The organism is uncultured Chitinibacter sp. (genome assembly GCF_945957625.1).
Taxonomy (GTDB): Bacteria; Pseudomonadota; Gammaproteobacteria; order Burkholderiales; family Chitinibacteraceae; genus Chitinibacter; species Chitinibacter tainanensis.
In genome coordinates, this window is the sequence record NZ_CAMFLP010000001.1 from 1 (window position 1) to 461,373 (window position 461,373).

General features: G+C 54.7%; 420 protein-coding genes, 5 tRNA genes, 1 pseudogene and 4 riboswitches (1 of these 430 only partly in view). Of the genes and pseudogenes, 256 read left to right on the forward strand and 170 right to left on the reverse strand.

All coding sequences use genetic code 11. The annotated features are described in order from the left end of the window. On the forward strand, positions 1–229 hold a 229-nt coding region (locus tag QV747_RS00005; RefSeq protein ID WP_288791405.1), incomplete at its 5' end, for a hypothetical protein. Between the two features lie 125 nt (positions 230–354). On the opposite strand, the gene QV747_RS00010 is transcribed toward QV747_RS00005, so the two are convergent. From QV747_RS00010 to QV747_RS00030, 5 genes are all read right to left on the reverse strand, one after another. After that, on the reverse strand, positions 355–735 hold the full coding sequence (locus QV747_RS00010) for a hypothetical protein (protein ID WP_273428647.1): 381 nt from the start codon (positions 733–735) through the stop codon (positions 355–357). Positions 736–915: 180 nt separating this feature from the next. Then, a complete protein-coding gene (locus QV747_RS00015) occupies positions 916–4,041 on the reverse strand; it encodes an efflux RND transporter permease subunit (RefSeq protein WP_273428645.1) in 3,126 nt (1,041 codons plus the stop codon). After that, positions 4,038–5,519, reverse strand: a complete 1,482-nt coding sequence (locus QV747_RS00020; RefSeq protein WP_273428643.1) for an efflux RND transporter periplasmic adaptor subunit — start codon at positions 5,517–5,519, stop codon at positions 4,038–4,040. Before QV747_RS00020 ends, QV747_RS00015 begins: the two co-directional genes overlap by 4 nt. Beyond that, complete coding sequence (locus QV747_RS00025) at positions 5,516–6,784, reverse strand: TolC family protein (protein WP_273428641.1); 1,269 nt, start codon at positions 6,782–6,784, stop codon at positions 5,516–5,518. Before QV747_RS00025 ends, QV747_RS00020 begins: the two co-directional genes overlap by 4 nt. An 815-nt stretch (positions 6,785–7,599) precedes the next feature. Then, positions 7,600–7,932: a helix-turn-helix transcriptional regulator gene (locus tag QV747_RS00030; RefSeq protein WP_273428639.1), complete on the reverse strand. Its 333-nt coding sequence runs from the start codon at positions 7,930–7,932 to the stop codon at positions 7,600–7,602. Positions 7,933–8,023: 91 nt separating this feature from the next. Between QV747_RS00030 and QV747_RS00035 the strand changes: the two genes are divergently transcribed. Continuing rightward, a complete protein-coding gene (locus QV747_RS00035) occupies positions 8,024–8,299 on the forward strand; it encodes a hypothetical protein (RefSeq protein WP_273428636.1) in 276 nt (91 codons plus the stop codon). A 191-nt stretch (positions 8,300–8,490) separates the two neighbouring features. Here the strand turns inward: QV747_RS00035 and QV747_RS00040 are convergent, their stop codons facing one another. The 5 genes from QV747_RS00040 to QV747_RS00060 all read right to left on the reverse strand — a co-directional run bounded on the left by QV747_RS00040 (position 8,491) and on the right by QV747_RS00060 (position 16,032). Then, the gene (locus QV747_RS00040) at positions 8,491–9,726 is read right to left on the reverse strand and encodes an anion transporter (protein WP_273428632.1); all 1,236 of its coding nucleotides are present in this window, start codon (positions 9,724–9,726) and stop codon (positions 8,491–8,493) included. Between the two features lie 153 nt (positions 9,727–9,879). Beyond that, positions 9,880–10,362 (reverse strand): hypothetical protein, encoded by a 483-nt coding sequence (locus QV747_RS00045; protein WP_273428629.1) that lies wholly within the window; start codon positions 10,360–10,362, stop codon positions 9,880–9,882. Between the two features lie 2 nt (positions 10,363–10,364). Further along, positions 10,365–12,506, reverse strand: coding sequence for a hypothetical protein (locus tag QV747_RS00050; RefSeq protein WP_273428628.1), 2,142 nt, complete (start codon positions 12,504–12,506; stop codon positions 10,365–10,367). Next, on the reverse strand, positions 12,503–14,647 hold the full coding sequence (locus tag QV747_RS00055; RefSeq protein WP_273428625.1) for a hypothetical protein: 2,145 nt from the start codon (positions 14,645–14,647) through the stop codon (positions 12,503–12,505). The genes QV747_RS00050 and QV747_RS00055 overlap by 4 nt, the downstream gene beginning before the upstream one ends. Further along, a complete protein-coding gene (locus tag QV747_RS00060) occupies positions 14,644–16,032 on the reverse strand; it encodes a hypothetical protein (protein ID WP_273428622.1) in 1,389 nt (462 codons plus the stop codon). Before QV747_RS00060 ends, QV747_RS00055 begins: the two co-directional genes overlap by 4 nt. 54 nt (positions 16,033–16,086) lie before the next feature. Between QV747_RS00060 and QV747_RS00065 the strand changes: the two genes are divergently transcribed. The 4 genes from QV747_RS00065 (at position 16,087) to aspS (ending at position 19,353) form a co-directional block, all read left to right on the forward strand. Continuing rightward, positions 16,087–16,392, forward strand: a complete 306-nt coding sequence (locus QV747_RS00065; RefSeq protein ID WP_273428619.1) for a DMT family protein — start codon at positions 16,087–16,089, stop codon at positions 16,390–16,392. 188 nt (positions 16,393–16,580) lie between these two features. Continuing rightward, the gene (locus QV747_RS00070; RefSeq protein WP_028448626.1) at positions 16,581–16,805 is read left to right on the forward strand and encodes an FmdB family zinc ribbon protein; all 225 of its coding nucleotides are present in this window, start codon (positions 16,581–16,583) and stop codon (positions 16,803–16,805) included. A 12-nt stretch (positions 16,806–16,817) separates the two neighbouring features. Beyond that, positions 16,818–17,510, forward strand: coding sequence for a DUF502 domain-containing protein (locus QV747_RS00075; protein WP_028448627.1), 693 nt, complete (start codon positions 16,818–16,820; stop codon positions 17,508–17,510). Between the two features lie 43 nt (positions 17,511–17,553). Then, a complete protein-coding gene (aspS, locus tag QV747_RS00080) occupies positions 17,554–19,353 on the forward strand; it encodes an aspartate--tRNA ligase (RefSeq protein ID WP_273428616.1) in 1,800 nt (599 codons plus the stop codon). 224 nt (positions 19,354–19,577) lie between these two features. On the opposite strand, the gene QV747_RS00085 is transcribed toward aspS, so the two are convergent. Both QV747_RS00085 and QV747_RS00090 read right to left on the reverse strand, forming a co-directional pair. Then, complete coding sequence (locus tag QV747_RS00085; protein WP_273428614.1) at positions 19,578–20,309, reverse strand: type II toxin-antitoxin system death-on-curing family toxin; 732 nt, start codon at positions 20,307–20,309, stop codon at positions 19,578–19,580. A 1,308-nt stretch (positions 20,310–21,617) separates the two neighbouring features. Then, a complete protein-coding gene (locus tag QV747_RS00090) occupies positions 21,618–22,166 on the reverse strand; it encodes a hypothetical protein (RefSeq protein ID WP_273428612.1) in 549 nt (182 codons plus the stop codon). Between the two features lie 325 nt (positions 22,167–22,491). Between QV747_RS00090 and QV747_RS00095 the strand changes: the two genes are divergently transcribed. Further along, on the forward strand, positions 22,492–23,532 hold the full coding sequence (locus tag QV747_RS00095) for a DUF2157 domain-containing protein (protein ID WP_273428609.1): 1,041 nt from the start codon (positions 22,492–22,494) through the stop codon (positions 23,530–23,532). 134 nt (positions 23,533–23,666) lie between these two features. Here QV747_RS00095 and QV747_RS00100 read toward each other — a convergent pair whose 3' ends face one another. The 3 genes from QV747_RS00100 to guaB all read right to left on the reverse strand — a co-directional run bounded on the left by QV747_RS00100 (position 23,667) and on the right by guaB (position 27,192). Then, positions 23,667–23,891 carry a hypothetical protein gene (locus QV747_RS00100; protein WP_273428607.1) on the reverse strand — a complete coding sequence of 75 codons (225 nt, stop codon included), beginning with the start codon at positions 23,889–23,891 and terminating at the stop codon, positions 23,667–23,669. Positions 23,892–23,902: 11 nt separating this feature from the next. Further along, positions 23,903–25,111, reverse strand: coding sequence for an RtcB family protein (locus tag QV747_RS00105; protein WP_273428606.1), 1,209 nt, complete (start codon positions 25,109–25,111; stop codon positions 23,903–23,905). 614 nt (positions 25,112–25,725) lie between these two features. Next, positions 25,726–27,192: an IMP dehydrogenase gene (gene guaB, locus QV747_RS00110; RefSeq protein WP_028448636.1), complete on the reverse strand. Its 1,467-nt coding sequence runs from the start codon at positions 27,190–27,192 to the stop codon at positions 25,726–25,728. 183 nt (positions 27,193–27,375) lie between these two features. Between guaB and QV747_RS00115 the strand changes: the two genes are divergently transcribed. Genes QV747_RS00115 through QV747_RS00125 form a run of 3 tightly spaced genes read left to right on the forward strand, consistent with a single transcriptional unit; the run spans position 27,376 to position 30,040 of the window. Beyond that, positions 27,376–28,551 carry a patatin-like phospholipase family protein gene (locus QV747_RS00115; protein ID WP_028448637.1) on the forward strand — a complete coding sequence of 392 codons (1,176 nt, stop codon included), beginning with the start codon at positions 27,376–27,378 and terminating at the stop codon, positions 28,549–28,551. A gap of 32 nt (positions 28,552–28,583) precedes the next feature. Further along, positions 28,584–29,105: a disulfide bond formation protein B gene (locus tag QV747_RS00120; RefSeq protein ID WP_273428602.1), complete on the forward strand. Its 522-nt coding sequence runs from the start codon at positions 28,584–28,586 to the stop codon at positions 29,103–29,105. Then, complete coding sequence (locus QV747_RS00125) at positions 29,102–30,040, forward strand: hydrogen peroxide-inducible genes activator (protein ID WP_028448639.1); 939 nt, start codon at positions 29,102–29,104, stop codon at positions 30,038–30,040. Before QV747_RS00120 ends, QV747_RS00125 begins: the two co-directional genes overlap by 4 nt. A 297-nt stretch (positions 30,041–30,337) precedes the next feature. Here QV747_RS00125 and QV747_RS00130 read toward each other — a convergent pair. After that, positions 30,338–30,421: transfer RNA gene (locus QV747_RS00130), tRNA-Leu, on the reverse strand. Positions 30,422–30,500: 79 nt separating this feature from the next. Continuing rightward, complete coding sequence (gene rsmI / locus QV747_RS00135) at positions 30,501–31,367, reverse strand: 16S rRNA (cytidine(1402)-2'-O)-methyltransferase (RefSeq protein ID WP_273428600.1); 867 nt, start codon at positions 31,365–31,367, stop codon at positions 30,501–30,503. Between rsmI and QV747_RS00140 the strand changes: the two genes are divergently transcribed. From QV747_RS00140 to QV747_RS00155, 4 genes are read left to right on the forward strand one after another with little or no spacing between them, the layout of a single operon-like run. Next, entirely contained in the window at positions 31,362–32,531 is a 1,170-nt protein-coding gene (locus tag QV747_RS00140; RefSeq protein WP_273428598.1) for a penicillin-binding protein activator, read from the forward strand. The genes rsmI and QV747_RS00140 overlap by 6 nt on opposite strands. Then, a complete protein-coding gene (locus tag QV747_RS00145; protein ID WP_273428596.1) occupies positions 32,521–32,856 on the forward strand; it encodes a YraN family protein in 336 nt (111 codons plus the stop codon). The genes QV747_RS00140 and QV747_RS00145 overlap by 11 nt, the downstream gene beginning before the upstream one ends. A 49-nt stretch (positions 32,857–32,905) precedes the next feature. Next, the gene (locus tag QV747_RS00150; RefSeq protein ID WP_028448643.1) at positions 32,906–33,496 is read left to right on the forward strand and encodes a phosphoheptose isomerase; all 591 of its coding nucleotides are present in this window, start codon (positions 32,906–32,908) and stop codon (positions 33,494–33,496) included. Next, positions 33,496–34,092, forward strand: a complete 597-nt coding sequence (locus QV747_RS00155; RefSeq protein ID WP_273428593.1) for a BON domain-containing protein — start codon at positions 33,496–33,498, stop codon at positions 34,090–34,092. Before QV747_RS00150 ends, QV747_RS00155 begins: the two co-directional genes overlap by 1 nt. 140 nt (positions 34,093–34,232) lie before the next feature. Here the strand turns inward: QV747_RS00155 and QV747_RS00160 are convergent, their stop codons facing one another. Continuing rightward, entirely contained in the window at positions 34,233–34,862 is a 630-nt protein-coding gene (locus tag QV747_RS00160) for an arylesterase (RefSeq protein ID WP_273428591.1), read from the reverse strand. Here QV747_RS00160 and QV747_RS00165 point away from each other — a divergent pair. From QV747_RS00165 to QV747_RS00175, 3 genes are all read left to right on the forward strand, one after another. Next, positions 34,861–35,580, forward strand: coding sequence for an ABC transporter ATP-binding protein (locus QV747_RS00165; RefSeq protein WP_273428589.1), 720 nt, complete (start codon positions 34,861–34,863; stop codon positions 35,578–35,580). The genes QV747_RS00160 and QV747_RS00165 overlap by 2 nt on opposite strands. Beyond that, on the forward strand, positions 35,577–38,039 hold the full coding sequence (locus tag QV747_RS00170; protein WP_273428588.1) for an ABC transporter permease: 2,463 nt from the start codon (positions 35,577–35,579) through the stop codon (positions 38,037–38,039). Before QV747_RS00165 ends, QV747_RS00170 begins: the two co-directional genes overlap by 4 nt. Before the next feature lie 126 nt (positions 38,040–38,165). Further along, complete coding sequence (locus QV747_RS00175) at positions 38,166–39,077, forward strand: phosphotransferase (RefSeq protein ID WP_273428587.1); 912 nt, start codon at positions 38,166–38,168, stop codon at positions 39,075–39,077. Positions 39,078–39,118: 41 nt separating this feature from the next. Here the strand turns inward: QV747_RS00175 and recQ are convergent, their stop codons facing one another. From recQ to prmB, 3 genes are all read right to left on the reverse strand, one after another. Beyond that, positions 39,119–40,906 (reverse strand): DNA helicase RecQ, encoded by a 1,788-nt coding sequence (gene recQ, locus QV747_RS00180; protein WP_273428586.1) that lies wholly within the window; start codon positions 40,904–40,906, stop codon positions 39,119–39,121. A 122-nt stretch (positions 40,907–41,028) separates the two neighbouring features. Next, positions 41,029–41,175, reverse strand: a complete 147-nt coding sequence (locus QV747_RS00185; RefSeq protein ID WP_273428585.1) for a hypothetical protein — start codon at positions 41,173–41,175, stop codon at positions 41,029–41,031. Positions 41,176–41,353: 178 nt separating this feature from the next. Further along, positions 41,354–42,262, reverse strand: a complete 909-nt coding sequence (prmB, locus tag QV747_RS00190) for a 50S ribosomal protein L3 N(5)-glutamine methyltransferase (RefSeq protein WP_273428583.1) — start codon at positions 42,260–42,262, stop codon at positions 41,354–41,356. A gap of 254 nt (positions 42,263–42,516) precedes the next feature. On the opposite strand from prmB, the gene QV747_RS00195 reads away from it, so the two are divergent. After that, positions 42,517–43,914, forward strand: coding sequence for a DEAD/DEAH box helicase (locus QV747_RS00195; protein WP_273428581.1), 1,398 nt, complete (start codon positions 42,517–42,519; stop codon positions 43,912–43,914). Between the two features lie 76 nt (positions 43,915–43,990). On the opposite strand, the gene QV747_RS00200 is transcribed toward QV747_RS00195, so the two are convergent. Beyond that, positions 43,991–44,302, reverse strand: coding sequence for a DUF2322 family protein (locus tag QV747_RS00200; RefSeq protein ID WP_028448651.1), 312 nt, complete (start codon positions 44,300–44,302; stop codon positions 43,991–43,993). A gap of 81 nt (positions 44,303–44,383) precedes the next feature. On the opposite strand from QV747_RS00200, the gene QV747_RS00205 reads away from it, so the two are divergent. Beyond that, the gene (locus QV747_RS00205) at positions 44,384–44,659 is read left to right on the forward strand and encodes a hypothetical protein (RefSeq protein WP_034618636.1); all 276 of its coding nucleotides are present in this window, start codon (positions 44,384–44,386) and stop codon (positions 44,657–44,659) included. A 75-nt stretch (positions 44,660–44,734) separates the two neighbouring features. Here QV747_RS00205 and QV747_RS00210 read toward each other — a convergent pair whose 3' ends face one another. The 12 genes from QV747_RS00210 to QV747_RS00265 all read right to left on the reverse strand — a co-directional run bounded on the left by QV747_RS00210 (position 44,735) and on the right by QV747_RS00265 (position 54,525). After that, the gene (locus QV747_RS00210; protein WP_273428579.1) at positions 44,735–45,670 is read right to left on the reverse strand and encodes an HD-GYP domain-containing protein; all 936 of its coding nucleotides are present in this window, start codon (positions 45,668–45,670) and stop codon (positions 44,735–44,737) included. 191 nt (positions 45,671–45,861) lie between these two features. Further along, the gene (iscX, locus tag QV747_RS00215) at positions 45,862–46,056 is read right to left on the reverse strand and encodes a Fe-S cluster assembly protein IscX (protein ID WP_028448653.1); all 195 of its coding nucleotides are present in this window, start codon (positions 46,054–46,056) and stop codon (positions 45,862–45,864) included. A 73-nt stretch (positions 46,057–46,129) separates the two neighbouring features. After that, on the reverse strand, positions 46,130–46,468 hold the full coding sequence (gene fdx, locus QV747_RS00220) for an ISC system 2Fe-2S type ferredoxin (protein ID WP_028448654.1): 339 nt from the start codon (positions 46,466–46,468) through the stop codon (positions 46,130–46,132). 23 nt (positions 46,469–46,491) lie between these two features. Continuing rightward, the gene (hscA, locus tag QV747_RS00225) at positions 46,492–48,348 is read right to left on the reverse strand and encodes a Fe-S protein assembly chaperone HscA (RefSeq protein ID WP_047395627.1); all 1,857 of its coding nucleotides are present in this window, start codon (positions 48,346–48,348) and stop codon (positions 46,492–46,494) included. Positions 48,349–48,444: 96 nt separating this feature from the next. Beyond that, entirely contained in the window at positions 48,445–48,975 is a 531-nt protein-coding gene (gene hscB, locus QV747_RS00230; protein ID WP_028448656.1) for a Fe-S protein assembly co-chaperone HscB, read from the reverse strand. Positions 48,976–49,029: 54 nt separating this feature from the next. Then, a complete protein-coding gene (gene iscA, locus QV747_RS00235) occupies positions 49,030–49,353 on the reverse strand; it encodes an iron-sulfur cluster assembly protein IscA (protein ID WP_028448657.1) in 324 nt (107 codons plus the stop codon). 81 nt (positions 49,354–49,434) lie between these two features. Beyond that, positions 49,435–49,815: a Fe-S cluster assembly scaffold IscU gene (gene iscU / locus QV747_RS00240; protein WP_028448658.1), complete on the reverse strand. Its 381-nt coding sequence runs from the start codon at positions 49,813–49,815 to the stop codon at positions 49,435–49,437. Positions 49,816–49,899: 84 nt separating this feature from the next. Further along, positions 49,900–51,114 (reverse strand): IscS subfamily cysteine desulfurase, encoded by a 1,215-nt coding sequence (locus tag QV747_RS00245; protein ID WP_028448659.1) that lies wholly within the window; start codon positions 51,112–51,114, stop codon positions 49,900–49,902. 61 nt (positions 51,115–51,175) lie between these two features. Then, positions 51,176–51,652 (reverse strand): Fe-S cluster assembly transcriptional regulator IscR, encoded by a 477-nt coding sequence (gene iscR / locus QV747_RS00250; protein ID WP_028448660.1) that lies wholly within the window; start codon positions 51,650–51,652, stop codon positions 51,176–51,178. Positions 51,653–51,749: 97 nt separating this feature from the next. After that, complete coding sequence (gene cysE / locus QV747_RS00255) at positions 51,750–52,502, reverse strand: serine O-acetyltransferase (RefSeq protein WP_273428575.1); 753 nt, start codon at positions 52,500–52,502, stop codon at positions 51,750–51,752. Between the two features lie 178 nt (positions 52,503–52,680). Then, positions 52,681–54,282 carry a 4-alpha-glucanotransferase gene (gene malQ, locus QV747_RS00260; protein ID WP_273428573.1) on the reverse strand — a complete coding sequence of 534 codons (1,602 nt, stop codon included), beginning with the start codon at positions 54,280–54,282 and terminating at the stop codon, positions 52,681–52,683. Positions 54,283–54,393: 111 nt separating this feature from the next. Continuing rightward, entirely contained in the window at positions 54,394–54,525 is a 132-nt protein-coding gene (locus tag QV747_RS00265; RefSeq protein WP_273428571.1) for a hypothetical protein, read from the reverse strand. Here QV747_RS00265 and glgB point away from each other — a divergent pair. The 7 genes from glgB (at position 54,524) to QV747_RS00300 (ending at position 66,459) form a co-directional block, all read left to right on the forward strand. After that, on the forward strand, positions 54,524–56,707 hold the full coding sequence (glgB, locus tag QV747_RS00270; RefSeq protein ID WP_273428569.1) for a 1,4-alpha-glucan branching protein GlgB: 2,184 nt from the start codon (positions 54,524–54,526) through the stop codon (positions 56,705–56,707). The two genes, QV747_RS00265 and glgB, sit on opposite strands and share 2 nt — an antisense overlap. Next, a complete protein-coding gene (gene glgX, locus QV747_RS00275; protein ID WP_273428568.1) occupies positions 56,707–58,761 on the forward strand; it encodes a glycogen debranching protein GlgX in 2,055 nt (684 codons plus the stop codon). Before glgB ends, glgX begins: the two co-directional genes overlap by 1 nt. 38 nt (positions 58,762–58,799) lie before the next feature. Next, positions 58,800–60,431 (forward strand): alpha-D-glucose phosphate-specific phosphoglucomutase, encoded by a 1,632-nt coding sequence (locus tag QV747_RS00280; protein WP_273428566.1) that lies wholly within the window; start codon positions 58,800–58,802, stop codon positions 60,429–60,431. A gap of 69 nt (positions 60,432–60,500) precedes the next feature. Next, positions 60,501–61,781 carry a glucose-1-phosphate adenylyltransferase gene (glgC, locus tag QV747_RS00285; protein WP_028448665.1) on the forward strand — a complete coding sequence of 427 codons (1,281 nt, stop codon included), beginning with the start codon at positions 60,501–60,503 and terminating at the stop codon, positions 61,779–61,781. Between the two features lie 81 nt (positions 61,782–61,862). Then, a complete protein-coding gene (glgA, locus tag QV747_RS00290; RefSeq protein WP_273428564.1) occupies positions 61,863–63,296 on the forward strand; it encodes a glycogen synthase GlgA in 1,434 nt (477 codons plus the stop codon). 34 nt (positions 63,297–63,330) lie between these two features. Then, positions 63,331–65,793 (forward strand): glycogen/starch/alpha-glucan family phosphorylase, encoded by a 2,463-nt coding sequence (gene glgP, locus QV747_RS00295; protein WP_373317269.1) that lies wholly within the window; start codon positions 63,331–63,333, stop codon positions 65,791–65,793. A gap of 102 nt (positions 65,794–65,895) precedes the next feature. Further along, positions 65,896–66,459, forward strand: coding sequence for an NUDIX domain-containing protein (locus QV747_RS00300; protein WP_273428561.1), 564 nt, complete (start codon positions 65,896–65,898; stop codon positions 66,457–66,459). 242 nt (positions 66,460–66,701) lie between these two features. Here the strand turns inward: QV747_RS00300 and cysB are convergent, their stop codons facing one another. Further along, positions 66,702–67,640 (reverse strand): HTH-type transcriptional regulator CysB, encoded by a 939-nt coding sequence (gene cysB / locus QV747_RS00305; protein WP_028448669.1) that lies wholly within the window; start codon positions 67,638–67,640, stop codon positions 66,702–66,704. Between the two features lie 118 nt (positions 67,641–67,758). Here cysB and QV747_RS00310 point away from each other — a divergent pair, with 118 nt between their 5' ends. The 8 genes from QV747_RS00310 to QV747_RS00345 all read left to right on the forward strand — a co-directional run bounded on the left by QV747_RS00310 (position 67,759) and on the right by QV747_RS00345 (position 76,496). Continuing rightward, positions 67,759–68,544, forward strand: coding sequence for a sulfite exporter TauE/SafE family protein (locus QV747_RS00310; RefSeq protein WP_028448670.1), 786 nt, complete (start codon positions 67,759–67,761; stop codon positions 68,542–68,544). 35 nt (positions 68,545–68,579) lie between these two features. Next, the gene (locus QV747_RS00315; RefSeq protein ID WP_273428558.1) at positions 68,580–69,266 is read left to right on the forward strand and encodes a phosphoadenylyl-sulfate reductase; all 687 of its coding nucleotides are present in this window, start codon (positions 68,580–68,582) and stop codon (positions 69,264–69,266) included. 259 nt (positions 69,267–69,525) lie between these two features. Continuing rightward, positions 69,526–70,404 (forward strand): BadF/BadG/BcrA/BcrD ATPase family protein, encoded by an 879-nt coding sequence (locus tag QV747_RS00320; RefSeq protein WP_273428555.1) that lies wholly within the window; start codon positions 69,526–69,528, stop codon positions 70,402–70,404. Positions 70,405–70,429: 25 nt separating this feature from the next. Next, the gene (locus QV747_RS00325) at positions 70,430–71,170 is read left to right on the forward strand and encodes a GntR family transcriptional regulator (RefSeq protein WP_273428552.1); all 741 of its coding nucleotides are present in this window, start codon (positions 70,430–70,432) and stop codon (positions 71,168–71,170) included. 697 nt (positions 71,171–71,867) lie between these two features. Further along, positions 71,868–73,118: an ABC transporter substrate-binding protein gene (locus tag QV747_RS00330; RefSeq protein ID WP_047395598.1), complete on the forward strand. Its 1,251-nt coding sequence runs from the start codon at positions 71,868–71,870 to the stop codon at positions 73,116–73,118. A 379-nt stretch (positions 73,119–73,497) separates the two neighbouring features. Next, positions 73,498–74,373, forward strand: a complete 876-nt coding sequence (locus QV747_RS00335) for a carbohydrate ABC transporter permease (RefSeq protein ID WP_028448675.1) — start codon at positions 73,498–73,500, stop codon at positions 74,371–74,373. A gap of 22 nt (positions 74,374–74,395) precedes the next feature. Continuing rightward, positions 74,396–75,331, forward strand: coding sequence for a carbohydrate ABC transporter permease (locus QV747_RS00340; RefSeq protein ID WP_034618642.1), 936 nt, complete (start codon positions 74,396–74,398; stop codon positions 75,329–75,331). Positions 75,332–75,389: 58 nt separating this feature from the next. Beyond that, positions 75,390–76,496, forward strand: coding sequence for an ABC transporter ATP-binding protein (locus QV747_RS00345; protein WP_028448677.1), 1,107 nt, complete (start codon positions 75,390–75,392; stop codon positions 76,494–76,496). 140 nt (positions 76,497–76,636) lie between these two features. Here QV747_RS00345 and QV747_RS00350 read toward each other — a convergent pair whose 3' ends face one another. From QV747_RS00350 to ahpC, 4 genes are all read right to left on the reverse strand, one after another. Next, complete coding sequence (locus tag QV747_RS00350) at positions 76,637–77,677, reverse strand: aldo/keto reductase (protein WP_308445249.1); 1,041 nt, start codon at positions 77,675–77,677, stop codon at positions 76,637–76,639. Next, positions 77,674–78,627 carry a TraB/GumN family protein gene (locus tag QV747_RS00355; protein ID WP_273428543.1) on the reverse strand — a complete coding sequence of 318 codons (954 nt, stop codon included), beginning with the start codon at positions 78,625–78,627 and terminating at the stop codon, positions 77,674–77,676. Before QV747_RS00355 ends, QV747_RS00350 begins: the two co-directional genes overlap by 4 nt. 155 nt (positions 78,628–78,782) lie before the next feature. Then, a complete protein-coding gene (gene ahpF, locus QV747_RS00360; RefSeq protein ID WP_273428541.1) occupies positions 78,783–80,330 on the reverse strand; it encodes an alkyl hydroperoxide reductase subunit F in 1,548 nt (515 codons plus the stop codon). Between the two features lie 153 nt (positions 80,331–80,483). Continuing rightward, positions 80,484–81,047 (reverse strand): alkyl hydroperoxide reductase subunit C, encoded by a 564-nt coding sequence (gene ahpC / locus QV747_RS00365; RefSeq protein ID WP_028448681.1) that lies wholly within the window; start codon positions 81,045–81,047, stop codon positions 80,484–80,486. A gap of 224 nt (positions 81,048–81,271) precedes the next feature. Between ahpC and QV747_RS00370 the strand changes: the two genes are divergently transcribed. The 6 genes from QV747_RS00370 to QV747_RS00395 all read left to right on the forward strand — a co-directional run bounded on the left by QV747_RS00370 (position 81,272) and on the right by QV747_RS00395 (position 87,700). Beyond that, the gene (locus tag QV747_RS00370; protein ID WP_273428537.1) at positions 81,272–81,583 is read left to right on the forward strand and encodes a helix-turn-helix transcriptional regulator; all 312 of its coding nucleotides are present in this window, start codon (positions 81,272–81,274) and stop codon (positions 81,581–81,583) included. Positions 81,584–81,595: 12 nt separating this feature from the next. After that, positions 81,596–82,078 (forward strand): ArsI/CadI family heavy metal resistance metalloenzyme, encoded by a 483-nt coding sequence (locus tag QV747_RS00375; protein WP_273428535.1) that lies wholly within the window; start codon positions 81,596–81,598, stop codon positions 82,076–82,078. Positions 82,079–82,203: 125 nt separating this feature from the next. Further along, positions 82,204–82,707, forward strand: coding sequence for an arsenate reductase ArsC (locus QV747_RS00380; RefSeq protein ID WP_273428533.1), 504 nt, complete (start codon positions 82,204–82,206; stop codon positions 82,705–82,707). Then, complete coding sequence (gene arsB / locus QV747_RS00385) at positions 82,704–83,747, forward strand: ACR3 family arsenite efflux transporter (protein ID WP_273428531.1); 1,044 nt, start codon at positions 82,704–82,706, stop codon at positions 83,745–83,747. Before QV747_RS00380 ends, arsB begins: the two co-directional genes overlap by 4 nt. 273 nt (positions 83,748–84,020) lie before the next feature. Further along, positions 84,021–86,801, forward strand: a complete 2,781-nt coding sequence (locus tag QV747_RS00390; RefSeq protein WP_273428529.1) for a glycosyl hydrolase family 18 protein — start codon at positions 84,021–84,023, stop codon at positions 86,799–86,801. A 176-nt stretch (positions 86,802–86,977) separates the two neighbouring features. After that, positions 86,978–87,700, forward strand: a complete 723-nt coding sequence (locus QV747_RS00395; protein WP_273428527.1) for an ABC transporter substrate-binding protein — start codon at positions 86,978–86,980, stop codon at positions 87,698–87,700. A gap of 42 nt (positions 87,701–87,742) precedes the next feature. Here the strand turns inward: QV747_RS00395 and QV747_RS00400 are convergent, their stop codons facing one another. Both QV747_RS00400 and thiC read right to left on the reverse strand, forming a co-directional pair. Then, the gene (locus tag QV747_RS00400) at positions 87,743–89,323 is read right to left on the reverse strand and encodes a hybrid sensor histidine kinase/response regulator (protein ID WP_273428525.1); all 1,581 of its coding nucleotides are present in this window, start codon (positions 89,321–89,323) and stop codon (positions 87,743–87,745) included. A gap of 250 nt (positions 89,324–89,573) precedes the next feature. After that, entirely contained in the window at positions 89,574–91,490 is a 1,917-nt protein-coding gene (gene thiC / locus QV747_RS00405) for a phosphomethylpyrimidine synthase ThiC (RefSeq protein WP_273428522.1), read from the reverse strand. 85 nt (positions 91,491–91,575) lie between these two features. Beyond that, positions 91,576–91,706: riboswitch (TPP riboswitch) on the reverse strand. A 91-nt stretch (positions 91,707–91,797) separates the two neighbouring features. Here thiC and QV747_RS00410 point away from each other — a divergent pair. The 27 genes from QV747_RS00410 (at position 91,798) to QV747_RS00540 (ending at position 119,408) form a co-directional block, all read left to right on the forward strand. Next, entirely contained in the window at positions 91,798–92,409 is a 612-nt protein-coding gene (locus tag QV747_RS00410; protein WP_273428519.1) for a protein-L-isoaspartate O-methyltransferase, read from the forward strand. 186 nt (positions 92,410–92,595) lie between these two features. Beyond that, the gene (locus QV747_RS00415; protein ID WP_273428517.1) at positions 92,596–93,651 is read left to right on the forward strand and encodes a Wzz/FepE/Etk N-terminal domain-containing protein; all 1,056 of its coding nucleotides are present in this window, start codon (positions 92,596–92,598) and stop codon (positions 93,649–93,651) included. A 58-nt stretch (positions 93,652–93,709) separates the two neighbouring features. Beyond that, complete coding sequence (gene rfbB, locus QV747_RS00420) at positions 93,710–94,771, forward strand: dTDP-glucose 4,6-dehydratase (protein WP_273428696.1); 1,062 nt, start codon at positions 93,710–93,712, stop codon at positions 94,769–94,771. Positions 94,772–94,773: 2 nt separating this feature from the next. Continuing rightward, positions 94,774–95,688 carry a dTDP-4-dehydrorhamnose reductase gene (gene rfbD / locus QV747_RS00425; RefSeq protein ID WP_273428515.1) on the forward strand — a complete coding sequence of 305 codons (915 nt, stop codon included), beginning with the start codon at positions 94,774–94,776 and terminating at the stop codon, positions 95,686–95,688. Positions 95,689–95,725: 37 nt separating this feature from the next. Continuing rightward, positions 95,726–96,610: a glucose-1-phosphate thymidylyltransferase RfbA gene (rfbA, locus tag QV747_RS00430; RefSeq protein ID WP_273428513.1), complete on the forward strand. Its 885-nt coding sequence runs from the start codon at positions 95,726–95,728 to the stop codon at positions 96,608–96,610. A 2-nt stretch (positions 96,611–96,612) separates the two neighbouring features. After that, positions 96,613–97,158 (forward strand): dTDP-4-dehydrorhamnose 3,5-epimerase, encoded by a 546-nt coding sequence (gene rfbC / locus QV747_RS00435; protein WP_273428511.1) that lies wholly within the window; start codon positions 96,613–96,615, stop codon positions 97,156–97,158. Between the two features lie 33 nt (positions 97,159–97,191). Then, positions 97,192–98,184: an NAD-dependent 4,6-dehydratase LegB gene (locus tag QV747_RS00440; RefSeq protein ID WP_273428508.1), complete on the forward strand. Its 993-nt coding sequence runs from the start codon at positions 97,192–97,194 to the stop codon at positions 98,182–98,184. Then, positions 98,177–99,337, forward strand: coding sequence for a LegC family aminotransferase (locus QV747_RS00445; protein WP_273428506.1), 1,161 nt, complete (start codon positions 98,177–98,179; stop codon positions 99,335–99,337). The genes QV747_RS00440 and QV747_RS00445 overlap by 8 nt, the downstream gene beginning before the upstream one ends. Beyond that, positions 99,334–99,960: an acetyltransferase gene (locus QV747_RS00450; RefSeq protein ID WP_273428504.1), complete on the forward strand. Its 627-nt coding sequence runs from the start codon at positions 99,334–99,336 to the stop codon at positions 99,958–99,960. Before QV747_RS00445 ends, QV747_RS00450 begins: the two co-directional genes overlap by 4 nt. Continuing rightward, positions 99,957–100,970 carry an N-acetylneuraminate synthase gene (gene neuB, locus QV747_RS00455; RefSeq protein WP_273428502.1) on the forward strand — a complete coding sequence of 338 codons (1,014 nt, stop codon included), beginning with the start codon at positions 99,957–99,959 and terminating at the stop codon, positions 100,968–100,970. The genes QV747_RS00450 and neuB overlap by 4 nt, the downstream gene beginning before the upstream one ends. Further along, complete coding sequence (neuC, locus tag QV747_RS00460) at positions 100,967–102,133, forward strand: UDP-N-acetylglucosamine 2-epimerase (RefSeq protein ID WP_273428499.1); 1,167 nt, start codon at positions 100,967–100,969, stop codon at positions 102,131–102,133. Before neuB ends, neuC begins: the two co-directional genes overlap by 4 nt. Further along, positions 102,130–103,185, forward strand: coding sequence for a nucleotidyltransferase family protein (locus QV747_RS00465; RefSeq protein ID WP_273428497.1), 1,056 nt, complete (start codon positions 102,130–102,132; stop codon positions 103,183–103,185). The genes neuC and QV747_RS00465 overlap by 4 nt, the downstream gene beginning before the upstream one ends. Further along, entirely contained in the window at positions 103,163–103,882 is a 720-nt protein-coding gene (locus QV747_RS00470) for a cytidylyltransferase domain-containing protein (RefSeq protein ID WP_273428495.1), read from the forward strand. Before QV747_RS00465 ends, QV747_RS00470 begins: the two co-directional genes overlap by 23 nt. A gap of 226 nt (positions 103,883–104,108) precedes the next feature. Next, a complete protein-coding gene (locus tag QV747_RS00475; RefSeq protein WP_273428493.1) occupies positions 104,109–105,356 on the forward strand; it encodes a lipopolysaccharide biosynthesis protein in 1,248 nt (415 codons plus the stop codon). Between the two features lie 3 nt (positions 105,357–105,359). Then, the gene (locus QV747_RS00480) at positions 105,360–106,646 is read left to right on the forward strand and encodes a hypothetical protein (protein WP_273428491.1); all 1,287 of its coding nucleotides are present in this window, start codon (positions 105,360–105,362) and stop codon (positions 106,644–106,646) included. A gap of 89 nt (positions 106,647–106,735) precedes the next feature. Next, positions 106,736–107,857, forward strand: a complete 1,122-nt coding sequence (locus tag QV747_RS00485; protein WP_273428488.1) for a hypothetical protein — start codon at positions 106,736–106,738, stop codon at positions 107,855–107,857. Between the two features lie 228 nt (positions 107,858–108,085). Further along, positions 108,086–108,706, forward strand: a complete 621-nt coding sequence (locus QV747_RS16565) for a CatB-related O-acetyltransferase (protein WP_373317267.1) — start codon at positions 108,086–108,088, stop codon at positions 108,704–108,706. Positions 108,707–108,731: 25 nt separating this feature from the next. Then, positions 108,732–109,877 carry an N-acetyl sugar amidotransferase gene (locus tag QV747_RS00495; protein WP_273428486.1) on the forward strand — a complete coding sequence of 382 codons (1,146 nt, stop codon included), beginning with the start codon at positions 108,732–108,734 and terminating at the stop codon, positions 109,875–109,877. Next, positions 109,874–110,491 carry an imidazole glycerol phosphate synthase subunit HisH gene (gene hisH / locus QV747_RS00500; RefSeq protein ID WP_273428484.1) on the forward strand — a complete coding sequence of 206 codons (618 nt, stop codon included), beginning with the start codon at positions 109,874–109,876 and terminating at the stop codon, positions 110,489–110,491. Before QV747_RS00495 ends, hisH begins: the two co-directional genes overlap by 4 nt. Positions 110,492–110,495: 4 nt before the next feature. Then, positions 110,496–111,293: an AglZ/HisF2 family acetamidino modification protein gene (locus tag QV747_RS00505; RefSeq protein ID WP_273428481.1), complete on the forward strand. Its 798-nt coding sequence runs from the start codon at positions 110,496–110,498 to the stop codon at positions 111,291–111,293. A gap of 10 nt (positions 111,294–111,303) precedes the next feature. After that, positions 111,304–112,338, forward strand: a complete 1,035-nt coding sequence (locus QV747_RS00510; protein WP_273428478.1) for a polysaccharide biosynthesis protein — start codon at positions 111,304–111,306, stop codon at positions 112,336–112,338. Between the two features lie 3 nt (positions 112,339–112,341). Beyond that, complete coding sequence (locus QV747_RS00515; RefSeq protein WP_273428475.1) at positions 112,342–113,445, forward strand: capsular polysaccharide biosynthesis protein CapF; 1,104 nt, start codon at positions 112,342–112,344, stop codon at positions 113,443–113,445. 14 nt (positions 113,446–113,459) lie between these two features. Further along, positions 113,460–114,587, forward strand: coding sequence for a non-hydrolyzing UDP-N-acetylglucosamine 2-epimerase (gene wecB / locus QV747_RS00520; protein WP_273428473.1), 1,128 nt, complete (start codon positions 113,460–113,462; stop codon positions 114,585–114,587). Positions 114,588–114,595: 8 nt separating this feature from the next. Beyond that, positions 114,596–115,858 carry a glycosyltransferase family 4 protein gene (locus QV747_RS00525; RefSeq protein ID WP_273428471.1) on the forward strand — a complete coding sequence of 421 codons (1,263 nt, stop codon included), beginning with the start codon at positions 114,596–114,598 and terminating at the stop codon, positions 115,856–115,858. Further along, positions 115,836–116,774: an SDR family oxidoreductase gene (locus QV747_RS00530; RefSeq protein ID WP_273428468.1), complete on the forward strand. Its 939-nt coding sequence runs from the start codon at positions 115,836–115,838 to the stop codon at positions 116,772–116,774. The genes QV747_RS00525 and QV747_RS00530 overlap by 23 nt, the downstream gene beginning before the upstream one ends. 89 nt (positions 116,775–116,863) lie before the next feature. After that, entirely contained in the window at positions 116,864–117,460 is a 597-nt protein-coding gene (locus QV747_RS00535; protein WP_273428467.1) for a sugar transferase, read from the forward strand. Between the two features lie 49 nt (positions 117,461–117,509). Continuing rightward, the gene (locus tag QV747_RS00540; RefSeq protein ID WP_273428465.1) at positions 117,510–119,408 is read left to right on the forward strand and encodes a nucleoside-diphosphate sugar epimerase/dehydratase; all 1,899 of its coding nucleotides are present in this window, start codon (positions 117,510–117,512) and stop codon (positions 119,406–119,408) included. A 102-nt stretch (positions 119,409–119,510) separates the two neighbouring features. Here the strand turns inward: QV747_RS00540 and rng are convergent, their stop codons facing one another. From rng to leuS, 4 genes are read right to left on the reverse strand one after another with little or no spacing between them, the layout of a single operon-like run. Next, entirely contained in the window at positions 119,511–120,962 is a 1,452-nt protein-coding gene (gene rng, locus QV747_RS00545; RefSeq protein ID WP_273428464.1) for a ribonuclease G, read from the reverse strand. Next, positions 120,959–121,984 carry a DNA polymerase III subunit delta gene (gene holA, locus QV747_RS00550; RefSeq protein ID WP_273428463.1) on the reverse strand — a complete coding sequence of 342 codons (1,026 nt, stop codon included), beginning with the start codon at positions 121,982–121,984 and terminating at the stop codon, positions 120,959–120,961. The genes rng and holA overlap by 4 nt, the downstream gene beginning before the upstream one ends. Next, positions 121,984–122,511 (reverse strand): LPS assembly lipoprotein LptE, encoded by a 528-nt coding sequence (lptE, locus tag QV747_RS00555; RefSeq protein WP_273428462.1) that lies wholly within the window; start codon positions 122,509–122,511, stop codon positions 121,984–121,986. The genes holA and lptE overlap by 1 nt, the downstream gene beginning before the upstream one ends. 19 nt (positions 122,512–122,530) lie before the next feature. Next, positions 122,531–125,167: a leucine--tRNA ligase gene (gene leuS, locus QV747_RS00560; protein ID WP_273428460.1), complete on the reverse strand. Its 2,637-nt coding sequence runs from the start codon at positions 125,165–125,167 to the stop codon at positions 122,531–122,533. Between the two features lie 174 nt (positions 125,168–125,341). Between leuS and QV747_RS00565 the strand changes: the two genes are divergently transcribed. Next, on the forward strand, positions 125,342–125,947 hold the full coding sequence (locus QV747_RS00565; RefSeq protein WP_273428458.1) for a type II secretion system protein: 606 nt from the start codon (positions 125,342–125,344) through the stop codon (positions 125,945–125,947). After that, entirely contained in the window at positions 125,944–126,546 is a 603-nt protein-coding gene (locus tag QV747_RS00570; protein ID WP_051258666.1) for a type II secretion system protein, read from the forward strand. The genes QV747_RS00565 and QV747_RS00570 overlap by 4 nt, the downstream gene beginning before the upstream one ends. A 51-nt stretch (positions 126,547–126,597) precedes the next feature. Here the strand turns inward: QV747_RS00570 and hda are convergent, their stop codons facing one another. Continuing rightward, positions 126,598–127,263 (reverse strand): DnaA regulatory inactivator Hda, encoded by a 666-nt coding sequence (hda, locus tag QV747_RS00575; RefSeq protein WP_273428455.1) that lies wholly within the window; start codon positions 127,261–127,263, stop codon positions 126,598–126,600. Between the two features lie 82 nt (positions 127,264–127,345). Between hda and purM the strand changes: the two genes are divergently transcribed. The 4 genes from purM (at position 127,346) to QV747_RS00595 (ending at position 131,917) form a co-directional block, all read left to right on the forward strand. Beyond that, complete coding sequence (gene purM, locus QV747_RS00580) at positions 127,346–128,461, forward strand: phosphoribosylformylglycinamidine cyclo-ligase (RefSeq protein ID WP_273428454.1); 1,116 nt, start codon at positions 127,346–127,348, stop codon at positions 128,459–128,461. A gap of 137 nt (positions 128,462–128,598) precedes the next feature. After that, positions 128,599–129,234 (forward strand): phosphoribosylglycinamide formyltransferase, encoded by a 636-nt coding sequence (purN, locus tag QV747_RS00585; RefSeq protein ID WP_273428452.1) that lies wholly within the window; start codon positions 128,599–128,601, stop codon positions 129,232–129,234. Between the two features lie 9 nt (positions 129,235–129,243). Further along, positions 129,244–130,437 (forward strand): DUF3108 domain-containing protein, encoded by a 1,194-nt coding sequence (locus QV747_RS00590; RefSeq protein ID WP_273428450.1) that lies wholly within the window; start codon positions 129,244–129,246, stop codon positions 130,435–130,437. Between the two features lie 127 nt (positions 130,438–130,564). Then, entirely contained in the window at positions 130,565–131,917 is a 1,353-nt protein-coding gene (locus QV747_RS00595; protein ID WP_273428448.1) for an RsmB/NOP family class I SAM-dependent RNA methyltransferase, read from the forward strand. Between the two features lie 88 nt (positions 131,918–132,005). On the opposite strand, the gene QV747_RS00600 is transcribed toward QV747_RS00595, so the two are convergent. Together QV747_RS00600 and QV747_RS00605 are read right to left on the reverse strand one after the other, a co-directional pair. Next, positions 132,006–132,425: a ClpXP protease specificity-enhancing factor gene (locus tag QV747_RS00600; protein ID WP_273428446.1), complete on the reverse strand. Its 420-nt coding sequence runs from the start codon at positions 132,423–132,425 to the stop codon at positions 132,006–132,008. Positions 132,426–132,536: 111 nt separating this feature from the next. Next, positions 132,537–133,142 (reverse strand): glutathione S-transferase N-terminal domain-containing protein, encoded by a 606-nt coding sequence (locus QV747_RS00605; protein WP_028448718.1) that lies wholly within the window; start codon positions 133,140–133,142, stop codon positions 132,537–132,539. A gap of 188 nt (positions 133,143–133,330) precedes the next feature. Here QV747_RS00605 and rnk point away from each other — a divergent pair, with 188 nt between their 5' ends. Then, on the forward strand, positions 133,331–133,777 hold the full coding sequence (gene rnk, locus QV747_RS00610) for a nucleoside diphosphate kinase regulator (protein ID WP_273428443.1): 447 nt from the start codon (positions 133,331–133,333) through the stop codon (positions 133,775–133,777). A 93-nt stretch (positions 133,778–133,870) separates the two neighbouring features. Here the strand turns inward: rnk and QV747_RS00615 are convergent, their stop codons facing one another. The 5 genes from QV747_RS00615 to QV747_RS00635 all read right to left on the reverse strand — a co-directional run bounded on the left by QV747_RS00615 (position 133,871) and on the right by QV747_RS00635 (position 137,923). Continuing rightward, a complete protein-coding gene (locus tag QV747_RS00615) occupies positions 133,871–134,632 on the reverse strand; it encodes a cytochrome c1 (RefSeq protein WP_047395500.1) in 762 nt (253 codons plus the stop codon). Positions 134,633–134,642: 10 nt separating this feature from the next. Then, on the reverse strand, positions 134,643–136,001 hold the full coding sequence (locus tag QV747_RS00620) for a cytochrome bc complex cytochrome b subunit (RefSeq protein ID WP_047395496.1): 1,359 nt from the start codon (positions 135,999–136,001) through the stop codon (positions 134,643–134,645). Between the two features lie 12 nt (positions 136,002–136,013). Then, complete coding sequence (gene petA / locus QV747_RS00625; RefSeq protein WP_028448722.1) at positions 136,014–136,598, reverse strand: ubiquinol-cytochrome c reductase iron-sulfur subunit; 585 nt, start codon at positions 136,596–136,598, stop codon at positions 136,014–136,016. Positions 136,599–136,727: 129 nt separating this feature from the next. Further along, positions 136,728–137,174 (reverse strand): hypothetical protein, encoded by a 447-nt coding sequence (locus tag QV747_RS00630; protein ID WP_273428440.1) that lies wholly within the window; start codon positions 137,172–137,174, stop codon positions 136,728–136,730. Beyond that, entirely contained in the window at positions 137,171–137,923 is a 753-nt protein-coding gene (locus tag QV747_RS00635) for a Nif3-like dinuclear metal center hexameric protein (protein WP_273428439.1), read from the reverse strand. The genes QV747_RS00630 and QV747_RS00635 overlap by 4 nt, the downstream gene beginning before the upstream one ends. 15 nt (positions 137,924–137,938) lie before the next feature. On the opposite strand from QV747_RS00635, the gene QV747_RS00640 reads away from it, so the two are divergent. After that, complete coding sequence (locus QV747_RS00640) at positions 137,939–139,093, forward strand: Do family serine endopeptidase (RefSeq protein WP_273428438.1); 1,155 nt, start codon at positions 137,939–137,941, stop codon at positions 139,091–139,093. Positions 139,094–139,246: 153 nt separating this feature from the next. Here QV747_RS00640 and QV747_RS00645 read toward each other — a convergent pair whose 3' ends face one another. Then, complete coding sequence (locus QV747_RS00645) at positions 139,247–141,220, reverse strand: monovalent cation:proton antiporter family protein (protein ID WP_273428436.1); 1,974 nt, start codon at positions 141,218–141,220, stop codon at positions 139,247–139,249. A 237-nt stretch (positions 141,221–141,457) separates the two neighbouring features. On the opposite strand from QV747_RS00645, the gene QV747_RS00650 reads away from it, so the two are divergent. From QV747_RS00650 to QV747_RS00710, 13 genes are all read left to right on the forward strand, one after another. After that, entirely contained in the window at positions 141,458–142,420 is a 963-nt protein-coding gene (locus QV747_RS00650) for a KpsF/GutQ family sugar-phosphate isomerase (protein ID WP_273428435.1), read from the forward strand. 62 nt (positions 142,421–142,482) lie between these two features. Further along, the gene (gene kdsC, locus QV747_RS00655) at positions 142,483–142,998 is read left to right on the forward strand and encodes a 3-deoxy-manno-octulosonate-8-phosphatase KdsC (RefSeq protein ID WP_028448728.1); all 516 of its coding nucleotides are present in this window, start codon (positions 142,483–142,485) and stop codon (positions 142,996–142,998) included. Between the two features lie 21 nt (positions 142,999–143,019). Next, positions 143,020–143,619: an LPS export ABC transporter periplasmic protein LptC gene (gene lptC / locus QV747_RS00660; RefSeq protein WP_047395486.1), complete on the forward strand. Its 600-nt coding sequence runs from the start codon at positions 143,020–143,022 to the stop codon at positions 143,617–143,619. Next, positions 143,573–144,091, forward strand: a complete 519-nt coding sequence (gene lptA, locus QV747_RS00665) for a lipopolysaccharide transport periplasmic protein LptA (RefSeq protein ID WP_047395484.1) — start codon at positions 143,573–143,575, stop codon at positions 144,089–144,091. Before lptC ends, lptA begins: the two co-directional genes overlap by 47 nt. Continuing rightward, positions 144,088–144,810: an LPS export ABC transporter ATP-binding protein gene (gene lptB, locus QV747_RS00670; RefSeq protein WP_273428432.1), complete on the forward strand. Its 723-nt coding sequence runs from the start codon at positions 144,088–144,090 to the stop codon at positions 144,808–144,810. The genes lptA and lptB overlap by 4 nt, the downstream gene beginning before the upstream one ends. Positions 144,811–144,828: 18 nt before the next feature. Next, on the forward strand, positions 144,829–146,220 hold the full coding sequence (locus QV747_RS00675) for an RNA polymerase factor sigma-54 (RefSeq protein WP_273428430.1): 1,392 nt from the start codon (positions 144,829–144,831) through the stop codon (positions 146,218–146,220). Positions 146,221–146,249: 29 nt separating this feature from the next. Further along, complete coding sequence (gene hpf, locus QV747_RS00680) at positions 146,250–146,576, forward strand: ribosome hibernation-promoting factor, HPF/YfiA family (protein WP_028448733.1); 327 nt, start codon at positions 146,250–146,252, stop codon at positions 146,574–146,576. Between the two features lie 105 nt (positions 146,577–146,681). Further along, the gene (locus QV747_RS00685) at positions 146,682–147,155 is read left to right on the forward strand and encodes a PTS sugar transporter subunit IIA (protein ID WP_028448734.1); all 474 of its coding nucleotides are present in this window, start codon (positions 146,682–146,684) and stop codon (positions 147,153–147,155) included. 94 nt (positions 147,156–147,249) lie between these two features. Next, on the forward strand, positions 147,250–148,194 hold the full coding sequence (gene hprK, locus QV747_RS00690; protein WP_028448735.1) for an HPr(Ser) kinase/phosphatase: 945 nt from the start codon (positions 147,250–147,252) through the stop codon (positions 148,192–148,194). Continuing rightward, positions 148,195–149,070 carry an RNase adapter RapZ gene (gene rapZ, locus QV747_RS00695; protein ID WP_273428427.1) on the forward strand — a complete coding sequence of 292 codons (876 nt, stop codon included), beginning with the start codon at positions 148,195–148,197 and terminating at the stop codon, positions 149,068–149,070. Continuing rightward, entirely contained in the window at positions 149,060–149,443 is a 384-nt protein-coding gene (locus QV747_RS00700; protein WP_034618651.1) for a NusG domain II-containing protein, read from the forward strand. Before rapZ ends, QV747_RS00700 begins: the two co-directional genes overlap by 11 nt. Then, entirely contained in the window at positions 149,424–149,993 is a 570-nt protein-coding gene (locus QV747_RS00705) for a Gx transporter family protein (protein WP_273428426.1), read from the forward strand. Before QV747_RS00700 ends, QV747_RS00705 begins: the two co-directional genes overlap by 20 nt. Further along, positions 149,990–150,604 (forward strand): flavin prenyltransferase UbiX, encoded by a 615-nt coding sequence (locus QV747_RS00710; protein WP_273428425.1) that lies wholly within the window; start codon positions 149,990–149,992, stop codon positions 150,602–150,604. Before QV747_RS00705 ends, QV747_RS00710 begins: the two co-directional genes overlap by 4 nt. A 117-nt stretch (positions 150,605–150,721) precedes the next feature. Here the strand turns inward: QV747_RS00710 and QV747_RS00715 are convergent, their stop codons facing one another. The 4 genes from QV747_RS00715 to QV747_RS00730 all read right to left on the reverse strand — a co-directional run bounded on the left by QV747_RS00715 (position 150,722) and on the right by QV747_RS00730 (position 153,481). Then, positions 150,722–152,077 carry an MATE family efflux transporter gene (locus QV747_RS00715; RefSeq protein WP_273428422.1) on the reverse strand — a complete coding sequence of 452 codons (1,356 nt, stop codon included), beginning with the start codon at positions 152,075–152,077 and terminating at the stop codon, positions 150,722–150,724. 28 nt (positions 152,078–152,105) lie between these two features. After that, positions 152,106–152,420: a hypothetical protein gene (locus tag QV747_RS00720; RefSeq protein ID WP_028448739.1), complete on the reverse strand. Its 315-nt coding sequence runs from the start codon at positions 152,418–152,420 to the stop codon at positions 152,106–152,108. A gap of 246 nt (positions 152,421–152,666) precedes the next feature. Further along, on the reverse strand, positions 152,667–153,119 hold the full coding sequence (gene dtd / locus QV747_RS00725; protein ID WP_273428419.1) for a D-aminoacyl-tRNA deacylase: 453 nt from the start codon (positions 153,117–153,119) through the stop codon (positions 152,667–152,669). Then, a complete protein-coding gene (locus tag QV747_RS00730) occupies positions 153,119–153,481 on the reverse strand; it encodes a hypothetical protein (RefSeq protein ID WP_028448741.1) in 363 nt (120 codons plus the stop codon). Before QV747_RS00730 ends, dtd begins: the two co-directional genes overlap by 1 nt. Before the next feature lie 295 nt (positions 153,482–153,776). Here QV747_RS00730 and asd point away from each other — a divergent pair, with 295 nt between their 5' ends. Continuing rightward, positions 153,777–154,883 (forward strand): aspartate-semialdehyde dehydrogenase, encoded by a 1,107-nt coding sequence (asd, locus tag QV747_RS00735; protein WP_028448742.1) that lies wholly within the window; start codon positions 153,777–153,779, stop codon positions 154,881–154,883. 149 nt (positions 154,884–155,032) lie between these two features. Here the strand turns inward: asd and QV747_RS00740 are convergent, their stop codons facing one another. Continuing rightward, entirely contained in the window at positions 155,033–156,673 is a 1,641-nt protein-coding gene (locus tag QV747_RS00740) for an electron transfer flavoprotein-ubiquinone oxidoreductase (RefSeq protein WP_273428413.1), read from the reverse strand. Positions 156,674–156,817: 144 nt separating this feature from the next. Between QV747_RS00740 and QV747_RS00745 the strand changes: the two genes are divergently transcribed. The 4 genes from QV747_RS00745 to QV747_RS00760 all read left to right on the forward strand — a co-directional run bounded on the left by QV747_RS00745 (position 156,818) and on the right by QV747_RS00760 (position 159,690). Continuing rightward, on the forward strand, positions 156,818–157,567 hold the full coding sequence (locus tag QV747_RS00745) for an electron transfer flavoprotein subunit beta/FixA family protein (protein ID WP_273428410.1): 750 nt from the start codon (positions 156,818–156,820) through the stop codon (positions 157,565–157,567). Then, entirely contained in the window at positions 157,564–158,502 is a 939-nt protein-coding gene (locus QV747_RS00750) for an electron transfer flavoprotein subunit alpha/FixB family protein (RefSeq protein ID WP_273428408.1), read from the forward strand. The genes QV747_RS00745 and QV747_RS00750 overlap by 4 nt, the downstream gene beginning before the upstream one ends. A gap of 4 nt (positions 158,503–158,506) precedes the next feature. Then, positions 158,507–159,283, forward strand: coding sequence for a ferredoxin--NADP reductase (locus QV747_RS00755; RefSeq protein WP_028448746.1), 777 nt, complete (start codon positions 158,507–158,509; stop codon positions 159,281–159,283). A 107-nt stretch (positions 159,284–159,390) separates the two neighbouring features. Further along, entirely contained in the window at positions 159,391–159,690 is a 300-nt protein-coding gene (locus QV747_RS00760; protein ID WP_028448747.1) for an STAS domain-containing protein, read from the forward strand. Positions 159,691–159,803: 113 nt separating this feature from the next. On the opposite strand, the gene ntrC is transcribed toward QV747_RS00760, so the two are convergent. The 7 genes from ntrC to glnA all read right to left on the reverse strand — a co-directional run bounded on the left by ntrC (position 159,804) and on the right by glnA (position 166,973). Then, positions 159,804–161,201 carry a nitrogen regulation protein NR(I) gene (gene ntrC / locus QV747_RS00765; RefSeq protein WP_047395447.1) on the reverse strand — a complete coding sequence of 466 codons (1,398 nt, stop codon included), beginning with the start codon at positions 161,199–161,201 and terminating at the stop codon, positions 159,804–159,806. Between the two features lie 3 nt (positions 161,202–161,204). Further along, positions 161,205–162,254 (reverse strand): nitrogen regulation protein NR(II), encoded by a 1,050-nt coding sequence (gene glnL / locus QV747_RS00770; RefSeq protein ID WP_028448749.1) that lies wholly within the window; start codon positions 162,252–162,254, stop codon positions 161,205–161,207. A 130-nt stretch (positions 162,255–162,384) separates the two neighbouring features. Next, positions 162,385–162,879 (reverse strand): DUF4124 domain-containing protein, encoded by a 495-nt coding sequence (locus QV747_RS00775; protein WP_273428403.1) that lies wholly within the window; start codon positions 162,877–162,879, stop codon positions 162,385–162,387. Positions 162,880–162,909: 30 nt separating this feature from the next. Beyond that, on the reverse strand, positions 162,910–163,200 hold the full coding sequence (locus QV747_RS00780) for a SelT/SelW/SelH family protein (protein ID WP_028448751.1): 291 nt from the start codon (positions 163,198–163,200) through the stop codon (positions 162,910–162,912). Continuing rightward, complete coding sequence (locus QV747_RS00785; RefSeq protein ID WP_028448752.1) at positions 163,197–163,817, reverse strand: HAD-IA family hydrolase; 621 nt, start codon at positions 163,815–163,817, stop codon at positions 163,197–163,199. The genes QV747_RS00780 and QV747_RS00785 overlap by 4 nt, the downstream gene beginning before the upstream one ends. A 52-nt stretch (positions 163,818–163,869) precedes the next feature. Further along, positions 163,870–165,363 (reverse strand): diguanylate cyclase, encoded by a 1,494-nt coding sequence (locus QV747_RS00790; protein ID WP_273428397.1) that lies wholly within the window; start codon positions 165,361–165,363, stop codon positions 163,870–163,872. A gap of 200 nt (positions 165,364–165,563) precedes the next feature. Next, a complete protein-coding gene (gene glnA, locus QV747_RS00795) occupies positions 165,564–166,973 on the reverse strand; it encodes a type I glutamate--ammonia ligase (RefSeq protein ID WP_028448753.1) in 1,410 nt (469 codons plus the stop codon). A 285-nt stretch (positions 166,974–167,258) separates the two neighbouring features. On the opposite strand from glnA, the gene QV747_RS00800 reads away from it, so the two are divergent. The 9 genes from QV747_RS00800 (at position 167,259) to QV747_RS00840 (ending at position 178,299) form a co-directional block, all read left to right on the forward strand. Further along, a complete protein-coding gene (locus QV747_RS00800; RefSeq protein ID WP_273428393.1) occupies positions 167,259–167,711 on the forward strand; it encodes a rhodanese-like domain-containing protein in 453 nt (150 codons plus the stop codon). A 108-nt stretch (positions 167,712–167,819) separates the two neighbouring features. Beyond that, on the forward strand, positions 167,820–168,659 hold the full coding sequence (gene aroE, locus QV747_RS00805) for a shikimate dehydrogenase (RefSeq protein WP_273428391.1): 840 nt from the start codon (positions 167,820–167,822) through the stop codon (positions 168,657–168,659). Between the two features lie 57 nt (positions 168,660–168,716). Then, complete coding sequence (mtgA, locus tag QV747_RS00810; protein ID WP_373317261.1) at positions 168,717–169,424, forward strand: monofunctional biosynthetic peptidoglycan transglycosylase; 708 nt, start codon at positions 168,717–168,719, stop codon at positions 169,422–169,424. A gap of 107 nt (positions 169,425–169,531) precedes the next feature. Further along, positions 169,532–172,060 (forward strand): CHASE2 domain-containing serine/threonine-protein kinase, encoded by a 2,529-nt coding sequence (locus QV747_RS00815; protein ID WP_273428388.1) that lies wholly within the window; start codon positions 169,532–169,534, stop codon positions 172,058–172,060. Further along, a complete protein-coding gene (locus tag QV747_RS00820) occupies positions 172,035–172,880 on the forward strand; it encodes a Stp1/IreP family PP2C-type Ser/Thr phosphatase (protein WP_273428384.1) in 846 nt (281 codons plus the stop codon). The genes QV747_RS00815 and QV747_RS00820 overlap by 26 nt, the downstream gene beginning before the upstream one ends. A gap of 11 nt (positions 172,881–172,891) precedes the next feature. After that, on the forward strand, positions 172,892–173,566 hold the full coding sequence (locus QV747_RS00825; RefSeq protein ID WP_273428381.1) for an FHA domain-containing protein: 675 nt from the start codon (positions 172,892–172,894) through the stop codon (positions 173,564–173,566). A gap of 3 nt (positions 173,567–173,569) precedes the next feature. Continuing rightward, the gene (locus QV747_RS00830; RefSeq protein WP_273428379.1) at positions 173,570–174,340 is read left to right on the forward strand and encodes a 3',5'-cyclic-nucleotide phosphodiesterase; all 771 of its coding nucleotides are present in this window, start codon (positions 173,570–173,572) and stop codon (positions 174,338–174,340) included. A 28-nt stretch (positions 174,341–174,368) separates the two neighbouring features. After that, positions 174,369–176,705, forward strand: coding sequence for a GspE/PulE family protein (locus QV747_RS00835; protein WP_273428377.1), 2,337 nt, complete (start codon positions 174,369–174,371; stop codon positions 176,703–176,705). Positions 176,706–176,715: 10 nt separating this feature from the next. Beyond that, positions 176,716–178,299 (forward strand): HD domain-containing phosphohydrolase, encoded by a 1,584-nt coding sequence (locus tag QV747_RS00840; RefSeq protein WP_273428374.1) that lies wholly within the window; start codon positions 176,716–176,718, stop codon positions 178,297–178,299. On the opposite strand, the gene QV747_RS00845 is transcribed toward QV747_RS00840, so the two are convergent. The 4 genes from QV747_RS00845 to dnaX form a co-directional block, all read right to left on the reverse strand. Continuing rightward, positions 178,296–178,643 (reverse strand): hypothetical protein, encoded by a 348-nt coding sequence (locus QV747_RS00845; protein ID WP_273428371.1) that lies wholly within the window; start codon positions 178,641–178,643, stop codon positions 178,296–178,298. The genes QV747_RS00840 and QV747_RS00845 overlap by 4 nt on opposite strands. A 39-nt stretch (positions 178,644–178,682) precedes the next feature. Continuing rightward, a complete protein-coding gene (recR, locus tag QV747_RS00850) occupies positions 178,683–179,279 on the reverse strand; it encodes a recombination mediator RecR (protein ID WP_047395412.1) in 597 nt (198 codons plus the stop codon). Between the two features lie 109 nt (positions 179,280–179,388). Beyond that, positions 179,389–179,718: a YbaB/EbfC family nucleoid-associated protein gene (locus QV747_RS00855; protein ID WP_028448764.1), complete on the reverse strand. Its 330-nt coding sequence runs from the start codon at positions 179,716–179,718 to the stop codon at positions 179,389–179,391. A 33-nt stretch (positions 179,719–179,751) separates the two neighbouring features. Then, positions 179,752–181,707 (reverse strand): DNA polymerase III subunit gamma/tau, encoded by a 1,956-nt coding sequence (gene dnaX / locus QV747_RS00860; RefSeq protein WP_273428366.1) that lies wholly within the window; start codon positions 181,705–181,707, stop codon positions 179,752–179,754. Positions 181,708–181,767: 60 nt separating this feature from the next. Here dnaX and QV747_RS00865 point away from each other — a divergent pair, with 60 nt between their 5' ends. The 7 genes from QV747_RS00865 (at position 181,768) to QV747_RS00895 (ending at position 190,204) form a co-directional block, all read left to right on the forward strand. Further along, positions 181,768–181,989, forward strand: coding sequence for an oxidoreductase-like domain-containing protein (locus QV747_RS00865; RefSeq protein WP_273428363.1), 222 nt, complete (start codon positions 181,768–181,770; stop codon positions 181,987–181,989). A 101-nt stretch (positions 181,990–182,090) separates the two neighbouring features. Next, positions 182,091–183,506, forward strand: a complete 1,416-nt coding sequence (gene dacB / locus QV747_RS00870; RefSeq protein ID WP_273428360.1) for a D-alanyl-D-alanine carboxypeptidase/D-alanyl-D-alanine-endopeptidase — start codon at positions 182,091–182,093, stop codon at positions 183,504–183,506. A 152-nt stretch (positions 183,507–183,658) separates the two neighbouring features. Continuing rightward, a complete protein-coding gene (gene guaA, locus QV747_RS00875; protein WP_273428357.1) occupies positions 183,659–185,236 on the forward strand; it encodes a glutamine-hydrolyzing GMP synthase in 1,578 nt (525 codons plus the stop codon). Positions 185,237–185,461: 225 nt separating this feature from the next. Then, entirely contained in the window at positions 185,462–187,063 is a 1,602-nt protein-coding gene (locus QV747_RS00880) for a cryptochrome/deoxyribodipyrimidine photo-lyase family protein (RefSeq protein WP_273428693.1), read from the forward strand. 2 nt (positions 187,064–187,065) lie between these two features. Then, positions 187,066–187,257: a DUF2256 domain-containing protein gene (locus tag QV747_RS00885; RefSeq protein ID WP_273428356.1), complete on the forward strand. Its 192-nt coding sequence runs from the start codon at positions 187,066–187,068 to the stop codon at positions 187,255–187,257. Continuing rightward, on the forward strand, positions 187,244–188,818 hold the full coding sequence (locus QV747_RS00890) for a cryptochrome/photolyase family protein (RefSeq protein ID WP_273428354.1): 1,575 nt from the start codon (positions 187,244–187,246) through the stop codon (positions 188,816–188,818). The genes QV747_RS00885 and QV747_RS00890 overlap by 14 nt, the downstream gene beginning before the upstream one ends. A 66-nt stretch (positions 188,819–188,884) precedes the next feature. Beyond that, positions 188,885–190,204 carry a DASH family cryptochrome gene (locus tag QV747_RS00895; protein WP_273428352.1) on the forward strand — a complete coding sequence of 440 codons (1,320 nt, stop codon included), beginning with the start codon at positions 188,885–188,887 and terminating at the stop codon, positions 190,202–190,204. An 8-nt stretch (positions 190,205–190,212) separates the two neighbouring features. Here QV747_RS00895 and crcB read toward each other — a convergent pair whose 3' ends face one another. From crcB to cysG, 3 genes are all read right to left on the reverse strand, one after another. After that, positions 190,213–190,602: a fluoride efflux transporter CrcB gene (crcB, locus tag QV747_RS00900; protein ID WP_273428349.1), complete on the reverse strand. Its 390-nt coding sequence runs from the start codon at positions 190,600–190,602 to the stop codon at positions 190,213–190,215. Between the two features lie 40 nt (positions 190,603–190,642). Beyond that, positions 190,643–191,530 (reverse strand): DMT family transporter, encoded by an 888-nt coding sequence (locus QV747_RS00905; protein WP_273428347.1) that lies wholly within the window; start codon positions 191,528–191,530, stop codon positions 190,643–190,645. 198 nt (positions 191,531–191,728) lie between these two features. After that, positions 191,729–193,225 (reverse strand): siroheme synthase CysG, encoded by a 1,497-nt coding sequence (cysG, locus tag QV747_RS00910; protein WP_273428345.1) that lies wholly within the window; start codon positions 193,223–193,225, stop codon positions 191,729–191,731. Positions 193,226–193,375: 150 nt separating this feature from the next. Here cysG and QV747_RS00915 point away from each other — a divergent pair, with 150 nt between their 5' ends. From QV747_RS00915 to QV747_RS00925, 3 genes are all read left to right on the forward strand, one after another. Beyond that, complete coding sequence (locus QV747_RS00915) at positions 193,376–193,693, forward strand: c-type cytochrome (protein WP_028448774.1); 318 nt, start codon at positions 193,376–193,378, stop codon at positions 193,691–193,693. Between the two features lie 152 nt (positions 193,694–193,845). Further along, positions 193,846–194,760 (forward strand): protein-methionine-sulfoxide reductase catalytic subunit MsrP, encoded by a 915-nt coding sequence (gene msrP, locus QV747_RS00920; RefSeq protein WP_273428342.1) that lies wholly within the window; start codon positions 193,846–193,848, stop codon positions 194,758–194,760. Positions 194,761–194,781: 21 nt separating this feature from the next. Further along, positions 194,782–195,414, forward strand: a complete 633-nt coding sequence (locus QV747_RS00925; protein ID WP_273428340.1) for a sulfite oxidase heme-binding subunit YedZ — start codon at positions 194,782–194,784, stop codon at positions 195,412–195,414. Between the two features lie 207 nt (positions 195,415–195,621). Here the strand turns inward: QV747_RS00925 and QV747_RS00930 are convergent, their stop codons facing one another. From QV747_RS00930 to aroQ, 11 genes are all read right to left on the reverse strand, one after another. Next, positions 195,622–197,244, reverse strand: coding sequence for a hypothetical protein (locus QV747_RS00930; protein ID WP_028448777.1), 1,623 nt, complete (start codon positions 197,242–197,244; stop codon positions 195,622–195,624). Further along, complete coding sequence (locus tag QV747_RS00935) at positions 197,241–197,657, reverse strand: HIT family protein (protein ID WP_273428336.1); 417 nt, start codon at positions 197,655–197,657, stop codon at positions 197,241–197,243. The genes QV747_RS00930 and QV747_RS00935 overlap by 4 nt, the downstream gene beginning before the upstream one ends. 311 nt (positions 197,658–197,968) lie before the next feature. Continuing rightward, on the reverse strand, positions 197,969–201,853 hold the full coding sequence (locus tag QV747_RS00940; protein ID WP_373317258.1) for a DUF3683 domain-containing protein: 3,885 nt from the start codon (positions 201,851–201,853) through the stop codon (positions 197,969–197,971). 143 nt (positions 201,854–201,996) lie between these two features. Then, a complete protein-coding gene (locus QV747_RS00945) occupies positions 201,997–203,571 on the reverse strand; it encodes a GGDEF domain-containing protein (protein WP_273428332.1) in 1,575 nt (524 codons plus the stop codon). Between the two features lie 8 nt (positions 203,572–203,579). Continuing rightward, entirely contained in the window at positions 203,580–204,593 is a 1,014-nt protein-coding gene (locus tag QV747_RS00950; protein ID WP_273428329.1) for a lipopolysaccharide assembly protein LapB, read from the reverse strand. 66 nt (positions 204,594–204,659) lie between these two features. Then, a complete protein-coding gene (locus QV747_RS00955) occupies positions 204,660–205,814 on the reverse strand; it encodes an iron-containing alcohol dehydrogenase (protein WP_273428325.1) in 1,155 nt (384 codons plus the stop codon). A gap of 65 nt (positions 205,815–205,879) precedes the next feature. Further along, positions 205,880–206,893, reverse strand: a complete 1,014-nt coding sequence (locus QV747_RS00960) for a tetratricopeptide repeat protein (protein ID WP_273428322.1) — start codon at positions 206,891–206,893, stop codon at positions 205,880–205,882. Between the two features lie 172 nt (positions 206,894–207,065). Then, the gene (locus tag QV747_RS00965) at positions 207,066–208,730 is read right to left on the reverse strand and encodes a chitinase (RefSeq protein ID WP_273428320.1); all 1,665 of its coding nucleotides are present in this window, start codon (positions 208,728–208,730) and stop codon (positions 207,066–207,068) included. Positions 208,731–209,028: 298 nt separating this feature from the next. Next, the gene (gene accC, locus QV747_RS00970; protein WP_028448785.1) at positions 209,029–210,399 is read right to left on the reverse strand and encodes an acetyl-CoA carboxylase biotin carboxylase subunit; all 1,371 of its coding nucleotides are present in this window, start codon (positions 210,397–210,399) and stop codon (positions 209,029–209,031) included. A gap of 69 nt (positions 210,400–210,468) precedes the next feature. Then, positions 210,469–210,927 carry an acetyl-CoA carboxylase biotin carboxyl carrier protein gene (gene accB / locus QV747_RS00975; protein ID WP_047395367.1) on the reverse strand — a complete coding sequence of 153 codons (459 nt, stop codon included), beginning with the start codon at positions 210,925–210,927 and terminating at the stop codon, positions 210,469–210,471. A gap of 55 nt (positions 210,928–210,982) precedes the next feature. Continuing rightward, positions 210,983–211,435, reverse strand: coding sequence for a type II 3-dehydroquinate dehydratase (gene aroQ / locus QV747_RS00980; RefSeq protein ID WP_028448787.1), 453 nt, complete (start codon positions 211,433–211,435; stop codon positions 210,983–210,985). Between the two features lie 216 nt (positions 211,436–211,651). On the opposite strand from aroQ, the gene queA reads away from it, so the two are divergent. Next, positions 211,652–212,680: a tRNA preQ1(34) S-adenosylmethionine ribosyltransferase-isomerase QueA gene (queA, locus tag QV747_RS00985; RefSeq protein ID WP_273428313.1), complete on the forward strand. Its 1,029-nt coding sequence runs from the start codon at positions 211,652–211,654 to the stop codon at positions 212,678–212,680. An 18-nt stretch (positions 212,681–212,698) separates the two neighbouring features. On the opposite strand, the gene QV747_RS00990 is transcribed toward queA, so the two are convergent. Then, complete coding sequence (locus QV747_RS00990) at positions 212,699–213,454, reverse strand: ABC transporter substrate-binding protein (RefSeq protein WP_273428310.1); 756 nt, start codon at positions 213,452–213,454, stop codon at positions 212,699–212,701. Positions 213,455–213,634: 180 nt separating this feature from the next. On the opposite strand from QV747_RS00990, the gene tgt reads away from it, so the two are divergent. The 3 genes from tgt (at position 213,635) to QV747_RS01005 (ending at position 216,783) form a co-directional block, all read left to right on the forward strand. Then, a complete protein-coding gene (gene tgt / locus QV747_RS00995; protein ID WP_028448790.1) occupies positions 213,635–214,747 on the forward strand; it encodes a tRNA guanosine(34) transglycosylase Tgt in 1,113 nt (370 codons plus the stop codon). 119 nt (positions 214,748–214,866) lie between these two features. After that, the gene (locus tag QV747_RS01000; RefSeq protein WP_273428307.1) at positions 214,867–216,231 is read left to right on the forward strand and encodes an HD-GYP domain-containing protein; all 1,365 of its coding nucleotides are present in this window, start codon (positions 214,867–214,869) and stop codon (positions 216,229–216,231) included. A gap of 102 nt (positions 216,232–216,333) precedes the next feature. Then, positions 216,334–216,783: a bacteriohemerythrin gene (locus tag QV747_RS01005; protein ID WP_028448792.1), complete on the forward strand. Its 450-nt coding sequence runs from the start codon at positions 216,334–216,336 to the stop codon at positions 216,781–216,783. A 133-nt stretch (positions 216,784–216,916) separates the two neighbouring features. Here QV747_RS01005 and QV747_RS01010 read toward each other — a convergent pair whose 3' ends face one another. Continuing rightward, entirely contained in the window at positions 216,917–217,837 is a 921-nt protein-coding gene (locus tag QV747_RS01010; protein ID WP_273428305.1) for an NAD-dependent epimerase/dehydratase family protein, read from the reverse strand. 62 nt (positions 217,838–217,899) lie between these two features. Between QV747_RS01010 and QV747_RS01015 the strand changes: the two genes are divergently transcribed. The 3 genes from QV747_RS01015 (at position 217,900) to QV747_RS01025 (ending at position 219,592) form a co-directional block, all read left to right on the forward strand. Then, a complete protein-coding gene (locus QV747_RS01015; protein ID WP_273428303.1) occupies positions 217,900–218,922 on the forward strand; it encodes a CDP-6-deoxy-delta-3,4-glucoseen reductase in 1,023 nt (340 codons plus the stop codon). A gap of 71 nt (positions 218,923–218,993) precedes the next feature. After that, a tRNA-Thr gene (locus tag QV747_RS01020) sits at positions 218,994–219,069 on the forward strand. A gap of 334 nt (positions 219,070–219,403) precedes the next feature. Further along, complete coding sequence (locus QV747_RS01025; protein ID WP_273428301.1) at positions 219,404–219,592, forward strand: hypothetical protein; 189 nt, start codon at positions 219,404–219,406, stop codon at positions 219,590–219,592. Positions 219,593–219,762: 170 nt separating this feature from the next. Here QV747_RS01025 and QV747_RS01030 read toward each other — a convergent pair. From QV747_RS01030 to QV747_RS01040, 3 genes are all read right to left on the reverse strand, one after another. Further along, positions 219,763–219,846: transfer RNA gene (locus QV747_RS01030), tRNA-Leu, on the reverse strand. A 59-nt stretch (positions 219,847–219,905) separates the two neighbouring features. Continuing rightward, positions 219,906–220,133 carry a hypothetical protein gene (locus QV747_RS01035; protein ID WP_028448794.1) on the reverse strand — a complete coding sequence of 76 codons (228 nt, stop codon included), beginning with the start codon at positions 220,131–220,133 and terminating at the stop codon, positions 219,906–219,908. A 190-nt stretch (positions 220,134–220,323) separates the two neighbouring features. Beyond that, positions 220,324–220,701, reverse strand: coding sequence for a hypothetical protein (locus QV747_RS01040; protein WP_273428298.1), 378 nt, complete (start codon positions 220,699–220,701; stop codon positions 220,324–220,326). Between the two features lie 59 nt (positions 220,702–220,760). On the opposite strand from QV747_RS01040, the gene def reads away from it, so the two are divergent. Continuing rightward, positions 220,761–221,285, forward strand: coding sequence for a peptide deformylase (def, locus tag QV747_RS01045; protein WP_273428295.1), 525 nt, complete (start codon positions 220,761–220,763; stop codon positions 221,283–221,285). 48 nt (positions 221,286–221,333) lie between these two features. On the opposite strand, the gene QV747_RS01050 is transcribed toward def, so the two are convergent. Continuing rightward, positions 221,334–221,687 (reverse strand): translation initiation factor Sui1, encoded by a 354-nt coding sequence (locus tag QV747_RS01050; RefSeq protein ID WP_273428293.1) that lies wholly within the window; start codon positions 221,685–221,687, stop codon positions 221,334–221,336. Positions 221,688–221,747: 60 nt separating this feature from the next. Between QV747_RS01050 and QV747_RS01055 the strand changes: the two genes are divergently transcribed. Beyond that, positions 221,748–222,158 carry a 2Fe-2S iron-sulfur cluster binding domain-containing protein gene (locus tag QV747_RS01055; protein ID WP_273428291.1) on the forward strand — a complete coding sequence of 137 codons (411 nt, stop codon included), beginning with the start codon at positions 221,748–221,750 and terminating at the stop codon, positions 222,156–222,158. Here QV747_RS01055 and QV747_RS01060 read toward each other — a convergent pair. From QV747_RS01060 to fliW, 9 genes are all read right to left on the reverse strand, one after another. Further along, complete coding sequence (locus tag QV747_RS01060; protein WP_047394063.1) at positions 222,155–222,976, reverse strand: thymidylate synthase; 822 nt, start codon at positions 222,974–222,976, stop codon at positions 222,155–222,157. The genes QV747_RS01055 and QV747_RS01060 overlap by 4 nt on opposite strands. Positions 222,977–223,097: 121 nt before the next feature. After that, the gene (locus tag QV747_RS01065; RefSeq protein WP_273428287.1) at positions 223,098–225,182 is read right to left on the reverse strand and encodes a sensor histidine kinase; all 2,085 of its coding nucleotides are present in this window, start codon (positions 225,180–225,182) and stop codon (positions 223,098–223,100) included. Positions 225,183–225,263: 81 nt separating this feature from the next. Then, positions 225,264–225,821 carry a transcription elongation factor GreB gene (gene greB / locus QV747_RS01070; RefSeq protein ID WP_273428284.1) on the reverse strand — a complete coding sequence of 186 codons (558 nt, stop codon included), beginning with the start codon at positions 225,819–225,821 and terminating at the stop codon, positions 225,264–225,266. Positions 225,822–225,837: 16 nt separating this feature from the next. After that, positions 225,838–227,013 carry a 23S rRNA pseudouridine(2605) synthase RluB gene (gene rluB / locus QV747_RS01075; RefSeq protein WP_273428281.1) on the reverse strand — a complete coding sequence of 392 codons (1,176 nt, stop codon included), beginning with the start codon at positions 227,011–227,013 and terminating at the stop codon, positions 225,838–225,840. Positions 227,014–227,110: 97 nt separating this feature from the next. Continuing rightward, positions 227,111–227,566 (reverse strand): hypothetical protein, encoded by a 456-nt coding sequence (locus QV747_RS01080; protein ID WP_028448801.1) that lies wholly within the window; start codon positions 227,564–227,566, stop codon positions 227,111–227,113. 95 nt (positions 227,567–227,661) lie between these two features. After that, positions 227,662–230,229, reverse strand: coding sequence for a DNA mismatch repair protein MutS (gene mutS / locus QV747_RS01085; RefSeq protein WP_273428278.1), 2,568 nt, complete (start codon positions 230,227–230,229; stop codon positions 227,662–227,664). A 36-nt stretch (positions 230,230–230,265) separates the two neighbouring features. Beyond that, positions 230,266–231,711, reverse strand: coding sequence for a tRNA lysidine(34) synthetase TilS (tilS, locus tag QV747_RS01090; protein WP_273428276.1), 1,446 nt, complete (start codon positions 231,709–231,711; stop codon positions 230,266–230,268). Continuing rightward, positions 231,680–232,648 (reverse strand): acetyl-CoA carboxylase carboxyltransferase subunit alpha, encoded by a 969-nt coding sequence (locus tag QV747_RS01095; RefSeq protein WP_028448803.1) that lies wholly within the window; start codon positions 232,646–232,648, stop codon positions 231,680–231,682. The genes tilS and QV747_RS01095 overlap by 32 nt, the downstream gene beginning before the upstream one ends. Before the next feature lie 138 nt (positions 232,649–232,786). Beyond that, a complete protein-coding gene (gene fliW / locus QV747_RS01100; protein ID WP_028448804.1) occupies positions 232,787–233,200 on the reverse strand; it encodes a flagellar assembly protein FliW in 414 nt (137 codons plus the stop codon). 222 nt (positions 233,201–233,422) lie between these two features. Between fliW and flgM the strand changes: the two genes are divergently transcribed. Together flgM and QV747_RS01110 are read left to right on the forward strand one after the other, a co-directional pair. Further along, a complete protein-coding gene (gene flgM, locus QV747_RS01105; RefSeq protein WP_028448805.1) occupies positions 233,423–233,695 on the forward strand; it encodes a flagellar biosynthesis anti-sigma factor FlgM in 273 nt (90 codons plus the stop codon). Further along, the gene (locus tag QV747_RS01110; RefSeq protein ID WP_273428271.1) at positions 233,695–234,144 is read left to right on the forward strand and encodes a flagella synthesis protein FlgN; all 450 of its coding nucleotides are present in this window, start codon (positions 233,695–233,697) and stop codon (positions 234,142–234,144) included. The genes flgM and QV747_RS01110 overlap by 1 nt, the downstream gene beginning before the upstream one ends. An 11-nt stretch (positions 234,145–234,155) precedes the next feature. On the opposite strand, the gene QV747_RS01115 is transcribed toward QV747_RS01110, so the two are convergent. Continuing rightward, the gene (locus tag QV747_RS01115) at positions 234,156–235,100 is read right to left on the reverse strand and encodes a type II secretion system F family protein (RefSeq protein WP_273428269.1); all 945 of its coding nucleotides are present in this window, start codon (positions 235,098–235,100) and stop codon (positions 234,156–234,158) included. A 110-nt stretch (positions 235,101–235,210) separates the two neighbouring features. Beyond that, positions 235,211–235,410: riboswitch (Lysine riboswitch) on the forward strand. Positions 235,411–235,496: 86 nt separating this feature from the next. On the opposite strand from QV747_RS01115, the gene dapA reads away from it, so the two are divergent. Beyond that, a complete protein-coding gene (dapA, locus tag QV747_RS01120; protein ID WP_273428267.1) occupies positions 235,497–236,375 on the forward strand; it encodes a 4-hydroxy-tetrahydrodipicolinate synthase in 879 nt (292 codons plus the stop codon). 82 nt (positions 236,376–236,457) lie between these two features. Here the strand turns inward: dapA and QV747_RS16570 are convergent, their stop codons facing one another. Further along, positions 236,458–236,874: a DUF4279 domain-containing protein gene (locus QV747_RS16570; protein ID WP_373317257.1), complete on the reverse strand. Its 417-nt coding sequence runs from the start codon at positions 236,872–236,874 to the stop codon at positions 236,458–236,460. A 52-nt stretch (positions 236,875–236,926) separates the two neighbouring features. Further along, positions 236,927–238,213 carry a nitronate monooxygenase gene (locus QV747_RS01125; RefSeq protein WP_047394031.1) on the reverse strand — a complete coding sequence of 429 codons (1,287 nt, stop codon included), beginning with the start codon at positions 238,211–238,213 and terminating at the stop codon, positions 236,927–236,929. Between the two features lie 276 nt (positions 238,214–238,489). Between QV747_RS01125 and bioF the strand changes: the two genes are divergently transcribed. The 4 genes from bioF (at position 238,490) to QV747_RS01145 (ending at position 242,885) form a co-directional block, all read left to right on the forward strand. After that, positions 238,490–239,686: an 8-amino-7-oxononanoate synthase gene (gene bioF, locus QV747_RS01130; RefSeq protein ID WP_288791460.1), complete on the forward strand. Its 1,197-nt coding sequence runs from the start codon at positions 238,490–238,492 to the stop codon at positions 239,684–239,686. Next, positions 239,680–240,552, forward strand: coding sequence for a Rossmann-like and DUF2520 domain-containing protein (locus QV747_RS01135; RefSeq protein WP_273428262.1), 873 nt, complete (start codon positions 239,680–239,682; stop codon positions 240,550–240,552). The genes bioF and QV747_RS01135 overlap by 7 nt, the downstream gene beginning before the upstream one ends. Before the next feature lie 18 nt (positions 240,553–240,570). Next, positions 240,571–241,347: a pimeloyl-ACP methyl ester esterase BioH gene (bioH, locus tag QV747_RS01140; protein ID WP_273428261.1), complete on the forward strand. Its 777-nt coding sequence runs from the start codon at positions 240,571–240,573 to the stop codon at positions 241,345–241,347. A 62-nt stretch (positions 241,348–241,409) separates the two neighbouring features. Then, entirely contained in the window at positions 241,410–242,885 is a 1,476-nt protein-coding gene (locus QV747_RS01145; protein ID WP_273428258.1) for a cobyric acid synthase, read from the forward strand. A 64-nt stretch (positions 242,886–242,949) separates the two neighbouring features. On the opposite strand, the gene QV747_RS01150 is transcribed toward QV747_RS01145, so the two are convergent. Then, positions 242,950–243,288 carry a P-II family nitrogen regulator gene (locus QV747_RS01150; protein WP_028448814.1) on the reverse strand — a complete coding sequence of 113 codons (339 nt, stop codon included), beginning with the start codon at positions 243,286–243,288 and terminating at the stop codon, positions 242,950–242,952. A gap of 208 nt (positions 243,289–243,496) precedes the next feature. Here QV747_RS01150 and QV747_RS01155 point away from each other — a divergent pair. The 8 genes from QV747_RS01155 (at position 243,497) to QV747_RS01190 (ending at position 251,948) form a co-directional block, all read left to right on the forward strand. Then, positions 243,497–243,581 (forward strand) — tRNA-Leu (locus QV747_RS01155). Between the two features lie 80 nt (positions 243,582–243,661). Continuing rightward, positions 243,662–244,963, forward strand: a complete 1,302-nt coding sequence (gene tig / locus QV747_RS01160) for a trigger factor (RefSeq protein WP_028448815.1) — start codon at positions 243,662–243,664, stop codon at positions 244,961–244,963. Between the two features lie 28 nt (positions 244,964–244,991). Then, entirely contained in the window at positions 244,992–245,621 is a 630-nt protein-coding gene (clpP, locus tag QV747_RS01165; RefSeq protein ID WP_034618664.1) for an ATP-dependent Clp endopeptidase proteolytic subunit ClpP, read from the forward strand. 83 nt (positions 245,622–245,704) lie between these two features. Then, on the forward strand, positions 245,705–246,973 hold the full coding sequence (gene clpX, locus QV747_RS01170; RefSeq protein WP_273428252.1) for an ATP-dependent Clp protease ATP-binding subunit ClpX: 1,269 nt from the start codon (positions 245,705–245,707) through the stop codon (positions 246,971–246,973). Positions 246,974–247,098: 125 nt separating this feature from the next. Beyond that, positions 247,099–249,513, forward strand: a complete 2,415-nt coding sequence (gene lon / locus QV747_RS01175; RefSeq protein ID WP_273428249.1) for an endopeptidase La — start codon at positions 247,099–247,101, stop codon at positions 249,511–249,513. 84 nt (positions 249,514–249,597) lie between these two features. Continuing rightward, complete coding sequence (locus QV747_RS01180) at positions 249,598–249,870, forward strand: HU family DNA-binding protein (RefSeq protein ID WP_028448819.1); 273 nt, start codon at positions 249,598–249,600, stop codon at positions 249,868–249,870. A gap of 39 nt (positions 249,871–249,909) precedes the next feature. Beyond that, positions 249,910–249,986, forward strand: a tRNA-Asp gene (locus QV747_RS01185). Positions 249,987–250,109: 123 nt separating this feature from the next. Further along, positions 250,110–251,948: a SurA N-terminal domain-containing protein gene (locus QV747_RS01190; RefSeq protein ID WP_273428245.1), complete on the forward strand. Its 1,839-nt coding sequence runs from the start codon at positions 250,110–250,112 to the stop codon at positions 251,946–251,948. Positions 251,949–251,972: 24 nt separating this feature from the next. On the opposite strand, the gene QV747_RS01195 is transcribed toward QV747_RS01190, so the two are convergent. Further along, positions 251,973–252,773, reverse strand: a complete 801-nt coding sequence (locus tag QV747_RS01195; RefSeq protein ID WP_273428242.1) for an enoyl-CoA hydratase-related protein — start codon at positions 252,771–252,773, stop codon at positions 251,973–251,975. 215 nt (positions 252,774–252,988) lie between these two features. On the opposite strand from QV747_RS01195, the gene QV747_RS01200 reads away from it, so the two are divergent. The 6 genes from QV747_RS01200 to QV747_RS01225 all read left to right on the forward strand — a co-directional run bounded on the left by QV747_RS01200 (position 252,989) and on the right by QV747_RS01225 (position 258,086). Further along, positions 252,989–253,369 carry a DUF4870 domain-containing protein gene (locus tag QV747_RS01200; protein WP_273428240.1) on the forward strand — a complete coding sequence of 127 codons (381 nt, stop codon included), beginning with the start codon at positions 252,989–252,991 and terminating at the stop codon, positions 253,367–253,369. Next, entirely contained in the window at positions 253,369–254,199 is an 831-nt protein-coding gene (locus tag QV747_RS01205) for a dienelactone hydrolase family protein (protein ID WP_273428237.1), read from the forward strand. The genes QV747_RS01200 and QV747_RS01205 overlap by 1 nt, the downstream gene beginning before the upstream one ends. 92 nt (positions 254,200–254,291) lie before the next feature. After that, entirely contained in the window at positions 254,292–255,191 is a 900-nt protein-coding gene (locus QV747_RS01210; RefSeq protein ID WP_273428235.1) for a D-hexose-6-phosphate mutarotase, read from the forward strand. A 60-nt stretch (positions 255,192–255,251) separates the two neighbouring features. Further along, positions 255,252–256,775 (forward strand): 4-hydroxy-3-polyprenylbenzoate decarboxylase, encoded by a 1,524-nt coding sequence (gene ubiD, locus QV747_RS01215; protein ID WP_273428233.1) that lies wholly within the window; start codon positions 255,252–255,254, stop codon positions 256,773–256,775. A gap of 60 nt (positions 256,776–256,835) precedes the next feature. Beyond that, the gene (locus QV747_RS01220) at positions 256,836–257,678 is read left to right on the forward strand and encodes a CheR family methyltransferase (RefSeq protein WP_047393997.1); all 843 of its coding nucleotides are present in this window, start codon (positions 256,836–256,838) and stop codon (positions 257,676–257,678) included. 9 nt (positions 257,679–257,687) lie between these two features. Continuing rightward, positions 257,688–258,086 (forward strand): VOC family protein, encoded by a 399-nt coding sequence (locus QV747_RS01225; protein ID WP_273428230.1) that lies wholly within the window; start codon positions 257,688–257,690, stop codon positions 258,084–258,086. 87 nt (positions 258,087–258,173) lie between these two features. Here QV747_RS01225 and QV747_RS01230 read toward each other — a convergent pair whose 3' ends face one another. The 3 genes from QV747_RS01230 to QV747_RS01240 are packed head-to-tail and all read right to left on the reverse strand — an operon-like array spanning position 258,174 to position 262,055. Continuing rightward, the gene (locus tag QV747_RS01230; protein WP_273428227.1) at positions 258,174–258,929 is read right to left on the reverse strand and encodes a YdcF family protein; all 756 of its coding nucleotides are present in this window, start codon (positions 258,927–258,929) and stop codon (positions 258,174–258,176) included. 3 nt (positions 258,930–258,932) lie between these two features. Further along, entirely contained in the window at positions 258,933–259,730 is a 798-nt protein-coding gene (locus QV747_RS01235) for an MOSC domain-containing protein (RefSeq protein WP_273428225.1), read from the reverse strand. A 12-nt stretch (positions 259,731–259,742) separates the two neighbouring features. After that, the gene (locus QV747_RS01240) at positions 259,743–262,055 is read right to left on the reverse strand and encodes a DNA internalization-related competence protein ComEC/Rec2 (protein WP_273428223.1); all 2,313 of its coding nucleotides are present in this window, start codon (positions 262,053–262,055) and stop codon (positions 259,743–259,745) included. 64 nt (positions 262,056–262,119) lie between these two features. Between QV747_RS01240 and QV747_RS01245 the strand changes: the two genes are divergently transcribed. Beyond that, positions 262,120–262,971, forward strand: coding sequence for a neutral zinc metallopeptidase (locus QV747_RS01245; protein ID WP_273428221.1), 852 nt, complete (start codon positions 262,120–262,122; stop codon positions 262,969–262,971). A gap of 50 nt (positions 262,972–263,021) precedes the next feature. Continuing rightward, on the forward strand, positions 263,022–263,375 hold the full coding sequence (locus QV747_RS01250) for a hypothetical protein (protein WP_028448831.1): 354 nt from the start codon (positions 263,022–263,024) through the stop codon (positions 263,373–263,375). A gap of 33 nt (positions 263,376–263,408) precedes the next feature. Here QV747_RS01250 and QV747_RS01255 read toward each other — a convergent pair whose 3' ends face one another. The 7 genes from QV747_RS01255 to QV747_RS01285 all read right to left on the reverse strand — a co-directional run bounded on the left by QV747_RS01255 (position 263,409) and on the right by QV747_RS01285 (position 270,225). Beyond that, a complete protein-coding gene (locus tag QV747_RS01255) occupies positions 263,409–263,726 on the reverse strand; it encodes a hypothetical protein (protein ID WP_028448832.1) in 318 nt (105 codons plus the stop codon). 69 nt (positions 263,727–263,795) lie between these two features. Then, positions 263,796–265,016, reverse strand: a complete 1,221-nt coding sequence (locus QV747_RS01260; protein ID WP_028448833.1) for an EAL and HDOD domain-containing protein — start codon at positions 265,014–265,016, stop codon at positions 263,796–263,798. A gap of 75 nt (positions 265,017–265,091) precedes the next feature. Continuing rightward, positions 265,092–267,023 carry a chemotaxis protein CheA gene (locus QV747_RS01265; protein WP_273428217.1) on the reverse strand — a complete coding sequence of 644 codons (1,932 nt, stop codon included), beginning with the start codon at positions 267,021–267,023 and terminating at the stop codon, positions 265,092–265,094. Between the two features lie 25 nt (positions 267,024–267,048). Continuing rightward, positions 267,049–267,819 (reverse strand): protein phosphatase CheZ, encoded by a 771-nt coding sequence (gene cheZ, locus QV747_RS01270; protein ID WP_273428214.1) that lies wholly within the window; start codon positions 267,817–267,819, stop codon positions 267,049–267,051. 36 nt (positions 267,820–267,855) lie between these two features. Further along, positions 267,856–268,245, reverse strand: coding sequence for a chemotaxis response regulator CheY (gene cheY, locus QV747_RS01275; protein WP_028448836.1), 390 nt, complete (start codon positions 268,243–268,245; stop codon positions 267,856–267,858). A gap of 57 nt (positions 268,246–268,302) precedes the next feature. Beyond that, positions 268,303–269,244, reverse strand: coding sequence for a chemotaxis protein (locus QV747_RS01280; RefSeq protein ID WP_028448837.1), 942 nt, complete (start codon positions 269,242–269,244; stop codon positions 268,303–268,305). Between the two features lie 21 nt (positions 269,245–269,265). Further along, positions 269,266–270,225 carry a chemotaxis protein gene (locus tag QV747_RS01285; protein WP_047393974.1) on the reverse strand — a complete coding sequence of 320 codons (960 nt, stop codon included), beginning with the start codon at positions 270,223–270,225 and terminating at the stop codon, positions 269,266–269,268. 188 nt (positions 270,226–270,413) lie between these two features. On the opposite strand from QV747_RS01285, the gene QV747_RS01290 reads away from it, so the two are divergent. From QV747_RS01290 to QV747_RS01300, 3 genes are all read left to right on the forward strand, one after another. Next, on the forward strand, positions 270,414–271,598 hold the full coding sequence (locus QV747_RS01290) for a PAS domain-containing sensor histidine kinase (RefSeq protein ID WP_273428208.1): 1,185 nt from the start codon (positions 270,414–270,416) through the stop codon (positions 271,596–271,598). A gap of 73 nt (positions 271,599–271,671) precedes the next feature. Continuing rightward, entirely contained in the window at positions 271,672–271,977 is a 306-nt protein-coding gene (locus tag QV747_RS01295; protein ID WP_028448840.1) for an STAS domain-containing protein, read from the forward strand. Between the two features lie 18 nt (positions 271,978–271,995). After that, a complete protein-coding gene (locus QV747_RS01300; protein WP_273428203.1) occupies positions 271,996–273,774 on the forward strand; it encodes a SpoIIE family protein phosphatase in 1,779 nt (592 codons plus the stop codon). 53 nt (positions 273,775–273,827) lie between these two features. Here the strand turns inward: QV747_RS01300 and QV747_RS01305 are convergent, their stop codons facing one another. The 4 genes from QV747_RS01305 to QV747_RS01320 form a co-directional block, all read right to left on the reverse strand. After that, the gene (locus QV747_RS01305) at positions 273,828–274,670 is read right to left on the reverse strand and encodes a hypothetical protein (protein WP_273428200.1); all 843 of its coding nucleotides are present in this window, start codon (positions 274,668–274,670) and stop codon (positions 273,828–273,830) included. Then, a complete protein-coding gene (gene ubiA, locus QV747_RS01310) occupies positions 274,670–275,545 on the reverse strand; it encodes a 4-hydroxybenzoate octaprenyltransferase (RefSeq protein WP_273428198.1) in 876 nt (291 codons plus the stop codon). The genes QV747_RS01305 and ubiA overlap by 1 nt, the downstream gene beginning before the upstream one ends. Before the next feature lie 10 nt (positions 275,546–275,555). Next, a complete protein-coding gene (locus QV747_RS01315; RefSeq protein WP_273428196.1) occupies positions 275,556–276,077 on the reverse strand; it encodes a chorismate lyase in 522 nt (173 codons plus the stop codon). A gap of 208 nt (positions 276,078–276,285) precedes the next feature. Further along, positions 276,286–277,089, reverse strand: coding sequence for a flagellin (locus QV747_RS01320; RefSeq protein ID WP_273428193.1), 804 nt, complete (start codon positions 277,087–277,089; stop codon positions 276,286–276,288). 188 nt (positions 277,090–277,277) lie between these two features. Between QV747_RS01320 and QV747_RS01325 the strand changes: the two genes are divergently transcribed. Beyond that, complete coding sequence (locus QV747_RS01325; RefSeq protein ID WP_047393954.1) at positions 277,278–277,619, forward strand: hypothetical protein; 342 nt, start codon at positions 277,278–277,280, stop codon at positions 277,617–277,619. Between the two features lie 129 nt (positions 277,620–277,748). After that, positions 277,749–279,416, forward strand: coding sequence for an energy-dependent translational throttle protein EttA (gene ettA / locus QV747_RS01330; protein ID WP_028448847.1), 1,668 nt, complete (start codon positions 277,749–277,751; stop codon positions 279,414–279,416). A 60-nt stretch (positions 279,417–279,476) separates the two neighbouring features. Here the strand turns inward: ettA and QV747_RS01335 are convergent, their stop codons facing one another. Then, positions 279,477–280,109 carry a TetR/AcrR family transcriptional regulator gene (locus QV747_RS01335; protein WP_084414437.1) on the reverse strand — a complete coding sequence of 211 codons (633 nt, stop codon included), beginning with the start codon at positions 280,107–280,109 and terminating at the stop codon, positions 279,477–279,479. A gap of 169 nt (positions 280,110–280,278) precedes the next feature. Here QV747_RS01335 and QV747_RS01340 point away from each other — a divergent pair, with 169 nt between their 5' ends. Genes QV747_RS01340 through QV747_RS01350 form a run of 3 tightly spaced genes read left to right on the forward strand, consistent with a single transcriptional unit; the run spans position 280,279 to position 285,976 of the window. Next, positions 280,279–281,448 (forward strand): efflux RND transporter periplasmic adaptor subunit, encoded by a 1,170-nt coding sequence (locus tag QV747_RS01340; protein WP_273428188.1) that lies wholly within the window; start codon positions 280,279–280,281, stop codon positions 281,446–281,448. Positions 281,449–281,459: 11 nt separating this feature from the next. After that, positions 281,460–284,597: an efflux RND transporter permease subunit gene (locus QV747_RS01345; protein ID WP_047393948.1), complete on the forward strand. Its 3,138-nt coding sequence runs from the start codon at positions 281,460–281,462 to the stop codon at positions 284,595–284,597. Further along, positions 284,597–285,976, forward strand: a complete 1,380-nt coding sequence (locus tag QV747_RS01350; protein ID WP_273428185.1) for an efflux transporter outer membrane subunit — start codon at positions 284,597–284,599, stop codon at positions 285,974–285,976. Before QV747_RS01345 ends, QV747_RS01350 begins: the two co-directional genes overlap by 1 nt. Positions 285,977–286,101: 125 nt before the next feature. Here QV747_RS01350 and QV747_RS01355 read toward each other — a convergent pair whose 3' ends face one another. Then, positions 286,102–286,275, reverse strand: coding sequence for a DUF1289 domain-containing protein (locus QV747_RS01355; protein ID WP_081986590.1), 174 nt, complete (start codon positions 286,273–286,275; stop codon positions 286,102–286,104). Positions 286,276–286,410: 135 nt separating this feature from the next. Between QV747_RS01355 and QV747_RS01360 the strand changes: the two genes are divergently transcribed. Both QV747_RS01360 and QV747_RS01365 read left to right on the forward strand, forming a co-directional pair. Further along, complete coding sequence (locus QV747_RS01360; protein WP_288791461.1) at positions 286,411–286,800, forward strand: MCP four helix bundle domain-containing protein; 390 nt, start codon at positions 286,411–286,413, stop codon at positions 286,798–286,800. After that, positions 286,755–288,038, forward strand: coding sequence for a methyl-accepting chemotaxis protein (locus tag QV747_RS01365; protein ID WP_273428179.1), 1,284 nt, complete (start codon positions 286,755–286,757; stop codon positions 288,036–288,038). The genes QV747_RS01360 and QV747_RS01365 overlap by 46 nt, the downstream gene beginning before the upstream one ends. Before the next feature lie 61 nt (positions 288,039–288,099). Here QV747_RS01365 and QV747_RS01370 read toward each other — a convergent pair whose 3' ends face one another. Then, positions 288,100–289,089, reverse strand: coding sequence for a rhodanese-related sulfurtransferase (locus tag QV747_RS01370; protein WP_273428176.1), 990 nt, complete (start codon positions 289,087–289,089; stop codon positions 288,100–288,102). A gap of 383 nt (positions 289,090–289,472) precedes the next feature. On the opposite strand from QV747_RS01370, the gene QV747_RS01375 reads away from it, so the two are divergent. The 6 genes from QV747_RS01375 (at position 289,473) to QV747_RS01400 (ending at position 296,970) form a co-directional block, all read left to right on the forward strand. Next, positions 289,473–291,785 carry a PAS domain S-box protein gene (locus QV747_RS01375; RefSeq protein WP_273428174.1) on the forward strand — a complete coding sequence of 771 codons (2,313 nt, stop codon included), beginning with the start codon at positions 289,473–289,475 and terminating at the stop codon, positions 291,783–291,785. A 3-nt stretch (positions 291,786–291,788) separates the two neighbouring features. Further along, positions 291,789–292,415, forward strand: a complete 627-nt coding sequence (locus QV747_RS01380; RefSeq protein ID WP_028448854.1) for a response regulator transcription factor — start codon at positions 291,789–291,791, stop codon at positions 292,413–292,415. 283 nt (positions 292,416–292,698) lie between these two features. Next, entirely contained in the window at positions 292,699–293,943 is a 1,245-nt protein-coding gene (locus QV747_RS01385) for an ABC transporter substrate-binding protein (RefSeq protein WP_273428171.1), read from the forward strand. A 112-nt stretch (positions 293,944–294,055) separates the two neighbouring features. Beyond that, a complete protein-coding gene (locus tag QV747_RS01390; protein ID WP_028448856.1) occupies positions 294,056–294,949 on the forward strand; it encodes a carbohydrate ABC transporter permease in 894 nt (297 codons plus the stop codon). Then, on the forward strand, positions 294,942–295,796 hold the full coding sequence (locus QV747_RS01395; RefSeq protein ID WP_273428167.1) for a carbohydrate ABC transporter permease: 855 nt from the start codon (positions 294,942–294,944) through the stop codon (positions 295,794–295,796). Before QV747_RS01390 ends, QV747_RS01395 begins: the two co-directional genes overlap by 8 nt. A gap of 85 nt (positions 295,797–295,881) precedes the next feature. Next, positions 295,882–296,970: an ABC transporter ATP-binding protein gene (locus QV747_RS01400; RefSeq protein WP_273428163.1), complete on the forward strand. Its 1,089-nt coding sequence runs from the start codon at positions 295,882–295,884 to the stop codon at positions 296,968–296,970. Between the two features lie 78 nt (positions 296,971–297,048). Here the strand turns inward: QV747_RS01400 and QV747_RS01405 are convergent, their stop codons facing one another. Beyond that, positions 297,049–297,861 carry a pseudouridine synthase gene (locus QV747_RS01405; RefSeq protein WP_273428161.1) on the reverse strand — a complete coding sequence of 271 codons (813 nt, stop codon included), beginning with the start codon at positions 297,859–297,861 and terminating at the stop codon, positions 297,049–297,051. A 101-nt stretch (positions 297,862–297,962) separates the two neighbouring features. Between QV747_RS01405 and QV747_RS01410 the strand changes: the two genes are divergently transcribed. Further along, positions 297,963–298,451, forward strand: coding sequence for a hypothetical protein (locus QV747_RS01410; RefSeq protein ID WP_273428159.1), 489 nt, complete (start codon positions 297,963–297,965; stop codon positions 298,449–298,451). Positions 298,452–298,520: 69 nt separating this feature from the next. On the opposite strand, the gene glnE is transcribed toward QV747_RS01410, so the two are convergent. Continuing rightward, a complete protein-coding gene (gene glnE / locus QV747_RS01415; protein ID WP_273428157.1) occupies positions 298,521–301,250 on the reverse strand; it encodes a bifunctional [glutamate--ammonia ligase]-adenylyl-L-tyrosine phosphorylase/[glutamate--ammonia-ligase] adenylyltransferase in 2,730 nt (909 codons plus the stop codon). 103 nt (positions 301,251–301,353) lie between these two features. Between glnE and QV747_RS01420 the strand changes: the two genes are divergently transcribed. From QV747_RS01420 to QV747_RS01445, 6 genes are all read left to right on the forward strand, one after another. Next, a complete protein-coding gene (locus QV747_RS01420) occupies positions 301,354–305,289 on the forward strand; it encodes a YhdP family protein (protein ID WP_273428154.1) in 3,936 nt (1,311 codons plus the stop codon). A gap of 30 nt (positions 305,290–305,319) precedes the next feature. Next, positions 305,320–306,144, forward strand: a complete 825-nt coding sequence (locus QV747_RS01425) for a carbon-nitrogen hydrolase family protein (RefSeq protein ID WP_273428152.1) — start codon at positions 305,320–305,322, stop codon at positions 306,142–306,144. Positions 306,145–306,199: 55 nt separating this feature from the next. Beyond that, a complete protein-coding gene (gene tldD / locus QV747_RS01430) occupies positions 306,200–307,672 on the forward strand; it encodes a metalloprotease TldD (protein WP_373317252.1) in 1,473 nt (490 codons plus the stop codon). Further along, on the forward strand, positions 307,672–308,115 hold the full coding sequence (locus QV747_RS01435) for a GNAT family N-acetyltransferase (RefSeq protein ID WP_051258683.1): 444 nt from the start codon (positions 307,672–307,674) through the stop codon (positions 308,113–308,115). Before tldD ends, QV747_RS01435 begins: the two co-directional genes overlap by 1 nt. A gap of 82 nt (positions 308,116–308,197) precedes the next feature. Beyond that, positions 308,198–309,724, forward strand: coding sequence for an HD domain-containing phosphohydrolase (locus tag QV747_RS01440; RefSeq protein ID WP_034618669.1), 1,527 nt, complete (start codon positions 308,198–308,200; stop codon positions 309,722–309,724). Between the two features lie 6 nt (positions 309,725–309,730). Then, complete coding sequence (locus QV747_RS01445) at positions 309,731–310,657, forward strand: diguanylate cyclase (protein ID WP_273428144.1); 927 nt, start codon at positions 309,731–309,733, stop codon at positions 310,655–310,657. Here the strand turns inward: QV747_RS01445 and QV747_RS01450 are convergent. Then, a complete protein-coding gene (locus QV747_RS01450; RefSeq protein WP_273428141.1) occupies positions 310,621–311,238 on the reverse strand; it encodes an ACP phosphodiesterase in 618 nt (205 codons plus the stop codon). The two genes, QV747_RS01445 and QV747_RS01450, sit on opposite strands and share 37 nt — an antisense overlap. Here QV747_RS01450 and QV747_RS01455 point away from each other — a divergent pair. From QV747_RS01455 to QV747_RS01485, 7 genes are all read left to right on the forward strand, one after another. Then, entirely contained in the window at positions 311,221–311,724 is a 504-nt protein-coding gene (locus tag QV747_RS01455) for a hypothetical protein (RefSeq protein WP_051258685.1), read from the forward strand. The genes QV747_RS01450 and QV747_RS01455 overlap by 18 nt on opposite strands. 179 nt (positions 311,725–311,903) lie before the next feature. Further along, positions 311,904–312,902 carry a nucleoid-associated protein gene (locus tag QV747_RS01460; protein WP_273428136.1) on the forward strand — a complete coding sequence of 333 codons (999 nt, stop codon included), beginning with the start codon at positions 311,904–311,906 and terminating at the stop codon, positions 312,900–312,902. A gap of 66 nt (positions 312,903–312,968) precedes the next feature. Then, positions 312,969–313,712: an AzlC family ABC transporter permease gene (locus tag QV747_RS01465; protein WP_273428133.1), complete on the forward strand. Its 744-nt coding sequence runs from the start codon at positions 312,969–312,971 to the stop codon at positions 313,710–313,712. Between the two features lie 14 nt (positions 313,713–313,726). Next, positions 313,727–314,056 carry an AzlD domain-containing protein gene (locus QV747_RS01470; protein ID WP_273428131.1) on the forward strand — a complete coding sequence of 110 codons (330 nt, stop codon included), beginning with the start codon at positions 313,727–313,729 and terminating at the stop codon, positions 314,054–314,056. 129 nt (positions 314,057–314,185) lie between these two features. Continuing rightward, positions 314,186–315,580, forward strand: a complete 1,395-nt coding sequence (gene dbpA / locus QV747_RS01475; protein ID WP_273428129.1) for an ATP-dependent RNA helicase DbpA — start codon at positions 314,186–314,188, stop codon at positions 315,578–315,580. Positions 315,581–315,847: 267 nt separating this feature from the next. Next, positions 315,848–317,149 carry a DUF445 domain-containing protein gene (locus QV747_RS01480; RefSeq protein WP_273428126.1) on the forward strand — a complete coding sequence of 434 codons (1,302 nt, stop codon included), beginning with the start codon at positions 315,848–315,850 and terminating at the stop codon, positions 317,147–317,149. A gap of 10 nt (positions 317,150–317,159) precedes the next feature. Continuing rightward, a complete protein-coding gene (locus QV747_RS01485) occupies positions 317,160–317,657 on the forward strand; it encodes a hypothetical protein (protein ID WP_288791462.1) in 498 nt (165 codons plus the stop codon). On the opposite strand, the gene QV747_RS01490 is transcribed toward QV747_RS01485, so the two are convergent. Then, positions 317,645–318,769 carry a two-component system response regulator gene (locus QV747_RS01490; protein ID WP_273428121.1) on the reverse strand — a complete coding sequence of 375 codons (1,125 nt, stop codon included), beginning with the start codon at positions 318,767–318,769 and terminating at the stop codon, positions 317,645–317,647. The genes QV747_RS01485 and QV747_RS01490 overlap by 13 nt on opposite strands. A 71-nt stretch (positions 318,770–318,840) precedes the next feature. Further along, positions 318,841–319,698 (reverse strand): hypothetical protein, encoded by an 858-nt coding sequence (locus QV747_RS01495; protein ID WP_273428118.1) that lies wholly within the window; start codon positions 319,696–319,698, stop codon positions 318,841–318,843. 84 nt (positions 319,699–319,782) lie between these two features. Between QV747_RS01495 and QV747_RS01500 the strand changes: the two genes are divergently transcribed. From QV747_RS01500 to QV747_RS01530, 7 genes are all read left to right on the forward strand, one after another. Further along, positions 319,783–320,241: a GNAT family N-acetyltransferase gene (locus tag QV747_RS01500; protein ID WP_273428114.1), complete on the forward strand. Its 459-nt coding sequence runs from the start codon at positions 319,783–319,785 to the stop codon at positions 320,239–320,241. An 83-nt stretch (positions 320,242–320,324) separates the two neighbouring features. Further along, positions 320,325–320,422, forward strand: a riboswitch (glycine riboswitch). 11 nt (positions 320,423–320,433) lie between these two features. Continuing rightward, positions 320,434–320,550, forward strand: a riboswitch (glycine riboswitch). Between the two features lie 54 nt (positions 320,551–320,604). Beyond that, the gene (gene gcvT / locus QV747_RS01505) at positions 320,605–321,711 is read left to right on the forward strand and encodes a glycine cleavage system aminomethyltransferase GcvT (RefSeq protein WP_273428112.1); all 1,107 of its coding nucleotides are present in this window, start codon (positions 320,605–320,607) and stop codon (positions 321,709–321,711) included. A gap of 112 nt (positions 321,712–321,823) precedes the next feature. Further along, entirely contained in the window at positions 321,824–322,210 is a 387-nt protein-coding gene (gene gcvH, locus QV747_RS01510; RefSeq protein ID WP_273428109.1) for a glycine cleavage system protein GcvH, read from the forward strand. A gap of 222 nt (positions 322,211–322,432) precedes the next feature. Continuing rightward, on the forward strand, positions 322,433–325,297 hold the full coding sequence (gene gcvP, locus QV747_RS01515) for an aminomethyl-transferring glycine dehydrogenase (protein WP_273428107.1): 2,865 nt from the start codon (positions 322,433–322,435) through the stop codon (positions 325,295–325,297). A gap of 313 nt (positions 325,298–325,610) precedes the next feature. After that, positions 325,611–325,805 (forward strand): hypothetical protein, encoded by a 195-nt coding sequence (locus QV747_RS01520; protein WP_273428103.1) that lies wholly within the window; start codon positions 325,611–325,613, stop codon positions 325,803–325,805. A gap of 110 nt (positions 325,806–325,915) precedes the next feature. Beyond that, positions 325,916–326,506, forward strand: a complete 591-nt coding sequence (locus QV747_RS01525) for a YigZ family protein (protein ID WP_273428101.1) — start codon at positions 325,916–325,918, stop codon at positions 326,504–326,506. A gap of 193 nt (positions 326,507–326,699) precedes the next feature. Next, the gene (locus tag QV747_RS01530) at positions 326,700–327,554 is read left to right on the forward strand and encodes an HDOD domain-containing protein (RefSeq protein WP_273428099.1); all 855 of its coding nucleotides are present in this window, start codon (positions 326,700–326,702) and stop codon (positions 327,552–327,554) included. Between the two features lie 77 nt (positions 327,555–327,631). Here the strand turns inward: QV747_RS01530 and QV747_RS01535 are convergent, their stop codons facing one another. Further along, entirely contained in the window at positions 327,632–329,704 is a 2,073-nt protein-coding gene (locus QV747_RS01535; protein WP_273428096.1) for a M3 family metallopeptidase, read from the reverse strand. 93 nt (positions 329,705–329,797) lie between these two features. Between QV747_RS01535 and QV747_RS01540 the strand changes: the two genes are divergently transcribed. The 4 genes from QV747_RS01540 (at position 329,798) to QV747_RS01555 (ending at position 331,966) form a co-directional block, all read left to right on the forward strand. Next, positions 329,798–330,337 (forward strand): gamma carbonic anhydrase family protein, encoded by a 540-nt coding sequence (locus QV747_RS01540; RefSeq protein ID WP_273428094.1) that lies wholly within the window; start codon positions 329,798–329,800, stop codon positions 330,335–330,337. A gap of 36 nt (positions 330,338–330,373) precedes the next feature. After that, a complete protein-coding gene (locus QV747_RS01545; RefSeq protein WP_028448881.1) occupies positions 330,374–330,991 on the forward strand; it encodes a phosphatidylcholine/phosphatidylserine synthase in 618 nt (205 codons plus the stop codon). A 72-nt stretch (positions 330,992–331,063) separates the two neighbouring features. Next, entirely contained in the window at positions 331,064–331,735 is a 672-nt protein-coding gene (locus QV747_RS01550) for a DUF502 domain-containing protein (protein ID WP_273428090.1), read from the forward strand. Between the two features lie 60 nt (positions 331,736–331,795). Next, the gene (locus QV747_RS01555; protein ID WP_156129025.1) at positions 331,796–331,966 is read left to right on the forward strand and encodes a hypothetical protein; all 171 of its coding nucleotides are present in this window, start codon (positions 331,796–331,798) and stop codon (positions 331,964–331,966) included. Positions 331,967–332,108: 142 nt separating this feature from the next. Here QV747_RS01555 and QV747_RS01560 read toward each other — a convergent pair whose 3' ends face one another. Then, on the reverse strand, positions 332,109–333,029 hold the full coding sequence (locus QV747_RS01560) for a LysR family transcriptional regulator (protein ID WP_273428086.1): 921 nt from the start codon (positions 333,027–333,029) through the stop codon (positions 332,109–332,111). Positions 333,030–333,139: 110 nt separating this feature from the next. On the opposite strand from QV747_RS01560, the gene metE reads away from it, so the two are divergent. Both metE and QV747_RS01570 read left to right on the forward strand, forming a co-directional pair. After that, positions 333,140–335,536: a 5-methyltetrahydropteroyltriglutamate--homocysteine S-methyltransferase gene (gene metE, locus QV747_RS01565; RefSeq protein ID WP_273428084.1), complete on the forward strand. Its 2,397-nt coding sequence runs from the start codon at positions 333,140–333,142 to the stop codon at positions 335,534–335,536. Positions 335,537–335,670: 134 nt separating this feature from the next. Further along, on the forward strand, positions 335,671–336,183 hold the full coding sequence (locus QV747_RS01570) for a GAF domain-containing protein (protein ID WP_051258687.1): 513 nt from the start codon (positions 335,671–335,673) through the stop codon (positions 336,181–336,183). On the opposite strand, the gene QV747_RS01575 is transcribed toward QV747_RS01570, so the two are convergent. Together QV747_RS01575 and QV747_RS01580 are read right to left on the reverse strand one after the other, a co-directional pair. Beyond that, positions 336,170–337,057, reverse strand: coding sequence for a hypothetical protein (locus QV747_RS01575; RefSeq protein ID WP_273428079.1), 888 nt, complete (start codon positions 337,055–337,057; stop codon positions 336,170–336,172). The two genes, QV747_RS01570 and QV747_RS01575, sit on opposite strands and share 14 nt — an antisense overlap. A gap of 73 nt (positions 337,058–337,130) precedes the next feature. Further along, a complete protein-coding gene (locus QV747_RS01580) occupies positions 337,131–337,415 on the reverse strand; it encodes a hypothetical protein (RefSeq protein WP_273428077.1) in 285 nt (94 codons plus the stop codon). Between the two features lie 171 nt (positions 337,416–337,586). On the opposite strand from QV747_RS01580, the gene QV747_RS01585 reads away from it, so the two are divergent. The 4 genes from QV747_RS01585 (at position 337,587) to QV747_RS01600 (ending at position 339,814) form a co-directional block, all read left to right on the forward strand. Beyond that, positions 337,587–338,168, forward strand: coding sequence for a DUF1415 domain-containing protein (locus QV747_RS01585; protein WP_273428073.1), 582 nt, complete (start codon positions 337,587–337,589; stop codon positions 338,166–338,168). Then, positions 338,168–338,869 carry a peptidoglycan DD-metalloendopeptidase family protein gene (locus QV747_RS01590; protein ID WP_273428069.1) on the forward strand — a complete coding sequence of 234 codons (702 nt, stop codon included), beginning with the start codon at positions 338,168–338,170 and terminating at the stop codon, positions 338,867–338,869. Before QV747_RS01585 ends, QV747_RS01590 begins: the two co-directional genes overlap by 1 nt. A 151-nt stretch (positions 338,870–339,020) precedes the next feature. Beyond that, positions 339,021–339,332 (forward strand): hypothetical protein, encoded by a 312-nt coding sequence (locus QV747_RS01595; protein ID WP_273428067.1) that lies wholly within the window; start codon positions 339,021–339,023, stop codon positions 339,330–339,332. Continuing rightward, positions 339,329–339,814 (forward strand): dihydrofolate reductase, encoded by a 486-nt coding sequence (locus tag QV747_RS01600; protein WP_273428064.1) that lies wholly within the window; start codon positions 339,329–339,331, stop codon positions 339,812–339,814. The genes QV747_RS01595 and QV747_RS01600 overlap by 4 nt, the downstream gene beginning before the upstream one ends. 97 nt (positions 339,815–339,911) lie before the next feature. On the opposite strand, the gene QV747_RS01605 is transcribed toward QV747_RS01600, so the two are convergent. The 5 genes from QV747_RS01605 to trpS form a co-directional block, all read right to left on the reverse strand. Further along, complete coding sequence (locus tag QV747_RS01605) at positions 339,912–341,138, reverse strand: murein transglycosylase A (protein WP_273428062.1); 1,227 nt, start codon at positions 341,136–341,138, stop codon at positions 339,912–339,914. 7 nt (positions 341,139–341,145) lie between these two features. Next, a complete protein-coding gene (locus tag QV747_RS01610) occupies positions 341,146–341,400 on the reverse strand; it encodes a PhaM family polyhydroxyalkanoate granule multifunctional regulatory protein (protein ID WP_273428061.1) in 255 nt (84 codons plus the stop codon). Then, positions 341,397–343,682, reverse strand: a complete 2,286-nt coding sequence (locus tag QV747_RS01615) for an NADP-dependent malic enzyme (RefSeq protein WP_273428060.1) — start codon at positions 343,680–343,682, stop codon at positions 341,397–341,399. Before QV747_RS01615 ends, QV747_RS01610 begins: the two co-directional genes overlap by 4 nt. Positions 343,683–343,808: 126 nt before the next feature. Continuing rightward, entirely contained in the window at positions 343,809–344,303 is a 495-nt protein-coding gene (locus tag QV747_RS01620) for a DinB family protein (protein ID WP_273428057.1), read from the reverse strand. Positions 344,304–344,415: 112 nt separating this feature from the next. Continuing rightward, on the reverse strand, positions 344,416–345,426 hold the full coding sequence (gene trpS / locus QV747_RS01625; RefSeq protein WP_273428056.1) for a tryptophan--tRNA ligase: 1,011 nt from the start codon (positions 345,424–345,426) through the stop codon (positions 344,416–344,418). A 394-nt stretch (positions 345,427–345,820) separates the two neighbouring features. Here trpS and QV747_RS01630 point away from each other — a divergent pair, with 394 nt between their 5' ends. The 19 genes and pseudogenes from QV747_RS01630 (at position 345,821) to QV747_RS01715 (ending at position 366,475) form a co-directional block, all read left to right on the forward strand. Continuing rightward, complete coding sequence (locus QV747_RS01630; RefSeq protein ID WP_273428053.1) at positions 345,821–347,020, forward strand: acetyl-CoA carboxylase biotin carboxylase subunit family protein; 1,200 nt, start codon at positions 345,821–345,823, stop codon at positions 347,018–347,020. Beyond that, positions 347,020–348,153, forward strand: coding sequence for a Gfo/Idh/MocA family protein (locus QV747_RS01635; RefSeq protein WP_273428051.1), 1,134 nt, complete (start codon positions 347,020–347,022; stop codon positions 348,151–348,153). The genes QV747_RS01630 and QV747_RS01635 overlap by 1 nt, the downstream gene beginning before the upstream one ends. Positions 348,154–348,196: 43 nt before the next feature. Next, entirely contained in the window at positions 348,197–348,607 is a 411-nt protein-coding gene (locus tag QV747_RS01640; protein WP_273428049.1) for an FdtA/QdtA family cupin domain-containing protein, read from the forward strand. After that, positions 348,588–349,748: a DegT/DnrJ/EryC1/StrS aminotransferase family protein gene (locus QV747_RS01645; RefSeq protein ID WP_273428046.1), complete on the forward strand. Its 1,161-nt coding sequence runs from the start codon at positions 348,588–348,590 to the stop codon at positions 349,746–349,748. The genes QV747_RS01640 and QV747_RS01645 overlap by 20 nt, the downstream gene beginning before the upstream one ends. Continuing rightward, a complete protein-coding gene (locus QV747_RS01650; protein ID WP_273428044.1) occupies positions 349,738–350,844 on the forward strand; it encodes an FkbM family methyltransferase in 1,107 nt (368 codons plus the stop codon). Before QV747_RS01645 ends, QV747_RS01650 begins: the two co-directional genes overlap by 11 nt. 9 nt (positions 350,845–350,853) lie before the next feature. Next, positions 350,854–351,969 (forward strand): iron-containing alcohol dehydrogenase, encoded by a 1,116-nt coding sequence (locus QV747_RS01655; protein ID WP_273428041.1) that lies wholly within the window; start codon positions 350,854–350,856, stop codon positions 351,967–351,969. Next, complete coding sequence (locus QV747_RS01660) at positions 351,948–353,279, forward strand: radical SAM protein (RefSeq protein WP_273428039.1); 1,332 nt, start codon at positions 351,948–351,950, stop codon at positions 353,277–353,279. Before QV747_RS01655 ends, QV747_RS01660 begins: the two co-directional genes overlap by 22 nt. Continuing rightward, a complete protein-coding gene (locus QV747_RS01665; RefSeq protein WP_273428037.1) occupies positions 353,263–354,258 on the forward strand; it encodes a hypothetical protein in 996 nt (331 codons plus the stop codon). Before QV747_RS01660 ends, QV747_RS01665 begins: the two co-directional genes overlap by 17 nt. A 142-nt stretch (positions 354,259–354,400) precedes the next feature. Then, positions 354,401–355,030, forward strand: a pseudogene (locus QV747_RS16575) (glycosyltransferase family 2 protein); the annotation flags it as partial. Between the two features lie 72 nt (positions 355,031–355,102). Then, positions 355,103–358,660, forward strand: coding sequence for a glycosyltransferase (locus QV747_RS01670; protein WP_273428034.1), 3,558 nt, complete (start codon positions 355,103–355,105; stop codon positions 358,658–358,660). 108 nt (positions 358,661–358,768) lie between these two features. Further along, positions 358,769–360,235, forward strand: a complete 1,467-nt coding sequence (locus tag QV747_RS01675; protein ID WP_034618684.1) for a flagellin — start codon at positions 358,769–358,771, stop codon at positions 360,233–360,235. A gap of 84 nt (positions 360,236–360,319) precedes the next feature. Then, complete coding sequence (locus tag QV747_RS01680; RefSeq protein WP_028448902.1) at positions 360,320–360,706, forward strand: flagellar protein FlaG; 387 nt, start codon at positions 360,320–360,322, stop codon at positions 360,704–360,706. 29 nt (positions 360,707–360,735) lie between these two features. Then, positions 360,736–362,733, forward strand: a complete 1,998-nt coding sequence (gene fliD, locus QV747_RS01685; RefSeq protein WP_273428031.1) for a flagellar filament capping protein FliD — start codon at positions 360,736–360,738, stop codon at positions 362,731–362,733. Positions 362,734–362,748: 15 nt separating this feature from the next. Then, positions 362,749–363,192 (forward strand): flagellar export chaperone FliS, encoded by a 444-nt coding sequence (fliS, locus tag QV747_RS01690; RefSeq protein ID WP_273428028.1) that lies wholly within the window; start codon positions 362,749–362,751, stop codon positions 363,190–363,192. After that, positions 363,179–363,505 carry a flagellar protein FliT gene (locus tag QV747_RS01695; RefSeq protein WP_288791463.1) on the forward strand — a complete coding sequence of 109 codons (327 nt, stop codon included), beginning with the start codon at positions 363,179–363,181 and terminating at the stop codon, positions 363,503–363,505. The genes fliS and QV747_RS01695 overlap by 14 nt, the downstream gene beginning before the upstream one ends. 7 nt (positions 363,506–363,512) lie before the next feature. Continuing rightward, positions 363,513–363,896 carry a DUF2802 domain-containing protein gene (locus QV747_RS01700; RefSeq protein ID WP_273428023.1) on the forward strand — a complete coding sequence of 128 codons (384 nt, stop codon included), beginning with the start codon at positions 363,513–363,515 and terminating at the stop codon, positions 363,894–363,896. Positions 363,897–363,898: 2 nt separating this feature from the next. Then, a complete protein-coding gene (locus QV747_RS01705) occupies positions 363,899–364,987 on the forward strand; it encodes a flagellar hook-length control protein FliK (protein ID WP_273428021.1) in 1,089 nt (362 codons plus the stop codon). After that, complete coding sequence (locus tag QV747_RS01710; protein ID WP_273428020.1) at positions 364,971–365,333, forward strand: EscU/YscU/HrcU family type III secretion system export apparatus switch protein; 363 nt, start codon at positions 364,971–364,973, stop codon at positions 365,331–365,333. Before QV747_RS01705 ends, QV747_RS01710 begins: the two co-directional genes overlap by 17 nt. Further along, entirely contained in the window at positions 365,330–366,475 is a 1,146-nt protein-coding gene (locus QV747_RS01715) for an MFS transporter (RefSeq protein WP_273428017.1), read from the forward strand. The genes QV747_RS01710 and QV747_RS01715 overlap by 4 nt, the downstream gene beginning before the upstream one ends. A 119-nt stretch (positions 366,476–366,594) precedes the next feature. Here QV747_RS01715 and QV747_RS01720 read toward each other — a convergent pair whose 3' ends face one another. From QV747_RS01720 to QV747_RS01770, 11 genes are all read right to left on the reverse strand, one after another. Further along, a complete protein-coding gene (locus tag QV747_RS01720; protein ID WP_047393834.1) occupies positions 366,595–367,353 on the reverse strand; it encodes a flagellar brake protein in 759 nt (252 codons plus the stop codon). A gap of 3 nt (positions 367,354–367,356) precedes the next feature. After that, on the reverse strand, positions 367,357–367,935 hold the full coding sequence (locus tag QV747_RS01725) for an SCO family protein (protein ID WP_231550508.1): 579 nt from the start codon (positions 367,933–367,935) through the stop codon (positions 367,357–367,359). A gap of 44 nt (positions 367,936–367,979) precedes the next feature. Then, positions 367,980–368,672, reverse strand: a complete 693-nt coding sequence (bioD, locus tag QV747_RS01730; protein WP_273428012.1) for a dethiobiotin synthase — start codon at positions 368,670–368,672, stop codon at positions 367,980–367,982. 38 nt (positions 368,673–368,710) lie between these two features. Continuing rightward, positions 368,711–369,616 carry a malonyl-ACP O-methyltransferase BioC gene (bioC, locus tag QV747_RS01735; RefSeq protein ID WP_028448913.1) on the reverse strand — a complete coding sequence of 302 codons (906 nt, stop codon included), beginning with the start codon at positions 369,614–369,616 and terminating at the stop codon, positions 368,711–368,713. Between the two features lie 8 nt (positions 369,617–369,624). Then, the gene (locus QV747_RS01740) at positions 369,625–370,266 is read right to left on the reverse strand and encodes a DedA family protein (RefSeq protein ID WP_034618688.1); all 642 of its coding nucleotides are present in this window, start codon (positions 370,264–370,266) and stop codon (positions 369,625–369,627) included. Between the two features lie 70 nt (positions 370,267–370,336). Then, the gene (gene secF / locus QV747_RS01745) at positions 370,337–371,272 is read right to left on the reverse strand and encodes a protein translocase subunit SecF (RefSeq protein WP_028448915.1); all 936 of its coding nucleotides are present in this window, start codon (positions 371,270–371,272) and stop codon (positions 370,337–370,339) included. 18 nt (positions 371,273–371,290) lie between these two features. Further along, a complete protein-coding gene (gene secD / locus QV747_RS01750; protein ID WP_047393827.1) occupies positions 371,291–373,117 on the reverse strand; it encodes a protein translocase subunit SecD in 1,827 nt (608 codons plus the stop codon). Between the two features lie 61 nt (positions 373,118–373,178). After that, on the reverse strand, positions 373,179–373,454 hold the full coding sequence (gene yajC, locus QV747_RS01755; RefSeq protein ID WP_373277555.1) for a preprotein translocase subunit YajC: 276 nt from the start codon (positions 373,452–373,454) through the stop codon (positions 373,179–373,181). Positions 373,455–373,680: 226 nt separating this feature from the next. Then, positions 373,681–375,639: a DUF3488 and transglutaminase-like domain-containing protein gene (locus QV747_RS01760; protein ID WP_273428005.1), complete on the reverse strand. Its 1,959-nt coding sequence runs from the start codon at positions 375,637–375,639 to the stop codon at positions 373,681–373,683. A gap of 3 nt (positions 375,640–375,642) precedes the next feature. Further along, positions 375,643–376,608 carry a DUF58 domain-containing protein gene (locus tag QV747_RS01765; RefSeq protein ID WP_273428002.1) on the reverse strand — a complete coding sequence of 322 codons (966 nt, stop codon included), beginning with the start codon at positions 376,606–376,608 and terminating at the stop codon, positions 375,643–375,645. After that, complete coding sequence (locus QV747_RS01770; protein ID WP_273428000.1) at positions 376,608–377,540, reverse strand: MoxR family ATPase; 933 nt, start codon at positions 377,538–377,540, stop codon at positions 376,608–376,610. The genes QV747_RS01765 and QV747_RS01770 overlap by 1 nt, the downstream gene beginning before the upstream one ends. 127 nt (positions 377,541–377,667) lie before the next feature. Between QV747_RS01770 and QV747_RS01775 the strand changes: the two genes are divergently transcribed. The 7 genes from QV747_RS01775 to QV747_RS01805 all read left to right on the forward strand — a co-directional run bounded on the left by QV747_RS01775 (position 377,668) and on the right by QV747_RS01805 (position 387,901). Further along, a complete protein-coding gene (locus QV747_RS01775) occupies positions 377,668–378,546 on the forward strand; it encodes a histone deacetylase family protein (RefSeq protein ID WP_273427998.1) in 879 nt (292 codons plus the stop codon). Then, positions 378,539–379,072, forward strand: a complete 534-nt coding sequence (locus tag QV747_RS01780; protein ID WP_273427995.1) for a C40 family peptidase — start codon at positions 378,539–378,541, stop codon at positions 379,070–379,072. The genes QV747_RS01775 and QV747_RS01780 overlap by 8 nt, the downstream gene beginning before the upstream one ends. A gap of 116 nt (positions 379,073–379,188) precedes the next feature. Then, on the forward strand, positions 379,189–380,211 hold the full coding sequence (gene astA, locus QV747_RS01785; RefSeq protein WP_273427994.1) for an arginine N-succinyltransferase: 1,023 nt from the start codon (positions 379,189–379,191) through the stop codon (positions 380,209–380,211). Positions 380,212–380,214: 3 nt separating this feature from the next. After that, positions 380,215–381,687 (forward strand): succinylglutamate-semialdehyde dehydrogenase, encoded by a 1,473-nt coding sequence (astD, locus tag QV747_RS01790; RefSeq protein ID WP_273427992.1) that lies wholly within the window; start codon positions 380,215–380,217, stop codon positions 381,685–381,687. Beyond that, entirely contained in the window at positions 381,688–383,070 is a 1,383-nt protein-coding gene (gene astB, locus QV747_RS01795; protein ID WP_273427991.1) for an N-succinylarginine dihydrolase, read from the forward strand. It abuts the gene before it with no gap. 232 nt (positions 383,071–383,302) lie between these two features. After that, positions 383,303–384,307: a succinylglutamate desuccinylase gene (astE, locus tag QV747_RS01800; protein ID WP_273427988.1), complete on the forward strand. Its 1,005-nt coding sequence runs from the start codon at positions 383,303–383,305 to the stop codon at positions 384,305–384,307. A 201-nt stretch (positions 384,308–384,508) separates the two neighbouring features. Next, a complete protein-coding gene (locus QV747_RS01805) occupies positions 384,509–387,901 on the forward strand; it encodes a carbohydrate-binding protein (protein WP_288791464.1) in 3,393 nt (1,130 codons plus the stop codon). A 168-nt stretch (positions 387,902–388,069) separates the two neighbouring features. On the opposite strand, the gene QV747_RS01810 is transcribed toward QV747_RS01805, so the two are convergent. The 4 genes from QV747_RS01810 to rpe form a co-directional block, all read right to left on the reverse strand. Continuing rightward, positions 388,070–388,948: a LysR family transcriptional regulator gene (locus tag QV747_RS01810; protein WP_273427982.1), complete on the reverse strand. Its 879-nt coding sequence runs from the start codon at positions 388,946–388,948 to the stop codon at positions 388,070–388,072. Between the two features lie 117 nt (positions 388,949–389,065). After that, entirely contained in the window at positions 389,066–389,728 is a 663-nt protein-coding gene (locus QV747_RS01815) for a phosphoglycolate phosphatase (RefSeq protein WP_028448924.1), read from the reverse strand. 110 nt (positions 389,729–389,838) lie between these two features. Beyond that, complete coding sequence (locus QV747_RS01820; protein WP_028448925.1) at positions 389,839–390,180, reverse strand: ArsC/Spx/MgsR family protein; 342 nt, start codon at positions 390,178–390,180, stop codon at positions 389,839–389,841. 26 nt (positions 390,181–390,206) lie between these two features. After that, positions 390,207–390,884, reverse strand: a complete 678-nt coding sequence (gene rpe, locus QV747_RS01825; RefSeq protein ID WP_273427975.1) for a ribulose-phosphate 3-epimerase — start codon at positions 390,882–390,884, stop codon at positions 390,207–390,209. A 174-nt stretch (positions 390,885–391,058) separates the two neighbouring features. Between rpe and apaG the strand changes: the two genes are divergently transcribed. The 4 genes from apaG to QV747_RS01845 all read left to right on the forward strand — a co-directional run bounded on the left by apaG (position 391,059) and on the right by QV747_RS01845 (position 396,178). Beyond that, positions 391,059–391,436, forward strand: coding sequence for a Co2+/Mg2+ efflux protein ApaG (apaG, locus tag QV747_RS01830; protein ID WP_028448927.1), 378 nt, complete (start codon positions 391,059–391,061; stop codon positions 391,434–391,436). Beyond that, positions 391,436–393,241: an ABC transporter ATP-binding protein/permease gene (locus QV747_RS01835; RefSeq protein WP_273427971.1), complete on the forward strand. Its 1,806-nt coding sequence runs from the start codon at positions 391,436–391,438 to the stop codon at positions 393,239–393,241. The genes apaG and QV747_RS01835 overlap by 1 nt, the downstream gene beginning before the upstream one ends. 192 nt (positions 393,242–393,433) lie before the next feature. Next, positions 393,434–394,669 carry an amino acid permease gene (locus QV747_RS01840; protein ID WP_273427968.1) on the forward strand — a complete coding sequence of 412 codons (1,236 nt, stop codon included), beginning with the start codon at positions 393,434–393,436 and terminating at the stop codon, positions 394,667–394,669. 129 nt (positions 394,670–394,798) lie between these two features. After that, entirely contained in the window at positions 394,799–396,178 is a 1,380-nt protein-coding gene (locus tag QV747_RS01845) for an L-serine ammonia-lyase (protein ID WP_273427966.1), read from the forward strand. A 67-nt stretch (positions 396,179–396,245) separates the two neighbouring features. Here the strand turns inward: QV747_RS01845 and QV747_RS01850 are convergent, their stop codons facing one another. Together QV747_RS01850 and trxB are read right to left on the reverse strand one after the other, a co-directional pair. Then, complete coding sequence (locus QV747_RS01850; protein ID WP_028448930.1) at positions 396,246–396,437, reverse strand: hypothetical protein; 192 nt, start codon at positions 396,435–396,437, stop codon at positions 396,246–396,248. A 324-nt stretch (positions 396,438–396,761) separates the two neighbouring features. Then, positions 396,762–397,715: a thioredoxin-disulfide reductase gene (gene trxB / locus QV747_RS01855; RefSeq protein ID WP_373317247.1), complete on the reverse strand. Its 954-nt coding sequence runs from the start codon at positions 397,713–397,715 to the stop codon at positions 396,762–396,764. A 214-nt stretch (positions 397,716–397,929) separates the two neighbouring features. On the opposite strand from trxB, the gene QV747_RS01860 reads away from it, so the two are divergent. The 24 genes from QV747_RS01860 (at position 397,930) to QV747_RS01975 (ending at position 420,066) form a co-directional block, all read left to right on the forward strand. Beyond that, on the forward strand, positions 397,930–398,625 hold the full coding sequence (locus QV747_RS01860; RefSeq protein ID WP_156905340.1) for an ABC transporter permease: 696 nt from the start codon (positions 397,930–397,932) through the stop codon (positions 398,623–398,625). Continuing rightward, positions 398,622–399,215 carry a hypothetical protein gene (locus QV747_RS01865; protein ID WP_273427961.1) on the forward strand — a complete coding sequence of 198 codons (594 nt, stop codon included), beginning with the start codon at positions 398,622–398,624 and terminating at the stop codon, positions 399,213–399,215. The genes QV747_RS01860 and QV747_RS01865 overlap by 4 nt, the downstream gene beginning before the upstream one ends. Then, complete coding sequence (locus QV747_RS01870; protein WP_273427959.1) at positions 399,212–400,186, forward strand: MlaD family protein; 975 nt, start codon at positions 399,212–399,214, stop codon at positions 400,184–400,186. Before QV747_RS01865 ends, QV747_RS01870 begins: the two co-directional genes overlap by 4 nt. Next, positions 400,186–400,986, forward strand: coding sequence for a tetratricopeptide repeat protein (locus QV747_RS01875; RefSeq protein ID WP_273427957.1), 801 nt, complete (start codon positions 400,186–400,188; stop codon positions 400,984–400,986). The genes QV747_RS01870 and QV747_RS01875 overlap by 1 nt, the downstream gene beginning before the upstream one ends. Before the next feature lie 167 nt (positions 400,987–401,153). After that, on the forward strand, positions 401,154–401,879 hold the full coding sequence (gene rpsB / locus QV747_RS01880) for a 30S ribosomal protein S2 (protein ID WP_028448935.1): 726 nt from the start codon (positions 401,154–401,156) through the stop codon (positions 401,877–401,879). Between the two features lie 94 nt (positions 401,880–401,973). After that, positions 401,974–402,852 carry a translation elongation factor Ts gene (gene tsf, locus QV747_RS01885; protein WP_273427954.1) on the forward strand — a complete coding sequence of 293 codons (879 nt, stop codon included), beginning with the start codon at positions 401,974–401,976 and terminating at the stop codon, positions 402,850–402,852. Positions 402,853–402,938: 86 nt separating this feature from the next. Then, complete coding sequence (gene pyrH, locus QV747_RS01890; RefSeq protein WP_034618698.1) at positions 402,939–403,658, forward strand: UMP kinase; 720 nt, start codon at positions 402,939–402,941, stop codon at positions 403,656–403,658. A 93-nt stretch (positions 403,659–403,751) separates the two neighbouring features. Next, positions 403,752–404,309 carry a ribosome recycling factor gene (gene frr / locus QV747_RS01895; protein ID WP_028448938.1) on the forward strand — a complete coding sequence of 186 codons (558 nt, stop codon included), beginning with the start codon at positions 403,752–403,754 and terminating at the stop codon, positions 404,307–404,309. A gap of 95 nt (positions 404,310–404,404) precedes the next feature. Then, entirely contained in the window at positions 404,405–405,091 is a 687-nt protein-coding gene (gene uppS, locus QV747_RS01900) for a polyprenyl diphosphate synthase (protein WP_373317271.1), read from the forward strand. Continuing rightward, positions 405,084–405,905 (forward strand): phosphatidate cytidylyltransferase, encoded by an 822-nt coding sequence (locus QV747_RS01905; protein ID WP_273427950.1) that lies wholly within the window; start codon positions 405,084–405,086, stop codon positions 405,903–405,905. The genes uppS and QV747_RS01905 overlap by 8 nt, the downstream gene beginning before the upstream one ends. A gap of 22 nt (positions 405,906–405,927) precedes the next feature. Beyond that, positions 405,928–407,133, forward strand: a complete 1,206-nt coding sequence (gene ispC / locus QV747_RS01910; protein ID WP_273427948.1) for a 1-deoxy-D-xylulose-5-phosphate reductoisomerase — start codon at positions 405,928–405,930, stop codon at positions 407,131–407,133. A 2-nt stretch (positions 407,134–407,135) separates the two neighbouring features. Further along, positions 407,136–408,479 carry an RIP metalloprotease RseP gene (gene rseP / locus QV747_RS01915; protein WP_273427945.1) on the forward strand — a complete coding sequence of 448 codons (1,344 nt, stop codon included), beginning with the start codon at positions 407,136–407,138 and terminating at the stop codon, positions 408,477–408,479. Positions 408,480–408,501: 22 nt separating this feature from the next. After that, entirely contained in the window at positions 408,502–410,796 is a 2,295-nt protein-coding gene (bamA, locus tag QV747_RS01920) for an outer membrane protein assembly factor BamA (protein ID WP_047393791.1), read from the forward strand. A gap of 11 nt (positions 410,797–410,807) precedes the next feature. Then, on the forward strand, positions 410,808–411,296 hold the full coding sequence (locus QV747_RS01925; RefSeq protein WP_047393790.1) for an OmpH family outer membrane protein: 489 nt from the start codon (positions 410,808–410,810) through the stop codon (positions 411,294–411,296). Positions 411,297–411,298: 2 nt separating this feature from the next. Continuing rightward, on the forward strand, positions 411,299–412,345 hold the full coding sequence (lpxD, locus tag QV747_RS01930) for a UDP-3-O-(3-hydroxymyristoyl)glucosamine N-acyltransferase (protein WP_273427940.1): 1,047 nt from the start codon (positions 411,299–411,301) through the stop codon (positions 412,343–412,345). Beyond that, positions 412,332–412,775 carry a 3-hydroxyacyl-ACP dehydratase FabZ gene (fabZ, locus tag QV747_RS01935; RefSeq protein WP_255350775.1) on the forward strand — a complete coding sequence of 148 codons (444 nt, stop codon included), beginning with the start codon at positions 412,332–412,334 and terminating at the stop codon, positions 412,773–412,775. Before lpxD ends, fabZ begins: the two co-directional genes overlap by 14 nt. 9 nt (positions 412,776–412,784) lie before the next feature. Beyond that, positions 412,785–413,570, forward strand: coding sequence for an acyl-ACP--UDP-N-acetylglucosamine O-acyltransferase (gene lpxA, locus QV747_RS01940; protein WP_273427936.1), 786 nt, complete (start codon positions 412,785–412,787; stop codon positions 413,568–413,570). A 3-nt stretch (positions 413,571–413,573) separates the two neighbouring features. Continuing rightward, the gene (lpxB, locus tag QV747_RS01945; protein WP_273427933.1) at positions 413,574–414,746 is read left to right on the forward strand and encodes a lipid-A-disaccharide synthase; all 1,173 of its coding nucleotides are present in this window, start codon (positions 413,574–413,576) and stop codon (positions 414,744–414,746) included. After that, positions 414,746–415,318 (forward strand): ribonuclease HII, encoded by a 573-nt coding sequence (gene rnhB, locus QV747_RS01950; RefSeq protein WP_273427931.1) that lies wholly within the window; start codon positions 414,746–414,748, stop codon positions 415,316–415,318. Before lpxB ends, rnhB begins: the two co-directional genes overlap by 1 nt. A gap of 82 nt (positions 415,319–415,400) precedes the next feature. Then, complete coding sequence (gene motA / locus QV747_RS01955) at positions 415,401–416,261, forward strand: flagellar motor stator protein MotA (RefSeq protein ID WP_273427929.1); 861 nt, start codon at positions 415,401–415,403, stop codon at positions 416,259–416,261. A 21-nt stretch (positions 416,262–416,282) separates the two neighbouring features. Beyond that, positions 416,283–417,173 carry a flagellar motor protein MotB gene (gene motB, locus QV747_RS01960; RefSeq protein ID WP_051258697.1) on the forward strand — a complete coding sequence of 297 codons (891 nt, stop codon included), beginning with the start codon at positions 416,283–416,285 and terminating at the stop codon, positions 417,171–417,173. Positions 417,174–417,175: 2 nt separating this feature from the next. Next, the gene (locus QV747_RS01965; protein ID WP_273427924.1) at positions 417,176–417,904 is read left to right on the forward strand and encodes a class I SAM-dependent methyltransferase; all 729 of its coding nucleotides are present in this window, start codon (positions 417,176–417,178) and stop codon (positions 417,902–417,904) included. Continuing rightward, positions 417,892–419,268, forward strand: a complete 1,377-nt coding sequence (locus tag QV747_RS01970) for an HDOD domain-containing protein (RefSeq protein ID WP_273427921.1) — start codon at positions 417,892–417,894, stop codon at positions 419,266–419,268. Before QV747_RS01965 ends, QV747_RS01970 begins: the two co-directional genes overlap by 13 nt. A 6-nt stretch (positions 419,269–419,274) precedes the next feature. Continuing rightward, the gene (locus tag QV747_RS01975; protein WP_288791465.1) at positions 419,275–420,066 is read left to right on the forward strand and encodes an RNA methyltransferase; all 792 of its coding nucleotides are present in this window, start codon (positions 419,275–419,277) and stop codon (positions 420,064–420,066) included. A 46-nt stretch (positions 420,067–420,112) separates the two neighbouring features. Here QV747_RS01975 and lolD read toward each other — a convergent pair whose 3' ends face one another. Both lolD and QV747_RS01985 read right to left on the reverse strand, forming a co-directional pair. Continuing rightward, the gene (lolD, locus tag QV747_RS01980; protein WP_273428707.1) at positions 420,113–420,811 is read right to left on the reverse strand and encodes a lipoprotein-releasing ABC transporter ATP-binding protein LolD; all 699 of its coding nucleotides are present in this window, start codon (positions 420,809–420,811) and stop codon (positions 420,113–420,115) included. After that, the gene (locus tag QV747_RS01985) at positions 420,804–422,039 is read right to left on the reverse strand and encodes a lipoprotein-releasing ABC transporter permease subunit (protein WP_273428709.1); all 1,236 of its coding nucleotides are present in this window, start codon (positions 422,037–422,039) and stop codon (positions 420,804–420,806) included. The genes lolD and QV747_RS01985 overlap by 8 nt, the downstream gene beginning before the upstream one ends. Positions 422,040–422,568: 529 nt before the next feature. On the opposite strand from QV747_RS01985, the gene QV747_RS01990 reads away from it, so the two are divergent. The 8 genes from QV747_RS01990 to QV747_RS02025 all read left to right on the forward strand — a co-directional run bounded on the left by QV747_RS01990 (position 422,569) and on the right by QV747_RS02025 (position 438,023). Next, the gene (locus tag QV747_RS01990) at positions 422,569–423,213 is read left to right on the forward strand and encodes a TetR/AcrR family transcriptional regulator (protein WP_028448954.1); all 645 of its coding nucleotides are present in this window, start codon (positions 422,569–422,571) and stop codon (positions 423,211–423,213) included. A 15-nt stretch (positions 423,214–423,228) separates the two neighbouring features. Next, positions 423,229–425,685 (forward strand): acyl-CoA dehydrogenase, encoded by a 2,457-nt coding sequence (locus QV747_RS01995; RefSeq protein WP_273428712.1) that lies wholly within the window; start codon positions 423,229–423,231, stop codon positions 425,683–425,685. A gap of 121 nt (positions 425,686–425,806) precedes the next feature. Next, positions 425,807–427,186, forward strand: a complete 1,380-nt coding sequence (locus tag QV747_RS02000) for an OmpP1/FadL family transporter (protein ID WP_273428714.1) — start codon at positions 425,807–425,809, stop codon at positions 427,184–427,186. Positions 427,187–427,295: 109 nt separating this feature from the next. Continuing rightward, positions 427,296–429,698 carry a 3-hydroxyacyl-CoA dehydrogenase/enoyl-CoA hydratase family protein gene (locus QV747_RS02005; RefSeq protein WP_273428716.1) on the forward strand — a complete coding sequence of 801 codons (2,403 nt, stop codon included), beginning with the start codon at positions 427,296–427,298 and terminating at the stop codon, positions 429,696–429,698. A gap of 144 nt (positions 429,699–429,842) precedes the next feature. Beyond that, positions 429,843–431,057 (forward strand): acetyl-CoA C-acyltransferase, encoded by a 1,215-nt coding sequence (locus QV747_RS02010; RefSeq protein WP_028448958.1) that lies wholly within the window; start codon positions 429,843–429,845, stop codon positions 431,055–431,057. A 237-nt stretch (positions 431,058–431,294) separates the two neighbouring features. Beyond that, entirely contained in the window at positions 431,295–431,858 is a 564-nt protein-coding gene (locus tag QV747_RS02015; RefSeq protein WP_273428718.1) for a chalcone isomerase family protein, read from the forward strand. A gap of 553 nt (positions 431,859–432,411) precedes the next feature. Then, positions 432,412–434,151 (forward strand): autotransporter assembly complex family protein, encoded by a 1,740-nt coding sequence (locus QV747_RS02020; RefSeq protein WP_273428720.1) that lies wholly within the window; start codon positions 432,412–432,414, stop codon positions 434,149–434,151. After that, on the forward strand, positions 434,148–438,023 hold the full coding sequence (locus QV747_RS02025; protein WP_273428722.1) for a translocation/assembly module TamB domain-containing protein: 3,876 nt from the start codon (positions 434,148–434,150) through the stop codon (positions 438,021–438,023). Before QV747_RS02020 ends, QV747_RS02025 begins: the two co-directional genes overlap by 4 nt. 17 nt (positions 438,024–438,040) lie before the next feature. On the opposite strand, the gene QV747_RS02030 is transcribed toward QV747_RS02025, so the two are convergent. Beyond that, complete coding sequence (locus tag QV747_RS02030) at positions 438,041–438,760, reverse strand: ComF family protein (RefSeq protein WP_273428725.1); 720 nt, start codon at positions 438,758–438,760, stop codon at positions 438,041–438,043. A gap of 61 nt (positions 438,761–438,821) precedes the next feature. On the opposite strand from QV747_RS02030, the gene bioB reads away from it, so the two are divergent. After that, complete coding sequence (bioB, locus tag QV747_RS02035) at positions 438,822–439,805, forward strand: biotin synthase BioB (protein ID WP_047393768.1); 984 nt, start codon at positions 438,822–438,824, stop codon at positions 439,803–439,805. 144 nt (positions 439,806–439,949) lie between these two features. Here the strand turns inward: bioB and QV747_RS02040 are convergent, their stop codons facing one another. From QV747_RS02040 to QV747_RS02050, 3 genes are read right to left on the reverse strand one after another with little or no spacing between them, the layout of a single operon-like run. Beyond that, positions 439,950–440,234 carry a metal-sensitive transcriptional regulator gene (locus QV747_RS02040; protein WP_028448964.1) on the reverse strand — a complete coding sequence of 95 codons (285 nt, stop codon included), beginning with the start codon at positions 440,232–440,234 and terminating at the stop codon, positions 439,950–439,952. Beyond that, a complete protein-coding gene (locus QV747_RS02045; RefSeq protein WP_028448965.1) occupies positions 440,206–440,436 on the reverse strand; it encodes a heavy-metal-associated domain-containing protein in 231 nt (76 codons plus the stop codon). Before QV747_RS02045 ends, QV747_RS02040 begins: the two co-directional genes overlap by 29 nt. A gap of 9 nt (positions 440,437–440,445) precedes the next feature. After that, a complete protein-coding gene (locus tag QV747_RS02050) occupies positions 440,446–442,797 on the reverse strand; it encodes a heavy metal translocating P-type ATPase (RefSeq protein ID WP_273428730.1) in 2,352 nt (783 codons plus the stop codon). A gap of 305 nt (positions 442,798–443,102) precedes the next feature. Here QV747_RS02050 and QV747_RS02055 point away from each other — a divergent pair, with 305 nt between their 5' ends. After that, a complete protein-coding gene (locus QV747_RS02055) occupies positions 443,103–445,526 on the forward strand; it encodes an EAL domain-containing protein (RefSeq protein WP_273428731.1) in 2,424 nt (807 codons plus the stop codon). A gap of 91 nt (positions 445,527–445,617) precedes the next feature. On the opposite strand, the gene dnaE is transcribed toward QV747_RS02055, so the two are convergent. Beyond that, on the reverse strand, positions 445,618–449,058 hold the full coding sequence (gene dnaE, locus QV747_RS02060) for a DNA polymerase III subunit alpha (RefSeq protein WP_273428733.1): 3,441 nt from the start codon (positions 449,056–449,058) through the stop codon (positions 445,618–445,620). An 81-nt stretch (positions 449,059–449,139) separates the two neighbouring features. On the opposite strand from dnaE, the gene QV747_RS02065 reads away from it, so the two are divergent. Continuing rightward, positions 449,140–449,322 carry a YjfB family protein gene (locus QV747_RS02065; protein ID WP_028448968.1) on the forward strand — a complete coding sequence of 61 codons (183 nt, stop codon included), beginning with the start codon at positions 449,140–449,142 and terminating at the stop codon, positions 449,320–449,322. Between the two features lie 64 nt (positions 449,323–449,386). Here QV747_RS02065 and QV747_RS02070 read toward each other — a convergent pair whose 3' ends face one another. The 11 genes from QV747_RS02070 to QV747_RS02120 form a co-directional block, all read right to left on the reverse strand. Next, complete coding sequence (locus QV747_RS02070) at positions 449,387–449,980, reverse strand: NF038129 family PEP-CTERM protein (RefSeq protein WP_273428735.1); 594 nt, start codon at positions 449,978–449,980, stop codon at positions 449,387–449,389. A 16-nt stretch (positions 449,981–449,996) separates the two neighbouring features. Beyond that, a complete protein-coding gene (locus QV747_RS02075) occupies positions 449,997–452,684 on the reverse strand; it encodes a lamin tail domain-containing protein (protein WP_273428736.1) in 2,688 nt (895 codons plus the stop codon). Between the two features lie 174 nt (positions 452,685–452,858). Next, positions 452,859–453,353 (reverse strand): FixH family protein, encoded by a 495-nt coding sequence (locus QV747_RS02080; protein ID WP_273428738.1) that lies wholly within the window; start codon positions 453,351–453,353, stop codon positions 452,859–452,861. Beyond that, positions 453,353–454,798, reverse strand: a complete 1,446-nt coding sequence (ccoG, locus tag QV747_RS02085; RefSeq protein ID WP_273428741.1) for a cytochrome c oxidase accessory protein CcoG — start codon at positions 454,796–454,798, stop codon at positions 453,353–453,355. Before ccoG ends, QV747_RS02080 begins: the two co-directional genes overlap by 1 nt. Positions 454,799–454,907: 109 nt before the next feature. Continuing rightward, complete coding sequence (gene ccoP, locus QV747_RS02090) at positions 454,908–455,819, reverse strand: cytochrome-c oxidase, cbb3-type subunit III (protein ID WP_273428743.1); 912 nt, start codon at positions 455,817–455,819, stop codon at positions 454,908–454,910. 3 nt (positions 455,820–455,822) lie between these two features. Continuing rightward, positions 455,823–456,008, reverse strand: a complete 186-nt coding sequence (locus tag QV747_RS02095; protein ID WP_028448973.1) for a CcoQ/FixQ family Cbb3-type cytochrome c oxidase assembly chaperone — start codon at positions 456,006–456,008, stop codon at positions 455,823–455,825. Positions 456,009–456,013: 5 nt separating this feature from the next. Continuing rightward, positions 456,014–456,628, reverse strand: a complete 615-nt coding sequence (gene ccoO, locus QV747_RS02100; protein WP_028448974.1) for a cytochrome-c oxidase, cbb3-type subunit II — start codon at positions 456,626–456,628, stop codon at positions 456,014–456,016. A gap of 20 nt (positions 456,629–456,648) precedes the next feature. Next, positions 456,649–458,070: a cytochrome-c oxidase, cbb3-type subunit I gene (gene ccoN / locus QV747_RS02105; RefSeq protein ID WP_028448975.1), complete on the reverse strand. Its 1,422-nt coding sequence runs from the start codon at positions 458,068–458,070 to the stop codon at positions 456,649–456,651. 247 nt (positions 458,071–458,317) lie between these two features. Beyond that, positions 458,318–458,512: a cbb3-type cytochrome oxidase assembly protein CcoS gene (gene ccoS, locus QV747_RS02110; protein ID WP_273428747.1), complete on the reverse strand. Its 195-nt coding sequence runs from the start codon at positions 458,510–458,512 to the stop codon at positions 458,318–458,320. Positions 458,513–458,518: 6 nt separating this feature from the next. Continuing rightward, positions 458,519–460,951 (reverse strand): heavy metal translocating P-type ATPase, encoded by a 2,433-nt coding sequence (locus tag QV747_RS02115; protein WP_273428749.1) that lies wholly within the window; start codon positions 460,949–460,951, stop codon positions 458,519–458,521. Between the two features lie 86 nt (positions 460,952–461,037). Next, positions 461,038–461,373: the end of an HDOD domain-containing protein gene (locus QV747_RS02120; protein WP_273428752.1), read on the reverse strand. It continues 522 nt past the right edge of the window; 336 of the gene's 858 nt are visible here — the last part of the coding sequence; the start codon falls outside the window, past its right edge; the stop codon is at positions 461,038–461,040.

Consider the following 461,373-nt stretch of genomic DNA (forward strand, 5'->3'; position numbering starts at 1 on the left):
CTCTGTTGACAGAAAAACGAGATACTTCACGCGTGTATTTGTCTCACCGTCTGATGAGTGCGGCGATAAAGATTGCGTGAATGCCCATAAATTAGAGCAGCTGCTCTTACGGTTCTTGGGGCTTGCGAAATTGAATGAGAATTTGCGTGAAGATGTCAGGCTGCCCCTGGGGTTGGCAGCACAAATTCAACTTCCTGCTGCCACGATTGTTAGCCACGTGGCGCACTAAAATTGCAGGGATGCGTTGGCGCGGGCGCGATTGTCGTGCGCACAACAGGCGTAATAAGCCCGTAATGAGATCTTGAAGCATAGGAATTCCATTTCAGTGATGAATTGCCGTGTTACTAAGCTAAATCAAGCAATGAATTGGAATTTGGGTGGCTTTTTGGCTGGGCTAGTGGATGCCGAATGAGGTTCGGCTTGGTCAGTGCGTGGCCACACGGCATGCGAGGATGCACTCACATTTGAGCCAATAGTGAACCATTGGGGGAGATCGTGTGTATGGTCGAAGCTGATATGACCATGCGAATGACCAGGGAGCCGTAACTTTTGCTCAGCTTCATCTTTGCTGTAATCGCCAACGTCCAATGGATTATGAATTTGGAATTGATCAGGCAAGGGTTGATGAGCAAGTGACAATGCATTTGATACAGGCAGCCATGCGCAAAACAGCATGATGCAAAAGATCACGATCTGCGTTTTACGAAAAGAGGTTGCACGGTATTGGCTTTGCATGCGTTGATTCTATCGCTGTTTAAGTTTTTCACTCAAGCCCGAAGTGGGCGAAATCAATGATTCGTTTGAGCTGATCATAGTCGAAGATGATCTTGCGTCACTCTTGACCAGTGACAAGTATATTGGTGTTGAGCCTTTTAGTAGATCCAACACCAATAGCATCACTTGTATTTTAGTTCATCAGTTTTTAGGTTTTTGCTTTCTCATTAACTGATAAGCAACAGGAATAATAAATAGCGATAACAACGGTGCTGTTACCATACCTCCCACCATGGGCGCAGCTATTCGACTCATGATTTCGCTGCCTGTTCCGCTACCCAATAGGATCGGCAGCAAGCCTGCAATAATTACCGCCACCGTCATCGCCTTGGGTCGGACTCGTAATACAGCCCCTTCAGTAATCGCTTCGAGCAAGGCTTTATCGTCGTTATTGCCATCATCCAAGCGCGCTTGCCACGCGTTTTTCAGATACAGCAGCATAATCACGCCAAATTCAGCAGAGACACCCGCCAGCGCAATAAACCCGACGCCAGTCGCAATCGACAGGTTGTAGCCCATCCAGTACAGGAACCACACACCGCCAGTGAGTGCCAGCGGCAGCGTTGCCATAATCAGCAAGGCTTCATCAAAGCGTTTAAAGGTCAGGTACAAGAGCACAAAGATAATCAGCAAAGTGGCTGGAACGACCAGTTTCAGGCGTTCATTGGCACGCTCAAGAAACTCGAACTGCCCTGAATAGCTGATGCTAATACCGGGCTCCAGCTTGACCTGTGCGGTAACGGCTCGCCGTAAATCTTGTGCGACTGAAGCCAGATCACGATCACGCACATCGACGTAAACCCAGCCCGTGGGACGTGCATTTTCGCTTTTCAGCATCGGCGGGCCATCGCTGACCGATACTTTGGCGACCATGCTCAATGTGATTTGCGAGCCTTGCGGTGTAACCAGAGGGAGATTGGCTACTTTTTCAACGGTATCGCGCCATTCGCGTGGATAGCGCATATTGATTGGAAAGCGCGCCAAACCTTCGACAGTTTCGCCAATATTATCGCCACCAATCGCACTCGCTACGACCGCCTGCACATCGCTGATATTGAGCCCAAAACGCGCTGCGGCAGCACGGTCGATTTTGACATCGACATAGCGTCCACCGGTGAGCCGTTCAGCCAGCGCTGAGCTAACGCCGGGGACTGTTTTGGCGATAGTTTCAACTTGCTGGGCAATTTTATCGAGGTCGGCCAGATTGCTGCCCGCAATTTTGACGCCAATCGGGCTCTTGATCCCAGTTGCCAGCATGTCGATCCGGTTACGAATTGGTGGCACCCAGATATTGGCCATACCGGGCACTTTGACCGCTTTATCGAGCTCTTCTACCAGTTTTTTCGGCGTCATTCCTGGTCGCCATTGATCGCGGGGCTTGAACTGAATCGTTGTTTCAAACATTTCCAATGGTGCAGGATCAGTCGCACTTTCGGCACGACCGGCTTTACCCGAAACGCGGGCGACTTCGGGGACGGTTTTAATCATCCGATTGGTTTGCTGTAGTAATTCACTGGCTTTTTGTGCCGACAATCCCGGAAGGGCTGATGGCATATAGAGCAGGTCACCCTCATCGAGCGGTGGTAAGAACTCCCCTCCCAAGCGGCTGACTGGCCAGAGAGCAGTCAGAAATACCAGCACTGCGACCAACAGCGTGGTTTTGGGTTTTGCCAGTACCACATCAAGCAGAGGGCGATACATCTTGATTAGCAAGCGATTAAGCGGGTTTTTGCTTTCCTCTGGTAATTTTCCGCGTATCCAGTAGCCCATCAGAATCGGGATTAGCGTAACCGAAAGCCCAGCTGCAGCAGCCATGGCGTAGGTTTTGGTAAACGCCAACGGCGAAAACAGCCGACCTTCCTGCGCTTCAAGCGTAAACACAGGAATAAACGACAGTGTGATGATCAGTAGGGAGAAAAATAGCGCTGGACCCACTTCAATGGCCGCTTCGGTCATCACATGCCAATGTGCTTCGCCTTTCAGCTGTTCACCTGGATGCTCGTGCTGCCAGGCTTCAACTTTCTTATGCGCGTTTTCAATCATCACTACTGCCGCATCGACCATCGCGCCGACTGCAATGGCGATGCCACCGAGTGACATGATGTTGGCATTGACGCCTTGATAACGCATCACCAGAAACGCAATCAAGACGCCTAGCGGCAAGGACACAATAGCGACCATACTGGAGCGGAAATGCCCCAAGAAAATCACGCAAACCAGTGCGACGACCAGAAACTCTTCCAGTAATTTGTAGCTAAGGTTATCAATCGCTCGATCAATCAAATGGCTACGGTCGTAGGTCGTGACGATTTCTACGCCAGCGGGTAGGCTAGGTTTGAGTTGCTCTAGCTTTTCATGAACTGCAGCAATGGTTTCGCGGGCATTTTTGCCTGAGCGCAAGATCACCACACCGCCCACAGCTTCGCCTTCGCCATCCAGCTCGCTAATCCCGCGCCGCATTTCCGGCCCAAGCTGGATTGTCGCCAGATTGCCTAAAGTCACAGGCACATTACTGACTAGTTTGACGGGTATAGCCTTGAAGTCGTTGATGGACTTGAGATAGCCGTCGGTACGTACTACTAATTCAGTTTCACCCGCCTCCAAAACTCCACCGCCGGTTTCCTGATTTGCCTTTTCAACGGCGTCTCGCACCTCGCTTTGCGTAATGCCGTAGCTGGCAAGCTTCACCGGATCAAGTACGATCTGATACTGCTTGACCATCCCCCCCACAGTTGCAACTTCGGCGACATTGGGCAGGGTTTTGAGCTCAAACTTGAGATACCAGTCCTGCAAGGCGCGCAGTTGTGACAAATCATGCTTGCCTGTTTTATCAACGAGCGAATACTGGTAGATCCAGCCGACGCCTGTGGCATCGGGGCCAAGTGATGATTTGGCCGAGGCGGGCAAGCGACTCTGAATTTGATTCAGATATTCCAACACCCGCGAGCGCGCCCAGTACAAATCAGTCTGGTCATCAAACAGCACATAGACAAAGCTATCACCAAAGAATGAAAAACCCCTTACGGTTTTTGCGCCGGGCACTGATAACATCGTCGTTGTAAGTGGATAGGTGACCTGGTTTTCAACGATCTGTGGTGCTTGTCCCGGATAGCTGGTGCGGATAATGACCTGCACATCCGATAAATCAGGCAAGGCATCAATCGGCGTGGTTTTTACTGCCCAACCCCCCCATGCCGTCAAAAACACCATCGCCAGCAGCACTAAAAAACGATTTCCAACCGACCAACGAATCAGAGCGGCAATCATGGCTGGCCTCCCGATTTTTTATTCATCACCATACGCTCAAGGACCAAACCATCATCGTTTTGATGAACCGTAGCGCGAACCTTGTCACCGACTTTGAATCCTTTGATGACATTTTCATTGGCAACTGGGTAGGGCATCGTCATGGCCGACATGCCGATAATTTTGAACGCATCATGTGCTAGTGTGACTTCTAGCCCATTAATCGCCTTGATCGTTGCATCGGCTTCATCCATGATCATGGCGGGTGTTGCTGATGAAGCTTGATCACTGCTCAGTTTGGTTTTGACCCCCGCCAAATTGGCTTCCGAATCAATCAGGAATTGCCCACTGGCAACGATTTGTTGACCTTCATTTAAGCCGTTGACGATGATGGTTTTATCGGCAACTTCGGCCCCCAGAGTGACCTCAACCGGCACGAAGTGATTTTCGCCATCAAGCAACATAACCAAAGATCGTTTACCCGTGCGGATAATGGCCTCTGTGGGTACTGCAAGAACGGCATTATTTGAGTTGCCTGCTAGCTTCACTTGCGCCGACATGCCGGGGCGTAAGCGGCCATCTCGATTGGGAAGTTCAACACGGACTCTTAGGCTACGGCTGGCATCATTTAAGGTCGGCAAAATGGCGGTAACTTTGCCGCTCAGTATTACACCGGGGAAAGCCGCTAATGACACATCAGCTTTACCCCCTATTTGTATGGCTGCCGATTGTGCTTCTGGAACGGCAACGTCAAGCCAGACCGAGCTGATGCCGCTAATTTTGGCCAGGGTTTGTCCTGCGGCCAGCGTCATGCCACTGCGTACCGATAACTCCTGGATTACGCCGCCTTGAGTACTTCGCAAGGTCTGGCGTGCACTGATTTTGCCGGTTTTTTCAACCTCAGAAATTAATCCAGCTGGCATTCCGGTCAGGCGCAGGCGCTCGCGAGCAGCGCTTATTAAGCTGGCATCACCACTGTTGCGAATCGCCAAAAACTCGTGTTGCGCAGCACTCCACTCAGGAATAAGCACTTCGGCTAAAGGCTGACCGGCAACAATGATGTCACCGGGTGCCAATGGCCAGACCCTTTCGATAAAACCACTGCTGCGAGCCTGCTCAATAGATACATCTCGCTCATTAAATGCCAATATCCCGGTGGCATCAATACTCTGCGCGACAGATAGCTTTTCTACTTTAGCTTTACGCATGCCCGTATTTTGCAGCGTTCTGGCATCAATTTTTACACCGGCAGATTCAGTTTCATCCCCAGCATATTTGGGCAACAACTCCATGTCCATGTATGGCGACTTACCCGGTTTATCGAATTTCATATCGGGCTTCATTGGGTCGTACCAGTACAAAACTTTTTTATCGGTGGTTGTTGATGATGGGGCGGCTGCTGTTTGATGCGACGTGGCGCTCATTCTGCCGCCGACAACACCAAGCCCAAGAAGTGCTGCACCGATTGAGAGTGCAATGATGGTTTGTTTGGTTTTCATTGCTCAGCTCCTGCGATTGCGTGGTCATTTGCGTACGTGAAGTGCATTCGGGCTTTGATTTGCTGCAACTCGGTCAGAGTTGCGATGGCTTTAAGCTGCGTATCCAGCCGGTCACGACGAGCAGCAATCACTTCACCGAGTGCGCCTTTGCCACTTTTCCAGGCAGTTAATGACAGGGCGATTTTTTCTGTCGCTAAGGGAAGTAATACTGTTTGATAACGCTGATCGGATTGTTGTAAGCGTTGTAAATCAGCGAGGTCATTGGCCAATTCGGCACTTCGTTCGCGTAGAGAAGCTTCGCGTTCCGCATCCAGTGCCGTACGTTCGGCGACTTTGGCCGCAATCATTGGGTCTTGTCGTTTGCCAGAAAACACAGGCAGATCAAACGTAAATTCCAGCATGACTGAATCGTCGTCTTGAGGGTTACGCTGGTATTTCAGCTCTACACCCCAGTCTGGTTTTTTAGCGGCCCGGGCTTCAGCAATTTCTGCATCCAACACATTGCCTTTTGGGTCAAAGGCTGCGAGTTCTGGACGATCTGTGACGCGGTTTTGTAGTGATTGCTGATCAATGCTAAATGCAGGTAAATTACCTGAGACTCCTTCATCTGCGGCTACGCCCACCCAACGACGAAGTTGCGCTGTGGCTTGTCGTCGGCGCGCGGTCAGTTCATCGCGCATTTCTTCCAGCCTTGCCAATTCTTGTCTGGGTAAAACGGTATCGGTGATGCTGCCTTTACCGGACGCAAGCTGCGCCTGAATTGCTTTGCTAAAAAGTTTGTTTTCAGCTTCAAGCTCATCAATCAAGGCCAATTGCCGCTCAACGCCATACTGCGCAATCCACGCTTGAGCCGTCTCGCGAGCGACATTTTTACGCGCGATTTTATTTTCCATTTCACTGACGCTGATCCGCGCATTTGCGGCTTGAACCCGTGCATTACGTTTGTCGCTATTGGGAAACTCTTGCATGATCCCGAAGGTTTGCATCGCCATGCCATTGGGGCCGGGATTAAATCGATCTGGGCCTGAAATAGGCAGGTTATCAATGCCTAACTTAATTTTCGGATCGGGCAATTCACCAGCAGGAATTGCAGATTGTTGAGCGACAGTAATTTGCGCATGACTTGCTTGTAATTGCGGTGCATCGCGCAAGGCAATCGTTTGTGCCGCTTCGAATGTGAGGGCATATGCTGACAACGGCGCACCTGCGATGAGCCCTGCGAGCGCCATATTGGTCGCCAACAGGCTCCACGAGAAGGTTCTCATGATTAACTCCAAATCTAATTAGCAGACCGTATAAAACGGTATGCAATAACCACCCTCGATCAGTTAGGCAGATAGATCGAAGGTGAGATTAGGTGATGGAATTAAGCACGAGCTGGCGGACGCCAGACATTTGAATTGGCAGAGGAAAGAGGGAGGGAGTCGATCGTTGAGTGGTAAACAGTCTCACTAGGTGGAGGTAAGACATTCAGTAAGATTGCGACAACACCTAATGAACTGGATTGGCAATCAACGGTGAGTTTGCAGCAAGGCTTGCTTGATGCGTGATGTTGATCGCCGCACGCAGGCATCGCTTCGTCACAATTTTGCTGCTGAGCCTGTACGTATGCCATTTCTTTCATCATGCAGTCTGGTTTTTGAGGCCGAGCGTTCGCCCAGCCTGAAAACGCCATGATCAACACGAGAAGGAAATAGCTGATGAATTTCATTGTCGCAGTATAAGCCGCATGATGTGCTGGCGCTAAAAATATTTCAGTGAGTCTGAGGCGGATCAGACTTTAGTCAATTTTCATAAGATGTGAAGACATTTTTTTTTGGGGGGCTGCTTTGGCCGAGGAGTTTCCATTCAACTTCTTCTTGGAGAGGCAGCTTTGCATTCTAAAACAGCCATTAAGATTGCTTCCTGCCATGCCGAATGACAAGACACATACAGCTAAGGAAAATGACAGAAGTAGCGCCATCGCAGGCAATAAGTCGGTGATACTACATGTAGTCTCCGCGCCAATCAGTTGGTTTGGATATCACCTAGAGCACGCCTTGGATTACGGTAGAATTTAATTAGCAAATTTTCCGGCCAGTTAAATCTCGCCAGATCCGTGTGGAGCCCCCATCACAGCGAGTTTTGCTAGCAGCGACTTCTTCTGGTCTTCTGAAAGCATGCCAAGTGCCTCGGTGAGCTTTGCATCTAACTCCGTCTCACAAAAGAAATACGCTACTGGCACGCCTAGCACTTCAGCCATACGTTTCATCGTGTCGTAATCGGGCGCGTGTTTAGCTTTTTCGTACTGGTTCATACGTGCGCTCGCACTGTTTTCATCCATACCCATCCTCACTCCCAGCTGTAGCTGGGTTAAGCCTTTGTTTAGCCGGGCTTCTTTAAGCCGAGCTGGGAACGGAGAGTGCACAGGCATTACGAAATTCGCTATGAAGATCCAATGCCTAAGATTTTCTTAGTTCCTTCACATAAGATATACTAAGGATTTCTTAGTTTTCAATGCGGTCATGAAAAATTTCTATCAAAACCATTTTAAAATCGAGACCTTGCAATATCTGAGGCGAGTTGGTAGTTTGACGAAAACCGCTCGACGCTTTGATGTTCACCCTTCAACGCTGGCGACATGGCAGCACATAGGGCTCGAAGAATTTATGAAGCGTGAATTACAAAACAGCCAAGCCATAGAGCCACAAAAGTCCACTCATGCACTTGAACTGCGAATTCAAAGGCTGGAGCAGGAAAATGAAGTTTTGCGGCAAGCTGCACGATTGTTTTTGTGCTAATGAGCCCAACTGCAATGAAAGGGCTTCCCATGCCCTTTCATTAATTTTATTGCCGACTCTTACATAAGTAAACAGACTTAACGCGCAAATTATATAACATGTGTAAGTTAAGCCGTCACTAGAGCCTCTGGTTTCACACGAAGAACCGCCTTGTGAGTCACGTACAAATCATTCCAGAAGTACTCTTGTAGTTAAATTAAAGCTAAATACACACCTGTCACTGCCAGCGTAAATAGGGTGATCGGCACGCCGACGCGTGCATGGCGTCTCCAATCGATGGCTATGCCTTTTCTTGCTGCTGCATCGATGACAATGATATTGGCGATGCTGCCAACAATCAGCAAATTACCCGCAAAGGTGCTCACGAGTGCGAGCAAAAGTCCGCTCGTTTCCTGATGGGCGACCGGTAGCAGCAACATGACTGCAGGTACATTTGAAACCAGATTTGAGAGCACAAACGTGGCAAAAAACAGGTGAGCTGCTTGCTCTAATTGAATGCCTTGTTGCGCCAGAAACTGGATAGATTGCGCGCTGATGCCGGTTTGTTGAAACGCATGATTGACCACAAACAGGCTCATGAATAAAACCAGCAACTCCCAATCGACTAGCCCTAGCATTTTGCGGGAGTGGAGTTTTCGGCTGGTCAATAAAATACCCGCGCCAATTAAGGCGACATATTCTGTTGGCCACGGACCAAGAAGGAAGGCGATCAGTAATGCTGTGGCAACCAGTAGGCCTTTTGCTGTTTGCCATGCGTCAAATTGCAGCGAATCCTCTGTGCATAGGCGCGGAGCAGCGGGAGTTGATGAATCTTTGGCGCTGAGTTGCCATTTCCCTTTGGTTTGCCAAGCAATCAGCCCCCAGCAAATCAATAGCCCGAGGGTTACAGGGATAATTGCATCGAGGATATAGGCAGCAAATGACAAATTGAGCGATTGGCCGATGAGCATATTTTGCGGGTTGCCTATCAAAGTCGCTGCCGATCCAATATTGGCGGCGCAGGCAAGGGCAAGCAGGTAGGGAATCGGTGCGACTTGCCGTTTTCGGCATACATCAATTAATACCGGCGCGATCGCCAAGCAAACGATGTCATTGCTGAAAATCGCCGAGAGGATGGCAGTAACGATAATTAAAGTGCCCAAAAAACTGGCAGGGCCGACGTCTAACTGCCCCAGTTTATGCGTAACCCAGTCATAAAATCCGCCAAGACGCATCTGAGCTGAAACCACCATGAAGGAAAAAAGCAGGGTGATAGTGGGTAGGTGAATGGCTTTTACTGCCTCATCCAAACTGATGGCATTGATACTGATGAGCCCAATTGCTCCGAGCAGAGCAACGCCAGTCCGGTCCAGCTGCAGAAATGGCAAGCCACCTAGGATCATGCCAAGATAGACGATGAGGAAAATAATCAAAACGTAAAGTGACATTGGCCAGTGTGTTTTTGGAGCTAGGGGATACAAATTATATCGCTGTACGGCTTAAGAAACGGACGGTGTGCGTATTTCGCAAGCCCATCATCATTTTACAGTTGGGACGCAGTACCCAGACCCTACTTCAAAATAGTTCTTGAGTGTTGTGCTTTACACTTTTTTGGGAATTGGTGTGACTTTGCTGACGGCACCTGCACGCATCTGATCAAGCAGAATGGCGTGGTCGCGCTGAAGTTTTTCGTGTTCAGATTGAAGTTGCTGCAATTGAAGTTCGGTAATGATGTGCCGGCTCTGCAGTGCATCGTATTTCTCCTTCCAACCCTCGGCTCGTTGCTGGAAGGACTTGCTTACGCGCATACGCCCGACAGTTTCCTTTTTTTTCAATGTTTCAAGCCAGAGCGCGGCTCGCTCCTTGAGGGCTGTATTGTCTTTTTTGTAGAGCGTCGCTTCGTTAATCCCAGTACGGCGAGCAATCTCGGCCATCGACACTGCACCACCGTTCTGTGGATAGATGCCAGCGTTTCCTGCTATTTCTGCGGCAATCGCCCGTATGGCGTCCTCAAGCTGTTGCCGGACTTTTTCTTTACGCGCTGCGCCACGCTTGGCTGCGGCTAGTTTGTGTTGTTCACTCATGATTAATCTGCCTCGGGGTCTGGTTCTTCACATAACGCGAAAAGAGCTTTAACTTCGGGGTCTGCTTGGTACTTTTCAGCCAGATCAGAGAAGTTCATCCATTCGTCTTGTGCGTTCTCCAGAGTTGCGGCCAGCACCAACAACTGCCCGTCGTCACGCGCTTGGCGCGCTATATCTAGGTATTGTTCAATGCTCAATTCAACATCTCGCCGTTTACGGGCAAAAACGATTCGGTTGTCGCATTGAGGCTGGCAATTTGCGGTGTTGGGTTCGCCTTTGGAGCGTTTTTGTTGGCACAGGCCATTTTCGCCAGGGACTTTGGAGCAAATGATGTTTTCTTTGACTAATCGCCAGCCCTGACCTTGCATGGTGAGTAGTAGTGCCAAGTCGTAGGCGCTGCCCTCAGTCCAGATTCGCCCTGCTTGGTGGAGTTTGGCATCCTCGTTGTGAACGGCAGTAATTAGACGGGCTGCGCCGGGGCCGCCGTGACCTGGCAAGGCCGTGCCATCGCTCAAGGCTTGGTGAATTTCCTCTAGCGCTTCGGCGCAGTTCATAATGCGCAACTCGCGTAGAACGTTTTCAGCTTCCTCACGCACACTCGGATCACAGAGGATGTAGTGCAGCGTCATTTCGATGCTCTTGTGGCCGAACAGTCTCTTGAGTACCAGAGGCGAGTTGAACAGCGCAATCCCGGCAAGTCGGCCTATGGTCTTGCGGAAGCGGTGGGCGTGGATGTTCTTCCCGCCAGGTGCGGGATCCATGTCAAGGCGAAGGGCTAAGTATTTGAGGGCTGAATTGATATGGAGGCCGCAGCCAACTGCCCCCGCCTTCCCGCCCGCACCAATCGATATCCAAAGATCATTGCTGAATCGCGAGGCTTGAGGTTGGCCATCTTCCAATGAGTTTGGCAACCAATCCCATGCGGCAGCGAGTCTAGCTTGTTGTCCGAGGCATTGACCGAGGATGTCGGGGGCGGGCCAAGTGCGCGCATCGCCAAAGAAATTGTCCGCGAGCTTGTAGGTGTAACCGTATAGGTAGCTTTTTCCATCGCGACTGATCTTGATGCAGTCGCGGCTAAGGGTGGAGATTTCAGAGATGCGTCCGGCAGTCAGCAGTAGTGCAATGAAGAAGTGCGCAGCTTGGAGCATTACACTCAGGTTTGTTATGTGCTCCCATGTGCGCGGCGGCCATTCACAAGTGTTGGAGCCATGTTTTCCAGATGCGGTAGTGAGCTTGAAGGGGGGAGTGAGTGGCTGGTTCGAGCGATTCAGCCACGGATTGATCTCAAGGTGATCGGTAATGAACTTGGAAATTTCATTACCGATAGCGCTCTTTGACCTCTGCAGATCAGCCCACTTGAAACTATCAACCATATCCTTAAGCAATCGCAGCAGATTCGGCCCCATTTCTTCGATAACCCACAGCACACGAGGGCCAATTTGGGCTAGCCATTCATTCGGAAGCGGCTGGTAGGGTTCCGGTGTTCGGTCGGTTTTGGGTAAGTAAGTTTCAGTGGATGGGTTTGTAATCTGACGGATATCTGGTTGTGGTGGTGCGTCAGACCAGATCCCACGTGAGACCAGTGTATGCAAACGTTCGATCTGGATACGCGTTCTTTTGTAAGCCTTAAACTCAAGGATGTCGGCTTCGGTGAGAAATTGGAACAAGCCTTCGCTGGCGAGACTATTAGCCTTACGCCGGATCGCTCGCGCTATAATTTGGGGGCATGGTGTATGGATATACTGGACTATAGAGGACGGCTTGAGACGCTCGCCTTTGCTGTTGATAGTGCGTCCGCCTGTGGGAACCAATTTCATCAGCATTGCAAGGCGTGTGAGCATCAGCACACCCTCGTCGATAAGGGCATCTGGATAAGCAGCGGTAAAAGACTCTTTGGTGAGGTAGTCAACGAGACGCTTGCGAAGATTGATGTTGCGAAATGATATTGTTGATCCCTTCATCATCGATTCGGGGGTTGTCCAGAACCCCCACTCTGAACCATGACCTGCGAGGATTTTGGCGACTAGCAGATCATCGCGCCCTAGATGCTGGATATTCTCTACCTTGAAGTTTTCAAGAACGGCGCGACGGCCTTCGGCTTCAATGTCGATAGAAATGGGTGGCTTTGCGATGGAGGCATTCATGTGGTTGCTTCAAATTTGTCTTGATTGATATGCCCAAGACCGGGAACAATATGCTCACCGGATGCAATACGTTGATTCCATTTCTCACGAGCAAGGCACACAGCCTCGGTTGGGTAAAGTGTTTCGAGCAAATACTCACCCGAGTCCAGTTCCATATTGAACCCCCCAAGCAGGAACGTTTCGCGAGGCAGGCGCTCAAGCATTATCAACAACTCTTCGACGCGCATGGCGATGCCATTCAGCGATTCAGGTAAAAACTTGGCGTTGTGACAGTCCTTGAGGCATAGGTTTGTGCCACATAGGTGGCCAGGGGTATGGTTTGGCGCGATATGCTCAGGAGGGTGGCGAGGGGAGCTGCATCCGATTCCGACTCGGCTTTTCATCAGTGCACGGTATTCCTTGAGGCGCGCTTCCATTTCTGGTGTTAGCGCACCGTTTCGGACGAGTTGAGCGAGGATGGCAAGGTCGATTCTTCCTTCTCGTAACTGCCCGATCAATTGGGTCATGAACCGCAGAGCATGGGCGTCGTTCTCGGTAGAGAAGAGGTTGTTTTCAATGTAGTTGATGGTACTGGTAATTGTTGAGTGCCCCAAGGCCAGCATCACGGCAAGGATGTTGCCGTTGGATTGTTTGTAGACCCACCGAGCATAAATATCGCGAAAATCCGAGCAAGTTACCGCTGCGATGGCGCTTTTACCTCTTTCAGCACGTTTGGTATTCAGCCGCTTCAGAAGCAGATCAAGATAGGAAGCATGCTTTTCTCCCCTAGTTTTATATCTTTTCCAAGTACGCCAATCCAGCTGATTAACCTCTCCCTTAACGTCTACATACAACCAAACATTGCTACATCTTTGGCGTAGCTTTTGTGTTCTAAGGTACTGCGCTTCGATGATCTTTGCATTGGCTTGGCGGTTCCGCATGTCTCCCAGTTCCTTCACTGCCTCAGCATATTGTTGCTTGATTAATTCACGCAGCGGTGCAACCCGCTTGAGATAGGCCGCGACAATGTATGGCGGACTTGCTTTATGTTTTAAAAGCCCCGTGCAGAATTGTATCTTGCCTTTGGCGCGGCGCTTCGCTGTCTGCAAGGTTGCTTTCTCATCGTCTTGCGACTCAGAGAACCAATCAGTAGCCAGTACCAGTTGTGCTTGATCTTTGGAGTGAGGTGTAACCAGCCAGGGTGATTCGGCATCAAGATTGATGAGTGTGCTTGGATTCCAGCCACTGTTCATCAGTGCCAAGTGAAAAGCGATATCCGCTTCTTCAGCGGTCGGAAAGAAGATTGAACGCATGACCTTCAGCTCCAATCCCTTGGTTGAGAATGCAGATCTAATGTTTTTATCAAGTAATTGTGAGCTATTTGGGAGTATGGCTCCGGTCTTCAATTGGACCCTTCGGAAGTATTGCCAGTTGTTCAGCAAGCGATCGTCCTCTTCGTCGAGAATTCTGGCTGATTCCCCACGCTCGCGCCTGTCAGCCTCTTCGCGAATGGCGTCATTGCGAGCCCAGGTTTTGCGCACACGCTCCCAGTCCTGTTTAATGGCAATTTTGAGTTCCTTGGCTTGATCGTCAGGAGTCAAGGTGCGCATTAATGTGGCGTATTTGGGGGGAGGGCAAAGCAACAACGGCAACCTCCTGCTCTGACGTATTGCGTTGGCAAGCTTGCGAAATTTTCTGAATGTACTTTGATGGATTCCTCGCTGATGGGCAAATGCTTCATGGAGTTCATTAATATCCGTCACCGATTCAATGCGAGGCGGAAGCTCACCGTTGGCAAGAGGGGTTTTCTCGTATGCATCAAACAAACGCCACCAGGTGCGAAGGGCGAATTCGTACCCTATTGCGCTAGCCTTCGCTAACAAATAAACACTCGCCTGAATCGCTGGAGCCAGTTCAGCTATCAGATTGGACCGCCCTCTGTAGGCACCCCCCCATTGGCCGGCGTTATTGCCTAACGGATGAGGGTTTTCAAACTGCCCAGCCGCAAACGAGTGCAGGTCGATTGCATAGTTGTCGGTTGGGTGGTTGGTCCAAAAATACAGGGGATCGTCGCTCTTGGGCGGCTCTGGAGGTTCGACGCCGACTGCTGATACGCCCGCATGCTGCTTCAAATGATTCTTGTTTCTCTTTCCGATGCTCATGCGTCAACCTCCTCACTGCTTTTTTCATCCATCTCCACCCATTGCTGCGTCATGCTGAGTGGCACGCGCATCTTGGCGAAAAGCCAGTGCAGGTAAATTTCAGTGGTGCGGGAACTAGCATGGCGCAATTGCGGCTTGATTTCCATTTGAATGACGGTCATTGCACTGTCCTTTAAGGCTAGAACTATTGGAAGCTCCATGCTGATACTTGGCGTCTTGAGCACCTGTTGGATTAGTTCTGCGTGCTGTTTCATCCGTTGTTCGAGATAGCGGCAAGCCCACCAGTCGCGGCCTAGGTGCGGAGACCAATGCGCCGGTCCTTGGACGCGACTCCAGAACGCATAGATTTGATCGCCGGTATAGCGCAAGCCCGTTACTGAATTTAGGAACAAATGTACGGTCGTCTCCCTGATGCGGCGCGCCTCTATAGGTTTCACACCTTTAAGCCGCTGCGTGAGTGCCAATAGCCGTTCTTTCTTTTGATAGCTGTGTAGACGCTTTGCAATCCAGAGCGGGATATGAATTTCGCCCTCTGGCCCAATCTTGTCACCTTGCTCGTCAATGCCGTACTGCTTGCCTTTTACCCCGTATTTGATTGTCACAATGACAGATTGAGTTTCCTCCGGCTGATCGGGATTGGCGATTTGCCATTCTTTGGGATCGCGTGGCAGGGTATCCACTCGCCAGCAAGCAGCTTCTTCACGGCGAATTGCGCAGTTAAGTATCAGGTCAACGATCAACACTTCTGTCTCGCCAACCACTGGGCGCTGTCGTACTCGCTCACGCCATTCCTCTATCTCTTCAGCGGAGGGAAAGGACAGGGTGCGCTTATTCACTTTGACCTTGCCTTTGCGGGCTTGCACGATCTTGCCCTCATGGCTGCGACTGTTGTCGTGGCGGCCGGAAATGTAGGTGGTGGGTGTGGTCGGAATAGAGAAGGGCTCACGCAAGTCTTTGTCCGCCGCCCACATCTGAAATTCCAAGGCGATTTGCACGCGAAGGTTTACTGTTTCAGGGGCTAATGGGCGGTTATCTGCTGACCAGATTCCCTTTAACATTTCTTGCTGGTACCGACCAATAAGATCGCTTGCATAGTCACAGCGCATCAAATCAATCGAACGTGTATCGGCCCACTCAAGTGCGTTTGCAAGCCAGCGTGCATAGTTTTTCATGGATATGCGACTGGGTGGGATTGGATTTCTTTTCTGGCCGCGCCACTTAGGATCCCAATAACCCAAGCCACGGTCGATCAAAAATTGATTCGGAAGTCGAGCATAGCCAGGCTCAGGATCAAAGATGAAAGGTTGGCGGGATAACGCTCCGTAACCGGCATCGGAAAGTAACAAGGGGTCTACATAGACGACTTTGTAACCATAATCAGGCATACATTATTTTCCTGTTGGATAAATTCACTTTAGCTTAAAAATACTTCAAAGCAAGTGAAAATAAGCAGGACGTATAATGCCTGGTATGCCCATTTGAAAAACGGCACCACCAAGCCCTGGTTGCTGATGGCCTTGATGAGCTGGGGCATTGCGCTGTTTGAATACCTGCTGCAAGTGCCCGCCAATCGGATCGGGTATCAAGTGTATAGCTTGGCGCAGCTGAAAATCTTGCAAGAAGTCATTACTTTGTCGGTATTTATCCCCTTTGCCATCTTTTATATGAAGCAGCCATTCCAGTGGAATTATGTCTGGGCGGCGCTGTGCATGGTGGGGGCCGTGTATTTTATGTTTCGCGGCTAGCGGGGGTAATGGCTCGTGGGCTATTAACGGTAAGGCTTGTGGGCCGATACCTGTTCAGGTATTGCGCCAATACGCGCCGGCAATCCGCCGTATCGCGCCATGCGCACCCTTGGATTTTCCCAACGGCGGGCCAATATCAACGCTTGCGCGATCTGCGTTATAATGCCCAGTTCTGGAAAGGAGTAATCATGCCTATTTATGCTTATCGCTGCGCCGAATGTGGCCATGCTGACGAACATATGCAGAAAATGGCCGACGCGCCGCTCACTCAGTGCCCCGCGTGCCAGGCCGAGAAATACGAAAAACAACTGACCGCCGCCGGCTTTCAATTGAAAGGCAATGGCTGGTATCAGACCGATTTTAAAAATAGCGGAGCCTGTGCGCCCAGCTGCCCACCCGGCGGTTGCCACTAAGCCCCACAAGGGATCTGTGTGACTAGCTTTCTCAAGCGCTACCTGATTACCGGCCTGCTGATCTGGATTCCGCTCGCCATCACTATCTGGGTGCTCAATACCCTGATCGGCACGCTCGACCAGATCGGCGCCATTTTGCCGAACGAGCTGCGGCCAGATTACTGGCTATTGCGGGGTATGTCCGGCAGCATCCCGGAACTCAACGGCGCGCGGCATATACCTGGCTTTGGGGTCATCCTCACCTTTTTGGTATTGCTGTTTACCGGCATGGTGGCGACCAATGTTTTGGGCCGCCGCCTGCTGCAATTGGGTGAAAGTCTGCTCAAGCGCATCCCGATCGTGCGCTCGATTTACAACAGCGTAAAGCAAGTGTCCGACACCGTGTTTTCGGATTCGGGTCAGGCTTTTCGCAAAGCGGTGCTGGTGCAGTTTCCGCATCAGGGCACCTGGGCGGTCGGTTTTCATACCGGCACCCCGGGCGGTGAAATTGGCGACAAACTCGATGGCGAGCTGATCTCGGTGTTTGTGCCAACCACCCCCAACCCCACCTCCGGCTTTTTGTTCATGGCGCGTAAAAGCGATGTCAAAGAGCTGGATATGAGCGTGGATGAAGCGCTCAAGTATGTGATCTCCATGGGCGTGGTGATGCCGGCGACCAAGCCGGTGCCCGCACCCGACACCACTCACTCGCCGGCCACGGTCTAAGCGAGCGGGCGGGCAACCATTTTCGATGATTTAGGGAAATTCAATGCGTACGAATTACTGTGGTCTGATCAACGAGCAATACCTCGGCCAGACTGTGACTTTGCAAGGTTGGGCTCATCGTCGTCGTGACCACGGTGGCGTAATCTTTATCGATTTGCGCGACCGCGAAGGCATCGTGCAAGTGGTGATCGATCCGGATACCCCGGAAGCCTTTGCCACCGCCGATAGCGCGCGTTCTGAATATGTATTGGAAATCAAAGGTATTGTTCGTGCGCGCCCAGAAGGCACCACCAACGTCAAAATGATCTCGGGCCAGATCGAAGTCTTGGCCAAAGACATCATCATCTTGAACAAGGCCGAAACGCCACCGTTCCAGATCGACGACGACAATCTCTCTGAAAACGTGCGGCTGCAAAACCGCGTGATCGATCTGCGTCGCCCCACCATGCAGCGTAATCTGAAACTGCGCTACAAAGTGGCGCTGTTGGTGCGTAACTTCCTCGACACCCGCGGCTTTATCGACATCGAAACCCCGATGCTGACTCGCAGCACGCCAGAAGGCGCGCGCGATTACCTCGTGCCAAGCCGTGTACACGACGGCCAATTCTTCGCGCTGCCGCAATCGCCACAGCTGTTCAAGCAGCTCTTGATGGTGGCCGGTTTCGATCGCTACTACCAAATTACTAAGTGCTTCCGTGACGAAGACCTGCGCGCTGATCGCCAGCCAGAATTCACCCAGATCGATATTGAAACTTCGTTCCTGAACGAAGAAGAAATCATGAATATCACCGAAGAAATGGCCCGCCATGTCTTCAAAGAAGCCATCGGCGTAGATCTGGGCGAATTCCCGCGCATGCAATACGACGACGCGATGTTCTACTACGGCTCGGACAAACCCGATCTGCGCGTAGACTTGAAATTCACCGAACTCACCGACGTGATGAAAACGGAAGAATTCAAAGTCTTCCGCGGCGCAGCCGACATGGACGGCGGTCGCGTAGTGGGCCTGCGCGTACCAGGTGGCGCCACTCTGAGCCGTAAAGACATCGACGACTACACCAAATTCGTTGGCATCTACGGCGCCAAAGGTCTGGCCTACATCAAGGTGGAAGATGTATCGAACATCAGCAACGCCGAAGATTCAGGCCTGAAAGCCCCGATCGTGAAATTCCTGTCGAACGACGCCTTGAAAGCCATCATCGAGCGCACCGGCGCACAAAATGGCGACATCATCTTCTTTGGCGCCGACAAACGTAAAATCGTGGATGAAGCCATCGGCGCATTGCGGATCAAAATCGGTCACGAGCGCGGCGAAGAGGGCGGCTACTTCAAACGTGAATGGAAACCGCTGTGGGTGGTGGATTTCCCAATGTTTGAATACGACGAAGATGGCAAACGCTGGAATGCCTGCCACCACCCATTCACCTCGCCCAAAGCCGAGCATCTGGAATTGCTGAAAACCAATCCGGGCGCCTGCAAAGCGCGCGCCTACGATATGGTGCTCAATGGCTGGGAGCTGGGCGGCGGCTCGGTGCGTATCCACCGCGCCGATGTGCAATCCACCGTATTTGACGCTCTGGGCATTGGCGAAGAAGAAGCCCAAAACAAATTTGGCTTCCTGCTCGACAACCTGAAATTCGGCGCGCCACCCCACGGCGGCCTGGCCTTCGGTCTGGATCGTCTGATCACCCTGATGACCGGCGCCGAATCCATCCGCGACGTGATCGCCTTCCCGAAAACGCAACGTGCGCAGTGCCTGTTGACCAATGCACCGAATGCGGTGGACGAGAAGCAATTGCGCGAATTGCACATCAAATTGCGTAATCCGCCAGTGATTGAGTAATTGGGTTTGTAGTTCGAGATGATAAAAAAGACCGCCTTTGGCGGTCTTTTTTGTTGGTGGGTATGTGGTTGTGGTTATTGCTGGTATTGGTCTAGGTGTATATACCTTAGTTGGTATATTAGGGTGGGGCGGATTAGACGCGGAGCACCAATAGAACGTAAGGGGTTGTCTTATGCGGTGTAGGCCGGATGCGACTCCCCCTTGCAATGTGGAGTCTTGCAGTTTTAGATTTTTGCTAATCTTCGCATAACTTCTATTCGCATTCTCATAAAGTCGCCTAAATCTTCAGTTAGTCCTTTGTGTCCATAAAATCGAGCGCTATCAACACCGTATTCTGCTGTCAATTGAAGGCGTTTCCTAATTCCAGAAATATATTGTTGATCGTAATCATCTTTGCCTTGAGCTCCACGCTTTAGTATGCGCTCAACGTAGTTGCCATTGGTGTCAATTACGTTCAAATAAATACCATCATCTTCTAAGGTATAATCGAATCGACTAAGAGAATCACGAAGTTCATTTAACTTCATTGGTTTTTCGCCTTTTATCTGTTTTCGTGAGTTGCTTTCTAGCCACTCAGCAATTACTGCCACCTCGTCTTTCCGATTAACACAAATTTCATGAGCTGCAATTTTTCTGGTGAATTCGTACATTTCCTCGTCATCGCAACGATCAAGGAGATAACCATGTTCACTCAGAAAATACAATGTAGAGAGTAATGTTGCCCGTTTGTTTCCATTATTAAATGAATGATTGCATGTAATACTATGAAATAATGAGGCAGCTTTTAGAAAAATAGTTGGATAAGCATCGTGTCCACCGGCAGTTGCATAAGGTCTACTAGCTGCAGACTCAATAGTATCTCTGGACTTAACTCCAGGCGGAGAAATTGGGTCCTCTGAGTCAACAAAGAAATCAGTTAAATAATCATGAATCCCGATAATTGTTTCTACATTCATGCGATGTTCTTCCTTTTTTGTGATTTTTAACGGAGATTAACAATTGCAAATAAGCCATGTAGGGCGGATCATGACCCACGCTGAGCAATGGTTGAATTAAGTTTTATTTATTTTTCAGAAAGCTTAACACAATCCAATTGGCGGGTTACGCTTGCGACTAACCCGCCCTACATTTTTGTAGTTTTTGCGCCGTTGGCGCGATGTTTTAATGCGCGTTCCGCCGCGCAGAAGGGAAGGGGTATTTGCTTCGCCAAATACCCCTTCACCCCAAAGGCGCCCCGGGCGAAAAGCGCTCCGCGCTGCCCTTGCTGCGTCGTGAGCCAAACAAAAAGCCGTTTGTCTCCCTCCTTGCTGCGGTTTTCGCTACACGGGAATCCAAGCCCCACCTTCACCAGCGCGGTAGATACTGGCAGCAGTATTGTGCTGAAGGCATTGTTGGTGTTTGGTTTTGTGAATATACCCCTGTGATGGTTAGAACGGATCGCCCGTGGAGCCGCGCCGTTCGGGAGGCGGTTGGCAAGGTTTTAAGATGCGGCTGTTTGAGCGTTGCGACGCTAGCGCAACGCGAGTTCCCGCCTCGCCTTGCCGAGCGCTGGACGGACGGGGTTTCGCGGTGATCGGGCGCGTTAGGGTTGCAAGGGGCAAGGCAAGACTGCCCCTTGCTCGTCCGGCGGGCGAAACCGCCGGTTTGCCGCCTGCGGCAGCAGGCTATGAATTGCCGCACCATCATACTCACCTTGGATTGACGGCTATGCGCCGCGGCACTTACCTCTCTTGCTTCGCCAAGAGAAGTAAGCAAGAGAAGGCGACCCGGGCGAAAAGCGCTCCGCGCTGCCCTTGCTGCGTCGTGAGCCAAACAAAAGGCCGTTTGTCTCCCTCCTTGCTGCGGTTTTCGCTACACGGGAAACCAAGCCCCAACTTCACCAGTGTGGTAAATACTGGCGGCAGTATTGTGCTGAAGGTATTGCTCTACTTTGGTTTGGTGCATATACCCCTGCACCCCAATGCGGTTGCTTTATTCGCGTTGTGTGGCTTTGGGCTTGAATCCCCTGTCGCCCATCGCCGAGGGAGTGGAGTGAGACAAATGGGTTTATCGTTTGGCTCACACGCGGAGGCGATTGCTATACGAGTGCGGCATCAGCAGGCGCGCATGGGGTATTTGCATGTAAGCCAGTAAATCAGGGTTCTGCAGATGTATACCATAGTGGAGGAACAAGCTCGTCGCCAGAGCGGCACGAGCGTGTCTATCCTGCGGATTCACTGCGCGGCCACGGCGAAGGTGTAGACCGTGGCCCGCTGGGCTAGCCCTTAAAACAGTGAATGCTTGAGTTTGCCCATTTTCAGCACCGGTGAGCGGGCTTGCTGGCCGCTGAGGTCAATTTCAGCAGCGCCCAACTGAAAATCTTCGCCGTCTTGATTGCCGGAAAAATGCGCCACAATTTTCTTGGCGCCTTTAAATACCGTTAGCTCAACCCCGCTGGCCTGACCGGCGTTGATGCCGAGGTAATAGCTAAATTCACCGCGGCTAAAGCTCACGACATCTAGCCCGGTATGCGGGCCGGTGCTGAGGTTGGCGATGGTGAAGGGCGCTTGTGGGGTGGCATCGACATTCATTTCTACCTTACCCGGCAGACCATAGCGGTAGCTCACCCGGCCAAACGGCTCTTTGGCCCGATCAGCGCACAGCGATACCACTTTGCCGGTTTGGGTGTTTTTCCAGCCGGCATCGGTGGCTTTGGTGGGGCCCATCCAGGCATCCACAATCGCGACTTCATCGGCTTGGCAATGGCTGGGCACGGCCGCTACGGCGCTGGTGCCGACAAGGGTGAGCAGGGTGGTGAGCAGCATGTGGCGCATAGTAGGCTCCGAAATAGTCCGCGCTGCGGGGAGGGTTGATGGGCTATTAGCATAACGCATTGAGCTCGGTATTATTCCGCGGAATGCGAGTTTTGAGTTGGCTAGGCGTCAGCTTTGTCGTTACTATGCCTGAACGCAGGTTGCTGGGTAAATGCTGGCCGCTGCGTGCAAGCGCTAGTTATGCTCACGGTAACCCGTGCTGAAACAGGCTCTGCAAACATGCAAGGGGTATCGCCCCCAATTCATTATTAGTTAATGCCTAGTGATGAATACTATGGGTGGGTATAGGGATGGGCTGGTGTGGCTATCAAAGTAGGAGCAGGTGATGCAAATTCAGCGTCAACAATTAGATGATGCCGCCGCGGCTGGGTTATTAGTGCCGGCGCAGGTGGGGCCATTGTGGGATTTTCTGGCGACACAAACGGCACAAACGCCCAGTTTTCGCGCGACGCATCTTTTGTATTACCTCGGCGGGCTGTTGGCGATTGGGGCGATGAGCCTCTTTATGACTTTGGGCTGGGATCTGTGGGGCGGCTGGGGTCTGTTGTTGATCGCGCTGGCCTATGAGCTGCTGGGGTTGGGGCTGACCGAATATTGCCTGCGCCGGCCGGGGCTGCGGATTCCGGCCGGGATTGCGGCGGCCTTTGTGGTGGTGTTGACCCCGCTGGCGATTTACGGCCTGCAGGCGGGCTTGGGCTATTGGGAATTGAGCGACGAATATCGTGATTACCATCTGCGGATTGATTGGCGCTGGTTATGGATGGAGCTGGCCACGTTGGCGGTCGGGGCGATTATGCTCTGGCGCTATCGCTTGCCATTTTTGATGCTGCCGGTGGCCGTCACGCTGTGGTATCTGAGTATGGATCTCACGCCAATCTTATTTCACGATAGCGATCTGCAATGGCAGCTACGCAAATGGGTGTCGGTGTATGTGGGCCTATTGATGCTGGGGCTGGCATTCTGGATTGAGCTGCGCTCGCGCTCGCGCGAGGATTTTGCCTTCTGGCTGTATCTGTTTGGCTTGCTGGCCTTCTGGGTGGCGCTCACCAGTATGGATTCGGATAGCGAGCTCAAGCGCTTGGCGTATTGCCTGCTTAATCTCGGTTTGCTGCTGATCGGGGCGGTGCTGAGCCGGCGCGTGTTTGCCGTGTTTGGCGGGCTAGGGGTGGCGGCCTATGTGGGGCATCTGGCGTATTCGGTGTTTCGCGATAGCCTGCTGTTTCCGCTGGCGCTGACGGTGCTAGGGGCAGCGGTGGTGTATCTGGGCATTGTTTGGCAGCGGCATGAGGCGCGCATTACGGCGCGCCTGCGCCAATATTTGCCCGCCGCGCTGCAAGAGCTGCTGGCGCGGCGGCAGTTAAGTTAAAGAAAATCCGCCGTAGATTTAGCCAGGGTATAGCCTGCTAGGCTATATGGTGAAAGCCTTCTCAGGTTATACCCATTGCTATTCAATTAAAGCGGGGCCTGCAGGAGGCCAAGCTTTGCGTCGATGAGGCTTGCTCAACGTTGCCGCAAGCGGGCACGAGTGCTTTGCCGACCGCCGGCGAGGGCGGAGTCGGCATCCAGATCGCTGGCGTCATCGGCGCCGCTGGCCCAGTCTTGCTGCAGTTGTTGTTGCAAGGCTTGGCGCTCGCTGCGGCGGCGGGCACGTTCGCTTTGCTCGTGCGCTCCGGCTTGGCGCTGACGGGCGGCGAGGGCGAAGGGATTACGGGGTTTGAATTGCATCACGTTCTCCTTTAACCCTTGATGCACACTACTTGCTTGAGTGTGTGCACCACTTCCACCAGATCGCGCTGATGCGCCATCACCGTGTCGATGTCTTTGTACGCAGCCGGAATTTCATCCACCACGCCGCCATCTTTGCGGCATTCAACACCAGCGGTTTGCGCCGCGAGGTCAAAGCGGTTGTAGCGCTGTTTAGCTTCGGTGCGGCTAAGGGTGCGCCCCGCACCGTGACTGCAAGAGCAAAACGATTCGGCATTGCCCAAGCCGCGCACGATATAGCTTTTGGCGCCCATGCTGCCCGGAATAATGCCCAATTGCCCGGCATGCGCCGCGATGGCGCCTTTGCGGGTAATGAACAAATCCGTCTCCTGATGGCGTTCGCGCGCCACGTAATTATGGTGGCAATTGATCGCTTCATCGGTCAGCGTAAAGGCTGGCAAATGCGGGCGGATCGCCTCCACAACACGGCGCATCATTTCGCGCCGGTTGACCAGCGCATAATCCTGCGCCCATTCCACCGCGGCCACATAATCATCAAACAGCGTTGAGCCCGCCGCAAAATAGGCCAGATCTTTATCCGGCAAATGCTGCTGATGGCGCTGCATGTCTTTTTGTGCCGCCGCGATAAAATAGCGCCCGATCACATTGCCGGTGCCGCGACTGCCCGAGTGCAGCATCAGCCACACGCGGTCGGTTTCATCCAGGCACAGCTCGATAAAATGATTACCGCCGCCCAAGGTGCCGATCTGGCAGATCCAGGTTTGTGCAAACTGGCGCTGCATTTTTAGCAAGCCCGGGTGCTGGCCCACCAGCGCATCCAGCCGGTCATTCAGCGGCCGCGCAACGCGCTGCATGGCGCCACCGCGCACTTTGCTCCATTCATGCTGCTGAAAACCAACCGGCACTTCGGCCTCGATGGCCGAGCGAATGCGCGCCAGATTATCGGGCAAATCGCTGGCGGTGAGCGAAGTGCGCACCGCATTCATGCCGCAGCCAATATCCACGCCCACAGCGGCCGGGATAATCGCTTCGCGGGTTGGAATCACCGAGCCCACGGTGGCGCCAATGCCCAGATGCACATCCGGCATCGCCGCGATATGGCCATGCACGATCGGTAATTGCGCGGTATTCAAAAGTTGATTGAGCGCTGCGGGCGCGATGTCGTCGGTCCAGATTTTGACCGGCACCCGCCCTTTATTGAGTTGTTGTACGACTGGCATACATAAATCCTGTAGACGTAAAAAAGCCCCGGAAGATCAGTTGCCGCCCCATCCTTGGCCAAGTGGCGTTGAGCATCAACGCTGGGCGGATGGGGTGCTTTGATCGAAAACCGGGGCGGCGCAGCGTGAGCGCTGCGGCAGGAACCCGGCGTGCCAGTCACGCCGAATTCCGGGGGATTCGGGTGCTGGCTTAGTGGGTGTTCATCACAAACGGGGTCACGGCAAATACTCCTCTGTAGATGGTGCGCTATTGAGCTGCACGCGACGTTGCACATTGGCCGGGCCAAGCCCGACCACCAAGAGCGCGCATCTTGCCGAGCTACGGCTTATGCCGTCAAGCGCGGCCGGTAAATTGTGGTGTTAGTGGCGACAGTAGTAATAGTCTCGACCGCTGCGTCAGTGCGGCCTGACGAACCGGCGGGAGGCTGAAAATATGAAGCGAGTTTAACAATTTATGAATAGGGTATATGGCTATAAGCCATAATTCATTTAGCTTGCGAAGCTATACCCATGTTATTTTCGTGACCAGTTCTGCTCACACAGACGCTGGCCCAAAGCGCTGGCCGAAAAAAAACCGCCCCGTAGGGCGGCTTTTTGGCGAAGCGATCAAGCGTTTAGTCTTGATGGTAGTTCGGCGCTTCTTTGGTGATTTGCACGTCGTGCACGTGTGATTCGCGGATACCGGCAGCGGTGATCTGTACGAATTCAGCTTTGGCATGCACATCATCAATTGTGGCGCAGCCGAGGTAACCCATGGATGAGCGCAGGCCACCCACCAGTTGGTGGATCACGGCAGTCAGCGGGCCTTTGTACGGTACGCGACCTTCAATACCTTCCGGTACCAGTTTGTCCGCGTCGGCGGTTTTGTCCTGGAAGTAACGGTCTGATGAACCATTTGCGCCCGACATCGCACCCAGCGAACCCATGCCACGGTAGCTCTTGTATGAACGACCTTGGTACAGCTCAACTTCACCAGGGGCTTCTTCGGTACCACCAAACAGACCACCCAGCATCACCATGTGTGCGCCAGCGGCGATGGCTTTGGCGATGTCGCCCGAGAAGCGGATACCGCCATCGGCGATCAGCGGCACGCCCGTGCCAGCCAGAGCTTCGGCCACATTCGCCACCGCAGAAATTTGTGGGACGCCTACGCCAGCAACAATACGCGTTGTGCAGATTGAGCCTGGGCCAATACCGACTTTAACCGCATCCGCGCCGGCTTCAACCAGCGCCAGCGCCGCTGCGCCAGTAGCGATATTGCCGCCGATGACTTGTACTTGTGGGAAGTTGGTTTTCACCCATTTCACGCGATCCAGTACGCCTTGGCTGTGGCCGTGCGCAGTGTCCACCACAATCACGTCAACGCCTGCTTCCACCAGCAATTTCACGCGCTCGTCAGTGCCGGCGCCGACGCCTACAGCCGCGCCAACGCGCAGACGGCCTTGCTCGTCTTTGGCGGCCAGTGGGTGTTCGCTGGTTTTAACGATGTCTTTAACGGTGATCAGGCCTTTGAGTTTGAAGGCGTCGTCGACCACCAGCACGCGCTCGAGGCGGTGATCGTGCATCAGGGTGCGGGCGTCTTCAATGCTGGTGCCTTCTTTCACGGTAACCAGTTTGTCTTTCGGTGTCATGATGGATGACACAGGAACGTCGAGGCGAGTTTCGAAACGCAGATCGCGGTTCGTGACAATCCCGACTACCTGACCGTTTTCAACCACGGGCAGGCCAGAAATTTTGTGCTGGCGAGTCAGCGCAATCACATCGCGCACCAGCATGGTTGGTGCGATGGTGACCGGATCTTTCACAATGCCAGATTCGTAGCGTTTAACTTTGGCTACTTCTTGCGCCTGGCGTTCCGGCGTCATGTTCTTATGGATAATACCAATGCCGCCTTCTTGGGCCATGGCAATGGCCAAGCGTGCTTCGGTCACGGTATCCATCGCAGCGGAAACCAGCGGCAGATTCAGGCGGATACCGCGAGTGAACTGGGTGGCGAGCGAAACGTCGCGAGGCAGAATATTGGAGTGGGCAGGGACGAGCAGAACGTCGTCGAACGTGAGGGCTTTTTGCACAATGCGCATGAGCTAGATCCTTTTCGCCAAAAAAGCATTATACCGAAATGTCTCATTTTCGACTATGGCCTTGTAATATTGCAGTTCTTCGTGCTGTCAGCTTGACTTGTTGCGGCGCATGATTGCTGTTCGCCAGCCCAGCAGCTAGGGTAAAACTGACAGCCCAGCCGTCAGCTAGGCGAGGAGGCGAGCATGAATCGCGAATGGCAAGCAGCGCCCGATACGGCGCTTATCCTCTCGGGGGGTGGGGCGCGGGCGGCCTATCAGGTGGGCGTGCTATTGGCGATTGCCAAGCTCTTGCCCCAGCATGCGGCCAATCCTTTTCCGATTATTTGCGGCACCTCGGCCGGGGCGATCAATGCCGCGGGTCTGGCGGTGAGTGCCCAGCAGTTTCGCCATGGGGTTTTTTCGCTGGCACGGATGTGGCAAAACCTCTATCCCGAGCTGATTTACCGTGGCTCGCTCGGTGCCTTGCTGGCCACTGGCGCGCACTGGATGGGCTCGCTGATGCTGGGTGGGTTGGGGCGCTACAACCCGCGGGCTTTTCTCGATAATGCGCCGCTGCGTGATTTTTTGGAGCAGCGGGTGGATTTCAGCCAGATTCAGCGCAATATCGAGCAAGGCGCGCTGCGCGCAGTGGCGATCTCGACCTTGGGCTACAGCAGCGGTCAATCGGTGGCGTTTTTTCAAGGGCACCCTGAGTTGGAAGGCTGGCAGCGCGCCTCACGGATTGGGGTACGTACCCAGCTGAATGTCTCGCATTTAATGGCCTCCAGCGCAATACCCCTAGTGTTTCCGGCGGAGCGTATTCATCGCGAGTTTTTTGGCGATGGCTCGGTGCGGCAATTGGCGCCGCTCAGCCCCGCTATTCATCTGGGTGCCAAGCGCTTGCTAGTAATCGGGGTGGCGCCGCATGGCGATGATGCACCGGCGCGGCAGCAGGTGAGTGATTACCCAACGCTGGCGCAGGTTAGCGGGCAGCTGATGAATAGTATTTTTCTGGATTCGCTTGAAGTTGATCTGGAACGCATTACCCGCATCAACCGCACGATTTCGCTGATCCCCGCTGAGGTGCGGGCCAGCAGTGGGCTGAATTTACGCCCGGTGGAGGTCTTAACCATCGCGCCCTCGCAGCCGCTGGAAAAACTCACCTTGCCTTTCAAGCGCGAGTTTTCGCTGGGGATGCGCTTTTTTCTCGGCGGTTTGGGGGCGTTTCGTCGGCAGGGCTCGGTGGTGGCCAGCTATTTATTATTTAGTGGCGCGTATGCGCGGCGGCTGATTGGGCTGGGCTATCAGGATGCGCTGGCTAAAGAAGCGCAATTGCGCGATTTTCTGGCTGCCAAGGAAACGGATTCGGCGCTAGAATAGCCGTTTTCTATCCTGACTGGGCGGAGAACAGCATGAATTTGTTCCGCTGGCGATTTGGTTTTGCCTTGGTTTTTCTGGCTTGCGCCGGCATGATCGGCTTTGCGCTCTACCATCAATTTTATCAATGGCTGATGCCTTGCCTGTACTGCGTGTATGAGCGCATCGGCATTATTGTGACGGGCCTGCTGGCGCTGGTGGCGGCGATTTTTCCACCCAAAACCCGCGCTGGGGTCTATACCCAAACTGGCTTGCTGACAGTGGCGGCTGGGGTGACGGCCGCGGTAGGCATTCGCCATACATGGTATCAATACACCCCGCGCGACCCGAGCGCGCTGTGCCCATCGAGCTTGCCGTTTCCGATTGATCTGAATGCTTTGCCAGGCTGGCTCGCGAGCGTGATCCGGCCGGTGGGCGATTGCGGCAATATCGATTTCACCTTGTTTGGCATCACCATGCCGGCCTGGGTGGCGGTGGCGGGGATTGCTATCGTGGTGTGGAGCTGGTCTTTGTGCCGGCATCAACTGAATGAAATTCGACGGAATCAGTGGCGATGACGCTTACCGAATTGCGCTATATCGTAGCCGTGGCCCGCGAGCGCCACTTTGGCCGCGCCGCCAATAGCTGTTTTGTGTCGCAGCCGACTTTGTCGGTGGCGGTCAAAAAACTCGAAGATGAGCTGGGGGTGACGCTGTTTGAGCGCTCATCGGGCGATGTTTCGCTCACCGCCATTGGTGGCCGCATCGTTGAGCAGGCGCAGCGGGTGCTGGAAGAAGTGACTGTGGTGAAGCAATTGGCCGAGCAGGGCAAAGACCCCTTGGCCGGCAGTTTGCGCCTGGGGGTGATCTACACCATCAGCCCCTATTTATTGCCCCACTTGATCCCTGAGCTGCGCCAGCTGGCCCCGCAAATGCAATTGCTGCTGGAAGAAAACTACACCGCGCGGCTGGCCGAGATGCTCAAGCAGGGTGAAATTGATGTGGCGATTGTCGCCGAGCCTTTTCACGAAGGGGGTATTGCTACGCAAGCCTTGTATGAAGAAGGCTTTGTGGTTGCTACCCCTCGGGGGCATGCTTGGGAAGCCATGCCAGAGATTTCGTCCGAGCAGTTGGCCGAAGAAAACGTGCTCTTACTCTCGCCAGGGAATTGCTTCCGCGATCAGGTGCTGCAAACCTGTCCGGATCTGAATCGCGAAAGTATGGGTGGCACCGGTGGCTTGCAGCGCACTTTGCAGGGATCTTCGCTCACAACCATTCGCCACATGGTGGCTGGCGGCATCGGGGTAACCGTGTTGCCGGTGACGTCGGTAAGCGCCGCCGATGATGCGCTGCTGAGCATTCGCCCATTTGCCGAGCCCGCGCCCACCCGCCGGGTGGTCATGGCTTGGCGGCGCAATTTCCCACGTATGGCGGCGATCGAAGCGTTGCGGCAAGCGGTATTGCAATCGGGCATGCCGAAAGTCACCTGGCTCAAAGATGCGCCAATCGAGTAAGCGGGCGTGATGAACTCGCGGTGCGCGAAAGCCAGTCTGCAGTGCCGCAGGCTGGCTTTTTTGTTGCGCCGAAGAGCCGAGTAATCAGCGTGGCATGGGGCAGATGACAGGTCTGACGGATGTGGCGTAGCGCGTATGCAGCAGTGGCCGGCAGCTGGCTAGAACAAAATGAGTGGGGCTTGGGGGTATGTTTGCCGGATTTAAGCAATTGAATGCTTGTGTGGCAATACCTGCATGGGTATGCGAGCAATAGCCAACAAAAAAGGCCTGACGCAGTAGCGTGAGGCCTAATTGTTTTGGTGCCCAGGGTCGGACTCGAACCGACACACCTTGCGGCGGGGGATTTTGAGTCCCCTGCGTCTACCATTTCGCCACCTGGGCAGGTGCAACGTAGAAGCGGCATATTAGCTACTTAAACCGCGCTTGGCAAGGGTTTGTGCTAAATATTTCTGCTGTGCGTTTACTCGGCGGCTTTTTTAAGCTGTAAAGCCCGTTCGTATAGCGTATTGCGTGGTGCACCGCTGATGCTTTGTGCCAGTGCCACCGCCTGCTTCAATGGTAATTCGGCCAGCAGGGGTTGCAGTAGGTAATCAAAGGCTTCGCCTTCGACGGCGGGCGCGGGCGGCGCGGCATCAACCACGATGACGGCTTCGCCGCGTTGCTGATTGCTGTCGCTGGCAATCCAGGTGGCCAGCTCGCCCAGTGGCATGCGGCGGATGGTTTCAAAGGTTTTGGTCAGCTCCCGTGCCAACACGGCTTCACGTTCGGGGCCAAACATCGCGGCGAGGTCGGCTACACATTCGGCAATGCGATGCGGTGCCTCATAAAATACGGTGAGATAGGGGTGGCCAACCAAAGGCGCGAGCGCATCACGGCGCTGCTTGCTTTTCGGCGGCAAAAAACCATAAAACAGACTGTGTGGCGCGGTGAAACCACTGGCCGATAGGGCGGTCGTAAGGGCAGAGGCGCCAGGAATTGGAATCACGCTAAAGCCAGCCGCATGCACCGCGGCCGCGAGGACCGCGCCGGGGTCGGAAACCGCGGGGGTGCCAGCATCGGAAACCTGGGCAATGGTATCGCCGGCGGCAAGGCGCTCGATAATCCGCTCGGCCATCGCTCGTTCGTTATGCTCGCGTACTGACATCAGGGGGGTATTGATGCCAAATTGCTTAAGCAGCTGGCCGGTGACGCGAGTGTCTTCGGCGGCGATCACATCGGCCTGACGCAAAACCGCCAACGCACGCTCGGTAATATCACCAAGATTACCGATCGGGGTAGCGACCACATATAATGCAGACTTGCTGACAGGATACTCAGGCTTATGCACTTCACAACTCTCCTTGGCGGCCGATTGCAATGGCGCCACGCATTTTGGGCTACAGCAGGCCGAACACTGGCTGCCGGGGCTCTACTATACGGGGCGCTGGCCGGCTCGGCCACTGCGGCAACCGAGAGTGAGAGTGCCAGCCGACCGGTCAACGGTTATATCGCCTTGCTGTTGCCGGGGCAGGCCAAGGCCTTTAAGCCGGCGGTTGATAGCATTCGAGCTGGAGTATTGGCGGCGGAGCGCGTGCATGGTGGCGTCGAAGTGCCCTTGGTACGCGTGATTGATACCACCGATAAAGAAGAAGACATCAAAGCCCAATACCAGCGCGCGGTAGATGGCGGCGCCATTGCGGTGATTGGCCCGCTGACCAAGTCGGCGATTAATTATCTGGCCGACAGCAGCGAGCTGAAAGTCCCCACCGTGGCCCTGAATGGGTTTGATCCGACCACGTTGCCGCAAAGCCAGCTCTACAGCTTTGGCCTGGGGGTGGAGAGCGATGCGGCTGCAACGGCCATGCTGGTGCGGCAAGAGGGTGGCCGCCAGCCGGTGATTTTGCAAACCAATGACAGTATCGGCCAACGCCTGGCGCAAGGCTTTAGCAATGCCTGGCGGGAAATTCATGGTAGCGAGCCGCTGGTGATCCGGGTGGCGAATCCGCGCCGTGATGCTCCCGAAATTCGTCAGCAACTCAATGACGCGCTGCCAGATGCGGTATTTTTGGCCATGGATGCCAAATCGGCCCGCGTGGTACGGCCCTTTGTGGGCAATGAACGCGCCGTGTATGCCAGCAATCAAATCAACCCCGGCCGTTTACCCGCCACCACGCTGGTTGATCTGGCTGGGGTGAAATATCTGGATATGCCTTGGCTCGCGGCGCCCGATAGCGAGGGCTATGCACTGTATAATCGCACCCGCTCAAGCGCTAATGATTTGGAACGATTGTTCGCCTTGGGGGTTGATGCCTGGCGAATCGCCGCCATCTTAAGTACGGGGCAGCGTTTTGAACGGCTGGAAGGCCTGACCGGCGTGCTGACTTTAAGCCCTGATAATGTGGTAAACCGCGAATCAGTGGTGCGCGTGATGGGGCGTAAACCCGCCAGCGCCAGTGGCACTGCCGAAGTCGCGCCTGAGGCGGCAGCCCCCGCGGTGGTGAATGAACAATAAAGGCCAGGCCTTTGAAACACGGGCGGCTGAATTTCTGCAGGCCCAAGGCCTGCGCATCGTGGCCCGCAATTGGCAATGCCGGCAGGGCGAGATCGACCTGATTGCCTTTGATGGGCCAATGCTGGTATTTATCGAAGTGCGCATGCGGCGCTCTACCCGTTTTGGTGGGGCCGCCGCCAGTATTACCCCAGCCAAGCAAGCCCGCTGGTGGGCCAGTGCCCAGCAGTATTTGCAACAATTACCGCAAGTGCCGCCCTGCCGTTTTGATGCGATCTGTATCGAAGGCGAGGCCTTGCACTGGATTAAAAACTGTATAAGTGGTTAAACCACACCGCGCCCGCCGGCGAGCGGGCAGATACACGAAAGGAAACCCTATGGATCTGATTCAACGCGTTCAGCAGCATTTCGAAGAAAGCATCGCCGCCAAACAGGCCGCGTTGGAGGTCCTCAGCCCCGCCATTGCGCTGGCGGCCGAGAAAGTGGTGCAGGCGCTGATTGCCGATGGCAAGATCCTGGCTTGTGGCAATGGGGGCTCGGCGGCGGATGCCCAGCATTTTGCGGCTGAAATGGTCGGCCGCTTCGAACGCGAGCGCCCTGGTTTGCCGGCGATTGCTCTGACGACTGATTCTTCAGCGCTCACCGCAATTGCCAATGATTACGACTTTGATATGGTCTTTTCCAAGCAAGTGCATGCTTTGGGCCGCGCTGGCGATATTCTGGTGGCGATTTCTACCTCGGGCAATTCAGCCAATGTCATCTCGGCGATTCATGCTGCGCATGATCGGGGCATGAGCGTGATTGCCTTTACCGGCCGCGACGGTGGGCAAATCGCCGACCTGCTGGTGGGTGATGATGTGCATCTGTGTGTACCTCATCAGCGCACCGCGCGGATTCAGGAAGTGCACATTACCGCGATTCACGCTTTGTGCGATGCGGTCGACTTTACCTTGCTGGGGGGCGATTAATGGCGGTGCATCTGAAACGGGCGCTCAGTATCAGCATTCTGGCCGCGAGTTTAGGCCTGAGTGCGTGCGTGCCTTTGGTGGTGGTCGGCGGCGTAGCCATGGGGGCCTGGATCGGCTCTGATCCGCGCCCAACCAAAACCATTACCGAAGATACCTCGCTCGGCGCCAATATCAGCGCCAAAATCATTGATGAATTCAAAGAGCGGGCGCATGTGAATGTGAACACTTTCAACGGTCAGGTCTTGCTGACCGGTGAAGTGCCTGATGCGGCCTCCAAAGCGCGCGTCGAACAACTGGCACGCAGCTTTAGCCAAGCTACGCGGGTGTTTAATGATGTGGTGCAAGCGCCGCCATCGAGCATGACTGATCGACTAAATGACAGCCAACTCAGTACCCGAGTTAAAACTGCCATGTTGACGAATGGTGGTGATGCGCAGGCCGTGCATATTCAGGTGATTACTGATCGCAAGGTGGTGTATTTGCTGGGCATGAGTAGCCCACAGCTGGCCGATCGTGCCGCGCAAATCGCCGCTTCGGTGTCCGGTGTTGAGCGGGTGGTGAAGTTGGTGCAGCCACTGGCACCGCTGCCGCAGTAAGCGACAGCCCGCCCCAACATACAACGCCATCTTGCACTGAGCCAGATGGCGTTTTTTATCGGTAGGATCTTAGGGGTATTGAGCTACAAGCTTTGCTTGATAATGCTTGCAGATCAATACCCATGGCTAAATAGTGCCCCTTAGGGTTTGAAGTTTTGCAACACGTAATTGAGCAGCAAAGGCTGGGCCGCCGCCGTGGGGTGGAGTTGATCGGCCTGAAAATAGCTAGGGGTTTGGATCACAGGCGCCAGTAAAAACGGGCTCAGGCTCAGCTGATATTGCTTGGCCAGCGCCGGAAACACCGCGGCAAACTGGCGGGTATAGTCGGCGCCGTAATTGGGCGGCATTTGCATACCTACTAGGTGCACTTTGGCCCCAGCTTGGCGCGCGGCCTGAATCATCTGGCTTAGATTGTTTTGCATGGCGCTCACTGGCAGACCGCGCAGGCCATCATTGGCGCCCAGCGCCAGAATCACCCAGCGCGGGCGATGCTGTTTTAAAGCCGCCGGGAACCTTGTGAGCCCGCCAGCAGTCGTTTCACCAGAGACACTGGCATTCACCACCCGCATGGGCCGGCCTTGTTGTTGTAGTTTTTGCTCCAGCAAGGCAGGCCATGCCTGCTGCTGGGCAATGCCATAACCGGCCGAAAGGCTGTCGCCAAACACCAGAATTACCTCGGCGCTTTTGGCCATAGCGCCAGGCGCCAGCAGCGCCAAGGTGCAGGCCAGCAGGCCCAAACGACGCAACACCGATAGGAACTGAATCAGCATGAGTGCAACTCCAGATATTTTGCAGGCCCGCCAGCTCGGTAAAACCGTCAGCAGTGAAGGCGAGAAGCTCACTATTTTGCACGAGATCAGCTTTAGTGTCCCCACCGGGGCCAGTTTAGCGGTGGTAGGGCGCTCGGGCTCCGGTAAATCGAGCTTACTGGCCTTGCTGGCCGGGCTGGATACGCCCAGCGTTGGCGAAGTCATCCTCGCCGGGGCTGCGCTGCAAACACTGGATGAAGATGGCCGCGCCGCGGTGCGCGGGCGCTGCGCTGGCTTTGTGTTTCAGTCATTTCAATTATTGCCCGAGCTCACCGCGCTGGAAAACGTGATGCTGCCGCTGGAGCTGGCCGGCGTGCGCGGCGCCGAGGCGCAGGCCTTGCAGTGGCTAGAGCGGGTGGAGCTGGGGCATCGCTTGCATCACTTGCCGCGGCAGCTGTCCGGCGGCGAGCAGCAGCGGGTGGCGCTGGCGCGGGCATTTGCGCCGGGGCCACAGGTTTTGTTTGCCGATGAGCCGACTGGCAGTCTGGATTCGGCCACCGGGGCGGTGGTGGCTGATTTGCTGTTTGCCTTGAATCGCGAAATGGGCACCACGCTGGTGCTGGTAACGCATGACGACACGCTGGCGCAGCGCTGCAGCCATCAATTGCGCCTGCAAGCCGGGCAGATGATCGACTGGCAGGTGCCGGCGCAAACCGCGGCACTGGAGCAGGCGGCTTGAGCGCCGGCATACTGAGTCAGCTGCGGCTCACCGCGCGGCTATTTCGCCGCAGCCTTGCCGCTGGCGAATACAAAACCTTGCTGCTGGCGCTGATTATTGCCATTGCCGCCTTAACCGCGGTGGGCATGCTCACCGAACGCGTGGAGCGGCAATTACTCGGGCAAGCCAGCGAGCTGCAAGCGGCCGATGCCGTGCTCAGTAGCGATCATCCGATCCCGCCCAAGTTTGCCAGCCTGGCCACCCAGCAACGGCTGGCCAGTGCCGAGATGGCGATCTTCCCCTCGATGGTGAGTTTTGGTCAGCTGGCAAGTCTCGCTTCGGTGAAAGCCGTGGGGGCGGCTTACCCTTTACGGGGGCAACTCAGCCTGCAAAGTGGGGCTACGCAAGCCCCGCAGCCGGGTGAAGCGCTGATTGATGCGCGCTTGCGTGATGTGTTGCAAATCCAGGTGGGGCAGCAGCTCAAAGTCGGGCAATTGCAGCTCACCGTGCGCGACATCATCATGCGCGAGCCGGATGCGGCCTTTGATTTTTCCAGCCTGCAGGCGCGGCTGATGATCAACGCTGCTGATTTGCCGGCCAGTGGTTTGCTGGGCTTTGGTAGCCGGGTGAAGTATCGCTTGCTGCTGGCTGGTGAGCCGGCGGCGGTGAACGCGTGGCTGGCGGCGGCGCAGCCGCAGCTGGGGCGCGGCGAGGCGATTGAAAACGCCCGCGAAAGCCGGCCGGAGCTCAAAGAAGCCATCGAGCGCGCCGAACGCTTTTTGCGGCTAGCGTCTTTGCTCGCCGGTGTATTGGCGGCGGTGGCGATTGTGCTGGCCGCTCGGCGCTTTGCGCTGCGGCATTTTGATACCGTGGCCTTGCTGCGTACGCTGGGTGCCAGCCAGCGGCGCGTGCGCGCGCTGATGTTGGCGCAAATGCTGTTGCTGGCGGGCGTGGCGGCACTGGCCGGCGGCGCACTGGCCTGGCTGGCGCAAGCGGGCTTGCTGTGGCTGATTGCGGCGCAGTTGCCCGCGCCTTTGCCGCCTGCCAGCCTGTGGCCCTGGCTTTGGGCCAGTGCGCTGGGCTTGGTGTTGTTGCTGGGCGCAGCGGGGCCGGTATTGCTGAGCCTAGCCCGTACGCCGCCGCTGCGCGTGTTGCGTCGTGAATTGACCGTCGATGTGCATTGGTTCTGGCAATACGCGCTGACGCTACTCGCTATGATGGGTATCTTGCTGCAGATCGCTAAGGATATAAAGCTGGCGGTGATAGTGGGTGGGGGTATGTTGGGCGCGCTGCTGCTGTTGGCCGCCTTGGGCTGGTTGCTGCTGCAAGCTCTGCAGCGCTGGCGCTGGCAAGGCAGTGCGCGTTTGGCGCTGCGGCAGATGCTGCGCCAACCCGGCTTACTGCTGGCCCAGCTCGCGGCCTTAACGTTGGGGCTGTGCGGCTTGTGGCTGCTCACCGTGGTGCAAAGTGATTTATTGCAGGCCTGGCGCGCACAAGTGCCACCTGAAGCGCCCAATCATTTTGTGATTAATCTGCAGCCCGAGCAGATCGCCACTTTTAATGCCCAGTTTGCTGCGGCGGGTTTGCCCGCGCCCAAAGTGCAGCCGATGATCCGCGGGCGCTGGACTTTGCACAATCAGCAGCCGGTGCAGCCGCAGCAGTATAGCGAGCCCCGCGCGCAGCGCCTGTCCGAGCGCGAGTTTAATCTCTCCTGGGGCGAAGACGAGCGAGCCGATAATCAGCGGGTGCAAGGTCCACCACTGAATGCCGCCGTGCCGGGCTGGTCGGTCGAGCAGGAGCTGGCGGTGCTGCTGGGCATTAAAATCGGCGATCAGCTCACCTTTGATATTGCCGGCACGCCGGTGACTGCGCCGGTGATTAATCTGCGCGCGGTAAATTGGGGCTCGTTCCGCGCCAATTTCTTTGTGGTGGGCTCCGAGCAGCTGTTACGCGATCTGCCTAGTAGCCGGATTAGTAGTTTCTATTTGCCGCCCGCGCAGCGCACGCTGGTGCCGCAATTGGTGCGCGGTATGCCCAATCTCACCATCATTGATGTCGGGCAGGTACTGGCGCAGGTTGAAACAGTGATTACGCTGGCGTCGAGCGCATTGCGGCTGGTGTTTGTGATGTGTGTACTGGCGGGGCTGACGGTATTGCTGGCCGCGCTGGAAACCAACGATAGCGAGCGGCGGCGCGAGGCGGCGCTGATGCGCGCACTGGGCGCCAGCACCGCCCGCATTGCCCGGATCTGGTGGCTAGAAAGCCTGCTGCTGGGGGCGCTGGCTGGTTTGCTGGCGGGTACTTTGGCCGCGCTGGGCGCTTGGTATGTGGCCACGGCGGTGCTGAAACTGCCGTGGGTATTCAATGTTTGGCTGCCACTGGCCTCGATCGTGGCTGGTATGGCCTTGAGTGGCCTCACGGTTTGGCGGCGGCTCTGGGCGCTGGCGCGCACTTCGCCGGTACTCATGCTGCGCGAATAAGCGGGCTGCTTCGCCGCCCTCGCGGCTTTAGCGGTGGGGGTTTTGTGCAAAAAGTTTGTGCCAGCGCAAAACGCCTGTCACAGGCTGGGCGCATTCTCACCCTGAATGATTGTCGCGGGGGTTGCCATGTTCATCGTCGAACCAGGCCAGGTGGAAAGCCTGTGCCAGCGCTATCTGGGTGGCGTGGCCAGCCGGGTGGAAAAAATTACCGGTTTTCAGGCCGATGTGTATCTGGTGCAGGTAGGCCGTTTACGCGCGGTGCTGAAATGCTATCGCCAACCCGGTCAGGCCGCCCGCGAAGCCGAGGCGCTGACTACACTGCGCCGCTATCTGGTTGATCAGCCACTGCCCGAGGTGATTGCCTTGCATCAGCCCGGCGAGCGCGGCGAAGCGCTGATTCTGACCCAGATTGCCGGCATGCCGGCCAGCCATGAGCTGGAATCGCCGGTGGAAATCGACCGTTTTGCGGATGAATTTGTCGATTGGCTGCGCCGCTTGCACGCAATTAGCTGCGAGCGCGGTTTTCAGGATGAAACCGGCCACTGGCATGCCGATTTTGCCAGCGCTTATGAGGTTGATCTGGGCTTGCGGCAGACCTGGTTACACAGCGCCGCGGCCAGCGAATGCCTAAGCCAGCCGCTGCGCGAGCATTTGTTGGCGTTGATTGGCGATTTTGCCCGCTTGCCTTTATCAAGCCACGCCCTCAGCAGCGTGATTCATGGCGATGCGCATGCGGCCAATTTCTTGGTGGATGCCGAAACCCACCGCCTGTGCGGGGTGATCGATCCGGGCTTGGTCCGTTTTAGCCACTGCGAACTGGATTTGGTGCAGCTGGATCTGGTGCGGCCAGATATGAAGCTCTTGAGCAATTATCTGCAAAAGGCTGGCTTGGATCGTGCGGTACGGTTGCGTCTGGCGTATTTTGCGATCTTCTATCTGGTGAGCCAGGTGGCGCAAACCGGGGTGGCGGATGAGCCAGCTTTACTGCATGCTATCCAGCGCTATCAGGCGCAGCAACGCGCGGCCATTACGGCTTAAACCGCTCAATCGTTAGCCAATATCAAATGCGCCGCGCGGGCCTAGTGCTCGCGCAAGGCGCGTAAAAACGCATCGCCGTATTTATCCAGTTTGCGGTCACCCACGCCGCTGATGCGCGAGAGCTCGTAGTGATCCTGCGGGCGCAAGCGCACCATTTCCTTGAGCGTGGCGTCGCCAAAAATATGGTACGCCGGTGCGTTTTGTTCGTCCGCCAGCTGCTTGCGTAATTTGCGTAGCGCTTGCCACAAGGCCTGATCGGCGGGGCTGGCAAATTCGCTGTCTTTGTCGCGGTAGCTAAATTTCTCGCTGCGCGCGCGCAAATACAAGGGTATTTCGCCCTTTAGATAGGGGCGTGCGCTGTCAGTGAGCTCGAGCCCACCGTGGCCGGCCGGGCAAAGCTGCAGCGCGCCCTTGGCCAGTAGCTGTCGAAACACGGCGCGCCAGCTTGCTTCGTCAATGTCTTTGCCAATGCCAAAGGTGCTGGTCCGGTCGTGCAGGTATTCGGCAACTTTGCTGCTGTGTTTGCCGCGCAAGACATCCACCAAATGCCCCACGCCAAATTTATTGCCGGTGCGATAGACGCAAGAGAGCGCCTTGCGCGCCGCTTCGGTCATTTCCACTAGCTGGGGCGGATTCAGGCAATTATCGCAATTGCCGCAGGGGGCAGTGTGCTCGCCAAAATAGGCCAGCAGCACTTGCCGGCGGCATTCGGTGGTTTCCACCAGCCCTAGCATGGCATCGAGCTTGCGTCGCTCGACTTGCTTTTGCTCTTCGCTGCTGCCGCCTTGCATAATCATCTCGGCCAGCAGCATGACATCATTCAGCCCATAGGCGAGCCAAGCATTGGCCGGCAAGCCATCGCGGCCCGCGCGGCCGGTTTCCTGATAGTAGTTTTCGATTGATTTGGGTAAATCCAGATGCGCGACAAAGCGCACATCCGGCTTATTGATGCCCATGCCAAACGCAATGGTGGCGACCATCACCACGCCTTCTTCACGCAAAAAAATCTGCTGATGTTTGGCGCGGGTGCTGGCATCAAGCCCGGCATGATAGGGCAGGGCGCGAATTTCTTTGCTGCGCAGCCATGCGGCGGTGTCTTCCACCCGTTTGCGTGAAAGGCAGTACACAATCCCCGAATCACCTTCATGCTCGCGGCGCAGAAAGGTGAGCAGCTGATCGCGCGAGGTCTTTTTTTCGACCATGGTGTAGCGCAGATTGGGCCGATCAAAGCTATCGACAAACTCGCGCGCGTTTTCCAGCCGCAGCCGCTGCTGCATTTCCAGCCGGGTGCTGTGATCGGCGGTCGCGGTAAGGGCGATGCGCGGAATGTGCGGAAATTCATCTGCCAGCAGCGACAGGCCGAGGTATTCGGGGCGGAAATCATGCCCCCATTGTGAGACGCAATGGGCTTCGTCAATCGCAAACAGCGCCAGCTGTGCTTCACGCAGCAGGGCTAAAAAGCGCGGTGTGAGCAGGCGCTCGGGCGCCACGTACAGCAGCTTAAGCTCGCCGGCCAGAAACTGCCGCTCTACTTCCCGGCTGCCGGCTGCATCCAGCGTTGAATTGAGATAAGCCGCGGCTACCCCCAGCTCTTGCAGCGCTTGCACCTGATCTTGCATTAAGGCGATCAGCGGCGAAATCACCACCGCGCAGCCGGGTCGGGCGAGCGCGGGGATTTGGTAGCACAGCGATTTGCCGCCGCCAGTGGGCATCAGGACCAGCGCATCCTCGCCCCGGCACAGGGTCTGGACGATGTCTTCCTGCATACCGCGAAAGGCGCGGTAGCCAAAGACGTGCTGCAAAAGGTGGTGAGGGGAAATGAGGCTCATAAGCGGCGGTATTTTACGCCGCTTCCTGCCCAAGCTACAGCTGAACTTATTGTTTTAAAGGGTATTGGGCTGTAGGTATTTTGATGTATAGTTTTGAAGGTAATACAGAGGGAGGGTATTAATTAATCGTTGCCATCAATCGGGCCAGACTGGGTGATATAGGCACTGAGGCTTTGATCCAGCAAGGATTTCTTTTTACCAAAGCGCGACCACGGAATAAAGGGCAAACAGGCAAGCACGATTAAGGTGATAACCAGAAATTCCAGCATGGGTCAGCTCGACGCAATAAAAGTACCGACAAGTATATGCCCAGCTTTGGTGCGTCGCAATCAAAGCTTGCATGGTTTGTTAAAAATCAATGCAATTTCAGAAAGAATATGACAAGTCAATGGCGTGGCGCACAAAAAAGCCAGCCCGTAGGCTGGCTGGTCACTGCGCGATTGGGGCTTAAAGGCCTGCTTCAACCAGCATTTCGCGAGTAAGTAGGAAGACAAAGCCATCGCCCGATTCGGTGGGCAGCCAGATAAATGGCAGAGTTGGGAATTGCTCTTCCAGCACCTCGCGATTGTGGCCAATTTCCACCACCAGTACGCCTTGCGGATTCAGGCGGGCGCTGGCTTCGGCCAGAATGCGGCGGGTAATATCCAGCCCATCTTCACCGCTGCCCAAGGCCATTTCTGGTTCGTGCAGGTATTCCGGTGGCAGCTCTTCCACGCTATGCGCATCCACATACGGCGGGTTGGAAATGATAAGGTCATAGCTCATGTCCTGCACCGCATCGAATAGATCTGAATCCAGCAGATCAACGCGATCACCCAGGCCATAATCGAGCACATTGATCTCCGCCACATCTAGTGCATCGGCCGACAGATCCACCGCATCGATGGCCGCATCCGGGAAGGCATGCGCCATCAGAATGGCCAGACAACCGGAGCCGGTACACAGATCCAGCGCGTTGTGCACGAGCTCTGGATATTCAATCCATGGCTCCAGCCCGCCATTGAGCAAGATTTCGGCAATAAACGAGCGCGGCACAATCACCCGCTCATCCACATAAAATTTAAAGTCGCCCAGATAGGCTTCTTTGGTCAGATAGGCTGCAGGTTTACGAGTAACGACGCGCTCTTGCAGTACATTGAGCACCAGCTCGACTTCTTCGGGCAGTAGCCGGGCATCAAACACTGGCTCCAGCCGATCGATCGGCAGTTTCAAGGTGGCGAGGATCAGATAGGCCGCTTCATCCCAGGCTTCGCTGGTGCCGTGGCCATAAAACAGCTCGGCGGCATTAAACCGGCTGACCGCAAACCGATGCAGATCGCGGATGGTAGTCAGATATTCGCGGGCAGTGTCATACATGGTTGGGCTCCTTCAAACTGAATGCCGTGAGTGTACGAGGTTTTCTGCTGCTGTGGGCAGCGGGGGCCGATTTAATTGCGCTACGGCAAGTCAAGCTTGCCGGTGGCTAGGGCGGGCACGAGGCCGATACGGCCGCCGTGTTGGATAGAAAATCGGCTTATTTCGTTGATCTAACAGCAGTAAACGGTGTTCAGGGGGGCCATCATCGTGTAAAGTTCCGCCTTTATTGTTTGATTAGTCGGAGTAGTGTGGGTATGACATTTGCAACGCTTGGCCTTGCGCCTGAAGTACTGAAGGCAGTTGCCGAGCAGGGCTACGAAAACCCAACCCCGATTCAGCAGCAGGCGATTCCGGTGGTGATCACCGGGCAGGATGTGCTGGGTGCCGCGCAAACCGGTACCGGTAAAACCGCCGCCTTCACGCTGCCGATTCTGACCCGCATGATGCGCCACGCCAATACCAGCGTATCTCCCGCCCGCCACCCTACGCGGGTACTGATGCTGACGCCGACGCGTGAGCTGGCCGATCAGGTTTACGACAATGTGGCGCTGTACAGCAAGCACACCGGTTTGCGTAGCCATGTGGTGTATGGCGGGGTCGATATTAAAGCGCAGATACCTGCCTTGCGGGCCGGGGTCGAAATCTTGGTGGCGACACCGGGCCGGCTGCTTGATCATATCCAGCAAAAAAACATCAATCTCTCGCAAGTGGAGATCATTGTGCTGGATGAAGCCGATCGCATGTTGGATATGGGCTTTATTCCTGATATCCGCGAAATCTTCAAGCTGTGTACCAGCCGCAAACAAACGCTGCTGTTCTCGGCGACTTTCGCCCCTGAAATCGTGAAATTGTCCAACGATTTCATGCGCAATCCGGTGAAGATTGAAGTCGCGCGTCAAAATTCGGCCAACGAATCGGTGAAGCAAGAATTGCATCCGGTCGAAACCGGCCGCAAACGCGCGCTGCTGGCGCATCTGATCCGCATTCACCAGATGAGTCAGGTAATTGTCTTCTGCCGCACCAAAATTGGCGCCGAGCAGGTTTCCCGCGAGCTGCGCCGCACGGGCTTTGTCTGCGAGGCCATTCACGGCGATCGCGATCAAAAAGCCCGTACCGAAGCGCTGAATAAATTTAAAGCCGGTGAATTGCAGGTCTTGGTGGCCACCGATGTGGCTGCGCGTGGGCTGGATGTAACCGATTTGCCGTTTGTGGTGAATTTTGAATTGCCGACCAATCCGGAAGATTATGTGCACCGCATCGGTCGTACCGGCCGGGCCGGGGCGACCGGGGTGGCAATTTCATTGGTTGCGCCGGAAGAAGAAAAATCGTTTGCCGGCATTAAGGCCCTGCTGAAAAAAGAGCTGCAATTGGTGCCGGTACCAGGCTTCTCGCCCGGCACGGTGCAGCTGATTGATGAACGGGCGGAACGTGGTAACCGTAGCGAGCGCCGTGAACGGGGCGAACGCGGTGAGCGCAGCGAGCGTCCAGAACGCACCGCGGAACGAGGCGGTGAGCGTATGCCATCGCGAGCGAGCCGCGATGCGCAGGATATTCCGGCTTTCCCAAGCGATTTGCCCAAGCTGCCTAAACGCGGTCCACAGATTGCCGCCTTATTCCTGCCGAAAAAGGCCGCGCCGAGCAGTGTGGAATAATCCACCAGCCTGCTGACCTAGATAGCAAAAAAGACCGCCATGGCGGTCTTTTTTATTGCGCATTTGGGTAGTTCGCTTAAGCCGCGATCAGGCGTACGGCCAGCGGTGTAGCACCGGCCGCGAGCGGGAACAGACGATCAATATTCGGGTGCTTACCCGGGTTGGCTTCGGCGTCGGTGGTGTGCTCGGCATAAATACGCAGCGCTTTTTGCGCAGCGATATCGCTGATGGCGCCAAACTCTTGAAACAGCGCGTGATACACCCGCAGGCTGCCAGCCTGACCGGGTTTGTTTTCAATCCGAGCCACCACTTCTTCGCCATGCAGTAATTCCAGCGCGGCGAGGTGGTCTACGGTCGGCAATTGGGCCAGTTGTTCGGCAAAATTCATTGTGGTCTTCCTTGTCAACGGATCAGAGGCGTGCAGCGTTATATCACACAAGCGCATGGTGCGCTGCTTAAGGAGAATCCAATGCGTCAAATCGTAGCTATTGCCGCCCTCGCGAGTGGCCTGGTTTTATCCCCGCTGGCTATGGCCGAGCCGCCAGCCGGCAAACATGACCATTTCAAAGGCGATATCACCAAGGCCGACTTTCTGAAAAAAATGGAAGAGCGCTTCGATAAAATGGATACCAATAAAGACGGCGTTCTGTCTGAAGCTGAACGTAAAGCCGCGCATGAAAAAATGCGTTCTGAGCGCGAACAGCGCCGCAAAGAGCGGATGGCCAGCCAGCCGATGGCGAAATAATCGCCAGCGACCCAGAGTCAGGCAAAATAAAAGCGGCCAGTGGCCGCTTTTGTTTTGTGAGGGGGCAGATTAATCTCAGGCTTTGCCTGCTACGCCCCAAATGCTATCAAGCGGCATTTGTCCGGCGATAATCCGGCTATCGAGTACGTTCACTACGGTAAAGTCAAAATCGGCGGTGTTACGCAGTACCGGATTGGGCAGGAGTTGATCATGCGTATCAAACAGCGCCAACACCAGCGGGGTGCTATCGAGTTTGCCGCGCCGAACCACCACGCCGGTTTCGCCATTGATTAAATGCACGATACTGCCCGGTGGATACAGGCCCAGCGTCGATAAAAACAGTTGCGCCAGTTTTTGATCCAAGCTGCCCGCGCCGCTATTGAGGGTGGTAAACATCGCCGAATCGGCCAGCTGGCGGCGGCGATAGCTGCGATTGGCCAGCATCGCGCAATAGCGATCAGCCAGCCCCAGCAGGCGGGCCTCAAAGGTGATTTCGCTGCCTTTGAGTTTGCGTGGATAGCCGGTGCCATCGGGCGCTTCGTGATGTTGCTCCACGCAGGTGAGCCATTGTAAATCCGAGACGCCCAGCATCCGCAGCTGATCACGGCCGATTTGCGGGTGGGCCTGCATTTGGGCGCGCTGCTCCGGCGTGAGCGGCCCGGTTTGCTCGGCCAGCATTGATTCGAGCGCGTGCATCCCCAGATTCATGGTCAATGCCGCAGCCAATACCGAGCTGCGCGCCATGGCATCTTGCCCAAGATTATTCAGCGACAGCTCCGCCACAATGGCCACGTCCACCGCATGGCGAATTGGGTAGGGTGTATCGAGCTCCAGTAGCATGGTAGCGAGCGAAACCTCGGCCGATTGCTGGCAGGCGCGCTGGATCAGCTGCACAATGCCGGCCACGCCAGCGCCAAAATTCTCGGCCGCGAGCGGGTCGGCCAGCAGGGGGGCGAGGTCGCTACGCGCCTGGCGGATTAATTGCAGGGATGAAAGAGGTACGGAAGCCATTTGGAGTTACATGCCAGGCGGATAAAGTATATTAGCGCATACGAATAAAAACAGCGTGAGTTTAGCCTCACGCTGTGACAAAGATGCGGCGCCAAACCCGAGTTTACGCGCTGGAGTGTAGGGACTGTCGCTGGGCTTGTCTGCCCATAAATACCCGTATAGAGCTTGGTATCGTGCTCGCTGGTTGGCGCTTATTCGGCTTCGTCCATCCACATCAGCTGGATCGCTTCGAGGATTTTTTCACCGCAATGCTTGGGATCATCATCAAAGCCTTCCAGCTCCAGTACCCATTGCATCAGATCGGTAAAGCGCACGGTTTTCGGGTCGATATCGGGGTATTTTTCAACCAGTTCGATGGCGATGTCACGGCTGTCGGTCCATTTCATGCTGATACTCCTTGGGGGTAATGCCTGCTAAGCCTTGTATATAAAAGCCTGGCAGGCGATACATCGATTTGGCTTAGTGGTGTTCGCGGGCGTGATTGATGGTGTATTTCGGCAGCTCCACCACCAGCTCGGTGTCGGCCACGACGGCCTGGCACGAGAGCCGCGAGCATGATTCCAGCCCCCAGGCTTTATCGAGCTGATCTTCTTCCAGCTCATCAGCTTCGTTCAGGCTATCAAAGCCTTCGCGCACCAGCACATGGCAGGTGGTACAGGCGCAGGACTTCTCGCAGGCGTGTTCGATTTCAATGTCGTTGGCCAAGAGCGCATCGCAAATGGTGGTGCCGGGTTCAACGTCCAGTACCGCGCCTTCGGGGCAGAGTACGGCGTGGGGCAAAATCACGATCTGGGTCATGGTGTTTTCCTTGCGCGAGGCAATCAAATATCGGAAATTCGCTGGCCGGCCAGCCCGCGCTTGATGGCGGCATCCATCCGGCGGCTGGCAAATTCGCCAGTGGTTTGGTTCAGTTGTTCGGTGGCGGCGGTAATTGCCTCGGCGCTTTCGCCGGCAATGGCGCTGCGCAGGGCGGCAATGGCTGCGCTAATTTCTGCCGTTTCGCTGGCATTGAGCAGCGCGCCATCGCTAGCCAGCGCAATCTCAACCGCTTGAATGATGCTATCGGCTTCCACGCGGGCTTCGGCTAGTTTGCGCGCTTGGATGTCGTCTTTGGCGTGCGTCATCGATTCGGTCAGCATGCGGCTGATTTCATCGTCGGAGAGGCCATAAGATGGTTTCACGGCAATGCTGGCTTCAATGCCGGTAGATTGCTCGCGCGCAGACACGGAGAGCAGGCCATCGGCGTCCACTTGGAAAGTCACGCGAATGCGCGCTGCGCCCGCTACCATCGGTGGAATGCCGCGCAGCTCAAAGCGCGCCAAGCTGCGGCAATCGCTCACCAGCTCGCGCTCGCCTTGCAGCACATGGATCGCCATCGCGGTTTGGCCATCTTTAAACGTCGTAAATTCCTGTGCGCGTGCGGTTGGGATGGTGCTATTGCGTGGGATGACTTTCTCCACCAGGCCACCCATGGTTTCCAGGCCGAGCGAGAGTGGAATCACATCCAGCAGCAGCCATTCATCGTCGCCCTTATTGCCGGCCAGCACATTGGCTTGAATCGCCGCGCCAATCGCCACAACTTTATCCGGGTCGAGGTTAGTCAGCGGCTCTTGGCCGAACAATTCGCGCACAGCTTTGCGCACATGCGGCATACGCGTCGCGCCGCCCACCAATACCACGCCTTTGATGTCTTCGATGCGCAATTTGGCATCGCGCAGGGCTTTTTTCACCGGCAACAGGGTTTTGTTCACCTGATGCGCGGTCATGCTGTGAAACTGCTCGGCGCTGAGGGTCAGATCAATAATCGCACCATCCGAGAGCACGGCGGTAATCTGCGTTTGCGCGTGATCGGTGAGCGCTTCTTTGGCTTCGCGTGCACGGGTGAGCAACAGCCGCTGATCTTGGGCATTGGGGCCATGCAGATCGGCTTGCTCCAGAATCCAGCAATAGATGCGGTGGTCAAAATCATCACCACCCAGTTGTGAATCCCCGGAGGTTGCGCGTACTTCAAACACGCCGCGCGTCAGCTCCAGAATCGACACATCAAAGGTGCCGCCGCCCAGATCGTAAATCACATAAATGCCTTCGGCGGCATTATCCAGCCCATAGGCAATCGCTGCCGCGGTCGGCTCGTTCAACAGGCGCAGTACATTCAGGCCCGCCAGTTTGGCCGCATCTTTGGTGGCTTGGCGCTGGGCATCATCAAAATAGGCCGGCACGGTAATTACCGCGCCCACCAGCTCGCCGCCGAGGCTGTCTTCGGCGCGATGTTTCAGGGCGCGTAAAATTTCGCTGGAGACTTCGACCGGGCTTTTCACCCCGGCGCGGGTCACCAATTTGAGCATGCCCGGCTCGTCAACAAAGCGGTACGGCGTGGCCAAATCGGCAATGTCATTGATACCGCGGCCCATAAAGCGCTTGACCGACACCAGCGTATTGGCCGGGTCTTCGTTTTGCCGCGCTTGGGCGCTGTGGCCCACCAGCAAATCGCCATCCACGCCGTAATGCACCACCGAAGGTAGCAAGGTGCGGCCGTCCTGATCGGGCAGGCAGACCGCGCTACCGCTTTTAACGGTGGCCACGAGTGAATTGGTGGTGCCCAGATCAATGCCGACCGCCAGACGATGCTGGTGAGGGGCGGCGCTCATGCCGGGTTCGGCGATTTGCAACAAAGCCATTGGCCTGCTTCCTAGTAATTCAAACTAAATAATCAGGGTATATGCCTGAAGCTATTCTTAGATAAAGGCTTCAGGGATATACCCTTGGTGGTTGGCTTAGTACAGTACGGCTTCGATCGCGTCGCCGATTTCCTGATCCAGCTTTTCCATAAAGCGTAATTTTCGCACGCTGAGCGCGGCGGCGGCAAAATCCTGCAACTGATCCAGCTGCAGCGCCAGCGTGTCTTCCAGCGCGGTGATTTCGGCACGCATTTCACGAGCGAGGCTTTCGAGCGCATCGACATTCTGGCTGGCCTTGGCCTCGGCAATGCCTTCCCGCCATTCCATTTGCGCCATCAGAAAATCCATCGGCATGGCCGTGTTGGTTTCTTCCTGCGTATCGACGCCATGGCGCAGCAGCAGATAGCGGGCGCGGCTGAGCGGCGCTTTCAGGGTTTGGTAGGCTTCATTGATATGCGTGGCCGCTTGCAAAGATAGGCGGCGCTCGGCATCGGCGGCGGTGGCGAATTTATCGGGGTGATATTCGGCCACTCGGGCGCGATACTGGCTATCCAGCGCTTTGCCATCAAGGGCAAATTGCTCAGGCAGGGCAAACAGGCTGAAATGGCTTTGGCTGAAGTCGATCATGGCAAACCGGGTAGGGAACAGTAAAACGCCAGCGGCGAGGCTGGCGTGTTGGGCTTAAACGTTGAAGCTCTCGCCACACCCGCATTCGTTTTTCACGTTCGGGTTGTTGAATTTAAAGCCTTCGTTCAAGCCTTCTTTGGTGTAATCGAGCTCGGTGCCATCCAGATAGGCCAGCGATTTGGCGTCGGTATAGATTTTTACGCCATAGCTTTCAAATTGCAGATCGGTATCGCTTTCCACATCAACAAATTCCAGCTTGTAGGCCATGCCGGAACAGCCTGAGGTTTTCACCGCCAGCCGAATACCCAGCCCTTTGCCGCGTTTTTGCAGGAAATTGGCCACGTGGTTGGCCGCGCGCTCGCTCAATGTTAAAGCCATGATCTTACCCTTTGGGGTATAGGCTGGCAGGCTATGAATCAATGGGCCTGCAGGCCGATACCCTGTGTATGCGTGAAACGATTAACCGTGCTTTTTCTTGTAGTCATCCACCGCTGCTTTGATGGCATCTTCGGCCAAGATCGAGCAGTGAATTTTCACCGGTGGCAGCGCCAGCTCTTCGGCGATTTGGGTATTTTTGATCGACAGCGCTTCATCCAGCGTCTTGCCTTTCACCCATTCCGTGACCAGTGACGACGAGGCAATCGCCGAGCCACAGCCGTAGGTTTTGAATTTGGCGTCTTCAATCACGCCATCAGCACCTACTTTGATCTGCAATTTCATCACGTCACCACAGGCCGGTGCGCCAACCATGCCGGTGCCCACGCTGTCGTCGCCTTTTTCAAACGAACCCACATTGCGTGGATTTTCGTAGTGATCCAGTACCTTATCGCTGTATGCCATTTTGTGTTTCTCCAGATTCGCTCAGTTTTTCATCTAGCACTTGGGGTGGGGCGGGGTCTGATGTGCGCCGCCCGCTGGCCCAACTTAGTGCGCAGCCCACTCGATGGTTGAGAGGTCAACGCCGTCTTTGTACATTTCCCACAGCGGTGACAAGGCCCGCAGCTTGTCGATCTTGCCTTTGATCAGATTGATGGCGAAATCCACTTCGGCTTCGGTGGTAAAGCGGCCGATGGTGAAGCGGATTGAGCTATGCGCCAATTCATCCGAGCGGCCCAGGGCGCGCAAGACGTAAGAGGGCTCCAGCGACGCAGAGGTACAGGCCGAGCCGGACGATACCGCCAGGTCTTTCAGCGCCATAATCAGCGATTCGCCTTCAACATAGTTGAAGCTCACGTTCAGATTGTGCGGCACGCGTTGTTGCATATCGCCATTGAGGTGTACTTCTTCGATTTCTTTCAGGCCATTCCACAGGCGATCACGCAGCGCGCCGATGCGGGCGTTTTCGCTGGCCATGTCTTCCCGAGCGATGCGGAAAGCTTCACCCATGCCCACGATCTGGTGCGTGGCCAAAGTACCAGAGCGGAAGCCACGCTCATGGCCGCCACCGTGCATTTGCGCTTCCAGACGGACACGTGGTTTGCGGCGGACATACAGTGCGCCCACGCCTTTCGGGCCGTAGGTTTTGTGCGCCGAGAAGCTCATCAGGTCCACTTTCAGGGTGGCCAGATCAATTGCGACTTTGCCGGTGGCTTGCGCGCTATCGACGTGGAAAATAATCCCGCGCTCGCGGCAGATTTCGCCAATGGCGGCGATGTCTTGAATTACGCCGATTTCATTGTTGACAAACATCACCGAAATCACGATGGTGTCTGGGCGGATGGCGGCTTTGAGGGCTTCCAGATCCAGCAGGCCGTTTTCTTGCACATCCATATAGGTGGCTTCAAAACCTTCGCGTTCCAGCTCGCGCACGGTATCGAGTGTGGCTTTGTGCTCGGTTTTCACTGTGATGATGTGTTTGCCGCGGGTTTGGTAGAAATGCGCCGCGCCTTTGATCGCTAGATTGATCGATTCGGTCGCGCCCGAAGTCCAGACGATTTCTTTTGCGTCGCAATTAACCAGCTGCGCCACTTGTTCGCGCGCGTCTTCGACTGCGGCTTCCGATTCCCAGCCGAACGGATGCGAGCGGCTGGCTGGGTTGCCAAACATTTCAGTCAGGTACGGAATCATCTTGGCGGCCACGCGCGGATCAACCGGGGTGGTGGCAGAGTAATCAAGATAGATCGGTTTTTGCTGGGTCATGCTGTGTGCTCCGCTGCGTTGGTTCGTGCAGGACGAAAATTCAAATTCAGATAAGCTCGGTTTAATGGGCGCCAAGCAGGTGGCGCTGGTCTTTCATCACGCTGGGGTTGTCGCTGGTGCAGCGGCGGGCTTTTTCCTGCTGTTTTTCAATCAGGCTACCCAAGGTGACATCAGACAAAAAGCCGTGAATGGTGGCATTCAGATCGGTCCACAAATCGTGGGTCATGCAGCGCGATTCATCGCGACAATTTTCGCGGCCGCCACATTGGGTGGCGTCGATGGGCTCGTCCACCGCCTGAATGATTTCGGCGATGGTGATCGTACAGGCCGAGCGCGCGAGGCAATAACCACCGCCCGGGCCGCGCACGCTTTCCACCAGCTCGCGGCGACGCAATTTGCCAAATAGCTGTTCCAGATACGACAGCGAAATATGCTGACGTTCGCTAATGCCGGCCAAAGTCACCGGCCCATTGGCCTGGCGCAAAGCCAAATCCAGCATGGCGGTAACGGCAAAACGGCCTTTGGTGGTCAGTCGCATGGCGTATCCTTGGTGATCAGAATGCAGGGCTATGATACCAATACCCCACTATTTTGGTCAACTAAAAAGTTGACTGTTTTAGTGGGGTATTGCGTGCTTAATCGACAATGCGATTGAGGTAGCTCGGGTCGAATTTATCGGCAGTTGCGCGCTCTTCGGCGCAATCAACGCCCAGCTGTTCGAGCCGGCGCAAGATCATTTCCAGGCGCTGGTCCGTCGTGACCGAGTGATCGAGCAGGCCGTGAATGGCTTTCACCATCGGGTCGTTCATGTCCGCGCCCACGCCGTAGGCGGAAAAACCTAGCTGCTCGGCTTTTTGCTCGCGCTGCTGATCGGTTTGCGGGTCGAGAATCCGCGCCGGAATCCCGACAGCGGTCGCTCCGGCTGGTACGTTTTTGACCACCACGGCATTTGAGCCGACTTTGGCGCCATCGGCCAAGGTGATTGGGCCCAAGATTTTGGCGCCCGCCCCAATAATCACGCCCTTGCCCAGCGTGGGGTGGCGCTTGCCTTGGTTCCACGATGTGCCGCCCAGCGTTACGCCATGATACAGCGTGCAATCGTCACCGATTTCGGCGGTTTCGCCAATCACAATGCCCATGCCGTGATCAATAAACACCCGCCGGCCAATGGTCGCGCCGGGGTGGATCTCGATGCCGGTAAGAAAGCGCGCGCCATGCGACACCATGCGGGCCAGCAATTTCCAGTTGCGCCGCCACAGCCCGTGCGCCAGCAGATGCAGCGTCAGCGCATGAAATCCCGGGTAACAGGTAATGACCTCCATCGTAGAGCGGGCAGCAGGATCGCGGTCGAAAACCACGCGGATATTTTCACGCAAGCGGTCGAACATGGCAGTCGCCAGAGAATCTCAGAAAGACTGAGCATTTTACTCGGTTTTTCCGGCGAAGGGGAGGGCTGCAGGACGGCTTTTGCGCAAGGGTTGTAAGCTGCTGCTGGGTATTGCCTGCTGGGCTTTATTGAATAAAGTTTGCCAGGCAATACCCGGTGAGGTATTTGTGTCAGTCGGCTTAGCTTGGGGCGCGACCAAATAGCTCGCCCAAATAACGCAGCCTTGCCGCCAATTCGGGTGTGAGCTCGTCGGCGAGAAAGCGATATTGCCAGTTGCCGCTGGCTACGCCTGGGGTATTCATCCGCTCGCTGCCCGGTGCGCCGAAGAGATCTTGAATCGGGGCAATCGCCAAGGTGGCGGGGGTGCTCCATGCGAGGCGAATTAGATCCCAATGCGGCGCTTCGCCCGAGACATTCAGATAGCGGCGCAAGTGATCGCGGCTGATTTCGGGGCTGCTGGCGTACCAGCCCAGTGTGGTGTCGTTGTCGTGGGTGCCGGTGTAAACCACGGTGTGGGCGTCGGGGTAGTTGTGCGGCAGATGATCGCTACTGGCGCTGCCATCAAAAGCAAATTGCAGCACTTTCATGCCCGGCAGGCCCAAGCTTTCGCGCAGGGCGGTGACGTCGGGGGTGATGACCCCAAGGTCTTCGGCGACGATGCCCAGCTTATCACCTAGCTCGGCGCGGATGGCGGCAAATAGCTCTGCCCCGGGGCTGGCGCACCATTGGCCATGTTCGGCCGTGGGCTCGCCAAATGGCACCGACCAATGCGCGGCAAAGGCGCGGAAATGATCGATTCGTACCAGATCAGTACGCGCCAGTGCGCCAGCCACCCGGGCTACCCACCAGCGATATTTGGTTTTTTTGTGTGCGGGCCAGGCATACAGTGGGTTGCCCCACAGCTGACCCGTGGCGCTGAAATAATCGGGCGGCACCCCGGCGACTGCTAGCGGATCTCCGGCGGCATCGAGCTGAAATAAGCTGCGATTGGCCCAGACATCGGCGCTGTCTTGCGAGACAAAAATCGGCAAATCACCCAACAGCTGAATCTGCTGCTGGTTGGCGTAGCTTTTAAGCGCTTGCCACTGCCGAGCGAAGATAAATTGGCAGAATTGCGCGAAGGCAATCTCGGCGGCCAATGTTTGCCGATACTGTTTCAGCGCCTTGGCTTCGCGCTGCGCCAGTGCCGCCGGCCAGGAATTCCACACCGCGCCGTAATAGCAATCTTTGATCTGATTGACGGTCTGTTTATCGGCCAGTCGCTGATAGTAGGCCTGGTACTCCGCGCTTTCGTATTCATTCTGCCGTGCTGCAATAAAGTGCTGCTTGCACGCAATAAATAGGGCGTAGTCATCCAGCCAGGCCGCTTCGCGCGCGCAAAACTCGCTCAGCTCGAGTGCTAAAGGATGGGTGGCGGGCAGTGCTTGCAGGCCTTGCCACGCAGCACGCAGCACGGCCGTTTTCCATGGCAGCAGGCGGCCATAATCCACCCGGCGCGAGTCGAATTCATGTGGTGGAATCTGTTCGGCGCTGAGTAAGCCATCGCCGATTAATAGCTCGGGGCTAATCAGTAAGGGGTTGCCCGCAAAGGTGGAAAACGACTGATAGGGTGAATCGCCATAGCTGGTGGGCCCAAGCGGTAGCACCTGCCACACGCGCTGGCCGGCACTGGCCAGAAAATCCACCAGCCGGTAGGCGCCCGGCCCTAAATCGCCAATCCCGTAAGGAGAGGGCAGGGAGGTGAGGTGGACCAGAATACCTGCGGCGCGGGTCAAAGACATTTTCTGCCTCTTTGCGGTAATTTGTAATTTATGCGTAAATTTTATGGCGGTAAAATGACGGTCAAGCTTGAGTCTGGCTGTTGCAATTTCCGCCTGCTACGTACGGGAAAACTAGCATTGTGCTGCGTGAATGTGGCATTTTTCTGTCAGTACGTCGTGCGTTTCCAACATGCTGGCGCAGTGCCCGCGGCTTTGCCGCGCTGCAGCCAGCTCGCTTTGCCCCGCCTGAGAGGTTGTTTGCATGTCTGTTTCCCCTGCCGATATCGATGCCCTGTGCCAGGGCTTGCATGCCGATCCGTTTGCGCTGTTGGGCATGCATACCGATGCTGAGGGCGTGTGGGTACGAGCCTGGCTGCCGGATGCCACGGGGTGTGCGGTGGTCGAGGCCAAAACCGGCCGCAGCCTTGTGCAGCTAGCGCGGCTTGATGCGCGCGGGTTTTTTTCCGGCCTGATCCCGCGGCGTAAAAATACCTTTGCCTACCAGCTGGATGTGCAATGGGGCGAGCAGACTCTGCGGCTGGAAGACCCATATCGTTTCGGCCCGGTGCTGGGCGAGCAGGATGTATGGTTTCTGGCCGAAGGCAGCCAGCGCCGCCCGTTTGAGCGCTTGGGTACACACTGGGCCGAACGCGAGGGGGTGGCGGGTTTTAGCTTTGCCGTATGGGCGCCCAATGCGCGCCGGGTGTCGGTAGTGGGCGACTTTAATGGCTGGGATGGCCGTCGCCATGTGATGCGGCTGCGGCGGGAATGTGGTGTATGGGAGCTGTTTCTGCCGCAGGTGCAGGAAGGCCAAGCGTATAAATATGAAATCATCGATCAACATGGCCAGCTGCAACTCAAGGCCGACCCCTATGGCTTTGCCGCCGAAATGCGCCCCGCTACCGCCTCGCGTGTCGCGCGGCTGCCAGCCTGGATTGAGCACAGTGCCACGCGGCAAGCGGCGAATGCGCTGAATGCGCCGATCTCGATTTATGAAGTGCACCTGGGCTCGTGGCGCCGCCGCCCGCAAGAGGGTAATCGCTGGCTGAGCTACCGCGAGCTGGCGGTCGAGCTGGTGGATTACGTGGCCGAGATGGGCTTTACCCATCTGGAATTACTGCCGATCAATGAGCATCCATTTGATGGCTCCTGGGGGTATCAGCCGCTAGGGCTTTATGCTCCTACTTCCCGCTTTGGTACCCCGGAGGAGTTTCGCGCTCTGATCGAAGCCGCCCACGCCAAAGGGCTGGGGGTGATCCTGGATTGGGTGCCGGGACATTTCCCCACCGATACGCACGGCCTGGCGCAATTTGATGGCTCGCATCTATACGAGCACAGCGACCCGCGTGAGGGCTTTCATCAGGATTGGAACACGCTGATCTACAATTTTGGCCGCAATGAAGTGCGCAATTACCTGATCGGCAACGCGCTGTACTGGTTGGAGCGCTTCGGTATCGATGGCCTGCGGGTAGATGCAGTGGCCTCAATGCTGTATCGCGATTATTCGCGCAAAGAGGGCGAATGGATTCCCAACCAGTTTGGCGGCCGCGAAAACCTCGAAGCCATCGATTTTATGCGGCGGATGAATGAAGTGGTGGGTATTGAGCGCCCAGCGGCCATGACCTTGGCCGAAGAATCCACCGCCTTTCCGGCCGTGTCGCGCCCACCGGCGATGGGCGGGCTGGGCTTTCATTACAAATGGAATATGGGCTGGATGAATGACACGCTGGCCTATATGCGGCAAGACCCGGTGCATCGCAAATACCATCATCACCATATGACTTTCGGGTTGGTGTATGCGTTTAGCGAGAATTTCGTGCTGCCGATCTCGCACGATGAAGTGGTGCACGGCAAAGGCTCGATGCTCAGCAAAATGCCGGGCGATTGCTGGCAGCAATTTGCCAATCTGCGCGCTTACTATGCCTTTATGTGGGCGCACCCGGGTAAAAAACTGCTGTTTATGGGCTGCGAATTTGCCCAGGGCCGCGAATGGGATCATGACCAGAGCCTGGATTGGCATTTGCTGGATGATCCGGCCAATGGCTGGCACCGCGGCGTGCAGCAATTGGTGCGCGATCTGAACCATACCTATCGCGCCCATCCGGCATTGTATGAAATCGATTTTGATCATCGTGGCTTTGAGTGGATCAGCCATGAAGATGCAGAGCATTCGGTATTTAGTTTTCTGCGCAAAGCGGAAAACGGCGATTTTCTGCTGATTGTGAGTAATTTCACCCCGGTTACCCGCCATCATTACCGCTTGGGTGTGCCGCGCGCTGGCGTGTATCACGAAATCTTGAATACCGATTCGCAATATTATGGCGGCAGCAATCAGGGCAATCTGGCCATCGCCAGCGAGCCGCACCCGGCGCATGGCCGGGCTGATTCGCTGCGGATGACGATTCCGCCGCTGGCCACCGTGTATCTACGCTGGAGTGCGCACTGATGCGTGATAGCTGGCCAGCGCAACTTGCTACCGGGGCAGCGTATCCGCTGGGCGCCACCATCACGGCGGCCGGAGTGAATTTTGCGGTGTTTAGCCAGCATGCCAAGCGCATTGCGCTGTGCCTGTTTAGCGCCGATGGCCAGCAGCAAATTGCCAGTTGGCCTTTACCTGCGTGCACCGATGGCGTGTGGCATGGCTTCTTGCCGGGGGCGACGGCGGGGCTGGTGTATGGTTTTCGCGCCTATGGGCCGTATCAGCCCGCGCAGGGCGCGCGGTTTAATCCGGCCAAGGTTTTGCTCGACCCCTATGCCCGCGCGGTAGTAGGGCGGGGTGATCAGCTAGATACCTCGTTTGGGTATCTGGCTGCAGATCATAATCAAGCTGATCTACAAGACAATACCCCAACAGCAATCAAGACCGTGGTATGTGACGAGCCTTTTGCCTGGGGCGACGATACGCCACCGCGGACGCCATGGGCGCACACCGTATTGTATGAAGCGCATGTGCGGGGCCTTACGCAATTGCAGCCACAGATCGAGCCCGCGCTACGTGGCAGCTATGCGGCGGTGGCGCATCCAGCGATGCTGGCGCATTACCGCGCGCTGGGCGTCACTGCGATTGAGCTATTGCCCGTGCAATTACACCTGGATGAGCCCCGCTTGCAGGCGCTGGGCTTGGTGAACTACTGGGCCTACAACACGCTGGGCTTTTTTGCCCCTGAGCCCAGTTATTGGTCGGGCCGCACCGGCACAACGCCGCTGAGCGAATTCCGGCAAATGGTGCGCGACCTGCATGCGGCGGGCTTGGAAGTGATTCTGGATGTGGTCTACAACCACACCGCCGAAGGGGATGCACTGGGGCCGACGCTGGCTTTTCGCGGGCTGGATAATCAGAGCTATTACCACCTGCATGGCCAGGGGGAATACACCAACTGGAGTGGCTGCGGCAATGTGCTGGATTTAAGCCACCCCCGGGTGGTGCAGCTGGTGCTCGATAGCCTGCGCTATTGGGTAAGTGAATGCCACGTGGATGGCTTTCGCTTTGATCTGGCGCCGATACTGGGCCGGGTGGAAGGGCACTTTAGCGCCTGGGCGCCCTTGCTGACGGCGATTGGCCAAGACCCGATTCTGGCGCCTTGCAAACTGATTGCCGAGCCGTGGGACATTGGCCCCAATGGCTACCGGTTGGGGCAGTTTCCGGCTGGCTGGAGCGAGTGGAATGATCAATACCGCGATGTGCTGCGGCAGTTCTGGCTGCACGGTGGCGTCAGCCGTGCGCTCCTGGCCCGCCGCTTTGCGGCCAGTAGTGATTATTTTGCCCACAGCGGGCGTGCGCCCCAGGCCAGCGTGAATTTTCTAACCGCGCACGATGGCTTTAATCTGCGCGATTTACTCTCGTATGCGCACAAACACAATGCCGCCAATGGTGAAGACAATCGCGATGGGCATAACCACAATCTGAGCTGCAATTTTGGCCACGAAGGCGCTAGCGATGATCCTGTAGTGCAGGCCCGCCGGCTGCGGATGGCCAAAGCCCTTTTGGCCTGCTTGCTGCTCAGCCAGGGCACGCCGATGCTGTTGGCCGGTGATGAGCTGTGGCACACGCAGCAAGGCAATAACAATGCCTATTGCCAGAATAATGAGCTGACCTGGCTCAATTGGCAGCAGCCCGAGCAGGCCGCTTTGTGCGACTGGATCAGCAAAATGCTGCAAGTGCGCCAGCAGTGCGCCGCTTTGCGCGATAATCGCTGGTGGCAAGGGGTGGTGCAAGATCAAGGTTGGCCCGATGTCAGCTGGCTGCTGCCGGCTGGGGGTGAGTTAACGGCCGCAGACTGGGATGACCCAACTGGCGGCGCACTGCAAATCGTGCTCAGTGGGCAATATCTGCTGCAACTGAATGCCGCCAACCAGCCGCAGGCTTTTACCTTGCCGGCTGGGCGCTGGGAGCTCGTGGCTTGCGCCGCGGATGATGCGGCGATCGAGGTGGCCGCGGGCAGCCTGCGGATTTACCGGCAGACCGATTGTAGACCGGGCCACCCCAGCAAGATTAAGTAATGAAATTAAGAAATGAATCAATCAGGGAACAAATCACAATGACAATTCAAACCATAACGACACAAGCCTTTAGTGGCCAGCGCCCGGGGACGTCCGGCCTGCGCAAAAAGGTAACGGTGTTTCAGCAGCCGCATTATCTAGAAAACTTTGTGCAGGCGATTTTTGATGTGGTGCCCGAGCTGCAAGGCGGCACGCTGGTGCTGGGTGGCGATGGCCGTTATCACAATCGCGCGGCGATCCAGACCATTTTGCGGATGGCGGCGGCCAATGGGGTGGCGCGGGTGTTGGTGGGGCAGGGTGGTTTGCTGTCGACCCCGGCGGTTAGCTGCGTGATTCGCAAGCATGGTGCCGTGGGCGGGATTGTGCTGTCGGCCTCGCATAATCCGGGCGGCCCTGAGGGTGATTTCGGCATTAAATATAATGTGACCAATGGTGGTCCCGCACCCGAGAAAATCACCGAAGCCATTTACCAGCGCACCACGTCGATTGATACCTACCGGGTGTATCAAGCTGCAGACATTGATATTGAAAACGTAGCGAGCTATACCATCGGCGAGATGCAGGTGCGGGTGATCGATTCGGTCGCCGATTATGCCGAGCTGATGGAAAGCCTGTTTGATTTTGCCGCGATTCGCAACTGGTTTGCCGCCGGCCACCGGATGCGTTTTGATGCGATGTGCGCAGCTTCTGGCCCTTACGCCACGCGCATCCTCGAAGGTCTGCTCGGCGCGCCAGCCGGTACCGTGGTGAATGGCACCCCGCTGGAGGATTTTGGCGGTCTGCATCCGGATCCGAATCCGGTGTATGCCGAAGCGCTGGTGCAGCAAATGTTCGCCGCGGATGCGCCCGATTTTGGCGCCGCCAGCGATGGCGATGCCGACCGCAATATGATTGTGGGCCGGCAATTTATTGTGACCCCATCCGACAGTCTGGCCGTCATGGCCGCCAATGCCACGCAGGTGAAAGGCTATGCCGGTGGGATCGCCGGGGTGGCGCGCTCAATGCCCACTTCGTGTGCTGTTGATGCCGTGGCCAAACGTCTGGGCTTGCCGTGCTTTGAAACGCCAACCGGTTGGAAATTCTTTGGCAATCTGCTCGATGCCGGCAAAGTGACGTTGTGCGGTGAGGAAAGTTACGGCACGGGTTCGGGTCATGTGCGCGAGAAAGATGGCGTGTGGGCGGTGCTGTTCTGGCTCAATCTTTTGGCGGTTACTGGCAAATCGGTGGCCGAGCTGGTGAGCGAGCACTGGCAAACCTATGGCCGGCATTTTTATTCCCGCCACGATTACGAAGCACTAGATACCGAAGCCGCTAATGGCCTGATGGCGCATTTGCGCAGCCAATTGGCGCAGTTGGCTGGCCAAACCATCGCTGGGCAAGCCATTGCCAGCGCCGATGATTTTGCCTACGACGATCCGGTGGATGGCTCACGCAGCGAAAAACAAGGTATCCGCATTTTGCTGGCCGATGGTAGCCGGGTGGTGTTCCGCCTCTCGGGCACGGGCACTGAAGGCGCCACGCTGCGCGTGTATCTGGAGAAATACGAGGCTGATACCAGCCAGCATGGCGTCGCCACCCAGACCGCACTGGCGGGGCTGATCGCGCTGGCTGATGCCGTGGCGCAAATCCGCCAGCGTACCGGCCGCGAACAACCTACCGTGGTGACCTAAACACCCGGCTTTCAATTCATAGCGCAGTGGGCCCGCCAATGCCGGCGGGCCGCGACAGGAGAGGCAAGAATGGAAGTGCAATTAATCGATAAAGCCACGCTCGCCCGGCAATTGCCAGGCCGCGCCGTGGCACTGGTATTGGCAGGTGGTCGTGGTTCACGCTTAAAAGCCCTAACCGATCACCGCGCCAAACCGGGGGTGTACTTTGGTGGCAAATTCCGCATTATCGATTTTGCATTATCCAACTGCATTAACTCGGGCATTCGCCGCATTGGGGTGATTACCCAGTACAAATCGCATTCGCTGATGCGCCACCTGCAGCGCGGCTGGTCTTTCCTGCGCAATGAAATGAATGAGTTTGTTGATGTTTTGCCGGCGCAGCAGCGGGTGAACGAAGAGCATTGGTATCGCGGTACGGCCGATGCGATTTATCAAAACCTGGATATCTTGCGCAATTACCGCTCAGATTATGTGGTGATTCTAGCGGGGGATCACATCTACAAAATGGATTACTCGCGCATGCTGGTCGATCACGTGTTGCTCGGGGCCGAGGTGAGCGTGGCGTGTATCGAAGTGCCGCGCGAAGAAGCTTCGGCCTTCGGAGTGATGGCGGTGGATGAAACGCGCAAGATCACCGACTTTGTCGAAAAGCCCGCGAACCCGCCGGCCATGCCCGGCAATGAGGCGGTCTCGCTCGCCTCGATGGGGATTTATATTTTTAACACGGCCTACCTTGAGCGCTTGCTGGAAGAAGACATCCAGGTGGAGGGCTCGAGTCACGATTTTGGTAAAGACCTGATCCCGAAAGCCGTGAGCGAAGGCAAAGCCTTTGCCCACCCGTTTAGCCTCTCTTGCGTGCAAACTGAATCCGGCGGCAATCCCTACTGGCGCGATGTGGGGACGGTGGATGCCTACTGGGCCGCTAATCTTGATCTGGCTTCGGTCACCCCTGAGCTGGATGTTTACGATCAAAGCTGGCCGATCTGGACATTGCAAGAGCAGCAACCACCGGCCAAGTTTGTGCAGGATCGCAACGGTAGTCACGGTATGACGCTCAATTCGCTGGTGTCGGGCGGTTGTATTGTGTCCGGCTCGCTGGTGATTAATTCGGTGCTGTTTTCGCAGGTGCGGGTGCATTCGTTCTGCACGATTGATTCGGCGGTGATTTTGCCGGAGGTGGTAGTGGGGCGCGGTTCGCGTTTGCGCCGCTGCGTGATTGATCGTGGCTGCCAGATTCCGGAAGGCACGATTGTGGGCGAGAACGTTGAGGAAGATGCGCGCCGTTTCTACCGCACCGAAACCGGCGTTACCCTGATCACCAAAGACATGCTGGCCAAACTGCCAGCCTAAATGCCACAGCGGTTTCATTTAGCGCGCAGATAATGCTGCGGATGGGCGCTGGCCCGAGCTAACTTCTGCAAAGGATCGAGAATGCGAATTCTGCAAGTGTGTGCCGAAATGTTCCCGCTGCTGAAAACTGGCGGCCTCGCTGATGTCACCGGTGCGCTGCCGGCGGCTTTGGGGCAGGTGGGGGAAGAAGTCCGGACATTGCTGCCGGCTTTCCCCGCGCTGCTGGCCACGGTGGAAATTCGGGGCGAAGTGGCCCAGCTAGATGGCTTGGGCACGCCGTGCCGACTGCTCTTTGGGGAAACGGCAGCGGGGCTGCCGGTGTATTTACTCGATGCGCCGCATTATTACGATCGCCCGGGTAATCCATACCAAGCGGCCAATGGCGAGGCCTATGCCGACAATGCCGAGCGCTTTGCGCTGCTGAGCTGGGCCGCCGCCCAGTTGGCGCAAGGCGTCGATCCGCTGTGGCAGCCGCAGTTGGTGCATGCCCATGACTGGCATGCCGCGCTCACGCCGGCTTATCTGGCCGCCGCGGGCCGGTCAGTGCCGTGCATCTACACGATTCATAATCTGGCCTATCAGGGTGTATTTGCTGCCGAGACTTTTGCCCGGCTGCAACTACCCGCCGAATTTTTTGCGGTGGATGGGCTGGAATACTATGGCCAGCTGTCGTTTATGAAGGCCGGTATCGTGTATGCCGACCGCGTAACAACGGTGTCGCCAAGTTACGCGCAAGAAATCACCACCGCCGAGCAAGGCTGCGGGCTGGATGGCTTGTTGCGCAGCCGGGCCGCGGTATTGGCGGGGGTACTCAATGGCGTGGATCCGGCCGTTTGGCATCCCGCCACTGATACCGCACTGGTGGCCAATTACAGCGTCGATAAACCCGCCGGTAAAGCCAAATGCAAAGCCGCCCTGCAAGCCCAGCTGGGGCTGAATGTGCAGGATGACGCTCCGCTGTTTGTGGTGGTCAGCCGCCTGACCGAGCAAAAAGGCCTGCAGCTGGTGCTGGCGGCGCTGCCGGAAATTACCGCGCGAGGTGGCCAGCTCGCTGTGCTGGGCAGTGGCGATACTGCGCTGGAAGAAGCCTTTGTTGCGGCGGCACAAGCGAATCCGACGCAAGTGGCCGTAAAAATTGGCTACGATGAAACGTTTTCGCATCAATTGATCGCCGGAGGCGATGTGATCATGGTGCCAAGCCGATTCGAGCCGTGTGGCCTCACGCAGTTGTATGGTCTGCAATACGGCACCTTGCCACTGGTACGGCGGGTGGGGGGGCTGGCCGATACGGTGGTCGATTGCAGCTTAGAGAATTTAGCCGAGGGTATTGCCACCGGCTTTAGCTTTGATGGGTTCTCCAGCCAGGAACTCACCCGGGGTATCAAGCGCGCCTTCGCCCTGTGGGCGCGGAGCAAAGAATGGAAGCAAGTACGCAAAACCGCCATGCAGCAAAATTTTGGCTGGTCAGCGGCCGCTGACCAGTATCAAGCGTTGTATCAGCAAGTTAGTGCCTGAACCGGGCGAATCATCGCCAAACCCGCAACACGGAGTGTCACGCATGAGTATGCCGTTTCAATACGATGTTACCGATCGCCACGATGTGGCCGCGATCAAGAAAGCCATTGCCAATAAACTGATGTACACCATCGGGAAAGATCCGATCGTGGCCCAGCCCAAAGATTGGCTGGATGCGACCTTTCTCACCGTGCGTGACCAGATGGTCGAGCGCTGGATGCAAACCACCCGCGCGCAATACTCGCAAGATGTAAAGCGGGTGTATTACCTCTCGATGGAATTTCTGATCGGGCGTGCGCTCTCTAATGCTTTGCTGGCGCTGGATATGGAAGATACCGTGCGCAGTGCGCTGGATGACATGGGCGTGGATTACGACGATCTGGTGCATCTGGAGCCTGATGCCGCCTTGGGTAATGGCGGTTTGGGGCGACTGGCCGCGTGTTTTCTCGATTCGATGGCCACGCTGGGCATCCCTGGCATGGGTTACGGTATTCGCTATCAGTTTGGGATGTTCAAGCAGCGGATTATCGAAGGCCGGCAGGTGGAAGTGCCCGATACCTGGCTGGGCTCGGTGAATATCCTCGATTTCCCACGCGACGAAGTCTGCTACCGGGTGCGTTTTGGTGGCCGGCTAGAAAGCGATGGCAGCAAAGTGCGCTGGATTGATACCCATAATGATGTGCTGGCGGTTGCGCACGACATCATTATTCCCGGCTATGACACCATGGCCACCAATACCTTGCGCTTGTGGACCGCCCGCTCGACGCGCGAAATCAATCTGTCGAAATTTAATGAGGGTGATTATTTCTCGGCCGTGGCGGAGAAAAACGTCTCGGAAAACGTCTCGCGCGTGCTGTATCCCGATGACTCGACCTACAGCGGGAAAGAGCTGCGCTTGCGCCAAGAATATTTCTTCTGCGCGGCCAGTATTCAGGACATTATTCACCGCCACCGGATGAACCACGAAACGCTGGATAATCTGGGCGAGAAAGTCGCGATTCACCTCAACGACACTCACCCCGTACTGGCCATCCCCGAATTAATGCGCGTGTTGCTGGATGAAGCTAATTACAGCTGGGATGAAGCGTGGGCGATTACCAGTCAGGTATTTAGCTACACCAATCACACTTTGATGTCTGAGGCGCTGGAAACCTGGCCGGTGGATATGCTCGGCCATCTGCTGCCACGCCATCTGAAGATCATTTTTGATATCAACGATAAATTCCTCAAAGACGTCAGCACCCGCTTCCCCGGCGATTTTGATTTGCTGCGTCGTGTGTCATTGATCGAGGAGCATGGCGAGCGCAAGGTACGCATGGCTTATCTGGCGGTGGTGGCCAGCCATACCATCAATGGAGTGTCGGCCCTGCATTCCGATCTGATGGTGGAATCGATTTTTGCCGATCTGGCCAAGGTGTTCCCGGCGCGGTTTACCAATGTGACCAATGGCGTGACGCCACGCCGCTGGCTGGCGCTGGCCAATCCGTCGCTGTCTACCTTGATCGATCGAGAGATTGGCCACACTTGGCGCGTACGGCTGGATGAGCTCAGCGAGCTGAAGGCCCATGCCGATTTTCCGCAGTTTGTGGCGGATTTTCGCGCGGCCAAGCATGCCAATAAAGAGCGGCTGGCCCGCTTTGTGGCGCGCCGCCTGGGCGGGGTGATTAATCCTGATGCGCTCTTTGATGTGCAGGTGAAGCGCATTCACGAATACAAACGGCAATTGCTGAATGTGCTGCATGTGATTACCCGCTACAACCGCATTCTGGCTAACCCCGACGCCCCGATCCAGCCGCGGGTGGTGGTGTTTGCCGGTAAAGCTGCCTCGGCCTACAAAATGGCCAAGCTGGTGATTCAGCTGATCAACGATGTGGGCATCAAAATCAATAATGACCCACGAGTAGGCGATAAGCTCAAAGTGGTGTTTGTTCCGAATTATTCGGTGAGCCTGGCCGAAGTAATTATCCCGGCCGCTGATTTGTCCGAGCAGATTTCCACCGCCGGCACCGAAGCCTCGGGTACCGGCAATATGAAATTTGCCCTCAATGGCGCGCTGACCATCGGCACGCTGGATGGGGCCAATGTGGAAATGCAGGCGGCGGTGGGCGAAGAAAATATCTTTATCTTTGGCAATACCACCGAGCAAGTGAATGCCCTGCGCAAAAACGGCTATCAGCCACGCGCAATTTACGAGCATAACGCCGAGTTGCGCGAAGTACTGAATCAGCTGGCCAATGGTTTCTTTAGCCCACAAGAACCAGAGCGCTATCGCGTGATTTTTGATGTGTTGGTGAACTGGGGCGATCATTATCAGCTGCTGGCCGATTATGAGTCGTATATTGCCACGCAAGAAAAAGTGGATGCGCTGTATGCCAAGCCGGATGAATGGGCGAAAAAAGCCATTCTGAACGTGGCCGGAATGGGGCGCTTCTCTTCCGATCGCACCATCAGCGAATACGCTGCGCAAATCTGGCATACGACCCCGGTCAAACTTTAAGCAGGTATTTCGCGGTAAACTCAACGGCAACCCTTCGCGGTTGCCGTTGGCTTATTGATCCCGCCGCGTTGCATTTGATGATCTCTGTGGACTAACTCGCTAATGCCTTTAATTGAAGACCTGCAAGACCCCAAGCTACTGGAAGCCACGCTCGAAACCCAACGGGTGTTCGATGGCAATCTATTGCACGTCAACCGCGATACCGTCGGTTTGCCCGATGGCAGCACCGCCACGCGCGAATACATCTTGCACCCTGGTGCGGTGATGATTATTCCGGTACTGCCCGATGGCCGTTTGTTGTTGGAGCGCCAGTATCGTTACCCGCTGCATCGGGTGTTTCTGGAATTCCCAGCCGGCAAGCTTGAAGCGGGCGAAGATGCGCTGCTGTGTGCCCAGCGCGAATTGCTGGAAGAAACGGGCTACACCGCCAGCGAGTGGGAATTTCTCGGCGTCTTGCATCCGATCATCAGCTACACCGACGAAGAAATTCGCCTTTTCCTCGCCAAAGGCCTGACCGCCGGAGAAGCGCAACTGGACGAAGGTGAGTTTGTTGAGTGTGTGGCGGTGAGTATGGATGAGCTGGTGGCCGGTGTGCTTGATGGCACCATCACCGATGCCAAAACCGTCAGCGGCATTTTCTGGGCGCAACAAAAAGGCCTGCGTTAAGCAGGCCTTGGCTGGCAAAGCCGCGTGGCTGTCAGGGCTGCCACGGGCTTGATCCGCTCGGCTTAGAAAAGCTGATTATGCGCCGCGCTAGCATGATCAATTTTGCCCAAGATCTTAATACTGCGCGGCTAGCAATTCGTGATGCCAGAGCTTTGGCTCGCTTGAACGTCATCGTATTTGATTGTTAAGGGTATGTGCATGCGGGTATTTATAAATAAGGTTTGCAGCAATATACCCTTGGTTTATTCTTCCGCCACTTCGCACAGCAGCGCGTCTTGCACCACTTCGCGCGTGAGGTGCGGCGCGAAGAGGGCGATGAAATCAAAGGCGTAGCCGCGCAAATAGGCATCTTTACGCACCCCGATGTGGGTGGTGGATTTTTCAAATAGATGCGAGGCGTCGATCGCTACCAGATTTAGATCGCGCTCCGGCTCGAAAGCCTGGCTGGCTAGAATCCCAACCCCCAAGCCCAGCTCGACATAGGTTTTGATAATGTCCGAGTCAATCGCGGTCAGCACAACATTGGGCTCCAGCTGCAGGGCCGCGAAGGCGCGATTGATTTTCGAGCGGCCGGTAAAGGCAAAATCGTAGGTAATCAGCGGCCAGGCAGCGATGTCGTGCATGCTCAGCGGGCGGTTTAGCTGGGTAAGTGGGTGGCCTTTCGGCACGATGATGCAGCGGTTCCAGTCATAGCAATCAAGCATGGCTAGCTCGGGATAATGGTCGATCCCCTCGGTGGCAATGGCTAGATCGGCACTGCCATCGACGACCATCTCGGAAATTTGCGTCGGGCTGCCCTGCTTAATCGAAAGCCGTACTTTCGGATAGCGCTGCAAAAAGGCCTGAATCACTTTAGGCAGCGCATAGCGCGCCTGGGTGTGGGTGGTGGCAATGGTGAGGCTGCCGTTTTCCACCTGCACAAATTCTTCACCGATGCGTTTCAGATTTTGCGATTGCATCAAAATCCGCTCGGCAATGCGCAAAATTTCGCGGCCCGGTGGGGTAATATCGACCACGCGTTTGCCATTGCGGATAAAGATCTGCACGCCCAGTTCATCTTCCAGCAAACGGATTTGCTTGGAGATCCCCGGCTGAGACGTATGCAACTTCTCGGCGGCCTCCGAGACATTAAGCCCCTGTTTGGCCACTTCGACCAGGTAGCGCAACTGCTGCAATTTCATCCCATCTCTCCGCTAAGAACAATCGCTTATAACATACTAACAGAATAATCTAAGGCGATCTAAATGTCGCGGTTATGATGATGCTCTTCAAAAAATAAGTACTCAACAGGGTTGCGAGATGGAAGTCGCTTGGTATGGTTTTGTGATTGCCGGCTTGGTGGTGGGCTTTATTGTCGGCATGACTGGCGTAGGCGGCGGCTCGCTGATGACCCCAATTTTGCTGTTTTTCGGCATTAACCCCGCCACGGCAGTGGGGACTGATCTGCTGTATGCCGCGATTACCAAATCGGGCGGCATTTATGTGCATCAGAAAAACAAAAATATCGACTGGAAAATCACCGGCTGGCTAGCTTTAGGAAGTGTGCCAGCGGCAGCGCTGACCTTGCTGGTGCTGCACCAGCTGCATGCGGATACCAAAGCCGTGAACGCTGCGATTAAGCATGGCTTGGGGATTGCCTTACTCTTCACCGCGGTGGCAATTGTATTCAAACAGCAGTTGGTGGCCTTTGCCCAGCGCCATGCCGGGGATGCTTTTCATGCCAGCGGCCCACGGCTCAATCTCCTGACCGTGCTAGTGGGGGTACTCCTGGGGGCGATTGTGACGCTGACTTCAATTGGCGCGGGCGCACTGGGTACGGTGGCGCTGTTTATTCTTTATCCTTTGCTGCCGACCAAACGTCTGGTTGGGACCGAAATTGCCCATGCGGTGCCGTTGACACTCGTGGCTGGGTTGGGGCACGCCGGGATGGGGAATATGGATTGGAGCTTGCTGGGCTTTTTGCTGATGGGCTCGTTGCCGGGCATTTATCTGGGAAGCCACATCACGGGGCGGGTGTCTGATGGTATCCTGCGCCCCTGTCTGGCCGTTATGCTGGCCTTTATTGGCTGGAAGCTGGTGTTTTAAGCCAAGCTGCACACTTTGCATAGGGAAGAATAAAGATGGATTTTGAACAGAAACTGCAAGAAACCTCCGCCTTGCTGCAAAAAATCGCTAGCGATTTCGCGCCGGCGGTCTTTGCCAACTCATTCGGCGCCGAAGACATGGTGATTACGCATCTGATCGCCAAGCTGAATTTGCCGATCCAGATTTTTAGTTTGGATACTGGGCGTTTGCCAGCTGAAACCTACACGCTGATGCAGGAAGTGGCGCAGCACTATCCAACACATCCAATTAAAGTGTATTTCCCTGCAACGGCTGCGGTTGAGCAATATGTGAATCAACACGGTATTAATGCATTTTATGAATCGGTAGAGCTGCGCAAAAGCTGCTGCCATATTCGTAAAATCGAGCCATTGCAACGGGCGCTGCAAGGGCAGACAGCGTGGGTAACGGGTTTGCGTCGTCAGCAGTCGCCCACCCGCACTGATCTGGGCTATCAGGAATACGATAGCGGCAATGGACTGGAGAAATTCAACCCACTGATCGAGTGGACCGAGAAAGAAGTCTGGGCCTATATTCGCGCGCAGAATATTCCCTACAATAAACTGCATGATCAACACGTACCGTCGATTGGCTGTGCGCCCTGTACGCGGCCGATTGCCATGGGCGAAGATGTACGCGCGGGCCGCTGGTGGTGGGAAAATCCAGATTCAAAAGAATGTGGTCTGCACGTTAAAAAAATCTGAAGCCCTTTTGGCTCAGCGCAAAATGCCTCGCAATCGCGAGGCATTTTATTTGGTGCAGTAATTGACACCAAGTCAGCACATCTCTAAATTGGTATGCATGTGCCTGCGCTAACGCATGTGATGAGCGATGCGTAGAGCCTTAATTTCCATGCATAAACACAGAAGCCCCTGATTAACTACAGCAAACTGGTCTGCAAGTGGCGCAGCCGAGTTTGAACGTAGCGACAGGGGCAATTCAAATCGCACAAGGGGAATGTGAATGAGTCAAATCGAATATCTGATCGGGGTAGATGGGGGCGGTACGGGGACCCGGATCACGATCGCTAAGCTGGACGGCGTTGAACTTGTGCGCGCGGAAGCGGGGGCTTCTGCACTCGGGCAAGGGATTGATAAAGCCTGGGCCAATATCACGGCCGCGATTAAAGATGGTTTTAATAAGCTGGGTCTGGGCGAGGTTGACTTTGCCCGCTGTGCGGTTGGTTTTGGTTTGTCAGGCGTTACGGTTAAAGCTTGGGCGGATGAATTCATCGCTAAAAACCCTGGCTTTGGCCGCATCATTGTGGAGACCGATGGCTATTCAACCTTGCTCGGTGCTCACAATGGTGACCACGGCGCGATCATCGCAATTGGTACCGGCTCGATTGGTGAGGCCTGGCTGCCTAGTGGTGAGCGCTTGGAAGTCGGTGGTTGGGGTTTTCCCACTTCCGATGAAGGCTCGGGCGCTTATTTGGGTCTGAAAGCCATTAATCATGTGCAGCGTATTATGGATGGTCGTCGTCCATTGACTGATTTTGGCCGCAAGCTGCTGAGTATTACTGGCGATACGCGTGAGCAGGTTTTTGCCTGGATGGGCAAGATGAAGCAGGGCGAATGCGCGTCGCTCTCACCGGTGGTGGTGGAATTCGGTCAGAGCGATGAGGTTGCTAAGTCTTTCCTCCTGGATGCTGGGCAAGAGATTGTCAATATCGCCAGTGCACTGCGCGCTAGCGCCCCCGAGTTGCCAATTGCCATTTGTGGCGGTGGCCTTTCAGAAGCTTTGCGCCCATATATTCCGGCGGACTTCTTGGCCACCACTTCGCGCCCACAAAAAGATTCATGTGCCGGTGCTTTAATCTTGATCGCTCGTGAATATCGCTAATTAGTAGGTCAGTGAAGGAAGCAGGATGCAGAATCTGAATAAGCTGCTGGTACTCAAGCCGGACAACGACAGCGCGACACCGCTCTATCTTCAATTCGGCCATAAACTGGCGGCCGCCATTCATGCGGGCTTTTGGAAGGCGGATGATCCGCTTCCTTCCGAGCGAACTTTTTGCGATGTGCTGGGCATTTCGCGGGTTACCGCCCGTAAGGCACTCGATCTATTGTTCGAGCAAGGCTTGATTTTGCGGCGACAAGGCTCGGGTACTTATATTACTCCCAAGCTAGAGCAGCCCTTAACGCGACTTACCAATCTATCCGAAATGCTGAAGCAACGCGGTTTTCGGCCTTCATCGAAGTGGCTGAAGCGCGAAATCATGTTGGCCGGTTCCGAAGAGCTATTGCGCTTGAATCTGAGCCCCAATAGTCGGATCGCCTATTTGGAGCGCTTGCGACTGGCAAATGATGTGGTGATGGCAGTCGAGCGTACAGCCTTACCGTACCACTATGTGTCAGAGCCAGAAAAAATCGGCGAATCGCTGTATGACTTCCTGCGCGAAGCCAATATCAGCGTGGTGCGTGCCATTCAAAACATTGGTGCCGTCAATGCCAGTGAAGAGATGGCCAAGTTAACCGGGGTAGAGCCGGGCGCTGCGATGCTGCATTTAACTCGGGTCGGCTATTTGGAAGATGGCTCGGCCGTGGAGTTGACTCACTCTTGGTTCCGTAGTGACTACTATGACTTTGTAGTTGAGCTGTATCGTTAGTCACGTTTGCCGGCCCAAAACCAAACGCACAAGCCTTGCTTGTGCGTTTTTTTTCACTTTGTTGCATTGATGATACAAAAAAACACGTGATTTTCGACCGTCAGGAAGCCGGTTTGCGCTTGTGCTTGTCATATTTTTTCGGGTGGTCTAGTTCGACTGTCGGCATTTTTGATGTAATTCACTTGCTTTTTGGTGTGTAATTTTTCAGTTGTTGCACCAAAGTTGTGCTGCTACTTGCGGCTTAGAGTGATGATTTACTGAGGAAAACTGTGTGACTGGTCTTTTTGGAATGTAGTCGTGCATCTTTGTAGGGGTTTTTTCCTACATCGATTTACTTATGCCGATGGATTAGCCGCTAGAAGATCACCCCGAAATGTCGTTTGCCGCACCCAAGAAAGCGTTTTTTGCGTCATTACGCTGGTACACCGGCCAGATGAATTGGGGTAATCTTGCTCCTGAAGTTTTAGAGCAGGCATCAAAAACGGTGTCCGGATCAGTGAGAACCAAGCAGAATAAGGTTCATTTATGCTGACTCGATATGACGGTTTGTTGTAGGTTTTGCCCTGTATCAAACAGGTTTCAAGCTTTCAATAATCGTGTTGACTCTGAAATTTATTCTGCTTTAAAGTAGTTTCGCAGTTGTTAAACAGTTGCGACCCCAGTGTTGCACGTACTCATGTCCATGTTAGGAGTTGTTATGAACTTTAAGCGTTCTGTTATCGTTGGTGCTACCCTGTTTGCTGCATCAATCGTTTCTGCTCAAGCTGCAACTAAAGTTGAGTTCTGGTCTCACTCTCTGGCACCAACTTACGATGCATACCACAAACAAGTGGTTGAAAAATTCAACTCTACCAACAAAGACATCCAAGTTGTTCAGAAAGACCTTGGCTGGGGCGCAATGAAGCCTGCAATCGTAGCTGCGGTTGCTGAAGGTAACGTTCCAGGTCTGGCTCTGGTTCCGACTAACTGGATGGTTGAAATGGCTCCTAAGCTGTTGACTCCAGTTGACAGCATCATCAACAAATCACAGTACACCGCTGCTGCTCTGGCTAACGCGACTACTGACGGCAAAATCTACGGCTTCCCTTCATACCAAGTGACTGCCGTAATGGTTTACAACAAAGACATCCTGGCTAAAGCTGGCGTTAAACCAGAATTCAAAACTCTGGACGACGTATTCGCTGCTGCAGCTAAGATCAAAGCCGCTACTGGCAAACCAGGCTGGGCGCCAAAACTGCAAGACGGTTTCACTGGCTGGTTCATGTTTGAAGGTCTGCCAGTTATCCAAAACGGCAAAGCTGTTTACAACAGCCCAGCTCACGTAGCTCTGGTTGAGAAATTTGCTAAAGCTTACAAAGAAGGCACCATCGTTAAAGATACTAACCTGACTTTCGACGAACAAATCGCTATGTTCGCGAACGGTGGCGTTGGTATGTTTGCTGAAGGCGGTCACGCTGTTAAGAAAATTAAAGATGCTAACCCAGCCGCTTACAAAGCAGCTGACGTTACCACTTTCCCATTGGGTGACAACGGCAAACTGGCATTCGGCGGCTGGACTACTATGTACGTAGTGCCAAAAGGCCAGAAAGATCTGAAATCAGTAGGTGTGGTTGGTAACTTCATCACTGGTGAGTGGGCTCAAGAGCAATTCGCTAAAGCTTCTTACACATTCGCTTCTACTAAGAACGCAAATGCTGCTGCAGCTAAAGACCCAGCTCTGAACGACATGACTGACCCAGGCAAGAAAGCATTCAAAATGGGTGGTCTGGTTATCGACAAAACTCGTCACCTGTTCCTGAAAGATCTGCCAGGTAACGTGGATGAAGGCGCTCTGTCTAAAGCCATGGACGAGAAAATCGAAGCTGCTCTGCAAGGCCGTATTTCTGTGAAAGACGCGCTGGACCAAGCAGTTGCTGATTCAAACAAACGTCTGTCTGCTGCTAAATAATTTAGCGTAGATCGATAATAAACGGCGAATGCGCAGGCATTCGCCGTTTTGTTTTTTGCAGTTTTATATTATTGAATCTTAATATTGATGGTTATACCCATTTTAATAATATGGGTATAGGGTGTTTGGAGTTGGCTTTATATTCAGTCATGCGCCAAGTTGTTGCTGTGCAAGCTTTTTTTGAATGTAAGGCTTTGTTGGTTTCCTAGTTGAGACTAATAGACAATACGAAAAACTACCTATAGGACTGTGAAAAATCAGGTTGTCTAAGTTATAATGCGAGGGCTGTAATTTCGCTTGGGTTTGGTTAATATCAAGTCGCTTTTATGGCCTGCTCGGTATTATCAACCTTGTCTGCAACACACCAAAGAGTCGAAACGTGAAAAACTCCAACTTTTTAGCCTATTTCTTCTTGGCGCCAGCCTTGATCTTTATGGGTATCTTTGTATTCTGGCCGGTTGGGTTCAACACCTTCTTGGCGTTTCATAATTATGAAATTGCCGGGGGTGCGACCGAGTGGAATAACTTTGCGAACTTTGTTCGTATTTGGGAAGAGCCTCTCTTTCACCAAGCTGTCAAGAACTCTTTGTTGTTCCTGATTGTTGTGCCAGTTATTCAATTGGCTTCCTTGCTGATTGCGAAACTGGTTAACAATAAGTTGCCGGGCATGACTTTTTTCCGCGCTGTTTATTACATTCCTGTAATTACTGCGATCTCTATCGCCGGTGTGGTATGGACATTCGTTTTCAAATACGACGGTCTCTTGAATGAATTTTTAAGCACCATCCTGCATTTCTTCCACCTGTATCCACAAGACAAACTGGTTGAGATTCAGTGGCTGCAAGAACCTAGCATTGCCATGTACTCCATCATGATCTTTACCTTCTGGAAAGGTATCGGTTACTACATGGTACTGTATCTTGCTGGTTTGCAAGCTATTCCAACCGAAGTGGAAGAGGCGGCCATTCTGGATGGGGCGAATGCGTGGGATCGCTTCTGGCGCATCACTGTACCGATGGTTAAACCCACCATTCTGCTGTGTACCATGCTCTCGACCATTGGTGCGCTGAAGGTGTTCCAAGAGGTGGTAGTACTGACCGATGGTAAAGCTGAAACTTACACCGCACTCTTCTATGTGTACGACCAAGCCTTCCGCAATTACGACTTTGGTGTGTCTGCCGCGGCTGGTCTGGTGGTGACCTTCTTCTGCATGGTCTTGGCTGCCATTCAGTTCCGCTTCTTTGGCGACAAGTAATACCTCGAGGAGATAGAGAATCATGTTGAATAAAAAGGTATTGAATCGAGCGTTGGTATTGTCTGCGCAATACGCAAGTTTGCTGGCATTCGGTTTGTTCACCACTTTCCCGCTGTTATGGGCGGCCGCTTTCGGTCTGTCGACAGACGGCTCAGTGGCTTACCGTTTCCCACAAGGGTTTGTGCCTCATGTGGCAGATGAAAACGGCGTATATAGCATTGGGGTGACTTTCTCGTGGATTCATCGTGTATTCGTTGAAATTCCATTCACTCAATACTTCATCAACTCGGTGATCATCACCACCATGGCGGTGATCGGTACCGTGGTGATTTCGGTGTTGGCGGCTTACCCACTGGCGCGGATGAAATTCTTCGGCCGCAACTTCATCTTCGTGGCCATCATCGTCACCATGATGCTGCCAGCGGAAGCCAGTATCGTGCCGAACTACATCACCATTAAAAACTTCGGTGATTTCGCGAACTGGTTGCAATTGGTGCTGACCGGCAGTGATGAAGGCACCTGGCGTAAATTCATCGGTCTGAATAGCTACTTCTCAGCTGTAGCGCCATCAGTGGCCGGTGCGTTTGGTATCTTCTTGATGAAACAAGCCTTCGAAGCGGTGCCGCAAGATCTGATCGACGCGGCCCGTGTTGATGGCGCAACCGAGATGCAAATTCTGTGGCGTGTGATGTTGCCAGTAACTGCACCATCAATCGCCGCGCTGGGTATCTTTACACTGGTGAACACTTGGAATGACTTCCTGTGGCCATCGGTTGTACTGCGTGCCAAAGAAATGCAGCCATTGGCCGTTGGGGTATTTAATGACCTGACTGGTCCACTGTCTGGTTCACAAAACACATTGATGGCAGCCATCGTACTGACGGTTATTCCAGTACTGGTGTTCTTTGCCTTCACTCAGCGCTACTTCATCTCCGGCATGGACGGCGCAGTTAAATAATTTGATCGTGTTTTGACACGCAGAAATCAACCCAATTCAGAATTAAGGAAAACTAATCATGGCTGGCTTGACCCTTAAAAACATCAAAAAGAACTACACCAAAGACGTTTGTGTGATCAAAGGCGTAGATCTGGAAATTAAAGACGGTGAATTCGTGGTATTCGTAGGCCCATCAGGCTGCGGTAAATCAACCATGATGCGGATGATCGCCGGTCTTGAAGAAATCACTTCAGGCGAGCTGTACATCGGCGACACCCTGTCAAATGACATCCACGCTTCAAAACGCGGTATCGCGATGGTGTTCCAGTCATACGCGCTGTATCCACACATGTCGGTATACGACAATATGGCGTTTGCGCTGAAACTGGCCGGCACTCCGAAAGCGGAAATCGACCAGCGCGTGAAAAAAGCCGCTGAAATTCTGCAAATGACCCACTTGCTGGAGCGCAAGCCTAAGGCTCTGTCAGGTGGTCAGCGTCAGCGTGTGGCGATCGGCCGTGCGATCGTACGTAACCCGAAAGTCTTCCTGTTCGACGAGCCACTGTCTAACCTGGATGCCGCACTGCGTCTGAACATGCGTGTTGAGCTGTCTAAGCTGCACCAAGAACTGAAAACCACCATGCTGTATGTAACGCATGATCAGGTTGAGGCGATGACACTGGCTGACCGTATCGTGGTCTTCAATGCCGGTATCGTGCAGCAGGTGGGTAGCCCGCTGGAAATGTACGAAAACCCATCGAATCTGTTCGTGGCTTCGTTCCTTGGTTCACCAAAAATGAATCTGTTCGAATCACAACTGGTGGGTCTGGAGCAAGGCTCTGCGGTTGTTCGTCTGCCTAAAGGCATTACCGTGCGTGCTTCTGTGGACGCTGGTCGCGCCAAAGTGGGCGACAAAGTGACCATCGGTATCCGTCCAGAGCACATCGAACTGTGCGCTGAAGGCGATGCGGAAGGTATTCCAGCCCGCGTTGATCTGACCGAACACTTGGGTGATATCGTGCTGGCCTACATCGAAATCCCTGGCATCAACGAAATCATCTGCATGAAGTTGCCAGCGAACATGACCGGCCTTAAATACGGCGATGCAATCCGCGTTAAATTCCCAGAATCTCAATGCATGCTGTTTGATGCAGAAGGCCTGGCATTCAAACGCCTGAAAAAATAAGCAACTCGCCTTGCAATAAAAAACCCGCCGGAAGGCGGGTTTTTTATTGCGGGTATCTGACTGGATTGACTTCAGTATTGCAGCTAGTAACTACATCGGAAGAGGAGGGCAGCCAGCCCAGTGCTGACCTATTAGTGCTATTACTGCGCCGGGCTAGGGGATTGCCGATGAATCACCTCGATCGCAGCGATGAGCTCTTCACTGAGTGTGAGCGCACTTGCCCCAATATTCTCGCTCAGCTGCGCCATGCTGGTGGCACCGATGATGGTGCTGGCGACATACCATCGCGAATGCAGCCAGGCCAGTGCCAACTGGCTTGGTGTTAAGCCATGAGCGAGCGCCAAATCCCGATAGGCGGCCACCGCAGCCGGGACAGCTGGTTTGAGATAACGCACGCCAAAATTGGCAAATTGCGTCATCCGGCCTGCGGCCTGTGGATCAGCCACATATTTGCCGCTCAGTAGCCCAAACGCCAGCGGGCTATAGGCCAGCAGGCTCACTTGTTCGCGATGGCAGGTTTCGCACAGGCCGTAATCGTAAGTGCGATTAATCAGGTTGTAGACATTCTGCAGGCTATGCGCAATGGGTAGGTTTTCACTGCGGGCAAGGCGTAGAAACTCAGATACCCCCCAGGGGGTCTCATTGGAAAGGCCGATATAGCGCACCTTTCCAGCCGATACTAGGGTGTCAAGTGCAGCGAGCTGCTCGTAAACGCTGGGCGTGTCGGTGTATTCCTGGCTTGGCTCGTAATAGCTTTGGCCAAACATGGGTACATGCCGGGCTGGCCAGTGTAGCTGATACAAATCGATATAATCAGTTTGCAGCCGGCGCAGGCTGTCATCGCAGGCGGCGATAATTTGCGCGCGGGTAAATTGCGGGCCACCGCGTAGCCATTCCATGCCGCGATTAGGCCCGGCCACTTTGGTAGCCAGTACAATCTCGGCGCGGGCTTGGCGTTTAAGCCAGCTCCCCACGTATTGTTCGGTTAGCCCTTGCGTCGCTGCCTTGGCTGGCACCGGGTACATCTCGGCGGTATCAATAAAATTAATCCCGTTCGCCAGCGCATAATCCAGCTGGCTATGCGCCTCGGCTTCGGTATTTTGCTCGCCAAACGTCATCGTACCCAAGCACAGGCTGGATACCTGCAGCGCACTGCTGCCTAGTTGAACGCGGCGGATCATTTGCTGGCCGCCACGGCAGGCACGGGCGAGACGGTATAGCCGGCTTTTTGCAGGGTTTTCAGCAGGCCATCTTCACCAGTGAGCTGGCTTGCGTGCATGGTGAAGAAGATATCGCCTTTGGCCAGCGCCGGTTTCAGGCGCTCGAGCATGCTCTGGCTGCGTTTGGCTTTAACTTCATGGTGCCAGGCTTTAAACCACGCTTGTTCGGCGCTCGGCAACGCGGCCTCCAGCTGCGCCAGCGGTTGGATTTGCTCGACTTCATAGCCGATATAGGCCGTCATATTCCGGCTATTGGCCTGGTCTAGCTCCGGCGCTTTTTTGATCAGCGTATCGATCAGCACGATTTGTTTGTCGGCCGCCAGGCTTTGATAGGGTTTGAGCTGCTCGCCCACGCTTTCAATGGCGAAATACGGTTTTTGCATTTCAGCCGAGTATTGGTACAGATATTCATCCATCGGCGGGATTTCTTTGCCAGCTTTCGGCGTCATCAACAGCATGACTACCGCCCATGGCTGCAGTTTATCGGCCACCGCGCGTGGATAGCCACGTGCTTCCAGCATCGGTACCACTTGCTTAAAGCGCTCTTCGCCCAGGATTTTGGCCAGCGTCGCTTCCTTGGTCAGAATCAGCTGCGCTAGCTCAACCGATGAATTCATATCGCTATAAAACTCGGTACCAATGTATTTGGCGCTGAGTAGGGCCGGTTCAACTTCAGGCTTGAATTCGGCTTCATGGCCAGCTGGGGTGGCTACTGTAGCCAGTACCCAGGATGGGCCAACATTTTTGCTTTCGATTTTCCACAGCACGGCTTTGGTGGCTGCGGCGGCCGGGGCTTTGGCGACTTTGCTCGCCGTTTTGGCGGGCGGGTTTTTTTCGGCATTGGCAGGGCAACCCACCAAGAGGGTGAACAGGGTAGCAGTCAGACTCAGCGTAGCAACACGAACAAACATGATATTCCTGCAGGCAAGCACAAAAAAAGCAAGTATAGCGCGCTCATTCGCGCCGGCGCAGCTTATCTTTACTGAAATGTAGCGTTGTTTCAGTCAGCAACAAAAAACCCACTGGCGCCCGTGGGCACGCAGTGGGTTGTAGGTGGTGGCGCTGTTTATTGGCCGCTACGAATCAGGTGATCAAAGGCGCCGAGCGATGCTTTGGCCCCTTCGCCCATGGCGATAATGATCTGCTTAAACGGCACTGTGGTCACGTCGCCTGCCGCAAACACCCCAGGCAGTGATGTCTGGCCGCGCGCATCTACTTCGATTTCGCCGTGTTTGCTGAGCGCCACTGTGCCTTGCAGCCAATCGGTATTGGGCAGCAAACCAATCTGCACAAAAATACCGGCCAGATTGAGGACTTGGCTGGTGCCTGTGGCGCGGTCGGTGTATTGCAGGCCGGTGACTTTTTGCCCGTCGCCCACTACTTCGGTCGTTTGGGCTTCGGTAATGATCTCTACATTCGGCAGGCTGCGCAGTTTGTTTTGCAGCACCGCATCAGCGCGCAGCTCGCGGCCAAATTCCAGTAGCGTCACGTGCTCCACAATGCCGGCCAGATCAATGGCGGCTTCCACGCCCGAATTGCCGCCACCGACCACGGCGACGCGTTTGCCCTTAAATAGCGGGCCATCGCAATGCGGGCAGTAGGCCACGCCCCGGCCGCGGTATTGCTGCTCGCCGGGTACATTCAGCTCGCGCCAGCGCGCACCGGTGGCCAGAATGACGCTGCGGCTTTTTAGCGTCGCACCGCTTTCCAGCTCGATTTCGATCAGCTCGCCCGCGCTGAGTTTGCGTGCGCGCTGCAGGTTCATCAGATCAACCGGATATTCCTTCACATGGTTTTCCAGCGCCATCGCCAGCTTCGGCCCTTCGGTTTCTTTAACCGAAATAAAGTTCTCGATGCCCATGGTATCCATCACCTGACCGCCAAAGCGCTCGGCCACGATACCGGTGCGGATGCCTTTGCGGGCGGCGTAAATTGCGGCCGCGGCGCCGGCTGGGCCACCGCCCACCACCAGCACATCAAAGACGGGTTTTTGCTGCAAGGCTTCGGCCTGCCGCGCCACGCTGGCGGTATCAAGTTTGGCCACGATTTCTTCAATCGTCATGCGGCCTTGGCCGAAAGGCTGGCCATTGAGCAGTACCGTCGGAACCGCCATGATTTGCCGTTCGGTAACTTCAGCCTGGAACAACGCACCGTCCACCATTTCGTGGCGGATGGCCGGGTTGAGTACCGCCAGTAAATTCAGCGCCTGCACCACATCTGGGCAGTTGTGGCAGGACAGCGAAACAAAAGTGGTGAATTCCAGCGGGCCAGTGAGGCCGCGAATCGCCGCAATGGTGGCCTCATCCACGCGGGGTGGGTGGCCGCCGGTTTGCAGCAGGGCCAAGACCAGTGAAGTGAATTCATGGCCGAGCGGAATGCCGGCAAAGCTCACCCGTGGCGCTTCGCCCGGACGGGCGATGGCAAAAGACGGGCGGCGCGCGGCGTTGCCATCGTGGCGTACGCTGATTTTGGGGTTGAGCGCAGCGATTTCGTCCAGCAGCTGGCGAATTTCTGCCGCTGCGGCGCTGTCATCGAGGCTGGCAACCAATTCGATCGGGTATTGCAGTTTTTCCAGATAAGCCTGCAACTGGCTTTGAATTTGGGCATCGAGCATGGCGGTTCTCCGGTTTGAGTTTCACTGAGCAAACTGCTGGGTATCCTTATCAGTGCTATGTCTGATGAGGTTTATGTGGGTATACCTGGTTGGGTATTTGCAGCAGTCTGGTCGCTGAAGGCCGTGCCACCCGGCGGTGGCACGGCGCGGGGATTAGATCTTGCCGACCAGATCCAGTGATGGTTTCAGAGTGGCTTCACCTGGGGTCCATTTGGCTGGGCACACTTCACCTGGGTGGCTCGCTACGTATTGCGCGGCTTGTACTTTGCGCAGCAGCTCTTTGGCGTCACGGCCAATGCCCAGATCGTGGATTTCAGCCACTTTGATCTCGCCTTCAGGGCTGATCACGAAAGTGCCACGCAGCGCCAGGCCTTCTTCTTCGATCATCACATCAAAGTTGCGGCTGATGATGCCGGTTGGGTCGCCGATCATTGGGTATTTGATCTTGCCGATGGTTTCTGAGGCGTCGGCCCAGGCTTTGTGCGTGAAGTGGGTATCGGTTGAAACTGAATACACTTCTACGCCCAGTTTTTGGAATTCAGCGTACAGATCAGCCAGATCGCCCAGTTCGGTTGGGCAAACAAAAGTAAAGTCGGCTGGGTAGAAGAACACCACAGACCATTTGCCTTTCAGGGTTTCATCGCTCACGGGGATGAAGTTACCGTTGTGATAAGCAGTGGCTTTGAATGGTTTGATGGTGCTGTTGATCAGTGCCATGAGTATTGCTCCTTAGTGGTTAACGTCGTTTGCGTTGAAGACAGGGCGTAGCTTAAGCCCAAAGTGATCATAGTAAAAATTGAATGTTTTTATTGAATTGTTAGTAAAAGTTTATTGACGTAGTGGTGTGAGCTTGTTGCGGCCTTGGCCGCGCATTACTTGGCGCTTGTCATGCTGCTGGCTTTGGCTTATGATTGATTCGACTATTCGATATATATAGAAATATGGAAAACAAACTTGCTGTGCAACGTTTAGCCGCCTTGGCGCAGGAATCGCGCTTGGCGATTTTTCGCGCCCTGGTGGTGGCTGGCCCGCAGGGTCTGCCGGTGGGCAAGATTGGTGAAGCGCTTAGCGTGGCGCCGGCCACTTTGTCCTTTCACCTTAAAGAGCTCAGCCATGCCGGGCTGATTAGCGCGCGCCAAGAAGGCCGCTATGTGTTTTATGTGGCGAATTTTGCCGCCATGAATGAATTACTGGGTTTTCTGACTGAAAACTGCTGCGGCGGTACTAGCTGCAGCCCCACTGCCTGTTGTTAACCGGAGACGCCGATGAAACGCTTTCACGTCCATCTCGCTGTAGATGACCTAGCCACTAGCATTGCCTTTTACCAGCAGCTGTTTCAGGCCGCGCCTACTGTGCAGCATGCCGACTACGCCAAGTGGATGCTGGAAGACCCACGGGTGAATTTCGCCATCTCGGCGCGCGGCGCGGCGCCAGGGCTCGATCATCTGGGTTTTCAGGTGGATAGCGAGCCCGAGCTGGATGCGCTACAGGCTCAGTTGGCCGCGGCGGATATGAGCATGGTGAGCGAGCCGGGCACAGCCTGTTGCTATGCCGAATCCAATAAACACTGGGTGACCGATCCGAATGGGATTGCCTGGGAGTGCTATCACACGCTGGGCGCGATTCCGACCTTTAATCGTGGTGCCGCAGAGGGCGGGCAAAATGCCTGTTGCGCGCCTAAGGCAGAAAAGCCACGAGTGAAACTAAGTGAGCTAGGGGTATGCAAGCCTGGATCAGGTTGCTGCTAATTTAGCGCGATATACCTTGTAGGGTATATCGCATCAAGTGCCGGCTGCCGCGACGGCGCTGGCTTGCATCACAAAGCATTGCCCAGCCGGGCGTATTTTTACTAAGACCACCACAGGGGAAGATCATGAGTCACAAAGTGTATAACGTGCTGTTTTTGTGTACCGCCAATTCGGCGCGTTCGATTATGTCTGAGGGCCTGCTCAATCATTTGAATGACGGCCGCTTTAAAGCCTTTAGCGCCGGTAGCAAGCCCGGCACGCAGCCCAACCCTTTCGCACTGGAATTGCTGCAAAAAATCGGCCACGACACGAGTTATATGTACTCCAAAAGCTGGGATGTATTTGAAGGTAAAGACGCACCCAAAATGGACATCATCATTACCGTGTGTGGCAATGCCGCCAGCGAACCCTGCCCAATCTGGCCTGGCCACCCAATCACCGCGCACTGGGGCTATGACGACCCGCACGGCGACACCGATGAAGAAAAACGCCATTCCTTCGCGCAGATTTTTGCCCAGATTAAACACCGCATTGAGCTGTTACTGAGCCTGTCTGATGAGAGCCTGGCTCATCTGGCCAATGTACGGGCAATTGGCGAGCCTGAAGTATTGCGTGGGGTAGGGCAATGAGCGAGGCTCCAGCCCGCTTGGGCTTTTTTGAGCGCTACCTGACCTTATGGGTTGCGCTGTGTATCGTGGTGGGGATTGTGCTGGGGCAGTTCGTACCGGGCGTGTTTCAGGCCCTGGGCGCGCTGGAGGTGGCCAAGGTCAATCTGCCCGTCGGGGTGCTGATCTGGGTAATGATCATCCCGATGCTGATGAAAATCGACTTTGCCGCGCTGAAAACGGTTAGCCAGCATTGGCGCGGAATTGGCGTAACGCTGACCATCAACTGGTTGGTTAAGCCCTTCTCGATGGCGGTGCTGGGCTGGCTGTTTATTCGCCATTGGTTTGCCCCGTATCTACCGGCTGAGCAGCTCGATAGTTATATCGCCGGGCTGATTTTGCTGGCGGCTGCGCCGTGTACGGCAATGGTGTTTGTCTGGAGCGCGCTGGTGCGGGGCGAGCCGCACTTCACCTTAAGCCAGGTGGCGCTAAATGACGCGATCATGATCGTGGCGTTTGCCCCCATCGTGGCTTTTTTGCTGGGGGTGTCGGCGATTAGTGTGCCGTGGGATACGCTGTTGGTGTCGGTGGGACTGTATATCATTGTGCCGCTCACCATCGCCCAGCTGGCGCGCAGATATTTGCTGGCTACTGGCCGACTGGAACGGGTATTGCAGCAAATCGGGCCTTTTTCACTGCTGGCGCTGCTGGCAACGCTGGTATTGCTGTTTGCTTTTCAGGGACAGCAGATCCTGGCACAACCGCTGGTGATTGCCTTGCTGGCCGTGCCGATTCTGATTCAAGTGGTGTTTACTTCATCACTGGCATATTGGCTGAATCGGCAGCTGGGCGAAGCGCATTGCGTGGCCGGCCCATCGGCCCTGATTGGGGCGTCCAACTTCTTCGAGCTGGCGGTGGCCGCAGCAATTAGTCTGTTTGGCTTTCACTCTGGCGCGGCTTTAGCCACTGTGGTGGGCGTATTGGTGGAAGTGCCGATTATGCTGGCCGTGGTGGCGGTGGTGAACCGCAGCCGTGGCTGGTATGAGCGGCGCGCTGCTGCGTAAATGCGACGAAGTTCGCGCTTCACACCTCCAAAGACCAGCCGTGTGCTGGTCTTTTTTTGCCCGCGCGGGGCTGGTGCGGCGGAGGATCAGGGGCTGAGTCGGCATGCCGATTTGAGTGCTGATTATTAATAAAATTTAATCTTCAACTGTAATGGCAGCTATTGAAGCAGCGAAGGGGAAAGCCTAGTATCGGCGCTGTAGTGGTATTTACTATTGCTACAAATTAATACCAATACCACAACAAAATCCCAAAACAGGATGGAGAGAGAAATTATGCATACGCGTTTCGCGCTGAGCAGCATTGCGCTCGGCCTTTTTTTAGCTTCGGGCAGCAGTTTCGCTGCCAGCTGTGCACCGGCCTGGTCGGCCACCGTGACCTATGGCACGGCAGGCACCACCGTAAGCCAGAACGGCCACAATTACAGCAATAAATGGTGGACCTTAAACGAGGACCCGAGCAAGGCCGGCACCTGGGGGGTATGGAATGACCTCGGCGTGTGTGAGTCAGGCAATGCCACTCTAGCGCCCACTGTAGCGCCGACTAGCACACCCGTTGTGACCGCCACTCCGAAACCGACCGCCGCACCAACCGCCGCCCCAAGTATCGCACCCACTGCGGTGCCCACCAGCACCCCAAGCCAGCCCCCGAGCGGCAGCTGTAGCGTGTGGGCCGAAGGCACTAGCTATAAAGTGGGCGATGTAGTGAGCTATAACGGCGTGACCTACACCGCCACCAGCGCGCACACCGCGTTTGTTGGGGCGGGCTGGACGCCAGCGACGACGCCAACTTTGTGGAAAGCCGGTGGTAGCTGCAGCGCGCAGCCGACGCCAGTAGTAACCGCCAGCCCAGTTCCAACTAGCACACCAACGGCAACCCCAACGGCCAAGCCTACCGTCACACCAACGGCAACGCCGACCGCGACCCCGACAACGACTCCAAGTTCTACGCCCAAGCCAAGTGCATCCCCAACGGCGACACCGAGCGCCACGCCAACTGCAACGCCTGTCGTGACGCCAGCCCCAACCACTACCCCAGCCGTGGGCGATAACGAGCAATGTCGCCCCGATGGTCTGGTAAGCAGTGTGGCCAATGTGCCGTATTGCCTGGCTTATGACACCGCTGGCCGCGAAAAGCTGGCCAACGGCCTGCAGCGTCGCAATATTGGTTACTTTGCCAACTGGCGTACCGGTAAAGACCCGAAACAGGGCACTTTCCTCGCGCACAATATTCCGTGGAATCAAATGACGCATATTAACTATGCGTTTGCGCATGTGGATGGCAGCAATAAAGTGTCGGTGAATGCCGATGTTGCCGGAAATGAATCCACCCAAATGACCTGGCCGAATATCCCCGAAGCGGCTATGGATGCCAGCTATAGCTATCAAGGCCATTTCAACCAGCTGAATAAATACAAGAAACAGCACCCCGGCGTGCGCACGCTGGTGTCGATTGGTGGCTGGGCGGAAACCGGCGGCTACTTTGGTGGCGATGGCAAACGCGTGGCCTCAGGTGGTTTCTATAGCATGACCACCAACGCCGATGGCACAGTGAATACCGCGGGCATCAATGCCTTTGCCGATTCGGCCGTGGCCTTTATCCGTCAATATGGTTTTGACGGGGTAGATATTGATTATGAATATCCAACCACGATGGAAAACTCGGGTAATCCGCTGGATTGGTCCTTTGCTACGCCACGGCAAAAAGGCCTGCAAGCCGCGTATCGCGAGCTGATGCGCGCCCTGCGCGAGAAACTGGATACCGCGGCCGTTGCTGATGGCAAATACTATCAGCTCACCGCCGCCGTACCGGCTTCGGGCTATCTGCTGCGCGGGATGGAAGCCTTCCAGGCCATCAAGTATCTCGATTTCGTGAACGTCATGAGTTACGACCTGCACGGTACTTGGAATCAGTTTGTGGGCCCGAATGCTGCGCTATATGACGATGGCAAAGATGGCGAGCTGGCCTTCTGGCAGGTGTATACCGATCCGCAATACCAAAACATCGGCTACCTAAATACCGACTGGGCGTATCACTACTACCGTGGTGCCGTACCGGCCGGCCGGATCAACGTGGGCGTGCCGTATTACACCCGCGGCTGGTCGAATGTGACCGGTGGCAATCATGGTCTGTGGGGCACGGCTTCAACCAATACTTGCCCACCGGGCGTGGAAGCGCCATGCGGCATCGGCGCCAAAGGCATCGACAATATCTGGTTTGATGTCGATGAAAAAGGCAGCGTCGAAGACGCGGGCTCGAATCCGATGTGGCACGCTAAAAACCTTGAAAAAGGCATTGCCGGTGATTACCTGAAAGACTGGGGCTTCACGGCTGCCGACATCGTGGGCAAATACGATCGCTACTTTGATCCAACGCTGGTGGCACCATGGCTGTGGAATGAGCAGAAGAAAGTCTTCCTGTCGACCGAAGATGAAGAATCGATGGCGATCAAGGCCGACTGGATTATCAAAAACGGCATTGGCGGGGCCATGAACTGGGAGCTGGCAGGCGACTACGATTGGGATGCCAATCGCACCAACCTGAACGGCAGCAAAGGGCAGTATGTGCCCGGTTCTACGCTTTCGACCTTGCTGGCGAATAAATTCCGCACCGCGGCGCCGTATGGCAATACCCGTGCGAAAACGGCTATGCCAGCGCAAGTCTTGGATGTGAAAATCGACCTGGTGAACTACGCACTGGGCGAGAAAAACTATCCGATCGAGCCGAAGCTGCAATTGATCAATAACACAGGCAAGGCGATTCCGGCCGGTAGCAAGTTGACCTTCCAGTATCCGGTGTCGGCACCGAATACCATGCAAGGCAGCGGCGTTACCGTGGTGTCCAGCGAGCACACCGGTAGCAATATCGGTGGCTACAAAGGCGATTTCCATACCGTGGAAGTGAGCCTGCCAGCGGTGGCCATTGGCGCCACCAAAACCATCGGGCTGACCTACAATCTGCCGATTGCGGGGCCAAGCAACTATGTGTTGACCGTGAATGGGAAAACCTTTGCCACCAAGCAGGAATTCCCACAAAAAGCCGCCGGTAGTTTCTAAGCCGCACTTAGTAGCAGATACATCATCGTGTATCTGCTGCTAGGTATTGGTAGAAAAGACCTACAAGGCAATACCCCACCCGCCATGTGTTGCATGGCGGGTTTTTCTTTTTCTGGCTAGGCGGCGGGCAGGCGAATCGCTAGAGTGTAGGCAGGTAAACTTTAAATGTGAGTGCGATGAAGCGCTTTGCCCTGCTGTGCGCCATGCTGTGGTTCTACGTCGCGTTCGCCGCGCCGGTGCGGGCCGCGCCGCTCACGGTGGTGTTACCCGAAGTGATTCCACATGCCTTTCTGGCGCCAGATGGGCGGCAGATGGGTATTTATCTGGATGTGCTTAATGCCGTCGCCAAAGAATCCGGCATTGCCTTGCGCTATCAGATCGTGCCCTTTGCGCGGGTGGTGCGCATGCTCAATGATGGTGAAACTGATCTGGCGCTGGTGAATCGCGATGCGGTGAATCCGGCGCAGGCCACTGCATTGGGGGCGATTTATCAGCTTGATCTGGTGCTGTGGCCCGCGCGCGGCGCGCGTTGGCAGAGTCTGAGCGAGCTGGCCGGTAAAGACGTTGGCCGTTTACGCGGCGGTTGTCAGCCGTTGCTGCAGAAAACCCAGCCCAAATTTAATGAAGTGAATAACTTTGATCAGGGCGTACGCATGCTCGATGTGGGGCGACTGGATGCGCTGTGCGGCAGTCGCGATGTGATTTTGTATGCGATCTGGCGCAGCGGTTTGCCAGGGCTGGCCACTCTTACTCCGCTACCGCTCACCACCACTCCGGTGTTCCTGATGGCCAACCCCAAAGTCAGCCCCGCCTTGCAGCAGCGGCTGGCGACGGCGGTGGCCAAAGTAATGGCCGGGCCCACCCTGCAGCAGGCAAAAGCCCGCTTTGGCTTGCATTAATGGGTATGGCCTTGAATGCAATATTAGAATTGGACTAGCGGGCTATACCGTGGTGTGTATGCTGTTGGGCGTACTGCTGGCGGGGTGAGACGCGGCAGTAGGCAGCCACACAAAAACGCTGGTGCCCACCCCCAGCTGGCTCGTGAGCCAGACTTCACCACCCAACAGCCCAATGATTTCCTTGACCAGCGCCAGACCAAGGCCGGTGCCGGGTAGGTGGCCGGAGGTATCGGCGCGATAAAAACGCTCGAAGGCGTGGTTGAGTTGCTCCGGGCTCATGCCGATGCCCTGATCGCGAATTTCCAGCTGCAAGCCAGTCTGCGCATGCCGTGCTTGCGCGACAGCGGTAATCACAATCGGGCTATCAGGCGCGGAATAGAGCAGGGCGTTGCTTAAAATTTGCCGTAAGGCTTGCTGCAGTTTTGCCGCATCGGCCTCAAGCGGCGCCAAATCGCTGGCCAATTGCAGGCTAAGCCGGCCGCGCTCGCTGCCCAAGATGCTTTGTACGGCGCCTTCTAGACACTGCGGTAAGCTGCATTGGCTCAGTTGCAAGCTCGTGGCGCCATCGGCTTCCAGCTTGGCCAGATCCAGTAAATCACTGACCAGATCACTTAAGCGCAGGCTTTGCCGGTGGATGGTTTCCAGCATATCGCGGCTTTGCTCGGCTGAGAGCTGGCGATGCAGCATCAGCTCGGTAAAGCCGCGGATGCTGACAATGGGTGTGCGCAATTCGTGGGCGGCATGGCTGAGAAACTCGCTTTTCATCCGCTCCAGTTCGGTTTCGCGGGTGATGTCGCGCAGATACAAGACCAAACCGCCATCGGGCGTATGCTGGCCTTTGAGGTGGATGTAGCGCAGGCTAGGGCGGCGCAATAATAGATTCAAACCGCTGGGCTCGGCGGCCAGCAGCGCCGGCAATTGCTCAAGCGCCAAGGGGCGAAAGGTATGCACATGGCAGACTTCTTGCGCCTGCAACGCTGCGCTGGTGCTGGCTAAGGGTTGGCCTAGTAGTTGCTCGAGCGGCTGCAGTAGCAATTCACTGAGCCCCTGATTGGCGTAGGCCAGAAGCCCATCCGGGCCAAAATAGGCTACGGCATTGGCGCTAAGCTGAATAATCGACGCAAGCTGCGCCGATTGAGCTTCCAGCTCGCTCAGTAATTCATAGCTGCGCAGCGAGGAAATCACGCTGGAATACAGGCGATCGGCCGAGAGCTCGGTTTTGCATTTGTAATCATTAATATCATAGCGGCTAATCACCGCCCGCTCGGGCGCCTGGCCGGGCTGGCCAGTACGCAGCACAATCCGTACGCGCTGATTGCCCAGCTCTTGTCGAATACGCTCCACCAGCCGCAGGCCGGCGTCTTCGGTTTCCATGACGACATCGAGCAAGATCATGGCGATATCGGGTTGGGCGTGCAGCAGCTCGAAGCCTTCGCGCGCGCTAAAGGCCGAAATCAATTGCAGTGGGCGCTCCCGATAGCTGGCCTTTTTCAGCGATAGCTGGGTCATCAGGTGGATATCGGGTTCGTCATCAATGATGGCGATTTTCCATGGCGGCGCGGCGTGCGGCGCATTGGCGCTCGCCTCATCGTCGTCTTGCAGCCAGTCATCGTGCTCGAACATGGGAGCCTCCCAGTGAATGAGTGGCGTATATTAGCAATTTTGAATATACAAGGGGATAGCGAGATTGTAAGCATGGGCCGCCAGTCGGTGGCTGCTGTGCTCTTTATAGCTGAGTGCGTGGCGTTTTGCGCGCTGCAACAGCCGTGAGGTCGGGGCACGAAAAAAGCGCAGCCGAAGCTGCGCTTTAAAATACCTGTGGGATGTATTGCCAGCTAAGCATTATCAATAAATGCCTTGCTGGCTATACCCATTAGGCTTTGTCGTACAGTTTGGCGCCGCCTTTCACAAATTCGATGGCTTTGGCTTCCATGCCTTTGTGCAGGGCTTCTTCGTTGGCTTGCAGGCCTTGCTGCTCGGCAAATTCACGCACGTCTTGCGTGATTTTCATCGAGCAGAAGTGCGGGCCACACATTGAGCAGAAATGCGCGACTTTGGCGCTTTCTTTCGGCAGCGTTTCATCGTGGAAGCTCCGCGCCCGATCCGGATCCAGCCCCAGATTGAATTGATCTTCCCAGCGAAATTCAAAGCGGGCTTTCGAGAGTGCATTATCCCGAATCTGCGCGCCCGGATGGCCCTTGGCCAAGTCGGCGGCGTGGGCGGCCAGCTTGTAGGTAATGATGCCTTCTTTCACATCATCTTTATTGGGCAAGCCCAAGTGCTCTTTCGGGGTGACATAACACAGCATCGCGCAGCCATACCAGCCAATTTGCGCTGCGCCAATCGCCGAAGTGATGTGATCGTAGCCCGGTGCGATGTCAGTGGTGAGCGGGCCAAGGGTGTAGAACGGCGCTTCATGGCACCATTCCAGCTCTTTATCCATGTTTTCTTTGATCAACTGCATCGGCACGTGGCCCGGGCCTTCGATCATGACCTGCACATCGTGTTCCCACGCGATTTGCGTCAGCTCGCCCAGGGTTTTAAGCTCGCCCAGCTGTGCTTCATCATTGGCATCCCACACCGAGCCTGGGCGCAGGCCGTCGCCCAGCGAGAAGGCCACATCGTATTGCTTCATGATTTCGCAGATTTCCGCGAAATGCGTGTACAAGAAGTTTTCTTTGTGATGCGCCAGACACCATTTGGCCATGATTGAGCCGCCGCGCGACACAATACCGGTCATACGATTGGCGGTGAGCGGCACATAGCGCAGCAGCACGCCGGCGTGAATAGTGAAGTAATCCACGCCTTGCTCGGCTTGCTCGATCAGCGTATCGCGGAATAACTCCCAGGTCAGGTCTTCGGCCTTGCCGTTCACTTTTTCCAGCGCCTGATAAATCGGCACGGTGCCAATCGGCACGGGCGAATTACGCAAAATCCATTCGCGGGTTTCGTGGATGTTTTTGCCGGTGGAGAGATCCATGATGGTATCGGCGCCCCAGCGAATCCCCCAGGTCATTTTGTCGACTTCTTCGTTAATCGATGAAGTGACGGCCGAATTACCGATATTGCCATTGATTTTCACCAGGAAATTGCGGCCAATAATCATCGGCTCGGATTCAGGGTGATTAATGTTGTTCGGAATAATCGCGCGGCCAGCGGCGATTTCATCGCGCACGAATTCGGGGGTGATTTTTTCCGGGATATTGGCGCCGAAATTCTGGCCCGCGTGCTGACGCAACATCATCTTGGCCATTTTCTCGCCCTTGGCACCCAGTGCTTGCAGGCTTTCGATGTATTTTTCGCGCTGCAGATTTTCGCGAATCGCCACGTATTCCATCTCAGGGGTAACGATACCGCGGCGGGCGTAATGCATTTGCGTCACGTTCTGGCCGGCTTTGGCGCGGCGGGGTTTGCGTTGCAGCTCAAAGCGCAAATGATCGAGGCTGGTATCGGCCTCACGCATGCGGCCATATTCGCTGGTCAGGCCATCCAGTTGTTCGGTGTCATCACGCTCGGCAATCCAGGCCGCGCGAATCGGCGCCAGGCCTTTACGTACATCGATGGTAGCTTGTGGGTCGGTATAGGGGCCAGAACAGTCATAGACAAAAATCGGCGGGTTTTGCTCGCCGCCAAACATGGTGGGGGTGTCGTCCTGGCTGATTTCACGCATTGGTACTTGAATATCGGGGCGCGAGCCGGTGACATACACCTTGCGCGAGTTGGGCAGCGGCTGAATAGCGGCCGAATCTACCACCGCTTCGGTGGCAACGAAATCGATCTTGGCGTTCATGGGGTATCTCCTGTCTTTGTGCCGGACGAAAAGCCGGCTGTATCAAAAGCATGAGACGCTGGGGATTTGGAGCAAGGAGGGCGCACGAATGGCGAACTCGCTTCCCTACGCCGGTATTAGCCGGGTCAGGTTCCAAGGGTGTATCTCATCCGGAGGGCGTACAATGGCAAGTTCTTGCAACATTGTGACCGCAGTCCAGAACCCCTAGCGATTCAATGAATGTGAAACTAAAAGACTTGTGGGATAATTGCAAGATCTATTCGACTAACACGGGCCGAATCTGGCCCCGCTTTGAGGTTACACAAACATGGATTGGGAAAAAGCACGCTACTTTCTGGTTGAACAACAAATTCGCCCTTGGAACGTTCTGGACTCCGCCGTGCTTGATCGTGTCCTCAATACTCGTCGGGAAGACTTCGTCCCCGCCGATAAAAAAGAACTGGCCTTCGTCGATGTTGAGCTGCCGCTGGGCAATGGCCAACTGATGCTAGCCCCGAAAGTAGAAGCCCGCCTGCTGCAGGAAATTCAACTCAAAGCCACCGAAAAACTGCTGATCGTCGGCCCTGGTACCGCCTATCTTGCAGCGCTGGCTGCCGGCCTCTGTGCGCAAGTGTTTGTACTCGAAGCCTGTGCTGACCAAGCCGCAAAGCTCACTGCCGCGCTGAAGGCAGCCAATATTAAGAATGTGATTGTTGAAGTGTCGTCATCCCTGACTAGCCAGCAAGCACCGTTTGATGCGATTATTGCTGCTGCATCATTTACCCAAGTTCCCAGCGAATTGCTCGCCCAGCTGAAAGAGGAGGGACGACTGATTACGGTGGTGGGGGAATTGCCGATTATGCATGCGGTTGTTGTGAGCAAGAAAGGTGCTGAGCAAGCGGTGCGTGAGGTGTTTGATTACAACTTGCCACGAATCTGATCTGCGCACCGCCTTGCTAACACAGGGAAGAATCGTTGGAGACCCGCCTTAACGGCGGGTTTTTGCTTACAATTGCCCAGTGCCATATTGCTTTGAGGTAAAATCGCGATATCAAATTCTAATGTTGTTTGTTGAGTTTCTGCACGCAAGCAAACCTTCCCATCATATTAATGTTAAGAGCAAAAAATGGCTGTTGAATCCGTAATGACCCACGCACAAGACGATGAGATTTCCTTGCTGGACTTGGTGCTGGTGCTTGCTAAACATAAAAAAAAGATTGTCGTCCTTCCCATCCTGGCTGGTGTTTTTGCGGCTATCGTAGCCTACAGTCTGCCCAATCAATACACTGCAACGTTGAAAATTGCCCCTTCCAAAAATGCAGCGACATACAACTGGGTACTGACAAATGAGCAGGTACTAGAGCAGGTGGCGAAAGACTTAAAGCTGGCCGATCACTATCAAACCAAAACCAAAAAATCAACACGCAAAGAACTGAACGATGCGCTGAAGGTGACTCTGAATGCGAAAGATGGCTTTTTAGATGTAAACGCCACAGATGAAAGCCCAGAATTTGCAGCTAAGCTGGCGAATCGTATGGGCACTGCCCTGCAGCAGAATATATATGGCTTGCGCCTGCTGGATGTCTCTAAACAACGCTTTGAGCTTGAGACTCGGCGTAAATTGGCTCAATCGAATAAACAAAAATTTGATCAAATCACTAAACAACAAGAGATCGCGGAAACGATTAAACAATTAACACCTGCTGATTTTTATGGCATAACTAGTTTGGCGGCTATTCAGGCAGAATCGACACTTCAAGGTGGTGTGTCAGATTTAATGCAAAATGAGCTGGTACGTATGCATGATCAATTGGCTAGTCTACAACGATTGGTTGTCGATGGCATGAAAAAACAATCTGCAAGTGCAAATCCTGGTATTTGGATTACCGCTGTTGATGCTTTACAGCAGCAAGCCTACTGGGATGCTCTGATTGAACGACTAGATCGCCGAATTGAATTGCTAAAAAAACAGGAATTTGATGAGCTTAAAATGACTGTAGCCGAAGTGCCCGATGAAAAATCCGGGCCAAAACGTGCTTTGATTGTGCTGGTTTCGGTATTTGCGGCGCTGTTTGCTACGGTGCTGTGGGCCTTTATCAGTGAGGCCCTGCGTAAATCACGTCAAGATGTACGTTCAGCAGGCACTCTGCAACAAATCGCTAACGCTTGGCGGTCTAAATGAAATACTGAACCAACGAACAAAAGATAAAAGTTCAAAGTGTCGAATTGGATGCAGTGCTATGGCAATTTTAGTTACTGGCGGTGCCGGTTTTATCGGCGGCAATTTTGTGCTGGATTGGCTGACTGCTTCCGATGAGGCTGTTATCAATGTCGATAAGCTCACTTATGCGGGTAATCTAGACACCCTCAAGTCGTTGGACGGTGATGCACGACATGTTTTTGTACGCGCTGACATTGGTGATAGGGCCGTAATTGGTCGTTTATTGGCACAGCACAAACCTCGGGCGGTGATTAATTTTGCGGCTGAATCGCATGTGGATCGCTCAGTTCTTGGTCCAGGTGATTTTATCCAAACCAACGTGGTGGGCACGTTTAACTTACTTGAAAGCGTGCGAGCTTATTGGAATGAATTCCCAGCTGACAAGAAGGCGATTTTTCGTTTTTTGCACGTTTCAACCGATGAAGTATACGGTACGCTTGAGACTAATGACCCGCCTTTCAGTGAGACCAATACCTACGAGCCAAACAGCCCGTACTCTGCTTCTAAAGCGGCATCAGATCATTTGGTGCGTGCATGGCATCACACCTATGGCTTGCCAGTGCTGACGACCAATTGCTCGAATAACTTCGGCCCATATCAGTTCCCAGAGAAGTTGATTCCGCTGGTGATTTTGAACGCGCTCAATGGCAAGCCGCTGCCAATTTATGGCGATGGCCAGCAGATTCGTGATTGGTTATATGTGAAAGACCATTGCTCGGCGATTCGTCGCGTACTCGAGGCCGGCAAAGTGGGTGAAACCTACAACGTCGGTGGTTGGAACGAAAAAGCCAATCTGGACGTGGTGAAGACGATTTGCCGCTTGCTTGATGAATTGCAGCCCCATGCAGATGGGCAATGTTACGCTGAACAAATTACCTACGTGACCGATCGCCCAGGCCACGACCGCCGCTACGCGATTGATGCACGCAAACTTGAACGCGAATTGGGCTGGAAACCAGCCGAGACGTTTGAATCGGGCATCCGTAAAACCGTGGAATGGTATCTGGCCAACCAAGGCTGGGTAAGCAATGTGACTAGCGGTGCATACCGTGACTGGGTATCAACCCAATACGGAGCCTAATCATGGGTGCACAAACAATACCCAAGATATTGGTGACGGGTAAAAATGGCCAAGTCGGGTTTGAATTGCAACGTAGCCTCGCCGTACTAGGCGAGGTAATTGCGGTTGACCGTGAAGAGTGCGATCTATCCCGCCCAGCTGGGATTCGTGAGCTTGTACAACGCATTCGCCCAGACATCATCGTCAACCCCGCCGCGCATACCGCGGTGGATAAAGGTGAATCTGAAGTTGAACTTGCTACGGCACTCAATGCGACAGCGCCACAGGTGTTTGCCGAAGAGGCCGCCAAGCTCGGCGCTTTGCTGATTCACTATTCCACCGATTACGTGTTTGATGGGCAAAAAGACGGCTGGTACGTTGAGACCGACACGCCTAATCCAAAATCGGTGTACGGCAAAACCAAAATGGCAGGAGAGCTGGCTGTAGCGGCTGCCAATCCGCGGCATTTGATCTTCCGTACCAGTTGGGTGTTTGGCGCGCATGGCGGCAACTTCCTAAAAACCATGCTCAAGCTGATGCAAACGCGCGACGCGCTCAGCGTAGTGGCCGATCAGTTTGGCGCGCCCACTGCGGCCAGCCTACTCGCCGATGTCACCGCGCAAATTATTGCGCAATACCTGCGCAGCACGGATAAGGCCAGCTTCGCCTATGGCACTTACCATCTGGTCGCCGGCGGTGAAACCAGTTGGCATGGGTATGCATCGCTAGTGAATGAAATTGCTGAACAGCAGGGCTATACCCTAAAGATTTCAAGCCAGGACATCAACGCTATTCCTGCCAGCGACTACCCAGTACCCGCACCACGCCCAGCTAATTCACGCCTGAACACGCAAAAACTGCAGACCACGTTTGGATTGGTGCTACCGAGCTGGCAACAAGGCGTAGGGCAAGTGATGACTGTGCTCAAACAGGCTTAGGCAATCGATACGAATACAGAAATTAGGACAAACACACATGGCCAATCGCAAAGGCATTATCCTCGCTGGTGGTTCAGGCACCCGTCTGTACCCCGCCACTATTGCAGTATCAAAACAACTGCTACCGATCTACGACAAACCGATGATCTACTACCCGCTCAGCACCTTAATGCTGGCGGGTATTCGCGATATTTTAATCATCTCCACCCCGCAAGACACGCCACGCTTTGAACAATTGCTTGGCGACGGTAGTCAATGGGGCATCAAGCTGCAATACGCCGTGCAACCAAGCCCAGATGGCCTCGCGCAAGCGTTTATCATCGGCGAAGAGTTCATCGGTAATGACAACGTGGCTCTGGTCTTGGGTGACAATATCTTCTACGGACATGACTTTGCAGAATTATTACAAACTGCTTCAGCGCAAGAGTCGGGCGCAACAGTATTTGCGTACCGAGTAAATGACCCTGAAAGATACGGTGTTGTCGAGTTTGATCCTATTGGTCATGCACTTTCTATCGAAGAAAAACCCCTGCAGCCTAAATCAAATTATGCAATAACTGGCTTATATTTTTTTGATCATGATGTGATTGATATTGCAAAGAGAATAAAACCTTCTGCCAGAGGCGAGCTGGAAATTACTGATGTGAATAATTCGTATCTGACTGCTGGACGACTCAATGTACATACAATGGGGAGAGGTTATGCTTGGCTTGATACGGGTACTCACGAGTCAATGCTCGAAGCAAGTCAGTTTATACAAACTATCGAGGCTCGCCAGGGTTTAAAGGTTTGCTGCCCGGAAGAGATTGCATACCGCCAAGGGTGGATTGATGCGGGTCAAGTGGAGCAACTTGCGCAACCACTGAAGAAAAATGCCTATGGGCACTACTTGCTGCGCATGATCGCAGAAAAGGTGTTCTAAATATGAAAGTGATTGATACTGCAATTCCCGATGTGAAGATCATTGAGCCGCAAGTGTTTGGCGACGAGCGTGGTTTCTTCTATGAGAGTTTTAACCATGCCAAGTTTGAAGAGATAATTGGGCGTAAAATCAGATTTGTACAAGACAACCACAGCAAATCACACAAAGGTGTTTTGCGTGGGCTGCATTACCAAATCCAGCACCCGCAAGGCAAGCTCGTACGCTGTACACATGGAGAAGTGTTTGATGTCTCGGTGGATTTGCGCAAGTCATCACCAACTTTCGGTAAATGGGTAGGAGTTATGCTAAGTGAAGAAAACAAACGCCAACTCTGGATCCCCGAAGGCTTTGCCCATGGGTTTTTGGTAGTGAGTAAGGAGGCTGAGTGTTTATACAAAACGACGGATTATTGGTTTCCAGAGTTCGAGCGCATACTGTTCTGGCGAGATCCGGTGTTGGCAATTGATTGGCCAATTGTTGATGAGTTAGTGTTGCTCTCCAATAAAGATTTGGAAGGCGGGGAATTTGATATTTTATCAGGGTTCTAATTTTTTGTTTAAATAAAAGTGCAAGGTGTTGGTATGAATTTAAAGGGTAAAAAAGTATTGGTCACTGGGGCTGATGGTTTCATAGGAAGCCATTTGGTCGAAGCTTTGCATGAGCATGGCTGTAGAGTGACGGCCCTGTCACAATATAATTCCTTTAACTACTGGGGTTGGTTGGAGGATGTGGGATGCAAATCTGAAATAGACGTGGTTTCAGGCGATGTTCGCGACCCTCATTTTTGTAAAATGATTACCAAAGATGTCGATGTAGTATTCCACTTGGCTGCCCTGATTGCAATTCCATATTCGTATGTTGCCCCAGATAGCTATGTTGATGTGAATGTACGCGGGACATTGAATATTTGCCAGGCAGCCAAGGAAAATGGAGTGTCTAGAGTAATTCACACTTCTACATCAGAAGTTTATGGAACTGCGCAGTATGTTCCAATTGATGAAAAGCATCCATTACAACCCCAGTCGCCCTATAGCGCCAGCAAAATCGGCGCAGATGCGATGGCGATGAGTTTTTATAATGCATTTGGCTTGCCGCTAACAATTGCTCGCCCATTTAATACTTATGGGCCACGCCAAAGTGCTCGTGCAGTTATCCCAACAATCATTGCTCAGATCGCATCAGGAATGAAGCAAATCAAGCTTGGAGATGTGACCCCCACTAGGGATTTTAACTACGTTGAAGATACATGCCGCGGCTTTATTCTTCTTGCCGAGAGCGATGAGGCAGTGGGAAAAACAGTCAATATTGGTTCCAATTTTGAAATATCCATTGGTGATACTCTGGCCCTAATTAAAAAAATAATGAATGCCGATGTTGAATTTCTAGTTGATGACCAGCGTATTCGGCCAGACAAGTCTGAAGTCTTTCGTCTTTGGTGTGATAACACGCTAATTAATAGCCTAACTGGTTTTACCCCTCAATATGATATTGAGGCTGGACTTCGCTCAACAGTTGAGTGGTTCACAAAGCCGGAAAACCTTAACAAATATAAGCCTGATATTTACAATGTCTGAACTCAAATCTAAACATTTTTCGCTAATTGATTGTGTCCGTCAGCGCTATGGCAAAGAAGGTTTTATTCCACTTCATGCTCCTCGCTTTGCTGGAAATGAAAAAAGGTATTTGAACGACTGCATCGACTCGACTTTTGTCTCATCAGTAGGCGCTTATGTCGATCAATTTGAAGGTATGATGAGGGACATCACAGGGGCACGTTGCGCTATTGCGACCGTTAATGGTACCGCTGCGTTACATATCGCGCTGATATTAGCTGGAGTAAAAGCGGGGGATGAAGTGATTACTCAGCCTTTGACCTTTGTTGCTACCTGCAATGCAATTAGCTACGTCAATGCTAATCCCGTATTTATTGATGTTGATTTAGACACCCTGGGGTTATCACCCAAGTCCTTATTGGAATTTCTACAGCAAAATGCCGAGTTACGTGATGGTTGTTGTTACAACCGCAAGACTGGTCGGCGTATAGCGGCAGTGCTGCCAATGCATACATTTGGCTTGCCACTGCACATCAGTGAGGTAGCTCAAATTTGCGCCGATTGGCAGATTGCAGTTGTCGAAGATGCCGCTGAGTCACTGGGGTCGCGAATTAATGGTGTTCATACTGGGCGCGTTGGACTTTTAGGCGCATTCAGTTTTAATGGCAACAAGACCGTAACTTGCGGCGGTGGAGGTTGTATCATAACGGATGATGATAAATTAGGGCATTTGGCTAAGCATTTGACCACAACAGCAAAGCAGGCACATCCATGGGCATTCCACCACGATCAGATAGCTTACAATTACAGGATGCCGAATTTAAATGCTGCGGTGGCATGCGCGCAACTAGAACGTTTGGACGAGATTTTATCGAACAAGCGGGAAACAGCAGAAATTTACATCAAGCATTGTGAGGAAGTTGGGATTGCATTTGTAAAAGAGACTCCAAATGCACAGGCTAATTATTGGCTAAATGCAGTCTTGCTCGATTCCCTTGCTGAAAGAGATGCTTTTCTAAATTACAGCAATGAAAATGGGGTCATGACACGGCCTGTTTGGGCATTGATGAATACATTGCCTGCCTTTAGTCTGGCACAATGCGCTCCTATGCCAAATGCCACTTGGCTTGCCGATCGATTGGTAAATTTGCCCAGTGGCGAGTGTACGCGATGAAACTAGTTCTAATCGGTGCAGGTGGGCACAGCCGCTCCTGTCTGGATGTGGCACTGACATCGGGCTGGGAAGTAGCAGGTTTTTTAGATCCGAAGCCAGAAGCTACTATCTTTGATTTTACACGTTTAGGTGGTGATGAATGGCTTGATAATTTGGGATCAAGAAAAAATGACTATAGTTTTCACGTCGCGGTTGGCCAGATTAAAGGCGCTGACGTTAGACGGAAAATATTTAATGATATATTGCAGCGTCAATTGCCTATTGCCACACTAATAGCATTAGATGCAAGCGTTTCAAAGTTCGCTCAAATAGGGCAGGGCTGCACAATTCATCATCACGCTATTATAAATGCTGCAACTAGTATTTCATCTAACTGTATTATTAATACCAGTGCTGTGATCGAGCATGACGTAACAGTTGGTGCACATAGCCATATTTCTACTGGTGCTATTTTAAATGGCGGAGTGCAAATAGGCGACGGCTGTATGATAGGTAGCCGAGCAGTGATATTGCCGGGACTGAAACTAGCCTCAAATACCATAATTGGTGCGGGGGCTGTAGTAACAAAATCTATTGAAAGCGCGGGCACCTGGATGGGTGTGCCGGCAAGGAGAGTGGCATGACGCCATGGAAAGATAAAGTATTCATTATCGCCGAGGCGGGTGTAAATCATAACGGCGATGTTAATTTGGCTTTACAGTTAGTCGATGCTGCGGCCGATGCGGGGGCGGATGCTGTAAAATTTCAAACTTATCGTGCTGAAGCCTTGGTTTCTCTAGATGCGGCAATGGCTGACTACCAAAAACAAAATACGGGTAAAGAAGAGTCTCAGTATGCAATGCTTAAACGGCTGGAACTGAGTGAAGAAGCACATTATTTAGTTAAGCAACGTGCGGAAAAACGTGGAATCACTTTTTTTTCCACAGCTTTTGATTCAGATAGCATCAGTTTTTTAGAGAAAATGGATATTCCATTGTGGAAAATTCCATCGGGTGAAATAACTAATTATCCATATTTGTTCCGGATTGGTACTTTGAATCGCCCAACTATCTTATCCACAGGCATGGCTAATCTGGCTGAAGTAGAAGCTGCCGTAACTGTTTTGCAAAAAGCTGGGCTGCAAAGAGAAAAGTTATGCATATTACACTGCAATACCGAATACCCGACACCAGTGTCAGATGTGAATTTACGAGCTATGATGACATTAGGGCAAGCATTTGGTGTTAGCTATGGGTATTCAGATCACACTGCAGGCGGAGAAATTAGTATCGCAGCAACAGCATTAGGTGCTGCTGTAATTGAAAAGCACTTCACACTTGATTGCAAACTGCCCGGACCGGATCATGTTGCTAGTCTCGAGCCCAAAGAATTAGCATCCATGATTACAGCAGTTCGTAACATCGAATTAGCAATGGGTAATGGTATTAAGTGCCCTACACAATCAGAAGCAAAAAATATTACTGTCGCACGTAAAAGCATTGTCGCTGCAAGAGCAATTAAAGCAGGTGAAATTTTTACTGAAACTAATTTGACTATTAGGCGTCCCGGCATTGGTTTGAGCCCAATGAATTGGCCTAATCTTTTAGGCAAGGTGGCCACAATTGATTACGCTGTTGGTGAGCTGATTCAATGAAGAAGAATATCTGTGTAGTAACATCTACACGCGCAGAGTATGGCTTGCTACGTCCATTGTTAAGTGCCTTGAGCGACAGCTTAATGTTTGAGTTACAGTTAGTCGTGACTGGAACACATCTTTCTCCTGAGTTTGGATTGACAACTCAGGCGATCATAAGTGATGGCTTCTATATTCATGATGAAGTTGAAATGCTAATGAGTGCAGATTCAGCTTCAGCTACCGCCAAAGCTATGGGCTTGACGTGCCTTGGCTTTTCGGATGTATTTAAAAGAAATCAACCTGATGCACTAATTATCCTCGGTGACCGCTACGAAATCCTTTGCGTAGCTGCAACTGCTACTGTATTTAACATACCGATAATCCATTTGCACGGCGGAGAGGTAACAGAGGGCGCGATTGATGATGTTTTTCGTCATGCTATTACCAAACTGAGTCACTTGCATTTCACATCAACGGAAATATATCGGAAGCGAGTCATCCAAATGGGGGAAATGCCTGGCTCAGTATATAACGTTGGGGCTATTGGGCTTGATAATATTAGAATGCTGCCACTGCTTCGGCGTGAAGAACTAGCTGCTCAATTAGGTATTTCTTTAGAAGTTCCGTATTTTTTAGTGACTTATCACCCTGTCACTAGAGAGCTCGGTGATAGTTTAGAGCAGGTCGATGCTTTATGTGACGCATTACTCGCACAAAGAAATACACAGGCAATTATCACAGGTGCAAATGCCGATACGGGTGGACGTGAGATTAATAAGCGATTTAAAGAGTGGGCGACTAAATTTCCCTCTCGATTACATTATTTTGAATCATTAGGCCACCTACGGTATCTGTCTGCAATGAAATCAACCATTGCAGTTGTGGGCAACTCTTCGAGTGGTATTCTAGAAGCGCCATCCTTTTGTATCCCTACTCTCAATATAGGTACAAGGCAGCAGGGGAGAATTTGTGCAAGCTCTGTTGTTCACTCTGGTTCAGACCTGAATCAAATACAAAGTGGTTTTGAAAAGATTAAGAATGAAGAATTTCTTGCTAAGTTGAGTGAAACAAAAAATCCATACGGTGATGGGATGGCTACCCAGAAAATCATTAAGGTTATGGAAGAAATTGACTTCTCGACTCTTACGACTAAAAAATTTTATGATGGCAGGTCTGAATGAGTAAAAACTGGAAAAATGCATTAGCGTTGCCAACAAAATCAATCCGTGAAGTGATTAAAATTATTGACAGAGAAGCAATGCGTGCTGCTTTTATTGTTGATGAGAAGCAGCGGTTGTTGGGAATGGTTACAGATGGTGATATTCGGCGTGGATTACTACGCGGCGTCACCTTAAGTGACCCAATAACAGAGGTGATGAATGCAAATCCACAGACTTGTACGCCTGATGAAAGTCATCAAGGGCAGATATTGAAACGCTTAGAGGTAGAACGTTTGTTGCTGATTCCAGTAGTGGAAGATGGCATTTTGGTCAATGTACTTAGTACGGAAGAGTGGCAAGCTAAGCCACGGTTTGATAACCCAGTGTTTCTGATGGCCGGCGGATTCGGATCACGGTTGCGCCCTTTGACTGATCATTGCCCTAAACCCATGTTGAAGGTTGGCGATAAACCGATACTACAATTAATAGTAGAGAGTTTTATCGATGCTGGATTTTATCGCTTTTATTTTTCAACCCACTATTTGCCTGAAGTGATCCAGTCGCATTTTGGTGATGGATCAAAATGGAACATTCAAATTGAATACGTGCATGAAGAGCAGCCATTAGGAACTGGTGGTGCTTTGGGTCTATTGCCAGAGTCAGTTGGTGAGTTACCGCTAATCATGATGAATGGTGACCTCCTAACGCGGATTGATTTTGTTGATTTATTGCAAACACACATTAATCAGCAAGCAATAGCGACAGTATGTACCCGTGAGTTTGAAATGCAAGTTCCTTATGGGGTATTGGAAACTGATTCAACTTTCTTGGTCCGCATGATAGAAAAGCCTACATATCGCTTTAACATTAATGCAGGTGTCTATGTAATAGATTCAGAATTGCGTAGACAAGTGGCACGCGGGGAGCGCATTGATATGCCAACTTTGTTAGAAAAAACCATGGAGGCTGGTAAGCGTGTTGGTACTTATGGTTTGCATGAGTATTGGTTGGATATTGGTATGATGAAAGATTTTGAAAAAGCACAGAGTGATGTTAGGAGATTTTGGGTTTGATATGAAATCATTGGCCATTATTCCTGCGAGAGCAGGTAGCAAACGCTTGCCTAAGAAAAATATTCTTGATTTGGCAGGAAAACCCTTAATTGCATGGACTATTGAAGCAGCAATAAAAAGCGGATGTTTCGATACCGTTTTGGTCAGTACGGATTCAGAAGAGTTGCGTGAAATTGCAATTAAATATGGTGCCGAAGCACCATTTTTAAGGCCATTAGAGCTGTCGAGTGATAACTCTAATTCTATTGATGTCATTAAACATGCGATACAATGGCTGCGAAATGCAGGACTTGGGCAGTCAGAGTTCACAACATTGTTACAACCTACCAGTCCTTTGCGTACTGCTGAAGATATAGTTGCGGCCTTTGACTTGCTAAATAAAAAAAATGCCAATGGCATTGTTTCTGTTTCAGAAGCTGACCATAGCCCTTTGTGGATGAATACTTTACCAAACGATGGTTCGCTTACTGATTTTATTAAACCAGAAGTCCGTGAGCTTCGCTCACAAGAGCTTCCTAAATACTATAGGCTGAATGGTGCAATTTACATTGCAAAAACAGCCAATTTATTGATTGAGAGTTCTTTTTTTGGTCAGGGGTGCTTTGCTTATATAATGAGACATGACCATTCGATTGATATAGATACAGAATTCGATTTTGTTTTTTCGGATTTTTTGATGCGAGAAAAATTTAAGTAATTCTCTGCATTAGTGTTAAGATGAAAAATGTAGGGTTTTTTTGATGGCTGTTGATTAGATAAGTGTGTTTGCGGTTTTTTTGGGGGGTGCAAGATAATTTTTCTGACTCTGTTTTGCTCGGTTATGAAAAAGACTTGGATCTTTAAGTTGTTATTTATAGTATAAAGCTCAAGCCGATAATAGTTCTGTAAGGATTGTTCATGGCTTTGATAAGGCTTCATTACAAATGAGTTTTACTTTCAGTCGTTCTTTTTGCTTTTATGTTGTGGCATTCGCTATTGCTGGCTTAACACCATTTCTGCTTTTGCCAGTACTTACAAAGAATATGTCTCCACATAGCTTTGGTGAAGTCACCTCGTTCGTTATATGGGTGGGTTTATTAGCAAACATAGCTGGGCTTTGTGCCCATGGTTTTATATCTGTCCGATTTTATAAGGTAGATGCTGAGAAATTTAGAAGCGTTGTATTTAGTTCTATAGTCACTGTGGCTGTAGCACATCTTATAGCGTTCATTCTAATGATGGCTGCCTATAAATTGATCGCAGATATAGTGAGTTTGCCAATGAATTATGCTTTGCTTGCAGTTGTGTGCTCATTTTTCGTTAGTTTGAATTTACAGTGTCTAACTATTTTTCAAGTAAATAATAGAGCTGAATTGTTTTTGCTTGCACGAGGAGTGCAAGCGTTGATTGAATTGTTATTTTGTTTCATATTACTATATTTTTTCACAACTGAATCAAGTGCTCGTATTTATTCCTATACTTTTGCGATTTTTGCTAGCTCCATCCTTGGAGTTTTTTTAATTTGGCGACTTGGGTGTGTAGTAGTGGGTAATTACTTTGTTGATGGTGTTGAACTGTTGAAATTTAGTTATCCATTGATTCCACATGTTCTGGCTGGAACTGCGCTCGCTAGTGTGGATCGACTAGTGGTATCAACGAAGCTGGGTGCTGGTAGTCTAGGGATTTACATGGTCGCAATGCAAGTTGGTATGGCGATGCTAATTCTAATTGATCCTCTTAATAAGTCACTTATGCCATGGTTGTTTAGGCAGCTGAAAGATGGAAGTTATCTGACTCGTCGACTCATTGTAGTAAGAACATATCAACTATTTTTGGTTTTAATTTTGGCTGGTATTATTTTATGTTCTGTAGCCTACTACTGTTTTGATATGTTTGTTGATGATCGGTATGCTTACTCGCGCCATTTGATTCCGTGGTTTGTTGCTGGTTTCGTGATTCAAGGCATGTACTATACACAAGTAAATTATTTATTCTATGCGGAGCGTACAGCTTTGTTGTCAGCTGTAACAACGTCAATCGCAATTATAGGATGGGGAATTTCTTGGAAATTGACTTCTGCTTACGAGCTTAATGGTGCCGCAGTGTCTTTCTTTGTCAATAGTTTGTTGCTTTTTATTACGGTTTGGGTCGTTTCCTCTAGAGTTATCCCAATGCCGTGGAAGTTAGGGTGATTTGTGAAAATTCCAGAAATTCCTTTGTTGAAGTGTTCAAGTACTTACGCCTATCGTCTTATTGAAGTATCTAGAAAGTTTGGAGAGTCACGGTATAAATTTCATCGGAGAGTTAATTGGTCTTATCGCTATTCTAGCTTGTTTTATGATAAGGAAGCGGCTTTTTTTCTAAAAAATCCGCGGCTATATATGGAAAACAAAATCGAACAAAGCGGGGAATTGGAAGATGTATTCAAAAATAAACTGCAGTTCAGTCAAGTTTTTGTTGTCGTTATCAAGGTTTTCGCTCATTGGCTCTTTTATATCGCTGGGCTATTTTTTTTTCGTGGACATGCTGCAGAGTCTAGAATTTACAGAAAAGCGTACGTTGACGATATTGAGCTTGTTTTCGACCCTGAGCAAGAAAATGTTCTGCGTGCAGTATATCCATTTCCACTAAATTTAAAGAGACAATTGCGTTATTTTAAGTTTCTTTTTAAGAAAGGGTACAAGTTTAAAACGGACGGCAATCAGTACTCACCAATTGATTTGATGAGATTCTTATGGTGTCGTGACTTGTGTTCGCTCCAAAGAATGGAATCGCGAGCTCAGATTAGGCACGCGTTTGAGGTCGCCGCACTTGGCTTTGAGGTAATTCAAGTTTCAGATGAGTTTGATGTCGGAAGTTTAGATTTTGCTAGAGCAATACGTAGATTTCCTATTCGCATAATTAATAGCGCACATGGAGTAGGTAGCTATCTGCCTGTGCATGCTTATCATGAATTTCATGTTTTGACTAATAGGCAACGCATGTATTACAAATCGATTTACGAATGTAGCTATAAAATTAGGTGCTTAAATACAAAAAATCACATTGCTCGTCCAGTTGCATTGGATAATGAAAACTCGAAAAAAAGGCTCGTTTTTATTGGGCAAACTTCTTCAAGTGTTACGAAAGTCGTTGCAGATGCAGAGTTGGAGGTGATGGCAAGGCTCGCAACGCAATTTTCATCCTCTGAGGTAATTGAGCTTTTGTATAAGCCACATCCCAATAATCATGAGCCAATTATGCATAAAGGGTTTAAGTTGCTTCGTGATCTGGAGGTTGTAAATGGTCGATCTAATGTGATATTTGTATCTTTGTTTTCTACTTGTTATCTTGATCCAAATTTTGTTGGTAAAAAAATACTAGTCAGGACGAAATTAATATATCCAGAGTTGATTTTTGATGATCTGCAAGATATCTATACGCTGGAACAGTTGGTTGAGTACCTGAGTGAAAATGACATTGGCAAAGTCGCAATAAATTGAACTGAAAGTTCAGTGATTTATATTGCTGATATTGTACATGGGGCTATATATTGTTACGATCTTCTAAGTGCTTTCCTAATGATTCTTCTGTGTTATTAGGAGTGGCTTTTGTTTTTTTAATATTGCTGCTTTTTGCAATGCAGATGCCTGAAACTTTATTTATGGGGGCACTACTTTGCTGCTTATATGCTTGCAGATTTTTGGGTGAGCCGAACGTCTCATCGAACATGCTTTTAATAGTTAATTTCTTTGTGCTGGCATTTCTTCCTGGAATTGTAGGTATGAATCATGGTGTCAGCACACTGTTTTATTTTTTTTCAACGTTGGCTGTATTTTTTGCAGCAAAGAGCTTTTGTTGCAACACGGTAGAGTATGTGCTTGGTTGTCTGAGAATAGTATATGCCATTGCTGTATGCTGTATTTTTCTGGCGCTTTACGCTTATTGGGATATTCCAGAGCCGTTAGGGCAGGTATTTCCAGGCTCAAGTACAAATGGTATTCCATCATATTTAATTGTACTGCAAGCAATGCTATCTATTACTACTTTTTTTGCTTTAAGAAGATTACCCCTTATTTCTGCCGGCTTTACAGTAGTGGTTGCTTTTTTTGGTCTTGGGCGTGGTTCGCTAATTGTTTCTGTGCTAATACTTCTTGCAAGTGCAGCAATTAATTTTTTTTTCGGAAGAGTTTCAAAATTACAGCGAATCTGTATTTTTGTTGCTTTTTTGGTTTGTGTAATAGCTATTGCGTTTTATGTGGACATTCTAAAGTCTGCTTTAGTTGATACAACAAAATTGCAGGAGGGTCTGGTTGATCCATATCGAATGGAGATATTTAGGCAATATATAGCTAAAATTGATGCTCTTTCGTTCATCACGGGGGCTTCATATAGTGGAACTGTTGTTGAGTCGCAGTATGATGGTAATCCACATATATCATTTATTCGAGTTCATTCTCTTCTTGGGATTTTTGGCCTTCTTTTTGTTTTTTTTAGTCCGTTATTTATAATGGTTGCAAAGAAAAAATTGCTAGATAAGTTCGTTACGTTGCTGTTTATTAGCCTAATGTTATTAAGGGCGTTGTCTGAACCTATCCTGTTTCCAAGTTTGTTGGATTTTTTCTATTTTAGTATGTTTTTTTTGTTCTATGGTTATGCTCAAGGCGAAAAGTCTATTCACTCTCGGATTGGCCTCGAAAAGCGGTTTGCATAATACGTTTCTGGTAAAGCTAATCCCTAGGACGGCTAAAGTCTAATGTGGAATCTTTTTTATAAAAAATAGTTGGACTTTAGTCTGGCAAGACTATTTAGTTGATTTTTGTTTTGAATCGACTTGGCTGTGCGCCAAGAGTTGTGAGCGGTTTCTTTTACGTAAGTTGCAGTGTGAAGAGTATTGCTTCAAAAGTTTTTATTTCTCAGTCTTAATGTCTAGGTGGTTTGGGTGATTAAATATCTATGGTCAAAATTTGCTAAAAAGGTACGATTGGCTTCAATTAGAAATTCGCTGATTCACAAGACTGCTGCGGTTGAGGCGGGAAGCTCTTTGTATTGCTCAACGATGGGTAAGTATAGTTTTTGCGGTTATGATTGTGAAATTTACTATTCATTGATTGGTAATTATTGCTCTATTGCAAATAATGTGACGATTGGAGGTGCTCGCCATCCTATGGAATGGATTGGGATGTCCCCTGTATTTTATGCGGGACGTGATAGTGTCAAGAAAAAGTTTTCTGAGTTTGAATTAGATGATATACGGACAACAAATATTGGAAATGATGTGTGGATTGGTAAGTCCGCAATAGTCTTATCGGGAGTTACTATAGGTAATGGTGCAGTAGTGGGGGCTGGCTCTGTTGTTACAAAGGACGTAGCTCCCTATGCAATAGTTGCTGGCAATCCTGCCAAAGTTATTCGCTATAGATTTTCAGAAGAGATTCGAGAAGGTTTAGAGAAATGTAATTGGTGGGATCTAGATGACCAGCGATTGCAATCGGTGTCACATTTGGTGCGTGAGCCATCGAGTTTTATTAAAGCCTTGAGCGGTAAAAGTGATAGCAAATAATAGGTTATAAATTGGGTTGATTGTTATGACAAACTTAGATACTAAAATCTGTAGTAATTGCATCATGGATCATTCTGATCCAAATATCAATTTTGATAACGAGGGTGTCTGTGAATACTGCACCAATTTTAATGATTATGTGAAGCCTAGCTGGGATGTTGGTATTAAGGGAGTGGAGTCATTACAGAAAACTGCTGATTCAATAAAGAAAGACGGTGTCGGGAAAGATTTTGACTGTATCATTGGCCTCAGTGGTGGTCTCGACAGTTCCTACGTTGCCTATGTCGCGAAAGAGAAAATGGGGCTTCGCCCCTTGCTGTTCCATGTTGATGCAGGATGGAATACAGACCAAGCGGTCGGTAATATTGAAAAGCTTGTTGATGGACTGGGTCTCGACCTTTATACCGAAGTTGTAAACTGGGAGGCCGTGAAGCGGATGCAAGTAGCATTCTTGCGTTCCGGTATTCCAGATCAAGATCTAGTTCAAGATGCTGCCTTTTTCTCTGGTCTATATAAATTTGCTCGTAAGTATAAAATCAAGCATATTATTACGGGTTCCAATTACTCCACTGAATGTTGCCGAGAGCCAGAAGAATGGGGGGGGTACCTCGGTATTGATAAGACGCTTTTTGGCGATATTTGGCAGAAATGTGGAGATGGCAAACCAAACAATGAGTTTCCTCTCGTGGACATTCTTGTATATAAACTTTGGTATCAAAAAGTATTAGGTATGAAGGTGCATCATCCCCTTAATATGGTGCCGTATCTTAAAAAAGATGCTGAAGATGAATTGGAGCGTTTGTTTGGTTGGCAGCGTTTTCAGCATAAACACCATGAATCACGTTTTACCCGGTTTTATGAAGATTTTTGGTTGCCGCGTCGTTTTGGCTTTGAAAAGCGGCGTGCCCATTTTTCTAGTTTGATTATGACGGGCCAAATGTCGCGTGATGAAGCATTAGAACGCATATCACGCCCAGAAATGGATGAACATTTTCTAAAGCAAGAGTTTGAATATGTCGCCCATAAACTAGGTCTGACTGTTTTAGAGCTTCAGCAATTATTTGATTCGCCAAAGAAAACGTATCGCGATTATAAGAATAAACGCTCGCTGATTAGTGCTGGAGCGAATATAATGCGTCGGTTGGGTCTAGAAAAAAGGCATTTTAGATGATTAGAATTGTTGACTATGGAGTTGGCAACATACAGGCCTTTCTCACATTATTTAAGCGCTTGGGTGTTGAGGCAAAGCGTGCTGCAACACCAGCAGAGTTGGCAGATGCAACTAGGCTTATTTTGCCAGGTGTCGGGCATTTTGATCATGCGATGCAATGTTTAAATGATTCGGGATTAAGAGCCACTTTGGAAGAGCTGGTTTTTGTAAAAAAAGTGCCCATTATAGGTATTTGCGTCGGTATGCAAATGCTAGCTGATAGCTCTGACGAGGGAGTGTTACCTGGTCTAGGTTGGATCCCTGGTCGTGTCCGTGCATTTACTAACATACCTGATTTGGCTGGCATGCCCATGCCTCATATGGGTTGGAACGAGTTAGCCCCTTCTTCAAAAAGTTCTTTGTTCGATGGTGATTTAAAAGAGCGCCCTGAGTTTTATTTTTTACATTCATACTTCTTTGATCCGATTGATTCAGCTGATATCGCCGCGTATGCAAACTATGGCATTGATTTTGCAGCTGTTGTTTCTCGTGGACATATTCATGGGGTGCAATGCCACCCAGAAAAAAGTCATCACTGGGGTGTTCAGTTGTTTAAAAATTTTATAGAGCGTTAAAGCGATGCTTAGACCACGTATCATTCCATGCCTACTAATTCATAAAGGTGGCTTGGTTAAGACGCAAGCTTTTAAAGATGCTAGGTATGTTGGAGATCCTATCAATGCAGTTAAAATCTTCAACGAGAAAGAAGCCGATGAATTGATGGTGATTGATATTGATGCAACTGTCAATAAAGTGGAACCCAATTTTGATCTGATTGCTAAATTAGCAGCTGAGTGTCAAATGCCCTTGTGTTATGGCGGTGGTATTACCACTGCACATCAAGTTTCTAGAATAATTGATATGGGTGTTGAAAAAGTCGCAGTAAGTTCTGCTGCTATTGAACGTCCATCTTTATTAAGCGAAATGGCTGATGCTGTTGGCAGTCAATCAGTGGTTGCAGTTGCTGATTTGAGAAAGAAAACTGGTTTTTTTGCCAAAGGCTATGAAGTCTTTACGCATAATGGCGAAAAAAAACATAGAATTGATCCTGCGCAGCTAATTCTTCAATTCCAAGAAGCAGGAGCTGGTGAGATTGTTATCAATTCAATTGACCGTGATGGGGTGATGACTGGCTATGATCTAGGCTTGGCTAAAGAGCTGCAATCGATTGTTAAAGTTCCATTCACGTTTTTGGGTGGAGCAGGTTCATTCGAACATATTCATGCACTAATTGCTCAGTCAGGTGTGGTGGGGGCCGCGGCAGGTAGTTTTTTCGTTTTCAAGGGCAAATATAGGGCGGTTTTAATTAGTTATCCGACTCCTGAGCAGAAAAGGAAGTTGTGTCATTCTGCGTTAAACGAATTTAAAAAGATGTAGAGAGAATAGCATGTTTGCAGATAAGGTTTTATTAATAACTGGTGGGACAGGTTCGTTTGGTAACGCTGTTCTGCGTCGTTTTTTAGATTCTGATATTGCTGAAATTCGTGTATTTTCTCGCGATGAGAAAAAGCAAGATGATATGCGAAAAAAATATAATACGCCGAAGCTGAAATTTTATATCGGTGATGTGCGTGATTATCAGTCAATCTTAAGCGCGACACGAGGAGTTGATTACATTTACCATGCAGCAGCGTTGAAACAAGTTCCTTCGTGTGAATTTCATCCGATGGAAGCGGTAAAAACGAACGTCTTAGGCACCGAAAACGTTTTAGAAGCTGCAATTGTGAATGGTATTAAACGTGTTGTATGTTTAAGTACAGACAAAGCGGTTTACCCAATTAATGCAATGGGTATTTCAAAAGCCATGATGGAAAAAGTCATGGTGGCTAAATCGCGTAATGTGGATGACAGCAAGACTGTGATTTGTGGTACACGTTACGGTAATGTGATGGCTTCGCGTGGTTCGGTAATTCCGTTGTTTATTGATCAAATTCGTGCGGGTAAGCCCATTACAATCACTGATCCATCAATGACACGCTTCATGATGACGTTGGATGATGCTGTAGAGCTAGTTCTCTACGCATTTGCGCATGGTGCAAATGGTGATATTTTTGTACAAAAAGCTCCCGCAGCTACTGTTGAAGTATTGACTCGTGCATTGCTAGATATTGTAGGAAAACCAGATCATCAAGTGAATGTCATTGGTACCCGCCATGGTGAAAAACTTTACGAGGCATTGTTGAGCCGGGAAGAGATGCTAGCGGCCGAAGATCTTGGTGGCTATTACCGTGTGCCCCCTGATTTGCGCGACTTGAATTATAGCAAGTTTGTTGAGCAGGGTGATGCTCGTATTTCTGAGGTTGAAGATTACAATTCTCACAATACAGAGCGTCTTGATGTAGATGGTATGAAAAATTTGCTATTTAAACTAGATTTTATTCGTGCGATTCATGCTGGTGAAGATGTGCAGGCCGAGGATTAAGACATGAAAATCTTGATCACTGGTTCCAATGGTTTTATTGGGAAAAATTTGCGAGTACATTTAAAAGAAGCTGGCTACAAAGATATTATTTGTATTGATCGCGAGTCCACTTCTTCTGATTTGCATGAAGGCTTAAAGATAGCAGATTTCATTTTTCATCTTGCGGGGATTAATCGGCCAAAAGATGTTAGTGAATTACACTCCGGCAATGTCGGATTGACTACGGAAATTATTGCGGTTTTGAATGACTTGGGCCGTTCTGTTCCGATTGTCTATACATCGTCCATTCAGGCGGAAATTGACAATCCTTATGGGAATAGCAAATCTGCTGCTGAAGATCTATTACGTCAGTATCAAATGAAAGCAGGCACATCAGTGTATATATACCGACTGCCAAACGTTTTTGGTAAGTGGTGCCGTCCCAATTATAATTCCGCAGTCGCAACTTTTTGCCATAATACAGCGCATAATTTGCCGATTACGATTAACGATGCAAATGCGCCATTGCAGCTTGTTTATATTGATGATGTTTGTGAAAGCTTTATCTCATCGCTGACTCTGCAGCCACCCGCAGGCCAGATAGATATATCGACTGTTTATAATACTACGGTAGGGTATGTCGCTGAATGCATTGCCCGGTTTAAGTCTAGCAGAGATACCATCATTACTGAGCCGGTCGGCACAGGTTTAATGCGGGCTTTGTACTCAACCTACGTCAGTTATTTAGCAACTGATGATTTTTCCTATCAAGTGCCTAGTTATGGTGATGCACGAGGCGTGTTTGTTGAAATGCTAAAGACGCCGGATTGTGGTCAGTTTTCATTCTTCACCGCACATCCTGGAATTACACGTGGTGGTCATTACCACCATACTAAAACAGAAAAATTCTTGGTGATTAAGGGTGAAGCTAGGTTTGGTTTTCGCCATATCTTAACTGGCGAGAGAATTGAGCTGATTACTCAAGGTGCGAATCCACGGATTGTAGAGACAATTCCAGGTTGGGCACATGATATTACAAATATTGGGCAAGATGAAATGCTTGTGATGCTCTGGGCAAATGAAATTTTTGACCGCCAGAAGCCGGACACGGTTTCACATGAGGTTTAAAGAGATTAAAGAGAATGAAGAAATTAAAAGTAGCGACAGTAGTTGGCACTCGCCCAGAAATTATCCGCCTATCGCGTGTTTTGGCTAAACTGGATCAATATTGTGATCATACTTTGATTCATACTGGGCAAAATTATGATTATGAATTAAATCAAATTTTTTTTGATGACTTGGGTGTTCGTAAGCCCGATTTCTTCCTCAATGCTGCGGGTAAGAATGCGGCAGAAACAATTGGACAGGTAATCATTGCTGTTGATGGACCTTTGGAAGAAGTCAAGCCTGATGCGTTACTGGTTTTAGGTGATACAAATAGCTGTTTGGCGGCAATTCCAGCTAAACGCCGTAAGATTCCAATTTTTCATATGGAAGCAGGGAATCGTTGTTTTGATCAGCGTGTGCCAGAAGAAACAAACCGAAAAATTGTCGATCATACTGCCGATATTAATCTGACTTATAGTGACATAGCACGAGAATATCTTTTGCGTGAAGGCTTAGCTGCAGATAGAATTATCAAAACTGGTAGCCCAATGTATGAGGTATTGATGCATTATCGAGAGGGTATTGATGATTCAGATATTTTGAGCCGCTTGAGTTTAGGTGTGGGTAAATATTTTGTGGTTAGTGCTCATCGCGAAGAAAATATCGATTCTGATATTAATTTAGCGAAACTGGCCGAAACTCTTAATGGAGTTGCCGAAAAATATGGCGAGCCAGTCATTGTGTCCACCCATCCGCGGACTCAAAAACGGATTGACGCTAAAGGTATTCAATTTCACCCTTTGGTAAATTTGTTAAGACCATTAGGCTTTAAAGATTATGTGCGCTTGCAGCGCGATGCAAGAGCAGTTTTATCTGATAGTGGAACAATCTCGGAAGAATCATCAATCTTGAATTTTCCAGCTGTTAATATTCGTGAAGCACACGAACGCCCTGAAGCGATGGAAGAAGCATCTGTGATGATGACTGGGGTTGATATTGAGCGAGTTTTGCAGGCATTAGAAATCTTGGTTGACCAGCCTCGATCTAATGTTCGCTTGTTGCGACCTGTAGCAGATTATTCGATGCCGAATGTTTCTGATAAAGTTGTACGTATTATTCATAGTTATACCGACTATGTTAATCGCGTTGTATGGAAGAAATAGGATAAGTTGTGCGTATTCTGGTAATTAGCCAATATTTTTGGCCAGAGAATTTTAGAATTAATGATTTAGTTCAGGAGTGGCGTGACCGCGGATACGAAGTTACGGTGTTAACTGGCGTTCCAAACTACCCCTCTGGACAAATTTTAGCTGATTATCAGGTGAATCCCGCTGGATTTAGCGAATTTCATGGGGCAGAGATTGTTCGTGTTCCAATGCTGCCAAGACATACTGGTGCTTTCAGATTGATGCTGAATTATTTTAGTTTCATGATAAGTGCTTCGCTTCTTGGTGTATGGCGTCTACGCAGAAAGAAATTCGATGTTGTGTTTGTTTTCGAGCCGTCACCGATTACGGTTGGAATACCTGCCGTTATTTTCCGTTTTTTCAAGAAAGTTCCTGTGGTTTTTTGGGTTTTAGACCTTTGGCCTGAAACCCTATCAGCTATTGGCGTCGTAAAGTCTAAATTTGCCTTGCATCTAGTTGGTAAATTGGTTTCTTTTATATACAACCGCTGTGATATGGTTTTAGGTCAGTCGAAATCGTTTTCTCGCAGTATTGCGCAGTATTGTTGTGATAAGCAGAAAATTCGATATTTCCCAAGCTGGTCGGAGGATGTATTTACCTCTGCTGCAGGTCTTACTCCTGCCGTTGAAATTGCACAGAGTGATGATACTTTCACTATCGTTTTTGCAGGTAATGTTGGCGAGGCGCAAGACTTTCCAGCCATTTTGCGAGCGGCAGAGTTGTTGAAAACACAATCAATTAAAGTGCGGTGGTGCATAGTAGGTGATGGACGGATGTCGTCATGGTTATACGATCAGGTCATGCAACGTGGCTTAGATGGATATGTGCAAATATTAGGTCGTTTCCCTGTTGAGAGAATGCCGTCTTTTTACCTATGTGCCGATGCCTTATTAGTAAGTTTAAAATCTGATCCTGTTTTTGCATTGACTATCCCTGGCAAAGTCCAGTCGTATTTAATGTCCGGTATCCCTTTGCTTGGCATGCTTGACGGTGAAGGGGCGAATGTAATCCGCGATGCCAATGCTGGACTTTGTGCCGCAGCTGGTGATGCCCAAGGGCTAGCAGATGCAATAATTGAAATGAGTAAAATGGATCTAGCTGAACGCAAACGGTTAGGGCAGAACGGACGAATTTATGCGCAGGCTCAATTTGGTCGACGTAAGTTAATCGATACACTTGATTCATGGTTTATGGAAGTGATCGATAAAAAAACGGGAAAAAATTATGTTGTTGATAACGGGATCTAATGGTTTCGTCGGCCGTGCTGTATGTGATCGATTAAGGAGCGAAAATTGTACCTTTCGTGCTTCAGTGCGAAAAGGTACTGGCAATGTAATTGCTGTTGGCGATATTGATGGCAACACCCCGTGGTCGGTTGCTTTGGCAGGCATTGATGTCGTGGTGCACACAGCTGCACGGGTGCATATTATGAATGATGCTTCGCTCGACCCACTTGCAGATTTTCGAAAGGTTAATGTTGCTGGTACTCTAAACTTGGCTCGACAAGCGGTGGCTGCTGGTGTGCGCCGTTTCGTCTTTATCAGCTCGATTAAAGTCAATGGCGAAGCCACAAAGCCGGGGAAAACATTTCATGCCGATGATATTGCTGCACCGCTTGATTCCTATGGTATCTCCAAATCTGAAGCAGAGCAGGAATTGCTCCAGTTGGCAATAGAAACGGGACTGGAGGTGGTGATTATTCGGCCGCCTTTGGTCTATGGTCCAGGTGTTAAAGCTAATTTCGCTGCAATGATGAAATGGTTATGCAAAGGGGTTCCGCTGCCGTTAGGGGCTATTCAAAACAAGCGTAGTCTTGTTGCACTAGATAATCTGGTAGATTTGATCTGGGTATGCGTTCATCACCCCGCAGCGGCGAATCAGATTTTTCTGGCTGGTGATGGCGAAGATTTATCAACCACTGAATTATTGGAGCGTATGGCTAAAGCCCTGGGGGTTGCTAGTCGTTTGATTCCGGTGCCAATGTGGATGCTGCAAACTGGGGCTGCACTCTTAGGTAAATCAGATATGGCGCAGCGCCTTTGTGGCTCCTTACAGGTAGATATTAGTAAGGCTGCTAAATTATTGGGCTGGCAGCCGCCTGTGAGTGTAGATAAGGCATTATTAAAAACTGCATGTGAATTTTTGAGCGATAAGCACCTTTGATTTTATACTTGTAATTTGGTGTTTGCGATGTAATTACTAAGGTGTATTCTCGAGTAACATGCTTTTTACTAGGCTATCTGATGTTACTCATGTTTGTTGTTGATAATTATTTGGTTTTTTTTATGTTGAAGCGTTGTTTTGATTTTTTATTGGCATTGATTCTTTTTTTGGTGTTTCTTGTTCCGATTTTGCTAGTTGCAATTTTGGTCAAGTTAACTTCCAAAGGGCCTGCTTTGTATTGGTCTGATCGCGTAGGTCTGCGTAATGCGATTTTCAAAATGCCCAAATTTCGTTCAATGCGGATTGATACTCCTGCTGTCGCTACTCATTTATTAGCTGATCCCAAGGCATGTTTAACGCCGATTGGTGGTTTTTTGCGTAAATCCAGCTTGGATGAATTGCCACAATTGTGGTGTATTTTGCTTGGTGATATGAGTTTTGTGGGGCCACGGCCTGCTTTGTTTAATCAAGACGATTTAATCGCACTGCGAACTGAGAAAGGGGTGCATGAATTAGTTCCTGGACTGACGGGCTGGGCGCAAATTAATGGCAGAGATGAGTTGCCTATCCCTGTTAAAGTTGGCTTTGATGTAGAATATTTGCAACGCAGATCATTTCTATTTGATCTAAAAATCATGTTTCTAACAGCATTAAAAGTTCTACGCCGTGATGGTATTACACACTAATACTTACTGTTGTTGTTTGTCGTTTTGTTGAATTGGATTTCTCTTTCTTATGTTTAGAAAAGCAATCGGTTTGCCGCGTACTGCTAAAAGCCTGATTATTCTTTGTGCAGATTGTGTTTTGCTCCCCATTGCGCTTTGGGCCGCGATCGCTTTGCGTGTTGATGATTGGACCTATCCTGAGCATTTTCCTTGGTGGATGTTTATGCTTCCATCATTGATTGCTACGCCAATTTTTATTCGGCTTGGCTTATATCGTGCGGTAATTCGCTATATCGAGGATAGGGCCGTTATTACGATTGCTAGTGCGGTTTCATTGGCTACTTTGATATTCATAACGGCATTGCAGCTGTTTCAAGTAACTGGGGTGCCACGTGGATCGTTGCTGATTTTCTGGTTACTTGCAATGGCTATTATTATTAGCAGTCGATTTGTAGCTAGAGCGGTATTACGTCGTTTAGCTCCGCTGTCAATGGATAGAAAACCTGTTTTGATTTACGGTGCTGGTAGCGCGGGTAGGCAACTGGCTGTGGCGCTGCGTACTGGTCAGGAGTTCGAGCCAGTCGGTTTTGTGGATGATGCCCTTGAACAGCAAGGTTTACAGATTAGCGGTTTGCGGGTTTTTAGCAATTCTGAAATGATCGATTTAATTGCAACTGGTAATATTCAGCAGATATTACTGGCTATCCCATCTGCTCCACGGGCTCGGCAAATTGAACTTGTGAATCAGCTTGAGCCATTGGCGGTTGAAGTCCGAATTTTGCCTGGTATGGCCGATCTGGTGAGTGGTGAAGTACGCTTAGCAGATGCTCGTGAAGTCGGGGTTGATGAGCTGTTAGGACGTGAGCCTGTGCCACCCAATAAAGCACTTTTGGCTCGTAATATTTCTGGCAAAGTGGTTATGGTTACAGGTGCTGGTGGTTCGATCGGCTCCGAGCTTTGCAGACAAATTATCCGCAATAAGCCTATAGCCTTGGTTTTGTATGAATTATCTGAATTTGCGCTGTATTCAATTGAGCAAGAATTAAGTCTGGTCATTCGTGAGCAAAACTTGCCGATAGCTATCCATCCCGTATTGGGTTCTGTGCAAAATGGCATGCGCCTGGCGGCAATCATGGCTCGTTACGAGGTGCAAACTGTCTATCATGCAGCGGCATACAAGCATGTGCCATTGGTTGAGTTCAATATCACAGAGGGCATTTTGAATAATGCGTTCGGTACTCGCTCAGCTGCAGCCGCGGCTATTGAAGCTGGTGTCGAATCTTTTGTGCTGATTTCCACGGATAAAGCCGTACGTCCGACTAATGTGATGGGGGCGAGCAAACGTATGGCCGAGCTTGCTTTGCAGGCTTATGCACAAGACCCCACGGTTAAAACGCGCTTCAGTATGGTACGTTTTGGTAACGTTCTGGGCTCGAGTGGCTCGGTAGTACCGCTTTTTCGTAAGCAGATTGCGGCTGGTGGCCCAGTCAAAGTCACTCACCCCGAAATTAATCGCTTTTTTATGACTATTCCAGAAGCATCCCAGCTCGTAATTCAAGCAGGAGCAATGGGGGGGAATGGCGAGGTCTTTGTATTGGATATGGGGCAGCCGGTTAAAATTGTGGACTTGGCTCGCCGTATGATTCACTTGAGCGGTTATCGGGTCAAAGACGAGAGCAATCCAAACGGTGATATCGCGATTGAATTCACAGGTTTGCGTCCTGGTGAAAAACTCTATGAAGAATTGCTGATTGGTGACAATGTTAGCGGTACAGAGCACCCGCGGATTATGAAAGCCCATGAGGGGTGCTTGACATTAGATGAATTGGAGCAAGTCACTGCCGAATTAGCGATCGCGTGCTCAAATAATGATTCACATAAAATCATCGAAATTTTGCAGCAATGTGTCTCTGGTTTCAAACCAGATCAAGCTGTACGCGATCACTTGTGTGAGTTTGCTGAGCATTAATGGTTAACGTATTGCCTTGTAGCCCTTATAGAATATTGCTTTTGGGCAAATACCCTCTGGTTCTAGGGGCTGCAGGCAATAGCATTGAAGCCGGTTAACCGATCAAACTAGTACCACATCAAATTGCTCTTGCGAGTAAGCCGATTCAACCTGCAGGTAGATTGGCTTACCGATGAAGTCGACTAATTGCGCTAAGTTCGCCGATTCCTCATCTAAAAACATATCAATTACCGATTGCGCGGCCAAAATGCGGTATTCGCTGGCGTTAAATTGGCGTGCTTCGCGCAAAATTTCGCGCAAAATCTCATAGCAAATTGTTTGTGGCGTTTTGACTTCACCACGGCCTTGGCAAGTAGGGCAGGGCTCGCAGAGGACGTGCGCGAGTGATTCGCGTGTGCGCTTGCGGGTGATTTCCACGAGCCCTAGGCTGGTAAATTGGCTGACGGTGATTTTGGTTCGATCGCGTTCGAGCGCTTTTTTCAATTCATCCAGCACCGCAGCTTTGTGGTTTTCATTATCCATGTCGATGAAATCGACGATTATAATCCCGCCTAAATTGCGTAGACGTAGTTGCCGAGCGATGACTTGTGTGGCTTCCAGATTAGTTTTGAAGATAGTGTCATCAAACGAGCGCGTACCAACAAAGCCACCGGTATTCACATCAATGGTGGTCATCGCTTCGGTTTGATCGATGATCAAATAGCCGCCGAATTTTAGATTTACGCGGCGGCTTAAGGCGCGTTCAATTTCGGCTTCTACGCCATACAATTCAAATAAGGGCCGATCACCGCTGTAATGCTGAATTTTCGGTAGTACATCGACCACGAAGCGTTCGGCAAACTGTGTCATGCGGGCGAAATTTTCACGGCTATCGACGTGTACTGTTTCGATATTGTCGGTCACCATATCGCGCAATACACGCAGTTGCAGTGATAAATCCTGAAAGAGCAGCGAGCGGGCCGGTTTTGTTTGGCTGCTTTGGCGAATATCGGCCCAAATCAGGTTCAGATAATCAATATCGGCTTGTAATTCTTCATTGCTGGCGTGATCGGCATTGGTGCGGATGATGTAGCCGCCGTGCTGTTCGGGCAACATGGCTTCAAGGCGCTTGCGCAGCTGATCGCGCTCGGCATCATCGCCAATTCGCTGCGAAATTCCGATGTGATTATCTTGCGGCAGAAACACCAAAAAACGCCCGGCGATGCTGATTTGTGTTGAGAGGCGGGCGCCTTTGCTGCCGATGGGGTCTTTGATCACCTGTACCATTACGGCTTGGCCTTCGTGCAGGATGCGTTCGATGCGCTGCGGCTCATTCGGGTGTTGGCGTTGTTCGATCACATCGGCAATATGCAAAAATGCGGCACGCTCGAGGCCGATTTCGATAAACGCGCTTTGCATACCGGGCAACACTCGCTTCACCAGACCCAGATAAATATTCCCCACCAGGCCGCGATGTGCGGTGCGCTCGATATGAATATCCTGCACGACACCATCTTCAATGGTGGCGACACGGGTTTCTTGCGGGGTGATATTAACAAGGATCTGTTCTTTCATAGGCCACGGGGAGCAAGTTGCGGGTTGATCAGGAGGAGGGCGAGGCGGTTGAGTTCGGCCCAGACATCACCTTCGCCGATGCCTTTGATTAAGGCATCGAGCTGGCGGGCCAGCTGCAGGGCGGCTTTCAGGCGTTTGGCGTTCACGCGGCTGGCGGCGCCATCGATGAGGCGTTGTTTGTTACCCCAGATACGCAGCTCTTTGGTGAGCTGAACGGCGGGAACGCCGCGCGAACGGCCTTGGGCAAATTTATACAAAGTGCGGGTTTCTTCAGCCAGCGCCCATAACACTAAAACGGGGGACTCGCCTTCAGCACGTAGGCCATCGAGCATATGGCAGACCCGCTGGGCATCACCGGTTAGTACCGCTTCACCCAAGCTAAACACATCATAACGGGCGACATTGGCAACGGCGGCTTCCAGCTCGGCAAGCTGTAATTCACCCTTTGGATGCAGGAGGCCAAGCTTCTGGATCTCTTGGTGCGCAGCCAGCAAATTACCTTCTACCCGATCCACCAGCCAATCCATCGCGCTGGCGCTTAAAGATTGGCCTTGTTGCTGCAGGCGTTGGCGTATCCAGTCGGGCAGCTGCTGGCGCTCAATGGCCTTGGCCTCAACCACTACCCCCGCCTTGGCCAAAGCCTGCATCCACTTGCTATTGAGCGCGGTTTTGTCGAGTTTGGGTAAGGTGATAATGGTGAGTATGTCGCTGGAGAGATTGCTGGCAAAGGCTTCTAGCGCTTTACCCCCCTCAGCTCCGGGTTTGCCATTGGGAATTCGCAGCTCAAGCAGGCGTAATTCGGCAAACAGCGACATGCTCGCGCTGCTGGTACTGAGCTGGCTCCATTGAAAGTGTGCGGCGTTTTCAACGGTGAGCACTTCGCGCTCGTGATAGCCTGCCGTTCGTGCGGCGTCGCGAATGGCTTGAGCGGCCTCTAGCGCCAGCAAAGATTCATCACCATTAATAACATACAGCGGGGCCAGGCCCCGCTGCAATGCTTTGCCCAGTTCATCCGGGCGCATTATTGCCCCGCAGCGCTGGCCGTGCTGGCGGCTTTGGCCTGTTGTGCTTTTGCCGCTGCGGCAATCCGGCGCACGATCTGGGCGGCGGCATCACGCTGCATTTCCTTATACAGCCGTGCCTCTTCGCTTTCTTTCGACAGTACGCTGTTTTCATCCCAGCTGATATTGCGCTGCAAGGTGAGTGGTACGTCATCGAGCAGCGGCTCGCCCTTTTGGTTGGCACTAAAGCGCACGCGGTAGAACAGGCGATATTCCGATACCTGCCCCGAATTGTTGACGCTTAGTACCTGGCGATCGGCACTTTCGTTCAGGATTTGTACGCTTAATTCCGGCTGGTTGCGGGTTACAGTGATTTGCATCAGCTGGAATTGCCGCGTGAGCTCTTGGCTGGCGGCACCTTCACCCACTACCTGCGCGGTGGTAAAGCTCAGTTTGGCCGCCGGCCCTTGCCCGCGCAAATGAAAGCCACACGCCACCAGCAAGGTGCTGAGCAAGGTGAGCAATAAGGTGCGCAGGGTAAGGGTCATGGCGGTGTCCTGTGGGGGCTTAAGCAACAATATTTACCAGACGGCCTGGTACGATGATGACTTTCTTCGGTGCGGCGCCGGCCAGGTGCTTTTGCACCTGCTCTTCGGCCAGTGCTGCCGCCTCGATGACGTCTTTGCTGGCGTCGGCGGCAACGTGGATTTCACCACGCAGCTTGCCGTTAATTTGCACCATCAGCTTGATTTCATCTTGCGTCAGCGCATCGGCTGCTGGCTCAGGCCATGCTGCGGTTGCGATTTCGCCACCGTAGTTCAGCTCATTCCACAGCGTATGCGCAATGTGCGGCGCGGCCGGGTAAATGGCGCGCAGCAAGATACCAAAGCACTCGCGTACGACTGCCGCATTGTTACCCTTGTAGCCTTCCAGCGCATTCAGCAACTTCATCACGCCGGAAACCACGGTGTTGTACTGCAGGCGTTCATAGTCAGCGTTGATTTGTTTGAGGGTGCTATGCACTTCAAAGCGCAGCGCTTTGTCGTCTTTACTCAGTTCAATTCCGTCAAGGGTATTGCTCGCAGCCTTAATCGCATCAAGCTGTTTAAAGCCATATGTCCAGAGGCGGCGCAGGTAGCGGTACGCGCCTTCCACACCGCTATCCGACCACGCCGCGCTTTGCTCTGGTGGGCCAGCAAACATGGTGAACAGACGCGCGGTATCGGCGCCGAATTTCTCGATAATGTCTTTCGGTTCAACGACGTTGTTTTTCGATTTCGACATCTTCTCGATGCCGCCCATGATCACCGGCTGACCGTCTTCAACCGCAATTGCCGCAATCGGGCGACCTTTGTCGTCGTGCTGTACTTGCACTTCGGCCGGGTAGAACCAGCGTTTTTTGCCGCTTGCGTCTTCGCGGTAGTAGCAATCGCGCAGCAACATGCCTTGGGTAAACAGGTTTTTGAATGGCTCACCAAAATTGATCAGGCCCGCGTCGCGCATCGCCTTGGTCCAGAAACGCGCGTACAGCAAGTGCAAGACCGCGTGCTCGATGCCGCCGATGTATTGATCCATGCCGCCAGCAGCTTCACCGGCCGCGCCCATCCAGTAAGCGGTACCGTTGCCCACCATCGCGTCGCCGACTTTCGGGTCGCAATAGCGCATGAAATACCAGCTTGAATCCACGAAGGTATCCATCGTGTCGGTTTCGCGTTTGGCTGGCGCGCCGCATTTCGGGCAGTCTACATTCAGGAAGTCGGTCCGTTGTTTCAGTGGATTGCCCGAGCCGTCTGGAATGCAGTCGGTGGGCAATACCACCGGCAGTTGTTCGTACGGCACCGGTACATCGCCGCAGCAATCGCAGTGGATGATGGGGATTGGCGTGCCCCAGTAGCGCTGGCGTGAAATACCCCAGTCGCGCAGACGCCAGGTGGTTTTTTTCTCGCCGGCGTCTTGTGCTGCCAAATCAGCCGCTACCGCATCAACCGCGGCTTTGTAGCTTAAGCCGTCGTATTTGCCAGAATTAACCGTTACGCCGCGCGTTTTGTCGCCATACCATTCGGCCCAAGCATCAGTGCTGAATTCTTCGCCTTCGACAGAGATGACTTGTTTGATCGCCAGATTGTATTTTTTCGCAAAGGCAAAATCGCGCTCGTCGTGCGCTGGAACAGCCATGACTGCGCCATCGCCATAACCCATCAATACGTAGTTACCGATCCACACTTCAACTTGTGCGCCGGTCAGCGGGTGAGTCACGAATAGGCCAGTTGCAACGCCAACTTTGTCTTGCGTCGCTAATTCAGCTTCGGTCGTGCCGCCTTTTTTGCATTCTTCGATAAACGCGGCCAGTTCTGGTTTCAATTCTGCAGCGCGCGTCGCCAGTGGATGCTCAGCCGCCACGGCACAGAAAGTCACGCCCATAATGGTGTCGGCGCGCGTCGTGAACACGTACAGCTTGCCGTCTTGTACCAAGTTGCCGTTGGCATCGGTGATATCGTGTTTGAACGCGAAACGTACACCTTCTGATTTGCCGATCCAGTTGCGCTGCATGGCGCGTACCATGTCTGGCCAGCCTTCGAGCGTGTCGATGTCGTTCAGCAGCTCATCCGCATATTTGGTGATTGCGAAGTAGTAGCCGGGGATTTCGCGCTTTTCTACAATCGCGCCGGAGCGCCAGCCGCGACCATCCACCACTTGCTCGTTGGCGAGTACGGTTTGGTCAACCGGATCCCAGTTCACGATCTGGGTTTTTTTGTACGCGGTGCCGTTTTCCAGCATTTTTAAGAAGAACCATTGGTTCCACTTGTAGTAATCCGGATCGCATGTGGCGATCTCACGCGACCAGTCAAACGCCAAGCCCAGTGGCTTCATTTGCGACTTCATGTCGTCGATATTGGCGTAAGTCCATTCCGCTGGTGATTTTTTGTACGCAATGGCCGCATTTTCTGCTGGCAGACCAAACGCATCCCAGCCCATTGGCATCAGTACATTAAAGCCTTTCATCCGCAAGTGGCGCGCCAGCATGTCGTTGATGGTGTAGTTGCGCACGTGACCCATGTGCAGCTTGCCCGAAGGGTAGGGCAGCATCGAGCAGGCATAGTATTTCGGGCGGCTGGTATCTTCGGTCACTTCAAACGCGCGGGTAGATTCCCAATGCGCCTGGGCGGCGGCTTCGACGGAAAGCGGGGCGTACTGTTCTTGCATGATCGGCACTGAGTCAAATGAGGCAAAAACGCGATTATACCTGAGCTCAGCCGCCATCGCGGCGCTGATGTGCGCAAAGTGCGACCAGCACGATGTCGCTGGCCTTGCAATGCGCGCAAGCCCTTGCCTAGACTGAGTAAATCGCAGCCCCGCTGTGCCCCACAAGGAGTAGCAATGCAACCTGCTTCCCGACAAACCGGTTTTACCCTGGTTGAGCTAGCGATTGTGCTGGTGATTATTGGGCTGATTCTGGGGATGGCTTTTAAAGGTAAAGACCTGATCGACGGCGCCAAAGTGAAAAACATGCAGGCGCAATACAATAAGATCGTCGCCGGTTTTAATATCTATTACGAAAAATACGGCGCATACCCTGGCGACGGCTGTGCGACTGCCCCAGCGGCCAGCGCGACTACCTGCCCAGCCACCGGGCGCAATGGCTTGATTAATGGTGCGACCGAAAGCGCCGCCGCCATGACCTTGCTGATGAACACCAATATCCTCACCAGCGCGGATGTGCGTAGTGTGTTTGGTCAGGATTGGGTGATTTCGGATGCGGCCACCACGCAAACCGGCTACGCCAGCAATACCAACTACCTCACACTCACCAGCACCGCCACTGCGGCAGCCGATGTACGCTTTGTCTGTGCGCTGGATCGGCTGATGGATGATGGGGTTAATAGCAGCGGCATCGTGCGCAGCGCTGGGCAAAACTACACCGCCACCGATGATTGCTGGGCGCTGTCTGGTCAAGTGTCGATCGGGATTCGGGTGTTGCCATGAGGCGCGCTGAGCAGGGCTTTACATTGGTCGAACTGGCGATCGTGCTGGTGATCATCGGCCTGATTTTGGGGATGGCCTTTAAAGGCAAAGATCTGATCGATGGCGCCAAAGTGAAAAACATGCAGGCGCAATACAATAAGATCGTCAGCGGCATTAATATTTTTTACGAAAAATATGGCTTTTACCCCGGCGATGGTTGCCCCAGCGCCACGCCCGCCACCGTGGCCGCCTGTAATGGCAGCCGCAATGGGCAGATTGAAAATGGCAATGAAGCGGCGGCATTTTGGGTCTTGCTGATTGATGTGACCAATATCTTGCAAAGCGCGGATCGACGCAGTGTGCTGGGGCAGGATTGGACCGTCTGGAATCGCTCGGGTGGGCTTTGGCTCGATTTTGCCGGCGCCGCCAATGCCGATATGCGCTTTATCTGCGCGCTGGATAAATTAATGGACGATGGCGACGCCAATACCGGCGTGGTGCGCGATGGTGATCCTGCCACGACGGCGCCGTATGCTTCCAGCAGTAATAGCTATACCGCTACCACCGATTGTTGGGCGCTGAGCGGGCAGGCGAATGTACTGATGAAGGTAATGCCCTAGGGGTATAGACTAGAGAGCGATGAATAGCTTTGCGCTAAGGCCAATACCTGCCTAGGTATTGGCCTTTAAACTTTCGCGCAGCAACGGCAGCGTGACTGGTTTTTGCTTGGATAGCGCCAATTGGTTGAGCCCTTCCAGTTGGGCATATAGATTGGGTAGCGAGCGATCTACGTGCTTGAGCAAATACTCGGCCAGTTCGCGCGGTAACTCAAAGCCCAGATGCCGCGCGCGGCGTTGCAGCGCGCCCAGTTTGTCATCATCAGACAGTGATTTGAGCTGATAAACCAACCCCCAGCCCAAGCGGGTGGTGAGATCATCGCGTAAGGGCAGTAGCATTGGCGGCAAAGTGCCGCTGGCCAAGATGCGGCCCGTGCCTTCGCGCAGGGTATTGTAGTGATCAAACAGCGTAATCTGCTGCTCGGTATCGAGGCTTTCTACATTATCGACCAAGAGCGCGGCGTGGCTTTCCAGCGTTTGCGGCAGCATCTCTTCGCGGGCATTCACCTGATACACCGGCATGCCGGCCGGCAGGCGTGCCGCGCTGGCCGCGAGCAGATGGCTTTTGCCTGCATCAGCCTCGCCCCAGATATACAACGCCCGCACTTCACCATTGGCCCACTCGCCCAGCTGAAAGAGCAGCTCAGCGTTATCGCCGCGCACGAAATCATCAAAAGTGCGCGGAGCTGGGGGTAAAAAGTCGAGAATCAGTTGCTTCATCGGGGCCACTGGGCGGTTTTGCCGGTTTTTCAGTCTCTGGAGTGCGAAAAGGGGGAAGTCGTTTGGCGCTAAATGCGATAAAATGCCGTGTTTAGCAGATCTGGCGCTTATTTTACCGCACAGCGCCGCCCACTACGAGGCCTTTCCCGTGAGCGACCAAAATCTCAAGCAAAGTCTGAGCTACCGCGATGCCGGTGTTGACATCGATGCCGGTGACCAGCTGGTTGAAAACATTAAACCTTTTGCCAAACGCACCATGCGCCCTGAAGTTCTTGGCGGCATTGGCGGTTTTGGTGCTTTGGTTGAAATCAGCAAGAAATACCAAGAGCCCGTGCTGGTTTCTGGTACGGATGGTGTGGGCACCAAGCTCAAACTGGCGTTCGAGCTGAACCGCCACGATACCGTGGGTATCGATCTGGTGGGCATGAGCGTAAACGATATTCTGGTGCAAGGCGCCGAGCCATTGTTCTTCCTGGATTACTTTGCCTGCGGCAAGCTGGATGTACCAAGCGCGACCGAAGTGATCAAAGGCATTGCAGCCGGTTGCGAGCAGGCCGGTTGCGCGCTGATCGGTGGTGAAACCGCCGAAATGCCCGGCATGTATCCGGAAGGTGAATATGACCTCGCTGGCTTTGCCGTGGGCGTGGTAGAAAAGAGCAAAGTGATCACTGGCCGCGAAATCCAGCCGGGTGATGTGGTGTTGGGGCTGGCCTCTAATGGCGCCCATTCCAATGGTTACTCGCTGATTCGCAAAATTCTGAGCTTAGGTAAAGTTGATTTCAACGCCGAATTTGATGGTGGCCGTTCACTGTCGGATGTGGTGATGGCGCCAACACGCATTTATGTGAAGCCGCTGTTGAAACTGATGCAAACGCTGACGGTCAAAGGCATGGCCCATATTACTGGCGGCGGCATTACCGAAAACGTACCGCGCGTCTTGCCTGAGAACGTGGTGGCGCAAATCGATGCGGCGAGCTGGACCATGCCAAAACTGTTCCAGTGGTTGCAGGCAGAAGGCAATGTGGCGCAGCAAGAAATGTATCGCACCTTTAACTGTGGTGTAGGCATGGTGGTGATTGTGGCGGCGGCCGATGCGGCTGCGGCAACGGCGCTGTTGCAAGCCGAAGGTGAAACGGTTTACCAGCTGGGCCAGATCCGTGCCCGCACTGGTGACGAGCACCAAACACAAGTAGCTTAAGCGACACGGCGCATCAGCCCGGGGCGAGGTCGCAGACCTCGCTCTTTGTTTTTGTGCGGGATGATTTCCCTCTTGGGGTATGTCCCGTTAGCTCTTTGATAATAAGCCTTTTAAGGCAATACCCCACTGGATATGGCATGAAGAATGTAGTCATTCTGATTTCTGGCCGCGGCAGCAATATGCAGGCGATTGTGAATGCACAGATCGCCGGCGCACGGATTGCCGCCGTGATCTCTAATCGCCCCGATGCGGCGGGCTTGGCCTGGGCGGCCGAGCGCGGGATTACCACCGCGGCGCTCGATCATAAGCAATTTGCTGATCGCGAAAGCTTTGATCAGGCACTGGCGCAACTGATTGATAGCTACGAGCCCGATCTGGTCGTGCTGGCCGGGTTTATGCGCATTTTGAGTGCCGGTTTTGTGGCGCACTACGCTCAGCGGCTGATTAACGTGCATCCGTCTTTGTTGCCGGCCTTTACCGGCCTGAATACTCATCAGCGAGCGCTGGATGAGGGCGTGAAGCTCGCCGGTTGCACTGTGCATTTTGTGACAGCCGAGCTGGATCATGGCCCGATTATCGCCCAAGCCGCTGTGCCGGTGCTGGCCGACGACACCGCCGAAAGTTTGGCGGCGCGCATTTTGGTGCAAGAGCATCAGCTTTACCCGCAAGCCGTCGCATGGTTTGTGGCCGATGCCCTGCAGATTGCAGCGGGCAAAGTGCGTTTACTGACGCCGGCGCGCGCCGATCAGGCACTGCGTTCGCCGGCGGTGTAAGGGGAGAGCATGGCGCGCTGGCCACGGTTTCTTGCTTGGGCTTTATTGGCCTCGGTGCTGTTGCACCTCGGTACGCTCTTGGCGCAGCCACTGTATGACTGGTGGCTGCACCGTGATGCTCCGCCACTGAAAGTACAGCAAACCAAGCGTCAGCTGCAGGCACAGGCACTGGATGATAGCCTGACCGGCAGTGCGAGCAAGGTGAAACCAGCCGAGCAACAGCAGGTGTATCTCGCTAGCCCAGCGCTACCTGTGCAGCCAGTGAAAAAGGCTGCGCCAGCGCCCAAGGCTGTGGCCAGTCAAGCGGCTAAGGAAACGGTAGCGAGCAAGGTCGCGCAGGAATCTGCTTCGCAAGTGGCGGCGCTAGCAGCCTTGAGCGCCAGTCGGGCCAGTAGCGTGGCGAGTGCGGTACTGGCGAGTAGTCCTGCCAGTGCGCCGTTGAGCGTCGTGGCCAGTGAAGCTGCCAGTAGCCCAGCCAAGCTGGCGAGGAGCCAAGGCGCCAGCCGCGCCAGCAAGGCGAGCACTGCGGCCACGCAGATTAATCATCAGGCGGCCAAGCGCTTTCCCCGCGAGGTGCTGATTGAATACCGCTATGCGGTAATGAATGCCTTTTTGCACTGGAAACTGGCCGATGGCCGCTATGATCTGGAGCTGAAAGTATTGCCGGTTGGCATTCGCTATGTCAGCCGTGGCCGCATAGGCAAGGCCGGGGTGATGCCGGAGTTTTTTGCCGATCTTTCCAATGGCCCGGATAAGCCGAAAAACTCGGTGGAGTTTAACTGGGAGACCATGGAGGCCACCATTACCAATAAAAGTCAGGTAACGATCGAGCCTTTTGAACCCGGTGATCAGGATGTGATGTCAGCGGGCTTGCATCTGGCTTTGATGGGGGGGGGGCAGGCCCAGTATGGCATGGCGATGTTTACCGGTAAAAAGCGCTATCCCGATGTGCACTTTGCTGTGAAAGGGGAGGCGCAAATCCGGGTTGGCCAACAAGACCTAACCGCCGTGCTGCTGGCGGCGGACAACAAGGCCAATCATGCGGATTTCTGGCTGGCACCCGATTGGCATAATCTGCCGATACGGATGCAGATCTATACCGAAAAATATGGCCGCTTTGACCTCACGGCCTACAATCTAACTCTGGACGGCAAGAAGGTGCTGGAGTGGGTTGACCCAAATAAATCCGGGATGCGCCGCTAGGCGTAACCCAACTATTAACAGGGCCTGCGCCGCTAGGCGTATCCAAACTAATACACAGGTCTGCGCCGTTAAGCGCGTCCAAAACGAACAACAAGGCCTGCGCCGCAGGCTGGTGAAGAGAGTGAATATGACCCCCAAGCAATTATCGGCCACGCTGGATATCCTCAATAGCGCGCTGGGCTTTACCGCCCCGGCGGATGCGGTGGTATCGCGACATTTTCGCGAGAATAAAGACCTCGGCCACAAAGATCGCGCCATCATTGCCGAAACCGTGTTTGGCATGTTGCGCCACTTGCCGCAGCTGGAATGGTTGGCGGGCGGCGAAGCAGGCAAATTGCCCAGCACGCGTGAATTGCTGCTGGCCTACTTCACCAGGATCAAACACCTGAACGTGCGCGAATTGCCACCGGTATTTACCGATGAGGACAAAACCCGCGCTGGCCAAATGAAGGGTATGGCCCTGCGAGACGCACCACTGAACGTCCGTGCGGCTATACCCCAGTGGCTGGTGGATACGCTGGTGGCGGAAGGGCAGGATGAGGCCGCAATTCTGGCGCTGGGGCAGGCCATGCTGCAAGCTGCGCCACTGGATATTCGCGTCAATAGCATCAAGGCCAAGCGCGACGCCGTCGCGGCAGAATTAAAAGCCGCTGGCGACATCAATACCGCGCCAACTCCGTATTCGCCATGGGGTCTGCGCGTAGAGGGTAAGCCCGCTATCAATAAATACAAATGCTTTATCGAAGGCCGCGTGGAAGTGCAGGATGAAGGCAGCCAGCTGCTCGGGCTTTTGTGCGGCGCGAAACGCGGCCAGATGGTGGCGGATTTTTGTGCCGGCGCAGGGGGCAAAACTTTGCTACTGGGCGCGATGATGCAAAACACGGGCCGCCTGTATGCCTTTGATGTGTCGGAAAAACGCTTGGCCAATTTGAAGCCGCGGCTGGCGCGCTCGGGGCTCTCGAATGTGAATCCGCAGCTGATCGCCTCGGAAAATGATCAAAAGATCAAACGCCTGGCCGGTAAAATGGATGTGGTGTTGGTGGATTCACCGTGTTCGGGCATGGGCACATTGCGCCGCAATCCGGATCTGAAAATGCGTCAGAACGCCACGAGTGTGCAGGAGCTGAATGCCAAGCAGCGCAGTATTTTGCAATCGGCAGCACGGCTGGTGAAGCATGGTGGCCGGTTGGTGTATGCCACTTGCAGTTTCCTGCAGAGTGAAAACCAAGCCATTGTGGAAGCCTTTTTGGCGCAAAATCCAGATTTTGAATTGCTGGATGCGCGCGAGGTGCTCAGTAAAGAGCGCGTAACGATCGAGCTGCCCGATCAGTATCTGCAGCTGATGCCGCATCTGCACAATACCGATGCCTTCTTTGCCGCAGTGCTGCAGCGCATCAGTGCCGAGCGGGCGGCGGCCAAAGAGGCCGGGGCGATGTTGTCGGCAGAGGATGAAGTGGCTGATGAGGCTGATGAAGCCTAAAGGTGGTGCTGGCTGTGTACGGCCAGCCTAGCAGTGCAAATAAAAAAACCGCGCATGGCGCGGTTTTTTTATAGGGATTGAAGCCGGCTTATTTCACCACTCGCAACTGCGGACGGCCACTTGGACGTGGCGGCGGCTCTTGCGGTGGCGGCTCGCTGCCAGATTCGGGGGCGCTTTCTGGCTCGCCTTGTGCATCGCCTTCATATTCAAAGCCCATGCCTTCGCCGTTTTCGCGCGAGAAGATGGAAATCACGGCGCCGACCGGAATCGCGATATCGCGAGAAATGCCATTAAATCGCGCCGAGAAGCTGATGAAATCATTGGCGATGGTGAGATTGCGGCAGGCGTTGTAGCTGATATTCAGCACGATTTCGCCGTTTTTCACGTATTCCATCGGCACTTGCATTTTGCCGCGCACGGCCACCACCAAATAAGGGGTAAAGCCTTGGTCGGAACACCATTCATGAATCGCGCGAATCAGGTACGGTTTGGTCGAAACAGTCTGCATCGTAGTCGGCCCCGCAAAAGTAAATGTACTCAATCAATTGTATCAGGCTGGCATTAAATTGCTGTAATGCGCATCCGCTAAAAAAAAGCCCCGTTGCCGGGGCTTGCCTGCTTATTTGCGCATAGCCTTTTCATTGGCGGTCAGCGATTCGATAAATGCTTCGCGGCTAAATAGACGCTCGGCATATTTCATCACTGGAATCAGGCCTTTGGTAACTTCGATGCCGTAGTGCTCAAAGCGCCACAGCAGTGGAGCAATCGCCACATCCAGCATCGAGAATTCTTCACCCAGGATGTATTTTTGCTTGGTGAAGATCGGCGCGATTTGGGTCAGGTTGTCGCGGATAGCGGTGCGAGCGGCTTCCAGCTGGGCTTTTTTCGCAGTGCTGTCTTCCAGCGTTTTGACATGGATAAACAGCTCACGCTCCAGATTGAACAGCATCAGGCGGGCGCGGGCGCGCATCACTGGATCAGCTGGCATTAGTTGCGGGTGTGGGAAGCGCTCATCGATGTATTCATTGATGATGTTGGATTCATACAACTGCAGATCACGCTCTACCAGCACAGGTACTTCATTGTACGGATTCATGATCGCCAGATCTTCCGGCTTGCTGTGAATATCCACGTCGAGGATTTCAAAATCCATGCCTTTTTCAAACAGCACAATGCGGCAGCGGTGGCTAAACGGGCAAGAAGTGCCGGAATAAAGCTTCATCATAAGGCGGGAACCCTCGGGCTGATTAATTTAACAGCAGCATTTTACCGTTATTGCACTGCGATCTCCAGAAATAGATGCTTAAGTGAATGATTTTTAAATAAAAATTTAAGGTTTGGTTGGCTGGCAAGGTAAATATGACCACACAGGCTTTGGAACATCTATCTGCGCTGAAGATCTAATGAAATACGATGGTTGTGCAAAAAAAGGAAGGCAAAATGCAACAGGCCGATTTACCCCCGATTCTGGTTTCCACCCTTGATTATGAGCGTCTGTCCACTTTAATTGCCCGTACGCCAGCGGCGCAATTTCCTGGTGCGGCCGCTTTGGAAAAAGAGCTGGAGCGGGCCACCTTGCTCAGCCCCGAGGCCATGCCAGCGTCGGTTGTGACGATGCATTCGACTGTGAAATTTGCCATGCAGCCCAGTGGCGAGGAATTTGCGCTCACTTTGTGTTATCCGCACGAAACGGCGGGCGATGCTGGCAAGATTGCAATTACCGCGCCGATGGGTAGTGCGTTGCTGGGCTTGTCAGTAGGGCAGAGTATTCATTGGCCGACCCCGGGCCGCCAGCAAGTGACGGTGACGGTACTCGATGTGATATGGCAGCCAGAAGCCAATGGACAGCTGACGATGTAATGCTTGAGTGGGGTGATTTGTGGTTAAGCCTAACAATGGATAGGCAATAAAAAAGGGCGGTGAAATCACCGCCCTTTTTGCTGGCTGCTGTGCTTAGTGCACGTCGCGCCAGTATTCTTTTTTCAGCAAGTAGCTTACTGGGATCAGGAACAAGATCAGGAACAGCAATACGCCATAACCGATTTGTTCACGTTTCACCTGCGCTGGCTCGGCCATATATGACAGGTAATTCACCAGATCGGCCACGCGCGTATCGTACTCGTGGTTATCAAACTGACCGTTTTCACCGCCACGGGTGAGTAGGCCTGGTTTAACCAGTTTCAGGGTTTTCTCGGCGTGTGGGCCTTCGCCTTTCACTTCCAGTACCTGTTCGCCTTGCAGTTCCCACAGTACGTGCGGCATGCCAACTTTGTCGAATACCAGATTGTTCCAGCCGGTTGGGCGGGTATCATCACGGTAGAAAGTACGCAAATAGGTGTACAGCCAGTCCGCACCGCGTGAGCGTGCGATGAGACTCAGGTCAGGTGGCGTTGCCCCAAACCAAACTTTGCCATCTTTCGCAGCCATGGCCACGCGCATCTGATCACCCACTTTTTCGGTGGTGAACATCAGATTGCTTTTGATTTGCGCTTCAGTCAGGCCCAGATCTTGCAGACGGTTGTAACGCATCACCGCTGCACCATGACATGACAGACAGTAGTTTACAAAAGTTTGTGCACCACGCTGAATGCTCTCGGCATTGCTCGGGTCGATTGGTGCTTTGTCCAGATGGACGCCTTCGCCGCCAGCAGCTAATGCGTTACCACCCAACGCCAGTGCAGCAAAAGCGAGCAGGCTAGTGATTGTTTTTTTCATGGCCTTCCCCTTATACCAAGCTGCCGAACAGATACGCACCGCCAACAGCCAGCGCCACGTAGACAAAGAACATCATTTTTTGTTTGCCGGTTGAGAATGTCACACGCTCAGGTACTGGTGCGCATGGTTTCTCATTTTTGGTGTAGAACGGCATGCCCAGGAAGAACGCGAAGTAAACCACGCTCAAAATCTGCGAAATGATCGTGCGGGTATCGGTTGCTGGTTTCGCACCCAGAATGCCCAGGCCGATGAAGGCAATAATGAACAGTACCAGCATGACTTTGAAGCTAGTTGGACGGTAGCGCACCGATTTGATCGGCGAGCGATCCAGCCATGGCAGGAAGGCGATCAGGACTACCGCGGCACCCATGCCCAATACACCCCAAACTTGTGTGCCCAAGAACGATGGGATCGCACGCAGAATGGCGTAGAACGGCGTGAAGTACCAAACCGGCGCAATGTGCGGTGGAGTTTTCAGCGCATCTGCTGGGTCAAAGTTTGGATGCTCAAGGAAGAAGCCACCCATCTCTGGTGCAAAGAACAAAATGCCGCAGAATACTGCCAGGAATACCGCTACACCCAATACGTCTTTCACGGTGTAGTAAGGGTGGAAGGCAATACCATCCACTGGAATGTGGGTGATGGGGTCTTTGTTTTTCTTGATTTCCACGCCATCTGGGTTGTTTGAACCTACTTCGTGCAGTGCCACCAAGTGCGCAACCACCAAGCCCAGCAGCACCAGCGGTACGGCAATTACGTGCAGAGCAAAGAAGCGGTTCAGCGTGGCATCAGAGACTACGAAGTCACCACGGATCAACACTGACAGATCTGGGCCAATCACTGGGATTGAAGCGAACAGATTCACAATCACCTGTGCACCCCAGAATGACATTTGGCCCCAAGGCAGCAGGTAACCCAGGAATGCTTCAGCCATCAAGATCAGGAAGATCAGTGTGCCGAATACCCATACCAATTCACGTGGCTTTTTGTATGAACCGTAAATCAAACCACGGAACATATGCAGGTACACCACCACGAAGAACATTGAAGCGCCGGTGGAGTGCATATAGCGGATGATCCAGCCGCCGGCCACATCCCGCATGATGTATTCCACTGAGGCAAAAGCCACAGAGATATTAGTACCAGGAATCAGATTGCCATCTGGCTTGTAATTCATGGTCAGGAAAATGCCGGTAACGATCTGGATAACCAGAACCAGCATGGCCAGTGAACCGAAGAAGTACCAGAAGTTAAAATTCTTTGGGGCGTAATATTCGGAAACGTGTGCTTTGAATGTGCTGGTGAGCGGGAAACGCTCATCAACCCAATTCAGTACCTTTTCCGGTAATGCTTGCTGTTGATTGCTCATGACCTAGCCTCTTTATTTGTCTTCGCCGACCAGAATGGTGGTGTCGGAAAGGTATTTATGCGGCGGGATAACCAAGTTGATTGGCGCTGGTACACCGGAGAACACACGGCCAGCGAGGTCGAACTTGGAGCCATGACAGGGGCAATAAAAGCCGCCAACCCAATCCGGGCCCAGATCAGCTGGGGCAAGATCAGGGCGGAAGGTTGGCGAACAGCCCAGATGAGTACATACCCCGGTAGCCACCCAGATTTCCGGCTTGATCGAGCGGGTTGGGTTTTTACAGTATTCAGGCTGATCACTGGCTTCTGATTTCGGATCGAGCAGCTTCGGATCGTTTTTGGCCAGGTTTTTCAACATTTCGGGGGTGCGGTTCACCACCCAAACTGGCTTACCACGCCATTCGACGGTGATTTTCTGGCCAGCTTCTAGCTTGCTGACATCTACTTCCACCGGCGCACCGGCGGCTTTCGCCCGCTCGGAAGGGAAGAAGCTAGCGACGAACGGAGTGGCTACCCCGGCGGTCGCCACTGCGCCCACTGCGCTGGAGGCGATCACCAAAAACCGCCGCTTGCTATTATCTATTTGCTGCTCACTCATAACCCAATCCCTGATTTGTAGGAACGCAATATCGTAAACCGCCAAATTCTACCCGAAAGCAGGCGGGAACTTAAAGCTTTCTCGGGCGTCTTAGCGGGCCATTCACGAAATAAAGTACACTTTGCGGTGTTACTTGCCGGTATAACGGGCGAATTCTTCGTTTAATTTGTCTTGCACATGCGCGGTTATTTCTTCGACCTTCTCATTTTTAGTCGATGGATAACTGATTTGGTAGACGCGAGCCGCAAGTAGCCAGCCTTGCTGGGTTTGCGTCAGGGTGTAGCGCATCCGGGCCTCGGTAGGAATATTGGCTTTGGGGACTTTGGCGCTGAATTCCAGCTCATTCGCCGTTCTCACTTTCAGCTGCATGCCCTTGCTTTGGCGAAAGCGGATAATGTCTTCCATGATGGCTTTGCTGCTGCGGCCACTAATGATCATCCCTTGCACTTGCGGCGCCGGCGTAGCAGCTGGTTTGGGTGGGCTTACGGGGGTAACTGGCGTGGTACCGCAGGCCGCCAGTAAAAGTGGCGCGAGTAGGAGTCGAGCGCTGAGTAAAATCGTACGCGCTACACTCATACTGGGTTATCCAATTCAAGATGGGTGACTTGCAGTGCCCATTCCGTTGCCAGATGCTCGCCCAATGCTTGCACGCCAAAGCGCTCGGTGGCGTGATGGCCGGCCGCAATGTAGGCCACGCCGCTTTCTTGCGCGAGATGGGTGACAAATTCCGAGGCTTCGCCGGTGATAAAGCAATCGATGTCCAGATTGCTCGCTTCGCGGAAATAGCTCTGTGCACCGCCCGTGCACCAGGCCACTTTATGAATTGGCTTGCGCGGATCACCCAGCGCGAGTGCCGGGCGCAGAAGTTGCAGCCCAATATGCTGGCTCAGTGTCTCCAGCGACATCGGCACTGGCAGTTCGCCCAAGAGGCCCAAATCCTGCTCGCCAAATTGTCCGGTTACGCGCAGCCCCAGTTTTTTGGCCAGTTGTGCGTTATTGCCCAGCTCGGGGTGTGCATCCAGCGGCAAATGATAGGCCAGGAGGTTCAAGTCATGCGCGAGCAATTTGCCAATACGCAGTTTTTTGGTGCGGGTAATGGTGGGGTCTTCACCTTTCCAGAAATAACCATGATGCACCAGCAAGGTATCGGCGCCGCAGGCTATCGCCGCATCAATCGCTGCGGCCGACGCCGTTACCGCCGTGGCGATGTGGGCCACTTCGCTATTTCCCTCGACTTGTAAGCCATTGGGGGCGTAATCTTTGAAGCGCGCAACTGCAAGCAGTTGTCCGATATAATTTTCCAGTTCTTGACGTTGGATAGGCATAAAGAAGTTCGGACTATGAAAAAACTTTGGCTTATTTTCGCACAAACCACCACGATCGGCCTGGCAATCTGGTTCTTGCTCACGCTGCTTAAACCTGAATGGCGGATGCCGAACATGGCGCCGGCCCCGGTTGTGACGGTGAAAGAGTCGCAAGCCCCCGCCTCGGCGCCGGCTGAGCTCTCGTACAGCCTGGCAGCCAAAAAGGCCAAACCGTCGGTGGTGAATATCTTTACCTCGCAGCAGGCGCGCCCTTCGCGCAACCCTTGGTTAAATGACCCGCTGTTCCGCCGCTTTTTTGGCGATCGCCTGCCGCAAGGGGAGGACGCGCAGCGCCCATCAAGTTTGGGTTCGGGGGTGTTGGTGTCTGAGCAAGGCTATATCGTGACCAATAATCACGTAGTCGACGCGGCCGACCAGATCGAGGTGGCGCTGGCCGATGGCCGCACAGCCACCGCCAAGCTGATTGGTAGCGATCCGGATACAGATATCGCGGTGATTAAAATTGATCTGCCGAATTTGCCGGCCATCAGCTTTGCCGATGTCGATAAGGTAGAAATTGGCGATGTGGTATTGGCGATTGGCAATCCATTCGGTGTCGGCCAGACCGTCACGATGGGGATTATTTCGGCGCTGGGGCGTTCGGAATTGGGGATCAATACCTTTGAAAACTTTATCCAGACCGATGCGGCGATTAATCCGGGCAACTCCGGCGGGGCTTTGGTCGATACGCGCGGAAATCTACTCGGCATTAACACCGCGATCTACTCGAAAACCGGCGGCTCGTTGGGGATTGGGTTTGCCATTCCGGCGACGACAGTAAAACAGATCATGGAGGCGCTGATCAAAGAGGGCAGCGTGACCCGCGGGTGGCTGGGGGTAGAAGTGCAGGATGTTACGCCTGAGCTGGCGGCCTCATTCCAGTTGCAAACGGCCAAAGGCGCGCTGATTGCCGGTGTGGTGCGTAGTGGCCCGGCGGCCAAAGCCGGCATTCGCCCGGGCGATGTGCTGCTGTCGATCAATGGTAAAGAAGTCGCAAATTCCGCCAAGATGCTCGACATTATTTCGGCGCTGAAACCCGAACAAAGCGTACCGGTGTTGGTGGTGCGCGATGGGCAACAGGTGGAGCTGAAAGCCGAGGTGGGTAAACGGCCGAAGTTTAACCGCCAGTAATGGTGGCTGATGTTGCTGCCTGCCTGGATTGAGGTGGCGCCACAGCAAAACGGGAGCCAAGGCTCCCGTTTTTTATTGTCTATCTGGGGTATGTCTTTGCAGTGTTTGCTGGGTGTTGATTATGGGTCTATACCCGTGCCGGTATGTGATTGTTTAGCGTTTGCCTTGCAGTAGCAAAGATTCTGCGCTGGCCAGATTTTCCGGCACACCCAGCAACACCAACACATCGCCGGAATTGAGCTGGAAATCATCATCCGGCACAATCGGCGCGCTGTTTTTGCGGCGGATGCTGCGCACTTCTACCTCAATACCGGCAAAATCCAGCTCTTTCAGCTGATGGCCAATCCCAAAGGCATTTTGCGTGAGCTGGATTGTGTGCAGCCGCGCCTGCTGACGATCGCTTTCTTCGTTATCTTCGTGAGTGCCACGGTAAAAGCCGCGAATCATCGAGTAGCGGGCCTCCCGCACTTCGCGAATGCGCCGTACCACTTTATTTAGCGGCACGCCCAGCAACATCATGGTGTGCGAGGCCAGCATCAGGCTGCCCTCCATAATCTCGGCCACTACTTCGGCCGCACCGGCGTTTTTGAGTAGATCAATATCGCTGTCGTCTTGCGTGCGCACAATCACCGGCAATTCCGGCCGCATCTGATGCACGACTTCCAGAATTTTCATCGCCGAGTGGGTGTCGGCATAGGTCACGATCAGCGCGCGGGCGCGCATGAGGCCGGCGGCGATCAGTACTTCGCGCTTGGCGGCGTCGCCAAAGACCACTGATTCACCGGCGGCGGCGGCTTCGCGCACCATTTCGGGGTCTAAATCCAAGGCAAAAAATGGAATACCTTCCGAATGCAAAATCCGCCCCAGCGATTGGCCGCTGCGCCCGTAACCGCACAAAATCACGTGCCCGTTAGCCGACATGCTGCGCACTGCAATCTGGTGCAGATTCGCGGCCAGATTCATCCATTCCGAACTTGCCAGCCGCAAGACAATTTTGTCGGAATGCTGGATCAAAAACGGCGTAATTAGCATCGAGATAATCACGGCCGCGATACTGCTTTGCAAAATCTCGGTTGGAATAATCCCGTGTCCGGCCGCCAGCGCCAGCAATACAAAGGCAAATTCGCCGCCTTGCCCCAGGGCAAAGCCAGTGCGCCACGCCGTGCCCGGCGCGTTGCCAAACAGCCGGGCTACCCCGGCAATCAGCGCAATTTTGCCCACGCTTAGCAAGACAATTAGCGCCAAGACTAGCTGCCACTGGGTGAGCAGCACCATGGCATCCAGATTCATGCCGACGGTAATAAAAAACAAGCCCAGCAGCAGATCGCGGAAGGGGCGAATATCGTCTTCAACCTGATAGCGGTATTCGGTTTCGGCAATCAACATGCCGGCCAGAAATGCGCCCAGTGCTAGAGAAAGACCGGTGAGCTCGGTGAGCCAGGCAATCCCCAGTGTCACGAGCAAGATATTGAGCATAAAGAGCTCGCTAGAGTGCTGGCGCGCCACCAGCGTAAACCATGGGCGCATCAGTTTTTGCCCCAGCCACAGCAGTAAAGTAAGGACAAAAATGATCTTGAGGGCCGCGAGACCAATCGCCACCGCTAGCTCTTCAGCTGGCTTGCCCAGCACAGGGATCATAATCAGGAAGGGCACCACCGCCAGATCTTGAAATAGCAAGATCCCAAAGGCATTTTGCCCGTGCGGGGCGTTGAGTTCGTTGCGGTCGGCCAAGAGCTTAGACACCATGGCGGTGGAGGACATCGCCAAGGCCGCCCCCAGTGCAAGACCAAGTTGCCAGGGCTGATTAAAGAAGGCGCACGCCAGCATCACCAGCAGCAAGACCCCCATCACTTGCGATAAACCAAGGCCAAACACCACGCGTTTCATGGCATTGAGTTTGGCGAGGTTAAATTCCAGCCCCAGCGTAAACATCAGGAAAATCACGCCGTATTCGGCCAGATGGGTGGCTTCCTCGCTCGATTCAATCAGGCCCAGCGCATGGGGGCCGACGAAAATACCAATCACCAGGTAGCCCAGCATGGGCGGCAGTTTGATTTTGCGGCAGAACACCACCGTCAGAACGGCAATGGCGAGAAGAAATAAAAAATTATGCAGGGTAGAGGGCATGCAAGACGGCGCAATCGCGACATGAATTCAAATTCGTTCTTGCTAATATACCGGCGCAGCATGTCTTGCGCATGAAATCCTGCCGCTAATTGGCCAGTTGGCACGTTCTTTGCGTTTTTCTTGCAACGTCGCTGGGCGTGCGGGGCAGATTGGCATGGCAATTTGCCGCTTTGCCGGTTACAGAATGGGCTGGCTCTTTTATAATCGCTGCTCATTTGTGCTTGAGCTTTCTTTAAGATGACTGCTGCGCTTGCAACTGCCCACCGGGTATTGGCCATTGAGGCCCAAGCCATTACGGCACTGGCCCAGCGGCTGGATGAGCGATTCGCGGCGGCCTGTGCGCTGATTTTGCAGTGCCCGGGGCGGCTGGTGGTAATGGGGATGGGTAAATCGGGCCACATCGCCCGCAAGCTCGCGGCCACCATGGCCAGTACCGGTACGCCAGCGTTTTTTGTGCATCCGGGCGAGGCGGCGCATGGCGACCTCGGCATGATTACCCGGCAAGATGTGGTTTTGTTGCTCTCTAATTCGGGCGAAAGTGACGAAGTGCTGGCGATCTTGCCTAGCCTGAAACGCCTTGCGGTACCGCTGATCTGTATGACCGGTAACCCTAGCTCGACCATGGCGCGTGAGGCGCAAATTCACCTCGATGCCGGTGTGGCCGAAGAAGCGTGCCCGCTCAATTTGGCGCCCACCGCCAGCACCACGGCGGCATTGGCGCTGGGTGATGCCTTGGCCGTGGCCTTGCTGGAGGCGCGTGGTTTTCAAGCTGAAGATTTTGCGCTGTCGCATCCGGGCGGCTCGCTGGGCCGGCGTTTGCTGGTGCATGTGCGAGATTTGATGCACGCAGGCGAGGCCTTGCCGGTCGTGCAGCATGATGTCACGCTGCGCGATGCGCTGATGGAAATCAGCCGCAAAGGCATGGGCATGACGGCGATTGTGGACGATGCCAGACAGCTGTGCGGGATTTATACCGATGGCGATTTACGCCGCACCATTGACCGCGATATTGATTTACGCACGACGCCGGTGCGTGAGGTGATGAGCCCAGCACCGGTGACGATTGAAGCGCAGCGCCTCGCGGCTGAAGCTGCGGCAGTGATGGAGGCGCGCCGGGTGAATGGCCTGCTGGTGGTGGAGCAAGGCCGGCTGGTGGGTGCAATTAATATGCATGATTTGCTTAAAGCACGTGTGGTGTAGGGGATAGCCCGCTACGCCTTTAGATAAATAGATTTCAGACTGATACCCCTTAAAGAGAAGCCATGATTGAGCGTGCCAAGCAAGTCAAACTGATGATTTTCGACGTTGACGGTGTGATGACCGACGGCGGCTTGTACTATACCGATGCCGGTGAAGAGCTGAAGGCGTTTAATTCGCTGGATGGCCACGGTTTGAAAATGCTGAAAAATTCCGGCGTGAAGCTGGCGATTATTACCGGGCGTAATTCACGCTTGGTAGAACACCGGGCGCGTAATCTGGGGATTGATTTTCTGCATCAAGGCGCCCATGACAAACTGCAAACCTTTCAGAAGTTGCTTGCCGAAGCGGGCGTGAGCGCTGAAGAATGCGGTTATATGGGGGATGATGTGATTGATCTGCCCGTGATGCGGCGCGTGCACTTTGCGGTGGCTGTGCCGGCTGCGCCAGAGCTGGTACAACAGCACGCGCATTATGTGACCGGCCGCCAGGGCGGGCATGGCGCGGTGCGCGAAGTCTGCGAATTGATTATGGCCAGCCAAGGTACACTGGATGCGGCTTTAGCGCCGTATCTGGCTTAATGGGCTGGCAGGGGAAAACGCTTGCGTAGTTTAACCATCTGGGCGTTGCCCCTTGTGTTGTTGCTGCTGGTCGGGGCGCTGATCTGGGGCTTGAGCCGGGCCGCGATTCAAACCGTCATTACGGTCGAGGCCGACCCCAATACCCCGGATATGATTGTGAATCTGGGGGTATTGCAGCGCTTTGATGAGCAAGGGCAAATCCGCTCGACGCTGATCGCGCAGGAAGTGAAACACCTGCGGGCCAATGACACGCTGCTGTTTAAACAGCCAAAGCTGACCCAGACTGAACCGGGTAAACCCAATATTGTGGTGACCGGCGTGCGGGCGAAAACCACCAATAAAGCGTCGCAGGTTTGGTTTGAAGATGCGACCGAACTACGCCGCGCGGCATTCGGCCAGCAAGCCGAATTGGTCGTGCGCAGTAGCGATGTGTTTTATGATCAGGCGACCAGCATCGCCCGCGCTAGCACACCGGTGGTGGCGGATATGGGCCCACATCATGCCGAAGCGGTGGGCTTTATCGCCGATAATGCCCAGCAAACTCTGAATTTACTATCCAAAGTGAGAATGACTTATGTCCCGACTGCTCGCGCTGCCCTTACTGGCACTGCTGCTCGCTAATTCTGCGTGGGCCGAAACTGCCGACCGCGAGAAACCGATGAATATCGTGGCCGATAACTGCGTGATGGATCAAAAGACCCAGCAAAGTGTCTGCACCGGCAATGTGGTGGTGACGCAGGGCACGATGGTAATGCGGGCCGATAAACTGACCACCCGACAAGATGAACAAGGCCATCAGTTTGCTCAAGGTGAAGGCCGCCCGGTGCGTTTCAAGCAGCGGCTGGATTCGGGCGAGCCACTGGATGCTGAAGCACTCCGCTTTGATTACGACGGCGCAAAGGGCTTTCTGGTGTTGATGGACAAGGCCTGGGTTAAGCGTAATCAGGATTTGGTGGTGGGCGATAAAATCACCTACGACATGAATACCGAGTTTTACCAAGCGCAAAGTAAGGCGGGTGGTCGGGTGAATATCACGCTGAACCCGAAGAAAAAAGACGCCAGCCAGCCAGCCAAGAAAGAAGTTAGCCAATGAGTACGCTGAAAGCCCAGCATCTACAAAAGTCCTACAAAAAACGCACGGTGGTGCGTGATGTGTCGCTCGAAGTCAGCAGCGGTGAAGTGGTGGGTCTCTTGGGCCCCAATGGTGCCGGTAAAACCACCAGCTTTTACATGATTGTGGGCCTCGTGCGTATGGATGAGGGCCGGATTGAACTCGATGGCATTGATGTTAGTCAGCAGCCCATTCACCAGCGGGCGCGTTTGGGCTTGGGTTATTTGCCGCAAGAGGCGTCGATTTTCCGCAAAATGACCGTGGCGGAAAACATTCAGGCGGTGCTGGAGCTGCATTACAAAGATAAAACCGAGATTGCCGAGCGACTCGATGCCTTGCTGCATGACCTGCATGTGGGGCATTTGCGCAACAGCAATGCCATGAGTTTGTCAGGCGGTGAGCGCCGCCGGGTGGAGATCGCCCGCGCGCTGGCTTCCAACCCACAGTTTGTGTTGCTGGATGAACCTTTTGCCGGGGTAGACCCAATTGCGGTGATTGATATTCAACGCATTATTGGCTTTTTGAAAGAGCGGGGCATCGGGGTGCTGATTACCGATCACAATGTACGAGAAACCCTCGGGATTTGTGACCGCGCCTATATCATCTCGGAAGGGGCCGTGATGGCGGCTGGTAAACCGGCCGAGATTGTGAATAATGAAGATGTTCGCCGCGTGTATTTGGGCGAGCATTTCCGTATGTAGCATCACTGGCCGCAGTTTATGAAGCAAAGTCTGCAGCTGCGCATGGCGCAGCAGCTCAACCTCACGCCGCAACTTCAGCAGTCGATCAAACTGCTGCAACTCTCTACGCTGGATTTCCAACAGGAAATCGAGCAGTACCTCGCTGACAATCCGCTGCTCGAACGCGAAGACCATGGCCTGGATAGTGCCGATGCCAGCGAAGCCCAAGATACCAGCACAACCGAGCGTGATGATTTTGAAGATGATGGGCTGCGCTGGGATGAGGTGCGTGGTAGCCAATCGTTTGATGATGACGACGAGCATGACCCCACGCTGCGGGTTGCGATTGAGCTTAGCCTGCGTGATCACCTGTTGGCGCAAGCTCGCTTACTGGCTTTGCCTGCCCGTGATTTTGCTTTGCTCACTATGCTCATTGAAGCGCTGGACGACGATGGCTTATTGCCGGTGTCGCTAGAAGAAGTATTTGAGCAGCTACCGGCGGAATTCGTCGCGGAGCTTGAGCTGGAAATGGCTGAGCTGCAGATCGCGCATCAGCATTTATTGCAGCTGGAGCCATTGGGCGTCGGCGCGCGCTCGCTGGGCGAGTGTTTATTGCTCCAGCTCAAACAATTGCCGCCTAGCCCTACGGTAGAGTTAGCTAAACGGGTGTTGCTAGAAGGCTTGGAATTACTTGCGGTACGGGATTTCACCCGTTTAAAGAAACTTTTGCAGTGCAATGAAGTCCAGTTAAAAGAAGCGCAGCAGATTATTCGTAGTTTGAACCCGCGTCCGGCGGCCAACTGGGGCGGCGAAACGGCGCGCTATGTTGTGCCGGATGTGTTGGTGCAAAAGGTGCGCGGCCGCTGGTCGGTACGGCTGAATCAGGCAGCGCAACCCAAGCTGAAAGTTAATGAGATGTATGCGCGGGTGTTGCAGGGGCAAGCTGGCGAGAGCTTGGCGGGCCAGCTGCAGGAAGCGCGCTGGTTGATTAAAAGTATTGAGCAGCGTGGCAATACCATTTTGCGAGTGGCGCAAGCGATTGTGGCGCGGCAGCAAGCGTTCTTTGAATATGGCGAAGTGGCGATGAAACCCTTGGTGCTACGGGACATCGCCGAAGAGCTGGATTTGCATGAATCCACCATCTCGCGGGTGACAACGCAAAAATTTATGCTGACACCCCGCGGGGTTTTGGAGTACAAATATTTCTTCGGTAGTCATGTTGAAAATGACAGCGGTGGGGAAAACTCGGCGACCGCGATCAAAGCTTTGATCAAACAGCTAGTCCAGCAGGAAAATGCACAGAAACCGTTATCCGATAATGCTATAACGGAAGAACTCGCAAAGCAGGGTGTGGCAGTTGCGCGGCGCACCGTTGCTAAATATCGGGAGGCGTTAGGTATCGCGCCTGCCAGTCAGCGCAAAAGCCTGTAATGGGCGCATAAAAACGAAGGAGCAATAATATGAACCTCAATATCAGCGGTCATCATCTTGAAGTTACTCCAGCTATCCGCGATTACGTGAGCAGTAAAATCGAACGCGTGATTCGTCATTTTGACAACGTGATCGATGCAACGGTCATTCTGGCGGTTGATAAACTGCAGCACAAAGCCGAGGTTACCGTGCATGTCAGTGGTAAAGACATCCACATCGAATCGATTGAGGAAGACCTGTATGCCGCGATTGATGTCCTGATGGACAAATTGGATCGCCAGCTGGTCAAACACAAAGAAAAGCTCTCTTCGCATCGCAATGAGGCGCTGAAACATCAGGCGGTGGCCGAAGAATAATTACGTTGCGTAGGCAATACAACGGGAACGCCGCGAGTCGTTCCCGTTTTTGTTTGCCCGCAAGGCAAGTACAATAGCCCGACCATAAGGAAATACACCAACACCATGAGCCTCATTACCAAAATCCTGCCAACCACCAATGTGTTTCTCGATCTGGATGTGGGAAGCAAGAAGCGGGTGTTCGAGCACGTGGGGATCGTGTTTGAAAATAGCCATGGCATCGCGCGTAGCGTGATCTTCGATAGCCTGTTTGCCCGCGAAAAGCTGGGCTCCACTGGCCTTGGCCAAGGCGTGGCGATTCCACACGGGCGGATCAAAGGTCTGAAAGAAGCCACCGGTGCGTTTGTACGCCTGAAAGAGCCGATTCCATTTGATGCTCCAGATAGCAAGCCTGTGGCTCTGATCTTTGTGCTGCTGGTGCCAGCCAATGCTACCGATCTGCATTTGCAGATTCTGTCCGAGTTGGCGCAGCTGTTTTCCGATAAGCAGTTGCGTGAAGAGCTAAACACCATGACCGAAGCGCATCAGGTCTGGGAGCGGATCGCCAGCTGGGAGCCCTACGGCGCCGATTTTGCTTAATTGACTCGGCCAGCTTGGCTGGACGCCAGCCACTGGCCTGCTTCATAATCAAAACTGCATCCATGTGCCGATGCAGTTTTTTTTTGAGACCGGTATGCCACAGATTACTGCCCGCCAGCTGTTTATTGATAACGCCGAAAAATTGCGCCTCACCTGGGTTGCCGGTCAATCTGGGGCAAATAATCTGCTCTCCAATGACGAGAGTGAGCAAAAGCCCTCATTGTCGCTAGTTGGGCATTTGAATTTTGTACATCCCAACCGGATTCAAGTACTCGGGATTGCCGAAGTCGCGTACCTCAATGCGCTTTCCCCTGAGGTGCAGCTCAGCAGTTTGAATCAGCTCTTTGGCAATGAAATGGCGGCCATGATTGTCGCTAATGGCCAAGTTGTGCCCGATGCTTTGCGCGATGCGGCCGAGCGCCATCATGTGCCTTTGCTCACTAGCCCTGAGCAATCTCCGTATTTAATGGAGGTATTGCGCTACTACCTAAGCAAGGCGCTGGCTGTATCGACACACCTGCATGGGGTATTTATGGATGTGCTGGAGGTGGGCGTGTTGCTTACCGGTGAGTCATCCATGGGTAAATCCGAATTGGCGCTCGAGCTGATTTCACGCGGCCATGGTTTGGTGGCCGATGATGTGGTCGAGGTGTATCGCACCAACCCGGAAACCCTGGAAGGGCGCTGCCCGCCGATGCTGCGCGATTTCCTGGAAGTGCGTGGGATTGGGGTGCTGAATATTCGCACCATTTTTGGTGAAACGGCAGTGCGGCCCAAGAAAACCTTGAAACTGATTATCCATTTGGCCAAAGCCGGTGGCGAATCGTTAACGCCGGTCGATCGGCTGCAGATGCAGGCGGCTACCCAGGCGATTCTGGATGTGCCGGTGCGCAAATTGGTGATTCCAGTGGCGGCGGGTCGTAATCTGGCGGTGCTGGTTGAATCGGCAGTGCGCAATTATATTTTGCAATTGCGCGGGATCGATTCTACGCGTGAGTTTATCGAACGCCACCAGAAATTCATGGAAATGGGGGAGTAAATGCCAACCACTACCCAAGTGCCGCTACACCATCAGCAGTTAATCCTGCTGTCGGGCCTTTCGGGCGCCGGCAAATCCGTGGCTTTGCGGGCGCTGGAAGATCTGGGCTACTACTGCATGGATAATCTGCCCGCACCCCTGATCCGTGATGCGGTCTCGATGCTGGATCAGGATGGCTATCCACGGGTCGCAATTGCAGTGGATGCCCGCAGTGCGCACAATCTCACTAGCCTGCCCGAACGTCTGGCTGAAATGAAAGCCATGGGCCTAGATGTGCGTGGCCTGTTTCTGGAGGCGGATGTCGATACCATCGTGCGCCGCTATTCCGAAAGCCGCCGCAGTCATCCACTGTCAAACGGTGCGCTCACAGTGGCTGAATGTATCGCTATGGAGCGCGAAATGCTGGCTGAAGTGCGCGAACTCGCCCACTGCATCGATACCAGTGGCATGTCGGCGGCGAAGTTGCGGTTATGGGTGCGCGAGTTTATTGCTGTCGATGCGGCCAAGGTTACGCTGATTTTTGAATCCTTCGGCTTTAAGCACGGCATTCCGCTCGATGCTGATTTTGTGTTCGACGCCCGCTGCCTCCCCAATCCCTATTATGATCCGGCCTTGCGCCCGCTCACCGGTATGGATCAGCCGGTGGCGGATTTTCTGATGCGCCAGCCCAGCGTTGGGCCGTATCTGACGCATATTTTGGGCTTTCTGGAGCGCTGGTTACCCGAGTTCGAGCGCGATCAGCGCAGCTATGTGACGGTAGCGATTGGCTGCACGGGTGGTCAGCATCGTTCGGTGTATTTGGCTGAAGAATTGCGCCGGCATTTCTCCCGTTCGCGGCAGGTCTTGCTGCGTCACCGCGAGCAGCATGGGCACTGAGCTGTGGCGATGTTTACGCGTGGGCGACTGGTGTTTGCTTGCGCTCAGTGTGCTGCTGTGGGCGGTGCTCACGCACTGGAGCTGGCAGCAGCCCGGCGCCACGCGGGTGCGGATCTATCAGGATGGACAACTTTACGCTGAGCTGGATTTGCTGGCGCAGCGCACCTTGGCGGTGCCCGGGCCACTGGGCGCCACCGTGGTGGAAGTGCGGCAGGGTAAAGCCCGCATTGCCCAAGACCCTAGCCCGCGGCAGTATTGTGTGAAAGCCGGTTGGCTGCAGCAGGCCGGGCAGGCGGCAATTTGTTTGCCTAATCGTACCAGTATCGAACTCACCGGCCAGCAAGCCCGCCCTTATGACAGCCTCAGCTACTGATTCTGCCGCGCAACATTTGCAGGTAACGGCCCAGGATCAACAGATTGCACGGCTGGCGGCGATTGCGATTGCCTTGGCCGTGCTGGAATCCGGTATACCTTCGCCGATTCCTGGCGTGAAACCGGGGCTGGCGAATATCGTGACTTTGCTGGCGCTCACACGGCTGGGCTGGGCGGCGGCAGCGTGGGTGAGTGTGCTGCGCATTCTGGGGGCGAGTATTGTGCTGGGAGGGATTTTCTCGCCCGGTTTTGCGCTGAGCCTTGCCGGCGGCGCTTGCAGTTTGCTGGTGCTGGCGGCGGCGCAATATTTGCCGCGCCGCTGGTTTGGGCTGGTGAGCCTGTCTTTGTTATCGGCCATCGCGCACACCGTAGGGCAGCTGCTATTAGCGCGGCTGTGGCTGATTCCGCATAACGGCATTGTGTATTTAATCCCCATCTTGCTCGGGATGGGTTTAGTGTTTGGTTTGGTCAATGGCATGGTGGCGGAGCAACTTTTGCGCCGCTGGCCGGCCCAACCAACACAACCGGATTTACAAGAGAGAGACGCATGAGCAAAGTAATCACAGTGGCGCTCACTGGCGCCTCGGGCCTGCCGTATGGCCTGCGTACGCTGGAATGCCTGCTCGCGGCCGGCTGCCAGGTGCGCTTGGTGTATAGCCAGGTGGCGCAAATTGTGGCGCGGCAAGAGCTTGATCTGCTCTGGCCAGCCCGGGCGGCCGACTTGGCCGAGCAGCTGCGCGCGCAGTATCAGCTGGCCGATCCGCAGCAGCTGCAAGTGTATGGGCAGCAAGAATGGTTCGCACCGATGGCTTCGGGCAGCAATCCCGGCGACGGCATGGTGGTGGTGCCGTGCTCGATGGGGGCTTTGTCGGCGATCGCCAATGGGGCTTCGGATAATCTGGTCGAACGCGCGGCCGATGTGATGATTAAAGAGCGTAAAGCGCTGGTGCTGGTGCCCCGTGAAACGCCGTTTTCCGCTATTCATCTGGAAAATATGCTCAAACTGTCACGGCTGGGGGTGGTGATTTTGCCGCCGAATCCGGGCTTTTATCATCATCCGCAATCGATTGATGAGCTGGTGGATTTTGTGGTGGCGCGCATCTTGGATCAGCTGGGCGTGCCGCAGCAGCTAATGGCGCGCTGGGGTGAGTCCAATAGTTAAACAACAGAAGAATTAGGTTAAAAAAACCGGGCCAGGCCCGGTTTTTTATTGGGGTATTGCCTTCTAGCAATTGCTTGTAAAGGCTTTTGTGGCAATACCTAGTCGATGTATCTGGGCCTAGATATGCTGGCGTAGGCGGGCGCGACTCAGGCGGCCAAATAGCACCAGCAAGGAGAGCGCTGCGCAGGTCAACGCCACGACCAAGGCAATCCAGTAGCCGCGTGGCCCCATCCCGCTGATTGGCCCGAAGCCAAAGGTCAGCGCATAGCCCAGTGGCATGCCCACCAGCCAGAACGCCAGCATATGCAGCAGCATCGGCAGGCGGGTGGATTGATAGCCGCGCAGCACGCCGCTGGCCACTACTTGGGTGGCATCCGAAAACTGGAAAATCCCAGCCAGCACCAAGAGCTGGGTGGCCAAGGCCAGCACGGCGGCATCCTGCGTATACCAGCCGGCAATGTACTGGCCAAACAGCATGGTCAGCGCCGCACCAACCCCGGCCACCAAAAGGCCTAGCCGCACACCGTTTTGCCCGATCAGGCGTGCCTGCTGCCAGTCATTGGCCCCCACCGCTTGCCCCACCCGGACAGTGAGGGCGGTGCCGATGGCCATCGGAATCATAAACAGCAAGGAGGCAAAATTAAGCGCCACCTGATGCGCCGCAACCGCGGTCGTGCCCAGGCGGGCGATTAGCAAGGCGATCAGACTAAAGGCGCTGACTTCAATAAAAAACATCAAACCAATGGGTATGCCCAGCTTAGCCAGCTGCCATTGGGTTGGCCAATGAATACCCCGTAGGGTATCAAAGGGATGTGTGCCGCGGTACACCGTCGCGCTGCGAATCCACAGCCACCACATCAGTGCGCTGGCCCACATGCACAGTGCGGTGGCCCAGCCACAACCGACCGCCCCGAGTGCTGGCGCACCAAAATGGCCGTAGATTAGAATCCAGTTCGCTGGCACATTTAGCGCCAGTGCGATCAGTGCAATCACCATCATCGGCTTGGTTTGATTGAGCGCCGAGCTGTAGCCATACAGCACCCGGCTTATCGCCAGCGCCGGCAGGCCCCAACTCACTGCGGCCAGAAAACGCTTGGCCTTATCGGCGACTTCTGCGGTTAGGCCGAGGTGATCGAACACTGGCAATAGGGCATGAGCGAGCAGCATAGCGATGCCGCCGGTGATCAGCGCCTGATACAGCGCTTGTTGGGTTAGGGCCGGTAATTCAGCCGCTTTGCCAGCACCTACTTTGGCCGCCGCCAGCGGGCTAATGGCCAGCAACAGCCCCATCAGCGTAACAATCAGGGTGGTCCAGATCGAGGCGCCAACTGAAACGGCGGCCAGATCGCCGGCTGAAACATGACCCGCCATCACCGCATCCACAAAAGCAGTGCCGGTTTGCGCCAGCTGGCCGATCATAATCGGCCACGCTAAGGTGAGCGTGGCTTTGGCGTCGTTAAATCGTTTTGGCATGGCGCTCCATGGGGGCCCGTGCCCCCGCTTAGCGCGGCTGGTGACGGGCCGGTTCGTAATGACCCAGCAGGTCGGCAAAACGACTGTTGAACACCAGCGCCTCTTCTAGCGTGAGATCCAGCACCAGGAGCCGGCCATCGGGCAGATTCTGGGTGGGTAAGCCTAAACTCACGGCGGCCGCATAGGCCAGTTGCAAGCGATGGGGTGCGGTGTGCGGGCTCAGCCGCAATACCAGCCGGGGGTGATTGCGCCAGTGGCGCAATGGGTCGGCAACAGACACGCGAGAGGTCACTTCAAGGTTGGCCTGTAAGGGTGTTACAGGCAGTTCAAGACAGTCGTACATGGGCAAACTCCAATGAATTTGCCGGTGATCCGTGATCACCGACGCTTTAGCGGTACTTCCGGCCAACGGCCTTGCGCCCCGCAAGTTGTCGATTAATAGGCGCAAAAAAACCACGACAGGCGTGGCAAACAGCACGCTTTAGCAGACATTTATTGCGCGCCCTGCAATCTGTCGTCAAATCGGCGCGTTTGAATTTACTCTACGCCGGCCCAGCAGGCCGGCAAATAGGGGATTACCGCAATGGGCTTAGGCGGGCTGTTTCGAATCCAGCAGAATGGTCACCGGCCCATCGTTGGTCAAGCTGACCTGCATGTCGGCCCCAAAACGGCCGGTGGGAATCGCTTGGCCCAGTTTTTGGCTCAGGCTGGCGACAAACTGATTGAACAGCGGCTCGCTGATTGCGCCAGGGGCGGCGGCGCTCCAGCTGGGGCGGTTGCCCTTTTTGCAGCTGGCATACAAGGTGAACTGACTGACCGCCAGCACGGCTTCGCCGGTGTCGAGTAAAGAACGATTCATAACCCCGGCTTCATCATCAAAAATGCGCAGGTTGGCGAGTTTATTTACCAGATAATCAATATCGGTGTGGTCATCGTCATGCGTGACCCCCACCAGCACCAGTGCGCCGTGGCCAATCTGGCCGACGATCTCGCCAGCGACGCTAACCTGCGCCTGGCTCACACGTTGAATGACCAAGCGCATTAGCGCACCGCCAGCGAGCTTAACTGGCCCGGCTCATTAGCCAGCAGGGTACGTTTGAAGGAGCCGGTTTGATCGTGTGGTTGCAGCGCGACGCGTAGACGGCGCTTCAGCGGAGCCGACAGCGTGCTGTCTTTTTGATCGAGGGCGCGCAAATCGCGCAGCAGGTGGCGCAGGAAAAAAGGCATGCCTTCGCTGTTTTCACGAAATTGGTCAATTTGCTGGGCTAGGCCACAGTTCAGCGCCATTTCGATGCGAAAGGCCAAATCCAGCGCCAGCATCTGCAGTTGTTCGGTTTCCACTTTTTGGGCAGCGGCTACCAAAATCGGGTTGGTAAATTGCCGGGCTTGCGGTGCAGTGCTCATGCTCTCGGTCTCCACGGGCTATGTCTTATGCTGGCTTTTCTTGTAAGTTCGGACAGAAAATACACGATTCACATCGAATCGTCATATTTTTTTCGGTCTGACGGATTTTGCGGCCGATCTTACCCGAAAGGCGCTAGCCAGATATGCGGAATTTCACTAATATCAATGGTTTGTTGCCCCGCAGAGTGCGGCTAGGATGGCGTACTCTGGCAACATGCGCGGCACTTGGGCGCAACTGAAGTTGTGGCTGGCGAGTGATGGCGCTCTGTATCGAGTAATCAACAAGGAAAAAAGCATGAAGCGGGTAGGTTTAGTCGGTTGGCGCGGTATGGTGGGTTCGGTCCTGATGCAACGCATGCAGGAAGAAAAAGATTTTGATCTGATCGATCCCGTGTTTTTCACTACCTCGCAAGCCGGTCAGGCAGCGCCTAATTTTGGCAAAGATGCGGGCACGCTGAAAGACGCGAACGACATCGCCGAGCTGAGCAAAATGGATGTCATCATCTCTTGCCAGGGCGGTGACTACACGACTGCGATTTTCCCGCAACTGCGCGCTAGCGGCTGGACTGGCTACTGGATTGATGCGGCATCGACTCTGCGTATGGAAGACGACGCAGTGATCGTGCTCGACCCGGTGAATGATGACGTTATTCAGGCGGCACTGGCCAAAGGCGTGAAAAACTACATCGGCGGCAACTGTACCAACTCGATCATGCTGATGGGTATGGGCGGCCTGTTTAAAGCCGGGCTGGTAGATTGGGTGTCATCAATGACTTACCAAGCCGCTTCGGGTGGTGGTGCTAACCACATGCGCGAATTGCTCAAAGGTATGGGCGTGGTTTACAACTCGGTGGCGGCTGAATTGGCCACGCCAGCATCAGCGATTCTGGATATCGACAAAAAAGTGGCTGAAACCATCCGCACCGACGTGCCAACCGAATACTTCGGCGCGCCACTGGCCGGTGGCCTGATTCCGTGGATCGACAAACAACTCGACAACGGCCAATCCAAAGAAGAGTGGAAAGGCCAGGCCGAAGTGAACAAAATCCTCGGCACTAGCGCCACGATTCCCGTTGATGGCCTGTGCGTGCGTATCGGCGCCATGCGTTGCCACAGCTTGGCACTGACCATCAAGCTGAAAAAAGATCTGCCATTGGCCGAGATCGAAAGCATCATCAAGCAAGGCAATCCATGGGTGAAATGGGTACCTAACGATCGCGAAATCAGCGTGAAAGAGCTGACTCCAGCTGCGATCACCGGCAAGCTCGACATCGGCGTGGGCCGTGTGCGCAAGCTGAACATGGGCCCAGAGTATCTAAGCGCCTTTGTAATCGGTGACCAGCTGCTGTGGGGCGCGGCCGAGCCGCTGCGTCGCATGCTGCGTATTTTGCTGGCGAAATAAGGTGTGAGCCCCATTGGGGCTGAGCGTAAAAAAGGGAGCTGCGGCTCCCTTTTTTCTTGGCTGCTATATACTGCTGCCATAGGATCTGGCGTAGGGTATGTGGCTACAGGCTTTAATATAAATGGCCTGTAGGCCTATACTAATGATACTTACATCCCCGCATACAGCGGGCCACCGCCGCCTTCGGGCGCTGTCCACTGAATATTCTGCTTCGCGTCTTTGATATCACAGGTTTTACAGTGCAGGCAGTTTTGCGCATTGATCTGATATTGCCGCTGACCATTGAGCTGCACAATTTCATACACGCCCGCCGGGCAATAATGGCATTCGGCCTGGCTGTCGTTATGGAGGTGTACTGGGGTAATCAGCTCGGGATCGCGCAGGCGCAGATGGGCCGGCTGATCGTGTTCGTGCGAAACATTGGCCAGCGCCAGCGAATCCAGCTTGCTAAACGTCAGCACGCCATCTGGTTTGGGATAAGCAATCGGCGTGGCTTCATTCATCGGCAGATGGTAAAGATGATCGGGCTGACGATGGTGCAAAGTCCACGGCACACTCAGCCCCAGCTGTTGCAACCACATCTCACAGCCCGCATACAGGGTTCCGGCCAGGGTGCCAAAACGGGTGAGGGCAGGTTTGATATTGCGCACGGCGTGCAATTCGGCCATCACCGGGGAGGCTACTAGGCGCTCGCGGTAGGCGTTTAGCGTGTCATGCTGACGGCCGGCGGCGATGGCCTCGCTCACCGCTTCGGCTGCATACATGGCCGAGCGGATGGCATTGTGAGTGCCTTTAATGCGCGGCACATTCAATAGCCCCGCACTGCAGCCAAGGATGGCGCCGCCCGGAAAGGTAAGCTCGCCCAGCGATTGCCAGCCTCCTTCGCTAATCGCCCGCGCGCCATAGGCGATGCGTTTGCCGCCTTGCAGCAGCGGGCGAATCGCCGGATGTGTTTTAAAGCGCTGCAATTCATCAAATGGCGACAGATACGGGTTGCGATAATTAAGGTGCACTACATAGCCAATCGCCACTTGCTGATTGGGCAGATGATAGATAAACGCGCCGCCGCCGGTTTGATTATCCAGCGGCCAGCCTTGCGCATGCACTACTTTGCCCAATTGATGCTGCGTGGCCGGAATTTGCCAAACTTCTTTTACGCCCAGGCCATAATGCGCCGGGTCGGCCGCTGTGCGCAGGGCAAATTTCTGTTCCAGCTCGGCGGCCAGCGAGCCGCGTGCGCCTTCGGCAAACAAGGTATAAGCGGCCACAATTTCAATGCCGCGGGTGAAATCGGCCTTGGGCAGGCCGTTTTTGGCGATGCCCATATCGCCGGTGGCAATCCCGCGCACGGCACCCTGTGCGTCGTACAGCACTTCGGTAGCGGCAAAGCCGGGGTAGATTTCCACCCCTAGCGCTTCGGCTTGTTCACCCAGCCACGCCACCACTTCACCCAGCTTCACAATGAAACAGCCCTCATTGTGTAGCGGCTTGGGCAGTAGGGCGCTCGGCAGGCGAAAGGCCTGATCTTCATCCATCCACAAAAATTCGTCTTGCGTAACCGGGGTCGCCAGCTGCGGAGCTTGGGTGCGCCAAGTGGGCAACAATTCATCCAGCGCCACCGGATCGATCACCGCGCCAGATAGTGTATGCGCACCCAGCTGTGCGCCTTTTTCCAGCACACAGACATTCAGCGCCGCATTGCACTGCTTGAGCCGGATCGCTGCGGCCAGCCCGGCCGGGCCGCCACCGACAATCACCACGTCGTACTGCATCTGTTCCCGATCGCTCATGACGAATTCCTATATCTATAAATGCAATATATTAATTAAATTTAATCGTATTTACAGATATTGTACCGCTGGCCTAGAATAGTTGCCAAGTTAGTTTTGCAGCCGGCAGCTTAATCCGATCCGGCCCTTCACAGGAAATAGAACATGAAAATCTTGGTGCAGATCAAGCGGGTGATTGATTATCAAGTCACCGTGCGCCCGACGGCCGATGGCCGCAATGTGGAAACGGCCGGCGTCAAAATGAGCATTAATCCTTTTGATGAAAACGCGCTGGAAGCCGCCGTGCGGCTGAAAGAAGCGGGCCTCGCAACTGAAGTGTTGGCCGTGGCCATCGGGAGCGCCGCCAATCAGGATGTATTGCGTCACGCGCTGGCGATGGGCGCCGATCGCGCCTTGCTGCTTGAAACCGAACACACGCTCGGCAGCCTGCAAACCGCCAAAGCGCTCAAGGCGCTGGTGGCGCGCGAAGCGCCGCAGCTGGTGCTGACCGGCAAACAGGCCATTGACGATGATGCGGCCGAAACTGCGCAAATGCTGGCGGCGCTGCTGGATTGGCCGCAAGCCACGTTTGCCTCGGCGATTACGCTGGCCGATGGCGTGGCCACTGTGGTGCGTGAAATCGATGGCGGGCAAGAAACCCTAGAGCTGAATCTGCCGGCTGTGATCAGCGCAGATTTGCGCCTGAACGATCCGCGCTTTATCAAGCTGCCCGCGCTGATGATGGCGAAGAAAAAACCGCTGGAAACCCTGCCGCTGGCCGAATTGGGCGCGGTCGATGCACCTGCGCTCACGCTGGAGGCGGTGAATGAACCACCCGCTCGTCCAGCCGGTCGCGTGTTGGGGAATGTTGATGAATTAGTGGCTGCGCTGCGCGCAGCAAAGGTGCTGTCATGAGCGTATTAGTGATTGCGGAAATTGATGCAAACGGTTTGAAAACCGCCACGCGCTCAGCGATTAGCGCGGCGGCGCAGTTGGGTGGTGAGGTGCATGTATTGCTCGCTGGCGAAAATATCCAGGGTATTGCCCTGCAAGCCAAAGAAATCAAAGGCCCGAGCAAGATACTGGTGGCCGACGCCCCTGAATATGCACAGGGTATCGCCGAAAATCTGAGCCCATTGGTGCGCCAGCTGGCCGCCGATTACCACACCATTGTCGCCGCGGCGACCAGCTTTGGTAAAAACCTATTGCCTCGCGTGGCGGCGTTGCTGGATGTGGCGATGGTATCGGAAGTGACTCAGATTTTGGCGCCACGCCAGTTTGTGCGGCCGATCTACGCCGGTAATCTGAACGCCACCGTGGCCGCGCCTGCGGGGCAGTTGGTGCTCACCATTCGGCCTACGACTTTTGCGCCGGCCGAGCTGCAAGGCGGTGCTGCCGAAGTGGTGGCGGTGGCTAGCACGGGCGATGCAGGCAAGGCGCGCTTTGTAAGCCGCGAATTGGCTGTCTCCGATCGGCCAGAGCTCGCCACTGCGAAAGTCGTGATTTCCGGCGGCCGCTCGCTCGGGAGCAAAGAAGCCTTCCACGCCACGCTCACCCCGCTGGCCGAACAACTCGGAGCCGCCATCGGTGCTACCCGCGCCGCCGTGGATAGCGGCATGGCGCCCAATGACTGGCAAGTGGGCCAGACCGGTACGGTGATTGCGCCTGAGCTGTATATCGCCTTTGGTGTTTCCGGCGCCGCCCAGCACGTGGGCGGGATTAAAGACGCGAAAATCATCGTGGCCGTAAATACCGACCCGGATGCACCGATTTTCAAAGTGGCCGACTATGGTTTGGTCGCCGATCTGTTTACTGTGATTCCGGCGCTGCAAAGTGCCCTGAAAGGTTAAGCTGATGTCTAAATTTGCCCATGAAACCGTCTTAAGCGTGCGCCATTGGAATGACACGCTGTTTAGTTTCACCACCACCCGCGATGAATCATTGCGCTTTGAAAACGGTCAATTTGTAATGATTGGCCTCGAAGTCGACGATAAACCACTGGTGCGCGCGTATTCGATTGCCAGCGCCAATTACGAAGAAAACCTCGAGTTTTTCAGTATTAAAGTGCCCAATGGCCCGCTCACATCGCGCCTGCAGCATTTACAAGAAGGCGATAAATTGCTGGTGAGCCGCAAGCCGACCGGTACGCTGGTGCTGTCCGATCTGAAACCGGGCAAGCATCTGTATTACCTGAGCACCGGTACGGGCTTGGCGCCCTTTATGAGCCTGATTAAAGATCCGGAAGCTTACGAGCGCTTTGATAAGATTATTTTGGTGCATGGCGTGCGCACAGTCAGCGAGCTCGCCTATGCCGAATACATCGAGCATGAGCTGCCCAATAATGAGTATTTTGGCGATATGGTGCGCGATAAGCTGATTTACTACCCAACCGTGACCCGCGAGCCATTTCGCAATCAGGGCCGGCTGACCGATTTGATCCGCTCAGGCAAATTGGCAGCAGATCTAGGCTTGCCACAGCTTAATCCACAAACCGATCGGGCCATGCTGTGCGGCAGCCCGGCGATGCTGGAAGACACCTGCCAGCTCTTGGATGAGCTGGGTTTTGTGGTGTCGCCACGAATCGGCGAGCCGGGCGATTACGTGATCGAACGGGCCTTTGTCGAGAAATAATTGGCCATTGTTGCGCAGAAGGGAAGGTCGGCCGATCCAATTTGCCGACTGCCCGCCCGCTGCAATAGACTAATGCTGATAAAACTATTCAGCATTTGAGACCGGTTATGCAAACACAGATCAATTTTGACCAAGGCCGTGGCCAGATTGCGATGAAAGGAAACTTCACTTTCGAATCGCATCGCGAATTCAAACAAGCGACCACCAGTGTGCTGGAACAAGCCGGCCTTACCGAAATTGAACTGGATTTCGCCGAGGTGGACTACATGGATTCGGCCGCCCTGGGCATGTTGCTGCTTTTGAATGAGCGTGCCAGCGGCCGCAAAGTGACTTTGGTTAATTGCAAAGGCACCGTGAAATCGGTGTTGGATATTGCCAACTTCGGCAAAATTTTCGAGATTCGCTAAGCCGTCATTCGGCCATCCATGATGTAGCCGGGCCGATCTGCCCAGAAATAACAGAAATAAAAAACCAGCCGCATGGCTGGTTTTTTATTGGCCCCGATTGGGCGGCTTGCCGCTTAGGCGTTTTCTTCCATTCCCAGCTCTTGGATTTTGCGTGTAAGGGTATTGCGCCCCCAGCCTAGTAATTCCGCGGCTTCTATGCGTTTACCCCCGGTATGTATCAGTGCAACTTCGATCACCGTGCGCTCAAATGCAGGAGTGATATCGTCCAGCACCCGGGTATCGCCGCGAGTGAGGCGCAGACTGAGCTCTTGGCTGAGCGCCTGCCGCCAATCACCGCTCACCGGCAGGCTATGGCCTTGCTGCTCAAGCAGTTCGGGTGGTAAATCAGCGGCTTCAACCACTTGGCCAGGTGCCATCACGGTAATCCAGTGACAGATGTTTTCCAGCTGGCGCACATTGCCCGGAAAAGCAAAGCTGGTGAGCCAGGCCATGGCGGCATCCGCCAGCCGCTTGGTTTCTACCCCCAGCTCTTGGGCCGAGCGTTGCAGAAAATGCTTGGCCAGCAGCGGAATATCCTGACTGCGCTCGCGCAGCGGTGGCAGGCGCAGACGGATGACATTCAGGCGGTGAAAGAGGTCTTCGCGAAACTGGCCGGCTTTTACGCGTTCTTCCAGATGCTGGTGTGTGGCGGCGATCACGCGCACATTGGCTTTGATTGGCTGATGGCCACCCACGCGATAAAAATAGCCATCCGAGAGCACCCGCAATAGCCGGGTTTGCAAATCCAGCGGCATATCGCCGATTTCATCCAGAAACAGCGTGCCGCCTTCGGCTTGTTCGAAACGCCCAACCCGTTTGGCATCCGCACCGGTAAAAGCGCCGCGTTCGTGGCCAAACAGTTCGGATTCGAGCAGATCTTTGGGAATAGCCGCGCTATTGATCGCCACAAACGGCTTATTGGCGCGTGGGCTATGGCGGTGCAGGGCGCGGGCCACCAGCTCTTTCCCACTGCCCGATTCGCCGGTGATCATCACCGTGGCCGCCGATTGGCTGAGCCGTCCGATGGCGCGAAAGACTTCCTGCATGGCTGGCGCCTGGCCCAGCATTTCCGGCACGCTGGCCGCGGGCTCTGGTTGATCTTGCAGCTGTTCGCTCTCTTGCAGCGCCCGGCGGATAAGGGCGATGGCCTGATCCACGTCGAAGGGCTTGGGCAGATATTCAAACGCACCGCCCTGAAAGGCCGATACCGCGCTATCCAGATCGGAATGCGCGGTCATGATAATCACCGGAATCTGCGGCCGATCGCGTTTCACCACTTCCAGCAAGGCCAGCCCCGATTCGCCGGGCATGCGGATATCGCTGATGATGACTTGCGGCTGTTCGTATTCCATGCGGTTTAATGCTTCGGTGGCCGAAGCAAAGGTGGCGTGAGCAATATTTTCGCGCGACAGGGCTTTTTCAAATACCCAGCGGATCGAGCGGTCGTCATCAATGATCCAGACTGTATTCATGGTTTAGTCCTGTTTTTGCCACGCATTCAGTGGCAGCAAGATGGTAAAAGTGGTTTGCCCGGGGCGGCTGTCAAATTCAATGGTGCCGTGGTGTTGCGCCACATAGGTGTGCGCCAGATGCAGGCCAATACCGGTGCCGCCCGGGCGGCCAGATACCAGCGGATAAAACAATGTTTCGGTGAGATGCTCGGGAATACCCGGGCCGTTGTCGGTGATTTCGATCTTTAGCGCCAGCGGATAGCGGCGGCGATTGAGTGTGACCTGCCGAGCAATCCGGGTGCGTAACTGGATTTCACCAATGCCGCTCATGGCCTGAATGGCATTGCGCACGATGTTCAGCGCTGATTGGATCAGCTGTTCTTTGTCGGCAATCAGCGAAGGCAGGCTGGTATCGTAATCGCGTTTCACCGCCAACCCGTTGGGCGTTTCAGCCAGCACCAGACTGCGCACGCGTTCTAGCACCTCATGGATATTCAGCTCTTTGAGTTGCGGTAGCCGATGCGGCGTGAGCAGGCGATCCAGCAGGCTTTGCAGGCGCAGGGCTTCATCTACGATAACCTGGGTGTATTCCTTGAGCTGCGGGTCGGGCAATTCGTGCGCCAGGAGTTGTGCCGCCCCTCGAATCCCGCCCAATGGGTTTTTGATTTCGTGGGCCAGATTGCGGATCAGCTCGCGATTGGCTTGCTGCTGGGCTTGTAGCCGCTCTTCATTCACAATCCGGCGCTGTTGGTCGATACGGCGGATTTCTAGTAGCAGGCTGGCTGCCGGTGATTCGATCGGAGTGGCTTCGAGCGTGACATACATATCGCCTTCTACCCCGGGCACCACTAATTCATGCTCGGTGATGGAGATATTTTGCTGCAGCGCGGCCTGCGCCGCTGACACAATCGGGCTGAGCTCGCCAAAACAGTGCACCAAGTGCGGTAATTCCAGCGCGCGCAGGTTAAACAAACTCACAGCGGTGGGGTTGGCATAGCAGATGCGGCCATCCTGATCGGTGGCGATCACGGCGGCATCCAGAAAATCTAGCCCGGCAAAAGCAGGGTGGCTCATTGTATGGCTCCACAACCAAGAGTGCTGCCAGCCTAAAGCAAAACTCAGGCCAACAATTTTTGGGGACTTTGTGGTTTAAGCATACAAAAAACGCACCGAAATGGTGCGTTTTTTTCTAGCCTGTGTGCATTTAGCGCATCCGTGATATTTCGGCCTGCAGGGCGGCGGTATTTTTTTCGTGCATCACGATGGTTTCGCGCAGGCGGCCGATGCGATCCAGATAAAGTTTGGGGTTGGCTTTTTCGTCGGCGGATTTGGTGCTCTCGGCTTCCTGCAGCGCTTTGCGGGCCATGGCGAGTGCATTTTGCTCGCTGGTGAGCTCGTCGTTCAGGATTTGACGGCGGTTGGTGTCGCGGCTTTTCTGGGTGGCGGCATCCACGCGCGGAAAATTAGCCGGAGATGGCACATTCACTTTATTGGCGCGGGGCTGGTTGGCGTTGTTGCTGCCGCCACCACTGCTCTCTGCCCGACGGGGGGCAGGTTCGCTCATAATGCGCACCGCGCCTTTCACCGGGGTGTTGGTGAATGTGACATTGCCATTCTCATCGACATATTTGTAAATGTCGGCCCAGGCTGGGCTGATCAGAAGGCTACATAGCAAGGGATAAAACAGTATTCTGCGCATGCCGGTAAAGTATCACAGTCTGGCGGGACGTTAAAACGAAGCTGCGGGTCTGTCGGCATGACCCAATGGTTTATCTGGCGCGATGTGATCACGCACACGCTGTTTTAGCACCTTGGCTTCCGGGAAACCACCATCAAGCTGACGATCCCAGATTAGCTGCCCATCACAGTGAATCAGAAAAACCCCGCCCGTGCCGGGTTGGAGTGCAACTTCACCTATTTCGAACGCAAAAGTGCTCAGGAGTTCCTGCGCCAGCCACGCGCTGCGCAGCATCCAGTTGCATTGGGTGCAGTAGTGAATGGTGATGCGGGGTTTACTCAAAATATCAGTCCTTCGGCGCGCAAAATGGCCGCGGTGTTGGCCGCGCTGGTGTGATGAATGCCATGCCAGCCCACCGCGCTCGCGCCGGCGGCATTGGCGGCGGAATCATCGATAAAATACAAATCAGCCGGTTTGGCAGCGGGATGATGGCGCAAGATGCGCTGATACATCAGGTGGTATATGGCTGGATCCGGCTTAATTAAACCCTCGCGGCCAGATACCACGATGTCGGGCAGAGTGTGCAGGAAGGGATAATGTTCCCACGCATACGGGAAAGTCTCGGCCGACCAGTTGGTTAGCCCGAAGACCGGATAGCCCGCCGCGCGCAGCGCATCAAATAGCGCCATTCCTTCGGGCAATAAGCCGCGCAAAGTTTCCGGCCAGCGCGCATAAAATGCGGCGATCTGCGCCGCGTAGGCCGGATATTCGGCCGATTTTAGTGCTACGGCTTCGGCAATCGTGCGGCCACGATCTTGCTCAATATTCCAGGCTGGATTACACACTTCGCGCAAAAACCACTCGCGCTCGGCTGGATCGGGCAGCAGCGATTCATACAGATAGCTTGGGTTCCAATCAAACAGCACCCCGCCAAAATCGAAGACGACAATCGCTGACATCGTAGCTTCCGCTCAAAAGAAAGAATTGTAGCGATTTTAGCGCGCGCTGTATTCAGCGGTGATGACTGCTGCCGGGGCTGAGGTAGCTGGTGCTGACACTGGCTGAATTAATAACGCGATTGCGCCCACTGGCCTTGGCCACATACAAGGCTTCATCAGCGCGGCCCAGCAGGTCATCTAGGGTCAGGTCCATGACGCTGAGCGCGGTCACACCAAGGCTAATGGTAAAGTGAATGGGCGGGCGCTGATCAACCAATAAGGGGTGGCGCTCAATCAGGCTGCGGATTTTTTCAGCTACCAGATTGGCTTGTTCCAACTCGGTATCGGGTAGCAAAATCACAAATTCTTCGCCCCCCCAGCGGGCAAAGGTATCTATGGCGCGCAGATGCTGGCTACATAAGCGGCTTAAGTGCTTAAGCGCCAAATCGCCCAATAAATGGCCATGCAGGTCGTTGATTTTTTTGAAGTGATCAATATCGAGCAAAATAATCGAAAGTGCTTGTTTGTAGCGGCGGGCACGCACTACGGCCTCGGCACAGCGACGTTGCCATTCGCGGCGATTGTAGACCTGAGTGAGCTCATCAGTAGTGGCTAGCTCTGATAAATGCTTGTTAGCCTGCATCAAGGCATTGGTGCGTGCGGCGACTTCGGCTTCCAAATTCGCAGTTTGTTGGGCTTTTTCCTGCTGGATCAGGGCATGAAACTGAAAAGTGAACGCCAGCGAGAAGATAAACAGCTGCAGATTCAAGAAGGTCTCGGTGGGGGTGTCACCAATAAATCCACTGCCGCCAAAATGCCCGCCCAGTGCGCATAACAGCCCAACTAGCAGCAAGCCCAAATGCACCCCGCTGATTTGGTGGCGTATGGCGATGTACAGCATGACCGGCAAGCTCAGAATCATCAGATGACGATCGACAAAGAGGGCTACACCTACCAAAAGCGACAGGCCGACAAGCAGCGGCAGACCTTGGCGCAAGACCGGTTGCAGGCGTTGTTGGCGCCAATCTTCCAGTAGTGGCAGCAACAATAGAACGCCCGCGAGGTTACTGAGCGCCTGAATGAAGGTGATCATTGCCCATTCGGACCAGTTATGGGCCTGGATTAAACCCATGCCATACCACAGTAGTACGAGCAGCGGAGTGGTGAGCAGAACGGGAATGGCGCAGATTTGATACCAGATGCGGGGCAATTGAGCGGCTTTTTGCCAAAATTCGGCCCCAAAATAACGCCGGGTACGTCGGTAGTAATAATTGCCCAGCCAAGCTTGCAGCGCATCAATGCCGCCGGACACTAAGAGGGCTGGAAAAAGGGTGAACCATTGTTGCTGGCTTTGTCGATACAGCGCGAAGTTAATTAAGACATGACCAATGAGAATCACCGGATAGGCTTGGCGGCCCAGCTGAATCGCTCCCATCATTGCAATGCCAGATGCCAGCCAGATCACGACCAGATAGGCCGATTGAATGGTGCCGAGCCGAATGCTGAGCCAGGCGGCCAGCATATAGCTGCACAGCAAAAGTAGGGCTGGTTGGGGTTTAATGCGCATGGAATAAATAACTGCAAGCTTTCATAATTTTGACGAATTGTAGTGGCCAATTATGAAACTGTCTGGAAAAAAACCACCAAAGGCCGTTTTTTTATGACGTGCGCGTGCAATAAATCTGCGGACAAGAAAAAACCCGCATCAGTTAGGCTGAATGCGGGTTGGTGTATCAATCGGCCTGTGCAAGCACCGGCCGAAATTGATTACAGCGAGTAGTACATATCGAATTCAACTGGATGCACGTTCATGCGAGTGCGGTTTACGTCGTTCATCTTCAGTTCGATGTACGCGTCGATCCACTCGTCGGTGAATACGCCGCCACGAGTCAGGAACTCGCGGTCTGCATCCAGTGCCGCCAGGGCTTCGTCCAGAGAAGCGCAAACGGTTGGGATCAGTTTGTCTTCTTCTGGTGGCAGGTCATACAGGTTTTTGTCTGCTGGATCGCCTGGGTGGATCTTGTTTTGGATACCATCCAAACCGGCCATCAGCAGCGCTGCGAAACACAGGTATGGGTTAGCCAATGGATCTGGGAAGCGCGCTTCGATACGACGACCTTTGTCGCTAGAAACGTGAGGGATACGGATCGACGCTGAACGGTTTTTCGCAGAGTAAGCCAGTTTTACTGGGGCTTCGAAGTGCGGAACCAGACGACGGTACGAGTTAGTACCTGGGTTGGTGATCGCGTTCAGTGCTTTAGCGTGCTTGATGATACCGCCGATGTAGTACAGGGCAGTTTCAGACAGGCCTGCGTAGCCGTTGCCTGCAAACAGGTTTTTGCCGTCTTTCCAGATTGACTGGTGAACGTGCATACCTGAACCATTGTCGCCAACCACTGGTTTTGGCATGAAGGTTGCAGTTTTGCCGTATTGGTGAGCAACGTTGTGCACTACGTATTTCAGGATCTGAGTCCAGTCCGCACGTTGAGTCAGGGTCGAGAATTTAGTACCGATCTCGTTTTGACCTGCATTCGCCACTTCGTGGTGGAATACTTCAACTGGTACGCCCAGCTCTTCCAGAACCAGTACCATAGTGGCACGGATGTCTTGGTGGCTGTCTACTGGTGGCACTGGGAAGTAGCCGCCTTTAACGCGTGGACGGTGGCCCAGGTTGCCGCCTTGAGTTTTGTCAGCAGTTGCCCAAGCGCCTTCGTCTGAACCGATCTTCACGAAAGTACCTGACATGTCCGTGTTCCAACGGATGCTGTCAAAGATGAAGAATTCTGGCTCTGGACCGAAGAATGCAGTGTCACCGATACCTGAAGTTTTCAGATAGGCTTCAGCGCGTTTGGCCAGAGAGCGTGGATCACGGTCGTAACCTTTACCAGTTGCTGGCTCCAGTACGTCACAAGTGATGAACACGGTTGGTTCGTCGAAGAAAGGATCGATCTTGGCAGTTGATGCATCTGGCATCAACAGCATGTCTGAAGCCTGAATGCCTTTCCAGCCGGCGATAGAAGAGCCATCGAACGCGTGACCGTTTTCAAACCACTCTTCGTCAACTACGTGCGAAGGAACGGTTACGTGCTGCTCTTTACCGATAGTGTCGGTGAAGCGCAGATCAACGAAACGGATGTCGTTGTCTTTAATAAGCTTGAGAACGTCGGCTACAGCCATGTTGTCGCTCCTAGTTGGGACAGTGAATCAAGTGAAGTTGTAGTGTGCGTTTTTGCGCACGGGACGGCAGATGAGTAAGCATAAACCGTGCCAAGCGAAGTAACGTCTTCCAGCTATTGTGCCACAAGTGTTTTGCTCCGCGCACATTTGCACGTGCTGATTATTTTGGTGCGCGCAGGCAAATATTGCACTGAAATGGTGCATTTGCACTGATGAGTGGCGCTGCTGTTGGTGCTTGACGGTTTGCGAATATAATCCATGGCACTTGATGACGGAGACGTGACGATGAGCCAAGCCAATGACATTCTGCAACAGGCCCAAGCTAGAGCGGCTGCCCAGGGTTTACCTTATGCCGGCGCGGTAAGCCCGGCAGAGGCCTGGCAGCTGGCACAAACCCTGCCCGGGGCGGTGATTGTCGACGTGCGCACGCATGCCGAATGGCAATGGGTCGGTGTCGTTCCGAATGCCGAGCTGATTGAATGGAAATCCTACCCCGGCATGGCGGCGAACCCGAATTTCCTCACCCAACTGAAAACCAAAGTCGATCCCGAGCAAGTGGTGATGTTTTTGTGCCGTTCCGGTGCGCGTTCGCACGATGCCGCGCTCTTGGCTGCACAGCATGGCTACACGGCGGCTATGAATATTCTGGAAGGTTTTGAGGGTGATAAAGATGCTGCTGCCCATCGCGGCACGGTGAATGGCTGGAAAGTTGCTGGCTTGCCGTGGCAACAGGGCTGAAACAGCGCCCCGAGCATTTTGCGCGGTCAGCCAATGCCGCTGAACTCAATTCGTATTTAATTTGCATCGATCTGGATGAGGCGGGGCCTCATCCCGTCTGGAAAAATCATGTCCCAGCTGCCCTCGCACGTGGTAATCGGCCATCCGATTGCGCATTCCAAATCGCCGATAATTCATGCGGCTTTTGCCGCCCAGTTTTCCGCTGAGCCAGCGCTAGCCAGCTTTGAGTATGACCGCTTGCTGGCACCACTGGATGGATTCGCCACCAGCTTGCAGCAATTTGCAGCGCAAGGGGGGCAGGGGGCGAATGTTACCGTGCCGTTTAAAGAGGAAGCCTTCGCGCTGGCCAGCGAACTGACACCACGGGCCAAAGCCGCCGGCGCGGTGAATACCTTGCAGTATCTGGGTGGTAATCGCTGGTTGGGGGACAACACCGATGGCGCGGGCTTGGTGGCGGATATTTTGCGGCATATCAGCATACGGGGGCGGCGTATCTTGCTGCTGGGCGCTGGTGGTGCGGCCCGTGGCGTGATACTCCCTCTACTGGAGCAGCAACCGCATTCGCTTACGATTGCCAATCGCACTTTGGCTAAGGCAGAGGCCCTGCAGGCGCATTTTCAGCCCACCAGCGCGATTGCGATCGCGGTCAGTACATTTACTGAGTTGGTCGGCGAGTTTGATCTGATTATTAATGCCACTTCCGCCAGTCTGGGCGGTGAGCGCTTGCCGATTGCACCTACGGTGTTTGCACCCAATGCACTGGCTTACGACATGATGTATGGCAAGGAGGAAACACCCTTTCTTGCCCAGGCGCGCGAAGCCGGCGTGGCGCAACGAGTGGACGGCTTGGGTATGCTGGTGGGGCAGGCAGCAGAGGCCTTTGCCCTTTGGACCGGCTTGCGCCCGGATGTCACCCCTGTGCTGGCGCAGCTGCGGCAGCTGGCCTAGGGTATATGGCTATAAGTTTTATATTGAGTGATCTGTAGAAGAATACTGTAGGGAAGTATGGCCAAAGGGAAAGTGAGTGTGATGGGCTGGCTGGGGCGGGCGGTAGCCTGTCTGCTGCTGTTGTTGCTACTGTGGAATGCCTGGATGCTGGCGCAGATTGTGGCCTGGCGCTGGATTAACCCCGGCCAGACCGCCTTTATGGCCGAGCAGCTGGAACGTCTACAAGCGCAAGACCCCGCTGCCGAGCTCCAATTTACCTGGGTCGATTATGCGCAGATTTCCCCAAACCTAAAGCGCGCGTTGGTGGCGGCCGAAGACGCGAAATTTCTCAATCATGAAGGGTTTGATTGGGAAGGCATGCAGGCCGCGTGGGAAAAAAACCTGCAAAAAGGCCGCATCGTGGCGGGCGGGTCAACCATTAGCCAGCAGCTGGCTAAAAATCTGTTTCTTTCCTCTAGCCGCAACCCCTTACGCAAAGTGCAGGAAGCCATTCTCACCGTGATGATCGAAGCCTGCTGGGATAAACAGCGGATCTTTGAGGTGTATCTGAATGTGATCGAGTGGGGTGATGGGGTATTTGGTGCTGAAGCGGCGGCGCGGCACTACTATAAAACCAGTGCCAAGCGCCTTGGTGCGGGGCAGGCGGCCAAATTGGCCTCGATGGTGACCAACCCGCGCTATTACGACAAAAACCGCAGCGATCGGCGCTTGTTACGAAAAACCGCGATTATCCAGCGCCGGATGGCGTACGCCGATATCCCCTAAGCTTGGTTGGCGGTCTTGGCTTGGGTGATGTGAGGGCTGTTGTACGGGAAAACCATAATCAATGCTAGCATGGCCGCCGGTCATGTTCGGAGATGGGAAGTGGGCCAATGAAACGACTGCGGTGGCGGAGCGATTGGGCGGTGGCCCTGGCTGTGGTGGTGCTGTTTGTCATGCTATGGCAGGCCACGCCGCTGGTGCGCGAGCTAGAAAGCAAGGCCTACGACCAAAGCCTGCGCTGGATCGAGCGCACGCCCTCTGCACGCATTGCCATTATCGGTATCGACCAAACTAGCCTAGATAATCTGGGCCGTTGGCCGTGGTCGCGGGATATTCACGCTCGTCTGATCGAAAAACTGCAGGCGGGCGGCGCCGAGCAGATTGTGTCTACCGTCTTTTTTACCGAGCCGCAAACCGAACGCGGGCTGCGGTTTTTGCAAGAACTGCAGCAGCAAGTGCAGGAAAACCCCGCCGCCTATCCGGCAGAATTCGCCACGCAGTTGGGACAGATGGTGGGGCAACTGAATGCCGATGGTGTACTGGCCACTGCGCTGACTAAAGCCGGCAATGTCACGCTGCCCATGTTCTTTAGTTTTGGTAGCCGCGCCGGTAATCCGGCGGCCGAGCTCCCCGATTTTTTTGCCCGCAATGAAATCGAGGCGAGCGGCGAGATTGGCCATGGTCAGCCACGTTCGGTGATTGAGCCCGTCTTGCCCGTGGGCCAGATTGGGGTAGCGGCGCGGCAGGTAGCACCACTGGTATTTGATCTTGATACCGATGGGGTGCTGCGGGCGGTGCCGCTGGCCGTACTGTATTACGACGCGATTTATCCGAGCTTTTTTAGTCAGGTGCTGGCCGCCAGCCAACATGTGGCGCTACGAGATATGCAGCTGGAATTCGGGCAGGCACTGCGCATTGGCACACAGCGCATCAGTACCAGCCAGGAAGGGCAGATTTACCCGCATTTTTATGCCGAGCGTGGCACAACGCCCGCGTTGGCGGTTGACTCGTTTTATGACGTGCTGGCAGAGAAAATTCCGGCCAGTAAATATCAGGGCAAAATCGTTCTGATTGGGGTTACTGCAGCGGGAATCGGCGACACCGTCAGCACTCCGGTGACGGCAACGACCTCGCCGGTGGAAATGACTGGGCAGGTCCTCTCCGCTTTGCTGGAGCAGCATCTGTATCGTGTTCCAGCTTGGGCCGGCTATCTCAGTATGGCCATGGTAGGGCTGGTGGCGGTGTATCTGGTGCTGCTATTGCCGCGGCTGAAAGCCCGCGCGGGGGCGCTGACTACCTCGGGCTTGGTGCTCGTGCTGTTATTGACGGAATACGTGCTGCTGCGCTGGGGTATGCTGTGGTTGCCATTGATGGCGCCCTTGTGCCTACTGCTGCTAGGGCATTTGGCGCTGACCACCAAGCGCTTTTTACTTACCGAAGCCAAAGAAGAAAAATCCAGTGCCGAATCGGCTGAATCCAACCGGATGTTGGGGCTGGCGCTGCAAAACCAGGGTCAGCTGGATATGGCCTACGATAAGCTGCGCCGCGTGCCGCTAGATGCGGGCATGCTCGAGGTAATGTACAACTTAGCGCTTGATTTTGAACGGCAGCGGCAATTTAACAAGGCTGAAAGCATTTACCGGCTGCTGCATGAGTATGACCCTGGCTTTCGCGATCTGGCCGAGAAAATGAAAGTGGCCAAGCAGATGTCTGAGACTGTATTGCTGGGTGCCGGGCAGGCTGGTGGCACCCAGATTATGCTGGGTGGTGAAGTGGCCAAGCCGATGCTGGGGCGTTACGAGCTGGAAAAAGAGCTGGGCAAAGGCGCGATGGGTGTGGTGTATCAAGGCAAAGACCCGAAAATCGCCCGGGTTGTGGCCATCAAAACCATGGCACTGTCGCAAGAATTTGAAGCCGATATGCTCGATGAAGCCCGGCAACGGTTTTTCCGCGAAGCCGAGACTGCGGGCCGCTTAAATCACCCCAATATCGTGACGATCTTCGATGCTGGCGAAGCGCATGATCTCGCCTATATCGCGATGGAGTTTTTGCATGGCGAAGATCTCACCCCTTATGCGCGTACCGGGCATCTTTTGCCGGTGCTGGAAGCGGTAACGATTGTGCGGCAGGTGGCCCAAGCGCTGGATTACGCCCATGCGCAGGGGGTGGTGCATCGTGATATCAAACCCGCCAATGTAATGTATGACCGGCGCAATAAAGTGGTGAAGGTAACCGACTTTGGCATCGCCCGGATTACCGATTCATCCAAAACCAAAACCGGTATGGTGCTGGGAACGCCATCATTTATGTCGCCGGAGCAACTGGCTGGCCAGCATATTGATGGCCGCTCGGATTTATTTTCGCTGGGCGTGATGTTGTATCAATTGCTGACCGGCTACTTACCATTTACCGGTGATTCGATGGCTGAGTTAATGTATCGAATCACCCAGCAGCCGCCGACCGATCCGCGGCAGTACAACCCTAAATTGCCCGAGGTGGTGGTAAAGATCATCCTTAAGGCCTTGGAGAAGGACGTGAACGCCCGCTTTCAAACCGGCGCCAAAATGGCCGCCGTGTTAATCAAACTGGAAAACGCCATCAAAGGAGCGGCGAATGCAAAGTCTGACGGCCGCGCTTGAAATGAGCGGCAAGACCGATACCGGTCGCGTGCGGGATCATAATGAAGACGCCATTCTGTTCGAACCCGATCTGGGCCTCGTTGTCTTGGCTGATGGTATGGGCGGCTATAACGCCGGTGAAGTCGCCAGTGGAATTGCGACGCAAGTGGTCGCAGAAATGATGCGGGCCCAGATGGCTGCGACACCTGCTCATGTTAAAACTGCCGGTAGCCTGTGGCCAGTAGCACACGAAATGTTGATGCTGGCGATCGATCGGGCCAATAGCCTGATTTACCAGACCTCCCAGGAACACGCCCAATGTGCCGGGATGGGGACAACCCTGGTGAGTGCGCTTTTCTACAATAACTGTTTGGCAATTGCCCATGTGGGCGATTCACGGGCCTATCGGCTCCGTGATACAAAGCTCGAACAATTGACCAAAGACCATTCATTTTTGCAGGAGCAGATCGACGCCGGCCTAGTTAGCGTCGAGGAAGCCCGTTTTGCGCCCTATAAAAATCTGGTGACTCGGGCGGTGGGGATTAATCCCGCCGTGCATACCGAATTGCACGAGTATGCGGTGGAGCCCGGTGACGTGTATCTCTTTTGCTCGGATGGCTTAAGCGATATGCTCGAAGATGCCGCTATTGAGCAGTTGATCAGTATTTACGCTGACAATTTGTCACAGGCAACTGATACCCTGATCGAACAGGCCAACGCCGAGGGCGGTCGCGACAATGTTTCGGTGGTGTTGGTCAAAATAAATCAAGCGTTCGCGGTAGAAAGCGGCATTTGGAATAAATTTACCGGCTGGTTGGGCAGCAACGGCAAGAGTGGATAGGATAGGCGCACATGGCAAAACTATTGCTAAGCCTCGATGGCAATCTGGTTAAGGAATTTCGCCTGACCCGTTCACGCACGACCATTGGTCGGCGGCCGCATAATGATATCCAGATTGATAACCTTGCCGTTTCAGGTGATCACGCCGCGGTGGAAGTCGTCGGGCAGCTGTATTTCATTGATGATCTGAATAGCACCAATGGTACTTTGCTCAATGGCGAGGCCATTACCCGTCGCCATCCGCTCAAAAATGGTGATGAGATCGCCATTGGGCGCTACAAAATCACTTTCTGGCGTGAGCCGGCCGCGGCAGCCAAACAAGCCGAATTTGAAAAAACCATGGTGATGCAAGCGAGCCCCGTGGTGGCGCCTTCACCAGCTGCCAGTACCAAGCCTGCGGCTGTTGCTACAGAGACGGAAGCGGGGCCAGAAGCCGTTATCCGCATTCTAACCGGCCAAAACGCAGGCAAAGAGTTACTGCTTAATAAACCCTTGACGACGCTGGGCAAAGCGGGCGTGCAGGTCGTGGCGTTTCGCAAACGTGACAATGGCTACTACATCGCGCATGTCGAGGGTGATCAGCGCCCGATGGTCAATTCGCGCGAAATCTCTGATAAACCCCATTTGCTCGCCGAAGAAGATCTGATCGAGATCTTGGGCGTACGCATGGCTTTTTTCTTTCGTTGAGCGATGAGCTGTCAGCTAACCATTTTGGGCTGCAGCGGGGGTATCGGCGGCCAAAATCGCACCACCTCGTTTTTGCTCAACCAGCATATCCTGATTGATGCAGGCACTGGCGTGGGCGATTTATCGCTTGCCCAGCTACAGGCGGTTGATCATGTGTTTGTGACGCATGCGCATCTTGATCACATTGCCTGCTTGCCGCTGTTGCTAGATGCCATCGTCGGCATGCGCACTACGCCGGTGTATGTGCATGCTACCGCGGTGACCATTGAGCTACTCAAAACCCATATTTTCAACTGGCTGATCTGGCCGGATTTCTCGCAAATCCCCTCAGCTGAAAACCCCAGTCTGGTGTTTGTAGCGCATGAACTTGGCGAGCGCCGTACCATTGGAGCTGTAACCGTTACGCCTTTACCGGCCTTGCATACCATTCCGGCGGTGGCGTTTCAGCTGGAATCGGCTGAGTCCTCGCTGGTGTTCAGTGGGGATACCGTGGCCAGTGAGGCGTTCTGGGCTGCCGTCAATCAAATCGATCCGCTGAAAGCCTTGATAATCGAGACTGCATTTTCTAACAAAGAACATGCACTGGCTGCCGCGGCCAAGCACCTTTGCCCATCCACGCTGGCGGAGCAACTGCAGCATTGGCGGGGCGGGGCAGAAGTCTTGATCACGCATCTCAAGCCCGGCGAGAGTGAGCTTACTTTGCAGGAAGTGCTGGCGCTCGATCACGAACACCCGATTCGTGGTTTAGTGCAGGGCGAAACCATCCGGTTCTGATTTTCTTTTTTGGCTAGCGAGTCGCACGATGACCCATCCGGCAGACCGCAATACCCTCGATTTTCTGCAGGCTCTGCAGCAACTCACCACACAGATCCATGCCACCAGCCATCTCGATGAGCTGCTGACCGAAATCGCCAACCCGATTTGTGCGGTTTTTCAATGCGAGCGCATGACTCTGTATGTCACGACGGCGGATGGGCGCGAGCTACTGGCCAAAGTAAAAACCGGGCTGGAAGGGGTACGTGAGCTGCGCATTCCCATTAATGATCGCAGCATTGCCGGCTTTGTGGCCAATCATAAACAACAGCTTAATCTGCGCGATGTGTATGACGAAGCCGAGCTAAAAGCCCATTCGCCTAGCTTGCAGTTTTTGCAGCAAGTCGACCAGAAAACTGGTTTTCACACCCGCCAGATGCTGGTGGTGCCAATTATGCAGGCCGAAGACGGGGTCTTGCAGGGTGTGATTCAGTTGATCAATAGCCGCAGTGGGCAACCGTTTGCCGAGCCCATGCTGGAGGGGATTGATCTACTGGCCAAAACGTTGGCGGTGGCTTTTCGGCAGCGGCAGGGCTCGGCTTATCCCTTTGTGCCACAGCATAAATACCATCAGTTATTGGCCAGTGGCGCACTTTCGCCCGCGGCGTGGCAAGTGGCGCAGCGCGAAGCTCAGAAAAAACAGCAGGATATCGAGCAAGTGATGCTGACGGGCTACGGTATCACCGCGGCACAAATCGGGGCATCGCTGGCGCTATTTTATGCCCAGCCCTATGAGCCATTTCGCGCCGATCGCCTCAAGCCACTCAATCTCTTAAAAAACCTCAAGCGCGAGTATCTGGCTGAACAACAATGGTTGCCACTGGATGAGGCTGATGGCTTGGTGCTGATTCTCTGTACCGATCCCGAACGTGTTCGCAGCGGCCCAGCCTTGGCCCTGTATGGCAACAAAGTGCAGCTGCGGGTTACTACCCGCCTTGAGTTTGCCCAAACGCTGGAGCAATTTTTCGGCCAGTGGCAGGGCGGCAATATTGATGCTCTGCTCAGTGATATGGCGGTAGAGGAAGAGAGCATTCCTACCGCGGCCGATGAAATGAGTGCCGCGCAAGACAATGAAGTAGTGCGGCTGGTGAATCAGATTATCGTCGATGCTTATCAGCAAAAAGCCTCGGATATTCATATCGAGCCCTATCCGGGGCAGGCCAAAACCCGGGTGCGTTTTCGCCGTGATGGCCAGCTAGTGTTGTACCGAGAAATCCCCGCCGCGTATCGCAATCCTCTGGTGACCCGGCTAAAAATCATGTGCGATCTGGACATCAGCGAGCGGCGCAAGCCGCAAGATGGCAAGATCAAATTCAAAAAATATGTGCCTGAGCTGGATATTGAGCTGCGGGTGGCGACAGTGCCCACCGCGGGCGGCTTGGAAGATGTTGTCTTGCGGATTTTAGCCGCGGGCGAGCCTTTGCCGCTGGAAAAGCTGGCGCTATCTAGTCGCAATCTGCTGCAGCTTAAAGCGGTGGTCGATAAGCCCTATGGACTGTTTTTTGTGTGCGGCCCCACTGGCTCGGGTAAAACCACCACCCTGCATTCGGTGCTCAAATACCTGAATACACCCGAAACCAAAATCTGGACCGCCGAAGACCCGGTTGAAATCACCCAGGCCGGGTTACGGCAAGTGCAGGTTAATGTCAAAGCCGGGCTGACTTTCGCACAGGTGATGCGCTCATTTTTACGGGCCGACCCCGATGTGATTATGGTGGGGGAAATGCGCGATGCCGAAACCGCGGGCGTGGGGATTGAGGCTTCGCTCACCGGGCATTTGGTATTGGCTACTTTGCACACCAATAGCGCGCCCGAATCGGTGATCCGCCTGCTGGATATGGGCATGGATCCGTTTAATTTTGCCGATGCCTTGCTGGGTATTTTGGCGCAGCGCCTAGCGCGGCGCTTATGCCCGCATTGCAAACAAGCCTATCAGCCCACTGAGGCTGAGATTGAGCAATTGCTGGCAGAGTATAGCGATGAACTCCTTGCTACGCCTGCTTGGCAGGCTGATACCCCTGGTTGCAAGCAGCAGCTGCGCGCCGAATGGCAGCAGCAATTTGCGGTTAGTGGGGAATTTAAGCTGTATCGCCCGGTGGGGTGTAGTCACTGTCACGATAGCGGCTACGCCGGGCGGATTGGCCTCCATGAATTGCTGGTGGGCTCGGATCAGGCCAAACAGCTGATCCAGACCCGCGCGCGCGTGGCGGAATTATTGGCCTGTGCGCTGGCGCAAGGTATGCGCACACTGAAACAGGATGGCATCGAAAAAGTGCTGCAAGGCCATACCGACTTGGCGCAAATACGTAAGGTTTGTATCAAATAGGAATGCGGGGATGACCGAAGCCGAATTCAATCTGCGTCTGGCCAAGCTCAATGCGATTGGTGCTGCACTGTCGGCCGAAACGCAGGTCGAGCGCCTGATTGAGAGCATTCTGGTGGCCGCCACGGATCTGGTACGCGCCGATGCCGGCACTCTTTATCTGGTGAAAGACAAAGCCCTGCATTTCAAAATTCTGCTCAATACCAGCCTGGGGCTTGCCCAAGGTGGCACTAGTGGCGTGCCAATCAAATTGCCGCCGGTGCCACTGCAGCTGGCCGATGGCCGGCCGAATCTGGCCAATGTGGTGGCTTGTGCGGTGAACCAAAACTGCACCATCAATATTGCCGATGCCTATGCCGATGCGCAGTATGATTTTTCCGGTACTCGGCGCTTTGATCAGCATTCGGGCTATCACTCTAAGTCATTTCTGGCCGTGCCGATGCGTGACCACGAGGGGCGGGTGATCGGGGTATTGCAGCTCATCAACGCGATTAGCGAGCAACATCAGATTGAGGCCTTTACCAGCCAGGATCAGCAGCTGGTGGAATCGCTGGCTTCGCAAGCGGCGATTGCGCTGACCAACCGGCGCTTGGTGCTGTCTTTGCAAGAGCTGTTTGAATCGTTTATCAAGCTGATCAACTTGGCGATTGATGATAAATCGCCCTACACCGGCGGGCACTGTCAGCGTGTGCCCGAGCTCACCATGATGCTGGCCGAGGCGGTAAGTGCCTATGGCGAAGGCGAGCTGGCCGAATTTCGGCTGAATGAACATGATCGCTATGAGCTGAAAATTGCCGGGCTATTACATGACTGCGGCAAGATCACCACGCCGGTGCATGTGGTGGATAAAGCCACCAAGCTGCAAACGATCTTTGATCGTATTGCCTTGCTCGATACCCGGTTTGAGGTGTTGCTGCGCGATCTGGAAATTAGCTATTTGCGCGGCGATCTGTCACCGGCGCAGTTCAGTGCTGAGCAGGCCACTTTGCTCAGCGAGCGCGAGTTTTTGCGCACGATCAATCATGGTGGCGAAGCCATGGCCGAGGCTGATCTGGCGCGGCTGCAGCAGATCGCCGCACGCAGCTGGACGCCGCACGGCCAGGCCGCACAGCCATTTTTAAGTCCGGATGAGCTGGAAAACCTCGCCATTCGCAAAGGAACGCTGACCGCAGCTGAGCGCGACATCATCAATCGGCATATCGAAGTCACGATCCAGATGCTGGAATCGTTGCCGTGGCCCGCGCATCTGCAAAATGTGCCCGAATACGCCGGCGGCCACCATGAGCGGATGGATGGGCGCGGCTACCCCAAAGGACTCAAACGTGAACAAATGAGTGTGCAGGCGCGCATTATGGGGATTGCCGATGTGTTTGAGGCACTTACCGCGCGCGATCGGCCGTATAAAGAGGGAATGAAGCTCTCAACCGCTTTGCAGATCCTGACGCGCATGGCGCTGGAGCAGCATGTGGATGCCGAGCTACTGAAAATCTTTTTGCTTAGCCGCGTATGGCAGGATTATGCAGCGAAGTTTCTCACCGCGGCGCAGTGTGATGAAGTCAACGTTGAGGCGCTGCTGGCCCAGCTGGCACGGGATTAACGTGGCCAGAATAGAAAGCTCGCGCACAAAGCCACGACACTCAGAAGGCTGATGCCGCCCAGCATTTGCGTGCCGATAAAAAAACTGCGCCAGAAGCGACTTTCGATGCGCTTGTAAGCACCAGTGCGATAGGCATACCACGTGCCAGCGATAAAGCCACCGGCCGCTTCGTAATCAGACATGAACACATCCACCCGCTGCGGCAAGGCATCGTGATAATGCTCTTTCAGATAGCCATGTACCACGGCTGCGGCAAACATATAAGCAATCGTGCCGACAAAAGAGAGCACCACCAGCGTGGGCAAGAGGCCATGCAAAAACCACCATTTTATTTCGGGTGACATCGGGCGCTCCGGGGCGAGTCAGTTTGACCCAGTATAGGGCTAGAGCCCACGCCGCTCAATCACGGCCTGTGCCAGTGTGCCAGGATCGGCATGTTCCAGTTCGCCCCCTACCGGGAGGCCGCGAGCAATGCGGCTGACTTTCAGGCCACGAGCGCGCAACATCTCGGCCAGATAATGGGCCGTGGCTTCACCCTCGGTGGTGAAATTAGTGGCGAGAATGACTTCTTCGATAATGCCATCGCTGGCACGTTGCAACAGCTGTTGCAACGCAATGTCTTTCGGGCCTATGCCATCGAGCGGCGATAAGCGCCCCATCAGCACAAAATACAGGCCTTCATAGCTGCGGGTGTGCTCGATCGAGAGTAAATCGGTGGGCATTTCCACCACGCACAGCTGGGCCTGATTGCGCTGCTCGTCCGCGCAAATATCGCAAATCTCGGCTTCGGTAAAAGTATTGCACTGGCGGCAATGCTTGAGCGTGCCCAGGGCTTCCATCAGTGCTTGGGCTAATTGGCCTGCGCCGTGCTGATCACGCTGCACCAGATGAAAGGCCATCCGGGTGGCAGACTTGGGGCCAACGCCGGGTAAAACGCGCAAGGCGTCGATGAGATTCGCCAGTGAGCGAGGTGTACTCATGGGGTATTGCCTATGAAGATATTAAAATCAAGGCTTAGAGGGAAATACGTGTGGTGAGTATGATCTGGCGCCCAGCGATGGGCCCCAGATCGGCGCCATGGTGGAGCGCTTAGAATGGCATTTTAAAGCCCGGTGGCAGCGGCAGACCGGCTGTCAGCCCCGCCATGCGCTCTTGGCTGGTGCTTTCGGCTTTGCGCAGTGCATCGTTGAAGGCGGCGGCGATCAGGTCTTCCAGCATGTCTTTATCGTCGCTCAGCAGGCTGTCGTCGATGGCCACACGCTTCACCACATTGGCGCAGGTCATGGTGATTTTCACCAGGCCCGCGCCAGATTGGCCTTCCACCTCGACGGTGGCCAGCTCATCTTGGGCCTTTTTCATGTTTTCCTGCATTTGCTGGGCTTGTTTCATCAAGCCACCGAGACCGGCTTTATTAAACATACTGCTTCCTTTTGGTGATGAACAGGGCGGGTTTTACAGTGGTTTGATCGAATCTGCGTCGATCATGCCGCCAAAATCCCGCACCAGGGTTTGAATAAACGGATCGTTCTGGATCGCCGCCACGGCATTTTCCTGCCGCTGGGCGTTTTCGCGCACCAGCATGGCGGCCGGAGTTTCACCGCTGAGCGTACCAATCTGTACGGTCAATTTGATGTCACGGCCGTAATGTTCGCTCAGCGCGAGGCGGAGTTTTTCCTGATAATCGCGGCCGGATACCGCCCGATGCTCTTCGCTGACTTGCAGCATGAAATGATCATCGGCGTAGTGCTGCAATTCGGCATTTTGCGCCAGCATGCCGGCGGCGCCGAGCTTGAGCTGAACCACCAAGGCGCGCCAGTCGCCATTAAACGGCGGCGGTGGGGCGCTGGGCGTGGCGGCCACGGGAGCATCGCTCGTTAACTCCGTAGGGGCTTGGCTTGGGGCTAGATCAGCTGTAGGCGCGACAACGGGCTCCGCAGCTTGGGCGTTGCTCGCCGGCTCGTCATACAGCGCAGCAGCAGCTTCAACATGCCACGGTGGTGGCTCATCGGCAGCGTGGCTGGGGGCAGGGGCCGGTGAGTGTGATGTTGCTTGAGCGCTGGGGGCTGTCGGTGCGGCGACCGGGTGGGCGACGGGTGCTGCTGATGCTTGAGCGACAGCAGCCGGATTCACTGCAACCGGATGAACTGCCTCTGGATTCACTACCTCTGGATTCACTGCCGCCGCTTCCGGTGACACCACGTTAGGCGCGGCGGGTGCAATTGCTAAGCTCGCAGCAGAAGTGGATGCCGTATTTGGGCTTACCGGCGCGCTCAGGCCTTGGGTCGGGCCCGGCTGAATTGGGCTTGCGGGCAATTGCTCGGCACTGGCCGGCGCAAAGGCCAGCATGCGCAGCAGCGTCATGGTGAAGCCCGCATACTCATCCGGAGCCAGCGGCAAATCGCGGCGACCATGCAGCGCGATTTGATAATACAGCTGGGTGTCTTCGGGGCTTAGCGCGGCGGCCGCGGCCTGAATTTGCGCCAATTGCGGTAAATCATCGGCCAGCGCCCCGGGCACGGCTTGAATAAGCGCCACTTGGTGCAAAACATGTGCCAGCTCATGCAGCGCGGCTTCGTAAGACAAGCCGCGTTTGGCGATTTCATTGGCGGTATTCAGCAGCGCCGGCCCATCATGGGTGGCCAGCGCGGCGAGTAATTCAAATAGATAGCTTTGATCCACCGCGCCCAGCATGGCGCGCACGCCGGCTTCTTCCACCTGACCCGCGCCGTGGGCAATGGCCTGATCAAGTAGTGAGAGCGCATCGCGCATCGAGCCATTGGCCGCGTGGCCAAGCAGATTGAGCGCCAATGGCTCAAATTGCACTTGCTCGGCTTGCAGCACTTTATGCAGATGGCTAGAGACTTGCTGCGGCGTCATTTGGCGCAGCGAAAACTGCAAACAGCGGCTGAGCACCGTGATCGGCACTTTTTGCGGATCGGTGGTGGCCAGAATAAATTTCACATGGCTTGGCGGCTCTTCCAGCGTCTTCAACATCGCGTTGAAGGCGGATTTGGACAGCATGTGTACCTCGTCGATGATGTACACTTTGAACCGCCCGGCTGTCGGGGCATACTGCGCGTTATCCAGTACTTCGCGGATGTTATCAATGCCGGTATTGGAGGCCGCATCGATCTCCAGTAGATCGACAAAGCGCCCGGCATCAATCTGGGTGCAGGCCGAACACACGCCACACGGCTCGGAGGTAATGCCGGTTTCGCAGTTCAGCGCCTTGGCCATAATCCGGGCGATGGTGGTCTTGCCCACCCCGCGCGTGCCGGTCAGCAAATAAGCATGGTGCAGTCGCTCGCTGGCAAACGCATTGGCGAGGGCTTTGATCACATGCTCTTGCCCAACGAGTTGGGCAAAGGTTTTAGGGCGCCATTTGCGCGCGAGTACTTGATAGGCCATGGCGCGATTCTAACAGATCGGTTTGCGATGGTTGAGCCTTGCTTGAAGGAAGAAGGAAAAATGCTGAATCCCCCCGCTGATCCCAGCTTGCCCACGGCGCAGGATGATCCCGAGCCACAAGCCCCGCATGAGCCAGCACTGGAAGAATGCTGCACCAGTGGCTGCGTGCCCTGTATTTTTGATATTTATGCCGAAGCCTTGCACGCCTATCGCGCCGAGCATTTAGCCTGGCGTGCGCGCCAAGCCGCCCGCGATGCTGCGTCAGCGGGTGCGAGCGATTAACCGGCCAAGTGGCAGAGCGTACTTCGCGTAGATTGAATCTGCGCTGGAATGAAGGTGTTGAATTGAGACGAGGCCAGCCTGCTGGCCGTCAGGAGTAATACATGAGCCGTTTGTCTACGCTGGCCTGTGTGGCTGGCTTGATCCTTAGCCCTTGGGCCAGTGCCCAATTGTCGCCCAAAGTGGCCAGTAGCTTGCAGGCTGCCAACCTACCCAGCAGCGCCATTAGCGTGGCAGTGCTGCCACTGGATGGGCCGGCCAGCGCGGCGCAATGGCATTTAGCCGATGAGGCGCGCAACCCGGCCTCAACCATGAAATTACTCACCACTTGGGCGGGGCTGCAGCGCCTTGGCCCGAACTGGCAATGGCAAACCGATCTGCTGGCCACCCAGGCGCCAGTAAAAGGCGTGCTCAATAGCCCGCTATATCTGCGGGGGCGGGGCGACCCCAAAATCACGCTGGAACGGATGTGGCTGCTGGTGCGCGAATTACGCGCGGCCGGGGTCGATGACATCGCCGGCCCGCTGGTGCTGGATGCGAGCTACTTTCAGCGCAGCCCGCAGCGCAGCGAATACGATGATGATGGTGATACCGAGCGGGCGTTTCTGGTTGAGCCTGATGCGCTGATCAGTAATTTTCGCACCTTGCGGATTAATTTTGATTCCACTGGCGAGCGGGTGCAGCTGCGGGTCGATCCGCCACTGAATCAGGTGCGGGTGAGTAATCAGCTGGCGATTGGCAGCGGCGGCAACTGCGCTGAATGGGCCAAGCGCGTGCAGCAGCGCATGGGCGAGGTCAGTGGCTCGGAGTTTCTGGTGCAGTATGTGGGCGAAATGCCACCCGGCTGTCAGGCCGAACGCTATGTGCCGGTGCTGAATCCGCAAAGCTATACCCAGGCCTTGTTCTGGCACCTGTGGTACCTCAATGGCGGCAAAGGCTCGGGTAAAACCGAATTTGCCGCGACGCCCGCCGGCGCGCAGCGGCTGGCCAGCAGCCGTTCGCCCGATCTGGTGAGCACCGTGCGCGATATTAATAAATTCAGTAATAACCTGATGGCGCGCCAGCTGTATCTCACCATCGGCGCCGAGAGCAATGTGGCGGGCAACTACACCGATGACAAAGCCGCCACCGCCATCCGCGATACGCTGCAGCAGGCGGGTTTGCGCTGGCCGGAGCTAGTGCTGGAAAACGGCTCAGGTCTCTCGCGTAGCGAGCGCATTAGCGCGCGCCATTTGGCCGAATTGCTGCGCGAAGCCGCGCGCGGCCCGTATGCCGCCGAGTTTATCAGCTCGCTGCCGCTGGTCGGGCTGGATGGCACGATGAAAAAACGCCTGGGCGAGCTGGCAGGCCAGGCGCATATCAAAACCGGCAGCCTACGCGATGTGCGGGCGGTGGCCGGCTATGTGCGTGATCGGCAAGGGCGTAATTGGGCCGTGGTGGGGATCGTGAATCACCCCGAGGCCGCCAAAGCGGGCCCGGCGCTGGATCAGCTGATTCGCGAAGTGTGGCAAGCTAAATAATCCCTGGGGGTATAGGCCCAAAGTCTATTTTTGATGAGCTTTCGGTTGATATACCTGCTTGGGTATTGAGCGTGCAGACCAATGAACTCGCCTGCATGGCAATAGCGCGGTAAAATGGCGTGTTTTACCGCCCACCTCTGGATGAAAACGGCATGGATAAAATTCTGATTCTTGATTTCGGCTCGCAAGTGACCCAGCTGATCGCCCGTCGCGTGCGCGAAGCGCATGTGTACTGTGAGCTGCACCCGTTCGATATGTCACTGGAAGAGATCAAGGCTTTTAATCCGCAAGGGATTATCCTGTCGGGTGGCCCGAACTCGGTGTACGAGTCGGATTATCAAGCAGATCCAAAATTGTTTGAATTGGGCATTCCAGTGCTCGGTATCTGTTACGGCATGCAGTTCATGGCGCAAACCTTGGGCGGTAAAGTTGAATCGGGCGACAAGCGCGAATTTGGCTACGCTGAGATCCAGGCTCGCCATCACTCAAAACTGTTCGAAGGCCTGCAAGACCGCGTAGACGCGGCGGGCAATGGTTTCCTCGATGTGTGGATGAGCCACGGCGACAAAGTAACGGCACTGCCAGCTGGCTTTAACGTGATCGCCGAAACGCCATCTTGCCCGATCGCCGCCATGGCCGATGAAGCGCGCCAATTCTACGCAGTGCAGTTCCACCCCGAAGTGACGCACACCAAACGCGGCACCGAAATGATCCACCGCTTTGTGCTGCATGTGTGTAATGCCAAGCCATCGTGGACCATGCCGAACTACATCGACGAAGCGGTGAAAAAAATCCGCGAGCAAGTGGGCGACGAAGAAGTCATCCTTGGTCTGTCGGGCGGCGTCGATTCATCAGTGGCAGCGGCGCTGATTCACCGTGCGATTGGCTCGCAGCTGACTTGCGTGTTTGTAGATCATGGCCTCTTGCGTCTGAACGAAGGCGATATGGTGATGGACATGTTCGCGCGCAATATGGGCGTGAAAGTGATCCGCGTGGATGCGACTGAACAATTCATGAGCAAACTCGCTGGCGTGACCGACCCAGAGCGCAAACGCAAAATCATCGGTGGCGAATTCGTTGAAGTTTTCCAGCAAGAATCCGGCAAACTCACCACCGCCAAATGGCTGGCTCAAGGCACGATTTACCCCGATGTGATCGAATCAGCTGGCGCGAAAACCGGCAAAGCGCACGCGATCAAGAGCCACCACAATGTCGGCGGCTTGCCAGAAGACATGAACCTGAAACTCTTGGAGCCACTGCGCGAGCTGTTTAAAGACGAAGTGCGCCAGCTGGGCGTGGCGCTGGGCTTGCCACCAGAAATGGTGTATCGCCACCCATTCCCAGGCCCAGGCCTTGGTGTGCGGATTCTGGGCGAAGTGAAAATGGAATACGCCGACCTGCTGCGCCGCGCGGATGCGATTTTCATCGAAGAGCTGCGCAACACCATCGATGAAAAAACCGGCAAGAGCTGGTACGACCTCACCAGCCAAGCCTTTGCCGTATTCCTGCCGGTGAAATCGGTGGGTGTAATGGGCGATGGCCGTACTTACGATTACGTAGTAGCGCTGCGCGCCGTGGTCACCAGCGACTTCATGACTGCCCACTGGGCCGAGTTGCCATACAACCTATTGGGCCGCGTATCCAACCGCATCATTAACGAAGTACGTGGTCTGAACCGCGTGGTATACGACGTCAGCGGCAAACCACCGGCAACGATTGAGTGGGAATAAGCCCTACATCGAAATACAGCACTGCAGCTTATCCAACCCCGCCTCGGCGGGGTTTTTTCTTGCCGGCTTGGCTGGCAGGCTTTGTTGTTACCGTGTAGTATTTTATTTACTTATTGGTATCTGTTTGTTCTTGCTAGTAGCTATTGCCGGTGATCAAACAGACCATTGAGGTATGTAGTGGTATCCATTGTCTAGAAAAGCTTGTGGGGATATACCGTGGCAGGTATGCCGGTGCATGTGGTGTGGCTAAAAAAAGATCTGCGCTTGCACGATCATTGGCCATTATGGGAAGCCAGCCAGCGTGGGCCGGTGCTGGTGCTGTATTGCCGCGAGCCGAGTCTGCAGGCGCAGCCCGATTACAGCGCCGGGCATTGGGCGTTTACCCGTGAATGTTTGGCGGAGCTTGCGCATGATTTGGCGCGGGCCGGCTTGCGGCTGTATGTGTATCCCGGCGAGGTGGTGCCGGCCTTACAGGCTTTGCAGCAGCAGGTGGCGTTGGCCGGGCTGTATTCGCATGAAGAAACCGGCAATCTCGCCAGCTTTGCCCGCGATCGGGCGGTGGCGGCGTGGTGTCGCGCGGCTGGCGTGCCTTGGCAAGAATGGCCACAAAACGGCGTCGTGCGCCGGCTGGCCAATCGTGATCACTGGCAGCGCCACTGGCAAGGGCGGATGGCGGCCAGCCCCGCGCCCAAACTGCAATGGGCGCAAGATGCGGCACTGGCGGCTTGGCCCAGCTGGCCTGTTGGCGAGGCGGGCGATTTCTGGGTCGATACGCCGGCGCAGGGCCAGGATTTTGCGGCGCGCCAAGCTGGCGGACGCCGCGCGGCGGTGAATACGCTGCAGGCATTTTTGCTGGAGCGGGGCGGGCAATATCGCGGCGGGATTTCCAGCCCGCTGAAGGCCGTGTCGGCTTGTTCGCGCTTATCGCCATATTTAAGTTTTGGCTGCCTGTCGCTGCGTGAAGTGGTGCAGGCCACGCGTCGGCGGGCGGCGCAACTGAAATCCGAAGCCCCGAGCCCGACGCGCTGGACGCAATCTTTGCGCAGCTTTGAAAGCCGCTTGCACTGGCATTGCCACTTTATGCAAAAGCTCGAATCTGAGCCAGAGCTCGAGCAATTCGCGCAAAACCCGGCCTATCTGGGCTTGCGGGAAAGTCAGTTTAATCCCGCGTATTTTCAGGCGTGGGCCGCTGGCGAAACGGGCTATCCCTTGATCGATGCCTGCATGGCGATGCTGCGGCACACCGGCTGGATCAATTTTCGCATGCGCGCCATGCTGGTGAGTTTTGCCAGCTACAACCTCTGGCTGCACTGGCCACAGCCGGCGGCGCATCTGGCGCGGCTGTTTCTGGATTATGAGCCGGGCATTCATTACCCGCAGGTGCAGATGCAATCGGGTGTCACCGGCATTAACACCCTGCGCATTTACAACCCGATCAAGCAAGCGCAAGAGCATGATCCACGCGGCGCATTTGTGCGGCATTGGTTACCGGCGCTGCGGCGAGTGCCCGATTGGTGCATTTTCGAGCCCTGGCTGATGCCCGAAGGCATACAGCGCGAAGCGGGCTGCATGCTGGGGCGCGATTATCCGTGGCCGGTGGTGGATTGGGCCAGCTCAATGCAACTGGCCAAGCAGCGGATCAGTGATTGGCGGCGCAGCCAGCCGCATTTACGCGAATTATCGCAAGCGGTGTATCAAAAACACGGTAGCCGGCAGGGCCCAGCCCAGCGGCGCAGCCGGCGTTCTGGTACCGCGAAAGCGCCGCCCGCCGCGCTACAAGCCGATTTATTTGCCGGTGGGCTCGATGCCGAGCTCGCGCTGGAGTAAACATGCCCGATAAACCGAAAACCCGCGCGGCCGTGTCGGCCAAAGCGCAATTGCCCAGTAAGCTGTGCCCCATCTGTCAGCGGCCATTTAGCTGGCGCAAAAAATGGGAGCGCGATTGGGCGCAAGTTAAATACTGTAGCCAGCGTTGCGCCCGCGCCGCGCGCGGGGCCGGAGGCAGCGATGCGCACAACTGATTTACCTCGCATTGCTACGGCTCAGCCATTTCGCCGCCTGCGGCTGATTTTGGGCGATCAGCTCAATGCCCTGCATAGCTGGTTTCGCACGCCGGCCGAGCAGGCCGATACGCTGTATGTACTGATGGAAATCCGCAGCGAAACCGATTACGCCTGGCATCATGCGCAAAAAGTGCTGGGTATTTTCGCCGCCATGCGCGCCTTTGCGCAGGCCTTGGCCACGGCTGGGCTGGCCGTGCATTACCTGCGCTTGGGCGATGAGGATAATCAGCAAAGTTTTGCCGTCAATCTGGCTACGCTGTTGGCGCGCCATCAGATCCGCACGCTGGAATGGCAGCAGCCGGATGAATGGCGAGTGGCGCAGCATCTTCGCGATTTTGCGGCCGTAGCGGGTGTGCCGTATCAGGTGGTCGATAGCGAGCATTTTCTGGCCGAACAGGCGCAGATTAGCCAGCAATTCGCGCAGAAAATCCCGCGCATGGAGTTTTTTTATCGCGCCATGCGCCGGCAATATCAGCTGCTCTTAACGCCCGAGGGCGAGCCGCTGGGCGGGCAGTGGAATTTTGATGCCGACAATCGCCAGCGCTGGCCGGGCAATCCGCCTGCGCCCAGCTGGCCGCAGCCGCGCCACGATTTACGCGAACTGTGGCAGGAAATCAACGCCGCCGGTGTGCGCACGCTGGGCGCGCCGCAGGCGGACGCGTTTAATTGGCCACTGAGCCGGCGAGAGGCGCAAGAGTGGTTGCGCCATTTCATCGCGCACGCCTTGCCGCATTTTGGCGCGTATCAAGATGCAATGAGCCAAGCCTCGCCAACTTTATTTCATGCCGGGCTGTCGTTTGCACTGAATATCAAATTGCTGCACCCGCTGGAGGTGATTCAGGCCGCGATTGCGGCGTATGAACACGGCGCGGTGAGCCTGCCCACGGTGGAAGGCTTTGTGCGGCAGATCTTGGGCTGGCGCGAATTTGTGCGTGGGGTGTATTGGGCGCGCATGCCCGGCTATCGGGCGCTCAATGTGCTGCAACATCAGCGCCCCTTGCCGCGCTGGTATTGGGATGGGCAAACCAAAATGGCTTGCCTGCGCCATGCGATTGGCCAATCGCTCAACATGGCCTATGCCCACCATATACAGCGGCTGATGGTGACCGGCAATTTCGCCTTGCTGGCCGGCATCGACCCCGATCAGGTCGATGCTTGGTATCTGGGGATTTATATCGATGCCTTCGAGTGGGTGGAGCTACCGAATACCCGCGGCATGAGCCAATACGCCGATGGCGGGCTGCTGGGCAGCAAGCCTTATGCCGGTTCCGCCAGCTACATCGGCAAAATGAGCGATTACTGCAAAGGCTGCGCCTATCAGCCCAAATTGCGGCACGGTGAGATGGCTTGCCCGTTCAATAGCCTGTATTGGCATTTTCATGTCCGCCACGCCGAGCGGCTGGGGCGCAACCCGCGGCTGGCGATGAGCTATCGCAGCTGGGAGAAGCTGGGGGCGCAAGAGCAGGCGGCCACCTTGGCGCAGGCCGAGCGGTATCTGGCGCAGCTGGATGATTTATGAGGGGTATGGGCCTGAAATTATCAGTATTAATAGGTTTTGAGTTATTACTAGGGCGGGGTATTTAGCATGACGCAGCCTCAAACGTGTGGCGTGTATTGGTTTCGGCAAGATTTACGTCTGCACGATCAGCCTGCGCTCACCGCGGCGCTGGCGGCTTGCCAGCAAGTGGTGCCCGTGTGGGTGTGGCCTGACAACCCCACTACCGCCTGGGGCTTTGCTCGCCATAGCGCGTTGAAATTGCGTTATCTGGCCGACACGGCGTTGGATTTGCGCCAGCGGCTGCGTGCGCTGGGCAGTGATTTGCTAATTCTGGCCGGCCCGCCCGCTGTTGCGTTGGCCCAGCTGCAAGCCCAACTATGGGCGCAAGGCTGGCCTTGTCAGCTCTGGTGCGAAGCGATTGCCGCGCCGGATGAAGAAGCCGAGCTGCAGGCCGCGCGCGCGGCGGGCTGGCAAGTGCACCCGCATTGGCAATCGGGGCTGTTTGCGCTGGCCGATTTACCATTTCGCCCGGATAGCTTGCCGCAGGTATTTACACCTTTTCGGCAATTATTGGCGCGCACCGGCTGCCAACCTGCCGCGCCAGTGGCGCCGATCAGCGCACTACCGGCGCTGCCGGTCTGGGCGGCGCAAGTGCCGCAATTTGATTTAGCCGCCTGGCGCGAGAGCCACCCGGCTGCGCCAGACCCGCGTGCTGCGCTGCGCTTTGATCTGCCCGAATTGGCCGGTGGCGAAAGCGCGGCCCTGCGCTATTTGCAGGCCTATCTCGCCAGCGAATTGCCTACCCACTACAAGCAAACGCGTAATGGCCTGCTGGGCGCGGCGTATTCCAGTAAATGGTCGGCCTGGCTAGCCAGCGGGGCGCTGTCGGTGCGGCAGATTTATGCGGGGCTGGCGGCGCGCGAGCAAGCGCGTGGCGCAGATGAAGGCAGCGAATGGCTGTATTTCGAGCTGCTGTGGCGCGAGTATTTTCGCCATTTGCACCGCCAGCATGGGCGGCGTTTGTACCGCGCCAGCGGCTTAAACCCTAGTGCCCCTGCACCCACCCATGATCCAGCCCGCTTTGCCCACTGGTGCGCCGGGCAAACTGGCCAGCCTTTTATCGATGCCGGCATGCGTGAGCTGCGGCTCACCGGCTATTTATCCAATCGGCTGCGGCAAAATGTGGCAAGCTATTTGGTGCATGATCTGGGCGACGATTGGCGCGCCGGTGCGGCGTGGTTTGAAGCGCAGCTGGTCGATTACGATGTTTACAGCAATCAGGGCAACTGGCTGTATCTGGCGGGTCGCGGCACCGATCCGCGCGCCGGGCGGCGGTTTAATCCGCTCAAGCAGGCGCAGGACTATGATCGCGCGGGCGACTATCAGCGCTGCTGGGCGGCTGGCTAACTAGCGCGCTACCAGCGGGCCAAACCGTATTGAATGCTCAAAATCCCCAGCCAGGTGAGCAGCAGCGAGCCGCACACATGCAGGGCGATGGTGCCCAGCGCCAGCGTGTATTCACCGCGCAGCAGCATGCTGGTGGTTTCGGCGGAGAAAGTCGAAAACGTGGTTAAACCGCCGAGAAAACCGGTGGTGACCATCAGGCGCAATTCGGGGCTTAGCACGCCGGTTTGGCTAAAGAGGCCCAGCGCAATGCCCATCAGATAGCCGCCAAGCCAGTTGGCGCTTAGCGTGCCCAGCGGAATCCCCGCCAGCATGGGGTTGAGCGCTAAACCCAGCACCCAGCGCAACCAGGCGCCTGCCGCGGCGCCAACGCCGATCAAGGCACAAGCCAGTAGATTCATCGTTTTTTCCGCGCAAAAAAGCAGATTATACGCCTACCGCTTAGCTTGGCTGCGCCGCGCGCAAACGCGCCAGCGGATTAAAGCCGGTGACCAAGGCCGTGCCCAGCAAAATAATCAGGCCGCCAGCTACCGTATTGCTGCCGATATGCTCGCCCAGTAGCAAAGCACCCCACAGCACCCCAAAAATCGGAATCAAAAACGTCACTGTCAGCGTCGAGGCGGCGCCAATATCGCGCACCAGACGGAAATACAGCAAATACGCGACACCGGTACAGAGTATCGCCAGCGCCAGCACTGCTCCCCACACCAGCGGGGTAGGGCTGCCCGCCGGGCTACTCACGGTAAGGAGTGGCAACACCAGCAAAGTGGCGCCCCACATACTGCCGTGTGCACTCTGAAATGGCGCGAGGTGGCTGGCCTTGAGCTTGGCATAGCTACTGGCCAGGCCATAACACAGTGTGGCGCCAAGGCAGGCGCCAATCGCCCAAGCTGCACCGGGCTGGCTGCTTACCCGATCAAACCCCACCAGCACCGCGACGCCCAGCATACCGAGCAATAGGCCCAACATCACGCTGCGCGCGGGCAAACGCCGCTGCAAGCTGGCCATAATGATTGCCCCCCAGATCGGCGCGGTGGCATTCAAAATCGACATCAGCGAAGCATTCAGCTGGCGGGCGGCAAAGCCATACGCCAGAAAAGGCAAGGCCGTATTCAATAGTCCCAGCACCAAAAAATGCCGCCATTCCCCCAGTGGCAAACCCTGCCGTAGCAGCGCCGCCACGGCGCCAAGAAACAACGCCGCAAAGCCAATCCGCCCCGCAATCAGCCACACCGGCCCTAGCGTCGGTACGGCCACGCGCAAAAACAAAAACGACGCGCCCCAGATGGCGGCAAGCAAAAACAGTTGGCTGAGGTGACGTAAGTGCATAGTGGGATTCGCAGCGAGGGATAAAGGCATTGTGCGCTGCTGGAGGCCGCTTGCCTAGGCAGGCGCTGAGCTACATCGTTGGCAAATTAAATATTGCGGCCTTGCGTTGGCCATTCGTCTACGGGTAAATGCAAACAAAAGCCCGCCAAAAGGCGGGCTGATTGATGCGCTTGCTCGCGACTGAATGCAGACTGCGCTTTAGCTCGCAGCTTCCTGGCGCCAATTCAGCTGCCCGTGTAGCTCTACCACATGGCCGATGATAAGTAGGGCTGGTGGTTTGATGGCTGCGCTGTGGATATCGGCGGCGAGGGTGGCGAGCTGGCTGATCACCACGCGTTGCTGCGGGGTGGTGGCACGCTCGATAATGGCAACGGGGGTATTGGCCTCACGACCATGCTGGATAAGCTGTTCGGCAATATACCCTGCTTGCGCTACACCCATATACACCACGACAGTTTCTTGCGGATTCACAAGGCGAGCCCAATCGAGCTCCAGTTTATCCGCCTCGCTCTCAGTCGCGCGCCGGTGGCCGGTGACAAAGGTGACCGATTGCGCATAATCGCGGTGCGTGAGCGGAATGCCGGCATAGCAAGAGGCGCCGGCGGCCGAAGTGATGCCGGGCACCACTTCAAACGGAATTTGCGCAGCGGCCAGCTCGGCAATTTCTTCGCCGCCGCGCCCAAAGATAAAGGGGTCGCCCCCCTTGAGCCGCAGCACTTTATTGCCAGCTTGCGCCAGCCGCACCAGCAGCTGGTTGATTTCTTCTTGCGGCAAAGCGTGATTGCTGGCTTTTTTGCCAACATACACACGCTCGGCATCACGGCGCACCAGCTCCATAATCGCCGGCGACACCAGATTATCGTACAGCACTACATCGGCTTGCTGCATCAGCCGCAGCGCCCGGAAGGTGAGCAGATCAGGGTTGCCCGGGCCGCTGCCCACCAGATAGACCGCGCCGCGCACCGGCGGCTGGCCGCTGTGTAAGGCGTCTTCCAGCGCGCTGCGGGCCGCGTTCACTTGGCCAGCAAAAACCTGATCGGGGATCGGGCCGGCCAGCACGTTTTCCCAAAATTCCCGCCGGGCGGCCGGATCGGGTAGTTTTTCTTTCGCAAGGGGGCGCAGCTCGCTCCCCAGCCGGGCCAAGTCGCCCCAGCCATGGGGGATAAGTGCTTCGAGCTGGGCGCGCAAATGCCGCGCCAGCACCGGCACTCCACCGCCCGTGGAAAGCGCGATCGTCAGCGGGGCGCGATCAACAATCGCCGGGGTGATAAAGCGGCTATGCGCCGGATCATCCACGGCATTGACCAAAATGCCCGCGGATTCGCAGGCGGCAAACACGGCCTGATTGACCGCGGGCTGATCGGTGGCGGCAATCACCAGCCGCATGCCGACGATGTGGCTGAGTGAAAACTCGCCGGGCCGCCAGTTCAGCCGGCCGGCGCGTACTTCGGCTAAAAGTTCATCGCAGATTTGCGGGGCGACCACGGTGAGGTCGGCGCCGGCGCTGGCTAGCAGGCGCATTTTGCGCAGCGCGATTTCCCCGCCGCCAACCAGCAGGCAGGGTTGTTGTTTCAAATTCAGAAAGAGGGGGAAATAGTCCATGGGCATCTCGGGCGGTGAGCCGCCATTGTCGCGCATGCCGGCGGCGGCGCGTGGTTTTCCGGGGCGATTTTGATCTAGATCGTTTTTGCTCAAGGTGAATTATGCCATGCTGCTCGCCAGCACAATCGCAAAGCTGCGCGTGCAACGCGCACCGCGGCTCTTGTGCCGGCCTTGTCTTTACAATTTATGCATGCGCAGCCACTGCGCCGGGCCAGTTGAATTGATCAAAACAGGAGATCTGCCATGAAAGGGATAAGCAGCACCGTACTGGCCGGGGTGGCCATGGGACTGATTGCTGCCGCGAGCCATGCCGCGGGGGTAGAAGATGTGATGAAGGCCAAGGCCTGTTTTGCCTGCCATGCGGTCGATAAAAAACTGGTCGGCCCCGCATATAAGGAAGTGGCGGCCAAATACAAAGGCGACAAAGCCGCGGTGAGCAAGCTGGCGACCAAGATTCAAAAAGGAGGAGCAGGGGTGTGGGGGCAAGTGCCGATGCCTGCCAATGCGGTGACTGAAGCCGAGGCCAAACAGATGGCCGAATGGGTATTGGCCCGAAAATAAAACTCACCTGCAACACACTGACCCCGGCCCGCTGCCGGGGTTTTTTTCGTCTGGCGTGAATGCATTGCGCGCTGGTGAGCGCAAGGCAGCCACTGCCATTGGGGCGGGTTTTCGCGCATACTGGCAGCTTGAGTGTGCCGTGGAGCTAAGCCATGCTGATTCGCCGCCCGACCGATATTGCCCCTTCTGAAATCACCCCGCAGGCGCAGTATTTGCGCCGACGCGAGTTTATGGCGCTGGCTGCGGCCACGCCGCTCTTGGCCGGCGAAGCGCTGGCGGCGCTCACTGGCAAACCCAGCCCATTTTCCACCACCGAGGCGCTGAACACTCGCCAGCAAATTACCAGCTACAACAATTTTTACGAGTTTGGCACCAGCAAGGAAGACCCGGCCGCCAATGCGCAGCGGCTGAAAACCAGCCCCTGGCAGGTGGCGGTCGAAGGCGAGGCGCTCAAGCCCAAAGTCTTCGGGCTGGAAGAAATCCTGAAACTCGCCCCGCTGGAAGAGCGGATTTATCGCCTGCGCTGTGTCGAAGGCTGGTCGATGGTCATTCCGTGGATTGGTATCCCGCTGGCGAGTTTACTCAAAGTGGTGCAGCCTACTGGCAAAGCCAAATTCGTCGCCTTTGAAACCCTGCTCGACCCGCAGCAAATGCCTGGCCAGCGTACGCGTGTGCTGGATTGGCCGTATAAGGAAGGTTTGCGGATCGATGAGGCGTTGCACCCGCTCACGCTGCTGGCGGTTGGCCTGTATGGCGAGGTGCTACCCAAGCAAAATGGTGCGCCGATTCGCTTGGTGGTGCCGTGGAAATATGGCTTTAAAAGCATTAAATCGATTGTGCGGATCCGCCTGCAGGAAACCCAGCCGCCCACCAGCTGGAATCTGGCCGCGCCCAATGAATATGGCTTTTACTCCAATGTGAACCCGGCCGTGGCGCACCCGCGCTGGAGCCAGGCCACCGAGCGGCGCATTGGCGAGTTTTACAAACGCAAAACCCTGCCATTTAATGGCTATGGCGAGCAGGTGGCGGGCTTGTATCGCGGGATGGATTTGCAGAAATTCTTTTAAGTGGTGGGGTATAAACCGGTAATGTCAATAAATCATGATTTAGCGGGCAATACCCCGCTATTGTATCGCTGTCTGCAGCATAAGGCCTGCTGGTGGCTGCTCTTGCTGACGCCTTTGCTGCGCATGGTGTGGCTGGTGCTGCAAGGCGAGCTCGTGAACCCGATTGAATTTATCACCCACAGCACCGGTACCTGGGCGCTGAGTTTGCTTTGCGCCACTTTGGCCATCACACCGCTGCGCCAGCTGAGCGGTTGGGCGGGCTGGCAGCGCTATCGGCGTTTGCTGGGGCTGTTTGCGTTCTTTTATGCCTGCCTGCACTGGCTGACTTATTTGTGGCTAGATCAGTTTTTTGCGCTGGACGCGATCGTGGCGGATCTGGTGAAGCGGCCGTTTATTTTGCTGGGGATGCTGGCGTTTACCTTGTTGCTGCCGTTGGCGATCACTTCAACCCAAGGCTGGATGCGGCGACTAAAGCGCCGTTGGGGGCAGCTGCATCAGCTGGTGTATCCGGCGGCGCTACTGGGCGTGCTGCATTATCTGTGGCTGGTGAAGCGCGATCTGACCACGCCACTGCTGTTTGCCACCGGGCTGGCGCTATTGCTGGGCTGGCGGCTTTGGCGTTGGGTGAAACCGCGTTGGGGCGGGGCAGGGTAGATATTTTGATTATGCCAATTGTGGCAGCGCGCCGCATGGCGGCTGATCGCCGCGGGGCGTTAGGGATCCACAGGTCGGCTGTGGCCGCACGCGTTTAGCGGGCGAAACAAAACACCGGCAGCAGCCAGTGTTTTTTGGTGAAGGTCGTTGGTGGTGGTCAGTTGGCTGTGGTTTGCTCGTGAGCAAATGGCGTGCGCTTGTGGCTAATTACAAGCCACCCGAGCCCACAAAATGCACGCGTTCAAAATCTGCGCCGCGTTGCAGCAGGCTAACCAGCCGGATGCGATGCATGGTCTGGCCATCCCAGTAATCCAGCAGCCGGCCCTGCCGGAACCAGCCGGGCGGCAGCAGTAGGCTGGCAGGGGATTTCAGCGCTGGTACGGCATCAATCATCACCACCGAGGTGAAATCGCTTTGCCCAAAGCGCGCGGCATCTTGCGCGCGGATACTGGCGGCATGCGGCGTGCCGGGTAGCAGCTGCAGGCCCAATTGCTGCTCGCCATCTTGCTCGGCCAGCCAGCGAATCTGCCCGATGAGGCGCTGCTGGCCATCGGCAATCATCAATACCTGGTGCAGTACCAGCCGCTGTGTCTCATCCCGCGGGCGACGCAGGCACATACCCTGGGCAGTTTCATTGCTGATCTGCCATTGCTGGGTTTGCGGTGCCAAGGGCGCAACCGGCGCCAGCCGAGCGCTGGTTTGGCCAAACATGCGAATCTGCATCAGCTCGGCGCTACTCATCTGCTGCTCGGCTTGCGGTGGCGGGGCAAAGTGCCCGGCGGCCAGCCACAGATGCAGGTTTTTCAGCTGGAGCCCGGCTTCGAGATAGCGATCAGTAGGGCGGCGGGGTAATTGCCGCTCAAGCGGATGATCGCACCAGGCGCGATACAGCTCGCGCAATAATTCTTCGGCGGCCTGTGGCCCTAGCTCGCTGCCCAAACCGATTTTTTCCGGCATTTCACCCATGCGCAGCAGCTTGATCCGTTTGCTGAGCACTTGCGCCAGCGACAGGGTATCGATGCTCAGCTCATCGGCTTCGCCGCGGCCATCGGCCCGCAGCGGTACGCCGGGTTCGGCCAGATTGATCAGCAGCGGTGGTCGGCCGGGCAGGCCTTCGGCCTTGGGGGCCAGCGTGCTGCGGGTGGCCAATATTTCTAGCCGTTTATGCAGCCACAGCTGTTGCTTATGCGAATACTGGTAGGGATTGGCGGCGGCAAACAGCAGCGCGTGCAGGAACATCGCCTCAGGGGTGCTGACCCCACTGATCTGGATCAGGCTATCGCGGGCTTTGAGCTTATCGATGTGCTGTGCGCGCGCCAGCTGGTAAAAGGCAAATAATTGCTGCCAATCCCGCGCCGGAGGACGGCGATAAATCTGCACCTGGCAGGCCATAGCCTGATTGGTGTAATACAAGGTGCGCTCAGCCAGCAGGGGCAGGTATTCGGCGACGGTTTGTTCGCCGCTGCAGGCGGCGCGCCAAGCCAGCGCATAGGCGTGCTCTAAATGCAGCCACATGCTGTAGATGGCAAACCAGGTTTCCTGCTCGGCGGGGGTGAGCGGCACGGGCTTGCCGATCAGTTTTTCCTGCATGCCCTCTTGCAAGATGTGCACGGTTTCGCGAAATTGCTCGATGATTTTCAGTGCATCTAGTGCCGGCAAATCGCTGTGATTGAGCTGGCTGATGGCTTCGGTGAGCTCGGCATGGGCCACCGGCACATTAATCAGTGGCAGTAATTTCAGCCAGTCGCGCGCGCTGCGTGCATCCTGAAACGGCGGTACTTGGCCGCGATCAGGTTGGGGCAGGGCACGCTCAATCCACTGTTCGATCATGGTGCCAGTTGCTCCAGCGCTTGCCGTAGCGCCGCCAGGTCAGCCGCCGCGGGCTGATGGCGAGTGCGATCGGCCGGCTTTGTGGCCCAGATTGGCGCCGGGAAATGCAGATCATCTTGCCAGCGCGGAATTACATGCCAATGTACATGCGGCACCATATTGCCCAGGCTGGCTAGATTGATTTTGTCTGGATTGAGTGTTTGCCGCACGGCTGCCTCTACTGCCCAGACAATCGCCATCAGCGCTTCGCGTTCGGCCAGCGGCAGATCGGTCATTTCGGCCTGATGCTTGGCCAGAATAACCCGGCAAAAGCCCGGGTAATCGGGCTCATCCGCAAGAACGACGCGGGCAAGGTGATTGCGCCAGACGACTTCGCCGCCGTCTTCATGACACAGGGGGCAGTGGGTGTTCATGTTCAAACCAGTGTTTTAATTTTGTGTTGATTATATTACGGCGCGCCCGTTTGGCGAGTAGGGCAAAACCACCGTTCATACCGCAGAGGTGAGTCGTATTACAAAAATCAAACGCTGGGCTTGCAAGCTTACTCAAGCCGCGATTATGCCCCAGCATTTGTTGCGATTTGGCGAGGATAATCAGCGCACTGGGGTTTTCTTACCATAGCAGGCTGTCAGCTTGGCGGTGGCATAAATCACAAAGGGCAGGCCTAATCGGCGCTGCCCTTTGCGGTGTTCATACAACAGTAAATGCTAATTTAAGCCGAGGCCTAGAGCAGAACCCGCTCAATCCCGCCATTGCTGGCCTTGGCGACATACTCAGGCATCCAGTTTTGCCCCAGTACCGCCTTGGCGATTTCGACCACGATGTAGTCGGCTTCGGTGCCGGCATCGTCGTTGTAGCGATTCAGGCCCTGCAGGCAGGATGGGCAAGAAGTCAGAATTTTGACTGGTGCTTTATCATTGCCCGCATCCGCACGCAATTTGGCCGCGCCTTTTTCCATTTCTTCCTGTTTGCGGAAACGCACTTGGGTCGAAATATCGGGGCGGGCAACGGCAAAGGTGCCCGATTCACCGCAGCAGCGATCATTCAGATCGACGCGTTGGCCCATCAGCTGATTGGCTACTTCCACCCCTTTGTAGGTCTTCATCGGCGTGTGGCATGGCTCGTGATACATATACTGGGTACCGCTCACACCTTCAAGCTTGACGCCCTTTTCCAGCAGATACTCATGGATATCCAATAGACGGCAGCCCGGGAAGATTTCTTCAAAGCGGTATTTAAGCAGCTGATCCATACACGTACCGCACGACACGACGACGGTTTTGATGTCGAGGTAGTTCAGCGTATTGGCCAAGCGATGGAAGAGCACGCGGTTTTCCATCGTGATCTTGTCGCCTTTATCTTGCTGGCCGCTGGAAGTTTGCGGGTAGCCGCAACACAGATAGCCCGGTGGCAGCACCGTGGTGGTGCCTACATGCCAGAGCATGGCTTGCGTAGCCAAACCCACCTGGCTAAACAGCCGCTCCGAGCCGCAACCCGGGAAGTAGAACACGGCCTCGTTGTCGTCGTGCAGGCGCTGCGGGTCGCGAATTACCGGTACTACATTGCTATCTTCCACATCCAGCAAGGCGCGGGCGGTTTTCTTCGGCAAGCCACCTGGCATCGGTTTATTGATGAAGTGAATCACCTGTGCCTTGATGGGCGCTGTGCCCAGCGTGGATGGTGGCTGCTTGGTCACGCCTTTGAGCAGACCAAATTTCTTCGCCACCGAATGCCCCAGCCGCTGTGCTTTGTAACCCCAGCCGATCATCATGGCGCGCATCAGTTTGATGGTGGCCGGGTCTTTTAGCGTCAAGAAAGTCATGCCCAGCGCCGAGCCGGGGTTGAATTTCTTTTTGCCTTCTTTGCGCAGGAAATTGCGCATCGCCACCGACACATCACCAAAGTCGATCTTCACCGGGCAAGGGTTCACGCAGCGGTGACACACGGTACAGTGATCCGCCACATCACCCAGCTCTTCAAAGTGTTTGAGCGAAATACCACGGCGGGTTTGCTCTTCGTACAGGAAAGCTTCGGTGAGCAAACCGGTGGCCAGAATCTTGTTGCGCGGGCTGTACAGTAGATTTGCGCGCGGCACGTGGGTGGTACAGACCGGTTTACATTTACCGCAGCGCAAACAATCTTTGACCATATTGCTGATGCTGCCAATGTCGGATTGCTCCAGAATCAGCGATTCAGTGCCCAGCAGGCTAAAGGATGGCGTATAGGCATTGGTCAGATCGGCGCCGGGCAAGAGCTTGCCTTTATTAAAGTGCCCGTGCGGATCGACTTTTTGCTTATAGGTTTCAAATGGCTGCAGTTCAGCGCGAGTGAGGAATTCGTATTTGGTAATGCCGATGCCGTGCTCGCCGGAAATCACGCCATTCAGATCACGGGCCACTTGCATAATGCGCGCCACGGCGTGGTGGGCGCGTTGCAGCATATCGTAGTCGTCCGAGTTCACCGGCAAGTTGGTGTGCACATTGCCATCGCCGGCGTGCATATGCAGTGCGACCCAAGTGCGGCCTTTGAGGACTTTCTGATGCAGGGCATGAATCGCATCCAGAATCGGCTTATCGGTGCGACCGCTAAATAGCGTTTCCAGCTCGGTCAGTAGCTCGCGTTTGTAGGAAATGCGCAGGACAAAATCACGCAGCGCGTGGAATACGCTTTGCGGCAGCTCATTGGCATCGACGGCTTTCTCGAGCGGCAGCTGTGGGAAGGCGCTTTGATACAGTTCGAACGCGACATCCAGATTATTGTTTACCCACTGCCAGTGCTGGCGGGTTTGCTCGATAAAGGCCAGCGCTGATTCGCGGCGATCGCCAATCAGCACATCATGGCTGACTGGTGCATCGCTGGTATCGAAGGGCAGGCGACCTTGGGTGAAAAACTCGCTCAGCTGGTCAAGTAATTCCAGTTTGTTATGAATCGACAGCTCGATATTGATTCGCTCGATGGCGTCAGAGTATTCACCCAGACGCGGCAGCGGAATCACTACGTCTTCATTAATCTTGAAGGCGTTGGTATGTTTGGCAATCGCCGCCGTGCGGGCGCGATCCAGCCAGAATTTCTTCCGCTGCTCAGGTAGCACGGCGATAAAGCCTTCGCCGCCGCGGGCGTTGGCCAGTTTCACGACATGGCTGGTGGCTTCGCCCAGCGCTTTTTCATCATCCGACACAATATCGGCAATCAGCACCATCTTGGGTCGGCCTTTGGATTTGGCCTTGGTGGCATAGCCTACCGCGCGGACATAGCGCCAATCGAGATGCTCTAGGCCAGCGAGCTGCACGCTCGGATGGGCATCGAGATAATCTTTGATTTCAACAATCGACGGTACGGCGCGGCTCACTTCACCGAAGAATTCCAAACACACGGTGCGGATATGGTCCGGCATGCGGTGCAGCACAAAGCGGGCACTGGTAATCAGCCCGTCGGTGCCTTCTTTTTGAATGCCAGGCAGGCCGGCGAGGAATTTGTCGGTAACGTCTTTACCCAAGCCTTCCTTGCGGAACGTACGGCCAGGGATCACCAGCGTGTCTTCACCGAGCTTGGTTTTACCATCGGGTTTGAATTTGCTAATGCGGAAGGTGGCCTGCGCCGCGTCATGGATTTTGCCCAGATTGTGATCCATCCGCTCGATAAACAACCAGTTGCCATCGGGGTCGACCATTTTCCAGCTGACCAGATTATCGAGTGCTGTGCCCCAGAGTACGGCCTTTTTACCGCCGGCATTCATGGCGACATTACCACCAATACAGGAGGCATCGGCAGAGGTTGGGTCCACTGCAAACACGAGGCCCGCGTCTTCCGCGGCTTCCATCACGCGGCGAGTCACTACGCCCGCGCCACACTGAATGGTGGCGACTTCGTGGTCCACACCGGGAATGCGGATTTTCTCAACGCCCTGATGGCGATCGAGTTTTTCGGTATTGATCACCGCGCTCATCGGCGTCAGCGGCACGGCGCCGCCGGTGTAACCGGTACCACCCCCACGCGGGATAATGGTGAGCCCCAGCTCAATACAGGCGGAGACCAGCGGTGCCATCTCGGCTTCGGTATCCGGGGTGAGGACCACAAAGGGGTATTCCACCCGCCAGTCGGTGGCATCGGTAACATGGGAAACCCGCGCCAGACCATCAAACTGGATATTGTCTTTGCGCGTGAGGGCGCCCATTTTTTTCAGGACTTTCTTGCGCAGAATGCCGATATCGCGGAATTCGCGTTCAAATTCATCCACCGCCTGCCGGGTGCGGGCGAGCAGAATATTCACCCGCTCGTTTTCCTGGCGGCGTTTTTCGATTTCGGCCAGCCGGTGATGCATGGCTTCCACCAGCAAACTCAGGCGCTTGCGGTTTTCCAGCAGATCATCTTGTAGATACGGATTGCGCTTCACCACCCAGATGTCGCCCAATACTTCAAACAACATACGCGCCGAACGGCCGGTTTTACGCTCTTGGCGCAGCTCGTCCAAAATACGCCAACCATCATCGCCCAGCAGGCGAATCACGATTTCACGATCAGAAAACGAGGTGTAGTTGTAGGGAATCTCACGCAAGCGTTCTTGCGATTGGACGATGGCGGCGGCGGTCTGGTCGGCCATGAAGGGCATCTCCGGCGGGAAAGACGGCTAAAGACCGAATTTTAACGGAAAAATGCTTACTTAAACTCGCAAATTTGATAGGGATTTGCGCGAGCTCGGCTTTTAGGGTGCTAGCTGCGGTTTGCCGAGGCTTTTTTTCAGCTGACTGGCAATTAGTAGACGACCTGATTGCGGCCAGCTTGCTTGGCTTTGTAAAGGTTTTGATCGGCGCGCTGCACCATGCTGCCGAGCTGGGCATCGTTCTGATATTGCGTCACCCCTACGCTAATAGTGAGCTCCATGCCATGCTCGATTTTGCCCCATGGCCATTGCGACACCATTAAGCGCAGCCGCTCGGCAACGTCGCGCGCGGGTACGCCACTGCGCGAGGGGAGTAAGACCAGAAATTCTTCCCCACCCCAACGGCAAACCAGATCATCCTGCCGGCAACCGGATTTAAGCAGCGCACCAACTTGCCGCAAGACCAAGTCACCCACCAGATGGCCCCAGCGGTCATTGATGCCTTTAAAGTAATCGATATCAATCATCAACAAGGCCAGCGGCTCTTGATGTTCGGGATTGGATTGCAGGCCTGAGCCGAGTTTGAGCTCTAGTCCGCGGCGATTGAGTAGGCCCGTTAGTGGGTCTTGTGAAGCCAGATAATCACTCTGCAGCCGCGCTTGTCGCTCTTCGGCATGTTGCTCGCGCAGATTGAGGTTTTCTAGGCGGGTTTTTTCGACTTCGAGCTTGGCTTCCATCATATGCAGCCGTTGCGGCGACGCTTGGCGCAAGAGCTGGTAATGATGTTGATAGCCTTGTCGATGGTATTGCAAGGCCAGGGCGTACTCTTTGCGCTCGGCATGTACATCGGCCAGCGCAAGCTCCAGCTTATAAATCAGATGGGCTGCGCCGATCTCATTGGCCAATGTCAGGCTGTGTTTGAGTGCTTCCAGCGCCGCATCCAGCTGGGTACGGGCGAGGGCCAAGCGGCCGAGTAGGTATAAATTCTGCGCCTCGCCCCAGTGATTCTGGTGCTGCTGGTTCAAGCCTTTCGCCCGTTCGAGGTAAGACTGCGCCAGCGGATAATCTTTTTCTAGCAGTGCCAATTGCCCCAGCCCGCCCATCGCCGCCGCTTGATATTCAAGATTGCGGGCTTCTTGCGCCAGAATCAGGGCTTGTTTCAGGGTTTGCTTGGCATTTTCCAGTTGGCCTAACTCCAGCTGATCCATGCCGATATTGATTTCGATTGCGGCTTTGCTGACCAGGTCGGTGGAGCGGTAGGCATGATCACGCGCTTTCAGATGGTGATTCAGCGCCTGATAAAACTCGTCGTGGGCAAAATACAGCTGGCCAATCCCGAGCTGGCCTTTGATGTAGATGGCGTCGTTTTCAATCGCCAGCGCGGCATCCAGGCATTGAGCCCAGGCTTCTAATGCGTTGTCATAATCGCCCTGCGTATAGCAAGCGCGGGCGATTTCTTGTAGGCAATCAGGAATCAAGGCCACCAATTGGTGCAGATTGGCCATATACAGCGCATGCCGCATTAGTGGCAGTCCATCCGCTAGCTGGCCTTGAATGCAGCTAATGCTGCCTTGCAGGAAGAGCGCCTCGGTAAACCCAGCGGTGTAATCGAGCGGGATGGATAAATTGGCCGCATGCTGTGCGCATGCCAGTGCTTCCGCCGAATGCTCGCGAGCTAGATCACGGGCGCGCTGATTTAGATTGTCGACATCGGCGTGGCTATGCATTAGCCGGCTCACAGGTATTCAAGGCGCAGCTCCATGGTTTCCAGCTCACCTTCACCGGTTTGCACCAGCAATTGCTGGCGCAAGGTATGAAAGAGTGATTCGTGCCCACTGGCGAGCTCTTCTTGCGCCAAATGCCGGTATACGCGGCTAAGAATCTCATGCAAATGCTGCTGCAGGTGTAGCGCGCCCAGTGAGCAGGCTTTGTTCAGCGCTTCCACCAGTTGTTCGCGCGCGATATCAATCATGCCGCTGGCAAAATATACTTTGCCTAGTGTGAGCAAAGTACTGGCTTCGCCCCACAGATTGATGTGCAATCGGTTGATTTTTAGGGCCACCAACAGGCTCATTCGCGCTTTGTCATACTCGGCATTGAGCAGTTGAATCTGACCAATCAACGCGTATATTTCGGCTTCATTGCGATAGTTCTGATCGGCCTTAACCAGCGGTAGGGCGCCTTTGAGCACGACATGGGCTTCGGCTAGCTTTTGGCAGGCAATCAGATCCACCCCGATATTGATCAGAATCGCGGCTTGCAGGTGATAATCGTCCGAGCTGGCGGCTAGCTCTTCCGCCCGGCGATGGTGGGCGAGGGCGGATTCGAAATGCTCGCTCGCATAAAACAATTGCCCCATACCAATATGGGCTTTGATGCGGGTTTCAAGGCTGATGGCGCAATCGGGTAAAGTGAGGCAGCGGCGCCAGTAATCACTGGCGCGGCGGTAATCGCCCATGGTGTAGTAGGTGCGCCCCAGTGCTTGCAACTGCTCGCCTTCCTGCCGGCCAATGGGCGCGCGCGCCGCGATTTGGCCGACTTCCTGCAGATAATCCAGCACTTCGCTGTAGTTACCAAAGTCATACACGCAATTGGCCATTAGGCACAAAGCGCTGGCTTCCAGCTCTGGCAAATCGCGTTCGCGCGCCTGGTTGCGCACTTCTAGCGCAATCGCCAGGCTCTCGGTGCTTTGCGAGTTCAGCAGTTTGTGCGCCTTGGCCAATTGGCGGCGCAGATCAGCCTCTTGCATGCGATGATCGTAAGGTATGCGTGAAAGGCCAAGCATACCATTACACTTTTATTTTGCCCTGCCTGACTACGCGGCTGTGATCAAAATGGCACGGCAATCTTCGGGGCTAAGGTCTTGGGCTTCGCCTAGCCGGGTACGCTGATGGCGGATCAGTTGTTGCGCGACGCCATCGGCCGCAGTTTGCGCATCCAGCTGGTAGGCGCTGAGGCGGCAGGGTAGCCCCATCTGGGTGAAAAATGCTTCGGTGTGTTCAATGGCCGCCACGGCCACCACGGCATCATCACCGCTTAGCCCCCATACGCGGCGACCATATTGCGCCAGCTTGGCCATTTTGCTGGCTAAGCGATAGCGCCACAGCGCCGGCAGCACAATCGCCAGTGTTTGAGCGTGATCCAGCCCGAACAGCATGGTGAGCTCATGCCCCATGGCGTGCGTGGCCCAATCTTGCGGCTGGCCTAGCCCCACCATGCCATACAAGGCCTGATTGGCCGCCCACATCAAATTGGCCCGTGCGGCGTAATCAGTGGGCTCGGCCAAGGTCTGTGGGCCGATTTCGATTAAGGTTTGCAAAATGCCTTCGGCCAGCCGATCTTGCACCCGCGCGTCATTGGGGTAGGTGAGATATTGCTCGGTGGTGTGCACGAAGGCATCCACTACGCCATTGCCAACTTGGCGTGCTGGCAGGCTGTAGGTAAGGGTGGGATCCAAAATCGCCAGTTGGGGGAAGACCCGCGGATTTTTGAATGACAACTTATCTTGGGTGGCGCGGCGGGTAATCACCGCGGCGAAATTCGATTCCGAGCCTGTGGCCGGCAAGGTGAGCACTGCGGCAATTGGCAGCGCGCTGTGCAGTGGCGTGCGGTTGCCGATAATCAGCCAAGGGTCGCCCTGATGTGGTACGGCTGCCGCGACAAATTTAGCGCCATCAATGACCGAGCCGCCGCCGGCGGCCACGATGTAATCTAGTTTTTCCTGCCGCGCGAGCGCAACTGCGCGCAGCAAGGTTTCGTATTCGGGGTTGGGTTCGATTCCGCCAAATTCATGGCAGACCCGCTTACCCAGTGCCGCAATAATCTGGCTGTAGGCGCCGTTGCGCTTGATGCTGCCACCGCCATACAGCAGCAGTACGCGGGCATTAGCAGGCAGTAGCTGGCTCAGTTGCGCAATCTGGCCTTGGCCAAACTCAATGCGGGTTGGGTTGTGAAAACTAAAGTTGTTCATCTTAGCCTCACTGGGGTATCGATTTCAAAGGTACGACTATCTTAGCCCAGCTGCAGATACCGAGGCTAGGTATTATGTAACTGCTGCTCTAAGTCTTGCAGGCGGGCAAAAATCTCGGCCGAACCAAGCCGGTTGTAATGTTCCTGATACAGGCGCTGATGTTTCTCAGCCTGCGCGGGCTGGCCAGCCTGGCCATAGGCAATTGCCAAGGTGGCATGCACGACATGAACTTTGCTGGTGCATTCGTATTTCTGGCTTAGGCTCAAGGCCTCTTCAAACGCCGCAATGGCCGCGGCGAGATTGTCTTCGGCCATGGCGATTTTGCCGGTGACGATCTTCCAGCTGATTTCGCCCCAGGCCCAATAGCGATCCATACTATGGCCGCGCTCTAGCAGCGCGGTGACTTCCTCGAGTTTATCTTGCTGCAACAGCATCAGGGTGCGATAGCTGAGCGCTTCGCCAAGGTACTCCAGATGCTGTATCTGCTGGCAGATTTGTTCGGCTTCATCCAGCAAGGGCTGCGCTTCGGCATAGCGCCCCAGTTCGCAATAATCTGCGACCAGATTGATATACAGCCGGGCGCGCAGCTCCAGATCAATGCCCTCGTGCAAGTATTTTTGGGCGCTAAGATGGTGACGCAGGGCGTCTTCCGGCATATGGAAGGCAAAATACATTTGCCCCAAGGCGATAAAGGCATTGATGCGGGTTTCAACGCTAAAACCCCGATTGTCCAGATTCAGGCAATCACGCCAGTAGTCGATGGCGGTGCTGAAATCGGCGGTGGTGTAGTGGGCAATACCGAGGGTGTAAAGCAGATTGCCGCGCTCGGCTTCCAGATTTTCGGTTTCGGCGATCAGCAGCGTATCGTGCAGTAAGGTCGTGCCTTCATGAATCCGTCCAAACCCCATCAGCATTTCCACCTGCTGAAACATCACCTTCACCCGAAATGCCGCGGGCAGCTCGGTGGTGAGCATGGCCGTGGCCTCACAGGCAAGGCGCAAAGCTTCAGGTGGATCGGCATACATCAGCGCTCGGCTGCGCTCATAGCACTGCTGTATGGAGGTTAAGAGGTCTGACATGGTCGGTGTAAGCGAAGTAGATCGCTACGATAATCCTTTCTATGGGTAAGCTCAATAGGTATTTCAAAAAGCTGACAAAGGCGTGTGAACTACATCCGTCAGCGCCTTGGTGTGGGCGGCAGACAAAAAAACACCCCGAACGCGTCGGGGTGTTGTCATGCTATTTCTTAGCTTATGGCAGGGCTTTCAGCGCAGCCGAAGCCGGTTTGCTGAAGTTGTAGCCATCGTGTTTATCCCAGTTGATCGACCAGGTCATCACGCCGCGGTAGTCAGGGTAGGCTTGTTTTGGTTTAACCATGCCGCAGTTTTTCAGCTGGGTCAGACACGTCAGGGTGTCGTTCACCACTTGGCTGGTCACAAAGCCGGTGTTGGCTGAGCTACGGCCACTTGGTACGCCAAAGGCCACTTGATCAGGGCGCAGGCCTTTGAATTCCCAGCCGGTGCCGCCTACGGTTTTGAAGCCTTCGATCAGCATCAGCGAACCACCAACCAGACCATCCACGGTGCCTTCGTTCAGTGCGCCGTTAGAGTAAGGAGTCCACAGACCACCGTTGTTGTAGTACTGCACGTGAATGATGTTCAGATCATTGCGCAGACCATCGATGATCGGCAGGTAAGCACCCCAGATGCCCGAGTACGATACATAACCGCCTTGTACGTATGGATGCTCAGGTGCCATCGACAGGTAGAAGCTTGGACCGACTTTGGCTTTCAGTTGTTTCACCGCATCAATCAGGTTATTGATGATTGGGGTGCCCAGTACCACGCCGGCGCCACTTTCCAGATCCAGATCGATCCCGTCAAAACCGTATTTGGTGATGATGGCATGCAGGCTGTTAACAAAGTTAGTCACGTTTTCTTTGGTCGACAGGGTCATGCGACCTTCTTGGCCACCCAGTGACAACACCACCTTCTTACCTTGGGCGCGTTTAGCAGCCACATCGGCGATGAATTCGGCTTCAGTGCCGGCGTTTTTATCCAGATTGAAGGCCACCGCACCATTGCCGGCATCGTCGGCAAAGGAAATCATGATCACATCCCACTCGGCCGGTACATCGCGGATGCGGAAGGTATCGCCAGCTGGGTTGGTGAAGTTATGCCAGTAACCAATCAGCGCATGTTTTGGCAGGCCGTTTGGATTTGGTGTAGGCGTTGGGCCGACTGGTGTTGGGCTTGGGGTGATCGCTGGTGTTGGCGTAGCGGTCACAACCGGGGTTACCACTGGCGTTGGGGTGGCAGTCACGACAGGCGTGCTAGTTACCACCGGAGTTGGGGTGCTGGTCACCACAGGGGTATTCGTTGGTTTGGCGGTGACCACTGGGGTAGGCGTGGCCACTGTGCCGCTTACCAGTTTCCATGGGCCCCACTGCGCAGCACCAGGTACGTCGCCTTGTGTCCACCATTGGGCTTCATACACGGCGCCATTGTAGGATACGCGTTGGCCACCGGTGTACACCGTGGCTTTATCCCAGCCATTCACGCCCGCAACTGGCGTGGCGGTTGGGGCGCTGCTTGGTGCGGTGGTTGGGGCTGTAGTCGGTGCCGTAGTTGGCGCTACTGTCGGCGCCACGCTTGGCGCTGCAGTTGGTGCTGGGGTGGCTGAGCTATTGCCGCCTTCTTTCCACAGGGTTGGGGTCGCTGCTGGATTCCAGTTGGCACCCACATAAGCGGTGTGGGTCACCAGTGCGGTGTAGGTTTTGCCGTTGTAATCAACAACTGCGCCGGCGGTGTAGGTCGAGCCTTCCTGCCAAGTGGCGGCCTGAACGCCGGCCGCGAGCAGCATACCTGCCAAGAGGGCAGCCAAGCGGCTGCGATGCATCAAGGTGCGTACTTGCATTTGAAATCTCTCCATCCAGTTTTTATCTGTCAGCGGTGCGATATGACCGCAGGAAGCCCACTTGGTGTACCGGGCGATTCGATAGTAAGGGATGCAACGTAAGCTGACAATCCGGCCGGATGTAATTCTGTGCTGCGCACTACATGTTAGGGTTTGTTGATGTTGTATGCTGTTGTGCTATGGCGGGGTATATGCCTGAATGCAAATACCAATAAGCATTGCAGGGGTATACCTCGGTTGGAATGGGCAATAAAAAAGGGCAGCTAGGCTGCCCTTGGGTGGTGATCTAGATCACAGCTTAAACCGCTTTACCTTCGATGGCTTCGCGAATCACATCCATATGGTGTTCCAGATAGTGAATGCTGGTGCCGCCTTTGATGAATTCCTTGTCCAGCAACAATTGCTGGTGCAGTGGAATATTGGTCTTGATCCCTTCTACCACCATTTCCGACAGGGCGATGCGCATGCGGGCCATGGCCTGCTCGCGGGTATCGCCGTAAGTGATGATCTTGCCGATCATGCTGTCATACGTTGGCGGAATACGATAACCCTGATACACGTGGGAATCTACACGCACACCCGGGCCTCCTGGCGTATGCCATTTGGTGACCTGGCCGGGGCTAGGGATAAACTTCACGGCATCTTCCGCGTTAATCCGGCATTCAAACGAATGGCCTTTCAGCTTCACATCGTCTTGCGTGTAGCGCAGCGGCAGGCCTGCGGCCACGCGAATCTGCTCTTGCACAATGTCAATGCCGGTAATCATCTCGGTCACCGGATGCTCAACCTGCACACGGGTGTTCATCTCGATAAAGTAGAACTCGCCGTTTTCGTACAGGAACTCGAACGTACCCGCGCCGCGGTAACCGATCTGACGGCAGGCTTCGGCGCAGGCTTCGCCCACTTTGCGGCGCTGCTCTTCGGTTACGCCCGGAGCAGGGGCTTCTTCGATCACTTTTTGGTGACGACGTTGCATCGAGCAATCGCGCTCACCCAGATAGATGGCGTTGCCGTGCTGGTCTGCCAAGACCTGAATTTCGACGTGGCGCGGGGTCTGCAGGAATTTTTCCATGTAGACCATCGGGTTGCCGAAGAACTGATTGGCTTCCTGTTTGGTCAGCGCCACAGACGCGAGCAGATCTTCTTCCTTATGCACCACGCGCATGCCGCGGCCACCGCCACCGCCGGCGGCTTTAATGATGACTGGATAGCCTACTTCGCGCCCCAGCTTGAGAATGGCGGCTTCGTCATCCGGCAAGCCACCTTCCGAACCCGGTACGCAAGGCACGCCGGCTTTTTTCATTGCGTCTTTGGCGGCGACTTTATCCCCCATCACGCGGATCGATTCCGGACGTGGGCCGATAAAGACAAAGCCAGATTCTTCAACGCGCTGGGCAAAGTCAGCGTTTTCCGACAGAAAACCGTAGCCTGGGTGAATCGCTTGCGCGCCGGTCACTTCGGCGGCAGCAATCAGGGCCGGTACATTCAGGTAGCTTTGTGCTGACGGATTCGGGCCGATACACACCGATTCATCCGCCAGTTTGACGTATTTGGCTTCGCGGTCGATTTCAGAGTGCACAACCACGGTTTTAATGCCCATTTCGCGGCAGGCGCGCAAAATGCGCAGCGCAATTTCGCCGCGATTGGCGATCAGGATTTTTTCAAACATAGGTACTCCGGGTAGGGATAGGCCGAAAAGGCAAATCAATGCTTGATTTACCAGCCATACCCCACAGAATTAGCCAATGATAAACATCGGTTCGCCGTATTCAACCGGCTGACCATTCTCAATCAGGATCGCTTTGATCACGCCTGATTGCTCGGCTTCGATTTCATTCAGGAGTTTCATGGCTTCGATAATGCACAGCGTGTCGCCGGCATTCACGGTTTGGCCAACTTCAACAAAGGCTTTCGCGCCTGGGCTGGATGAGCGGTAGAACGTACCCACCATCGGTGATTTCTGGGTGAAACCATCGACTACCGGCGCTGCGGCTTCCGGCGCAGCAGCGGCAGGGGCCGCGGCGGCCGCAGGTGCGGCGGCTGGAACATGATATTGCATTGGGGCAGCTTGCACGTAAGCCGGATTGGCTACGCTGCGCGTGATGCGTACCTTTTCCTCACCTTCCGTGACTTCCAGTTCGGCGATGCCGGACTCTTCCACCAGATCGATGAGTTTTTTCAGTTTACGCAGATCCATTGATGCAATCCTCTCTGTTTAAGTTGGATGACTACAGCTCAGTGAGCTATTGGTGTTATTGGGTTTTGAGCTTGCTGATGGCAAAGTGCAGGCCAAACTGGTAGCCCTGAGGGCCCAGGCCGCAAATCACGCCAGCGGCAAGATCGGAAAAATAGGATTTATGCCGGAAGGCATCACGGGCGTGGATATTGGAGAGATGAACCTCTACAAACGGAATTTTCACGCCCGATAGCGCATCGCGCAGCGCGATGCTGGTGTGGGTAAAGGCGGCCGGATTAATCACGATGTAGCGAGTGCCGTCATCAAGACAAGCGTGAATGCGCTCGATGAGCTCGTATTCACGATTAGACTGGAAAGTTTCGACCTCGATGCCGTGTTCGGTACCTAAAGCGACAAGTTGTGCGTTGATCTGCGCCAGCGTCTGGCTGCCATAATGCTGCGGTTCCCGCAGCCCCAGCAGGTTCAGATTCGGGCCATGCAGAACCAGGATCTTGTCGCTCGCCGACATCATGCAATCCTTATATTCCCTTCGAATCGTCGGAGTTTGCCGCAACTTCGCCGAATTTGTCCAGAAAAAGCCGTGAATTTTTTTTAATTTCTGCTGTCTTACACCGGCCCAGGTGGCTTGCAATATTCTGTTACATCAGGATTGGCGCGGGTTACAAAGGGTTTCGCTGGTATAATTTACCCAGTGAATGTTACCGACCTTACAGAGTAGATTTCGATGCAGATTGCCGATTTTGATTACCATTTGCCTGAGCACCTGATTGCCCAGTTCCCGCCTACCGAGCGGGGCAAGAGTCGTTTATTGCATGTGAATGGCACGCAACTGGCGGATCATGTGTTTACCGAACTGCCGCAATTGCTCACGGCCGGCGATGTGCTGGTGTTTAACGATACCAAAGTGATCAAAGCCCGCCTGTTCGGCGAAAAAGCCAGCGGCGGCAAGATTGAGGCGCTGGTGGAGCGGGTGCTGGATCAACAGCATGCGCTGGCGCATATCAAGGCCTCGAAAGCCCCCAAGCCGGGCACCATGCTGCATTTTCAGGGTGGTTTTGTTGCCGAAATGCTGGAGCGGCAGCAGGATTTATTTAAGCTGAAGTTTCTGGGCGAGTTGAGCGTGTTGGAAGTGCTGGATGCCTCCGGCCGTTTGCCGCTACCGCCCTATATTACGCATGAGCCGGACGAAGAAGACGCCAAACGCTATCAGACCGTCTATGCGCGCGATCCTGGTGCGGTGGCAGCACCGACCGCAGGCCTGCATTTTACCGACGCGATTTTGGATGAGTTGCGCGCCAAAGGCGTGCAGGTGGAGTTTTTAACCCTGCACGTGGGCGCCGGGACCTTTATGCCGGTGCGCGTGGATAACATCGCCGAGCACACCATGCATCACGAGCGCTATGAAATTCCGCAGCGTACCCAAGAAGCCATTCGAGCAGCCAAAGCCAGCGGCCGGCGAGTGATTGCTGTGGGGACAACCTCATTGCGGGCGCTGGAAGCCTCATCGCAGCAGGGGCTGCTGGCCGAGCCCACGGGCGACACCAATATCTTTATCACCCCGGGTTATCAATTCAAAGTGGTTGACCGGCTGATCACCAACTTTCACTTGCCCAAATCGACATTGCTAATGCTGGTGTCGGCTTTTGCCGGCCACCAAACCATGCTGGATGCCTACCAGCATGCCATTGCGCATGAATATCGCTTCTTTAGTTATGGCGATTCGATGTTGCTGGAGCCGCAGACCGCGGCCTAAGGCAGGAAGCTGGCGCGCTCAATACAGGGCGTGCCAGCGATTGAAAATGGCTTTGTCTTCGCCGCGCTTTTGCAGCTCCGCCAGGCCCGCATCTAGCGCCCGTGTCCAGCGGCCGGCGTCTGGCAGTTTGGGGCTAAACGCCATGTAGAGCGCCAGATTATCAATCAGCCCCCAGTCGCTGATGCCGGCATGTTCCGCGTTATTCAGTAGTTTTTGCTGCGCCTGATAGGTGGATTGCGAAATCAGGATAAAGTCGATATTGCCTGCCGCCAGCCGGCGCAAGCTGGCTAGTTCGCTATGAGATTCGATCAGCTTGATGTCTTTTTGCAAAAACATCTTCTCGGGGTATTCGTAGCCAGCCGTTGTTCCAATTCGCTTGCCGGCCAATACCCCATACTCGGCGCTGGTTTTGGCTAATTTGCTATGCGCTAGTAGGTGCAATTTCACGTGCAGATAAGGTAGCTGCGGCCAGACAAACTGATTTTGGCGCTCGCTGGTTTTGGCCACGTTCAGTACTGCATCGTAGTGGCCCGCTTGGGTAAGTTTGAGGCAGCGGTTGTAGCTGCCGCTATCAATCGTAAAGGCCATGCGCTGCTGGTTGAGCGCAGCGCTAATCAGTTCGACCGAGGCACCAGCGGCTTGGCCTTGTTTGGCAAAAGAGTACGGCTTCCAATCGTTTTCGGCGCAAATGCGCAGGGTTTCACCCGCCCAGGTTGGCGAATTGACGAGGGCGCAAAAGCAAATGAGCGAAACCCAGTGGCGAGGCGAGTACATGTTTTCCCTAATAAGTGCCTGATTTAATTGGCATGTTCATTGTAGTGCATCGGCGTGAATCACCAATGAAAATCATCGCCTGTGCGGCATTTTGCGCTTGCCTTGGGCTGGCGCAGCCGTTAACCTTGCCGACTTGCGCCGGACTGTGTCTCTGGCCGCTTCTGATTGGAAATCAAGACCATGCATTACGAATTGAAAACCACCTCGGCCGGTGCGCGCCGCGGCACGCTCACGCTGAACCACGGCGTAGTTCAAACTCCAGTGTTTATGCCGGTGGGTACTTACGGCACCGTGAAGGCGATGACGCCGCGCGATCTGCACGAGATCAAAGCCCAGATCATCCTTGGCAATACTTTCCACCTGTGGCTGCGTCCGGGGCTGGAAGTGATCGAGCAATTTGGCGGCCTGCATCAATTTATGGGCTGGGATAAACCCATGCTGACCGATTCGGGCGGTTTTCAGGTGTTTAGCCTGGGTGCGATGCGCAAAATCACCGAAGAAGGGGTGAAGTTTCAAAGCCCGGTGAATGGCGACAAGCTCTTTCTGACGCCAGAAGAATCGATGCGCATTCAGAAAGTGCTGAATTCTGATGTGGTGATGATTTTTGATGAATGCACGCCATATCCTGCTGATCGCAAACAGGCCGGTGACTCAATGCGCCTGTCGCTGCGCTGGGCGAAACGCTCGAAAGATGAATTCGATCGCCTGCAAAACCCGAATGCCTTGTTCGGCATCGTGCAGGGCGGCATGTACGAAGACCTGCGGGATGAATCGCTGGCCGGCTTAAATGAGCTTAATTTCCACGGCATGGCGATCGGTGGCTTATCGGTCGGTGAGCCGAAAGAAGATATGGCGCGGATTTTGGCGCACACTGCGCCGAAATTGCCGGTGAATAAACCACGCTATCTGATGGGCGTGGGCACGCCGGAAGACCTGGTGTTTGGGGTGAGCCAAGGGATCGATATGTTCGATTGCGTGATGCCGACCCGCAATGCGCGCAATGGCATGCTGTTCACCCGCTATGGCAATGTCAAAATCAAAAACGCGCATTACAAAAAAGATCAGCGCCCGCTGGATGAAAGCTGCAGCTGCTATACCTGCCGCAACTTTAGCCGCGCCTATCTGCATCATTTATTCCGCAGTCAGGAAATTCTGAGCGCGCAGCTCAATACTATTCACAATCTGCATTACTATCAGGTGCTGATGCAGGAAATGCGCGATGCCATCGAGGTGGATCAGTTCCCGCAGTTTGTGGCCAAATTCCACGCGGATCGTGCCCGTGGTGCGGATTAATCGCTTACCGTCTGCACATCCAACCCGCCGCTGGCGGGTTTTTTTCTGCTGGTTGCCGGCTGGTAAAGCGGCCGTGCCAGCGCTATGGTGAAGCTGTGATTCACCCTGCTTAGCCCGCCATGCCATACTCTTCTGTGCAATTAGCCGAAATTCTTGGCGCTTTTTCCTACGCGCTAGACATGACCGAAGGGCAGCCGCAAGGGCATTGCGTGCGCTGCTGCTGGATTGGCATGCACATCGGCCGGCAATTAGGGATTGCCGAGCAAGCGCAGTGGGAGCTCTATTACACCCTGCTACTCAAAGATCTGGGCTGTAGCAGCAATGCAGCGCGCATTTGCGAGCTGTATCTCACCGATGATCAATCGTTCAAGCGCGACTTTAAGCTGGTGGGCGGTAATCTGGTGCAGGTGCTGGGTTTTGTATTTAGTCATACCGGTCAGCATGAAAGCTGGACGCGCCGACTGAATGCCATTCTCAATATCATGCGTAATGGCGATACGATTGCCAATGAGCTGATTCAAACTCGCTGCGACCGTGGTGCGCGCATAGCCCGGCAGCTACGCTTTCCCGAACCGGTGGCGCTAGGCATTCATTCGCTGGATGAGCATTGGGATGGCAGCGGCCGGCCGGAGCAACTAGCCGGTACGGCCATTCCCTTGTATGCGCGGATTGCGCTCCTAGCGCAAGTGGTGGATGTCTTTCATTTCTCGCATGGGCCCGCCGCCGCTTTGGCTGAAGTTGAGGCGCGTGCGGGCAGCTGGTTTGACCCCAATGTGGTGGCGGCTTTTCGCGAGGTAGCGGCCGACCCGTCGTTCTGGCGCATGCTAGCCGAGCCGATGATTGCCGAAGCCGTGCTGCAGCTCGAGCCTGCGCAGTTTAGCCTGCCGCTGGATGATGATTATATGGATGCCATTGCCTCGGCCTTTGGCCAAGTGGTGGATGCCAAGAGCCCCTTTACTGCTGGCCACAGCGAGCGGGTGGGCTTTTACGCCGAAATGATCGCGATTGAATTAGGGCTGGATGCACAGCAGCGGCAATGGATTCGCCGCGCAGCATTGCTACACGATGTGGGCAAGCTGGGCGTGAGTAGCGCGATTTTGGAAAAACCGGGCCGGCTCACCGCCGACGAATTCCTTGCGGTGCAACAGCATGCGCGACTGACGGAAGAGATTTTGAGCAAAATCGTGCATTTTCGTGATCTGGCGCGGGTGGCCGGCGCCCACCATGAACGGCTCGATGGGTGTGGTTATCCGCGTGGGCTCGCGGCGGACGAGATCGCGCTGGAAACCCGCATTATCACCACCGCTGATATTTTCGATGCCATCAGCGCCGAGCGCCCCTACCATCCGGCCAATACGCCCGAACATACCCTGCACCTGATGCAACAAATGGTGGGCGATGCGCTCGATCCGCTGTGCTTTGCCGCCTTGCAGCAAGTGGTGGAGCGCGAGCTGGCCGGGGAGGGCGCCGCCACTGCAACCTGAGCGCCACAACGCGCACTATCCTTCGTGACAGTTTGATGTAGGTCAAAGGCCGTTTTGTCGGGCTGGGCAGTATGCAGGCTTGAGCGACTGGAGATTACAACAATGAGCAAACTGATCGAATGGAACGATGCCCTGTCGGTCGGCATTCAAGAAATCGACGAACAACATAAAGTACTGGTGGATTTGCTGAACGAGTTGCACGACGCCATCCGCCAGCATCATGGCCGCGAAGCTTCGGTAGAAATATTAGGGCGGCTGGTGGATTACACCCGCATTCACTTTGCGGTGGAAGAGAGCCTGATGCGGATTTTGGGCTACCCCGAGTATGAAACCCATAAAGGTCATCACGAAGATTTGATCAGCCAGGTGAATACCTTGCAGCAGCGGATGCGGGAAGGTGAGGCCATTACCTTTGAATTGCTGCATTTTCTGCGCAACTGGCTCACCCATCACATCATGGAAGGCGATCAGCGCTATGTATCGCACTTCTTGTCGCGCGGCGTACAGAAAACCTGGGAAAAGAAAAGCTGGTTTGGCCGGCTGTGGTCGTAAGCCCGAGCGTCGGCTAGCCGGAATGCCGTGTTAGCCTTGCGTGCAGCGACTCTGGTGGAGGCGTGTTGCGGGCACGGTTTAAATTGGAAGAGGTGCGCCAGATACATGCTCATGTATCTGGCTGCAGGCTAGATCAGTATTTGCGTGTAGCCACATACTCCCCAGCGTGGGCGGCAAAAAAATCAGCAGTGCTGGGGTAACGCAGCCGCCAGCGTAGTTCACGCTTGGCGCGCTGATTGCTGAGCTGCCGTGATTCATTTAAGTACGACAGCATGGTGGGCGAGAGCTGGGTTTGCGCCTCGGCGCGGCTGATGCGCGCGACGCGCGGCAGGCCGGTAAAGTCGGCCACCTGATCAAACCATTCCCCCATCGTATGGGGCGCATCATCGACGATGTTATAGCTGCGCAGCGGTCGGCCGCGAAACAGCGCCAGCACCATGGCCTGTGCCAGATCGGCGGCATGAATATGATTACTGAGGCTGTCCTCGCTGGCCACGATGCCTGGTTCGCCACGGGCCAGCCGCGCGGTGGGTAAACGATCGAGGGCGTAAATGCCCGGCGCGCGTAGCAGGCTCACGTGCAATGGGCGGCCTGCGCGGCCTTGTCGGCGAGCGGCAGCGCGCCAGCTTTGCTCGGCCCATTGCCGGCGGCGGGCGCGTACGGTGCGCGCTAATTGCCGGCTACTCTCGGTGAGCCAGCGACCCTGATGATCGCCATACACACCGCTGGTGCTGATGTAAACGGCGCGGCGGGGGGGCTGTGCTAAAATCGCCCTTTGGCGATGCGGCGTGCGTGGTGCCTGGCGGCCTTGCCGCGGGCGTAGTAAGGCCGCGAGCAAGTGCTGGGTGCGTGGTTCACCAGCCGCTTCGGCCGGCGGAGCACTATGTAGCCAGTAATCGGCCAGCCCAGCCAGGCGGCGCAAGGTACGCGGGTGATCCAGATCCGTGCGAATTGGATACACGCCTAGGGTATTGAGTGCTAGCGCTTTATCTGCGCTGCGTGCCGTGGCATACACCTTGAAACGACGTTGCAGCCATGGGAGAGCCCGCTGCACAACATCGCCACAACCAATGATTAACAAGCGTTTTTTTCGCACTTGTCGGACATCCAGAAATAATGAGTAAACAACTTATCATCGAACCATCAGGCCAGCAACTGAGTGTGTTTGACGGCGAGACCCTGCTCGACGCCGCGATGCGTGAGGGGTTCAACATGCCGTATGGCTGCAAGAATGGCTCCTGCGGCGCCTGCAAAGGCAAAGTATTGCAAGGCAAGGTCGTGCATGGCGATCATTCGCCCACGGCGCTCACTGCCGCCGATCAGGCCAATGGGCTGGCGCTTTTTTGCTGCGCCACCCCGGTGAGCGAACAGGTGAGCATCGAATGCCGCGAAGTGGCGGCCACCAAAGACATCCAGATCCGTACCTTGCCCACCCGGATTGAGAAAATTAACAAGGTTTCGCACGACGTGGCCGTGCTGACGCTCAAACTGCCATCGACCGAAAAACTGGCCTTTCTGGCCGGGCAGTATATTGATATTCACACCAAAACCGGCAATAAGCGCAGCTTTTCTATTGCCAATTCGCCCGCCCAAGAAGGCTTTTTAGAATTGCACATCCGCAAAGTGCCGGGCGGCGAGTTTTCCAGCTATGTGTGGGATACGCTGCAAGAGCGGGAAATCTTCCGCTTCACCGGCCCGCTTGGCAGCTTCTTTTTGCGTGAAGATTCTGACAAACCGATCATTTTTGTCGCCACCGGCACCGGTTTTGCCCCCATCAAAGGCATGCTTGAGCACGCCTTTGCGCAAAATATGCAGCGCGAAATGGTGCTGTACTGGGGCTGCCGCTCGCTGCATGACCTCTATATGCCTGAGTTGCCAGCGCAGTGGCAGCAGCAATACCCCAACTTCAGCTTTATCCCGGTCTTGTCTGAGCCTAAAGCAGAAGACCAATGGACAGGCCGTACGGGGCTAGTGCACGAAGCGGTATTGGCCGACTTTCCTAAGCTCGATCACTATCAAGTCTATGCCTGCGGCGCGCCGGTCATGGTAGAGGCGGCAGTGAATGCTTTTGTGGCTCACGGCTTACCGACAGACGAGTTTTATTCCGACGCGTTTTTTAGTAGCCAGCAAGTGAAGTAAACCTTTGCGCGGAAGTTGAGTGCGGCAGGGCTTGCGGATGAAGCTCAGTCGTGTATAATGCGCAGCTCTTAGCCGATGTAGCTCAGTTGGTAGAGCACCTGACTTGTAATCAGGGGGTCGCGAGTTCGATTCCTGCCGTCGGCACCAGTATAATCAAAGGGTTAGCAAGCAATTGCTAACCCTTTGTCATTTGCGCAACGCAATTTCAACTCACTTACCTGTCACACCTCCAAGCAAACCACCATAAGCAATAGCAAACGCCTGCGTTGGCATCGGCATGACTGCGTGTTCGCCCATCTATCGGCGAAGTTCAGTGTTGTCGCAGCAATGCTACATCTATTTTGTTGCCAGTTTCTGCCCGCTCTTCTGGCTTGTTATTTCGAAAATCCAAGTGGATCTAGCGATCAACAAGCTGATTTAATTGAAGAAATTAAGTAGTGGCTGTGTCGCGGATCCGACTCCTACTGCTTCGGAGACGAAGATGGCCAGTATCATTGAACGTATTACTAAAACAGATAAGAAGAAGTGTCAGGATTATGTGCGTGTTAAAGGTCAGCCTCCGCAGACCGCCACATTTGATCGAAAAACTGATGCTAAGGAATGGTCTGCGCGGACTGAAACACAACTCCGCCAGGCTTTGTTGCACAAATCAGCGGCACTACGCCGCTGATTTGTGCAACAAAGCCCTGTAGATGCAAACCAAGCGCAGCGGAGGAGGGCTCTGCGAGAAGAACTGTGTACAAACCTGTGTACAGCAAAAAACGCAGTCTAATTGATGGTGGTGGGTGTAGAAATGAAAAAAGCCGTTAAACTTTTGAAGTTTAACGGCTTTTTGGCATTTGGTGCCCAGGGTCGGACTCGAACCGACACACCTTGCGGCGGGGGATTTTGAGTCCCCTGCGTCTACCATTTCGCCACCTGGGCCAAAGCAGAGGGGCGGATTATACCGAACTGTGCGGGCTTGGCAAGAGGCGCGGGCTAAATCAGGCTGCGGCGCGCAGGCTGTCGCGCAGTTCTTCGAGGGTAATGCCGCTTTGGGCCAGCATGGTTTGTAGCTCGCCAGCGAGTTCACGCTTCTTTTTTAGGCGCTGGATTTTATCGGTGATGGTTGGGGTCGGCGCCGGGGCCGGGCTCGCGGGTTGCGGGCTCACTAGGCCGCGTTCTGCCGGGGTCAGAAACAGTGTTTCTGGATGCGGGAGGGCAGCAGGCATGGTCAGGCAACTTCCTTGTCAGTCTTCGGGCGCGGGATGCGCACGTTGTAAGTTAAAGATGCCGGTAAATGCTTACAAAATCAAGGCCGCTGAGCGGAATTTTTAATACCCTGTTGTGGTATAAGTTGCTAGCCATTTCTAATAAAGGGTTTCGAGCATATACCCATTAATAATATTTGTAAGAAATGGCCTAAAACGGCGGACGAACGGTAGATTGCAGTTGGCCGGCTGGCCAGCGCAGCGTGGTAGGAGGGTCTTGCTGCAGAGCTTGTAATAAATTTTGCAGCCGGTATTCGATGTCGTGCTGGCTTAAACCGTGGGTTTCGTGCAGCAAAATGGCGGCTTCCAGGCAGATCATGCCCTCGGCAATCGGCGCCCAGGCCAGATGCTCGTCAGTGGGGCCTTGCCAGCGCCAATAGGCGATTTCACTTTGCGCGCATATCAGTACCCGATCGCGCGGTTGGGCGCTCAGCCAAGCGAGTGCGGCATCGGCCAGCGCCAGATAATGTGCCCACGCGTGCTGGGTGTCGGTGTCCATCTCGGCGGCGGGGTCAAAAGGATCGAGCATGCGAATACAAAGCGGCGAAAAGCTGCCATCATACCGCAAAATAATCTGGGAGCTTGAGCATGGCGGTACGTGAGATTGTGCGCATGGGGGATCCGCGCTTGCAGCGGCAGGCGCAGCCGGTGACTGAATTTGCTACTGCGGCGCTAAGTGAGCTGATTACCGATTTGCAAGACACCATGCAGGCGCAAGGCGGGGTCGGGATTGCCGCGCCACAAATCGGGGTGGATTTGCAGGTGGTGATCTTTGGGCTGACGCGCAGCGAGCGCTACCCGGAGGCGGAAAGTGTACCGTTTACGGTGCTGATTAATCCGCAGCTCACGCCGCTGGGCGAGGAGGAAGTGCTGGGCTGGGAAGGCTGCTTATCGGTGCCGGGCCTGCGCGGCGAGGTGCCGCGCTGGGCGCAATTGCGTTATCAGGGCTTTGATCAATTTGGTGTGCCGATTGATCGTACGGTGAGCGGCTTTCACGCCCGGGTGGTGCAGCATGAATGCGATCATTTGTGGGGCGTGCTCTACCCGCAGCGGATTCGGGATCTGCAGCGCTTTGGATTTACCGAGGTGTTGTTTCCAACGCGGCCGGATTAAGGGTATCTGGCTGCAGGCAAGGAATTAAAAGGCCTTCGCGGCAATACCCTAGCCACCGGCCAGCTTTACGGTAAACCGGGTGGCCAAACTTTTGGCCAAAAGCTCGCGATGATCGCCCTGAATTTCAATCACACCGTCTTTCACGGTGCCGCCAGTACCGCACTGGTTTTTCAGCGTTTTGGCCAGCGTAGCGAGCTCGAGCGCATTGAGCGGTACACCGCGTATCACCGTCACCTGTTTGCCGCCGCGACCTTTGCTTTCGCGGCTGATGCGTACAATGCCATCGCCGGCCGGTACCGCGCTTTGGGCTTGCGCGCGGCATTGGCAGGCGTTGCTGGCTTGCTGGCAGCTGGGGCAGATGCGGCCGTGTTCGGTGGAATAAACGAGCGTGCTGGATTTCATCACTGGCTGAGCTAGACTGGGCGACTTGGGAAAGGCGTATTGTACGGCGCAGGAGGGGTGATGCCGCAAGTGCAATTTTTCTGGCCAGGGCTCGTGCCGCTTAGCGTCGAGGTGCCGGCAGGCACGCCGCTGATTGAGGTGGCGCGCGAGCTTACCCGCGCTGGCCGCTTGCCGTTGGCTTGGCGCTGTGGGCAGGGTACTTGTGGCACTTGCCAGATCTATATTGCCCACGCGGCGAGTGGTGGCTGGATCAGCCTGAGCGGCAAAGAGCGCAATGTGCTGGTGCGGCACGCGCGCATGCCACTCAATTTACCGCTCACGATTTTAGATACGCCGCAGCAGGTGCGGCTGGCTTGCCATTATCGGGTTGAATACGATGTCTGCGTCTACCCGCAGCCTTTACCTATTCAGGGTATACGTCTGCAGGTCAATCAAAATAATGATGACCTGCCTATACCCATGATAGATTAAACCGCGACGGGCGCTTTGATGGCCGGGTAGGGATCGTAGCCTTCCAGCGTGAAGTCTTCATATTCAAAACTGAATAGATCGGTTTTGGCTGGGTTCAGTTTGAGCTGCGGCAGCGCGCGCGGTGTGCGGCTGAGTTGCTCGCGCACTTGCTCGAAATGATTGCGGTAAATGTGGCAATCGCCGCCAGTCCAGATGAATTCGCCCGGTTGCAAGTCGCACACTTGCGCCAGCATCAGCACCAGCGTGGCATACGAGGCGATATTAAATGGCACGCCTAAGAATAAATCTGCGCTGCGCTGATACAGCTGGCAAGAGAGCTTGCCGCGCTGATCAGCCTCGCCCGGCTGCGCGGGGGCGACATAAAACTGGAAGAAGGCATGGCACGGCGGCAGGGCCATATTGTCGATTTCGCCCACGTTCCACGCCGACACAATAATGCGCCGCGAATCAGGGTTGTGTTTGAGCTGGTCGATCACTTGGCTTATCTGGTCGATATGCCGGCCATCGCGGGTGGGCCAGCTGCGCCACTGGTAGCCATACACCGGACCCAGCTCGCCCGTTTCAGAGGCCCACTCATCCCAAATGGTTACGCCACGTTCTTGCAGCCAGCGCACATTGGTGTCACCGCGCAAAAACCACAGTAATTCGTTGATGATCGATTTCAGATGCGTTTTTTTGGTGGTCACCAGCGGAAAGCCATCGGCCAGATTAAAGCGCATCTGGTAGCCAAACACCGATACCGTGCCGGTGCCGGTACGATCTTCTTTCCCGACGCCATGATCCAGGACATGTTGCAAGAGTTCGTGATATTGGCGCATGGTGGGCATTCCTTTGAATGAGCAGGAAAACAAGCGCCAGCGGTTTTGAGCGCTGGCGCAAATCAATCTATGGCTATTGTACCGTGCTAGGCCTGCTTTGGGGATGCGGGCATCCCCGGCTTTACGCCTGCGGCAGGTGGGCTGCGACTACCTCGGCGGCTGGCAGCGTCACGATAAAGCGGGCGCCCTGGCCAAACTGGCTTTCGCAGCGAATTTGCCCAAATACGGCTTCGACCAGTTTTTTGGTAATCGATAAGCCCAGCCCCGTGGTGTGCTCGCCACCGGTTGGGCGGGCCGAGAGACGGCTAAATTTCTTGAACAGCAGATTCATTTCGTGCGGCGCGATGCCCGGGCCGTGGTCGGTTACGCTGATTTCTACGTCCTGATCAACGGCTTGGGCGCTGATCTCAATCCGCTGCTCGTTGGGCGAATATTTCACGGCGTTGGAGAGTAGATTATCCACAATTTGCCACAGCGCTTGCCGATCGGTGCGCACCTGCAGCCCTGTTGGCGTGTAATGCAGGGTTTGCTGTTTGCTGGCTACCCGCGGGCGCCAGCCGGCGATGGCATCATGGATCAGCTCATCCACATCCACCACTTCAATCTGCATTTGTACCGAGCCGGCTTCAAGGGCGTCGTGTTCTAGCAGATTGCTGATAATGCGCTGCATGCGCCCGGCCAGTAGCTGAATGCCATCAAGGCGATCTTTGATTTTTTCCGGTGGCCAATTATCTAAGCGTTCACCCAAAAGGCTGGCCATGCCCTGAATGCTGGCGACTGGGTTTTTCAGGTCATGCGCGGCAATGGCCAGAAGTTCGTTCTTTTCTTGATTGAGATATTTCAACGCCTCATTGGCCGCTTCCAGCTGCAGATTGCGCGTGGCGAGCTCTTGGGTGCGGTCGGTAACCAGCTCTTCCAGATGCAGACGATGTGATTGCACGGTGTGCGACATATCGTTAAAGGTGCGCGCCAGCTCGCCAATTTCGTCGCTGCGGTGTAGGTCAAGCTGATTGCTGGTTTTGCCGGCCGCCAAGCTGCGAATGGCGTTCTTCAGGCGATCCAGCGGTAGCGCAACATCTTTACGCAGCACCATAGCCAATAGCCCGAGCTCGACGGCGAGCGCGATAATCCCCAAGATCAGCACCATGCTGGCGGCCCAGGCGGCTTTTTCTTCAAGTAGGCGCTTTGGATATACCGTGACAAACACCCAGTTGGCGCCCTTGATTGGCACAATCCCTAGCCAATTGCGGCCATCCGGGCTTTCAATAAAACGCTCTTTGGGTGGGGCTTTGCTCACGGCCTCGTATAAATCATGCATCGCCGGGCTGATTTTGCGCATATCCAGCTTGCCCTGGTGCTCCTGGATTTTGCCCATGTAGTCCGGGTGGGCAATCAGATAGCCATTGCGGGTAAAAATCAGATTGTGGGTGCCGGGAATATTGACCGTATTGGTGCGGTTGATGAGCTGCTCTAGGGGAATATCCTGCCCAATCCCGCCCAGATATTGGCCCAGATAATCCAGTGGGGTCACCACTGAGATCATCCATTCCAGCGCTTGTTTGTCGTAGTAAATGCCGGTCCAGAACGTGCTGCGCGACGGATTACGCTCGGGCAGGGCGCCAAGCTCGGTGTCGAGGTCTTCGGCAAAATCATCGACCGAGCCATTGCGCGCATAGTTGAGCTTCGGCAGATACATCAAGCTCACGTCGGAGACATTCAGATCGATAAAGGTATCGTAACTGCGGGCCCGATAGGCCGGGCCGTACTGGCTAAGTACTTGCTGCGCCAGCACCACTTGCCGCATCAGCTCGGGTGTGTGTTTGGTGGTGGGCAGCATGGCCACGGTGGCTTGATGCTCAAAATCATCCAGCTCAGGGCGGACTCGCCACATCCCATCGCGATCTTGCTTGAGTAGCTGATAAAACTGGCTGCTGACATCGGTGTTTTGCAGCAGCGCATAGCGGCGCACAAATTCGTCGCGAATCAGCTTGGTATTGGCTTCGGCGCCGAGGAAAAGTTCGCTTTCCAGCTGGCTGCGGGTTTCGATGTATTTGCCCAAATTGGCGAGCGCTTCTTCTTGCAGGCGTACATAGCTGTAGTAGTAGCTCAGGGCAGAAATCAGGCAGGCGGCGAGGGCGATGCGCAGTGCCATACTGCGCAAAACACGACGAAACAGACTGCTGGTGGCGTAATTGTGCGAGTTCATGCCAGCACAATATCAGCTCAGGCGGTAAGCTGGCAAAAAGCTTTACATTTTCTAACGAACTTGTCGTTACAAAGCAAAAGCTTAGCTTTCGATTTTGCAGTACTCGACGGCGATGATTTCCAGCTCTTCCAACCCTTGTGGCGTGCGCAGGGTAACCACATCACCTTCGCGGGCTTTGAGCAGCGCCCGCGCCACGGGCGAAGTCCAGCTGATGTGGTTTTTCTGGAAATTGGTTTCATCGATGCCGACGATACTGACGGTTTCCTCGCGGCCATCTTCACGCAAATACGTCACGGTGGCGCTAAAAAACACTTGATCCGTAGTTTCGCGGGTTTCCGGATCGATGACTTCGGCGTTTTCTAGCCGTTTGCTCAGAAAGCGAATGCGGCGGTCGATTTCGCGCAGGCGGCGTTTACCGTACTGATAATCAGCATTTTCCGAGCGATCCCCATTGCTGGCCGCCCAGTTCACCACCTGGGTGACGTGCGGCCGCTCTTTATGCACCAGCTCGTACAGCTCATTTTTCATGCGCTGCCAGCCTTGTGGGGTCATGTAGTTTTTGCTGCCCTGCGGGACTTTCAGCTCCGCCGGCAGCTCGTCGTCATCGTGCTCGGTTTCTTTGGTAAACGCTTTGCTCATGATCTTTCAGCAAGGTTTAGCGTGGTTTCACGGTGCCGGTAATGGTGAGATTGGCCCATTTCATGATCGAGAGTACTTCAGTCTCGGATAACTCATAAAACTGACCACGTTTCAGGCGCCCGGGTAGGCGGAAAGTACCAAAGCGGATCCGCATCAATCGGCTAACCACCAGTTCGAAATGTTCGAACATCCGGCGTACCTCACGATTCCGACCTTCCTTTAGCACCACGTGGTACCAATGGTTTTTACCTTCGCCGCCGCGATCTTCAATCCGGCTAAAGTTGGCTGGGCCATCATCAAGCTCAACCCCATTTACCAGCTGTTTCATTTGCTCTGGTGTCAGTTGCCCGTGCACCCGCACGGCGTATTCGCGCTCGACTTCAAAGCTCGGATGCATCATGCGGTTGGCTAATTCGCCCGAAGTGGTGAACAGCAGCAGGCCGGAGGTATTAAAGTCCAATCGGCCAATCGCTACCCATTTGCTGGAAGAAATCCGCTTGAGGCGATCAAACACCGTAACGCGGCCTTCCGGGTCATCGCGGCTCACCAGCTCGCCCTCTTGTTTGTGATACATGATGATGCGAGGCAGGCGATCTGGCCATTTCAGCGGTACGCGTTTGCCATCGATCCGTACTTCATCACCAGGGCTAACTTTGCTGCCCAGATCGGCGATTTTGCCATTGATGCTGACGCGGCCAGCTTCGATGACTTCTTCCATTTCGCGGCGCGAGCCCACGCCTGAGAAGGCCAGCACTTTTTGCAGGCGATCGTCGCCTAGCTGATCAGTAGTAACGCGCTTTTCTCGCAGTTGTTTGCGGATAGCCACTTCGTGTTGCGACGCTTGCCGTTGCGGCATTTTCTTGGCGCGCTTTACTGAAGTTTTGAGTTTGCTATCGCGAATAACGGTTTTGGTGGTTTCCGGGGTAGTGCTGGCATCTGGTAGGCCTTGCACCTCGCGCGCCGCCGCTGTTTTGGCGATGGCTTGCGCGACCATTTTGCTCAGGCCCGAAGTGGGCGACTGGCGGGCCGTGCTGATTTTTTTACTACCGGTTGAGCGGCCCATGTTTGGCCCGGCCAGCGTGGATGACTTGGCGGTGGCGGTTTTACGCTGGCCAAATGAAGCACGCTGTTGATCGTTGGCGCGCGCTTCGCGAATGGCGGGTTGCGGGCGTCGGGCTTTGGTGGTTTTCATGGGCAAATCAAATCCGTGGAATAACAGGCCATTATACTGGCTTTGGCGCTAAAAAAGAAAAAAGGCCGCGCATGGCGGCCTGCGGAATGGGTAGTGCTTAGGCTTCATTGGTAAAGAAAGCGATGCTACCGATGCTGGTCATGCCCAGATTAAAGACCTGGCCACGCATTTCTTCGCCGCCTTGATCCAGCTCGAGCCGGCGCTGGATTTCAAACAGCACCTCGATTTCCTTAAACCATTTCAGTAGCCGGGTATCTTGATTCAGATACTGCTCAATGGCGGCTTTATTGGGGTGATCACCCACCACCATCACGCCACCGGCGCTGGTGCTGCGCAGCTGATAGGCGGGGGGCACCTGCACATGGGCATGGATACTGAGGTGGCTGGCAAGGTCTTCGCCAAAGCGGCGCAGCTCGTGCGCGGTGCGGGCTTTAAAGTCGCTGAGCTCGATGCCGCTTTGCTGATCGCCGGCTTTAAGTAAGCGGGCGAGGTCGAGCAAAGTAGTGCCTTGTTGATCAACAATAGGTGTTGCCAGATCAGAGACCGAGTTCATAACAAATCCTTGCAAGTGGTGATGACTATGTACTGAGCTTAGTGAAGCCAAGCGCCCAAAGCAGGGTAAATATTGCCGAAGTTCTACCTGCCGCGCTAGACCATGCCCTTGAGTTTATAGATGATCTCCAGCGCTTCGCGCGGGCTAAGTTCATCAGGGTTTACCCTAGCTAATTCATCTACGGCCGGATGGGCTTCCGGCTCGGGATCAGCTGCCAATGTGGGTGCAAATAGATCAGCCTGCAAGCTATGGGTGAAGCTCGATTGTTCTAGCTCAAGTAATTTGCGTTTGGCGTGGCGAATCACCTCGCGCGGCACCCCTGCGAGGCTAGCAACGGCCACCCCATAGCTTTGCGAAGCTGGGCCTTCTTGCACGGCGTGCAGAAACACAATGCGGTCTTTGTGCTCCACTGCGTCTAGGTGCACATTGGCCACTTGCTGGTAATCTTGGGCCAGACGCGTCAGCTCAAAATAGTGCGTGGCAAATAGCGTATAGCTGCGGTTTTTCTCGATCAGCGCTTTCGCGATCGACCAGGCCAGCGCCAGCCCATCAAAGGTTGACGTGCCCCGGCCCACTTCATCCATGAGCACCAGGCTATGCTCGCCCGAGTTATTCAGGATATTCGCGGTTTCGGTCATCTCCACCATAAAGGTTGAGCGCCCGCCGGCCAGATCATCGCTGGCGCCAATACGGGTAAAGATGCGGTCAATTTGCCCGATCCGCGCGCTGCTGGCTGGTACATAGGCGCCCACGTGGGCTAGGAGCACAATCAAGGCCACTTGCCGCATATAGGTCGATTTACCGCCCATATTCGGGCCGGTAATCAGCAGTAATTTGCGCCCAAGGTGAAAATCCACGCTGTTGGGAATGAAATCATCAATTTGAGCTTCAACAACCGGATGGCGGCCGGCGTCGATCTGCAGCACGTGTTCCTGGCAAAATTCTGGCGCCACATAGCCCGACTGCTCGGCCCGCTGGGCCAAACACACCAACACATCCAGCGTGGCAACGGCGCTGGCGGCCAGGCGTAGCGCGGCTAAATGGGCTTGCAGGACCTCCAAAACACCATCGTAGAGTTGCTTTTCCAGTGCCAGCGCCCGCTCATTGGCCGAAAGGGCTTTTTCTTCAAATTGCTTTAGCTCCGGCGTGATATAGCGCTCGGCGTTTTTCATGGTTTGCCGGCGGCGATAGTCATCAGGCACCTGACCGGTGTAGGAATTCGTCACTTCAATAAAGAAGCCGGCCACACGGTTGTATTCCACCCGCAGATTGGCAATGCCGGTGCGCTCACGTTCGCGCGCTTCCAGCTGGGTGAGAAATTCGCCGCAGTTATTCTGAATGCCGCGCAGTTCATCCAGCTCGGCCGAGTAGCCATCCGCAATTACCCCACCTTCGCGAATCACCACGCCCGGCTCGGGCTGGATGGCCGCGGCCAGTTGCGCATGAATCGCTGGCTCCGCCGCCAGCGCTTGGCTCAGGCCTGCAAACAGCCCTTCATTGGGTAATTGCGCGGCTAGCGTAGGTAATACGGCCAAGCTGTCACGCAAGCTGGCCAGATCGCGCGGGCGGGCCGATTTAAGCGCAATGCGTGCCACGATGCGCTCGATGTCGGCTATTTCACGCAACTGCGCATGCAGACCGGGGCTATCACCGCGATCCAGCAGGGTGCCAATCGCGGCCTGGCGCTCCAGAATCCGGGTGTGTTGGCGCAGCGGATGGTGCAGCCATTGCGCCAAGAGGCGCGAGCCCATGCCGGTGGCGCATTGATCCAGCAGCGAGAACAGCGTGGGGGCTGCTTCACCGCGAATGGTTTCGGTCAGCTCCAGATTGCGGCGGGTGGCGGCATCGAGCTCGATAAACTGGCTGTGGCTTTCTACCCGCAAACCCGCCAGCGGCGGCAGTGTGCCGCCCTGCGTGCTGCGGACGTATTCGAGCAAGGCGCCAGCTGCGCCCAGCGCCAGCAGTGGCTCGCCCACGCCAAAACCGGCCAGATCATGCACGGCAAAGTGGCGCGTGAGCAGGCGCTCGGCATTGCCCGCATCAAATTGCCAAACGGGCAGCCGGCGCACCGGCACGCGCAGTTGATCAAAGAGCGACAGCTCGGCTTCGTCGCTGAGCAAAATTTCCGCCGGGCGCAGGCGCTCTAGCTCGGAGGCGAGTTTTTCGGCCTCGGTATCCAGGAGGGCAAAATCGCCTGAGGCCAGCGACAGCCAGGCCAGGCCCATTTTGCCGCGCTGCATGCGAATGGCCAGCACGCGGTTTTCTTGTTTGTCATCCAGTAGTGCCGCATCGGTGAGGGTGCCGGGCGTGATCACCCGCATCACTTTGCGCTCGACCGGGCCTTTGCTGGTGGCGGGATCGCCCACCTGTTCGCAAATGGCCGCCGATTCGCCCATGCGGACCAATTTTGCGAGATACGGCTCCAGCGAATGAAATGGCACACCGGCCATTTTAATGGGCTCGCCGGCGCTGCTGCCGCGGGTGGTGAGGGTAATATCCAGTAGCCGGGCGGCCTTCACCGCATCGTCGTAGAACAGCTCGTAAAAGTCGCCCATGCGATAAAACACCAGCTTATCGGGGTGCTGGGCTTTCAGCGCCAAATACTGAATCATCATTGGCGTGTGTTGAGGGGCGCTTTGTTCGCTGCTGTTCTTTTTGGCCATAGGGTATAGCTTGCTAGGTATTGTTGATATTAGGTTTTAGGCTGATACATGGGCGGGGTAGGGCTGCCAGATAGGCAGCAGACCGATTTCATCGGCCGCCACTTGCCAGGCGGCCGCACACCCGACGCCGGGCATGGCCACCAGCTCTTCTGCAATGGTGATTAGCGGGGTCGTTTCGCGTAACCATGGCGCAATGCCCAGCGTTTGGCAATGGGCTTTGAGTGATCGCGTGGGGCGCTGAGGCCCGAGCTTGAGCGTTTCGCCACCGTGCCGGCCACGCACGGCCCAGCCTTGAGCCAGCAAAGCGGGCTTGAGCCCCGCGCCTTGCGCGGCTTGCCAAGACAGTGCGCCTTGCCAACCGGGCAGATCAATGCGCTCACCGGCTTGCGGCGGGCGGTCAAATTGCAGTGTTGGTCCGGCGTGATCTCGCGCGCTACACAGATACAGCTGCCCACGATAGCGGCGCACGGCCGCGCCGCGCCAGACCAGCGCCGGATGGGTGTCGGCCTCGGCTTGGAGCGCTGTGCGCAGTAATTCATTAAATGCCCGTAATTCCAGCACCATGCCGGCGCGGGCCAGCCAGTGGCGCAGGGCATTGTGCTGGCGCACGGTGCTCAGTGTTTGCCATTGCGCCAGATTAAGCGCGCCCAGCGGCGCGGCGCTTTCATCAAGGCAATGGGCGAGATCTTGCTGCGCGATTTCCTGCTGCAATTCGTGGGCTTGTGCTTGATGTATAGCGCTGCGTGCCAATAAGGTTAAGGCTTGTGGCGTGATACCCTCAATGGTCGGGATCAGCGTTTGGCGAATGTGGTTGCGCTTAAAGCTTGGGTCGGCATTGCTTTCGTCGTTAATCCAGCTCAGTTGCTGCGCCTGTGCGTAGTTTTCCAGTTCTGCCCGGCTGATGCCTAAGAAGGGGCGCAATAGGGCTGTCGTGGTTTGGCCATGCTGCGGGGCTTGCAGAGCCCGTTCACGCGGCATGGCAGCCAGGCCCGCCGGGCCAGCGCCGCGCAGCAGATTCAGCAGCAAGGTTTCAGCCTGATCGTTCAGGTGATGGGCCAGCACAACGGCTTCGCAGGCTTGCTGCGCGTACACCTGATAACGCTGCTGGCGGGCGCTTCCTTCCAGGCCTAGCCCGTTATCGCGCGCGACATTCACCTGCACGACCGCACACTCGATTTGCAGGGCGCTGGCCACCTGCTGGGCGTGCATTGCCCAGTGCTCGGCATTGGGCGAGAGGCCATGATGCACATGCACGGCGCTGAGCGTAAAGCCTAGCTCGGCTTGTAGGCCGGCCAGCCAGTGCAGCAACACGGTGGAATCGAGCCCGCCCGAAAAGCCCACACACAGGCGCGGGAAGGCACAACGGGAGCCGTAGCTCCCGTTGTTGGTTTCAGTTTGCGCGCGCGAACGCTCACAAAACTCGGCGATGAAGGCCTTGGCCTGCGTCCACTCAGGCGCTGGCTTCTTCTTTAAACTTACCATATTCCATCAGGCGATCGAAGCGGGCATCCAAGAGCTCGTCGACGCTTTTTGCTTTCAGGGTTTTGAGCGAATCCGCAATCGATTTTTTCAAGGTCGCCATCATTTCTTGCGGATTGCGATGTGCGCCACCCACTGGCTCGGTGACCACTTTATCGATCAGCCCCAAGGTTTTGAGGCGGCTGGCGGTAATGCCCAGTGCTTCGGCCGCATCGGCGGCACGCTCGGCGGTTTTCCACAAGATCGTTGCGCAGCCTTCGGGTGAAATCACCGAGTAGGTTGAGTATTGCAGCATCTGTACCACGTCACCCACGGCAATCGCCAAGGCGCCGCCGGAGCCACCCTCGCCAATCACCGTGCAAATCACCGGCACGCGCAGTTTGGCCATCTCATACAGATTGCGGCCAATCGCTTCCGATTGCCCACGCTCTTCCGCGCCAATCCCAGGGTAGGCACCCGGGGTGTCGACAAAGGTTATGACGGGAATATTGAATTTTTCGGCCAGTTTCATCAGGCGCAAGGCTTTACGATAGCCTTCCGGACGAGGCATGCCGAAATTGCGGGCGATTTTTTCTTTGGTGTCGCGGCCTTTCTGATGGCCAATCACCATCACGCTCTGACCATTAAAGCGAGCCAAGCCGCCCACAATCGCCAGATCATCGGCAAAGGCGCGATCGCCGTGCAATTCCTGAAAGTCGGTAAACAGACCTGCGATGTAATCGTAGGTGTAAGGCCGTTGCGGATGACGGGAAACCTGCGAAATCTGCCATGGCGTGAGCTTGGCGTAGATGTTCTTGGTTAATTCCTGGCTTTTCTTTTCCAGGTGCGAGATTTCTACCGAAATATCAACGGCCGAATCGTCCTGCACGTAGCGCAGCTCTTCGATCTTGTTTTCAAGCTCGGCAACCGATTGCTCGAAGTCAAGGAAGGTGGTTTTCATGCTGTAAAACTCCAGAAGCGCCACGGATAGCGCAGACAGGCGGGCACGATCCCGCCTTAAAATTTCGCGCAATCATACAGCAACAGCTCACTGTGACCAAGCTGACAGGCTGGGTTTTAGCTGTTGCGGTGCGGCAAATCAGGTGTTGCTAAAGACGATATCGGCTTTCACATCCAGCTTTTGCAAGCCTTTGCGAGCCTTTAGATTGATCACCAGCGGGGCGAGGGTATTGGCGCGAATCGGTTCACCATCCGGGCGCGAAAGAATCAAAAACAGCATGGCATCGCTGGCATCGGTGAGTTCGATTTGGGCGCATTCTTCGTCGCTGAGCTTGAGCACATAGTTAAAACCTAAGCGCTCGGCGCCCACAATCGAGAAAGCGACTTCAGCGTCATCAAGCGATTGCAGCCAATACACGCTGGGATTGGGTTTTTCTTCGTGCAGCAATTTGAATTGATGGCAATGCTCAAACCCGGGCAGGCCGGCTGGAAAATGAATAATGGTGTCGGGATCAACTTCGATCGGGCCAAACTGGCTTTGAAAAACGTTCATCGGTTTACCAAGCTCCAGAGCGGGGTGGAATGAGATAATCCGGTTTACATTAAAGGATGAGCGCGGTGCTGGCTATCTTTTTGCCTTTGTGCAGGCAAAAAGTGTATTAGAATAGGCTGATAATTAGTTGAATTGCTAAAGAAATTCCTGCTGCTGCCGATTATTGGCATAATAGCAATCACGACGACTCAAGCCGCCGTAGCTAACGGTAGGGGAAGCATCATGAAAATCGACAACTCGGGTAAGCCACTGGCCGGGCTGGGCGCCAAGCCCACGGAAGTGCGCAGCAGTACGGCCGAAAAAGCCGACAGCACGGTTGCCGTGAGCAGCAGTGTCAATAGCAAACTCTCTGGCGTCGCCAGCAACGAAGCCACATTTGATGCCGATAAAGTGGCGCAAATCCGTGCTGCCATCGCTGAAGGTCGCTTCGCGGTCAAGCCTGAAGCCATTGCTGATGGCCTACTCTCAAGCGTGAAAGAGCTGCTGGCCCGCTAATGTCAAACGTTCTACCGGATTTGCTCGCCACCGAGCTGAGCCAAGTCCAGCTTCTGTTGCCTATTTTGCAACAAGAGCAACAAGCCCTGATTCAACGCCAGTTTGACCTCGTTACCAAACTGATCGAAGCCAAACTGCGCGCCTTGCAAGCCCTCGAACAAGCCACAGCTGCACGCAGCGCTTACTGCCAGCAACAAGGCTGGCTGAGCAGCGATGCCATCGAGGCGCATTTAGGCGAGGCTTTGCCGCTGTGGCAAGAGCTACTACTACAAGCACGCCAAGCCGATATGCTTAATCGCAGCAATGGCCAATTGATTCAAAGTCACGAAGAAGTTAACCGCCATCTAATGGCTAGCCTTGCGGCTGCGCGCAACCCGGATATTGGCTATAGCGCCGATGGCCGCCTCAGTAATCAGGGCGCCGCCAGCCGTCCGCTGGATCGCGCTTAATCGCTGCGGCGTTACACCAAGCCGCGCACGATACCTACCCCAATCAATACATACAGCACTCTCGGAATAAGGCGGCTCAGCTTGCGCAAGCGAGCGCTTTGCTGGTGCTGCATTTCTGCGGCCAAATTTAGCAGCAAATCGGCCAGAGTGCCGCTGGCCTCCGCAACGGAAATGCGACTGATGGTGCTGGCAGGCCATGGCCAGCCCAGCTGCAATAGCGCCACGCTGATCGCCATGCCTTGCTGTAGCAATTGGCTCAGTTGCAAGCATGCGCGCTGCAGCTGGGGTAGGGTCATGCTTACCTGGCTATGGGCACTGGCGCTGGCCGGGTCGATGCCCGCATGAATGAGGCCCGCCCAATGGTTGAGCCAACGACACAGCACGTAATCCCACAAATAGCGCTGGATAATTGGAATATGCATTAGCCCCGCCAGTAGCCAGTGCCCGTGTGGCTGCTCATTGCGGATGGCTGTATATACCTGCCAAGGTATATACAGCAAAGCAACAATCAACAATGCTTTTATCAATATACCCATTAAGGCGGAGCCTAAACTGAGGGTGCCCGCGGCCAGCGCAGGCAAGGGGGCGAGTAGACTACTGAGCAAAAATAACAACAGCGGTAGCGCCAGCCGGGCGCGGCATTCGCGCCAGCACAGTAGCCAGTGGTTTTCCTGCGCGGCCAGCCGCTGCAGCACGGCGGCCAAGCAGCCAGCGGTTTCGCCTGCGGCAATCTGGCTGGCGCTGGGTGGGCTAAACCAGCCGGCACGCGCGCCTGCGCGACTCAGAGTTTCCCCGCGGGCAATCGCTCGCTGCACTTGGGCTAGCCCCGCGTGTTGGGGCGGGGGTAGGTGTAGGCTGGCCAGTGTTTGGCTTAGGGCTAAGCCGGCCCGCTCACCGGCCGCTAATTGCTGCAGCAGCTGGGAGCGCAGGGCTAGTGGGAGTATTTGGGCGGCCATAGAGTCTGGTTTCGATCTGCATCAAGATGCCGGTACTGGCTTGGCTTAGGATAGCTGGCATGACCAGCGTTTGACAAAGCGCCGTGCTCGCCGCGACAATATCGGTTCTGAACGACAAGAGAGGCGCCTTGCCCAGGTCGTACTGCCGAGAAACGCATGTTTCCGCGACGCAGTACCAGGGGGTGCAAGGCCGAAGTACCGTTGAACATGCGATTCACCGGTGCTGGTTGCAGGGGCTGAATCCCCTGGACTGTCAGTAGCCCGCTGTGTGCCTTGCCGCGCATTGGGGTGCTGGAGTGCTCTTGGTGATGATCTGCCTTTAGATGCGCAGGGGCGCATCTGTCATTGCCGCACTTTTCCTCTCTCCAATCGTTGTGTCTTGAATTGGAGATTCCTATGACGACTGCTCTCGATCCGCGCCACACCGCGCTGTGGACCGCCCTGATTACGCCGTTTGCTGCCGATACCTCACTGGATTTAAATGCCCTCACGGGTTTATTGCGCGAGCAGGAAGCCGCAGGGGCCGGAGTGTTGCTGTTGGGTTCGACCGGCGAAGGTGCCAATCTGACTTTGGCCGAGCGCAAAGCCGTGCTTTCTCATGCCTGTAGCTTGAATTTGCAGGTGCCGATCATGGTGGGGGTGGGCGGGCTTGATCTGGCTAGCCAGCTCGAATGGCTGGCCTTTTGCGAAACGCTGCCGGTGCAGGCGTATTTGCTGGTGACGCCCATTTACGCCAAACCGGGCGCCGAAGGCCAGCGCCGCTGGTTTAGCGCCTTGCTGGATGCGGTAAGCAAGCCCTGTATGCTTTACAACATTCCATCGCGCGCAGGTGTGCCGCTGTCGGATATTGCGCTTGCCGGCCTGATTACCCACCCTAATTGCTGGGCGGTCAAAGAGTCGGGCGGCAATGCCGTGCGGTTTGCCGAGCTTAAAACTGCTTTCCCAAGCATTGCCTGGTATTCAGGCGACGATGTGCTGTTTGCCGAACACGCTAAACTGGGCGCCGCCGGGCTGGTGTCGGTGGCGAGCAATGTGTGGCCACAGCAAGTGGCGCACTGGGTGCAGCAGGGCTTGGCAGGTGAAGCAATTGGGGATCTGCTGCGCACTGCATCCGAAACACTATTCTTAGCCGCCAATCCAATCCCTGCGAAGGCGATCATGCATCGCCAAGGGCGGATTGCCAGCAATGAATTGCGTCTGCCTTTGTGCGCGGCAGATTTGGCGAGCCTAGAGCCGGTACTGGCAAAAGATAGTGAGATTATTAAGTTGACGTAAAGAGTCTTTATTTCTGTCTATCGTAGTTTGAGTCAATTGTTGATATAGCTGGGGGATGATGCTGAGATGGGGGCTTGGTTATCTAGCTCGAATAGAGATCAAGTGCGAGATGAATGTTCAATTCCGCAGCTATACTCATTAATTCTGGCCTAAAGTCCAAGCCCATCGAATAATTCCCCAGAAAAATGCCAACGAACAATTCGCATCGTCCACCAGTTTGGCTGATCTCCGAGATGAGCGATTTGTTTGCAAGTAGATGTTGCATGATTCTTTCTAAATTAGTTTCTAATTCATGAGGCGATGAGGCGTATTCGTGCACCCAGTACGTACCCTGCCCAGAATTAGGTATTGGATTGCCCATACGATTTTGCCGTATTTCGCCTGGGCGATTCTGAATGTCAGCCCTAAGGTTGAGATTTCGAGTGATATCTTCGGGTTCAATGCTTGGGTGCCAGATTCTGAGGCTGACTTCATGCCGATTGGTGCTCAACTTGGGCATTCCTCTTAATAAAAAACCCGCTCAACAGCGGGTTTTTCTTTTTTAGTGCGGATTAAACCGCGCTTTCGTCCAGCTCTGGCAAGGCAATCGTATTGCCTTTGCTGAATTGATAATCTTTAAACACATGCTCGGCGGTTAGCAATTGGTAGCGACCGTCTGGCAATTTGTTGGTGGTGTCTTTGAGGCGGTAAGTGTAATGACCGCATGTCCAGCAATCGAAATTACGCATGTGGGTGCACAGGCAGGTTTTCTCGTAAACGTGGATTTCCGAGATTTTTTTCGCATCCGGATTTTCTTCCAGCACCTTGTTATAGGCCTGAATATAGGAGCAGCTGCCGTTGGCATCCAGCAAATAGCCATAAGCTTCGCAATTGGGGCGGATGCCGGAGCCAATGGCCGGGGTGTTTTTCAACATCCGCATTGGGTAGCCCGTTGGCGAAATCTGGTTCACTTCAATAATCTCTTCCGAAGCTTTGAAGTATTCCTGTTTCACATCATCAGGCAGGCCGCATTCTTTGGTGACGGTAAAGCGGGTAGCCACTTGCACGCCGCCACAGCCCATTTCCAGAAAACGCACGGCGTCTGCGCCGGTGAAAACGCCGCCAGCGGCAATCACCGGAATGTCGTAGCCTTGCTCTTTGATCCAGGCCACGACTTCGGCGACGATGTCTTCGAGTTTGAATTCGGCCCAATCCATGCCAAAGCCAAGGTGGCCGCCCGCCAGCGGGCCTTCTACCACCACATAATCGGGCAGGCGATTGGTCTTGGCCGATTTTTTAATAAACAGCTGCAGCGCACGTACTGAAGACACGATGATGCCCAGTTTGGCTTCACGGAAACGCGGGTGATCTTCGATCAGGCTGAATGAGCCCAGGTGCAAACCGGCTGCCAGGGTGATGCCATCAATGCCGGCATCCAGCGCCGCAGCCATGCGCACGCGCAGGGTTTCTTTGGGCGCGTTCATGGTCAGCTTTTCCATGCAATTGATGAAAATCAGACCATCGCCTTGTTTACGCTCCATCGTCGCTTCGACGTGCAGGCGAGTGGCTACCGCCAGCTCATCCAGATCGAACTGAACTACGGATTTATCGCTGTTGTTGACGTTGAATTTGTATTTCTTGAGCTTTTCTTTGACGTATTTGGTGTTATAGCGGCGATCGGTTACCGTTTTGATCATCGCATCGGAGATGTGGCCAATCCCACCTAGGCGGCAGGCTTCCAGAGCCAGATCGGCCGTGGAAATATCCACGCCCATTCCCCCGATCATGATCGGAACGTATTTTTCCTCGCCGCCTGCAGGGTTTTTAAATGTCAGGCGAAAATCATCAACACACTTCATTCAACTCAATCCACTGCTTCAGCCCATCACTTAGTGCATTCAAATTCAAACGAACGTTTATAAATGCAGGGCATGAAATCGCTATTTTTCAGAAGGTGGCATCATATCTTAAATAGCCGGTACTGGGGCGGTTCATCGTATGACCAGAAACAATAAATCATGTTTTTCCCGCACTGCTGCAACGGTAATAATTGTGCTGCCGCTATGCAGATTGATTATCGACCCACTGGATGGTTCCGTTAAAATAATGCGACACCCTGAATGAATGGCCCGCCTATGTCGACGATTTCTCTGTTTGCCGAGCTGGAAGACACGCTAGTGCAGCGCCGCGCCCAGCATTTGTGGCGCGAACGCCGCCAGCTGGCCAGTCCACAAGGCGCGCACGTGCGCTTGCACGATGGCCGCACGGTGCTCAATTTTTGCAGCAATGATTATTTGGGCTTGGCTAATCACCCGGCTGTGGTGGCCGCCGCCCAGCAGGGGGTGCTGGCTTGGGGGGTGGGGAGTGGCGCCGCGCACTTGGTCACCGGTCATTTCACGCCACAGCATACTTTGGAAGCGCGGTTGGCGGCTTTTAGTGGCAAGCCCGCGGCGATTTTGGTCTCGACCGGGTTTATGGCCAATCTGGCGGCGATTTCGGCGCTGGTGGGGCGCGGCGATGCGGTATTTGCCGATAAGCTCAACCATGCATCGCTCAATGATGCCTGCCAGCTCGCGCGCGCCGATTTTAAGCGCTTTACACACAATGATGTGGCGCAGCTGGAGCGCCTGTTGGCGAGCTCCAGCGCGGCGCGCAAGCTGATTGCCGTGGACGCGGTATTTAGCATGGATGGCGATCTGGCTCCGCTGGCAGCCTATCTGGATTTGGCGGAACGCTACGACGCGGTGCTGTATGTGGATGATGCGCACGGCTTTGGGGTGCTGGGGCAGGGGCGCGGCAGCTTGGCCGAGCTGGGGCTCGCCTCGCCGCGGATTATTTATATGGCCACGCTGGGCAAGGCCGCCGGGGTGGCTGGGGCGTATATCGCTGCAGAGCAGGTGGTGATTGATTATCTGGTCAATACCGCCCGGGCGTATATCTATACCACCGCCGCGCCACCACTGTTGGCCAGCGCACTGCACGCCAGTCTGGATGTCATCGAGCAAGACGAGGCCCGGCGCGAGCGGCTGCAGGCGCATATTCGTTATTTCAAACAGTTTTTTGCGACTGAATTAGCGGGGGCAGGCTGCGAGCTACTGCCCTCAGATACCGCCATCCAGCCCATCATTGTGGCCGATAATGCTACGGCCTTGGCTTTGTCGCAGGCGTTGTTGGCAGCAGGGATTTTGGTGGCAGCCATTCGCCCACCCACTGTACCCACCCCACGGCTCCGGGTGACGCTGTCGGCCGCGCATACTGCGGATGAAGTGGCTTTCCTGTGTACCGAAATTCGGCAGGTGCTGCTTGCGCAGCCGAAGGCGGCCGCATGCTAACGCTCAATCTGCTTGGCGCTGGCCGCTTAGGGAAAAGTATTGCGCAGCTGGCCCAGCAAAGTGGGCGTTATGCTCTGGCTGGCATTTATTCACGCAGCTTGGTGAGCAGTACTGCCGCTTGCGAGTGGATTGGTGCAGGTCAAGTGGCCGCGCAACTGAGCGCTTTACCGCCGGCTGATTTGTGGCTACTGGCCGTGCCTGATGGCGCAATTGCCAGCGTTGCCGCCGAGTTGGCCCAAGCTGGCGTGGTGAATGCGGGTGCGGTGGTGTTTCACGCTAGCGGTGCGCTGGCGGCCGATCAACTTGCACCGTTGGCGGCGCAAGGCGCGCATTGTGCCAGCTGGCACCCGGCTTTTTCCTTTGCCGACCCCGCGCGCGCGGTGGCCACGTTTGCGGGTAGCTTTTGCACGCTCGAGGGCGCGCCAGCGGCGCTCTCGGCGCTGGATATGTTTACGCAAGCGCTGGGCGGGCAGAGCATCTACTTGCCGGCCGCCGATGGTGCGCAACGGAAACAGGCGTATCATGCCGCGCTCAGTATGGCGTCGAACTTTCAGGTTACGTTAGCGGCGCTGGCGCAGCAGGTCGCTGCTCAGGCTGGGCTAGATCAGCCTGTGGCACAGGCGCTGATTGCCAGCTTGATGCAGCAAACACTCCACAATATCGCCGCCTTGGGGCCCGCCGCGGCGCTAACCGGCCCGATTGTGCGGGGCGATCACCGCACCGTGGCGGCGCATCTGGCGGTTTTGCCCCAGCCCTTGCACCCGGTCTATCGCGAGTTGGGGCTGCAGACCGTGGCGCTGGCGGGCGAGCGCTTAAGTGCTGCGCAACACGCCGCGCTGCGGCAGCTTTTGCAGGTGGCGTCTTAATTTTTCATGGCTGAGAGTATGGATTTGCAGATTGAAACGCGGGGCCGCGGCCCCGATGTGGTGCTGTTGCACGGTTGGGCGATGAATGGCTCGGTGTGGCAGGCGGTGGCGCGTGAGCTGGAAAACGATTTTTGTCTGCATATTGTCGATTTGCCCGGGCATGGCGGCAGCAAACTGGCCGACGACGCCACGCTCACTTTGCCAGCGATGGTGGATGCCGTCGATTCGGCGTTTCCGTTTCCGGTGCAGGTGGTGGGCTGGTCGCTCGGCGGCGCGGTGGCGACGCAATGGGCCTTGCAGCAACGCGATAAAGTGCGCTCGCTGACGCTGGTCGCCTCTAGCCCCTGTTTTATGCAGCGCCCAGATTGGCAGCCGGCGATGGCGCAAAAAGTGCTCGAGCAATTTGCTGCGAGTTTGCAAGCCGATTGGCAAGGCACGTTGAAACGCTTTATCAGCCTGCAAGCAATGGGCGACGCCAGCGCACGCGAAGTGACGCGCGAATTGCTGGCTGATTTGTTCAAACACGGTGAGCCCAAGCTGGCGCATCTGGCCGATGGTCTGAATATCTTGCGCGACACCGATTTGCGCGCTGAGGTGGTCAAAGTCGATTGCCCGGTGCTGCTGCAATACGGTGATCGCGATACGCTGACGCCGCTGGCGGCGGGGATGTGGCTGGCCAATGCCCTGCCGCAGGCGCAATTTAGGCTGCATCACAAAGCCGCCCATGCGCCGTTTCTGTCGCACTTGGCGGACTTTGTTGCCACGCAAAAACAATTTCTGCTCGATAATCAATAAGGGTATGTCGCTGTAGCTATTGATTGATATGGGCTGCAGCTAGATACCTGTTGGAATAAATCATGCCCACGCTGATGATTCAAGGCTGCACGTCCGATGCAGGTAAATCGACCTTAACCGCCGCGCTGTGTCGATTGCTGGTGCGGCGCGGGGTGAAAGTTGCGCCGTTCAAACCGCAAAATATGGCGCTCAATTCAGCGGTGACCGAGGACGGTGGCGAGATTGGTCGTGCGCAGGCGGTGCAAGCGGTGGCGTGTGGTTTGGCCGCGCATACTGATATGAATCCGGTGCTGTTAAAACCATCGAGCGATTGCCGCGCGCAGGTGATTATTCAGGGTAAATCCATCGGTAATCTGGATGCAGTGGATTATCACGATTACAAGACGACGGCCAAACGCGCGGTGTTCGAATCGTGGGGGCGCTTAGCGGCGCAATACGATTGGGTGATCGTCGAAGGCGCGGGCAGTCCGGCCGAAGTTAATCTGCGCCAAGGCGATATTGCCAATATGGGCTTTGCCGAAGAGGCCGATTGCCCGGTGTGGCTGGTCGCCGATATTGATCGCGGCGGTGTGTTTGCGCATTTTGTCGGTACCTTGGCGTGTTTGAGCGAGTCGGAGCAGGCAAGAATTCAAGGCTTTATTATTAACCGCTTTCGCGGCGATATTAGCCTCTTGCAACCGGGCTGCGATTGGCTGGAAGCCAAAACCGGCAAGCCCGTGTTGGCAGTGGTGCCGTATTTGCATGGACTCGAGATCGCCGCTGAAGACGCGCTACCGAAAACGGTGGCGAATGCCGAGGGTGAATTTCGCATCGTCATCGCCACCTTGCCACATATCTCGAACCACACCGATTTCGACCCGCTGCGCCGCTTGCCCAATGTGCGCTGCGAGTTTGCCAACCCCAATTTGCCGCTGCCTGAATGCGATCTGCTAATTATTCCCGGCAGCAAAAACACGCTCGGCGATTTGGCGCATTTGCGCGCGCAAGGGTGGGATGCGCAAATCGCGCGGCATTTGCGCTATGGCGGCAAAGTGATTGGTGTGTGCGGTGGGCTGCAAATCTTGGGCGAGACGATTGCTGACCCACAGGGTATTGAGTCGGGGGCTATATCTGCCAATGGTTTGGGGCATATACATATAGCAACCGAATTAGAGGCCGAAAAGCAGTTGCTCAATGTAGCGGGGCAGGTAGTCGCTAATCAGGCGCCCATCAAAGGCTATGAAATCCACGTTGGTCGCTCGACATGGTGCGCTGTAAATGAGCCTGAGTGGCCGCGTTTTGCGGCTCTGGATGATGGTCGCCACGATGGTTGGGTGTCGCCCGATGGGCAGATTATCGCCACTTATTTGCATGGCCTCTTTGACGAGCCGGCCGCACTGCAATCGCTGCTGGCGTGGGCGGGTTGCCAGCTGGCGCCCAGCGCTGTGCCCAATGCCCAAGTGTTGCTCGAGCGAGAAATCGACCGGCTGACCGATGCACTGGATGCCGCGCTTGATTGGTCGCGTGTGGCGCAGGCCGGCTTGGTGCTGGCAGATTAATCCAAGCAAGGCGCAATAAAAAACGGCCATTAAGGCCGTTTTTTATTGCCAGCCAGCGGCGAGATTACACCGCTTGATCATTGGTTTCACCGGTACGAATCCGCACTACATGTTCAACCGGGCTCACGAAAATCTTGCCGTCGCCAATCTTGCCAGTGTGGGCGGCTTTGATGATGCCTTCGATCGCGGTGTCGACTTGATCGTCTGATAGCACTACTTCGATTTTTACCTTGGGCAGGAAGTCCACTACGTATTCTGCGCCGCGATACAGCTCGGTGTGGCCTTTTTGACGGCCAAAACCTTTGACCTCGGTGACCGTGAGGCCGGAGATACCAAGCTCAGACAGCGCTTCGCGTACTTCATCGAGTTTGAATGGTTTGATGATGGCTTCAATCTTTTTCATGGCGTGCCTCAATGCATTGCAAGCGGGTTAGGGTTATCCGCGAGTATAAACGAGGCCCGCCACGCTTTGCCATGCGCACTTGCGTCAAGCGCAGCATTACCGCGACTCATGGAAAGATTTTTAACGCTATTGATTGTTTTTTTGCCAAGCATGCTCTATAGTGCGCACCTAGACATTTCAGTCGTTATTATCTGTAACGGCTTAAAAAGCGAGCGTGGCGAAATTGGTAGACGCACTGGATTTAGGTTCCAGCGCCGCAAGGTGTGAGAGTTCGAGTCTCTCCGCTCGCACCATCGAATTCTTTTCAAATTAAAGTTACATCCAAGTCTATGCCGGGTGGTTCCATCCGGAGCACCTGTGAGGATTACTGGTCATGCAAGCACAACTGGAAACTCTGAGCACGCTAGAGCGTCGCCTGTCTATTTCAGTACCACGCGACGAAATCAGCAAACAAGTTGACGCCCGCCTCAAGCGCGTTGCTAAAACTGCCAAGATCGACGGCTTCCGTCCAGGCAAAGCACCGCTGAAAGTGGTTTTCCAGAATTACGGTTTCCGTATTCAGGAAGAAGTGCTGGGTGAAACCGTTGAGCGTTCATTCGGTCAAGCTGTGGTTGAGCAAAACCTGCAAGTGGCAGGCTACCCACGCTTCGAGCCTAAAGAAGGTACTGAAGGCGGCGATTTCGAATTCGTAGCGACTTTCGAAGTATATCCAGAGGTGAAACTGGGCGACTTGAGCGGTGTTGAGTTGCAAAAGCCAACCCTGACTGTGAGCGATGCTGAAGTCGACAAAACCGTTGATATCCTGCGTAGCCAACGTACCCGTTACGAGCGCGTAGAGCGCGCTGCTGCTGAAGGCGATCGCGTAATCATCGATTTCAAAGGCGCGATTGATGGTGTTGAGTTTGCTGGCGGTGCCGCTGAAAACTATGCCTTCCTGATCGGTAAAGGTCAGATGTTGCCAGAATTCGAAGCTGGTGTAGTGGGCATGAAAGAAGGCGAGAGCAAAGACGTTACTGTGAACTTCCCAGCGGAATACCACGGTAAAGACGTCGCTGGCAAAACCGCCGTATTTGCAATCACGGTGAAAAACGTGGCTGCGGCCCAACTGCCAGAAGTTGACGCTGAATTCGCGAAGAGCCTGGGCATTGCTGATGGCGATGTGGCTAAAATGCGCGAAGAAGTGAAAGCTAATCTGGAGCGTGAAGTGCGTTTCCGTCTGAAAGCCCGCGTGAAAGAAACAGCGCTGAGCGCCGTGATTGATGCGACGCCAATCGAATTGCCAAAATCACTGGTATCGATGGAAATCGGCCGTCTGGTTGAAGGTGCGCAAGCGGATATGCAAGCGCGCGGCATCGATCCAAAAATGGTGCCATTCAACCCCGCTTTGTTTGAAGCCCAAGCTAAACGCCGCGTGCATCTTGGCCTGACTCTGTCTGAGCTGGTGAAAGCTGAAAAGCTGGAAGCTAAGCCAGAGCAAGTGAAAGCCATCGTTGAAGATCTGGCGCAAAACTACGAAGATCCATCTGAAGTAGTAGCTTGGTACTATGCGAGCCCAGAGCGTCTGGCTGCACCAACCAATATGGCGCTGGAAGATAACGTAGTTGACTTCGTGCTTTCAAAAGCCAAAGTTACAGAGCAAGCAATTGCATTTGACGAGTTGATGGGTCAGCAATAAGCTTGATCTTTCTATCTAGTCTGTGGAGATGTCATTGATGGATTTTGATCCGCACAATATTGGCTTGGTGCCGATGGTCGTGGAACAAAGCGGCCGAGGTGAGCGCGCCTACGATATCTATTCGCGTTTGCTCAAAGAGCGGGTGATCTTTTTGGTGGGCCCGGTCAATGATCAGATGGCGAATCTGATCGTGGCACAGCTGCTGTTCCTCGAGTCAGAAAATCCAGACAAGGACATCTCGCTCTACATCAATTCGCCAGGTGGCTCGGTAACAGCCGGGATGGCCATTTACGACACCATGAAGTTCATCAAGCCTGATGTTTCGACTTTGTGTGTGGGTATGGCGGCCTCGATGGGCGCATTCTTGCTGTCGGGTGGTGCCAAGGGTAAGCGTTTCTCGCTGCCTAATTCTCGCATCATGATTCACCAGCCCCTGATTGGTGGTTTGGCAGGGCAAGCTTCCGATATCGAGATTCATGCCCGTGAATTGCTGAAGACCAAACGGACTTTGAATGAATTGCTGGCTGAGCATACCGGCCAGAATCTCGAAACGATCGAGCGCGATACGGATCGAGATAACTTCATGAATGCTGAAGAAGCCAAAGCCTACGGCCTTGTGGATCAGGTACTGGTTTCACGAGCCGCGCTGGCAGGTTAACCAGTAAGTCAGACCCTAAAAGGCCGCCAGCAACCCTGGCGGCTTTTGTTTCTCTGAATGAATTAACGCGGAATTGGCTGTCTATGTCAGATAAATCCAACGATAAACTCCTGTATTGCTCGTTCTGCGGCAAAAGCCAGCATGAAGTGCAAAAACTGATCGCCGGCCCACAAGTTTTTATCTGCAACGAGTGTATCGAGCTTTGCACGGATGTAATCCGCGAAGAAGCTGCGCAGGTGACCGAGCTTGAGCCAACCACACCAAATGGCAAGCGTTTGCCACTGCCGACCGAAATTCGCGATGTGCTCGATCAGTATGTGGTCGGCCAAGAGCGCGCCAAGAAAATCCTCGCCGTGGCGGTATATAACCACTACAAACGCCTTTCAACCAAAGGGGTTGCCGGTGATGAAGTGGAGCTGGCCAAATCCAATATTCTGCTGATTGGCCCAACTGGCTCAGGTAAAACCCTGCTGGCGCAGACCTTGGCTAAAACGCTGGATGTGCCGTTTGTGATTGCCGATGCCACTACGCTCACCGAAGCGGGCTATGTGGGTGAGGACGTTGAGCACATCATCGCCAAACTCTTGGCGCAATGCGATTACGACGTCGAGAAAGCGCAGCGCGGCATCGTTTATCTGGATGAAGTGGACAAAATTGCGCGCAAATCAGAAAACCCATCGATCACCCGCGATGTATCGGGTGAGGGCGTGCAGCAGGCCCTGCTGAAGCTCGTAGAAGGTACTGTCGCTTCGGTGCCGCCACATGGTGGCCGCAAGCATCCGAATCAGGATATGCCAAAGGTGGATACCACCAATATCCTGTTCATTTGTGGCGGTGCGTTTGAAGGCTTGGACAAAATCATTCGCAATCGCTCGGTGAAGGGCGGGATTGGTTTTGGTGCTGAGGTAAATAGCAAGGACGATAGCAAATCAATTGGCGCACTGCTGCACGAAGTGGAGCCCGATGATCTGATTCGCTTTGGTTTGATTCCTGAGTTTGTTGGTCGTCTGCCAGTAGTGGCCACCTTGGCCGAGCTCGATGAAGCTGCGCTGATTTCAATTCTGACTGAGCCGAAGAATGCCCTGATCAAGCAGTACCAAAAACTGTTTGCGATGGAAGAAGTCGAGCTGGAAATTGGTGCTGAAGCCTTGCTTGCCATTGCCCACAAGGCGATGGAGCGCAAAACCGGTGCACGCGGTTTGCGCTCAATTGTCGAGCAAACGCTCTTGGATACCATGTTTGAGCTGCCGGCGATGGAAGGTGTTGCTAAAGTGGTTGTTACGCCGGAAGTGATTGCTGGTAAAGCTCAGCCTGAATACGTGCCGGTTGCGGCTGATTCTGCTGCAGTTTAATTCCTAAGCTAGACACCCAGCCTGAGCGTGCATCAGGCTGGGTGTATCTATTTTGTGGCGGGTGATTGAATAAACGCCCAAGAAGCCACATATTGAGTCTTATATCCCTGACTAGGTCATAAAACATGTCCGAGCATTCATTACTGCCTTCAGAAACGACTTCATTCCCAGTGTTGCCTTTGCGGGATGTGGTGGTGTTTCCGCATATGGTGATACCACTGTTTGTGGGACGCCCCAAATCGATCAAGGCACTCGAAGCTGCCATGGATTCTGGTAAGCATATTCTGTTGGTGGCACAGAAAAACGCCGCCAAAGACGAGCCAACCTTTGCGGACGTTTATCCGATTGGTACCGTCGCCACGGTGTTGCAATTGCTTAAGCTGCCAGATGGTACGGTGAAAGTGCTGGTTGAAGGGGTGCAGCGTGCCAAAGTGCTGGAGCTGGTTGACGACGACGGTTATTACCGCGTGGTGGCGATTCCGCAGGAGCCAGCTGCAGAAGACAGCAATGAAACCGAAGCCATGCGCCGCACCTTGCTGGGGCAGTTCGATCAATACGTCAAACTGAATAAAAAAATCCCGCCTGAGATTTTGTCATCGTTGGCTGGGATTGATACTGCCGGCCGTTTGGCCGATACCGTCGCGGCACATTTGCCCCTTAAGCTGGAGCAAAAGCAAGCCGTGCTGGAGATGGAAGATGTTGCCGAACGCATGGATCATCTGCTGAAGCAACTCGAAGCCGAGCTCGATATTCTGCAGGTAGAAAAACGCATCCGTGGGCGAGTCAAACGCCAGATGGAGAAAAGTCAGCGAGAGTATTACCTGAATGAGCAGGTCAAGGCCATTCAGAAAGAGCTGGGTGAGCTTGATGAGAGCGCCGATCTGGATGAGCTGGAAAAACGTATCAAAGCCGCTGGTATGAGCAAAGAAGCGCGCGAAAAGACTGAAGGCGAGTTGAAAAAACTGCGCATGATGTCGCCTATGTCGGCTGAAGCGACGGTGGTGCGTAATTACATTGATACCATTCTGGCATTGCCTTGGAAGAAAAAAACCAAGATCAGCAAAGACCTGACCGAAGCTGAAACCGTGCTAGATGCAGATCACTATGGTCTGGAAAAAGTAAAAGAGCGCATTGTTGAGTATCTAGCGGTGCAGACCCGCGTTGAAAAGCTCAAAGGCCCAATTCTGTGCTTGGTTGGGCCGCCAGGGGTGGGTAAAACCTCGCTGGGGGAGAGCATTGCGCGTTCGACCAACCGTAAATTCGTGCGCATGGCGCTGGGTGGGGTACGGGATGAAGCGGAAATCCGCGGGCATCGCCGCACCTACATTGGCTCTATGCCCGGCAAAATTTTGCAAAGCATGACCAAGGTGGGCGTGAAAAACCCGCTGTTCTTGCTGGATGAAGTGGACAAATTGGGTAGTGATTTCCGTGGTGACCCATCTGCTGCGCTGCTGGAAGTATTGGACCCTGAGCAAAACCATTCGTTTAGCGACCACTACCTTGAGGTTGATTATGATCTCTCGGATGTGATGTTTGTGGCCACCGCCAATTCGCTCAATATCCCGGCACCACTGCTGGATCGGATGGAAATCATCCGTCTTTCGGGTTACACCGAGGATGAAAAAGTGAACATCGCGCTGAAGTACTTGGTGCCCAAGCAGATGAAGAATAACGGCGTGAAAGAGGGTGAGCTGCAGATTAGCGAATCGGCAGTGCGCGACATTATCCGCTATTACACTCGTGAAGCCGGTGTGCGCAGCTTGGATCGTGAAGTGGCCAAGATTTGCCGTAAGGTAGTAACGGCTTTGTTACTGAAGCCAAGCGACAAAAAGATCGTCGTGAATGCCAAAAACCTGGAGAAATACCTAGGTGTGCGGCGTTTTGACTTTGGTATGGCCGAACAGCAAAACCAAATCGGTCAGGTGACGGGCTTGGCCTGGACTGAGGTCGGTGGTGAGTTGCTCACGATCGAGACAGTGAAATTGCCGGGTAAAGGCAAGATGATCCAAACCGGTAAGCTCGGTGATGTGATGCAGGAATCGATCCAGGCGGCACTCTCGGTCGTGCGTTCACGAGCGGTAAGCTTGGGGATTGATCCCGAGTTCTACCAGAAAAATGATATGCATATCCACTTGCCCGAAGGTGCCACACCAAAAGATGGCCCATCGGCGGGTATTGCCATCGCGACGGCGCTGACATCGGTGTTGACGGGTATACCCGTGCGTTGTGATGTGGCCATGACCGGTGAAATTACGCTACGCGGCGAGGTATTGCCCATCGGTGGGCTGAAGGAAAAACTGCTGGCGGCGCACCGTGGTGGCATCAAACACGTGCTGATTCCGGATGGAAATGCCAAAGACCTGAGTGAAATCCCTGATAACGTGAAACGAGGGCTTGCTATTCACCCCGTCAAGTGGTTTGATGAGGTGCTCAGCTATGCGCTGGAGCGACTGCCAGAAGCAGCGCCAGCCAGTACTGCCGGGGAAGAATCCTTGCCGGTAGCAAGCGTTGATACAAACCAACACAGCGTCAAGCATTGATTGACACTGATTTTGCGGTCTTGATATAAACATTAAGCAATCTACCAACCGGATTGGTCTAATCAAAATTGAAAGGGGATGTAAGTGAATAAATCGGAACTCATCGACGCAATCGCTGAATCAGCGGGCCTGTCAAAAGCCGCAGCTGGTAAAGCGCTGGATGCAACCGTAGAAGCGATCTCCAACGCGCTCAAAAGTGGTCAAGAAGTGACGCTGGTTGGTTTTGGTTCTTTCTATGTATCAGAGCGCGAAGAGCGCACTGGTCGTAACCCACGCACTGGCGAATCAATCAAGATCGCTGCGGCGAAACAGCCAAAATTCCGCGCTGGTAAATCACTGAAAGACGCGGTGCAGTAATTTTGTAGTCGGCAGTCGTCACAATGACAGACTCGCCAAGGAGTGGTAGTTCAGTTGGTTAGAATACCGGCCTGTCACGCCGGGGGTCGCGGGTTCGAGCCCCGTCCACTCCGCCAAAGCTCTAGGGCAAACACACTGTGTTTGCCCTTTTGTTTTCCCGCCAATCATTGCTTCTCTTACAGACAGGCTGCAAGCAATCTGGCATGATATGCCGCATGTAAAGCAGGAGTCGGTCTTCCATGTTTGATTTTGTACACAATAATAAAACCGCCGTGCAGGTGATCTTGGGGATGATCTCCGTAGGTTTGGTGGTTGGGATTGGTTTTAGCGGTTATGACGCGATGAGCCAAGGCGATAACTACTTGGCGAAGGTCGGCAAAACACCGATTACTGAGCGTGAATTGGCCGAGGCCATTGGTAATCAAGCGATTCCCAATGAAATGAAGCCAATGGTCGTTGAGCAACTCGTCCGCCAACATTTGCTCAGTGAGCAAGCCAACAAGCTGCGCCTCACTGTGCCGGATGCGGTATTGCGCAATGCGATTGCTGCAATTCCTGCTTTCCAGGTCGATGGCAAGTTTGACGCCAAACGCTATCAAGAATTGCTGGCCTCGCAGCAAATGTCACCAGCCCAGTTTGAAGAGAAAGTCAAAAAAGATCTGGTACTGCGCCAATTGATGGATGGCTTGATGCAGACTGGCTTTGCCTCGAATGCCCAACTGCAACGCTTGAATCAGCTGATGGGCGAAAAGCGTGAAGTAAACCAAGTCGTTTTGGCGCCCGCACAATATCTGGCTCAGGCGACCGCATCAGATGCTGAGATCAAGCAATATTACGATAGCAACCTGGCCAAGTTTAAAGCTCCTGAGCAAGTCAAGCTGGAATACGTGATTCTGTCGCAGAGTGATCTGGCGGCCACGCAAGCCGTGAGCGAAGAAGAAATCCAGAAATACTTCGAGGCGCACAAATCTGAATTAGCCAAAGAAGAACGTAAAGTCAGCCACATCCTTCTGAATGCCCCGAAGGACATGAAGGCTGATGAAAAAGCCAAAGTACGCCAGCAGGCTGAACAAATTTTGGCCGAACTCAAGGCCAATCCAACCCGCTTTGCTGAATTAGCCAAAGCCAAATCGCAAGATCCAGGCTCGGCTGCGAATGGCGGTGATTTGGGTTTCTTTGCGCGCGGTGCGATGGTAAAACCGTTTGAAGAGGCGGCTTTCAAACTGCAAAAGGGCCAACTCAGTGGCGTGGTTGAGACCGAGTTTGGCTTCCATATTTTGAAGCTGGATGACATCAAGGGCGCTACGCTAGCTGATCTGAAGCCGATGATCGAAAACAAGCTAAAAATGGACAAAGCCCAAGCCGCGTTCCAAGTGCAATCGGAGAAGTTTGGTGAGCTGGTTTACCAGCAAGCCGATAGCCTCAAGCCGGTGGCCGATGAGCTCAAACTCAAGATCGAGAAAAGTGATTGGCTGAGCCGTGAAGCGAGCAAAGATGAAGGCTTGAAAAACCCGAAACTGCTGGAAGCGATTTTCAGTGATGATGTGCTGAAGAAAAAGCACAATTCAGAAGCCATCGAACTGGCCAATGGCAAGCTGATTTCAGCCCGCGTGGTCGAGCACAAACCAGCACAAACTCAGCCTTTGGCCGATGTGAGTGCCCAGATCGCTGCGCAACTGAAAAACGAAAAGGCGCTGAAACTGGCGGCGGCTGATGGTCAGGCCAAACTCAAAGCGCTGCAAGCTGGCCAAGATGTGGCGCTGGCTTGGGGCGAGGTGCAACAGTTTAGCCGCCTAGCGGCTCCTGGCGTGGCGGAAGCTGATTTGAAGGCGATCTTCAAGGTGGATGGCAATCAAAAGCCGGCCTTCGTTGGCGCAGCAGTACCGGGTAAAGGTTATGTGCTGTATAAAGTGGGCAAAACCATCGCTGCACCTGAGCTCAGCCCACAAAACAAATTCCAGCTCGATGAAAATCTGGCCCGTATGTATGGTCAGGTTGAGATGAATGCGTATTTGGAAGCGCTAAAGAAAGAAATCAGCGTGAAATACAGCAAGCAATTCAGCAAAGCCGCCGAGTAATTGGCCGCTGACAAAAAACCCGGCCTAGGCCGGGTTTTTTATTGCCCAAGCGGGTGTGCTGGCTTGTAGATAAGCGCGAATTCCCTCGACCGCTTCTTCATGGCTGCGGATATGGGCCATACGGTGTGCCGTATCTGAGATCATGGCGTCATCAATCGGGCGATGCTCCACCGACGTTATCAGGCGCTTGCAAGCCGTGAGGGCATGCGGACTATTGCGCAAAATCTGCGCACACCATTGTTCGACTTGTTTCTGTGCTGTCGCATGATCAGGATGTACCTCATGGATTAATCCGATGCGCTGCGCTACCTCGCCGTTAAATTGCTCGCCGGTGAGGAAAAACCGTCGTGCTGCACTACTGCCGATTTTGTTAATCAGATAGGGCCCGTAGACGGCAGGGATTAAGCCTAGGCGGGCATCTGGTACCGCAAAACGACTGCGGGCTGTGGCCACGATCAGGTCGCAACAGGCGATCAGACCGCAACCCAGGCCAATGGCTGGCCCATCGACCAGCGCGATGGTCGGAAAGGGCAGGCGATCAAGGATGCGCAGCAAGCGGGCAATATTCAGGGCATCTTCAAAATTATGATCGGCACTGGCGCTACACCCTTGGGCAATCCAGTGTTCATCGGTTCCGGCGCAAAAATGCTGCGGGCCACCGCTCAAGATCAGCACTCGGGCCCGTTCATTTTGCCCTAGCGCTGTCAGCGTGGCGCTGAGCTCGGCAACCATAATTTCATTAATGGCATGACAGACTTCTGGCCGTTTGAGTTGCAGGCGAATTACGCCGAATTCGTCCATCGCACAGTCGATTGTGTCACTCATGACCATCCCCGCTTGGTAATCTGTGGCATTTGTTGCATTGCAACTATGGCTTGCATAGCCGGTTTAGTGCATATCCTTGGTTTTTGCCAGTGCGCTGCGGATGATTGGCGCGAATGAAGTGAAATTAAAGCGCTGGCTGATTGAGCATGACAGCTCAGGCGCGTAGAATTGAGCCCCTTGTGCAAGCCTTTGCCATTCCTTCCCGAGACTTCTGCATGCAAGAGTACATCCCGCATGATGCACCAAGCAGCGATTCGCGTAATCTGGCTGTGTTGATTTATATACTCACCATTTTTTGCCCCTTACTACCCGGCTTGGTGGGCTCTATCGCTAAAAAAGACGATCGCTTTGTACTGAGCGCTGCCCGTGAAACACTGAATTGGTCGATTTGTTTTTTGCTGGGCTCAGCGGCGATTTCGGTGCTGAATGGCGTGCTGTTGTTTATTCCGATTCTGGGCTGGCTGCTCATGGGGATCTTGTGGCTGGCGGTGGGTGCCTATTATCTGCTTGGCGTGGTGGGCTGCGTGCTGGGAGCAATGAATGCCAGCAAAGGGCTTGAGCATCGTTTTCCCTTTATTGTGCGATTGATTTCCTGATGAAATTGGCTGGTTTGGCCCTTGGCCTGCTCTGTGGCGCTGCGCAAGCGGCGTCCGTAGCGATCCCTTATGGTAACGGTAAACTCAAAGCTGAATTTCAGGCTGCCAATCGCTATGGTGCTCCGGCCGTCATTATTTTGCACGGCTGTGGTGGCCTGCTGAATAAAGAAGGTGATTTGGGTCTGCGCTATGAGCGCATTGCTAGCCAGCTGCAGGAACTGGATTTTGCGGTGCTAATCCCGCAGGCGAAAGCCGAACTTAGCTGTCAGCCCCAGCAGTTGGCCCGCCAAAAAGCGGCGATGAATGCGCGCGCCAACGAGTTAGCGGCCGCGATTAGCTGGCTAAAAAAACGTCCCCAGATCGATGCCAAGCGCATTGCCGTGGTGGCGTGGGATCAGGGCGCCACGGCGACACTGGCGCTGTTGAATCGTAAATCGCCGGGTATTCGTTCGGCCGCCTTATTTTATCCCGCCTGCAAGCCATTACTGGGGAGGGAGTATCGGGTCGCGGCGCCTACACTGCTATTGGCCGGCGAACACGATAATCTTACCCCGAGCGCCCATTGCAGCGAGCTGGCGCAAGCTTCAGGGCAAAGCCTCTTTCACGTGGTGACCTATCCGGGCGTGCGGCATGATTTTGATCTCAACCCCGAGCAGGCAAGCCGTGAAGCATTGAATCTGCCTCGTAATCATTTAGCCCTGGATGTTTTGGCCGATCCGGAGGCGGCCAGCGATGCCTGGCGGCGTACCTTTAAATGGCTCTCGCGCTGGTTTGATCCGGAACGCAGTATCGAGGGCGTGCCGCCGCGCAATTTGCCGGTGCCACATTAAGCCTTGATCCGACGCAGTAAATTATCCGCAACCGCTGTAAGCCTAGCCTAGATTGCTTTAAAATAAGCCCAGCTTAACGAGGAAGTAGCCCCATGAATGCATCTGATTTCACCGCTGTGCTGGCCAATGTAACCGGTGTTGCCGTTATCCCTTCTGCCGATCTATTTGATCATCACGGCGATGGTTTGCCGCTGGTCACCATTGAAAACGAACTGGGGCGTGCTACCTTGGCACTGCAAGGTGCGCATCTCCTGTCGTTTATCCCGGCTGGCGGTAAAGAGCTGCTGTGGGTGTCTCCACTGGCGAAATTCGCCGACGACAAAGCCGTACGTGGGGGTATTCCGCTGTGTATGCCTTGGTTTGGTGGCCATCCGGCCGGTTTGCCATCGCATGGCTTTGCCCGCACCATGGATTGGACTCTCGCCAGTGCCGAACAGCTGGCCAGCGGTGCAACCCGAGTGGTGCTGACTCTGGCGCATACTGCTGAAACCCTGCAGCAATGGCCGCATGAATTTAAATTCGAGCTGCAAGTGGATGTGGGCACTGAACTCACACTGACTTTGCGGGTCGATAACCTCAGCAATACCCCGGCACCGTTTACCTACGCCTTCCATACCTACTTTAATGTCGCGGACTATACCCAGTCGCCGATTCATGGGCTGGAAAATCTGACCTACATCGATACGCTTGGTGAAGTGCGCCGCCTTAAGCAAGAAGGTGTCTTGCAACTGAGCGGCAGTACTGATCGGGTGTATCTGGATGTGCCAGCGGTGCAAACGATTGTAGATGGCGACCGTTCGATCCAAATTACCAGCAGCGCGCACAGCGCCGTGGTGTGGAACCCAGGTGAATACGCGGTGCAGATGGCCGATGTGGGCGCCAATATGCAAGGCTTTGTCTGTGTTGAACGCGGTGATGTATTTGATAATGCGCTGGAGATTGCCGCCGGCGCGCGCTTTACCAGTACCATGACGCTGGCCGAAGTGCGCTAAACCCGCCGCATTTGCCGCTCAACGCCCGCTGGTCCGGGCGTTTTTTTTGCAGGAAATTTCATGAAATATCGTGATCTACGTGATTTCATCCAGCAGTTGGAAGCGCAGGGTGAATTGAAACGGGTGCAGCTGCCAGTCTCGCCCAAATTAGAAATGACCGAGCTTTGTGACCGTATCTTGCGCCAAGGCGGGCCAGCGCTATTGTTTGAGAATATACCGGGCTACCGTATGCCGGTGCTCGGCAATTTATTCGGCACGCCACGGCGCGTTGCACTCGGCATGGGCGCGCAAGACACCAGTGCGCTGCGCGAAATTGGCCAAACGCTGGCTTATCTTAAAGAGCCTGAGCCACCCAAAGGCCTGAAAGACGCGTGGGAAAAGCTGCCGCTATTGAAGCAAGTGCTGAATATGGCGCCGAAAGAAGTGCGCAAAGGCATTTGCCAAGAAGTTGTAATTGAAGGCCCCGATGTCGATCTGGGGCAGATTCCGATCCAGCATTGCTGGCCGGGCGATGTGGCGCCGCTGATTACCTGGGGCTTGGTGGTCACTCGCGGGCCGAATAAAAAACGCCAGAATTTGGGCATTTATCGGCAGCAGGTGATAGCCAAAAATCAGGTGATTATGCGCTGGCTGGCGCATCGCGGCGGCGCGCTGGATTTTCGCGAGCATGCCAAGCAAAACCCGGGCAAACCATATCCGGTGGCCGTGGTGCTGGGCTGTGATCCGGCCACGATTTTGGGTGCGGTGACGCCCGTACCCGATACGCTGAGCGAATATCAGTTTGCCGGCTTGTTGCGCGGTAGCAAGACCGAGTTGGTGCAATGTATTGGCTCAGACCTGCAAGTACCAGCCACGGCCGAGATTGTGCTCGAAGGCGTGCTGAAGCCCTGCGAGCTGGGCTACAGTGGTGTGTCAGAACACGGTGTGCCACTGAAAGAAGTGAATGGCTTTCTGCACGCGCTCGAAGGCCCGTATGGCGACCATACCGGCTACTACAACGAGCAGGATTGGTTTCCGGTGTTTGAAGTGGAGCGCATCACCAGCCGCCCCGATCCGATCTACCACAGCACCTACACCGGCAAACCACCGGATGAGCCGGCGATTTTGGGCGTGGCGCTGAACGAAGTATTTGTGCCGATCTTGCAAAAGCAATTTCCGGAAATCGTCGATTTTTATCTGCCGCCCGAAGGTTGCAGCTACCGGATGGCGATTGTGTCGATCAAAAAACAATATCCGGGTCATGCCAAACGCGTGATGTTTGGTGTGTGGTCATTCTTGCGCCAGTTTATGTACACCAAATACATCGTGATCGTGGATGATGATGTGGATTGCCGTGACTGGAAAGAAGTGATTTGGGCGATCACCACGCGGATGGATCCGGTGCGCGATACTACGTTGGTGGAGCATACCCCGATTGATTATCTGGATTTCGCCAGCCCCATTTCTGGCTTAGGCGGCAAGATGGGCTTGGATGCCACCAATAAGCTGCCGGGTGAAACCAGCCGCGAGTGGGGCCGGGTTATTGAGCGCGATCCGACCGCCGTGGCGCGGATTGATGCGATCTGGCGTGATCTCAAGCTGTAAGCGGGCTGGACATTTGAGTTTGGTCTATTCTGTAATCATTGCGTGAACCTAGGGCTTGCCATGTTGCCACTTCATCGAGAATTTGAATTTACCCATGCCGACTTCGAAAAGGTGCGCAAATTAATTTACAACTATGCCGGTATCGCGCTCTCCGAATCCAAGCACGATATGGTGTATGGCCGGCTGGCCAAACGGTTGCGCGCCCTGAATCTGAAAACCTTTCAGCAATACCTGCAGGTGCTGGAAAAGGGTGACCCGAAAGAATTGGAGCTGTTTACCAATTCCATGACCACCAATCTCACCTCGTTTTTCCGTGAGGCGCATCATTTTGAAATTTTGAATCGCTACCTAAAAAGCCAAAAGCCCGGCGGTTCTTTCAATATCTGGTGTTCTGCTTCCAGCACCGGCGAAGAGCCCTATTCGCTGGCGATCACCGCCTGTGAAGCCTTCGATAGCTTGCGCCCACCGGTCAAAATTTTCGCCACTGATCTGGATACCAATGTACTGGAAGTCGGGCGGCAGGGTATTTATGCCGCGGAAGAAGTACGTAAAATGGGAGCGCCGCGCGTTAGCCGCTTTTTTACCCAGCTGAGCGATGGGCGTTTTCAGCTCAAGCCGGAATTGCGTGAAATGATCACCTTCCGCCGTTTGAATCTGATTGAGCCCAATTGGTCGATTCGCGGCCCGCTGGATGCCATTTTCTGCCGGAATGTGATGATCTATTTCGACAAAGACACCCAGTTTAAGATCCTGCAGCGCTTCGCCCCGCTCTTGAAACCTGAAGGTCTGCTGTATGTGGGGCACTCGGAAAATCTGTACCACGCTGCCGAGTTCTTCAAATTGCAGGGCAAAACGGTGTACGAACTCGCCAAAAAGCCAGCAGCGCCGGCAGGCCGCTTCTAAATTCGGCTGATGGAGTCGAGGCTGAGTTTTGTCACGCTGGGGGTCGCCGACTTGGCGATTGCGGTTTCCTTTTACCGCGATACTTTGGGCTTGACTCCCAAGCGCATACTGCCTGAAGTGGCTTTTTTTATGCTGGGCCCTGTGTGTTTGGCGCTGTACCCAACTGAGCTCTTGGCCGCCGATGCGGGCGTGCCGGCGGCAGGGCAAGGGTTTCGTGGTGTAGCGCTAGCACACAATGTGCGCAGCCCAGCCGAAGTGGATGCATTACTGGCGCAAGCCGCCGCTGGCGGTGGGCAGCTGTGCAAATCCGGACAAGCTACCAGCTGGGGTGGCTACGCCGGCTATTTCGCCGATCCGGACGGGCATTTATGGGAAGTGGCGTGGAATCCTGACTTTCCGTTGGATTAAGCTATGCGGCGATGGGGTGCTATACAAATACCTGGTTGGGGTATTTAGTCGGGTGCAATTTAAATCAATGCGTTTGTAGATATACCCTTATTGCCCACGTAGTGCGTACCACAGTTGCCCCAATACCTCTCGGCATGAGGTGCTACTTATTAAAAGTGCATTTGCTTTTGGTAGCAGCGCCGTCAGATTAAAGGGTTCGCGATTCGGGTAATCGGTGGGGGCGGTAAACACTTCAAAGCCCTGCTGCCGAAAGCTGCGCGCGGCGCGTGGCATATGATCGGCGGAAGTCACCAGAATAATCTGCCGGATTTGCGGACCGAGTAATTGGGCACTGAGTGCAGCATTCTCCGCGGTATCGACCGAGCCGCCTTCCACCCAGCGTACATCCACGCCATATTCATGCAGCGCTTGGCGCATATAGTGCGCCTCGCTGGCGCCACCAAGCGGCGCGCCACCCGACACCAGCACCGGTAAACCACTGACTTTCGCAATCCGGGCGCCATAGCGTACTCGGGCGAGCGTGACATTATTGATGGTTTCGCCTTCCACCACGTCGGGGGCGGCAAAGCGTTTGCCCCCACCCAGAATGACAATCGCTTGCGCCTGATCCATGCCGGCCAGGTTTTTGATCAGAGCCGGCGGCTCAATCAGGCGAAACAGATTGTGTGCAACCAAGGGCGTGCTCAAGGCATACAGGCCAGCTACGGCGCTGATCAAGCCAAGCCGGGCGTGCCTGGCCCAGCGCGCAGGCAGGGCGAGGCAAACCGCCATGACTAGCAATAAACTGCCCGGTGGCAGCAGCAAGGTGCGCAAGGTTTCTTTGATGAAGACGGCTAAATCCACGGCTTATTCCTTGTAGGAAATGATTTCTACGCTTTGGCCAAGCCGCAAATCGCCATGATTGAGCGGAACGGCATTTTGCCCGAACAACACCTCGCTGCCCGCGCGGCGAAACTTGGCCAAGGTGCGCAGTGGCTCACCCTTGGGCAGCATTTGCCCGCTCACCGGATCGCGAGTGGTGATTACGCAGCGCTCGCAGGGTTTCACCAGATCGATGAGCACTTCGCCAATCCGAATTTGTTGCCAGCGATCTTCAGCGAAGGGCTCGGCCCCTGCGATCAGTAGATTGGGCCGAAAGCGCAGAATGTCGAACTGTTGCCCGGCGCGTTCATTTAATTCATGCCACGAGCCTTCGCCGATCAGCAGTAGCGGATAGCCATCGCTGAAACTCACCGGCACTTCGGGGCGGCGCTTGGTACGTCGTGCGGATTCAGGGCCAATCCAGCACAGTAAAACGGGCTCACCTAGATAATCGCTACACCACTTATTAAGCGCAGCATTGGCTTGCCAGGCTGGAAATTGGCTCTCCCACACCGTGACTTGCTTTACGGCTGAAAAATCACTGAGCTGAAAGGCTTGGCTAGCCCGATCGGGGGCGTGGAGCACGAAGCCAGTGGCCGTTGTTTCACAGCGCAATTGCAACAAGGCCGGGTGAGTACGGGCGCTAAGAAATTGCCCATCCGGCGTGCAGAGCATCCAGTGGCGGTCATATTGCAGCCCGATAGGCGCAATGCTGCAGTGCGTTAATACTTCGGCTTGGGCGGATTTGAGAGGGTAGCGATAGAGCGCAGCAAGAGATAACACAATGACAACCGCTTATTGGGGTGGCTCATTGTACCAATAGCGTTGCCGCCGCTCGCGCTCGGTTTGAATTTGTATGGTTTTCCCCACGCTCAGCAGTAAGGCGCCATGCTCGGCCGTATTCCAGAACGTGGCACCAACGGCCTCATAACGCGCAATCACCTCAGCTTTGGGGTGGCCAAATGGATTAAACCTACCGGCGGAGTTGAGGGCCATGCTGGGCCGTTGCTCCTGCAAAAAAGCATCGCTGGAGGCTGATTTGCTGCCATGGTGCGGCACAAGCAGGATGTCGTGTGCGGCAAGGCCTTGCCGCAGTAGCGCGGCTTCTTCTTGGCGGCTGATGTCGGCCGTGAGCAGCACACGATATTGCACGGTGCGGATACTAAGCACGCAACTGCGGGCGTTGTCATTGAGCAACACGGCGTCGGCACTGGGCCAAATAAGGCTAAATTCCACTCCATCCCATTGCCAGTGGTGGCCAGCGCTGCAGCGCGTTTGTTGGGCAAAAGGGGCTTGGCGTAAGGCTGGATGGTCGATGGGCAAGGAGTGGATAATTTCTTTAACAGGCCATTGGGCAATCAAGGCTGCGGCCGCGCCGGTGTGGTCGTTGTCGTTGTGCGAGAGGATGAGGGCATCGAGGGCCGGGCCCCCTGTGCTGAGTAGGGCAGGCAGTAGCGCCCGCTGGGCATTAGCGGCTTTACCGGTATCAAACAGCAGCGTGTGCTGCTGGGTTTGTACCAAGACAGACAGCCCTTGGCCGACATCGAGTACCCACAGCCGCAGCTCACCGGGCGCTGGCAACGCAGGACGTGCCAGCAGGGCGGGAAGTAGCAAGACCCAGCCCACCAGCCGACCGGGCCAGCCACGCGGCAATAGCAGCAGTAAGACCCCGGCCACCGCCAGTAGCATCTGCAGAGTAGCGGGGCTGCTGCGCCACCACGCTGCTGGTAAATGTTGCTGACCATAACTCAATACCTGCAGCAAGTATTGAGCTAATTCGGCTGCCGCCCGGAGGCAAAAACCACTGGGGTCAAGGAGACCAAGCAAGGCCAGCGGCGTAATCAAGCCACTCACGATCGGAATCGCAAGCGCATTGGCCAGCGGAGAAAGCAGTGGAAACTGGCCAAAGATGAACAGTAATAACGGTAAAGAAGCCAAGGTGGCAGCCCATTGGCTATGCCAAAAGCCAACCCACCACGCCGGGCGGCTTTGGCTGGCGGCCCAGAGCAAAAAGCCCACCGTGAGAAACGACAGCCAGAAACCCATCGCCAGCGGCGCAAATGGATCGAGCAGCACCACGGCATTCAGTGCCAAGAGCCAGATGATGCTAATCGGCCAGCGGCGGCGACTGAGTAGTCCTAGGGCGACAAACAGCAACATCAGAAAAGTACGCTGGGTGGGTATACTCCATCCGGCCAGAGCAGAATAAGCCCCAGCGGCCAATACCCCTGCTATTAAAGCGGCTTTACGGGCAGGTATGCGATTGACGGCGCGCGGAACCCGACGCCAGAGCGTTTGGCAGAGCGCGGCGGCCAGCATGGCGAGCATGCTGATGTGCAGACCCGAAATCGAAACCAGATGCACAATGCCTGTTTGTTGAAACAGCAGCCATTGTTCGCGGCTGATCGCGCTTTGTTCTCCAATAGTGAGCGCTTGCACCATGCCCTGTAGGGGGTGATTGGCGAGCGTATGCTGGATGTGTTGCTGCAATTGGGCGCGGCCTGCCAGTAGCCAGCTGCGTTGCGGGCAGGCGATGACTTCGGCTTCTTGCCAAATGGCTAGTGCATTGATGTCTTGTTGTAAATACCACCCAAGCAGATCAAATCCACCTGGATTCAGACTGCCATGTACCGGTCGCAATTTCAGCTTGGCCCGAAGGCATTGATTCGCTTGTGGTGGTGGCCCGCGGTAGCCACTGATTTGTAGTGTGTGGGCCTGCCATGCCGGATTGGCGAGCGGGGCGAGCATGCTGGCTTTGACTTGCCAGCCATATTCATTGGTTTGCACTAGGCTATTGATCTGCAGCTCGACTTCGACAACTTGGTTGTAAAGCGCTGTGGGTAGATATAAAGCCAAGCGCTGTTGTGCGCGCCATTGTGTGTAGGCACTGGCGAGGCAAAACAGCATAATGATGGCCAAGAGGCGCCCCAGTTGACGCCGGCGAAAAATCAGGGTGGCGATGGCACACACTAGAGCGGCTAGCGCCCAGCGGGCGGGCTGCAGCTGTGCCGCCCATTGGGCCATACTGATGCCGAGCGGAATCGAAATGAGCCCGGCATAGCTTGCTAGTAGCGCCAAGCGTGAGGATGGTGGATGGATAGCCTGCATGCTTATAGCTAGCTGCTGGGCATAAGGTTTACAAGTTGCAACTGATGGTGAGAGGAGCGGGCTGATGCGCTGGGATCAAATGCGGGAAAGCAGTAATGTGGAAGACCAAACTGGGCGCTCTGGTGCAGGGTTAGGGCGACTGAGTCTGGGTGGGGTTGCCGTGGTGGTTGTCATCGGGCTGCTACTGGGCAAGAGCCCGCTCGAAATCTTGGGGATGGTGGCACAGCAGCAGGTGCACGTCCCGGCCGCAGCGCCCAATGCGGCCTCGCAAGACCCCACTGCCAAGCAGATGGTGCGGCATATTCTGGGGGATACCGAGGCCACTTGGCAGCAGATCTTTGCGGCCCGCGGTGGCCAATATCATGAACCAAAGCTGGTGTACTTCAGCGGTGCGGTGCAATCGGCGTGTGGCTCTGCCAGTGCCGCGATGGGGCCTTTTTATTGCCCGGCTGATCAAAAGGTGTATATCGACCTGGCCTTTTTCCGAGAGCTATCCCAACGCTATGCCGCGCCTGGTGATTTCGCCCAAGCTTATGTAATCGCCCACGAGGTGGGCCACCATGTACAAAACCTACTTGGTATCTCTGCGCAAGTGCATGCCCGACAGCAGCAGTTGAGTAAAACGGCCGCCAATCAGCTGTCGGTGCGCCTAGAATTGCAGGCTGATTGCTTGGCTGGGGTATGGGGCCATTCAGCCGCCCAGCGTGGTTTGCTGGATCCGAATGATCTAGATGAAGCACTGCAAGCCGCCAATGCGATTGGCGACGATACCCTGCAACACAGCGCTGGGCGGGCGGTGGTACCAGATGCATTCACCCACGGTACATCGGCGCAGCGGATGACTTGGTTTCGCCGCGGCATGCAAGCGGGTGATCTAAACCACTGTAATACCTTCGATCCACAAGTAATTTTGTAGTTTGGCTGGTTTTTCGGTACATTCAGCAACAAGAATAGGAGGAGAGATTTATGCTGAAGTACTTACTGGCTGCCGGTTTATCGTGTTTGTTGATGGCCTGTGGTGATCAGGCTGAAAACCAAGGCGGCACGGCTCAGCCTGCTGCCCAAGCGCAGGCTAATGACCCGCGTTATGCCAATGCCTTGCTCAATGCCAACCCTGCGCAGTTTAATGAGATTCTCGCTGATTGCGGCAAGCTTCTGTTTGGCGAGCACGCTGCGCCTGATGAGGTGAAGAGCAAGTGTTACGCCGGCATGGCCGAGCGAGCGCAAAAGCTGGGCCTGAAAATCAGCGAAGCGGATATTAATGAGCCGCTTGTGAAAGAACGTTACCGCTTTACTTTGCGTGAAACGCAACAAAAGTAAGGCGTTTTACTAGTGGATCACGCAAGGGCTGCTTTAAAGCAGCCCTTTGTCATTGTCATTCAATAAATCAAGGCTGTGGCTTAGCCGCTGGCGCAAGCTTTTGCGGGAAAGCAGCTTGGCTTGGGCCGCGTTTGGCAGATCCGTTAGTCGCAGCACATTTTTCTGAATTAACACATCGACTAAGTCTTCGATAACCCGGATTAAGGAGCTGTCGGAATGATCAAGCTCCGAGCCTTGGCCGATAAATGCCATTACTTCGGGATCTCGGGGGCTGATCGCCTCTTGAGCTTCGGCAGTGGCTTCCTGATGGAGCGAGATGATTCGCCCTTCTGTATCGCGACTGACATACATGTGTGCATTCTCCACTGCAAAATAAAACCACGCGGAGCGTGGTTTTATTTTTTAATCGACAAAAAAGAATTAAACCCCGAGCTCTTCAACCCATTGCAGTGCTTGCACATGTGCACGATTAAGCATGTCTGGAGTAATTTGTAGCTGCTCGCATAGCCGCGGCACTTCGGCCATGGATGGGTCTTCACAGGCCTCGGCCAGTTCGAGGAATGGCCCGTAAATGCCGGTACGTGTGAGCAAGGCATCGCTCACTGTTTCCGGCAAGATAAGGGTTTCGAGAATGTTTTCCATCGGCATGTCTAGCAAGACATCCAGCAAGGAGAACATGCCCACGATAAAGAGATTATCTTTGTCCTGGCCATCAAGCAGGTGCGAGCCGAGAAGCTCAACCAAGCGCCCCCGAGTGACGGCAGTTTTAAGTAACGCAGGCGGTGAGCCAGTTTCTGCGCCGGCGGTCACCAGTAAAAGCGTGAGCCAGCGGTAGAGCTTCTGATAGCCCAATATGGTCACGGCATGGCGGAAGGACTGAATTTCACACGACAAGCCAAAGCCCGCCGAGTTAATATAACGCAGCAGCTTAAACGATAGCGCTACATCGCGTTTTAGGGCGTTTTCAATATCGCGAATCTCAGCGTTGTTACGCAACATATTCAGCAAATTCAGAATATTGGCGTAACCCGGATTGATTACCTTAGCCGACAGGGTGACAGGGTGCGCGAAGTAGTACCCCTGGAAGCAATCCATGCCGATATCAAGGCACTGCTTAAATTCTTCTTTGGTCTCTACTTTTTCGGCGACTTGCAGTAGAGGATATTTGCGCAACTCTTTCGAGAGGGTAGGCACTTGTGCCATTCCCAGTTGCTGAATGTCGAGTTTGATGTAGTTTGCAAACTCAATCATTGGTGCTGTTTGTGGGGTCAGCACAAAATCATCAAGGGCGATGCCAAAACCCTGGTTACGCAGCTCCGCAATCCGGTTTAATAGTTCAGGCGAGGTTTGCGTGGTTTCAACAATTTCGAGGACTACGCGCTGTGGTTGCAGCAACTCTAAGAAATTGCTTTCCAGCATCGACTCCGCGACATTAATAAACGCAATCTTATCGCCTACCAGCCAATCGGTTCCCATATTGGAGATGGTATTTACCAATACATTGGTACCCGCCTGCATATCACTGGAAAAATCCGCCGTTTGGGCATCCTGATTCAAACGGAATAGTAATTCGTAGCCAATAATCTGCTGCTGACGATTGAGGATCGGCTGGCGACCAATAAATGCATGTTCTTGCGTCATGTTAAAGCCTGCTGGCTATGCCCCTGTGTTTATTAGGCTATCCTAATGTTTTTGCTTGCAATCAACAAGCCTTGCTTACACTAAATCCTGTGCAAAACGTGATGTTTTGATTGCTGAGTGGTCGGCATGGGTCGATGCAAGTAGATCTTCCATATCTAGCACCAAGACAATCGAGCCATCGCCCGATAAAGTGGCCCCAGCGATACCTTTAGGACGGATATGTTGTAGTGGTTTAATGACCACGTCGTCACGACCAATGAAGCTATCTACCGCCAAGATAAATGAGTGCTCCGCTGATTGCATCAGTACGCCAAACTGGGGGACCTGAACTTCCTCCCAGCCAATCAGGTTCGCTAGTGAACGTACAGAGAGGATCTCATCGCGCACGACAATGGTGGCGCGCCCAGACACTTCCTGCACCTGTTCTTGGCGAATAGTGATGATTTCGCGCACCATGGCCAAAGGCACCGCGAATGGCTGATCGCATACTTTGACCACTAGCACCGGCAAAATGGCCAAAGTTAATGGTAGGGAAATTGTAAAACGTGAGCCATCACCAACGATGGATTGAATATCCACCCGACCGTTCAGTTTTTGGATGTTGGTTTTCACCACATCCATGCCCACGCCGCGGCCAGATACACTTGAAATCTGATCTTTGGTAGAAAAGCCGGGCAAGAAGATCAACTGCAGTGATTGTTTGTCATCAAGGCTATTTGCCGTCTCAATATCGATAAGGCCTTTCTCAATGGCTTTGCGGCGAATAACATCCGGCCGCATCCCACGACCATCATCGGTAATTTCGATCCGAATATGATCACCAACCTGAGTCGCAGACAGTTCAACCACAGCCTTGGCTGGTTTGCCGGCAGCAATCCGCTCTTCTGTCGTCTCGATACCGTGATCAACCGCATTTCGCACCAAGTGCACCAGAGGATCATTCAGATCTTCCAGCATGGTTTTATCAAGCTCGGTTTCTTCACCTGAGATAATGAGCTCTACATCTTTGCCCATTTGCCGTGCCAAATCACGAGCAAGGCGAGGGTATTTTTGGAACAGCCGGCCGATTGGCTGCATGCGCGTTTTCATTACCGCGTTTTGCAAATCGCCAACCAGCAAATCGAGCTGGCCAATAGCCTCATCCAATGCTTTTAGTGTACCGGTATCCATTTTCCCTGACATGATGTCAGAGCGTAGTGTGGTCAGACGATTTTTGGTTAATCCAATCTCACCGGATAGATTCAGTACCTGGTCAAGGCGAACTGTATCAATCCGGATGGTAGTCTCTTGTGTCGAGAGTTGCTGAGATGCCGCGTTGGATTGTGCGCGCTGTGCCGTCGTAGCTGGAACTGCTGCCGCAGGTTTCAGACTCAGCATTGGGTCTGCAACTTGGGCGACAGGTGCTGCTGGCTTAGTCTCAATCACGGTCGCGGTGGATTCGATCACTTGTGGTTCAGAACTGGCTGAAGCACTAGGGGCTTGATCAAGCAGTACATCATACAATTGCTGCCAATTATGCTCTTCACCATTCGGTTGTGGGCTGCTGGCTGGTGAAGCTGGCGTTGCTACTGAAGGCGCAGGGGGCGCTACTGCTGCCGATGTGGCATATAGTTCTTTGCCCTCCAGTACGTTATCCAATCTTTCTAGCAGGGATGGATCTACCGGGGCTGGGAGACGCGACTGTGCCATTGCGCCAAACATGTCACGCACTGCACCAGTGGCCATCAGGATTTCATCCATGATTTCTGGTGTTAGCTTTAATTCACCGTTACGGAGTTTGTCGAACAGGTTTTCCGTACGATGGCAAAGACTAACCATCGCATCGACATTCAAAAAGCCTGCGCCACCTTTGATGGTGTGAAAGCCGCGGAAAATATCATTTAAAAGTGCTCGATCATCCGGACGTTTTTCCAGTTCAACAAGCTTATTATCCACTTCGGACAGGAGCTCTGACGACTCAGTCAGAAAATCCTGTAGCAGGTCTTCCATGCCGGCAAAATCACTCATGATATTCTCCTTCTATATGCTTCAATTAGAAGCCGAGGCTTTCCAGCAGGTCATCGACCTGTTCTTGGTTGGTAACGACATCGGTACGCCCTTCAGATTTCACGACTGGGCCGTTAAGGAGGCTGCTCGATTCATCGGGCTTGCCCGCATTGGGGCTGAACATTAAGAGGAAGTCCAGCAGCTGTGACTCCATATCTTTGGCCATGACCAGAACTTTTTTAATCACTTGGCCGGTCAGATCCTGAAAGTCTTGGGCCATCATAATTTCCAGCATCTGATTGCTGACTTGCTCTGATTTTTGCGTGGTGTCTTTGAGGTGCTGGTGAGTTTTTTCAACCAAAGCCTTAAACTCATTAACCGAGAGTTGCTTAGCAAAAAAACGATCCCACTCTTGGCTCAATTGTTGCGACTGCTCAAGAATGGCATCTTGCAGCGGTTTGGCCACATCCAATGCGTTGAGTGTTTTTTCTGCAGCTTGTTCAGTCATGGTCGCGACATAAGACAAGCGGTCACGTGCATCTGGAATTGAGCTCGCCGCTGTTTCTAGCGATTTGTCAAGGCCGAGTTCACGCAGTGTGTCGTGCAGTTTGCGCGTTAGGTGACCGATATGCGAAAACATAGATTTCGCAGGTTCAACCATTTCTGCATTGCTTGATGCAGTTTGTTGTTCTTCAGTGACTGCGGTTGTGACTGGGGCGTTTACAGGCGCTGCCTCGGTGTGATTTGCTGAGACAATGCTGTCAAATAACGCTTCAAGATCAGCGGAATCTCCGCCTTGGATTGCTGGATCACTCACAGTGTTCTCCTGCGATTTGTTTTGTCTGATGGATTGTTATTTGCCCATATTGGCAAAGATTTTCTTGAGCTTCTCATCCAGCGTGGCTGCAGTGAATGGCTTGACAACATAACCACTCGCTCCAGCAGTTGCAGCTTCAATGATGTTCTCTTTCTTTGCCTCTGCGGTAACCATTAAAACTGGCAGATGCTTGAGCTGAGCATCTGCACGAATTGCTTTGAGCAATTCGATGCCAGTCATATTGGGCATATTCCAATCAGTTACGACAAATTCAAATTGGCCATTTTTCAGTTTGTGTAACGCAACTTGACCATCTTCAGCTTCATCCACATTGGTGAAACCAAGTTCTTTCAAGAGATTGCGCACAATGCGACGCATGGTGGAAAAATCATCCACCACGAGAAAACGCATGTTCTGATCTGCCATAACTTACTCCATTCTGCGTTGTAGGCGCATTCAAAAAACTGAGAGGTGAATTTCTATTTAGCTGGCAAGCAATGGAACCAAAGTGTCTGCCAGAATAATCGGATCAAATTTAGCCACATAAGCATCAACGCCTACACTGGCACCCATTGCTCTATTGGCATTGGATGAAAGTGATGAGTGCATTACCACTGGAATGCCTTGGAAACGGTGATCTGATTTAATATGTTTCGTTAGTACATAGCCATCCATTTCAGGCATTTCCGCATCGACAAGGATTAATTTCAGCTTGTCTTTTAGATACTCACCATCATGAACTGCACGATTAGCTAAATTCTGCAGCTTATCCCATGCCTCTTTGCCATTATTGGCCTGATGGTATTTAACGCCAATCTTATCCAGGACACTGACAATTTCTTTGCGCGCCACTAGTGAGTCATCAACAAAGAACATGAAAGTATCCGAGCTGATATGCGATTTAGGCAGATCGGGAACAATCGGTTCACCGATTACCGTTGCGAGAATCTGCTCTACGTCCAAAATTGATACCAGCTTGCCATCCGGTAGTTCAGTGATGGCTGTAATCATCGCCTGATTGCCAGCGAGCATACTTTCAGGGGCTCGAACCTTATCCCAGTCGACCCGAATAATCCGATCTACATCATGAACCAAAAAGGCCTGGGTGTGTTTTGAGAACTCAGTCACGATCATGGTGCTAGTGGTATCGCCGACTGGTTTCTCTTGGGTGGCAACAAATCGCGACAGCGCAATGACTGGAATGATATTTCCGCGCAGTGAAAGTACACCTTCCACTCCATGGGGCATATTGGGTGTTTTGGTGATTTTGGGCGTTTGCGATACTTCACGTACTTTGAATACATTGATACCGAATATTTCACGCGTACCTAAAGTAAACAGTAGGATCTCCATTTTATTGGAGCCTGCTAATTTGGTGCGTGCGTCAACTGTTTCAAGCAGATTGGTTTGTTCTGATTTGCTCATAGCTTGCTCCAGTTATTCGGCTTAATTATCGACATCACGCAACAGGAAGTTGGCGATGCTTTGGGACAGTTTATGTGGTTCAAATTTGGCCACGTAACCATCGACACCCACTGACTGCCCCAGTTTTTGATTCGAAAGGCCCGATAGTGACGAGTGCATTAGCACTGGAATTCCTGCAAAACGTGGGTCGCTCTTAATCTGTTTGGTTAACATATAACCATCCATTTCAGGCATTTCAACGTCAGTGAGTACGAGGTGGATCAGATCCTTCACTGCAACACCCTGAATTTCCGCCGCTTGGGCAATTCGGAGCAACTCTTCCCAGGCCCTCTTACCGTTGATGGCATGGGCATGATGAATGTTCATGGCATCTAGCGTTTGCTCAATCTGGCTGCGAGCAACCAGTGAGTCATCGGCGAAGAATACGGTTTTATTCACGATTTTTTGGTTCTGAATAACGGTGGTGGTATCGACGCGGTTACTGTTTTGAGTGGTTTCAGCCAGTACCTTTTCCACATCCAACATCATCACGAGCTTGCCGTTTTCCAATTCGGTTACTGCTGTAACCAGCCCGCCCATTTGCACGGTAAGCATGTCAGGCGGTACACGCATCACGGACCAGTCAAGCCGCAGAATAGTATCTACAGCTTCAACCAAAAAGCCCTGCGTGTGACCGTTGTATTCAGACACAATCATAATATCTGGGCGGCTTTCAGTTTGGATGCCGGCGTAACGGGCCAAGTCAATCACTGGTACAAGTGCGCCGCGTAGACTCACCATGCCCTCAACCGAAGATGGCATATCAGGGGCCTGAGTGATATCAGGCGTACGCATCACCTCACGTACTTTGAACACATTGATCCCGAAGGTTTCACGCCGGCCTGATCGCTGATCTAAGCCCAGTGTGAACAGCAGAATCTCCAGTTTGTTTGTGCCGGCAAGCTTGGTTCTGGCATCAATATTTTTGAGAAGGTCTGACACGACAAGGCTCCATAATTCGCACGTTGAATTTAGCTAGCAGGTATCGGCGCATGGGCAAAAAAATGAAGGGTAACTGATTAAATTAACCCCTTTTGCACGATGCTGAATTTGATCAACTCAGTAAGCATGGCCGTCGCAATTAAGCCATTTATAATGCAAAAATCCCAAAGCAACAAGGAAGGTTTCTGGTGGAGCAAAGCCTACAGACAATGAATCCCAAGGAGCTGGAAGAAGCTTTCACGCTTTTTACCGAGGCTTCTCGTCAATTATCAAATGCTTATGCTGAGCTGCAGCGTGATGTTGCTTCATTGACTGAGCAGTTAGCTGTTGCGAATGGGCATCTAAAAAAACAATATGAAGAAAAGGCAGTGTTGTCACGAAGGCTCAGTTTGCTGCTAGAGAAGCTTCCGGCGGGTGTGTTGGAAGTGAACGCAGCTGGTGAAATTGTAAGTTGCAATCAGCGTGGTTTCGAGCTGTTGGGTGCAGTGGCGCTTGGGAGTAAATGGCAAAACGTATTGAGTGATCGCTTGAAATTAGTTGAGTCCGATGTTTGGCAATTTGGTGATGTCGGCGAGTCGGGCTATGTGCGGATTGAGCAGGTGCAGGTGCCTGAGGAAGGCGTGGAGTTGGTGCTGTTGCATGATGTCACTACAACCATTCAGATGCGGGCGGAGCTTGAGCGTCAGGGCCGTTTAGCCGCCATGGGGCAAATGGCGGCAGGCCTTGCGCATCAGCTGAGAACGCCCTTGGCTGCAGCATTACTCTATACCGGGCATTTGCAACGCCCAGAACTGCGAGAAGAAGATCGCCTAAAATTTGCAGCCAAAACCAATGAACGGCTGGGTCGTCTTGAGGTGTTGGTGCAAAACATGCTGCAATTTGTTAGGGGCACGCCGCAGCAAATTAGTACAGTCAATTTGGTTGATGTGATTCATGAGGCGGTGTCGGAAGTTCGGTCGATTTATGAGCCCAAGGGCGTCCGTTTGACTACAGATGTGCCGCAATTATTTGCAATGGTTGCGGCGAATCATAAAGAGCTAAGCGGTGCAATCATGAATCTTTTGGAAAATGCCTGCCAGGCGTCTGTAGTGGATGGCGAGGTGCTTTGTCGCTTGATAGACTCTGATGCTAGCTTGCAGTTGGAAGTGGTTGATTATGGGGAAGGGATCGCGGCTGACGTTTTACCACGCTTGTTTGAGCCCTTTTTCACGACTAAGAAAGGTGGTACGGGTTTGGGCTTGGCGATTGTAAGAAATATGGTTAAGGCATATGGTGGGGAAGTGACTGTTACCTCAGCCCCGAAAATGGGGAGTAACTTCAAGATTTGCTTGCCTCGATTGCCTGACAGCACTAATGTGTTAGAACAAGACTGATTAGGCATGACTGCGGAATAGTAATTCTGTAGCCTGATTTGATGAATGAAATCTGCTAAAGGTTGGTGTAAGAATGACTCCTACGGTTCAAATTGAAGGCAATGTCGGTCGTGTGATCTTGTCTGGTCAATTCGACTTCAGTGCGCATCGTGAATTTAGACAGGTCTGTGAATCCATCATCGCCAATCCAGACATCAAAGAAGTCCTCGTGGATTTTCAAAACGTCAACTATCTGGATAGTTCAGCGCTAGGGATGCTCTTGCTGTTGAAAGAGAAAATTGCTGCTGCGAGCAAAACGCTGGCCTTAGTTAACTGCCGCGATACCGTGAAGCAAGTTCTCGAAATCGCATGTTTTGGTAAAATCTTTACCATCCGCTAAAGACTGCGGACCAAACAGATGAAAATTCTGGTCGTCGACGACACCGAAGCTATTCTTCTTTTAATTTCCCGATTTGTTGAAGCGCTAGGCCATCAGGCTATTCTGGCCCGTAATGGCCAAGAGGCCATTGAAGTCTGGCGTCAAACTCGCCCCGATCTGGTGCTGATGGATGTGATGATGCCCATCATGTCGGGCCCAGAAGCAGCGGTTGTGATTAAGGCCGAAGCGGGCGCTACTTGGGTGCCAATCGTCTTCGTGACCGGGGTTGGGGAAGAGAACGCGCTGGCTGATGCCATTGAGCGTGGTGCCGACGACTATATCAACAAGCCCGTCAATTTCCGCGTGCTGGAGGCCAAACTCAAGGCAGTAGGCCGTACGCTGGAACTGAATCGCCAGGTTCGTGAGCAATCCAAAACTCTGGCTGATTACTACGAACGCGCCGAAGAAGAAAAGCGCGTTGTACGCCATTTGATGGATCAAATGGTTAACTCAGAACGTTTGGCCGACCCACAGTTCCAATATTGGCTCTCTGCTGCCGAAAGTCTCTCGGGCGACCTTATTGCCGCCGCTCGTACTCCTGGGCAGGCGCTACACATCTTACTAGCTGATGGCATCGGCCACGGGCTGACCGCCGCCCTGAATGTCCTACCTTTGACGCAACCCTTTTACAGCATGACTGAAAAAGGCTATTCGATTACCGATATCCTTTTTGAAATGAATGCCAAAGTGCGGCAGGTGTTGCCGATTGGCCGTTTCGTCTGTGTATCGCTGATTTCTATTGATGAAGTGGGTGGCACGGTCGAAATCTGGAATGCCGGTATGCCCCCGATTCAGATCCTAGATCGCAATAAGCAAGTGGTGCGGGTGTGTAGCTCTAGCAATTTACCACTGGGGATTGTCCCTTCGCATTCGCTGGATCTCTCCCCTGAGCGCATTTACTTCAAAGAGCCTGGCTTTATTGTGGCGTATTCCGATGGCTTGGTTGAAGCGCGTAACGCCAGTGGGGCTGAGTTTGGTTTGCCCGCACTGCTACAGACTTTGATCGCTGACGATGAAACTGGCTTGCCGCCCACAACCGCCGAGCAAACGCGGATGGTGGCCCAAACGAAAATCGCGCTGGCTGATTTTCTGGCCGGCGAGCAACACCATGATGATGTTTCCTTAGTGATTGCGAGCTTTGGGCAAGACGATATGGAAGTCGCGCTGCCCGCCGATACCGTCCCGCGGGCGGCAGAGTTGGCTTTGCAGGAGATTCCGGCCGATTTTAATCTGCTGGCTGAATGCAACTGGCGCTACTCTCTCGCGATTAGTGCTGAAGAATTGCGCTATTTAAATACCATTCCCTTCATGATGTCGTTTGTGAAGGAAATCAAAGCTCTCAGCGAAGTGCAGTCGGATATTTTCCTGATCCTGACTGAGCTGTTTGTCAATGCCGTGGATCATGGCTTGCTGTTGCTCGAATCGTCGATGAAGACCCAACCAGACGGAATGGAGCAATATCTATCGCAACGCGCCGAGCGCCTAGCGGCTTTGCCGGAAGGTCGGATCGAAATTGATCTATTGGGCTTGCGCTATAAAGAGCAGCAAGTGCTCAAAATCCGGGTTAAAGACAGTGGTAATGGTTTTGATTGGGCCAATTCTTATGCCAAATTAGCGGCTGGTGGTCTGCCCTCAGGCACGCATGGCCGCGGCATTGCGCTGGTGCGTGCGCTGTCGCTCAAGGTGCAGTTTATTGGCCTTGGCAACGAAGTCGAAGTCTATTACCTGCCCAAATCGCCAGCAGCAGCGCAACACTAATTTCAGCGATCACCAATCCGATTCTCAATAATTAGGCTCAAGCTGTGGCTGATTCACAGCCAATGGCGCAGCTTACCCAAAGCGGCGCAGCCCAGCCACGCGGCGGTGGTAGTAAGTAAGACTTGCCGCGAATGCTGCCAGTAAATCCCGCCAGCAAAGAGTAAACTAGCCAGCAGCAATCCCCAGTAACTCGGTAGCACAGACAAACAAAAGCACGCAACGCAGGCAGGAATCAAGCCAGCAGCGAGGGCCGTGCTGCCATGCTGGAAGCGATCCAGTGTCGCATCGGGGCTCAGCTCGGGTATTAGCTCGCCGAGCTGACGGCCGCATTCATCATTACCGGCTTTGAGCCCCTGAATTAACTGCTGGGCATGGCTTGGCTGGATTCCTGCCGCTAGGGCAATCCCGAGGAGGCCCAGCGCCGCTTCCGGGCCGGGTAGGGCCTCGTCGCTCGGTGCATCAGGCTGGTGGTGGGGCGTTGCCTTGGCGCGTGGCCAGTGGCGCCAGCAATACAGCGGCAAGAAAATCAGTGGGTAGAGCCAGCATAGCAATTGCAAGCTGGCGGGTAGGAGCCCCAGCCCAAATCCTAGCCCGAGGGCGCAGCCCAGAAACAGCAATTGATCCAGCATGATTTGCTGGCTGTGTTGCTGCCAGCGCTGCAAATTGGGGGCAAAAGGTTCCAAACCTGGCAGATTACCCTGTTGGAGTATTGCTACGCAGGCATTGATACCCAATACTTTGAGTAAGATACCCATTAAGCGTGTGCGCCAGCTGCTGGTGGCCTTGCCTTGCTCCGCAGCAATTTCCAGCCAGTACCATTGGCGGCAGCTGCCGGCTTCGTGGTCGGAAAGTTGCCGCAAGAGCTGGGCGGCTTCGCCGCGATCCCAAGCGCGCATTAGCGTAGCCCGTAATCCAGTATGATCAGTGCAAATACCAGCGCACCGACTCGGTTATTACTTAGAAACGCTTGAAAGCACTGCTGCCGATCCCGCGCGCGAATTTGCGGATATTGCCGAGCAATGAGTAGAGCTACGGCCAGCAAGCCGGCGTAGTACACCGAGCCCATTTCGGCTAATAGCCCGCACACAGCCAATAAAAGCACAAAGCCAGCATGGCAGAGCATCACCGCGGTCACGTCATGCTGACCAAAGGTAATCGCCGAGGTTTTGATGCCGATTTTTAAGTCGTCCGGTTTGTCTACCATGGCGTATTCGGTGTCGTAGGCGACCGTCCACAGTAAATTAGCGAGCATGAGAACCCACGCCAGCAGTTGTACTTGCCCGGTTTGCGCGGCAAAAGCCATCGGGATGCCAAAACTAAACGCAATGCCCAAATAGGCCTGCGGGATGGCCAAGAAGCGTTTGGTAAATGGATAACTGCCCGCCAAAAAAGCGGCCGGCAAACACAGCAGCAAAGCCAGCTGATTAAGTGGCAAGGCAATCAACAGGGCAAAAAGGGCCAAGCCGGCCGCAAGCCACAATGCTTCACGGGGTGCGACTTCCCCCGCAGCCAGTGGGCGGGCCTGGGTGCGCTCAACATGACCATCAAAATCCCGATCTGCCCAATCATTGATCACGCAACCCGCCGAGCGCATCAGCAGCGTGCCCAGGCCAAAAATGAGCACCAAGTGCCAATCGGGCCGGCCGTTACCGGCCAGCCATAAGCCCCACAGCGTAGGCCACAACAGCAGCAAGGTACCAATGGGTTTATCCAGCCGAGCAAGGCGGGCATAGGCGGAAAGGCGTTGCTTCACGGTCGTGGCAGTGGGCATGGTGTGATTTTTAAAAAGCGGGCGGTAAAAAGACTTCGGTAACCAGCAGTGCATCTTGGCCGGCATAAAAAAACGAGCGGCGGGCCCATAAGCGGGCAGGCAAAGGGCCGCAAGCTTGGTTTGCTTTTTGCCACAATGGGTGGCGACGATCAATGCAGGCAAAGCTCAGCGCCGAACGACGGATGGTTGGGTCGGCAAAGAGTAGGGCGCCCAGTGGGCGACTGCCGGTGCGGCCAAACAAATGAAAGCCACTGCGTAAGGCTGAGCGTTTCACCACGCTATGGGCAAAGACCAAGGCCTGCCCACGGCTGCACAGCAGCACTTCGCGGGTGGCCACTTGGGCCGCCCCGGCGGCGAGCGGGCGGCGCTCATCCCGGTGCGGGCGCGCAAAATCTTGCCGTAAAACCTGGACGGAAAAATCGGGAAAGTGCGCTTTCAAACGCTGTGTGAGCGAGCCACGTTCATTCAGCCAGGGGTGAAGGGCGCGTGGCGCCAGCACCAAAGGAGTTTGCCAGCCGGCGAATTTATGCATGCCAAATTATGTGCCTAAACAAGCGGCCATTATGCCATAGCCACGCCGTGCACTTGCAGTGCCGGAAATCCTGTTGTGCTGGGCTGGGGTATTGCCCTACGACTTATGTGCAGCAAAAAGCCGCAGCCCATACCGGCAGGGGTATGGGCTGGGCGGTAGCTAATTGGTTTGATTTCAACAGTGCACTCAATTGTTCTGCCGCACTGGCTTATTTCAAGAGGCTAAGCACCTGTTTGCCGCTGGCATTGGCCTGCGCCTGCATCGCCAGATTGGCTTGCGAGAGGATGTCTTGCTGCGCGCGTTGCGCCGTAGCGCTGGCGTAATCGGTATCGGCAATGCGGCTTTTGGCGGCGGCTTGGTTAATGCTGCTGGTGGTCAGATTATTAATGCTGGCCTCCACCCGGCTTTGGAACGCGCCCAGATTGCCGCGCTGAGCATTAATATTGGCCAAGCTGCTATCCAGGCGATCAAGCGCATCGCCGATGCTACTGGCGTTGCTTAAATCGACATTGCTGGCGCTGCTGCCCAAATTATCCAGATTCAGCCCCAGATTCTGGTTGGCATTTGCCCCGGCCTGAAAATTAAAACTACTGCCTTGCAGCAGCGGCTGGCCATTAAATTGGGTGTTTTGGATGATGTCTTGATTGCTTTGCTGCAGCTGATCGACTTCGGCCTGCAGCGCCTGCCGATCGCTGGCCGTCAGTGTGCTATTACCAGCCGCGACAGTCAGCTCACGAATGCGGCTGGTGTTGTCGCTTAAGCTACTGAGCGCGCCATCCGCAGTTTGGCTCACCGACACCGCATCATTCAGATTGCGCACGGCCTGATTATTGCCAAGGATTTGGGCCGCAAACCGCTCGGCAATCGCCAAGCCCGCCGCATCATCGGCTGCCGAGTTAATTCGTTTGCCGCTGGCGATACTGGCCAAGGTGCGGTTTTGCGTTTCCTGCACGTTGTTGCCGCTGCGCAACGCGGTCAGGCTGCTGACATTGGTGTTGATATTTAAGGCCATTTTGCACCTCCGCTCATGCATATACTGCTCTCTTCTGACTGTACGCTGCCCGAGTAGTTCATGCCACTTAGCCGGATTAGCGGTGTGTTGTACCGGCGTGTTGCGAATAGAACATTCGTTCACTTTGTGCTTGCGCGGGCTGCGAGGATGTCTTATTGTGAACGTACGTTCTATATGAGGTGTCTGGCATGGCTTTCCGTTTCCGTCTTAGCAGTGCAGCGTTTACCGAATTAAAACAAGTTGGCGCGCCCATCGCGCTGATTGAATACTTGGCGCAGCCCGCTTTTCCCGGCGCGGCGCGCTTGCTTTCTGCGGCCATGATTGCGCGCTTGCCGATCGCGCTACGTGCGGTAGCCAGTCAGCAGCTGGGCTTGTATGTCACGGCCGATGGGCAGGGACTGGTGACGCACATTGGCCGCATCAAGCATCGCCTAGCTTGTGCCGCGCAAGAAAGCGAATTTGGCCAGCCAGTACTGGCAGCTAGCGGTAAAGCGGCTGCCGGTGTCTGGCCGGCACCACTGTCGGCATGATGGGTATATTGTTGTAATTTAATTGTATTGAGCTAGGTGTGCAGATACGGTGGCGGGGTATCTTGAGTTACTGGCCGGGCAGGGCGGATTTTTGCTACACTCCGCGCAATTATTTGCAAAGGAAAACCCATGGCTCAATACGTGATGTCGATGCTCCGCGTGAGCAAGATCGTGCCGCCGAAACGGCAAATCATCAAAGATATTTCGCTCTCGTTCTTCCCCGGCGCCAAAATCGGTCTGCTGGGTTTGAATGGTGCCGGTAAATCGACCGTGCTGAAGATCATGGCCGGCGTTGAGAAAGAATATGACGGTGAAGTGCAGCATCTGCCTGGCGTCAAAATCGGTTATCTGGCCCAAGAGCCTGAGCTGAACCCAAACAATACCGTGCGCCAAGAAGTTGAAAGTGGTTTGGGCGAGGTTTTTGAAGCCAAAGCCAAGCTGGAAGAAGTGTACGCCGCGTATGCCGATCCGGATGCCGACTTTGATAAGCTGGCCGAAGAGCAAGCCCGCCTCGAAGCCATCATCGCCGCAAGTTCAGGTGAAAACACCGAGCTGCAACTGGAAATCGCCGCCGATGCGCTGCGCCTGCCCGAGTGGGATGCCATGGTGGGTAATCTATCCGGTGGTGAAAAGCGCCGTGTTGCCCTGTGCAAATTATTGCTGTCTAAGCCTGATATGTTGTTGCTGGACGAGCCAACCAACCACTTGGATGCCGAGTCGGTAGAGTGGCTGGAGCAGTTTTTGGTGCGCTTCCCGGGTACCGTGGTGGCAGTAACGCACGATCGCTACTTCCTCGATAACGCTGCCGAGTGGATTCTGGAGCTGGATCGCGGCCACGGTATTCCTTGGAAAGGCAATTACTCTTCTTGGCTGGAGCAAAAAGAAGCTCGCCTGAAACTGGAAGAGTCGCAAGAATCTGCCCGCCAGAAAGCGCTGAATAAAGAGCTGGAGTGGGTGCGCCAAAATCCAAAAGGCCGTCAGGCTAAATCCAAAGCGCGGATTGCCCGCTTTGAAGAGTTGAGCAGCTACGAACACCAAAAGCGCAATGAAACGCAAGAAATCTTTATCCCGGTAGCCGAGCGCTTGGGCGATAAAGTGATTGAGTTTAAAAACGTATCCAAAGGCTTTGGCGATCGTCTGCTAATCGATAATCTGAGCTTTAATGTGCCTGCCGGTGCGATCGTCGGCATTATCGGCCCGAATGGTGCCGGTAAATCCACGCTGTTTAAAATGCTGGCTGGTAAAGAGCAGCCCGATAGCGGTGAAGTGGAAATCGGCCAAACTGTGCAAATGGCTTTTGTTGAGCAAAGCCGCGAAGGCCTTGATAGCAACAAGACGGTGTTTGATGACGTCGCTGCTGGCCATGATGTGATTCAGGTCGGCAAATTCGAGATGAGCAGCCGGGCTTATCTGGGCCGCTTTAACTTTAAAGGTGGCGATCAGCAAAAGCTGGTGGGCAATCTATCTGGTGGTGAGCGCGGCCGCTTGCATTTGGCCAAAACGCTGTTAAAAGGCGGTAATGTCCTGCTGCTGGACGAGCCATCAAATGACCTTGATGTCGAAACCCTGCGCGCATTGGAAGATGCCTTGCTGGAGTTTGCTGGCACCGCGTTTGTGATTTCCCATGATCGCTGGTTCCTCGACCGGATCGCCACGCACATTCTGGCGGCCGAAGGTGAATCACAATGGACTTTCTTTGACGGTAACTACCAAGAGTACGAAGCCGACAAGAAAAAACGCTTGGGTGAAGAGGGCGCGAAACCGAAACGGATTCGCTACAAACCCATCACACGCTAAGCGTAAAAAAAGCCACCTGCGGGTGGCTTTTTTATTGTCAGTCCAAAACTATCTGCATACTTAGCTGCGCACCAGTTGCTGGATGGCGCTTTGCAGTAGTGGCAATACCGCTGCGGTATTGATGTTGGGATTACTGATCGAACGCACGCTAAGGCCCTCAAATAGCGAAATAATCAAATCGCAGCGCGCATTGATATCTTCATCGCTGATCGGCGGCAAGCCCACCCGGCCTTTACTGATAATCAGCCGGCCACATTCATGTAACACGCGATTGGAGCGTTGCATCATCTCGGCGACTTTCGGGTTGCGCGATGCTTCGGCAATCATTTCAAAATTAAGTGCCGAGTTTTTAAGATCTAGGCTGTCGGCCAATGCCTGATCGGCATGATCGATCAGCGCCTGCATGGTATTGGGGGCGGCGAGCAGCATATTGATGATTTCCAATTGCCGATGCTGCTCCTGCTCGATGATGGCCTCAATAATCGCTTCTTTGTTGGCGAAGTAATGATAGATGTGGCCAACGCTCATGCCCGCGGCTTTGGCAATGGCCGACATGCTTGCGGCATGAAAGCCGGCGTGGCGAAAGCAGCTGGCGGCAGCATCCAGCACCTGCTGGCGGCGCAGCTCGGCTTTATCAAAGCCTGCATCATCAAGCGCTTGCGGGGTCATTTGTTCACAGATTCCATGTTTCATCAAGCCGTATCGGGCGGGAATTATACTGACTTGTCATTTTTTCGCTAGAAAACTAGAATGATCGTTCATTCTAGAATGATCATTCTAGTTTATGCCCAATTCTGCCGAGCTGGCCAGCGGTTTTCTGGTTGGCTTCGTTGATTGCCACTGAACATGAGAATCCATATCCATGCATAAACAGCTGAATAAATTGCCGCACCTGCTGACCATGACGCTACTGGCGGCGGCCCTCAGTGCTTGCGGCCAGCAGGGGGACCAAGGCGGCGCTGGTGCCCAAGGCCCTATCCCGGTTACTACCGTGCAACTCGCCGCCCGCGATGTGCAAGTAGAACACGAACTGCCTGGCCGTACCGTGCCATACCGCGTGGCGGAAATCCGCCCGCAGGTGGGCGGGATTATTCAAAAACGCCTCTTTACCGAAGGCGGCGAGGTCAAGGCCGGCCAACTGCTGTATCAACTTGATGACGCCAGCTACAAAGCCAGCTTTGATAGCGCCAGCGCTACCTTGGCCAAGGCGGAAGCCAATTTGGCCAGCGCCAAACTCAAAGCCGAACGCTACCAAGAGCTGGTGGCGATTAATGGCGTGAGCAAACAAGACAACGACGATGCGCAAGCCGCCTATCTGCAGGCGCGGGCCGATGTGGCAGCGGCGAAAGCTGCGCAACAATCGGCGCGTATCAATCTGAACTACAGCGCGATTACCTCGCCGATTAGCGGACGGATTGGCAAATCGGCCGTGACCGAGGGCGCTTTGCTGGCTGTGGGTCAGGCCAGCGCACTCACTACCGTCCAGCAGCTGGATCCGATTTATGTCGACATCAGCCAATCCAGCGCCGAGCTGCTGCGTCTGAAGGCGCAATTTGCGGGGGCGCAACCTGATAAACAGGGCTTGCCAGTGAAGTTGCTGACCGAAGACGGCCGCGAATACGCGCACCCCGGCACGCTGCAATTTGCCGACGCCACGGTAGATCCAGAAACCGGCGGGGTCACCTTGCGCGTACTGGTGCCCAACCCAGAGAAAACCCTGCTGCCAGGCATGTTTGTGCGCGCGAAACTCACAGCTGCCAATGTGAAAAACGCTGTACTGGTGCCACAACAAGCCGTGGTGCGCATGCCGAACGGTGGCGCCATGGTGATGGTGGTGGATGCCCAGAGCAAAGTCCAAGCCGTGCCGGTAAAAACCGCACGGGCCGTGGGTGATCAGTGGCTGATTACCGAAGGCCTGAAAGGCAGCGAGCAAGTCATCATCGAAGGGCTGCAAAAAGTCCAAGCCGGCGCAGTTGTGAAAGCCGAATTGGCGAAAAACGCAGCCAAGGCTAGCGCAGCGGCGCAGCAGTAAAGGAGAGCAGGATGGCGCGTTTTTTTATTGATCGGCCTATTTTTGCCTGGGTGATCGCATTGATGATCATGCTGGGCGGGATACTGGCTATTCGCGGGCTGGCGGTGGAGCAATATCCGCCGGTGGCTCCTCCGGCCATTACCATTTCGGCTTTCTATCCGGGAGCGGCAGCGCAAACGGTGGAAGACTCGGTGACGCAGGTGATCGAGCAAAAGATGAAAGGGATCGACAAGCTGAGGTATATCAGCTCAAGCAGCGATGAATCTGGCTCGGTGAGCATTACCCTCAGTTTTGAGGCCGATGCCGATCCGGATATCGCCCAAGTGCAGGTGCAGAATAAGCTGCAGCTGGCGCTCACGCAGTTACCGCAAGAAGTGCAGCAGCAGGGCGTGACGGTCACCAAATCATCATCGAGCTTTCTGATGGTGGTGGGCTTTGTGTCCAAAGACGGCAATATGACCAAAACCGATCTGGCCGACTACGCCGCAGCCAATATCGTCGACCCAATCAGCCGGATTAATGGCGTGGGCAATGTGCAGTTGTTTGGTGCGCAATACGCCATGCGGATCTGGATCGACCCGACCAAGCTGGCCAATTACAAGCTGACAACCCAAGACGTGATCAACGCCATCAAAGCGCAAAACGCGCAGGTGTCGGCAGGGCAGCTGGGGGGCATGCCTTCAGTACCGGGCCAGCGGCTGAATGCGGCGATCATCGCGCAAAGCCGCCTAGAGTCGCCTGAGCAGTTTGGCCGCATTTTGTTGCGGGTGAAAGCCGATGGTGGGCAAATTCGTTTAAGTGATGTCGCCCGCGTTGAGCGCGGCGCTGAAAGCTACGACGTGGATAGCCGCTATAACGGCAAACCGGCAGCCGGGATCGGGATTAACTTGGCCACCGGCGCCAATGCGTTGGAAACTGCCAAACTCGTGCGCGCCAAAATGGCTGAAATGCAGCCGTATTTCCCCGCCGGCATGGATGTGGTGGTGCCGTATGACACTACTCCTTTCGTGAAGCTATCGATCGAAGAAGTCGTCAAAACGCTGGTAGAAGCGGTGATCTTGGTGTTCTGCGTGATGTATCTCTTCTTGCAGAATTTCCGCGCCACGCTGATTCCTACCATTGCCGTGCCTGTGGTGCTGTTGGGCACATTCGGGGTGATGGCGGTGTTTGGCTTTTCGATCAACACCCTCACCATGTTCGGGATGGTCTTGGCGATTGGTCTCTTGGTGGATGACGCCATCGTGGTGGTCGAAAACGTCGAGCGGGTGATGAGCGAAGAAGGGCTTACACCTAAAGAAGCCACGCGCAAATCGATGTCGCAAATTACCGGCGCGCTGGTGGGGATTGCGCTGGTGCTCTCCGCCGTTTTTATCCCAATGGCCTTCTTTGGGGGCTCGACCGGGGTGATTTATCGCCAGTTCTCGATCACCGTGGTATCGGCCATGGCCTTGTCGGTGTTGGTGGCCCTCACGCTGAGCCCGGCCTTGTGCGCGACTTTGCTCAAGCCGCTGCCCAAAGGCGGCCAGCATGGCACGCACGGCTTCTTTGGCTGGTTTAATCGCCAGTTTGAAGCGCTGAACGCCCGCTACCAGAATGTGGTGAGTCGCTGGTTGGTGAAATCTGGCCGCTATATGGTGGTGTATCTGGTGCTGGTGGGGGTGATGGTGGCGATGTTTATGCGCCTGCCAACGTCTTTCCTGCCGGATGAAGATCAGGGCATCTTGTTTACCCAGGTGATGTTGCCCGCGGGTTCGACCCAGGAGCAAACCGTTTCGGTGCTGGAAAAAGTCGAAAAGCATTTCCTCGTGGATGAGAAAGACAACGTCGCCTCGATCTTTACGGTGGCCGGCTTCAGTTTTGGCGGAAGTGGCCAAAATGCCGGGATTGGCTTTGTGATGCTCAAAGACTGGTCCGAGCGGCATGGCCCGCAACAGCATGTGCAAGCGGTGATGGGCCGTGCCTATGGCGCCTTTGCCCAGATCAAGGAAGCGATGGTGTTTGCCTTTGCGCCGCCGGCGGTGATGGAGCTGGGCAATGCCTCCGGCTTTGACCTGCAGCTGCAAGATCGTGGCGGTGTTGGGCACGAAAAGCTGACCGAAGCGCGCAATATGCTGCTGGGTATGGCGGCCAAAGACCCGAATGTGGTGGGCGTACGCCCGAATGGCCAGCCGGATTCAGCCCAGCTGCGGCTCGATATTGATCAGGAAAAAGCCAGCGCACTGGGCTTGTCGATTGCCGACATCAACCAGACCTTGGCCGCTGCGTGGGGCTCGGCCTATATCAACGATTTTGTTGATCGCGGCCGGGTGAAAAAAGTGTATCTGCAAGCGGATGCACCGTTCCGGATGCAGCCAGAAGACCTGAATCGCTGGTATGTGAAAAACGCCAGCGGCCAGATGGTGCCCTTCTCGGCCTTTGCCAGCAGCAGTTGGGATTACGGCTCACCCCGCTTAACCCGCTACAACAGCGTGCCTTCGATGAATATCCAGGGTCAGGCAGCGCCGGGCAAGAGCTCGGGCGATGCGATGAAAGCCATGGAAGCCATGATCGCCAAATTGCCACCGGGCATTGGCTATGAGTGGAGCGGCTTGTCGCTGGAAGAGCGTGAAGCGGGGGCGCAGGCGCCTGCGCTGTATGCCTTGTCACTGCTGATTGTGTTCTTGTGCTTGGCGGCGCTGTATGAAAGCTGGTCGATTCCGTTCTCGGTAATGCTGGTCGTGCCTTTGGGCGTGATTGGTGCGCTGGCGGCCACCATGGGCCGGGGCTTGAGCAATGACGTGTATTTCCAGGTGGGCTTGCTGACCACGATTGGTTTGTCGGCGAAAAACGCCATTCTGATCGTCGAGTTTGCCAAAGAGCTGGTAGACGATGGCATGGAGCTGATGGCCGCCACGCTAAAAGCCGTGCATATGCGCTTGCGGCCGATTGTGATGACCTCACTGGCCTTTGGCTTTGGCGTGTTGCCGTTGGCACTGGCCGGCGGGGCGGGCTCGGGCGCGCAAAATGCGATTGGTACCGGGGTATTGGGCGGCATGCTCACTGCCACCGTGCTGGGTATTTTCTTTGTGCCGGTATTCTTTGTGCTGATCAGCCGTTATTTCTCGGCCAGCCGTTATCGTGCGGCCGAACCGAATAAGGAGCCACGTTAATGACGCGGACGATATTATCGCTACTGCTCGCTGCTGCGCTGGGCGGTTGCGCCAGCCTGGCGCCGGATTATCAGCGCCCGGCTAGCCCGGTGGCTGAGCAACTCACTGGCGGGTATACGGCTACAGGCCAAGAATTAAAAGCCCCTGAGGCCTATACCCACTGGGAGCAATTATTTGTTGAACCCCAGCTGCAAGGCCTGATTCGGGCCGCGCTGCTAAATAACCGCGATTACCGCATCGCGGCGCTGAATGTAGAAAAAGTGCGTGCCCAGTATCAGATTAGCGACGCTAATCGTTGGCCAACGCTGGCACTAACGGCGGGCAGTAGCGCGCAAGGGCCCACCTCGGGTGATGGCGCCATCAGCCGCCAATACAGCGCCAAAATCGGCTTAAGCAGCTATGAGCTGGATTTTTTCGGCCGGGTCAAAAGCCTGAATAACGCGGCGCTGGCGCAATATCTGGCCAGCCAAGCTGGGCAGCAAAGCCTGCGCCTCACACTGATTGCCGAAGTGGCCAATGCCTATTACACGCTGGCCGCCGATCAGGCCACGCTGCGCCAGGTGGAAGCCACCTTGCTCAGCCGCAATACGGCCAATGCGCTGATTGAAAAACGCTTTGCCGCCGGGGTGATTGGCGAGCTGGATGTGCAGCAATCGCGCGGCGCACTGGCCGCCGCACGCAATGATCAGGCGCGCTATCAGGCGCTGGTGCAACAAGACTGGCAAGCGCTGCAACAACTAGTGGGTGGTGCGCTGCCGCTACAGGCCTTGCCAGATGAATGGCAAAACACGCTCGCCGCCACGCCGATGCCGGCAGAGCTGCCGTCAGCCGTGTTGTTGCGCCGCCCGGATGTGCAGCAGGCCGAATACGCCTTGCAAGCGGCCAATGCCAATATTGGCGCGGCGCGGGCTGCGTTTTTCCCGAGTATTACGCTGACTGCTAACGCGGGCTTTAGCTCGGATCGGCTCTCGCAACTCTTTCAGTCTGGCTCGGGCGTGTGGCTGTTTGCCCCGCAGCTGAATCTGCCGATCTTTGATGGCGGCCGCAATCAGGCCAATCTGGACATCGCTAAAGCCGATCGCGATATCGCCCTAGCGCAATACGAGCAGGCGATTCAGACCGCGTTTCGCGAAGTGAACGATGGCTTAACGCGGGCGCGCACCGATGAGCTGCAATGGCAAAGCCAGCGCGAGCAGGTGCAGATTGCCCAGCGCGCGCTGCAGATTGCCGAGGCGCGCTATCAGCGTGGCGTGGGGGCGTATCTGGATGTACTGGAAAGCCAGCGCGCCTTGTATGCCGCGGAGCAGCAGCTGATCGCGATTCGCCTGCAACAGGTGCAAAACCGCGTGAAACTCTACAAAGCTACGGCGCTGTATTAAGCCTTTCTCTGCAGTAAAAGTAAAAAACCGGATCAGTTGATCCGGTTTTTTTATGGGCTAATCCATGACTGATGTGGGGGTATTGGCCTGCAGGCTATGCGATAAAAGCCTCACAGGCTGATACCCTAATCAAAGCTGGCGGCTTGCAAGTCTTCAATCCGCGCCAAGATGGCCTGTTTTTCTTCTTCGCTAGCCTTGCCCCATTGGCGCAGCTCTTCCAGCGTGCGCAGGCAACCTACGCAATAGGCGCCGCTCGCATCGAGCTGGCAGATATTGATACAGGGTGACGGTGTGCTCATACGGTTTTCCTCAACAATGGCGCGCATTGAACCGTAAAACCGGCACGCTGGCAATCCATGGCCTAAGCTAATTTCTTGTCGGAAGCAGAAGATATTGTTTACAACACAAGTATTGTTGCGTTGCGGAGAAGCGGGATGACGATCAAACAAAAGCTGCTGGTGCTCAGCGCTGGGCTCTTGGTGTTAATGGCGCTGATGGGCACTCTGGCGCTGCAGGGGCTGGAGAAAACCAACGCAGCCTTTGCCACAACGTATCACGACCGCGTGATGCCTTTATCCCAACTCAAAATCGTGGCCGACCAATACGCCGTTGATATTGTCGATACTACGCATAAAGCCAATCATCAAACTATTAGTCCTGACGAAGCGCTTAAACATATCGGCGCGGCGCAAGCCAAGATTCAGCAGCAATGGCAATCATATAGCGCCACAGAGATGACCGGCGATGAAACCGAGCTGGTGAAAAAACCGTCGGCGCGATGCAGACGGCGGATCGTGAAATCGATCGGCTGGAGCAGATTTTAAGTCGCAAAGATGCGGCCGCGCTGGATCAGTTTGCGCGCCAAAGCCTGTATCCGGCGATTGATCCGGTCTCGGGGCAGATTTCGCACTTGGTCGATTTGCAGCTGACCGAGGCGAAAAATAACTTCGAACTAGCGCAGCGCAACTACGCCACCACGCGTAACCTCACGTTGGGCTTTATTGTGGCGGCGCTGCTGTTTGGTGCCTTGTTTGCGGCCTGGGTGATCAGTGGCATGACCCGCAAAATAAATGCGCTGCGCGATCGCCTGAATGAAGCCACCGAGCGGCAGGATCTCACCCTGCGCGCAACGGTCACCGGTGCCGATGAAATCGATACCATCGCCACCGCCTACAATCAGCTGGCCAGCAAAATGCAATCGCTGGTCGGCAATGTAGCCAAAGCGATTGATACCGTCACCCGCGAAACCGAAAATCTTGCCAATAGCAGCGGGCAGGTGACCAAAGCCACGCAGATGGGCGCGGAATCAACCAGCGCGATGGCGGCGGCGGTCGAGCAGATGACGGTGGCCATTGGGCAGGTGGCCGATCATGCTGATGATGCACGCGTCATGGGCCAGCATACCTTGCGCTCGGCCAGTGCTGGCAGCACGCAAATCCAGCAAACAGTCACCGAGATCATCAGTATCGATCAGGAAGTTGCGCAAGCGGCGGATAAAGTTGCGCTGCTGGGCGCCGATGCCGACAAGATCAGCAGTGTGGTCAGTGTGATTAAAGAAGTGGCCGAGCAAACCAATCTGCTGGCCCTGAATGCCGCGATTGAAGCCGCGCGCGCCGGTGAGCAGGGGCGTGGCTTTGCGGTGGTGGCAGATGAAGTGCGCAAACTGGCCGAGCGCACTGCGGCGGCCACGATTGATATTCAGCAAATGGTGAGCCGTATCGACAGCACCAGCAAAGAGGCGGTGAGCACGATTACCGCCACCGCCCAGCGCGCGCACGATTGCGCCGAGATTGCCGGTCAGGCCGGCTCGGCTATTGCGGCGATTCACGATGATGTGGTGCGCGAAGATGGCGCGATTCGCAATATTGCCGAAGCTCTGACCGAGCAAAAAACCAGCACCCAGCTGATCGCGCAACAGGTTGAAAAAGTGGCGCAAATGACGGATGAAAACACTGCCGCCGTGGCCAGCATGAGCGAATCGGCCAGCATGCTGGGTGAAATGACGCAAAAGCTGCGGGTGGAAGTGAATTTCTTTCGCTATCAGGGCGGGGTTTTGAGTTAAGCCCCAGCCAAGTCCCAATAAAAAACCGCAGCCAGGCTGCGGTTTTTTATTGGGAATGCGCTTAATCTTTGTGTTGTTTGGCGCGGTCGGCGGCTTTTTTGCGCTCTTTGGCTTCGCGATGCGCTTGCGCGGTCAGCTGGGCATCATTGCCGATATGTGCTTCGCCACGGGCTTGCGCTAGCTGCATTTGTTTATGGCGTTCGCGGAAACGCTGTTGCTGGGCAGGGGTATGCTTGCCAAAGCAATGTGGGCAGCAGGCCCCAGGGATATACTGCTCGCTGGCCAGCTCTTCGTTGGAGAGCGGCATACGGCAGGCGTGGCATTGGGCATAGCTGCCTTTTTGCAGTTGATGATTTACCGCCACGCGGTCATCAAACACAAAACACTCGCCTTCCCACATCGTTTGCTCGGCAGGAACTTCTTCGAGATATTTCAAAATCCCGCCTTCCAGGTGATACACCTCGTCAAAGCCTTGCTCTTTCAGGTAGGCGGTGGATTTTTCGCAGCGGATACCCCCGGTGCAGAACATCGCGACTTTTTTATGCTTGGCCGGGTCGAGCTGGCTTTGCACATAGTCGGGAAACTCGCGGAAAGTCTCGGTTTTGGGGTTGATCGCGCCTTTGAACGTACCGATTTGCACTTCGTAATCATTGCGAGTGTCGATCAGCAGCACTTCAGGGTCGCTAATCAGCGCATTCCAGTCTTTGGGTTTCACATAAGTGCCCACTACTTTGCGCGGGTCGATTCCTTCCACCCCCATGGTGACGATTTCTTTTTTCAGCTTCACCTTGGTGCGCTGGAATGGCATCGCATCGTGATAGGAAAGTTTGTAGCCAATCGACTCCAGCCCCGGCTGGCGATCCAGCCAGGCCAGTAGCGCCTCGATGCCCGCTTGCGTGCCAGCGACCGTGCCATTAATGCCTTCGCTGGCCAGCAGCAAGGTGCCGCGAATCCCCAGCTGCAGCATTTCATCCAGCAAAGGCTGGCGCAGTGCGGCAAAGCCGGGCAGGGCAACAAATTTATACATGGCACAGACAACAACTTGCGACATCAAGCAGTACTCCCAGATCGGGCCAAAGCGACCAAACCGTATGAATTCAAAACAGGCCGCCATTATACGGACTTCTGGCCGCTTGGCGAGTCTGATCTGAGTGCAAAAAGACCTTGTTTTAACAGTGGTTTTGCCAATTTTCAGGTGAGAGGGTACTAACTTTATCCGCGATTGTGGCAAGTCTGTTGCCCACGTGCGACAAGCCGCCTGCCGCCCCGCGCGCGCCATGATGGAGCTAACCCCGGCTTGTAAGCCACGGCGTGGCTGAAATGTCGGCCCCGTAGCGCCTTGCTGGCATCTGGCGGCTGCGGGTATTAAGGTATGGCTATGTTTTCTTTTTGCCGCTTATCCTGCGCCGAATGTCCGCCCCGAAACGATTATTAATGGCTGTGTTGCAGCGCTGGCATCGCCACTGGCCGTGGTGGCTGGCGTACGCACTGGTGTTTTTGCTGCTGGGTGTGTTGGCGTTTTACGTGGTGCAAAACCGCCAAACCGAGCAAAACCGCCGCGAAGCCGCCTATGCCCAAGATCTGCTCTGGCAAGAGCAAGAGCTGCGCGTGCGTCTGCAAAGCAATCAGAATGCGCTGGAAAGCCTGGCGTATTCGCTCGCTTCCGATTCGATTGATCTGGAAGACTTTCGCGTGCGCAGCGAAGCGATTATGAAAAATAATCCGGAAATCCTCGCCATGGAATGGGTGGATGCGCAGGGGCGCTATATCGGTGGGATGCCGATTTACAGCCGCCGCCCGGATGTACTGCCGGCCTGGAGCGATGCCAAATTTCGCGAAGCCTTTGATGGTGTGGCCACGCTGGGCTATCCGCTGTTTACCAATGTGATTCAGCGCGAAGAACCGCTGATGCAGCAGATCGTGCCGATTTTCCGCTTTGCCAGCTTTGATGGTGCGCTGGTGATGACGTATAGCCTGGAGCGAATGTTGCAGCAGCGCATTCCCTGGTGGCTGGTGCAGCGCTATGAATTGCAGCTGGTCGATTCGCAAAATCGCGTGTTGGCGCCCAGCGAATTTCACCGCAAGCTCGAAGGCCCGGAAGTGCGCGAGATGGCTTTTGGCAATCTCGGCTCAGGCGTGCGCCTGATTGCCAAACCGCTGTACCCACCTCCTAGCCTGGATAACTGGGGCTGGCTGGTGCTGGTGGCGCTGTTGCTGGCTTTGCTGGTGTGGGCGCTGCATTTACTGCGTTTGCGCATGCGCGATCGGCAGCTGGCCGAGCTGGCGTTGCAGGATGAAATATCTTTTCGCTCCGCGATGGAAGACTCGCTGGTGACGGGCTTGCGGGCCATGGATAAATCAGGGCGGATTTTATATGCCAACCTGGCTTTTTCACGCATGGTGGGCTGGAGTGTGGACGAGCTACAAGGGCAGAAGTCGCCGTTCCCGTTTTGGGCGCCCGAAGCGCTGGCCCAGTGCGATGCGGCACATCGGGCGATATTGGCGGGGCAAAGCCCGGCCAATGGCTTCGAGCTGCGCTATATGCGCAAAAATGGCGAGCGCTTTGATGTACGGCTGTATTCCTCCCGCTTAATTGACGGCAAGGGCGAGCAGCGCGGCTGGATGGCGTCGATTAATGATATTACCGAGCTCAAGCGGGATCGCGAGGCCTTGCGCCAATCGCGCCAGCAACTGCGTACGGTGCTAGAAAGCTTGCCGGTGGCGGTGTGTGTCAGCGAGCTTGAGAGCGGCGAAGTGCTGTATCGCAATCGCTGGCATCAAAATTGTTTTGCGATTGAACATTTGCTGCAACAAGATAATGGCGCGCAGTTTTGCTGGGCGGTGTGGCCACGGGCTCAAGGGTATTGCCCTACCGAGCATGATATTGAAGAGCTGGATGTGCATACTGGGCGGGTGTATCAGATTGCACGGCGGGAAGTGGATTGGCTGGGGGGCCGCCGCGCCATGCTGGAAATCTGCACCGACATCACCGCGCGCAAAGAAGCCGAAGACGCCGCCCGCGAGCAAAATGAGCGGATGCAACACACGGCACGACTGGTGAATATGGGCGAACTGGCGTCCAGCCTCGCGCATGAGCTCAATCAGCCACTGGCCGCGATTTCCAGTTACAGCGCTGCCTGCGAAACCATGCTGTATAAGCCCGAGCCACCGATAGGCAAAGTGCAGGAAACCTTGGTCAAAATGACCGAGCAAGCACGCCGGGCGGGGCAGATTATCCGCGGGATTCGCCAGCTCGTTACCAAACGCAAATCCGAGCCACAGCCTTGCCAGCTGACCGAGCTGGTGGATGTGGTGTTGCCGCTCTTGGCGCCGCTGACCCAGCAATTGAAATCCAGGCTGGAGGTTGAGCTACCGCAGCCATGCCCGCTGGTGCTGGGTGATCCGGTCATGCTGGAACAGGTGATTCTCAATCTACTGAAAAACGGCCTGGAAGCCATGCAGGACACCCCGGTCAGCGAACGGATCTTGCGCCTGCAGGCCACGGTGCGGGATGAATTATTAGAAGTGCGGGTGATCGACCGCGGCTGCGGGATTGCCGATATGAATCAGCTGTTTCAGCCTTTTTACACCACCAAGCGCGAAGGCATGGGCATGGGGCTGAACATTTGCCGCTCGGTGATCGAGCAACACAAAGGCCATTTATGGGCCGAAGCTAATCCGGCGGGCGGTACGCAAATGTGCTTTCGCCTGCCTACAATCAAACCAACCGACCTAACGCTGGAGTAAAGCATGGCCGCTATCCCGATGATCGCGATTATTGATGACGATGAAGCCGTACGCGATTCTTTAAGCTTGTTACTGGAAACCGAAGGCTGGACGGCGCTGAATTACCCGTCGGCCGAAGACTTTCTCGATGAAGGCGACGCCAGCCGTTTTGCCTGCCTGATTGTCGATGTACGCATGGATGGCATGAGTGGCTTGGAGTTGTTTACCGAGCTGAAGCAAGGCAACTATCTGCCACCGGTGATTTTCCTGACCGGCCACGGCGATATCCCGATGGCGGTGGCTGCACTCAAAGATGGTGCGACCGATTTTCTACAAAAGCCCTGCGATCAGCGTGAGCTTTTGGAGCGGGTGCGCAACTGTGTAGAGCAAGATACGCTGCGCCGCGGCGCGCAAGCGCATCAGCAGAAGGTGAGCGAATTGGTGGCTGAGCTCACGCCGCGCGAGCGCGATGTACTGAAAGAAATCATGCTGGGTAAGCTCAATAAACAGATCGCCGATCGCCTCGATATCAGCACCAAAACCGTAGAGGTGCATCGGGCGCGAATTTTTATCAAGATGAAAGTGCATTCGGCCATGGAGCTGGCAGCCATGCTGAAAGAAATCCCGCTGGATGATCTGTTGACCCAATAATGGGGTATGGCTGGCTAGGCTAATCCACGTAATGCATGTAGCTAGATACCCGCAAAAAGCCCGCTACTTTAGCGGGCTTTTTCATCTTAAATCAAAGTACTAGCTCCTTTTGGGTGACAGTTTCGGGTGCTAGGTATTCAGCTTGGCATCAGGTGGATACCTTAGGGCGTCAGCCTGACGGTAAATTACCTGATTTCTTACGGAATGTAGTCTGCGTATTCTGGCTACAACCGGGCAGGAAACAAGCTCGGCATACACACATAACCTGATTGGAGATTCGAAGATGCGCAACCTGAAATGGGGTATCGTAGCCGCCAGCCTGAGCGTGGCCTTTGCCACCCAAGCCGCGGAAGTGGAAGTACTGCACTACTGGACTTCCGGCGGTGAAGCGAAAGCCGCAGCCGAGTTGAAAAAAATGATGGAAGGCAAAGGCAATAAATGGAAAGACTTTGCCGTGGCCGGTGGTGGTGGTGAAAACGCCATGACCGCGCTGAAAACCCGTGTGGTGTCGGGCAACCCGCCAGCTGCCGCCCAGATCAAAGGCCCCTCTATTCAGGAATGGGGTGATGAAGGCGTACTGGCTTCGATTGATAGCGTGGCCAAAAAAGAAGGCTGGGATAAAGTCCTGCCACCCGTCGTGTCCAACGTCATGAAATACAAAGGCCAGTATGTTGCGGCCCCAGTGAATGTGCACCGCGTGAACTGGTTGTGGGTGAACCCAGAGCTTTTGAAAAAAGCCAATGCCAAAGTGCCAACCACGTGGGATGAATTCTTCGTCACCGCAGCCGCGCTGCAAAAAGCTGGCATCCAGCCTTTGGCCTACGGTGGCCAACCTTGGCAAGACAGCACCGTATTTGAATCAGTTGCCCTTGGTGTCGGTGGCGTTGATTTCTACAAGAAAGCCTTTGTGCAGCTGGACCCAGCCACCCTGTCTGGCCCAACCATGGTGAAAGTGCTGGAAACCTATAAAAAACTCAAGCCATTCACCGATAAAAACGCCGCTGGTCGCGAGTGGAATCTGGCCACCAGCATGGTGATCAATGGCAAAGCCGCCATGCAGTTTATGGGTGACTGGGCCAAAGGCGAATTCCTTGCTGCGGGCAAAGTACCTGGCAAAGATTTCCTGTGTGTAGCCGCACCTGGCACCGCGAACGCTTTCACCTTCAATATCGACAGCTTTGCGATGTTCAAGCTGAAAAACAAAGATGCGGAAAAAGGCCAGCAAGATTTGGCCTCGACGCTGATGAGCCCCGCCTTCCAGGAAATCTTTAACCTGAACAAAGGCTCGATCCCAGCCCGCACCGATGCCCCAATGGCCAAGTTTGACGAATGTGGCCAAAAATCAGCGACTGACTTTAAAGCTTCGGCTGGTAAAGGCTCGCTGGTGCCATCATGGGCGCACGGCATGGCCATGAAATCGGCCACTCAGGGCGCGGTGTATGACGCAGTAACCCAGTTCTGGAATAACGACGGCATGAGTGCAAAAGACGCCGCCGCCAAACTGGCCCAAGCTGCGAAAACCAAATAAGCCTTAGCTGTTCATTGTTTGTTCTGACACCTGTCGGTCGCTGTCCTTAGACGGCGACCGCAGGGCCCGCCTGAGCCGGTGTTCTGTCCGGCTGCTCTTTGAGGAGTTCCCTATGGCTACGCCAAATGCTCATTACGGCTTTGCCGAGCGCTGGCTACCGCGTCTGGTGCTTGCACCGTCGTTCTTCCTCACGCTGGTGTTCCTGTATGGCTTCATCGCGTGGAATGGTTATCTGTCGTTTACTGAATCGCGCTTGCTGCCCAACTACGAGTGGGCAGGCCTCGTGCAATACCAAGCCCTGTTTGAAAACGAGCGCTGGTGGGTGGCCGTGCGCAATCTGGGCATTTTTGCCGTGCTGTTTATCGGTGGCGCGATGGCCATCGGGATTACGCTGGCGATTTTGCTCGATCAGAAAGTCCGTGGCGAAGGTGCTATCCGCACTATTTACCTTTACCCCATGGCACTGTCATTTGTGGTAACGGGTACTGCATGGAAATGGATGCTCAATCCCGGCTTGGGCCTGGAAAAACTGATGCACGATTGGGGCTTTACCAGCTTTACCTTTGATTGGCTGGTGAATTCCGATATGTCGATTTACACCGTGGTGATCGCCGGTTTGTGGCAATCGTCCGGTTTTGTAATGGCGCTGTTTCTGGCTGGCCTGCGTGGCGTGGATGATTCGATCATCAAAGCGGCGCAAATCGATGGCGCCAGCCTTCCGCGCATTTACTGGAAGATCATTCTGCCGGCCCTGCGCCCGGTGGTGTTCTCTACGCTCATGATTTTGTCGCACATTGCCATTAAGAGTTTTGATTTGGTGATGGCTTTGACGGGTGGTGGCCCTGGCTTTTCTTCCGATCTACCGGCGACATTTATGTATTCAATGGCCTTTACCCGTGGGCAGACCGGTCTGGGCGCCGCCAGCGCGATGATGATGTTGGCCACCGTAGCCGCGATTGTGGTGCCGTACCTGTACTCTGAATTAAGGAAAGATCAACATGGCTGAGACTCGATTCTGGCGCGCCGCGCTGTACGCAGCCCTGGTATTTGCCGCCCTGTATTACCTGTTGCCGCTGTATGTGATGCTGACAACCTCGGTGAAATCCATCGAGGAAATCCGCGCCGGCAATCTCTTATCCCTGCCGGCTGGCATTACCTTTGCCGCTTGGAGCAAGGCCTGGAGTACTGCATGTACCGGCGTGAGCTGTAATGGGCTATCGGGCTACTTTTGGAATTCGGTGCAGATGGTGATTCCGGCGGTGGCGATCTCCACCATGCTGGGGGCGATTAATGGCTATGTGCTGTCCAAATGGCGTTTCCGCGGCTCGGAAGTGGTGTTTGCCCTGATTCTGTTTGGTGTGTTTATGCCGTTTCAGGTCTTGCTGCTGCCTATGGCGCAAACCTTGGGGCTGTTCGGGTTGGCCAATACCACGGCTGGGCTCGTGTTTGTGCATGTGGTGTGCGGTACGGCCTCAACGACGCTGTTTTTCCGCAACTACTACGTCGGCATTCCGGATGAGCTGATCAAAGCGGCGCGCTTGGATGGCGCCGGTTTCTGGCGGATTTTCTGGCGGATTATCCTGCCGATGAGCACGCCGATCATTATGGTGACCTTGATCTGGCAATTTACTCAGATCTGGAATGACTTCCTGTTCGGCGTGGTGTTTGCCTCGGGCGACGCGCAGCCAATCACCGTGGGGCTGAACAATCTGGCCAATACCTCCACCAGTGTGAAGGAATACAACGTCGATATGGCCGCCGCCCTCATTGCCGCGCTGCCAACGATTGTGGTGTATGTGCTGGCAGGTAAGTACTTCGTACGTGGTCTAACTGCAGGTGCGGTAAAAGGCTAGGGTATCTGGCTATAAACCTTAATAAATATTGAGTTTAGCCAGATACGCCAAGGGTGTATCTGTGCAAGCAGATGGAGAAACAATTATGGGCGCTTTAGCCATCAAGAATGTCACCAAAAGTTTTGGTGATACCCACATCCTGAAAGGGATCAATATCGATATCGAAGCGGGTGAGTTTCTGATTCTGGTTGGCCCTTCGGGCTGCGGAAAATCGACGCTGATGAATATCATCGCCGGCCTGGAAAGCCCGACCAGTGGTGAGGTTTGTATCGCTGATCGTGTGGTTAACGAAGTCGCGCCCAAAGATCGTGATATCGCCATGGTGTTCCAAAGCTATGCGCTGTATCCCACCATGAATGTGCGGCAAAACATCGCCTTCGGTATGGAAACGCGCGGTGTGCCAAAGACCGAGCAAAACGAAGTGATTGCCCGCGTGGCTAAAATGCTGCAAATCGATCACTTGCTCGATCGCAAGCCCTCGGCCTTGTCAGGCGGGCAGAGGCAGCGGGTGGCGATGGGCCGCGCCTTGGCGCGTAACCCGAAGCTGTTTTTGTTTGATGAGCCGCTTTCGAATCTGGATGCCAAGCTGCGGGTCGAAATGCGGGTGGAAATCAAGCAACTGCATCAGCGGCTCAAAACCACCATTGTGTATGTGACACACGATCAGATCGAAGCGATGACGCTGGGTGACAAAATTGCGGTGATGAAAGACGGTGTGATTCAGCAGTTTGGCAGCCCCGAGGATATTTACGAGCGCCCCGCCAATCTGTTTGTGGCCGGCTTTATTGGTTCACCCTCAATGAACTTCCTGCCTTGCCATCTTGTGGAGCAAAACGGCCAGGTGGGTGTGACCTTGCAAGGTGTTGAGGCCCCCAAATTCATCGCTCTGCAAGATCGAGCCGGGCTGAAAGAGCGGGTTGGGCAGAAGGTGATTCTGGGGGTGCGACCCGAGCAATGGGACGTAGAAAACACCCCGGATGCACTGGTCTGCAAAGTAAAAATCACGGAGCCGACTGGGCCGGATACGATGATTTATAGCGAGGTCAACGGGGTGGAGATGATCGCCCGCGTACACCCACGTGCCGCTAGCGGCCCGGGCACAACACTGCCGCTGGTGCTGGATGTAAAAAAAGCGGTGTTGTTCGATCCCGAAACCGAACTGCGTATTGCCTAGTTAATTTGCCTGAGCGGGTAGCCCGTGCTGCCTGCTCATCATCCTTGGGCCCGTGCTTGCACGGGCTTTTTTTATGGCTTAGACGTAGATGCGCTGGTTACGGGGGGCACTGGCTTGGGCGGGGAGAAACCCAATCCCCTGCTGCTTCAGCAGTGAGAGGAGATCAGGCTGCAGTGGCAGCGCTGCCAGCTGCGCCAGAACATAACTAAAATCCGCTGCGAGCGGGCATTGAATCGCCAAGGCTTGCCCGTTGCGCGGATGAGTGAAGGCCAGCCCGGTGCAAGCCAGCAGCAGCCGATCGACTTCAAACGCCTCGGCAAAAGCCCGATTGTGACGGCCTTTACCATATGTACTATCGCCAATCATGGGGTGCTGTAAGTGCTTCATATGCCGGCGTAGCTGATGTTTCCGCCCGGTATGGGGCTGCAAGGCCACGAGGGCATAGCGGCTGCTGGGGTATTTATCCACCGCCCAGGGCAGCTCGAATTGTGCCAAGGTTTGAAACGCCGTTTGGGCTGCTTGCGGGGCTTTGCTGGCACCCGCTGCGAGCTCAGGGGGCTGCTCATCGGCGCGAATACTCAGTGGATGATCAATTTCGCCACTGGCCGGTGGCCAGCCACGGACTACGGCAAGGTAAGATTTTTGCACCTGCCGCGTGGCAAAGGCCTCCCCCATCCGTCGTGCCATTTCCGGATTGAGCGCAAACAGTAGCGCGCCTGAAGTGGCTTTATCCAAGCGATGGACAGGATACACATGCTGGCCCAGCTGATTGCGCAATTGCTGCAGGGCGAATTCGGTCTCGTGATAATCCAGCTCTGAGCGGTGCACCAGCAAATTGCTGGGTTTGTGAATGGCGATCAGCTCGGGATCACGATACAAAATGTCTAGCATGTGGCAGAAACGACCGGCGGTAGATTAAAAGAACTGAAAGGTCAGTGTTAATTCAGTAAAAAATGGTATGCTCAATTTGTTGAGATTTGTTGGTTTTATGCATGCTTTCTGTGAAAACCGAAGTTGTCTATAAATGTGGTCACGGTTTTTCGGCGCCGGATGCTCAGGAAGGTAAGGAGCATCTCATCGAATTGATCGAGAGTGCGCAAGATTTTATCTGCCCTTGCTGCTGTCGGGAAGAATTCCGCGTGCTAGAGCAAAAAACCGCGGCTTATGCCAACTTGCAGCAAATGTCGCCCACGATGTCGGCCTTCGTGATTGAAGTGGTGCACGCTTTAAGCCCGCTGAGCGAGATCTTGGCGCGTTGCGATTACAGTCAGCGGGCGCCTTCTCTGGATGAAACTACACCCGGCGGTGAGTTTTTTGAGCTGAGTAATGCTGTGTGGCGTAAGGAATTCTGGTTCGCCAATGACATCGATCCACGCCACGTGGTACTGCTGATGGATCACGTTAAGCAGGAAACCGACTGGCTGGCGACTTATATGCCAAGCGGTAAAGCGGCCGTGCATTTTGGCGAGTTTGCCAAATAAACGCTTTTCGATTGAGATTAAAAATAAAAAACGGCGCGAGTAGCGCCGTTTTTTATTACCTTGGCCACCTCAGCCTTCTAGCGGTTGGCCAAACAAATACTGCCAAAGCGTGCGAACCGCGCTCATGGGCTCGGCCAAAGCCGCGATGCGCTGCGCTGGCAGCTCGGTGCCGTTCAGGCGGTGCTGATGCTGTAAACGGCGTAATTCCCGGTAGGCCACTTGCGCGGCCGCAGCTGGCTCGGCGGGGAGTAAGCCGTGGCTGGCAGCTACCTGCAGCAAGGCGATATTGCCGCTATTGGCCAGCAAAGCCGGCTGGCGGTGGGCATAGGCCAAAATCAGGTATTGCACGATGAACTCCACATCCACAATGCCGCCGCGTAAATGCTTCACATCCTGCCCCTTGGCGGGGTGGGTTTCCAGCATTTTCCCGCGCATGCCCACCACTTCCTGTTGCAGTGCGGCTAGATCTCGGCTTTGCCCCAAGATGGCTTGCCGGATGGCTTCGAAAGCCTCGCCTATCGCCGTGGCGCCGGCGCTAAAGCGGGCCCGTGTTAAGGCTTGATGCTCCCACACCCAGGCCGATTGGCGCTGATAATCGGCAAAAGCCGCCACGGTGGACACCAGCAAACCAGACGTGCCATTGGGGCGCAGGCGCAAGTCAATGTCGTACAGCATACCGGCGGAGGTGAGGGTGCTGAGCCAATTGACAATCCGTTTGGCTAGCCGTGCATAAATCTCGGCGGCGGAAGGATGCTCGTCGTCGTACAAAAAGACCACGTCCAGATCCGAAGCATAGCCCAGCTCTTTGCCGCCTAATTTACCGTAGCCAATGATGGCAAAGCTCGGGGCGGCTTGGTGTTTATTCGGCAGGTCACGCCAGGCCTCTTCCAGCGTCACGGCCAGAATTAAATCTGCCAGATCGGATAAATGATCGGAGAGTTTTTCCAGTGGCAACAGGCCCGCTAAATCTTGACACACCAGCCGGAAAATCTGCGTGTGCTGAAAATGCCGCAGCGCATCCATGCGTGCTTCGGTGTCGTCGCTCAGGTCTTGCATCTCACGGCGCAGTTGCTGGCCTAGCGCGGGCCAATCGGGGGCTTGCTCGAGTAAACGAGGGTCTAATAGCTCATCCAGTAGTAACGGGTGCCGGGTGAGATAGCCGGATACCCACGGGCTGGCGCTGTACAGATCCACCAAGCGTTTGAGCGCATGCGGGTGCTCGGCCAGTAGCGCTAGATAGGATTCACGCCGGCTGACCGCCTCCAGTAAATCCAGTACCCGCATTACGGTGGCATCCGGGTTGCTGCACGCGGCGGCCGTGGTGATTAAGGCTGGTAAAATCGCTTCCAGACGGCGGCGGCTGCGCTCGGGCATTTGCCGGTATTTGCCACTCTCTTGCATGGCGCTCAGCCGGCGCTGTAGCTCGGCAGCTTGCTGATAGCCTAATTGCGTATAGCGGGGGGTATTGTCATCAGCAAAAGCATCAATCGCATCGCTAGAGCGATCCCCCTCTGGGGTATCGGCATCACTGGCTTGAAAAATCGCCCCGAAATGCTGGCTAACAATCGCCCGATGAGCGTCGAGGGCAGATTTAAATCTGCCCCAGTCGGCAAAGCCCATGCTGCTGGCGAGCCGGGCTTGATCTTCGGCCGGGGTGGGAAGCATCTGGGTTTGTGCGTCATCCAGATACATAATCCGGTGCTCAACATCGCGCAAAAACACATACGCCGCTTGCAGGGCTTGCTCGACTTCCTGTGGTAAATGGTGCTGCTCTTGCAGCGCGCGCAAAATGCCTTGGGCGGCGCGAGAGCGCAAAGTCTTATTACGCCCCCCCCGTATCAGCTGGAACACCTGACCAATAAACTCGATTTCGCGGATACCCCCGGGGCCGAGTTTCACATTGTCGAGCCGGTCTTTGCGCTCAACCTCGCGGCGGATCTGGCTATGCAGCTCGCGCATTGATTGATAGGCGCCGTAATCAAGATATTTGCGATACACAAACGGCGTTACTAACTGCATCAGGCCTTCGGCGTCGCCGGTGAGCGCGCGGCCTTTGATCCAGGCATAGCGCTCCCACTCGCGGCCTTGGGTGAGCAGATAGTTTTCCAGTGCGGCAAAGCTGCTCACCAGCGGCCCGGAATCACCAAACGGGCGCAAGCGCATATCCACCCTAAACACAAAGCCATTGGCGTCCTGCTCGCCTATCAGTTTGATAATCCGCTTGCCCAGCCCCACAAAATACTCGTGATTGCTAATCTGCCGCGGGCCACTGGTTTCGCCGTCTTCCGGGTAGATGAAAATCAGGTCGATATCCGAGGATACATTGAGCTCGCGCCCGCCGAGCTTGCCCATGCCCACTACGATCAGTTCCTGCACCGTGCCGGTCTCTTCGCCGATCGGCTGGCCATAGCGCTCGCTTGGCTGGCTGACCCAACTGACTGCGGTTTCGACGGCCACTTCGGCCAAGTCACTGACCGTGTGCATCGCCTCGGTGAGATCGGATAACTGATTGAGTTCACGCACAATTAGCCGCGCCATTACCGCCTGGCGCAAGCGGCGCAATACCAAGCCTAGCGATTCATCGCTATCCCACTGCTGGCAGGCAAGCCAAGCTTGCATCGCCGCCCGATCAAAGGGCGCTGCGTGCTCTGTGATGAGCGGGGCAAGCTGCTCGGGGTGGCAATTGAGTAGCCGTTGCAAATAGCGGCTATGCGCCAATGGGCGCTGCAACAGCGGATGCGCTAGCGTGGGTGTTTCAGATTCGGCAGCAAAGACAGTTTCAGTGGCGGGTTCAGTCATCGGGGCACCGGTTTTCAGGTTAAAATGGTAGGCCTTTTTATTTCTCCCATTACCGTATCACAGCCGGCTGCGGCGCGGGTACGGTGTCCGCTGCGGATTCAGGATGTCCATGGTTTTTTTGACCCGGCTCAAAACGCTGGGGGCCCGCTTTTCTGCCTGGCATCTGCGCTGGCTAAAACGCTGTTTGCTCAGCGTGCTGCTCTTGCTCGCGCTGCTGGCGCTGGGCTGGCAAACCTGGCTTATTCCGCGCCTGAACAGTTATAAACCCTGGCTGGAAACCCGCCTGAGCCAAAGTACCGGCTTGCCGATCCAGATTGGCCGCTTAAGCGGCGGCTGGCAAGGGATACGCCCGCAGCTGACGCTGGAGCATTTTACGGCCCGCAACAGCCGCGGCGAGGTGGCGCTGGAATTTGCCCGCATGCAGGGCGCCTTATCATGGTGGCGGCTGGCCTTGGGGCAATTGCATTTCAGCTCGCTCACTTTGCTCTCACCTGAGTTGGTGATCACCCGGCTGGCCAATGGGCAGTGGCAGATCGGTGGCATTACCTTGCCGCAAAATCATAGCGATTCGGGCGACCATCAATTACTGAATTGGCTCATCGCGCAGGGCGAGGTGGAAATCCGGCAGGGGCGCTTGCAGCTGCGCGATGCGCGTGGGCTGTGGCCGGCATTACACACCCGCGATCTGCAGCTCACCATGCACAACTGGTTTGGTCGTCATCGCTGGTTGCTGCGCTTGCGCCCCGAGCAACTGCTGGATACCCCGTTGGAATTACAAGCACGCCTCAGCGGCGATGATGTGGGTGATCTGGCCGACTGGTCTGGCACCGTGGCCTTAAATCTCCCCAAGGCTGATCTGGCTCGCCTAGCCCCTTGGCTGGCGCCTCTGAGCCCACAAGCGCAATTTGCCAGTGGCAAAGGCGCGCTGAAGCTGGAATTTGAACTGGATGAAGGCGCTTTGGCCGGGCTGGATGCTGACCTGCAGTTGAGTGACTGGCAAATCCGCTTTGCGCATTGGCCCACCTTTAGCTTGCCGCAATTTGCTGGGCAATTTAGCTGGCAGCAGCAAGGTGCAAAGCAAAGCTTTACTCTGCGTGGCCAGCGGATTGTGGGCACCAGTGGCGTGTTATGTCAGGGCTGTCAGTTAAACTGGCAGCGTGATGCCGATGGCCAGAGTTTGCGTGCGAGCGCATGGCAATTAGCCGGCTTGAATGCCTATGCAGCTTATCTTCCGGCGCCGCTGGCGAGCTGGCGCAATGCCAAGCTGGGGGGCGAGCTGAGCCAGCTGCAACTAGCCTGGCCCGGGCATTGGCCATGGCGCGCCGGCGCGCCGCTACCGAGCTGGCGCAGCCTGCAGGGTGAGCTTGCGGCGAGTAATCTCAGCGCTAGCCAGTTGCCGGGGGCATTGGCCTGGCAAAACCTCAATCTAGATGCCGAGTTCAAGCCTGATAGTGGCCGCCTCAAACTAGGTGGGGATGGCGTGCAAATCAGCTATCCCGCCGAGTTTAGTGAAGGGTTGCAATTTGATCGCTTGGCCAGCGAGTGGCAGTGGCAACGCGCAGGTCAGGGCTGGCAGTTGCAATTGCAGGGGCTGAAAGCCAGCAATCGCGATCTGGCGCTAGATACCAAAGCCAGCTATCGCTGGCCGGGGCAAGGGCTTGGGCAGGTGGATCTGCAAGCCACGATAGCGCGGCTGGCTGCCAATCGGGTGCATGCCTACTTGCCGCGGGAGATCGGCGATGATGTGCTGCACTGGCTGAAAGATTCGCTCAAGGGCGGTGAGGCCCGCAATGCGCAGTTTGTCTGGCGCGGTGAAGTGGCTGATTTTCCGTATCCTGCCAACACGCCGGCGGCCCAGCGTGGCGTGTTTCGGGTGGTGACCGATGCGCGTGATGTCACGCTCAATTACGGGGCAGACTGGCCGGATATCACCGGCATTCAGGGCCAGGTGGAAATTCAGGGCACCGCGCTGCAAGTGCGGGCGCAGCAGGGCAACATCACTGGCACCCAGTTGCACGAGGTGAAGGTCGATATTCCGCAGCTGGATCACGACCCGCATGTGCTGGTCACCGGTAAGGTCAGCGGTAAGACGGCCGATTATCTGGAGTTTGTGGCTAAAAGCCCGGTACGGCAGGCCATGAATGGCTTTCTGGATCGCCTGCAAGCGCAAGGCCATGGTGAGCTGAGCTTGCGGCTGGATATTCCGGTGGAGAATATCGATGCTACCCAGGTGGAAGGGCAATATCGCTTTGCCGGCAACCGGCTGGATTTCGGCGCCGGCATTCCGGTGCTTGAGCAGGCGCGCGGCGAAGTGCACTTTACCGAGCATGAATTAAAAGTATTGCCATCCAGCGCGCGTGCTCTGGGTGGGCAAGTGCAATTGAGCGGCGCGAATGCCAGCAATGGCGATCTGCAGCTGCAGCTTAAAGGCGACGCCGATGTGCAACGTGCGATGCAGGAATACGCGCCAGCACTGGCGACGGGCTTAAAAGGCATGGTGCCGTTTCAGGCGCAACTGGCCGTCAGCCCGGCGCATTTTGAGCTGAATTTGAATTCGGATCTAGCCGGCGCAGCCATCAGCCTGCCCGCGCCCCTCACCAAAGCCCAAGGCCAGCGGCGGCCGTTTAAATTACGGCTGGCCGATCAGCAGGGCCAATCGCGGTTGGAATTTAGCTACGATCAGGCGCTGAATGCGGCGCTGCTGCTTGGCGACGAAGCCAGCCAGCTGCGCGGACAGCTGAATTTAGGCCATGCCCGCAGCCCAGCGGCCAAGGCGCAGCTGAATGAGCAAGCCAAAGGCATCCAGATTGCCGGCAGCTGGCCCAATTTCTCGGCCGAGCATTGGCTGGCGCTGGCCGGCGTGAGTGAGGGCCCAAGTTCGGGCGCGAGTAATCTGCCGCCGATCTTGCTGCAAAATGTGGGCTTTGATGAGCTGGATATTTGGGGTCAGCGCCTCACCGACGTGCGTCTGAACGCGCAGTTGCAGCCTAAAGCCGTGCAAGCTCATCTGCAAAGCCAGCAAATGAGCGGCGAGGTGAACTGGCAATTGGCGCAACATTTAGTGCAGGCCAAGCTAAGTAAACTTTGGCTGCCGCTCAAAAGCGTACCGACTGCCGAGCGGCTGCGCCCCGCCGCGCTCACGGTGGCGCCGGCGGTGGAAGAAAGTCTCTTGCCCACCTGGCAGCGCTTTCCCGCTTTGCAGCTTACCGCGAGTGATTTTCGCGTGAATGGGGTTGAATTTGGCGCGCTCAAAATCAATAGCAAACCGCAAGCCAATGGCATTGATTTTAATGAACTGAGCCTGCGCAACGCTGATGGCGAGGTGCAGCTCTCGGGCGCGTGGTTGCAGCAAGGCAGCGTGGAGAAAACCCAGGCCAGCCTACGGATCGAATCGGAAAATACCGGCAAATTACTCAAGCGCCTGGGCTACCCCGAGGCACTGAAAGATGCGCCGCTGCAACTGCAGGGCGAAGGGCAATGGCAGGGCGCGCCGTGGGCGCCCCGCTGGAGTAGTGTGAATGGCAAGCTGGCGCTGAATGTCGGCGCAGGGCAGTTTTTGAAATTAGACCCCGGCGTGGGGCGCTTTTTATCGGTGCTCAGCCTGCAGGCCTTGCCGCGCCGGCTGAAACTCGACTTTAGTGATGTGTTTAGTAATGGCTTAGAGTTTGATCGCATTCGAGGCGATGTACTGATCGAGCAAGGCGTAGCGCGCACCAATAATCTGCATATCGACAGCCCGGCGGCCAAAATTCGCTTTACTGGCGATGCCAATTTTATCGCCAATACCCAGAATTTACGGGTGCGGATTGTGCCGAGTATCAGTGGCGCGGTCGCGTTGGGAGTGACGGTGGTGAACCCGCTGGCGGGTCTGGCGACGTTGGCGGTGCAATCGGCCTTGGATAATCCGCTGGGCGAACTGGTGGCATATGAATTTCAGATCGAAGGCAGTATGAGCGAGCCGAAAATTCGCAAGGTTGGCGTACAGCCGGCCAAGCCCAAAGATATTGCCTCGGGTATCTTGCGCAAAGCATTAGATTAATTGGTGTATCAAGCAATACGGAGTAGGGGTATGCAAAGCTGCCGATTTGCCAGTATTCAGATGATCTCCGGCCCGGATGTCGCGGCCAATCTCGCTCGGGCGGGGGCATTGATCGCTCAGGCGGCGCAGGCCGGGGCGCAATGTGTGGCCCTGCCGGAATATTTCGCCATCATGGGCGAGCGCGACACCGACAAATTGGCCGTACAGGAAGACTACCAGCCACAGCCCTTGGTGCAAGGCAGCGGCCCGATTCAGCAATTTCTGGCCCGCATGGCTCAGCAGTATGGCATTTGGCTGGTGGGCGGTACGGTGCCGCTGCGTAGCGAGGAGCCCGCGCGGGTGATGAATAGCTGTCTGGTGTATAGCCCAGCGGGTGAGTGCGTGACGCGCTACGACAAAATTCACCTGTTTGGCTTTCAAAACGGCAGCGAATGTTTCCAGGAGGCCGACACCATTCGCCCTGGCACCAGCGTGGTAACTGTGCCCACGCCCTTTGGCCGTCTTGGGCTGGCGGTGTGTTATGACCTGCGTTTTCCCGAGCTATTTCGCCAAGCGGGTGAGGTGGATATCTGGGTGGTGCCGGCGGCCTTTACCGCCACCACGGGTCGTGCACACTGGGAAATCCTGCTGCGGGCGCGGGCGATTGAAAACCAGTGTTTTGTTGTGGCCAGTGGCCAGGGCGGCACCCACCCCAGCGGACGCAGCACGTTTGGCCACAGCATGTTGATCGACCCGTGGGGGATGGTGCTGGATGTGCTGCCCACGGGCGAAGGGGTGGTGCTGGCTGAATTGAAAGCCAGCCAGGCCGCGCGGGTACGGACAATTTTGCCGGCCCTGCGCCATCGTGTGCTTTAATGTTCACTTTGCGCCGCGCCGGATCGGCGCGCGCTAAAACTAACTGTTGTAAAGGATGACCATGCCTGCTTCGTTTGATGCCGCCCACCTCGACCCGTTTGCCCTTGCCGAGCGCCAGCTGCTGGCCCCGGCTGCGCTGGATGAAGCTGCTTTGCAGCAGGTGTTGGGGCAAATCATGCAACACGAGGTGGATTATGCCGATTTGTATTTCCAGTACAGCCGCTCCGAAGCCTGGAGCCTGGATGAAGGGATTGTAAAATCCGGCAGCTTTAATATTGATCAGGGCGTGGGCGTGCGGGCCGTCAGTGGCGAGAAAACCGCATTTGCCTATTCCGATGACATCAGCCTGCCGGCGCTCACTCAGTCGGCGCTGGCCACGCGGGCGATTGGCCGACAAGGTGGGCGGGGTATTGCCGCGCAGCCCTATCAGCAAAAAGGCTTGCAGCTCTATACCCCTAAAGATCCGCTCGCTAGCCTAGATGAAGTCGCCAAAGTTGCCTTGCTGGAAAAAGTGGAGCAAATCGCACGCAGCCTTGATCCACGGGTGGTGCAGGTGATGGCGAGCCTGGCGAGTGAATTCGAAGTGATTTATGTCGCGCGGCATGATGGCCATCGCGCGGCCGATGTACGCCCGCTGTGTCGCTTGTCGATCAATGTGATTGTGGAGCATAACGGCCAGCGTGAGCAGGGCAGCGCGGGCGGCGGCGGGCGCTTTGATTACGCCTATTTCACTGATGCCGTGCTGCTGGATTACGCCAAAAAAGCCGTCGATCAGGCCGTACTCAATCTGGATGCCCGCCCGGCGCCTGCCGGCGAAATGACCGTGGTGCTGGGCAATGGTTGGCCGGGTATTTTGCTGCATGAAGCAATTGGCCACGGGCTGGAAGGCGACTTTAACCGTAAAGGCAGCTCGGCCTTTGCCGGCCGGATTGGTCAGCGCGTGGCAGCGCCGGGTGTGACGGTGGTGGACGATGGCACATTGGCGGATCGCCGTGGCTCGCTGAATATCGACGATGAAGGCAATCCAACCCAGCGCACGGTACTGATCGAAGACGGTATCTTGCAAGGCTATATTCAAGACAGCCTGAATGCCCGGCTGATGAATACCGCCATCACCGGCAACGGCCGGCGCGAAAGCTACGCCCATCTACCGATGCCGCGCATGACCAATACCCTGATGACCAACGGCGAGTGCGAGCCGGCCGAGATTATCGCCTCGATGGAGCGCGGGCTATACGCGGTGAATTTTGGTGGCGGCCAGGTGGATATCACCAGCGGCAAGTTTGTATTCTCGGCGGCCGAAGCCTGGTATGTAGAAAACGGCCAGCTGCTGTATCCGGTGAAAGGTGCCACTCTGATCGGTAACGGCCCGGATGTCCTTACCCGCGTGTCGATGATCGGCAACGATATGGCACTGGATCCGGGCGTCGGCACCTGCGGGAAAGACGGCCAGAGCGTGCCGGTGGGCGTGGGCCAACCGACGTTGCGCATCGATGGCGGGCTCACTGTCGGTGGGACTGCGGGCTAATGGCGCTGACCGTCCGCCCGATTCAGGCTGATGAATACGACACCGCCGCCACAGTCGCCTGGGCCTCGTTTCAACATTTGGCGGTGCAATACCAGAGTGCGCAAGGCGCTGCGGCTATTGCTGCCATTTGCAGCGCCCCGGAAATCCGCGCCCGCGATGCGGCCGGCGCCGCCACCTGGGTGGCCCTGGTGCAGGATACGATCATCGGCCTGATTCAAGTGCGGGGTGATGGGCATATCACCTTGCTGTTTGTGCTGCCCGAGCTGCAAAGCCGCGGGGTGGGGCGCGCGCTGATTCGCGCCGCAGACGCGGTCTGCCCCTTGCGCAGTGTAAATGCCAGCCCCAATAGTGTGATGGCTTATATGCGCTATGGCTTTATGCCGATTGCCGCCCAGCAAACCAGCGAGAACGGAATCAGCTATCAGCCCATGCAGCGCAGCTAGCGCGCCTTTGGCCGCCACTGCATGGCTTTTTGCGCGTGGGCGACTATGCTGAAGTGTTAGAAAACTTCAGATACAGCGCGCAATGGACTTCCTGCTGGACGACGCCCCACGACAAGGGGAAGAAAAACTCCCCCCCTGGAAAGTGGCCGTCATCGACGATGAACGCGATATTTTCGAAGTGACCCGGCTCTCTCTGGCGCGGGTGAAGGTCGATGGCCGCCCGCTGGAATTGCTGTACGCCGATAGCGGAATCAGCGGCTATGAGCTACTGAGCCAGCATCCCGATGTGGCGGTGGCGTTTATCGATGTGGTGATGGAGTCGCCCGAGGCCGGCTTGTTGCTGGTGGAGAAAATCCGCTCGGAAATGAATAACCGCTCCTTGCGGATTATCCTGCGCACCGGCCAGCCCAATCAGCACCCGGAAGAAGTCGTGATTCAGGAATACGACATCAACGACTACAAAGCCAAAACCGAGCTCACCAATATCAAGCTCAAAACCTGTATCTACGCGGCGATCCGCTCTTATCGCGACATCATCACCATCAGCAATACCCAGCAAGGGATGGAAAAAGTCATTTCCTCCTCACAAGCCGTATTACGCAGCCGCACCCTGCATCAGTTTGGCTCGGCCGTACTGCAGCAATTACTGGATCTACTGAATATTCAAACCAGCGAAGTGTATCTGGTTTCGCAATCAACTGATTTATATGGTGATAAGGTCAATACGGTGCTGGCCGCCACGGGTGAGAATATCCATATCGCCGACGATCTCAATGGCCCCTCGCTACCCGATCATGTGCGCGAGTTGGTCAATTTTATGTGCGATGGCGGCCAGAATCAGCTGCCTGATTATGCGTTTCTGGCCAATTTTGAAGTCGGCACAGATGCCACCAATGTGCTGTATGCCAGCCTTTGCCAGCCACTGGATGAATTACAGCAACGCTTGCTGCAAATGTTTGCCAGCAATGTGGCGCTGATTTTCGAATCGCTCTACACCAAAGAAAATATCCAGGAAACGCAAAAAGAGTTGTTGCTCGTCATCGGCGATGCGATTGAACAACGCTCGAAAGAAACCGGCATGCATGTGCGGCGCGTGGCGCTGATGTGCGAGCTCTTGGCGCATAAACTCGATATGCCGCAAGACTACTGCGAAACCATCCGCTATGCCTCGCCGCTACACGATATTGGCAAGATCGCGATCCCGGAAACCATTTTGCATAAGCACGGCAAGCTCGATGCGCAGGAATGGGAAATCATGAAAACCCATGCGGATCATGGCTATCAGCTATTGAAAAACACCAAGCGGGTGATTGCCAAAATGGGGGCGATTATTGCCCGCGATCACCACGAAAAATGGGATGGCAGCGGTTACCCACGCGGCCTGGCTGGCGCGGCGATTCCGCTCGAGGCGCGCATTATGGCGGTGGTTGATGTGATTGATGCGCTGGCCTCGCGCCGCTCTTACAAAGAGCCGTGGCCGGATGCAGACATTATCGCCTTGCTGCAGGCTGAACGCGGCAAGCATTTTGATCCGCATTTAGTGGATGTGGCGCTGGCCGCCTATCCCGAATTTGTGGCGATTCGCCAGCAGCTGCCCGATCCGGAGTAAAGCATAGTGTTGCGGCGCGCCCAGGCCGGCGTCATTTTGATTGTGGATGACAGCCCGCTCAATCAGAAAATGCTCAGCGCCATGGTTGAAGGCCTCGCCGAAGTGCATTGTGCCAGTGATGGCGAGCAGGGCCTGCTGCTGGCGCAGCAATTGCACCCCAATCTGATTCTGCTCGATGTGGAAATGCCGGGCATGAATGGCTACGAAGTCTGCCGGGCGCTGCGCCATCAGCCCAATTTCGATAGTGCCATCATGATCATCACCGCCCACCGTGGTGATGAATACGAAATCAAAGCGCTGCGTGCCGGCGCGGTGGATTTTGTCAGTAAGCCATTTAACGAAGATGTGGTTAAAGCGCGGGTGAAAACCCATCTGCTGCTCAATCAGCAAACCCGCTATCTGCAATCGCTGGTGAATCTGGATGCCCTGACCGGGGTGTTTAATCGCCGGCACTTTAATGAAGTGTTGCTGCAGGAATGGCGGCGGCATTTACGCCTGCAAATGCCCTTGGCGCTGGCCATGGTCGATGTCGATCATTTCAAACGCTTTAACGACAAACTGGGGCACCAGGCGGGCGATGATTGCCTCAAATCGGTAGCGCAGTGCCTATCGCGTAGTGTGCGCCGGCCTGGCGAAATTGTTTCCCGCTACGGCGGAGAAGAGTTTGCGATTATTCTGCCGGCCATAGGCCCTGCCGATGCACTGTCGGTCGGGCAATGGTTGAGTGATCAGGTGGCCGGGGTGGCGATTGCCCACCCGGATCGCGAAGACGGCATGCCCACGGTAACGGTCAGTGTGGGCGTGTGTGCGATTACCCCGCGGCTAGATGCTTCGCCCAAATGGTTGGTGGCTGCGGCCGATGCCGCGCTGTATCTGGCCAAGGAAAAGGGGCGCAATCAGGCCTGCTTGGGTGAATTCCCGCATTCGGCCTGAGGCGCTAGCAGCTGCGTTACATGCGCCTGCAATTGCGGGTAAAACGCCTGAAAGAGCGCACCAAACTCCGCATAATTGGCCTGCAGATCCAGAAACCCCGCCGCAAACGGCGTCGGGCGACTAAGACGAAAACGGGCAAAGCCGGCCAGTACCCGCTCAATGCGTGCCAGCTCGCGATAGCCGCCCAGCCAGTCTTCCTGCTGCATGGCGGGTAGATTGTGTTGCAATCGCGGAGGTAGATAATTCCAGTGGCTAAACAGCTCGGCGTACACTTGCTCAGTAAACGTCGTCAGCGGTTGCGGATGCCATTGGCTCCAATCGCGGGCCAGAAAATGATCAAAGAAGATATCCAGCAAAATCCCGGCAAAACGCTGCCGGCTGGGGTGGAACCAAGGCCGCGCCGCGCGGATCAAAGGATGCTGATCGGTGTATTGGTCGATCTGCATATGCAGGCGTAAGCCAGCCTGCAGCGCCGGTGGTAAATGCCCGGCGTAGGCCGGTTTGATAAAATCACCCAGTAAATTGCCGACGCGCGCTTGCGCCTCATCCGGAGCCAGATGTAAATGAGCGAGATAATTCATGAATCCTTGTTGGTCCTGCCTACTGAGGACGAATTGGCTGCCACCATGGCCCGCGCCCGCGCCTTGATTCAATCGCAGGCGCTGTTGTCGGGGGCGCTCGCTGCGGTGCCGGTGCCGGGGCTGGATGTCGCCGCCGATATGGCCATTCTGGCCAAAATGGTAGAAGCCATCAATCGTGAATTTGGGCTGGCCGCTACGCAAGTTGAGCAATTTAGCGCCAGCGAGCAGCAATGGCTGCTGCAGCTGGCGCGGCAACTGGGTAATCCGCTGATCGGCCGCTATGCCAGCAAAGCGCTGATTATGCTGGCGCTCAAACGTGCTGGCGTGCGGCTGGTGAGCAAGCAGGCGGCCAAATGGGTGCCGCTATTGGGCCCTGTAGTCGCAGCCGGCTTAAGCTACACCGCCATGCGCATGCTGGGTGAGGCCCATATTCGCGACTGCGCCGCGCTGTGGCAACGGGCGCGCCAAGCGGCCCCAGCGCGCTGAGCCGGGGCGATCGCCCAAACTGCAGTAGTCCGCTTGCTGGCCCTGCAATCAAGCCGCCCGCTCTGCAACTTCGGCTATGGCTGACTTGCCGCCGCTCGTTGAACGACGACCGCCACCGCCGACTGGTCGCCGCGCGCTAAAGCATGGACAATAGCGCTTTTGCATTGCGGTAGGCTGCCATGTCGCTTAATACCATTGAACACCTGATTATTCATCAACTGCACAAAGAGCCCAGTGGCCCGGCGCGAGTGGCGCTGGCGCCGGCTGCATTGGCGATTACACCCGCTGCGCAACGGCTGGTTGATCAATTGTGCGAGCAGTATGGCACGCGCAATGGCAAAGGCTTTGGCCAGTTTGCCGATGATGAAACGTTGCTGATGCCGCAACTGGTGCGCCGCTTTAGTCAGGAAAATAGCCTCGATTTCACCGGTTTTTCTCGTGAGCTGATGGCCGAGCTGCAAACCCGCATGGAGGCCGAGCCACTGGCTAGTGGCGGTTATGTGCTGGTGGCGCAGGTGAATAACGCAGCGATGCGCTTTATATTTATTGCGCTGCTAAGCGAAGTGATTGGTACGGCGGTGAATGATGAGCTGCAGGTGATTGATAGCATTCACCTGGATATGCAGCATTTGCGCGTAGCGGGACGGATTGACCTCGGCAGCTGGCAGGCGGGCGGCGAGCGCTATGTGAGCTTTTTACGAGGGCGCGGCGATGTGGCTGGCTATTTCAAGCAGTTTCTTGGCTGCCTTGATGTCAAAACCCCGCTGAAAGAAACCCAGAAACTCGTGAAAGGGCTGGAAGCCTTTGCCAATGAGCAAGCCATTGCCGGTGATGAGCGCGATGAGCTCTTTCAGCGCGCGCACAGCTATCTGGATGCCTTGGGCGAAGGGCAGGGCGAAGTAGCGCTGGCGACGGTTGCCGAGCAGGTGTTCCCCACCGCGCCAGCCCAGCTGCAGGCTGCGCTAGAAAACGAAGAGCTGGGCATTAATGATGGTTTCGTGCCTGATCGGCGGGCGATCAAACCGCTGATGCGCTTTAAGGCCAATGCGCCGCAATGGAAAGTGGAATTTGATCGCGCCAGCCTGCGCAGCGGGGCGGTGATTTACGATAAATACAGCGATACACTGGTGCTGTCGAATGTGCCGGAAGAGCTCAAGCAAGCGCTATTGGCGCAATAAGCGGGGTATTGCTTGCTGATTATTATTTCATCTGGCCTACCGGCTTATACGCTAGGTGGGTATTAATTGCCGGCCCCGCATTCTGCACGCGCCGCCTTGCGCGCCGGTTTTCAGGCCACCTTGCCGATGCAAATGGGCGTGGCTCCGTTCGGGCTGATTTTTGGCGCGCTGGCCATTAGCGCCGGCTTGCCCGGCTGGGCGGCGGTGGCGATGTCGCTATTGGTGTATGCCGGCTCGGCGCAGTTTCTAGCGGTGAGTTTGCTCGCCAGCGGCGCGGACTGGCCGCTGATTGTCTTCACCACGATGATTGTGAACTTGCGCCATGCGCTCTACAGCGCCAGCCTGCATACCGAGCTGGCGCCTTTACCTTTCTGGCAGCGCGCCGGGCTGGCGTACTTCCTCACTGATGAAACCTTTGCCGCCATGCAATTGGCGCGCCAGCAGCAAGTGCAGCCCTTGGGGGTGTTTATGCTGGGCTCGGGGCTGTGCAATGGCGGCAGCTGGCTGCTTTCCACTATAGCCGGGGTGCTGCTCGGGCAGAGTGTGCCGGGCCTGGCGAGCTGGGGGCTGGAATTTGCCATGGTGGCTACTTTCACCGGCATTGTGGTGCCGCTGTTGATTAATCGCGCACAAATTGCCGCTTGCGTGGCTGCAGGGCTGACTTCGCTGCTGACCTTATCATTACCTTATAAGCTGGGTTTGCTGCTGGCGGTGCTGGCCGGGATTTGGGCTGGTATGCTGGTGGCGAATCGGGGTGGTGCGGCGCTTGCGGGGGTATTGCCTGTAAAGCCTGATAAGGAAAGCATTTGATGAGCATACTGGCAATGAGTATCCCAGAAATTGTACTGATGCTGCTCGGCATGGCGGTGGTGACTTATGGCTTGCGCGTGCTGGGGTTTATCCCTGGCATGGCGGCGCGCCTGCCGGCGAAAGTGCAGCAGGCGCTGGCTTTTGTGCCGGTGGCGGTGCTTACGGCCATCGTCTTGCCCGAAGTGCTCCACGGGCCGACCGGCTGGCGCTGGACGCTGGCCAACCCCGCACTTTGGGGCATGCTGGCTACGGCGCTGATTATGGCGCGCACCCGCCGGCTGATGGCGGCCATTGCGGTGGGCATGCTGGTGTTTTATCTCTTGCGCGCTCTCTGGGGCGCCTGATCCCGCTGGGCCGGTTTTTCAGGTAAAATCCCGCCCAATCAATCTATTACCCAACGGCTTTGGTTTTTCCATAACCAAGGCCGTTTGCATTGGTGCAACCCACCGGTGTTTTTTGCAAGGCGGTACCCTATGGCTAAAGCGATCCCTTTTTCCACCCTCGACGTACTCTCGGCTGAATGCCAGGATAATCTGGCCTCGCTGGGCTTCACCAGCATGACCCCGATTCAGGCGGCCAGCTTGCCGCTGGTGCTGGAAGGGCGCGATCTGATCGCCAAAGCCAAAACCGGCAGCGGCAAAACGGCGGCATTTGGGATCGGGCTGCTGCATAAGCTCAATCTCACGCTATTTAAGCCGCAAGCGCTGATTTTGTGCCCCACCCGCGAGCTGGCCGATCAGGTCAGTAAAGATTTGCGCCGCCTTGGCCGGCATTTGCCCAATCTGAAAATCACCACCCTGTGTGGCGGCACGCCGCTGGCGCCGCAGGCCGCCTCGCTGGCGCATGGCACGCATGTGGTGGTGGGCACGCCAGGGCGGATTCAAGATCATTTGCACAAAGAAACCCTGAGTGTGAAACACGTCAGCACTCTGGTGCTGGATGAAGCCGACCGCATGCTGGATATGGGCTTTGGCGGCGAAGTGGCCGATGTGATTTCATTTTTGCCCAAATGGCGGCAAACGCTGCTGTTTTCCGCGACTTACCCTGAGGGTATTCGCAAACTATCGGCCAGCATTCAGCGCAGCCCGGTGGAAGTGACCGTAGAGGCGCTGCACGATCAGTCGTATATCGTGCAGGCCGCCTATGCGGTGAAAGACAACGCCGACAAGCCTGATTTGCTGAAACGGATTTTTGCCCATTATCAGCCGGCTTCCAGCGTGGTGTTTTGTAATACCCGTGCCGACTGTATGGCGCTGGCCGAGTCGCTGGTGGAAGACGGCTTTGCCGCGATTGCCCTGCATGGCGAGCTGGAACAGCGCGATCGCGATCTGATGCTGGTGCAATTTGCCAATGGTAGCTGCCCGATTCTGGTGGCCACTGATATGGCCGCGCGCGGGCTGGACATCAAAGACCTGGCGCTGGTGGTGAATTACGAATTGCCGCACGACCCGGAAGTGTATGTGCACCGTATCGGCCGTACTGGCCGCGCTGGCAAAAAAGGCTATGCCGTGAGTTTGGTGAGCCCTAGTCAGGCCAAGCGCCAGCGGCAGGTGGCTGAATATCTGGATGCCGATATTCCGGCGGGTCGTATCGAAGACCTGACTATCGAAGGCGAATTTGCCCTGCCCGCGCGTATGGCGACCTTGTGTTTTGATGCAGGCCGTAAACAGAAAGTGCGCCCCGGCGATGTAGTCGGGGCCTTAACCGGCGATGGTGGCTTGCCGGGCGACGCGATTGGCAAGATTGACCTGTTTGAATTTCAAACCTATGTGGCCATCGAGCGCCGCCATGTGCAGTCGGTGCTCAAACGTTTAGGCAATGGGCAGGGCAAATTGAAAGGCAAGCCGGTGAAAGTGCGCTTGGTGTAAAGCGCCAATCTACCCAGCCCAACTCTTTGCGCGGCCTGAGTCTAGCCGCGACGGCGGGGCTGGCTGAATGGCTGCGCTAGGCGCGGGTGGGCGCGCCATGTGCATGGTAGGGTGTATCGATTTGCCTGGGGGTATTGCCTTGTAGGCATTTATTGGCATGCTTTGCGGCACAATACTGAATGGGGTATCTATACGTAAGCCCATCGCAAGACAAGCCGCAGCCTGCAGCGTACACTGAAGGTTTCTAGTTGTGCCGTAGGTCGCCGCATGCCCACTCCCGCCACACTGGCGCTGGCCAGTAAAACCCAACGCCTCGCCAGTATGAAACGCCGCGCCACCGGTCTCTTGGTGTTGATGGCCGCGCTGCTTTTGTGGATGATCTGGCTGCGCAGCCTGTATCCGCACTGGGGCTGGCTTGGCTATATCGAGGCCTTTGCCGAAGCGGCGTTGGTGGGGGGCTTGGCCGACTGGTTTGCGGTCACCGCCTTATTTCGCCAGCCGCTCAATCTGCCGATTCCGCACACGGCCATTATTCCGAAAAACAAACACCGCATTGCCGATAGCCTGGGCGAATTTATTGAGGCGCACTTTCTCTCCACCGAGCGCATCATGGCCAAGGTGAGCGAATTTAACCCCGCCGCCCGACTCGCCCAGTGGCTGCAGCAAAGCGAACACGCGGCGGCTAGCGCCGAACAGCTGGCCAATCTGCTGCACTATATTTTGCAAAGCCTGACTGAGCCCGCGATGCAGGCGCGGCTGCGCGAGCTTTTGCATCATCAGCTGGGCAAGCTGGATTTATTACCGCCCACCACCGAAATCTTGCGCTATATCCGCCAGAGCGGTACGCACCAGCAACTGGTGGATGCGGTGCTGGCCCACCTTGATGAGCAGCTTAATCACCCCACCACGCAGCAGCGGCTGCAAAACCATCTGGCGCATTTGATTGCCACGGAGCTGGATTACCTAAAATGGCTGTCACTGGATGAAGCCGGGGGGCGCTACCTGGCGCGTAAGCTCGTGCATGCGGCCGCGCGCGAAGTGCAGGCCATGCGCGATGCGCCGCAGCATCCGCTGCGCCAGCATGTGGATCAAACCTTGGCTGAGCTAATCGAGCAATTGCGCACCGATACCGAGCTACAAGCGCGCCTGCGCGCCGCGCAGCAACGCCTGCTGGCTGACCCCACGCTGTTGGCCACGCTTGATCAGATCTGGCTGCGCGTAGTGGCCTGGCTGGCCGAAGGGCTCAACACGCCCGATTCGCTGCTGCGGCAAAAGCTCGCTGCGGGCCTCACGCATCTGGCCCAACGCTTGGCGCAAGACGCCAGCCTATCCGATTGGCTAAATCGCCACGCCCGCGTCGCCGCCGGCCAGTTGGTGAAACGCTATCGCCGGCAAATCGGGGTCTTTATTGCTGAGCAGCTTAAAGCGTGGGATGACGAAGTGATGGTGGAGCGGCTGGAGGTGAATGTGGGTGTGGATCTACAGTTTGTACGCCTGAATGGCACGCTGGTGGGCGGTTTGATTGGGCTGGCGCTGTATGGCTTGCATCAATTGCTGGCTAACGCTTGAAAAAGGATGCATGCCAGTGCTGGTAATCTTAAAAACGATGGCCCTCTTAGGTTTTTTAGCTGCGCTATTTTTCCACGTTGCTGCGATTGTCGGGTGGCATTCAATAATTCAAATTCCGGAGCTTTGGTTGCTGCATGTGCTTATTTTTCCATTGTTCATCGGTCTTGTTAAATACGCTAGAAACTATGAAAAATCAGAAATGAGTTTGTCTAACCTGCTACCCGGAATTCCAGTTTGGGTCTTTGTGCCGGTTTTTATAATATTCATTTATGTAATTGCTAATTTTTTCTTTACAGTTGGCGTAGCTGGTCATGGTTTACCTAAGATTATTAATGGGCAGTTCTGCCTTGTTAATAAGGGAGAGATTATTAGTTTTATCTCCGAAAACGAGTATCGGTATTTTTTCGCTAACCAAATACGTATGTTTTCAGGAGTTTGGCTGGTTTTTTATTCGCTGCCGCTGATCTACTTTTCTCTACTTATTCGTGCGAGAAACTACAAAATCTGATTGAGCTTATCTGCCAGCCCGGAGAGCTTTTCCTGCAGCGTACGTTCTTGCTGGTAGAGGTTGGAGAGGTTATCCCAGGATTCACGGACAATCCGCAGCAGATTCTCTTCTTGCTGATCGGTGAGGCCGAACGAGGTAAGTGAATGCTCTAGCTCCATCAGGCTATGACTGATCACGGCGACTTTTTCTTCACTGCTCCTGCGTTGTTGTTGCTGAATTTGATAGAGGGTTTGCACGAGCTCGCGGGCGGTGGAAATCAGCTTGCCCTGTTCTTCCACATCCATCTTCATACTAAATGCATCGAGCTTGCACTGCGTCGCTTCGAGCATGATGGCTAGGTGATCCCGCAAGCGGCCGGCTCGATCGGGCTCATTGATCGGCAAATTAGTGACCAAGAGGCTGACATTGGGGAAGTGAATCGATAGCCGCTGCTTAAACTGCATAATGCGTTCCATACTGCGCATTTGCTGCAAGATGGCTTTCTCAACCGGGCTGGCTTCGCCAGCCTGATTTTGGCACAGCTGGCTGTGTGCGGTGTGAATGGCCACGACACCACTCAGGCCAAATTCGGCCAGCATGGCTAATAAATGGCTCAATACCTCTTGCTCGTTATGCTTACCGGGTAAACCCGTGACGGCCTGCATCAGCGTACCGGTTTCGCTCATGCTACTCATGGCTGTAAATGCTGCGCTGGTGGCGTAATTGAGTTGCTGTTCGAGCGCGGCCCGTTGCTCGGCCAGCTGTAAAATATGCGCCAGTTGAGTCAATAGCTCACCGGGGTGGATCGGTTTGGTGATAAATCCCTGCCCGCCGGCATCATAAACGCGCAACAGCTCGGTCATGTTTTCTTCGGCAGAAATCAGCAGCACCGGAATATGCGCGGTGGCGGCGCTGCTACTTAGTTGCTGGCAGAGCTCATAACCGCCCAGCTCGGGCATGCACACATCAGAGATCACGGCGGCAGGCAATTCAGCATTGGCCAGCGCCAAGCCGGCACGGCCATCGGGCGCCGCAAATACTTGATAGTGGGGGCTGAGTAGATTGCTCAGCAAGACCCGCTGGATCGCATCATCATCAACAATCAGTACTTTCTTGGCCGGGCTCTCACTCATGCGGGGCATCCTTAGGGCTAAGCTGTTTGCAGCATAGCAAAAGGAGAATGAGTTTTACTGCCTAAATGCGGCTAATTTTGCCGCGGCTCGGCCAGCGGCATTTGCCAGCCAATCACCAGCGCCGCGAGGCTAGCGAGCAGGTGTTTGAGCGTATGGCCGCTAAGCCATTGCAGCTGGTGAAAGAGCTGATGATCTTGTAGCTCTGCCGCCTTGGCCGCGATATACAGCGCGATGGCCAAGGCAAAGGCGCGGCGCTGGCGGGCGGGGCTGCCGGCCTGCCACTGCACAAGCGGGATGAGGATGAGCGGCAAAATCTGCAGCAGCAGATACGGCCGCAGATCGCCCAGCCCCAACGGCTGGGCCGGTGTTGGCGCTAACAGTGCGTCGGCGGCCGGCGCCAGCAGCGGTACATCGGTGCTTTGCCACCACCACACGCTCAGGTAGGCCAGCAGCGTCAGTAGCAAGCAGGCCAGTGTTTGCTGCCCACCATGCCCAGTTCGCCCGTATTGGTCTTGCCAGACCGCGGCGAGCAGAGCCACGCAGGCCAGTGCAATCGGAATACGATCAAACACCAGTCGGGTGTTGTCCGGGGCCAGGTGATACCAGCCCGAACCCACAGCTGTGAGTAGCAGCGCCAGAAAAAACAGCGCATAAGCCCGCCAGGCCGGGTGGGCCGGATTGGCGCGGCTCAGTCGCCAGCCGCCCCAAAGCGCAACCAGCGCAAAGCCAAGATTGGAGAGTACATCGGCGGCATTGGGCAGGCCCAGCCAGCTACGCCGATCGGCAAAATGATGATAATCGGGCAATTGCTGTATCGGCCCATGCCAAAGCAGCGCGAGGCTAAGTAGCCCGACCAACAGGGCGGGGAGCAGTGCTGGCCGTAAGCGTGGCCATAGCTTGAGTGGGCGGCGTGGCGTGATCGGCAGCATTTTTAGCCCAGGTTTCGATACACTGTGGGTTTGTGTAAGTAGGGCATTGTGGCGCTAAAGCCTGGTGTCGGCAAATGAGGGGCGATGCAACTACAGTTTGAAGACTTAAATTCCACCAATCTGGCGCTGTATGCCGAGCTGTATTTGCGGGTGTTTAATGTCGCACCGTGGTGTGATGGTTGGCAGATTGAGGCCGTGCTAGAGCGCTTTGCTGCGTTTAGCCAGTTCCCACGTTTTTATGGCTTGGGTATGCGGGCCGATGATGTACCGGTGGGCTTGGCCTTTGGCTGGGGCGAGCGCTGGATTGAGGACTGGCATTTCTTCATTAAAGAGTTTTGCATTGCTGGGCACTTGCAAGGGCAGGGCTTAGGTCAGCAATTATTTGCTGAATATGAGCAGCGCTTGCTGGCGCAAGGCTATCGTTGGACTTTTCTCAACACAGCTCGCGCCGTGCCGGCCTATCACTTCTACCGAAAAATCGGTTTTCAGGAAGAAAATCAGGCCATTTTGACCAAGCAGCTTACGATGCCATTGCAGGGCTAGCTGTCGCGCTTTGCGCTTATCTTGTTGTGGCCGATTTTTCGCGTTTGCGGCTTGCCAAGCCTGCTACTTCCCCCGATAATCCAGCCCGTTAAGCAGGAGAGTGTATTTGTCTGTAAACAAATACCACCGAAGGCGCAATGGCACCCGCGAATCGCTCAGGTAGAAGGACTGCTTGCACCGAGCTCAGCTGAGCTCAAATACTCTGGAGAGTGTTGCCCGGCATGGTCGATGCCCGCGGCAACCACCGAAGGGCTCAACGGCCAGCTACGCTGACCGGAAAATCTCAGGTGACAGGACAGAGGGGTGTTGCCCGCTACATCAATAAAGTAGCGGCCTATGAGGGTATACCCTATGGAGTCCACGATGACCGCAACCCCCAAGACCACGCCGCTCTACGAATCCCATCTGGCCGCTGGCGCAAAGATTGTCGATTTCGCCGGCTGGGCGATGCCGATCCACTACGGCTCGCAACTTAAAGAACACGAAATCGTTCGCACTGACGCCGGTATGTTTGACGTGTCGCACATGTGCGTGCTCGACATTACCGGTACTGAGGCCAAAGACTGGCTACGCACCCTGATCGCCAACGACGTGGAAAAACTCGCTTTTGACGGCAAAGCGCTGTATTCGGGCATGCTCACGCCGGAAGGCACCGTCATCGACGATCTGATCGTTTACCGCACCTATTACGGCTACCGCATGGTGGTGAACGCGGGTACGGCGGATAAAGACATCGCGTGGATGCTGAAGCAAGCGGAAGGCCGCGATGTGGTGCTGACCGTTCGCCGCGAACTGGCCATGATCGCCGTCCAAGGCCCGAACGCCATCGAAAAAGCCTGCAAAGTGCTGCATGAAGAGTGGGAAAGCACGATCAAAGGCCTGAAAGTATTCCAGGGTTTCCCGTTTGGCTCGGTTGAAGAGGGCTGGTTTATCGCTAGGACTGGATATACGGGGGAAGACGGGCTGGAAATCATGTTGCCTGCGGATGAAGCGCCACTATTCTGGAAAGCGCTGCTCGGCGCGGGCGTCGCGCCAATCGGCTTGGGCGCACGCGATACGCTTCGTCTGGAAGCGGGCATGAATTTGTTCGGCCACGACATGGACGAAACCATTTCGCCATTGCAAGCCGGCATGGGCTGGACCATTGCGTGGGAGCCAAGCGAGCGCAACTTCATCGGCCGCGCCGCACTTGAAGCTGAACGCGCGGCGGGCGTTGCCATGAAACAAGTGGGCCTCGTGCTCGAAGGCCGTGGCGTATTGCGCGAAGGCCAGAAAGTGCTGGTAGCTGGTATTGGCGAAGGCGTGATTACCAGCGGTACTTTCTCGCCCACGCTCAAGCATTCGGTGGCCATTGCGCGCGTACCCGCCGCCACTGGCGACAGTGCGCAGGTGGATTTGCGCGGCACGCTGACTGAGGTGCGCGTGGTGAAAATGCCATTTGTGCGCAACGGCAAAAAAGTCTTTGCCTAAGCGCGCACGGGCGAGATCAATTGGCCACTGTATTCGCTATACACCGCAGGGTATTGCCCTGCGGGCTAATTAAAATATAACTTCTAATCATATACCCATAGAGGATTGCGTCATGAGCAAGGTACCTGCAGAACTGAAATACGTAAACAGCCACGAATGGCTGCGCCTGGAAGCCGATGGCACCGTCACCATCGGCATTACCGACCACGCCCAAGAGTTGCTGGGCGACGTGGTGTTTGTTGAGCTGCCGGCCGTGGGCGCGCAACTGGATGCCGACGCTACCGCAGGCGTGGTGGAATCGGTAAAAGCCGCTTCAGATGTTTACGCGCCAATCGCCGGCGAAGTGCTGGAAGTCAATGTCGAGCTGGAAGCCGCACCTGAGCTGGCCAACACCGACCCATATGGCGCGGCGTGGTTCTTCCGCGTGAAGCCAGCCAATGTGGCGGATCTGGAAGGCTTGCTGACGGCAGAGCAATACAGCAAAGAAATCGGCGCCTAAAACAAATCCGGCTGAAAAACCCGCTGGCGGCGTTAAGCCACCCGCTCAAAATCCTCATTGACCTGATGTCAATTCCGGTTTTTCGCGGATAGCTTGCCTTGCCGTCGGGCTTCTCGCTCGAATTTGTGCTGAAGTGTTACTGCACTGATTTAAAAGAATAATTTATCGCAAAGCGCGGCTTAAAGGCTGCGCTTTGCTACGCCTTGACCCTGAAGGTACCCCATGACGCTTTCTACTTTGTTTAATCGTGACGAGTTTGTCGCTCGCCACATCGGCCCAAACAGCGCCGATCAAGCTGCGATGTTGGCCGAAATCGGCGCCACGTCTTTGGATGATCTGGTTGGCCAAACGATTCCAGCCGACATCCGTTTTAACCAAGCGCTGAACCTGCCCGATGCAATGCCCGAGCACGAAGCGCTGGCCAAACTCAAAGCCATCGCCAGCAAAAACATCATCAAAAAATCCTTTATCGGCTTGGGCTACTACCCCAATCTGACGCCGGGCGTGATTTTGCGCAATGTGCTGGAAAACCCGGGCTGGTACACCGCGTACACGCCGTACCAAGCTGAAATCGCCCAAGGCCGCCTCGAAGCCTTGCTGAATTACCAGCAAATGGTCATCGACTTTACTGGTCTGGAATTGGCGAATGCGTCCTTGCTCGACGAAGCCACTGCGGCGGCTGAAGCGATGGCGATGGCCCGTCGCGTGTCGAAAGCCAAGACTGATGTGTTCTTTGTTGACTCGCAGGTATTGCCACAGACGCTAGACGTGGTGCGCACTCGCGCGAAATACTTCGGCTTTGAAGTTGTGGTTGGCGCAGCTAGCGATGTGGGTAATGGCGATTATTTCGGTGCGCTGTTCCAATATCCGGGCGCTGATGGTGTCGTGGCTGATTTGAGCGCGCCGATTGCCGCGCTGAAAGCCAAAGGCGGCGTGGCGATTGTGGCGGCTGATTTGCTGTCACTCGCGGTATTAAAGTCTCCAGCCGAATTGGGCGCGGACGTGGCCGTCGGTAACACGCAGCGTTTTGGCGTGCCAATGGGCTTTGGTGGCCCACACGCGGCTTATTTTGCGTTTAAAGACGACATGAAACGCTCGGCACCGGGCCGCATTATCGGCGTGTCGATCGATGCCAAAGGCAAAACGGCGCTGCGTATGGCGCTACAAACGCGCGAGCAACATATCCGCCGCGAAAAAGCCAACTCGAATATTTGTACCTCGCAAGTGCTGCTCGCCAATATGGCCGGCATGTACGCCGTGTACCACGGCCCAGCGGGTGTAAAACGCATTGCGCAACGCGTTCACCGTTTGGCGGCGCTGTTTGCAGCGGGAGTGGTACAGAACGGCGGTAAAGTAGTGCACAACGCCTTCTTTGATACGGTACAAGTTGAGCTCAGCAATGCAGCTGCGGTTTACCAAGCCGCGCAAGACGCGGGTTATAACCTGCGCAAAGTGAGCGATACGGTATTGGGCGTAGCGTTCCATGAGGCGGCATCACAAGACGATTTGGCGACCTTGCTGAAGCTCTTTACGGGTAAAGACGTTGATTTGGCGGCACTTGATGCTGCGGCGAGCGATGCGATTCCGGCGGAACTGGTTCGTACTTCGGCCTACCTGACGCACCCAGTGTTCAATAGCTACCACACTGAACACGAAATGCTCCGTTACCTCAAACGCCTTGAAAACCGTGATCTGGCGCTGAATCACTCGATGATTTCTCTGGGTAGCTGCACGATGAAGCTCAACGCCACCAGCGAAATGATTCCGGTGACTTGGCCCGAGTTTGGCAATATCCACCCGTTTGCGCCAAGCGAGCAAACCGCGGGCTACCAGATTCTGGTCGATACCTTGGCCGATCAACTCAAAGCCATCACTGGTTTTGCCGCGATTTGTATGCAGCCGAACTCTGGCGCACAGGGCGAATACGCTGGCTTGCTGGCGATTAGCCGCTACCACGAAAGCCGTGGCGACGCGCATCGCAATATCTGCTTGATTCCAAAATCTGCGCACGGCACCAACCCGGCTACCGCGCAGATGATGAATATGAAAGTCGTGGTGGTCGATTGCGACGAGAGCGGTAACGTCGATGTGGCGGACTTGAAAGCCAAAGCTGAACAGCACAAAGACAACCTCGCAGCGTTGATGTTGACTTATCCATCTACGCACGGTGTATTTGAAGCAGCAGTAAAAGAAATCTGCGCGACGATTCACCTGTTCGGTGGTCAGGTGTATATGGATGGCGCGAACTTGAACGCGCAAGTGGGCTTGACGCGTCCAGCCGACATCGGTGCCGATGTGAGCCATATGAATCTGCACAAAACTTTCTGCATTCCACACGGCGGCGGCGGCCCCGGCATGGGCCCGATTGGTTTGGCGGCGCACTTGGCTCCGTTTATGAGCAATCACGCGGTAGCACCGATCACCGTGGGTGACGCGAGTGTCGCTGTCGGTCAAGGCGCAGTTTCAGCGGCGCAATTCGGTTCGGCGTCGATTTTGCCGATTTCGTGGATGTACATCACGATGATGGGCGCGGCCGGCATGAAAAACGCCACTGAAATCGCTTTGCTCAATGCCAACTACGTGGCGAAGAAACTCGGCGCGCACTATCCAGTGTTGTACAGCGGTGCGAATGGCCGCGTCGCGCACGAATGTATTATCGACATTCGCCCATTGAAAGCGGCGAGCGGCATTACCGAAGTCGATATCGCCAAGCGCCTGATGGACTACGGTTTCCACGCGCCGACGATGAGCTTCCCTGTTGCCGGTACGCTGATGATTGAGCCGACTGAATCAGAAGCCAAACCAGAACTCGATCGCTTTATCGCGGCGATGGTCTCGATTCGCAATGAAATCGCCAAAGTGGAAGCAGGTGAGTGGACGCTGGAAGACAACCCGCTGAAAAACGCGCCACACAGCAAAGGCGATATCAGTGGCGAGTGGAACCACGCCTACAGCCGCGATACTGCGTTCTTCCCATTGCCTTACGTGCTGGACAATAAATTCTGGCCATCGGTAAATCGCATCGACGACGTATATGGTGACCGCAATCTGATTTGTTCTTGCCCGAGCATGGACAATTACAGCTAAGCCCCGCGCGTGAACCATTAAAAGGGAAGCGATCTGCTTCCCTTTTTTTGTGCAGAAATACCGACTGCCAGTCGATTGCAGTCGGGCATTTAGTGCTGCAGGCACTGTTGGGGGATTGGCATTTCAGCGCCGATTGCTGCGGCGCGCAGTGCAACTGGACCAAGACGCTGAACGGCACGGAGCGACCGTTCAGCTTTTTTTTGCGCAAAACAGTATAAAGGGATTGAAATTTGCCCCTGGCAGGCCGATATTCTGATTGTAAGGATCAAGTTGTAAGGGTCTTCAATACAGTAATGATCGGGAGGGCCACATTATGTTAAATGTTCTGGATATGTCTGCAGGTAGCTGGGTACGCGAATGCCCAGCCAGCGGCGAAGCTGAATGGTCTGCGCAGCACAGCATGGCGGCAATGCCACGCGAGCCCGAGTTGGCGCTACGCTTACTGACCGTTGCCGAGGCTGAAGAGCAGCGCGCGGCTAATCGTCAGCCCCGCCCACGCCCCTGGTAACCGAGCTGAACACCGCAATTGCGGCGGTTTAGCCGCCCACGGTATGATCCCGAACGCCCCGCAAGGGGTGTTTTCTTTTGCCCCTCAGTATTAGCCCTTTAGGTTTTTGCATGCCCTACACGCTGGCTCAGCCCGCCCACTTTGAACTGGTGATCAAAAAAAGCCGCTTTCTGGCTGCGGTGCAGCCGGTGGCTGACCGTGCCGCGGCGCAGGCGATTGTGGCTCAATTAAAAGCCGAGCACCCCGATGCTGCGCATGTGTGCTGGGCCTTGCTGGCCGGCGGACAGTCGGCGGCGGTGGATGATGGCGAGCCCTCGGGCACGGCCGGCCGACCCATGCTGGAAGTATTACGCCATCAAGAATTAGAAGGCGTGCTGGCCACGGTGGTGCGCTATTTTGGTGGCGTTAAACTCGGCGCCGGTGGGCTTGTGCGAGCCTACACCGATTCGGTGGCGCAGGCGCTGCTGCTGGCCGAAAAAGTGGCGCAGCAAAAAATGTGTAGCCTGCGCTGCTCTGTGCCGTATGCATTGGAAGGCCATGTGCGGCGTGTGCTAGCGGCTTATACCCCTGCCAGTATGGAGGTGCAACACGACAGTTTGGTGGAATTTTGCTTCAGTATCGTGTCCAGTAGCGAAGCGGCGCTGGTGGCCCAGCTGAACGAGAGTTGCCACGGCCAGCTGGGCTGGTTGCGCGCGGAGTAAAATCGGGCAGCGTCCGTCATTGGTTGGCAAATGTAATTTCCGCTGACTGACCGCTGGTCGGCCACCGCAAGAGCTGACAGCTGATGTAGCCAGATTGTTGGCTTGGGGTTGGATTTGGCTTGGCAAAGCAGGGGGAGGTGCTTCTATAGTGGAGTGTTGCCGGCTTTGCCCGGTGTGCCTGCCGGAGTGCCAGATGGGCCACCCTCATGAACTTTCCCCTGAAGATATCGAGCAAGTTTTAGCCTCGGTTGATATTCCTTCCTGCTCGGCCGTGGTGCAAGAAGCCATGCTGGAAGCCCAGCGCGATGATCCCGATTTACGCAAGCTGGCACGGCTGATTGCCGCCGATGCCGGGCTTTTGGCCAAGGTGTTGAAAATGGCCAATTCACCGCTGTTTTCCGCCAGCAAACCCACCAGCAATGTCTTGTCAGCTTTGGAGCGCTTAGGCACGCGCAACATCCACTGCATTGTGATGACGGCGGCACTGAAAGCCACCATGCAGCTTGGTAATCCCTATACCGAAGCTTTCTGGACGCGCACGGTATTACTCGCTCAGGCTGCAGGCTTATTGGCGCGGCAGCACAGTGGGGTGGCGCTAGATGCCGCCTATCTGTATGCACTGTTTCATGACGTAGGCCAGCCTTTGATGGCGCAGCGCTATCCTGAATACTCGCAGGTGCTGATTAATTGTCGCGAGGTTAAGCAACTGCAGATTGATGCCGAGACTGATTATTTCCCCTGTACGCACCCGGTGGTGGGGGCTTTGCTCATTCGCAATTGGGGGCTGCCAGCCTTAATCGGCAAAGCGATCCGTTACCACCATGAGCCCGAACTCTACAAATTGCCGGAAAGCACACTGCCCGCAGGGGCGCTGACCTTGATCGCCATCGTACAGATTACCGAGCGACTCTTGCTGGATTACTACGCCGAGCCCGATCAGGAAGTGGGTGACGGGCATTTTGCTGCGGCGCAGGTGCACCTGGGTATGACCGAGACTGATCTGGATGCGTTTCAGGAAGAGCTACAGCAAAAACTGCTCTCAGCCTAAGCAGTAGAATATAAAAAAAGCCCCGCTTGGCGGGGCTTTTTGCTTGATGAGCCGCGAAACAGCCGGCAGGCTGCGGTTTACGCGCCTACCAAGCCATTGTGGCGCAGCAGGGCATCAATGCTTGGTGCGCGACCGCGGAAGGCTGCGAATGAATCGGCCGCCGGGCGAGAGCCGCCCACCGCCAGAATCTCACGGCGGAAGCGCGCGCCAACGGCCGGGTCGACCACGCTGCCGCCACTGCTGGCCGCGGCTTCTTCAAAGGCAGCATAAGCATCGGCGCTGAGCACTTCGGCCCATTTATAGCTGTAGTACCCAGCGGCATAGCCACCGGCAAAAATGTGGCTAAACGACTGCGGGAAGCGGTTGTATTCCGGTGGCAAAGGCAGCGCCAGTTCCTGCTGCACTTGCTGCGCAAAGGCGCTTAAATCCCCAGCCGAAATCCCCGCTGTTTGCTGATGCAGAGCCATATCAAAAATCGAGAAATACAGCTGGCGCTGCAGGCCCGAGCCACTGTGGAAGTTTTTCGCCGCCAGCATCTTATCGAATAGGGCACGGGGTAATGCTTCGGATGTTTCGATATGGCGGGTGAGGGCTGGCAATACCTGCCATTCCCAGCAGAAATTTTCCATAAACTGGCTCGGTAGCTCGACCGCATCCCACTCCACGCCGCTGATGCCCGATACTTCCAGCTCATCCACTTCAGTCAGCAAGTGGTGCAGCGCGTGGCCCATTTCGTGGAAGAGGGTAATCACATCATCGTGCGGCAGCATCGCGTCTTTACCGTCTACCCCGCTAGCGAAATTGCACACGATCAGGGCCACTGGCGTTTGCACGCTGCCATCGGCGCGCAATTTGCGGCCGCGCACATCATTCATCCACGCGCCGCCTTGTTTGCCTTCGCGGGCGTGCAGATCCATATACAGCCCACCGACTAATGAGCCATCAGTGTTTTTCAGCTCGTAGTAGCGTACATCCGGGTGCCACACCGCAGCCGCGGCCGGCACAAATTGCAGGCCATACAAGCGCGAAATCAGGCTAAACAAACCTTCCAGCACCGTTGGCTCGGTGAAGTATTGCTTCACCTCCTGCTCGCTAAATGAATATTTCTGCTCGCGCAGGCGCTCGGATACCAAAGCAACATCCCACGCTTCGAGCTTTTCAATACCAAATTCGGCCTTGGCAAAGGCTTCCAGCTCGGCGCGATCGGCCAGCATATACGGTTTGGCGCGCTCACCGAGATCACGCAAGAAGCCCAGTACTTGCTCGGGGCTATCGGCCATTTTGGTGATTAGCGAGGTTTCGCCAAAATTGGCGTGACCCAAAAGCTGGGCGCTTTCTTGGCGCAGCGCCAGGATTTCCGGAATCAGCACGCCATTATCCCACTCAGGTTTGCCAAATTCGGCCGCGCGGGTGACATAGGCTTTGTACAGTTGCTCACGCAGGCCACGGTTTTGCACATACTGCATTACCGGAATATAGCTGGGCGCCTTGAGGGTGATTTTGTACTGGCCTTCATGCCCATCAGCGCTGGCTTGCTGGGCGGCAGCGGCCAGATTGTCATCGGGCAGGCCGGCCAGCTCTTCGCGGCTGAGGTAGAGCGCGAAGTCATCGGTAGCATCCAGCACATTTTGCGAGAAGCGGGTGGTGAGCTCAGAGAGCTTTTCTTCGATTTCTTTAAAGCGCTGTTTTTGCGCCGCTGGCAATTCAGCCCCCGACAGCACAAAGCCGCGAATGGCGTCATCGATGACCACTTGCCGGGTTGGGTTTAAGGAAGCGTATTCACGCGCCTTTACGCCTTTATACAGCGCGAATAGCTGTTCATTTTGCCCCAGCTCGGTAAAGAAATTGGCAATGCGCGGAATATTGCTGTTGTAGGCCTCGCGCAGCTCAGGGGTATTTACCACCGATTCCAGATGCCCCACCACGCCCCAGGCGCGGCCCAACTGCTCCAGGGGTTCTTCCAGTACCGCTAGCGCATCCCAGCTGGGCTCGGTAATGGCCTCGGCTGCCTTGATGGCTGCGCTGGCATTTTCCAGTAGGGTATCCAGCGCAGGCGTAACATGCTCGGGCTTGATAGCGTCATACCGGGGGAGGGTAGTAAAATCCAGAAGTGGATTGGCGGTGGCTTGCGCAGCGGTATTCGTCGTCATGGGGTCGCTCAGGTAGAATGCTGACATTAATGCTCAGTAGATGGGGTGTGGCGACGGCAATTCAAGCGCGCCCGCCCGGCTAAAGGATAAACCATGGCAGTCGAAACTTTTGATGGCATCACTCCGCAACTGGGCGCTGGCGCTTGGGTGCACGCACAGGCCAGCGTGATTGGCGACACTGTATTGGGCGACAACGTTTCGGTGTGGCCGGGCGCGGTGGTGCGCGGCGATGTCAACCATATTCGCATCGGCCGTGATAGCAATGTGCAAGATTGCAGCGTGCTGCATGTGACGCACAAACGCCCGGATGACCCGGAAGGTGCGCCGCTGATCATTGGCGAACGCGTGACCATTGGTCATGGCGTGATGCTGCATGGCTGCACCATTGGCAATGAATGCCTGATCGGCATGGGCACCATCGTACTTGATCGGGTGGTGATCGAAGATCGCGTGATGATCGGCGCAGGCTCACTGGTGCCGCCGGGCAAGGTGCTCAAATCCGGCTATCTGTACATGGGCCGCCCGGCCAAGGAAGTTCGTGCGCTCACTGAAGAAGAACTGGCGCATTTTAATTATTCGGCCGCGCACTACGTGAAGCTGATGGCCAAATACCGCGCTGCGGTTGCCGCCTAAAGTGTGACTGACCGCGAGGCTGGCTCTGGAAAGAACATGAATAAACCCAAACCTTTCGCGATGATTCGCGAATTTCATCTTGCCGATTGGTTTACCCTCGGCAATGCCATTTGCGGCACCGGCGCGCTGTTTGCGGTGATGTCGTATTTGCAGCTGGGCGATGTGCTGCATGTGTATTTCGCCACCGCGCTGCTGATTTGCGCCCTGGTGTTTGATGTGCTGGATGGGCGCATTGCCCGCTGGCGGCAAAAATCTTCGGCCTTGGGGCGCGAGCTTGATTCGCTGGCCGATGTGATTTCTTTTGGCGTGGCGCCGGCGGTGATGGGCTATGCCTGCGGCATGCAGGGGCTGTATGACCGGGTGATTTTGGTGTTTTTTGTGGCTTGCGGGGTGTCACGGCTGGCGCGTTACAATGTCACCGCCGAGGCTTTGTCGGAAGGCGGCGACAAGGTGAAATACTTTGAAGGTACGCCCATTCCCACCTCGCTGGTGCTGGTGTTAGTGCTCACCTGGGTGGCCACGCAAGGCGCGCTGGGGCCAAATTTATGGCTGGGCTCGATCACGCTATTTGGCTTTCACCTGCATTGGCTCACGCTGCTGTTTGCCGCTTCCGGCTCGCTGATGATTAGCCGGATTAAAATCCCAAAACTGTAATACCCTGGCTGGTATAGTGCGCGAGGCTAATTTTTTAAATTAGTCCAGCCCAATACCCCAAAGGAGTGTGGTTTGATCAAACGAAGTATGCAAAGCGTGCTGGGTATCTGGCTGGCGGGTCTCTTGGCTTTGTTGCCGCTCGCCGTGACGATTTCGCTGCTGGCCTGGGCGATTAATCTGCTCAATACCTATATCGGGCCGAAAAGTCTGGTGGGGCAGCTGTTTGCCTATTTTGGCCAGAGTTTTGTCAAAAACCCGGTCCTACAATACCTCACCGGTACCTGTTTGCTGCTGATGGCGATTTATTGTCTGGGGATCGTGGTGCAGTCGCGGCTTAAAAAGCCGCTGGCCGCGCTGGTGGACCGCACGGTGCGGCGGATTCCGGTGATTGGCAGTTTGTATAATCTGGCCGATCGTTTTGTTGGGCTTTTGGATCAAAAGCAAGATGCCGATATCGCCGCCATGAGCCCGGTGTGGTGTCTGTTTGGCGGTGATGGTGTGGCCGTGCTGGCGCTGATGCCCAACCCCGATCCGGTGGAGATCGAAGGGCGCGTGTATCAGGTGGTGTTGGTGCCAACGGCGCCGGTGCCAATTGGTGGTGGTCTCTTGTATGTGCCCAAAGACTGGATCCGGCCGGCCAATATCGGGGTGGATAAACTGACCAGTATTTATGTCTCGATGGGCATTACCCCGCCGCCCAATTTGAGCAAAATGCCCGGCGGCGCACCGGTCATTGTCGGCTAAGCGTCGCGGCCAGCGCCAGCCGGCGTATAATGGTCAGGATTTTCCATCAGGAGTATGTGCATGAACGCCAAAATGAAACGTCTGAGCACCCGTCAACGCAAGCGCTATTTGCTGCGCGAAGCGGAAAAAGTATTGCAAAACCTGCTGGTGAGCCAGCGCCGGATGCCGAGCGGTGAAGAGCTCGAAGCGGCGGTGACTGTGCGTTATAACGAGATTCTGATCAAATCATAAGCCCAAGGCCTAGCCGCTCGCGCGCTGGCCACCCTGGCTTAAAACTAAGCCCCGCATTGCGGGGCTTTGTTTTTGGTGCTGGGTCTTAACTACTGTTGGTGGCTGAAATGGCCGGTCTGGCCGCCGTCACCACCAGCTGAGTTCACAGCAGCACTACATCGGGCAGATTCTGCACGCTCACCGTGCGCATGGTATCGACAAAATCCGTCAGATAGGCCGCGCTGGCCCGTTCGCTATGCAATACGGCATAGAGCTCGCTGGTGAGGCCTTGCGCGGTAATCGGTTTGGCCTGCACATAGCCGCGCTCCAGATAGCCCTGCACACTCCAGCGCGGTAAAGCCGCCACGCCGCGCCGACTGGCCACCAGCTGCAGCATCGCGACCGTCAGCTCAGTGGGGCGGCGTTTGGGATTGATGCCAGAGGGTTTGAGTACTTTGCGCAGCAAATCCAGCATTTCATCCGGCACCGGATAGGTGATCAGTGTTTCCTCGGCAAAGTCGGCGGCCTCTAAATAGGGCTTGTGCACCAGCGGGTGATCATTAGCCAGCAGCGCCACCATGTCGTAGCTAAACAGCGGCAAATGCGCGAGTTCCGGCTGGCTTTCCACTTCCGACACAATCGCCAGATCTGCGCGATCTTCAAACAAAAGCTGCACCGGGTCGGCATGAAAGCCCGAGACGATATCGAGCTCGACCTCGGGCCAATGCTGGCGAAACTGATCCATGGCGGGCATCAGCCAGTCAAAGCAGGTGTGGCATTCCACCGCAATACGGAGCTGGCCGGCCTGGCCTTCGCGCAGGCGGGCAATATCGCGCTCGGTGCTGGCGACCTGCGGCAAAACATGGGTGGCCAGTTGCGCCAGTTTTTCACCCGCCGCCGTGAGTTTGAGTGGGCTGGATTTGCGGGTAAACAGCGGCAAGCCGTAGTGATCTTCCAGCAGGCGCACCTGATGCGACAGCGCCGATTGGGTCAGATGTAGGCGCTCGGCCGCGCGGGTGAGGCTGCCGGCTTCGGCAATCGCCAGAATGGTTTTCAGATGGCGTAACTCCAGCAGCGATTGCATGGCGGCTCCATTGATTAGATTAATTCATGCTTAATACAAAAATAATGAGCTGTAATCATAGCGTGCGGCGGCGTAGCATGCAAATCACATTCATTAATCAGGAAAGAATGATGAGCAATACTAATGTAGCTAATGCCAACGCCAACACGAATGCCGTTAGCAGCCATATTCTGGGTTTCCCACGGATAGGCGCGCAGCGCGAGCTGAAATTTGCGCTGGAGCGCTTCTGGCGCGGCGAGAGCAGCGAGGCTGAGCTCACGCAGGTGGGCCAGCAGCTGCGCCGCCAGCACTGGCGCTGGCAAGCCGAGGCGGGCCTGAACTGGGTGACCGTGGGCGATTTTGCCTGGTACGACCAGATTTTAAATACCGCCGCCTTGCTCGGCGCCTTGCCGGCGCGCTTTGGTTTTAATGCCAAAACGCTGACCCTTGGTCAGTATTTTGAACTGGCGCGCGGCAATACCGACCAGTTTGCGCTGGAGATGACCAAGTATTTCGATACCAATTACCACTACCTGGTGCCGGAGCTCAGCAGCAGCACGGCCTTTGCCGGTGGGGTGGATTGGTTTTTCCATGAAGTGGAAGACGCGCTGACGCAGGGCCACGCGGTGAAGGCGGTGTTGCCCGGCCCGCTGACCTTCTTATGGCTGTCTAAATGCAAGCAAGAGGGGTATGACAAGCTAGACCTGCTAGCGCGCTGCGTTGAGGGCTATACCCGGGTGCTCAATCGGCTGGCGAGTTTGGGCGTGAAACAAATTCAGCTGGATGAGCCAATCTTGGGGCTGGATCTGTCGGCGAGCTGGCTGGCCGCGTTTGCCCCAACTTATCAGGCCTTGGCAGGGCAAGGGCTGGCGATTGTGCTGGCGACGTATTTTGCCGATGTCAGCGCACATCAGGCGCTGTTGGCGCAACTACCGATCGCGGCACTGCATCTGGATGGGGTGCGTGCGCCAGCACAAATCCAGACATTTGCCGCCAATTGGCCGCAAGATAAGGCGCTGTCGCTGGGGGTGATTGATGGCCGCAATATCTGGGCGAATGATCTGGTCGCCACGCTGGCCTGGCTGACCCCACTACAGGCGCAGCTGGGCGCGCGTTTGTGGCTGGCGCCCAGCTGCTCGCTCTTACATGTGCCGGTTGATTTGGCGCAAGAAGATGGCCTAGATGCTGAGCTGAAATCTTGGCTGGCGTTTGCGCGGCAAAAGCTGCACGAACTGCATGTGCTGCAAACAGCGCTTAATGGCGGCATTAATCAGCCCGCAGTGCGGGCGGCGCTGGAAGCGAATGCAGCGGGGCAAGCGGCGCGCCGGCAATCGCCACGCATCCATAATCCGGCGGTGAGCGAGCGCTTGGCCAGTTTGCCGGCCGAGATTGATCAGCGCGCGGCGCCGTTTGCGGTGCGCCAGCAAGCGCAGCGGGCGCGCTTTAATTTGCCGCTGTTGCCCACCACCACGATTGGCTCTTTCCCGCAAACCACGGCCATTCGGGCGGCGCGGGCCGCGTTTAAACGCGGCGAACTAGCGGCCGCTGATTATGAAGCCGCGATGCGCGATGAAATTCGCCTGGTGGTGGCCAAACAGGCCGAGCTGGGGCTGGATGTACCGGTACATGGCGAAGCCGAGCGCAATGATATGGTGGAGTATTTTGGCGAACAGCTGGCGGGCTTTGCTTTTACCCGCTTTGGCTGGGTGCAAAGTTACGGCAGCCGCTGCGTGAAACCACCGATTATTTTTGGTGATGTGTCACGCCCGCAGCCGATGACCGTGGCGTGGTCCAGCTATGCGCAAAGCCTGACCCAACAGCCGATGAAAGGCATGCTCACCGGGCCGGTGACGATCTTGCAATGGTCGTTTGTGCGCGATGATCAGCCGCGCGCCACCACATGCGCGCAAATCGCGCTGGCGATTCGGGATGAGGTGCAAGATCTGGAAAACGCCGGGATTGGGATTATCCAGATTGATGAGCCGGCTTTCCGTGAAGGCTTGCCGCTGCATCAGCGCGATTGGGCTGACTATCTGGCGTGGGCTGGGCGGGCTTTCCGTATTTCGGCTGCCGTCGTTGGCAACGCTACGCAAATTCACACTCATATGTGCTATGCCGAATTCAACGATATTTTGCCGGCCATTGCCGCGATGGATGCGGATGTGATCACCATCGAAACCAGCCGCTCGGATATGGAACTACTCGAGGCCTTTGGCGAATTTGCCTACCCGAATGAAATTGGCCCCGGGGTGTATGACATCCATAGCCCACGAGTGCCACAGGTGACAGAAATGTTGCGCCTGATCGGCAAGGCGCTGGCGGTGATTCCGGCTGAGCGTTTGTGGATCAACCCGGATTGCGGTCTGAAAACCCGCGGCTGGCCCGAAACCGAAGCGGCACTACGTAATATGCTGGCCGCCACGCATGAGGCGCGTACGGCGCTGGCGCAAGGTTTGCCGCTGTCGGTCGTGAGCCCAACGCCGGCACCAGCGACGGCGTCAGCGGGCGGTGCTTGCCACTGCCACTAAGCGGTACGCCGACCGTCGCCGTAGCGTGGCGGTCGGCACAGTTTTTGGTTTAGCGCATGGCGCGTTGCAGCACAGGCGCTATAATCGGGCTATCTACTCGCCGGTAACTTACCGGCTTTCTCAGGATTGAGCCCATGCAAACCCCAGCCCTGGCCGACAATGAAGCCCTACGCATTGAAACCCTGCGCCAGTTTTTGATTCTGGATACGCCGCCCGAAGAGCGTTTTGATAATCTCACCCGCGCGGCGGCCAGTTTTTTCCGTGTGCAAATTGCGGTAGTGAGCTTGGTGGATGTTAATCGGCAGTGGTTTAAGTCGATTTGCGGGCTGGATGCCAAAGAAACCCCACGCGATATTTCCTTCTGTGGGCATGCCATTTTGCAAGATGACGTACTGGTGATCGAAAATGCGCTGCTGGATGCGCGCTTTGCCGATAATCCGCTGGTGACGGGGGCGCCCCATATTCGCTTTTATGCCGGTGCGCCGCTGATCGCGCCCAATGGCAGCCATATTGGTACTTTGTGCCTGATTGACCCTCAGCCCAAATCGCTGAGCGCAGCCGAACTGGATATGCTGCGCGATATGGCCAATGTGGTTATGCGCGAGATCGTGCGCACGCCTGAGCTGTTGCGCGCTACGCCGGCGTAGCCGCCGCGCTTTTCCAGAATTGCCACCAGGCTTTTTGCGCCTTGCGTGGGAAATCGGCATTGTGATTGGCGACCAGCACCAAGGCCTGAGTCAGTAGCACAAAGAGTTCATCCGATAGCTGGCAATAGTTATCGTATTCAGCGCCGGCAAAGCCCACATCATTCCACGAGCCCATCCCGCCAAAGACCCACGCCGTTTCGGTGGCGGCCAATAATTGCTGGGCCGACAGATTCAGCGCACCGGGTGGGGTGAGATCGCTGCTTTCTAGCCGTGCCGCTGCGGTATTCAGATCATCCAAGGCGCGGGCAAAGGTTTTGGCAAAGCCCAGCTCTTTTTGTTCGCTGGCGAAGGTGGTGAGTGCGGTGAGCTGATTGGCCAGCAGGGCCCGTAGTTTGGGCAGCGCCAGGACTTCGCTCGCCGGTGCGCTCACTCGGCGGGCGATCTGCCCATAGCGCACCTGCCAGATTTTACGGTCAGCCCGCTGACGTTCGCCCACTTCCCAGCGGGCTTCCCACACATCAACGCCATCGGCAAAGTGCGCCAACAGCAACCAGCGTCCACCTCCGCCTACAAAGCCCACTGCCATCCGGTCGCTGGTCGTGTGCTCGGCGGTATGGCCCGATGGCCAGTAGCTGAGGCTGAGTTTCTCAACACCCGCATCGGCCTGCTGCTGCAGCCAGGCCAATCGATCGCGCGCCAGTGGCTGGCTTGGCCAGCTGCCCGTCGCCGGATCGAGGGCATAAAACGCTACTTCAGCACAAAACTGAAACGTGCTATTGCCCGGATAAAAGTCGCTGGACTGTGCGATGCGGCCTTGCAGCAGGGCATTGCCCCAGCTAGTGAGGGCAATCATCTGGGCAATAGTGGTTTGCACGCTGTTCTCCACGAGTGGGCGGGAATCAGTGTGCTAGCTTGCCTGTAAATGACGGCAGGGGGAAGTATAAGGCTCACACTGCGCGTGCTCGGCGCCACACTGTCCGCCCAGCCAGGGGCAGTGCCTCCACTTCGCCGCTAGCGAGCAGGGCCGCCAAAGCATCTGCCACCTGCGCCGCACTAGGTGGCAGCGGCAGTTCATTCAGCCAGAACAGGGTGATGCCCTCGGCGGTGTCGGCCGCATGCGGATTCAGTTGCAGATACTGGCGAATAGCGGCAATCAACGCGGCTTGTATAGCGGCTGACAGCGCATCGTTGGCATTGGAATTGGCATTGGCATTGGCATTGGTGTTGGGCATAGTGGGTTCCTGCGGTGATGGTCGGCAATCGGTAAGCGTAAATCCTGCGGTGAGGGCGGGCCGTGCAGTTTGGTAGTTCTACACAGCCGGCATATTTTTCCGCCGCGCGGGTTTTAGTGCCGCGGCCGGCACGGTAAAATCCAGCCAGTTTGCCATTAAAGCAGGAATACCATGTCTGATTTGACAGCACCCACCGCAGCAACCGTCATCGCCGCTACCCGTCATTGGCTGGAGCAAGCGGTGATTGGGCTGAATTTATGCCCGTTCGCCAAAGCGGTGTATGTCAAAGACCAAGTGCGCATTGTGGTGTCAGAGGCCAAGCATCTGGATGGTTTTCTGGAAGATCTCGATCGCGAGTTGGATTTTCTCGCCGCCGCCGACCCCGAGCAGGTGGATACCACCTTGCTGATTCACCCCACGCTATTCCCCGATTTTGCGGTGTTTAATGAAGTGCTGGAAATCGCCGACGAAGCGGTAGAAGAGCATGAGCTGGAAGGCATACTGCAGGTGGCGAGTTTTCACCCGGATTTTCAGTTTGCCGATACCGAGGTCGATGACATCAGCAATTACACCAATCGCGCGCCATATCCCACCTTGCATCTGCTGCGCGAAGACAGCATCGCCCGCGCGGTGGCGGCCTTCCCTGAGCCTGCGGCGATTTTCGAGCGCAATATTGCCACGCTGGAAAAAATCGGTCTCGCTGGCTGGCTGGCCTTGGGCTTGTCGGCTTCGCGCGCTGGCCAGGAACATTAATGCGCTGCTGGAGCTGGGGTATCGGTTTGCAGCGCTTGGTGCTCTTGGTATTAACGAGCATACTGCTGGCTTGCGGCACAAGCAGCGCACCGATTAGCACTGGGCCCACGCCAAAAGGGTTTTACCGCGTGCAAGGCGGCGACACCTTGTTTCGCATCGCCAAAAATCACGGCCTGTCGGTAGACCAGCTCAAACGCCTGAATCAGCTCAGCAGTAACGATATCGAGGTCGGCCAGTTGCTGAAGGTGACGGGGGGCGAGTCCACCAGCCGCCCCGGCACGAGTAGCCGGCCGGTGTTGACTGCCACCCCGGCGCCGGCCGCCACGTCACGCCCAGTGCTGAATTTACGCTGGCCGCACAGTGGTAATGTCATCGCCAATTACGCCCCGCCGCGCAATAAAGGCATTGATCTGGCTGGCAATGAGGGCGAACCGATTTTGGCCGCGGCCGATGGCAAAGTGGTGTACGCCGGCGATGGCATCCGCGCCTATGGGCATATGATTATCATTCGCCATGCTGGCGATCTGCTCACCACCTACGCCCATAACCAAACCCTCTTGGTCACCGAAGGTACGCAAGTGAAACAGGGCCAGCCGATTGCGCGTATGGGCCGCACCGGCACCGACCGGGTGAAGCTGCATTTTGAAGTGCGGATTAATGGCAAGCCGGTTAACCCGCTGGAGCAATTGCCAGCCCGCTAGCCTTCTTTCCGTTGGGTATTGGCCTGCAGTGCTTGCCAAGATTTGATTGTCGGGCCATACCTAGGCGGGTATCCTGAGCCGCCCAGTGTAGCTGGCCAGTGCTGGCCAATGGGGCGCTTTTTTGTTGCTAAATGAATTTGATGGAGCGCGCATGCCTGCCCATTTGATTGCCCGTTTACTGGGCGTGGCCGTGCTGGGGCACGTGCTGTTGCTGCTGGCTTTAGGGCTGGTGTTGCACCATTTTGCCGGGGGCACCTGGCCACCGGGTGTGTATATGGTTTTCTGGCTTTTGCTTGCCTGCCAAGTCACGGCGGGCATGCTGACGTGGCCGCTAGCCCCCGCCGGCGGCCGCGCCTGGTTGTGGGCGCTGGGCGTGACGCTCAGCGGTTGCCTGGTGGGCGCTGCTGCGTGGTGGCAACTGCGCCCAGCGGTGGCGCAAACAATGAATGAGGACAATCCATGAGTGAAGTCGCCATTATTTCGGCGGTGGGCGTCAATCGGGTGATCGGTATCGATAATCGCTTGCCGTGGCGCCTGCCGGAAGATTTGCAGTATTTTAAGCAGCTCACCATGGGCAGCCCGATGCTGATGGGGCGTAAAACCTTTGAGTCGCTGCCAGGCTTATTACCCGGCCGGCGGCATTTGGTGATTAGCCGCAATCCCGCCTGGTCGGCGCCGGGCGCCGAAGTGTTTCCGAGCTTGGCTGCGGCCATTGGCGCTTGCGCCGAGTTGCCACGGGTGTTTGTGATTGGCGGCGGCGAGATTTATCGGCAGGCGATGGATCTGGTCGATACCCTGTATCTGACCGAAGTGGCGCTGAGCCCCGATGGCGACGCCTACTTCCCCGAATTTAGCCCTGCGCAATGGCAGGAAACCGCGCGCGAAGCGCACACCAGCGCCAAAGGCATCGACTACGCTTTTGTCACGTATCGCCGGCGTCGCTGAGTCAGTTTCAATATATAGAGGGGTATTGCTCGCTAGGCTAAATCATAATTAGCTTGGCGTGTAATACCCCTATTTTGTAGCTAGGCTGTCGGCCGCATTATTGCGGCAGCGCGATCCCTTTGGGCCACAGCAGCCATAATTGCCCGCTTTGTTTCATCGTGCCAGCCAGCTCTCCGGCGGCCGCTCCGGTGCCCCAGAAAAAGTCGGCTCGCACACTGCCTCGAATTGCACCACCGGTGTCTTGCGCCGCCACCAGGCGATGCAGACCGCCGGCCGTATCGGGGCGGGTGGTGGCAATAAAGGCCAAACTGCCCAGTGGCACCGTGCCCGGGTCGACCGCGATGCTGTAGCCGGCGGTGAGCGGCACATTCAGGCTACCCAGCGGGCCGTCATCGGCTTTAAGCCCATCGCTTTCGCGTAGCTCGCGGAAGAACACATAACTCGGATTACTATTGAGCAGCTCATCCACCCGCGCCGGATTGGCCTTGGCCCAGGCGCGAATGCTCTGCATCGAGACTTCATTGGCGGGCAGCAAGCCTTGCTCCACCAGCCAGCGCCCCACCGGCTTATACGGCCGGCCATTCTGATCGGCATAGCCTAGGCGCAGCATGCGCCCGTCGGGCAGCTGTACCCGGCCTGAGCCTTGAATCTGCAAAAACTGCACATCCAGCGGGTCTTGCAACCAGGCCAATACTGGCGCTTTCAGCCCTTTGGCCACGATTTCGGCGCGATCTGGGTAGGGCAGGAGTTTATTGCCCACCAGCCGGCCGCGCAGGCGTTTGCCTTTGAGCTCGGGGTAAACCTCATCCAGCGCCACGGTAATCATATCGCTGGGCGGGCCATACACCGGCTGGTTGGCTTGCGCGTTGCGGCTCAGGCTACCGGGGTACACCGGCTCGTAGTAGCCGGTGATCAGCCCGCTGGTGCTGCCATCGGCGTTGGCCAGCTGATAGGGCACCAGCTCGCGCTCGATAAATTGCCGGATCGCCGCCCGCTCCAGCGGGACAGCACGGGCGGCCTGACACACAGCCAGCCACGGTGTGCGAGGTTTGGCGCAGCCTTTGAGCCAGGCTTGCCAGCCGGGCACCAAAGCATCATCGGCCCAATTGGGGAGATCTTGCCAGCTGCGGGCCTGATAACGCGGCGCAGCGGGTATAGATTCAGACGGCTTGTTGGTGCTGGGTTTGGCAGAGGTACTGGGGGGGGGACTGCTGGGGGTATTGCTAGCGGTGGCTACGCTCGGTGCACTAGGCCCGGTGCTGGCGCAGCCAGCAAGAAAAACAGCCAGCAAGCTGGCTGTGAACGGTAAAGCGGTGAATTTCATTGCATTCTCAGAGGTGGGATTCCGGCGGTTTGGGCTCCAGCCCTTGTTTAAAAGCGGCCAGCCCGGTTTTTTGCATTTCCAGCGTTTTGATCGTCATTTGCAGCATGCCAACCTGCAGGCTGAGCCATTGCTCGACCGTGCGGCATTCGGCGATCTTGCGCTCGATTTCTTCCTCTGACAGCGGCGGCAGAAAAGGGTTGCTGCCCGGCTTCATCATTTGACTAAAAAAACTGAAGGGATCGGCAGGATTGAATTCGCTCATGCAGCATCTCCACTGGAAAGGGTGGTGGCCTCAACCGCGGCCAGCGCGGCCATATTGATAATACGCCGAACCGACGCGGTCGGGGTCAGAATATGGGCCGGTTGCGCCAGCCCCATCAGGATCGGGCCAATGGTCACGCCTTCGACCGAGGTGGTTTTCAGCAGGTTAAACGAGATATTGGCTGCATCCAGATTGGGCATCACCAGCACATTGGCTTCGCCTTTGAGGCGCGAATGCGGGAACACCTGCTGGCGAATGGCGCTGGATAGCGCCGCATCACCATGCATTTCGCCATCGATTTCCAGCTCTGGTGCGCGCTGGTTAACGAGCTCCAGCGTGCGCTGCATTTTGCGTGCCGATGGGGTATCAAATGTGCCAAAGCTGGAATGACTTAGCAGCGCCACTTTGGGCACGATGCCAAATTTGCGCACCGCTTCGGCGGCCATCAGGGTGATGTCGGCCAGCTCCTCGGCACTTGGATCCTGGTTTACATAGGTATCGCAAATAAACATATTGCCGGTTTGCAACAGCAAGATATTCATCGCCGCCGTGGTTTGGGTCGCCAGCCGTGGGCCCAGTACATTCATCAGGTGATGATGGTGGTTTTGATACAGCCCATAGGTGCCGCAAATTAGCGCATCGGCTTCGCCACGTTTCACCATCAGCGCGCCAATCAGCGTGGTTTTGCGCCGTACCTCGGCCTTGGCCAGGTTTTCAGAGACGCCTTTGCGCATCATCAGGCTGTAGTACAGCTGCCAATATTCGCGGTAGCGCGGATCGCTTTCCGGGTTACAGACTTCAAAATCAATGCCAGGGCGAATGGTCAGGCCCAATTTTTCAATCCGGCTTTGCAGCACTTGCGGCCGGCCGACCAGAATAGGTACACACAGCTGCATGGCCAGAATTTCCTGCACCGCATGCAGTACGCGCTCGTCTTCCCCTTCGCAGAACACTACGCGCTTTTGCGCCTTTTTCGCGGCAGCGAATACCGGGCGCATAAACAGATTGGTTTTGTAAACAAACTGCGTCAGCTCATCGATGTAGGCGGCAAAATCGGTGATCGGGCGGGTAGCCACGCCGGTATCCATCGCCGCTTTGGCGACAGCTGGGGCGATTTTGACAATCAGGCGAGGATCAAAGGGTTTAGGGATCAGGTATTCCGGCCCGAAGGAAAGCTCTTGGCCGCTATAGGCATCGGCCACCACATCGGACTGTTCGGCGTGCGCGAGCTCAGCGATGGCATCCACCGCGGCGTGTTTCATGGCTTCGTTAATGGTGGTGGCGCCAACATCCAGCGCACCACGGAACATAAACGGGAAGCACAGTACATTATTAACCTGATTGGGGTAGTCTGAGCGGCCCGTGCATACAATCACATCGCTGCGCGCGGCCTGCGCTTCTTGCGGGGTGATTTCCGGCGTGGGGTTGGCCAGCGCCAGCACTAAGGGGTTGGCATTCATGCTTTGCAGCATCTCGCCAGTGACCACCCCCGGGCCAGAAAGGCCGAGGAAAATATCCGCGCCCTCGAGTGCTTGGGCCAGGGTGCGTAAATCGGTATCGCGGGCGTAGCGCTGTTTGGTTTCATCCAGCGGCCCGCGCGCAGTGTGAATCACGCCTTTGGAGTCACACACCATAATGTGCTCACGTTTCACCCCGAGCGACACCAAAAGATCCAGGCAGGCAATCGCGGCTGCGCCCGCGCCCGAGGCCACCAGCCGTACTTCGCCCAGCTGTTTGCCAATCAGGCTCAAGGCGTTTTTCACTGCCGCGCCGACAATAATGGCCGTGCCGTGTTGATCATCATGGAAAACCGGGATGTTCATGCGCTCGCGCAGTTTGCGCTCAACATAAAAACACTCGGGCGCTTTGATGTCTTCCAGATTGATGCCGCCAAAGGTGGGCTCTAGTGCGGCGATAATCTCCACCAGTTTGTCCGGGTCTTTTTGTTCGATTTCGATATCAAACACATCAATCCCGGCAAACTTTTTAAACAGTACCCCTTTCCCTTCCATCACGGGCTTGCCGGCCAGCGGGCCAATATCCCCCAGCCCGAGCACGGCGGTGCCATTGGTGACCACAGCCACCAGATTGCCACGCGAGGTTAAATTACGGGCTTCACTTGGATCGGCCACAATGGCATCACAAGCCGCCGCCACACCAGGCGAGTAGGCGAGCGCCAGATCACGCTGGCTGGAGAGCGCCTTGGTGGGCATCACCTGAATCTTGCCCGGCTTGGGAAAGCGGTGGTATTCGAGTGCTTTTTTACGAAGTTCTTCATCCATGCTGCACCTGCGCCCCTGAGTGGTGATGGCTTCATTCTAGTCGCAGTGAGGGATGAGCGTATTGCCGAAATGCTTTATTTCGCAGCGCAGCAATTCACGGCAGTGCGGCCGTGAATCCAGCTGAGCTTAGGTCGTGCGATGCAAATAGCCCGTGAGAATGTCTGGGGTGATTTTGACCGGTGATTTGCCACCTTCACTGATGATCCGCCCAATTTGCCCGCGGTGGTAGCTGGCGTGGGTCAGAACATGCAGCAAGATGTCGCCCACCGTCATCCGTGCCGGCTTGCCGTCGGTGAAGACAAATTCAATCACCCGGCTGAGATCTTGGCAGGCGGGCTGGGCCAGTAGCGCGAGCCAGGCTTGATCCAGCTGGGTTTGTAGAGCGATGAGTTCGGCTAAGGTTGGTGTTGCGGGGGTGTTGGTGGCGGTAAATCCATGTTCCTCCCCGCGCAAATGCGCCAAGAAAATCTGATCGATCACCGCCAGATGATTGAGCAGCCGCGTAGCAAGGTGCAGATTTTTGGGCGGTAGTTGCTCGCCATGCTGTTGCAATTGCGCCAATAATTCTTGGGTGGCAGCCGATTTGTGGGCGAACGCCGCATGCATAAAGTGTGTACTCATCTCTTTGCCTTGGGGTATGGGCTGAAAGCCAATTGTTTGTATGGTCTGCTGGCAGATACCGGCATGGGTATCTGCGCAAAAGCTATTCTTGCCACGACAAGCTACTCAGCAATTAAAAGTAGTACATGCCCATGGCTGTTTTAACTTTATGCAGTGTCAACACTGCGGTTTGTCGCGCCTTGGCCGAGCCGCACAGTAGCATCGACAAAATCGCATCCGGCTCTTTGGCAAGCTCTTGGCGGCGGGCGCGTATCGGCGCCAGCAGGGCTTGCAGTACCTCATTCAAGCGTGCCTTTACTACGCTATCGGCCAGCCCGCCATGCTGATAATGCGCTTTGAGCTCGGCCACTTTGACGCTATCCGGGTCAAAAGCATCGAGGAAGCTAAATACCACATTGCCCTCGACCCGCCCGGGGCTGCCCACGGTGAGATGCTGCGCATCGGTGTACATACGATTGACGGCCGCGGTGATCTCATCGGCACTGGCCGAGAGCGATAGGTGGTTGCCCGCCGCACGGCTCATTTTGCCTTTGCCATCCAGCCCCGGCAGGCGGGTGGTGTTTGACAACAGCGCTTCGCATTCGCGCAAAATCGGTTTGCCCACCATGCGATTAAAGCGGCGCACGATTTCATTGGTTTGCTCAATCATCGGCAGCTGATCTTCGCCCACCGGAATTAAGGTGCCACGCAAGGCGGTGATATCGGCGGCCTGGCTGATCGGGTAGGTGAGAAAACCGGCGGCTACATCACGTTCTTGACCTTTGTGGCGAAGTTCGTTTTTAACCGTAGGGTTACGCTCCAACCGCGCCACGGTGACCAGATTCATCAGGTAAAACGAGAGCTCGGCCAGCTCGGGCACCATTGATTGGATCAGGATGGTAGATTTTTGTGGATCGATCCCCACGGCAAGATAATCCAGCGCAATATCAATCACAGCCTGGCGCACACCATGGTAATCGCCCTGATGATCGGCCAGTGCCTGAGTATCGGCCAACAGGATAAATTGCTGGTGCTGATCTTGCAGTTGCAAGCGGGTTTGCAATGAGCCGGCAAAGTGGCCCAAATGCAAAGGGCCGGTGGTGCGATCACCGGTGACCACAACGGTCGATTGGGGGGTAGTCATGATGCAGCTCCTGGATTTTGCTGAGCCGCCGGAAGAGGGTGGGGTAGAAAACAAAAAACCTGTCACCGTTTCCGGCGGCAGGTTTTGTCTGGACGAACAAAACTAGTGCCGCCTAAGGGCGCCACCGGTAATAATACGCAAATGAAAAGGTGCGGATGTTCGAATTCATAACCTGATGATGCACCAGCTCGTGTTAAGTCGTCAAGTTAGCGCTGTCATGCAGCTAATACGCAAGGTAGCCACACTGAGAATGGACATAAATCAATGCAACAAGGCTGACAGCTTGTTAGTGCCGCCTTTTGTGTTCTTGTATGATGGCTTATTTGCTTTGCAATCCGGCTGCTTTCTCTGTCGCTTGGGCATTGCTGAATGAGTCAAATTTTAAGAAGTATTTATGTCGAAATCCAGTTGGGTACTTTTGGTGGGTACAAGTTTTAGTGCGGTACCCATTTTGCACACGCTGCAGGCAGCTGGTTGGGCAGTCGCTGTTTGTGGCAACCATCCTAGCGATCCCTGTGTGGCGCAGGCCGATGCGTATTATCAGCTTGATTATTCAAACCACGAGCAGTTACTAGCCTTAGTCAAGCGAGAGGGCTTTGGCTATCTGTGCCCTAGTTGTAATGACTATGCTTATTTGTCTGCAGCCCATGTCGCAAACAGTTTAGGGCTGCCGGGATTTGATGCGCCTAATAACATTGAGGTGATTGCAAATAAGGCCAGTTTTCGCACTTTTGCCCATGCTGCGGGCCTACCAGTCCCGCGTGTTTGGCAGCTAGAACTTGAACGCGAGGTGATCCAATACCCAGTGTTAGTTAAACCTGTGGATAGCTTCAGTGGTCGCGGCGTCACTAAGGTGCTTAGTCCGCTTGGTTTAGACGTGGCCATCGCGGAGGCGCAAGAAGAGTCTCGGAGTCAACGCTATGTGGTCGAGCAATTTATTGAGGGTAGCTTGCATAGCCATTCGGCATTCATTCAAGCAGGCGAAATAGCACTTGATTTCTTTGTTGATGAATACTGTCAAGCATACCCCTATCAGGTAGATTGCTCTCACCATCCGTCGCAATTGCCACAAGAAGCGCGCCGGCAGCTTCGCGCGCTTATCCAACAGATGGTGCAGAGTTTAGGCTTAGTCGACGGATTACTGCATACCCAATTTATGTTTAGTCCCGATGGGCCGATATTAATAGAGAGTATGCGCCGCTGCCCTGGTGACCTTTACTATCACTTAATCCACCTTTCGACCGGGCAAGCCTATCTTCAACACTATGTTGCCCCCTTTCTTGGGCAATCAACCCGTGTTCTGCCTTCAGCTGTTGAGCGATTCTGGATGCGTCATACGCTCAGCCAGGCAAAGGATAGTATTTTTATAGGCGTGAATACTCAGTTAGATGGGTGGAAAGGATTTAAAGTTTTTCCACTGCTCGAAGCTGGGCAGATTGTGAAGGCAGCCCCATTTGGTAAGGCAGCTATTGCTTTTATTGAAGTGAGTAGCTTTGCCGAGATGGTAGAGCAAACCCCGCGGTTGGCGGGTCGATTTCAAGGAAGTTTCATGAGTCCTGAGCTAGGAATGCAACTAGACGCTGGAGACTGCTGATGAGCCGATTAAAGCTTGCTTTTGTTGGCGGTGGTGTGAATTCTGCGGTTGGGCGTGCTCACTTAGCTGCTTTAAATATGGATGGGGTTTTTGAACTGGTAGCTGGTTGCTTTAGTAAAAACCCGCAGATTAACCAACAAAGCGCACAGACGTACGGAGTAAGTCCAGATCGCATCTACTCTGACTTTGCGGATCTCTATCGTTTAGAAAAGGGAAAAATTGACGCAGTTGTTATTTTGACGCCTACTTCAGCCCATTTTGAACCCGTAATGGCAGCAATTCAGGCTGAGATCCCGGTGATCTGTGAAAAGGCGCTAGTGAGTACAGTTGCCGATGCTGAAACTATCCGTGCGGCTGTAGTGGCAAAGAATGGATTTCTGGTTACAACGTATAACTACACTGGATATCCAGCCTTGCGCGAGATGAGGCAACGTATTCAAAACGGTCTATTAGGCCGCTTGTGTCACTTTAATGCAGAAATGCCACAAGAAGGGTATGTACGTGTAACTGCTGATGGTAAAACAATTCAGCCTCAGCCATGGCGGTTGAGTGATGGGGAGATCCCAACCATCTATTTGGATTTGGGCTCGCATTTGCACCAGATATCGCATTATTTGCTGGGGTTGGCACCTGAAGAAATAACTGCACATCATCAATCATTTGGTCATTTTACTGATGTAATTGATTATGTGGACAGTTCTGTGATTTATAAAGATAAGGTGTTTGGTAAATTTAACTTTGGCAAATCTTTTTTAGGGAAGCGGAATGGTCTAAAGATTAGTATTTATGGGTCTGATGCCAGTATTGAGTGGGTTCAAACTGATCCAGAGCAGTTAAAAATTGCATATCGTGACGGGCGGATTGAATTTATTGATCGCGGCTATGACATGGATGCAGGAGCTGCGATTGAAAATTGTCGATTCAAAGCCGGGCACCCTGCGGGTTACGTAGAGGCTTTCGCAAACTTGTATTTGAATATTGCTGTGGCGCTGAAAGACTATAAGAAACAAGGTTGCTGGAGTAGTTATGAGCTATTTGGGGCTGACTACTCGGTAGATAATTTGCAGTTTTTGAGTGCAATGGCGAAAGCTGCTGCCAAAGTGAATACTAAGCTAGAGTCAAGTGGCGCTTGAATCTGCTGGTGCTGTGAAAATAGCTTTCCAAAAAGGCGTGCGAATGAAAGTTACTACTGTTGATTTGCAAGTGCATGGTGATGAGCGCGGGTCTTTGGTTGCCTTAGAGGACCAAAAAAATATTCCTTTCGCAATACGGCGGGTTTATTACCTATTTGCGACTAAGCCTGGAGTTCGCCGCGGCATGCATGCGCACAGAAATCTTCAGCAGCTTGTAGTTGCGGTGCGAGGGTCGTGCCACTTTTTGCTTGACGATGGCAAAGAGCGTATTAAGTTATTGCTTGATGATCCAGAAAAAGGCCTGCTTGTCGATTCCATGGTGTGGCGGGAGATGTACGACTTTTCGACCGATTGTGTTTTGATGGTGCTAGCAAGTGCACACTATGATGCCGATGATTATATCCGCGATTATGATCAATTCAGACGGGAAATAGATGCAGAGGGCAATCGATAAATTGATCAAGTTTCTTGATTTGCAAAAAATTAATGCGCCCTATGCCAAAGATTTCAAATTGGCAAGTGCTCGGGTGATTGAGCGTGGCTGGTATCTTCTTGGTGAGGAACTCGAATCTTTTGAAGCTCAGTTTGCCGATTATGTTGGCGCTCAGTTTGCGATTGGTGTTAGTAACGGGTTAGATGCTTTAGTTTTGGTCCTGCAAGCCTGGGGTATCAAGCCTGGCGACGAAGTAATTGTGCCTGCGCATACATTCATAGCTACATGGTTGGCTGTTTCAGAGCTTGGTGCGACACCTATACCTGTTGATGTTTGCCCAGATACCTACTGTATAGACGTCAATAAAATTGAGGGTGCGATAAACGCAAAGACAAAAGCAATTATACCTGTCCATCTGTATGGCCAGCCTGCAGATATGCAGGCGATTTTAGCGCTGGCCAGTAAATATGGCATACCTGTTTTAGAAGATGCAGCTCAGGCACACGGTGCAAAATGGTTTGAGCATAAAGTGGGCTCTATCGGTACCGCGACTACTTTTAGTTTTTATCCAGGGAAAAATCTTGGGGCCTTAGGTGATGCAGGGGCGGTGACTACAAATGATGCTCAATTAGCATTGCGCTTGAAGTCATTAAGAAATTACGGCTCGATCAAGAAGTATCAGCATGATGATTTGGGCCGAAATTGTCGAATGGATGAGCTGCAAGCAGCTTTTCTTAAAGTAAAATTACCTTTTTTGAAAAATGAAATTGAAGCTAGATCTCGCCAAATTAGAATTTATGAAAGCCGTTTAAGTGGCTTGGCTATTCGCTTGCCTTTGATCCGAGAAAATTGTGCCCCTGTGTGGCATTTGTATGTTGTGCAATGTGAATATCGTGATGATTTGCAGCGATTTTTGTTTGAGCAAGGCATTGAAACATTGGTGCATTATCCGACACCGCCACATTTGCAAACGGCTTATCACTGTTTAGGTTATAAGGTAGGTGACTTTCCTATGGCTGAGCGGTTGGCGCGTAGGGTGATCAGTCTGCCAATTGGGTCGCATTTACTTGATTCTGATATAGAGTTTATTTGTAAAAAGATTGCGCTTTTTTTTAATGATATTGTCGCTAGTTCTGCATGGGTGAGTGGTCGTGGATCTTGAGTGGCTTGAAAGCCTAAATGACTATGTTTGGAGCGACGCAGCAAAGGAATTTTGTGCTGATTTCTGCTCTGTTGGTGCGCAACTGCGATTTGTGTTTGGGCGCAATATTTATGCAAAGAGTTTGATTGAAGCTTTTGATATAGATGGTGTTATTGATGATTACTGTTTGGATGATTCTTATGAGGGCGTACCTATCATCAGAGTGGAGGAAATTCCCAATGGCGCTTTGGTTATTAATGCGGTTGGTGGAAGAGTGCTTACGGCTCAGAAGCGATTAGCTGAGCTGGGAGTTCGAAATTTAGATTTTTTTGCTTTCTCTGTGATGGCTAATAAACTTTTGCCTGAAATTAGGTTTAATGAAGGTTTTGTTGCCGACTTTCTCAGTCATACATCTAGATATCTTGAAGTCTACCATGCTTTAGCTGATGCTGAGTCTAAAGCAGTTTTTCAAAAGGTAATTCAGTTTCGTGTGACCAAAGATATTCAGTATTTGCGTGGATTTCAGTCGCGTGAAGAATGTCAATATTTTGAAGATTTTTTAAATTTGAAACCTGCAGGCGAAGTATTTGTTGATGTTGGTGGTTACGACGGCTTTACTACCCAAGAGTTTATACAGCGTTGTCCAGAATATGCAGCTATCTATTTGTTTGAGCCTGATGCTGCGAATATGCAGAAGTGTCGTGAACGTTTAAAATCGGCGCAGAGAATTTATTTTAATCAATGTGGCTTGTCAGATTTTGTAGGTGAACTTAGATCGGATTCCGCAGGCTCCGAAACAAAACTAGGGAATGCAGGTTGTTGGGTGGTTGAGGTCAAGTGCTTAGATTCATTTTCAATGGAGGTGCCTAGTTTTATTAAAATTGATGTAGAGGGTTCGGAAAAAGAAGTCTTGCTGGGTGCGCGAGATGTTATCACAAAATATCACCCACGGATTGCAGTGGCGATCTATCATTGTGCCGGAGATTTTTGGAAAATACCGGCTCTAATTCAGTCCTTTGGTGTTCAATATAGGATCTATATTCGCCATTACACCGAATCTATTTATGAAACGGTGATGTTTTTTGTGCCCGAGGCTTCTGCGCGGACTTTGTCATGAGGTTTTGTGATGTTTTATAGCTTTAATCCAATAAAATTAATCCATGGTGAGGGCGCACTAGCGCGAATCGGGTATGAACTCCCTTCCTCGGGTAACGTGCTGGTGATACATGGCCTGACATTTTCAAGTTATGAAGATGCGTTCCTATCAGCCATTAAAACGGCACATCAAGATCTACGTTTAAGTTTTCTACAGCTCGACGAGGGGGAGCCAACCTTTAGCTCTGTTGAGCATGCCGCGCAAACAATTGATTCACGACCAGATTTTATTCTTGGCTTTGGTGGTGGTCGGATATTGGATGCTACAAAAGCATTGGCGGTTTGTATTGGCAATCAGCTTTCGGTCGAGCAACTGCCGTCAATACCCCCAAGCCAATGGCAACAAACAATACCGTTCGGCTTGATATGTACTAAGCCAGGTTCTGGATCAGAAGGAAATAATGCTTTCGTGCTTATGGAGCAAGACAGCTTTAAAAAATTATCATTCTTTAGTATTCATAGCTATCCTAGGTTTGCAGTTCATGATCCTATTTTGTTTTCGTCATTGAGTTCCCATGATTATCGGGCTGGTATTGCAGATGTAGTCTCGCATATTATTGATCAGTATTTAGTTAAACGGACACCAAGCTTGATTCAAGATTCGATGAGTCTGAATTATCTGCGCATTGCTGCAGAGTTAAGTTTGCATGCTGTTGCCCCAAGCCACCAAAATTTCTCGGATTTAGCTTGGTTAGGTAGTCTAAGCTCATCGGGTATTTTGTCCCGAGGTGTAAAAACTAGCTGGCTTGTACATGAAGTCGCACATGCACTAGCCAGCTTGAATGGAACCTCTCATGCCATCAGTATTGCAACGGTTATGGGGGTTGTGCTGTCTTTTGATCGGCATCCACTTGATCGTCTTGTCATGGTGGCTAGGTGCTTGAACGTTCGGCCTGAACAAGAGAATTTGTCTCGAGAGCAGGCTGTTTCAGCGATCACTGAATTTTATCGAAATCTTGAACTTGTGAACGAACCTAGCTGCAACTTAATCCCTCAATTAGCAGAGCTTAAAAATCAGCTTCAAGAATATTGCCCTAATCTCAATCCAGAAGAGGTAAATGTGCTATGCAAATTCCTCTTAAAGTGATTCAGAGTTCGGGCATAGTTTTGCGTGATGATGCCAAGATTGAATCAGCACCAGTTAGTAGCGATGATTTTTTAAAATTAGCTGCTGGCAAAAGAATCTTTTTGCTTTCAGTGAATCTAGAGGGGATCGGGCTTTCGCGTCGTTTGTCCGCTTTGGGAATGAAGGTCGCCGCATTTTTAGATTCAAGGTTTGCTGGGCAAAAAAGGCATGGTGTCGATGTCATTGATCCAAACCAGTATTTTGAAATGTTGGATTTAAATAATGATTTACTCATTATCTGCACAAAAGATCGACAGTGGAAGAGAGGGTTTTTAGAGCGAGCGGCGAATTCAGGGTTGCAACGATATGTTAATCTATTTACGCCGCTGGATATTTGCCGATTTTTTCCAACAATAGAAATTGAGGGAAAATGTAATCTTCAGTGTAAGACTTGTGACATGGGTTTACCAAGCGCCAATAAAGGGCGAGGTCATATGAGTCATGCCTTGTTCACTGAAGTGCTCAGCAAGATGTTGACTGAGATTCCATTAATGAACTCACTGGCGTTATATACGTGGGGGGAGCCATTGCTTAACCCTGATATCGCTAAAATTGTTCGTTCATGTCGTGAGCATGGTGTCGCTTGTGAAGTTTCAACAAACCTTGATTTTCACAAGTATTTGGATGAATTTCTGCTGGCAGAGCCGGATCAGATTGTTGCGCCTTGTGCAGGTGTCGGCGCCCGCTATGAGCGCGGCAGGACTGGTGGGAGTTGGGATAATTATTTAGCAGGTTTGTATCGAATTGCAGAGATTAAAAGCAAGCATAACCTCGATTACAATGTTCGGATTATGTATCACTTATATAATGACAACTTGTATGAAGACTTGGATTACATGTTGCAATTGTCTAAAGAGTTAGGGTTTTCGCTAATTCCAATTGTTGCGCATATATTCCCAGGGCAGGTTTATCAGTATGCCGTCAATCGACAAGAAATTCCTGAGGTGATGCGACAGGCATCTGAACATTTGATTTTTTCCTTAGATGATCAGTTGGCGTATTGCCAAACTATTAAGGATAGCAAATGTCATATTATTAATGCGTTTCCAACTGTGACTTGGGATGCAAAGGTTTTGCACTGCTGTAATATGCAACGCCCATTAGTAGGCGGTGGTGTAGATTTTCGTCAAACGTCGCTTGAAGATTTAATCGCTATGCGTAATGGTTCACCATTTTGTACAAAGTGTATGAATCATGGGGTTCATCGTTTTTTTGATGTGAATGTGAAAATCGATGAGGAAAGTGGAGACCGTCGTGTTGTACGACTCTGACTTTGCCGCTTTCTCAAGGCCTATTGATCTGTCTTGGTTGCAATATTTGGCCCAAATTCAGCTAGAGAAGTGCATTTATGTAGTGGGTTCTGGCGTCACGGCAAGCGAATATGCTTTTATTCTTCTGCGAGCCGGTATTCGGCATGATCTTGTTGACGTTGAAGAATTAGACAATATTTTATTGGTTAAGCAGAACATCTTTGTGCTGGTGGCAAGCCCAGGTGCGCGGAAAAAAATTGAGGCAATGCTAATTGCTCATGGCTTCCAAAAAGATATCGATTATTTAAATCATCTACACGCATTACGTAACCGTGCGGTAATCGATTTTCGTGGCTGGACCTATTTTGATGCGGGTTTTTTGGCCTTAGTTTTAAGTCGTTTGATCAAGATGCCAACAGTTGGTGGTGTTGACTTTTTGATCGATGAGCCTCTTCTTGTGGATAAAATTGAATCGGTACTTTCGGGGGCTGTATATGGTATTCATACCAAAGTTACTTACTATCCCCGCAATTTAGAAAGTTGGGACTTCTCTGGTATAAAAAAACTACAATCGCTAGAGATAAATTTGCTCGATTTTCCAATTCCGACTGTATACGAATTTGTCGCTAGCACTGAAGCTCGCATAGTTCTCAGTCGATCTGAAAAAATCTATCTAATGTTAGCTCGGGAAATGGTCATGGATGACCTGCAAATGCAGCGAGTGTATTTTGAGAATAAATATCCGTGGTATTTTGATCGGGAACTAACTGGCGCTGCGGTTGAGGTAGATTCGGCGTCATATGCAGATCATCAGCGCTGTCTTTCGCGGCGAATGTTTCCAATCTTTGCTGGTGATTTTTCATTGAAGCTGTGTTCGCTTTACGATGAACTGGCTAAAACAAGCATAAGTTTTGATCAATGTTTTTCTTCTGAATATGTCGCAGCACGCAATGCACTTTGTGTTCGATGTGCACAAAAAGGATTGCATCGATTGTCGTAGTGGTGCTGAAACAAAGATTATATGACTTTGCTTTATTTTGACAAAGTAGAATGCCCATCTTGAGAATACAATGACTACTGAACATACGCTTAACAATACCAGTTTAGATTCGGCATCAGTTCCGCTAGTGACTGTGACCATTATGTCGTACAACAATGCACGGTTTATTGTTGAAACAGTAAAGTCAGTCCTAGCGCAAGAAGGGGTTTCTTTTGAATTAATTGTTCATGATGATTGTTCGACTGATCAAAGTGTGGCGCTCTTGCAGCAATTTAGTGTCGATCCACGCTTCAAACTGTCAGTTAATCCAAAAAACTTGGGGCAAAATGAAAATGGCAATCGTTGTTTTCATTCTGCGCGAGGAAAATACTATGTTGTGATGGGCTCGGACGATATTTTATATCCCGGGCATTTAGCTAAGCTAACAGCCGCTCTTGAGGCTAACCCGCAGTGTGCATTGGCTTTCTCGCAGTGCAATTGGATCGATGCCAACAATCATATTCTGCAATATGCAATCCATCCTGGCCATAAACAATCAAGCTATGTTGGTGGGAGGGATGAAGTTATCGACTTGTTGAGCTTTGATAACTACATCACGCCTTCGGCAGTGATGTTGCGTCTTAGTAAGGCCAAACAAGTCTGCTTAGCTGATGGTAATTTAGCTCGCCTTGATATGCAGGCTAGTGATTGGGAAATGTGGATCCGTGTGGCACGTAGTTTCCCTGACTTTGCCTTTTTAAGCGAAGCAACTGTGGGTTATCGGGTTCATGGTGGGCAGGTATCGCAAAATTTTTATACTTCAGAGCGCCCTTTAGTTGAGCACCTTGAAATCTTGGAAATGAATATGTCATTTCCAGATGTTTGGGCGCGATTGCGAAAAGCCGCAGTCGACATTTGGCAATTATTTGACGGCAGATTGGCTCAGTATCCACTCGAGGTGGTTGAACGCTTCCGTGACCGAATAGAAGGTGTCCGCCATAAACTCTTTGCACCCGAGCAAAGCAATGGTTTTGTATCGCTCGTGCGCTCGCAAACCGAACAGGCGCCATTTTTCTCGGTTGTTTTAACCACCTACAATCGTCCGGCCATGCTGCGCGATACATTGCAAAGTTTGGCGGAACAAACCATGGCTGACTTTGAGGTGGTTTTGGTTAACGACTGTGGCTCGCCCGTTGAAGAGGTTCTGGCAGATTTTCCGAGCTTAACTATTGCATATCTGCGCTTAGCAAAAAATAGTGGTCTTTCTGCTGCGCGAAATGCGGGCTTAATGATTGCTCGTGGGCGCTACATTACCTATTTGGATGATGATGATTTTTATCTACCAGATCATCTAGCGATATTGAGGCAACAGTTTGAAAAGACACCGCAGGCTTTGGTGTATACCGATTCGATTACGGTCCAGGAAGATTTGATTGATGGGGTTCGCTATCCACTGGGTGGCCAAAATCTATATGCCCATCAAGGTTTTTCGCGCGAACGTCTCTTGGTGCATAACTATATCCCGGTTAATACCTGGAGCCATCCCGCCGAATTGATTTCGCAAGTGGGCGGATTTGATATATCGCTGCCATCGTTTGAAGATTGGGATATGTTACTGCGCCTCAGTGAACGCACTGACGTTGTGCACATTGAGCAAGTGACAGCTGAAGTGCGGCAGCGCCGTCAACGTTCCTCCGATCAGATGACGAGTCAAAATCGGGCCAAATTCCCAGTCTTGTATCGGCGGATTTATGGTCGGTATCCGGTTGAGCTGGCTGAAATCAAGGCGCAGCGACAAGCTCAGCTGGCGGCTTTAGAGGTGCCGCCGCAGCCGACTGTAGAAGAAGTCTATCGAGAATTCCTCAGTAAACGTAAGCTAAATCAGGCTGAGCTTGATGCGTATGCTGATAGCTTGCGCGGCGCTGCACTGCCGCAGTTCACGGTCGTGATTACGGACAGCGAGTTGAATGATCAGGCCTTGGTCGCAAGCTTGAAATCGATTGCGGCGCAGTACTATCAGCAGCATCAAGTTTGGGTGGTGAGTGCGCGCGATGCTACGCCAGCTAATTCTGAGCAAATCCGTTGGCTGAAATGGGCTGAGCTTGATGCGGCCATTGCGGCGCTACCTGCTGATGGGCTGGTAGGGGTGTTTACTGCGGGCGATACATTCGAGCAGCACGCCTTGCTGTTGCTGGCGCATCAGCACCTCACGCAATTTAAATCGCTGCTGACTTTCGATGCCGACCAAATTGACCCGACGGGCCGTTGCCATTCGCCGCAGTTCCGGGCGCAATTTGATGCATTATTTCAGCTCGGTACAGCGTATCTTGGCCGCTCATTGATTGTGCCAAGCGAGGTCTTGCAAACTCTGGCGTTAGATACGCAGCTCCTACAGGCCCCGCACCTTGGCTGGTGGCAGTTGGTGGTATTGTCGGTCTTTTTGCAGCATGGGGCGAAGGCGATTGCCCATTTGCCATTTGTGCTGCATCACCAAGCACGAGTGCTAGAGGCTGATGCGGACTACAGCCAGTTGTTGCAGCAAGACTATTATCAGCTGCGCAATAAACTCGGCCAGCCGTTGAATCACAATGGTGTGCAGCGCATGGTGGCGAAGTCGCTTGATAGTCAGACCTTGATTGCGATCGAAGCTGGGCTTGAGTCTGAACGCTTGCTCACTAGTATTGAAAATCTATTAACTGGTATCGCTGGCTTGCCCGCAGTTGTAGTGGTGCTGGATCGAGGTGCTGATGCGGTGGCGCCTGCAGTGCAGTCTTTGAGCGATATTGCCCATCCGCAGCTGCAAATTTTATCGTGTCCGGCTGAATTTGATGTATTTGCGTGGTTGCGCAGTATGGCGAGCCAGGTTGAGTGGCTGGCCTATATTGCCGGCGACGTGTGTATCAATCAGCCAGAATGCATGCCGATGTTACTCTCGACCATGGCGATGAATGATGCGCAGTGGGTTGCTCCCCGGCTGGTAGATGGGCAGGGGCGTAATACGGGGGCCCCGCTGGTGGCGGGATTTGATGACGGTATCAAATCGCCTCTGCAAGCCCTGCCAGTGGCTGAAGTAGGTTATCAGCAGCGTAATCAAGCTTTGCAGCAATCGCTGCTGCTCGATCCGCGTTGCGTGTTAATGCACCGCGACGTGCTCTTTGCTGATGTACTCAGTGGTGCGGCAATCTGGCCCTTGCAGTTGATTGAATTGCAAATGGCAAGTTTTGCTAATGGGGGTATGGCCCTGTGGGAGCCGGTGGCCATAGCTTCTACGGATATACCCTTTGCACTTGAGCTGAATGATGTTGCGTCACTCATTCCGCGCTATCGCGATTTATTCGCTAACGACCCATTATATAGTCCAAACTTTCAGCGCACTGGGCAATTCCTGCTTGAGCGCAATCGTTTGGCTGGCCCCGATCTATTGGCCTGGAGTCGCTTGCCGAAGGCCTTGGTCTTTCCGGCCGATGAGTTTGGCTGCGGCTACTATCGCTTGATTCATCCCTATCATGTGATGGAGCAGGCGGGCTTTATTCGTGGTGGTGTCGGTTTTGAGCACTTCTCGGTCTGTGATCTGCAACGGATCAAGCCCGATCTAATACTAGTGCAGCGCCAAATCTCGCCCGAGCAGATCGCCAGTCTGGCGCGCTATAAAGCCTGGGCCAACTGCCCGATCGTGTTCGAGCTGGATGATTACATTCTCAACTTACCGGTGAAAAGCCTGCATCGGGATGAAATGCCGCAAGGCATGGCCGCAAGTTTGCGCAAAGCACTGTCGTATTGTGATCGCTTGGTGGTTAGTACGCCGCCGCTGGCTGAGGCCCTGCAAGGTTTTCATTCTGACATTAGGGTGGCGGCTAATCGTTTGCCGCCTAGTTGGTGGAGTTTTGCGGCAACGCCTAAATTGTTGGGTGAGGGTAAACCACGCGTGGGTTGGGCTGGTGGTGTGGGGCATACGGGTGATTTGCTCTTGGTGGCGGATGTGGTGGCAGAGCTGGCCAACGAAGTGGATTGGGTTTTCTTCGGTCATTGTCCCGAGGCGCTGCAGCCATATGTGAAAGAGTTTCACCCCGGGGTTGAAATCACTCAATATCCGGCCAAGCTCGCTGCGCTGAATCTGGATCTGGCGATCGCGCCACTAGAAGAGAATTTATTTAATCGCTGCAAAAGCAATCTGAAGCTATTGGAGTACGGTGCATGCGGATACCCAGTGGTCTGTACGGACTTTGGACCTTATCAAGGTGATATGCCCGTAGTGCGGGTGAAAAACCGCTTCAAAGACTGGGTGGATGCGATCCGCTTGATGCTGGCAAATCACGACTTGCGCCTAGATATGGCGCAACGCTTGCAGGCTGAAGTGCGCGCCAACTGGATGTTGGATCAGGCTGCCGCTGCGGCATGGTGTCGTGCTTGGTTTGGACAATAATTTTTCATTTTTTTCCTAAAGTTATCCGGAGCAGGGACGATAGATGCTACAAGGACGCGGCGGTGCGTCCGTAAGCGAAAGCAATAACGCTCTCCAAGGAGAACAATCATGCAAGTAATCAACACCAACGTACCGTCGCTCAATTCGCAGCGTAATCTGGCGCAAACTGGTACTGCGCTTTCAACCTCGCTGACTCGCCTGTCTTCAGGTCTGCGCATTAACTCTGCTAAAGATGATGCTGCTGGTCTGGCGATTTCTGAACGGATGACGAGCCAGATCAAAGGTCTGGACCAAGCTCGTCGTAATGCCAATGACGGTATCTCACTCTCGCAAACTGCTGAGGGTGCACTGCAATCATCAGGCGACATCCTGCAACGTATTCGTGAGCTGGCTGTTCAGTCTGTGAATGGTTCGAACTCGGGTTCAGACCGTCAGGCACTGAATTCTGAAGTGTCTCAGCTGGTTACCGAGCTGGATCGTATTTCTAATACCACTGAGTTCAACGGCTTGAAACTGTTGAATGGCTCTTTTGGCTCAATGTCATTCCAAGTAGGTGCCAATGCCAATCAAACCATCAACGTGGGCACTGCTGACGTTCGTACCGATAAATACGGTCTGAGTACTTTTGCCTCTGCTTCTGCAGCTGCACCAACCAGTGCCACAGCCTATACTTCGGGCACTGTAACCGTCGGTGGTATCAAATCTAAAGACGTTGCCGTTACAGCAACTGATACAGCTAAAACACTGGCTGACAAAATCAACGCAGTGAATGGTGAAACCGGCGTTAGTGCATCGGCTCGTACCTTGGCGACTCTGGATTTTAGTGCCTCTGGTGCTTACAGCTTGGAAGTGACTTCAAGCAATACTTCAGCAGTAACTGTGTCGTTCTCTGTGAGCAATACCAATACTTCTGAAGGTTTGGCGCAAGCGGTTTCTGAAATCAATAAAGTTTCTTCACAAACTGGCGTGACCGCAAAAGTTTCTGAAGATGGTACTGAGATTCGTCTTGAAAACTCTACTGGTGCTAATCTGCAGATTGGTAGCAAAGCCAGCAGTGCGTCTGGTCTGGTGTTCTCAGCTGACCGCATTCAAAACGATGGTACTTACCAGAAAGGCGCTTCAGCATCGATTGCAGCAGGTACTTCAGGTACCGCAGGCCTGAAAGCTATGGGTTATGTGGCACTGGATTCAGCAAACGGCTTCAGTATCACTGATGCTGCGACCGGCATCTTTGGTACCGGTGTTGCGGATCAAACCAACAAAGTGAATACACTGGATATCTCTACCGCAGAGAAAGCGACTAGCGCGATCCGGATTGTCGATGCGGCGATTCAGACGATCAATAGTAGTCGTGCCACCTACGGTGCAGCCCAGTCTCGTTTTGAAACTACCATCAAAAACCTGCAGACTACTTCTGAAAACTTGTCAGCATCTCGCAGCCGGATTCGTGATACCGACTTCGCTAATGAGACCGCCAATCTGACTCGTGCTCAGGTGTTGCAACAGGCCGGTACTGCAATGCTGGCCCAGGCAAATGCCTTGCCGAACCAAGTGCTGAGCTTGCTGCGTGGCTAATCAGCCCTGAGTATGCTGTGAAGTAGTACGCTGCGTGCCCCGGGATTTCGGTCTCGGGGCATATCCGCATAAGGAGTGATGATCATGCAAATCAATTCTGTGAACGGCTTAAGCCAAACACCCGGAATGCTTAAAGACGAAGGTCAGCGCCAGGTGGCTGTATCTGGACTGCGCTCGGAGTCTGCCGCACCTGCAGTTGCAGTCGCTTCCGATGCGGTGCAAGCCCTAGATCCTAAGCAACAAGCCAAGCAACTGGACGATGCGGTTAAAAAAATCAATGAGACGATCAGCTCAATGAATCGCGATGTTGGCTTGGAATTCTCAACCGACGAAGCAACCAAGATGCGGACGGTCAAAATTATTGACATTGCCTCGAAAGAAATTCTGCGGCAAATTCCGTCTGAAGAAGTTTTGAATATCGCCAAAGCAATTGATCGTTTGCAGGGTTTATTAGTTCGCGATAAAGCCTAATGCAAACCAGCTCAGCAGGAGACTAAATCATGGCTATTACCACGGGTGGTATGAGCGGGATTGATATCAACGGCCTTGTGAGTCAGTTGATGTCGATCGAGCGGCAGCCGCTGCAGAAAATGACAGTCAAAGAGGTCGGCCTGCAAGCAAAACTGAGTGCTTATGGCACCATTAAAGGTTCTCTTTCCAGCTTTCAAACCTCGCTTGGCAAACTGAATAATATTGCCTCTTACACCGGCTCGACCTCCGCTAGTTCATCTGATGATGCATCAGTTAAGATTTCGGCGGGTAACACTGCGCAAGCGAGTAAATATGATATCGAAGTTAGCCAACTGGCAACTTCGCAAAAGCTAGCTAGCCAGATTTACGGTAAAGCTACCGATGTGGTGGGCGAAGGCGTTTTGACCTTTGATTTTGGCTCGTATAGCAGTGGTTTTTCGCCAAATACTAAACGCACCTCTTTTTCGGTGACGATTGACGCTACCAATAACACCCTCGAAGGGGTGCGTGATGCGATTAATAAGGCCAAAGGCGGGGTTACAGCCAGTATCGTTAATGATGGCACCGGCTATCGCTTGGCTTTATCTAGCAACGAAAGTGGCTCGGCAAACAGCATGCGCATTACCGTAGCTGAAGCGGGTGGTGCTCCCACCAATACGGATACTACGGGCTTATCCGCACTAGCCTACAATCCGGCAGCTACCGTGCCAGTCAATAATATGACTCAAAATCAGGCTGCGAAAGATTCGATTTTTAAGCTCGATGGCATTACCATCACCAAGCCTGGCAATAGCATCACTGATGCCATTGATGGCATCACTCTAACGCTGCAAAAAGTAACCACCGCGCCAGTTCGGCTAGAAGTGAATAAATCCGCAGCCTCAATCAGCGCACCGCTGAAAGAGATGGTTAAGTCTTACAATGATCTCATCAAGACCATGCGGGATTTGACCAAAGCTGATACCTCGAAGACTCAAGTCGGGCAGTCGAATAACGCCCAAGTGCTCAATGGTGAATCTACTCCACGCCTTATCGAGATGGAATTGCGTGAGGTGATGAATCAAGTCTTGGAATTCACTGGCGGCGATATGAAGCGCCTGAGTCAGGTTGGAATTTCAATCGACAAAAATGGGGTGATGCAGCTGGATGAAACCAAGCTAAATAAAGCCATGGCTGATGATCCGGAAGGGGTGACTAGCCTGTTTGCTACCAATGGGCGCTTGTCAGATAGCCAGATTAAGGTCGACTCACTGGGCAAATATGCCGCTGGTAATTACGACCTGAAAATCACTAGCCTTGCGACTCAGGGCAAGTTTGTGGGTGCTAGCTCGGTGAACCTCACAGCTGGATCGATTGCGATTACCAGTGCGAATAAATCCATTTCGCTGCAAGTTGATGATAAGTCGGTTAGCGTCGATTTGGCAGAAGGTACCTATACCGCTGCACAATTGCAGGCAGAAATCCAGACGCGGATTAACTCTGATGCGACCTTAAAAGCGGCCAGTGCTTCGGTGGTGGTCTCGATGGATGCGAGTAATCAGCTTAGCATTACGTCCAACCGCTATGGCCAAAGCTCGAAAGTGCTGGTGACGACGGCTAGTAGTGATCTGGGGCTGGCCACAGGTGCGAGTACCCAAGGTACGGATGTCGCTGGTACCGTAAATGGGGTTGTGCTGAAAGGGGATGGCCAAAAGCTGTATAACGATGATGGCTTTAAGCTCACCGTGCTGGGTGGCGCAATCGGTGAGCGTGGCTCCTTATCAATTTCGCAGGGTTTTGCTGCCCAGTTGAGCCAAGCAGTGACCAAAATGCTAGATGGCAAAGGCACTATTGGAACTAAGCTGGATGCTTTGAATAAATCAGTCAAAGACGTGCAGACTCAAAAAGTAGCTTTTGAGCGACGCATGACTGCTATTGAGGCGCGTTATCGGGCACAATATGTAGCGCTGGATACCATGCTGACTCAAATGCAGCAAACCAGTAGCTCGCTGGCCCAACAATTGGCCAATTTGCCAAAGTTTAGTTAAAGCAGGAGGCCTTGCATGAGTGCCAATATGCGCCGGGCCATGATGGCCTATGGCAGTCAAAGCTTGGATGCGGATGTGAATACGGCCTCGCCGCATCGCCTCATCGTGCTGTTGTTTGAAGGGGCGATCAAAGCAATTCATTTGGCAAAATTGCATCTGAATAATAAAGACATTGCCGCCAAAGGCGCATCGATATCCAAAGCCATCGCCATTATCGAAGATGGCCTGCGCCTTAGTCTGGATCGCGAAGCGGGTGGCGAAATGGCGGCTAATTTGGATGCGCTCTACGAGTTCATCGCCTACAGTTTGCTCGAAGCCAATTTGCACAATGATGTAGAAAAACTCGATCTATCCGCCCAGCTACTCAGTGATTTGAAAGAGTCATGGGAAAAAATTGGCAACGACCCAGCTTTAAACCAGCAAGCCACGACGCCTGATGTGCAATATGGCCGTGTTTGAACAAACCATCGCGGCGCACTGCGCACTGCAGCAGCAGTTGGAATACACCTTAACCTTGGCACGTACAGAGCAATGGGATGAGCTGCATGAGCGCGTGCCTGCGCTTGTGGCGCAAATGCAATCCCTGCCGGTAGCATTGGGTGGACTCAATCCTGCGCAACAGCAACAGCTGGCTGTCTGCATCCAACGGACCGACGAGCTTATTCAAGCGCTACAGCCCGTCTTGCAAAATTGGCAAACCGAATTAGCTCGTCTACTGTCTAATCTGAACACGGAACAAAAAGTCCACAACGCCTATCAAGTCCGATTCTGAGGCTGTCATGACCACTATCACTCTTGATCTGCCCAGTGCGGCACTATTACTCCTGTTAGTGGTTCTGGTGTATATGGCAGAGGTGCTGTGGTTTTGGTGGAAGTTGCGCCGCCAAACTAGCTGGCAAGAGCTGGCTGGCCAAGTGCAAGAGCTGCAAGAAGAAGTGCAGTTTCTTAAAGTGCGTCTAAGTGCCATGCAGGCCGCCGCACAGCCGCTTGCAGAGCCTGAGCTTGCTCCTGCTCCCGCCGCCCAGGCTGAGTCCAGTTACAACCAGGCGATCCGCATGGCCCAGCTTGGCGCCGATGCGGATGCCTTGATGGTTGAATGCCAACTGTCACGGGCCGAGGCGGATTTGATTGTTGCCATTTACCGAGGCGTTTATAAGGGCTGATTATGTTCCCGGCTAACGCAGCCTCAACTCTGGTTGGCAATTATCTCCGCGCTCAACAGGGGGTGCTGGAGTCTGTTCAGGTCGCGCCAGATGATATTCGCCTCAGCGTCGGCGAAAAAGTGCAGGCCTTAGTCACCAATCAGCTCAATAATGGCCGTTTTGCTGTGCTGATTAAAAATCAGCTGCTCGATCTGAATCTCCCCCGCAATACCCAACCCGGCCAGCAGTTTGAACTCACGGTACTGGCAAAGAGCCCCGAGCTGACTTTTCGTCTTGAAGCCCAGCAATTAGCCAAACCGATATTAGAGCAGCCCGCTAATGTAGAGCTTAGCAAAGGGGCCACGCTGATCAGTAGCCTATTTGCGCAGTCTGGGGGCGGAGCGCAAGCGGCCGCATTGATTGAAGGTGCGGACCCTTTGTTTACACAGCCGCCCGATCCCAAAGCCCTGGCAGGGCAACTGGCGCAGCGCTTAGCAACAAGCGGTTTGTTTTATGAATCACATCAGGCGCAATGGGTGAATGGTGAGCGTGCTTTGCCGCAGATCTTGGCGGAGCCCCAAGCGCGGCTGCACAGCATGGCCTCAGCGGACCCAGCCCAGCCCGTTGCGCCTAAAGAAACGCTGACCACACCTACGGCCAGCAACCCCCAATCCAGACCCGAGGCCATGGCTGCGAGTGCTGGTTCACCAAGCGATAAGGTCGCGGAAGCGAATTTGCAGCAACTCGTACGGCAGCAGCTCGAGCTAGTCGAAAACAAGCCTTTGATTTGGCAAGGCGCGGCTTGGCCCGGTCAGCCGCTACGTTGGGAGCTGGAGCTGGCAAACGACAAAGAAGCGCAAGGCGCCGAGGCAGCTAGCCGGCAATGGCAAACCCGTCTGCAACTGGATTTACCACGCCTTGGCAGTGTAACGGTTATCGCTCAATTGCAAGATGGTCAGTTTAATTTGCGCTTTCAGGCGGAAAACCCTGCAACTTTGCAATTACTCCGTGCACAGCAACCGGAAGTGATGCGCCGTTTTGCCTCGGCGGGCTTAAGTTTGGCGGCGGCCCAATATCAGGCGTGGGAGGCAAGCAATGAACAAGCCTCCTGAACGATTGGCGCGCGCAGTGGCCCTAGCTTATCGCGAAGGGCAGAGCGCCCCACGTGTGGTGGCCAAGGGTAATGGGCTGTTGGCCGAGCGTATCATCGCCAAAGCCAAAGAGGCTGGTGTATTTGTCCATGATTCGCCAGAAATGGTGGCGCTACTGATGCAGGTGGATCTGGATAGCCAGATTCCTCCGCAACTGTATCGGGCTGTGGCAGAATTACTGGCTTTTATTTACATGCTGGAGCGGGGTGAAGACATCCTGCCGCCAGATTTTAGCCATTTAGCTGAGCAAAACCAGGCCGAGCCACCTGCGGCTGGAGCCGCATCTCAATCAACGGATCATTCGTGACTCATTCCCCTCTCGCTGCACACAGCGGCAATCTTCGTCGCAGCCAGCTGGCTGTCGCTACCTTATTTCTGGTGTTGGGTTTCAACTTTGGCACTTGGGCCTCGCGGATTCCCGATCTGAAATTACAATTGGGCCTCACTACGGCCGAAGTCGGCTTTTTGCTGCTGGCCAGTGGCTTAGGCGCGGTGTTTTCCTTTCCGCTTACCGCCAAAATTTTGCAACGCTATGGTGCGAAAACCGCCTGCCTCATTAGCGGCACTCTGATTCCATTGGTGTTGCTGGGTTTAGCGGCGGCGCCAAGCTACCCCTTGGCGATTGCCGTGATGGCAGTTGAGGGCGTGTTGGCAAGCTTGCTGAATGTCGGGATGAATGCGCAAGGCGTGCTGCTGGAAGCCAGTGGCAAGCAAGCGATTATGTCGCGGCTGCATGCGGTGTTTAGCCTCGGTGGTTTGCTGGCGGCACTGTTTGCCAGTGGTCTGAGCAAATTTGGCGCAGGGGTATGGCCCCATTTTCTGGCTGGGGCGCTGATTTTATGGGCGGCTGTCGCGGTATCGATTCCGCATCTGCATCCGGATCAAGCGCAAGCGCAGCAAGGTGGCAAGCGTTTTGCCTTACCCACCGGGATTGCACTATGGCTGGGTTTGATGGCGCTGTTTGGCACCATCGTGGAGGGGTCGATGTCTGATTGGTCGGCCTTGTATCTGAAAGAAGAAACCGGAGCATCGGCCCAATGGGCGCCATTGGGCATCGCCTTTTTCTCGGTCACGATGTTTATTGCCCGCTGGTTTGGTGATCAGTGGCGTACGCAATTTGGTGCGGCCCGACTCTTGCTCTGGGGAGGCTCATTGGCCGGTGGCGGCTTATTAGTGGCGCTGTTGATTGGTAGCATGGTGCCCGCGCTGCTGGGCTTTGCATTAGTCGGCATCGGCATGGCGGCCGTTTCGCCGTGCGTGTACGCTGCGGCCGCGCAACAAGGGGCGGTGTCACTCGCTGCTGTCACGACGATGGGCTCGATTGGTGCGCTGATGGGGCCGCCAGTGATTGGCTTTGTGGCCCATCATTCCAGCATGGCGTGGGGGATGGCGGTGGTTGGCGTGGCAGCGCTGCTCATCGCGGTATTAACGCCGCGGATTCGCTGGTGATCTAGTGGCTTAGTTTGGGGTATTGGGCTGCAAGCTTTGGATAATATGGCTTGCAGCGCTATACCTGCTGTTTTGATCGGTGCTTGGGGCGCGATAATATTAATATTAAGTTGCACCCATTAACCGAGCAGGGCTTTTTTCTCTCGTTCCAGCTGGACCATCAGCCGTTGCAAGGCCGATTCCTGTCCGCGGCTTAATTCCATAAAGCTCACGCCCAGCATCCAGCGTGGCGCGCCTTGGCGTAATTGCACTGGGTGCAGATTGCGCACTAGCAAATCAGCTGGAAAGCGGCCAGTGGGGCCTAGGTCGATACTGGCTTGCTGCAAAATCTGCCCAGTTTCAAATAGCCCCACCTGATCATCTTTTAGCCAGATGCCCATCCCACCCAGTGAGATATCGTGCAGCTCAAGTGTGAGGGCATTGCCGGCCCGATTAAGGCTCACGGTATACGGGCTAGTAATCGGCGTGGTGAGACGGAAATACTCGCGCCGCTGCAGTTTGATCATGTCGGCCGGGAAATGCAGCTGCAGAGCGGGTTTGCCTTCAAAATTCACCCGGCGCGGGGTATCGGTGCTGAATTGGATTTTTACTCCATCCAGGTCGGTGACAAACAGCACTTTGGTGGTGCCTAGCAAAGCCTGATTGGTCGGTTCGTGGCTGCCAATATCAATGATGAAGACTTTCTCTTTTACATCAACTTGCAGCACACGGCTAATCATCATGTCGCGCCCGGCATTGAAATACAGGCCAACATTGGTTTTGGCTTGAATCAGGGCGCGGAATACATGCGCAATTTCCAGCGGCGTGCGCAACAGAAACTGGGCGATGTCTTCTTTGTCGCTAATCGGCTGATGGACGATGGGTTCTTGTTCGCTCATGGCTTACTGTTCCAGCAGCTGGCGGATATCGTGGGTAAAGACGGCGGCTCCCGCACCATAATTGACTAGTACGCGCGTCTGGCCATTGCGGTCGATCAGATAAGTGCCGGCGGTATGGTCCACAGTGTAATGCGGGCCGTTACCTTGTTTTTGATAGACCGCACGAAAGGCTTTGACGGTCTCATCAATCTGCGCCTTACTGCCGGTTAAACCAATAAAACTGGGGTTAAATGCCGGCACATATTGCGCCAGCAGTTGCGGCGTATCACGTTCAGGGTCAACGCTCACAAACAAGACCTGGACCTCTTTGGCGGCATCACCCAGTTGTTGCATGCTGGTGCGCAGCTCGGCCAGCGTAGTGGGGCAGACATCAGGGCAGGAGGTATAGCCAAAAAACAGCACCACCACTTTGCCTTGAAAGTCGCTCAGTTGACGCGGCTTGCCGTGCTGATCTTGCAGGGTGAAATTTTGGCCGATTTGCGAGTCGCTAATGTCGCTCCCCTGAAAGGTGAGTTTTTTAGCACAGGCGCTGAGCAGCAAAGCCGCAGCCAGCAAGGAAAACAGAGACAACAAACGGCGCATGTAAACAGTCATCGGTAAGGCGTTAAATTGATGGTAAGCGAGCTTTACAGCTTGTGCAATTTTAGTCGGTCGATTGCTTGTGGATTGAGACAAGCCTGCGCCGCCATTGGGCTGTGCTCGATTTCGGCCAACAGCGGGGCGGCGATATTCGCCTGCAAATAGGCCAGATTATCGCTATAGCGCTGCATGTTTGGATCGACCCGATTGGCTATCCAGCCGGCCAGCGGCAAACCGCTGGCCGCAATCGCGGCTTGGCTGAGTAGGGCATGATTAATACAGCCCAGCCGCATACCCACCACCAGAATCACCGGTGCCTTGAGGGCCACGGCCAGATCGGCGATGCGCGCCTGAGTGCTCAGCGGCGCAAACCAGCCCCCCGCACCTTCAATCAGTACCGTGTGGGCGTAGGTTTGCAGTTGCTCAGCGCAGGCCAAGAGATGAGCTAGATCGATATTCACGCCGGCTTCGGCCGCCGCCAAATGCGGCGAAATCGGTGGCACAAAACGATAGGGGTTGCTGAGCTCTGGCGGCGCTGCAATCGGGCTGGCTACGCGGTGTAGTTCAACATCTTCATTGACCAGTATATCGCCCTGAAACACACAGCCTGAGGCGACTGGCTTCATACCTACTGCGGGTATATTGGCCTGATTGAGTGCGCGCAAGAGCTGCGCGGTGGCCACGGTTTTACCCACTTCGGTGTCGGTGCCGGTGATGAAATAGCGAGGAGCAATAGCCATGATCGATGGTGGGGACAAATAATAAACCCGAGCGCCGTTTAGCGCGGCGGGCGAGGACGAAATTCGATGATTTGGCTGCCGTCGGCGCGCTGACCTTGTGGCCGTTGGCGCTCGTTTTTCCAGGCGTGACCGTAAACCACCTCATAAGTGCAAGGCAGTTTGCCATCGCGGCGCAGCGGCTCGTACTGCGCTTGCACCCGTTGCCAGGCGGTTTTGCCCAGCAGGCCGCTACGCCGGCCTAGCATGTGATTGCTAGCGCCGATGCTCTTGAGATCTTGCATCACCGATTTGGCATCTTGGTAGGTGAGGGTGAGGTATTCCATATCCATCACCGGGGTGGCAAAGCCTTGCTGCACCAGCGCATCACCCAAATCATGCATATCGATAAAGCGATTCACATGCTCATGGCCATCAATGCCGGCAAAGGCGGTGCGCAACTCTTTGAGCGTATCGGGGCCCAGCGTGGCAAACATCAGTAGGCCACCGGGTTTGAGTACGCGCTGAAATTCGGCAAAGGCCTGATCCGGCGTATTGCACCATTGCAGCGTGAGGCTAGACCAGATCAGATCGACCGAATTATCGGCCAAAGGCAGTCGTTCGATATCGGCACAGAGCGGCCAAGGCCGCTGTTTATCCAAAAGGCCAAAGAGGCTGCTCAGGCCCGTCTGGCTGTGTTTGTTCAGCGCCGTGCGCACCATGGCGGGAGCGAGATCCAGAGCCAGGGTATGGGCTTGAGGATATTGCTGCTTAAGGCCTGTCAGGGCATACCCCGTGCCACAGCCGGCATCCACGACGATGTTGGGTTGCAAGCGGATCAGCGCCAGCCGCTCCAGCATGCGTTCAACTACTTCACGCTGCAATACGGCGGCAGCGTCATAGGTGGCCGCAGCTTTGTCAAAGGCGGCTCGTACGGCCGCCTTATCGGTGTAAAAGTCTTCAGCCATAGTTCTCGTCAAGCTTGGGCTTTACCCAGCTTGTGTTTTGCGATTTCAATCAGACCCGGCAGGATGGAGATGAAAATAATCCCCAAGATGATGATGGTCAGATTTTTTTGGATGAACTGAATACTGCCCAGCAAATACCCCGCGTAGCTGAGCGAGCCCACCCACAGTGCCGCCCCAATCACGTTGTAGGCAAAGAACTTGCGGTAGGTCATCTCTGCCATACCGGCTACAAATGGGGCAAAGGTGCGCACGATCGGCACAAAGCGGGCAATGATAATGGTTTTGCCGCCATATTTTTCAAAGAACTCATGCGTTTTGTGCAGGTATTCCTGCCGGAAAATCTTCGAGTTTGGCCGGGCGAATAATTTATGCCCGAAATAGCGGCCAATGGTGTAGTTGAGTGCATCACCGAGTACTGCAGCGATAAACAGCAACACGACCATAAAGTGAATATTCATGGCGCCAGTGCCGGCCAGCATGCCAGCCACAAACAGCAGTGAATCTCCGGGCAGAAATGGTGTGACCACTAAGCCGGTTTCGCAGAAAATCACCGCAAACAGAATGGCGTAAATCCAAGGGCCGTATTGCTGAGCCAGCTGGGCTAGGTACACATCCAGATGCAGGAAGATATCGATAAAGTGTTCCATCATTGATCCTTGTGCGATACATAAACAAAACGCCGACCACAGCCGGCGTTCGGTCTATTAAATCAGCTGCAGATTAAACGACTGCTTCTTCTTTTACGGTCACTGGCTTGACCATGCTATCGCGGGTTACGCCAAACATCAGTAGCAGGGGCGAGGCCACCAGTACAGATGAGTAAATCCCGAAGACGATACCAATGGTCAGGGCCATTGCAAAGCCATGCAACGCAGCGCCACCAAACAGCAGCATCGCCAACACCATGGCCTCGGTTGAGCCGTGGGTAATGATGGTCCGGCTCATGGTGGCGGTAATAGCGTTGTCGATGATCTCAGGTACGGTTTTGCCGCGCAGATTCGGTTTGCGGAAATTCTCGCGAATCCGGTCAAACACCACCACCGACTCATTCACCGAATAGCCCAATACCGCCAGAATCCCGGCCAGTACGGTCAGGCTGAACTCCCACTGGAAGAAGGCAAACACGCCCAGAATAATCACCACGTCGTGCATATTGGCGATGATGGCCGAGAAGGCAAAGCGCCATTCAAAGCGGATCATCAGGTAGGCAATAATGCCCACGCAAACCAGCGCCAGCGCAGTCAGACCGTGGCTAAACAGCTCGTCACCCACTGATGGGCCAATAAACTCGACTTTGCGCAGCTCGACATCTGGACGCTCTTTTTTCAAGGAATTGAGTACTTCGTTTGAAAGCTGAGCGCTGGATTTGTCTTTGATATTGGGGATGCGCACCATCACGTCTTTGGTGGTACCCAGCGATTGCACTTGCACTTCACCGTATTTCAGCGCTTCTACCCCATGGCGTACTTGCTGGATCTCCACGGATTGCTGATAGCGCAGCTCCATCACCGTGCCGCCGGTGAATTCCACCCCGAAATTCAGACCCTTGGTGATCAAAAAGAACACCGCCACTACAAAAGTCGCCAGAGAAATCGCCGTGGTGAGCTTGCCATAGCTCATAAACGGGATGTCGCGTTTTACATGGAAAAATTCAATCATGATGCTTTCCCGTCCTTACACAGCCAGCGTAGCCAGGCGGCGACGATAACCATAAATCAGATTCACCAGTGCGCGTGATACAAATACGGCACTAAACATGGAAGTCAGAATCCCCAGGCAATGCACCCAGGCGAAGCCGCGCACCGCGCCCGAACCGAAGATCAGCAAGGCCAGGCCGGCAATCAGCGTGGTGATGTTGGAATCCAGAATCGTATCCCAAGCGTGCTTGTAGCCGTTGGTGATTGCCGCTTGTGGGCTCTGGCCTTCACGCAATTCTTCACGTACCCGTTCGTTAATCAGTACGTTCGAGTCGATCGCCATCCCGAGGGTCAGTGCAATCGCGGCAATCCCAGGCAAGGTGAGCGTTACGCCCAGCAGTGACAGCAACGCAATCAGGAACAACAAGTTCGCGCCCAGCGCCAGTACCGATACCACCCCGAACACGCGATAGTAGATCACCATGAAGACGGCAATCGCTAGGAAACCATACAGCGTGGAGTTAAAGCCTTTGCTGATGTTTTCTTTACCCAGTGATGGGCCGATAGTGCGCTCTTCAACGATATTCATTGGCGCTGCCAGCGAGCCCGCGCGCAGCAGCAGGGCGGTATCGTTGGCTTCGGCAGTATTCATCGAGCCAGAAATCTGTACGCGGCCACCACCAATTTCGCCGCGCACCACTGGCGCAGTAACCACTTCACCCACGCCTTTTTCAACCAAGATCATCGCGATGCGTTTGTTCACGTTTTCACGGGTCAGGTCTTTAAAGATGCGAGCACCAGTTGAATCCAGATTCAAATGCACAGCCGCGCCGTTGTTTTCATCAAAGCCGGCTTGCGCGTCATTGATGTTTTCACCAGTCAGCTCAACTTCTTTGCGCACCAGGATTGGCGTGCTTTTGCCTTCGCCGCGACGCTCGGTCATCAGCTCGAAACCGGCAGGTACATTGCCATTCAGGGCTTCGGTCAGCTTGGCTTGGTCGTCTTCCACCAGACGCACTTCCAGTGTGGCGGTGCGGCCGAGGATGTCTTTGGCCTTGGCGGTGTCTTGCACGCCCGGCAGCTGCACCACGATCCGGCCTTCGCCTTGCTGCTGGATCACCGGCTCAGCTACGCCCAGCTCATTCACCCGATTGTGCAGGGTGGTGATATTTTGTTTAACCGCGTCGTTTTTCAGTTGCAGCAGGGTCGCGGCTGGATAGCTAATCACCAGTTTGTAATTACCATCGGCGCTGACCGGGCTCACGGTCAGATTGGCCAAAACCGGCGTCAGCGCTTTATTGGCTGCCACCAGCGTTTCGGCATCGCGTAATTGCACTTCCACCCGATCACGCTCTTTGCTGATTTTGCCGTAGCGGATTTTCTTATCTTTCAGTTCGCGGCGCACATCGCCGGCGGTTTTTTCCAGCGCTTTATCCACGGCGGCTTTCATGTCTACTTCCAGCAGGAAGTGCACCCCGCCGCGCAAGTCCAGACCGAGCACCATCGGTTTGGCGTGCAGTTTGCTTAGCCAGGCCGGGGTGTCCGATACCAGATTGAGCGCAATCACATAATCGTTGCCCAGTTTGGCTTGAATCGCATCCTTGGCCTTGATCTGGCTGTCGGTGTCTTTAAAGCGCAACTTGACCGAGCCAGCTTCAAAGTAGGCATCGATCGGTTTAACCCCGGCGGCGGTGGCGATCTCGGTGGCTTGCTGGATCATCGCGTCAGTGACTTTGACGGTCACGCGGGCGCTAGAGACCTGTACGGCAGGGCTTTCACCAAAGAAGTTGGGTAGGGTATAGAGCGTTGCGGCAATAAGCGTAACGACGAGGAGGATATACTTCCAGAGCGGATAGCGATTCATGCTGTGCCCCTGCGCGGCAGCAGGGCGCTGCCGCGTTGGTTGGTATTATTGTTTTTCGGTATTACTTGCTGTTTTTCAGCGTGCCTTTTTCCACGCGCAAGGCGATGGCAGCACGTTGAATCACAATCTCAACGCCGTCAGCGATTTCGATGCTGAGGTATTGCTCTTGTTCTTTGATTTTGACGATGCGGCCAACAATCCCGCCATTGGTCACAACTTCATCGCCTTTTTGCAGGGCGGTGAGCATCGCTTGGTGCTCTTTGGCCTTTTTCTGCTGAGGGCGGATCATCAGGAACCAGAAAATCACGAAGATCACGATCATTGGCAAGAATGACATGAAAGCGCTTGGTTCTGCCGGCGCAGCTGCGGCGTATGCAGGAGTGATAAACATAGGTTTATTTCGTTTCCGTGTGTAAAGCCCAACAAAGGCGGACCATTCTAGCCTTTGAGCCAGCGAAAATCTACCAGCCGGCCGCCTTTTGTCCGTCCGAAGTGATGTGGGCTTGATTTGTGATAAAGGCGAACCGCGTCTGAGTCGCTTGGCGCGAAAAAGGTTCCCGTGCTCAGCGGCTGCTGCGGGCTGGCAATGCAGCTATGGCGCGGCGGAGTGCGCCTAGTTTCTCGGCCTGCTCGGCATAGCGGCAAGCCAGATACAGCGCGCCGATTTGCTGCAACCGGCGCGCTAGGCTGGGGTGCCGGCGGCTGGCTCGGGCCAGATAGTCACTCACGGTTTCGCTGGGCTCGCGTGGTAGTTGCAGTTTACGCTCGAGCTGGCGCAAAGCGCGGCTAGGCGCATCAAGTCGTGCCGGGCGGTGTTTGTAGAGTAACCAGCCGGCAAAGCCGCCCAAGGTCAGCAGCAATCCGCCAAATAGCCAGGCGAGAAAACTGAGCGACAGAAAATCCTCAATCCCCAGTTTTTTCAGCAAATCTTGCTGCTTTTGCTGATCAAAGCCGACCACCCATTGATTCCAGTGATTGACCAGTACATCCAGCCGCAAGCGGGCCAGCCGCAGCCAGGCATTGTCATTGCGCAGCATAAACGGCAGCTCGGCGGTATTGACGGCATTGGCCAGCCCCTCGTTAATCCGGCTAGGCGCCACGACAAACGTGGGGTCGACCCGCTGCCAGCCTTGCTCGGCTAGCCATACTTCCACCCAGGCATGGGCTTCGGCTTGGCGCACAATCCAGTAATCACCATTGGCTTTACCGCCTTGATAGCCGGTTACCACCCGTGCTGGCACTTGTGCGGCGCGCATCAAAAAGGCAAACGCACTGGCGTAATGCTCGCAAAACCCCAGTTTGCTCTGAAATAAAAATTCATCCACCCGGTCGCGACTTTGCAACAGCGGTGGGCTGAGCGTGTAGCGATAACCCTGCGTTTGCAACCATTGCAAACCAGCCTGCACCCGTGAGGCGGGGGGTAAGCTGGCCCAGCGACTGGCTAGCGCGCGTGCTTGCGGGTTACCCGCCACCGGCAAGGTGAGGCTGCGCATGATTTGCTCGTCAGTATCGTGCCGGGTTTGCCAGCGCAGCAATGAGGTGGCGCTATAGCGCTTACGTTCGGTGATTGGGGTGGGGTTGATCAGCTGCAAGCGATTACTCAGCGCCGTGCCCGCAGGAATCTGCACCGGCATATCCAGCGCGAGCAACCATGGCTGCTGATTGGGCTCGAGCGTAATGGTGTACTGGATGGCGGGGCCTTCACCGCTGATTTGTGGCACCTGAGTAAAGCGAATCGCCGCCTGCGGGGCGCTGTCGGCGTAGGCCGGTTTCCACTGTTCACCATCAAAATCATCAAAAACCGGGCCGCGCCAATACAGGGCGGCACTATCCGGGGCGGGGCCTTGAAAACTCACCCTGAAAGCAATGCTGTCATTTTGTATCAGATTGGCAATGTTACCCGGGGTCATTGCTTCGCCAGATAGACCGGTGCGCGCTTGCTGGCTATCGGGTACGGCCCACAGTGGTGAAGGCAGGCGTGGAAATAATACGAATAGCAGGATGGCAATGGGTATGCCTTCCAAGAGTATTCTGCCTGAAGCTTTTAGATTATTACCTAGTGGGAGTATCTGGTTTTCAATGTGCTGTGCGCAGGCAATGATCGCCACGCTGGCCAGCAGGGCGTAGGCGGCTTGCCACGGCTCTTGCCCGTGCAAAAAAGCCACTCCCGTCAGTAAAAACATCAGTAGCAATAAAGCCCGCGCATCGCGCCGCGTACGAGTCTCGAGGAGCTTGACGATAGCCAGTGCCAATAGCACGGCCACACCGCCTTCGCGCCCCACCAGTGTGTTATGCGCCTGCCAAACTAGGGTGGCCACGACCCCGGCCAGTAGCCAGGTGCTCCAGCGCGGAATGCGGCTGCGCCAATCGGGGCTGAGGCTGCTGAATACCAATAACACCAGCGCCAGGCAAGCGGCTAGCCACGGTGGCTGTTGCACCAGATGCGGCAAGCTACAAATAGCCAGGGTGATACTCAGCCATTGTTGGTGTTGCAACGCGAGCAAGGTGTGGGCTTTGGCCATGGCTTACCCCGCGTACTCGGCCAGCGCGCGCAGGCATTGATGCAAATGGGCGTGGCCATGCCCGGGCGGGATTTGCTGGCTACCTAGCTCTAAGCCGTAGCTGCGCCCGGCGGCATGTGCCTGCATGGCCCAGGCGCACAGGCGGGACAGCCGCCCCTCAAGCGGGAGCTGGGTGAGCGCCGATAGCGACAGCCATAGCTGTTCGCTTTGCGGGCTTTGATATTGGCGAATGAGTAGCTCATTACTGCGGGCGGATTGTTTCCAGGCGATGTCATGCAGCGCATCACCGCGCTGAAAACTGCGTAGCCCGGCAAAATCATCCTGCCCGGCCGCGACCAACTGTTGCCCGTCACCTTGCTGGCCACCCACGGGTAGTGGCGGTGGGTTTTCTTCCGGTTGGGGGTAGACCAGCACTTGGCTGGCGACTTCAGCGTAAGTCCAGCAGCGAAACAAGCCCAGCGGGGCGCTGCTGGCGATAGTAAAGCGCGGTAGGCTCAGCCAGCCACGCTGGCGCGTGGCCAGCGGTAACAGGAGTTGCTGATGGCTTTGGCCGGCCAGCAGTGAGCACTGCACCGGCTCACCTTGGCCTAGCTGCAAGGTAATTCCCAGTCGCGGCTGGGTTTTATCGTTGTGCAGCAAAATCGGAAACAGCGCATCTTCGCCGGCAAAGACCGCTTGCGCTTCACCTGCGCTGATCGCCATGCCGAGCAAATTGGCATAGCTGCGCAGCAAAATAGCGTGGGCAATGCCCAGCAATAAAAAGCAGAAAAAAAAGCCCAAGCTCAATTGATAATTCAGCGCCCCCACCAGCATGGTCAGCGCCACCAGCCCATAGCCCACACCATACACGCTGGGCAGGATATACAGCCGCTGGTGGCGAATGATCAGCCGGCCGGCCTGTGCGGGGTGCTGGCGGCTCAAAAAACGCTGCCAGTAAGCCAGCAGGGCGGCTTTTAGATTGGCCCACATCAGGGAATGGCCACCGCACGCAGTAACTGCAAGGCGCAATGCGGATCAGCGCGGCCGCTTTGCCGCAGCAGCAAGCGATGTCCAGCCAGAGCGGGGAAGACCTGCTGCACATCTTCCGGGATAACCATACTTCGATTGGCAAGCCATGCTGCGGCTTTGCACGCTTGCACCAAGCCCAGCGCCGCCCGTGGCGAAAGCCCACAGCTAAAGCGTTGATCTTCGCGGGTGGCCGCGATCAAGGCCTGAATATAATCGAGCACCGGCTCGGCCAGTTTGATGTCTTCAATGGTGCGCTGGGCGGCCAACAGCTGCGCCGGTGTCAGCGCAGGCTGCAAGCCGGCGAGCAGGTCGCGGCGGCTTTGGCCGGTAAGTAAGGCGCGCTCTGCCCGCGCATCGGGATAACCCAATTCCAGCCGCAGCAAAAACCGATCCAGCTGCGATTCGGGTAGGGCGAAAGTGCCGATCTGGTTTTGCGGGTTCTGGGTGGCGATGACAAAAAACGGCTTGGGCAGCGGATTGCTTTGTCCATCGATCGTCACTTGCTGTTCGGCCATGGCTTCGAGCAGCGCCGATTGGGTTTTGGGGGTAGCGCGGTTGATTTCATCCGCGAGCAGCAGCTGGGTAAAAATCGGGCCAGGGTGAAAGCGAAACTGCTCGGTTTGCCGCTCATACACCGATACACCCAGTAAATCTGCCGGCAGCAGATCGCTAGTAAATTGCACCCGGGCAAATTTCAGTCCCAGTACCGTCGCCAGTGCATGGGCCAGCGTGGTTTTGCCTACGCCGGGTACGTCTTCGATTAGCAAATGCCCTTGCGCCAGCAGGCACACCAGCGCCAGCCGCAAGGTAGGCGCTTTGCCCAGAATAATGTCATTGAGCTGTTGTTCGGCGGCGTGTAGCCGTTGTAATAATTCGCGACTTTGCGGGCTCATTCTTTTCCTTGCTGGCGCTGAGGCGTAAACTTTTGCAACAGAATAGTTTCAATCATAGGTAAACCGATTGTACGGGTCTAGCGGCGCAACGGCATTAATTGGGCATCCAGCGTGCAGTTTGCACGATATGGGCAAGGGGCATCCGGAGTGTCCGGAGCGGATTGCCGCGATACAAGATCGGCTGATGGCCTCGGGTATCTGGGATTACCTCTTGCATGTGCAGGCCCAGCCAGCCGAACGCGAGCAATTGCTGCGCGTGCATCCAGCTGAATACCTCGACAAACTGGCGCTGATGAGCCCGGCGCAAGGCCATGTACACCTCGAGCCCGACACCGCCATGAATCCGTATTCGCTCAATGCGGCCTATTATGCCGCCGGCGCTGGCGTGCAGGCGGTGGATATGGTGATGCAGGGGCGGGCGGGGAATGTGTTTTGTCTGGTGCGCCCGCCAGGCCACCATGCCGAGCGCAGCCGCGGGATGGGGTTTTGTTTTCTGAATAATATCGCCGTTGCCGCCCGGCATGCGCTGGAGCACTACGGCCTGAGCCGAGTAGCGATTGTGGATTTTGATGTTCACCACGGCAATGGCACCGAAGACGCGTTTTTTGATGAGCCGCGAGTGCAGATGGTAAGTATCTTCCAGCACCCGTTTTTTCCCTATTCGGGTGATGTACCCAAAGGCCCGAATATGCTGAATGTGCCGATGCCGCGCGCCAGCCGTGGGGCTGAGTTTCGCGAAGTCGTGACTGAGCAGTGGTTGCCGGCCTTGAATGCCTTTGCGCCCGAACTAATCTTTATCTCGGCCGGCTTTGATGCGCATTTAGAAGACGATATGGGCTCAATGGGGCTGGTGGAAGCGGATTATGCCTGGGTTACCCGCCAGCTGATGAAAGTGGCAGCCACGCATGCGCAGGGGCGGATTGTGTCGATGCTGGAGGGCGGCTACGAGTTGTCGGCGCTGGCCCGTAGCGTAACCGAACATATTAAGGTGTTGGCCGATGCCTAAATTGCTGCGCCCGCACCAATCGGCGGTCATCATCATTGCAGTACTCGCCATACTGGGTGGGTGTACCTCAACCAAACCTAGTACTAATAAGCCTTCTGGCTCAATACCCACCAAGCCATCATTAAGTAAAATCGAAGTGTCGGGCGACGCTCGCGAAGTGGTAATGGTGGCGCTGGGCTTACTGGATACCGGCTACCAGTTCGGCGGCAATAATCCCGAGGCCGGGCTCGATTGCAGTGGCTTGGTGCGCTATGTGTATCAAAATGCGCTGAATGTCTTGCTGCCCCGCACCGCGGCCGAAATGGCGCAGGCCGCACGGCCAGTGAGCCGGCAGCAGCTACAGGCCGGTGACTTGGTGTTTTTTAATACCCTAGGCACGCCGTTTTCGCATGTGGGCATTTATCTGGGGGATGGGCAATTTATCCATGCACCGTCCAGCAAAGGGCGAGTGCGGATCGAATCGCTGGATAAAGCCTATTTCGCCACCCGATTTGAAGGTGGCCGCTCGCTGTTTGCCACACGCTAAGCCTCTGATCGGCCGCTAAACCGCACGGCGGCTGGGGATAGACCCAATACGTTTTGCCATAACCCTTTGCTACATTGAAAAAGTCGTTTGTTGCCCTGCGGGCAAAGGCTTGGCCAATGTTGATTCGTCCTACCCGATTAGCCGATCTTGAGGCGATTCTGGCGCTGGCCAGTTCGGCCGGTGTCGGGGTTACTACTTTGCAACCTGATCCGGCGCGCTTTACCCGCCGGATTGAGGCCAGCCTTAATAGCTTGGCGGCTGAATTACCGCTGGGGCAGGCCAGCTATCTCTTTGCGCTGGAAGATGACACCACCGGGGCGCTGGCCGGTATTTGCGGCATTGAAGGCGCCGTGGGCATGGATGACACCTGGTACAACTACCGGGTGGGCCTATCGGTTCATGCTTCGCGCGAGCTGGATATCTACAAACAGCTACCCACGCTGTTTCTAACCTCCGATCTCACCGGCGCCAGCGAGCTGTGTACGCTGTTTCTGAATCCCGAATACCGCAAAAACGGCAATGGGGCGCTGCTATCCAAATCGCGTTTTCTGTTTATGGCGGAGCACCCGCAGCGCTTTAGCCCGCAGGTGATCGCCGAAATGCGTGGGGTGTCGGATGAAGCCGGCCGCTCGCCGTTCTGGGAAAGCCTGGGCCGGCATTTCTTTAAGATGGATTTCGCGCAGGCCGATTTTCTCTCCTACGTGGGCAGTAAATCTTTTATTGCCGAATTAATGCCCAAATACCCGATTTATACCTGCTTGCTCTCGGATGAGGCGCAGGCAGTGATTGGCCATGTGCATCCGGCCACTGCGCCCGCGCGCGCCATGCTGGAAAGCGAAGGCTTTGCCTACCAGGGCTATATCGATATTTTTGATGCCGGCCCAAGTCTGGCCTGCCAGCGCGACAATATCCGCGCGGTGCGCGAAAGCCGTATCTATCAAACCCTCACGGTGGCGGCCGAGCCGAAAAATGGCACGCCATGGTTGGTGAGTAACGGTGGCTTGGCCGATTTTCGCGCCACCATCGCCATCACCCGCCCACTGGAAGACAGCTTGCCGCTGACCAGTGCCGTGCTGGCCCGATTGAATCTTGACGACGGCGCCAGCGTGCGCGCCGTTCCATTGTCTGCAAAGGGGTAATTCATGAATGTGATTCACGGCAACCTGATTGATGGTCAGTGGCAACCGGGGCAGGGCGCGGCATTTGCTTCGCGCAATCCGGTCACCCAGGCGCCGGTCTGGGAAGGGCAAGCGGCCACCGCAGCGGATATTGATGCCGCCGTGGCCAGTGCCCGCCGCGCGTTCGCGGGCTGGCGCGATCTAGATCTGGCCGCACGGCTGGCGATTATTCGCAATTTTGCCGAGCTACTTAAAGCCAATCAGGCGGAGCTGGCGGCCACCATCGGGCGCGAAACCGGCAAGCCACGCTGGGAAGCGCTAACCGAAGTCACCACCATGGTGAATAAGATCGATATTTCGATCAAAAGCTACGAAGAGCGCACCGGCTACAAAGAAGCGCCGCAAGGCGATGCGCTGGCGGTGCTGCGCCATCGCCCTCACGGCGTGGTAGCAGTGTTTGGCCCGTATAACTTCCCCGGCCATTTGCCCAACGGCCATATCGTGCCGGCCCTGATCGCCGGCAACTGTGTGGTGTTTAAGCCCTCGGAGCTGGCGCCACTGACCGCGCAAAAAACCGCTGAGCTGTGGCTGGCCGCTGGCCTACCTGCCGGGGTATTGAATGTGGTGCAAGGCGCACGCGACACCGGTGTGGCGCTGGCGGCGCATGCGCAAATTGATGGCCTGTATTTCACCGGCAGCGCGGCAACGGGCTATGCGCTGCATCAGCAGTTTGCCGGGCAGCCAGATAAAATCCTGGCGCTGGAAATGGGCGGCAATAATCCGCTGATTGTGCGCGAAGTGGCCGATATCAACGCCGCTTTGCATCACGTGATTCAATCGGCCTTTATTTCCGCCGGTCAGCGCTGCACCTGCTCGCGCCGCCTGTTGGTGCCGGTGGGCGAGTGGGGCGATGCCTTCTTGGCGCGTCTGGTGCAAGTGGCCGATGCGCTGCAAGTGGGCGCGTGGGATGCCGAGCCGCAGCCGTTTATGGGCGCGGTGGTATCGCTGCAGGCCGCCGAGCAACTGTTGCGCGCGCAAGAGCGGCTGTTGGCGGCGGGCGCGACTACGCTGCTACCGATGCGCCGTTTGCAAGCGGATACCGCCTTGCTCTCAGCCGGGATTTTGGATGTGAGCGCTGTGCGTGAGTTGCCCGATGAAGAATACTTCGGCCCCTTGCTGCAAGTGCAACGTTATGGCGAATTCACCGAGGCCATCACTCTAGCCAATGCCACCCGATTTGGGCTGGCTGCAGGGCTATTGAGCGATGCGCGTGCTGATTATGATTATTTCTGGCGCGAAGCCCGTGCCGGCATCGTGAACTGGAATAAACCGCTGACCGGTGCCTCCAGTGCCGCGCCATTTGGCGGTGTGGGCGCTTCGGGCAATCATCGTGCCAGCGCCTATTACGCTGCGGATTATTGCGCCTATCCGGTCGCCTCAATCGAAGCCGAACAACTGAGCTGCCCAAGTCAGCTACCACCTGGGATGACCCTGTAAATGAGCGAGCAAACAAGTCGCCTCGCCGGCGCGGCTGCGCCCGGCGTTGAAGCCAATTTTGACGGGCTGGTCGGCCCCACGCACCATTACGGTGGCCATTCTTTTGGTAATGTCGCCTCCACTGGCAATGCCAAGCAATTGGCGAATCCCCGCGAAGCCGCCCTGCAGGGGCTGGCGAAAATGAAAGCGCTGGCCGATCTGGGCTACCGGCAGGGTGTGTTTGCGCCGCAAGAGCGCCCAGCCGTGTGGATGTTGCGTGAGCTGGGGTATAGCGGTAGCGATAGCGAAATCATTGCCGCTGTGGGCAATACGCAGCCCGGGTATCTGTCGGCCATGTGTTCGGCTTCGTCCATGTGGACGGCCAATGCCGCCACCGTGAGCCCCTCGGGCGATACCGCCGATGGCCGGGTGCATTTCACTGTGGCCAATTTGCAGAATAAATTTCACCGCGCTCTTGAGCACCGCCAAACGGCCCGCACGCTGCGCGCGATGTTTCCCGATAGCAGCCGATTTGCAGTGCACGAAGCCTTGCCGATGCTGGCGGCGCTGGGCGATGAAGGTGCGGCCAATCACACCCGCTTTTGTCGTGACTATGCCGGCGCGGGGGTGGAATTTTTTGTTTATGGTCGTCAGCACTGGGGGGGCCGGCATGAGCCAAGCCGCTTCCCCGCGCGCCATACGCTGGAAGCGAGCCAGGCTGTCGCGCGCCGGCATGGCCTGACTGCGGCGGGCACCGTATTTGCCCAGCAAAATCCGGCGGTGATCGATGCCGGCGTGTTTCACAATGATGTGATTTCGGTAGGCAATCAGCAGGTGCTGTTTACCCATCAGGATGCGTTTTGGGATAGCGCCAGCGTGTATGCCGAGCTGCGCGCCAAATGCGGGCCTGATTTTCAGATTATTGAAGTGCCCCGCAGCGCCGTGAGTGTGGCCGAGGCGGTGAAATCGTATCTGTTTAATAGCCAGCTGTTGGCCAAAGGCGATGGTCGCCAGCGTTTGGTGGTGCCGGAAGAATGCCGCAATACGCCGGCGGTGTGGGCGTATCTGCAAGATTTGCTGAGCCGCAATACCGCGATTGATGAAGTACTGGTGTTCGATCTTAAGCAAAGTATGCAAAACGGCGGCGGCCCCGCGTGCTTACGCCTGCGCGTGGCGCTGAACGAGGCTGAAATCGCCGCGGTCAACCCCGCGTTGTGGATGAACGATGCGCTGTATGCCCGCTTAACGGGCTGGGTGCAGCAGCATTACCGCGATCGCCTGGGTGAGGCGGATTTGCTCGATCCACAGCTGGTGGTGGAAGTGCGCTCGGCGCTGGATGAGCTAACGCAAATCCTGCAGCTGGGCTCGATTTATCCATTCCAGCGCGCGGGTTCTGATCTGTAAACAGCGCCTGGCCGCCGGTGAATGCGTGTTGCGGCGGGTAGGGCGACGCTGAGTCGCTGCCTGCCGCTACCTACCCGGCGCGGTTGCCGCTCTGAGCGTCGCTTTTGCGCTGCGTGGTAGGTCAGCCCAAGCTGGCTTGGATGTAAGCCACCGCGCAGCCTGCTACACTGGCGGGCTTTCCCGCGTCACCTATCATCAGTAGGTGCCCTGTATTTGAGAATTGAGGCCCGCCATGTCGACCTTCTTGCAAAAAACTCTGGCCGGTGAAACCGCACTGGCGCTGCCCTATTGTTTGCCCCACGGGCCATCGGTGCAGGTGCTGGATGAAGGGGTGATCCGCTTTGAGCCAAGCCAGCAGCCGCATAATCCGCTCGATCTGGTGATTTCTTGCGGCATTCATGGCAATGAAACTGCACCGGTCGAGCTAGTGGAAGCGCTGATCGAGCGCATCATGGCCGGCAGCCTGAAAGTTAAAGCGCGGGTGTTGTTTATCTTTGGCAATGTGGCGGCGCTGCGCAGCGGTAAACGCTTTGTTGAAGAAGACATGAATCGCCTGTTTAACCGCGCCCCGCAAGTGGAAGACGGGCTGGAAAAACGCCGCGCGCTGATGCTGGAAATGCACGTTGGCCGCTTTTTTAGCGATTCCACCGCGCCACGCATGCACTATGATTTGCACACCGCCATTCATGGCTCGCTGATCGAAAAATTCGCGATTTACCCACTGCCCAAACCGGGTAAGCGCTTTGAAGCGCAAGCCATTGCCCGCCTTAGCCTCGCTGGCGTGGATACCGTGCTGCTGCAGTCCACCAGCTCCAGCACGTTCTCGTATTCATCCAGCTTTAAATATGATGCCGAAGCCTTTACCGTCGAGCTGGGTAGCGCGCGGCCATTTGGGCACAATCAGGGGATTGATCTCTCCAAACTCGATGGTTACCTCAGTGCGCTGATTGCGGGCGAGCTGCCCCAGCCTGAGCTGGTGCCACCGCAGGTGCAGATTTTCCGCGTATCGCGCGAAATCCCCAAAACCAGCCATGATTTCAGCTTCGCCATCGATGGCAAAACCGATAACTTCACGCCACTGACCCAAGGCATGACGCTGGCCGTCGATGCCGGCGTGCCCTTTGTGATAGACGAGGCGCAGGCGCGGATTATTTTCCCCAACCCCGATGTACCGCCCGGTCAGCGGGCAGGGCTGATTATTGTGCCCGCACGCGACTTTCTGGCAGAGATTAAATAGGGGTATTGCCCTGTCGGCTTTTATCTAAAAGCCATACAGGCTGATACATTGGTAGGGTACACAAACACAGGCAGCGCTAAGCTGCCTGTGTGCTTTTGGGCGGGCGCAAATTCTGCCGCAAATGACAAAAGCATGACAAATCACCCGTAAATGCTGATAGCCCACCCCGGCAAACTGCGGTGAGCTGACATCAGCCTGCAAATGCCCAGCGTTAGCATCCGCTCCATCGCCCGTATGTGGGCGCATTTTCCCCAAAAATCGATGGAGCAAGACCCGATGTGGCAACCTAAAACCCCCACTTTGCTGCTGCAGGCGCTGTGCCTGGCCATCAGCAGTGGCACAGTGTTCGCGGCCGAGCCTTGGCAAGAAGGCGTGACTTATCCGGCAGGTAGCACGGTGCAGTATGGCAACCGCGAATACACCGCTTTGCTGACGCATACTGCGTTTCATGGTGCGAATTGGAATCCGGCCGCAACACCAGTGCTGTGGCAAACCAAAGCCGGAACGCCAACCTTGCCGCCTAGCCCACAGCCGAGCCTGAATCCGACTACGCAGCCGACGCTGAGCCCCACTCAGCCCCCGGCTGCGGGTGAATGTGCGGCCCCGTGGCTCGCCAGCAGCGTTTATACCGCTGGCCAGCGCGTGGTGATTGGTGGGCAAGTGTACGAAGCCAAGTGGTGGACGCGTGGCGATCAGCCGGCCACCAGTGGCCAATGGGGCCCGTGGCGCGCGCTGGGTGCTTGCGCGACGCCTAGCCCAACGCTGGCGCCGACCGCAACACCAGCACCAAGTGCGAGCCCAGTGCCAACGGCAACTGCGACCCCGACCGCCGTTCCAACCGTAGCCCCAACGGCCGCCCCCACCATCGCACCGACGCCAACTGCCACGCCAGTCGTCACCCCGGTGGTTACGCCAAATCCAACCCCGGCCCCAACGCCAAGCCTGCCGCCGCTGAACCCACCGCTGGCTTCGCTCACGCAAGGCTTGGTGCATTACTACCCGCTGGAGCAGGGCGCAGGCGATAGCGTCGCCGGCATCACCTTGCAAGCGGTTGGCCCGCAGCAGCGCAGCACTGGCCGCTTTGCCAATGGTGTGTTGCTCGATGCCAAGCAGGGCGCAGCACTCTTTTTGCCGCGCGCTTTGAGCGGCACTTACACCATCGGTTTCTGGCTGCGTATGCCGGAAGACATGGGTAATAAGCTGGCCAGTATCCTGACCAATAAAGATTGGGAAACCGGCCTCAACCCCGGGGTTTCGATTGGCCGCAATAATGATGGCCGGCTGAAAATCAATATTGGTGATGGCAGCAAGCGGCTGGATGGCTATCTGCCTGGCGCCGGCAAAGGCTGGGCCTATATTGCGCTCACCGTCGATGAGCAGGCCAAAGTGCTGACTGCCGCCGCTACCGACGATAAAGGCTTTGTGAATCGCATCAAGCTTAATTTCGCGGCGCTGGGCAATATCTTGCCAAGCTTTAATCGCTGGGCGCTGAATGAAGATGCGCGCGGTGATTATTACAGCCGCTATCCGGCCGAACGTTTTGCGCTGGAATACGACGAGCTGGCGGTATGGCAGCGCGCATTGTCAGATGCCGAAGTGCAAAGTCTGGCCAAGGCCGAAGCGCCGCTGGCGGTGCTGAAACCGCAGCCGACCACCTTGCCACCAAGCCCAACGCCGAGCGTGACCCCAAGCCCAACGGCTACCCCGCAGCCAAGCGTTACGCCGCAACCTACTGTTACGCCAAGCCCCGATCCACAGCAGCCACCGAGCGGCGCCGGCTTGCCGACCTTCAGCATCGCGCCATCACTGCAAGGCCCCGGCCCCGATCGCATGACGGTGATGTTTGAAAGCGCGCAAGTGCAGGGCGAAGTCTGGGTGCGCCCATTTGGCAGTGGCGAAGTTTTCCGCCGCTTTGCTGCGGTACCTCATCCCAAAGACGCTACTGTGCAGCATGCGGCGCTCACCGAGCTCAAATCAAATACCCTATATGAGTATTACGTGCGAACGCATAGCGCAGATGGCCTAACAGCCTATACCTCGCAGCGCTACGCCTTCAAAACCTGGCCCAAAGCGGGTGATGGCGTGGAGCAGGCCAAGTTTGTGCTGTTTAGCGATACTCAAGATGGCCGTGGCACGATCTTTACCGACATCGTAAACAAAGGCGTGATTCCGCTCGAATGTGAAAGCACCGATCCGGTGCAATGTAGCGAGAAAATCGCCGGCATTATCCACCATGGCGATATTGTGGCCAGCGGCGGTTCGCGCGATCAGTGGCGCAATCAGTTCTTTGGCCGCCTGCAGGCGCTTAGCCCGTATGTGCCGATTATTCCGGCGCCGGGTAATCATGAATATTTCGCCGAAGAGATGGGCAACCCGGCCAAGGTGACCCAGCCAGATCTGAATAAGGCCATGCAAAGCTATCGCAAATACTTTGCCGGCGTGCCGGATAATGGCTCGGCGCTGTATCGCGGCTTCTGGTACAGCACCGATTATCTGGGCCTGAAACTGATTAGCCTCGATACCACGCCAATCTCTGGCCGCCATGCCCATGGCAACTGGACGCCAATGTCGATGTATTGGGATCAATTCCGTGTGGCACAGCTTGATTGGTTCAAGCAGCAAATCGCCAGTGCCGAACAGCAAGCCAAGCCATATGTCTTCAGCATTAACCACGGCCCGTGTCTGTCAGAAAAATGGCGCAATGGCGAAGTGATGGCCACCTGCGAGTTTGTGTCCGAGCTGGAAGACTACAGCCGCCGCACGCAGGCCATCACCGGTAATCTGTTCGGCCACGTGCATAGCTATGCGCGCGGGCATTCGATGGATGTCAAACACCTGTGGCTGAATGCCGCCAGCGCCAGTGGCGGGCTGGAAGGGGGTGGTAATCAAGGGAGTGATGGCAAAGATCTCGATATCTTCACCATTACCCGCGATGAATTTGGCTACAACACGCTCACTTTCCGCTTCGGGCCGCAGCAAAGCCTAGCCGTGGTACGGCGTTCCAGCGGCGTGACCGGCACCAATACCACCTTCCCGGTGACCGATCAGGCGCAGATTACCCAGCAGCCGCTGGTGGTGCCACCAAGCCTGCCGCAACGTGATCTGGGCGAAGTGGCGCTGGCTGAGCTGACGCTGCAATTTGTGCTACCAGCAGGGCTGGATGGGCTGGAAGCGCATTGGCAACTGGCGAAAAATGCCGACTTTAGCGATGCCTTTGACATCTGGGGCAACCAGACGCGCAAAGAAAACTGGTTCTACACCGGTAGCACTGAGGCGAGCTTCACTAATACCCGCGCCGGGAAGTCGATTAATGAGCTTTCACTTGCGAATGCCCTGCAAGCGCGCGAGATCTTGCAAGACGGCGGCAATGAAGCCTTCGAGCGCTGGTCGCTCTCCAAAGGCGCTAGTTGCACCACACTCACCGGCCCACGTGGCGGGCAGTGTACGCATGTATCTAGCTATGATCGCTTCGCCAGCAAACCAGCCGCCTTGCAGCTTGCCAGTGGTGAAACCTGGTACTACCGTGTGCGCGTGCGCGATAGCGGTCTGAACTGGACACCGTGGAGTATGACGGGCAGCGTGAAAATCAAATAAGCCCCAGCCCACGGTACTGCCGTGGGCATAAATGGGCATTGCAGTACACCACGCCGGGCAATGCCCGGCGTTTTTTTCTGTGTCTTGGGCTGCGGAATTGGGCAAGGCGAATTTGAGGCAATACCAAAGGCTGCGGAGCGCCAATTGGGGTGCTAAGTCGGCACAGCTTCAGGCTTTCGCTGTGACCGCGCCCTGCGGAAGCAACTGCAAAAAGCTGCGAATTGCGCGCATTTCGGCGCGCTGGCGGAGCAGATATAGATATTCATGCACCGCCACCTGACTATCGCTGAGCTGTAGTGCGCGCAGGCGCGGATGTTCGCCCACTTCGCCGGCTGCCATCAAGGCCCAGCCCAGACCCTGCGCTACGCCTTCGCGCACGGCTTCGCGGCTACCGAGCTGCAGCCGGCGTTGCAGGCGGATTTGATGGTCGGTTAGCAAGGTATCGACCGCCTGCTGGGTGACCGAGCCGGCCTCACGAGTAAGCAGTATTGCACCCTGTAATTGCTGGCAAAGCACTGACTTATGATGAGCGAGCGGATCGCTACTGGGCACCAGCAATACCAGCGGGCTGCTGGCCAGCGGGCGACACATCAGGCGGGGATCGTCCAGCGTTTGCGAGGTGACGGCTAGATCAACCTGATAATTCAGCAGGGCTTCAAGCATGACCGCCGAATTGCCAAACTGCACATCCACTTGCAGTGCTGGCTGAGCGGCGCGCAGCCGGGCGAGTAGCGGCAGCAGATAAAATGGCCCGGTGGCGCCAATGCGTAGCTGGCCGGCTTGGCGTTCGCTTTGCTGGCGCAGCTCAAATTCCAGCTCGGCTTCTTGCTGGAGTAGGCGCTCTACTTTAGGAAGTAGCTGGATGGCGGTATCGGTGAGCACCAGCCGCCCATTGCGGCGGCTGAACAGCTCAATCTGGTAGTGTTCTTCCAGCTTGCGCAGCTGGCTGGTGATGCTGGGCTGACTAAGATTCAGATGGCGGGCGGCAGCCATGACGCCGCCTTGGCGGGTGACTTCAAAAAAAACACGTAGCCACGTGGTGAGCATAAATCTTCCGGCAAGCAGCACAACAGCCGGCACAATACCGGCGCATTGCTACAAGCCGATGGCAGCACGATGAAAGATCTAGACTTGTTGGCGCTCGCCAGCGGCTAAATCCTTGGTTTATTCATCCAGAAATGCCAGCAGCTCATCAAAGCGATGAATGATGGCATCGGCGCCGATCCCCTCCAGATTGTCGCCATAGCCATAGCTCACCAGAATATTCGGGGCGCCTGCGGCGCGGGCGGCCAGGATATCGTTTTTCGAGTCGCCCACCATCAGCAGCTGTTCCACCGCCACGCCCAGCCGTTCGGCGGTGTAGTTCAGGGGCAGAGCCGACGGTTTACGCTCGGGCAGGGTGTCGCCGGCGACAATCACTTCAAAATGCTCGAATACCCCAAGCTCACGCAGCAGGGGCAGGGTAAAGCGCTCGGGCTTATTGGTGATAATCGCCAGCGGTAGGCCGCGTTCGTGCAGCGCATGCAAGGTTTCCTGCACTTTGGGATAAAAGCGGGTAGCCAGTGTCAGCCCGGCGCGATAGTGCTGGTTGAATAATTCCATCCCTTGCTGCTGCAGCGGGCTGCCGGTGAATTCAGCGGCGTGATCATCGGCCAGTACCCGGGCCACTAGGCTGGCGGCGCCATCGCCGACATAGCTTTCCACCACGGCGGCGGCTAGTGGGGCCAGCTGCAGATCGCCGCGCACGGCATTGGCGGCGCGGGCCAGATCTTGGAGTGAATCGACAAGGGTGCCATCGAGATCAAAAGCCAACGCTTGAATCGTCATGGGGGGCTCCAGTAAAGGGGTATGTGTCACTAAGACTTAATCATAAAGCCTTAGCGGATGATACAGCAGTGGGTATCTGCTTGAGTGCTTGAATAAGGCCTGCGCGCGGCTTAGTCCAGCAGCGCCAGGATTTGCGCCAAGGGGCGGCCGATGGCGGCGCGGCCCCGGTGAATTAGCACCGGGCGTTCAATCAGCTTGGGGTGGGCGGCCAGTAGGGCGATAATGCCCGCCTCATCAGGTACGCCGTCGCGGGTGAGCTCGGCCCACAGTGCTTCTTTCTGGCGAACCAGCCCCAAGGCGGGCAGACCCAGTTGCGCTAAGAGAGTGCCAATTTCTGCCGCACTGAGCGGCTCTTGCAAGTACAGCCGCACTTGCGGTTGCTGCCCAGCCGCTTCCAGAGCGGCGAGGGCTTCACGACTTTTGCTGCAGCGTGGATTGTGCAGTAGTTGCATGGCGCGTATCCAAAGCAGGGAAACGCTTATTTTACCTTGGCCAGCTCCGCGCGCATCTGGTCAATCACGGCTTTGTAATCTGGCTGGCTGTAAATGGCCGAACCGGCCACAAAGGTATCGACCCCTGCGGCTGCGATTTGCGCGATATTATCTACTTTGACCCCGCCATCGATTTCCAGCCAGATTTCGCGCCCGGTGCGAGCGGTGTAGGCATCGATCAGTGCGCGCGCCTGGCGGGCTTTATCTAGCGTAGCCGGAATAAATGCCTGCCCGCCAAAGCCCGGGTTTACCGACATCAGCAAAATCATGTCGATTTTATCCATCACGTAATCAAGGTAATGCAGTGGTGTGGCGGGATTAAACACCAGGCCCGCTTTGCAGCCGCAGTCTTTAATCAGGCCCAGCGAGCGGTCGATGTGCTCGGAAGCCTCAGGGTGAAAGGTGATGATATTGGCGCCAGCTTTGGCAAAATCAGGGATGATGCGATCTACGGGTTTAACCATCAGATGCACATCAATCGGTGCGTCGGTCCACGGGCGGATTGCATCACAGACTAGCGGGCCGATGGTGAGATTGGGGACGTAGTGATTATCCATCACGTCAAAGTGCACAATGTCGGCACCGGCGGCGATCACGTTTTTCACCTCTTCACCCAGACGGGCGAAATCGGCAGACAAGATGCTGGGGGCGATGCGATAAGTCATGACGAGCTCCGTAAATAGCTTGCAGGTATTATGCCAGTTTGCCGCCCAGTGTAGCGCGCTGGCGGGTTGCTGCCCTGATACGGCGCAAATTTGCGAAAAAAAGCCGGGCAGGGAGTGGCAAAATGCCAGCTTGCCCTCATCTGTCTGACAAAACAAATGCGCTGGAGATACCGCATGGAACACAGTTATCAGATCAAAGTACTGGCCCGGCCGTTTTATCTGGCCGAGCAGTCGGATGAAAAAGAAGAGCAATACACCTTTGCTTATCAGATCACCATCGAAAACACTGGCTCGATCACCGCCAAACTCATCGCCCGGCACTGGATTATCGAAGACGCCAGCGGCAAGCAGCAGGAAGTGCGCGGTCTGGGCGTAGTCGGTGAGCACCCTGAGCTCGCCCCCGGTGAAACTTTCGAATACACCAGCGGCGTGACGCTGAATACACCAGTGGGCACCATGCGCGGCACTTATCAGATGATCGCCGCCGACGGCACCGAGTTTGAGGCCGAAATCCCCTCATTTGTGTTGGCCATGCCACGGACGTTGCATTAATGCGCCCGGCTAGTGCCGCGGCAGCGGATGTCGCCCCAGCCCAGACTGCCCCCGCGCAGCGTAATCAATTGGCCACTTTGCGCTCTTTATTGCCCTATCTGTGGCAATACAAATTGCGAGTGATTTTGGCACTGAGCCTTTTGGTGGCGGCTAAGCTTGCCAATGTGGCGGTGCCTTTGGTGCTGAAGGATATTGTTGATCAGCTGGGCCCTGAGCAGCAGGCGCTGGTGCTGCCGGTGACGCTGATCTTGGGCTATGGCGCCTTGCGGCTGGCCTCGTCGGTATTGGGCGAGATGCGCGATGCGGTGTTTGCCAAAGTCACCCAAGGCGCAATCCGTAAAATTGCGCTGCAGGTCTTCGAGCATTTGCATCGCCTCTCGCTGCGCTTTCATCTTGAGCGGCAAACCGGCGGCATGAGCCGCGACATTGATCGCGGCACCAAAGGCATCGCCTTTTTGCTCAATTTCACCCTGTTTAATATTTTGCCCACCCTGGTGGAGATTGGCCTTGTGGCGGCGATCTTGCTGGGCAAATATCACTGGACCTTCGCCGCGGTGACCTTTGGCACCATCGTGCTCTACATCGGCTTTACCTTGGGCGTGACCGAGTGGCGGATGCACTTTCGCCGAGAAATGAATGATCTGGACTCCAAGGCCAACACCCGGGCGATTGATAGCCTGATCAATTACGAAACAGTGAAATACTTTGGCAATGAGCGCTGGGAAGCCGAGCGCTATGACCGCAGCCTGGCCAAGTGGGAATCGGCCGCAGTCAAAAATCAGGTGTCGCTGTCGTTTCTGAATGCCGGCCAAGCCTCGATTATTGCCCTGGGCGTGACTGCGCTGGTGTGGATGGCGGCCGATGGCGTGGTGCAGGGCACGATGACGTTGGGCGATCTGGTGCTGGTGAACGCGTTTTTGCTGCAGCTGTATGCGCCGCTCAATTTCCTGGGTTTTGTTTATCGCGAAATCAAAAATTCGCTGGCAGACATGGAAAAAATGTTTGGCCTGCTCAACCGTAATGCCGAAGTCACCGATGCGCCCAATGCCCAAGTGCTGGATCTGGCGCCGGCGCAAGTGGCATTTAAAGGCGTTTCGTTTGCTTATGATCCTGAGCGGCCGATTTTGCACGATATTAATTTCAGCATTCCGGCTGGCCATACCGTAGCGGTGGTTGGGGCCAGTGGCGCGGGCAAATCAACGCTCTCACGGCTGTTATACCGGTTTTATGATGTGCAAAGCGGCCGGATTGAGATCAATGGTGTGCCGCTGCCGGCGCTGCAGCAAGACTGCCTGCGCGCGCAGATTGGTATCGTGCCGCAAGATACGGTGCTGTTTAACGACACCATCTTTTACAACATCGCCTACGGCAAGCCGGGGGCCAGCCGCGATGAAGTGATCGAGGCGGCCAAATCGGCGCATATTTACGATTTCATCATGGGCCTGCCGGCTGGTTTTGATACCACGGTGGGCGAGCGCGGGCTGAAGCTATCCGGTGGGGAAAAACAGCGGGTGGCGATTGCGCGCACCATCTTGAAAAACCCGCCGATCCTGATTTTTGATGAAGCTACCAGCGCGCTGGATTCGCAAACTGAAAAAGCCATTCAGGCTGAACTGAAAGCCATTTCGGCCAATCGCACCACGCTGATTGTGGCGCACCGGCTCTCGACCATTGCCGATGCGGATGAGATTTTGGTGATGCAGGGCGGGCAAATTATCGAGCGTGGTACGCATCGTGATTTGCTGGCGGCGCAGGGGCAATATGCCCGCATGTGGGCGCTGCAGCAAAGTGAGGAGCAGACTTAAGCGAGGTATAGCTTGGCAGCTAAGGTGTGGCTTGGTTTTGTGCTAGATACCGGCCAGGGTATTTGCCCGGGCTTTGTCTATGCGGGCTTGACTGTATAAATGCCGTTCGGCGGTGTGATTTGTGCGCAGAAAATCGCGCGCGGCTGCGCTCTAATCGGGTGTATTCGATCCGCATAGACCGTGAGGTGCCACATGCAGTTAAACCGTCGCGATTGGGAGTGGGTACTGACCTGCTTTGGTACCGCCGTTGGGGCCGGTATTTTATATTTGCCGATCCGCGCCGGGTTGGGCGGGCCGTGGCCGCTGCTGATCCTCACCGCGCTGATTCTGCCGGTGACATGGCTCGCGCATCGCGGCATTACGCGCGTGGTGGCTTCCTGCCCCCAGCCCACCGATATTGTCGGCGCCGTGGAGCATGATCTGGGGCGCAATGTCGGTTTTGCCGTGTCGGTGCTGTATTTCCTCTCGATTGTGACCATTTGTGTGGGTTATGCCACCGGTGTGACCAATATCGTGCAATCTTTCCTCACTCACCAGTTGGGCATTGAGGGCTTCTCGCGGCCGCTGCTCACCTTTGTGTTGCTGGTGGGGCTAACGTCGGTAGTGTTGGCGGGCGAGCGCATTATGGTGCGGATAACCTCATTGCTGACTTTTCCGCTGATCATTCTGCTGGCCGGTTTATCGCTGTATATGATCCCGCAGTGGAATCTGAGCTTTTTTAGCGCCGAAAGCCGGCTGGATGAGGTGCTGCGCAATCTCTTGCTGCTGTTTCCGGTGCTGGTGTTTGCGATGAATTTCTCGCCGGTGTGTTCAACGCTGGCCGCTAGCTATCGCCAGCAATATCCGGTGGCAGAGGCGGTGGCCCGCACTGATGGCATCATCAAATGGACTTCGCTGGTGCTGTTGGTGTTTGTGATGTTTTTTGTGCTTTCGATGGTGCTAGCCACTTCGCCCGAAGTGCTGCAGCGCGCCCAGGCCAATAATGTCGATATCCTCACCACCATGTCCTTGGTGGTGCACGAGCCGTTCCTGAAATACCTGATCCCGGTGATTGCATTTTTGGCAATTGCCAGCTCTTACTTCGGCCATTTTGTCGGCACACGGGAAGGAGCGGTGGGCATTGTGACGCGCCTACTCACTTGGCATAACCCTGCCGCCGCGGCGCAGCTGAATCTGCCGCGCATCAATACCTGGATCACCGTGGTGATGATGGCCGGGCTGTGGGTTTTGGCGGTGTATAACCCGCCGGTGCTGAAAATCATTGGCGCGCTTTCGGCCCCGATTATCGCGATTTATGCCTATCTATTGCCGGTGATGCTGATGAAGCGGGTGCCACGGCTGCTGGTATATCGCTCAAGCTTAGCGAGCTTTGTATTTGTGATGGGCCTACTGGGGATTGCTGGTGATCTGGTTGGCAGCTATCTGTAACTGCCACCGCCACTAATTGTGCTGGGGCGGGCGTATCTTACGCCGCCCGAGTGGGGATAGACGGTATTGCCGCACCGAGTGGCGCTGGCTATCAATAGCGCAATCACTGCTTTTCTCTCAAGGCTCGTCATGCTCAGCGTGTTTGATCTCTTTAAAATCGGTATCGGCCCCTCTAGCTCGCATACCGTAGGCCCCATGGTGGCGGCGCGCCAGTTTGCGCTGCAGTTGCACACGGCGGGCTTGCTGGCGCAGTGCGCACGGGTTTCGGTGGAGCTGTATGGCTCGCTGGCGCTCACTGGGGAGGGGCATGGCTCGGTAAGCGCCGTATTGCTTGGTCTGGAAGGCTATACCCCTAAAGACATCGATCCAACACTGATTGCGCCACGCCGCACCGCCTTGCAGCAGGGCGCGGTGCTGCGGCTGGCTGGCCTACACGAAGTTCCATTTGTGTTTGCCCGTGATGTGGCGCTGCATAAGCATTTGTTCTTGCCTGAGCACGCCAATGGCCTGCAGTTCACGGCGCTGAATGCCGCGGGCGAAGTGCTACAGCGTGAGCGCTATTTTTCAGTGGGCGGCGGGTTTGTGCTCAGTGCCGCCGAGCTGGCAGCGCAAAGCACGAGCACCCAAAATACGACTGCGGCGGTGCCGTATCCGTTTCAAAATGCGCTTGAACTCTTGGCGCACTGCCAGCAACAGCAGCTGAGCATGGCGCAGGTGATGCTGGCTAATGAGCGGGTGTGGCGGAGCGAGCTGCAAATTCGTGAGGGGCTGCTAGAAATCGCCGCGGTGATGCAGCGCTGTGTGCTTACCGGTTGCCAGCAGGAAGGGCTATTGCCCGGCCCCTTTGCGGTGAAACGCCGCGCGCCGGCGCTGTATCGCCGGCTGGAGGCGCTGCAGCTGGAAGGCCGCGCCGACATCATGCTGTGGCCAATGTTATTTGCCATGGCGGTCTCCGAAGAAAACGCCAGCGGCGGGCGGATTGTCACGGCGCCTACCAATGGCGCGGCCGGGATTATCCCCGCGGTGTTGCAGTACTATCGCGATTTTGCGCCTGATGCCAGCGAAGACGGCATTGTTGAATTTTTACTGACTGCCGCGGCGATTGGCCTGCTGTACAAAATGAATGCCTCGATTTCCGGCGCCGAAGTCGGCTGTCAGGGCGAGGTGGGCGTGGCTTGCTCGATGGCCGCCGGCGCGTATTGCGCTGTGTTGGGCGGTAGCCTGGCGCAGGTTGAAAATGCAGCGGAAATCGCCATGGAGCATCATCTGGGGCTCACTTGCGACCCGGTTGGTGGGCAGGTGCAAGTGCCCTGTGTGGAGCGCAACGGCGTTGCCGCAGAAAAAGCCATCAAAATTGCCCAGCTGGCCTTGCTGGAAGATGGCCGGCATTTGGTGAGTCTCGATAAAGTCATCGAAACCATGTATCGCACCGGGCTGGATATGAAAAACAGCTACAAGGAAACCTCGCTCGGGGGCCTAGCGCTGACGGTGGCGCAGCCAGAATGCTAGTTGCGGCAATTTGCCGGCATGAAAAAGCCCGCCAATGCGGGCTGGAGTGTACTCAAACAGGGCGGGGTTAACGTTCGGCGAGATAATCCTGTTCGCGTTCGGCGCGCTCGGCGGCGAGATCGGACAGCGCATTACGGATTTGGCGTTTGGTTTCAAATTGCTTGCGATAGGTGCTCATCACGGCGATTTCCATATTACGTTGGGCTTCTTCGATCGAGCGACGCTGGCGAGAGGTTTTGAACGTAGACGGCAGAGACATGGTGATTCCTCATGGTGAAGGTGAAAACCAATACATCATGGCTGGAACAGCCCCGAGTACAGCTCAGTTAGCATGGCAATTATGGATGTCATTGCGATGACAGAACATCTTTTTTTGCTGGCTTTTTGTTCTGTGCAACAATCTTTGCGTAAGGATTTGTTTTTGGCTGTAAGTGTTGTGCGTGGCTAGACCACTGCACCTAAACATCCGGCCGCAAAAGAAAAACCCCGTTGCCGAGGCAGACGGGGTTTTTGAGGGGTATTGCTCGCTAGAGCTTTTTTATCAAGGCATAGCGAGCGATACATGCGGCAGTATTGCAAGTGCTTAACGCAGGCTTTCCAGGAAGCGATCCGCATCCAGTGCTGCCTGGCAGCCGCTGGCGGCAGACGTCACCGCTTGGCGATAGATGTGGTCTTGCACATCACCGGCCGCAAATACACCCGCTACGCTGGTGGCTGTGGCATTGCCATCGCGGCCGCCTTTGGTGATGATGTAACCGGTTTGGTCCATCTCCAACTGGCCTTTGAAGATATCGGTGTTGGGCTTATGGCCAATCGCGATAAAGACGCCATCGACGGCGATGTCTTTGGTGGCTTCGCCGCCAAATTGTTTCAGCCGTGCGCCGGTTACCCCTGAGGCGTCGCCAAGGACTTCATCCAAGACTTGGTTCAGTTCCAGCGAGATTTTGCCTTCGGCCACTTTTTCCATCAGGTGATCGATCAGGATTTTCTCAGCGCGGAAGGTGTCGCGGCGGTGAATCAGCGTCACGTGGCTGGCGATATTGGCCAGATACAGTGCTTCTTCCACCGCGGTATTACCACCGCCGACCACGGCCACCGGTTTGCCGCGATAGAAGAAGCCGTCACACGTTGCACAAGCCGATACGCCGCGGCCTGCAAAGGCTTCTTCGGAGGGCAGGCCCAGATATTGCGCCGAAGCGCCGGTGGCGATAATCAGCGCATCGCAAGTGTATTCGCCCGAATCGCCAACGAGGCGGATCGGTTTTTCGCTCAGGTGTGTGGTGTGAATATGATCAAAGATCATTTCGGTACCAAAACGCTCGGCGTGCTTTTGAAAGCGGCTCATCAATTCCGGGCCCATTACGCCATCGGCATCTGCTGGCCAGTTGTCCACATCGGTGGTGGTCATCAATTGGCCACCCTGGGCGATCCCGGTGATCAAAACCGGTTTCAGGTTGGCGCGGGCCGCATAGACGGCGGCGGTGTAGCCGGCCGGGCCAGAGCCAAGAATCAGCAGGCGATGGTGTTGTGTTGCCATGATGGTGTCCTTGTGTGTTGGTTCAATCGCTTCAGGTTTATAGTGGCACAGCGCGTTCAGCCTAGCGATGGCTAAAGGCGCAAGACCGCAAAAATGCGCATAGTGTAAAGCTTTGCGCGGTGACGTTCTATTCGTTTCTTGCTATCGTGCCGATAGTTTGCACGGCGGGCGCTGAGTGCGCCCAATAGCACTGAAGTGGGGATGAGGTGATGGTTTGAAAAGGTGGTATCGGCATTATTTACCCGCTTTTGGCGCATTAAGCCGGGCACCGGTGCGCCGGGTGTTGGCCAAACAGGTGTATTTCACCGCCAATGAGGCCGCGTGGCTGATGTTTTTGATTGGTTTTGCGCTGGGGGCGATTGTAGTTACCCAGCTGCATGGCCAGTATGGGCAAAGCCGCGATGCCGCCCTGCGCCTCTTGGGCTCGCTGACGTTTGGTGAGTTGGCGCCCTTGCTGACGGTATTGATTGTGATGGCGCGTTCGGCGTCGGCGATTGCCATTGAGCTGGCCAGCATGCGGGTGAATGGTGAAGTGCGTGAGCTCGAGCGCATGGGCATTCCGATTCATGGCTATCTGGTCTTGCCCCGCGTGTTGGGGATGATGATTTCAGCCGTATTGCTCACCGCCTGTATGGCGCTGGGGAGTATGCTGGGCGGGATGCTGGTGATCTCGGGTTGGGATGCCAGCTATCAGGTGCTGGCGCTGGAGCGGATTGTGCGCTTTGGCGAGCTGGCGCTGTGCGTGGCCAAGGCGGCGAGTTTTGGTCTGGCGGGCGGTATTTTGGCCTGCCATGCGGGTTTGCGGGTGCAGCTTAATGCGACGGAAATTCCGCGCGCGGCATCACGGGCGGTGATGCGCGGCTTGTTTGCTTTATTTGTGCTGGATTTATGCTGGGTGGTGTTTAAATGAGCCGGCTATTTACTGGGCACGCTACGCATTGCTGGCAGTTTGCCCCCAATTTGCCGGAGGCGCGGGGGCATTATGCCTTTATCCTGCCCGAAGAAGATCAACATCCGGCACTGATTGATGCGCTGTGCCGCCACTATGCAAACCTGTGGCGCGCACCTTTGGCCTTGCTGGAAGCGCGGCCGGTGTTTGTGAGCAATTTGCGGGTTTGGGAGAACATTATCCTGCCCACCTGGTATCACGCTGGTGCTCCGCTGAGCGAGCTGGATGCGCGGATGCAGGCGATGCTGGCCGGGCTGCAGTATGATGAGGCGGCACTGCAGCGTGCTTTAGCGCAGCTGCCCGCCCAGCTCGATACCCCGCACCGACGGCTGGCGGCTTTGCTGCGGGCCTTGTTGCAGCATCCGCAGGCGATTTTGCTGGATGAGGCGTGGCTGGCGTGGTTGGCGCAATCGCGCGCGCGCGGTAGCTTATTATCGCAATTGTATGATCGGTATACGGCATTGGAGTATGTGTTTGTACTCTGCAATCATGAAGCCCCAGAGGGCTATACCCCCATTAGCTGTCGCTGGGTAAGTGAAGAATCGGCATGAAAAATCATCAATACTTAAAAGACAATGACCCTCGTTTTCACTGGCTGGGCTGGCGGGTGGGCGTGTTTGCGCTTGGCATCGCCATCTTGATCATTACGCTCTTGGCGGTATTGGCCGAGCGGCAGGGTTTATTTAATGCTAAAGACCGGCTGCATTTTGTGGCGGAAAGCGGCGCCGGGCTCACGCCCGGTATGCAGGTGCGCCTGTCCGGGTTTCGGATTGGTGTGGTCGATGAAGTGGCACTGAATGAGCAAGCCAAGGTCGATGTCGAGCTCTTGATCGAGCAACGCTATATGAAATGGATTAAGACCGACTCGATTGCCATCTTGCAGCAAGACGGGCTCATTGGAGATCACTTTATCGAAATTAGTGGCGGCGGGGCCAAAACCCCGGCGATGCAGGAAGGCGGCGTGCTCAGCTTTGCCCCCGCGCTGGGCATTGCCGATATCGCGCTGGATCTACGCAATCGAACCATGCCGATTTTTGAGTCGGTACAGCAAACACTCGATTACATCAATGACCCCAAGGGAGATCTGCGCCAAACCGTCCACAATGTGCAGCAGCTGACGGCGGAAGTGCGTCAAACCCGGGAAAAGCTGGATCAAATTCTGGCGCATACCGATACCTTGCTGGATGGTGAGGCACGGCAAACCCTGCGTTCGGCCGATCAGCTCTTGCAGCGGGCGGATCAAATTGCCAGCGAAGTCGCGCAGCGCACGCCACAGTTACTGACGCAAACCGCTTCGCTGGTCGCCACCGCCAATGCCATCGCCCAAGATGCCAGCGCCACCATGAGTCAGGTGCGCCGCGTTACCGAACAGGCCGCACCGCAAATCCCGGGCTTGGTGCGCAACACCGATGGCCTGGTCCGCCGCAGTGAGCAAACGCTGCGCGCTGTGCAGCAAATCTGGCCACTGAGCCGTACGATAGAACAGGCACCCGTGGTGGTGCCCGCACCGGAGAGCCGCTAATGAACCCACGCTTGATGCGCCGAATGGGCGGCGCTTTGCTCTCTTCGGTATTGTTAGTGGCTTGTGCGAGCAAGCCCGTGGCTGAATTACCCCCACTACGTATGGCCGCACAAACCGCACATCAAAAGGCCTTGGAGGCGATACGGCAGGGTGATTTACCCACTGCGGCCGAATTTTGGCAGCAGGCCTTAAGTTTGTATCAGGCGCAGGATGATTGGAGCGGGCAGGGCGCAGCGCGCTTGGGCTTGGCGCAGATTGCCTTGCGCAATCAAGCGCCGACTGAGGCGCGCGATTGGTTGGCGCCGATGCTGGCGCAAACGCAGTTTGACCCCGCGCTGCAGGCGCAGGCCCAACTGCAAATAGCGCAAAGCTGGCTAAAGGCCGATGCCGGCGTGGCCGCCATGCATTTAATGGCGGCCGAGCAATGGTGCAAAAGCCAGTGTAGCTGGCGCTGGGCGGTAGCCAATCTGGCCACGCAAATTGCCTTGGCCAAGCAAGATTTCATGCGCGCTCGTAGCTTGGCTGAGGCCACTTTGGTGGCGATCCCCGCGAGCGAAACCGCCGAGCGTAGCCATGCGCACCGCTTGCTGGCGCAGGCCTGGTTGCCCAGTAATGCCACTCAGGCGCTGGCGCAGATTGAGGTTGCTTTGGCCCTTGATCGCAGCTTGGCGCGACCGGACTGGTTGCGTGAAGATTTGCTGCTGCGTTTGCAGATTGCCAGCCAGCTTGAGCAGGCCGAGTTGATTAAAGATACGCAAGCGCGGCTCGATAGCCTTTGCGCCGCGGTGGTTTGCCGCTAAGCGGCTTGCCCGGCGCTGCAGTTAGCGGCTATAATCGCCGACTAGCTGTACAAATGGTTGTGCAGTAAATCTCCCGTTCGCGGCTCAGAGGTGTTTGTTGGGGTGAAAATCCTTGGCAAATTCCAGCGAACGGTAAGACCTTAACCCCTGAGACTTTGGAGAAATCAATGTCTGTTAGCATGCGCGATATGCTGGAAGCCGGCGTACACTTCGGCCACCAAACCCGTTACTGGAACCCGAAAATGGGCAAATACATTTTCGGCGCTCGCAACAAGATTCACATCATCAACCTCGAAAAAACTCTGCCAATGTTTGAAGATGCACTGAAATTCGTGCGTCAACTGTCTGCAAACAAAGGCAACGTTCTGTTCGTAGGTACTAAGCGCGCTGCTCGCGAAATCATCGCTGAAGAAGCTGCTCGCGCTAACGCGCCTTACGTTGATCACCGCTGGTTGGGCGGTATGCTGACGAACTACAAAACCGTTAAGCAATCGATCAAACGCATGAACGACATGAAAGCTGTGCTGGAAAATGCTGAAGGCACCGGCTACGGCAAGAAAGAACTGCTGGACATGAAACGTGAAGTTGAAAAACTGGAGCGTTCACTGGGCGGTATCAAAGAGATGGGCGGCCTGCCAGACGCGATTTTCGTGGTAGATACCGGCTATCAAGCAGGTACTGTGGTTGAAGCCAAAAAACTGGGTATTCCAGTGATTGGTGTAGTTGATACCAACAACAGCCCAGACGGCATCGATTACGTTATTCCTGGTAACGATGACTCTTCTCGCGCCATCCGCCTGTACGCTCGTGCAGTGGCTGATGCTGTGCTGGAAGGCCGTAACCAAGCGACTCAAGCTCTGGTTGCTGCAGTTAGCGAAGCTGCTGCTGAGTAATCTAGCGCTAAAGCTAAACTCGCAAAAAGGGGCGTTTCGCCCCTTTTTTGTAACAATATTCCAATAGACTGAAATCCTCATTCAGGAGAAATTCATGGCTGCGATTACTGCAAAAATGGTCAGCGAACTGCGCGAAATGACCGGCTTGGGCATGATGGAGTGCAAAAAAGCACTGGTAGAAGCCGATGGCGACATCAAGAAAGCTGAAGAAGCGCTGCGTATCAAGTCAGGCGCTAAAGCGTCTAAGATGGCTGGCCGTACCGCTGCTGAAGGCGTGGTTAAAGCATTTATCGCTGATGACAAGAAAGTGGGCGCAATCATCGAAGTTAACTGCGAAACCGACTTCGTAGGTAAAGATGAGAGCTTCGGTGCGTTCGTGACTGCTTGTGCTAAAGCCGTTGTCGTTGGCAACCCAGCTACCGTAGAAGAACTGGCGGCTGTAGTGACCGATTCTGGCGAAACCGTAGAAGATCTGCGCAAAGCTATCGTGGCAAAACTGGGCGAGAACATGACTCTGCGTCGTTTCGTGCGCTACCAGACCGAAGGCCAGCTGGCTGCTTACATCCACGGCGCGAAAGTGGGCGTGCTGGTTGATCTGACCGGTGGCGACGAGCAACTGGGCAAAGACATTGCTATGCACATCGCTGCGGCGAAACCAAAAGCACTGGATGCTTCAGGTGTTGACGCAGAAGCGATCGAAACCGAGCGTCGTGTTGCGATCGAGCGCGCTAAAGAAGCTGGCAAGCCAGAAGCGATGCTGGAAAAAATCGCTGAAGGTACTGTGCAGAAATTCCTGAAAGACGTGACTCTGTTGTCACAGCCTTTCGTGAAAGATGACAAAGTAACCATCGAGCAACTGCTGAAATCAAACTCAGCCGCTGTAAATGCATTCGCAACTTTCGTAGTTGGCGAAGGCATTGAGAAGAAAGTGGTAGATTACGCCGCTGAAGTTGCTGCTGCTGCACAACTGTAAGTCTGTACTAGACTGAAATGAACGCCGCGCCCTTGGTGCGGCGTTTGCACGACCACGCCCGAGTTAACACTACATAGGAACAAGATATGAGCCTGCCTAAAAAATATAACCGTATTCTGTTGAAACTCTCCGGCGAAGCTTTGATGGGGGATGATAGCTACGGCATTAACCGTGCCACCATCGACCGGATCGTGCAAGAAATCAAAGAAGTGGTTGATCTGGGTGTGCAGGTGGCGGTGGTGATTGGCGGCGGGAATATTTTCCGTGGCGTAGCGCCTGCAGCCTCAGGTATGGATCGTGCCACAGCCGATTATATGGGTATGTTGGCCACCGTGATGAACGCGCTAGCCCTGCAAGATGCAATGCGCCACGCGGGGATTGTTTCACGTGTACAGTCCGCCCTAACTATCCAGCAAGTGGCGGAGCCTTATATCCGCGGTAAAGCGATTCGCTACCTCGAAGAAGGGAAAGTAGTGATTTTTGGTGCCGGTACTGGTAATCCATTCTTTACCACCGATACCGCCGCCGCCCTGCGCGGGATGGAAGTCGGCGCAGATATCGTACTGAAAGCCACCAAAGTCGATGGCGTTTATACCGATGATCCGAAGAAAAACCCGGATGCGGTGCGTTATCACACAGTGACGTTTGATGAGGCAATTGGTCGCAATCTGAAGGTAATGGATGCCACTGCCTTTGCCTTGTGCCGCGATCAGAAGATGAATATTTGTGTGCTGAGCATCTTTAAGCAAGGCGCGCTTAAGCGTGTGGTGCTTGGGGAAGACGAGGGTACACTGGTACACTGCTAAGATTGTATCGAACTCATTGCAACGGGCGGGTATAATCCCGCCTGTTTTTTTATTGCCGCCTTAACTGAAGACGTGTTGTAGAGGTAAGTTGACATGATTGCTGATCTGAAAAAAACCACCGAAGAAAAAATGCAGAAAACCGCCGAGAAATTGCGGACGGATTTGGCGAAAGTACGTACTGGCCGCGCTACCACAGGCCTCTTGGATCACATTCAGGTTGAATACTATGGCAGCCCTGTGCCGGTAAATCAGGTGGCCAATATCACCTTGATCGATTCACGGACGATTGGTGTGCAGCCATATGAAAAAACCATGGTATCGAAAGTTGAAAAAGCGATCCGTGATAGCGATCTGGGGCTGAATCCCGCTTCACAGGGCGATGTGATTCGCGTACCGATGCCCATGCTGACCGAAGAGCGTCGTAAAGACCTGATCAAAGTGGTGCGTAGCGAAACCGAAGACGCGCGCGTTGCCGTGCGTAATGTCCGCCGTGATGCCAATGATCAACTCAAACGTGCCGTGAAAGATAAAGAAGTGTCGGAAGATGATGAGCGTCGCGCACAAGACGAAATCCAGAAGCTGACCGACAAATACATCGCCGAGCTGGATCGTCAACTGGCCGATAAAGAAAAAGAGCTGATGACTATCTAAGAAAGGCAGTAAACGTGGCTTTGTTTAATCGCGCAAGCGAGCAGGAACCTGTCGATATTCGGCAGGGCAAGCTACCCCAGCACATTGCCATCATCATGGATGGCAATGGCCGCTGGGCCAAAAAACGCATGATGCCCCGGGTGTATGGGCACAAAAAAGGCGTCGATGCGCTGCGGGAAGTAATTCGGGCTTGTGATGAGCTGAAAGTCGGTTTCCTAACCGTATTTGCTTTTTCGAGCGAGAACTGGCGTCGCCCAGCCGAAGAAGTCTCCTTTCTGATGGGGCTCTTCTTGCAGGTGCTCAATAGCGAAATCGAGCGCATGCAGCGCAACAATATCCGCCTCAAGATCATTGGCAGTCGAGAGAAATTCTCAGCTGAGCTGGTGGCCATGATTGACGATGCTGAGCGCAAAACGGCCGCCAATACCGGCCTTTGCCTAACTATTGCAGCCGATTATGGTGGCCAGTGGGATATTACCCAGGCGACCAAAGCGCTGCTACGCCACGCCCCGGAAAAGCTGGAAAGCTATACACCCGAAGATCTGATCCCCTATTTGGCAATGAATTATGCGCCGGATCCCGATCTTTTCATTCGTACCGGTGGTGAGCAGCGGATCAGTAATTTCCTGCTCTGGCAGCTGGCCTATACCGAACTCTACTTTACTGATTTGGCCTGGCCAGAATTTGGTCGCGCCGAGCTATTTGATTCGATTGCCTGGTATCAGCAGCGCGAGCGCCGTTTTGGGCGAATCAGTGAGCAATTGAGCGAAGACAATGCTTAAATCTCGTATTTTAACGGCCTGTGTACTGTTTCCATTGGTGGCGGCGGCGTTGTTCTGGCTGCCTCCTCAGGGGTGGAATTTGTTTTGCGCAGGTTTGTTGGCGGTAGCCGCTTGGGAGTGGCAGTCGCTCTCTGGGATGAAAGGCTGGTTGGCTCGCATCTATCCGGCCTTGGTGCCATTGGTGTTTTTGCTGGCATGGTATGGCCTGCCAGGCATGATGCGGGTAGGGCTCTTGTATGCCGCAGCGGGCTTCTGGGTGCTGATCGTGCCCGTATGGTTGCGCAAAAAATGGGTATTGCAACAGGCGGGTAACCTCAATGCCTTGCTGGGTATCGCGCTGCTAGTACCAGCGGCTATGGCGATGATTGTTTTGCACCCAGACGGTATTACTTTGTTGGCAGTGTTCATGGTGGCCTGGATTGCCGATACCTTTGCGTATTTTAGTGGAAAGGCATTTGGCAAACACAAACTAGCGCCGACCATCAGCCCCGGTAAAAGCTGGGAAGGGGTAGTGGGCGGTACGCTGGCGGTGATTGTGTATGTGCAACTATTGCCCAAACCATTTGCCTTGTTGGTGGGTTCGCCTGAGTTTGATTCCCCATTGTCGCAAGCCGCGCTCTGGCTTTTGATTGCACTCCTGCTAACCGCAGTGAGTGTCATGGGTGATTTGCTAGAGTCACTCTTTAAGCGCCAAGCGGGCATTAAAGATAGCAGCCGTCTACTGCCAGGGCACGGCGGCGTGCTGGATCGTATTGATAGCTTGCTGGCGATATTGCCGGTTAGTGCCGCTATCTACTTATTAAGTTCTATTTGAAATTTGCCTTAGTAGGAACGCTATGTCCGTCGGACCGCAGAATGTTTGCATTCTTGGTGCAACTGGCAGCATCGGTCAAAGTACCCTTGATGTTATTGCCCGTCATCCAGAGCGCTATCGTGTGTTTGCGATTAGTGGCGCCACGCAGGTAGAAAAACTCATCCAAATTGCGTTACAGCATCATCCTCGTTATCTGGTGGTGCTGGATGCCGCTGCTGCCACCAGCATTGCAGCGGCACTGAAGGCGGCGCACTGCCTCACTGAGGTGTTGTGCGGCGCAGATGCCTTGATTGCGATTGCTACTGCGCCCGAAGTTGACGCAGTGATGGCTGCGATCGTTGGCGCGGCCGGTATGCCAGCAACCTTAGCAGCGGCCAAAGCTGGCAAGCGCATTTTGCTGGCCAATAAAGAGACTTTGGTCTTGGCTGGACGTCTATTTATGCAGGCCGCTTCCGCCTCGGGGGCGGTACTGCTGCCGATTGATAGCGAGCACAACGCTATATTCCAGTCTTTGCCAGAAAGCTACCGCGAGCATCCCTATCAGCAGTCTTTGACTGCTGCCGGGGTCGATAAACTTATCTTGACGGCTTCTGGCGGGCCGTTCCGCACCCGGCCTGCAGAAACGCTGGCGAGTATTACGCCAGCAGAAGCGGTAAAACACCCAAATTGGTCAATGGGGCGGAAAATCTCGGTGGATTCCGCCAGCCTGATGAATAAAGGCTTGGAAGTTATCGAGGCGCACTGGCTGTTTAATGCGCCGGTAGCGCAGATTGAGGTGATTGTGCACCCACAAAGTGTCATTCACTCTATGGTGCAATATCGCGATGGCTCAGTGTTGGCCCAACTGGGGACGCCGGATATGCGCACACCGATTGCCTATGGCCTTGCCTATCCTGAGCGGATCGCTGCCGGCGTGAAGCCACTGGATTTACTCAGTATTGCCCGTTTGGAATTTGAAGCGCCAGATCTAGAGCGTTTCCCTTGCTTGACCCATGCGTTTGCTGCCATTGCGCAAGGTGGCGCAACTCCGGCCGTGCTAAATGCGGCCAATGAGGTGGCAGTGGAGTATTTCCTTGCGGGTGCCATCCGCTTTACGCAGATCCCTGAGCTGATTGCCGCCACGGTGGAACAGTGCCACGCCGTGAGTGATGAATCATTAGAAGCCTTGCTGGCGGCCGATCAACTGGCGCGTAGCACTGCGCTGCAGCTGATTGGACGCTGGAGCTAAGTATGATTACCCTGCTTTCCTTTGTTTTGGCAATTGGTCTACTGGTATTTGTCCATGAGTACGGTCATTATTGGGTTGCCAAGCGATGCGGGGTGGGGGTATTAACTTTTTCGATTGGTTTTGGGCGTCCAATTTGGCAGTGGCAGCGTGGTGAAACCACTTGGCAGATTGCTTTAATCCCATTGGGTGGTTTTGTCCGGCTGATGGATGAGCGTGAAGCGCCGGTCGAGGCCGGTCAACGCCAGCGCGCCTTTAATCGGCAGGCGCCTTGGAAAAAAATTGCTGTCGTGGCTGCTGGGCCGCTGGCGAATCTGATTTTTGCGGTACTGGCTTTTTCGCTCTGCTATTGGCATGGTGTACCGACCATGCAGGCGCGAATCGCCATGGTGACGCCAGCCAGTATTGCCGCGCAGGCGGGCTTAGTCAGCGGCGATAAGGTGCTGGCCGTGGCCGACCAGTCGGTGGCTACATGGGAGCAATTACAAATTGCGCTGTTTGCCGAGGCGGGGAATGAATCGGTTGCGCTTAAAGTGCAATCACGAGCAGGTGGCGAGCGAATGATCGACTTGCAGCTCAGCAAACTGCCCCGCGAAGAGTTCGATCAGCAACTATTACTGCGCTTGGGTTTGAGCCCATTTGCACTCTTGCCGGTGATTGAAGAAGTGCAGGCTGGGAGTGCCGCGGCACAAGCTGGATTGCAAGCCGGTGATCGTATCGTGCAGATTAATGGACATCTGGTTGCAGATTGGTCTGCCGTGCAATCGGCAGTGAAATCCAGCGCTGGACGCCCTTTGAACCTGCGCGTTGACCGCCAAGATCGGCAATTGCAATTTCAAGTGACGCCGGCCATGGCGACCCAGGCCGATGGCTCGTCGCAGCCAAGACTTGGGATCTCGCCTCGTGCAGATGCAGCCTTTAATCAGCAGCAACTGGTGCAGGAGCAGTACGCTATGCCCGCCGTGCTGTGGGTGGGTGCTGAAAAAACCTGGCAAATGTCACTGATGACGGTGCAGATGTTCGGCAAAATGCTGGTGGGCGCGCTTTCTCCAAAGCAAATCAGCGGCCCGCTTGGGATTGCCGAATACGCCGGCCTAAGTGCGCAGCTAGGGTGGCTGGCCTATTTACAGTTTTTGGCGCTGATTAGCATAAGCCTTGGCGTATTGAATCTGCTGCCCGTGCCAATACTGGACGGTGGGCATTTGCTGTATCATAGCTACGAATTACTAACGGGTAAGACTGTGTCTGTAGCGCTCACGGAATGGCTGCAGCGCATTGGTCTTGCCTTGTTACTCACCCTTATGGCCGTGGCATTGTTTAATGATGTCACTCGGTTGTTGCTTCATTGATCTGCTTGCATAGACGATAAACATGAAATTGAAACCGATGTATATGCTGCTCACCGCGGCACTCACTACTGTGTCGCTGAATGCTTGGGCATTTGATGCCTTCACTGTGCGAGATATCCGCGTAGAAGGTCTGCAGCGCACTGATGCCGGTACGGTATTCAATTACTTAGGCGTTAAAGTGGGCGAGCGCTTTGATGATGCAAAAGCCAGCGAAGCCATTCGCAGCCTGTTTGCTACTGGTTTTTTTGATGATGTCCGGATCGAAGCCGAGCAAGATGTGCTGGTAGTGACCGTGGATGAACGGCCTACGATTTCACAGATCAATATCAATGGCGCCAAACTGATCGAAAAAGACCAGGTTAAAACCGCCTTCAAATCACAAAATCTAGCTGAGGGTAAGATTTTTCAGCAAGAAGTGCTGACTAACGCCATCAATGAATTAAAGCAGCAATACTACGCACGCGGGCGCTATACCGTTGAGCTTGTGCCGACGGTAACCAAGTTGGACCGTAATCGAGTTGGCATTCAGATCGACATCAAAGAAGGCGATGTCGCCCGCATTAAAGGGATCAACTTTGTTGGCAACACCGTTTATACCGACAGCGACTTGCAGAACGCGATGTCACTGACCTTGGGTGGTTGGATGACGTGGTATACCAAAACCGACCAATACTCCAAGCAAAAGTTCGGCGCAGATCTCGAAGCCATTAAGTCCTTATATCTTAACAATGGCTATCTGAAATTCAATATCGAATCAACTAATGTCTCTTTGTCTGAAGACAAGATGGATGTGTTCCTCACCGTAAATATTCGTGAAGGTGAGCAGTATAAGGTGGCCGGCTCAGGTTTGATCGTAACGGCGCCGGAGTTTCAAGAGGCTCTCAAACCAGCTTTGGCGCAACTCACCGCTGGTGCAATCTATTCGCGAGAATCGGTCAATAAGGTAGCTGCTGAGATTTCAAATCAACTTGCCAATCAGGGCTATGCGTTTGCCAATATAAACCCTGTCCCTGAAGTGGATGATGAGAAGAAAACGGTCCAGATTAACTTTATGGTAGACCCAGGTAAGAAAACCACGGTGCGCCGAATTAATATTTCCGGCAATACGATGACACGGGATGAGGTTATTCGTCGTGAATTACGACAGATGGAATCTGCTGAGTATGATCAGTCCAAAATCAAACGTTCCAAGGAACGTTTGCAACAATTGGGCTTTTTTTCCGAAGTAAATATTGAAACTCCGATTGTACCTGATGCGGTTGATCAGGTTGATATGAATGTCATTGTTGCAGAACAGAAAACTGGTAATTTCAACTTCGGTGTAGGCTATGGCCAGTCGGATGGGTTGTTATTGCAGGTGGCGGTGGCCCAAAATAATTTCTTAGGTACTGGTAAGCGTTTTTCTATTGAAATGAATACCAGTAAGTCACAGCAAGCATATTCAGCTTCAATGAAGAATCCATATGCGACTACGGATGGTGTGAGTTTTGGTTGGAGTCTTTATCAGCGTAAAACAAACCCAGATGAGCTTGATTTAGGTGATTATTCAACCGATGCCAAAGGTCTGAACTTAAGCTTTGGGATGCCAACTAGTGATTATAATTCGATTGGTTTGGGCGTTGGTTATGAAAACCTTAAGATTATGACCAATTCAAATTCACCTCAGTACGTGCATGATCATGTCAAGAAATATGGTTCAACATCGGATACATACTCATTAACTGCTAGTTGGGCTGCAGATGGACGTGATTCGGCGATATTTCCTTCTTCCGGTTGGTATCGCCGTGTGAATCTGGAGCTATCTACTCCTATTTCTGATATTGCTTACTATAAATCAACGGCGCAAAGCCAATTCTTTTACTCTTTCGGTGCAAAAAGTCCTGTGACATTCATGTGGAATGTCGAGTTAGGTTATGGTGATGGCTATGCTGGTGATGAGTTGCCATTCTATAAAAACTATTATGCCGGCGGTGTGAATTCGGTGAGGGGCTTTAAGTCATCTTCATTAGGTCCTAAGGATGAAAATGGTGACGCGTTGGGTGGGACTTCCCGATTTGTGAATAACTTTGAGTTCTACGCGCCGCTTCCAGGGATGAAAGATGATCGTTCAATGCGGCTTAGTGCATTCTTTGATGTGGGTAATGTATGGGATGATGCTCATGCGTTTGACTTTGGCGATTTAAAGTATTCAGCGGGTATTGGCTTTACCTGGATTGCACCTGTTGGACCTATTAAGCTGATTTGGGCAAAACCAATCAATGCTAAAGATGGTGATAAGACCCAGTCTATTCAATTCCAGCTTGGGCAGGTGTTTTAAGGATTGTGACTATGAAAATGTTTAAAGTACTCATTGCTACTCTTATGGCAATCTTCGCTACTTCAGCTATGGCTGATGTTAAAATAGGTTTTGTTGACACCCAAAGAATCTTGCGCGAAGCCTCTCCGGCCGTGCGGGCGGCAAAAAAAATTGAAAAAGAGTTTGAGCCTCGCCGAGTAGAGCTGCAAAAAATTTCAGTTCAGGGCAAGGCGCTGCAACAGTTGCTCGACAAAGGGGCTTTGCCTGAAGCAGAGAGAAGAGTTAAAGAACGTGAACTTTTAAAGCTAAATCAAGATTTTCAGCGGATGCAGCGTGAAATTAATGAAGACTTGAATGCAAGAAGAAACGAAGAATTGTCAGGCTTGCAAGATCGGGTCAATTCAGCTATCCGATCTATTGCGGAGTCTGAGAAGTTTGATGCCGTTTTCCAAGATGCAGTTTACAGAAATCCACGCTTGGATATTACTGACAAGGTATTGAAGCTGTTGGTAGATAAATAATCATGAGTTTAATTAGATTGTCCGCGTTAGCTCAAATGATTGGTGGCGTATTGGTAGGGGCTGATAGGGAAGTTACGGGTGTGGCCTCCTTGAAAAGCGCAGATTTACAGCGTTTAGTGTTTTTGTCTGACCTTAGAAAGAAGCAAGAATTACTTGCGTCTAAAAGTAAAGCGGTAATCGTTAAGACTAACGAAGGCTTGCCGGTAGATGTTAGCTATATTGTTTGCTCTAACCCTGCGTTAGCTTTTGCTAGAGCCTCGGCCTACTTTAACCCACTGCCTATTAGTAATAGTCGTGTTCATCCTAGTGCAGTGATTGCCGAAGATGTTGTGCTTCCAGTTGGTGTAGAGGTTGGTCCGCATGTAGTTGTTGAGCCCGGTGTCAAACTCGGAGAGTTTGTCCAACTGAAAGCTGGGGTGTTTATCGGTTCTAACTCCAAAATTGGGTCTAATACAATAATCTACCCACGAGCAGTCATTTACGCTGACTCGGAGATTGGTGAACATTGTGTGATTCACTCCGGTGCAGTAATTGGCGCAGATGGCTTCGGTAATGCTTGGGCTGGAGATCATTGGGAGCGTATTCCTCAGATCGGTAGAGTCATTATTGGGGACAATGTAGAAATTGGTGCTAACACAACAATTGATCGCGGTGCACTTGATGATACGGTGATTGAATCAGGCGTGCGTTTAGATAACCAAATTCAGGTCGCACACAATGTCAAGATTGGGCGAAACACTGCGATTGCTGCTTGTACTGCTATCGCGGGTTCTGCCGAGATAGGCCGTAATTGTATGATTGGTGGTGGTGCTCTCATTGCTGGGCATCTCAAAATTGCGGATGGCGTTACTCTTCTTGGTGGGAGCGGTGTGCCATCGAGCATTCACGAGCCTGGCGTGTATGCTTCAGGTGTGCCCGTCGTGCCGCATGCCGATTGGCTGAAAAATATGGTGCATCTACGTAAGTTAGATGGAATTGCAAAACGCTTAAAACAACTTGAGAAACAGGTTGCAAAACAGGTACAGGAAGAACAAAGTGACTCCAATTGAAATCAATGAAATTATGCAGCATTTGCCACATCGTTATCCATTTCTGTTAGTGGATCGCGTGCTGGAATTGGAGCCAGGCAAGTCGGTTAAGGCAATTAAAAATGTGACGATTAATGAGCCATTTTTTCAGGGGCATTTTCCAGGTTACCCGGTAATGCCTGGTGTGCTGATTTTGGAAGCCTTGGCTCAGGCCGCTGGCGTTTTGACTTTCAAAACGATTCAGCCGCCGCCTTCGGCGAATACCATTCTGTTTTATGCTGGCATTGACAATGCACGATTCAAACGCCAAGTGGTGCCTGGCGATCAGTTGATCCTCACTGCTGAGATTACCAAATCAATGCGCGGTATTTGGAAGTACACAGCGAAGGCCTATGTGGGTGACGAGCTAGCTTGTGAAGCGGACTTAATGTGCGCACAACGCGAAGTTTAATGAGTGGGTATGCAGAATAACAGTTTGATTCATCCACTTGCCTTGGTTGACCCCGCGGCGCAAATTGATCCAAGTGTTCGGGTTGGCCCCTTCACGACGATTGGTCCCAATGTGAAAATTGGCGCCAATACGATTATTGATTCGAATTGCAATATTGCGGGACACACAACAATTGGTGAAGGCAATCGGTTTTATTCATTTGCCGCGATCGGTTGTGAACCGCAAGACAAAAAATATGCTGGTGAACCCACCCAGCTGGTGATCGGCGATAAGAACACCTTCTTTCAAAGTGTCACTGTTTCGACTGGGACGGCTCAGGATTCAGGTATAACTACCGTTGGTAGTCATAATTGGGTAATGGCCTATGCCCACATCGCCCATGATTGTGTGGTTGGCGATCACGTAATTCTTGCCAATGGTGCAACATTGGCCGGTCATGTGCATCTAGGTAATCACGTTATTCTGGGTGGGCTCACTGCGGTTCACCAGTTCTGCACGATTGGTGCCCATGCCATGGCCGGTGGCGGTTCGATTATTGTGCAGGATTTACCCCCATTTGTGATGTGCGAGGGTAATCGTGCCGTCGCACGAGCTTTCAATCTAGAGGGTATGAAGCGTCGAGGTTTCACCGAAGCAGGCATGAAAGCAGTCAAGGCCGCTTATAAGCTCTTGTATCGCAGTGGTTTGGCTTATGATGAGGCCGTCTCGCAAATCACCCTGATGGCTGAGAGCGAGCCTGCTCTCAAAGACTTCATTGACTTTTTTGCGCGTTCAAAACGCGGCATTGTTCGTTAATCTATGTCAGAGTTTCAATTCAGCCCTGGTGCGTGGCCCAAAATTGCAATTGTTGCTGGCGAGGCATCAGGCGATACACTTGGCGCATCTTTAATTGATGAAATTAAATTGCTTTACCCAAATGCTGAATTTTGGGGAGTGGCGGGTCCGAAGATGCAATCCTACGGCGCTCGAACGATTGAGCCGCTAGAAACTCTGTCGGTAGGTGGCATTGTCGAGGTTTTGAAGCATTTGCCTGAATTGCTGCGCTTACGCAAGCGCCTTGTTAAATCCTGTCTTCATGCCCGGCCCGATTTATTTATCGGGATTGATGCGCCTGATTTTAATATCGGCTTGGCGCGGCGCCTAAAAGCGCGTGGCATTAAAACAATGCATTATGTCAGCCCTTCGATCTGGGCATGGCGCCCTGAACGCATTAAAAAGATCAAGGCGGCAATTGATCATATTTTATTATTATTGCCCTTTGAAAAAGAGATTTACGATCAAGCTGGTGTTGCCTCTACTTATGTTGGCCATCCTTTGGCTGACCAAATGGCAGTGCAGATCAACGTGCCAAATGTTAGAGAAGTACTGAATTTGCCTGCCGTTGGTGAAGTCGTGGCAATTTTGCCTGGTAGTCGGCAGCGCGAAGTTGCCGCGCTGGCAGAATTGTTTATCGATACCGCGCTTGTTTTGGCCGAACGCTTTCCCAAGATTACATTTTTGGTGCCATTTGTTAGTCGTGAAACTCGGTTGATTTTTGAGCAGACGATGTGGCGAAAAGGGGCGCAAGAGCTGAATTGGCGTCTTATGTTTGGCCACTCACATGAAGCGATGGTTGCCGCCGATGCGGTTCTATTGGCGTCAGGTACCGCTGCGCTTGAAGCGATGTTGGCGAAAAAGCCAACCGTTGTGGCATATCGGCTTTCCAATTTAACTTACAAGCTGGTGAAGCGGAAGTACTTACTCCCTTATGTCAGCTTGCCCAATATCATTACCAAGCGATTTGTCATTCCAGAGTTTTTACAGGATGAAGCCACGGTAGAGAATCTAGCTCAATCGATGAGTAACTATCTTTTGGATAAATCGCTTAGACAGCAAGTTGAGCAAGCATTCACCGATTTACATGTGGGCATGCGCTGCAATGCTGGCGCTAAAGCCGCCGCCGCAGTTTATAAAATGTTAGGTAACCGTTAATGCTCTGCGGTGTGGACGAAGCAGGCCGTGGACCATTAGCAGGTTCCGTGTTTGCTGCTGCGGTTATTTTGCCGGATGGACTGCAAATTTCCGGGCTAACCGATTCTAAAAAGCTAAGTGCTTCAAAACGCGAGGCATTGGCAGTTCAGATCAAAGCGCAGGCCGTTGCTTGGTGTGTTGCAGAGGCCTCGGTGGCCGAAATTGATGAGCTTAATATTCTGCAGGCCACGATGCTAGCTATGCAGCGCGCCGTGGCAGGATTGGGTGTTTTACCGTCAAAGGTGCTGATCGATGGCAATCGAGTGCCTAATCTAACCATGCCCACCGAAGCTATTGTCCAAGGCGATGCTAAAGTCCAAGCCATTTCTGCAGCCTCGGTGTTAGCTAAAGTGGCCAAAGACAGCGAAGCGTCAACGCTTGAGCAGCAATTTCCCGGTTATGGCTTTGCTAAGCACAAAGGCTATGGCACCGCTGTGCATCTAGCTGCGCTCAGACGGCTTGGTGCCTGCCCCGCACATCGCTCTACATTTGCGCCTGTGCGTGCAGTATTGCGACAGGGTGTCTTGTTTTAACGGAGTAGGGCTTGTTCACTGCAATGCACAACTCTAATATGAAGATGCAGTAAAACTATAACCTCGGCAAGGGCAAAATCGGATGTTTGTAATTCTCGGTTATGTATTCATGTGTACCTGTATTCTGGGTGCATATGCATGGCATGGGGGCCACTTGGGGGTTCTATGGCAGCCATCTGAAATCGTGATCATTTTTGGTGGTGCGATCGGTGGGATGATTGCCGCTCAGGGTGGTAAAGGGATGAAAGCCTTCGTAAAGGCGCTGCCCAGTGTTTTTAAAGGCTCGGCATACTCCAAGGCCTTTTATATGGATTTATTTGCCTGCATGTTTGAGTTGCTGGCAAAAGTTCGTAAAGAAGGTCTGATGTCGATTGAGGGTGATGTCGAAGACCCCCATGCTAGCCCCATCTTTTCCAAATACCCCAAAGTCTCACACGATCACCATGTCACCGAGTTTATTTGCGATTATTTGCGCTTAATGGTCGGCGGGAATCTGAATCCGTTTGAAATTGAAAATCTAATGGATGTCGAAATCGATACTCACCACCATGAAGCGGAAGGTCCCGCCTCGGCGATGGCGAAGTTGGCCGATGGTTTGCCGGCATTCGGTATCGTAGCTGCGGTAATGGGGGTAGTACACGTAATGGGCTCCCTGCATCTGCCACCTTCTGAGCTGGGTAAATTGATTGGTGCCGCGCTGGTGGGGACATTTATGGGGATTTGGCTAGCCTACGGTTTCGTTGGCCCATTGGCGACGGTGCTTGAAGGCAAAAATGCTGAAATGCACCAGGTGCTGGTCACAATCAAAACGACCTTGCTCGCCAGTCTGAACGGCTACGCACCACAGGTGGCTGTAGAGTTTGGCCGTAAAGCACTAAGTTCAACCGAGCGGCCATCATTCAAAGAGCTGGAAGAGTTTGTTAAAAACGCCAAAGGCAAGTAACGAGCGAAATAGGTTGCAAGCATGAGCGATGATTCCCAGCGCCCCATAGTTGTAAAAAAAATCAAAAAAGGCGGTCACGGGCACCACGGCGGGGCCTGGAAGATTGCCTATGCCGACTTTGTAACCGCAATGATGGCCTTCTTTCTGCTGATGTGGCTACTAGGCTCGGTATCGAAGGGTAATCTCAAAGGCGTATCAGATTACTTTGCGAATCCTTTGAAAGTAGCCAATGCGGGTGGTGAAGGCTCTGGTTCATCCGATAGCGTAATCCAAGGTGGCGGCAATGACCTCACCAAGCAAGCCGGCCAAGTTAAGAAAGGCGATCCACCATCGCAGACTGAGGCCGCTAAAGATAAGCGTCGGTTGAATGAGTTGAAACAGAAATTCGAAGCCTTGATGGATAATAAAATCAAGGAAAACTCTGAGCTCGCCAAATACAAAAATCAACTCAAATTAGACATGGTAGCCGAGGGGCTGCGTATTCAAATCGTGGATGAGCAAAATCGCCCCATGTTTAAATCGGGCAGCTCTGAACTTGAAACCTTTGCGCACGGCATCTTGCAAGAAATCGCCCAGCTGCTCAATGAAGTGCCTAATGCAGTTTCTTTATCCGGGCATACTGATAGCAGTAAATTTGCCGGTGGCGCCGCGGGGTTTACCAATTGGGAGCTCTCGTCAGAGCGCGCAAATGCCTCCCGCCGTGAATTGATTATTGGTGGTTTAGATCCGGCGAAAATTCTTCGGGTGAACGGCTACGGGGATGTCATCCCGCTGGATAAAGACAATATCTACAATCCCATCAACCGGCGCATCAGCATTGTGGTGCTCAATAAAGAGGCGGAGACCAATATCCGTGAACAAGCCGGTGATCAGGCCGAGGCACCTGGCGAAGCTGCTCCTGCGCCGCAATAAACATGCGCAATCTACTTGCTAATCGCTGGGCGCGTTTCGTCATCATCCAGCTGATTACCTATTTGTGTCTGCTTGTATTGCTGGCTGCGCATTTGCCAAGCCTATTGGCTCTCGGGCTCGCCCTGATGGTCGCGTACTTTCTAGCCCGCCGCTATTACGCTGAACCTTGGTGGCGCTGGATACACCTGCTGTTTTTGCCGCTCATATTCATAGCCCAATTACTGGATTTGCCAGCCTACATGTATTTGCTGGCTTTGGCGGTGAGCTGGTTTTTATTTGGGATGGCGGCGCGCACCCGAGTGCCAGTGTTTCTGAGTGAACAAGCAGTGCTGCAGACCTTGGCGCAAGAGCTGGCGCTTAATAGCCGTTTTCTGGATATAGGCGCAGGCAATGGTCGCGTGCTGGCCTTTCTGGCTAAAGAGCGACCTGATTTACAGTTATTTGGTACCGAGATTGCCTGGCCCTTATGGTTATTTGGCAAGCTCACGCTGCCCGGTCGCGTGAAATGGTGGCGCCGTGATTATCGCCAGCTCGACCTTTCTGACTATGATTATGTGTACGCCTATCTCTCACCGGCGGTGATGGATGACGTATGGCAACAAGCACAAGCGCAAATGCAGCCGGGTAGCTGTTTGCTCAGTAATTCATTTAGCACGGCGTATGCCGAGCCAAGCCGCACTATCCCGCTTAACGACTGGAAAGATGGATCATTACTGATATGGCAACTGTAGCCGCTGCCACCAGTGCTTGGTTTGCCAAGCCACTGCCAATTATGCAAGCCTCGCGTAATCAGATTGCCGGGATGGCCAAGCGTGCTGATCGGGTCAAACCGGCGGAGCTCTCCGATGTGGTCTTGCAAGATCCGCTGTTTACTGCGCAGTTATTACGTCTGGTGAATGATCGGGTGAAGGGGGGCTTAACTGCCGATATCGCTTCGGTTGAGAGTGCCATCTTGCTGGTTGGGGTTGAGCCATTTCTGGAGCGTTTTAGCCGCCACGCCACACTCGAAAGTGTCTTGCTGCCGGATGGCCAGCAAGAATATGCCTTACTGCAAAAATGGGTTTTTCATGCCCAATTGCTGCGCCGGGTCGCCCGCGATCTGGCAGATCAGCGCTATGACGCCAAAGTGCATGAAGTACAGGCCGCTGCGCTATTACTCACTTTGCGCGCTATTTTGCCTTTAATGGCCAAAGTGCTCGATCCGCAGCACAGCCAGCAAGCGGTCGATATTCCGGCCTTATTACAACATTGGCAATTCCCGCCGGTGGTGATTGAGCTTGTTGGTGAAATGACTGCACCAACGCCACGCTATGTTTTGTTCAAAGCCATGATTCCAGTGCTCGAAAAGCTCGAGAGCGGTTGGTGGGATCCGGATATCCAGTCCCAGCTCGCGACAATGGCTACGGTATTAGGGCAGGAAATCGGCGAAGTTTGGAATACCTTGTGCAAATGTATCGTGCGGCAAACCCGGCGGTTGCCGGCCAATGCCCCGTTTTATTCTTCAGCCCGTTGGCTGGTGATGCAGCCGGGTGAATGGCCGCAAGCTGCGCAGGCAGCTGCACCGGCAAGCGCAGAGCAGGGCAAAGATATCCTAGTAGAGCGCATGCAAGCGCTGCATCTAGCTGGTTTGCAAGGCGCACCGACCAATCAAGTGATGTCGCTGGCGATCCGCGCCTTGGCCGAAGGGTTGGGTCTCCGGCGGATCGCTTTTGCTTTGTTTGTGGCGGCGGAAAATAATCTGCGCATGCGCTATGTGCAGGGCGAGCATACCGAAGGGCTGCGTCAGCTGGTGATCCCCTTGCAGGAGCAACATCTGTTTACCCGCCTGCTACAAAAACCCGCTTCAATCTGGCTCAACAGCGGCAACTTGGCGCAGTATGTACCGCTGCTGCCCATCCAGTTTAGCGAGCAGCTGGGGGCTGATCAGTTTGTGGCGATGTCGATTTTCGTGAGCGATAAGCCCGTTGGGCTGCTGTATGCCGATGCCGGTGGCAATCAGCCGGTGAGCGACTTTCAATATCAGCACTTTAAACAAATTAGTACCCTCACCAGCCGGGCTTTGGCGCATAATGCCCGCCGTCGTCACACCGCGTAATTCTGCATGGAACTCATCACCTCGGCCCAAAATGGCCAGCTCAAACAATTGGGCAAACTCATCCAATCGCGGCGCGAACGTAGTCAAACCGGCTTGATGGTGCTGGATGGCACGCATCTGGTCGCGGCATGGCTCGACGCTGGGCATGCATTGTCTTTGCTGGTACTGAGTCAGTCGGCCCAGGCATCTGCCGAGATTGTACAGCTCGCGCAGCGCGCCGATTGTCGCACCCTGCTAGTGCCCGATGCACTGTTTGCCAAATTAAGCGATTTACCCAGCGCAACCGGGATTTTGGCTTTGACTGCGATTCCGACGACCCCCGCCGCGTTGTCGCGTGGTTTTGTCCTGGCGCTGGATGGGGTGCAAGACCCGGGCAATGTCGGGGCGATCTTGCGCACGGCCTATGCCGCAGGCGTAGAGCAGGTATGGCTATCCGCGCAATGTGCGGATATTTGGTCGCCCAAGGTCTTGCGCGCCGGGATGGGGGCGCAGGCGGTGTTGCCTTGCGTAACACAGGCCGATTTACCGGCGCTAGTTGGCGCGTTTGACGGCAGCAAAGTGGCTACGTTGCTAGACCTTGGCGCACGGGATTTGTACGGCAATGATTATCGCGGCTCGGTACTACTGATGATGGGCTCGGAGGGCGCGGGCTTGAGTGCGGGCTTGGCGGGCTTGGCAACGCATAAGGTCTTGATCCCGATGCAGGCCGGGATTGAGTCACTGAACGTGGGCCATGCCACCGCCATTTGCCTCTATGAGATGCGCCGGCAACGGGCTTGGGCTGGGGTATATGCTTGAGCGCTTTTATTTATAAGGCCTTCAAGCATATACATCGATGTGTATCTTAATCGACTAAACGCCCATCCTGCATTTTCACCACACGCTGACAGCGGCTGGCCAGCTCTTGATCATGCGTAACGATCACAAAGCCGGTGCCGGTGTCGCGGGCTAATTCCAGCATCAAATCAAAAATCGCGCCGGCGTTTTGGCGATCCAGATTGCCGGTTGGCTCATCCGCCAGCACGCAAGCCGGCTGCGTAACCAGGGCTCGTGCCATCGCGGCGCGTTGGCGCTCGCCCCCTGATAGCTCGCCCGGTTGATGATGCAGCCGGTGGCCCAAGCCCACGCGTTCCAGCATTTGCTGCGCGGCGGCTTGCGCTTCGCGGCGCGGCAGGCGGCGAATCATGAGCGGCATGGCCACATTTTCTAGCGCGGTAAATTCAGGCAGCAAGTGATGAAACTGATACACAAAGCCCAGCGCCTGATTACGTAACTGCCCGCGAGCCGCCTCGCCTAGGACAAATGGATCTTGCCCATTCAGCAAGACCTGGCCGCTATCAGGCTGATCAAGCGTTCCAAGGCAATGCAGCAGGGTCGATTTGCCTGAACCCGAGGCGCCAACCAGTGCCACGACTTCGCCACGGGCGAGGCGAAAATCAATGTTATGCAGCACCGGCGTCTTCAATTTGCCACTGCGATAGCTTTTGCTGAGGCTGCTGGCCTGTAATACCCACTCGGGGTTGCTTTGGATGTGCTTATTCATAACGCAAGGCCTCCGCCGGATTGACCCGCGATGCTCGCCAGCTTGGATACAGCGTGGCCAGCAAAGACAGCAGCAGCGAAATCACGCCAATACTGATGACATCGCCAGGAATGACTTTGCTCGGTAATTCGGTAATCAAATACACATCGGCCGAGAGAAAGCGCACGCCGAGCATGCGCTCGATAAAGGGCACGATGGTGCCAATATTCAGCGCAACTAGCACGCCACTCACCACACCAGTGAACGTGCCAATAAAGCCTGACATTGCGCCCTGCACCAGAAAGATCTTCATAATTGAGCCGGGCGCTGCGCCCAAGGTGCGTAAGATGGCAATATCAGCTTGTTTATCAGTCACCACCATCACCAGCGTCGAGACGAGATTAAAGGCTGCCACGGCCACAATCAGCGTCAGAATAATAAACATCATGCGTTTTTCGATTTCCACCGCGCGAAAATAGGTGGGGTTTTCTTGGCTCCAGTCCGCCACCATCAGCGTGGGTAGCTGCTGGCTCAGGGCTTGCGCTACGCGGCGGGCGGCAAATAAATCATCCAGTTTCACCCGCACACCGGTTACGCCATCGCCGGTGCGATAGAGGTGCTGCGCATCTTGCAGGTGGATAAGCGCCAGATTGGCGTCATAGGGGTAGTAATCGGCTTTAAACACGCCGGTAATCGTAAACTGGCGTAGGCGTGGGATCAGCCCAGCTGGGGTAACCTGGCCTTGCGGGGTAATCAGCGTGACTTTGTCACCCAAGGTCACGCCTAACTCTTGCGCCAGATTCCAGCCCAAGATGACCGAGTACTCACCGGCGCGCAGGCTGTCGGCGCTGCCTGCGACCATTTTTTGCGTCACTTCGCTCACCCGGCCTTCTTGGGCGGGGTCAATGCCCCGTACTAACACCCCTTTAACTTGCGAGCCATTGGTGAATAAGCCCTGGCCCAGCACATACGGCGCGGTCCCGATCACTTGCGGGTGTTGTTGCGCGACTTGAGCGGCATTTTGCCAATCCACCAAGGCGCTGCCACCGCTACTAATCGTGATATGCGAGGCCATGCCCAAAATGCGGTTGCGGACTTCTTCCTGAAAACCATTCATCACCGACAGCACAATAATCAGTGCTGCAACGCCCAGCGCGATGCCGATCATTGAAACCAATGAAATAAAGGAAATAAAGCCGTTGCGGCGTTTGGTGCGGGTGTAGCGCAGGCCAATCAGAAATTCGTACATGGTGGCGGCCGTGGTTCAGATGGCGCGAGTTTAGCACAGGCGGCTGGCTGGCTTGGCGCGGGCAGGGTGGCATTTTTACGCCACGGTGTCGCGGGCTGTAACAGTGTTTTTTCAATTACCTATCGGGCGCTTTTTGCGCTGCAAAAACTGGATGATGAGTGCACTGGTGGCCGCAAGCCAAATGCTGTAATGGTTTCCGCTTTGGCTGCGTGGCAGACGAAGTGATTGTGGCCACTGTAATTGCTGCTTTGCAGCAGCATGCTTGCGCATATGTTGCAAGTTATATACGTGTATTGGCTTGAAATGCTTATTCGATAAGGGCTATAGATCAATACAAGCGGGGGGTATTGATGGTGGCTATTTCAGCTGTAGTGGTCGTCCGGCATAAGTGTGGCAACTCTGTGACGGTGGCTTAAGCAATTACCCCTATTTCAGGGTTTGCTACTTGACAAGCGTGCTGGCGAGTTTTAATTTTCAAACACTCGTTTGAAATTGATTTAGATCAACTACAGGAAACTGGAGTCCCAAGATGGAAAGCAGCAAAACGCTGGATACCGCGACCCGTATTTTAAATGCGGCCGAGCTTTTGTTCATTGAACACGGTTTTGCTGGTACGTCGATGCGACAGATCACCGCAGCGGCCGAGGTCAATATCGCCGCGGTGAATTATTACTTTGGTTCCAAAGATGGGCTGTTTCAGGCGGTGTTCGAGCGTCGTGCCGAGCCTTTTGTGCGTCTGTCGCTGGGCAAGCTCACCGAGCTAGAAAAAACGCCAGCGATCAAAGATCCGATGGCGATCGCCAGTAGTTTTCTGTCGGCGGCGCTAGAAATGGGGCGCAATCCCGAGCATGGCGGCTTGGTGTTTGTGCGCCTGCTGGCCCGCAGCTATGTGGAGCCGAATTCGGTGTTGAAAGAAAAAATGCCACAACGCTATGGCGATCTAACGCGCCGCTACCAGCTGGCGCTGGAAGGGGCGCTGCCGCATCTCAGTAGCGCAGAAGTGGCTTGGCGTTTTCATTTTGTGACCAGTGCGATGTTTAACGCGTTTGCCGGTAATCATGTGTTGCGTCTGTTTATGGCGCAGCCCATGGTGAATTCGCGTGATCCGCAGCTGGTGGCGGATATGTTGTTGCCGTTTATTACTGCGGGCCTGACTGGCCCCAGCCATTTGTAAGCCAAGGAGCGCATCATGTCGGTGTTAGTGTGTGTGTTGACTGTCGTGCTGTTGTTGGGTGTGCTGGCCTATTGCCAGGCACCCTTGTGGTTAAGCTCGCTCCTCGTGATATTGGGGACGGGCTATGCCGTCTTTACAGGCCATGCCGCTGCAGGCTGGTTGTATGGGCTGCTGGCTTTGGCCGTACTGCTGAATGTGGCGCCATTGCGCCGCTTGCTGCTGACGGGGCCGCTGTTTGGCGTGTTCCGCAAGATTACGCCGCCGATGTCGCAAACCGAGCAAGAGGCCATTGATGCCGGCACGGTGTGGTGGGATCGTGAGCTCTTTAGCGGCAAGCCCGACTTTAAAGAGCTGCATAGCTACCCAGCGCCGAAGCTCTCTGCGGAAGAAGAGGCCTTTCTGAACGGCCCGACCGAAGATTTGTGTCGCATGCTCAATGATTGGGAAATCACCCAAGAGCAAAAAGATCTGCCGCCCGCGGTGTGGCAGTTCATTAAAGAGCAGGGCTTCTTGGGCATGATTATCAAGAAGCAATATGGCGGCAAAGAGTTCTCTAATTACGCTCATGCACGAGTGGTTACCAAGATCGCTACCCGTTCAGGCAGCGCGGCCGTGACCGTGATGGTGCCCAATTCACTGGGGCCAGGCGAACTGCTGCAACACTATGGCACCGAGGCGCAGAAAAACTATTACCTGCCGCGGCTAGCCAAGGGTGAGGAAATTCCATGCTTTGCCCTCACCAGCCCAGAAGCTGGCTCGGATGCCGGCGGGATTCCTGATTATGGTGTGGTGTGCCGTGGCAGCTATACCGATCCACGCACTGGCGAGCAGCATGAAAATGTACTGGGTATTCGCCTGACCTGGGAAAAACGCTATATCACGCTGGGGCCGGTGGCCACCATTCTTGGGCTGGCGTTCAAATTGTACGACCCCGATCATCTGGTCGGCACCAAGGACGACGTGGGTATTACCTGTGCGCTGATTCCCACCAATCACCAAGGCGTGAACATTGGCCGTCGTCATTATCCGGGCACTAGCACTTTCCAGAATGGCCCGAACTGGGGGAAAGACGTCTTTATCCCGATGGATTGGGTTATCGGTGGGCAATCTTATATTGGCCAAGGCTGGCGCATGCTGGTGGAATGTTTGTCAGTTGGGCGCTGTATCTCGCTGCCGGCCATGTCGGTGGCTTCGGGCAAGCTCGCCGCTTACACCACCGGTGCCTATGCCCGCATCCGTAGCCAATTTGGTTTATCGATCGGTCGCTTTGAAGGGGTAGATGAAGCCCTCGGGCGGATTGGTGGCTACACCTATCAAATGGATGCTGCGCAACGTCTAGCGCTGACGGCATTGGATTTAGGTGAAAAACCTTCGGTGCTCTCCGGGATTTTGAAATATCACAATACCGAACGCATGCGTAAAACCATCAATGATGCGATGGATGTGCATGCCGGTAAGGCGGTGTGTATCGGCCCGCGCAACTACTTGGCCTTGGGCTATCAGGCTGTGCCGGTCGCGATCACCGTCGAAGGCGCAAATATCCTGACGCGCAGCATGATCATCTTCGGTCAAGGCGCGATTCGCTGCCATCCCTTTGTACTCAAAGAGCTGCGCGCGGCGATGAATAAAGATCTTGCCGCATTTGATGCCGCTGTGATCGGGCATATTGGCTTTGCAATCTCGAATGCCGTGCGTGCCTGCTGGATGGGCTTGACTGGCGCGCGGCTGGTGTCTGCGCCCAAAGATGGCCCGACCGCCCAAAATTACCGCGATATTGTCCGGCTTTCCAGTGCCTTTGCCTTCCTGGCCGACCTCGGTATGGGCACCTTAGGCGGTAGCCTGAAATTCAAAGAAAAGCTCTCGGCGCGCTTGGGCGATATGCTCTCCAACCTATATATCGCTACCGCGGCGCTGAAGAAATTCCATGATGACGGTGAGCCGAAAGAAGATCGTCCGTTTGTACGCTGGGCGGTGGAAATGGCGCTGTATGACTGCCAAGAGGCAATGAATGGCTTCTTGGCCAATCACCCCAATCGCGTGGTGGCATGGTTGGCTCGCCGCGTGGTGTTCCCGCTGGGCATGAGCATGAAAGCTCCGGCCGATAGGGTAGGTACGCGTATTGCCCGTAGCCTGATGGAGCCATCGACTGCTCGTGATCGTCTGGTGCAATACATGTATCGCCCAGCCGATGAGGCTGATTCAGTCGGGGTACTGGAATATGCCTTGCAGGCCGTGATTGAAACCGAAGGCATCGAGAGCAAATTGCGCCGGGCCGGCCGCGAAGGGCAGCTTAAAACCCTGACCAGTAGCGAGCGTTTGCAAGAAGCCCTCAGCAAAGGGCTGATTACCGAGGCCGAGTTTGCGCAAGTCAGCCGTGCCCGCCGGCTGAAACGCGAGGTGATCATGGTGGATGATTTTGATGCGCATCTACAACACGCAGACCCAGATGCGATCAAGCGAACGATTGTTTGAGCCGCGTTGCCTATATTAGCAGCGTCATCCAATTGCAATCTTCGCGTGGATGTTTTGAATAAATAGAAACTCTGCCAGTACAACTGGCGGGAATGTGCGTACCACACACTGGAGAAACAACATGAAAACGATTTGCCGCTCACTGCAACTGATTGGCGTCGGCTCGGCGCTGCTGGCTGGCCAAGCGCTGGCTTCGGGCTACAACTTTGGCACGCAAAGCGCATCCAACCAGGGCTTTGCCAATGCCGGTGCCGCCGGTCTGACTGATGCTTCCGTGTTGTTTTATAACCCGGCCGGCATGTCGCAAGTTGAAGGCACGCAAGTGTCTGGGGTACTCAACTACATCATTCCGGACGGTAATTTCACTAACACCAATTCCACCAATGCAGCGGGGATGGCGGTGACGGGCAGCAATGGCGGCAGCTTTGGTGTCGCCACGCCAGTACCGCATATGTATCTGACGCATCAGATTGATGATCGCTGGACGGTCGGGGTCGGGATGTTTGTGCCGTTTGGTTCGCACACCGATTACAGCAAAGATTGGGTGGGCCGCTACAACACCACCGAAAGCTCGCTGATGACCTTCAATCTGAACCCGAGCGTGGCCTATAAGTTTAACGATATGGTGACCATCGGGGCTGGCGTGAGCGTGCAGTACATCGAAGGTAAGCTCGCTAAACAGCTCGATCTGGGTCTCTCGGCCGCCTCAACCGCGTGTAAATCGGTGCCTGCTGCAACGTGTAGTGCGCTGATGCGGGCGCTGGCCAGCAAAACGCAATATGACGGCAGCTCGGAAGTCACCGGTGACGATATCGGCTACGGCTTCAATCTGGGCGCTACGTTTAAATTGTCAGAAGCTACTAGCGTGGGTGTGGCCTATCGCTCGGCGATCAAACACAAGCTGGAAGGGGATGCCAAATTCACGGTGCCGCAGAATTTTGCCAGCAGTGCTCTGGGTGCCGCCGCCGGTGGGCAGATTCAGGCTGGCCTGAATGCCCAGCTGAAAAACAAGGCCGCCACGCTGGAAGTCGAAACACCTGAGTCGTTCTCGCTCAATGCCTTCCATCAAATCAATGAACAATGGGCGGTAATGGCTGACTACACCTGGACCCGTCATTCACGCTTTGACGAAATCCGCATCAAGCTTGAGGGTGCCGCTGATTCGGTAACCCCAACCAACTGGAATGACACCAGCCGTTACTCGGTGGGCGTAAGCTACAAACCGACCGAGAAATGGACTTTGCGCGGCGGTTTGGCCTATGACAACGCGCCAGAAAATGACCAAAACCGCATCGCTAGTATTCCCGATAGCGATCGGGTCTGGGTGGCGCTGGGGGCTAACTATGCCTTCACTCCAACCCAATCGGTGGATCTCACCGCGATTTATGTGGATCTGAAAAACTCAACCATCGCCCAGAAAGACCAAAACGGGGCGACGGTGCGCGGTAATTACGACATCAGCTCAGTAACGCTGGGTGTGCAATACAACCATCGTTTCTAAGCCCATTGCTCTTTGCGTAGCCGGGAAAATCCGGCAGGTGGTGGCTGCCTCTGCAGCCACCTGATGCTTTCGCTGCGGGTGCGCTCTGCACCCAATAGAGGTTCCAACAATGACTGCTGTTTTGTCACCCAAAGGCGCGGCGCCCATTCGCCGGGTTGCGGTTCTGGGCGCGGGTGTGATGGGGGCGCAAATCGCGGCCCATCTGGCCAATGCCTCCATTCCCACCATTCTGTTTGATTTGCCGGCCCCGCAGGGCGACCCAAACGGGATCGTGCTCAAAGCGCTGGATAATCTGAAAAAACTCAAGCCGGCACCCTTAATGTCGGCAGGGCGGGTAGATGCGATTGAGGCCGCAAATTACGGCAGTGATCTGGCACGGCTGGCAGAGTGTGATCTGGTGATCGAAGCGATTGCCGAGCGGCTGGATTGGAAGGCCGATCTGTATGCCAAGATTGCGCCGCATCTGGCGCCGCATGCGATCTTGGCTACCAATACCTCGGGCCTGTCGATTGAAAGCCTGGCCGCCAGTGTGCCGGCTGAAGTGCGCCCACGCTTTTGCGGGATTCACTTCTTTAATCCACCCCGCTATATGTATCTGGTGGAACTCATTGCTACACAAGGCTCGCAGGCCGATACCCTGGATGCCCTTGAGTCTTTCCTGACGATGCGCTTGGGTAAAGGCGTGGTGCGTGCCAAAGACACGCCGAACTTTATCGCCAACCGCATTGGCGTCTTTTCCATGCTGGCCACCATCCATCATGCGCAAACCTTCGGCATTCGCTTTGATGTGGTCGATGATCTAACTGGCCCACGGCTGGGGCGGCCCAAATCAGCCACTTTCCGTACCGCCGATGTGGTCGGCCTTGATACCTTTGCCCATGTGGTCAAAACCATGACCGATACCTTGGGTAATGATCCATGGCATGGCCTGTTTAAAACGCCAGATTGGCTGCAAGGCCTGATCGCCAATGGCGCGCTGGGGCAAAAAACCAAGGCAGGTATTTACAAAAAGAATGGCAAAGAGCTGCTGATGCTCGACCCAAGCGCGGGTGAGTATATCCCTGCCGGGCAAAAAGCCAGCGATGCAGTGAAGGCACTGCTGAAAATCGAAGACCCGGCTGCGCGGCTTGCAGCGCTGCGCGCCTCCGAGCTGCCTGAGGCCCAATTCTTGTGGGCCTGCTTGCGTGACGTATGGCATTACATTGCCGTGCAATTGGCAGATATTGCCGACAATGCGCGCGATGTAGATTTTGCAATCCGCTGGGGTTTTGGCTGGCAGCAAGGCCCATTTGAAATGTGGCAAGCGGCTGGCTGGCAAGCTGTTGCGGCGGCCATTGCCGCTGACATTAGCGCGGGCAAAACACTGTCGGCCACGCCGCTGCCTGCTTGGGTCATGCAGCGCGAGGGTGTCCATGCTGCGGGTGGCTCCTACAGTGCGGCGGCGAATACTTTGCAGGCGCGCTCGAATCTGCCGGTGTATCAGCGGCAGCTTTACCCGCCACGTCTGCTGGGCGAGGCGGCGCCAGATTATGGCCAAACCCTGTACGAAAATGACAGTGTGCGGATGTGGTTGCCACCCACCGCAACAGGTGGCCAAGATGTGCCAGTGCTCAGCTTTAAAACCAAAGCCCATTGTATCGGTGCCGGTGTATTGGTTGGAGTGCAAGAAGCTATCAAGCTTGCGGAGCAATACCACCCAGGTTTGGTGATCTGGCACCCTGAGGCGCCATTCTCGGTGGGCGCCGATTTGCTCAGTATGGGGCCGGCCTTTATGACCGGTGATTTTGCGGCGATTGAGCACATGGTGGCCGAGTTTCAGGCTACTTCGCAGGCCATCAAATACGCCAAAGTGCCGGTGGTTGGCGCAGCGCAAGGGTATGCGTTTGGCGGTGGCTGCGAATTCCTCATGCATTGCGCCCGTGTCGTGGCCCATGTGGAAACCTATATCGGGCTTGTTGAGGTTGGGGTTGGCCTGCTGCCAGCCGGTGGCGGGTGCAAAGAATTCGCCCAGCGTGCGGCCAAGCTGGCGCGCAATGGCAATATCCTGGAAACGCTGAAAGATTTTTATCTGGCGATGGCAACGGCCAAAGTCGGCACCAGCGCAGAAGAAGGCCAGCAAATCGGCTATTTGCGCGAGTCCGATATCGTGGTGATGAATGCCAACGAGTTGCTGTATGTCGCTCAAGCGCAGGTGCGTGCACTGGCGGCCTCAGGCTATCGGCCGCCACTGCCACCCAAAGCCTTCCCGGTGGCGGGCCGCTCAGGCGCGGCAACCATTCGCGGGCAGCTGGTCAATATGCTCGAAGGTGGTTTCATTTCCAAATACGATTTCCATATCGGCATGCAAATCGCCGAAGTGGTGACCGGTGGCGATGTTGAAGCCGGCACCTTGGTGAATGAAGACTGGATTCTGAAGCTGGAGCGTGAACGCTTTATGGGGCTCTTGAAAAAGGGCAAAACCCAGGAACGCATCATGCACATGATCGAATTTAACAAACCACTGCGCAATTAAGGTGGGGCTGGCGGCCTACACGCGCGGTCTTTGCTGGGGTTGGGGAATATCCTGCAGCCCTAGCAAGCGAAAACGCGTTTGGTAGTGCTGCTACGCAGTACCCAACCCAAGCTGGCTTAGACGTATTTATTTGAGGAGCTCGTAATGAGCAAACAAATTCAGGAAGCTTATGTGGTCGCCGCCGTGCGCAGCCCGGTGGGCAAAGCGCCACGCGGCATGCTTAAAAATGTTCGGCCCGACGATTTGCTGGCCCATGTGATCCGCGCCGCGATGGCCAAAGTGCCGGCGCTAGATCCGGCGCGAGTGGAAGATGTGGTGGTCGGTTGCGCCATGCCCGAAGGTGAGCAGGGCATGAATGTGGCGCGGATTGGCGCCTTGCTGGCGGGCCTGCCCAATACCGTTGGCGGCATTACCATCAATCGCTTTTGCTCTAGCGGAATTAATGCGCTGGCGCTGGCGGCCGACAAAATCCGCCTCGGTGAAGCCGATGTCATGATCGCCGCGGGTACCGAATCGATGTCGATGGTGCCGATGGGCGGTAATAAGCTCTCACTCGGTAGCTCGATTTACGAGCGGGATGAAAATGTAGCTATCGCCTACGGCATGGGGCTGACCGCGGAAAAAGTGGCTACCCAGTGGGGGATTAGCCGTGAAGACCAAGACGCCTTTGCCCTGGCTTCACATACCCGTGCTTTAGCGGCCACCGCCAATGGGGCATTTGCCGATGAAATCGCACCGCTGGAAGTTACCTATCGGGTGCCCAATCTGGCCACCGGTGAAGTTGAAACTTTCACCAAGGTACTGAGTGCTGACGAAGGCCCGCGCGCCGACACTAGCCTTGAAGGACTGGGCAAACTCAAACCAGTATTTGCTAGCCCGCAAAAAAATGGCTCGGTCACCGCTGGTAATAGCTCGCAAATGTCGGATGGGGCGGCTGCGCTGATTGTGGTGTCAGAGAAAATCCTGAAGGAGTACAACCTGACCCCGCTGGCCCGCTATGTGACCTTTGCCGTCAAAGGTGTGCCACCAGAAATCATGGGGATTGGCCCGAAAGAAGCCATTCCGGCCGCCTTGAAACTCGCTGGTCTGCAGCAAGATCAACTGGAATGGATTGAGCTGAATGAAGCATTTGCTGCTCAGGCGCTGGCGGTGAGCCGCGATCTGGGGCTGGATATGAGCAAGGTGAATCCCAACGGCGGCGCGATCGCGCTCGGCCACCCGCTGGGCGCCACCGGCGCCATTCGTGCCGCCACCCTGATCCACGGCCTGCGCCGCCAGGGTAAAGCCGGCAGCTATGGCATGGTGACGATGTGTATCGGCACAGGCATGGGGGCTGCGGGGATTTTGCAGGTGCTGTAATCAGGTCTAATTTTTCTAGCCCGCCTTGGCGGGCTCAGGCTGCTGACCAAGTGGAAGAGCAATACTTTTTAAGTCTCAGCAAAGCCGAGCCTAAGGGCGAAGGCTTTGAATCTGCAGCCTTGATGTTCTATACCCACCCCTCCCGTCCCCTCCTTGAGGGGAGCCTCGCTTCGCGAGTGGGGTTTGTCATCAATCTGAGCCCGCCTTGGTGGGCTTTTTTGTCGCTGGAGTAAAGCCATGAAAAAACAAATTTTAACGGTCTTGCTGGCTTGCGCGATGCAGCCACTGTGGGCGGCTGAAGTGGCCGGCATTATCTTGCCGGATCAGGTGGAGCTGGCGGGCAAAAGCCTGCAGCTCAATGGCGCCGGGGTGCGTAAAAAACTGATGTTCGAGGTGTATGTGGCGGCGCTCTATACCCCGGCTAAGCTCAACGACCCCTCGGCAGTGCTGGCCTTGCGCCAGCCACGGCGCTTGCAGTTGAATATGCTGCGCGATGTGGATGGTAAAACCTTGGCCGAGGCGCTGAGCGAAGGGCTAAAAGACAATCTGAGCGCCGTGCAATACACCGCCCATGCGGCGCGGATTGCCGAGCTGGAAAAACTACTGCTCTCCGCCAAAGAAGCCAAAATCGGGGATGTGATTCAGCTTGATCTACTGCCAGGTGAAGGCGTACGGGTACAGTTTCGCGGCAAATTACTGGGGGTGATTGCCGGGGATGAGTTTGCGCGCGATTTACTCACGATCTGGTTTGGCAATAAACCCGTGCAAGAGAGCCTGAAGCAGAAATTGTTAGCGCGCTAATCAGGGTTTTTACGTAGTTTAGCTACGTTGTGAATTTTCACCTATTTGTCATTATTACAAAATAGTTCTTAAAAAACAGGGGTTGAGTGGGGTTGTTTGTAGTTTTAGTTGGTTGTTGTTACAAATCTGTACGTAGTAAAGCTACAAAAATGCTTGCGCTAGTTTCGTAGTTTTGATAAAGTTCAGTCATCGAATGAGCAAACGGTTCTTCGCGGTGAAGGGCCACTAGACAAGGAGAAGTATCATGCGTTCGCTGATTAAATTTTCCAAAACTGTCGAGTCTTTCCAGCAACTGCTGGTTAAATCTTACGGTTGGCAGCTGACCCTGCCTCGCTAAGAGCCCGACTCGCCGCTTTGGCCGAGTGTTTTGTAGTGTGTGTGTTGTAGCAGTAAGTAGTACCCGCGTGACTTAGGTTGCGCAATCGACTCCATCCTCCTGTGCCCGATTCCGTGCCCCCGCACGAATCGGGTTTTTTTTGCCCATTTTTTCCGTGTTGGCTGCCGCCGGGCGGGGATTTTGGTAGAGTTGCCCTTTTGCAAAGGAGTGGCTGATTTGCGCTGGATCGTTCCCTGGACTGCCGTGCTACTGTGCGCCCCGGTGTGTGCGCAGGACAGCTCATTGCATTACAAAATCCAGCTGGAAGCCCCCGGTGAAGTCAGCGATGTGCTGCAATATCTGAATTTATTTCAGTGGCAAAAGAAAAACCGCCTGACCCCTGAGCTACTGGCGCGTGAAGTCAGTGGCTTGCCGGCGGCCGCGACCGAATTGTTGGCCACTGCCGGCTACTTTGCCCCGACCATCGAGAGCGAATTACGCCAAGAGCAAAATACCCCGGTAGTGTATCTGCGAGTAACGCCCGGACCGCAAACGCTGGTGAAGCATACCTCTGTTGATCTGCAGGGCGTGATTAACCATGATCCGGAAAAGCTGGCCCGCGTGAACGAGCGCCTTGGCCGTCGTGGACAAAATCTGGAAAACCAGCCCTTTAGCCAAAGCAGCTGGGATGAATACAAAAAGCGCAGCCTGCAGATTTTGCAAAATCGCGATTTCCCCGCCGCCAGCCTGCTGAGCAGTGAAGCCAGCATTGACCCGGTCACCGCCGAGGCCAGCTATCAATTGGTGCTCGATAGTGGCCCAGCCTATGTCTTTGGCCCATACACCATCCATGGCCTGTCGCGTTACCCTGAATTTTTGATCCACGATCGGGTGAAAATCCCGGCGGGTACCCCCTATAGCCGCAGCGAGTTGCTGGAGTTACAAACCGAGCTACAAAATCTGCCGCAATTTGCCACCGCCTTGGTCGATGTTGAGCTCAGCGGTGAAGAGCCCTATACCGCGCCGATTCGCATTGATGTGCAAGAAGTACCGCTGCATCGAGTGAATGGCAGTGTGGGTTACAGCACCAATACCTTGCTGAAATCGGAGCTGGCTTACCGCTATTTGAATTTATTCAATCGTGGCTGGGTGGCGGATAGCCGTATCCGGCTAGAGCAGCGTGAGCAAGCGTTTGAGCAATCGGTCACCTTGCCGCAAAGCCGCAGTGATTGGGAACATCGGGTGTGGCTGAGCTATCTGCATCAGGATTTACAGGGGCTGGATTCGCAACTGTATAAAACCGGTGTTTCCCGGCTGAAAAAGGGCGATGAAATCGAGCGCACTTTTGATCTGCAATATCAGATTGAAAATCGCCGCTTTAATGATGGCAGCGAAGAGCGTCCGCAAACCCTGACCCTCAATCACATCTGGACGCAACGCAAACTGGATAACCGCCGCAACCCGCGCAATGGTTATTTGGCACAGCTCGAGATTGGCGGCGCCTCGGCGTATTTACTCAGTGATGCGACCTTTTTACGGCTGTACGGCCGCGGGGCGTATTACCACCGGATTGGCCAGGATGGGCAGGTGATTTTGCAAGGCGCGCTGGGCGAGACCTTTACTAAATCGCCCGAAGGCATTACCTCGGATTGGCTGTTTCGTGCCGGCGGCTCGGGCAGTGTCCGCGGCTATGACTATCAATCGCTGGGGGTGAAGAGCAATGGCTCGGTGATTGGCGGTCAGGTTCTGGCCACGGCCTCGGTCGAATATCAGCACCCAATTGTCAAAAACTGGAAAGCTGCGCTGTTTGTCGATCATGGCGGGGCCGGCGAGGCCTGGCATAACCTTGAGACGGTGACCGGGGTCGGCGTCGGTGGGCGCTGGAATAGCCCGGTGGGGCAGATTGGTTTTGATTTGGCGTATGGCGTTGACCTGCAGCAGATCCGCTTTCACTTTGCCATGGGGTTGGTGTTTTGAGTACGCCTGAGCCGCAGTTAAATCATCCTGAGCCATCAGGGGCCGATGCAGCAACTCCGCCGCAGCCTGCACCTAAGCCTCGCTATGGCTTAGTGCGCCGCGTACTGCGGGCGCTAGTGTGGAGTACGCTGCTAACCTTCGGGCTCTTGAGCTTGCTGGCAGTGCTGGCCTTAAGCTGGGTGGATTCGGCACGAGGCCGTTACTGGCTGGTGGATCTGATCAACCACAGCGATGTGGCGCAGGTGCAGAGTATCGAAGGCTCATTCTGGTCAGAAATCACCATCAAACAGCTCAAAGTGAAGACGGCTGATTTAAAACTGGAGCTGGATTACGGGGTATTGGCCTGGGAGCCATATCTATTGCTGGTGCGCGACCTAAGCCTACCTAGGGTATCGCTCGGGCAGCTCACGATCCAGACCGCCCCCAAACCGCCGCAAGCGCCACCGTCGCCACCGCCCACTGATTTAACCCTGCCATTGGGTATTCATCTGGATCAGCTGCGGATTGTCAAACTGGATGTTGATGGCGTGGTGCTGCGCGATCTGGCCGCCAGTGTGTCCAGTAATGGCCGCTTTCACCGGCTGACCCTAAGTCAGTTGCAATTGCCGCAAGGGCAAGTGAACGCCAAGCTGAATATCGAAGGTAAAGCACCGTTTTATAGCGGTGGTAGTGTGCAATTTGCTGGGGTGGTGGAAGAGCAGGCATTTAGCGCCCAAGGCCAGCTGAGCGGGCCGCTGCGCGATTTGCAGCTCAAGTTGCAGCTCAAACACGCCAAAGTCAGTGCACAGGGCAATGTGCAAATCGATGCCTTTGCGCCCTATGCCTATCAAATGGTGCGCCATGGTGATGTGCAGCTGGCGGGGTTTAATCCGGCTGCTTGGGTGCCGGCAGCTCCGCAGGCTGATTTACTGTTACAAGCGAATTTTAAGCCTACGCCCACTGGGGTTGAGGCGAAAATTGAAGTGCATAATCGCCAACCCGGCGCACTGGATCAGCAGCGCTTGCCGCTCGAGCGTCTGCTGGCCCAACTGCAGGTGCAGGGCGAGCGCTTGCGGGTGCAAGATTTGACGCTGAATGTGCCGGGCAAAGGCCTGCTCCTGGCGCAAGGTGAAGTTGAGCAGGGCAAAATGGCACTCAAGCTGCAGGTGAAACAGCTGGATGCTCAGGCACTGTGGAGCACCCAACCCAAAACTGCGCTACAAGGGCAGCTCAAATTGCTGGGGCCATGGCTCAGCCCCGGTGTGCAGGGGCAGATTGAAGACAGTAGCCGCCAAGTGGCGTTGCAGCTTGATTTAGGCTGGATCAAGCCCGAAACCCAGCGGCGACTGGCGATCCGGCAGGCTGAAGTGCGCCACGGCGCCAGCCAGCTGACGGCCAAGGGCGAATTCAACCTCAATGCTCCCAATGATTTTCAACTGGAGCTCGCAGCCCGCAGCTGGAATCCAGCCGAATGGCTGCAGGGGATACCAGCGGGGCGTATTGGCTTGCAGGCTAAATTAAAAGGCGCTTTGCAGCCTAAACCCCAGCTGGATTTGCAATATCAATTAGCCGAGAGTGTATTTAATGGCCAAGCTTTGGCTGGTAACGGCGTGCTTAAACTCACGCCCGAGCGCCTAACGCAAAGTGATTTCTGGCTTAGCCTCGGCAGCAATCGCCTTAGCGCCCAAGGCGCCTTGGGCGCTGCGGGTGATGAACTTGATTGGCGGCTGGAGCTACCCAATCTGGCGCATGTTGGCTTTGGCCTCGCCGGCAAAGCCAGCGGGCAAGGCCAGCTGCGCGGGCGCTTTGCCCAGCCGCAGGTGGAGGCTAATTTGCAGGCGCAAGGCGTGCAAGTGGCAGGGCTGCAGCTAGAGCAAGCGCGCCTGCAACTGAGTACCAGTGTGCAAAACAATAGCCCGGTAAATGGCCAGCTGAATCTAAGCGGTTTGCAGCTGGGCGAGACGCACATCCAGCAGGCGGCGCTGACGCTGCAAGGTGTGCTGCAGCAGCATCAGCTCAATCTCAGTGCCAGCGGCCAACAAGGCGCGCAAGCCATCAATCTGCAGCTGGCCGCCCATGGCGGGCTGCAAAATCAGCAATGGCTGGGCGCGCTTGATCGCCTTAGTGGGCAATTCGGCTTACCTTTTAAGCTAAGCAATAGCCCCAGTTTGCAGCTAAGCGCGCAGCGGGTGAATCTGGGGGCCGCAAATCTGCAAGTGGGGCAAAGTCTGCTTAGCCTGCAGCAAACCCAATGGCAAAACGGCGCATTGGACAGTAGTGGGCAGCTGCAAAAAGGGGTGCTGGCCGAATGGTTGCAGCTGGCCAAGCTTAATAACCCACGCACGGACCTCATTTTGGCTGGCCAGTGGCAGCTGCACTATAGCGGGGTCTTAAATGGGCAATTCAATTTGGCCCGACAAGCCGGTGATTTGGCCTGGCTGGAAGAAAATGGCCAGCGCCTGCCGCTGACGCTGCAAAATCTGCAACTGAATGGCAATCTGCAGATGAATCGCCTGAATGGCCAGCTACAAATCCAGACCCAGCGCTTTGGCAGCATCAGCGCCAGCACGCAGGCCCAGCTGGATCTGGAAGCCGGCCGCCTAGCCCAGCACGCGCCTTTGGATGTGCGCCTGAATGGCCAGCTACCTGATCTGAGTGTCTTTAATCCCTTCCTCGCGGGGGCTAAGCTGCAGGGTAAGGCGCGGCTAGATGTACATCGCAGCGGTACGCTCACCCTGCCGGTGCTTGATGGGGTAGCACGGGCAGATGGCTTGGCTTTTGACGACCCGGCCAGCGGCGCCAAACTCAGTGATGGGGTGATTGAATTAGGCCTCGTGGGCCAGCAGGTAAAGGTGAACGCCTTTAATTTTAAGGGCGGCAAAGGCAGCCTCACCGGTAGCGGCGCAGTGGATTTTCGGGGTGGCAAAGCCAATGGTGGGCTTAAGCTGACCGCGAGCCGCTTTACGGCCATGAGCCGAAGTGATTTGTTCTTGGTGTTATCCGGCAATGGCGCGCTGAATTTCAGAGACAACATCATGGACATTACCGGCCAGTTCCGGGCCGATGAGGCCGATGTAGGCTTGCCGCAAATGGCGGGGGATGCGCCAAAACTGGGCGCGGATGTCTTGATCAAAGGGCGCAAAGCCGAGCGCCAGCGCGCCGAAGTGACACCGTTTTCGCTGCAGGTGGATTTCGATCTGGGCGAGCAGTTTATGTTCCGTGGCGCCGGGCTCGATTCCCGCCTGCAAGGCAAGATCAGGGTGCGGGCCGACGCCAAACAAACCCTCAAAGCCGTAGGCACCATCAACACCGAAGGCGGCGAGTACAAAGCCTACGGGCAAAAGCTGGCGATAGAGCGCGGTATTCTGTCCTTTAATGGGCCTTTGGATAATCCAACTCTAGATATTTTGGCCATTCGCCGTGATCAGGCCGTAGAAGCCGGGGTGGAAGTGCGTGGCACGGCCAATTCGCCGCGAGTATCGCTGTATTCCGAGCCCAATGTACCCGATGCGGAAAAAATCGCCTGGCTGCTGTTCGGGCATGGTACTGAAAGTATGGAGAAATCCGATGGCGCGCTGGTGTTGCAATTGCTGAACGCCATGGCCAGCAATGGCGGCGCTGGCTCATCGCTCACCGATGACCTGCTGGGGGACTTTGGGATTGATGAAGTGGGTTACAAATCCAAAGAAGAAAGCGATGGCACGACCACGCAGATTGTAACGGTGAGCAAGCGCCTTACCCGCAATCTGAAAGTCGGGCTGGAAAAAAGCTTTAATGGCCTGAGCGATGCGGTGAATTTCACCCTACAGCTCTCGCGCAATTGGTCGATCGTTTCACGGGTCGGGGTGGATGAAAGCTCGGTGGATGTGAAATACACGCTGAGTTTTGATTAGGCATGCATGATTGAGTTTTATGGCTTGCGCGTTAAGCCGTCGGGTGTGCGCGCCAGCACCAAAGTCCACACCTCGCTGGCGCCCGCAGCCAGCAGCGTGCGGCTGGCCTCATGCAGACTGGCGCCACTGGTCATCACATCATCAATGAGCAGCACGCGTTGTCCGGTGAGATTACCATGTGCAGCAAAAGCACGGCGGACGTTTTTCCAGCGCGCCCGCGCGCTCAAACGGGCTTGATGTTCGGTGTCGCGCTGGCGGCTGAGAGCGTGGGCGTGGATGGGGAGCTGCAGCTGGCTGGCCAGCCCGAGGGTCAGCTCCATAGTCTGATTAAAGCCGCGTTCGCGCAAGCGCTGCGGGTGCAGCGGGAGCGGGATCAGGGCATCGATGCAGTTCAACTCGTGTTGCCACACGGGTAAGCTGAGCGGCATTAGGCTCCGTAGATGTTGCCACTGCCCGGCAAATTTCGCGGCCTGAATCAACTCTTTGATGGGTGAGGTATAGAGATATAAGGCATAGCTGCGCGTAAAGGCGGGCGGATGGCGCTGGCACTGGCCGCATAACTCGCCTGCCGTGGCGGGGCGGGCGCAGCGCGGGCAGCTGCTGGTTTGCTCCCAGCGCGGCAGCTGTGCCTGGCAAGCTGGGCAACAAGCATGCGCACCCCCCAGATGCAGGCTGCGGCAGAGCAAACATTGTTGCGGGATAAAGTTGTTCAAAAAATGCGTGAATAAATTTGACAATGCTGGCGCTCATTCGGACAATCCAGTTTCAAGCTTAGAACCAAACAGGAATTGCCACCGCATGAGCCAATGTCAAACCATCGAATTCAAGCGCCATACCCCGCATCCAGAACAAGCATTGTGGAGCCGGGAAGCGGTGGCCGAGCTGTTTGCACTGCCGTTTAATGATCTGCTCTTTCAAGCGCAGCAAGTGCATCGCGCCAATTTTGATGCCAATAAAGTGCAGCTTTCGACACTCTTGTCGGTCAAAACCGGCGGCTGTTCGGAAGACTGTGGCTATTGCTCGCAATCCAAACGCTATGACACCGGTCTGGAAGCGCAAAAGCTGATGGACGCCGACGAAGTCATTGCCGTAGCGGCGGTGGCCAAAGAAAACGGCGCCTCACGCTTCTGTATGGGCGCGGCGTGGCGCGGCCCGAAAAACCGCGATCTGGATGAAGTAAAGAAAATGATCGCCGGCGTGAAAGCGCTGGGGCTAGAAACCTGTGCCACTTTCGGCATGCTCAAAGAAGGTCAGGCCGAACAGCTCAAAGACGCAGGGCTGGATTACTACAACCACAATCTTGATACCTCGGAAGAAAAATACAGCGATATCGTCAGCACCCATAGCTACGCCGATCGGCTCGATACCCTCGGTAAAGCGCGCCAAGCCGGGCTGAATGTCTGCACCGGCGGGATTGTTGGCTTAGGTGAAACGCGGCTGGATCGGGTGGGCTTGCTTACCCAGCTGGCGAATCTTGATCCGCAACCGGATTCGGTGCCGATCAACAATCTGGTGCAGATTGATGGCACGCCGCTTGATGGCTCGGAAAAAGTCGATTGGACCGAGTTCGTGCGCACGATTGCCGTAGCGCGGATTATCATGCCAAAGACCTATGTTCGCCTCTCGGCCGGCCGTCAGCAAATGCCTGAGCAAATGCAGGCGCTGTGTTTCTTGGCGGGAGCGAATTCGATTTTCTACGGCGATAAACTGCTGACCACCGGTAACCCGGATGTGGAAGGTGATAAGGCGCTGTTTAAGAAATTGAATCTGCAGCCGCTGTAATCCCTGCTGCAATACCTGTCTGGGTATGTTGCTCTAGATCTTATTAATATTGGCTTAGCGCTATATACGTATTGGGTTGGCGCTAGTCATAGCCAGAAAAAACCACGCCGCGGCGTGGTTTTTTGCTGGATGCGGCATCAAGGCTTAGCCACGTACTTTCTTAATCACTTGCAAGAGATCCGCCACTGCCGCGTCGGCCTTGCCGGCTTTCAGCGCTTGGGCGATGCAATCTTGAGTTTGTTGCTCAAGCAGAATCAAAGCCAGGGCATCCAGCGCAGAGCGTGCGGCAGCCACTTGATTCAGCACTTCGCTGCTGGTGCGATCTTCTTCGATCATGCGGGTAATGCCAGACACCTGACCGACAATGCGGTTCAGGCGTTTGATCAGTTGATCTTTGTTTTCACGCTCTTGCTTCAGGGATGATGTCATATCCAGCTTCCTCTATGGTGGTTTCCAGCGCCGCGCGGCTGGTTTGCGTGGCATCGAACACGATGTGTGCCTTGCCGGGGTTTAAGGTCACGGTGGTTGAAATCACCCCCGCAACGGCTTCCAATGCACGCGTGACCGCTGCGCTACAGCCGCCGCAACTCATGCCCGCAATGTTGATTTCAATACTGCTGTGCGTACTCATCTTCATTCCTCACCAGCGCATTCGTTTCAGCAGCAAGGCGTTGCCAATCACCGATAGCGATGACAGCGCCATTGCTGCGCCGGCCAGCATCGGGTTGAGCCAACCCAAGGCCGCCAGCGGAATGCCCAGAATGTTGTAAATAAAAGCAAAAAACAGGTTTTGCCGGATCTTGCGCAAGGTGGCTTGCGAGAGCACGATGGCGCTACTGATCTGACGTAAATCGTTGTGCATCAGTGTGATATCAGCGGTTTCCAATGCCACGCTGGCGCCGGCCTGCATGGCAAAGCTGACATCGGCGGCGGCCAAGGCGGGTGCATCATTAATCCCATCGCCAACCATGCCCACGCGCTGCCCGCTGGCTTGCAGGCGGGTGACAGCGGCGTGTTTGTCGGCCGGGGTGCTACGCCCATGCGCAGCCGAAATGTTGAGCTGCTGCGCGATGGCCACCACCGCGGCGGGTTGATCACCACTCCAGATTTCCAAGGCTACCCCGTGCGCGCGCAGAGTCTGCACGGCTTCGGGGGTGCTGGTGCGTAAAGTATCTTGTAATAATATCAGGCCGGCAGGGCGGGTATTGATCGCAATGCCAACTAGCGTATAGCCGCTGGAAAGATACGCCTGGTATGTATCTGTATGCTGGCCAGCAAACGCCCACTCAGGCTTGCCCACTTGAATCTGCAGCCCATTCACTGTGCCGCTTAAACCCGCGCCAGCTTCCTGCTGCAAGTCGCTCGCTGGCCACAGCGCCGAGGCGGGCAGATCTGCCAAAATGGCGCGCGCCAGCGGGTGCTGGCTGTGTTGCTCTAGGCTTGCGGCCAGGCTCTGGAGTTCGCTGCTGCTGTACTTGCTATCCAGCACGATCAGCTCTTGCAGGCTGGGCTCACCGGTGGTCAGGGTGCCGGTTTTATCTACCAACAGGGTATTGAGCTGGCTGGCGGTTTCGAGAGCGCCGGCGTTGCGAAATAGAATACCGCGTTGCGCCCCCAGCCCCAGCCCGACCATCACCGCAGCGGGCGTCGCTAAGCCGAGCGCGCAAGGGCAGGCAATCACCAGCACGGCGACCGCGCGCAAGATGGCGGCGTCGGCTGCGGGCAGGAAGTATAAATTGACAAACAAAGTGAGCGTGGCGATCAGCAAAATCGCCGGTACAAACCAAGCCGAGATGCGATCAGCCAGTTGCTGAATCGGCGCTTTGCTGCCTTGGGCGGCTTGCACCAGTTGGATAATCTGATTGAGCTGTGTGTCGGCCCCGAGCGCGGTAACACGGATTTGTGCGCTACCAAGCTGATTGCGCGTGCCGGCATATACGATGTCGCCACTGGTTTTTTCTTGCAGCTGCGCTTCGCCAGTGAGCATGGCTTCTTCCACGCTGAGCGCGCCAAGCAGCAGTTCGCCATCAATCGGGATGGCTTCACCGGCCCGCACTTGCACGATATCGTTGAGCTGCAATGCGGCGATCGGTAACTCTTGCCATTGTTCAGCGCGTAGTACGCGGGCCGTAGTCGGTTGTAGCGTGAGCAAGGCTCGGATGGCGGCCCCGGTTTGGCGCTTGGCCCGCTCTTCCAGCCATTTGCCCAGCCAGACCAGCGCAATCACCGTAACGCTAGCTTCAAAATACAAGGCTGGATTTTGCGCAAAAAGATGCCAAACACTCAGCCCCCAAGCTGCCGTGGTGCCGAGAGCCACCAGCACATCCATATTCGCAGCGCCGCCACGCAACGCCAGCCAGGCGCCGCGATAAAAACGCCAACCGGCGATGGCTTGAACCAGTGTGGCTAAGATCAGCTGCGACCAAGCTGACAAGGCCAGCGCATGCACGCCAGCAAGCATCAGCAGCATGTCCAGCCAGAACGGCACTGCACAGAGCAAAGCTAGGATCAGTGGTAGTGGGGCGCGTGTTGTGTTGCGACTTCGCTCGGGTTCGGTTTGTTCTGTGTTAGCAGTAAACCCTGCCTGACTAATCCAGTTTTGCAGCTGGCTAATGCTATACAGCCCATGCGGCGCAGTGAGGGTAGCGGTTTCGCTCGCGAAATTGACTGTCGCGCTTAAGAGCGGCTTTTTATTCAGCACTTTCTCCAGCCGCGTCGCGCAGGCCGCGCAGCTCATACCGCCGATCTTGAAGTTAATCGTCTGCATGCGGGCTTGAAAGCCGCTGGCGCTGATTTGCGCCAGCACAGCAGGCCAATGCGCGGGATCGGTGCTGATGCTAGCGATCTCGGTGGCGAAGTTCACCTGCGCGGCGACGCCGTCCAGCCGATTGAGTTGTTTTTCCAAACGCTGCGCACAGGCAGCACAACTCATCCCCTCGATAGGTATCTGCAGAGAATGATTGCTGGCTGATGTGTGCGAGGAAGTACCCATAGGGGTATCTTAGTGGCTATACCTGATACCCGCAAGGGGTATATAGAATGTGCGCCATTGATTTACAACACTTTTTTTGCGCTGCTGCGGTACAATTACCGATTATTCGCGATTGCTGGCTGTTCAGCGCATAACTTTCGCTGCGCTCGGGTTTGCTGTCGCTTGGTATTGATAAAGACTTGCAATGTTGGTGAGATGTCGCTTAATCGCGGTTGCGCTGACGATCAGACTTGTTTCCTTACAAGGCTGCGTTTATTCTGAATCCAGCACGATGTTTCAAATGAATTAATCAGGTGTCCACTTAGGTGTTTTCTCAATTTTTCCACCGCATCGGCCGTTTTTACACCGCAAACCGTTTAGCTTGGCACCTGATTATTGCGGTGTTCGCCTCGGGGCTGGTGGTAACCGTTGCGATGACGCTTTTCTTGCTCAAGCTCGAATATGATCGCAGCTTGGCGCAGACCCAATCCGATCTGCAGACCTTGGGGCGAAGCGTAACGCCGCAATTAGCCTCCAATCTATGGCTTGTGAATACTGAGGCAATTCGTGGCCAGCTTGATTCGCTACTGCAAACCCGCGTGGTGAAGCATGTCGTGTTGGTCGAAAGTGATGGTCAGCAGTATGTCGCGGGGGAGTCGCAGGATCTCAAGCACAATGTGGTAACGGCCAAATTCCCTGTGGTGTACCAGCACCCGCTGAATAATAAAGAGGTGGTGCTTGGTGAATTGCAGCTGAGCAGCACTTTGAATGAGCTGGAAAGCCGTCTGTACGCCCAGTTTATCCGCTTGCTCATCTTGCAAGGGATTGGCATGGGCTGTGCAGCGATCTTCTTTTTATTTTTATATCATCGTTTAATCGCGCGGCATTTAAGCCAGATCGCTGATTACACTCGACGCTTTAATTATCAGCATTTATCCGAGCCCTTAAAAATCCTACGCAGCCACGCGAAGCCGGATGAAATGCAGACGCTGGTTGATGCAATCAATGAAATGCGCCGCAATATTCGTAGCGGACACGAAGAGCGCGAATTGGCGCAGCGGGCGCTGTATGTTGAAAAAGAGCTGGCGGAAGTTACGCTGATTTCGATTACCGACGCCATCATCACCACCGACAGCGAATTTAGAATCAAGCTGATTAATCCTGCGGCCGAATCATTGTGCGGCTGGTCCAGCCATGATGCCCGTGAACGTTATGTTGCCGATATCCTCTGTTTAGGGGGGGATCTCACGCCCGATGATTTGTATCGCGTGCTTCTGGCGGCGCGCGACAAACTCAAGCCGCAAAATGGCCTGAAAGCGACGCTACTTAATCGCGATGGTCATCAGTTGCATGTGGAATACGCCGTGGCACCAATTTCTGATCAGGACGGTCAGGTGGTTGGGCTGGTGCTAGTGTTGCACGATGTGACCGAATCGCAAGCCCTTACCGAGAAACTTGCCTATCAGGCCGAGCATGATTACCTGACAGGCCTAACCAATCGGCGCGGGTTTGAAGCGGCATTGGCGCGTGCGCATGAGGCGGCGCTGAAGGGGCAAACCCAGCAATACTTGATGCTGCTGGATCTGGATCAATTCAAAGTAGTTAACGACACCTGCGGCCATTTGGCTGGGGATGAGCTGCTGAAAAATGTCACTGCGCTATTGCAAGGTTTGATGCTGCCGGGGCGCTCGTTACTGGGGCGTTTAGGTGGCGATGAATTTGGCGTACTTTTGAATTCGGCAACGCGCGAAGAGGCTGAACTCTTGGCCGAGCGCATTCTGCATGCGCTGATGCAATTTCGTTTTGTCTGGCAGGATCGCCCGCATGGCGTTACGGTAAGTATTGGCCTGGTGCAGCTGGATGAAGAATGCGCTAGCCCGCAAGAGGCTATGAGCCAGGCCGATGTGGCCTGTTTTGCCGCGAAAGATGCCGGGCGAAACCAACTTAGTTGGTACAGCCACGAAGATGGTAGCCTGCAAGAGCGGCACAATGAAATCCAGCTTTTGGCCACCCTAAAAGAGGCCTTCGAGCAAAACCGCTTCCTGCTTTACTATCAGGCCATCATGCCGATGAACCAATTGAATCAGTCCGCGCATCATCTGGAAGTGCTGTTGCGGATGATTGATCAGCAGGGGCGGGTGATTGCGCCTGGGGCATTTATTCCGGCCGCCGAGCGTTATGACATGATGGCGCAGGTGGATCGTTGGGTGGTGGAAAACAGTATCCGCTATCTAGCCGATTGCCAAAGTCGCAATGAAGATTTGCCGCATATTGCGATTAATCTTTCGGGCAAATCGCTCACCAAGCAAACGCTAGCCTTTATTCTAGCGCAACTGGATCAGGCGCAGGTGCCGCCGTATCTGATCTGTTTTGAGATTACCGAGACAGCGGCGATTGCCAATCTCAAAGAATCGTCGATCTTTATCGAGACCTTGCGCACCCGTGGCTGTAAATTTGCGCTAGATGATTTTGGCAGCGGCTTCTCTTCGTTTAATTATCTGAAATCGCTACCGGTGGATTACCTGAAGATTGATGGCTCGCTGGTGACGGATATTGCGCATGATAAAGTCAGCCGGCAAATGGTGATTGCCGTGAACGATATTGCCCACAGCTTGGGCTGTAAAACGATCGCCGAATTCGTGGAAAATGAGGCTATCCTGCAAGAGCTGGCCGCCATTGGGGTGGATTATGCGCAGGGGTATTTCTTTGGGAAGCCCGCGCAGCTTGCACCATCACTGCATACTGCCTAGGGTATGTCTGAATAATTAAAAACCCCGCCGAAGCGGGGTTTTTAATTGGGCAAGTCTTTGCTTGAATTTGCCGAGAAGAGCTTGCTCGCGGCTAGAACTTCACTTCCACCGCCTGTGGCCCCAGCCATTCTTTGAGCTCAAGCAGCAATTCATCACGCAGCACCGCGCGCCAGTGCTGCCCCAGTCGCACGGTACAACGCGCCGTGCTGTTTTGATAATCCACCTCGACCGCGCAGCCTTCATCGGCGCAATGCGCTGACAGCACTTGCCGTAGCCGAGCTTCATCGGCTTGCGTGCCCAGGTTGAGGCGCAATACGCGGGCAAAATGGCTGCGGGTTTCGGCGATATCGAATACCCGCTCGGCCACGATTCGCTGCCCGCCGGAGAAACGGTCTTCCGAGACTTTTGCTTCCACCACGATCAAAGCATCGTCTTTGACTTTGGTGCGATTGGCTTCAAATACGTCGGAAAACAGCGCCACTTCAACTTTGCCATTGCCGTCATCCAGCTGCACAAAGCCCATCCGGCCGCGTTCGCCGTTTTTGACGCGCATCCCAGCCACAATCCCGGCAATAAATTGCGGTTCGCGCTGGTTTTGCAGCCGATCGAGCCGGGTTTTGATCAGGCCTTTGATGGCTTTGGCGTGGGCGTCAAACGGATGCCCCGACAGATAAAAACCAATCGCGGTTTTTTCTTCGGCGAGCTTGACCTTATCATCCCAGCGCGGCGCTTCAATCATTTCGATTTGCGGGGCCGCAGCCGGTTCGAGCATATCGAACAAGCTAATCTGATTGGCGTTGGCCGCTTCGGCATCGGCCACGGCCATGGCTTGCTCCACATTGGCCATCAAGCGGGCGCGATGGTCGTCGATGGCATCAAACGCCCCGCCACGGATCAGCGCTTCGAGTACCCGTTTATTCACCTCTTTTTTATCGGTGCGGCGGCACAGATCGTACAGATCGGTGAACGGGCCGTTTTTCTCGCGCTCGGCCACGATCATATTCACGGCGCTCTCGCCCACACCCTTGATGGCACCCAGCGCATAGCGGATTTGCCGTTTGCCGACCGGCACGAAGCGATAGAAGCTTTGATTGACATCCGGCGGTAGGAGTTCGAGCCTATTTTTTTCGATGCAGTCATCGTAAAAAACTTTCAGCTGATCGGTGTTATCCAGCTCGGATGACATCGTGGCAGCCATAAAGGCGGCGGTGTGATGAGCTTTGAGCCAAGCGGTGTGGTACGACACCACTGCATAGGCGGCCGTGTGCGATTTATTAAAACCATACTCGGCAAACTTGGTCATCAGGTCGAACAGCTGCTCGGCCAGTGCCGGATCGTAGCCTTTCTTGGCCGCACCTTCGGCAATGGTCGCCCGGTGCTTAGCCATTTCTTCTGGCTTTTTCTTACCCATCGCGCGGCGCAGCATATCGGCGCCACCGAGGGTATAGCCGCCGATAATCTGCGAAATCTGCATCACCTGTTCTTGATACACGATCACGCCGTAGGTCGGCTCAAGGCATTTTTCTAAGTCTGGGTGGAAATAGTCGGGCTGCTCGATGCCTTTTTTCCGGTTGATAAAGGTGTCCACCATCCCCGAGCCCAGCGGGCCCGGGCGATAAAGGGCCAATACCGCAATAATGTCCTCGAAACGGTCGGGGGCGAGCTTTTCCAGCAGGCGTTTCATCCCGTCCGACTCGACCTGGAAGACGCCGGTGGTATTGGCATCGCGGAACACCTGATAGGCGGCCTGATCTTCAAAGCCCAAGCTCATTAAATCGAGGTATTCGCCGGTTTGCGCTTTGATGTATTGCAGCGCTAACTCGATAATCGTTAAGTTGCGCAGGCCTAAGAAGTCAAACTTCACGAGGCCCACTTGCTCAACATCGTCTTTATCCAGCATCGACACGGGCGAGGCGTCTTCGCCCGCAGCCTGATACACCGGGCAGAAATCGGTAATTTGGCCGGGGGCAATCAATACGCCACCCGCGTGCATGCCGATATTACGGGTGAGGCCCTCGAGTTTTTTCGCCAGCTCCCACAACTCTTTGAGCTCTTCTTCGCGCTCGATCCGCTCGGCAAGCTCGGGCACCATCTCCACCGCATCATCAAGGCTATATTGCTTGCCCGGGGCGGCGGGAATCAGTTTTGAGACGCCATCGCAGAACATATACGGCAAATCCAGCACCCGGCCCACATCGCGCACCACGGCTTTGGCTGCCATCGTACCGAAAGTGGCAATCTGGCTGACCGCTTCGGCGCCGTATTTTTCCCGCACGTATTCAATCACACGCCAGCGGTTTTCCTGGCAAAAGTCGATATCGAAGTCGGGCATCGATACCCGCTCAGGGTTCAGGAAACGCTCGAACAGCAGGGCGTAGGCGGTCGGGTCGATGTCGGTAATGCCGAGGCTATACGCCACCAGCGAGCCTGCACCCGAGCCACGGCCCGGGCCAACCGGGCAGCCGTTAACCTTACCCCAGGCAATGAAGTCCGCTACGATCAGGAAGTAACCCGGAAATCCCATCTGAATAATGGTGTCGGTTTCAAACTTCAGCCGTTCGTAATAGCGTGGGCGCTCGGCTTCGCGTTTAGTCTCATCAGGGTATAGCTGCGCAAGGCGCATTTCCAAGCCGCGTTTGGCCTCATACACCAGAAAATCATCCAGCGTCATGCCATCGGGGGTAGGGAAGAGCGGCAGGTAGTTTTTGCCTAGTACCACATTCAGATTACAGCTCTGCGCAATCACCGTGGTATTGGCTAGGGCTTCGGGCAGATCTGCAAACAGGGTTTGCATTTCGCTGACCGATTTGAAATATTGCTCTTCGGTAAAGCGTTTGGGCCGGCGCTTGTCGGCCATGACATAGCCTTCGGCAATGCAGGTGCGTGCTTCGTGGGCTTTAAAGTCCTCCCGATCCATAAATTGAATTGGATGGGTGGCCACCACCGGTAAATCGAGTTGAGCGGCTAAATCGAGATGCCCTTGCAGACTATTTTCGCTACTAGGATTGCCGGTGCGCTGAATTTCCAAGTAGTAGTTGCCCGCGAACTGCGCCTGCCACCATTGCGCCGCCGCAAGCGCCGCTGCATCGTTATTGGCAAGGATGTATTGCCCAACTTCACCCAGCTCCGCCCCTGATAAGCAAATCAGGCTACTGTTATCGCCGGCGGCCAGCCAGGCTTTTTTCAGCTCGGCGCGGCCTCGGTATTGATTATGCTTGTAGGCTTCGGTCAATAGCTCACAAAGGCGACCATAGCCGGCACGGTTTTTACAAATTAGTAAAATGCGGTAAGGCTTATCCCGGTCGTCTTCATTTTCGACCCAGGCATCAACGCCAACAATCGGTTTCAGGCCGGCATTGCGACAAGCTTTGTAATGCTTGACCATGCCAAACAAGTTCATTAAATCCGAAACGCCCAAGGCCGGCATTTGCTCAGTCTTGGCGCGTTTAACCGCGTCGTCCAGGCGGACGATACCGTCGGTCACAGAAAATTCGGAATGGAGGCGTAAATGGATAAAGGGAGGCGCTTTCATGCCGATAGTGTAACATCAGCGCTGTTTTACTGCGCCGATTCCGCCGCCTTGGGCGGGTGAAGTCAATGTACGGGAGGTCCTATGGACGCAGGCTTGGTTAATGCCGCTAGTAATGCGGCGCCTAGTGATGTGGCACCGTTAATGGTGCTTAAAAAAGCCATGGATCTGCAAGCCAATACCACACTCAGCCTGCTGGCGGCATTACCGGCGCCAGCCACGGTGAACCCCGCTCATCTGGGACAGAATGTGGATGTACGTGCCTGAATGGTTTGCAATCCGGCAACAAAAAACCGCCCCGTGGGGCGGTTTTTTTATTAAAGCATCGGGTTTAGCGTTGGCGACGACGGCTGCGGGCATATAGTGCGGCGAGCCCCAGTCCCAGCAAGGCATAGCTTTCTGGCTCGGGCACTGGTGCAACTTGTACACCCGTGGCGTGGTCTTGCTGTAGCTGGCCGGGCAAGGCATTGAACTGCAGCGAGGCTAAGCCGGCCTGATTGGTTTTGAGTAGATTGAAGTCTTTATCGAGTAGCTGCAAGCTAAAGCTCATGCCGTCTGTGCTTGGCTGATTCAGCCAGTCGCCGGCGAAGTCGAGCACAAAGTGCAATTGATGACCATAGATGATGGATTGGGTCCAGCTAGCTAAGGCTTGAGCACCTTGGCTATTAAGTTGCAATTGCTGGCCAAGCTGGCCTTGCTGCTGACTTTGATCCAGCACATCACCCAGCTGAGCACCGGTAAAGCGGCTGATGGTGGCTAAAACGCCGGGGCGATTGGCATCGCCACCGAGTTGAAACGATAAGACGCCATCCATGCCTTGCAAGGCTTGGGTATCGATATTTACCGAAAAAAGTTGGGCTTGGGCTGCCTGAGCGGCCAAAAAGAGCGCCATGGCACTGGCGAAATGGTGAATAGTTAAACGCATAATCTTTCTCTCTGAATTAGTAATTAAATGCCGCTTGTTCAACGGCTAGCTCATAGCTAAAAGCTTGTTTGCTTGGGTTGCTGAACTGTAGTTGCACGGTATTTCCAGCAGTAAAGCTGATGTATGGGCCGCTAGCGCTTGTTGCTGTTGCATTTGCGAGAGATACCCCGGCTGGTAAACCTTTAACCACCAAGCGATAATTACCAGCCGCAGTCGTCACCGCCCGGGTGATCACTTGGCTGCGGTATTGTTTGGTTTTCAGATCGAGCACGAGGCCAGATTTGCTGAGGCTAAATTGTGCCGTGACGTCTTGGATGCTTTGCGGAAGTCGAATGCGAGCTACTTCAGGGTCGTGGTCACTCACTTGATCGGCAAATTCGGCGTTGGTATGCACGACATCATATTCAGCGAACCGCGCGAGATTTTCAGACAGCAGGATATGATCGAGCACTTGGCTATTACCTTCAAACACATAGCTATAGCGTTCGCTCTCCGGCAATTGCTCTACCAAATCCACCATGCCGGCCGCCTTAAGTTTGGCCAGCGGCGCTGAGAACTGATAGTCGTTCAAATCACCCATGACGGCGACCTTGGCATTTGGATTTAGGGTTTTTAGGTTACGAACAAAATCGGCCACGATTTGCGCTTGCTGATTGCGCTGCACCTCGCTGCTCAAGGTTGGTGGCTGGAAGCGGCCCGCTACCGGCTGATCACCCCCTTTTGAGTTGAAGTGATTGGCGATCACAAACAGTTTGTGCCCATTGAACATAAACTCGCCCACCAAGGGCTTGCGGCTGCTATTAAAGGCGATGCTGGCCGGCTGGATGCGGCCCGGGCTGTGGGTCAGGCAGGCAATCTCTGCACAAGCCACGCTGTTAACCGCGGTATTGGCAGCCGCACCCGGGCGGTCGATGAAACTGACTCGCGCTGGATTAAACATCAGCACTTGGCGGATATTGCCGCCTGGCTCGCCGCCATCCTGATTGCGGGCGGGATCAATTTGCCGATAGCTGTAATTTGGTCCACCAGCTTGGCGAATAGCATTCAGCAACACCTCCATGGTGGCGGCGGCACTTACCAATTCAGTATCGGTGGCGCCGTTACCATCTTGCACTTCCATCAGCCCCACCACATCCGGGCTGCGTAGATTGGTGACAATCTGGCTCGCTAGGCGAGTGATTTTGGCCAGATCGTCTTTCGGGTCGAGGTTTTCAACATTGAATGAAGCCAGTGTCAGCTCATCGGCAGCGGCTGTACGTGTGATTTCGGCTTGCAAGTTGCCACGGTTTAGCGGGGCCAGATCGCTGGCAATGAGGCGGAAATTCGCAAAGTTATAGTCCAGCACACCGACTGCATACTGGAAGCTATCGCCAACATTGGCTGCAGGCACCACCGCGTTGCCACTCACCAGAATCAGACGGCCAGAGTTTCGCTCATCTTCCGTGATGGTAATGCCGCCTCGTTGATTGGGTAGTGTGGTTTGCTGGCGATAGTTCGCCACGATCGCCGTATCGTGGGCAGCGTAGCTTTGAGTTGGGCCAACGACTTGGGCGCCGGTGACGCTAACTCGCATGCCTTCGAGTGACTCGAGGAAATCGAGCGCGTTTTTAAGATCGAGTTGCTGGCTAGTTTCTACATCGCCGGCCGCACCTTGCCAGTAGCGCGCGGGGATTTTACCCGTGATCTCGATCGGCGCTGGCAGTACTTGTTTTTGGGCCGTGATCTTAATCTGCGCCATGCTGCTTTCTAGCTCGGTGACAGTGAGTTGGGCACTGTCTACACCACCCGGGCGGTATTCTTTAACTTTGCCGCTCACTTCAACGGCATCGCCAATCGCGACCGTGGGAGCCGTTTTGGTGAAGACATAAATGCCTTCTGATGTGAGCGGATTATTATCTGGCAGAGTGTCTTGCATGAAGAAACCACCTGCCGTCACTTGGGTGACTACCCCAGGAATGCGGCTAACGCTTTGCCCATTCAAGCTCGAAAGATGTCGCTGCCCTTGGATGTCGTGAATCCGGATTGCCGAAGGTGGCTGGCTTGGCTCGCTAGGATCGGTGGGTTTGCTGGGGTCAGTTGGATTGTTGCTGCAAGTGACCGATTGACTGGCGCTGTTGCGCGGATTGACGCTACCCACGGCAAAATCGGAGCTATTACTTTGGCTATCTTGGCAGCCATTGAGTTTGCGGCTAATTGATTGGCTATTGGAAGGAGCGGGTGCCGGTTTATCTTCACTGGCGTTCGCGCTACCAAAGCCAACAAAATCAGCAACCTCAGCCGCGCCAGTACAGTTGCTGCCACAGGTGAGTGCGGTTTGATTGCGTACCAAGGCTACTTTCCCGGCGTTAGCACTCATCGCGATATTGCCGCTAAAGTCTGGTGTCGGTAGTGCTTGGCTGCCCCCCTGGCCAGTTGCTTGCGAGATTAGCAAATATTGCCCCGCCGCGAGCGTGCCGCTAAGTGGGGTGACCTGCCAGCTACCACCTGTTGCCGAGGCGTATTGTACTGACCAGTTGTTTAATTCAACCGGCTGGTTGCTGGTGTTCAGAAGCTCGATAAAATCATTACGATAAGTGGCGCCATTATTGCCACCGCCGCCATAAATCTGGCTAATGACTACTGAACTGGCAGCTAAGCTCGGGCCTGCCAAAGCCAATGCAATCGCTGCCACTAGCGTTTTGCAGTGTGGTGTTGTGTGTTTCATCCCTGTTTCTCATTCTTGTGATGGCGAAATGCCAGCCGAGCAATGTAAGGGTCAAAGATGAAAGGTTTATGTGTTTGGCATGAAGTTGGTGTTTCAAATTGATGTCTCGCCCCGATTGCTTAATCATAAAAAAGCCCCGTATGAACGGGGCTTTGGGTTTGACCTAAGGGGGTATTACTTGCTGGCCTTTAATTCTAAAGGCTCACCGGGCAATACCTGCCACTGTTTTTCAAGTCGCCAGTGTTTTTGCTGATCAGATAGTTCAAACACCCAGCGCTCGGCCAGTAAGGCCCGCGGGAGACTGCCAGCAAATAGATTGCCGCCTTGGGGCTTGAGCCTGATCTGCTGATCTAGCCCGGTGCGGGTCGGGTGGCTGACTTGTAACACCAGATCACCGGCCACCGCTTGATTCATGATTACCCGTACTTGCTGTAGATTGTCACTGAGCAAGACCTGCGCGCCCAGCCCCAGTTGTCCGGCTTGTTGGTCAAGCGCGAGCTTTTGGTTGATTTGCTGGCCTTCTTTGTAATAGCTGTCACTGACCAGGCTATCTTGATTGGTATTGACGAGATAAATCATCAATATGCCACCCAGAATAGCCAAGACTGGAAACAGAATCAGTAGCCAGACATGGCCGTAGTTGTACCAAGGTTTTACGTCTTCTTGCATTAATCTCGTCCGATGAAGGTGGCCTTTTCCGTGGTTTTAATCGCGGGCTCATCGATCGACTGAATAATCAGTTGAATTGGATGGCTGCCCGCTTTAGCGTGCTGTGGTGCAACTTGTATTCGTACAGAGACTTCAGTGGTGCCGGTTGGTTCCAATGTATAGCGATTGTGCTGCTCGGCAAGCACTTTAATGCCCTCCAGCCCGCTAGCGCTGATCTGGTAGGTATGGGCTTTTTCGCTGGCATTTTGAATCTGCACCCGATAGGTATTTTCCAGCCAGCCGTCTTCCACCTCGCGCACCAAAGCCACACGATCACGCTCGATATTGACTTTGATTGGTTGCCGCGTTGCCAGTGAGTAGACGGTAATGCCCATAATCACACTCAAAATCACCGCATAAACGATCACCCGAGGCCGTTTCAGGCGCGAGATGATCTCATTTTCTGGGTATTTGTGCTCTAGTGCGTTTTCGGTGGTGTAGCGAATCAAGCCACGCGGATAATTCATTTTATCCATTACTTCATCACAGGCATCAATACAGGCCGCACAGCCAATGCACTCGTATTGCAAACCGTCGCGAATATCAATCCCAACGGGGCAAACCTGCACGCAGATCGAGCAATCGATACAGTCGCCCAGGCCTTGCGCTTTGTAGTCTGAGCCTTTTTTTCGTGTGCCGCGCTGTTCGCCGCGTTCTTGGTCGTAGCTGATAATCAGCGTGTCGGCATCAAACATGGCGCTTTGAAAGCGTGCATACGGGCACATGTATTTGCACACTTGTTCTCGCATCCAGCCGGCATTGCCGTAGGTGGCAAAGCCATACAGCCCCACCCAGAATAGCTCGGTACTGCTCATGCTCAGCGTGCTGAATTCAGTCCATAGCTCGCGAATAGGCGTGAAGTAACCGACGAAAGTGAAGCCTGTCCACGCCGCCAGCAGCAGCCACAGGCCATGTTTGCTGGCTTTGAGGCGGATTTTGCGGGCGCTGAGCGGGGCATTATCGAGTTTAATGCGCTGCGCGCGATCACCCTCAACCCACTTTTCAATCCAGAGGAAAATTTCGGTGTATACCGTTTGCGGACAGGCATAACCACACCAGAGTCGGCCGCCGATCGTGGTCCAGGCGAAGAGGCCGAACGCCGATAGCAGTAGTAGGGCGGTGAGGTAGATAAAATCTTGCGGCAGAAACACAAAGCCGAAGATGTAGAATTTGCGTTGAACTAAGTCGAATAACAGCGCTTGCCGTTCATTGATTTGTAGCCAAGGTACACAGTAGAAGAATAACTGTGTGGCGATAACGAAGAAAATCCGCCATTTATTCCAGAAGCCATTGATCCAGCGCGGGTAGATTTTTTTATGCGCGGCATACAACATGACTTCTTCAACTTCGCCGTCGTCCTTCACGTTAACGACATTGACTGGAATATCTTTTAGCTTTTGGCTCATGTGAACGCTCCCTGCCTTGATCCCGCCAGTGGGTGACGAGTATGGCAATTCGCCGGTGAGAAAAAACGGGCAGGTGATGCCTGCCCGTTCTGGTATTGCTGCAGTTTAATTACTTATTGCTATCGCGCAGGCTGTAAACATAGGCTGCCAGCAAATGTACTTTGCCGTCACCTAGGAATTCTTTCCACGCTGGCATCACATTGTCGCGACCGTTGGTGATGGTCTCAACAATCGTGGCTTCTGAGCCACCGTATAGCCAAGTTTTGTCGGTCAGGTTAGGTGCACCGATGCTCTGGTTGCCTTTACCATCGGCGCCATGACAAGCCGCGCACACTTGTTTGAAAGTTTCTGCGCCGCGCTCAGCACGCACATCGTTGAAAGCCGGGCTGCCAGAGATTTTCAGGACGTAGTTCGCGGCATCGCGCACTTTCTCTTCACCAAAAGCCGCACCAAACGCGGGCATCTGGCCATGACGACCTTTGTTCAGCGTTTCCAGAATATTCTCTGGTTTGCCGCCATACAACCAATCGCCGTCAGTCAGGTTTGGGAAGCCTTTAGCGCCGCGAGCGTCTGCACCATGACACTGCACGCAGTATGTCATAAACAGGCGTTTACCCATGGCATTGGCTTCTTTGTCCTGCGCCACCGCAGGGATGTCCAGCTTGGCGTACTTGTCGTACAGCGCTTGGTACTTGGCATCCGCTTTGGCAACTTCTTCCTTGTGCTGGCCTTCTTGCGACCAGCCTTTGGCGTTACCCATCACCACCAGGCCTGGGTAGAGCCAGAAGTAGCCCACGGCAAAGACCAGCGTCAGCACGAACATACCGACCCACCAGCCAGGCAGGGGGTTGTTGTACTCTTCCAGATCGCCATCCCATTTGTGGCCGGTTACTTGGGCTTTTTCACCTTTCTGAAGCTTCACCTTCATTTGGGTCAGCAGGAGGTAGGCACAGAAAACCACCCCTAGAATGGCTACGGTTGCAATGAAATAGCCCCAGAATCCGCTTGTAAAGTCTGTCATTCTTTATTCTCCGTTAGCCGATGAGGACTGCTTGCCCGACGATGGCAGATCATCGTCGAGGAACGGTTGTTGAGCGGCATTATCAAAGTGCTGCTTGCTATTTTTGCTGTAAGCCCAGAGGCAAATAGCAACAAACAGAATAAACCCCAGCACGGTCACGAGAATGCGCACGTCGTTCTGCAGATCCATCGTGCTTACCTTTTATTTTTCAGTGCAAGACCCAGGCCTTGCAGATAGGCGATTACCGCTTCCATTTCGGTTTTACCTTCAACCTCTTTGCTGGCATTGGCGATGTCAGCATCGGTATAAGGTACGCCCAGCTTGCGCAGCGCTTCCATTTTCTTCGGCGTAACAGTCGAATCAATGGTATTGGCCGCGAGCCATGGGAAGGCAGGCATATTCGATTCAGGTACGACATCACGTGGGTTCATCAAGTGCACGCGATGCCATTCATCTGAGTAACGACCGCCCACGCGGGCCAGATCAGGGCCTGTGCGTTTTGAACCCCATTGGAATGGATGGTCGTAGACAGATTCACCCGCAACCGAATAATGGCCGTAACGCTCAGTTTCAGAGCGGAAAGGGCGGATCATTTGTGAGTGACAGTTGTAGCAACCTTCACGGATGTAGATGTCACGACCTTCAAGGCGCAGTGCGCTATAAGGTTTAACACCGGCAATCGGCTGGGTTACTGATTTACTGAACATCAGCGGCAAGATCTCGACCAACATCGCGATACTAATGGTGATGAAGGTCAGGATGATCAAGGCAGCTACGTTTTCCTCGATCAGTTTTTGGATTTTATTCATCGTTATTGTCCCTTACCCAATCAGGCGTGTGCAGACACGGCTGGAATTTTTGCGTCAACCGCTTTGCCTTCAAACACGGTGCGCAGTACGTTGTACAGCATCAAGATCATGCCAGACAGGTACAGCAGGCCACCCAGGAAACGGATGAAGTAGTATGGGTAAGACGCTTTAACCGCATCGATGAAGGCGTAAGTCAGTGTGCCGTCGCTATTGATGGCGCGCCACATCAGGCCTTGAGTCACACCTGAAATCCACATTGAAGCGATGTACAGTACAACGCCCAAAGTCGCCATCCAGAAGTGGGTCTCGATCAGTTTTACTGACCACATTTGCTCACGCCCAAACAGACGTGGGATCAGATAGTAGATCGAACCAATCGAAATCATCGCAACCCAGCCCAAAGCGCCAGAGTGAACGTGACCTACAGTCCAGTCGGTGTAGTGGCTCAGTGCATTCACCGATTTGATGGCCATCATCGGGCCTTCAAAGGTAGACATGCCGTAGAACGACAGCGCAGTCACCATGAATTTCAGGATCGGGTCGGTGCGCAGTTTGTGCCATGCGCCAGACAGCGTCATGATGCCGTTGATCATGCCGCCCCAGCTTGGTGCTAGCAGAATCAGCGAGAACACCATACCCAGAGATTGAGTCCAATCAGGCAGTGCGGTGTAGTGCAGGTGGTGCGGGCCAGCCCACATATAAGTGAAGATCAGCGCCCAGAAGTGCACAACAGACAAGCGGTATGAATATACCGGACGGCCCGCTTGTTTTGGTACGAAGTAATACATCATGCCGAGGAAGGCGGCAGTCAGGAAGAAGCCTACGGCGTTATGGCCATACCACCATTGCACCATGGCATCAACGGCGCCAGAGTAAGCTGAGTATGACTTCATGGCGGTTACTGGCATCGCGGCACTATTTACCAGGTGCAGCAAGGCTACGGCCAAGATGAAGGCACCATAGAACCAGTTAGCAACGTAGATGTGCTTGATCTTACGGATGGCGATCGTGCCAAAGAACACGATGGCATAAGCGACCCAAACCACAGTGATCAGAATGTCGATCGGCCATTCCAGCTCGGCGTATTCTTTTCCGCTGGTATAGCCCAGTGGCAAAGTGATGGCGGCCAGCACGATTACCAGTTGCCAACCCCAGAAGGTGAAGGCAGCCAGCTTATCGCTGATCAGTCGGACATTACAGGTGCGCTGTACGACATAGTATGAGGTTGCGAACAGTGCACAACCACCGAATGCAAAAATCACTGCATTGGTGTGAAGTGGACGCAGGCGACCGAAGTGTAGATAAGGTCCGATGTTCAGTTCCGGCCAGAACATCTGGGCCGCACAAATCACCCCGACCAGCATGCCGACAATGCCCCAGACGACCGTCATGATGGCAAATTGCCGCACCACTGTGTAATTGTATGTGGCTTGGTTTTCCATTACAGCGCTCCGATTGATCTCCAACTGCTTGGAATTAAAATTAAAATAAAGGCTTGAAAATTAAAAGCTAAACCTCATCTCTGTTTGGGTAAACGTTGATAAGGTTTATTCCACCTGGAAGAGAGCGCTCCCAGATGAGGTACAAAAAGTGCCTACTGGACTATACGCAGCGCCTGCGCCACGCCACTTGATTTACATCAAGCGCACCCATCGACAATCAGTGTTTATTTTACCTTGTTGTTTCAGGTCAGTCAGGGTTTTTTTCGCCGCCAGCTTGGCTTTGCGGCGCGCTCGGGTGGATATGATCATCGTCCTGCACGATGCGCCAACCAGGCCCTTCCAGATCATCAGATTGACCGCTTTTAATAAACCACCAGAAAATCACGCCTATTCCGAGTGCAATTAATAGCGAGAGTGGAATTAGCAAATACAAGCTTTCCATTTGAATTTACTCGATTTTTTTCGCAGAGTTTGGCCGCACCAGGCGCAGTGCATTGCTCACCACCAAGAGTGAGCTCAGCGCCATGCCAAGACTGGCTAGCCATGGCGTCACGTAGCCGGCCACCGCTAAAGGCAGTGCAGCTAAATTGTAAAGCAGAGCCCAGGCTAGATTTTGGCGAATGATCTGCCGGGTTTTGCGTGCCAATTGCAGTGCGGGTGGCAAAATGGCGAGCTCATTATTTAACAGCACCATATCCCCGGCTGCTTGGGCAATGTCGACGCCGGCACCCATGGCGACTGATACATTGGCCAGTGCTAACACTGGAGCATCATTCACGCCATCGCCCAGCATCAAGACACGGCGATCCTCAGCTTGTAATGCTTGGATGTAGCGCAGTTTATCGGCCGGCTGCGCGCCGCCTTGCTGCTGCGCAATACCCAGTTGCTGCGCCACCTGCTGCACGATGGCAGGTGCATCTCCAGATAATAAATGCACGCGGTACCCTGCAGTTTGCAGTGCCTTGATCGTCTGGGCGGAAGTGTCGCGCAGTTGGTCGGCCAGCTCAAACACCGCCATGATGGTATTGGAGGTGGCCAGGACAATCTGCGTCGCGGCTGAGTCGCCTAAATCTGCGGTCGACAGGCCAGTTTGTGCGGCGATAAAGCGGGGCGAGCCGATCCAGTAATGCTGGCCTTGCACCTGCCCACTTAAGCCGCCGCCCGGATGGTTGTGAAATTCATGCACTGGCAAGGCTGGCCCTTGCGCGGGCAAGGCAAATGCGCTGGCAATCGGATGCTCGGAATGGCTTTCCAGTGCAGCAGCAATTGCCAGCGCTGCGGTCTCGCTGCCGTAGCGCACTTGGGCGTGGATTAGCCGCGGTGTGCCATGGGTGAGCGTGCCCGTTTTGTCGAACACAATTTCGGTGATACTGGCGAGCTGTTCAAGGCTATTGCCGCGGGTGGTCAATAAACCCAGCTGGGCCAGGTGCCCGGTGGCGGCGGTGAGCGCGGCCGGCGTGGCGAGCGATAATGCGCAGGGGCAGGAAATCACCAGCACCGCGACGGTATAGGGCAGCGCATGTTGCGGGTCGTGAATATGCCAATACAGATAACAGGCAGCCGCGATCAGCAGCAATATCACAATAAAATACCCGGCAATCCGGTCGGCTAGCTGGGCTAGGCGGGGTTTTTGCTGGGTGGCTTGATCGAGCAGGCGCACCATATGCCCTAGGCGCGTTTGGCTACCTACTTGGCTGACGACCACCGTGAGGGCCGAATGTAGGTTTTGGCTGCCGGCAATGACGTTGGCGCTAGCTGTTTTAGCCACGGGTCGGCTTTCGCCGCTGAGCATGGCTTCATTGCATTCGCTCTCGCCGTGAAGCACCACGCCATCCACCGGGATCGTTTCCCCAGCTTTCACCACAATCTGCTCACCCGCTTGCAATTGGTACACCGCCACTTCTTCAAGCTGACCTGTGGCAGTAAGCCGATGCGCGAAAGCAGGCACGAGTTTGACGAGCATTTCCGCCGCTGCGCCGGCTTTGCGGCGGGCTTTAAATTCCAGATAACGCCCGCCCAGCAGCAAAAACACAAACATCGACACCGAGTCGAAGTAAATATCGCCGTGGCCGGTGATCAGCGCATACAGGCTGGCAAAAAAGGCCACCAGCACGCCAATGCTGACTGGCAAATCCATGCCCGCACGGCCATGGCGCAATTCGCGCCAGCTGTTCTGATAAAACGGCCAGCAAGAATACAGCACCACCGGCAAAGTCAGCAGCAGACTGCCCCAATGCAATAAATGTAGCCACTGGGCGTCAATCTCACCCGCGGCGGAGGTGTAGATCGGCACCACAAACATCATCACCTGCATCATCGACAGGCCGGCCACCCACAGACGTAGCAGCGCGCTTTTGCGCTCTTGTTGCCACTGCTGATCGGCTCGCTGATGGTTGTAGGGGTGGGCGTGATAGCCAATCGCTGCGATGTGCTCAAGAATGGTCGAGAGCTGAACTTGGGCGTTGTTCCATCGTACCCGCGCACGGTGCGTGCTGTAGTTGATCGACACCGATAGCACACCGGGCAAGCGGGCTAAGTGCTGTTCGTTCAGCCAAATACAGGCGGCGCAGCTGATGCCTTCCAAAATTAATGCGGCTTCGCGCTCATCGCTACCTAGCTGTTCAACGAAATCCTGCTGCAGCTGATCATCATCATATAAGCGCAGTTGCGCGCGGATTTCGGCAGGCAAGGGCTCGTTGCGGCTGGCGGCTTCGGTGCGCTGGCTGTAGTAACTTTCTAGCCCACTGCTGATAATGGTTTCGGCCACAGCCTGACATCCGGCGCAGCAAGCAGGATGTTGTTGCTCGCGATAGCGAATCTGGAAAGGGCTTGGGCTGGGGCAAGGCTCGCCGCAGTGAAAGCAGGAAGTCGTGTCGGTCATGGCGCGCTATTGTACTGCGAAATAGCCGGCGAAGGGCGGGTGCTGGGGTATCAGGATGTAGCTTAAGCGGGATGAGCCTTTGCAGGCTATACGTGGGTATGTAATAGGATAGAGACTTCGTCTACGATATCTTCGTATTCTTCCAGCTTAAGCGCAAGGTGATCGAGCAGCACAGGCTCGATGGTGCGCCACTCGACATGCTCGAACTGCTCGATATTCATTTTGAGAATATGTTCGGCCAAACCGGTCAGCGCGATCAGGGTACAGATGTGATGCCACTGCGGGCTATGGCGATGCGCAAAGACTTCGAAATCATGATGATTCAAAATCGCCAGTTGCATATCTTCAGGCAGATACCAGGCGCGGCTGAGCAGATAGCCGACCACATTGTGATTGGTTTGGTAAATTTTATCTTCGTGCGC

What these genes read in the sequence shown, in the direction of transcription:
- mtgA (WP_373317261.1), top strand. Translation starts at nt 168,717, where the DNA reads ATGGCCAAAGGGAAAGTGAGTGTGATGGGCTGGCTGGGGCGGGCGGTA.
- bioB (WP_047393768.1), top strand. Translation starts at nt 438,822, where the DNA reads ATGAGCCAATGTCAAACCATCGAATTCAAGCGCCATACCCCGCATCCA.
- QV747_RS00650 (WP_273428435.1), top strand. Translation starts at nt 141,458, where the DNA reads ATGACTGCTGCGCTTGCAACTGCCCACCGGGTATTGGCCATTGAGGCC.
- QV747_RS01055 (WP_273428291.1), top strand. Translation starts at nt 221,748, where the DNA reads ATGCCGCAAGTGCAATTTTTCTGGCCAGGGCTCGTGCCGCTTAGCGTC.
- QV747_RS00565 (WP_273428458.1), top strand. Translation starts at nt 125,342, where the DNA reads ATGCAACCTGCTTCCCGACAAACCGGTTTTACCCTGGTTGAGCTAGCG.
- bioC (WP_028448913.1), bottom strand. Translation starts at nt 369,616, where the DNA reads ATGGCTGAAGACTTTTACACCGATAAGGCGGCCGTACGAGCCGCCTTT.
- QV747_RS01600 (WP_273428064.1), top strand. Translation starts at nt 339,329, where the DNA reads ATGAGTGAAGTCGCCATTATTTCGGCGGTGGGCGTCAATCGGGTGATC.
- QV747_RS01985 (WP_273428709.1), bottom strand. Translation starts at nt 422,039, where the DNA reads ATGTACGAATTTCTGATTGGCCTGCGCTACACCCGCACCAAACGCCGC.
- QV747_RS00835 (WP_273428377.1), top strand. Translation starts at nt 174,369, where the DNA reads ATGACCCATCCGGCAGACCGCAATACCCTCGATTTTCTGCAGGCTCTG.
- QV747_RS01775 (WP_273427998.1), top strand. Translation starts at nt 377,668, where the DNA reads ATGGGCAAGGGGCATCCGGAGTGTCCGGAGCGGATTGCCGCGATACAA.
- QV747_RS01660 (WP_273428039.1), top strand. Translation starts at nt 351,948, where the DNA reads ATGCAAATTCCTCTTAAAGTGATTCAGAGTTCGGGCATAGTTTTGCGT.
- QV747_RS00700 (WP_034618651.1), top strand. Translation starts at nt 149,060, where the DNA reads ATGGGCACTGAGCTGTGGCGATGTTTACGCGTGGGCGACTGGTGTTTG.
- hpf (WP_028448733.1), top strand. Translation starts at nt 146,250, where the DNA reads ATGAACCTCAATATCAGCGGTCATCATCTTGAAGTTACTCCAGCTATC.
- QV747_RS00070 (WP_028448626.1), top strand. Translation starts at nt 16,581, where the DNA reads ATGCCTATTTATGCTTATCGCTGCGCCGAATGTGGCCATGCTGACGAA.
- QV747_RS00085 (WP_273428614.1), bottom strand. Translation starts at nt 20,309, where the DNA reads ATGAATGTAGAAACAATTATCGGGATTCATGATTATTTAACTGATTTC.
- ettA (WP_028448847.1), top strand. Translation starts at nt 277,749, where the DNA reads ATGGCTCAATACGTGATGTCGATGCTCCGCGTGAGCAAGATCGTGCCG.
- secD (WP_047393827.1), bottom strand. Translation starts at nt 373,117, where the DNA reads ATGAATCGCTATCCGCTCTGGAAGTATATCCTCCTCGTCGTTACGCTT.
- rfbC (WP_273428511.1), top strand. Translation starts at nt 96,613, where the DNA reads ATGAAAGTGATTGATACTGCAATTCCCGATGTGAAGATCATTGAGCCG.
- metE (WP_273428084.1), top strand. Translation starts at nt 333,140, where the DNA reads ATGAGCAATACTAATGTAGCTAATGCCAACGCCAACACGAATGCCGTT.
- QV747_RS02050 (WP_273428730.1), bottom strand. Translation starts at nt 442,797, where the DNA reads ATGGGTACTTCCTCGCACACATCAGCCAGCAATCATTCTCTGCAGATA.
- QV747_RS00095 (WP_273428609.1), top strand. Translation starts at nt 22,492, where the DNA reads ATGCAAATTCAGCGTCAACAATTAGATGATGCCGCCGCGGCTGGGTTA.
- QV747_RS00730 (WP_028448741.1), bottom strand. Translation starts at nt 153,481, where the DNA reads ATGAGCACTGCACCGCAAGCCCGGCAATTTACCAACCCGATTTTGGTA.
- QV747_RS01040 (WP_273428298.1), bottom strand. Translation starts at nt 220,701, where the DNA reads ATGCTCGATCCTTTTGACCCCGCCGCCGAGATGGACACCGACACCCAG.
- iscR (WP_028448660.1), bottom strand. Translation starts at nt 51,652, where the DNA reads ATGCGACTGACCACCAAAGGCCGTTTTGCCGTTACCGCCATGCTGGAT.
- QV747_RS00445 (WP_273428506.1), top strand. Translation starts at nt 98,177, where the DNA reads ATGTCTGAACTCAAATCTAAACATTTTTCGCTAATTGATTGTGTCCGT.
- rnhB (WP_273427931.1), top strand. Translation starts at nt 414,746, where the DNA reads ATGCTCTGCGGTGTGGACGAAGCAGGCCGTGGACCATTAGCAGGTTCC.
- QV747_RS01195 (WP_273428242.1), bottom strand. Translation starts at nt 252,773, where the DNA reads ATGAGTGACACAATCGACTGTGCGATGGACGAATTCGGCGTAATTCGC.
- QV747_RS01355 (WP_081986590.1), bottom strand. Translation starts at nt 286,275, where the DNA reads ATGAGCACACCGTCACCCTGTATCAATATCTGCCAGCTCGATGCGAGC.
- QV747_RS01360 (WP_288791461.1), top strand. Translation starts at nt 286,411, where the DNA reads ATGACGATCAAACAAAAGCTGCTGGTGCTCAGCGCTGGGCTCTTGGTG.
- QV747_RS01545 (WP_028448881.1), top strand. Translation starts at nt 330,374, where the DNA reads ATGAATAAACCCAAACCTTTCGCGATGATTCGCGAATTTCATCTTGCC.
- QV747_RS00370 (WP_273428537.1), top strand. Translation starts at nt 81,272, where the DNA reads ATGGAAAACAAACTTGCTGTGCAACGTTTAGCCGCCTTGGCGCAGGAA.
- QV747_RS00905 (WP_273428347.1), bottom strand. Translation starts at nt 191,530, where the DNA reads ATGCACTTACGTCACCTCAGCCAACTGTTTTTGCTTGCCGCCATCTGG.
- glnE (WP_273428157.1), bottom strand. Translation starts at nt 301,250, where the DNA reads ATGACTGAACCCGCCACTGAAACTGTCTTTGCTGCCGAATCTGAAACA.
- QV747_RS01440 (WP_034618669.1), top strand. Translation starts at nt 308,198, where the DNA reads ATGGACTTCCTGCTGGACGACGCCCCACGACAAGGGGAAGAAAAACTC.
- glnL (WP_028448749.1), bottom strand. Translation starts at nt 162,254, where the DNA reads ATGAGCCACCCTGCTTTTGCCGGGCTAGATTTTCTGGATGCCGCCGTG.
- QV747_RS01300 (WP_273428203.1), top strand. Translation starts at nt 271,996, where the DNA reads ATGAAAATTCTGGTCGTCGACGACACCGAAGCTATTCTTCTTTTAATT.
- ubiD (WP_273428233.1), top strand. Translation starts at nt 255,252, where the DNA reads ATGAAATATCGTGATCTACGTGATTTCATCCAGCAGTTGGAAGCGCAG.
- lolD (WP_273428707.1), bottom strand. Translation starts at nt 420,811, where the DNA reads ATGAATAAGCACATCCAAAGCAACCCCGAGTGGGTATTACAGGCCAGC.
- QV747_RS01585 (WP_273428073.1), top strand. Translation starts at nt 337,587, where the DNA reads ATGTCTGATTTGACAGCACCCACCGCAGCAACCGTCATCGCCGCTACC.
- astD (WP_273427992.1), top strand. Translation starts at nt 380,215, where the DNA reads ATGAATGTGATTCACGGCAACCTGATTGATGGTCAGTGGCAACCGGGG.
- QV747_RS01870 (WP_273427959.1), top strand. Translation starts at nt 399,212, where the DNA reads ATGAAAAATCATCAATACTTAAAAGACAATGACCCTCGTTTTCACTGG.
- QV747_RS01460 (WP_273428136.1), top strand. Translation starts at nt 311,904, where the DNA reads ATGTCGCTTAATACCATTGAACACCTGATTATTCATCAACTGCACAAA.
- QV747_RS00865 (WP_273428363.1), top strand. Translation starts at nt 181,768, where the DNA reads ATGCTGAATCCCCCCGCTGATCCCAGCTTGCCCACGGCGCAGGATGAT.
- QV747_RS01480 (WP_273428126.1), top strand. Translation starts at nt 315,848, where the DNA reads ATGCCCACTCCCGCCACACTGGCGCTGGCCAGTAAAACCCAACGCCTC.
- QV747_RS02075 (WP_273428736.1), bottom strand. Translation starts at nt 452,684, where the DNA reads ATGAAACACACAACACCACACTGCAAAACGCTAGTGGCAGCGATTGCA.
- QV747_RS01350 (WP_273428185.1), top strand. Translation starts at nt 284,597, where the DNA reads ATGACGCGGACGATATTATCGCTACTGCTCGCTGCTGCGCTGGGCGGT.
- QV747_RS00175 (WP_273428587.1), top strand. Translation starts at nt 38,166, where the DNA reads ATGTTCATCGTCGAACCAGGCCAGGTGGAAAGCCTGTGCCAGCGCTAT.
- QV747_RS00245 (WP_028448659.1), bottom strand. Translation starts at nt 51,114, where the DNA reads ATGACCCAGCAAAAACCGATCTATCTTGATTACTCTGCCACCACCCCG.
- fliD (WP_273428031.1), top strand. Translation starts at nt 360,736, where the DNA reads ATGGCTATTACCACGGGTGGTATGAGCGGGATTGATATCAACGGCCTT.
- QV747_RS01655 (WP_273428041.1), top strand. Translation starts at nt 350,854, where the DNA reads ATGTTTTATAGCTTTAATCCAATAAAATTAATCCATGGTGAGGGCGCA.
- rfbD (WP_273428515.1), top strand. Translation starts at nt 94,774, where the DNA reads ATGGGTGCACAAACAATACCCAAGATATTGGTGACGGGTAAAAATGGC.
- QV747_RS00280 (WP_273428566.1), top strand. Translation starts at nt 58,800, where the DNA reads ATGACAATTCAAACCATAACGACACAAGCCTTTAGTGGCCAGCGCCCG.
- QV747_RS01225 (WP_273428230.1), top strand. Translation starts at nt 257,688, where the DNA reads ATGGAGTCGAGGCTGAGTTTTGTCACGCTGGGGGTCGCCGACTTGGCG.
- frr (WP_028448938.1), top strand. Translation starts at nt 403,752, where the DNA reads ATGATTGCTGATCTGAAAAAAACCACCGAAGAAAAAATGCAGAAAACC.
- QV747_RS00010 (WP_273428647.1), bottom strand. Translation starts at nt 735, where the DNA reads ATGCAAAGCCAATACCGTGCAACCTCTTTTCGTAAAACGCAGATCGTG.
- aroE (WP_273428391.1), top strand. Translation starts at nt 167,820, where the DNA reads ATGTCCCAGCTGCCCTCGCACGTGGTAATCGGCCATCCGATTGCGCAT.
- QV747_RS01965 (WP_273427924.1), top strand. Translation starts at nt 417,176, where the DNA reads ATGCGCAATCTACTTGCTAATCGCTGGGCGCGTTTCGTCATCATCCAG.
- QV747_RS01145 (WP_273428258.1), top strand. Translation starts at nt 241,410, where the DNA reads ATGCCCACGCTGATGATTCAAGGCTGCACGTCCGATGCAGGTAAATCG.
- QV747_RS01025 (WP_273428301.1), top strand. Translation starts at nt 219,404, where the DNA reads ATGGCCAGTATCATTGAACGTATTACTAAAACAGATAAGAAGAAGTGT.
- QV747_RS01065 (WP_273428287.1), bottom strand. Translation starts at nt 225,182, where the DNA reads ATGAACTCGCACAATTACGCCACCAGCAGTCTGTTTCGTCGTGTTTTG.
- rluB (WP_273428281.1), bottom strand. Translation starts at nt 227,013, where the DNA reads ATGAAAACCACCAAAGCCCGACGCCCGCAACCCGCCATTCGCGAAGCG.
- glgC (WP_028448665.1), top strand. Translation starts at nt 60,501, where the DNA reads ATGGAAGTGCAATTAATCGATAAAGCCACGCTCGCCCGGCAATTGCCA.
- QV747_RS01210 (WP_273428235.1), top strand. Translation starts at nt 254,292, where the DNA reads ATGAATGCATCTGATTTCACCGCTGTGCTGGCCAATGTAACCGGTGTT.
- QV747_RS00595 (WP_273428448.1), top strand. Translation starts at nt 130,565, where the DNA reads ATGACCCCCAAGCAATTATCGGCCACGCTGGATATCCTCAATAGCGCG.
- bioF (WP_288791460.1), top strand. Translation starts at nt 238,490, where the DNA reads ATGTCGACGATTTCTCTGTTTGCCGAGCTGGAAGACACGCTAGTGCAG.
- QV747_RS01295 (WP_028448840.1), top strand. Translation starts at nt 271,672, where the DNA reads ATGACTCCTACGGTTCAAATTGAAGGCAATGTCGGTCGTGTGATCTTG.
- QV747_RS00955 (WP_273428325.1), bottom strand. Translation starts at nt 205,814, where the DNA reads ATGAACAACTTTAGTTTTCACAACCCAACCCGCATTGAGTTTGGCCAA.
- QV747_RS01995 (WP_273428712.1), top strand. Translation starts at nt 423,229, where the DNA reads ATGTCGGTGTTAGTGTGTGTGTTGACTGTCGTGCTGTTGTTGGGTGTG.
- QV747_RS00760 (WP_028448747.1), top strand. Translation starts at nt 159,391, where the DNA reads ATGCAAACACAGATCAATTTTGACCAAGGCCGTGGCCAGATTGCGATG.
- QV747_RS00470 (WP_273428495.1), top strand. Translation starts at nt 103,163, where the DNA reads ATGTTAGGAGATTTTGGGTTTGATATGAAATCATTGGCCATTATTCCT.
- hscB (WP_028448656.1), bottom strand. Translation starts at nt 48,975, where the DNA reads ATGATCGACTTCAGCCAAAGCCATTTCAGCCTGTTTGCCCTGCCTGAG.
- QV747_RS01080 (WP_028448801.1), bottom strand. Translation starts at nt 227,566, where the DNA reads ATGAACTCGGTCTCTGATCTGGCAACACCTATTGTTGATCAACAAGGC.
- lpxB (WP_273427933.1), top strand. Translation starts at nt 413,574, where the DNA reads ATGTCAGAGTTTCAATTCAGCCCTGGTGCGTGGCCCAAAATTGCAATT.
- QV747_RS00035 (WP_273428636.1), top strand. Translation starts at nt 8,024, where the DNA reads ATGAAAAATTTCTATCAAAACCATTTTAAAATCGAGACCTTGCAATAT.
- QV747_RS01345 (WP_047393948.1), top strand. Translation starts at nt 281,460, where the DNA reads ATGGCGCGTTTTTTTATTGATCGGCCTATTTTTGCCTGGGTGATCGCA.
- uppS (WP_373317271.1), top strand. Translation starts at nt 404,405, where the DNA reads ATGGATGGCAATGGCCGCTGGGCCAAAAAACGCATGATGCCCCGGGTG.
- QV747_RS00740 (WP_273428413.1), bottom strand. Translation starts at nt 156,673, where the DNA reads ATGAGCGATCGGGAACAGATGCAGTACGACGTGGTGATTGTCGGTGGC.
- QV747_RS01835 (WP_273427971.1), top strand. Translation starts at nt 391,436, where the DNA reads ATGCGCCCGGCTAGTGCCGCGGCAGCGGATGTCGCCCCAGCCCAGACT.
- QV747_RS00495 (WP_273428486.1), top strand. Translation starts at nt 108,732, where the DNA reads ATGACAAACTTAGATACTAAAATCTGTAGTAATTGCATCATGGATCAT.
- QV747_RS01395 (WP_273428167.1), top strand. Translation starts at nt 294,942, where the DNA reads ATGGCTGAGACTCGATTCTGGCGCGCCGCGCTGTACGCAGCCCTGGTA.
- rfbB (WP_273428696.1), top strand. Translation starts at nt 93,710, where the DNA reads ATGGCAATTTTAGTTACTGGCGGTGCCGGTTTTATCGGCGGCAATTTT.
- QV747_RS00745 (WP_273428410.1), top strand. Translation starts at nt 156,818, where the DNA reads ATGAAAATCTTGGTGCAGATCAAGCGGGTGATTGATTATCAAGTCACC.
- QV747_RS01875 (WP_273427957.1), top strand. Translation starts at nt 400,186, where the DNA reads ATGAACCCACGCTTGATGCGCCGAATGGGCGGCGCTTTGCTCTCTTCG.
- QV747_RS01250 (WP_028448831.1), top strand. Translation starts at nt 263,022, where the DNA reads ATGCTGAAGTACTTACTGGCTGCCGGTTTATCGTGTTTGTTGATGGCC.
- glnA (WP_028448753.1), bottom strand. Translation starts at nt 166,973, where the DNA reads ATGGCTGTAGCCGACGTTCTCAAGCTTATTAAAGACAACGACATCCGT.
- neuB (WP_273428502.1), top strand. Translation starts at nt 99,957, where the DNA reads ATGACGCCATGGAAAGATAAAGTATTCATTATCGCCGAGGCGGGTGTA.
- QV747_RS00155 (WP_273428593.1), top strand. Translation starts at nt 33,496, where the DNA reads ATGGCGGTGCATCTGAAACGGGCGCTCAGTATCAGCATTCTGGCCGCG.
- QV747_RS01645 (WP_273428046.1), top strand. Translation starts at nt 348,588, where the DNA reads ATGCAGAGGGCAATCGATAAATTGATCAAGTTTCTTGATTTGCAAAAA.
- QV747_RS01015 (WP_273428303.1), top strand. Translation starts at nt 217,900, where the DNA reads ATGAGTAAACAACTTATCATCGAACCATCAGGCCAGCAACTGAGTGTG.
- QV747_RS00530 (WP_273428468.1), top strand. Translation starts at nt 115,836, where the DNA reads ATGTTGTTGATAACGGGATCTAATGGTTTCGTCGGCCGTGCTGTATGT.
- dapA (WP_273428267.1), top strand. Translation starts at nt 235,497, where the DNA reads ATGACGACTGCTCTCGATCCGCGCCACACCGCGCTGTGGACCGCCCTG.
- QV747_RS00570 (WP_051258666.1), top strand. Translation starts at nt 125,944, where the DNA reads ATGAGGCGCGCTGAGCAGGGCTTTACATTGGTCGAACTGGCGATCGTG.
- rpsB (WP_028448935.1), top strand. Translation starts at nt 401,154, where the DNA reads ATGTCTGTTAGCATGCGCGATATGCTGGAAGCCGGCGTACACTTCGGC.
- QV747_RS00630 (WP_273428440.1), bottom strand. Translation starts at nt 137,174, where the DNA reads ATGAGTGTAGCGCGTACGATTTTACTCAGCGCTCGACTCCTACTCGCG.
- flgM (WP_028448805.1), top strand. Translation starts at nt 233,423, where the DNA reads ATGAAAATCGACAACTCGGGTAAGCCACTGGCCGGGCTGGGCGCCAAG.
- QV747_RS00210 (WP_273428579.1), bottom strand. Translation starts at nt 45,670, where the DNA reads ATGGCTTCCGTACCTCTTTCATCCCTGCAATTAATCCGCCAGGCGCGT.
- QV747_RS00815 (WP_273428388.1), top strand. Translation starts at nt 169,532, where the DNA reads ATGAAACGACTGCGGTGGCGGAGCGATTGGGCGGTGGCCCTGGCTGTG.
- thiC (WP_273428522.1), bottom strand. Translation starts at nt 91,490, where the DNA reads ATGAACGCCAAGATCGATTTCGTTGCCACCGAAGCGGTGGTAGATTCG.
- QV747_RS01060 (WP_047394063.1), bottom strand. Translation starts at nt 222,976, where the DNA reads ATGCGCCAATATCACGAACTCTTGCAACATGTCCTGGATCATGGCGTC.
- malQ (WP_273428573.1), bottom strand. Translation starts at nt 54,282, where the DNA reads ATGTCTTTGACCCGCGCCGCAGGTATTCTGGTCCACCTCACCTCCCTG.
- tig (WP_028448815.1), top strand. Translation starts at nt 243,662, where the DNA reads ATGCAAGCACAACTGGAAACTCTGAGCACGCTAGAGCGTCGCCTGTCT.
- QV747_RS00120 (WP_273428602.1), top strand. Translation starts at nt 28,584, where the DNA reads ATGAATTTGTTCCGCTGGCGATTTGGTTTTGCCTTGGTTTTTCTGGCT.
- QV747_RS00450 (WP_273428504.1), top strand. Translation starts at nt 99,334, where the DNA reads ATGAAACTAGTTCTAATCGGTGCAGGTGGGCACAGCCGCTCCTGTCTG.
- accB (WP_047395367.1), bottom strand. Translation starts at nt 210,927, where the DNA reads ATGGATCTGCGTAAACTGAAAAAACTCATCGATCTGGTGGAAGAGTCC.
- glgB (WP_273428569.1), top strand. Translation starts at nt 54,524, where the DNA reads ATGTCTGTTTCCCCTGCCGATATCGATGCCCTGTGCCAGGGCTTGCAT.
- QV747_RS00940 (WP_373317258.1), bottom strand. Translation starts at nt 201,853, where the DNA reads ATGCCCTTCATGGCCGACCAGACCGCCGCCGCCATCGTCCAATCGCAA.
- kdsC (WP_028448728.1), top strand. Translation starts at nt 142,483, where the DNA reads ATGATTGAGCGTGCCAAGCAAGTCAAACTGATGATTTTCGACGTTGAC.
- QV747_RS00830 (WP_273428379.1), top strand. Translation starts at nt 173,570, where the DNA reads ATGAGCTGTCAGCTAACCATTTTGGGCTGCAGCGGGGGTATCGGCGGC.
- QV747_RS01325 (WP_047393954.1), top strand. Translation starts at nt 277,278, where the DNA reads ATGGCTTTCCGTTTCCGTCTTAGCAGTGCAGCGTTTACCGAATTAAAA.
- QV747_RS00785 (WP_028448752.1), bottom strand. Translation starts at nt 163,817, where the DNA reads ATGTCAGCGATTGTCGTCTTCGATTTTGGCGGGGTGCTGTTTGATTGG.
- QV747_RS01580 (WP_273428077.1), bottom strand. Translation starts at nt 337,415, where the DNA reads ATGCCCAACACCAATGCCAATGCCAATGCCAATTCCAATGCCAACGAT.
- QV747_RS01380 (WP_028448854.1), top strand. Translation starts at nt 291,789, where the DNA reads ATGGCCGCTATCCCGATGATCGCGATTATTGATGACGATGAAGCCGTA.
- QV747_RS01560 (WP_273428086.1), bottom strand. Translation starts at nt 333,029, where the DNA reads ATGCAATCGCTGCTGGAGTTACGCCATCTGAAAACCATTCTGGCGATT.
- QV747_RS01260 (WP_028448833.1), bottom strand. Translation starts at nt 265,016, where the DNA reads ATGACGCAAGAACATGCATTTATTGGTCGCCAGCCGATCCTCAATCGT.
- QV747_RS01520 (WP_273428103.1), top strand. Translation starts at nt 325,611, where the DNA reads ATGTTAAATGTTCTGGATATGTCTGCAGGTAGCTGGGTACGCGAATGC.
- QV747_RS00310 (WP_028448670.1), top strand. Translation starts at nt 67,759, where the DNA reads ATGGAAGTCGCTTGGTATGGTTTTGTGATTGCCGGCTTGGTGGTGGGC.
- astA (WP_273427994.1), top strand. Translation starts at nt 379,189, where the DNA reads ATGTTGATTCGTCCTACCCGATTAGCCGATCTTGAGGCGATTCTGGCG.
- QV747_RS01815 (WP_028448924.1), bottom strand. Translation starts at nt 389,728, where the DNA reads ATGACGATTCAAGCGTTGGCTTTTGATCTCGATGGCACCCTTGTCGAT.
- rfbA (WP_273428513.1), top strand. Translation starts at nt 95,726, where the DNA reads ATGGCCAATCGCAAAGGCATTATCCTCGCTGGTGGTTCAGGCACCCGT.
- QV747_RS01470 (WP_273428131.1), top strand. Translation starts at nt 313,727, where the DNA reads ATGAGTATCCCAGAAATTGTACTGATGCTGCTCGGCATGGCGGTGGTG.
- QV747_RS00350 (WP_308445249.1), bottom strand. Translation starts at nt 77,677, where the DNA reads ATGATCCGCCGCGTTCAACTAGGCAGCAGTGCGCTGCAGGTATCCAGC.
- QV747_RS01390 (WP_028448856.1), top strand. Translation starts at nt 294,056, where the DNA reads ATGGCTACGCCAAATGCTCATTACGGCTTTGCCGAGCGCTGGCTACCG.
- QV747_RS01670 (WP_273428034.1), top strand. Translation starts at nt 355,103, where the DNA reads ATGTCATTTCCAGATGTTTGGGCGCGATTGCGAAAAGCCGCAGTCGAC.
- QV747_RS01970 (WP_273427921.1), top strand. Translation starts at nt 417,892, where the DNA reads ATGGCAACTGTAGCCGCTGCCACCAGTGCTTGGTTTGCCAAGCCACTG.
- mutS (WP_273428278.1), bottom strand. Translation starts at nt 230,229, where the DNA reads ATGGCCAAAAAGAACAGCAGCGAACAAAGCGCCCCTCAACACACGCCA.
- yajC (WP_373277555.1), bottom strand. Translation starts at nt 373,454, where the DNA reads ATGTCATTCTTGCCAATGATCGTGATCTTCGTGATTTTCTGGTTCCTG.
- QV747_RS00750 (WP_273428408.1), top strand. Translation starts at nt 157,564, where the DNA reads ATGAGCGTATTAGTGATTGCGGAAATTGATGCAAACGGTTTGAAAACC.
- QV747_RS00140 (WP_273428598.1), top strand. Translation starts at nt 31,362, where the DNA reads ATGCACTTCACAACTCTCCTTGGCGGCCGATTGCAATGGCGCCACGCA.
- QV747_RS00100 (WP_273428607.1), bottom strand. Translation starts at nt 23,891, where the DNA reads ATGCAATTCAAACCCCGTAATCCCTTCGCCCTCGCCGCCCGTCAGCGC.
- QV747_RS01205 (WP_273428237.1), top strand. Translation starts at nt 253,369, where the DNA reads ATGAAATTGGCTGGTTTGGCCCTTGGCCTGCTCTGTGGCGCTGCGCAA.
- lpxA (WP_273427936.1), top strand. Translation starts at nt 412,785, where the DNA reads ATGCAGAATAACAGTTTGATTCATCCACTTGCCTTGGTTGACCCCGCG.
- QV747_RS01615 (WP_273428060.1), bottom strand. Translation starts at nt 343,682, where the DNA reads ATGGATGAAGAACTTCGTAAAAAAGCACTCGAATACCACCGCTTTCCC.
- QV747_RS00935 (WP_273428336.1), bottom strand. Translation starts at nt 197,657, where the DNA reads ATGAACACCCACTGCCCCCTGTGTCATGAAGACGGCGGCGAAGTCGTC.
- QV747_RS01190 (WP_273428245.1), top strand. Translation starts at nt 250,110, where the DNA reads ATGTTTGATTTTGTACACAATAATAAAACCGCCGTGCAGGTGATCTTG.
- ccoO (WP_028448974.1), bottom strand. Translation starts at nt 456,628, where the DNA reads ATGAATAAAATCCAAAAACTGATCGAGGAAAACGTAGCTGCCTTGATC.
- QV747_RS00165 (WP_273428589.1), top strand. Translation starts at nt 34,861, where the DNA reads ATGAGTGCAACTCCAGATATTTTGCAGGCCCGCCAGCTCGGTAAAACC.
- fliS (WP_273428028.1), top strand. Translation starts at nt 362,749, where the DNA reads ATGAGTGCCAATATGCGCCGGGCCATGATGGCCTATGGCAGTCAAAGC.
- QV747_RS00200 (WP_028448651.1), bottom strand. Translation starts at nt 44,302, where the DNA reads ATGAATTTTGCCGAACAACTGGCCCAATTGCCGACCGTAGACCACCTC.
- dnaE (WP_273428733.1), bottom strand. Translation starts at nt 449,058, where the DNA reads ATGAAAGCGCCTCCCTTTATCCATTTACGCCTCCATTCCGAATTTTCT.
- wecB (WP_273428473.1), top strand. Translation starts at nt 113,460, where the DNA reads ATGAAGAAATTAAAAGTAGCGACAGTAGTTGGCACTCGCCCAGAAATT.
- QV747_RS02015 (WP_273428718.1), top strand. Translation starts at nt 431,295, where the DNA reads ATGAAAAAACAAATTTTAACGGTCTTGCTGGCTTGCGCGATGCAGCCA.
- petA (WP_028448722.1), bottom strand. Translation starts at nt 136,598, where the DNA reads ATGAGTGAGCAGCAAATAGATAATAGCAAGCGGCGGTTTTTGGTGATC.
- QV747_RS00845 (WP_273428371.1), bottom strand. Translation starts at nt 178,643, where the DNA reads ATGTCACCCGAAATAAAATGGTGGTTTTTGCATGGCCTCTTGCCCACG.
- QV747_RS00330 (WP_047395598.1), top strand. Translation starts at nt 71,868, where the DNA reads ATGAACTTTAAGCGTTCTGTTATCGTTGGTGCTACCCTGTTTGCTGCA.
- QV747_RS00775 (WP_273428403.1), bottom strand. Translation starts at nt 162,879, where the DNA reads ATGCGCAGAATACTGTTTTATCCCTTGCTATGTAGCCTTCTGATCAGC.
- ahpF (WP_273428541.1), bottom strand. Translation starts at nt 80,330, where the DNA reads ATGCTCGATGCCCAAATTCAAAGCCAGTTGCAGGCTTATCTGGAAAAA.
- QV747_RS00115 (WP_028448637.1), top strand. Translation starts at nt 27,376, where the DNA reads ATGAATCGCGAATGGCAAGCAGCGCCCGATACGGCGCTTATCCTCTCG.
- QV747_RS00125 (WP_028448639.1), top strand. Translation starts at nt 29,102, where the DNA reads ATGACGCTTACCGAATTGCGCTATATCGTAGCCGTGGCCCGCGAGCGC.
- QV747_RS01495 (WP_273428118.1), bottom strand. Translation starts at nt 319,698, where the DNA reads ATGCTGCCGATCACGCCACGCCGCCCACTCAAGCTATGGCCACGCTTA.
- QV747_RS01150 (WP_028448814.1), bottom strand. Translation starts at nt 243,288, where the DNA reads ATGAAAAAGATTGAAGCCATCATCAAACCATTCAAACTCGATGAAGTA.
- QV747_RS01780 (WP_273427995.1), top strand. Translation starts at nt 378,539, where the DNA reads ATGCCTAAATTGCTGCGCCCGCACCAATCGGCGGTCATCATCATTGCA.
- lptE (WP_273428462.1), bottom strand. Translation starts at nt 122,511, where the DNA reads ATGACCCTTACCCTGCGCACCTTATTGCTCACCTTGCTCAGCACCTTG.
- clpP (WP_034618664.1), top strand. Translation starts at nt 244,992, where the DNA reads ATGTCATTGATGGATTTTGATCCGCACAATATTGGCTTGGTGCCGATG.
- QV747_RS01610 (WP_273428061.1), bottom strand. Translation starts at nt 341,400, where the DNA reads ATGAGCGAATTCAATCCTGCCGATCCCTTCAGTTTTTTTAGTCAAATG.
- QV747_RS02095 (WP_028448973.1), bottom strand. Translation starts at nt 456,008, where the DNA reads ATGGATCTGCAGAACGACGTGCGCATTCTCGTGACCGTGCTGGGGTTT.
- cysB (WP_028448669.1), bottom strand. Translation starts at nt 67,640, where the DNA reads ATGAAATTGCAGCAGTTGCGCTACCTGGTCGAAGTGGCCAAACAGGGG.
- QV747_RS01115 (WP_273428269.1), bottom strand. Translation starts at nt 235,100, where the DNA reads ATGGCCGCCCAAATACTCCCACTAGCCCTGCGCTCCCAGCTGCTGCAG.
- astB (WP_273427991.1), top strand. Translation starts at nt 381,688, where the DNA reads ATGAGCGAGCAAACAAGTCGCCTCGCCGGCGCGGCTGCGCCCGGCGTT.
- arsB (WP_273428531.1), top strand. Translation starts at nt 82,704, where the DNA reads ATGAGCGAGGCTCCAGCCCGCTTGGGCTTTTTTGAGCGCTACCTGACC.
- lptA (WP_047395484.1), top strand. Translation starts at nt 143,573, where the DNA reads ATGTCCCGACTGCTCGCGCTGCCCTTACTGGCACTGCTGCTCGCTAAT.
- QV747_RS01035 (WP_028448794.1), bottom strand. Translation starts at nt 220,133, where the DNA reads ATGCCTGCTGCCCTCCCGCATCCAGAAACACTGTTTCTGACCCCGGCA.
- ahpC (WP_028448681.1), bottom strand. Translation starts at nt 81,047, where the DNA reads ATGGCACTGATCAACAGCACCATCAAACCATTCAAAGCCACTGCTTAT.
- QV747_RS01595 (WP_273428067.1), top strand. Translation starts at nt 339,021, where the DNA reads ATGCCTGCCCATTTGATTGCCCGTTTACTGGGCGTGGCCGTGCTGGGG.
- QV747_RS00790 (WP_273428397.1), bottom strand. Translation starts at nt 165,363, where the DNA reads ATGCGCATTAAACCCCAACCAGCCCTACTTTTGCTGTGCAGCTATATG.
- QV747_RS00840 (WP_273428374.1), top strand. Translation starts at nt 176,716, where the DNA reads ATGACCGAAGCCGAATTCAATCTGCGTCTGGCCAAGCTCAATGCGATT.
- QV747_RS00320 (WP_273428555.1), top strand. Translation starts at nt 69,526, where the DNA reads ATGAGTCAAATCGAATATCTGATCGGGGTAGATGGGGGCGGTACGGGG.
- QV747_RS01640 (WP_273428049.1), top strand. Translation starts at nt 348,197, where the DNA reads ATGAAAGTTACTACTGTTGATTTGCAAGTGCATGGTGATGAGCGCGGG.
- asd (WP_028448742.1), top strand. Translation starts at nt 153,777, where the DNA reads ATGAAGCGGGTAGGTTTAGTCGGTTGGCGCGGTATGGTGGGTTCGGTC.
- ccoS (WP_273428747.1), bottom strand. Translation starts at nt 458,512, where the DNA reads ATGGAAAGCTTGTATTTGCTAATTCCACTCTCGCTATTAATTGCACTC.
- gcvH (WP_273428109.1), top strand. Translation starts at nt 321,824, where the DNA reads ATGAGCAAGGTACCTGCAGAACTGAAATACGTAAACAGCCACGAATGG.
- QV747_RS00820 (WP_273428384.1), top strand. Translation starts at nt 172,035, where the DNA reads ATGCAAAGTCTGACGGCCGCGCTTGAAATGAGCGGCAAGACCGATACC.
- QV747_RS00510 (WP_273428478.1), top strand. Translation starts at nt 111,304, where the DNA reads ATGTTTGCAGATAAGGTTTTATTAATAACTGGTGGGACAGGTTCGTTT.
- QV747_RS02065 (WP_028448968.1), top strand. Translation starts at nt 449,140, where the DNA reads ATGGACGCAGGCTTGGTTAATGCCGCTAGTAATGCGGCGCCTAGTGAT.
- iscA (WP_028448657.1), bottom strand. Translation starts at nt 49,353, where the DNA reads ATGGCTTTAACATTGAGCGAGCGCGCGGCCAACCACGTGGCCAATTTC.
- QV747_RS00825 (WP_273428381.1), top strand. Translation starts at nt 172,892, where the DNA reads ATGGCAAAACTATTGCTAAGCCTCGATGGCAATCTGGTTAAGGAATTT.
- QV747_RS01840 (WP_273427968.1), top strand. Translation starts at nt 393,434, where the DNA reads ATGCAGTTAAACCGTCGCGATTGGGAGTGGGTACTGACCTGCTTTGGT.
- QV747_RS01315 (WP_273428196.1), bottom strand. Translation starts at nt 276,077, where the DNA reads ATGCATAAATTCGCCGGCTGGCAAACTCCTTTGGTGCTGGCGCCACGC.
- QV747_RS01125 (WP_047394031.1), bottom strand. Translation starts at nt 238,213, where the DNA reads ATGAAGTGTGTTGATGATTTTCGCCTGACATTTAAAAACCCTGCAGGC.
- rpe (WP_273427975.1), bottom strand. Translation starts at nt 390,884, where the DNA reads ATGACTTATCGCATCGCCCCCAGCATCTTGTCTGCCGATTTCGCCCGT.
- def (WP_273428295.1), top strand. Translation starts at nt 220,761, where the DNA reads ATGGCGGTACGTGAGATTGTGCGCATGGGGGATCCGCGCTTGCAGCGG.
- QV747_RS01135 (WP_273428262.1), top strand. Translation starts at nt 239,680, where the DNA reads ATGCTAACGCTCAATCTGCTTGGCGCTGGCCGCTTAGGGAAAAGTATT.
- hisH (WP_273428484.1), top strand. Translation starts at nt 109,874, where the DNA reads ATGATTAGAATTGTTGACTATGGAGTTGGCAACATACAGGCCTTTCTC.
- QV747_RS01570 (WP_051258687.1), top strand. Translation starts at nt 335,671, where the DNA reads ATGCAAACCCCAGCCCTGGCCGACAATGAAGCCCTACGCATTGAAACC.
- QV747_RS00890 (WP_273428354.1), top strand. Translation starts at nt 187,244, where the DNA reads ATGCGCACAACTGATTTACCTCGCATTGCTACGGCTCAGCCATTTCGC.
- lon (WP_273428249.1), top strand. Translation starts at nt 247,099, where the DNA reads ATGTCCGAGCATTCATTACTGCCTTCAGAAACGACTTCATTCCCAGTG.
- QV747_RS01005 (WP_028448792.1), top strand. Translation starts at nt 216,334, where the DNA reads ATGAGCAAACTGATCGAATGGAACGATGCCCTGTCGGTCGGCATTCAA.
- gcvP (WP_273428107.1), top strand. Translation starts at nt 322,433, where the DNA reads ATGACGCTTTCTACTTTGTTTAATCGTGACGAGTTTGTCGCTCGCCAC.
- dnaX (WP_273428366.1), bottom strand. Translation starts at nt 181,707, where the DNA reads ATGGCCTATCAAGTACTCGCGCGCAAATGGCGCCCTAAAACCTTTGCC.
- QV747_RS00635 (WP_273428439.1), bottom strand. Translation starts at nt 137,923, where the DNA reads ATGCCTATCCAACGTCAAGAACTGGAAAATTATATCGGACAACTGCTT.
- QV747_RS00615 (WP_047395500.1), bottom strand. Translation starts at nt 134,632, where the DNA reads ATGAAAAAAACAATCACTAGCCTGCTCGCTTTTGCTGCACTGGCGTTG.
- QV747_RS01525 (WP_273428101.1), top strand. Translation starts at nt 325,916, where the DNA reads ATGCCCTACACGCTGGCTCAGCCCGCCCACTTTGAACTGGTGATCAAA.
- QV747_RS01450 (WP_273428141.1), bottom strand. Translation starts at nt 311,238, where the DNA reads ATGAATTATCTCGCTCATTTACATCTGGCTCCGGATGAGGCGCAAGCG.
- QV747_RS00315 (WP_273428558.1), top strand. Translation starts at nt 68,580, where the DNA reads ATGGATTTTGAACAGAAACTGCAAGAAACCTCCGCCTTGCTGCAAAAA.
- QV747_RS00540 (WP_273428465.1), top strand. Translation starts at nt 117,510, where the DNA reads ATGTTTAGAAAAGCAATCGGTTTGCCGCGTACTGCTAAAAGCCTGATT.
- QV747_RS00195 (WP_273428581.1), top strand. Translation starts at nt 42,517, where the DNA reads ATGACATTTGCAACGCTTGGCCTTGCGCCTGAAGTACTGAAGGCAGTT.
- QV747_RS00440 (WP_273428508.1), top strand. Translation starts at nt 97,192, where the DNA reads ATGAATTTAAAGGGTAAAAAAGTATTGGTCACTGGGGCTGATGGTTTC.
- QV747_RS01245 (WP_273428221.1), top strand. Translation starts at nt 262,120, where the DNA reads ATGCGCTGGGATCAAATGCGGGAAAGCAGTAATGTGGAAGACCAAACT.
- QV747_RS00925 (WP_273428340.1), top strand. Translation starts at nt 194,782, where the DNA reads ATGTCAATAAATCATGATTTAGCGGGCAATACCCCGCTATTGTATCGC.
- QV747_RS01435 (WP_051258683.1), top strand. Translation starts at nt 307,672, where the DNA reads ATGGCGCTGACCGTCCGCCCGATTCAGGCTGATGAATACGACACCGCC.
- QV747_RS00060 (WP_273428622.1), bottom strand. Translation starts at nt 16,032, where the DNA reads ATGCCTGATTATGGTTACAAAGTCGTCTATGTAGACCCCTTGTTACTT.
- bioH (WP_273428261.1), top strand. Translation starts at nt 240,571, where the DNA reads ATGGATTTGCAGATTGAAACGCGGGGCCGCGGCCCCGATGTGGTGCTG.
- fliW (WP_028448804.1), bottom strand. Translation starts at nt 233,200, where the DNA reads ATGAACGTTTTTCAAAGCCAGTTTGGCCCGATCGAAGTTGATCCCGAC.
- QV747_RS00505 (WP_273428481.1), top strand. Translation starts at nt 110,496, where the DNA reads ATGCTTAGACCACGTATCATTCCATGCCTACTAATTCATAAAGGTGGC.
- QV747_RS01410 (WP_273428159.1), top strand. Translation starts at nt 297,963, where the DNA reads ATGCTTTCTGTGAAAACCGAAGTTGTCTATAAATGTGGTCACGGTTTT.
- QV747_RS00015 (WP_273428645.1), bottom strand. Translation starts at nt 4,041, where the DNA reads ATGATTGCCGCTCTGATTCGTTGGTCGGTTGGAAATCGTTTTTTAGTG.
- lpxD (WP_273427940.1), top strand. Translation starts at nt 411,299, where the DNA reads ATGAGTTTAATTAGATTGTCCGCGTTAGCTCAAATGATTGGTGGCGTA.
- trxB (WP_373317247.1), bottom strand. Translation starts at nt 397,715, where the DNA reads ATGGCAACACAACACCATCGCCTGCTGATTCTTGGCTCTGGCCCGGCC.
- QV747_RS01850 (WP_028448930.1), bottom strand. Translation starts at nt 396,437, where the DNA reads ATGTCTCTGCCGTCTACGTTCAAAACCTCTCGCCAGCGTCGCTCGATC.
- QV747_RS01760 (WP_273428005.1), bottom strand. Translation starts at nt 375,639, where the DNA reads ATGGCCAAAGCCCACACCTTGCTCGCGTTGCAACACCAACAATGGCTG.
- QV747_RS16570 (WP_373317257.1), bottom strand. Translation starts at nt 236,874, where the DNA reads ATGCCCAAGTTGAGCACCAATCGGCATGAAGTCAGCCTCAGAATCTGG.
- QV747_RS01710 (WP_273428020.1), top strand. Translation starts at nt 364,971, where the DNA reads ATGAACAAGCCTCCTGAACGATTGGCGCGCGCAGTGGCCCTAGCTTAT.
- QV747_RS00475 (WP_273428493.1), top strand. Translation starts at nt 104,109, where the DNA reads ATGAGTTTTACTTTCAGTCGTTCTTTTTGCTTTTATGTTGTGGCATTC.
- QV747_RS01535 (WP_273428096.1), bottom strand. Translation starts at nt 329,704, where the DNA reads ATGACGACGAATACCGCTGCGCAAGCCACCGCCAATCCACTTCTGGAT.
- QV747_RS01405 (WP_273428161.1), bottom strand. Translation starts at nt 297,861, where the DNA reads ATGCTAGACATTTTGTATCGTGATCCCGAGCTGATCGCCATTCACAAA.
- clpX (WP_273428252.1), top strand. Translation starts at nt 245,705, where the DNA reads ATGTCAGATAAATCCAACGATAAACTCCTGTATTGCTCGTTCTGCGGC.
- aroQ (WP_028448787.1), bottom strand. Translation starts at nt 211,435, where the DNA reads ATGTCGGCGAGCGACAAGATCCTGGTTCTGCATGGCCCGAATCTGAAC.
- dtd (WP_273428419.1), bottom strand. Translation starts at nt 153,119, where the DNA reads ATGCGCTTGGTCATTCAACGTGTGAGCCAGGCGCAGGTTAGCGTCGCT.
- QV747_RS01740 (WP_034618688.1), bottom strand. Translation starts at nt 370,266, where the DNA reads ATGATGGAACACTTTATCGATATCTTCCTGCATCTGGATGTGTACCTA.
- QV747_RS00675 (WP_273428430.1), top strand. Translation starts at nt 144,829, where the DNA reads ATGAAGCAAAGTCTGCAGCTGCGCATGGCGCAGCAGCTCAACCTCACG.
- guaB (WP_028448636.1), bottom strand. Translation starts at nt 27,192, where the DNA reads ATGCGCATTGTGCAAAAAGCCCTCACGTTCGACGACGTTCTGCTCGTC.
- QV747_RS01425 (WP_273428152.1), top strand. Translation starts at nt 305,320, where the DNA reads ATGCAAAGCTGCCGATTTGCCAGTATTCAGATGATCTCCGGCCCGGAT.
- purN (WP_273428452.1), top strand. Translation starts at nt 128,599, where the DNA reads ATGAAGAATGTAGTCATTCTGATTTCTGGCCGCGGCAGCAATATGCAG.
- QV747_RS01695 (WP_288791463.1), top strand. Translation starts at nt 363,179, where the DNA reads ATGGCCGTGTTTGAACAAACCATCGCGGCGCACTGCGCACTGCAGCAG.
- iscU (WP_028448658.1), bottom strand. Translation starts at nt 49,815, where the DNA reads ATGGCATACAGCGATAAGGTACTGGATCACTACGAAAATCCACGCAAT.
- QV747_RS01050 (WP_273428293.1), bottom strand. Translation starts at nt 221,687, where the DNA reads ATGAAATCCAGCACGCTCGTTTATTCCACCGAACACGGCCGCATCTGC.
- QV747_RS00590 (WP_273428450.1), top strand. Translation starts at nt 129,244, where the DNA reads ATGGCGCGCTGGCCACGGTTTCTTGCTTGGGCTTTATTGGCCTCGGTG.
- leuS (WP_273428460.1), bottom strand. Translation starts at nt 125,167, where the DNA reads ATGCAAGAACAGTACGCCCCGCTTTCCGTCGAAGCCGCCGCCCAGGCG.
- QV747_RS01095 (WP_028448803.1), bottom strand. Translation starts at nt 232,648, where the DNA reads ATGAAAACCACCTTCCTTGACTTCGAGCAATCGGTTGCCGAGCTTGAA.
- dacB (WP_273428360.1), top strand. Translation starts at nt 182,091, where the DNA reads ATGAGCCGTTTGTCTACGCTGGCCTGTGTGGCTGGCTTGATCCTTAGC.
- QV747_RS00855 (WP_028448764.1), bottom strand. Translation starts at nt 179,718, where the DNA reads ATGTTTAATAAAGCCGGTCTCGGTGGCTTGATGAAACAAGCCCAGCAA.
- QV747_RS01200 (WP_273428240.1), top strand. Translation starts at nt 252,989, where the DNA reads ATGCAAGAGTACATCCCGCATGATGCACCAAGCAGCGATTCGCGTAAT.
- QV747_RS00965 (WP_273428320.1), bottom strand. Translation starts at nt 208,730, where the DNA reads ATGCAAGTACGCACCTTGATGCATCGCAGCCGCTTGGCTGCCCTCTTG.
- QV747_RS00145 (WP_273428596.1), top strand. Translation starts at nt 32,521, where the DNA reads ATGAACAATAAAGGCCAGGCCTTTGAAACACGGGCGGCTGAATTTCTG.
- QV747_RS01280 (WP_028448837.1), bottom strand. Translation starts at nt 269,244, where the DNA reads ATGAGCAAATCAGAACAAACCAATCTGCTTGAAACAGTTGACGCACGC.
- QV747_RS01700 (WP_273428023.1), top strand. Translation starts at nt 363,513, where the DNA reads ATGACCACTATCACTCTTGATCTGCCCAGTGCGGCACTATTACTCCTG.
- QV747_RS01375 (WP_273428174.1), top strand. Translation starts at nt 289,473, where the DNA reads ATGGCTGTGTTGCAGCGCTGGCATCGCCACTGGCCGTGGTGGCTGGCG.
- QV747_RS00055 (WP_273428625.1), bottom strand. Translation starts at nt 14,647, where the DNA reads ATGAGCATCGGAAAGAGAAACAAGAATCATTTGAAGCAGCATGCGGGC.
- QV747_RS01340 (WP_273428188.1), top strand. Translation starts at nt 280,279, where the DNA reads ATGCATAAACAGCTGAATAAATTGCCGCACCTGCTGACCATGACGCTA.
- QV747_RS01320 (WP_273428193.1), bottom strand. Translation starts at nt 277,089, where the DNA reads ATGGCCTTAAATATCAACACCAATGTCAGCAGCCTGACCGCGTTGCGC.
- ntrC (WP_047395447.1), bottom strand. Translation starts at nt 161,201, where the DNA reads ATGAATACAGTCTGGATCATTGATGACGACCGCTCGATCCGCTGGGTA.
- fdx (WP_028448654.1), bottom strand. Translation starts at nt 46,468, where the DNA reads ATGACCCAGATCGTGATTTTGCCCCACGCCGTACTCTGCCCCGAAGGC.
- QV747_RS01540 (WP_273428094.1), top strand. Translation starts at nt 329,798, where the DNA reads ATGGCAGTCGAAACTTTTGATGGCATCACTCCGCAACTGGGCGCTGGC.
- QV747_RS00915 (WP_028448774.1), top strand. Translation starts at nt 193,376, where the DNA reads ATGAAAGGGATAAGCAGCACCGTACTGGCCGGGGTGGCCATGGGACTG.
- QV747_RS01000 (WP_273428307.1), top strand. Translation starts at nt 214,867, where the DNA reads ATGCCATACTCTTCTGTGCAATTAGCCGAAATTCTTGGCGCTTTTTCC.
- QV747_RS00160 (WP_273428591.1), bottom strand. Translation starts at nt 34,862, where the DNA reads ATGCTGATTCAGTTCCTATCGGTGTTGCGTCGTTTGGGCCTGCTGGCC.
- QV747_RS01705 (WP_273428021.1), top strand. Translation starts at nt 363,899, where the DNA reads ATGTTCCCGGCTAACGCAGCCTCAACTCTGGTTGGCAATTATCTCCGC.
- motA (WP_273427929.1), top strand. Translation starts at nt 415,401, where the DNA reads ATGTTTGTAATTCTCGGTTATGTATTCATGTGTACCTGTATTCTGGGT.
- QV747_RS01770 (WP_273428000.1), bottom strand. Translation starts at nt 377,540, where the DNA reads ATGAGCCCGCAAAGTCGCGAATTATTACAACGGCTACACGCCGCCGAA.
- holA (WP_273428463.1), bottom strand. Translation starts at nt 121,984, where the DNA reads ATGCGCCCGGATGAACTGGGCAAAGCATTGCAGCGGGGCCTGGCCCCG.
- QV747_RS02000 (WP_273428714.1), top strand. Translation starts at nt 425,807, where the DNA reads ATGAAAACGATTTGCCGCTCACTGCAACTGATTGGCGTCGGCTCGGCG.
- ccoN (WP_028448975.1), bottom strand. Translation starts at nt 458,070, where the DNA reads ATGGAAAACCAAGCCACATACAATTACACAGTGGTGCGGCAATTTGCC.
- ispC (WP_273427948.1), top strand. Translation starts at nt 405,928, where the DNA reads ATGTCCGTCGGACCGCAGAATGTTTGCATTCTTGGTGCAACTGGCAGC.
- QV747_RS00600 (WP_273428446.1), bottom strand. Translation starts at nt 132,425, where the DNA reads ATGCAGACTGTTTCGACCAAACCGTACCTGATTCGCGCGATTCATGAA.
- QV747_RS01530 (WP_273428099.1), top strand. Translation starts at nt 326,700, where the DNA reads ATGGGCCACCCTCATGAACTTTCCCCTGAAGATATCGAGCAAGTTTTA.
- QV747_RS00515 (WP_273428475.1), top strand. Translation starts at nt 112,342, where the DNA reads ATGAAAATCTTGATCACTGGTTCCAATGGTTTTATTGGGAAAAATTTG.
- neuC (WP_273428499.1), top strand. Translation starts at nt 100,967, where the DNA reads ATGAAGAAGAATATCTGTGTAGTAACATCTACACGCGCAGAGTATGGC.
- QV747_RS00045 (WP_273428629.1), bottom strand. Translation starts at nt 10,362, where the DNA reads ATGAGTGAACAACACAAACTAGCCGCAGCCAAGCGTGGCGCAGCGCGT.
- QV747_RS01365 (WP_273428179.1), top strand. Translation starts at nt 286,755, where the DNA reads ATGCAGACGGCGGATCGTGAAATCGATCGGCTGGAGCAGATTTTAAGT.
- purM (WP_273428454.1), top strand. Translation starts at nt 127,346, where the DNA reads ATGCCGTGTTTAGCAGATCTGGCGCTTATTTTACCGCACAGCGCCGCC.
- QV747_RS01990 (WP_028448954.1), top strand. Translation starts at nt 422,569, where the DNA reads ATGGAAAGCAGCAAAACGCTGGATACCGCGACCCGTATTTTAAATGCG.
- QV747_RS00325 (WP_273428552.1), top strand. Translation starts at nt 70,430, where the DNA reads ATGCAGAATCTGAATAAGCTGCTGGTACTCAAGCCGGACAACGACAGC.
- greB (WP_273428284.1), bottom strand. Translation starts at nt 225,821, where the DNA reads ATGAGCAAAGCGTTTACCAAAGAAACCGAGCACGATGACGACGAGCTG.
- hscA (WP_047395627.1), bottom strand. Translation starts at nt 48,348, where the DNA reads ATGGCTTTGTTGCAAATCGCCGAACCCGGCATGAGCGCCGCCCCTCAC.
- bioD (WP_273428012.1), bottom strand. Translation starts at nt 368,672, where the DNA reads ATGGCTATTGCTCCTCGCTATTTCATCACCGGCACCGACACCGAAGTG.
- QV747_RS00400 (WP_273428525.1), bottom strand. Translation starts at nt 89,323, where the DNA reads ATGTTCGAGCACGATGACTGGCTGCAAGACGACGATGAGGCGAGCGCC.
- QV747_RS01455 (WP_051258685.1), top strand. Translation starts at nt 311,221, where the DNA reads ATGAGCGAGATAATTCATGAATCCTTGTTGGTCCTGCCTACTGAGGAC.
- QV747_RS01335 (WP_084414437.1), bottom strand. Translation starts at nt 280,109, where the DNA reads ATGAAACATGGAATCTGTGAACAAATGACCCCGCAAGCGCTTGATGAT.
- QV747_RS01805 (WP_288791464.1), top strand. Translation starts at nt 384,509, where the DNA reads ATGCCCAGCGTTAGCATCCGCTCCATCGCCCGTATGTGGGCGCATTTT.
- QV747_RS00050 (WP_273428628.1), bottom strand. Translation starts at nt 12,506, where the DNA reads ATGAATGCCTCCATCGCAAAGCCACCCATTTCTATCGACATTGAAGCC.
- QV747_RS01385 (WP_273428171.1), top strand. Translation starts at nt 292,699, where the DNA reads ATGCGCAACCTGAAATGGGGTATCGTAGCCGCCAGCCTGAGCGTGGCC.
- glgA (WP_273428564.1), top strand. Translation starts at nt 61,863, where the DNA reads ATGCGAATTCTGCAAGTGTGTGCCGAAATGTTCCCGCTGCTGAAAACT.
- dbpA (WP_273428129.1), top strand. Translation starts at nt 314,186, where the DNA reads ATGGCTAAAGCGATCCCTTTTTCCACCCTCGACGTACTCTCGGCTGAA.
- QV747_RS00150 (WP_028448643.1), top strand. Translation starts at nt 32,906, where the DNA reads ATGGATCTGATTCAACGCGTTCAGCAGCATTTCGAAGAAAGCATCGCC.
- QV747_RS02080 (WP_273428738.1), bottom strand. Translation starts at nt 453,353, where the DNA reads ATGCAAGAAGACGTAAAACCTTGGTACAACTACGGCCATGTCTGGCTA.
- tilS (WP_273428276.1), bottom strand. Translation starts at nt 231,711, where the DNA reads ATGGTAAGTTTAAAGAAGAAGCCAGCGCCTGAGTGGACGCAGGCCAAG.
- tldD (WP_373317252.1), top strand. Translation starts at nt 306,200, where the DNA reads ATGACCATGCCTGCTTCGTTTGATGCCGCCCACCTCGACCCGTTTGCC.
- QV747_RS01725 (WP_231550508.1), bottom strand. Translation starts at nt 367,935, where the DNA reads ATGCGCCGTTTGTTGTCTCTGTTTTCCTTGCTGGCTGCGGCTTTGCTG.
- QV747_RS00355 (WP_273428543.1), bottom strand. Translation starts at nt 78,627, where the DNA reads ATGTTTGTTCGTGTTGCTACGCTGAGTCTGACTGCTACCCTGTTCACC.
- msrP (WP_273428342.1), top strand. Translation starts at nt 193,846, where the DNA reads ATGCTGATTCGCCGCCCGACCGATATTGCCCCTTCTGAAATCACCCCG.
- pyrH (WP_034618698.1), top strand. Translation starts at nt 402,939, where the DNA reads ATGAGCCTGCCTAAAAAATATAACCGTATTCTGTTGAAACTCTCCGGC.
- QV747_RS00705 (WP_273428426.1), top strand. Translation starts at nt 149,424, where the DNA reads ATGACAGCCTCAGCTACTGATTCTGCCGCGCAACATTTGCAGGTAACG.
- glgX (WP_273428568.1), top strand. Translation starts at nt 56,707, where the DNA reads ATGCGTGATAGCTGGCCAGCGCAACTTGCTACCGGGGCAGCGTATCCG.
- QV747_RS01820 (WP_028448925.1), bottom strand. Translation starts at nt 390,180, where the DNA reads ATGCAACTACTGCACAATCCACGCTGCAGCAAAAGTCGTGAAGCCCTC.
- QV747_RS02040 (WP_028448964.1), bottom strand. Translation starts at nt 440,234, where the DNA reads ATGACATCATCCCTGAAGCAAGAGCGTGAAAACAAAGATCAACTGATC.
- QV747_RS01605 (WP_273428062.1), bottom strand. Translation starts at nt 341,138, where the DNA reads ATGAAATTCACCGCTTTACCGTTCACAGCCAGCTTGCTGGCTGTTTTT.
- QV747_RS00105 (WP_273428606.1), bottom strand. Translation starts at nt 25,111, where the DNA reads ATGCCAGTCGTACAACAACTCAATAAAGGGCGGGTGCCGGTCAAAATC.
- ubiA (WP_273428198.1), bottom strand. Translation starts at nt 275,545, where the DNA reads ATGCCCACTGCCACGACCGTGAAGCAACGCCTTTCCGCCTATGCCCGC.
- QV747_RS00645 (WP_273428436.1), bottom strand. Translation starts at nt 141,220, where the DNA reads ATGCCCTCTACCCTGCATAATTTTTTATTTCTTCTCGCCATTGCCGTT.
- QV747_RS00715 (WP_273428422.1), bottom strand. Translation starts at nt 152,077, where the DNA reads ATGCCAAAACGATTTAACGACGCCAAAGCCACGCTCACCTTAGCGTGG.
- tgt (WP_028448790.1), top strand. Translation starts at nt 213,635, where the DNA reads ATGCATTACGAATTGAAAACCACCTCGGCCGGTGCGCGCCGCGGCACG.
- recQ (WP_273428586.1), bottom strand. Translation starts at nt 40,906, where the DNA reads ATGAGCCTCATTTCCCCTCACCACCTTTTGCAGCACGTCTTTGGCTAC.
- astE (WP_273427988.1), top strand. Translation starts at nt 383,303, where the DNA reads ATGTCGACCTTCTTGCAAAAAACTCTGGCCGGTGAAACCGCACTGGCG.
- accC (WP_028448785.1), bottom strand. Translation starts at nt 210,399, where the DNA reads ATGTTTGAAAAAATCCTGATCGCCAATCGCGGCGAAATTGCGCTGCGC.
- rapZ (WP_273428427.1), top strand. Translation starts at nt 148,195, where the DNA reads ATGCCAACCACTACCCAAGTGCCGCTACACCATCAGCAGTTAATCCTG.
- QV747_RS01485 (WP_288791462.1), top strand. Translation starts at nt 317,160, where the DNA reads ATGCCAGTGCTGGTAATCTTAAAAACGATGGCCCTCTTAGGTTTTTTA.
- QV747_RS01845 (WP_273427966.1), top strand. Translation starts at nt 394,799, where the DNA reads ATGCTCAGCGTGTTTGATCTCTTTAAAATCGGTATCGGCCCCTCTAGC.
- prmB (WP_273428583.1), bottom strand. Translation starts at nt 42,262, where the DNA reads ATGTATGACACTGCCCGCGAATATCTGACTACCATCCGCGATCTGCAT.
- crcB (WP_273428349.1), bottom strand. Translation starts at nt 190,602, where the DNA reads ATGAATCTACTGGCTTGTGCCTTGATCGGCGTTGGCGCCGCGGCAGGC.
- QV747_RS02005 (WP_273428716.1), top strand. Translation starts at nt 427,296, where the DNA reads ATGACTGCTGTTTTGTCACCCAAAGGCGCGGCGCCCATTCGCCGGGTT.
- QV747_RS00535 (WP_273428467.1), top strand. Translation starts at nt 116,864, where the DNA reads ATGTTTGTTGTTGATAATTATTTGGTTTTTTTTATGTTGAAGCGTTGT.
- QV747_RS00410 (WP_273428519.1), top strand. Translation starts at nt 91,798, where the DNA reads ATGGATTGGGAAAAAGCACGCTACTTTCTGGTTGAACAACAAATTCGC.
- QV747_RS00990 (WP_273428310.1), bottom strand. Translation starts at nt 213,454, where the DNA reads ATGTACTCGCCTCGCCACTGGGTTTCGCTCATTTGCTTTTGCGCCCTC.
- trpS (WP_273428056.1), bottom strand. Translation starts at nt 345,426, where the DNA reads ATGACTACCCCCCAATCGACCGTTGTGGTCACCGGTGATCGCACCACC.
- QV747_RS01630 (WP_273428053.1), top strand. Translation starts at nt 345,821, where the DNA reads ATGTCGAAATCCAGTTGGGTACTTTTGGTGGGTACAAGTTTTAGTGCG.
- QV747_RS00895 (WP_273428352.1), top strand. Translation starts at nt 188,885, where the DNA reads ATGACGCAGCCTCAAACGTGTGGCGTGTATTGGTTTCGGCAAGATTTA.
- ccoG (WP_273428741.1), bottom strand. Translation starts at nt 454,798, where the DNA reads ATGAGCCAAAAGCTAAAAGATATTCCAGTCAATGTCGTTAACGTGAAG.
- QV747_RS01590 (WP_273428069.1), top strand. Translation starts at nt 338,168, where the DNA reads ATGCGCTGCTGGAGCTGGGGTATCGGTTTGCAGCGCTTGGTGCTCTTG.
- QV747_RS01555 (WP_156129025.1), top strand. Translation starts at nt 331,796, where the DNA reads ATGAACGCCAAAATGAAACGTCTGAGCACCCGTCAACGCAAGCGCTAT.
- QV747_RS01925 (WP_047393790.1), top strand. Translation starts at nt 410,808, where the DNA reads ATGAAAATGTTTAAAGTACTCATTGCTACTCTTATGGCAATCTTCGCT.
- QV747_RS00415 (WP_273428517.1), top strand. Translation starts at nt 92,596, where the DNA reads ATGGCTGTTGAATCCGTAATGACCCACGCACAAGACGATGAGATTTCC.
- QV747_RS01490 (WP_273428121.1), bottom strand. Translation starts at nt 318,769, where the DNA reads ATGAGTGAGAGCCCGGCCAAGAAAGTACTGATTGTTGATGATGATGCG.
- QV747_RS01255 (WP_028448832.1), bottom strand. Translation starts at nt 263,726, where the DNA reads ATGTATGTCAGTCGCGATACAGAAGGGCGAATCATCTCGCTCCATCAG.
- gcvT (WP_273428112.1), top strand. Translation starts at nt 320,605, where the DNA reads ATGACCGCAACCCCCAAGACCACGCCGCTCTACGAATCCCATCTGGCC.
- QV747_RS01865 (WP_273427961.1), top strand. Translation starts at nt 398,622, where the DNA reads ATGAGCCGGCTATTTACTGGGCACGCTACGCATTGCTGGCAGTTTGCC.
- rng (WP_273428464.1), bottom strand. Translation starts at nt 120,962, where the DNA reads ATGAAAGAACAGATCCTTGTTAATATCACCCCGCAAGAAACCCGTGTC.
- bamA (WP_047393791.1), top strand. Translation starts at nt 408,502, where the DNA reads ATGAAATTGAAACCGATGTATATGCTGCTCACCGCGGCACTCACTACT.
- recR (WP_047395412.1), bottom strand. Translation starts at nt 179,279, where the DNA reads ATGAGTACACCTCGCTCACTGGCGAATCTCATCGACGCCTTGCGCGTT.
- QV747_RS00930 (WP_028448777.1), bottom strand. Translation starts at nt 197,244, where the DNA reads ATGATCGAACAGTGGATTGAGCGTGCCCTGCCCCAACCTGATCGCGGC.
- QV747_RS01680 (WP_028448902.1), top strand. Translation starts at nt 360,320, where the DNA reads ATGCAAATCAATTCTGTGAACGGCTTAAGCCAAACACCCGGAATGCTT.
- QV747_RS02010 (WP_028448958.1), top strand. Translation starts at nt 429,843, where the DNA reads ATGAGCAAACAAATTCAGGAAGCTTATGTGGTCGCCGCCGTGCGCAGC.
- rseP (WP_273427945.1), top strand. Translation starts at nt 407,136, where the DNA reads ATGATTACCCTGCTTTCCTTTGTTTTGGCAATTGGTCTACTGGTATTT.
- apaG (WP_028448927.1), top strand. Translation starts at nt 391,059, where the DNA reads ATGGAACACAGTTATCAGATCAAAGTACTGGCCCGGCCGTTTTATCTG.
- QV747_RS01220 (WP_047393997.1), top strand. Translation starts at nt 256,836, where the DNA reads ATGTTGCCACTTCATCGAGAATTTGAATTTACCCATGCCGACTTCGAA.
- QV747_RS00960 (WP_273428322.1), bottom strand. Translation starts at nt 206,893, where the DNA reads ATGTCAGACCTCTTAACCTCCATACAGCAGTGCTATGAGCGCAGCCGA.
- QV747_RS00755 (WP_028448746.1), top strand. Translation starts at nt 158,507, where the DNA reads ATGTCTAAATTTGCCCATGAAACCGTCTTAAGCGTGCGCCATTGGAAT.
- QV747_RS00390 (WP_273428529.1), top strand. Translation starts at nt 84,021, where the DNA reads ATGCATACGCGTTTCGCGCTGAGCAGCATTGCGCTCGGCCTTTTTTTA.
- QV747_RS01905 (WP_273427950.1), top strand. Translation starts at nt 405,084, where the DNA reads ATGCTTAAATCTCGTATTTTAACGGCCTGTGTACTGTTTCCATTGGTG.
- QV747_RS02115 (WP_273428749.1), bottom strand. Translation starts at nt 460,951, where the DNA reads ATGACCGACACGACTTCCTGCTTTCACTGCGGCGAGCCTTGCCCCAGC.
- guaA (WP_273428357.1), top strand. Translation starts at nt 183,659, where the DNA reads ATGGATAAAATTCTGATTCTTGATTTCGGCTCGCAAGTGACCCAGCTG.
- QV747_RS01400 (WP_273428163.1), top strand. Translation starts at nt 295,882, where the DNA reads ATGGGCGCTTTAGCCATCAAGAATGTCACCAAAAGTTTTGGTGATACC.
- rnk (WP_273428443.1), top strand. Translation starts at nt 133,331, where the DNA reads ATGGTTGTGCAAAAAAAGGAAGGCAAAATGCAACAGGCCGATTTACCC.
- QV747_RS00300 (WP_273428561.1), top strand. Translation starts at nt 65,896, where the DNA reads ATGCCTTTAATTGAAGACCTGCAAGACCCCAAGCTACTGGAAGCCACG.
- QV747_RS00090 (WP_273428612.1), bottom strand. Translation starts at nt 22,166, where the DNA reads ATGCGCCACATGCTGCTCACCACCCTGCTCACCCTTGTCGGCACCAGC.
- QV747_RS00880 (WP_273428693.1), top strand. Translation starts at nt 185,462, where the DNA reads ATGCCGGTGCATGTGGTGTGGCTAAAAAAAGATCTGCGCTTGCACGAT.
- QV747_RS01810 (WP_273427982.1), bottom strand. Translation starts at nt 388,948, where the DNA reads ATGCTCACCACGTGGCTACGTGTTTTTTTTGAAGTCACCCGCCAAGGC.
- QV747_RS00945 (WP_273428332.1), bottom strand. Translation starts at nt 203,571, where the DNA reads ATGCATAGCCACGCCGATGTCGACAATCTAAATCAGCGCGCCCGTGAT.
- lptB (WP_273428432.1), top strand. Translation starts at nt 144,088, where the DNA reads ATGAGTACGCTGAAAGCCCAGCATCTACAAAAGTCCTACAAAAAACGC.
- iscX (WP_028448653.1), bottom strand. Translation starts at nt 46,056, where the DNA reads ATGAAATGGACCGACAGCCGTGACATCGCCATCGAACTGGTTGAAAAA.
- QV747_RS00720 (WP_028448739.1), bottom strand. Translation starts at nt 152,420, where the DNA reads ATGTACGACTGTCTTGAACTGCCTGTAACACCCTTACAGGCCAACCTT.
- aspS (WP_273428616.1), top strand. Translation starts at nt 17,554, where the DNA reads ATGCGTACGAATTACTGTGGTCTGATCAACGAGCAATACCTCGGCCAG.
- QV747_RS01420 (WP_273428154.1), top strand. Translation starts at nt 301,354, where the DNA reads ATGTCCATGGTTTTTTTGACCCGGCTCAAAACGCTGGGGGCCCGCTTT.
- QV747_RS00345 (WP_028448677.1), top strand. Translation starts at nt 75,390, where the DNA reads ATGGCTGGCTTGACCCTTAAAAACATCAAAAAGAACTACACCAAAGAC.
- QV747_RS02045 (WP_028448965.1), bottom strand. Translation starts at nt 440,436, where the DNA reads ATGAGTACGCACAGCAGTATTGAAATCAACATTGCGGGCATGAGTTGC.
- cysE (WP_273428575.1), bottom strand. Translation starts at nt 52,502, where the DNA reads ATGTTCGACCGCTTGCGTGAAAATATCCGCGTGGTTTTCGACCGCGAT.
- QV747_RS01635 (WP_273428051.1), top strand. Translation starts at nt 347,020, where the DNA reads ATGAGCCGATTAAAGCTTGCTTTTGTTGGCGGTGGTGTGAATTCTGCG.
- tsf (WP_273427954.1), top strand. Translation starts at nt 401,974, where the DNA reads ATGGCTGCGATTACTGCAAAAATGGTCAGCGAACTGCGCGAAATGACC.
- QV747_RS00185 (WP_273428585.1), bottom strand. Translation starts at nt 41,175, where the DNA reads ATGCTGGAATTTCTGGTTATCACCTTAATCGTGCTTGCCTGTTTGCCC.
- QV747_RS00710 (WP_273428425.1), top strand. Translation starts at nt 149,990, where the DNA reads ATGAGCAAAGTAATCACAGTGGCGCTCACTGGCGCCTCGGGCCTGCCG.
- QV747_RS01305 (WP_273428200.1), bottom strand. Translation starts at nt 274,670, where the DNA reads ATGCGCGCTTGGGATCGCGGCGAAGCCGCCCAGCTCTTGCGGCAACTT.
- QV747_RS00265 (WP_273428571.1), bottom strand. Translation starts at nt 54,525, where the DNA reads ATGCAAACAACCTCTCAGGCGGGGCAAAGCGAGCTGGCTGCAGCGCGG.
- queA (WP_273428313.1), top strand. Translation starts at nt 211,652, where the DNA reads ATGCAGATTGCCGATTTTGATTACCATTTGCCTGAGCACCTGATTGCC.
- QV747_RS00025 (WP_273428641.1), bottom strand. Translation starts at nt 6,784, where the DNA reads ATGAGAACCTTCTCGTGGAGCCTGTTGGCGACCAATATGGCGCTCGCA.
- QV747_RS00620 (WP_047395496.1), bottom strand. Translation starts at nt 136,001, where the DNA reads ATGAGCAATCAACAGCAAGCATTACCGGAAAAGGTACTGAATTGGGTT.
- QV747_RS01620 (WP_273428057.1), bottom strand. Translation starts at nt 344,303, where the DNA reads ATGAGTACACACTTTATGCATGCGGCGTTCGCCCACAAATCGGCTGCC.
- QV747_RS00030 (WP_273428639.1), bottom strand. Translation starts at nt 7,932, where the DNA reads ATGCCTGTGCACTCTCCGTTCCCAGCTCGGCTTAAAGAAGCCCGGCTA.
- QV747_RS01720 (WP_047393834.1), bottom strand. Translation starts at nt 367,353, where the DNA reads ATGAGCGAACAAGAACCCATCGTCCATCAGCCGATTAGCGACAAAGAA.
- QV747_RS00040 (WP_273428632.1), bottom strand. Translation starts at nt 9,726, where the DNA reads ATGTCACTTTACGTTTTGATTATTTTCCTCATCGTCTATCTTGGCATG.
- QV747_RS00605 (WP_028448718.1), bottom strand. Translation starts at nt 133,142, where the DNA reads ATGATGAAGCTTTATTCCGGCACTTCTTGCCCGTTTAGCCACCGCTGC.
- QV747_RS00885 (WP_273428356.1), top strand. Translation starts at nt 187,066, where the DNA reads ATGCCCGATAAACCGAAAACCCGCGCGGCCGTGTCGGCCAAAGCGCAA.
- QV747_RS00685 (WP_028448734.1), top strand. Translation starts at nt 146,682, where the DNA reads ATGAGCCTCATTACCAAAATCCTGCCAACCACCAATGTGTTTCTCGAT.
- hda (WP_273428455.1), bottom strand. Translation starts at nt 127,263, where the DNA reads ATGAAGCAACTGATTCTCGACTTTTTACCCCCAGCTCCGCGCACTTTT.
- QV747_RS01500 (WP_273428114.1), top strand. Translation starts at nt 319,783, where the DNA reads ATGCAACTACAGTTTGAAGACTTAAATTCCACCAATCTGGCGCTGTAT.
- QV747_RS00640 (WP_273428438.1), top strand. Translation starts at nt 137,939, where the DNA reads ATGAAAAAACTTTGGCTTATTTTCGCACAAACCACCACGATCGGCCTG.
- motB (WP_051258697.1), top strand. Translation starts at nt 416,283, where the DNA reads ATGAGCGATGATTCCCAGCGCCCCATAGTTGTAAAAAAAATCAAAAAA.
- QV747_RS00205 (WP_034618636.1), top strand. Translation starts at nt 44,384, where the DNA reads ATGCGTCAAATCGTAGCTATTGCCGCCCTCGCGAGTGGCCTGGTTTTA.
- QV747_RS00950 (WP_273428329.1), bottom strand. Translation starts at nt 204,593, where the DNA reads ATGCAAGAGGCTGATCTGCGCCGCCAATTGGCCAAGGCGCACAAACTG.
- hprK (WP_028448735.1), top strand. Translation starts at nt 147,250, where the DNA reads ATGCCACAGATTACTGCCCGCCAGCTGTTTATTGATAACGCCGAAAAA.
- cheY (WP_028448836.1), bottom strand. Translation starts at nt 268,245, where the DNA reads ATGGCAGATCAGAACATGCGTTTTCTCGTGGTGGATGATTTTTCCACC.
- QV747_RS02070 (WP_273428735.1), bottom strand. Translation starts at nt 449,980, where the DNA reads ATGCGTTTAACTATTCACCATTTCGCCAGTGCCATGGCGCTCTTTTTG.
- QV747_RS00020 (WP_273428643.1), bottom strand. Translation starts at nt 5,519, where the DNA reads ATGAAAACCAAACAAACCATCATTGCACTCTCAATCGGTGCAGCACTT.
- QV747_RS01240 (WP_273428223.1), bottom strand. Translation starts at nt 262,055, where the DNA reads ATGCAGGCTATCCATCCACCATCCTCACGCTTGGCGCTACTAGCAAGC.
- QV747_RS00375 (WP_273428535.1), top strand. Translation starts at nt 81,596, where the DNA reads ATGAAACGCTTTCACGTCCATCTCGCTGTAGATGACCTAGCCACTAGC.
- ccoP (WP_273428743.1), bottom strand. Translation starts at nt 455,819, where the DNA reads ATGACAGACTTTACAAGCGGATTCTGGGGCTATTTCATTGCAACCGTA.
- QV747_RS00465 (WP_273428497.1), top strand. Translation starts at nt 102,130, where the DNA reads ATGAGTAAAAACTGGAAAAATGCATTAGCGTTGCCAACAAAATCAATC.
- QV747_RS01975 (WP_288791465.1), top strand. Translation starts at nt 419,275, where the DNA reads ATGGAACTCATCACCTCGGCCCAAAATGGCCAGCTCAAACAATTGGGC.
- QV747_RS01675 (WP_034618684.1), top strand. Translation starts at nt 358,769, where the DNA reads ATGCAAGTAATCAACACCAACGTACCGTCGCTCAATTCGCAGCGTAAT.
- QV747_RS01370 (WP_273428176.1), bottom strand. Translation starts at nt 289,089, where the DNA reads ATGTCGCAAGTTGTTGTCTGTGCCATGTATAAATTTGTTGCCCTGCCC.
- QV747_RS00800 (WP_273428393.1), top strand. Translation starts at nt 167,259, where the DNA reads ATGAGCCAAGCCAATGACATTCTGCAACAGGCCCAAGCTAGAGCGGCT.
- QV747_RS00380 (WP_273428533.1), top strand. Translation starts at nt 82,204, where the DNA reads ATGAGTCACAAAGTGTATAACGTGCTGTTTTTGTGTACCGCCAATTCG.
- QV747_RS00395 (WP_273428527.1), top strand. Translation starts at nt 86,978, where the DNA reads ATGAAGCGCTTTGCCCTGCTGTGCGCCATGCTGTGGTTCTACGTCGCG.
- QV747_RS01110 (WP_273428271.1), top strand. Translation starts at nt 233,695, where the DNA reads ATGTCAAACGTTCTACCGGATTTGCTCGCCACCGAGCTGAGCCAAGTC.
- QV747_RS01265 (WP_273428217.1), bottom strand. Translation starts at nt 267,023, where the DNA reads ATGAGTGATTTTGCCGGCATGGAAGACCTGCTACAGGATTTTCTGACT.
- QV747_RS00340 (WP_034618642.1), top strand. Translation starts at nt 74,396, where the DNA reads ATGTTGAATAAAAAGGTATTGAATCGAGCGTTGGTATTGTCTGCGCAA.
- QV747_RS01765 (WP_273428002.1), bottom strand. Translation starts at nt 376,608, where the DNA reads ATGTGGGCCAATCTAAAAGCCGCCCTGCTGGCTTACTGGCAGCGTTTT.